The following is a 461,373-nucleotide window of genomic DNA, read 5'->3' on the forward strand; positions in this document are numbered from 1 at the left end:
ATATTTTTATTATTGGCGTACTCCATCTGTTTTTTGATCTTGGCGCCGGCTGGATAAAGCTCGGCATTGATATTCTGGCGGCGTAATTGTTGTAAAAGGGGGAGACCGTAGAGTTCGCCTTCTTTATCAAAATTACAGATCAATACCTGTGTGCTTTGATTAGCCGCGGCCGGGAACAAGTTCAACTCTTCCAGCACATCATAAATACGGTCGGCACCAAAAGATATACCTACGCCTGTCAATCCTTTTAGTCCGAACATACCCGTCAGGTCATCATAACGGCCACCGCCACCGATACTGCCCATAGCCACTTCATTGGTTTTTACTTCGAATATGGCGCCGGTATAATAGTTCAGTCCGCGGGCCAGGGTAATATCCAGCTCCAGTTTAGCGGTTTGCAATGGGCATTTTTCGATATAGCCGAAAACCGTTTCAATCTCGTCGCAACCTTTTAATCCCACTTCCGACGAAGCCAGTGCCTGACGCAGACTTTGCAGTTTTTCGGTATTGGATCCCTCCAATAAAATAACCGGTTTTATCTTATCGATATCCGCCTCAATAAAACCGCGTTCCAGTAATTCTTTGATCACGCCATCCAACCCGATCTTATCTAATTTATCTATAGCTACGGTTAAATCAATGATATTATCAGCTTTATCTATAATTTGCGCAATACCCGATAGGATTTTTCTATTATTAATTTTAATGCTAAAATCTTTCAATCCAAACTTGCTCAAAGCCTCGTCATAGATCATCACAAACTCCGCTTCGTTCAGTAAAGAATCAGAGCCCACCACATCAGCATCGCACTGGTAAAACTCGCGGTAACGGCCACGTTGTGGTCGGTCAGCACGCCAAACCGGCTGCACCTGGAAACGTTTGAACGGGAAAGTTATCTCATTTTGGTGCTGTACTACGTAGCGGGCAAATGGCACAGTAAGGTCATAGCGGAGGGCCTTTTCGGAGATATCTGAAGCTACCGCGTTGGAATTAAGTGTTGTTAGTTTTTCAGGATTTACCTTGGCCAGATAATCCCCACTATTCAGTATTTTAAATATGAGCTTATCACCCTCTTCACCATATTTACCCAACAATGTTGATGAGTTCTCCATTGTCGGCGTTTCAATTTGCTGATAGCCGTATTTACGGAACACGCTTTTAATAGTATCAAAAATATAGTTACGTTTCACCATTTCGGTCGGTGAAAAATCGCGGGTGCCTTTGGGTACAGATGGTTTGATGGATGCCATGCCGCAAATGTACAAAAAAGCAAATTATGGCTTTACTATAATCCAGCTCCTGTAACACGTCCGCTTCATGTCCCGTATTAACTTAAATGACACTCTTTTTACCTAAGCACTTGCGGAAAAAATATATTTTTGAGAACCATGAACATTATTGCCCAAACGCCGCGCTTGCTGATACGTGAATTTACATCCGAAGACGAAACCCTTTTACTTGACCTTGATGCCGACGCGCGTTTAACCCGCTATGTAAAAAAACGCACCGAGCAGGAAAGCAAAAAGGTTTTTAAGGATACCCTCAAGGATTATCAAAAGCAATCAGGGATGGGTCGTTGGGGAATCTTTAACCTTACGGATAATGATTTTGTGGGTGTTTGCATCCTCAACTATAGCGAATTTGACAGCAGCAGCATTGAATTGGGCTACCGCCTGCACCTCAAATACTGGGGATCGGGCATAGCTACGGAACTTGCCCAGGCATTGGTATCATACGGTTTGAATGAGATCGGACTTAAAGAAATTTGCGCGGTTACTCACCCGGAAAACAGGGCATCGCAAAAGGTTTTATTTAAAGCAGGCTTTCAGCCGCACGGTCGTGCTTTTTGGTATGGTGAGGATCTTCCTTTTTTTAAGGTAAGTAAAGCTATTTAGCTAACTCTTTAATAATATCCTTGCAACCACCTTCAATCAGTTCAAAAACGGGTTCAAACTGGTTATCATCGTAATAAGGATCAGGTACTACTTTATCGCCAAGCAATAGTTTTACTTTTTGGGCGTCATCATCATTACGGGCCATGTTCAACACATCGCTCAGGTTGTTTTTATCCATCACAAAAATATGATCGAAATGATCAAAGTCTTTTGTTTTAAACTGACGGCAAACCTGTTTACTAATGTCGATGCCATGGTTACGGGCTGTACGCACAGATCGTTTGTCGGGCCCTTCGCCCACATGCCAGCTACCCGTGCCGGCCGAATCGACTGTCCAGTTTAAACCCTGCTCATCACTCAGGTGCTGCATAATGCCTTCTGCCAGCGGCGAACGGCATATATTGCCCAAGCAAACCATTAGTATCTTCATTTTTCAAGCTTAAAGCAAAAAGCCTAAAGCTCAAAGCTTTTTGCTTTAAGCCTTAGGCTTTCGGCTTAATATTATCCGAATATCTTATTCAATACACCAGCAAGGCGCACGCCTGCTTTCAGCATTTGATGGTTCAATATTTCGATGTATTTAAAATTGTATTTATAGCTCAGACTATCTCCGGTTTTGGTATCGGCATATAATTTTTCGGCAAGCTGATTGCTTTCAAATAACCATTCGCTTATAGGGGCGCTTTGCAATTTGACACGCTCTGCCGCGGTGGTATGATTGATCATGGCTGCATATTCGGTATAGCTGAGTTGCTGAATATCGATCAGTCCGCTGTCCCAAACCGAATGCAGGTTGCTTTCCTTACCAAACCATTGTACTTTAACATCGTTACCGCCCTTGTCGCCGGTATGACCGGTATGCAGCGGCTGATGTACATCTTCTACAATATGGATCAGCATATGCAGGTAAACCAACTTATTAGCCTTGCTAAGGCTTGGTTTTTTTAATTCCGCTATCAAGAAATTAAGCTTAGTATAGGCATCGGTAGCGGTGTCTGCTTTCAGATAAGCCTGTAACTCCGGATAGGTATAAGCTTTATCCAGATCAATAAAATGCCAGTTGTACATGTAGTTATAAGCCGGATCTGATTTAATAAAATCAGCCCAGTTACTGCCGATAGCAATCGACTCGTAGCCTAAAACAGCTTGGATGGCTTTGCGCGCTTTGGGGGTTAAATAACTGTCGGCTATTTGTCCGCAAACACGGTGACCGGTAGGCCCCCAGGCCATACTTTGCAATGGGATATAAAATACGGCAATAAGCAGGATGATCTTTTTGAAAAATTGGTTTTTCATTATTTTAATTTTTTTTAATGGCAATAAAGCTATCATAAGTCTTTTGTATTTTATTCAAATGAATACTCATGATGGGTCATTGTTACAATGGTTTTGGTGTGCAGCTTGTTCGTTTAATTAAATGGGCGTTGATGGGTATAACGTTGGATGTGCTGGCAAATTGGATAAGCGAGTCAGTCTTTTGTTTCACCTTAAAATATTCTTCATAATCGCCGGAGCGGAAACAGCCTTTCTCATCTTTATAACTGCCATCGGCATTACAAAATTCACCTTTCAGGTGCAGGGTATCCTGCCGTTGGGTATATGTACCCTTGATATATTCGGCCCAATGCCCGCTGTTCATACAACTATCGGCGCCGTAGTTTACCTTGCTATAGGAGCTGATCTTTACAAAGAACGAATCGCAGCTGAATTTAAGATCATAAAGCGAGTAGGAAACCAATCGTTTTTGCGCCGGTACAGAATCCTGTCGCCATTCGCCCTGAACATATTTTTCGCCAGGCTTTTGCTTATCCGGATTCATAGTACAGGAGTAGAAAGCCAAAAGCAGAAAGCTTAAAGCCAAAAGCTTAAAGCGCGAGGTGGAGGATGGAAAGTAAAAGCTAAAAGGCTTTGACATAAACAATTTGCTATAAAAGCAGTAAATAAAAAGCCCCTCTCCAAAGGAGAGGGGTTGGGTTGAGGTTCTTATTTTAATGAACCTATCATATCTTCGGGCCTTACCCATTGGTCAAATTGCTCGTTGGTTAACAAGCCCAGACCTATGGCGGCTTCGCGTAGTGATGTACCTTCTTTTAAAGCGGTTTTGGCAATTTTGGCCGCGTTTTCGTAACCGATGTGTGGGTTAAGCGCGGTAACCAGCATCAGTGAATTCTCCAGGTGTTTTTTGATGCCTTCGTAATTAGGCTCAATACCAACAGCACAATGGTCATTAAAGGAAACACAGGCATCACCAATTAAACGGGCCGACTGTAAAAAGTTGGCCGCCATTAATGGTTTAAATACGTTCAGTTCGTAATGACCGTTTGATCCGCCAATGGATATGGTTACATCGTTACCCATTACCTGGGCAGCCACCATGGTAACCGCTTCATTCTGGGTTGGATTAACCTTACCTGGCATAATTGATGATCCCGGTTCATTATCTGGGATATGGATCTCCCCAATACCTGAACGCGGACCAGAAGCCAGCATCCGGATATCATTCGCTATTTTCATTAGTGATACTGCTATCTGTTTCAATGCACCATGGCTTTCCACAATGGCATCATGAGCAGCAAGAGCCTCAAATTTGTTTTCGGCAGTGATAAACGGTAAGCCGGTGAATTTGGCAATGTATTCGGCTACTTTCACATCATAACCTTTAGGCGTGTTGATACCGGTGCCTACAGCTGTACCACCTAAAGCAAGCTCAGAAAGGTGATCCAAGGTATTACGCAGGGCTTTCAAACCGTGATTCAATTGCGACACATAGCCAGAAAATTCCTGACCTAAAGTCAACGGTGTAGCATCCATCAGGTGGGTACGACCAATTTTTACCACGTTTTTAAACGCCTCTACTTTGGCTTGTAGTGTATCGCGCAGTTTTTCAATACCGGGGATAGTTACATCGATCAGTATTTTATAGGCCGCGATGTGCATGGCGGTTGGGTAGGTATCGTTTGATGATTGTGATTTGTTCACATCATCATTCGGGTGGATGAAGGTTTTGCCCTCGCCCAGTTTATTGCCCTGAAGCACATGTGAACGGTTGGCCACCACCTCATTCACGTTCATGTTTGATTGTGTGCCCGAGCCGGTTTGCCATATCACCAGCGGAAATTCGCTGGCCAGAGCACCGGTTAATATTTCGTCGCAAACCTGTGCTATCAGATCGCGTTTTTCGGCGGGCAGGACGCCAAGATCGGTATTGGTATAAGCGGCAGCTTTTTTCAGATAAGCAAACGCGTAAATGATCTCCTTAGGCATAGATGCCTCCGGACCAATTTTAAAGTTATTGCGTGAACGCTCTGTTTGTGCTCCCCAGTATTTATCGGCAGGTACCTGTACCTCGCCCATGGTATCGTGTTCGGTTCTGAAACTCATGGTAGTATTAAAATTTTAGCAGGGCAAAGTTATGGTTTTATATGAAGTAAGCCACCAGTTGATTTGCAATTTATAAGTGACAATTACCTCCCTAACATCAGCCCCTTTAAAACTCCCTTTTTGCAGTTGATATCCAGCCATCCAAAGCAGATAGTTTAGTGCTGTTGTCCTTGAACCATTGTACATTTTCTTCTTTATTGGCTGTTAAGCTAACCAAACGACTAAATGCTTCCATATTGTCGGTTTCGGCCAGTTTTTTAAAGTAATCGGCATAAAAGTGGGCATAAAAATCGTCATGCTTGTTGATGTTAAAAGTCTCGCCTACCTCATAAACTGATTTTAACTGAAGCCTAAGGGAATCAATACCGGTAAGCCCTTTTTTATCTGTTGTTGCAGCCAATACAGCAATAGGTAAAGCAAGATTACCCGGATCAGAATCTCCTGCCGAAATGTTGATGTTTATATTTCTATCAGCACCGCGATTAATACCATAATTCAGAATATACTTAATATAATTATATGCTTCGGCAGAACGTTTGGTTTGCGGTTCCAACAATATAAAGCTACTCCATGCCAATAAGGAAACACCTCTTCTATTTTGTTTAAAAGCTATCATAGCATAAGCCCGCTGGCTGCTGGCATGTTTTGGATTTAGCTTAATAGATTGAACCGCATTGACCTCAGCCTCATCATACTTACCCTGACGAAAACAGGATATAGACAAATTATAATAAAGCATTTGATAATCCGGGCTCGCCTTAATGCCTTGCCGATAATAATCAGATGCTTTTTCAAATTGCCGGTCATCATCATAAATACTGCCCAACACATCATATGCGCCAGCCAGTTTAGGATCTAACTTCAAGGCATTTTCCAGATATGGTATGGCATCCTTCTCCTTACCTGTGCTGAATAGTGTATAACCCAATTCATAATAAGCTGTTGCATAGTTGGGATCGGCTTTTATCGCTTCCTTATATTTAGCAATTGCCTCTTCATATTTCTCCTGGTCATTTAAGGTAATACCTTGTTTAACCAAGTCCTTGGCACCCTCCTTATTTTGAGCAAAAGCAGTACATGAAAAAATAGAAAGCAAAAAGATGGGTAAAATTTTGCGATAGGTTTTCATGCCTAAATTTAAGTACAGAAATCTTAAAAAGAAAGTTTCCTAAAACTTTCTTTCGGTAGCTGCTACCCAGGCCTCCAATGCCTTGCGCTTATCGTCATTTTGCTGCAGCCATTGCATATCTGCTACCTTATTGGCGCTCAGGTCCATTAACCGGGCAAATGCAGGTATGTGCTCTGTTTGGGCCAGTTTGTAAAAGAAAGCCGCATAATAGTTCCTGAAAAAATCGTTGCCGGTTTGTTTTTCAGATAGCTGGCCGGTAGCTATAAATATCGCCTTTAATTGGGCCGCCAGCAGATCAGCAGGTGAGGCGTATCTCCTGTTATCTGTTGTAGCCGCGGCTGTTGATAGTGCTTTATTTAATGCAGCATTTGCTACATCTGTTTTTCCTTCTGTTTTTAAAACGCCGCCCTTTAAAATACTTTGCATGTTAGTATAGGCTTCTGCAGATCGTGGGCCATCGGGTTCCAGCAATAAAAAATTGCATAAGGCCAGCAGGGCAGCGGCGCGTTTGTTTTGATGAAAGGTTACCAAACCATACAAACGCTGACTATTGGCATGCTTGGGGTCGAGTTTGATGGCTTCAATCGCAGCTTGTTCCGCTTCGACATATTTACCGGCTCTGAAATACGCCAGTCCTATATTAAAATACAAAGGTTGATAGTCTGGCTTAATCTTTATTCCGGCTTTATAGGCATCTATAGCCTGCTGCGGTTGTTTGGCTGCATCATAAATACTCCCCAAAAGCTCGTAGGCCGGCCCCGTAAAGTTGTTACTTGTTTTAACTACTTTATTCAGATACGGAACTCCATCCATACCCTTACTGGATGAAAATAGTGAAAAGGCTATCTGGTAATTAGCCTGTACATTTTCCGGATCAGCGGTTAGTGCCTGCTTATATTTTTCAATAGCGGCGGTATAGTTATGCGCGTTATTAAGCTCAATCCCCTCTTTTACCAACGCGCTTATATCTGCATTTTGGGCGTACGTGGCAATCGACAACAACAAAAATAAAATAATGAGTTTGAGTTTTTTACTTAAATCCATACCTAAACATACAAAGAGAATCTACTTTAAAGAAAAAATTAAAACTTTAATTCGTACCTGCGTTATAATTTCTAATTTTCGCATTCGTTTAAGTTGAGAAATTCATTTATGAGATTAGTGTACCAAAGCATTTTAACAGTTACCGCCTCCCTGCTGATATTAACATCCTGTTCGTCAAAAAACAATGATAAAAATAAAAGTGTAAGTCCCGCCGAAAGCAAACCTTTAGATACCGCCACCCTGTTGGCCTACAATCCTAAAAACGCCGATAAAAAGATAGATGAGGTGATGAAAGAGCTTCATCGCACCCGTGGTTTTAACGGCAATGTGCTGGTGGCTAAAAAAGGGAAAATAGTTTATGAAAATGCGATAGGCTGGGCCGACTATCTGCACCGCGACAGTCTGAAACTAAGCTCGCAATTTGAACTGGCTTCTGTTACCAAAACCATGACCTCCACCGCCATTTTAATGCTGATGGAACGGGGTAAGCTTACTCTTAACGATGACGTAAAGAAGTTCTTCCCAGATTTTCCGTACGATGGTGTTACTATACGCCTGCTGCTTACGCACCGCTCGGGCATGATGAATTATGTGTATTTTATTGATGATATATACCGCAGTCAGCATTTGAACCAGAAGAAGGGGCTGACCAATGCCGAGGCCATGAAAATGATAGCCGACTATAAGCCACGTCCGTTTAATGTGCCCAACAAACGTTTTTTATATAACAACTCCAACTTTATGGTGCTGGGAGCTATTATTGAAAAGGTGAGCGGTGTAAGCTATGCCGATTTCATGAAACAGAATGTATTTGCCCCGGCCAGCATGGTGCATACCCATGTATATTCCAAAGCCGTGTACGATAAGATACCCGTTGACGTAGTAGGGCATGATCGCGGACAATGGCGGTATTCTGTAGCACAAAACTTCCTGGATGGCCCTGTAGGCGATAAAGGTATTTACAGTACCGTTGGCGACTTATTTTTATTTGATCGCGCTTTGCGTGCTGGTCGTTTATTAAAACAGGCCACGCTTGATTCGGCTTACGTACCCCGCAACCCGATGGTGCATGGCCACTTTAGCTATGGTTATGGCTGGCGTACGTTTACCGCGCCAGGGCAGCAGGTTATTTATCATACCGGCTGGTGGCACGGATTCAGGCACATCTATTTGCGCGACATGAAAAACGATATCACCATCGTATTGTTAACTAATTTAGCCAATGGCAGTTTGTTAAAACTGGACGATCTGTTTAAGGCCGCGGGTATGCCTGTTGTACGCAAAAGTGCTTACAGTGGCAACGGTGACACCACTGATGATTAAGGACCGGATGTGCAGATGTGCGGATTTCAGATGTGCAGATGAAATGAATTTGCAAGGCTGAAATTTGCACATCTGAAATCTGCACATCTAATTTAAATATCATTAATTTAAATATCATGTTTGATAAACTAATGGAAGCCCAGCAAAAGGCTGGCGAAGTAAAAAAACGCCTGGATGCCATCAGCGTATCCGGGGTGGCCGAAGGTGGCAAGATCACCGTTACTGCTAATGCCAATAAAGTAGTGCAATCCATCCATATCGATAGCGCTTTCCTGGCCGATTCCGATAAAGAAGAAATTGAAGAGCTATTGGTAGTAGCCATTAACAAGGCGCTGGAACAAGCCGAAAATATAAGCCAGAGCGAAATGGCAGCCATGACCAAAAATATGTTTGGCGACCTGGGCGGTATGTTTGGAAAATAAGCCCCCAAAATTGGGTTTACATGGTTTACACTTTTCAGGGCTACCATTTTTATACTTAATTGATAATCAAGTAATTAATAATTATTTGTGTCGTTTTGTGGGTTTACACTGTAAACCATGTTTTAGGGCCTCCGCAAGAGACGTTGAGTAATAATCCATGAAAAGGCAGCCTGGTTATTTGCAGCTTAAATTCCCTCCTTGGGGAGGGGCGCGATGGATAGTGTTGTAGCAGGGAGGGGTTCTCTGCTACCTGCCTCACGAATAAACCCCTCCCTTCCCCTCCCGGGGAAGGGAATCGCACGTCTCCTATGCTTTCAAATTTAATCCTAGCAGGCACGACCTCAAAAGGGATTCTCCTTTGTAACTTTTCTGCCATGAGATGCTTATGTGTTGCAACATTCAGTTATAAGTATTTAGCTTTGCCCCATTCAAACATATAACTACTAACATGAAAACTACCTATTACGGACAATCGACCATTGAGATAGAAACAGGCGGCAAAAAATTGCTGTTTGATCCTTTTATCACCCATAACGCATTGGCTAAAAATATTGACATCAATACCATTAAACCCGATTATATCCTGGTATCTCATGGCCATGGCGACCACGTTGCCGACCTGATCGAGGTGCAAAAAAACAGCGGCGCTAAAATTATTTGTATTGCCGAAATAGCTAATTGGTTGAACAGTAAAGGCATCGACAACGTGCACGGCATGAACATTGGCGGTGGGTTCAACTTCGAATTCGGACGGGTTAAAATGGTTAACGCCATACATTCCAGCACTATGCCCGATGGCGCAGCAGGCGGTAACCCTGCCGGCTTTGTGATCTACACCAACGAGGGTAAAAACATATACTTTGCCGGCGATACCGCGCTTACCTATGATATGAAATTACTGGCCGATGATAACCTGGCCTGGGCCTATTTACCCATTGGCGATAACTATACCATGGGTCCCGACGATGCCATAAAAGCAAGCGGGTTTATTAACTGTAAAAACATTATCGGGATGCACTATGATACGTTCCCGGTAATTGAGATTAATAAAGATGAAGTGGCGGAGAAATTTATCAAAGCCGGGCTTAATCTTAAATTGCCTGCGATAGGTGAAACTATCGAGTTGTAAGAAGAATCTCCAGAACCGTCATGCCGAACTTGTTTCGGCATCCCACAAGCTGGTTGTAAACCTATGGGTGAATGTCCTGTGAGATCCTGAAACAAGTTCAGGATGACTTGGGAATTATCAAACAAAAAGGCCTCCTGGTAGTATCAGGAGGCCTTTTTGTTGGTGAAAGAGGGTCACTACGCTTTCGTAGTATCCTTTTTAGTAGAATCTTTCTTTTCTTTTTTGTGTTTCCACTTTTTCTTGCTTTTTGTAGTATCAGTTTGCATGGTACTGTGCACGGTTTTTACCGGTACTCCATAAGCAAAAACGCTTCCGAAAGAAATCGCTGTTAGGGCGATTATACAAAGTGCCTTTTTCATAGTTGTTACGTTTTAATTAAATAGTTTTATTTATCTATAACAAATCAAGCACAGATTGTTTGTGTTAATTTTTAATTAAATAATTGTTCCGTCTGGTATAACCGCGCGTTTTTTGATCACCACAATACCATCCTGTACGGTATGCGTGTCAAAATCACCATCAGGTAATGTTTTGCCCATGTTTATTTTAACATCGTTACCGATGTAAGTATTTTTATCAATAATGGCATTCCTGATCTGGCACCGTTCACCTATACCCATTATCGGCTCCTTGTTTAATTTCAGTTCGGCTATCTGCTCCAGGGTCTGGTAACTGTCGTTACCCATTACATAGCAGTTTTCGATGATCGTTTCTACACCAATACGGGTACGGATCCCGATCAGGGAGCGTGTAATTCGTTTGGCGTTAATGATACAACCATCGGCAATAATGGATTTTTCCATCGTTGTTCCTGATATTTTTGATGGTGGCAGCATACGCGCCCTGGTGTATATATGATTTTCGCCAAACAGGTTAAACTTGGGTATATCATCTGTTAAATCCAGGTTGGCCTCAAAAAACGATGGAATAGTACCAATATCTGTCCAATAACCTTCATATTGAAAACTGGCCACCTTGTATTCGTTGATAGATTGCGGGATGATCTCTTTACCAAAATCGGTACGGTCGTTCCCTTCCAGCAGCTCATACAAAAGCTTACGGTTAAAAATATAAATACCCATCGAGGCAAGATAAACCCGGCCCTCGGCTTTCATTTCATCGCTTACCTCTGATGCCCAGCTTTCAAAATCCGATTGTGGCTTTTCAATAAAAGCGGTCACCATGCTGTTTTCATCCGTTTTTAATATGCCAAAACCCGGAACATCAGCGGCATCAACCGGAATGGTGGCTATGGAAATATCAGCTCCTGTATCAATATGATGATTGATCATTTCCTCAAAATCCATTTGGTACAGTTGATCGCCCGACAGGATCAGCACATATTCAAATTCATGAACAGCCAAATGGTGCAAACTTTGCCTCACTGCGTCGGCTGTACCCTGAAACCAGGCTCCGCTTGTTGGCGTTTGTTCGGCTGCCAAAATATCAACAAAAGCATCGCTAAAGCTGCTAAAGTGATAGGTGTTTTTGATGTGCTTATTTAACGATGCCGAGTTAAATTGCGTTAATACATAAATACGGGTAATTCCTGAGTGCAGGCAATTGGAGATAGGAATATCAACCAACCGGTATTTGCCGGCAATAGGAACTGCGGGTTTAGAGCGTGTTGCCGTAAGGGGGGATAAACGACTGCCCTGGCCACCGCCAAGTACAATTGAAATTACTTTAGATGTCATATCTCGTAGGGTTTAAACTTTCATACAGATCAATATATTCTTTTGCCGAACGGTCCCACGAAAAATCGAGCGCCATCATGCGTTTGCGCAACTGTTGCAATTGAGCCTGGTTTTGATAAAGTGTACTGGCACGGAAAATAGCATAACCAATGTCATCAACGCTGGCATTATTAAAACGGATACCATAGCCATCCTCGTCACCAAAATCAATTACCGAGTCGATGAGGCCACCGGTACTGCGCACCAGCGGCATAGTGCCATATCTTAAGGAATACAACTGGTTAAGACCACATGGTTCAACCCGCGAAGGCATCAGTAAAAAATCGGCACCGGCGTAGATCAGGTGGGCTAATGCTTCGTCATACCCGATAAATACATTGCACTGACCGGGATATTTTTCTTTCAGTTCCAGCAGGGCGGTTTCCATCTCTTTATCACCCGAGCCCAGGATCAGGAAGCTGGCTTGCCCTTCGTTATCCGTAATACTGCGTTCAATGGCTTCCGGAAGCAGATCGGCTCCTTTTTCAACTACTAAACGACCAATAAATACAAACAGCGGTTTATCAGCATCCAGGCCAAACCTTTCGCAGATCACGCTTTTATTAGCTTGCTTTCCTTTGGCTATTTGTTTGGCCGTAAATTTAGTGGCTATCATGGCATCCGTTTGCGGGTTCCATACATCGGTATCAATACCGTTGATAATACCGTAGCCTTTTCCGCTTTCTACCCAGAACAGATATTCCAGCCCGTTGGAGTTCACCGTAAGCTCATGCAGATAGGTAGGCGACACGGTGGTATATTTCCAGCAGCATTTTACAGCCGCCGCCAGTGGGTTAATGCCCCCGGCCCAATCCAGTAAGCCTGTTTTTGTCAGGTCGATCTCGGGCAGGTACGATAGGTTGTCCCAGCCAAAAGCGCCATGATACTGCCCATTATGAATGGTGAATACCGTAGGCGTATTAGCCAGCCGCTGGTATAATTTGGAGTGGTACAGTAGGAACGGTACCAGGCCGGAGTGATGATCATGACAATGGATCACACCGGGTGTTTGCCCGCTATAACTTATCCAATCTAAAAAAGCCAGCTGAAAAGCGATAAACTGCTCCCGTTCATCCGGATAGCTGTATACGTTTTCACGATCAAGCAGTCCGGGTATTTTTACCAGGTACAATTCAAAACCCAGCTTATCCGTTTTTTCTTTTAGGATCTCAAAAAAAAGCCTGCGGGTACCCAGTAAAGTAGCGGCGCTGAAAACCACTTCAAATTCATTTTCGCGGGTGAATTTGCGGTCGTAAAAAGGCATAACAACAGCCGCCTGCAAACCCGCCTGATTTTGGTATTTGGGCAATGCCCCAACTACATCAGCAAGCCCGCCAACTTTGGCAACGGGGTAACATTCGGCACTCAGATGGAATATTTTCATTAAGGTTTTATTGGTTCAATTTAAGCAAAGATTGCTAAAAGAGAAACCTATCTGAATTAATATAGTTTTTGAAATTTAGACAGATTATTGTAAAAAACTTATTAAGATTTTGCGTCTTACTTTGCGGTATTTGCACCAAAAACGCAGAAAATGGGAAGTGTAGGCTTGGGCCTCCTGATACACTAAGCGGCTTTGCTATTCTAAAAACTCTTATATTTTATCTTATCTGTAAATAAATTGTCGTCAACCCCTGGGATGGTCTGGTCTCTGCGGCCGGAGGCCGGGTAATAATGGTCACTCGGCAGGAGCCGAGCGACTGCGAGAGGCTGTCACCCTGAGCTCCGTCGAAGGGTAGAGCGCAGAGGCCTGCCCACCATGCTTCGACGGAGCTCAGCATGACAGCCTTTTAGAAAGGTCTAACCATGGCCATTCCTTTCCCAAGGGAGGGAATTAAAAATGCAAGGAATCTTAATTCTTGACTCTTATCTCTTGATTCTACCCATTAATGCGCTTCGAGCCAATTCAGTCCCGTACCAATTTCCACCATAATAGGCACCTCTGTTTTGATGGCTGTTTTCATATTGTACATAATGATAGGTTTAATGAGCTCAATTTCGTCATGAGGTACATCAAACACCAACTCATCATGCACCTGCATGGTCATTTTGGCATCCAGCTTTTGGGCTTTCAGTTCGCGATGAATGTTGATCATGGCTATCTTGATCATATCGGCCGCAGAGCCTTGTATGGGAGCGTTAATGGCATTTCGTTCGGCAAAACCACGTACGGTAGCATTGGCCGAATTAATATCGCGCAGATACCTGCGCCTGCCCATCAGTGTGGTTACATAACCGTTTTCGCGGGCAAAGTTCATGGTATCGGTCATGTATTGCTTAATACCCGGGAACTGCGCGAAGTACTGTTCAATGATATCGGCAGCTTCTTTACGCGGGATACCCAGGTTTTGCGATAAGCCAAATGCCGACTGACCGTAGATGATACCGAAGTTTACGGCTTTGGCATTGCGGCGCTGGTCGCTGGTTACTTCATTCAGGGCTATCCCGTATACATTGGCAGCTGTAGCGGTATGGATATCCAGGTTATCAATAAAGGCCTGCATCATGTTAGGGTCTTTACTGATCTCGGCAATAATGCGCAGCTCAATCTGCGAATAATCCGCCGATACGATGCTGTGCCCGCTATCGCGTGGTATAAATGCTTTCCTCACTTCGCGACCACGCTCGGTACGGATGGGGATATTTTGCAAATTGGGGTTCACGCTGCTCAAACGTCCGGTTGCAGCCACCGCCTGGTTATAGGAGGTATGCACACGACCGGTTTTGGGGTTCACCATCGTTGGCAACGCATCCACATAGGTTGATTTGAGTTTTTGCAACTGACGGAAATCCAGGATGTCCCTAACAATATCGCTCTTAGCAGCCAGGGATAATAACACATCCTCGCCGGTTTGGTACTGCCCTGTTTTGGTTTTTTTGGCTTTAGGATCAAGCATCAGTTTTTCAAACAACACCTCGCCCAATTGTTTTGGCGATGCAATGTTGAACCGCACACCAGCTTTTTCATATACTGTTTTTTCAAAACCGGCGATGTCGGTTTCCAGTTGTTTGGAGAATTCGCGCAGGGTATCGTGGTCGATTTTTACACCCTCAAACTCCATATCAGCCAGCACATATATCAGCGGATGTTCAATTTCGTTGATCAGTTTTTCGCTCTCTACCTGTTTTAATTTAGGCTCAAAAATGGCTTTAAGCTGGAGGGTGATGTCGGCATCCTCTGCCGCGTATTCTTTTATTTTTTCGATCTCCACATCGCGCATATTGCCCTGATTTTTCCCTTTGGGACCAATAAGCGTAGTGATAGAAACCGGTTTATAACCCAGGTAATTTTCCGAAAGGATATCCATACCATGACGGGTATCCGGATCGATCACATAGTGGGCCATCATGGTATCAAACAGGCTGCCTTTTACCTGGATGCCATACCATTTCAATACCAGGACATCATATTTAATGTTTTGTCCTATTTTGCTGATCCCCTCATGCTCCAGTACCGGCTTAAATTCGGTCGCGATACTCCGGGCATCATCCTGATTTTCGGGAACGGGTACATACCAGGCCTCGCTAGGCTTTATCGCGAAGGAAAGGCCCACCAATTCACAATTGTTGGCATCGGTGCCGGTAGTTTCGGTATCAAAGCAAATGGTTTGTTGTTTGAGCAATAGGGATATTAGCTCCGCGCGTTTCTCTAATGTATCCGCCAGGTGATACTCATGCGGTACGTTGTCAATGTTTTTGGCAGCGATAGCGGGCGCTTCATAAATATCTTCCACATCAACCGTCATGGTGGTGCGAGCGGTAGCCACAGGTTCGCCAAATAGATCTGTTTGAACTGAAACGGCCTTCATTTCGGTAACGCTGAAATCATCGCCAAAAACACGGCGACCCAAGGTACGGAACTCCAGTTCGGCAAAAAGCGGCTCTAACAGATCTTTGCTTGGCGCGCCCATTTCCAGGCCTTCTTCATCCAGTTCAACAGGCACATTTAGCAATATAGTAGCCAGTTTTTTAGACAGCAAACCCTGCTCCGCGAAATTTTCTACGTTTTCACGCTGTTTGCCTTTTAACTCATGGCTATGAGCAATGATCTCCTCCATCGAGCCGTATTGTTTGATCAAGGCTTTGGCTGTCTTTTCGCCAATACCGGGAATACCGGGGATATTATCAACCGCATCGCCCCATAGGCCTAAAATATCTATAACCTGCTCTACGCGTTCAATTTCCCATTTCTCCAGCACTTCCTTCACACCCAGGATCTCCATTTCGTTACCCATACGGGCCGGTTTGTAGATGCGGATATTTTCGGATACCAGCTGCGCAAAATCCTTATCGGGAGTCATACAATATACCTGGTAACCTTTTTGTTCGGCTTTTTTGGCCAGGGTACCAATGATGTCATCAGCCTCATAACCATCAGAAGTAATCACCGGGATATTGAAACCCAATATCACCTTAATTACATAAGGCAGCGCTTTGGACAGATCCTCGGGCATGGCCTCACGGTGAGCTTTGTAGGCCTCATAATCGGTATGGCGTTCGGTAGGGGCCTCGGTATCAAATACCACGGCCATATGTGTTGGCTTTTCTTTTTTCAAAACATCCAGCAGGGTATTGGTAAAACCCATTACAGCCGATGTGTTCAGGCCGTTTGACGTAAACCGCGGACTTTTACTTAATGCAAAATGCGCCCGGTAAATAAGGGCCATGCCATCCAAAAGAAATAGTTTTTTCATTGGTTATGATTACACTGATATGGTTGTGATTGCACCGATATATGGTGATAGCACTGATTATCAGCAGATATATACTAAAGATTAAATTGATCTGTATCTTTTCAAAAATACAATTTATGTTGATGAATAGAGGCTATCCACCTCCTAAAAATCAATTTCAAATATCATCTTCAAAAATCAGTGAAATCATCAGATAAATCGGTGTAATCCCCTATCTAAAATCGCAGCTGGCCAGGTGATCATTCACCATACCCGTTGCCTGCATGTGCGCGTAGCAAATAGTGGTGCCGAAAAATTTAAACCCCCGTTTTTTCATATCCTTACTGATGGCATCAGATATAGGCGTACTGGCGGGTATATTTCTTTCGGGGTGATTGATCAGGGGCTTACCTTCGGGCATAAAGCTATACAGGTATTTATCAAATGAGCCAAACTCCTCCTGTATCTTGATAAACAAGCGGGCATTATTAATAGCTGCCAGGATTTTTAAGCGGTTGCGGATAATACCGGTATCCTGCATCAGGCGCTCCACATCATCATCGGTAAAGGCAGCTACCTTTTTTACATCAAATCCGGCAAATGCTTTCCGGTACCCTTCCCTGCGGCGCAAAATAGTGATCCAGCTTAATCCGGCCTGTGCCGATTCAAGTATCAAAAATTCAAACAGGGTTTTATCATCATGAACTTCTTTGCCCCATTCTTTATCATGGTATTCCATGTACAGCGGATCGGTACCCGCCCAGAAACAGCGTTTTAAGCCCGTATCGTTCTTATTCATAATCAGTATGTTTAGAAGATGTAACTAGTGTGATTAGGGTAAACTTATTTATTTTTTGACTTTGCAGAATGTCTATAACTCGCTTTATCAATGCATAGCTGGTATTTTTATCAGCTTTAATATTAATTCCCAGGGGCATACCCTGATCTGCGGCATAAGCCTTTCGCGCTGCATATAACCAGTTAAACAATTCGTTGCTCACGGTATCAATGCTTATACCTTTTTGTGCATAGTAATCCTGCGGATTATAATAGGTTTTGATATAATTTTTAAGGTCATGGACAGGGGTGCCAATTACGTCGATTGTTCCAAATGTTGATAGCTCCGCAGATGAAAATGAAATACCATATTTGATACCCATCTGTTTTAACGCTTGCTCACGCAGGCTGCTGTCTGGAAGCTCCAGCATCACCTTGCCTTGTGCTATCAGTATAGTGGCCCCTTCGCTAATAAAACTATCTATTAGATTTGAAGACGTCAATGGCGGATTAATATCAATAGGGCACCGAACTACGGGCCTTCCGCCCATAAAGAACCTTAACATTACTAATATGAGCAGGATATTGACAGTTGGAAGCAAATCAACAGGGACTATTTTTCGGGTTAGTTTAGACTTATACATCGGTTTAGGTTAATTTAGAATATTAAATATACGCGTATCTCATCATTTTATTATTCACATCTAAATCAACCAGTTACCTTACCGGCACAAATTCCTGATAATGCGTTCACCCTCCAACCCGAAACTTGCTACTCTTCATTCAACTCATCCCAATACTCCACCGCTCTGCGGTAATGAGGTATTACGATGGAGCCGCCTACCAGGTTAGCTATCATAAATATCTCGTTCATCTCATCGCTGTTTACCCCGGCTTCATGGCATTTGCCCAGGTGGTATTTGATACAATCGTCGCAGCGTAAAACCATACTGGCTACCAGGCCCAGCATTTCTTTGGTTTTAACATCCAGTGCACCATCGGCATAGCTGGTGGTATCCAGCGCGAAAAAGCGTTTAATATTGGTGTTAGCGGTTTCCATGATCCTGTCGTTCATTTTGGTACGATAGGCGTCAAATTCTTCTACAAGTTTTCCCACGGGTGTTTAATTAGTGAATTACTGATTTATTGAATTAGTGATTTTTAAAAACTTTTTAAAGGTATGATTTTAACATTTTTTGGGCTAAAAAGGGGGCAAAAACGGACAAATAACGACTTAAAATTTATCCAAAACCATCGATTTTAACACTTTTTAACAAATTTTTGGCATGTTCTAAAACATTTAAAAAGCATCAATAAATTAATAATCAATTACATATACACCAAACTACCGATTTTTATTACCTTTTTGCCTTAATTAAACAGCCCTGCTTTCTGTAAAAAGCAGAGCTATTATCTATCCAAATTTACTAATTTAATTAGTATTTTACACCTGTAGATATATTAAATTTTCAGACAAATTTTCGCGTCCAACACTTCTGTTATTTTATTTGATACTTTTGTAGACCTAATTCTTATAAATGAAACAATTATTTTGCCTGCTGCTTTTGTTGTCACAGGCCCCGCTTTTTTTACACGCCCAAAGCAATTACAAACCCGGCTACGTTATTAACAGTAAAAATGACACCCTTAAAGGCTTTGTTGACTACCGCGAGTGGCTCAAAAATCCCCGGGAGATCAATTTTAAACAAACACAGACTGCCTCGCCGCAAAAGTTCTCGGTGGCAAACGCCAACGGCTTCGCGATAACCAATGCCGAATATTACGACAAATTTGTAGTTAACATAAGCACCAGCACAGTTGAACTGGCTAAACTAAGCCACTCGCTGGATACCGCTTACACCACCGATACCGTTTTCTTAAAAAATCTGGTTAATGGTAAAAACGTTTCGCTTTACGTGTGGACCGACGAACTCAAATCCAGCTACTATCTCTTTAACAAGCATACCCATACCATTGAACCCCTGAAGCAATATCAGTATTTTAATGACGAGCGTCAGTCCATTGCCAGTGTTAACAGCTACATCAACCAGCTATTAAGACTGGCCTATCAGTATCAGCAGGGTGATACCAAAATTATGACCAGGATCCAAAAGGCCAATTATTCTGAAAGCGATCTTACGGATGCCGTTATCGCGTTAAACGGGGGTAAGGCTACCCAACAAACTGTCAGCTCCAGTTCTGGTGTTCGTTTTTTTGCAGGGGCAGGCTTACGTTACAGCAAGCTACAATTTAACAGTTCTATAGGGCAGGCAGGTCCATTTAGTAATGGCATACATGACAACGCTATTTCACCTGTTATAACAGCCGGAATGGATCTATTGATCAATAAATACACCGGGAAACTGCTTTTTAGACTGGAAATAACCGGCGCTTTGAACAGCTACCACTTTTCCGAGCCATCGGCCACAGACATTACCACAAATGCGCTCGACGTTAAAATATATCACTTTGCTGCCGTACCGCAGATAATGTATAACTTTTATTCTACCGATAAATTGAAGGCTTTTATTGATGTGGGCGTGGCCATAAATATTTATAAATACAACAATTACAATTATTCAACCACTTATCATTACAGCACCATTACATATGTGTCAACGCAAAACAAATATCCTGATTTTCAGAGTTTTGAATTTGCAGTGCCGGTAAAAGCAGGCGTACAGATCAATAAGCGTATAGAAGTTTACGGAACTTACTGGTTGCCGTCATCAATCACCAAATACATTTATTATTCGGCAGATCAATCTGCATTGCAGGCAGGCGTAAATTATATTTTCCGGTAGCTGATCCATATTTCAGGGCCGTCTTTTTTATCTTTGGATTATCCGGGTAAAGAAGGCGGCTTTTTTATACCTGCGAATTTTTATCAAACATAAGCCCATGATCAACTTTAAACGCGCCGACCATATACACATCTGTGTTCCACCCGAACAGCTGGAAGAAGCAAGGTTGTTTTACACCGATGTTATTGGACTGGAACCAACCGAGCGCCCCGATGTATTTTCATCGACCGGATATTGGTTCAGGATAGCGGATATCGAACTGCATATCGGGGTGGAGGAAAGCCTCCCACACTCCATCAGGCATACGGCCTTTGAGGTTAGCGACGTGCTGGCCGCACGCAAATACCTGGAAAGCCATGGATTAGAAATAATGGAAGAACCCCTGATCCCCGGCCGCGAGCGCTTTGCGTTTATTGACCCGTTCGGTAACCGGATGGAACTGCTGCAGCTATTATAAAGCCAGTTCAATATTCGGATCCCAGAACACGGTTTTAAAATCCTGTACCTGATCGTCCTTTACCTGTACGCCTTCGCTTTCCAGCAATTCAGCCATCAGGTTGCCGCCGAAATGAAATTTAGCGGTAAGTAAACCCTGGCGGTTCACTACCCGGTGGGCTGGCACTTTGGGCACTACCTTACCCGCCGCCTGCATGGCATAACCTACCATACGCGATGAACCTTTGGTACCCAGATAGCTGGCAATAGCGCCATAAGAGGTTACCCTGCCCAACGGGATAAGCCGGGCCACCTGGTATACTTTATCGAAAAAATTGATATCGTCCATTATAAAAAGCTAAAAGTCGAAAGCAAAAGGCTTAATTCAAAACCATGTCATTGCGAGGAGGAACGACGAAGCAATCGCATACTTTACAGAGTAACCTGCATAGTTCGCGATTGCTACGCTCGCAATGACATGTTTTTTCAGAACCTTATTTTACGCAAACGAAAACTTAAGATAGTTAATGTTCTTATTAACTTTTAAATATTTCTTTTCGTAATATGTTTTAATGGAGAGTACCTCATCAGCATAAGGCGAATGATACAAATCTTCGGTCCTGATGTGGAGCTTGAGTTTCAGTTCTTCTATCTTTTCGGCAGTATAAGCGTGCAGGCCATCATTGTCGGTTTTTAAATTCACGCAACCGCCCGGTTTTAATATTTCGATATACTTGTTTAAAAAGCGGGGAGAGGTGAGGCGTTTTTTTTCCCGGCTCAACTGGGGCTGCGGATCGGGGAATGTTATCCAGATCTCGTCGACTTCGCCGGCAGCGAAATAATCGAGCAGGTTTTCTATCTGTATGCGCAAAAAGGCCACATTTGGCACGTTTTCTTCCAGAGCGGTTTTGGCGCCCCGCCAAATGCGGTTGCCTTTATAATCAATACCAATAAAATTTTTATCAGGAAACAGCGTGGCCAGGTTCACGGTGTATTCGCCTTTACCGCAGGCCAGCTCCAACACTACCGGGTTATCGTTCTTAAAAAACCCTTTGCTCCATTCGCCTTTAAAAGGCTTACCGGCATCTAATTGTAATACATTGCTAAAAGTGTCAATTTCAGCAAAGCGTCTTATCTTATCTTTTCCCGCTTTTTTAAATAAAGTGTAAAAATAGCCTTTTCTGCAAAAAGTGAAAATTTGAGTGGTTTTGTTAAATCTGTGGAATAAACGTTTATTGTAGAGACGCATATTTGCGTCTCCCGCCAACCACGGCATCCGGGCAATAAAAAAGACGCAAATATGCGTCTCTACATCAATACTTAAGACTTTCTACTTCAGGCTTAAGACTTAAAAGCATTACATCACCACCGGTGGCGGTACATCGGGCATGCCTCCTTTACGGGGAGTTTCCGGTTTGCTTTTAATAACCGAAAGAACTGCCGATTTTACGGTGTCCCATAAACCATGGATCGAATCGCCGCTGATGTAGTTAGAAGCTTTTTGAGATACCAATCCAACCAATGTTTTAACTAAAAAGTTGGAGCGCTTGAACAACGTTTTATTCAACGTAACCGGCAATACGATCCTGGATAACAAACCAAAAAAGTCCTGGTTAAAAATACCTGGTTGATCATCGCCGGCATTTCTGTTACCTGAGTTCAATAACGACATGACACTGGCAAATATGGCCGAGGGACTACTAAAGCGCTTGGCCAGTTCGGTACCCTGTTGCGCTTCAATAACGCGTATCCTCGCAATCTCTTCCTGCAGATCAGTAATATTTTTTATTGAAACGTCCATACTTTATTTTTTAAACAGTTTTTGTATGAAAAGGTTGATCAGCGGCTTTTCAATACGCTCCTTATTCATTTTTATAACAATGGCTATTATTAAATAAATAAGCGCTACACATCCAAAACCTTCCCAATCTGAATTTAACAAATAGGCCAAATAAAAAGCTAAAGTAAGACTGGCAAACATAAATGCCAGTACCATGCTTATAGCCGTAATGGCATCCGTGATCATACTGGCTAAAATTGAAGTTCCACCTTCAATTGCCTCATATTTCAAAAGCTTGAAACGCGTTTCGGCATATTCCTTCAGCTGGTCAACAATGGGAGGTAGTGGTGGTGGTGTTTCTTTTTTGGCTTCCATAGATGTAGTTTTATAAAAGTATCAAGTTGATATTGGTATCAAGTAGCTAGTATCAAGTATCATGACAGCTGCATTTGCTTTAAGACGCCTGCAAAAATTCTTGATACCTGATACTAGCTACTTGATACTAATTAAGCGTGTTCCAGATCGTCCTGATACTCTTCTTCGGCTCCTCTGATCTTTGATTTTATATTTTCAACCACTTTATCTTTTAAACCTACCAGGTTATCGATCTCAGCTGCTGCGGTTTCTTTTATTGATTCGCCCAGGTTTTTTAATGATTCGGTAAGCTTGTCGCGTGTTTCATTACCTTTATCTGGCGCAAACAAAATTCCCAGGGCTGCTCCTGCTGCCAAGCCTGCAAGCAATGCAACAACTACTTTTGTGTTATCATTCATTGTAATATAATTTTAAGTTGAACATTTGTTGTAATATGATTAAATATCCTGCCAAATATTACAGATCGGTCAATTTTTCTGCAATTTCTGTATAATTTATTTTTTTAACTCCCGATAGTGCTTTGTTCCTCTGTTCACAAAAGTGTTCAATTCAATCTGTCAGTTTTCGGGTGTTGTATGTATCCGTTCCAATCTGTCGGCTGCCATTCTGTTCGTTTCGTATATCTCCAGCAATAATAAAAAATAAGACAATAACACCGGTCCGAAAACCAAACCCAGTATCCCAAAAAGCGGCAACCCTATAAACACCCCTATAACAGATATAATAGGGTGCGTATTGGCTATACGCTTGTTAATGATCATGCGTAAAACATTATCAATATTACCAATAACCAGCAAGCCGTAAATCAGCAGCAAAACCCCTTTTAGCGTATGTCCCTGTGCAAATAATAAAATACTGGCAGGTATGGAAAGCGTTGGCGCGCCTACCACCGGCAAAAAGGATATAAAAGCCCCTATTACGCCCCAAAACACCGCATCGGGAATCCCAAACGCATAAAAGCCTACGGCCAGCAGCGTCCCCTGTATAACAGCTATTATTCCCTGCCCTAAAACGTTAGAATAGGTAGAATCGCGTAGGGCCGATGCAAATTTTAAGGCATGCTGCTCACGAAATGGGGCATATTTTAACAAACCGGTCTCAAATTCACGTATTTGCGTCAGCATAAAATACAACAGAAAGTACAATACCAGCAAAGTGATAATGATATTGGCCGCGCTGCTTAAAATGGACGGGAAAAGCTCGGTACCAAAAGACCCCAGCTTTTGAAGGGTATCTTCGGCAAAGTGGGGTTGGTTCAAATTGGTTGCCGCAAAGGCATCTATTTTAGATGTCCACTGTTCAATAGGTAATGATTTAATGTCGATGCTCGATATTTTACCCACCACCATGATACTTAGCAACAGGAAGGGAATAACGATAACTATAAGGGATGCAAATATGATGAGCAACGCCACCGCCACGCGATTCCATCCTTTGTTTTCGACCAGGTAAAGGTACAGCGACCTGAAAATGGTGAACAATACAATAGCCCCTAATATGGAACTGAATAAACCATGTAGCGCGTACAGCAAAAAACAGCCCAGTATAATGATACTTACCAGGATAATGTTATTGCGTTGCTTATAATTAAAAATTGACATTTAGTATCAAGTAGTTAGTATCAAGTATCAGGACTTTAATTGTACAGTTGCCCAATAAAATTGTTTTGATAATGTTTGACAATTGGAATATCAGGCCTTGAGTGCCAATTTACAAATATCTTGATACTTGATACTAACTACTTGATACTTAAAAAATGTTAATCGGCGTTGTTTAGTAAATTGTTTATCTGGGTGGAGCTTGTTAAGATGGTATCCAGGTAAAATAAACAATCCTCGGAAAGGTCGGGTATTTCATATTTCAACTGCTCCAGTGCCAGGTGGATATTGGAGAGCTGGTTTTTAATATCGTGCTTTAATTTACGCAAGTTGTCGTCAGCACCCCTTGCTTGCTGATCTTCCATTTTTATTTCAGGTTGATGGCCTTCATTTTGTTGTACAACGTTTTACGGTCGATATTTAATATTTCGGCCGCCTTTGTTTTATTAAAATTCACTTCTCTTAAAACTTTAATAATGGTTTCGTATTCGGCTTCGAGGGCCGCGTTTTTCAGGTCATGGCGCGGCTCTTTTACTTCGGGCGCTTCATAAGCCTGGTGGTAAGCCTGCTCAAATGAAGGAGCCTTAAAGTTGGAAATCTCCAGCGGCAATGCTTTCATCGTGATCTCGTTATCTTCGGCCAGCAAAGCTGCCCGCCTGATCACGTTTTTCAGCTCGCGGATATTGCCCGGCCACCGGTAATTCATAAAGCAATCAATCACTTCGGGTGCAAACGTGGTTACATTGCGGCCCAGCTCATTATTGGCTATTTTTAAAAAATGCTCGGCCAATAGCATAATATCGTTGCCCCGCTCGCGCAATGGCGGCATGTAGATGGTAAATTCATTAAAACGGTGGTACAGGTCTTCCCTGAACTTGCCTTTTAATATGCCATCCTGCAGGCTTTCGTTGGTGGCTATAATAATACGCACATCCAGATCGATCTCTTTGGTGCTGCCTATCCTTTTAACCTTGCGTTCCTGAACGGTACGCAGCAGGGCGGCCTGGATCTCATAGGAGAGGTTGCCTACTTCGTCCAAAAACAAAGTACCCCCGTTAGCCATTTCAAAATGCCCTATTTTGGTATACATCGCACCAGTGAACGATCCTTTTTCGTGTCCAAAGAATTCGCTGGCAGCCAGCTCTTTGGTTAATGAACCGCAGTCCATCGCTATAAAAGGCTGATTATGCCGCTGGCTGTTCAAATGTATGCTTTTAGCTACTGACTCTTTGCCCGTACCGCTTTCGCCCAATATAATTACACTGTAATTGGTAGGCGCCACCAGCTCTATCTGGCGTTGCAGTTCTTTGGATGATTTGCTGCTGCCGGCTACAAATTCGCTGGCGAACACCAGCTTTTTATTATCGCGGCTTTTTGATTTTTCGGTAACGATATTATTATCGATCCCTGTATCTTCAACCAGGGCGTAATGCGTTTCAACGGCCTTATTAATCGTATTTAATATTTCGTCGGGATATAAGGGCTTGGTGATATAATCATAAGCGCCCATTTTTATCAGCTCAACCGCCATTTTAATATCCGAGTAGCCCGTAATAATGATAACCCCGGTTTTAGGATATTGGGTTTTTATGTTCCTAAGCATTTCGCGGCCATCGGTATCTTCTAACCTAAAATCGCATAACACCAGGTTAAATTCGTCATTTTTAAGGGCTTCCATGCCGCTTGTACCACTGGAGGCGGTACTCACATCAAAGCCATTACGGGTTAAAAATTTAGATAGCAATAAAGCCACATTAACTTCATCATCAATGATGAGGATTTTCTTCATAAGAGCAATACTGATAACGGTAAATGTACTAAACGCGCTTAAGTTACAAACAATGTTGCTAATTTATAGAGCTTAATTTAAAAACAGGGCTTTAAACACAAAAAAGGCGCAAACAAAAAGGGCAGCCAATTGGCTGCCCTTTTTGTTAATTAGGTATATGTAGGGCCATATTAGAAGCCGTATGCTACACGGATACCTAAAAAGCTTACTTTGCTTGCGTCAACGCCAGTAGTAAATTTTGTAGTTGCTTCATAACGGATACCAGCATCAATAAAGTTACCATTTGCGCTGATAGGGAACTGAACACCTACTTGCGGAGCATAAACAAATGCGGTTGATTTGTTAGCGTCAACATCTTTTTTGTTTAACAAAAATGCTGCACCAGCTTCACCTTGAACATAAAAGTTTGGAATAACAAAGTATTTTAAACCAGCTTTTACAGGGATCAATTGAAAGTTTGTAACATCAAGACCGGCAACACCACCGATATCTTTTTTACCAAATATGTTGTTATAACCTGCATTAACAGTAACAAATAATTGGTTTGAAATAACCGGGATATCCGCTTGTACCGAACCACCTAAATTCCATTTGTAGTTATCTTTAAAGTTACCCAATGGGATACCTGCGTCAACACCAATGCTGTAACGGATGCCGTTGTTGGTGGTGGTTGATGTAGTAGTTGTTGTTGGGGTAGATGTTTGTGCTTTAGCGCCAAATGCAAGTCCTGCAAATGCTAAAACAAGGGCCGAAATTTTAAATGTATTTTTCATAACAATTGTGTGTTTTTGATATATGTTTTTTAAACACAATGCAAAGTAAAGCACAGAATCATATATGATTTTTCATCCAAAAGTCACGAATATTTAATCGATTGATTAACAATGATTTATTTTTTGACCAATTGAGTACATTAGTCAGGGTATTGTAAAAATAGGCTTCTTAACATGGTTAAACAGTAAACTTAATAATTTCTTCATGTTGGAAATGGCTTGTTAAACCATCCGTTTTGACGTGTTTGATGGGATGCCACCCCGTTTAATGATGATGTTTATGACTGTGCTAAATAGTTCATGGCAAATTGTTATTGGCGGCAACAATGGCAGGAACCACCTGAACATTTGAAAAAACAGGAACTTAATCAGTGAGACGCTTGTGATGTGCTCTACAAAAAAGATAAAATCATTCGCCCTTAAACGCTGCCTTGCGTTTTTCTAAAAAGGCGGCGACACCTTCTTTAAAATCTTTGGTGCCAAAGCATTTTCCAAATTGCGCTATCTCTATCCCGTAACCATCCACGCCATCGGTAAATCCTGCGTTTACGGAGTTTATAGCGGCAGCGAGAGCCAGCGGCGCTCTTAGCAATATTTTTTGCAATAGCTCTTCGGCTTTGATCAACAGATCCTCGGGGCAAACCACATGCGTAACCAGGCCATACTGATGGGCCTCCACCGCGGTGATCATATCGGCGGTCAATATCATTTCCAGCGCTTTGCCTTTTCCAATGAGCTGGGCCAGGCGCTGGGTACCGCCGTAGCCGGGTATTAAGCCCAGGGTCACCTCTGGCAGACCCATTTTCGCAGTTTCGGAAGCTATACGGATATGGCAGGCCATAGCCAGCTCCAAACCGCCACCCAATGCAAAACCATTAATGGCCGCTATAACGGGTTTATTGCCATTGGCAATCAGGTTAAACACTTCTATTTGTCCTTTGCGGGCAAGGGCTGTGCCCTCATCAACATTCAGATTGGCAAATTCACTGATATCGGCACCAGCCACAAATGCTTTGGCGCCGGTTCCGGTGATTATAATACCACCAACAGCTGGGTTTTTAAAAGCCGCAGCAAAAGCCACATGCAATTCGGCAAGGGTATCCCGGTTCAGGGCGTTAAGCTTGCTTTCGCGGTTAATGATGATGTATTGTATCCGTTCTTTATTTTCTATCAGCAGATTTTGAAATTCCATAGGGTTGTTTTATTTAAAAATTACGATGCTCATGCACCCAATCCGTAATATAAGCTACAATGTCCTGTGTGCTGGTTCCGGGCGGAAAAAGTTCGCCCACGCCCGATTTTTTCAGCGTCACCATATCTTCATGCGGGATAATGCCGCCGCCGGTAAGCAGCACATCGTCCATCTCTTTTTCCCGGAGCAGTTTAATAATACGCGGAAAAACGGTCATGTGCGCGCCCGATAGTATGGATATGCCAATGGCGTCCACATCTTCCTGCAGGGCGGTATTCACCACCATTTCGGGGGTTTGGCGTAAGCCGGTATAAATTACTTCCATCCCGGCATCGCGCAGGGAGGTGGCAATAATGCGTGCGCCACGGTCGTGCCCGTCAAGACCTACTTTTGCTACTAAAACGCGTATGGGGCGGTTAAAGGTATTACTCATGTAAAACCGTATTGGTTGCCGTAAAAGTAATAAGAAAGCCGGGAATATTTCGGATGTCGGATGTTCGATGTCGGATTTATATTACAGAACCAGGAACCTCATCGCCACCAGGCAAAAAACCGAACTTATAAAATTCAAACTGCCGCCTCTTAACAAAAACTTTTTAAAGCTCTATTTTAACACTTTTCGGCTCGAAATGAGGGCAAAAACCGGTTAAAAACTGTTCAAAACTCCATCAAAACCATCGATTTTAACACTTTTTAACAAATTTTAAACAGGATTTATATGATTTAAAAAGATTTATAGGATTGATTATCAAATAACTACATACCAAACGGTCGATTTTTAAGCCTTTTTATCTCTTTAACCAAACAGCCCTGCTTACAATTTTCAAGTAAGCAGGGCTGTTTGTTGGATGTACTTAAAGATACAAAAAATATCCGGGGATTACAATGGGTTATGCTTAGTCCTCGATAAATAACCTATTGCTTTTTTAACCTATAGGTATAATTATAGCCCGTGCCTTTTTTCACCAGGATCAGGCTATCGCCTTTGGTGGTTGAGGTGTAGGTACCGTTGAGCAACAGGCCCCAGTCAAAATTGGCGGTATGTACCGTACTGTCAGTAAAAGCTATTTGATTGTTGCTGGTCACATAGCTGCCTTTGCTTGTAACTCCAAAAGCGGTATTTAAAGTAGCCTGGTACGTTTTACCTGTAATAACAACTTTGGCAGTTGCGTTAGTTGCACCAACGCTTGTGGATGTAAATGCACCGGTATACGTTCCGTCTAATTTTTGTGGGAGCGGGGTTGCCTCGTTTTTGGAACAGGCAGTAAAACTTAGCGTAGCAGAGAGTAAAATAAAAAAGATAGGGGTTTTCATAATTTGGTTTTTTAATCATTACGGTTGATGGACGATTTGTGTAACAGGTTGATGAAAAATCCTTTTCGGAGAGGCATGTATGGTGCAGACCCGCTCCTGGCCGCGGGAGGGGCTTTACTTCAGCTTGGTGGTCGGTGTTATTACCGTACTCATACTACTGGGCTTACAATAAGCATACATAGACTGCCGTACAGGGGGGCATGTATGGTGCAGACCCGCTCCTGGCCGCGGGAGGGCCAGTCACTTTTCCTTGATGAAAAGTAACCAAAAATCAAGTCATCAGAAATGCTTCTTTGCCGCACAGGGCCTTTGCTCTGCAAATCGGGAAGAACCACGGGCTGCAATTATTTGCCCTACTTCGTTCGCACCAACCTTACGCTTCAGCAAAAACTTGCTATGCCCCTACAGCCGCACAGGCCACCATCGTTCTGCCCGCTTTCGCCCGAAGCTTATCTGCTGACGGAGAAAGGAAATTCATTAAATCATCAATTCAACACCTATAGTTCGATCACCAGACCAATTTGTACCCATGTCCTCTTACGGTAATGATCTGTACATTGGGGTCGGCTTTTAAATGCGTGCGGAGTTTGCTGATAAACACATCCAGGCTCCGGGCATTAAAAAAGCTGTCGTCGCCCCAAATGGTTTCCAGCAATGCTTTTCGTGGTAATATTTGCTGCTGGTTTTTGCACAACAGTTTTAAAATATCACTTTCCCGGCTGGTTAATTGCCATTGGTTGATGCCTTGCTGAACGGTATTTTTTAGCGGGTTAAAAGTAATACTGCCTATCTGGTGACTTTCGCCCGCGGGTTTGCCGGTGCTCAACAAACGGTTATCACTTAGTAAAACCCTGATGCGCACTACCAGTTCCTCTACACTAAAAGGCTTTTTTAAATAGTCGTTAGCGCCCGACTCAAACCCGGCCACCACATCTTTGGGCTGCGACCGGGCCGTTAAAAATATGATCGGTGTTAGTTTGTCGGTTTCACGTACCTGCCTGGCTACTTCAAAGCCATCCATTTTGGGCATCATAATATCCAGCACTAAAATATCGGGCCTGTCTCTTTTATATTTTTGCAGGGCCTGTTCGCCATTGGCGCACAGTATTACTTCAAAGCTATTTTCTTCCAGGCTTTCACGTACAATATGGGCCAGGGCCAGTTCATCTTCGGCCAGCAATAAGCGTATTTTACTCATATTACATCGGTATTGATATCATAAACTGACTACCCGTATTCACTTCGCTTTTTACAGCTACCTGGCCGCCATGCGCTTCTGCAATATACTTCACATAACTTAACCCAAGCCCGGTACCTTTCACATCGTGTACATTCCCGGTAGGTACCCGGTGAAACTTTTCAAAAATACGCCCCAGGTGCGCCGCCGGGATGCCCATACCCTTATCGCTTACGGAAAAAACGATCATATTGCCATCCCGGTATACATCTATCTTGATATCGGCCGGCTCATTGGAATATTTAACCGCATTATCCAAAACATTTAATATGGCGTTACCGAAGTGCAGCTTATCCGCCACAATATAATCAACCCGATCTCTATTATTATAGGTGATGCTCACTGTTTTAGCGGCTTTGGCTTTTTCGGCGGTTATCAGTTCGTTCATCAAGGCATCAACCTGTATTTTCTCTTTCAGCAAGGTTATTTTATCGCGTTCAAAGGCGGCTACATCAAGCACTTTGCCCACCAGCTCGTTTAGTTTGGTCAGTTCATTCCTGGAGGTTTGCAGGTATCGCTGTGTTTTTTCGGGATCATTTAAGGCATTAAATTTTTGCAGCCCCTCAATGGCTACGGTAATAGTAGCGATAGGTGTTTTTAATTCATGCGTCATGTTGTTTATAAAATCATCCTTTAACTCGCCCAGTGCTTTTTGCTGATTGATGGTTCGGACTATATAATAAAAGCAAAATATAGTGAACAACACCAGCAGTGCCGATAATAGCAGGGTGATCATCATCCCTTTGATAACCACATATTGCGGGTTATGGAAAATGGCCTTTGCAAACAAGGTGAATTCCTTTTGTTTTGTGTAGTGGTTTAAAACCAATATAAAGCCATGGTATTGATAAGTATATTCATTGGTTTCGCTATAATGACCATTGGGCTTTTGCGATGGGACAGGTTTACTGGTTAAACTTAAATTAAAGGGCGAATAGATATGCATTTTCTTCAATTCGTCTGTAAAATACCGGCTTAGCTTTAAACTATCTGCCTGTTTATAATTCTCGGGCAATTCGTATATGCCATCTTTTCGCGAGGGGCGCATGATCTCATCAATACCTAAAAATGAAGTAAGCTCCGCCATTAACATGGGATCATAAAAAGACATCTCGGTTATCACCTCAGGAACAGTAGCTTTGTGTTTGATCTTTGCCCTATAATAGTTATACATACCGGCATCGGTTTCAAATGGACTACTGTTTATTGATCCATGAAAGGAGAACCAGATATTAAGTGGAGGGTTTATACTATCCTGTTTGGTTTTAAGAGCCGCTCCCGAGGGTGTATGAGGCCTGATAGCTGTAAGTTTATCAAGCAACTGTTTAGCCATTTTATTGTGCAAAGGGTTTTTAGGATCGAATTTAAGGCCAGGGTTATCTTTACGAATTTGCGGTTCTGTTCTTAAAGTAGTATCGATGGTAATAACACTGCTGGGATCAGAAAGCCTTCTTATTAATACCATGCGGATGGAATCAAAGTAATCTTTTTTACACCGGTCCATAGCATGCTGCATGGCTATGTCTATATTGCTGTCGAAGGTTTTTTTGTTTATTCCGTAAGCATTGATGCTCCAGTAAGTTTGGAAAATAACAATGCCGGTTAACGACAGGGCTATTAAGATTAATACGATTTTAAGTTTCCTTTTCATGATTAATGGATTGATGAAGATAAAAGTAAATACATCAATATCTGCCGGCGCTTTCTGTTAACATTGCTTAACATTAAATAATAAAAATTAAGGTTGGGGGGCAAAAAGAGGTGTCATGCTGAGCTCCGTCGAAGCATGGTGGATGGGCCTCTGCGCTCTACTCTTCGACGGAGCTCAGGGTGACACCCCTTTTTAGGATTAATATATTCCCTCCCCACGGGAGGGGTGCGGTTGGTTGTGGGCAAAAGCAGGGAGGGGTTTATGCGTGATGCAAGTTTACATGGCATAGAAACCCCGTCCTCCCCTTCCCGAGGGAAGGAATCGCGCGAGCCCGGCCTTTGACTTCACACCCCAGGTATTAGTTCTCCTCCAAACATCTCCGGAAATAAATTTTAACTTTGTTCTGTTATGATGATCAGTGTGGCAACTCCATTTACTTTACTCGGGCAAAACCTATTGTTACTTCCACAGAAAGCGATCTATTGGGAACAGCAAAAGGCCCTGATCATTGCTGATGTGCATTTGGGCAAGGTTGGTCATTTCCGCAAAGCAGGCATTGCCATTCCACGGGATATGGAGCAAAGCGACCTGGCTACCTTGTCGGATCTGATCCATGAATACCAGCCTCAAAAACTACTGTTCCTGGGCGACCTTTTTCACAGCGATATGAATAACGACTGGGATTGGTTTATCCTGTGGCGCAGCCAGTTCCCGGGTCTGCAGATCATCCTGGTACGGGGTAACCATGATATTATACCCGATAAACACTACCAGCAATTAGATATCGAACTGCATGATGAGTTGCTGATGCAACCATTTTTAATGCAGCACCATCCATGTGGCGATGAACGGCTACAAAACGCGGAAGGTTATGTTTTTTGCGGGCATATACATCCGGGGGTTAGTTTAAGTGGCCGGGGCCGGCAATCCATCACATTACCTTGCTTTGCTTTTGGCAGCAAACAGGCTGTACTCCCTTCTTTTGGTCAATTCACGGGCAAGGTGGCTATCCGCAATCAAAAAACCGACAGGATCTTCGCCGTTTTGAAAGATAAGGTGTTGGCTATTGATTGAGAAAGAGAATCAAGAAGTAAGAGTCAGGAATCAAGAAAAAACTTAGCTATACTACTTGCGGTCGTTTTGCAAACGAGTGTAAGGGCAAGGCCTGTCACCCTGAGCTCCGTCGAAGGGTTGAGCGCAGAGGCCTGCCCACCATGCTTCGACGGAGCTCAGCATGACAGCCTTTTTTAAACATCCAGCGCATGGTCGGTATTATCACCGCTCCTCAGGATAAAAGATAAAGTGATGATCAACGCGTTTTACTTAAATATTGCTTAACTGTTGCGTATATGCCGCCTATGGGCACATCCCGCTCAATCATGTGCCAGTTTCCATCAACCAGGTCATAATGCGGTATTTTGGTTACGCTCCAGTTGAGTGTATTGGGCGAGTCGTCACCTTTCAGATCGGAAACCTGTGTCCAGGTGATACCATCTTCTTTAACGGCGCTACTCCACCAATCGGCTTTAGTATCCATAGATACGCTGATCACTTCAAAGTTCTTATTGCCGAATTCCTGCAGCATCGATTTCAATTCTACATGGTTTCTGCGGCTCATATCATTGGTAGCCCGCCAAAAATCAATTAAATAGATGGTCTTATGCATCGCTAAGGGATCAAAAGGTTTCCCATCCAATAATTTACCATTAATAACCGGGGCTTTGGCGCCCGGGATAAGTTTAACAAGCCTGCCCAGTTTTTCGCCTACCTCTTTACCTTCATCACTGCTCTTTACCGTAGCGCTCAGTTTTTGGTAGATACTATTAAACACAACCGGATCACTTTCATAATCGAGCTGAAGCATGATGTGCGCGCCGATGATGTTTTGAGGGTATTTGGTAACAAACTCATTCAGGATCTTTGACGCGATGGCGCGTTTTTTACCTTCAACCACCGATGCGCTGTTGAGCAAAGCCGTAAACTCATCTTTAGGTAACAGAGAAGATGCCTTATCATTTATACGGGCGTTGATCTGGCTCTCCAGGTGGTTCAGGTCGCCATTATATTTATTGGCGATGCTATAATAGGCCGAAAGCTCCTGCTGTATGGGCGATGATGAAGTTATTTCGGGATAATCATTTGGTTTAGCCACATCGGCTTTAATAGTATACTTGCCATCCTGCAGGTAAATCTCAAATACACCGTCTGAGGATTTTTTGCTGGTAGAATCGTTGGTGAGTTTCATGCTGTAATAGCCCGGCACTTCCAATACTTTGGCGGGCACCTTAAACTTGCCCTCCTTAATATTATCGCCATAAATAGCATGCCCTGTATGATCGTTAATTACAAACACGCCATTTTTATCGCCGGTAACGGTTCCTTCAAATTCCACATGTTCAAAATGGTTACAACCGGCAAAGCAAAGGGCCAGTAAAACAACAGCTATAGTTTTCATTAGGATAATTTGTTTTTTATGGTAATGAAGCTATCATGAGCGGTTGACGATTTTTAGCTCATGATGGTTCATTGATAATAATTATGTTCCTAATATAGGATATACGAAAAAGAATCAAGAGGTTAGAGTCAAGAATCAAGAAAAAACTTTCGTACTTACTTCCGCGCGTCATTGCGAGGTACGAAGACAACCGACCAGAGGGAGCTCATTAATACCAATAAGCAAACACAACATTAATAATCCCCGATTAGCAGAGTCGCTCTGTATAGCATAGAGATTGCTTCGTACCTCGCAACGACGCGTTTTTTAGATTTTTCCTCATCCCGGTGCAGCTTATCTTACCTCTTGATTCTTAATTCTTAACCCTTCCTCCCTGTGTAATTTGAATGTAATTTCTTAGATTGATTCTAAATAGACTTTTCACCTCCAATAAGCCGAAAGCATTTCTATCTTTTGGCATATAATAAATACTTTTGCCTAAAATAAATCTAATTCATAATGAGCGAATTTAAACAAACCTTTAACTCATCGCTGGGAAAAAAGCTGATCATGGCTTTAACAGGCTTGTTTTTGTGTACTTTTATTATAGTGCACGTTGGGGGCAACCTGTTGCTGTTTAGCGGCGATAATGGTTTTGGTTTTAATGTGTATGCCAATTTCCTGACACATTTTCCACCGATCGAAGTTGTTGCATGGCTCTTGTACGCGTCGATAGCGGTGCATGCCATATACGCACTTATCTTAACGATAAAAAATCGTAAGGCACGTCCGGTTGGTTACGCGGTAGCGGCAAAATCAGACGCCAGCTGGTCATCAAAAAACATGGGCTTATTGGGCTCTATCCTGTTTTTGTTCATCGTTATCCACATGGGCGATTTCTGGTTCAAGTACAAATACACCAACGAGGTTGCCTTTAAAGAGTACCGTACCGATCTGGCTACTGGTCAAACAATCGAATCAGCCTATACCCCTGTATCTGCCGATTTCAGCCACTCCGTTTCTGTTGAAAACAATGTAGAGATAGTAAGGGTAAAAGACCTGCACGCACGAGTGGCGCATAGCTTTAGCAACATCTGGTATGTACTTCTTTATGTAATAGCGATGGGTGCTTTAGCATTCCACCTGCTGCATGGTTTCCAGAGCGCGTTCCGTACGCTGGGCTGGGTACACCGTAAATACACACCTATAGTATATGCTATTGGCACCTGGTTCTTTGCGGTTATTATTCCGTTCTTGTTTGCCTTGATGCCGATAATTTATTATGCACATAGTTTAGGGAAATAGAGTCAGGAAGCAAGATTCAGGAACCAAGAAAAAATTTATAAGTAAAGAGTATTAAAAACAGACAAGGGATTAGGGGCCATTTTCAAGTTATCTTGATTCTTGACTCTTGATTCCTGGTTCTAAAACAAAAATAAACATGAGTTTAGATGCTAAAATTCCTCAAGGCCCATTAGCCGAAAAATGGAGCAAGCATAAATTTAACCTGAAGCTGGTTAACCCTGCCAACAAGCGTAAATACGATATTATTATTGTAGGTACCGGTTTAGCGGGCGCATCGGCCGCGGCTTCACTGGCCGAGCTGGGTTATAACGTAAAATCTTTTTGCTTTCAGGATAGTCCACGCCGCGCACACTCTATTGCTGCGCAGGGTGGTATCAACGCGGCAAAAAACTATCAGAACGATGGCGACAGTGTTTACCGTTTATTCTATGATACCATTAAAGGTGGCGATTACCGTGCCCGCGAAGGAAACGTTTACCGCCTGGCCGAGGTATCTGTAAATATTATCGATCAGTGTGTGGCACAGGGTGTTCCTTTTGCCCGCGAATACGGCGGCTTGCTGGATAACCGTTCATTCGGTGGTTCGCAGGTATCACGTACGTTTTATGCCCGCGGTCAAACAGGACAACAATTGCTATTAGGCGCGTACTCGGCATTAAACCGCCAGATACATGCCGGCAAAGTAAAAATGTATACCCGTACCGAAATGCTGGATGTGGTTGTGGTTGATGATCATGCCAAAGGTATTGTTACCCGTAATATGCTTACCGGCGAAATTGAAACACATGCTGGTCACGCGGTACTATTATGTACTGGTGGTTACAGCAACGTGTTCTACCTGTCGACCAATGCTATCGGCTCAAATGTAACAGCTGCCTGGAGGGCCCACAAACGCGGCGCTTTCTTTGGTAACCCATGCTATACCCAAATTCACCCAACCTGTATCCCGGTAACCGGTGATCATCAGTCGAAATTAACGCTTATGTCTGAATCGCTGCGTAACGACGGGCGTGTTTGGGCGCCAAAAACTGTTGAGCTTGCCGAGCAATTGCGCAAAGGCACCTTGAAAGCCGATCAGATCAAAGAAGACGACCGTGATTATTTCCTGGAACGTAAATATCCTGCCTTCGGTAACCTGGTTCCGCGCGACGTGGCTTCACGTAACGCCAAGGAAATGGTTGAAGATGGTCGTGGTGTTGGCGGTTCTGGTTTTGCCGTATTCCTTGATTTTGCCGATGCCATTAAGCGCCTTGGTGAAGAAACTGTTAAAGCCAAGTATGGTAACTTGTTTGATATGTATATACAGATCACCGACGAAAACCCATACAAACAGCCGATGCGTATTTACCCTGCGGTACACTATACCATGGGCGGCCTTTGGGTTGATTATAACCTGATGACCACCATACCGGGTTTATATGCCCTGGGCGAGTGTAACTTCAGCGACCACGGCGCTAACCGCCTGGGTGCTTCTGCATTGATGCAGGGTTTATCTGACGGTTATTTTGTGATCCCTTATACCCTTGGCGATTACCTGGCTAACATCGGCCCTAAAAAGGTTGATACCAGTCACCCTGCTTTTGAGCAAACCAAAAAGGAAGTTGTTGAATACGTTAATAAGCTATTGGCCTTAAAAGGCACCAAAACGGTTAACGAATACCACCGCGATCTTGGCCACATCATGTGGGAATATTGCGGAATGGCACGTACCGAAGAAGGTTTGAAAAAAGCCAAAGGCTTGATCCAGGCCCTGAAAGCTGATTTCTGGAAAAACGCCATTGTAACCGGTGAGAACGAGGAAGTAAATGCTTCTTTAGAGCGCGCCGGTCGTATTGCCGACTTTATTGAACTGGGCGAATTGATGGTTGATGACGCTTTAATGCGTGAGGAATCATGCGGTGGCCACTTCAGGGTAGAGTCGCAAACACCAGATGGTGAAGCTAAACGTGATGATGAAAACTTTGCATTTGTTGCTGCCTGGGAGTTTAAAGGTGAAAACCAACCAGAAGTACTAAACAAAGAGCCACTGGTGTTTGAATCAGTGCATTTATCACAAAGAAATTACGCTTAAGAGGTATCAAGTAGCTAGTATCAAGTATCAAGACAGCTGCATCTGTTAAGATACTTGCCAAAAAGTCTTGATACTTGATACTAACTACTTGATACTATAATATACTAGCTACTTGATACTAAATCTCAAAAAAGATGAGTAACGGAAATATGAACCTGACGCTTAAAGTATGGCGTCAAAAAAATGCGCAAGCCGCGGGCAAATTCGTAACCTATAAGGCCGAAAACATTTCGCCTGATATGTCATTCCTGGAAATGCTTGACGTGGTGAACGAAAGTTTGACCCATAAAGGCGATGAGCCTATTAACTTTGATCATGATTGCCGCGAAGGTATTTGCGGTATGTGCTCTCTATATATCAACGGCCACCCACATGGCCCTAAAAGAGGCATTACAACCTGCCAGCTGCACATGCGTACCTTTCATGATGGTGAAACCATCACGATCGAACCATGGCGCGCTTCGGCATTCCCGATTGTAAAAGATCTGGCTGTTGACCGCTCGGCGTTTGACCGTATCCAACAAGCTGGTGGTTATGTATCGGTAAACACCGGTGGCGTACCTGATGGTAATGCTATACCTATCCCAAAAGTTATTGCCGACGAGGCTTTCAACTCGGCTACCTGTATTGGTTGCGGTGCCTGTGTTGCTGCCTGTAAAAATGCTTCAGCTATGCTTTTTGTATCGGCTAAGGTTACACAGCTAGGCTTGTTGCCGCAAGGTCAGCCAGAGCGTTACCGCCGCGCACAATCTATGGTAGCGCAGATGGATGAAGAAGGTTTTGGTAACTGTACCAATACCGGTGCCTGCGAAGCGGAATGCCCTAAAGAAATTAAGCTAACCAATATCGCACGGATGAACAGTGATTTTTTAAGCGCTAAACTGTTCCGCCAGGAAGAAATTCACGAAGAACAGCATGGTGGGTAATCCGCGATAGCGAACAATATGTAAAAAGGCTTTGGAGATTTTCCAAAGCCTTTTTTGTAGAAGAACAGGTCATCCTGAACTTGTTTCAGGATCCCACAGGACAATTCCACCTTTATGGCTTACACCCTGCTGGTGGGGTGCCGAAACAAGTTCGGCATGACTTCGGGGCCTAATAAGCTCAGACTGACAGGCCTCTTCTACAACAATTCCAACTCTTCCAATTCCTTTTCCAACTGCCCGGCCCAGGTAAAGTGTATACTTTTAATGCCGGCTTTTTCGGCAGCTAATATATTACGGTAGTTATCGTCGATGAATAGGGCTGCCTGTGGATCAACCTGGTAACGATCCAGCAGGATCTGGTAAAACTCTGGTGCCGGCTTGCGCATCTTCTCGGCACCTGACACCACAATACCATCAAACCAGCCTAAAAAATCATAACGCGCCAAAGCCACCGGGAAAGTTTCGGCCGACCAGTTGGTGAGCGCGTATATTTTGTATTTGCCACTTGTTTTTAGCCTCCTGAACAGCTCCACTGTATCGTGAAAGGGTTCGCCAAGCATTTCCTCCCATCGACCGTAAAACGCGCGGATATTGGCTTCGTGCTGCGGATGTTGAGCCACCAACAGATCGGTACCCTCCTGCAAGGAGCGACCAGCATCCTGTTCCTCGTTCCAGTCGGATGTACAAACCCTTGCCAGGAAATCTTTCATTTCCTGTTCATCGGTAAACAGGGTACGGTACATGTAGTGCGGGTTCCAGTCGATCAAGACTGCGCCCAGATCAAATATGATGGTATTGATCATTTCTTTTTATCGGAATGTTCGTAAACTTTAACATCGGTAACCACGGAATCTTTCAGGGAAAGGATCAGTTTTTTAACGTAAATAGTTTTACCCTTCTTCCTTGCTTCATCAATATCATACACCATTTCTGTGGTATTGCTCAGTTGCGGACGATGCAGCAGGTGAATCACTTCCTGGTATTTTAAACCCTTGAGTTTATAACTTTTTAACAGGTCCTCCAGCATCTTATCCCTGTTTGGAAACTCCAACCCATCGCCATAGTCCCAGTTTTCACGGTCAAATTTTATGTGGCGTTTACACGCCGCAAAAGACAGGACGATTACACAGAACAGTAGGATTGCTTTTTTATTAAACATAGTGCCAAAAATCATTGATCAAATATAGCAAGATTCGATTAACGAGCTTTTTATAAAAGAAAATGTCATTGCGAGGAGGAACGACGAAGCAATCGCGAACAATACAAGGCGACTCTGTAAAGTATGCGATTGCTTCGTTCCTCGCAATGACATAATGGAGAGTATTTTATTCAGCTCCTAACAAGTACGCCTTAAAATCTGCAAAATCCTTACTCAGCGGTACAGCTAGTTTTGTTTTTGATTGCAGCTCTTTTACCTGTTCCGGTATTTCGATCTTAGCGCTTATAGCTTCGCTGAAAACATCCGGAAACTTGCAGGGGTGGGCTGTTGATAAGAACACGCCGGCGGTATCCAAACCACTATGATCTTGTTGATAATCGGTTAGTGCCTGCCAGGCTATGGCGGTATGCGGGCACACTACATAGTCATAGGTATCAAACACCCAGTTAATGGCTTTTAGGGTTTCTTCGTCGTTATATTTAAAGCCAACAACCAGTTTTTTCAATTCATCCATATCATCTTTAAACAGATCGGCAATACGCACCCAGTTGCTTGGGTTACCCACATCCATAGCATTAGATAGGGTAGCCACCGATGGTTTTGGCTGATAAATGCCTGTTTTTAAAAACTCCGGAACGGTATCATTATCGTTGGTAGCCGCGATGAATTTTTCTACAGGTAAACCCATTTTCCAGGCCAGTAAACCCGCACCAATATTGCCAAAGTTTCCGCTCGGTACCGAGAAAATCACTTTTTTAACACCTTGTCTTAATAACTGCGCGTAAGCATTAAAGTAATAGAAAGTTTGGGGTACCAAACGTGCTATATTGATCGAGTTGGCCGATGTTAAACGGAATTTCGCATTCAGTTCCGCATCGGTAAAAGCTTGTTTTACCAGGGCCTGGCAGTCGTCAAATGTACCTTCCACTTCCAGTGCGCGGATGTTTTGGCCATTGGTGGTTAACTGCTGCTCTTGCACACCGCTTACTTTGCCCTGCGGGTATAATATGGTTACCCGGGTATTAGGTACACCCAAAAAGCCCAGTGCTACTGCACCGCCAGTATCGCCGCTGGTAGCCACCAGTACATCCAGTTGTTTTTCGCCTTCCTCTAAAAAATAGCTCATCACCCGGCTCATGAAACGGGCGCCAAAATCTTTAAAAGCCAATGATGGACCATGGAAAAGCTCCAGCACATGCACGTTATCATCCAGTTTTACAACAGGAGCAGGGAAGTTGATCGCATCATCGATCAACGCTTTCAGATCAGTTTCCGGAATAGAATCCCCCAGGAGATTTTGCGCTACCTTAAAAGCGATCTCGGGCAGGGAATATTTATCCAGGTTATTGATAAAATCCGCATCTAAGCGAGGGATATTGTAAGGCATATATAAACCTTTATCCTGCGGCATGCTGTTAAAAACCGCGTCTTTAAAAGATACTTCTGATAAGGTGTTGTTGGTACTGTAGAGTTTCATTTTTTTATGATTTCTTCTCCGCGCGTCATTGCGAGGTACGAAGCAATCCCCGACTATGCAGATTCGCTCTGTAAAGCTTAGAGATTGCTTCGTACCTCGCAATGACGGTTGGGTTATTTTTTTGACTTTTTAATTTTCAATTTGACTTAAAACCTCGCTATTACCTTTGGACCAGCATCATTAATGGTGGATACATAAGTATTCGAGCCAATTTTCAATCCGGTTAAATGTTGCTGCAATTTTTGAGTAATCAGGTTGGCTGTTTCTTCGTCCTTAGTAAATGCAAAAACAGATGGACCAGAACCGGAGATGCCGAAGCTTACCGCGCCCATGCCCATAGCTATTTCGCGCATTTTATAAAAATCAGGGATCAGCATGGAGCGTACCGGCTCTACCAGCACATCTTTCATACTGCGACCTATCAGGTCAATGTCCTGCATAAATAAACCGCTTACCAGTCCGGCTATATTGCCCCACTGAGTTACCGCGTCTTTCATCTGTATATTTTTGCGGATGATCTGACGGGCTTCCCTTGTAGGTACATCCACATCAGGGAATACGATAGCACAGTAAAGATCCTTCGGGTGGGGCAGTCTTACCACATCTAGTGGTTCGTAACTGCGTATCAATACAAAGCCGCCAAATAAAGCAGGGGCAACGTTATCCGCATGACCCTGACCGCAAGCCATTTCCTCGCCTTTCATGGCAAAAGGCAGCAGGTTTATCGGATCAGATTCATCGCCCAATAAAGTTTTAATAGCGAATAAGCCCGCAACCGTACTGGCCGAACTGGAACCCAGTCCGCTGCCTATAGGCATTTTTTTGTGCAGTTCTATATCCAAGCCAACATCAGTACGACCAATGCTCTGCAAATAATGCAGCACGCTTACGCTCACCGTGTTTTTGGCCGGATCAAGCGGTAAGCGACCGTCATCGCCGGTAATTTTGCTGATGGTGATGCCCGGTTTGTCGGTCATGCGCATGATCACTTCATCGCCCGGTTCATTAACGGCAAAGCCGAGCACATCAAAACCGCAAACCACGTTGGCTACAGTGGCTGGGGCAAAAACGTGAACCCCTCTGCCCCCTGAAGGGGGAGCTATATGCGAGGGGTTTTTTAATTCTTCTATTTTATTATCTTCCATTTTTTTATCAAACTATAGTTCCCCCTTCAGGGAGTTAGGGGGCTTTTAATTAGCGCCCAGATTTATCAGATCAGCAAACACACCGGCTGCGGTAACTTCAGCACCGGCACCAGGGCCTTTTACCACCAGCGGGCGTTCTTTATACCTATCGGTAGTGAAGGAGATGATATTATCACTGCCCGATAGCATATAGAAAGGGTGGTTTTCATCAACCATTTGCAGGGTGATGGTTACTTTACCATTCTCCAATTTGCCTATATAACGTAGTACCTTGCCATCTTTTGCAGCCTGGTCTTTCAGTTTGGCAAAATGGGCATCCTCTGTTTTTAACGTGGCATAAAAATCTTCTACCGATTTTGCTTCCAGGCTGGCTTTTGGCAATACGCTTTCAATCTCTACATCCGCTTCTTCCATAGCGTAACCGGCATCACGGGCCAGGATCAGCATTTTGCGCATAAAATCTTTCCCGCTCAGGTCATCGCGCGGATCGGGTTCGGTATAGCCTTTTTCCTGTGCTTCTTTTACCACATCGTGGAAATTAGCATCGCCCTTAAAGTTATTAAAGATGAACGATATGGTGCCCGACAAAATAGCCTCGATACGCTGTACCCGGTCGCCGCTGTTCATCAGGTTTTTTAGCGTGTTGATGATCGGCAAACCCGCACCTACGTTGGTCTCGTAGAAAAAGTCGACCCCATGACGGCGCGCGGTATCTTTAAAGATTTTGTATTGCTGGTAGCTGCCGGAGTTACCTATTTTATTACAGGTGATCACCGATATATTAGCTTTAAACACTTGCTCATAAAAACCTATTGGCACCGGGCTGGCGGTATTATCAATAAATACGCAGTTGGGCAGGTTCATTTCTTTCATTTTGCTGATGAAGCTCTGCAGATCGGCCTCGTAAGGTGATGCTTGCAGGTCATCCTGCCAGGTATCCAGCGATACGCCATCGCTGTTAAAAGTCATTTTACGGGTATTGCTGATACCCGCTATTTTTACCTGTATGCCGTTGTTATCTTTCAGATACTGGCTGTGGGCATTCAATTGGTTAAACAGTGTTTTACCGATATTCCCGGTACCCAGGCAAAAGGCATGCAGCGTTTTGGTGAGCTGCACAAAAAAGGCATCGTGCACCGCATTCAAGGCTTTGGAAAGATCATTGGCCGAGATGATCACCGAGATATTATATTCTGACGATCCCTGCGCAATGGCCCTTACATTAACCCCGTTACGCCCCAACGCATGGAACAATTTGCCCGACATGCCTGGTGTTTGTTTCATGTTTTCGCCCACAATAGCCAGTATGGCCAGGTTCTTTTCGATCACCAGGTGCTCCAGTTTTTTGGCCAGCAGTTCCAGTTCGAACTCTTGTTCTATCACCTGTTTGGCACGTTCGGTGTCCTGAGGCTGTACCGCGAAGGTGATGCTATGCTCTGATGACGACTGGGTGATGAGGATCACGTTGATCTGCTCACGGGCCAGCAACGAGAACAAGCGGCCGCTAAAGCCCGATTTACCCACCATGCCGCTGCCTTCCAGATTGAGGATGCTGATATTATTGATAGAAGAGATCCCTTTGATAGGCAGGCTTGATGCCTTGCAATCGTGACGGATCACGGTACCTTCAAACTCAGGTTCAAAAGTGTTTTTGATCACGATAGGAATCTTTTTCAAGAAAGCCGGGATCATGGTTGGCGGATAGATCACCTTGGCGCCGAAGTAGGAAAGCTCCATCGCCTCGGTATAGGTAAGTTCTGTCAGCGAGAAAGCCTTTTTCACCATCCGCGGGTCGGCGGTCATCATACCGTTAACGTCTGTCCAGATCTGTATTTCCTTAGCATTGAGTGCCGAGCCAAATATAGCCGCGGTATAATCACTGCCGCCCCGTCCCAGGGTGGTTGTTTGGCCTACATCGTTGCCTGCTATAAAGCCGGTTACTAGGAGCATTTTATCTTTATTGGCCTCGTACAGGTTACGGATCAGCATTTCAGACAGCTCGGTATTCACTTTGGCATTACCAAATGCGCTGTCGGTTTTTATCACCTCGGCGGCATCAACAAAAAGAACATCCTTAAAATGCTGAGCAGCTATTTTGCTCACCATAATGGTGGAGCAGCGCTCGCCATAGCTTAATATCTGATCGCGGGTTTTGGGGGTAAGTTCCCTAAGGGTCAGTACGCCCTGCAGCAACTCTTCCAGCTGGTTAAAATGAATTTTTAAACGGGTAAACGCCGGGTTTTGGTTTTGCACATCGAGCAGGCTTTTCACCACATCAAAATGGCGTTTTTCCAGTTCGGCCAGGGCCGCGGTAAATTCCTTGCCTTCGGAGGCATCCTCGGCCATTGATGCCAGCAGGTTGGTTACCCCGCCCATGGCTGATAGTACCACCACCGGTTTTTCCGGGTTTCTAAATTCATCGCCAAGGATGTTTAAAAGAGTTTGGATGCTTGCTATTGATCCTACGGATGTACCGCCAAATTTTAGAACTTTCATTTATGGTTTAGTGTCAATAATATTTAAACAAAAAAGCCTTCCTCTTTGCGGAGGAAGGCTTTCATTTGGTTTCTTTTTTATGTTTTTACACCATACGATTATCTTCCTCCGAGGTTTATGCCGGTGGTAATAATAATGGTAGTAATGGTGTTGTTAAGTGTCATATATAATGTCCGTAAAGTAAGTAGATTATTTTCTGAATTGCAAGTTAAAAATGTTTTATTTTTTTAATACAATTCCGGCTTAAATCTTTTGGCTAATAAACCTGTAGCCCGCTCCATATCTATCTCTGCTACAAAAACGCCCGCTTTTTGATAAGGTTGATATGCGATACACTGCCCTTGCGGCCCTATTAAAGAGCTGGCCGACTCCGGGTAACGGGTAGTATAATTGGAGCTTGCAAAGTATATGGTGTTTTCTAATGCTCTCATCATCATTGCCTTTTCATAATAGGGGCTGTCTTTATCTCCCCAATTTGTAATTTCAACACCCTGTACATCACCTCCGGCAAAATGAGGGTGAAATACTATTTTGGTATCGCGCCGGGCAGCCCACCTTACCAATTCGGGATACCGGAAGCCTTCATGGCATATAACAATGCCAAACTTTACACCATTTACCTCAAAAACTCGTCGTTCGGTACCCGGAACCCAAATATCATCTTCGGTAGGATCAAGTTGAGTTTTTGCCTGGTATCCTAATACTTCACCCGTATTTGATATAACATAGGCCACATTTAAAAGCCCTTTTTCGGAGTACCGGTCCATAGGGAGTATAATGGCGATGTTATTTTCTGCGGCTATTTTACAGGCTTTGTTGAGCGCTGCCTGAAGCTTTTCGGGCGAGCCCTCTTCAACTGTAAATTCCGCTGCCGGGTATCCGGGAATATAAGATTCCGGGAAACAAATGATCTCGGCTTGTTGTTTGGCTGCTTCTTTCACCAGGTTTTCAACCTGAAACAGGCCATCTTCAATAGATTTTGGAAAAGGCGGCGAGGCTATGGCAACTTTCATGATGTACTAAAATACGGGTTTGTTTTAAACATCATATTAATCCGTTAGGTAATTATTACTTTTGGGGTTAATAATATGCACGGATTAATCACCAAATCAACCGGAAGCTGGTACCAGGTACAAACACCCGATGGGCAACGTTTAGATTGCCGCATTAAGGGTAAGTTTAGAATGAAGGGTATCACCACCACCAACCCGGTAGCTGTTGGCGATATAGTTGATTTTGAAATGGAACCCGATAGTCAAAACGGTGTGATCACTAATCTGCATCAGCGTAAAAACTATATTATCCGTAAGTCTATCAACCTGAGTAAGCAAGCGCAGGTCATTGCCGCTAATCTTGACCAGGCGCTGCTCGTGGTTACCCTGGCATCGCCCCGAACTTCATTGGGCTTTATCGACCGTTTCCTGGTGACTGCCGAGGCTTATGATATCCCTGCACGCCTTATATTTAACAAACTCGACCTGTTTAGCGATGAAGGCCTGGAAATTCTGGCCGATTATAAATCGATATACGAAAATATCGGCTACCCATGCTTTGAGGTATCAGCATTGGATGGTACCAATATCGACCAGGTGCAGGAGCTGCTGAAAGACAAGGTGACCCTATTCTCGGGCCACTCCGGTGTGGGCAAATCAAGCCTGATCAATAGTCTGCTGCCCAACCTCGACCTCCGTACGCATATGGTATCTGAATGGAGCGACAAAGGCATGCACACCACTACCTTTGCCGAAATGTTCGAACTGCCTCAAGGCGGTTTCATTATTGATACCCCCGGCATCCGCGAGTTAGGCGTTATCGACATTGAAAAGCAGGAACTGGGTCACTTTTACCCAGAAATGCGCGAACGCATGAACGAGTGCCGTTTCAACAACTGCCGCCATATTAACGAGCCCGGCTGCGCCGTATTGGAAGCCCTCGAAAACGGCGAGATCGAACTATCCCGCTATGAAAGCTACCTGAGTATTTATCATGGTAATGATACAAGGGCGTAGGGTTGAGAAACAAGAGGTAAGAATTAAGACCATAAGGTCCCGCCCGTCATCCTGAACTTGTTTCAGGATCTCTCAGGACAAGCCTTATGCGACCGGGCTTGTGGGATGCCGAAACAAGTTCGGCATGACCTCATTCATATTATTAAACTACTTTCTGCCAGTCTTCAAAAAGTCCCTTAAATAACTGCAATCATTTACCGCCAGTTTATAATAGGCTGTTTTGCCATAACTTTTTTGTAATTCGGCAAAATAAGGGTTGCGCCTTACGGACTTGTCATATTCCTTTTCGGCATTTTGCAATTTGGTGTAATTATAATCTGGAAAATCGGAGTAGGATGGCAGTTTGATTTGTTTTTGACGGCATTTGGCAGCCATAAAGGTGCATTTGGCTTTAAACTCCGCACTGGTGCTCAATTGCCTGGCCTGCAAAAACAGCTTTTCGGCATTGGTTGTTTTTATATAGTCGGCATCATAGTAATACCGTGGCTTGCGGCCATAATCTATTGAAGACCAATCATAGCTGATCAGATACCAGGCATTACCATAGGTTGAGGTATTGTATAAAGCTGTAGCCATGGCAAAATAATAGGCCGAAGCATTTTTAGGGTCGGCTTTAATTTGTTTCTGGAAACCAGCCATGGCCTGTGCAAACTGGCGCTTATTATAGCCTTTACCATTTTTATTTAACAGCAATTTAGGATAATCGGGCATTTGATTGATGAACGGATCGGCACCGGTTGCTTTTTCATCGTAAAAATTGGTTGGGAATTTATTCAAAGCTTTTTCATTAACCTGGTTTAAAGCAGCAACAGCTTCGGGATATTTATGCTCGCGCAGATAGGCAGTACCAAGTAATTCATACAGATCATCACTTTTATAGGTAACCAGTTTTTTTGTCAGGAAATTAAGATACGGACTTGCCGGCGAGCTTTTTTTCCAGCCCACTATTTTATTGATGGCTGATGAATGCAGGTAATTTTGCCAAAAGCTGATGGTTTGATAACTTGGCTCTGTCACTTTTTTCACGGTAGCATCTCCCTGCAACATCACTAAAGCTGCTTTGCTGGTATCACGTTGTTTGAGGTATGCCGGCGCCATAATATTCTGATAAAAATTGCGGGCGGTGGCAGCAAAAGGATATTGCCCGTAAAAACCCCAATCCTGACTGGAGGTGTTTGCCTTAGCCTCATGGGCAACTTTTCCATCGAGCCATTTGAGCAATGGTAATAAGGCTGCTTCATTCACATCATTATATTGCTGTATGCCTTGTGCGGTGAGCAATAGCTGAATGATCTGTTTTTGATCATTAAATTTTTCGCTTAGCTTTTCGCCTTTAAGTGCGTCCAGGTAGGCCATACCGCCTTTGGTATCTTTTTGCATCCAGGCCATGTAGGCTTGTGCCAACTTAGCCAGGCCATATTCAGGGTATTTTTTTTCTGACGATAGTTGTTCACAAAAAGCATTCAACTGTTTCATGTGGTTTTGCGCACGGAGCCTGCTGCTATCGGCCAGTTTACCGTAGTAAGAATTAACCAGGATAGAATTACCTTCCGTTGTGGGCGTAAGATATTCTTCTTCCAGTTTATTAATCTCACGCACCAGCAATACACCCACCATATCAGATGTTGGTTCATACTGATAAACCTCTTTTAAGGAGCGGTTATCTAACTCAGAATTACTGAAACCATAAATAGCCATAATCGCCGCCTTCTCGCTTTTGCTGGTAGCCAATGCCAAAACCTGTGAGCTTTTTATACGTATATAGTTATAATTACGATAAGCCTGCACACGCCTTTCGGGATATTGGGCAAACACTTTTGAAAACAGGTAAGCGGCTTGTACGGTGTCCTTAAGCCAGCGCTCTTCGCCAGCCTTTAACGCCAGCGACCATCCCTTTACATTACTTTTGGATTTATAATCAGCTATGTATTTATCATATACATTAACCGCATCCTGATCATTACCACCATAATGCAGCAAACGCTGCGCCTGGTATAAAAATCTCAATTTGATGAACGCATCTTTTTCTGCAAGTGCATATTGCATGGCTTCTTTACCGGCGGCTTGCAGGCTTGCAGTATCTTTGGGTTTTGGATCCCAGTAATCTGATTTTACATTCGCTATCGCCTCTACACTTTTGGCAAACCGGTAATATTTCAACGCGCTTTTGTTCGATGGGAGCGCCTGCAGAAAGGTGTTATTCTTTAAGCTATCGGGCAGACTGCCTTTACCATCTAAGTATCCTACGTATAAAGCGGTATCGGCACTGCCTTTTAGTTTGTACATCGCTTTCTGCACATCCGCCGCTTTAATGCTGCTGCCTAAATACGCCGCCCACTCGCGCGAGTTAATTTCGGCCTCACTTACCCGTTCATCATCGTCATACAAAAATTTGTAACCAGTAAAATAAAATGGTTCGTATTCCTGCGTACGCTGCAGGTTGTTGTGAAAAAACGAGATGTAATAATCGTATGGGTCGGCCTCCGGACCGCAGGCAATGTTAATAGCAATTTCGGCAAAAAAGCAAATGATCAAACTAACGGAACAGATGAGTAGTTTTTTCGAGGTCGTCATAGGTATAGGTTTTTATAGTAGCTTCATCCAAGTGAAAATAAGTAACGTTTACCGTATCCGCTTTAATAAGCGGAGATAAATAGCTGGCCGTGGCCTGCAAATTACCCGCCGATACGTTTTCCCAGCGCAGTTCATCGTTGGTTTTTAAACCGTAATCTGGCAAATTGGTTTTAGCCCGGTAAATGTTATTTTTTATAAATATAAATTGATTTTTATTATTCAGATCATCGGATGAGATCCTTTTAGCTATACCGATATATTCCTTATTCCGGAAAGCTACGGCCCAGCTGAACAGAGGTAAACCGATATCAACAGGCATGGGATAAGCGGTCACATTATCGCCCAGGTATTTTTTTAATTCACTTATTTCTAAAATGGAGTTTTGCTCCCCGTACTTGCGCAGATTACCCATGTTATAACACATCAGCATTACCCGGTTTACAGGTGGGATTCCGCTCCCTTTTTGATTTTTTAGCTGATGCAGCCGCAGCGTAGCCGAAATAGTTTTTGCTTTCAGTTCTTTAACCTGGCGCAACTGTCCAAGCAGGTAAAAATAGTTTTCACGGGTTGAGGCCGTCCAATCGCAATCTATCTGTAATTCGGTAAAAGAGGTTTTGCCGGCCTGTTGCGCTTTGCCATTTACAAAGCGAACAATGTTACCAGCCAATGCATCAAGCTGTGGGCGAGTCGTAGTTTTTAGGACATTGTTAACGATGAATATTACGGGCACCATCTCCACCGTATCCGGAAGCTTGTTTTGAAATGTTATGGGCGATACCGGGGCCGGATTGATGCCACTCTCGTCCATATCCACATCCATGATACGCATATACAGTTTATGCGCGTGCAGCCTGTTCAGATAGCCGGATTCGGCTTGGTTACTTTTATAAACCGTTTTCCAGAAATAAAAAGAAGTGTTGATAACCCGGTTGTGCCGATGGCAGGAGGAGAGGCAAGAGCCTATGACGGAGCCAAGAACAAAGATAAAAAGAACAAGGATAGGGGAACGGGGAGTAACGACTTTTGGAACAAGGAGCAAAGACTTTTGGATAATCTTTTTCATCGTTAGCGTTTTATTTGCCTTGTTCTTTATTCCAAAAATCTTTGTTCCATGAATCCTTATTCTTTGCTCCTAAAGTCCTTGATTCTAATCCAAAGCGGCTTTAAAATCAGCCATCAGATCTTCCAGGTCTTCAATACCTATCGACAGGCGGATCATGGTTTCCGGGATGCCCATTTCGGCGCGTTTATCGGCACCTAATTCAAAAAATATGGTTTGGGCAACGGGAATAGACAAGGTGCGGGTATCGCCCAGGTTGCTTGATTTTACAACCAGTTTCAGTTTATTTAAAAAGGCCAGGCAATCAATGCTTTCATCCAGCTCAATACTCATCAAACCGCCGAATTTTTTGAATAGTTTACCAGCGCGCTCATGCTGCGGATGGCTTGCAACACCCGGGTAAAATACTTTTTTGATCTTAGGATGTGCCTCAAAATACCGAGCAAGTGCCAATGCATTGTTGCAGGCACGTTCCAAACGCAGGGCCAGTGTTTCGGCCCCTACAGAGATCGTATGTGCAGCCTCGGGCGATAATGTACCGCCAGAATCCCGAAGTCCTTTTTTACGGATCTGGGTAAGGCCCAGTGTTTCGGGTTTTACCTGCTTTTTAAAGGTCTCAAAAATATTAGGATAAGTAGTCCAGTTAAATAATCCGGTATCTGTAACACAGCCGCCCAGGGCATCGCCATGGCCACCAATGTATTTAGTTAAGGAGTTGATCACCAGGCTTGCTTTAACATCAATAGGGTTAAACAAGTATGGCGATGTCATGGTGTTATCCACCACATATATGATCCCTTTTTGTGAACAAAGCTCACCAATACCCTGCAGGTCGGCTACCTGAGTAGCAGGATTGGCAATGGTTTCCACAAACACCATTTTGGTGCTGGCTTTAATTTCGCCGCGTACATTTTCAACATCCGTAGCATCCACAAAAGTGATATCCAAACCCATATCAATATAAGTTTGAAAGATACTGCGGGTGTTACCAAACAGGAATGAACTGGCAACAATATGATCGCCGTGTTTTATAAGGGCCATTACCGTTGCCGAAATAGCCGCCATACCGGTTGAAAAAGCGATAGACGATAGTCCCCTTTCCATATTGGTTACCTTATGCTCCAGTGCGGTAACGGTAGGGTTACCCTGGCGAGAATAAGCGTAGCCTTTTTTCTTGTTCTGGAAAATATCAACCAGGTCCTGCACATCCTCATGTCCGTAAGTTACCGAAGTATGTATGGGTTTGTGCAATGAGCCATGCTCTGGTTTACCTAAGCGGTCGGCGTGTAAAATGGTGGTAGTAAAGCCTCTTTTTGTTGTCATTTTGTACCTATTAATTAAAAAACATAATAGCGGTTGCGAACTTAGTTTTTTTTGAGCAAAAAATAACGGTTTTGTTGTATAAGAAACAGGATATGAGAATCAAGAGACAAGAAAAAGCCATGAATTAAATAAAAAATCCTGTTTCTTATCTCATGATTCTTGACTCTTACTAACTTGCTGCTTTAAAATTTAAAACAATGAGAGCTGTTTTACAACGCGTTACTGAGGCCAGCTGCAAGGTTGATGGCAAGATCACAGGCGAGATCAAACTGGGTTTCCTGGTTTTATTGGGCATTGAAGAGGCCGATACTGATGATGATTTGAATTGGCTGGCCAATAAAATTACAGGCATGCGTGTTTTTGGAGATGAAAACGGGCTGATGAACAAAGCGCTGGCTGATGTTGACGGGGAGATCCTGCTTATCTCGCAATTTACCCTGTTTGCCCAGACAAAAAAGGGCAACCGGCCGTCCTTTATTAAGGCAGCCAGACCAGATAAAGCTATACCGATGTATGAGCAAATGATCAAAACATTGGAAACACTTACCGGCAAAAAGATAGCTACGGGTATTTTCGGCGCTGATATGAAGATAGGTCTTGTAAACGATGGACCGGTCACCATTATCATGGATACAAAGGATAAAGACAATCACTAAAAAATATTTATACTCTTTTTATGGAAATTAAAGAAGCGCAGCATCTTGTAGATAAGTGGATAAAAACCACGGGGATCCGGTATTTTAATGAGCTTACCAATACAGCCATTTTGATGGAAGAGGTAGGTGAAGTGGCCCGCATTATGGCGAGGCAGTATGGTGAGCAATCATTTAAAAAATCGGATACAGAGGTTAACCTGGCAGATGAAATGGCAGATGTGTTGTTTGTATTGATATGCCTTGCTAACCAAACCGGAATTGACCTCACGGATGCGCTGGAGAAGAATATGGAAAAGAAAAGCATCCGTGATGCCGACCGGCATAAGAATAATGAAAAGCTGAAATAAAGCAACAAAACAGAATTATATTTTGAAATAATAATTTATTTGGAATTTAATTTTGTTTTTGCGTAGATTTACAAGGCTGATCAGAATTTATGGTAACACATTAATTAGCCTTGTTATGAAAGCGTATCTTATTTCGATTACCCTATTACTGTCTCTATCTGCATGCGGACATAAAGCTGAAGAGCAAAAAGAAAAAGCACAAACCAGGTTGTTTGCCCCCCCGGTTGTAAAAGCGGATGAAGAAGTGCTTGAAAAAGCTTCTGTTATGCAGGATGTCGTCCTTGCGGAGCCATCAGGCAATTCTAATAACACCAGTCAGATACGTGATACCACAAAAAAGATCATTAAAACCGGCACTATTCAGTTTGAAGCCAGCAATATTAATGCTGCCCGTAAAAAGATCCTGCAATCGCTCAAAAAATATGGGGGCTATGTGGACGAGGATAATCAAACCACCAATAGCGATATAAACCGTAAGGAGTATAATTTAAAAATAAGTATCCCGGCTAAGTATTTTGACTTTTTGGTTGATTCGGTGTCGGCCTCGGCCGATAAGATCGATACCAAGAACATTTCCATAACCGATGTTACTACCCGGTACATCGACATGAAAACCCGGTTGGATAATAAAAAGATCCTGGAAACCCGCTATCTCGAACTGCTTAAAAAAGGAACAAAGATCTCGGACCTGCTGGAGATTGAAAATAAGCTGACCGAGATCCGCAGCGATATTGAATCGGCCCAGGGACAGCTGAACTACCTGAATAAACAAGTTGCCTACAGTTCCCTGGATATCACTTTTTATACAAAAGCAACTACCCAGAATGTTGATGATCAGTTTACTTATAAATTTAAATCCTCCATCACTACCGGATGGGTATTTTTAAAGAACCTGTTTTTCGGGATAATTTCAATCTGGCCTCTCCTGGTAATTGCAGGGATTATTTACTTCATGTTAAAAAGCTGGAGAAAGAGAAGAAGGGTTAAACATGCAGAGTAGTTCTTTTTCATGTCATTGCGAGGTACGAAGCAATCTCCTCGCGTGCCTCTACTGGGGATGAGATTGCTTCGTACCTCGCAATGACGTGATGGTTGTATTATACTAAAAATGAACCTTACCTAAACCAACCTCACCAACCGCTCTCCCTCTAACACAGGGATTGCGGTTGTAATATCGATTTGCAAGCAAAACTCAATATCTTTTTCTATACCTAATTTTTTAAGTCGCTCCCCGTGTGATGTTTTCTTCAGGTAAAGGTTAATGTCATCTTTGCCCAACTGAAAAAGATCATTAGCGGCAATGGCGGCATCATCCAATACAAAGTCTTCGGTTTTTAGCTGCTCAATTACAGCACCGGCGAACAGGGTGTCTTCCAGGTTAAAATTATTTTTCCAGCCGGCACATACCAGTAATATATTTTCGTGCTGGGTTTTTAACCAGTTACTTAATGCAGTAAGATTTAAAAATGAGCCAATAACAATACGTTTGGCGCTACGTGATAAATGCAGCGCGTGCGTGCCGTTGGTAGTAGTAAGCACCACCGTTTTACCCGCCACCTTTTCGGCAGTGTAGGAGAATGGCGAGTTGCCAAAATCAAAGCCGTCTACTACTTTTCCATCACGCTCTGCTGCCAGAAGGTAATCCAGCCCTTTCTCTCTATACGCGGAACACTCCTCAACCTGTGATACCGGGATAATAGCCTCAGCACCGTTTTCAATACCATAACATATAGATGATGTTGCCCTGAAAATATCAATAACCACTACAATGTATTCTTCTACATTATAAAGCGACAGCAATGCCGGGGTAAGGCAAACGTTTAAATTTTTAGTCATTTGTGATTTGGTCATTATATCATTTAGTCATCAGGTCATTATTGCAATGAGCCAACAAAAATGACTTAATGACCAAATGACCCGAAGAAAATGACTACTTATAGAAAGGCGGCTTTACAATTTTAGCCTTCACTTTGTTATCCCTGATGCTGATGTATATGTCAGCGCCTTCTTTGGCAAACTCGGTATTTATATAACCCATGCCAATGGCTTTTTGTAGCGATGGTGATTGTGTTCCGGATGTTACTTTCCCTATGTTGTTACCGTCGGCATCAACAATAGGATAGTCGTGACGGGGGATACCGCGTTCGATCATTTCAAAGCCTACCAGCTTGCGGCTCACACCGGCTTGTTTTTGCTGTTGCAGCGCCTCGGAATTGGTAAATGTTTTGCTGAATTTGGTTACCCAACCCAAACCGGCTTCCAGCGGAGAGGTGGCATCATCAATATCATTGCCATATAAGCAAAAGCCCATTTCCAGGCGTAAGGTATCGCGTGCGCCTAAACCGATTGGTTTAATGCCAAATGGTTCGCCGGCTTTAAAAATAGCTTCCCAGATCTGATCGGCATATTGGTTATCGAAATAGATCTCAAAGCCACCTGCACCTGTATATCCGGTAGCAGATATGATCACATTATCAATACCGGCAAATTTCCCACGGTTAAAAGTGTAATACTCCATAGATACCAGGTCGACATCGGTAAGGCTTTGCAGTGCTTCAGCTGCTTTAGGGCCTTGGATAGCCAGCAGCGAGGTGCGATCTGATATATTCTTCATCTCCACACCCATGGTGTTATATTTAGATATCCAGTTCCAGTCCTTTTCAATGTTGGAGGCATTAACCACCAGCATATAGGTTTTTTCATCTAAACGATAAACCAGCAGGTCATCCACAATACCACCATCCTCATTAGGCAGGCAGGAGTATTGTACTTTGCCGTCATATAATTTGGAAGCATCGTTGCTGGTAACCTGTTGTATCAAGTCAAGGGCATGGTCGCCTTTCAAAATAAATTCGCCCATGTGACTTACATCAAATACACCTACCGCTTTACGTACAGTTTCGTGTTCGGCGTTTATCCCGGCATATTGCACAGGCATATTGTAACCAGCAAAGGGTACCATTTTGGCGCCAGCTTTAATGTGTGTATCTGTTAAGGCAGTGTTCTTCATCGTTAACGTTTATGGCGCAAAAGTAATTATTCTGACGGGAATTTCTAAGGCCCAATGAGCCTTGATTTTTGAGGTCAAATTTTAAGGGGACTTAAGGACTAACTCAGCTTCTCATAAAACTGCGCCAAGTCATGACTTACCGCGTTTACATCGTGCTGCTGTTCAACCAGCTTTCGCGCGTTTGTGCCTATAGTACGGCAATATTCCTCATCGGTAATACAACGCTCAATGGCATCATAAAACTCTTCCTGGTTATTGGCTATAATAATGTTGGTGCCGTTTTCGAAATTTATACCTTCGGCCCCGATGGATGTGGAAATAATACACTTTTTCATGGCCATGCCCTCCACAATTTTCACCCGCATACCACCGCCCGATAAAAGTGGCACAATCATAATAGCTTTGCTATTTACAAATTCAAACGCATCGTCAACTTCGCCCTGGATAAATATTTTACCCATCACTTCGTAATCATCAAAACGATCGGGAATGTTGTGTCCGGCCACATAAAACTTTACGCGCAGATCGCCATCGGTGAGGTCTTTATGAAAATTGTCAATAAACCACTCAATACCTTCGCGGTTAGGCAGCCAGTCTAACGATCCCAGGAAAAACAAGCTTGGAAATTCTGTTTTTTCAAAATCGGGCCGGTACAGGGTAAGATCGATCCCTACCGGGAATATTTCAACCGGGATAGTGGTTCCGTATGATAGGATGGTATTTTTATCTTCGGTTGTAAAAACGGCAATAGCATCAACCTTGTTGAGTTGCTGTAGCTCATAATCCTTTACCCGCCGGGCCAGCATACGCAGATACCATTTTTTAAACAGGTCGCTTTTTTGCTGCGCCAGCCGTTGCCATACCTGGTGCTCAATATTATGTGAGCGATAAATCAGTTTGGCCCTGGAATGCTTACGTATAGCCGCTAAGTAAGGGGTTACAAACAAACCTTCAAACTGCACAATATCATAAGCCGTTTGCCTAAGCTCACGTATTAATAGTTTTTCGAACTCTGCATCATAATACCGGTCAATATCATTTGATTTTTTGCTGATCAGGTTTATTAGTCCATCCAGCATGGATATACTGATGTCGATATTATAGGTAGTATAATTTATTTTAGTCAGCAGGTCATCCGTTACTTCGTGTGGGCTTCCGTTATATTTTTTGGCGTTCAACGCCACCAACGATACCTTATGTCCAAGCGCAACCAGGCCTTTTATGGTGTTACACACCACAATGGCATAGCCTCCGTTTTGCGGAAACGGCACTCGGTGAGTTAAAATAAGGATTTTCAATTGAATATCTGGTTTGGTGCAAAAATACCAACCAAAACGCCGTAATCAAAGGTATCGTTAAAAAATACTTAACTGCGGGTCGGTAACACGGAAAGTACGGCGATGATATGGGGTATATCCTATCTTCATGACCGTTTCGCGGTGTTTAATGGTAGGGTAGCCTTTATTGCTATGCCAATCATACTCAGGATGCTCGGCCGCTATCTGCAGCATAAAATCGTCACGATAGGTTTTGGCCAATATAGATGCCGCTGCTATACTGAAAAATTTACCGTCGCCTTTGATGATACATTCATGCGGAATGTCAGGATATTTTTTGAAACGGTTGCCGTCGATAATTAGAAACTGAGGGGCTAAATGTAATTTTTCGATAGCCCGGTGCATCGCCAGGAAAGAGGCATTTAAAATATTGATCTTGTCGATCTCCAGGTTATCAACCGATGCCACGGCGAAGGCTATAGCTTTTTGTTCTATTTCTGTCCGTAGCTGGTATCTTATATCCTCAGATAATTGTTTGGAGTCGTTCAGCAAATGATGGTCAAAATCTGGCGGAAGTATTACCGCAGCAGCAAACACAGGTCCGGCCAAACAGCCACGCCCGGCTTCATCGCATCCCGCCTCAATCAAATCATACTGGTACCTGGCTGATAACATATGGGCAAATATAAGAAAGTATCAAGTAGCTAGTATCAAGTATCATGACAGCTACACTATTTTAAAACACATGTAAAAAAGCATCAGGTATGAAATCATTAAGGCCTTTGTATTTCTTACACAGAACATCAAAAATCGTGATACTTGATACTAGCTACTCGATACTATAGAATTAAAATATCCTTAATGTAAGCAGGGTAATATCATCAATGGATTTGCTTTTAACCACGTGGTTCAAATGCTCCAGAAGGGTATCATTAAAATTATCGGGGGATAAATGCCCATGAGTCTTTACAAAATCGAGCAGTTTATCTTCGTTCCAGATCTTGGTGTTGATGGTTTCAAAGTCCATCAGCCCATCGGTATAGTTAAATATCAGGCTACCGGGTTCCATATCAATCTCACCCTCATTTAAAAACGGCAGTTCTTCAAAAACCCCGATCATGGTGGTGCCCAATTTTAAATGTATGGCTTCTCCATCTGAGTACAGGATGCTGGGGTTGTGGCCTGCATTAATATAGTTGAGCTTGCGTTTTTTTTCATTGTACCGGGCCAGGAACAGGGTTATAAACCTTTCGCCCTTGGTATTGCTCAACACTATTTTATTGAGGCGGTCAATAATATTGGTCAGGTCTTCCTCTACCGCGGCCCAGGCATGCAAACTGGCCTGAAAGTTGGCCATGAGCAAAGCGGCCGAAATACCTTTGCCCGATACATCGGCAATGCACCACAAAAACTCGTTTTCATTAAGTCGGATAAAGTCAAAATAGTCACCTCCTATATTTTGATGCGGCAGGTATTTGGCGCCTATTTCTACACTGTCATCCTTGTGCATTCGCAGGGGGATCAGCATATTTTGCACTTCAACAGCGAGTTCCATTTCGCGTTGAAAACGCTCTGATTGCAAACGTTCCCGAAACAGCTTTTTATTTTCCAACGCCACAATGATTACATTCATGAGCGTTTGAATAAAGTTCAGGTCGTTGTTAAGCATCTCGCCGGAGGTGTTGAAATCACCGATGAGCGCGTAGGCTAAAACTTTGCTTTTGTGATGTATGGGGATAAAGTAGTTATATTTTTGAAGCAGGGGATCGTGATGATCAGTTATAGCAACGGGCGATTTAATCTTGCTCAACTTATTACAAGCTCTACTCAACAGAATGGCAGATTCGATCTCACCGCCATATTTGGAGATACAGACAAACTTATTTTCCTTCTCAATAAAAAAGCGAAGTTTCCCTACCTGCAGATAACTTTGCAAGATCACTTCAAGCATTTGTATAAGTATAGGAGTAGCGGTGTTTTTATTAATGGCCCGGGTAATCTCTAACAGGGAGTTTAACTCCGACTGTCTTTTGAGCAACAAGCTGATTAATTCATCTTCACCAGAATTATCTTCTATGTATTGCATCTGTTGTTAGTAGTCACTGACTAAAGTAAAAAAATATTTTCAAATGCGTGTACTTTGTGATTTTATATCGAAGGCATCGCGCAAGCCAACGGTAACGAGATTAAAAGCATATACCAATAACATAATGGCCAAACCCGGAATGATGGCAAGGTACGCCGAGTTCATGACAATATAGCCATAATGTTCTTTTATCATTCCGCCCCAGGTGGGCATGGGTGGCTGTGCGCCAAAACCTAAAAAGCTAAGTCCGGCCTCGAGCAGGATAGCCGAAGCAAAATTAGATGATGCCAGCACCAGGATAGGTCCGGTTATGTTAGGTAAGATATGCCGGGTAATAATGCGGGTATTGTTAAAACCCAAAGCCCTGGCCGCTTCAATATATTCTACCTGTTTAAGGCTCATCACCTGGCCACGAACCAGGCGGGCTACTTCAACCCACATGGATAGGCCTACCGCTATAAATATTTGCCACAGCCCCTTGCCTAAAGCAAATGATATGGCAATAACCAGCAACAGGGCGGGTAAGGACCATAAAATATTCATCAGCCAGCTGAGGCAAGCATCTATCCAACCACCAAAAAAGCCGGCAATGGCGCCTATGGTTACACCGAGCAACATACTGATCAGTACCGACATTAGGCCCACGGCCAGTGATATGCGGGTGCCCAGTAACATCCGGCTCAGCATATCCCGCCCGTAAATATCGGTGCCCAGCCAAAATGTGCGGGAAACAATCTGATCGGCTACTATCTTATCTGTAAAACGTTTATAGATCTCCTTACTTCTATTGACTGAAATACCCGGATTTAATAATACCGAACCATAATGGTACCGGGGTTTAATCCCGTTCACTACTTCAAAAATATTATAAGCTTTTCTTTCGGGTTTGTCCTCATCGCCTATGTATTCATTTACAACGATAGAGTCTTGTGCAAAATGGTAACCGGTAATAGGAACATCCCGGTAAAACGATGGCTGGCCAAAAAGCATCCGGGTAAAAAAATTCACGGTATCAACCGGCTCACTTTTACGTACCTGCAACATCATAAAAGAGGACCCTGGTTTCTTGATACTGAGCTGAATGGTCATATTATTAGCATGCGGACTCTGATCGGGCATGATTAAATAGCCCATTATGGCCACCAATAAGGTCAATATAATAAAAACAAGCCCGGCAAGGGCAATCTTATTGCGTTTAAACGCCTGCCAGGTACGTTTTGATGGGGTAAGTTCTGCCAATAGTAATTTTGCTTTCGGCTAAATATCGCTTAAAAAGGGGCAATTAACAAACGGGTAAATCAATCTTTACAATGGCTTGTTATTTCACTACTCTATCTTTCCACAGGTATTTACGATTGTTGCCCATCAGCCCAATCACCACAAAATATACGATGTGCACTGGAATGAGCAAGATAAGCAAACTTACCAGGTAGGTACGCTTAAAAAATGTAGTTATAGGCAGCAGATAAAGGATCTCGAACAGGTATTTCAGTAAAAATTGAACCAGGAATAGCTTTAAAAAATACAGGTCATAAAAGCCCAATGCCGCGTTAACCAGCAACGAAACATTAAATAACCAGATACATAAACCAAAGGCCACCACTTTTTTATCCTTGTATTTGGTTGATTTGGAAGCCCAGCGGCGTCTTTGCTGCATAAACTCCTGCAGGGTATGTTTGGCGTGAGTATATACCACAGCTTCGGTTTGTTTTAAAAAGCCGATCCTACCGGGGTAGCGTTCGGCAACTTTTTGCAATAACAATTCATCATCACCAGATGCCAGGTCATCAATACCGGCGAAACCGCCAACCTCATAAAATACATCTTTTCGATAGGCAAAATTTGCCCCATTACAAGTTGATGCCCGGCCATTGCCAATAAATGCGGCGCCAATGCCAATTAAGTAGCCAAACTCCAGGGTTTGCATCAGTTCAAACAGCGAACGCTCCTCAAAGTAAGTTACCGGTGATGATACCATGACCAGGTTATTGGTTTCGTAATAACCTACAATGGATGATAACCAGGCAGGCCCCATGCGGCAATCGGCATCGGTGGCAACCATGAGCTCGCCAGTGGATAATTTGATGGCTTCGGCTATAGCCTTTTTCTTGTAGGAGTTGAGCGCGCGTTCTTCCTGCAATTGCAACAATTTAACGCCGCGGTTGGCATAGCTGCTGATGATGGCTGCAGTATTATCGGTGGAGTGATCGTCAACAATAATTACTTCGAACAAATGTTTGGGATAGTCCTGTGCTAAAACATCATCAATAGTTAAACTGATCCGCTCTTCCTCGTTACGGGCAGCTATCAATATGGTAACTTTGGTATGGAAGGGTGCGTTTTTTGCCGGAGTGACCTTTACCTTGCTCCATCCACGTATCAAATAAATTAATAATAGCAGGTAAATACCTGTTAAAAACAGCGAAACAAAACTATGCAGTGCGATCAAAGAATTTGAGTTTAAAAACGAATAAAGACCCTAAAATAGCCGGAATAATTAAATTGATGAGCCATATTGACGACACGCCGGCAATAATAGCTATTTTTTGATCGGTTACATAGGCAAACAAGTGCGAGGCGGTAAAACTTCGCACACCTACATCAAGCAGATCAAGCGAGGGCACGGCCGATGTTACAAAGAAATAAACAAACAGCATCATCACCATTGGAAAAAACGCGAACTGCGGAATAAGCAGGTGAAACACAATACAGTATTGAATGGTAAACGTAACGTAGCGGGCCATGCTAAACCCCAGGATACGAATCAGCTCATTGGTTTTATACCGACCCATGATCTCAAAAAACTTGTTGTATTTTCTGAGAAAGGCTATCCGGTTAAGTAAACTAATGATGCCTTTGATGTGAAAAAAGCAGATGAGCAATATGGCCAGGGTTAACACCGAAATCAGGATGATCACCACAAATAGCCAGGTACTTACCGGGATGTAATTATAAAAAAGCCACACTATGGCTATCAAACCTAAAAGGTTGGTCATAATAATTTGCCCAAAAGCGCCAACTGCCATGGCAAAAACACCGTGTATCCGTTTACGGTTAGGTAAAAACATAACCCGGCCACCATATTCGCCAACCCTGTTCGGTGTGGAAATAGCCCAGGTAAGTCCGCAAAAAACCGCCTCTATTGCTTCCCATATAGAAATATTAACCAGCCGTTTAGCCAAATACTGCCACTTAAACGCCTCCAGCACCCAATTAACCCCCATTAATAAAACCACTATACCCATAACTATAAACACATGAGTACTGTTTATTTGAGCGGTTAAAGTTTGAAACTGTTTGAGGTCGTCATTTTTTTTATAAAACTGGTGATATATATACCAGCCGGCCATAATCAATACGGCCGCTTTAAGCGAAAAGGAAACTATTTTTTTTGTAGAAGTAGTCAAAGGTAAATTTTATGCAATGTTACAAAAAAACCGGGCGAGCTTTTCGCTTGCCCGGTATAACGTCACATTATACGTTTTGTTTATTTTAAACGTGCTTTTAAAAAAACTATTATATTGGCGTATGCATCTTTGGTTGCATTGCTATCATAAATGGGGTTGCTAGGGTTGGCAAATCCATGATCAGCATCATATTGGTGCAGGTACAGTTTTTTACCTGCCTTTTTCATGTCCGCATCAAATTTGCCCACCACTTTGGGGTTTATCCATTGATCTTTATTGGCGAAGTTTCCCAACACATCGGCATTTAATGTTTTTAAACGGTTAACATCCTGCTCTGGCATCCCGTAGTACATTACACAACCGGCAGCTTTTTTACCAGCCAATAAACTGGTTTGCAGGCTCCAGCCGCCACCAAAACACCAGCCAATAGTAGCAATATGTGCCTTAGGGCCAGTATAAGCAATGGCTCCATTGATGATGGCTTTTGCCCGATCTTCATTTACGGCCTGCATAAATTTGCCCGCGTCTTCTTTTGTCGTGGCCACTTTACCATCGTAAAGGTCAAGATCGATCACGTTGACATTGCCCAGATCATTGTAGATCTTTTCAGATTCCTTCTTTACAAAATCATTCAATCCCCACCATTCGTGTATTACCAAGATATAGTTATTAGTGGCCTTTTTGGCTTTCAGCAAGTAGGCGGTTGATTCTTTACCATCAGCGGTTTTATAGGTGATAGCTGTACCAATAGTACTTTGGAAATGAATGGGCAATGGGTTTTTGTGGGCAGATCTGAATTTTTCGCTGGAGGCCAGCATGGCAAACTGCCTTGTTGCCGAAGGTTTGCTGCAGCAAACCACCTTGCGCTGTGCAAAGGCAACAACGCCAAGACAAATAAAAAGGGTTAAAAGAATTAGTTTTTTCATGGGTGTTTTTTTGTGTTTAATGATACAATAAGAATACGTTGTTAAACCATTCTGGTTGTGTGTTTGTGCAAATAAATTTACAAACATTACTATTTAATTAGTTTATGCCCGATATTTATTTGTATCCGTACTAATCATTCGGTATATCGTCCATCAATAGCAGTCAAAAGTCCATTGGCGAAGGCTCTTCTTATCCTTACTTTGGATGTTAAACCTTAACCTTATTACTTATACCTTATCTACTCTCATGAAATACTTATTCATCCTGCTTTTTACCGCACTGACCTTAAAGCTGACTGCCCAGCAAATTAAACCGACACCAAATTACGGTTACGCCGTAATTAAAGGTCATATAAAAAATACTGGCAATACCTTTTGGGAATATGTTACGGTAAACTACCTCGGATACAAAAACGTTGCAGTTACGGTTGATGAACATGGTGACTTTTTAAAAAGAATAAAACTCGAAGGCCCCTATACCGATATCCTTTTTCAACTAAATGGAGGAGTGCTTTTATATCTCCAAAAAAACGACACGATAACTGTTAACTGGGATGCACAGAATATAGCCAACACCCTTACAGTGAAAGCAGCTGATCGCGATAACGATATACAAACGGCCATTTTATTATACAAGTTTCTCCGCACGTCCTCTCCTGAGTTACAGCAAGTTTTGTACAGCGAAACCGCGTCTGATTCGGTTAAGTTTTCAAAGGTTAATCAATATTATAACAAAGCTGTTGAACTACTGCTTTCTGGTAATTGTACCAATGCCGGAGCTTTTAAAATGGGATTGGATGTATACTTTAAATCGGCATCTATGTTGCTTGACCATCACTTGTTAAAAACCCATGAATTATCCCTGGAACATCCTTCACCCAAATTCAATGGCGCCAGTTATCGCATGGAGTCGACAATTTATTTTGAAACAAGCTTCTGTTACCGCGATTTTTTATATGATTATGTACGACTTGATATGCCCTTTACTACATGGGGGCCCACTGATAACCCAGGTCGCTCTGTAAACACCATTGCTTTGAATACCGGTTACGCAGGCTTTATGGCATTCCATATGTATGAGCTTAGGGATTGGTACCTTACAAAGTGCATTATTGCTAACTTTAAAAGCATACCTTTTGACCAGGCCACCAAGGTGTACAACCAATTTATGCCCGAAATAAAAACACCTTATTATGCCGACACCTTAAAAAAATTTTATGCAAACATTCAACGTTTAAAGCCGGGTACACCGGCGCCCGGTTTTGTGCTTAAGGACGAGAACGGGCAACCGGTTTCTTTAGCTCAGTTTAAAGGGAAAGCAATATATCTTGATTTTTGGGGTGTACATTGTGGCCCCTGTATCAATGCGATTAAAGATGATGTTCCGGCACTGCATGAAAAGTATAAAAATAAGAACATCGTATTTATCAACATCTGTGTAGATGTTAATGAAAGTACCTGGAAAACGAATCTTAGTAAATTGAACCTGCATGGTGTTAACCTGATAGCAGAAGGCTGGACAAAAAACCCGGTATGCAAAGCTTATGGCATTGAGGGCATACCTCATTACTGCCTTATAGATGCAAACGGAAATATAATTGACAGTAATGCCACAGGCCCCGATCATTCTCATGAATTGTATGAAAAGCTGGATAAGCTATTGCAGTAGTTATGCCCGCCAAATCAGTCATTGCGAGCGATAGCGTGGCAATTTACAGAGGGGCTCTGCCTATTGGGGATTGCTTCGTACCTCGCAATGACATGCTGGTTAATACTTAAAGACTTACGCTATTACCTTATCAGGTGTTATAGGCAATTCCCTTACCCTTTTCCCTGTAGCGTTATAAACGGCATTAGCTACTGCAGCTGCCATACCTACCAGGGCTATTTCGGCCATGCCTTTTGCGCCCATCGGGTTCAGAATTGGGTCGGGTTTATTTACAAACAGGGCGTCTATTTGCGGGATGTCGGCATTTACGGGTACATGATAATCGGCATAGTTGTTATTAATATAACGGCCATAGCGATGGTCGATCACCGCCTCTTCCATCAGCGCCATACCTATACCGCCGATAGCGCCACCAACGATCTGGCTACGGGCTGTTTTAGGACTGATAATGGTACCACAATCGGCCACTGAAGCTACCTTATCAATCTTCACTACACCTGTTGAGGCATTTACCAATACCTTAACAAAGTGTACCGACCATGAGCTCATCGAATATTTGTCCCTGCCTTCGCCACCGGTTGATTTGGTAATCACCTCCAGTGACGGCAGATCATGTTGTTTAAGTATTTGCGCGTAATCGGGCTTATCCGTCCCGCTATTGCCTGCCAGTTTTTGAATTTTATCTTTCAGCTCCACACAGGCCTGGTGCACTGCAGAGCCCACACTCGCCGTTGTTGCTGAGCCGCCTTGCGTTGGTGCCTGGGGCAGGTCAGAGGCCCCATTTTCAAAGCTGATTTTATCTGCCGGCATCCCCATTTGTTCGGCAGCAATCAATACCATAGCGGTTCCTGTTCCCGGACCGATATCGCTTACCGCGCTTTGTAAATGCAGCGTGCCATCAGCCTTCATGGTGGCTTTAATCGTAGCGCCACTGCGGTAAGCGCCAAACATGCCGCAGCCTATGCCATAGCCTACAAACCAGCCCTCTTTTTTTACGGCTCCAGGCTGTTGTTTTCGATCGCTCCAGCCAATGCTGTCGGCTCCAAGCTGATAAGCCTCTTTCAAATATTTACTCGAAAATGGTTTACCATTTTCTGGATCGGTTTCGGCATAATTACGAATACGCAGCTCAATAGGGTCGATGTTTAAGGCATAAGAAAGCTCATCCAGTGCAGATTCCAGCGCAAACGCGCCCGTAGCTTCTCCAGGACCGCGCATCCAGGTTGGTGTACCTACGTTAAGGGCCACTAAATTATACTTGGTGTTTACGTTAGGACATGCATACAGGCTCTGGCTCACATTAACAGCTCCTTCGGTAAAGTTTTCATAAGGCGATGTTTGTCCGTAGGCCTGGTGGGTAATACCGGTCAATTTTCCATCCGCAGTGGCTCCAATACCTATTTTTTGCCAGGTATGGGGGCGGTATCCTACTGAAGTGAACATATCTGCCCGGCTAAGCACCAGCTTTACCGGTTTCTTAACAACCTTAGCTCCCAATATAGCTACAATTTCATGCGGCCATGTGCGCAGCGCGCTGCCAAAGGCACCGCCCACAAAGCGGGAGTTTACCTGCACATTCTCCAATGGTATTTTAAACAGCTGTGAAATATCGCGCTGGGTAGCTTTAACACCCTGGGTTTTATCCCAAACAGTAATTTTATCATCGGCATCCCAGCGGGCAATAATGGCATGCAGCTCCATGGGGTTGTGCGTGTTGGTGGGCACAATGTATTCCTGCTCCAACTTAATGGGTGCCGATTTCCAGGCATCCTCAGTACCACGTTTATACAAACCATCGCCTCGCGGCGGAAATCCTTTTCCAAAATTGTCCGTTAAGCTGGTTTGATGCTCCTCTTTATTATAGGTAACCTTAACCTGCGACGCGCCATACAGGGCCCGCTCATAAGTATCGGCGATAACCAGCGCCACCGGTTGCCCATTGTAAAATATTTTATCGTCATTAAATACTTTTAACTGGGCCCTTACACCTTTTTGATCCGGCTGAAATCCGGGAACCTTGGGCGCATTAAGGTAAGTAACTACAGCCAATACACCCGGTGCACGCTCTGCTGCTTTAGTGTCAAAAGCGGCAATGGTACCCTTGGCTACGGTACTGCCGACTAATACCCCATAAGTTAATCCATCGACTGAATACTCTGCAGAATATTTGGCGGCTCCGGTAACTTTTAACCGCCCGTCTATCCGGCTCATCCCATCAGATGAGGAAGGCCTGTTCATGTTGATCGCTTTTTCCATAGGATGTTAAACTAAGCCCGCGGCATGTTTTAAAGCCTCGGTAATACTGGCCGGTGCCAGCTTTAATTTAAAAGAATTGTATCCATAAGCCTTGGCACCCTGCATAGCCAGTTGAGCCGCTTGCTGAAAGTTCTCTTCGGAAGCTTTTTTGCCAACGAGTGCTTTTTCGGCGTCAAACAAACGCCAGGGTTTGTGCGCTACACCACCCATGGCCAGGCGGGCATTTTGTATGATCCCATTTTTAATATCCAAAGCCGCAGCAACTGATACCAAGGCGAAAGCATATGATTGCCTGTCGCGCACCTTTAAGTAATAGCTGTTTTTTGCCAGGTTATTATCAGGTATTTCCATGCCAACAATCAGCTCTCCGGGGGCCAGGTTGTTATCCGTTTCGGGATGATCGCCCGGCAGGCGATGAAATTCGGTAAATGGTACCCGGTGTTCGCCCTTTTTTCCGGCAATGATCACTACCGCATCCAGGGCGGCCAAGGCCACGCACATATCGCTGGGGTGAACTGCTATACATTGTTCACTGGCTCCAAAAATGGCATGCATCCGGTTAACACCTTCATAAGCTCCGCATCCTGAACCAGGAACACGTTTATTGCAGGGCATCGCGGTGTCATAAAAATAACCACAACGTGTACGCTGCATCATGTTACCACCAACTGTTGCCATATTACGCAACTGCGGCGATGCCCCGGATTTGAGTGCCATGGCTAAAAGCGGTTGTTTTTCGACAACCAGTTTATCTTCAGACACGACACTATTTAAAGCCAGCGCGCCAATATATAATCCTTTGGTTGTTGAAGTTATATTTTTAAGCGGTAAATGATTAATATCAACCAGCTTATCGGGAGCAGTAACGCCCCGTTTCATCAGGTCAACCAGGTTGGTGCCTCCGGCTATTATTTTTGTACCAGGTTTGTTAATCACATCCAGTACGGCCTGCTTTGTGGCCGGGCAAACATATTGAAACTGTTTCATACGGCTTGCCCTCCATTTTTAACTTCTTGTATAGCATTAACTATATTAGGATAGGCCCCGCAGCGGCAGATATTCCCGCTCATGTATTCCCGTATCTCATGTTCTGAACCGGCATGTCCCTCCCGGATACATGCTACCGCCGACATGATCTGCCCTGGAGTACAATAACCACACTGAAAACCATCATGTTTTATAAAAGCCTCCTGCATGGGGTGTAATTGGTCGCCATGGGCCAAACCTTCAATTGTTGTGATCTTTTTACCATTCATCATAACACCCAGGGTTAAGCAGGAATTTACCCGCCGGCCATCTACATGCACCGTACAGGCGCCGCATTGCCCATGGTCGCAGCCTTTTTTGGTTCCCGTCAGATCAAGTTGTTCGCGTAAAATATCCAACAAAGTGGAGCGGGGCTCAACCGAAAGGTTTTGCGGCTTGCCATTCACCTGCATTTTTAATGGCAATTTTTCAAAAACAGCTGCAATTTCTTCATCAACGTGTAAATCGGCTGCTTTTACGGCTATTCCCGGGGTAAGCGCTACAGCTGTTAATAAAGATGATTGTTTAAGGAAGTTTCTTCTTGAGTTATCCTCTATATCCTGCTCGTTTTCGGGCATGACAAGGCTTTCTTTGCTTTCCATAAAAATAGGCTTAATTATCATGTTAAATTAGGTATTTTTATTAGAAAGCATCAACCGGTAAAAAATGTTTTACATAATTATTGGCAGCAAAAAAATGAACACAGAGGGGGGATTGCCTAATAAGCGGTTGACAATATCAGACCTGGAAGCTTAATGATTTAAAAAAACGTTGTTTTATTAAACAGAATTGTTTTGCCTGAGTAGCAAACAGTAGAATTTTTGTTGGAATAAGGGGTATAGCTAAGGTTTAGCTGACTAATACATATAGAAATACACTGCCGGTAAGTTAACCAGCCATTAAAAATGCCCCAAACCGATCTAAGACAGTACTTTTTAAAACAAAACACCGGGTAATGTAGCCCCGGTGTTTTATTTTAACTTATAATTTACCAACGACCGCCACCGCCGCCGCCTCTGTTACTATCTTTTGAGTAGCCGCCGCCACCGCCACCACGGTTTCCACCGCCGTAGCCGCCACCGCCGCCACGGTTTCCACCGTAACCGCCACCACCGCCGCTTCTGCGGTCAGTTGCTTTTTTCTCTTCAGCCTGGCTTACAGCTATCGAACGACCTCTAACTTCAGAGCCATTTAAGCCGGTAATAGCTAATTGGGCAGCCTCATCATCAGGCATTTCAACAAATCCGAAACCCTTGCTTCTTCCGGATTCCCTGTCAATAATTATTTTTACGGTGCTTACTTCACCGTACGCTTCAAAAAGCTCTTTTAAATCGGCTTCCTCTAATTGAAAAGGAAGGCTTCCTGCAAATATGTTCATCAATTTTTAATTTATAATAGCAAGGTTCTTTTTTTACTTGCCTCGTTTTGTTAACATCAAATATAGTAATAGATATTTGATGATTACTGCAAGAATTTGTGAATGAACGTTTTTATTTTTTTTTAATAATTAAAATATCCTTTAACTAAAACAAAATAATACACATTTGCGTTAAAGATTCCGCTTTACATACCGGGTCTGATCCCTTAATTTATTGACTGGATGATGTAAAGTTTGGCATTGAGGCTGAAGCTATCGCCCGCTGTTTTCCCCAGGAGTAAGGTACCGATAGGTGAGGCTGGAGATACCGCAAAGTAGGTTTTTCCGTCAACAGAGAGACTTCCGGCGCTTATAGCCAGGTAAAAATTGCCATTATTCGTCGTGATCACACTACCGGTTTCAGCTTTAGTACCCTCACCATTCGTGCTGATGCGGTTAAGGGCCACCATTAATTTATTGGCTTCGTTCAGCTGGGTTAAATTACGGTTGGTTTCCTGCTGCATCATGGCCCTGCCTGTTTCATATTTATCCCCGGCGCTACTTTTGGTATCTTCATTTGATGCTTTTTGTGCTTCTTTAATACCTAATTCTGCAGCATCCATGCTTTTACGCACATAATTTACGCATTGATCATGCAATTTCTTTTTCAGATCGCTCATTTATATGATTAAATTTCAACAGTAAAAGATAGAAAAAGTTGCCTGGGGCACCTTTTCTCTATTTCTTTCAGGAAACAAATAAAGCAATTTATTATCAGGAGCATCGTGACAAAATTGAGCATAAAATAAAAGCCCCCTTGCACTCGCTGCTTGGGGGCTTTAAACCTAAACCTTATCACTATTTGCAGGTGTGAACCTACAAAGTAGATAAACGTATCAAATTGCCAAAATGGTATATTGACCTGCTACTAATTGACAAAATAATGATAATTCAAATATGAAATTCATTTCAATCATCTAATTATCAGTATTTTGCAAATTTTCTTAAAGGTGAAAAAAATTGCCTTACTTGAATTTTGTTACAAAAAAACGCCGGGTGATTTTATCACCCGGCGTTTTGATATTATTTGTTAGCTGATACTTTTTTATACATTCTCCATACCGTAATGTTTCAGTATCTCTGGCGGTACGCCTGTCCATTTTCCGGGAGCATTACCTGCATAGCCAATATCCTTAACACCCATTTCGCTGGTGAAAAAGCCAGATGCGGTTAAATCGCGCATACGGTTAAAGAATGCTACCCCCTGGGCCATATCCGGCGTTGCTTTACCAGGGTAAGCAATCAGGTCGATAAGCTCTATCTGTTGCGCATGGCTGCTATCGGTAAATGTTTTGCCAAAGCGGTTCAGGCATTGCAGATCGAGCCAGCGCAAACCACCACGCAGGGGAGTTTGGTGCTGAGGCATATCTTTTACAATAAATTCGATAAAGTCAGGCACTTTGGCATCTGTCGCGCTGCCCGATTTTTCGTCCTTAGGGATAATAATATCCACCAAAACGGTTATGGTAGCCATTTCCGCAGTTGTAAAGAATTTATCAGCGTTCAGCTTTTTATCGCGTTCAACCTCAAAAGGCTGGCGACCGGCTTCTGGGGCGGTTGCTGTTGATGCAGCCTCTTCACCTGTTTTTTTATTATCGGTTTTACAGGCTTCCAGTAATAATCCTGCTGAGAGTGTACCAAAGCCTATCGCTTTTAGGGAGTCACGTCTGTTCATAACTAATTTTTATTGGGGCTTGTTAAACGTTTAATTTTTTTCTTTCCTGTAAAATATATTCAGCGGTACGCATAGACAGGGCCAGGATAGTCCAGGTAGCGTTTTTATCGCCCTGCTGAACAAACGGAGCAGCATCAACCACAAACAGGTTTTTGCAATCATGTGCCTGGCACCATTTATTTAACGCTGATTTTTTAGGATCGTCGCCCATACGTATGGTTCCTACTTCGTGGATGATCTTGCCCGGAGCCTCTAAACCGTAATTGGTATCCGCGCCTTGCGGACCTCCGTACATGGCGCCCATATTATGCATGATCTCCTGGAAGGTTTCCTGCATGTGTTTAGCCTGTTTAATCTCGTCATCAGCCCATTTATAATGGAAACGCAATACCGGGATACCATACTTATCAACCACATTAGGGTCAATTTCGCAATAGTTATCATAACGGGCTATAGCTGTACCACGGCCGGCCATACCAAACTGGGTGCCATAAAAACGACGGTAATCATCTTTTAATGAAGCGCCATAACCACCAGCCTCTTTCTTTTTGCCATTACGATCTGGCACCGCGCCATTCATATTATGGATGCCGCTGCCAAAACCGTATGATGGCATGTGTAAGCCGCCACCATATTCGATGTGGTAACCACGAGGGAAATCCAATTTTTTATTATCCAGCCACCATGGCGAGTAGATGTGCACACTGCCTACACCATCTTCGTTGTAGCGTTTGCGATCCATCAGTTGTGGCAGGAAACCACCGGCGCTTGATCCGGTTGAATCATGCAGATAACGACCTACTACACCGCTGCTGTTGGCTAAACCACCCGGATGTGCTGCTGATTTGGAATTCAACAAGATCCTTGCTGACTCGCCGGCACTGGCACCAAGTATTACCGTTTTGGCATTTACCTGGTATTCCTGCATATCTTCTTTACTGATGTATGATACACCTGTAGCCAATCCTTCTTTATTGGTTAACACCTCACGCACCATTGCATTGGTGATCACCTTTAGGTTACCTGTTTTTACAGCAGGGATAACCAAACATGATGATGCCGAAAAATCGCCATAAACTTTACAGCTACGACCACACTGTCCGCAGAAAAAACATGCTCCACGATCTTTATTGCCTGGCAGGGCTTCGGTTAAAACCGAACCACGACCAGCAATGGTGGTTACACCCGCTTTTATTGCACCTTGTTTTATATAGAGTTCATTCAATCTTGGTTTTGGCGGAGGTAAAAAGATACCATCAGGCTCATTTTCTAAACCCTCTTTGGTACCGTAAACACCTATCATACGGTCAACCTTGTCATAGTATGGCTTTACTTCCTCATAGGTAATTGGCCAGTCGTCTGTAAGGCCATCCTTGGCCTTAAAATCATGCGGGCCCATGCGTAATGAGATACGGCCCCAGTGATTGGTGCGCCCGCCCAGCATACGCGAGCGGAACCAGAAAAATTCTGTTTTGTCTTTGGTGGTATAAGGTTCGCCTTCCAGTTCCCATCCGCCGTAGGCAGCATCAAAATCACCAAAAGGACGGGTAGTGCCCGCACCACGGCGTGGTGATTCCCATGGCCATTTTAATTGTTGTGAGTCTTTGGCTGGGTCAAAATATGCTCCGGCCTCCAGCATTAACACTTTTACACCGGCATTGGCTAACACATAACCAGCCATACCGCCACCAGCTCCAGAACCTACAATTACTACATCGTAAGTTTCTGCTGATTTCTTGATTTGTAGATCGCTCATATAATATCAGGTGTGTCCTCTGTTAAGAGAAGAAAAAATGCACGCGCAAGCATGCATTTGCATTCATTTGGTTTTTATGGTATAAATATATTGAACGCAAAGCGTTACAACATAAACATTTTTAAATATTATAACTGCTTGATGTAAATATTGCGGAATGCAACCTCGTGGTTGTGGTCTTGCAATGCGATATGGCCTTTTGGATATTTCGCGAAATCGGTCCAGTTTTTGAATTTACTGTTGTTCAGCAATTCTTTCCACTCGTCGCTGCCAATTTCGGTTTCCACTATTTTAGTCCCATTTAACCAAAAAGTAAGATGACCATCTTTTTTACGCAATACTACAGAGTTCCATTCGCCGGCTGGCTTAGCCACATCGGCAGAAGGAGCTTTCATATCATATAAAGAACCGGCAAGGTGATTTGCTTTTTTATTATCGCTGGCTTTTACATTATCCAACACCTGCATTTCGATACCGGTAAGGTAAGTTTCGTTGAATTTAGGATCTTCGTGCACACCAAAAATAATCCCGCTGTTTCCTGTTTCAGAGATCTTCCAATCCAGTTTCAGCTCGTAGTTTTCGTACTCGCCATCGGTGATCAAATCGCCCTGGCCTTCGGCTTTAGGGTCAAGTTGCAACGCGCCGTCAACAACTTTCCAGGCACCAGAACCGGTTTTTAAATAGGTATGCCAACCGGTGGTTGTTTTACCATCAAATAAGGGTTTAAAGCCTTTGGTTTGGGCCGATACCGCAAAATGAAGCACAGGGATAGCCATAAGGCTCAAAAGTGTCTTTTTCATTATAAATGTTTTAGATTTAATTAAGATATACCATTAGGTTGGGATAAATATATCTGCTTTTTTTCAATGCTAAAACGATTATATGAAAAATAAATTACAAACAGCTGTGAATAGCCGTGTAAAAATCTGGTTATATAAAAGCGCCCCCCTTTTTTGGTTTAATGTTTCCCAAAATTGAAAGAAAGGTCTGATGCCAAACCAACCGTTATATAGCCATAACTATCCTCAAAAAACTGGTTATAATCATCCTGCCCGCGGTACCCCCCGCCAAACATCAGGGCGGTGCTCGGCATAAAAGGAAACTGGTAATAATACTTTAAACTTACGTTAAGGCGTTTCTTGAAATCAACCGCCGAGTAATTGTCGTACTTATCAGCAATGTAAGTAAAATCAAAACGGATACGCTGCCAGTTTTTGTACACCTTTTTACCCTTCTCCAGGGGATCATCATAGGCCTTAGCCAGGTTATACATACGGCTACCATTAATCCTGATAAATCCATAATGATCCTTTAACCCTTCAGACACACCCAGACCAAATAAACCGGCATGTACTTCAAGGGCTATATTATCGTAACGGTTAATGATCAGATTTTCTTTATCGATCCGTTTACCTGTATAATAGGTAAGCGTATAAAAGTTGGTGGTAAATTTTCCGCTGTCGCGATTAAAGCTGCCATCGGGATTTAGTGAAGGCCCCCTTACTCCGTTAGAGTGGTGAGAGTAGCCAAAAGACAGGAACTTTGGTTTATACGTATCCTCATTCAACCGGTAAAATATGGTAGCCCCCGGCATAAAGCTTGGCGATTTTACCGGCGCTCCTCTTGATGCCAGCAAACGTATTTTAACCCGCGCGGTGAACACGGCAAAAAACCGGGATTTAGGCGTTTGGAACAATATAAAGTTGGGCGCCAGATCGGCGGTTAGCTGGGTTTTTACCTTGTTAAAATAATCATTACCGCCCTCGGATGTCCGTAGGTTTTCTATAAAGATATTATCAAAAGCGTTGTTGATGAGCCGCTGTTTTAACAGGATGGAATCGGCTGTGGTATCAGCCACTACTACAGATGACAGTTTAGACGTGATACCTTTAGCTATTGATATACCGGGTAAACCAAGGCAAACCAGGCAGCAAATTACTTTTAAGGCAGAGATTATATTAATATGGTAAGCGTTGTTTTTAAACCGCGCTTTGTGGGGTAAAAAATTGATCAATGTAGTATGTATTATTTTGACCGGTAGTAATGAATTAAAATCAATAATTTCCAGTCGTACTATGTTAAAATACTGTTAAAAACTATGGGGGCAATATTAGATATTATTCTTTTTTAAGTGACATACGCAGTGTCAAGCAAACGTAAAAGCTGCCTATATGCCAATTAGATGACCAAGCTCTGATAAAATGCTGAATTGTTGATATTTATAGCCCCGGCATCACTTGTTTTTCAATTCTGTTTGTTATATTTGGTTATAGCCAATTCTTCATTTTAACCTAAGAGCCATGATAAAAGTTTCAAATATCCTTGCCCGCAAAGGCGGCCGCATAGTTACCATTGATGCTGGTAAATCAGTTTTGGAAGCATTAAAATTAATGGCTGATGAAAACATCGGCTCGGTGGTTATATTGGAGGATGGCGAATATGCCGGTCTGCTTACCGAACGGGATTATGCCCGTAAAGTGATCCTGAAGGGGAAATCATCTCATGAAACCCTGGTAAGGGATATTATGAGTACCGGCTTACCCCGCATACTTCCCGATAACTCCATTGAAACCTGTATGCACATCATGAGCGAAAGCAATATCCGCTATCTGCCTGTTTTTATTGATGATGCGCTGTGTGGCATTATTTCCATCAATGACCTGGTTAAAGAAACCATATTGTCGCAATTAGAAACTATTGAGCAGTTAAAAAACTATATACACTCTTAGTGGGAGTAAGGCCTTTTGGAACAAGGAGCAAGGACATTTAATCATACATCCTTGCTCCTTATTCCAAAAATCTTTGCTCTTTATTCCATGCATCCTTACTCCAAATACCCTTATTCCTTGCTCCTTGCTCCAAAATTGCTGTAAAAACAACAATTTTTTATACCTTGCGTAACACACCAAGTAGAACATAGTGACGTTTCAGGATTTCAATTTCAACGAACAATTATTCGAGGGCATACAAAGTATGGGCTTCAACACCCCAACGCCTATACAGGAAATGGCCATACCCGTTGTTTTAAAAGGGCATGATCTTATTGCCTGCGCGCAAACCGGTACCGGTAAAACCGGCGCTTATTTGCTGCCCATATTAAATTTCATCAGCAATAGTAATAAACACCATACCAGCGCGCTTGTATTAGCGCCTACACGTGAGCTTGCCCAGCAAATTGATCAGCAGGTAGAAGGACTGGCGTATTTTACAGGCATCAGCTCCATAGCCGTATTTGGCGGTGGCGATGGTGCCGTTTACGAGCAGCAACGCCGGGGTATCCAGAATAATGTAAATATTATTATAGCCACACCCGGCAGGCTGATTGCCCACCTTACATCGGGGGTTTTAAAGCTGAACCATCTTACCCACCTGATCCTGGACGAAGCCGATCGCATGCTGGACATGGGTTTTTCTGACGATATCAAAAAGATCATCAGTTACCTGCCCAAAAACAGGCAAACGCTGCTTTTTTCGGCCACTATGCCAGGCCGCATCCGCGCACTAGCCAAGGCCATTATGAAAGAGCCGGAGCAAATCAATATCGCGCTATCGCAGCCCGCAGTAGGTATCGATCAGCAGATCTATCGTTTGCATGATCAGCAGAAAACACCCTTACTGCAGCTTATCCTGCGCGATTCTGCCTATGCCAGCACCATCATTTTTGCATCGCGCAAGGAGATCGTCAAATCATTATACAAAGAGCTCAAAGCCATAAAAATTAACGCCAACGCCTTTCACTCCGACCTGGAGCAACGCGAGCGTGAGGAGATATTACTGCAGTTCAAGAACAAACAGTTACCGGTAATTATCGGTACCGATGCCTTGTCGCGCGGTATTGATGTGGAAGGTATCGACCTGGTGATCAACTATGATGTTCCCGGCGATCCGGAAGATTACATTCACCGTATTGGCCGTACAGCCCGTGCGGCAACTACCGGCACAGCCATCACCTTTGTGAATCACCGCGATGAGCGTAAGCTTAAGAACATTGAGCAGCTCATAGAACGCCCTATTCGCCTGGTGGGTTTACCCGATGAACTGGCCGCTATTCAGCCTAGTCATAGCCATAGCACTGATCAATCAGACAATAAAAGAAAACCCAACAGGCGCTTCAATAAAAAAAAGCCAAAGAGTAATAATACCAATACCCAAAAATGAACAGGAGTACAGCCCCAAAGCTGCTTTTAAGCGTACTATTAGGCGTAACATTATTAATTCCTGCTGTTAGTGCCCAGGCGCAAAACAAAAAAACATCCGGCAATCCCGTAGTTGAGGGTTGGTATGCCGACCCGGAAGCCAAAATATTCAATCATCAGTACTGGCTGTATCCAACCTACTCTGCCAAATACAACGAGCAGGTATTTATGGATGCCTTTTCATCGCCAGATTTGGTGCATTGGACCAAGCATCCCCATATTATTGATACCAGTGGCGTTAAGTGGGTAAGGCGCGCGCTTTGGGCCCCTGCCGTTACCGAAAAGGATGGCAAGTATTACCTGTTCTTCGGAGCTAATGATATCCAGAACAATAATGAAAAAGGCGGCATAGGTGTGGCTGTAAGCGATAAACCCGAAGGCCCGTTCAAAGACTACCTGGGCAAACCCCTTATTGACCAGATCATCAACAAAGCCCAACCTATCGACCAATTTGTTTTCAGGGATGATAACGGCCAGTATTATATGATATACGGCGGCTGGGGCCAGTGTAATATCGTGAAGCTAAAGAACGATTTTACAGGTGTTGAACCTTTTGAAGATGGCGTAACTTATAAGAAAATAACCCCCGAAGGCTATGTAGAAGGCCCGGTGATGTTTAAGCGCAAGGGCAAATACTACTTTATGTGGAGCGAAGGCGGCTGGACCGGTCCGGATTACCGGGTGGCCTATGCCATTGGCGATACCCCTTTTGGCCCATTTAAGCGCATCGGCACTATCCTGAAGCAGGATGCCAGCATTGCCACCGGCGCGGGTCACCACTCAGTGATCAATGTACCGGGTACGGATGAATGGTATATTGTTTACCATCGCCGTCCGCTTACCGAAACAGATGCCAACCACCGGGTGATGTGTATCGACAAAATGTACTTTGACAAGGATGGCAACATTCAACCCGTAAAGATCACCAACGAGGGAGTGACCGCCAGGAAACTGAAGTAGCCAAAACTTTTTAAACCTTTACTTTTAACAATTTTTTAGTCAAAAACGAGGTGAAAACGCTTAATTATCCCCCTTTTAATAAAGCTTTAACGCCATTTTAACACTTTTTAACAAATTTTTGGTGGATTTGGAAAGGTTTAAAAAGCATTAAATAATTGATTGTCAAATAACTAAACGAAAATTGATTGGTTGTTATCCTCTTTTTCCTTTAACCAAACAGCCCGCTTGTCTCCTGAAAAGACAAGCGGGCTGTTTAATATATAAATATACGAAAAATTATCGGAAAATCTGGTGGAGCAGGTATGAAAACCCGTTCAATTGGACGCGGGCGACGACTCACCCTGTCTGCGCTTCGCTGGACATCCCTCTCTTCGCCTGCGGCGGAAAGAGGGGAGGGAAATTTTTAGCATATTTTCCCTTCCGTCAGCAGATAAGCTTCGGGCGAAAGCCGGCAGAACATGGTGGCTTGTGCAGTGGCAGGGGCATAGCAAGTTTTGCAGAAGCAGGGGCATTGCGCGAGCGAAGCGGGGCAAATAATTGCAGCCCGTGGTTCTGTCTGATTTGCGGGGTAAAGGCCATGAGTGCAAAGAAGCATTTCTGGTGACTTGATTTATTCGCTGTTGTTTGTTTTTTGGTCCTCATTATCTCGCTACGCTCGGTCTTGGTTACTTTTCATCAAGGAAAAGTAACTGGCCCTCCCGCGGCCAAGAGCGGGTATACGATAGACCTGTTGAAGAAGATCCTTCGTTCCTCAGGATGACAAAGTTATTGTTCAGCCAGCATTGAAACCCCTTCCTCCCCTTCCCGAGGGAAGGAATCGCACGGGCCTGGCTTTTTGAATATCTTTCGTAAAGATTCTCTCCTTCGTTCCTCAGGATGACAAGATTCTTACCTTTTCTTTTACCCAAACAAATCACTACTCAAATACCTGTCGCCACGATCACAGCAGATAAATACGATGACGCCTTCTTTTAGCTCAGCGGCCAGTTTGATAGCAGCAGATAAGGCCCCGCCACTGCTCATGCCGGCAAATATGCCTTCGGTTTTGGCCATTTCACGGGCCATTTGGGTAGCTTCTGCTTCGGAGATATCCATTACGCGGTCGACCCGGCTGGCATCAAATATTTTTGGCAGATACGCTTCGGGCCAGCGGCGGATCCCCGGGATGGATGAACCCTCGGTAGGCTGGCAGCCAATGATCTGTATATCTTTATTCTGGTCTTTAAAATAGCGCGAGCAGCCCATAATAGTGCCGGTGGTACCCATAGCACTTACAAAGTGGGTGATCTTACCTTCGGTATCGCGCCATATTTCTGGACCGGTAGTTTTTACGTGGGCCATGTAATTATCGGGATTGGCAAACTGGTTCAGCAGGAAATATCCTTCGGTAGCGCCTTTTTCTTCGGCATAATCCCTACAAAGCTCAATACCTTCCAACAGGGTTACCTTAGCACCGTAAGCCTCCATGGTTAAGGTACGCTCACGGGTGGAGTTGGAGGGCATCACCAGTTCAATCTCCAGTCCAAACAGGCGGGCTATCATAGCTAGCGCGATGCCCGTGTTGCCGCTGGTAGCTTCAATGAGTTTAGTCCCCGGTTTGATGTCCCCGCGTTCAATAGCGCTGCGGATCATGTTGAGCGAGGCCCTGTCCTTCACGCTGCCGCCAGGGTTATTACCCTCCAGCTTGGCGTATATTTTTACGTTGGGATTGGGGTTCAGTTTTTGTATTTCAACCAGGGGCGTATTTCCTATGATATCAATAATACCAGCCATAATTTTATTTGTATGAAAGCTAAATTAAGCTGAATATTTTGCTTTAGGTACTACTAATTAAAAACAGGTATGATTATGAAAATGATATGATAGTACCGGCTATTGATCTAAATGCTGCTGTATACTTTTTTGCAAGTCGGAAAGGCGTTCCTGACTGATATTATCGTTCACGATGATAATATAACCCAGACCTTTCCCCGGATAAAACAGGCAAAGCGTATTAAAGCCGATGCCGGTGTGGCCTTCGTGGTGAATGACCCTGGTGCCTTTATCATCTGTATCTATCATCCAGCCCAAACCAATGGTTGCACCTTCCGGGTCTTTCCAGGTTGGCTGGTGAGTAAGCTTTATGGCAGGATCCTGCTCAGCTAAATTGGCCTTTATATATTTAAGCATATCATGAATGGTAGAGTTCATGCTGGGGCCATTATAATAATCAACCAAATTAAGGTAGGGTTGCGGCTTATTGTTCCGGTCATACCCTTGTGCCAAACGCGTGCTGTTTAAGGGGATCTGCGTTTTGGTATCCTGCATATCCAGGTGTGTTTTTAAATAATGGGTTACCAGTTGCTCATACGATTCATGATATATTCGCTCCAGCAATAATATCAATACCATCATCCCATTGCCGTTATATCGGTATTTTGTGCCCGGTATAGTATCGGGTGTTAAGCGATGCAGATCTTTAAGCAAGCTATCGGCCTTGTAAACATTATAAAAATCCAATTGATCGGGAAGACTCAGTTTTCTGAGGCTATCCTTTACCGAAGCCGGGAAAACATGCGCTGTGCCGGGCAGTCCGGAGGTATGATTAGCCAGATCAACAAGCCTGATCGGATGTCCGTTGAATGCCAGGTTGGGATAATTGCCGGGTAAATATTTCCGGATATCGTCATGAAGTGATACCTTCTTTTCAACTACCGCTTCCGCAAGCATCGTAGTAACAAAAGTTTTGGCAACCGAGCCCAGATTGTAAAAGTTATCGGCTGTAGGCAGTTGCCCCGTGCCTTTCTTTACTTCGCCGTAATTGTAGGTATATGTTTTACCATCCTTATAAACCCCTATAGATAAGCCAACGGTATTGGGTGTATCCATATAATGTCTTGCCCCCAGATCAACAGCTGAATCTATCCGGCTTTTAAGCTTATTATCGCTCAATAGAGTATTTTTATCTTGAGCATCGGCACTTAAACCGGTAAAGCTCAGATAAAGAAAAGCTGCTGCAATAAAAGGTTTCATTTTACGGATTGTAAATAATAACTGATGGTGATTTATTATTTACAATAATGAATAAAAACAACCTACTTTAATTACACAGCAAGGCGAGGGTGTATAAACTCCCGGTGAATAGCTATAAAATATCGGTAAGTGATAATTAGCTATACCTCGTCGCTTTTCAGTGTCCGGTGACTTGGGCTATGGTACACCCTCGAATACGGGGGTACGCTTTTAGTAAGCCATACGTTACCGCCAATAAGGCTGTTTCGCCCTATGGTGGTTTCGCCGCCCAGGATGGTAGCGCCGGAGTATATCACCACATGATCCTCAACGGTTGGATGACGCTTGGTATTAGCCATGCTTTTATCCACACTCAGCGCGCCCAGGGTAATACCCTGGTACAATTTTACATGGTTACCAATTACAGCGCTTTCGCCAATTACAATGCCGGTTCCATGGTCGATATAAAAATACTCGCCAATCTGGGCAGCAGGGTGTATATCGATGCCTGTTTTGGAATGCGCGTATTCGGTCAGTATCCTGGGGATCAAAGGCACATTATCAGTATACAAACTATGCGCCAGGCGATATAAGGATATGGCAAAAAAGCCGGGATAGGTGCGCACCACTTCAAATTCGCTGCGGGCAGCCGGGTCGCCATTAAATATGGCCTGGATATCCGTATTCAACACCCTGAATAGTTCTGGCAAGCCTTTAAAAAAGCGGCTGGCGCGTTCTTTATTATCACAATCGTCGCAGCCTTTGGTCACCTCCATCATGTGGCACAGCTCATTCTCCAGCAGGGTAAATTCTGCCTTAAGCGCGGCCACATCGGCAAATACTTTACCGGTTTGCTCCGGATATAGCAAATGAATTACCTGGAGCGCCCATTTGGTGATCTCCTTGTTCGACGGCACAGCCTCAAGCTTTTGCTGCTTGTTAAAAATTTGCTCGTAAAAATCTTCACTCATGTTTTATGCCCGCTGTTGTAGGAAACAGCCTCTTATTAATGCAAGTTTAGGGAAAAGAATGTGTTTTATATGTAAAAAGCGCTACTTAATTGATGGATATACATGCTTGGCGGTGGGAGGGTTAATGGCGATGGGCTGTTTTGCCCGGCGCAGACGACTCACCCGATCTGCGCTTCGCTGGACCACCCTCTCTTCGGCTTCGCCGGAAAGAGGGGATGGGAAAAAGATTCCTTATAATTTCTTCTTCCGTCAGCAGAACAGCTTCGGGCGAAAGCAGGCAGAACTATGGAGGCTTGTGCGGCCGGAGGGGCATTAGCAAACCTTGCCGAAGCGAGGGAATTGAACGAACGAAGTGGCGGTAAGGTTTAGCAGCCCGTGGTTCTGCCTGATTTGCAGGGCAAAGGCCAAGAGCGCAAAGAAGCATTTCTGCTGACTTGATCTTTTGGTTACTTTTGTATCAAGACAAAAGTAACAGCCTTAGCGGCAATTGAGCGCTCTACAATATGCATTATCCGCTCTGTATAAAGGGGATTACTTCGTACCTCGCAATGACGTGTAGAGAGATAGAGATAAGAGCACATCAGGGAGAATCGAATATATCGCAAAAATTAAAAAATAATTCTTGACAAATCGATATTAATCGTAATATTGCAATATATATTATGGGAATCACCAAAACAGAAATATTTACCGACGAACAAAACAAGTTGGCCGTGCAGTTAAAAGCTATAGCACATCCCGCGCGTATTGCCATATTGCAGCACATTATAGCGGCCAAAGCTTGCATCTGCGGCGATCTGGCCGATGAGCTGGGTTTGGCGCAGCCCACCATTTCGCAACATCTTAAGGAGTTGAAAAACGCGGGATTGATACAGGGCACCATAGAAGGCGTAAGCGTTTGCTATTGTATAGAGCCCAAAGCCTGGAGTAATTTACAAACTGAATTAAATGTGTTATTCTCGTCTTACAAGGACCTGAATAGTTGTTGTTAAAATTTTTTATCCCGATCAATCGCAATATTGCAATAATAAAATATAACCATCATGAACAAAGTAGAAGCCATCAACTGGGCAACATTTAAAGAAACATTGTTACAGCACCCGGAACTGGAACTGCAATTTCAATATGCCGAAGGTAAACTGGTGGACGCCGCTTACCACATCACCGAAATTAAACAGGCGCCTATCACCTCGGTTGATTGCGGCGGTGTAATGAATGCCTGGACCGAGATCATTGTACAATTATGGGTTCCCGAGGCTGAACAGCAGGATCGATCTATGAAGGTAAAAAAGGCTTTGTCCATTGTGGATATTGTTGAAAAGATGCTACCGCTCAATCCTAATGGAACGGTTAAAATAGAATTTGGCAATTCGGAATTTGATACGCGCCAGATGTTTCCGGGAGATATGATCGTGAGCGGTGATAACCTCATCATCGACCTGCGCCCGGATGCCGTGCAGTGCAAGGCGATCAGTCGCGGCGGGAGTTGCGGGACTAATGAAAAAGGCGAGGAATGCTGTGCACCAGAGCCTGCAAAGCCAAAAGTAGAATTAAAGAACCTCGCTGTTAAAGCCGAAGCTTGCTGCACACCGGGTTCGGGCTGTTGCTAAATATTTACGAATACAGATATGAACATTGAACAGGCACAACCTTACCGGCAGGAGATCATCGCATTGCTGGAGTCGCAAAAGCTACCAGCAAATGACCTTCCGGATAATTTAAATGATTTCCTGGTAGCCACACAGAACCAAAAAGTTGTTGGCGTTGCCGGATTGGAGGTTTATGGAAGTTTTGGTTTACTGCGCTCACTTGCCGTACACCCCGAATTCAGAAACTCAGGTATCGCGCAGCAACTGCTACAACGCATAGCTGAGGAAAGCGGTTCAAAAGGCCTCGTGGCGCTTTACCTGCTTACGGAAACGGCATCAGCTTATTTTGACCGGAAAGGCTTTCTTCGCATCAGCAGGGATGAAGTCCCGGCCGAGGTGCAGCAATCATCGGAGTTCAGCCATGTTTGCCCGGTCTCTGCCATCGTCATGAAAAAAACACTAAAAAATACGGATATGAAGAATGTATTGGTGCTTTGCACCGGAAACAGCTGCCGCAGCCAGATAGCCGAAGGTTATTTACGTCATTTTGCAGGCAATAAGGCCAATATTTACAGCGCCGGGATCGAAACCCATGGCGTTAATCCACGGGCTATCGAGATCATGAAACGCGATGGTATCGATATCTCGCATCATACCTCCAACAACGTTAATGAATACCTGGATATTGATTTCGACTATGTGATCACCGTTTGTGACAACGCTAAGGAGAGCTGCCCATATTTCCCGACTAAGGCTGTAAAACTGCATTACAACTTCCCCGATCCGGCAAAAGCAACCGGCACCGAGGACGAGATCATGGAGCAATTCAGGCAGGTACGCGAAATGATCAGGCAATACACGCAAAATTTTGTGAACGAGAACTTAAAAACATCCCATGCCGGTTGAACATTGCGCACCGGTGATGGAGCGTAAAAAGCTGAGCTTTTTGGACCGGTACCTTACGCTCTGGATATTCCTGGCAATGGCCGTAGGGGTAGCAGTAGGCTATTTTATTCCTTCATCGGCCGGGTTCATCAATTCATTTTCCAGCGGTACAACCAATGTTCCACTGGCTATCGGTTTGATCCTGATGATGTACCCACCCTTGGCCAAAGTAAAATATGAAAACATGGGCCAGGTATTTAAGGATACCAAAGTATTAAGCGCCTCTTTGATGCTGAACTGGGTAGTAGGACCAATACTGATGTTCTTTTTAGCGATCACCCTGCTGCGCGACCATCCGGCTTACATGGTAGGTTTGATCCTGATAGGTCTGGCCCGCTGCATAGCCATGGTAGTGGTATGGAACGAGCTTGCCGAAGGTAACCGCGAATATGCCGCCGGATTGATCGCACTGAACAGCATTTTCCAGGTGTTGCTCTACAGCGTGTATGCCTGGGTTTTCATCACCATTTTGCCGCCGCTGTTCGGTCTTAAAGGCCTGGCAGTACATATTACCATGGGCGAGATAGCCAAAAGCGTGGGTATTTACCTGGGGATCCCTTTCGCTGCCGGCATCATTAGTCGGTATACACTCATAAAGATCAAAGGCGAAGCCTGGTTCCTGCAAAAATATGTGCCCTTTATTTCACCGATTACGTTGATCGCCTTGTTGTTTACGATTGTGCTGATGTTTAGTCTTAAAGGTGGTCTTATTGTACACATCCCCTTTGATGTTGTGCGGATAGCTATACCGCTGGTTATCTACTTCGCCGTAATGTTCCTGCTGAGCTTTTTTATTGGTAAATCATTCGGAGCCGATTATTCCAAAAGCACTTCCATCGCATTTACCGCCACGGGTAATAATTTCGAGCTGGCTATCGCGGTAGCCATCGGTGTGTTCGGTATCAATTCCGGCGAAGCGTTCGCCGGCGTTATCGGTCCGCTGGTGGAGGTGCCTGCTTTGATCGCTTTGGTTAACCTCGCTTTCTGGTTCAGGAAGAGGTACTATTTAAACAAGTAACAAGATAGGGCCGTCACCCTGAGCCTATCGAAGGGTAGAGCGCAGAGGCCAGCCCACCATGCTTCGACAGGCTCAGCATGACAGCCCCCTTATGTCATTGACATATTCTTTACTATCGTTTTACCTTTATCTTGCTACCTTTATTTTATTATTAACCACCTAATCCATGAAAAGACGTTCATTCCTGAAGGCCTCGGCTTTAACGGCAGCGGCAGCCGGCATATCAACCCATAGCAGCATGGCATCAACAGTAAAAGAAAAAAAGGGTACCGAGTTTTACGAGTTGCGTACCTATATTTTAAAAAACCAAGCGCAGCAAAAACTGGTAGAAGATTATTTTCAGAATGCGGCTATCCCGGCTTTGAATAAACTGGGCAGTAAAAACATCGGCGTATTCACCGAGCTTAAACCCGAAGGGCAAACCAAAATTTACGCGCTCATCCCTTTCAGCAGCCTGGCCGATTTTTTAGTCGTGCAGGAAAAACTTAACCTCGACCCGGTTTACCTGGAAAAAGGAGCTCCTTATTTAACCGCTCCTGCCACCGAGCCAGCTTATGAGCGTATCGAGAGCTCCTTGTTAAAAGCCTTTGCACATATGCCACAAATGGAGGTACCTAAAAAAGGTCAGCGTATTTTTGAGCTGCGCCGGTATGAACATGCCACCGAAAGCGCGGGTAAAAAGAAACTGGAGATGTTTAATGATGCCGGCGAGATCGATATTTTTAAAAAGCTGGGGTTTAATCCGGTGTTTTTTGGCGAAACCATCATCGGCGATCATCGCCCTAACCTCATCTATATGATCACGTTTGATGATCTGGATGCCAAGGCCGCGCACTGGAAAGCTTTTGGCTCCGACCCGGAATGGAAAAAGGTAAGCAGCATCCCCGATTACTCCGATGCCAAGCTGGTATCGCATATTACATCAACATTGTTACAGCCAACAGGGGCTTCGCAGGTTTAATTAAACTGATGAACTGATAATAAGTGTTTGCTTTTAGTGTTCATAATACACTATATTTACATTAACCAATTAAAAGTAAATCGATGACAACCAGACGTTCATTTCTCAAAACTTCGGCATTAATTTCTGCCGGACTTTTAGCGGCTCCGAACTTATTTGCTTACGATAAAAAGTATATCGGCCTGCAATTGTATACCGTACGTGATGCCATGTCAAAAGACCCGGCAGCGGCTTTGGCCAAAGTTGCCCAGGTTGGCTATACCTCGGTAGAGGGCGCTACCTACACCGGCAACGAATTGTTTTACGGCATGGACGCTAAAGCATTCAAAGCGCTTTTAAAACAAAACGGCCTGATCATGCCAAGCGCGCATTACCGCCTGGGCGAAGAGCAGGTGAACGGTGCCTCACAAAAAGGCACTATCCTGAATGATTGGGAAAAAGCAGTAGCCGATGCAGCCGAGGTAGGCGTTAAATACATGGTATGCGCCTATTTATCAACACCCGAGCGCGGCAATTTGGATCATTATAAAAAAATAGCCGAAGATTTTAACAAAGCGGGCGAGATCTGCAAAAAATCAGGTATACAGCTTTGCTACCATAACCACGATTTTGAATTTGTACAGGAAAACGGCAAATACCCTTACGAGATCCTGTTAGCCGCAACCGATAAAAACCTGGTAAAATTTGAAATAGACCTGTACTGGTTAACCAAAGCCAACCAGGACCCTATCGCTTTAATTAATGAGCATCCGGGCCGTTTCCCGCTATGGCATGTGAAAGATCTGGATAAAACCCCCGAGCGCAAATTCACCGAGGTTGGCAATGGTATTATCGACTTTAAAAAGATATTTACCCAGGCCAATAAAGCAGGTTTAAAATACTTTTTTGTGGAGCAGGATGTTTGCCCCGGCGATCCTTTTGATAGTATCACCCAAAGCATTACCTACATTAAAAAGAACTTAGTTTAAAAATTCTGTTACAATAGCACATTACACACAAACCATCGTTTTATACTTAAAAGCGATGGTTTTGTTGTTTCATACCCGGTCGCTTCCTGCGTGGATTTTAAACAATATGGAAATGAAGATCGATATCAATATGATAAAGGGACTGCTGATAGCATTAGCAGTATCTTTCCTGTTTGCTTGCGCAGCAGAAGCACAGCAAGGCAAACAGATTAAACCCTTGCTTAAACAGCAAGAGTTAGCGTATCAGGCTTAAAGCTTTTTGCAAATCGGGGTCTGTTTTATTCACAATGTCTTCCGGACTGTACTCCACCGGGTAATCGGGCATAATGCCGCGGCCAAAATCATAACGTTTAGCAGCTGATACAAAACGCATCCAGGGGAAATCAACAATAACATGGGTATGGGGCAAAGTTAAATGTTGAATGGTGCCCCCGCTGCAAGCCTGCTCGTTACCGGCAGTTTCGCGGCCAACAAACACCACATCTTTACGCTGAGCCTTCAATGCGGCGGTAAACAAAGCAGCTGACGAAAATGTGGCTCCATCAATTAAAACCACTAATTTCCCTTTGTAACGATCAGACTTGTATAAGGGCAACCTGCCATAAAGCTGGCCCCAGGCAGTAGGCCTGAATTTGATATGATAATAAGTACCATCCTCCGGCCCAGGCTCAAAACCTTCGTTAAAGCTGGATGTGCGGGCGGTATCAAAATAGCGTTCAAAACGGCTGATAGCGGGATTTGGGATACGGGCCTTTACATCCTTAACAATGCTGAATGAACTATCGGCCAGGAACGATAACAGGCGGATAGCCACACGGATATCGCCGCCGGTATTATGTCGCATATCCAGGATCAGGCTTTTGATCCCCCGTTGATGTATCTCTTTAAAAGCCTCCTTATAAATGTTGGTATCGGCATACTGATAGGGCTTGGTGACAAACCACGCGGTCGATTTATTTTTTAAAAAGCGCAGGGGTAAATAATCGGTATTTTTTGACTCTGTCCAATCGGCCAAACTGTTGTTTTTTGCTGCGGGCGTATTTAATGTGGCGCCAGGGGCGAGGGCATCAAATTCAAGCGTTTTTAATTTACCTTGTTTGGTACGCAGTGTAATATGATAGGGAGGTTGCCAATGGTAATATTTGTTACAGGCATCCTCAAAGCCGCCATATTCGCTTAAAAACACCTCTTTAAATGTTTCATTATATCCATCACCGCCATATAGGTCGTATCCGTGATCAATAATGGCAGCAACCGGGGTATTGTTCATGCTGATGATCTCGTCGCCGGTATTTAATTCATTGGAATAATGGTTAGTGATCCAGGCGTGATGGTTTTTCACCAGTACCTCAAAGGGCAAACGGGGAGACGAGGGGCCCGATGGTTTATATCCTACAGGATACTTTACCTGCGTATGCCCACAGCGCAGATTACTTATAAAAGGGTAAACGTGTGCTATAAAATCAGTTTCGGACAAAGGTTGATTGATAGAGGCTACTACATGATCAAAAGTATGGCGCAGGCTATCCGGCGGGGTAAAAACACCATAGGCGGGGTGCATTTCTTTAATAACAGCCCAAAGTATGGACAGATCATCATGCATGGCTTTTACCGGGAGTTTGTGGGCAATAGTATCTGTACTGCTAGCCACAACATCGTTTTGCTTTTTAGTATCGGGCTGATGACAGCTGCCAACTATAAACACGGTACATAAATAAGAAAGGGCTTTAAATACTGGCTTTAAATTTATTTTCATTGCAGATACTAACTTCACAGGCGATCTAAAGATAATAAAAAGACCAGAATCTGTTTTTTCATTTTACCCTGTGCTCCCGAAAGCGGCTGAAAAAGACCATAGCGAGTATGCAAAGTACACAACCGCAAATGCCGTTGAGCCGCAGGCCATAGTCGTGCCCGGGATCTTTACCATATACGGTTAAAAAGGCAAAAAGTGCTATACCCAGGGTTTGTCCCAGTTTTACAAAAAGATATTTCACCGCAAAAAACATCCCTTCGCTGTTCTCGCCCGTTTCTTTGGCGTCGTTCTCGGCAATTTCGGCCAGGATGGCATTGGGTAATATCCCCAGCGATGCCAGCGGGAATGATGTGCTTAACACCAGGATATAAACCTGCGCCGTTGGCGATAACGGGAGTTTTCCCAGGAAAAATATGGCTACAAAAATGAGACTTAGCAAACCAAACGAAAAAAGCATGATCGATTTTTTACCTATCCTTTTGGACAGGTAATTGATGAGCGGGTAAAACACCAATGAAAACAACACCATGGATCCCATCAATATACCACCCATTGATTCGGGAAGCCCCAACAGAACCGTTACAAAAAACAGCAGACCGCTTGATATGATGCTGAGGGCCATGTAGTACGAAAAATCGGAAATAAGGTAGTATTTAAAGTTACCATTGCTAAAAGTTAAGCGAATGGCCGCAAGCAAAGGCAAGTGCGTAGGCACACTTCTCGAATATTTCTTCTCATCAATAGCCAGAACCGGTACCAGCATCACCAGGCCGGCAAAAATGCACAGACCCAAAATGGTATGTTGTACGGCGGTATCCCGGTTGGGGGTATGCAGGATGTGCTGCAGCAGATCGGCAAAGTTATTGACCAGGGCAGATATAATAATGCCGACCACAAAACCAACCTGCTGCAATGATGATAGCTTTACCTTTTCGGCACCGGTATGGGCCAATTCGGGCAACAGGGCGTTATAGGGAATAATGTAGGCCGTTGCCCCCATAAAAAAACAGATGAGCGTAAAAGTAAGCCACATCGCGTTGGTAATACTTTCGCCTTTAACCAGCGGATAAAAGGTAAGAGAACAAAAAACAACCGCGGGTATAATGGCCCATTTCATAAAGGGAATGCGGCGCCCTTTAGGGTTTTCGCTTTTATCACTTAAAGATGCGATAAAGGGATCGAACAGAGCGTCAACAAATCTGCCAGAAGCAGCAATGAGCGACATGATATTAAACACACCGAAAACAAGCAGCTGGGGCACCAGGGGAATTAGCCCGGCGTTTGAAGGTGGCAAATAAAAGTAGGGCAGCATCACGATGATAATATTGGTCATGATGCTCCAGCCTATCATTCCACAGGCGTAAGCAAGTTGTTTTGAAAGTGGCAGTTTAACAGCCGGCATATATGCAATATGCAAATATTATATGGATGTGCGGATGTGCAAATATGCAGATTACAAATGATGGATAAATTGAATACGTTTTGATTTAATGAATTATTGATTTTTCTGAAAAGATAAATCGTTAAAGGATTGATGAATATGGGTTTGGAGGAATCACACATCATCCGGGCGTTACCTTCGGCCCGGGCTATCCGCTCATACGCCTGCAGGCATTAGGCGCCGGGCCGGTATCCGCTGCTATCCCTAACGCGGGTTGTCTGAATCAGGATTAACAGAATGAGTTTCCCGTCAGCAGAACAGCTTCGGGCGAAAGCGGGTAGAACAATGCTGGCCTGTGCGGTTGCAGGGGCATAGCGAACGTTACCCGAAGCGGGGATAATGAGCGAACGAAGTAGAGGTAAGGTTTAGCAGTCCGTGGTTCTGTCCGGTTTGCAGGGCAAAGGCCATGTGCGGCAAAGAAGCATTTCTGGTGACTTGATTTTTGGTTACTTTTTATCAAGAAAAAGTGACTGGCCCTCCCGCGGCCAAGAGCGGGTATACGCCAAGTCCGTCGGCTCTGTACAGCATAGAGATTGCTTCGTGCCTCGCAATGACGCGTAATTTTGTTTTACAACCCCGAATAATAATCATACCCCTGTTCGGCCCAATAATCCGGCGGACGACTATCGCTAAAACTCATGCTGCCAATCCGTTTTAGGTTTTTAATGCCATATTTAACCGGAATGATCAACCGCAGAGGGGCGCCATGTTTTGGCGGTAGCGGCATTTCATTAACCTCATAAGCCAGCAGCGTTTGCGGGTGCATAGCGCTGGGCATGTCTATCCCAACATAATACTCTTTATCGGGGGTTGTCAAGCCCACATATTGTAATTGTGTTTCGGCATCGAGCTTAAAATGATTGATAAAATCGACGAACTTTACACCACCCCAGTGCGATATCTGATCCCAGCCTTCCACGCATTTAAAGTCGTAAATGATATCTGTTTTGGGGAGAGCTTTAATGTCATCCAGCGTGATCTGCAATACCTCACCGGTATGTTTTTTTACCTGCAGTTTCCAGGCATCAATATCTATTTTCCCTTCTGAACCGATGTCGCTGTTATGGCGTACATTTTTGGCCGCCATTTCTTTGGGATAGGTTTTAACCAGGTTGTTATTGTTAAATACGCGGCGAAAGGCCAGCTCTGTTTTATTCAAAGCCCTTCTCAAAGGCGCGTGGGCACCCGCCGTTACGGTTCGCGCTTCTTCGGGCGCATTGTATAACCATTTCCAGCCGCCATAAGCTACGCTTCCGGCTACAATAAAAGTACCGAACGAGAGGAAATTACGCCTCGAAATCTTCTGTTCAACGGTAAGCGTTTTTTTAGGGGCTTTATGTTTTTTACTGAATGGGTTTTTCATCACTTGGAGGTGTAATTTCAATAATGGGTTTAGGATCTTCGTTCACTACTTCAAATCCGGAGATCACCGACCGGAAGTTGTTCCATCCGGCCAGGATCACCTGCACCACATGGACCACAAAAAAAAGCACATAGCCTATCGTTAGCGCAAAATGAAGGATCCGGGCAAAATGGTAACCGCCGCAAAGCCAAGTGAGGTAATAAAACTGTACCGGTTTATAAATAGCCAGCCCGGTTATAACCGAGCCTACCCCCATCACAATGATAGCCGTATAGGCAATACGCTGAGCTGCATTATACTTGTTCTGAGGCGGCGCCATCTTGCGGATGTGCAGATCATGTAGCAACACCAGCCAGGCCTCTTTAAATGATTTTTTTTGCGGCACCAACTCGCGCCACTCGCCCGATATGATGGTATACAGTACATACAAAATGCCATTCAGCGTAAAAAACCACATAAACAAAAAGTGAAAAGCCATCCCTTCCGAAAGACGATGCGGGATACGCAAAGCGTTATAAAACCAATCGGGGAAAAAGCTGAAAAAGGTATACCCGAACAGCGTTATTTTATACTCATCATTGGCCCAATAGATCAGCATCCCGCTCCAGATCATAATGGAGAGTATCGGAAAGTTTACCCAATGCGTCCAACGCATGGCTAAAGGGTGTTTCTCTTTGATAACTTTCATCAGGTATAATTACTGAATTATTGATTTAGCGAATTAGTGATTTTTCTTTACTTACTCACCGTGGCCGTTGTTGTAAGATTGGTCTTTGCGGCAGCCAGTATTTCGCCGTTGGTTTGGTTTTGTACCAGCCCTATTACTTCCCAATCCTGGGTGTTTATTCCTTCGGGTATGCCAATAGTCGCATTGCCATTACCACCGGTATTTATAGCCAGGTTCTGTATTTTACGTACAATTTGAACATGCGATAAGGTACGCCCACCGTTTTCGCCGTGCTGAACTTTAGTTTGCGCTGCTTTTTGCACCAGTGCTAAAAGCAGGTTTGTATTTTTTTCGGTGCCATTTACTCGGTATTGTACCGTAATATGATCCTGGTTTTTTTGTGTATTAAGGGTTAAAGTTGCCGCAGGATTAGTTCGCAGGCCTGCCGTGATGGCATTGCGCAAAGCACCTTCTTCCGAGCCTACAAATTCCTTTTTCCCGTTGACCACAATTTGCGGTGTATAAACCGATTGCAGATTTAACCAGTTGGCATATTCATTTTGGCGTTTGGAGTAATCGGCACTGCTAAAAACATCTTTCCAGCCCAGGCGGTTCCAGTAGTCCACATGAAAAGCCAGTATATAAACCTGTTTGTCCTTATCTTCTTTTTGTATCCGGGCTACCAGTTCATCGGCAGGCGGGCAACTGGAGCATCCCTCCGAGGTAAAAAGTTCCACCACAGCAAAACCTTTACCATCAGCTATCACCTTATTTTTTACCGGGGCATTGTCTTTAGGAATAATAAAAGCCGCCAATACCATTACCGCGCTTATAAAACCGGCAGCAAGGGCAAATATTTTAATTGATCTCATATTGTTATTGTTTGATATACGTTTTTCCTGTTTAGTCGGGTTGCGTACAATAACCTTACAATAAATTTTATTTTTTCTTTTGGGAATGCTGCCTGGTTGTATCAGCACGAGTTATTTATGATCAATGAGGTACATGTAAATTTATTAATAAATAGGATTATATCACGGCAATTCAAAAAAAACAAGTACTGCTTTGTAAGGATTTAAACGCGCTTACGACTAATGGCTAAATGTTATGAGTAAATTTAATCGATGGTAACTGAAAAACAATCACTGGACCCGCACAACTGGGTGAAGGCTCATGCCGATTACCTGTATTCGTACACCCTGTCGCGCATTAATGATGAAGAACAGGCTAAGGACCTGGTGCAGGAAACCTTTTTGGCCGCTTTGGAAAAAGTTGATCGCTTTGAAGGCAAAAGTACCGAACGGACCTGGCTTACGGCTATCCTGAAAAACAAGATCATTGATGTTTACCGCAAAAAATCATCGGGCTTGGCTAACATCACCGAGAAAAGGGCTGAGGAAGAACAAAAAGATTTTTTTGAGGAAGATACCGGTCATTGGACCGAAGCCCACCAACCCCTGCCATTTGGCATTGAAGATCATGAACCGCTCAGGGGAAAGGAGTTTAACCATATCCTGCAATTATGTATGCAAAAACTCCCTGCCATGTGGATGTCGGTTTTCACCATGAAACATATGGACGATGCCACCACCGAATTTATTTGCAGTGAGCTCCGGGTTACCCAGGCCAACTTTTGGGTTATTATTCACCGGGCCAAGCTTAGCCTGAGGGCCTGCCTTCAAAAAAATTGGATCTAAAAACATTAACCATGAATCACTTAAAAAAAGTCATATATAACTGCAAACAAGCCACCCTGCTCATCGAGAAACGACAGATCAAAAGCCTGAGTTTCCGGGAAAACATTGAACTCCGCATACATCTGACCGGGTGTTCCATGTGTAAATTGTACAATAAACAAAGCCAGGTTATCCACCAAATGGTGTTGCAACTTTTTCATGATACCCAACAGCAGGCATCTACGCTTTTGCTTGATGAAAACTTTAAAAAAGAACTGCAAGAGCGTATTGAAGAGGAACTGAATAAATAATTAAAATACTTTGTAAGGTTAGGGTAACCTACCCGACTAAGGGTTAAATGTTAATAACGAACCACACATTTAAAACTTAAAAATTAAAGTATGAAATCAATTATTTCAGGCGCTTTAGCCGCAGGTTTAGTAGCTGTATGTTTAACCTTAAACGTACAAGCCAAAACAGTAAGTCCAGTAAGAACATCGACCGTTGCAGTAAGTGATACCGGCAAAATGGATAAGATGGCCAAAGGCAAAAAAATGGATAAGATGTCTAATGACAAAATGAGTAAAGACAAAATGTCGAAGGGTAAGATGTCCAAGGACAAAATGTCAAACGATAAAATGGGCAAAAAGAAAATGTCAAAAGACACTGCGGGTAAAATGTGAGTTGTTTATTGTTTTGAGAAGGAGGGGCTTATGCCCCTCTTTTTGTTTATAGGGATTAGCAAATCAGGGCCGGCCTGTCATCCTATACCAAAAGCCAGAGCCCCTGTGCGATTCCTTCCCTCGGGAAGCGGAGGAAGGGGTTTATAGAATAGGATAATCATCTTCTTGCGAATTGGGTTTACATGGTTTACACTTTTTATGGTTTACACATATATATACAATTGACAATCAATAACTTGAGTAAATTTATGCGTAAAAAAGTGGGTTTACATGTAAACCCACTTTTTTATCTTTTCTTCTATCTGGTGTAATGCAATAAAACTGTACCGCAAGCGAATGATCTGCAATTCACAAGTTTCAACTCTGAATCATTTTTTAAGGGATTAAAAGTTTGTTGTCCGTTGCCAAGCGCAACAGGATTTATAAATAAATAGACCTCATCAACCAAATCATGTTGAATTAGCGATGATACAAATGAATCACCGCCATAAACCATAATGTCTTTTCCTTCTTCGTTTTTAAGGGCTTTTATCGCCTCTTCTATGTCGCCGTTTATAATGGTGGTATTGTCCCACTGGCTAACCTTGAGTGTGTTTGAAAAAACAACATTTGGAATCTCAGTGAATAGCTTTCCAAGCTTATACTCCGTTTCATCAGGATTGCTTGCTACTTCGGCCCAATATGGAATAAACCCTTCTCCTGTTTTTCGCCCATGTAAAATGCAGTCAACATTTTTAAGATTGTCGATGCTAAAATCAGACATTCCGCTGTCCCATTTATTATCAAGTAAAATGTTCATTTGTAATTTTAACTTTCTCATGTCCATCCGTTTTAGGGTAAATTGATATTTCAAAGTTACAGGCTCAAGGGCGGCGGGAAAAGGCATGATCGCGACATTTTAGCGTTATGATCACGACATTTTAAGAATCGGTTTTGGAGATTCAAGGCCGAGGGTATGACTGCCTTTTGCATTACTCAAACACCAACTCGCCATCGGCCCAGCCGTCAAGCTCCTGTGGGTTATGGCTCACGATAAGCGTGGTTGTACCCAGTTCTTTTAAAACCGCTTTTAGTTCTGCGATCAGTTCCGTTTTCATTTTAGCGTCAAGAGCCGAAAAGGGCTCATCCATTAAAAGAATCTGCGGCTTAGTAGCCAGGGCCCGCAATATGGCCAGGCGTTGCTGCTGTCCGCCCGATAAATAATCAGGTTTGTGCTCTTGTAAAGTATCCAGTTTACCTAAAAGCAATAATTTGCTTATCCAGGCTTCGTCGGTTGTAGCGTATCCGAGGTGCTGCTTTACCGTCATGTTTGGGAACAGCGCATACTGCTGAAAAACAAAACCAGTATTTCTTTTTTGAGCGGGCACGTTGATCTTAGCACCGGCATTAAACCAGGAAACAGCATCAACCCTGATAATGCCTTTTTCCGGTGTGATTAGTCCGGCTATAATTTTCAGGAACGTAGTTTTGCCCGAACCCGACGGGCCATATATTTTGGTAATGCTGCCGGTAGCAAACTGCCGGTTAACCCGCAATACCTGTTGCCCGTGGTAGGCCTTTAGTTTTTTTTCAATCATTACATTGATCATGCCAACGGACTTTTTGCCTGATATTTATTAAACACAAAAACACCTATCACCAGTACAAAAGTAATGGCAAATAAAATGAGCGAATAATTATTGGCCATGGCGTAATCCCGCTGTTCCACAGCATCATAAACCGCGATAGATGCTACCCGGGTTACGCCGGGAATGCTGCCGCCGATCATCAGCACCACACCAAACTCGCCCAGGGTATGCGCAAAAGTAAGTACCGCCGCCGTTAACAATGATGGTTTAATGTTGGGCAGCAAAACATACCTGAATGTTTGCCATTCGGTTTTACCCAGGGTGTAGGAAGCTTCGGCCAGTGCCGAAGGTAATTGTTGTAATGCCGATTTTACCGGGCCAACCATAAAGGGTATGCTGTAAATAACCGATGCCAGCACCAATCCCTGGAACGAGAACACAAACTGCACATCAAACACTTCCTGCAGCCATTTACCCAGGCCATGCCGCGGACTAAAAGCCAGTAACAAATAAAAGCCCAGTACCGATGGTGGCAATACCAAAGGCATGGTAATAATAGCTTCTATGATGATCTTAAAAAGAGACCGGCCCCGGGAAAGCCACCAGGCAAAGGGTAAGCCCACAAACAGCAATATCAGGGTGGTGATACCTGCCAGTTTTAAGGTGAGCCAAATGGGTGAAAGATCCATCAGAAAATGTTTTTATGGAAGCCGGTAACCGTACGCTGTAAATATCCGTTTTGCAGCCGGACTTAATATGTACTGATAAAATTTTTCGGCATCGGGGTTGCTGGCTCCATGTTTTAACAGCACCAGCCCCTGTAATATGGGTTCGTATAGTTTAGGGTCTATCACCTGGTAATACAACTTCGTTTTAGGGTCAGTTTCTTTAATGAGCGATTGTGTGGTAAAGCCCAGATCAACCACCCCCGTGGTGATATAGGTGTTCACCTGCGATATGCTTTCGCCATAAACAACTTTGGATTCCACATCATCTAAAATGCCTTTCTGTTGTAATAATTCGGTAGCAGCCTTACCATATGGAGCTATCGCCGGGTTGGCAATGGCTATTTTTTTGACCCGGGCGCTTAATAATAAACGCTCCCAGTTAGTAAACCCGATATTCTGTGAACTGCAGATGATCAAGCTCCCGGCGGCATAAACCATCGGTTTTTTTTCGGCAAGCCCATTTTTAAACAGCGTTTCGGGAAAGCTCATATCGGCTGATAAGAAAACATCAAAAGGGGCGCCATTACTGATCTGCGTCACCAGTTTCCCGGATGAGCCAATAATAGGTTCAATCGTAATTCCGGTTCTTTGTTTAAAATCCTTTTGCAAAACCGTTATTACCGATTGTAGATTGGCCGCGGCCGCCACCCGTATATTTTGCGCCAGTACCACGCCATGCAGCAAAACAACCGCAAACATTAAAAATATGAACCGTTTTTTATTCATAGTGTTACAATAAAAGATACTAATATACATTGTTAGCCAATGAGTAATGATTATTTGGCCCTTTTTGCTTCAAAAAAACAGTGATTTCACTGTATAATACTTATTTACACCCCGTTAAATAACTGTATTAAGTACTTTTAATAGGATAATAAAAAGAAAACTATTATAATTGTATCCGGCCTGACACTAACCAAAACTAACCAGCTTCCGTACCAGTAGTTATTAATTACCGGTACGGAAGATCCCTTACCTGCTTGTGAGCATGTTGAAACTTTTATTGCGGTCATTTCTGTTAACCAAGGTGCTCTTTTTGTGCCTTATTATAAACGCGTGCGCGCAAAATACAGTACCTATAAATGATAAGGTACAGCAGCATATATTTGGATATAAACAGCTTTTATCCCTGGAAGATACCACCGGGAAACTTACCTTTAACCAGGTAAAAAACCTGGCGCTTACCAGTGCTTTTAAAGTAAACACCGAACCAACTCCCGTAACCAAACACCCCGGTTCTGCTTACTGGTACCGTTTGAAGATCGGTAAAAACCCTGGCACCAAAAACAGCTGGATCCTGGAGTTTTTTGATCAAACCATTGATAGTATTACGGTTTATTCGCCCATTACACCAGGTAATTACCTGGTAACATCCCTCGGAAGCCGGCATCCTTTCGGGGCCCGGTTCTATCAGCATAAAAACCTCACGCTTAACCTAAACCCCAATACCGATAACGATGGCGTTTATTACGTCCGGATCAAATCAAACCATTCGGTAAACATCATTATTGTACTTCGTTCGGTAAGCCGGTTTATCAGTTACGCGCTGGATGAGTATTTCTTTTTTGGTGTTTTTTATGGGATGATCCTGGTATTCGGCCTGTACAACTTCATGATGTTTATTGCCATGCGGCAGATACAATACCTGTATTACATCGCCTACAACATCAGCATTGGCTTATATGAAATGTGTGCCGATGGTATAGCTTATCAATACATGTGGCCAAACGCCCCGTTCTGGAACCAATATGCTTACGGTATAGCCTTATTTGCCGCCAGTATTTTCGCGGTGCTGTTTACCCAAAAGCTGCTCAATTTAAAGGTAAACGCCCCCCGTTTAAACAAACTTATCCGCTGGATTATTTTAGGGCGCAGTTTGTTTTTTGTAGCCTGTCTTTTGATCGACAATTGCTGGTTCAATTACAAGATCATTGAGTTTATCCCCTTGTCGCTTGCTTTTTATGCCGGTTGCTATACTTTGCTTAACGGGTATAAGCCCGCTCGTTTTTTTGTAATTGGCTATAGCTTTTTGCTCATCGGCTTTATCATCAAAAGCTGTATAGCGCTTAATATGTGGTGGCTGCCCGTTACCGAGTTTGATTATTACAGCCTCAGCGGTTGTTTCATTATGGAAATGCTGTTCATCTCTTTTGCCATTGGCGATAAAGTAAGGATCTTGAAAAAGGAAAAGGATGACGCCCAGCATAGCACCATTATGCAGATGAAGCAAAATGAGGAGCTAAAAGATGTACTCAACAAACGCCTGGAAGAGCAGGTGCAGGAACGCACCAAGGAGCTGGTTGAAAAATCGGGCATGATAGCCGAACAGAACGAGGAGCTCCGGTCTGTTAATGAATTGCTGCAGCAGCAAGCCGAGGAAATTTCAAGGATGAACATATTGTTGGAAAAGGATAATATCATTTTACACAACGACATTGAGAAAGTTACCCACGACCGTGTAATGTCGGCCGAGGTTGATTTTGAAGAATTCAGCCGGATATACCCCGACCGTGAAACCTGCTTTAAGTTTCTGTCTGATTTAAAATGGGCCAATAGTTATGCCTGTCGCAAATGCAATAACACTCATTATGGCAGCGGGCACTTGCCGTACAGCCGCCGCTGCTCCAAATGTGGATATGAAGAATCGGTAATAGCTTATACCATTTTACAAAATACACGCATCCCTATTAATAAGGCTTTTTACATGATATTTTTAATGTATTCCACTAAAGGAAAAATATCATCCCATAAGTTATCCGAGATCCTTTCTATCCGTCAAAGTACCTGCTGGGCCTATAGCTCGCGGATTAAAAAAGTGATGGAAACCCGTAAGAAAGAGATCAAAGATGCCGGAAACAAAGGCTGGAGCAAGCTGGTGATCGACAATTCGGCTAATTAAGCCATCATGTTGTTTATTAAGCTTTTACCATACTCTCAAGTGTAATTCCTCCCCGTTTTTTTCTTTCAAATTAATTGCGATACAAGCGTATCACAAATATTTATTTTATTTATAAAAACCCTCCCTGCAACGTTAAGCAGCCCTTTTATAAAGTTTATGAGCCTGCGTTTAAAGCGTATCGAATTTAATATAACTTATTATTAATCAGTTATTTATGAATATTTTTCTTGTTTATTACATTTAAAATAACATAAATTTGTTACAACATTTATAAACCGTACATAACGCTGCCATCCTGAAAAACATTTACGCTGGTGTATTTGATACACGGGTTAAAATTTCAAATATTTTAAGCTGTGGTTAAATCACCAATGATGTTTTGCGCCTGCTGCAGATGGACCGTACGTGGAGATCGATACACAAAAAACCAATTAACTAATAACAACTTATGAAGATCAATTACAATTTAAAATGGCTGGCGGTATTTATCCTGCTATCCGCGGGGGTATTTTATTCCTGTAAAAAGGATTCGCGCGCTTCTGCAGCAGCTGTACCGGGACAGGATACCCAAACCGTATCCCGTGCCGCGAATGAAGTGGTAAATGCCTGGGTTACGACATCCGACAGGTCGAAACAGTTAGAGGCCCAAACCAGTTTCAATTTTGCTGCCGATGCCGGCACCAATGCCACCACCATAACCGTTGACGAAAACTCCACCTACCAGGGCATCGATGGTTTTGGCTTTACCTTAACCGGCGGCAGCGCTGGTTTGCTTAACGGGCTTGGCGGCAATCAGGCTGCGGTATTGAATGAGCTTTTTGGTACAGCCAATGGGCAAATCGGGATCAGTTATTTACGTATCAGCATTGGGGCATCCGACTTGAGCTCCAGTGATTTTACCTATAATCAAACATCCGGCGATGTAAACATGAACAATTTCAGCATCAGCCAGGAAAACCAGGACCTGATCCCTATCCTGAAAAAAATACTGGCTATTAATCCTTCCATCAAGATCCTGGCCTGCCCATGGACGGCCCCAACCTGGATGAAGGTGAACACAACCGGCAATAACGGTTATACCGGCGGCAGTTTAAACACGGCTTATTATGATGCCTATGCCCGCTATTTTGTAAAATACATACAGGCTATGAAGGCACAAGGCATTACCATTGATGCCATAACCCCGCAAAATGAGCCGCTAAACCCATACAACAATCCGAGTATGGTGATGCAGGCTAACGAACAAGCCAACTTTATCAAAAACAATCTGGGGCCACAATTACGCGCTGCGAGCCTGAATACCAAGATCATCGCGTATGACCATAATACCGACAGGATAGATTATCCCGAAGCTGTACTGGCCGATGCAGGCGCTAATCCTTATGTGGATGGTTCCGCATTCCACCTATACTCAGGCAGTATTGGAGCATTGACAGATGTTCATAATGCTTATCCCAACAAGAACATTTATTTTACCGAGCAATGGGTAGGCGCTCCCAGCAATTTTGGCGGCGACCTTTCCTGGCACGTAAATACCCTGATCATTGGCGCAACCCGCAACTGGAGCCGCAATGTATTGGAGTGGAACCTAGCATCAGATCCTAACAATAACCCACATACACCGGGCGGCTGCAGCACCTGTTTGGGTGGTATTACGGTAAGCGGTACATCTATCACCCGTAATGTTGGTTATTATATTATCGGTCACGCGGCACGGTTTGTACGTCCGGGAGCTGTTCGCATCTCATCAAATTTATCAGGCAGCATCCAAAACGTCGCTTTCAAAAACTCAGATGGCAGCAAGGTGCTGGTAGCCCTGAACAACGGATCATCGGCAGTTAGCTTTAAGGTAAAATGGGGCGCAGAATCCTTTACTTATAGCCTTGCAGCCGGCGCGGTGGCCACGTTCAAATGGTCGGGTACGCAATCATCCGGCGGAGGAACCGGAGCACCGATAGGTTCCAATATCACGCTTAAAGGGTTTAACAATCAATACGTAAGCAGCGAAAATGGCACACAAGCCATGAACTGTAACCGCCCAACAGCTTCGGGATGGGAAACATTTACGGTAGTTGATGCCGGCAGCGGTAAAATCGCGCTGCAAGCTATGGGTAAATATGTATCCTCAGAAAACGGGACCCAGGCCATTACCTGTAACCGTACTTCTATTTCTGATACCGAAAAATTTGACTGGATAACCACTACCGATGGCAAAGTTACCCTGCGTGGCAACAACAGCAAATTCATATCCAGCGAAAACGGTACGCAAGCCATGACCTGCACCCGTGCTACAGCCAGCGGATGGGAAGCTTTTGGCGTAAACCAGTAAAACTTATAAACTAACTATTAACATACCTATCTTATGAAATCATTTTTTAACATCTCCAAAGGAGCCGTGGCAGCCATGGCACTCCTGGCACTAACAGCATCCTGTAAAAAGGATCTCAACAAACCAGCCGCTTCACCGGCAGATCCAACGGAGGCAAGCACGCCAAGGGCGGGCACACTGTTATGGTCTGATGACTTCAATGGCACCAGCGTAAACACTAATAACTGGAACATTATCAATGGCAATCCTGGCGTAAATAATGAAAAGGAGTTTTATCAATCGTCTAACATTACCGTATCCGGAGGTTTCCTGAATATTACCGCGCGTAAACAAACTGTTGGCGGGCAACCCTATACTTCGGGTAAGTTAACAACCGCGGGTAAATATCAGCCAACATATGGCCGCATTGAAGCCCGGATCAAATTGCCTGCGGTACAAGGTACCTGGCCTGCTTTCTGGACGTTGGGGGCCAATATAAACAGCGGAACCCCATGGCCAAGCTGCGGCGAAATGGACATAATGGAACAGGTTAACACCTCCAGCACCATATTAGGAACCATGCACTGGGCAGTAGCTGGTGGCAATCAGCATACGCAATATGGCGGCAGCACTACCACCAGCGTAACCGGCTTTCACACCTATGCTATAGAGTGGACCAGTACCGGTATCAAATGGTTTGTTGATGGCAACAATTATGTAACCGGCAACATTACCAATAACATTAACAATACCGGGGCTTTCCATAATCCATTTTTCATTATCCTGAATCTGGCTATTGGTGGCGATCTGCCCGGTAATACCATTAATGACGGCGCATTGCCATGCACTATGCAGGTTGATTATGTGCGCGTATATAGCTTACCATAGTCGCCACTAAAAATCATCTGTTATTATTTTGTACAACCACTTAATTATTAACATAAACCGACGTTATGAAATCAATTTTAATTTCTGTAAAAGGAGCCCTTATAGTAATGGCGCTCCTGGTAGTTACCGCATCATGTAAAAAAGACTTGAACAAGCCTTCGGCTTCGCAAGCAGATCCAACCCAGGTTAGTACACCCAGGGCAGGCACGCTGGTATGGTCTGACGAGTTTAACGGCACCAGCGTAAACACCGCCAATTGGAACATCGACAATGGCAATCCGAATGTAAACAACGAAAAGGAGTATTATCAATCGGCCAATGCTACTGTAGGGGGTGGATTACTTACCATTACCGCGCGCAAACAAACCGTGGGTGGCCAGCCGTATACTTCGGCTAAGCTGACCACTGCGGGTAAGTTTCAGCCAACTTATGGTCGTATTGAAGCAAGCATCAAGCTTCCTGCAGTACAGGGCACATGGCCTGCTTTCTGGATGCTGGGTGCCAGTATTAACAATGGCACGCCATGGCCAAGCTGCGGTGAAATTGATATTATGGAGCAGGTGAATACTTCCAGCACCATATTAGGAACCATGCACTGGGCCGTTGCTGGTGGCAATCAGCATACCCAATATGGCGGCAGCACTACAACCAGTCCTACCGGTTTCCATACCTACGCTGTGGAGTGGGATACCAATTCTATCCGCTGGTATGTGGATAATACCCTGTATGTAACCGGCAATATTGCCAACAACATCAACAATACAGGTGCTTTCCACAATCCGTTCTTTATTATCCTGAATTTGGCTATCGGCGGCGATTTGCCGGGCAATACCATTAACGACGGCGCCCTGCCTTGCAACATGCAGGTTGATTATGTACGTGTGTATGATCTTTCGGGCACCACACCTCCGTCAAACCCGCCAATTGGCCAAAACATTACCCTTAAAGGTTTCAACAACCAGTATGTAAGCAGTGAAAATGGGACTCAGGCCATGAACTGCAACCGCCCAACAGCTTCGGCATGGGAAACTTTTACCGTGGTTGATGCCGGCGGCGGCAAAGTTGCGCTGCAAAGCCAGGGCAAATACGTGTCTTCAGAAAATGGCCTACAAGCCATCACCTGTAACCGTACCACTGTTAGCGACTGGGAGAAATTTGACTGGGTCGCGACAACAGACGGTAAAGTTACGTTCAGAGGAAATAATGGCAAGTTCATCTCGAGCGAGAATGGCACTCAGCCTATGACCTGTACCCGGGCAACGGCCTCCGGTTGGGAAGCCTTTGGTGTAAATCAATAACCTAATCTTTATATTTAGCCTGCCTTACCTCAAAGGCAGGCTTTTTATTTACCTGATGAAAAAATTTATAGGTTTTTGCTTCGCGCTTGCCACAGGCATATCATGTTTGTATGCCCAATCTATCGAAAAAAAATTGCAGATATCCTTATCCACAGGATATCAGCAGCAAAGTTTTCACTGGTCGATAGCCGGGAATCTTAACGGTCAAAACCCCAATATTTATTCGGAGCTTAAATGGCAGCACCTGGGCGGGCAAAGCATAGCCGCCAACGTACAATGGAATCTGTGGAAACAATTTTCCCTGTATGCCAGCTATAACCGGCAATCTATATCATCAGGATCTGTAAACGATACCGATTATGGAGCCGATAACCGTACCAACCCAACTTATCACGAAACATTTAATGCCGATGAGGGTAATACCTCTTTGTGGAATGCCGGGGTTGGTTTTATCCTGATCAACAACGAGCGTTTTAGCCTGATACCTTATGTGGGGTACACCATGAGCAAACAGTCCTTGCATTTACTGGACCGTAGCGGCAATTTTCCTGATTTGAACAGCACCTATCAACCTAACTGGAAAGGAGCCTTTTTAAAAGTAACCTCATCTGTACGCATCATCAAAAATTTAAAGTTTGCTGCCGATGTTACCTATAACCAGGTTAATTATAATAGCAAAGCCAACTGGAACCTGATCCAAACTTTTCAGCACCCGGTTAGCTACCGTCATCATGCCAGCGGTTATGGGATTGATGCCGGCGGACAGTTTGTATACACCATCTACCGCAATCTCAGCATACATGCCGGGGGCGGATATTTTAACTGGCAAACCGGTAATGGTACCGATGAGCTTTACCTCAACAACGGACAGATTGATAAAACCCAGATGAACGAGGCTGTAAACAGCGGCTTTAGGGTACAGGGAGGGGTAGGCATCTCTTTTTAAGAGACAATTAGTTTGTAATAGTACGGTTACATGCGCCATCCCATTTAAACCCTTTTATTATTTATAACTCATATTATATATTTAATATAAGTTATATGACCTTATTCAAATCTCCTCTCATTTTTACTATGCCAGGCGCAGTAAAATATTTCGCCTTATTATTGTCCATCTCTTTAGGCGCAGGCTGCAGCTCAACACTTAAAACGGTTACCTCTACCCAAGCCAATCATCCTTACAAAAAAATAGCGCTCACGGTTATCAATACACATGCCGAACTCAGAGACTTCAGTAAAAAATCTTTTGACAGTATCGTAAATCCTGTTTTTAATAATTTGAAAGACATGCAGATACGGACAACTATCGAAGATAAATTTGCAGGTAAGTTATCCTCTCCGGGAACAAGCATCATCAAGTCATCAGATGTGTTTAAAATACATGAAAATGTTTCCTATGCCGATTACCTGGATAAGTTACGAAGCAATGGTGCCGATGCTGTTTTGATTATTGGCTTAAGCACTTCCTGGGGCTCGCAAACATCAACAACCCATCACAATGACACGGTAACAGAAAGCAATCCGAATTTCTTATTTCTTTATTACCTGGTCGATCTGAAATCGGCTCAACAGGTTTGGTTGGGTAACGACAGGGTTATATACCGGGCAGAAAATGTATCGCCAGGGGACGTCAGCAAGGCGTTATCCAAAGCTGGCTTTATTAATAAACCAGGGGCAACACGTTAAAAGCGTAAAAATATAGTGTCATTGCGAGCGCAGCGTGGCAATCCCCGATTTGTAGAGCCGCTCTGTATTTTAGGGATTGCCACGCTGCGCTCGCAATGACGTGTTTTATTTCTGTTTAGATAGAAAATGTGTTCTGTCTCTCAATTCTCTTTCGCAAACAAATACGGATCATACTCCAATCCATCGTTCACTTTAATTTCTGTAGATACTACTTTACTGCCATCGGTTTTAAACCTCAGCGGGAAAATACCATAGGCCAAATTGTTGTATGCCAGTATCCATTCGCCATTGTCCATATATTTCAAGGAAGCGGTGAGGTATTGATGATTGCTGAATTTTATTAACAAGTCCTTTTTATTTACAGATACCTCCATTTGGCCATAAAGCGGGTTTTGATATTTGCCTGCGTAAGCAGCAAGTGGCAGCTCCGGAGCTTTTCCTTTTACACGCGCCAGCATATCATCTGTTTTCTTTACCGTTTCCTTCTGATCGGGATTAAAGCCTTTCAACATAGCCTGGCTGCGGTCTACATATTTCACGCCCAGGTAAGCATCCAATATCTGGTAACGCAGGGCTTCAAAAAAGCTCTGGTTATCGTTATTAGTTAATATGGTGATAGCCAGTTTTTCTTCGGGGACAAAACAGGTATTGGTTACAAAACCATTCGCGCCGCCGGTATGCCAGAAAATCTGTTTACCATTATAATCCGCCTCAAAAACACCAAGGCCGTATCCCCGGAAGTGGGTTGGATAAACCGCCGATGCCCTGCTGCCCAGAATCGTATTTTCGTCGCGGGTTTTTTGGAGCGCTTTCCAGGCGATGATCTGTTTGCCTTCATATCGGCCGCTATCCAGTTGCATAGTGAGCCATTTGGCCACGTCTTTTACATTACTTACAATGCTGCCTGCCGGTGCCAGATTATCCACTTGGTCATACGGCAATTCAACCATCTGACCGGTAAAAGCATTGGTATATGGCTTGGAAACACCTTTACGTGCCGCTATACCCACCGTTAGGGGATAGGTATTGCTCATACCCAATGGGGTTAGGATGCTATCCTGAATATACGTTTCCCAGGGTTTACCGGTAACCTGCTGTATCACCTGGCCCGCGGTTAAAAAACAGCTATTGCAATAACCAAAGCTTTGTCTGAACTCCATAGATGGTTTCAGGAGTTTCATCCGGTTCATAATTTCCTGGCGGGATAGGGTAGTATTCCAAAAAGTAAAATCACCCTGGAATGTTTTTGTGCCTAAATGATGGCCCAGCAAATCTTTTATAGTAAGCAAAGGTGTGGTTGAGGCATCATATACCGAGTAACCCGGAAAATATTTGGTGATCTTATCATCAAGCGACAGTTTCTTGTCCACATCTAACTGCGCCAATGCCGTACCGGTAAATAGCTTGCTGTTACTGGCTATCATAAACAAGGTGTTTTCGTCAACCGGTTCATTTGTTTTGATGTCCCGCACGCCATAGCCCTTCATGATCACTGTTTTTCCATCTTTTACAATGGCAATGGCCAAGCCCGGAAGGTTCCAGTCTTTTAAGCCTTGCTTAATATAAGCGTCGAGCTTGTTTTCAATAAAGTCTGGTTGCTGCGCGAATGTTAAAGTAGCTGTTAAAAAGCTCAATAACGTTAATAAGGAAAGTCTCTTCATTTCTGTTTTCAAAAACTGCAAGATAGGAAAAAAGCCGTGCAGCAAAAATCAGGTGATCGCGTTATGATGAATCTCGCATAAAAAAACCCGCTATAAATAGCGGGTTCCCCTTAAACTAATATATTTCGGTCACCTATCTCTCTGCACTCATCCTTTATTTGATACTGATGGCCATGCCACCGCCGGAGGCAACAGGTTGTTTCAGTATAGTTTTAGACGTTACTTTGATCTTCCGGATAGCATAGCTTTTCGGGTTTTTATCATAACTGGCATCCTTACCATCGGCATACACAGTTGCTTCGTAAGTTTTGCCTTTGGGCAGGTACGCAAATGTAATATTGGCTATGCGCGGGTTTTCGTCGGTAATACTGCCGATGTACCACTCTTCTTTATTTTTAGCTTTACGAGCGATAGTGATATAATCGCCGGGCTCTGCCTCCAGGATATGGCTCTCGTCCCAATCAACAGCAACATCTTTGATGAACTGAAAAGCGTCCATGTATTTATTATAGGTTTCAGGAAGATCGGCCGCCATTTGCAGTGGGCTGTACATGGTTACATACAAGGCCAGCTGATGTACCAATGTGGTGTGTACAAATGATTTATTCTCGGGATTGTAAACGCTGCACTGTGTTTCAAAGATCCCCGGGGTATAATCCATCGGACCACCCATGAGCCTGGTGAAAGGCAAAATAGTGGTATGATCGGGATTGTTGCCGCCGAACGCTTCGTACTCTGTTCCCCTGGCGGCCTCGTTGCCTATTAAATTCGGGTAGGTGCGGCACAATCCTGTTGGCCTTATTGCCTCATGCGCGTTCACCATAATTTTATATTCGGCGGCTTTAGTAATATCATACAGGTAATGGTTTACCAGCCATTGTCCGTAATGATGCTCTCCCCGCGGGATGATCTGACCAACGTAACCGCTTTTTACGGCGTTGTAGCCATTCTCTACCATAAACTTATACGCTGTATCCAGGTGACGCTCATAGTTGCGTACCGAGCCTGAGGTTTCATGGTGCATAATGATCTTCACCCCTTTTTCGGCGGCATAACGGTGCAGTTCTTTTACATCAAAATCGGGGTAAGGGGTTACAAAATCAAATACATAATCTTTGGTTTTGCCAAACCAGTCTTCCCAGCCCTGGTTCCAGCCTTCAACCAGTACGGCATCGAAACCGTTTTTAGCTGCAAAGTCGATATATTCTTTTACATGCTGTGTAGTGGCTCCATGCTTGCCATTGGGTTTGGTCTTGGAATAATCGGTTACACCCAGCTGAACATTTTCCAGGTCGGTATAGGCCCAGGTACTTTTACCGGTGATCATTTCCCACCATACGCCTACGTATTTAATGGGTTTTATCCAGGATACATCTTTGTATTTGGTTGGCTCGTTTAAGTTCAAGATCAGTCTTGATTCCAGTATGCCTGCGGCTTTATCGCTCACAATCACGGTGCGCCATGGCGATTGTGTTGGGGCTTGCATATAACCTTTATCGCCAATAGCATCGGGCGTTAAAAATGACTCGAGCACAAAATTCTTATCATCCAGGTTTAATGACATGCAGGAATAATCAATCAGCGCAGCTTCATGTATGTTGATGTACAGACCATCTTTACTTTTCAGCATCAATGGTGTTTGTACTCCCGTTGGCGAAAAGGTGGTTTGCGATACATTGGGTGTAACGGCAGCCTTCATTTTACCCCGTATTTCTGAAAGATTTGATGTTACTGTTTCATACTCCTGTGTATCAAAATCGCCGGGCAGCCAAAACGCTTTATGGTCACCTGTTAAAGCAAACTGCGTATGCTCTTCCTTAATAATAAAGTAGTTCAGATTTTTTTGCGACGGGAATTCATACCGGAAACCCAGGCCATCATTAAACAGACGGAAGCGGATACGGATATACCTGTCCTGAACGGCTTTTTGTGTTAACGTCACCAGTAATTCATTATAATGATTACGGATGGTTTTCTCTTCGCCCCAAACCGGGTTCCATGACTCGTCAAATGTGCTTTGTTCTGTTTTGGTAATAGTAAAGCCCTCCAGGAACGATGGCACATCTTTAGTTTCTAAACCGAGTTTACTGGGCTTGATCACCTCTCTTTGTTTGTAATGGAGCTGATAGGTTGGTACACCATTCCCTTGCAGCTCAAATTTGAGCGTAAGGTTTTTATCGGGTGATGTTATTTCCTGTGCCTGAACAAAAAGCACAGCATGGAGCATGAACGCTGCAACGAGTATAGATCTACGCATATTTTAGAATTAAAAACCGGCTTTGATTAATTGGTTAGCAACAAAGTTTATCATCCTATAATCAGCGTCATATTTATTTATTTAAAATATAAATATTTTATTTTTTAAAATTCTCATTATCAATTAATTAATGATATAAAACGAGGTTTCTAATTTGTTTTTTATAAATAATTTTATACCCTTTTTGCCATCCAGAAAACAAAAAAGCCCTAAATCTCATCGATCTAAGGCCTAATTGTGGTTTGGTTTTAGGATTTAATTATTTTCCGAATACGTAATAAACGGATAGTTGAAGGTTATTAACAAAACTTAGATTAAAATTATCAGATGAGCCAAGCGTATCTCCTTTGTTTTTTGAGTGTGTATAATTCAAATTGGCTAAACCTGCTGCAAGACCTATATTTTTTGCCGGGTAATAAACAAAGTCCATACCTAAGCCTCCGCCATAATTATCAGAGCTATAGCTTGCACTATTACTTGAATACGCATAGGAATTTTTGGTTTTTTGATAAGTAAAGTATGGCCCGGTACGGATGCCTATTTTATTATCGAATAAAAAATACTTTCGTAAAGACATGGTACCAAAGTAGTTTCTACTGTCGCTGTTGGAATTATTATCATTAGGATTATTGGTCATATGATTATAACCGTACCCTAAACCAACAGCAAGATCTAACTTGTCAGCAATAAAATAGCTATAACTTGGAAATATAGAATAGGATGTTGTTTTGCCTTTTACATTTCCAGTGTAGGTATTACTATAACTCAAATAACTTTGACTATTGGAGGTTGAGGTTGAGAAACCTAAAGTTGCTCCTAATTGTTGATTGCCTTTTTCTGTTTGTGCTTTAGCCGCTTGAAGAGTAATAACTGATAATACTACCAGCAGGAGTTTTTTGTACATAAAATTGTGTTTGAAAGGTTAATGTTTTTTTATAAATCGGGAGTATGACAACGATAATATTAGTTGGTTTAATCAGCTAAGTATTATAATATTTAAAAAGCTAATACTGTGCGATTTAAAATTCAACAGGTTGTTTTACCTTACATAAAAACAGTTGTACAAATAAACTTTTAAATAATAAAGGCGGCTCCCGGATGTCCGGGAGCCGCCTTTATTGCGGTATTATTTCAAAAATGTATTAATTAAACTTCACATTCACATTTCCACTTGAAGCATCGGCACTAACAGATGCACCTCCACCATTCACTGTTCCGCGCACATGGTCTTTTTCCCACTCGCCGTTAAACCCGTTTATTTTTCCAGAATTAATCCGGTCGCCCCGGATGTCCAGGCTAAGTCCCTGTTTTAATGGCAACTCCAGGTCGATATTCCCGGAGCTCACATCCAGCTTTAAATATTTACCAACCCTTTTCATTTGCGCATGCAGACTGCCAGCGCTGGTTGAAGCATTTAAACTACAATCCATTTGTCTTAAATCGATACCGCCGCCAGAGGTACTGGTGATCAGTTCGCCGGTTATATTGTTACCCTGCACACCGCCGCCGCTGGTATTAGCGTTGATATTACCATTCAGGTTATCCAGCTGCAAACCGCCGCCAGATGTTTCCAGTTTAATTTTCCCAGTGCAGTTTTTGGCAACAATGCCGCCGCCACTGGTTTCCAGGTTGATATCGTTACCGGAATTAGAAACGTGTATGCCACCACCACTGGTTTCACCTCGAACTACTCCGCTAAGCCTGTCTATCTGCAAGCCGCCGCCACTGGTAGTAAAACTTTCATTTCCTTTTAAGTTATCCAGGCTGATACCACCACCACTGGTTTTAAGATCTGTAGATGTTTGTTCAGGAACATATATTTTGAATGATATGCTCATCTGTCTTTTCCAATCAGAAAAATTATGTTTGTTTTTTGCAATAGCACGAACCTCATGCCCGGTAACCGAAACACTCAGGTCATAATCTTCGTCAAGGCGTTTTTTGATCTCTTCTTTTGAAAGTTCGCGACCATTATTACCCTTAATGTAAACTTCCACCCGCGCGGCCTCGCCGCTTCTGCCACTAACTAAAATACCACCGGCCGAGGTATTTACTACAACCCGGTTAATGGCATCGCTACTTAATGATTTGGTAAGGTATGGTGTTCTGCTATCATCCTGTGCCATAGCAGCAGTTGCACTACAGGCAAGGGCAAATAGTAAAAAGTATGTTTTCATATGATTTGATATTGGTTTATTTCTTACATAAGACCCCCTTTTTACCAAATACGTTGCACCGCCATTAATATTTATTTAGCATCAATTTATAATCCCTGTACAACTGTGGTTGAATATTCAGGTATACTGGTTGAAAATGTTTGAGAGCATCGTTTTAATTATGCTAATTTTAGTATCAACAATAAGTAATTCTCTTTTAATGCCTCCGAAAAATAAATATATCCTCTGTATTGCTATTTGGCTTACGTTCACTTTTGGAAAAGGCTATGCTCAACAATACCAAACCACTGTTGATATGCGCGTTCCCTTTGTTTCGGCACCAACTGCTATTAATGGCAGGCCAGCCATTTATTATGAACTTCATATAACCAATTTCGCAAAGGATTCGCTGAAGTTAAAAAACCTTAGCGTGCTAAATGCCACAGACTCTTCTACTATTTTCTACGGTGATGAAGTTAATTTAAAGGACCGTGTTAAAAGGGTTGGTGCATCCTCCAATGCCGACAACCTTATATTACCACCGGGCTCAATGGGGGTAATTTATCTGGAGCTTAATTTACCGGTCGGAAATACCGCTATGCATTTAATTCACCAGCTTGGATTTGACCTGTTAAATGCGAACAAAAAAATATCCGTTTCGGTAAAAGGAGCCCGGATAGAAATAGTGCCGAAAGCTCCATTGATCATCGGTCCTCCGGTACGCAGCGGCCCGTGGGCTGCTATTTATGAACCATCATGGATAACGGGGCATCGCCGTGTATTTTATACCGTAAATGGAACCGCCCGGCTTCCCGGTCGGTTTGCTATTGATTTTATAAAATTGGATAACAAAGGCAGGTATACTGACCATAATGAAGACACCATCCGCAACTGGTATGGTTACGGCAGTAATGTTCTGGCGGTAAGCGATGGTGTTATCGCTTCGGTTAAAAATGATTTCCCGGAGAGCGCAACTATTTCTAAATACCAATCCCCACCGCCCGAGAACGCAACGGGTAACTATATCTCCATCAAGATAGGCAACAATCAATTTGTGTTTTACGAGCATCTGAAACCCGGAAGTATAAAAGTTAAACCCGGTCAAAAGGTTAAAAAAGGTGAGGTGATCGCTTCTTTAGGTTTTACGGGACAAACAACCGGGCCTCATTTACATCTTCATATAGCCCTGGAAAACTCTCCATTGGGGGCAGAGGGAATCCCGTTTGAGTTTGAAAATTTTACGCTTTTAGGCTCCTATCCTGATTTAAACGCCTTTGGAAAAAAGCCCTGGGCACCTGTACTAAACTCAACACCGACATTAGTACACAAGGAGCACCCTGCCCCAAATTCAGTAATAAGGTTTGACAATTAATCAGCAAATGAGCAAAACACAGGTTTAATTTCCGGCGTGTCTCGTTTTTATTTATATTGCTTTAACAGCAGCGAAAATACCTCAACAATGCTTACCGCAATGGAGAATAACGCATTCAAATTAACCATCCACATGGTTTCGAGCCTTGACGGATTCATCGCGAAAAAAGACAATAGCGTTTCATGGTTCGAGACCATTGACTCCTATGAGAAAGGAACTACGCTGACAGAACAGGATATGGCGGAATTCCTGAAATCTATAGATTGTTATGTGATGGGTTCCCATACGTACGAGCACGCACTAAAACTTTCAAAATCTTACGGGTGGGTTTATGGCGATGTCCCGGTCATCGTATTAACGCACAGAAATTTGCCGGTTGATGGACAGAACGTCGAATTTTATTCGGGGGATCTGAATAATTTTGTGAATGAACGGTTAAAACCGAACTACGGGAATGTTTGGATGGTAGGTGGCGCTATACTGACCAAAGATCTGATCCGTTTAAAGTTAGCAGACGAAATAAGGGTATCCATTATACCCATTGTTTTAGGTGAAGGAAAACTGTTTTTTGATCATATCGGGCAAGAACAAACATTGCACCTGAAGGACGCAACAGCCTACAAAAATGGAATAGTGGAGTTGCACTATGAAATAAAGAAATAGTCTTTAATAAAAAAAGTCGCTTTACTTTCGTAAAGCGACTTTGTAGCGGGAGCAGGACTCGAACCTACGACCTTCGGGTTATGAGCCCGACGAGCTACCAACTGCTCCATCCCGCACTGTTTTGATGGGCTGCAAATGTATGATAAGTTTTTACATTACAACTAATGATCAACAAGTATATAATTGGGTAAACAAAAGTCGTTCAGAGAAGGTTGAGGGAATAGATAAGTAACGACACTGTTACTGCCTTAATAAAAAACAATTACCTTGAATAACTAAATTTGAATATAGCCTTCAAATCCAAAACATATGAGCCAGATAAATAAAGAAGATATCAAGCAGGAAGTGTTTGATCTTTATGATGACTATGCGCACAATCGTTTAAATCGCCGCGCGTTTGTTGAAAAGCTTTCCCTTTATGCCGTGGGCGGCTTAACCGTACCTGCGTTGATGAGTTTCCTGATGCCTAATTACCAAGCTAATGTTCAGGTTAAGGCGGATGACCCACGCTTAAAATCGGAATACATCAACTATTCATCACCCAAAGGAGGCGGAACAATTAAAGCCCTGCTGTCAAAACCAGCCGATGCGAAAGCTAAACTCGGGGGTATAGTGGTGGTTCATGAAAATCGCGGGTTAAACCCGTATATTGAGGATGTGGCAAGAACAGCTGCCCTGGCTGGGTTTATTACCCTTGCGCCTGATGCGTTGACACCGCTGGGTGGTTATCCTGGCAATGATGACGAAGGCCGTACGATGCAGAGCAAGCGCGACAAAGGCGAAATGGAACAGGATTTTATAGATGCGTTCCATTACCTAAAAAACCACAAAGATTGCAATGGCAAAGTAGGTGTTGTGGGCTTTTGCTATGGCGGCGGAATTGCTAACATGATGGCCGTGCGGATTCCGGAGCTGGCAGCAGCCGTTCCATTTTACGGAAGTCAGCCGGCCATTGCCGATGTTCCTCAAATCAAGGCACCCCTGCTTTTGCACTATGCTGCACTGGATACACGGATCACCGAGGGTTGGCCTCCTTATGAAGCCGCCTTAAAGGCGAATGGTAAAAAATACCAGGCTTATATTTATGAAAATGCAAACCATGGCTTTCATAACAATACTACTCCCCGTTATGACAAAGCGGCCGCAGAACTTGCCTGGAAAAGAACCATTGATTTTTTCAACGAGTATCTGAAAAATGCATAACGTGTATTGGCTGGGGTAAATACCATATTAAAAAAGGCTCTCAGATTATTGAGAGCCTTTTTTAATATGGTACCGCAAACGTCCTGCTTGGGGCTGAAAGGGATAAATCCTTTACCGCAGGAAATCCGTCATTTACCGACATCTTTGACCATATCGCCAATTTTCTTTTCATGGCAAGTCATTGGCCATCTTACTTTTGAATGAATTAAAAAAATTAAAACGCCATGATTGATAACTACATCAACACCACCGCTATATTTGGTGAGGTAAAAAAACATATTCTGTCAAAGGATTTCCAGTTTGGCCAGCTCACGAATGTATTTGGCAAAACAACGGTTGATTTTAGTAATGCTGATATAAGTGGCGCTGTAATATTGGATAGCACCCAGCTTTTCGGCGAGATCTGGATCAAAGTACCGGCAGACTGGCACGTCATCTCAGAGGTGACCAACATTTTTATGGTAGTAGAAGACAAACGGCGAAACCCCTATGTAAATATTGACGTCCATAAAACACTCATACTACGGGGAGTTGGTATTTTTGCAAGCATTAAGATTATTGATTGAGCTAATTAAGTTTAGAGATTCAACCCTTGATCGGTGTTATCACCCATCACTAAATACGCAGGATAAGTTTTAGACCCTTAATTAGCAGCCTCTTTAAATGAAACTACCCCTGAAGCGGTATCTAAATCTATGTTATATTCTGTAAAATTAATTTCTCCAATTCTTTTATAAAACTTGTACCCCTGGGATGATTTGCGCCAAACCGCTTTGTCGCCATTCTTTCCTTTAAACATGGTGTAATCAGTTACCCTTTGTTGACTTACAGTATCATTGTAATAATCCGACCGCTTTATACTAATAACAAATGCATCTAAAGCACTTTGGGGAAGCTTTATTGCATAGTAAATAGCGTAATCTGATCCCATGTCCTGATATTCATCCCGCAGTATTTTTGCCTCTGCGGGTATAATAATGTGTGCATTTTTTTCAAATCGTTCTTTGCTCGGCGTTCTTCCCCAATCACATGCTGTTATCATGCACATTAATGATAAAATGATGGATACCTTTTTGTTTATAAAATTAATTGACACTCTAATAAATACTGATTTAATTTAAAAATATAAGATAACTGCTGATAGCTCTGTTGCTTAATCAACCCTAAATTATGAATTAACCTGTAGTCGGTGTTATCACCTCACTAACATACAAAATATCCCAAAACAAAACAGCATCTCAGCGTACCGTTCATCACAGATGGGTAAAATTACCTTAAGCTAAAGCAAGATTATATTTAGCTAAGTAAGTAGCTGCTTCGGTTTTCACTTAAGTGAAAAAATGCCAGACCATTAGCGGCTACATTTGCTTTAAAAACATAAATAACGTCATGAACTCATCAATTGAATCAATAAAAACTACCGACTCAACAACTACTGTTCAAACTGCCAGATCGCTGCGCAGCCTCTACTTTGCACGTACTGCATTTTCTGTTATCTGGGTTATCCTGATCTCCGTTTTCGTTAAAACTAATAGCAGCATTACCTCTATACTTTTTATTATCTATCCGGTCTGGGATGTTATTGCCACCTATCTGGACATTAAGGCCAATCCACCACACACATCAAAAACGCCGCAATATGTAAACATGGCTATTGGCATCCTCACCACCATTGGCGTGGCGCTGGCTTTACAAAAGGGCGTTCCTGCAGCGCTGATGGTTTTTGGTGTGTGGGCTATCGTAACCGGTCTTATACAACTTATACTTGGCCTTCGTCGCCGGAAAGAATTGGGCGGACAATGGCCAATGATCATTAGTGGTGGTCAATCTATGCTGGCCGGAAGTGTATTCATTGCTATGGCAAAGTCGCCAACAATGGGCATCAGCAATTTGGCTGGTTATTCGGCTTTTGGCGCTTTTTATTTCCTGCTCGCTGCTATCCGGTTGTCAAAAACTATAAGAGGACTTGAAAAGGCAGTCTGATTATTTTTATACTTGCTAAAAAGCCTGACACTATGAGCGAATATCATGAAATACTGAAAGCGCATTTGACAACGTTTGCCGCTTTAACCGAAAAAGACATTGCCGACGGCAATGCCTTTTGGAAATCCCGCAAAATTAAAAAAGGCGATTTTTTTAATATGCAATACATGGTTTGTAATGATCTGGGGCTGGTAGTTAAGGGAATTTTCCGGATCTATTACAGCCATCCCGACACAAGCGCGGAGACGAACATTTTTTTCTTTTCAGAGAATCAATTTATCGTATCCTTCCGGAGTTTCATTACCCGTAACGCATGTCATTATTTCATTCAGGCGATGGAGGATTGTGAAATAGTTTATATCACGTATCACGATCTTATTAGCTTATACGAAACTCATCCAAACTGGGCCATATTTGGCAGGCTGCTGGCAGAATTGTTCTTTACCTATTCGCAGTCGCGGGCCGAGGAATTATTGTTTTTTACGCACGAGCAACGGTACGTCAGGCTTTTGGACGAACACCCCAATATTGTTAACCGCATACCGGCATATCATATTTCCTCGTACCTCGGGATCAAAAACCCATCTTTGAGCCGCATCCGGAAAAGGATACAGCGATAAAATCATGGTTTACACTTTTTATGGTTAACATATTTATAAAAAACTGATTAACAGGCTATTGCATTTTAAAATCAGCAAATATCATGGTTACAGTGTAAACCATAAAATAGCTCAAAGCTAAAAGCCTCGAATACTTCTATTCGAGGCTTTTAGCCTATGGTGCGGTGATAACACCGACCACAGGCTGAACGCTTTTCAGGGTTTACATTTTTATAAAATATTGACAATTAATTATATAAAAAATCGCAATATATTGGCCCACAAAGTGTAAACCCACAAAATACCCAAAACATCAACAGCCTCAAATGTTTCAATTTGAGGGCTGTTGATGTTTGTAGCCCCAATCGGACCAATCTCTCCCCCTGATTGACTCCATCAGGCCTTTAGCGAAAATGAGACGATATGCATGAACTTTGACACAATACGAAGATATCCCGGTAACACTTTTACTTATTTTTACGATTTGGGTAAAACATCAATATGTGCGACCCATGAATACCGACCAACTCTAATCCTGTACATGGACAATAATATACTGATCACCAAACCCCATTACCCCATACTGGATGGTTTACGCGGTGTTGCAGCCATCATCGTAGTTACCTTTCACCTAACCGAACCGCTGGGGAGCGGTCATCTGGATATCATAGTTAATCACGGATACCTGGCTGTCGATTTCTTTTTCCTGCTCTCGGGCTTTGTGATCGGCTACGCTTATGACGACAGATGGCATAAAATGACGGTCGGTAGTTTCTTCAAACGCCGTATCGAACGTCTCCAGCCAATGGTGGTTTTGGGAATGACCCTCGGCGCTGTCGGATTCTATTTCACGGATTCTACGCTATGGCCACTTATTCATACTATTCCCGCCTGGAAGATGCTGCTGGTGATGCTGATCGGTTATACTATCCTGCCCGTGCCATTATCGCTTGATATACGTGGCTGGCAGGAGATGCACCCCCTGAATAGCGTGGGATGGTCTTTATTTTTTGAATACATTGCCAACATTCTTTATGCTGTCTGGATCCGGAAGTTTTCCAAAACGGCATTAAGTATCCTGGTAGGCATCGCTGCTATCGCACTCGCACACCTGGCGATCACGAACGGTGACGTAAGTGGTGGCTGGACACTAAATGTGGAGCAGGTACGCATTGGGCTAACCCGCACCATGTACCCTTTCTTTGCCGGCCTGTTACTGTCGCGCGTAGTTAAACCGACTCCAATTAAAAATGCCTTTTTATGGTGCAGCCTTTTAATCGCTATTGTACTTTATATGCCACGCATTGGCGGTGCTGAACATCTTTGGATGAACGGGATCTACGAATCTGTTTGCATCATTATTGTTTTTCCGCTTATCGTATACCTTGGCGCCAGCGGCATAATACAAACTCAAACAGAGAACAAAATATGCAAATTCCTGGGTGATATATCCTATCCGCTTTACCTGGTACATTATCCGCTGGTTTACTTTTATGTGGCATGGATCAGCAATAACAAAGGCGTAACCATTGTACAGGCCTGGCCTTATGCTTTAGCTATTTTGATCGGTGCGATTGTCCTGGCGTATATCACTTTGAAATGGTACGATGAGCCGGTTCGGAAATGGATGCGAAAAAAATTGGGTTAAATAGAAAAGTCTCGTTGCTATCGCAAGCGTCCCGCTTGCGGTAGCGGAGGTAATGCAAATTAGGTGTTCGCTATTTTCTCTGTTAAATTTATCCCTTGTAATTTGGGTCAAATTCCACAATCCATTCAATACCATATTTGTCTCTAAACATTCCGGCGTATGAACCCCAGGGACTGTCACCGATGTCCCCCTCAATATCTCCACCTGCTGATAGTCCGTTAAATATTTTGTCTGCCTCTTCACGACTTTCTGCACTAACTAATATTTTAGACCTGTTTTCGTTTTCGTTTACCCGTCCCATAAATTCGGGAACGTCATTGGCTATTAACACATTGTGTTTACCATCCCAAACACAAAAAAGCCCCCAATCTTTCGACTGGAGGCTTTTAGCTTTCATAGCCCTCAAGGAGCGTTTCTCAAACTATTTCTTAGAAGACTTGGGGGAAATAGCATTTTGCGCTTTGTAGCTAACATTCGTTGGATTGATAGCGGCCTACTGCAGCACTATTGCCTTTTGTTGAGAAACTCGTTTTCTTAATTGTTTTTACTCAGCCATTCCTGGAGCGGCACAAATTTATGGGTAGCGGTTTCTTTTGCCAATTCAATTCGTGATGTTGAACCTGGTCCCATATAAGTGTGTTTTTCAAAATACCCAAACATCTCGGCTAACTCTTTTGCCCCTTCAAAAAAAGTTGAAAATACTTCGGCCGGTACCTGTGAAAAGCTGTACTCTTTACCATTGGCTTTATAGGCTTCTAGGATATCATTAAAACTGTACAAACCGGTTGCCAGGGCAAGGTAATTACCGTTTCCAACTTTTTCGGGTTGCAAAAATGCACCGGCGACTACTTTTCCCAGGTCATTAATGTCCGACATGTGAATCGCTTTTTTTGTTGGGTCGATCGGTAATGTCCAACCGGTTGTGCCATCTTGTTTTGGCTGTGGCCCCATCATCCCAACAAGATTTTGATAATAAAATGGTGGCTGAACAAATGTTACATATTTGAACCCTGCACTTTTTACCAGATCATCCACCTTAGCTTTGCCACTAAAATGAGGCACTTCAAATCCTGCTTCACTAATGAGCTCAACATCTGGAAGTGTTGACCAAATAAAATGTTGCACTCCCGTTGCTTTTGCCGCTTCAATGGCATTTTTACCCTGGGTGATTTCATCGGCACCTTCCCAAAAGTTGGTTACCACAAATACACCATAAGCATTTGTAAAAGCCTCTTTTAAGGATTCCAAATCTTTTAGATCTGCATAAACTGCTTCATTTGCCTTGCCTGTATATTTTTCCGGATTACGGGTTATTGCTTTCACATTAAAAGAGCCTTCATTTACAAGGGCATTTACAATACCCTTACCTTGTGCACCTGTTGCTCCAATTACTACTATTGTTTGCTTTTTCATCTCTTTGTTTTTATGATGTAAAATTGCAACAACAGCACACCCCGGAACGATGAGAAATGATAAAAAAAAGCGTTGATAAATATCAACGCTTTCGTAAAATCAAAAATTGAAATAGAAATTATTTACTTGCTTGCTTTCTAATTCTGCTTAAAGTTTCTTTAGTTATGCCCAAAAAAGAAGCAATGAGATGTTGAGGAAATCGTTGAATAAATTGAGGATGGTTATCGGCAAATTCTTCATAGCGTTTTTCTGCTGTATTACTAATGGTTGAATTCAATCTTCGCTGAGAAACGATGAAACTTCTTTGGTCCATTAATCTTGTCATTTGTCCAAATGACGGTACTTTTTCTATCAGGTCCAGCATGTCTGTTACTCTGGCAACAAGTAGTTCGGTGTTTTCCCAGGCATCAATATTAAATCTTGATGGAGTAAGCATGAGCGCACTTTCACGGTCGCTTGCCCAATAATTTTCAATGTATAATTGTACAATATGCTCCGCACCTTTATCATCTACGCTGTATTGTCTCATAGCACCTTTTACAATAAAACCAACGTATTTACACACATTGCCTTCTTCCAAAAAGTATTGCTTTTTCCTGAGCTTTTTGGGCTGGAAAGTCGCTACAATTAACGCCTCCTCATCACTTGTAAGTGGCGACGTAGCGCGCTCCCTGATGTATGCTAATAGGTTTTTGTGCACCGATTTTAATGATTATTAAATTGAACCCAATACAAAGATATATTTCCCCCTTGCTACCACAAGCGTCCCGCTTGCGGTAGCAGTGGTAATGCAAGTTAAGTGTTCGCTATTTTCTCCGTTAAATTTGTCCGTTGTAATTTGGGTCAAATTCCACAATCCATTCAATACCATATTTGTCTCTAAACATTCCAGCATATGAACCCCAGGGACTGTCACCGATGTCCCCTTCAATATCTCCACCTGCTGATAGTCCGTTAAATATTTTGTCTGCCTCTTCACGACTTTCTGCACTAACTAATATTTTAGACCTGTTTTCGCTTTCGTTTACCCGTCCCATAAATTCGGGAACGTCATTGGCTATTAACACATTGTGTTTGCCAATTGGCAAGGCAATGTACATTATCTTGTTTTCATCATTTCCTGCTACCGGAAATTCAGCGCTTGCTAAGTCCTTGAAGCGGATAATCTTTGCGAACTCTCCGCCAAAAACTGATTTATAAAAAGTGAATGCTTCTTCAGCATTTCCGTTGAAGTTGATCCATGGGTTAATTGTTCTCATAATTTTTATTTTTTAATATTTAATCTTTCTGCTTACGCTCTTCGGTTTTCCCCATTTTCAAGGTGATTGTGCGTTTTCTTTTTATATTTTTTGCGATAATTTGTCAGCAGCTCTTCAGCCTACGGTGGGTGTTATCACCGCACCACCAACTTACAAAATATCCCAAACACAAAAAAGCCTCAAATCTTTCGATTGGAGGCTTTTAGCTTTCGTAGCGGGAGCAGGGCTCGGACTTACTACCTTCGAATTGGTTTGTAGTATCCTATTGGCTTACATAACCGTCCGAAGTCTACTGACAGCGGGGGATATTATGACTCTCCAGTATACACAGGCACACCGCCCAGCCAAGTTTCCAATACCGGGATATTGCGCATTTTCATATATTGTGAGGATTGGGTAGTTAATGAAAGCGGATCCTGAGCTAATATAACGAAATCGGCAAAGTAGCCTGGGTTTAATGACCCAACCCATTGATCGGCATAACATTGCCAGGCCGCATCATAAGTAACAGCAACTAAGGCCTGCTCGGGTGTAATGCATTCGGCAGCATTTAATACTTCAATACTTGCTGTATTCTCTTCCATTATCCGGGTAATGGATTGTTCCATCATCCGCAGAGGCCCCAATGGACTTACCTCATTGTCGCTGTGAAGAGTAATTCTCATGCCGGCTGCAAGGGCTGAATTGCAAAGGTCGAGCGATTGCGCCTTGTCGCCGAATATAACCTGGCTAAAAGCATAGCCCCAATATCCCACGTGCCCGATAAGGAAACTTGGCGAAACCCCCATTTGCTTCATCGTGGTGATCTGATCTGGTGTCAGCAGCGAGCAATGTTCTATACGGTTGCGAAGCTCGGCGCCACTATATTGAGCAAGCGCGTATTGGTAAGCCTCTATGGCGAATGTTACAGCTTGGTCGCCATTGGCATGGATCATGAGGGGCCAGCCTTTGCTAGCTAAAATCGTACTGATCATGGTTTCGTAATTTGGCGGAACAACATTTGTCGGGATGCCGGTCTCCTGAAAATTGAATATCCCCTCAGGATAAACAGCATCACACAAATAAGGGGTACTCTGGTAACCGGTTAGCCCCTGGTTTGAACCATCAGAAACTACTTTAATATGGCCATAATATACCGGCGTGTAAGTGTCCAACTGTGGGTAGTTGCCTAAACCATTAGCATCATTTTGGCTGGCGCAAATGAGTGCCCCGCCAATCCGTACCAATGCCGGATGGTTATCCACATAGTTAGTTAACAGTTTTTGAAAAGCGCCGTTCAGTCCGGCATCATACATAAAAGTGGCTCCCCTTGAATTTGCCAGTTGAAAAAGCTCAGTCAAATAGGTATTGATATCGAGCCCCATAGCAAGTATCTGCGGCATGATCACTGTCAACGCAGGTGTCATTTGTGTACTTTCCTGGAGCTGCCCGCCGGTTTTCGAGATATAATCATCAACTGATGAATAATTGTCACGCACCTCTTTACTAAGATAATACACATGGCTATATGCCCTGGTGTTTAGGTAAAGCGTATGCATGGAGGCACTTAACAGCATGATTGATCGTTCCGAGTTTATGTTGTCGAGTACGATGTTATTAATGGTTTGCAATTCGGTTTCCCCTTCAATCTGCACAAAAGGCATCAGCGAGGGATCTAATCCTTTTCCTAAAATAACATATGCGGGATCTTTAGGGATATTACCGTTGATGATCGATCCGACAGAGGCCAGATCATATGGCGACCGCAGATCCTGCCCGTTAAAAGGGCTCACATCTATCCAGCCGGTCATCATAGCTGTTGGTACTATATGAACGTGCGGCTCGATCAGACCTGGAAGCAAAGTTTGTGTGCCAGTTAATTCTTTGCTTTGATACCCGGCATAATTTTGATCCATATACGCCGCTACTGTAGTTTGGTTGCCAGTTACAACAACATTTCCATCGGCTATCCCGATGGCTTCAACCGTGTCTGTTGATCCGCCGGTCATTGGCCTGATAGTACCGCCGCTGATCATCAGCGTTTGTGGTTGTTGGGCAGTTTGTCCGGGCCCTGGCTTCATTTTCGCCAGGTTTTCGGGACTGAAAAGGTCGTCCTTAAGAATGTCTAAAACAGGGTTGTTACAGGCGCAATGTGTGCAGCCATGAACGTGTGCGTGTCGTTTTTCCATACGGGTGATAAGGTTAATATTGGGTAAATTGGTTTTTAGGTATCCGCTATAACAACAAAGCATATGGCAGATAAACAAAAATATATAAAAGAATATTTCCTATCAATAGCTAATATGTATTAATAATTAATATAATTCATCAATAATCATTTTATTAACTATTGCTTACAAACAATAGCGATTGTCTTATTTGAAACGGACAAACAAGATTGAATTATTAATCTATGGTTAATATACTTGCCAATTCAGCCCTTGTCGGGTGTTCTCACCGCACCACCCAATACAAAATATCCCAAACGCAAAAAAGCCCCTCAGATTTCTCTGAGAGGCTTTCATTTTACTTTCGTAGCGGGAGCAGGACTCGAACCTACGACCTTCGGGTTATGAGCCCGACGAGCTACCAACTGCTCCATCCCGCACTGTTATTCTTATATATTGCATTCCGTCATAACCTCGGAAAGTTCCTTCCAATTGTCAAAAATGCAATTTGCACTCCGTTTTAATTGGACTGCAAAGATATAATTCGTTTCTTTGCAGTCCAAATATATTTTTAATTATTTTTATATGAGTCATCAGGCAGGTTTTGTAAGTATAATTGGTAAGCCCAATGCAGGTAAATCAACCCTTATGAACGCCCTCGTTGGCGAAAAAATGTCCATCATTACCCCCAAAGCGCAGACCACACGTCACCGTATTTTGGGAATTGTAAATACCGACGACTATCAGATTGTGTTTTCTGACACGCCCGGCGTTATCAAACCACACTACGCCTTGCACGAAAGCATGATGCACCAGGTGGATGGCTCTATTGTGGATGCCGACCTTATTTTACTGGTTACCGACATTTACGAGGAATTTGATGAAACCGACGTGCTTAAAAAGCTGGAAGGCTCATTGGCGCCTATCGCGGTACTGATCAACAAAATTGATCAAAGCGATGAGGAAACGGTAAAAAAGAAGGTAGCGTTTTGGCAGGAAAAACTAAACCCAAAAGCGGTTTTCGCCATATCAGCATTGTTGGGCCACAATATTAAAGCCGTTATGGATTTTGTTGTGGAGAACCTTCCCGAGCATCCAGCCTATTATGAAAAAAATGCATTGACCGATCGTAACGATCGCTTTTTTGCATCCGAAATGATCCGCGCGCAGATCCTGAAACAATACAAAAAAGAGATCCCTTATAGCGCCGAGGTAATTGTAACCGCATTTGTTGAAGGCGAAACCTTGCACCGCATCAGCGCCGAAATTATTGTTGAGCGCGATTCGCAAAAAAACATCATCATTGGCGAAGGTGGCAAGATGCTTAAAATAGTAGGCACCTACGCCCGCCGCGATATGGAAGAGTTTTTCCAAAAGAAAGTTTTCCTGGAAATGTTTGTAAAAGTGATCCCCGACTGGCGCAGCAAAAAAAATTACCTTAAAAAATTCGGGTACGAATAATTGACAGAGTCAAGAGGTAAGAATCAAGATACAAGAGTTAAATTAATAACAATATAATAAGAATTAAAGTGCAGAATTTAGGCCGACTTTAAATAAGTTTGTCTTGATTCTTGTCTCTTGATTCTTAAATCCAACAACCATGAGTAACATAGTAGCCATAGTGGGCAGGCCTAACGTAGGCAAATCAACTTTATATAATCGCTTAACCGAAACCCGCAAAGCCATTGTCGACGATTTTAGCGGTGTAACCCGGGATAGACACTATGGTGTGGCCGAGTGGTTAAATCATCAGTTCACCGTTATTGATACCGGTGGTTATGTAGCCAACTCTGATGATGTTTTTGAAGCCGCCATCCGCGAGCAGGTTGATATTGCCATTGAAGAAGCTTCTGTAATTTTATTTATTGTTGATGTTACTACCGGCATTACCGATCTGGACGATGAGATAGCTACCCGCCTGCGCAAAAGCAGCAAACCTGTTTTTGTAGTAGTTAATAAGCTTGATAACAATAGCCAGGTGGCCGATTCGATGGTGTTTTACAGCCTGGGCTTAGGCGAAATTTACAGTATTTCGTCAATGACAGGTTCCGGAACCGGCGAATTGCTTGACGAAGTGGTTAAGCATTTTGAGGATGTGGTATTGGAGGAAAATACCCGTCCTAAATATGCCATTGTGGGCCGGCCAAATGTGGGTAAATCATCCATCATCAACTCACTTATAGGTAAGGATCGTAATATTGTTACCCCCATCGCAGGTACCACCCGCGATTCTATACATATCCATTACAACCAGTACGGGCATGATTTTATGCTGATTGATACTGCGGGGATGCGTAAAAAAACAAAGGTTAAGGAAAATATCGAGTTTTATTCCGTAATGCGTACCATTAAGGCACTGGAAGAAGCCGACGTGATCATCCTGATGATTGATGCTGTTGAAGGGATTGAATCGCAGGACATCAATATATTCCACCTGGCCGAAAAGAACAAAAAAGGCATCATGGTGGTGGTAAACAAATGGGACTTGATCGAGAAAAACAACAAAACCGTTAAGGTTTTTGAGGAGCAGATCCGTGAAAAAATAGCGCCTTTTACCGATGTGCCTATTGTATTTACCTCTGTTACCGAAAAACAACGTGTATTAAAGGTTATTGATGTAGCCAACCAGGTTTATCAGAACCGGGCCCGTAAAATAGCTACCTCAAAGTTAAACGAGGTGATGCTGCCGATTATCGAAAACTATCCACCGCCATCTATCAAAGGTAAATACGTAAAAATTAAATACATCACCCAAATTGCAGGCTCATCGCCCATGTTCGCGTTCTTCTGTAATTTGCCACAGTATGTAAAAGAGCCATACTACCGCTTCATCGAAAATAAGTTAAGGGAAAACTTTGACTTTTCCGGAGCACCTATACAAGTTTGGTTCAGACAGAAATAGGCCTTTTGATGTGCAGATTTCAGATGTGCAAGTGTGCAGATGATTTTGATCTGCTGATTAAATGTGCTGGCTTTTATCTGCACATCTGAAATCTGCACATCTGCACATCAACTATATACTCAGCGCTTTCTTAAACGCTTCGTCATTACTGTTCATCACCTGGTAAAAAGCATTGTCGCCCCATTTAAAACGGGCGGCATTGGCCTTGAGGATGCTTTTGATATAATCGCGGGATATCAGCAATTCATGCGAATCCATTTCCTTCAATGTTTTTGAGGAATAAAGGATGAAGTTGTGGAAATCATCATCACTCACGGTATAATTCTTTATAAAATCGTCTCCGCTTGCAAATTTGCTTAACAGAGGTTGCATCCGGTCGATCACGAAGGCCGAAAAAAGCTGCTGGTCAATTAAATTTTGTATCACCATGGTGCTTTGTGTGGTATCAGCCGGCACAAAAATATCGGGCATGATGCCACCGCCGCTAAAAACTTTACGCCCGCTTAGTGTATGGTATGAGCCTTTAAAAACAGAATCGTTCCGGATGTTTTGCTCCGAAAAAAGCTCACCCTTTTTCATACGCAGCGCCAGTTCGTTCCGGTAGCTTTCCAGCCCCCCTTTATATGATTTCTGGATCGATCTGCCCGATGGGGTATAATATCTGGCCACGGTTAAATTTACCGCCGAGCCATCGCCAAACGGAAACTGCTGCTGCACCAGGCCTTTACCAAATGAACGGCGGCCAACAATAGTGGCTCTGTCCAGGTCCTGCAGCGCGCCGGCCAATATTTCACTGGCCGAGGCCGAATACTCATCAATCAATACGGTTACCTTTCCTTGTTGAAACGAGCCCGAATCTGTAGCAAAATAATCCGTACGGGGTTCATGAATACCTTTGGTATATACAATTAATTTGCCTTTGCCTAAAAACTCATCAGCCAGTGATGTTGCGGCATTCAAATATCCGCCGCCATTGCCTCTGAGGTCAAGCAGTAAACTGCTCATTCCATCGGTTTTAAGCCTACTCAGCGCTTTGCGGAAATCAGTATCGGTAGTCGACGCGAATTTGCCTATTTTGATATAACCCGTTGTTGAATTGGCCATATAAGCCGCATTTACACTGCTCAGGTCAACACGCCCTCTTTTTATAGCATAGGTCTTGATTGCTGCCCCGTTGGCAACCCCAAGCAATAAAGAGGAATCCTTTTCTCCTCTGAAAGCCTTATTCACCTTATCTGTAGTAAGTTTGGTTCCCGAGAATTTTTTATTATCTACATTAATTACCTTACTTCCGGTTGGGAGGCCAGCCTTAGCGGCCGGTCCATCAGCATAAACCTGGGTTATGATCATGGTATCCCGTAATAGCTGAAACTCAATACCTATGCCGTTAAACCCGCCATCTAAGCGCTCATTAATTGATTGGGCCTGCTGAGGTGGTAAATAAAGCGAATGCGGATCTAGGCTTTGCAGCATATCATTAACCGATGCTCCTTCAATACTATCGATATTAACACTATCCACATAGTTATGACCAACCAGATCCAAAACTTTCGACAGTTTGTTATTATCTGAAAAAGAAAAACCAAGGTTACGATCAGCAAATTTTCTATCGCCAATCAGCAACCCAATGGTAATCCCTAACAGCACCAGGATCATCGTCCTGAAAATAACTCCCGCAGTCTTTTTCATATTCAGCAAACAAAGTTAATCAATGCCGCATCAATAATTTTTATTGGCATCCTTGCATTTGATGTTTTTTACCGAATTTTGTTATAAATTATTTAAAATTAATGGAAACCATTACTGAGAGGGAATCACATTATAAGAATTTAGAGCAGCTATCTGTTCTTGAGATACTGGAAAGCATTAACAAGGAAGACCAAACAGTTCCCCTGGCTGTTAAAAAGGCCTTGCCTCAAATTGAACAACTGGCAACCGCAACAGCCTCTAAAATGCGTGACGGTGGTCGTTTATTTTATATTGGCGCAGGCACCAGTGGTCGTTTAGGTGTGGTTGATGCCTCAGAATGCCCGCCAACATTTGGTGTTCCGTTTGATATGGTTGTAGGTATTATTGCCGGTGGCGATGGCGCTATACGTAAAGCGGTAGAGTTTGCCGAAGATGATACAGAACAGGCCTGGAAAGATCTTGCAGAATTCCACATCACCGATAAAGATGTTGTGGTAGGCATTGCCGCTTCCGGCACCACGCCTTATGTAATAGGAGGGTTAAAAATGGCCCATAAAAATAATATTGTAACCGGCTGCATAGTTTGTAATAGTGGTAGTCCCGTAGCGGCCGAGGCACAATACCCGGTTGAAGTGGTTACCGGGCCGGAGTTTTTAACCGGATCAACCCGCATGAAAGCCGGTACAGCTCAAAAACTGGTTTTAAATATGCTAAGCACCAGTGTCATGATACAATTGGGTCGTGTAAAAGGGAACAAGATGGTTGATATGCAACTAAGTAATAACAAATTGGTTAATCGTGGGGCACGTATGGTGATGGAAGAAACCGGCCTAAATGAAGCTGCTGCTGCCGAGCTGCTAAAAAAATACGGAAGCGTGCGCAACGCAGTTGATAATTATAAAAAATGATGTGCGGATGTGCAAATTTCAGATGTGCAGATGATCGGAATGGCGACAATTTACATAGCTGAAAACAAGCATTTGAAATCTGCACATCTGAAATTTGAAATCTGAGATATGCACGAGATAGAACCATATTACCGTTGGCGTGATGATTATATAGCATCAGAGGATGAGTATTCGCCTTTTTATGCTACCGAATACAGTGAGTTTGAGTTTGACAAGCAGGTATATAACTATCTGTTGCACCCACAATGGGATTCCTTCGGCTCCAATACTTTATACCTCAAAGTGTTGTTTGCCGATTATGAAAAAGGGTATACCATTATTGAGTTTATTGGTGAGTGGAACGACGCCATCAACAACGATATCATGATGCTTAAACGCGAGTTGCTGGAGCTGATGATTGATAATGGCATTACCCAATTTATCCTGATAGGTGAAAATGTGCTCAACTTTCACTCCTCAGACGATTGTTATTATGAGGAATGGTTTCAGGATATTGAAGACGGCTGGATAGCCGGCATCAACTTCCGCGAGCACGTGATAGATGAGTTTAAGCGCAACAATATTGATTATTACATCAATTTTGGCGGTGTCCTTGACGACCTGGGTTGGCGCACCTTAAAACCGGTACAGGTATTTAAAATGGTAGAAGAGCAATTGATGCGGCGGTTAAACTAATCGCCTTAAAACTCTTCGTGGATATACGTCATGATCCGGACCATCTCGTCGCGTATTTCTTTAACGGGCCGGGTAAAATTGTTATTCATAAACGAAAAAGCCAATCGCTTTCCTTTTCGGGTAACCAGGTAACCACTTTGGTTATAGTTGTTGGATAATGAGCCGGTTTTTGCCCATACAAACACCTGTCCATTATCCGTTTTATAAGCATTTCTAAGTGTGCCGGTAGCACCACCAGCCGGCATCATACTATACAATAGCGAGTCGTTATTTACCTCGTTTTTAATTTTCCGCAACAAGGCTATAATGCTCCGGGGGGTAAACAGATTCAAGCGTGAAAGCCCTGAGCCATCAACCCATTGTGGTTCATCTGGCAGATCATTCAAAAAATGTGCTTTGGAATAGCTGATCACCGAATCGGTATTGAGCGTATTAAACTTTACCGATGAGCAGGCCAACAATAGCTGTTCTGCAATAAAATTATCGCTGGGCTGCAACATTCGTTTATATACAGCATTGGAGTTTGTATTGTATATCGTTTTCGCGGTAGCGCTTAATGACATATTTACAGGCCATACAGGCTTTTTCAGTGTGTCTCTCAACAATTCCAGCGTTAGTTCGGCACTTGTTTTCCAGGGAACTTCTTGTCTGAAGTTTGGTGGTATGGGCATTACCGGGTAAACAAAATTGTTGTGCAGAAAATCACGTTTAACCTTAAACTTACCCGGATGATAACTGGTATCGCTGTTTAAAAACCGCTTGAGATAAGATGGTTTAATCTGCAGGTTACCATCGGCATCAGCATATAATAGGGCAACATTATCTTCTATAGGTAAGCCGGTTATTTCTGCCTGATAATAATCATTATAGTCATCCCAGGCCCAGCCTGCTCCAAAAAAATCGTTCGCGTAGCCTGTTGCTGCATAGTATAATTTTTTATTGCTCCGGGCTAAGAAATCCAGACCTTTCGCCCCTTTCAAATCGCTGTGCAGAAAAGAAGGGTCGCCAGTACCCCAAAACACCAGTGAATCATTGCGCAACTCATACCGTAGGGCAGGGATCGAGTCGCCCAACATTTTCAGACAGGTATAAAAAGTAAACAACTTGGTATTTGATGCCGGGGTAAAATATTTATCAGCATTTAGCTCATATATCATTTTTTGATCATCCATATCATACAAGGCGAAGCCTGTAAAATGATCCCGCATGATCTGGGAATGCTTAAATTGTCTTTTTATCTTTCTTTTTTTTATAGGGCGGCCATAAACGGTATCATTAAATAATAACAAACCGCAAATCGTTAGCAGAAATATAAAAGTTGTTTTTAGCATACATTTATTCAATTTAACCAATTATTGTTGTAAATTTAATATACCAACTATAATAACCTTGCTACTCACGCTATTTCATAAAATAAAGCAATTCCGGGCAGTATGGCTGGCGTGTTTATTTTCGATTTGTTTTTTTGCGGCCCAGGCACAATACTTTGACCTGGACTATCATAAAAAAAAAGTAACCATTCCTTTTCGCCTGGTGCGGAGCCTCATGGTTATTAAATTAAGCATTAATCATAAAGGCCCATTCAATTTTATATTAGATACCGGTGTAGGGTTAATGATCATTACCGACCCCAAATTAGCCGATTCTATCTACATTCCTAACAAACGAACATTAAAAATACCTGGCCTGGGTGAGGGCGAAGACGCAGAAGCTTATGTTACCTCCCCTTTAGATGTTGAAATACCCGGACTGGTAAGTTATGATGTAGCTGCGGCCATTCTTAAAAAGGATCTGTTCAGTTTATCCGGCTATGCGGGTATGCCTATACATGGCCTGATTGGTTATGAATTTTTCAACAACCTTGCTGTCAGGATCAATGTTCCGGACAGTTCCTTAACCGTTTGGCGACCAAAAGATTTGAAAGTGTTTCGAAAGGGCGTTCCAATTCCCATCACAATTGAAGACAGGAAGCCTTATGTAGAAACATGGGTAAAGCTACAAAGCGGCGAGAATATAAAAACCAAGTTGATCATTGATCTGGGGGCCGGACATCCGCTCTCTCTCGAAACGGTGGTAAAGCGCTATGGCCTTCCGCAAAAATTTATTGCTTCGGCCAACCTGGGTATTGGTCTAAATGGACCCATTAACGGCTATATCGGGCGTATCGAATCATTGGAGCTGGGAAAATTTAAAATTAAACAGGTTATTGCTTCCTTTCCGGATGCCAACAACAATCAAAACGCGCTCTCTGTTCCCAGGGACGGCAACCTGGGCATCGGAACGTTAAAGCGCTTTTCGGTTATACTGGATTATACCCATAACACCATGTATTTAAAAGCCGGTCCTAATTTTAAGGATCCGTTTGAACATGATATGAGCGGGTTGGAATATTATGCCGCCGGCGATAATTTTGACCGCATCATTATTAACCGGGTTGAACCGGGATCTGCCGCTGATGAAGTTGGCCTGGAAAGAGATGATGAAATAGTGGCCATCAATTTTAAACCGGTATCTAAAATGACCCTGGAAGAAATTGACGAGATATTTAAATCCCGGAATGACAGAAGTCTTTTGCTTGATGTTTATCATGATAAAAAGCTGGATAAAGTAGTGCTCACCTTAAAAAGACGTATATAATAGGGTGATTTTTAAAAATCACCCTATTATATACTATTACATCGTGTTTATTTTATTTAAGTTTACTGATTAAGTATTGACATAAATGAAAAAACACCTTATCGCAGGCCGTTATTTACGAGGCTCTGCTTTTATTTTTGCTGTTTTAGCCAGTTCATGCGCTACCAAAAAACACACAGCAAACCAAACCTTAACCCTTAAAACAACATCAGGCACAGGCGGAACGGCTGTAGCTACAGCAACAGTTGGTGCTCCCAAAAAGGAGGGCATTAAAAAATTCAGCGATGTTATAACCGGTAAAACAAAGGCCGATAGCGGCCTTTTTAACACCTATAAGGTTGATGGCAAGTATTATTACGAAATCCCAGACTCCCTGATCAACCGCGAAATGCTGGTGGTTACCCGTTACGTTAAAACTCCGGGCGGATTAAAAACCTTTGGTCAGCAATATGGTGGTGAAGAACTGAACGATCAGGTTTGGAAATGGGAGCGCCATGATAAACAGATCTTCATACGTGTACCCAGCTATTCTATAAGGGCCGACAGTACTACTGATATGTACCAATCTGTTAAAAACTCAAATCTCGACGCCGTATTGGCTTCTTTTGATATCAAAGCTTTTAACAAAGACACCACAGGCGTACTCATTGATGTTACCGACTTTTACAATGGCGATATAAGCGCTATTGGTTTAACTGACAATGTTAAAAAAGCATACAAAGTTTCGGGAGTTGATAACACCCGTTCCTATATTGATACCATTAAAAGTTTCCCGATAAACCTGGAAGCCCGCACTTTAAAAACCTATCGCTCTGCAGAATCGCCTACGGATAATTCAACAGGAGCTATAACTTTTGAATTTAATACCTCCATGTTGTTATTGCCGAAAACACCGATGAAGGCCCGTATCAGTGATGAAAGGGTTGGTTTTTTTGGTCAACGCCAAACCGATTATGGAACAGACGCTCAAAAAGCCAAGGTAACGGCATATATACATCGTTGGAAACTGGAGCCCAAAGACCCCGCGGCTTATTCACGCGGCGAACTGGTTGAACCTAAAAAACAAATAGTTTATTACATCGATCCGGCAACACCCAAAAAATGGGTTCCTTACCTTATAGCTGGCGTAAACGACTGGAATAAAGCTTTTGAGGCTGCCGGTTTTAAAAATGCTATTGTTGGTAAAGAAGCGCCAACTCATAAACAGGATCCTGAGTTTAGCACAGAAGATGCCCGCTACAGTGTAATCCGGTATTTTGCATCGGATGTGGAGAACGCCTATGGACCACATGTTTCGGATCCGCGTACCGGCGAGATCCTGGAAAGCCACGTAGGCTGGTATCATAACGTAATGAGCCTGCTGCGCGATTGGTACCTGATACAAACCGCAGCCGTAAACCCTGCAGCCCGCAAAGCACAATTTACCGACGAACAAATGGGCGAACTTATCCGTTTTGTATCATCACATGAAATTGGCCACACCCTTGGTTTACCGCATAACTTCGGTTCAAGTTACGCTTATCCTGTTGATTCACTTCGTTCCAAATCATTTACCGATAAACATGGCACTGCACCGTCTATTATGGACTATGCCCGCTTTAACTATATAGCTCAGCCTGGTGATGGCGTTACTCACCTTTATCCTCAAATAGGCGAATATGATCTGTGGTCTATCAAATGGGGTTACAGCTGGTTCCCGGGTAACAAAACTGCCCTACAGGAGAAAGAAACACTTGCCGACTGGACCGATAAAAAAGCCGGTAATCCACTTTATTACTATGGCCGCCAGGGCACATCGATTGACCCACGCTTACAGAATGAGGATTTAGGCGACAATGCCATGAAAGCCAGTACCTATGGTATAGCCAACTTAAAACGCATTTTGCCCAATCTTGAAAAATGGACCTACCAAAAAAATGAGAATTTTAGCGATGTGGCAGAATTATACAACGAGGTTATAGGTCAGTTTAACCGCTACATGGGTCACGTTACTACCAATATTGGCGGGATGAATGAAAACTTTAAAACCTACGATCAAAAAGGCGCCGTTTATGATTTTGTAAACAAGAACCTGCAACGCGACGCGATACTGTTTTTAAACAAACAATTGTTTGAAACTCCGCTTTGGTTAATAAATAAACCAGAGCTAAGCAAATTTGATAACGGCGTTGTTCTTAACCGCATCAAAGCACTTCAGGTTTCTGTGCTTGGCAACGTGCTTACTCCATCAAGGCTGGCGCGCATGTATGATAATGAAGCCAAAAACGGCAGCAATGCCTATACTGTTACCGAACTGTTTACCGATATCCACAGCGGGGTATTTAACAGTAGCAAACCAGACGCGTTTAAACGCAACCTGCAACGTGGTTATATTGAAAACCTGAAAAGTTTACTGATCACCGATGCGAGTTTTTCATTCCCGGGTATAACAAGCGCTCAATTGGCTTCTTTTGGCTTAACTCCAATAAACATTGTCCTATCTGACATCAGGCCAATGGTACGGGCAGAATTGAAAAAAATAGATGCTGGATTGCCAAAAGGCGGCGATGCGTTAACCGCGGCTCACTTTGCCGATCTTCACCTGCGTATTAAGGATGCCTTAAATCCGGACAAAGCCATCATCAATTTCCAGGGGACATTGATGCGCGGCATAAACAACAATGATATAATGAAAGAAAATTCGGACAGTGGTTATATGAATTGTTGGCCAAAAACACCAACAGACAATTAACCAGATTATGAATTAAACAAAAAACCTGCTTAGTTTAAGCAGGTTTTTTTATGAATACACCTGACACACGCAGCATTGGCCAGGTACAATTGAATAAGATTTAATATCAAGCAGTAGTGATCTATTTAAGCTGGCTGATATTTTCAAAAAAAGCAATCTGCAGATCAAGCAATGACCTTACATTGATTTTTTCTCCGTAGGCATCAAAACATAAAAACTTTGTGCTTTCCGGATGATTCCTTCGCCTTTTCTCAAAAAAGTTAAAGGTTTCAAAGAAATAATGATTAGTCGTTACATGACTTTTATTATTGGTTTGTGACGCATTTAACCGGAAACCGATCGCATCAATCCAATTGTGCACTTTTGAGTGCAGAGTGCTGCTAATATTATTCATAGGTTAACTTGATTTTAAACATAACGAAACATTCACTGGTTTTGTTGTTCATTTTTTTGTATTATTTGAATAATACACTAATTTCCTTTTTTAACCCGCAACAATAATTGTTCCGCTATCTTCATCACCTGCAACTAATTATTCATACATCCGTAATAAGGCCACAACTCCACCTAAAATTTAAAAACTTCATGAGAAAACTACTACTATTATGCCCTGCTTTATTGTTATGCCTATTCAGCATGAATGCTTGTAAAAAAGGGGATCCGGGTCCCGCAGGGGCCAATGGAACCAATGGCGCACAAGGCCCAAAAGGAGATACCGGTTCACCAGGACCAGGTGGCCCGCAAGGAGCTACTGGCAATACCGGGGCAACAGGCGGAACGGGGGCCCAGGGACCAGCCGGATCTAACGGGGCTGATGGAGCTAACGGAGCCGATGGCACCATGAGCGTTAAAAGCTATTTGCTCATCAACAAAAGTGTTACCCTAACCGGATTTACCAATTTTGTGATACCGGCCATTACACAGGACATTGTTGACAAAGGTGTTGTTTTAGCTTACTTCAGAACTACAGGAAGTACCGGGGCATATTATGCATTACCTTATAGCGAGGCTGATAGGACCATCACCTTATCAGACTTTGGGGTTGGCTATGTTAATATCAAGGCCAATTTTTCACAAACCGGGCTCGATTTTAAAATCGTAGTTATTCCCGGAGGCAGCGTTACCACCCTGCAACTCGCACATCCAGGCATCAACTTTAAAAATTACAGCGAAGTAGCAACAGTTCTGCACATCAACTAATTTAATAAAGGGTAATTTTAAGCGTAAAAGGGTCGATATTTCCGGCTCTTTTATGTTTAATATTTGTAACAATGCTATGATTAATAAGCGATTAACGCCCTTTTTGTAACAATCATATGCTCTTTTAACATTTAATACTTTATAAGTTGAACATTTGCAATTGGATTGTGTCTAATGTCTAACGAATAAAAATTTCAAGCAGAACAAATACTTTATGAAACCCCTGTTCCTTATTTTAAGTCTAATCATTTTAACTGCATTCAACACGTTGGCACAAACCACACATGATGTAAGCGGCACCGTTGTTGACACTACAAAACTATCATTGCCAGGCAGTAGCATTAAGCTGGTATCAAACGGAGGTGATAGTACTATATCCATTGCCGATGCTAATGGAAAATTCGCGTTTTCGGGTATTAAGGGCAGCAAAATAACGCTTACATTATCATCCATTGGTTTTACACCTATCAAAAAACACTTTGCATTGGATCCCGATGGCAAACCCGTTGATCTGGGTAACATCATCATGAAAACTTCAACCAATATGCTCAACGTGGTTACTATTGTGGGTGTTAACCCGGTAACCTTGAAAGAGGATACGGTGGAGTACAACGCCAGTGCTTATAAAGTACGGGAAAATGCCCCGGCTGAGGATCTGATCAAAAAACTACCGGGCGTTGATGTTGACGTAAATGGAAACATCACCACACAGGGCAAACAGGTTACCAAGGTGCGTATAAACGGTAAGGACTTTATGGGAGGCGATGTTCAAAGCGCTACCAAAAACCTGCCAGCCGATGTGATTGAGAACATCCAGATGATTGATGATTACGGCGATCAGGCCAACCTTACCGGCGTTAAAACCGGTGAGCCTGACAAGATCATGAACATCACTATTCGCAAGGATAAAAACTATGGTTATTTTGGGCAGGGTACAATTGGCGACGGTAGAGATGCCTTACCTCAAAGTCAGGGCATACCCGATAAAAACCGCTATATCGGCTCGATAAATGCATTTAATTTTAATGGCGACCAACAAATTGCCCTTTTAGGCAGTATCAACAATACCAACGTAAATACCTTTTCATTCGGCAGCGCGAGTGGCGGTGGTGGTGGATTCGGCGGCGGTGGTTTTGGCGGTGGCGGCCGGGGTAATGCAGGTCGTGGCGGTGGCAATTCGGGCAGTTTAATAACTACACAAAATGGCGAAACCAATGCACATTCTCTGGGAGCCAACTTCCGCGACCAATGGGGTAAAAAACTTTCGGTATATGGTAGTTATAGTTTTGCCGATAATACCGTTTCAACAACAACCAATACGGTACAGGAAAACAGATCGGCCTCAAACCCAACCACACAGAATCAAAATAGTGTTGAAAAAGACCAAAATATAAATCACCGCTTTACCTGGAACATGGAGTACAAGCCAGATACCATCAACTATTTAAAAGTTACTCCAACATTCTCTTACGCGGGCACCAACACCAACGAGTCTGAAGCCGTAAATTTTACCAGAAATGGTAATATCTCATCTGCTTACACAGCGATCACCAACGGCGATTCACAAGCACCAAATTATGGTTTTACGGCATTATTTAACCATCGCTTTAAAAACCGTCATAACCTGAGCATCAATGCTACGGTAAGTTCGGCGCCAAGCTGGTCATACCAAAATCCGGTTTATGATTATACAGCTGGTAACCCCACTGCTCCAATAAACCAAATGATCAATACTTATAGCCGTACTAACAGTTATGGCACTAACGTTTCATATCTGAACCCGATAGGCAAACGTTCATACCTGGAGCTTAACTATGCGTTTAACCGTGCTATTACAACCAATAATAAAGAAACAGATACACTCTTTAATGAGGCTGATTTTTCGTTCAGAAGTGACAGCGCGTTAAGCAACCGTTACAACTATACATTTACAACCAACAAGGTTGGCTTAAACTATCGCTTTATTGAAAAGAAATACAATTATACGCTGGGTATAGGCGTTCAGCCATCTGTTTTGGACGGCAGCTCACCGGTAACAGGGGTTTCAACACACATATCAACATTTAATGTGATCCCTACTGCCCGTTTCATTTATAATTTTTCGCGCAGCCAGTCTTTCAGTGTTAACTATAACGGATCAAGCAGCACGCCAAGTTTTTCACAACTACAACCGGTAATCGACTTTTCAAATGCGCTTTACCCGGTTGAGGGTAACCCTAATCTGAAACCACAGTTTACCAACAATTTCTCGTTAAGGTACAATAAGTTTAGTTTCCAGACAGGTGATGTATTCTTTGCTAACCTATCATTCCAGAGTGTGCAAAACCAGGTGGTAACTAATACCATTACCTATCCTCGCCTTTATCCACCTAACTCAAGATTTCAAAATACTATTTTAACCCAGTATTTAAATGCTGACGGGTATTACACCGGTTCTGGTCGTTTAACTTATTCTAAACCATGGGAAAACCGCAAATACACCCTTACCTTTAACGGTACAGCTACCTACACCAATAATATAGGATACCTGACCAATATCGATTCTACTTCGTTTGCAGCTACTACTGAGAAAAACATTGCCAAAAACCTGGTATTTACCCCGGAAGCGCGTTTCAGGGTTGATATCAATAACGTTGTTGATGCACAAATTTTAACCAACTACGCTATCAACAGAACCAGCAACTCTGTACAAAACCCGCTGTTAGAAGGAACTTCAAATATCAGGACCTGGAATATTGGTCTTACCGGTAAAAACTATTTCGGTGATTGGGTTTTCAGCTATGATTATTCCAAGGCAACCAATTACGGTTACAGCTCGGATATAAAGGTTACCAACCCTAATATCTTAAACTTATATGTGGAGCGCCGCTTTTTGAAAAATAAACAAGCAACTCTCCGTTTATCAGGCTTTGACTTGTTCAATCAAAACACGGGTTTTTCATCAACATCAACAGCCAGTTCATTGACACAATCACGTGTTAACCGGCTTTCAAGATATTACCTGTTAACTTTTACGCTTAACCTGAAAAAATTTGCTGGCAAAGCCCCGGTTCAGGATAATATGGGTCCTGGCGGCCGGTTTAGAGACGGCGGTGGTGGCGGAAGGCGTGATGGCGGTAACGGCGGAGGCCCTCCAGGTATCCCCGGCGGCCCACAATAATACTCCACAAAAAAGCCTCATCTATTAAGATGAGGCTTTTTTCATGGTATGCTTTTGCGTTTGATCATTAATTTGACTCTGTTGTCAATACATTACTTATAACCCGCTCCAGGTCTTCCAGATCAAAGGGTTTAGCCAGGTAAGTTTGGGCGCCGGCATGGCTGGCCAATAATTGAATATCACTATTGGCAGAAAAATATATGACCGGGATATGCTTTAATTCTTCTGATTTTTTGAGGGTTTGGGTAGCAACAATTCCCCCCGCGTCTGGTATCCAGTTATCCATCAATATCACATCTGGTAAAACCGGCAAAACTTTATCAACAATATTATTACAATCGGTAAAAGTATGCACCTCCCATCCCTTCTCTTCTAAGATATAACTGCAAATAGAAAGTATATCTTCATCATCATCAAATATGATGATCTTTTTATGCGGTTCTTCCATTCGTATACTTCCAGTGAAACTATAAATAAAATTTAATACTATCAAATAATTAAAGTCCTAATTAATATACGTAGCAGTTAAATTAATGTTTCGGTTTATATTCCTTTTGCTGTAGTGTTTAAATAGGGTATAAAAACATTATATCAAACGGGCAATGTGGTGTATATTTTACACTTTCGTAATATATTAGTTACTCAATAATTTATCCCTCTTTATATTGAAAACAATAATAAATTTACCATTCAATTTAAGCCTTATTTAAACCGATTTACAGCACTACGCTTCCTGTTAAATTTTAATTTATGAACAAAAATATCCGATCACTTTTATTGTGGCCGTTACTGTTTAGCACCACAATTGCAGCCAACGCGCAAAAGGCGAATCAGGCCAGTTTATGGCTAACCAAAGCCGACAGATCCGTTTTATTTGAAAAGCAAAAAGAGGCTTTAACCTTTAAACCAGCGAGCGATAACGGATTTACCATCACCGTTGATGACAAAAAAACATACCAGCCTATTGATGGTTTTGGCTTTGCATTAACCGGCGGCAGCGCTATGCACATTATCCGTATGAGCCCGGATAGCCGTGCCGCCCTGCTAAAAGAGTTGTTTGCTACCAATGGCAATAATATTGGGGTAAGCTATATCAGATTGAGCATAGGCGCGTCTGACCTGAACGAAAAGGTGTTCTCCTATGATGATATGCCAACTGGCCAAACAGACCCGACATTGAAACATTTTGACCTGGGCGCCGATAAGCAGGATGTGATCCCGGTGATGAAACAGATACTGGCTATCAACCCTGCCATCAAGATATTAGGCTCGCCCTGGTCGCCACCGGCATGGATGAAAACCAATGAAGACACTCGCGGAGGCCGTTTAAAGCCAGAATATTATGGCGCTTATGCCAAATATCTGGTGAAATACATACAAGGAATGAAAGCTAATGGTATACCTATTGATGCCATCACCATTCAAAATGAACCTTTACACCCTGGCAATAACCCCAGCTTACTACTGGTAGCACCGGATGAAGGCGAGTTTATCAAAAACAATCTCGGACCAGCATTTAAGGCTGCTGGCATCAAAACCAAGATCATTATTTATGACCATAATGCCGACCGACCTGATTATCCTATCTCTATCCTAAATGACCCTGCCGCCCGTAAATATATCGACGGTTCCGGCTTCCATTTATACGGAGGGGATATTGAGGCGTTAACTGATGTGCACAATGCCCATCCGGATAAAAACCTTTATTTTACGGAGCAAATGGTGGTTGAAAAAGAGAACAGTTCCACCATCAACATAGCTTCGCCGGTTAAAAGATTGATCATTGGCGCAACCCGTAACTGGAGCCGCAATGTGCTGGAATGGAACCTGGCCGCCGATCCGGATTATAAACCCTATACCGACCGGGGAGGTTGCCCTATGTGCCAGGGTGCAGTAACTATCGACAAAAACGCGGTAAAACGTAACCTGGCTTATTATTCTATAGCACACGCATCTAAATTTGTTCGTCCCGGCTCAGTTCGTATCGCATCAAACAATTCTGATACGCTGCCAAACGTAGCTTTTAAAACCCCTGATGGTAAAAAGGTACTTATTGTAGCCAACACCAGCGATTCGTCGCAGACTTTTAGTATCAAATATAATGGTCAAGCTGTTATCACTACCTTGGATAAGGGCTCTGTAGGCACTTATATCTGGTAAGCGTTCTTAATTATTTGTTTATACCAATAACCTAAGTATATCATGTTATTACAAACTTTTAAAAATATATCGGTAAAGGTTTTCCTTATAGCCTTGCCCATTTCGTTTATTTCGTTACAGGGTAGCGCCCAAAGCTTTTTAAAGGCAGATGGCAAAAAGATAGTGGACGAAAGCGGCAAAAATGTATTGCTGCGCGGCATGGGCCTGGGCGGATGGATGCTGCAGGAGGGCTATATGCTGCATGTGAATAAGGATAGCCGCCAGTACCGCATCCGCGAAAGACTGGAAGATCTGATGGGGGCTGCAGAAACCAAGGAGTTTTATGATACCTGGCTGGCCAACAATACCCGCAAAATAGATATCGACTCGATGCACCGCTGGGGTTTTAACTCGGTGCGTTTACCGATGCATTATAACCTTTATACTTTACCAATTGAAAAAGAGCCTGTCGCCGGGCAAAATACCTGGATAGACAAGGGTTTTAAAATGACCGACGACCTGCTGGCCTGGTGCAAAGCCAATCACATGTACCTGATCCTTGATCTGCATGCTACACCGGGTGGCCAGGGTAACGACCTCAATATATCAGATCGAAACACAGATGTGCCATCATTGTGGGACAGCGAAGCCAATAAGCAAAAGATGATAGCCCTTTGGCGCAAACTGGCCGATCGCTACAAAAACGAACCCAACATTGCCGGTTATGATATCATTAACGAACCTAACTGGGGCTTTGACGATCCGGCCAATGACAAGAACGGTTTAAAGGAAAAAACCAATGCCCCTTTGCGCAAATTAATGGTGGATATTACCGCTGCTATTCGCGAGGTGGATAAAAAGCATATTATTATTATTGAAGGTAATGGCTGGGGGAATAACTATAACGGCATACTCCCCACCTGGGACAAAAACATGGTGCTGAGCTTTCACAAATACTGGAATTTCAATGATCAAAAATCAGTGGAGCATATTATCAAAACCCGTGATCAGTATAACGTGCCTGCCTGGGTAGGCGAAACCGGCGAAAACTCCAACGTATGGCTAACGGAGGAGATCCGCTTGCTGGAGAAAAATAATTTAGGCTGGGCACTGTGGCCATTGAAAAAGATGGGCAACAACAACCCGATCGAGATCCCATCCAACCTTAATTATGATGATGTAACACGTTACCTGAATACCGGTAAACACAAACCCAAGGAAAGTAATGTATACAGCGGTACGCTCGAAATGGCCATACATGCTAAATTAGAGAATGCTATTATTCACCATGATGTGATCGATGCTATTTTCAGGCAGCCGTTCACTACCGCAACCAAACCGTTCAAAGCAAACAGAGTAACTAACGGCACTATTATCAATGCGGTTGACTATGATCTTGGTCGCAACGGTTTTGCCTATTTTGATACCGATACGGCCGATTACCATACCTCCGGAAAACCGGGCATCGGAAACCATGGCAGAATTTATCGTAATGATGGCGTGGACATCAGCAAAGATTCTACCGCATACAACAGCTTTTATGTTGATCACATAGAAACCGGCGAATGGACCCAATACACCATACAAGCGAAAACAGCCGGTGTTTACTCGGTTAAACTAAAGGTAGCAGCTGCTACCGATGATGCCAAACTATCCCTCAACATAAACGGTGCCGATCAGGCAAAAGAAGTCGCGGTACCCAATACCGGCGGTCTTAAAACCTGGCAGGTGATCACCGTAAAAGACATCCGCCTAAAAGCCGGGGTAAATAAAGTAAGGGTGTATGCCAATAAAGGAGGATATAACCTACATTGGCTACAGTTTTGGAAGGATAAGTAAATTTAAAAGTGGGTTTACATGGTTTACACTTTTTCGGATTTCTTTTTATATATTTAGTTGACAATCAATTGATTAATATATTTCCTATCAAAAAAAACGGTTTACAGTGTAAACCCAGAAATTACCCTTCTAAGCACGGTGAAGAGTCATTGATTAATGATCAGGTCTTACGCCGTGCTCAGAATGGAATTATATCCTCCGCTCCCGCAAGCGTCCGCTTGTGGTGTCAGGCTAAGTAATTGTTTAATTTAACGGTTTTACATCTGTTCTATTTACCACAAGCGAGACACTTGCGGCAGCGGGGGATGTAGGTTAAGCGCTAAGCTATTATAGCCTTTTTATCACGCGTCATCGCTTATAATATTATAAGCAATGACGCGTTTTTTATTGGTCTGATAACCACGGGTAACCTAAACATTAAGACTGACTAATTATATAATCTATTGTTAACGGTTTCGTGAATGGATCTGACTCAATTGCTTTATAAATTTATATCACAATAACTTTTCAACCTATCAATTATGTTCACATTAAATTATTCAACACTAAGGGCACTTCCGTATACATCCGGGAGTGAATTTGTATTTGTTCAAGGCTATTCATCTATAGGTGATGGCGGTGAAGGTATTTTCTTTTGGGACAGCAGCCTTACCGGCGTAACCGATAACGATGGCACTATTATCCTGTACAATGGGACTTCAAGTACAGGGGTTTGGAAAAGGGTATATTCAGGTCCTGTAAATGTAAGATGGTTTGGAATTTCAGGGACCGATAATACCGCAGCTATACAAAAGGCAGTAGGAGCTACCGGTAAAAGTATCTTATATTTTCCGGCAGGAAATTATGCTATATCCGCGACCATTATATTACCCGATAGTATTACAGTAACGGGCGATGGGATGAACTCCTCCATTATAACATCTTCTGTTACTGATTTTGCCTTTTATTACCAGGCGCCTGCTGGTCTGGGTACTTACGAAGCCCCCAAATTTTTCAAACTACAAATTCATGGATACAGCGGAATCAAAATTAATGATGTTGCTAAAGGCTTTAGTGATGGCAGTGATTCACAGCAAGGTTATGTTATGCGTCCTTACATCGAGGAGGTTAATATTTCGGGCACCAATAATACAACTACAGCTAATGGAGGAATAGGCATTCAATGGTCAAAATGTTTTGATGGCGTAATTAATAAATGTTCTGTTCAGAATTTCGATACCGGCATAGATTTTCAGGGAAGTGATTTATGTACTATCAGCAACAATCGCATATTTTCTCCATTAGTAGCAGCTATTAACTTAATTAGTCATACTACTTTTGGCTCACAAACATTAGTTTCTCACAACGATATTTTATCAGCAAGGGGAGGTAGTTATATTATATCCAGCGATCTGGATCCTAAAATTGAATACAATTTGTTTGAACGGATTCCGACAGGCCCGACAATGAATAGTGTATTGAAGTTTTTACCCCCCTCTTACCAGGTATGTGTTACCGATAACCGGGTTGATGTGGCATCAGGCATTGCAACGTATTGGCTTGACTTTTCCGCTATAACCGTTTCTTGTTTAGTTACAATAAGAAATAATTTTACCAGAGGCGTCACAATGGGAAGCTTGTTTTTGAATGCTGGTGGATATCCATATTGGTATAACCCATTAATAAAAGCCGTATTTATATATTCAGGGAATTCAAGAGAAGATGGAGCCCCCTTTAACTCTCAAAAGCAACTGCCTTTATCCAGCAACTGTGTTTATCTCGCAACCCCATCAACGGATGGCCTTACAAATAACAATTACGGATTAACACTAAAATGTATCAATAACGAGTTTATCATGCCACCTATAGCCGCATATGGGTCATCAATAACATTCAGACCGGGTGTAACCGGCCTAATGAATATCTATATCTGCTGCTATGCAGACACTGCCGGACAAGTATTAAACTATCAGCGGTTAAACGGGACAACCGTTATCACCCAAAGTACTGTTGCGCTAACTACAACTCCAACAATTTATCAGCTTTATAGCAACGTTAGTGTTTCCGCTTTAGCCCTTACCTTTTGGAATAACGACCTAACCAACAACTCCTCCATAAGGATACAAAAGGTGTATGTTGACCAGGCAATCTAATTAATCCCGCATAATGACTTCGGTATAATGGCCCGAAGTCATTATGCTTTCAGCTATCCAGCCCAACCTTCCCGATCCAAACTCCGGAAATGGATAGCCTCGGCCAGGTGCTCCAGTTTAATCTCTTCGCTGCCGGCCAGATCGGCAATGGTGCGGGATACTTTCAGGATCCGGTCGTACGCCCGGGCAGAGAGGCCCAGTTTTTCCATGGCTCTCTTGAGCAAGGTTTGTCCGGCAACGTCTATCTTACACAGGTCGCGAACCATTTGAGGGCTCATTTGCGCGTTGGCATGTAGGTCCTGGCGGTTGCCAAAGCGTTCTATCTGTATCTCCCGGGCTGCTATCACCCGTTCGCGGATCAGCTCGCTTTTTTCGGCAGCCCGGTCAGAGGATAGTTCACTGAAATTTACCGGTGTCACTTCTACATGCAGGTCGATCCTGTCCAGCAGCGGACCGGAGATCTTACTCAGATATTTCTGTACCATCCCGGGCGGACAAATGCATTCTTTTTCGGGGTGATTATAATAACCGCAAGGGCAGGGGTTCATACTGGCTACCAGCATAAAGCTCGATGGATAATCGACTGTAAACTTGGCTCTTGAAATAGTTACCCGCCGTTCTTCGAGCGGCTGACGCATTACCTCCAGGGCGCTGCGTTTAAATTCGGGTAATTCATCCAAAAACAATACGCCGTTGTGAGCCAGCGAGATTTCGCCGGGCTGGGGATTACCGCCACCACCAACCAATGCCACATCACTAATGGTATGGTGCGGTGATCGAAATGGCCTGATGGTAACCAGTGCGTCAGCCGCAGCCAATTTGCCAGCTACGGAATGGATCTTGGTGGTCTCTAATGATTCATATAAACTCAGCGGAGGCAAAATAGAAGGCAATCTACGGGCTAACATCGTTTTACCCGCTCCCGGCGGACCAATCAGTATCACATTATGGCCACCAGCCGCTGCAATTTCCAGTGCGCGTTTGATGTTTTCCTGTCCCTTCACTTCGCTAAAGTCACTATCGTAATTGCTCAGGCTGTTATAGAACTCCTCACGGGTATTTACCTTCTCGGGCTCAAGGTTCAGGTCGCCATTAAAAAACCCTGCAACCTCTTTAATGTTATCCACTCCATAAACCTCCAGGTCGTTTACAATGGCTGCTTCGCGGGCGTTTTGTTTGGGAAGAATAAATCCTTTAAAACCATCTTTACGGGCTTGTATAGCAATAGGAAGTGCTCCTTTAATAGGCTGCAGGCTTCCATCCAACGACAATTCGCCCATGATGATATACTTATCCAGGTTTTCCGGCTCCAATTGGCCTGAGGCTGCTAAAACGGCCGTGGCAATGGTAAGATCATAGGATGATCCTTCTTTTTTGATATCCGCCGGAGCCATATTTACGACCACCTGCTGCCGGGGCATCCGGAAACCCGTATTTTTAAGCGCCGATTCAATCCGGAAATAGCTCTCCTTTACGGCAACATCAGGCAGGCCAACTATAAAATATTTGGTTCCCGCCGCTATATTTACCTCAACTGTTATGGTAATAGCCTCTATACCATAAACCGCACTGCCAAAAGTTTTAACCAACACTGTGATAAAGTTTATTCAATGCGTAAGATAAATATTTTTAATCAGCAGAAGAAAGAGGTGAGATATTAAATAAGTGCACAAAAAAGCCTGTCATCTGCTGGTACAAAGATGACAGGCGCATATTGTGATCTTGAATTAGGCTACCCGTGCAATAACCATCAAAAACCCGCAGGATGCAATTACACAGGCCAGTATCATAACCGACCATGCTTTTTGATGGTGTTTGCTTATTTTTTCAAAGGCGATATTGAGTTTATTAAACCGCTTATTGTTTAACAATATAAAATAGTTTAACAGAAGCGCGCCAACTGCCCCCAGCAATATAAATGTGCCGGACATAGGATTAACATTAAACCAGCTCGATTTTAAACAAAGCTGTGCGATCAACATCAAAGTGGTTAACAAGATAATGAGCAAAAAATTCAGCCCAAAAAGCGAATTAAAGCGGGGTAAACTACCCTGACCGAAATTTTTGAAACTCCATCTGTAAAAGCTTACATACACGGATTTATAAAATCTTGCAGTGTTCATAGGTCGTTGGTTTAAGGTTAATAATGGCGTTTGGTAATATTATATATCGAAATAACGCATTTTTTCAGAATTTTATTGCGCCAAAACAAATATTTTTTATCAATCCTCTATTTTTATTAAATAAATACCCTTTTCACCTGAAAAATGAAACTGTTGCAATTAATCTTTAATGATCAGTAAAAAATGTCAACTATTATTTAGCAGCGGCCATCTGTAACAATACCTGGTCATGGTGATATTTTACTTCCGACTGGTTATCGAACACCATAGCTGCTCCATTTTTTTCGGTATATGCGGGCCAATTAGGTAAACCTTTTGCATTGGGGTTTCCAGTACGCGCGAAATTTATCCAGGCCTGGCTTATTTTAGCTGCTAACGAGTAGGCCTCTTTTCCACCTCCTGTAAACTCCTCGCAACGACTGATATTATTAAACTGAAAAGCAATATCCATACAATGTACCGATTTGTACATACCATCCATCACCGGCGACTGCCAGGCAAACTGGTACATATAAACAGGAGCGCCTCCAGGTACCACCGATTTGGCATTAGCCTGTCGCACTGTTCCTGGTCGGAAGGTAGTCAGGTCGATATCAATGTAATCGGCTGGTTTTACGGTGTTTGGATATGCCTTTTTAACTTCGGCCATATAAGCGTCGGTTTTGTCGCCATATTTTTTCTGTAGATACGCTTTAGCCTCATCCAAAGAAAAACCCGCGATAGCCGGGTTGATGAGCGAGGCCATAAATTCATTTTTGGTAGACCCTACTAACAACGGTATATTTTTGGAAAGCTCGATAGCCGCCGGGTCTGTCATATTATAGGGCAAAAAGTTACCATCAATACTCGGCTCCCACATCAGTCCGAATCCACCAACAGGCTTACCTTCAGCTTTTAACTGTTGCTGCACTTTTACAAAAGCTTTTTTACAAGCCGCGCTCAAACGCTCATAAGGCATGGATTGCAATGAGTCAACCTGGCTGGGTTGCAGATTCAATACCTCCAGCACAGCCGCACCAATGCGTTTAGAAACATCGGCCGCCATAAAATCGCTGCGGTAGCTGCCGCTTTCCACAATAGCTTTTTGAAACAAGCCTTTTGCCGATGGCGCGTTCATCAGCGTGCCTACTTTGGCACCACCGCCTGATTGGCCAAAGATGATTACATTATCCGGATCGCCGCCAAAGCTGGCGATGTTTTGTTTTACCCATTGCAGGGCCGATACAATATCCATCATGCCCACATTGGCCGAAGCCCTATACTTATCGCCATAGGCCGACAAGTTTAAGAAACCCAATAAGTTTAAGCGGTGATTGATAGATACCACCACCACATCGCCCTTTTTGCTCAGATTTTCGCCATCGTAGGAGGGAAGTTCAATAGCAGAGCCGGCGCTAAAGCCACCACCGTGCAGCCAAACCATTACCGGGCGTTTCTTTTGATCATTGATACCGGGTGTCCAAACATTAAGCTTCAGGCAATCCTCATTCATATAGCCCCAGTTGTGGTTAAAACCAAACTCCAACAGATCATTTACGGTGGTGGTAGGATCTATGGGACAAACTGCTCCATACGTCAGGGACGCGCGAACTCCCGACCACGACGCAGGTTTTTCTGGCGCCATAAATCGCTGTGCTTTAGCATAGGGAATGCCTTTATAGGTAAAAGTGCCAGTATGGATATATCCACGAACCTGCCCGTTGTCGGTACTGGTTACTGCGATATCTTTTCCGGCTAAAATGGCGTCGCCGCTATTGCCCTGGCACCATCCATAAACAGGCAACAGGCATAGGACTAAAACAGCCCAAAGTGTGGAACGTTTTTTCATAACTTATCTGGTTTAGTATAATTGGTTTATAAATCATGGCTTGTAGAAAGCCGAACAACAACCAGGAATGATACTACAGATAAGCAGGGGCTGGATAACAGAATTGGTCTGTTTAAAACAAGATCTTTTCTATAATTATCATTGTGTTTGTTTAACACAATGATAATTATAAATTCTTATAAATCAAGGGGAAATAAAGAACTTTTCTACCTTTTCCGTATTGAACTATTGAGCCACAATGTTAAATGAGGCTAATACATTTACATTGGGATCGACCACGATAGCGTCGGGATTTGTTTTTACCGAGACCTGGGCCGAAGTGGTTTTATCTTTTACCTGAATATGGAATACCTCCCCGTTAATAGCAACATCCAACGGGAACTCATATAAATTATCCTGCTTTTGCTCAACACTGATACTAACCAATCCTTTGTCTGCATCATAATGCCAACTTATGTTCAGATCCGGGTGCCCGGCCTTGCGAAGCCATTGGTTAAAAAAGGGTTTCAGATCCTGGCCGCTAACCTGTTCCATTTCCCGGCGCAGATCATCGGTATTGGCATTACTGCCACGGTATTTGGCATAATAGTTTTGTATGCCTTTCCAAAACAGGTCATCACCCAATTTGCGGCGAAGCATGTGCAATACCCAGCTTCCTTTTTCGTAACTGTTGGCATTAAGCAGCTGCATATAGTCGCCTTTCACCGCACTGTCCACTACCGGGGTAAGTCGTTTTTTCTCAAACTGAAGCACCTTTTTACGATCGGCTATCAGGCGTTTTTTCAGCGTATCGGTGCCATATTTATTTTCCAGGTACAGATTGGTCATGTAGGTAGCAAAACCTTCGCTGAGCCAAAGGTGCCAGAAACTTTTTTCGCTGGCACCATCGCCAAACCATTGATGGGCAATTTCGTGCGCCATTAACTCTTCAATACCCGGCGAGGTTACCGATTCTTCAAAGTAAAAAATCGCGCTGGCATTCTCCATGCCCCCAAATATCGTTTTTGATTGCACATTGGCCAGTTTTTCATAACTGAACGGACCAACATTTTTTATAAAGAACGGCAGTATATCTTTGGCCACAGCATAGCTTTTAAAGCCTGCCTCCTTACTCTCCGGGAACACATAAGTATACACCGGGATATTCCCTGCATCGCCCGGGTGATCAATAGCAAAAGCGGCGACACCTATTACCATTACCTTGGTGGGCAGTACAACGGCCTCGTGCCAGTGCGTTAGTTTCAAATGATTAGGTAATTGCTGCTCTTTTATTTTCAGGCCGTTGGATATTACCTGGTAATGATCGGGCGCGGTTACCACAAAATCAACCGAGGCTTTATCGGCCGGAACATCTACGCAGGGCAGCCAGTTATGGGCCCGATTTGGCCAGTTATCCCCAAAAAAAGTGCGGTGACCAAAGTTATTGGTGGATATGATCAAGCCATCGGCAGGAACACCAGCATAACTTATCTTATAGCTGTGCAGGCTGCCTGTTTTGGCGTTTGTATATATTTTAACCGCAGCGCTATCCTGTACAAACTTGAGTTTCTTTCCTTTTTCGGTAACTGATGATACCTGCATCCCTTTACCTTCAGCATTCTTTTTAACCAGATCGAGGTTAAATATTGAAGTGTTCTTCAAAAATTTAACGTCCACCGTAGCCTGCCCCTTGATGTTATTATCAGCATCGCTTAATTGCAGGGCAAAGTTATAGTGCTGTACATCAATAACTGCACCGGGAACTTGTGCTTGGGCGGCCATGCTTAAAATTAAAAGGGCCGAAGATAGTATCGTTTTACGCATATATTTTAAATGGAAGATAGCATCGTGTGTTACACAAAACTAAAATAAAAAAACGGCCAAACAGCTCCCGGTTTATATTTAAAAACGATGTTACCTGTTGGTGATATACTATTTTAATAATGCCCTAACCCTGGTATCAAAATTCACTTTGTTGATCCCTATTAAAGTATCAATTGCCGACAGATAATTCTCATCGCCCTTGCCACAATTGATCAGCGCTATGATTCCCGGCATACCCTTTTTTTGTTCCACTTCATCCGCTATTAAACCCGCAATTACCGACCGTACCTTTGCCATTGAGTTAAAGACCACCGGGTTGGTGGTAAACAGATCGTATAAATTTACCTGCGGACGCTGTCGCACATATTGTTTTAATTGTTCAACCAGTTGTTTTTGTAATATCATTTCGCCGTTTTCATCGGTGTAATACGCGTTGCCCCAACTATAAGCAATGCCTTCTTCGGCGGCCGAGTTACGGGAGCCAGTCCTGATCTTCGCTGCGTAATAATGAAAGGCGTCATGCGAAAAATCTTCATTGTTCATGATCGAAAAAATACAGTTCCCATCAACACCATAACCATCTTTGGTTTTGCCATTTGATGCCCGGTCATATTCGTATCCCAGCAACTGCAACACTTCCTGATAATTGGCACACATATAAAAATCCATTACTTCGGGCGACAAGCCTAGTCTTTGAGCAATAAGCGCATTGTTTTGGTTAAACCTTTTCGCCCGCGCAACATTAAGCTTATCCTGATAATGGTAAATAATACGACCAACGGTTTTGGTCTTCCATGTACGTGTGAGGTAATTAACAGGCAACGTAAAAGTGATCTGTTTTTCCTCATCCAGGGCTATCAAATTAAAAATAGTTTTTAATTGATTATCTCTGCTTGTAATGGCTACGGTTACAAAATATTGCCAGCCTGAAACCGGGTATAAATTGATTAGTTCTTTGTGATCCGGAACAGCATTCGGTTCTGTTTTTAACGATTTCAGGATCGAAATGCTAAGCGCTGCTTTATCTTTTGAAACCTCGTTCCCGCCTAGTTTATTGGTTTCTATTTTGGCAAACAGACTGTCCAGCGAAGTTATGATCCGGGATCTGAGTGGCTCTGCTACCTCACTATGCAGGTTTTGAGCTACCGAAATAGTTTGCCCAAATGCATGGCCGGTAAAAAACAAAAGTAAAATGACGGATAGCTTTTTCATTGCTCATATTTTACTAAAAATACACATTTAGGTATATGGCTATGGTATAACCCGAAAAAAGCTGCGACAAGGGAATTTTTTTGTCTTGGGAAACCCCGCCAAAGAGGCGGGGTTAATAATTTACATTTTAGGCATACGGCGCATCATGCTGGCCATGGCTGCCGGGTTGCTCATTTGTTTCATCACCTTTTTCATGTCGTCAAATTGCTTCATGAGGCGGTTTACCTCGGCCAGATCGGTACCGGAGCCTTTGGCTATACGGGTACGGCGGCTTTGATTAATATTTTCAGGGTTTTCTTTTTCAAAGGGGGTCATGGATTGGATGATGGCTTCGATGGCTTTAAAAGCATTATCGTCAACCTCCACATCCTTCATCATTTTGCCTACACCTGGTATCATACCCATCAGATCTTTCATGTTACCCATTTTTTTGATCTGCTGTATCTGGCTGTAAAAATCGTTAAAATCAAACTTGTTCTTGCGGATCTTCTTTTGCAGTTCGGCGGCTTCCTTCTCGTCAAACTGCTGCTGCGCACGTTCTACGAGTGATACCACGTCGCCCATGCCCAGGATCCGGGAGGCCATACGATCGGGGTGGAAAACATCCAGCGCTTCCATTTTTTCGCCGGTACCGATAAATTTGATCGGCTTGTTCACTACCGATTTGATCGATAAGGCGGCACCACCACGAGTATCACCATCCAGCTTGGTTAAAACCACACCGGTAAAGTCCAAACGGTCATTGAATGTCTTGGCGGTGTTCACCGCATCCTGACCGGTCATAGAATCCACCACAAACAGGATCTCATGCGGATTAACCGCTGCTTTTACCTGCTCAATCTCCACCATCATGGCCTCGTCAATAGCTAAACGACCGGCGGTATCAATGATCACCACATTGTGGCCGTTCTGTTTGGCCAGGGCAATACCCTCACGGGCAATAGCTATCGGATCTTTTGATTCGCGGTTGGCATAAACGGGGATACCTATCTGCTGGCCTAATACTTCCAGCTGGTCAATAGCCGCGGGACGGTAAATATCATCAGCAACCAGTAATGGTTTTTTGTTTTTTTGTGTTTTTAAGTAGTTGGCCAGTTTGCCGGTAAATGTTGTTTTACCCGCACCATTCAAACCTGCAATGAGGATGATGGTTGGCGTAGCCGGGAAAGTAAGCTCGGCAGTAGTGCCGCCCATCAGCTCGGCCAGCTCATCGTTCATGAGCTTGGTAAGCAGTTGGCCTGGCGAAACGGCTGTTAATACATTCAGCCCCAGTGCTTTTTGCCTTACGTCATCGGTAAAGGCTTTGGCGGTTTTATAGTTAACGTCGGCATCCAGAAGGGCTTTGCGTATCTCCTTCATGGTTTCGGCCACGTTTATCTCAGTAATAGTTCCCTGACCCTTCAGGACCTTGAACGCCCTGTCGAGTTTATCCGAAAGATTTTCAAACATTATTATACAGTACTTTAATCTTTAAAGGTTACAAAGGTATGATTTTGAAATATATCCGTTGAATTATTTTGACCCTGAACACGCATTTTGAAAAGAGCTTTTACATCAGGTCAACAAAAACTTTTTAAACCTCAAATTTTAACACTTTTCTGCTCAAAAACGGGGTAAAAACAGCTCAAAATTCGTTCAAAACACCCCATTTTAACACTTTTTAACAAATTTCAAGTCGGTTTTGAGTGGTTTTTGAAACTTTAAAAAGTATTAATTTACTGATTATCAAATAACTATATACCAAACGGTCGATTTTTGGCTTCTTTTTCTCTTTAACAGAACAGCCCGGTTTCCTTTGTTTGGGAACCGGGCTGTTGTTGCATATCAAATATACGAAATTTATTCTATTTACGGAAACTTATACAACATCCCCAGCGCCAGGCCCTCTGTTGCCTGTACATCTTTTTGGGTATGCCTATCATAAAGCATGGTGCCGTTAATGGTTACGTTGATAAGCCTGTTTACACGAGCCGATAAAACCATATCGATACGATGGGTTATAAATTTCGTTGATTCGCCATAAGGGATAAACAGGGCGTAACGCGTATTTAAATGGATATTTTTCATGATATCCTTATCAAACAAGGCTACAATCTGAAATGCAAGGTCGTTTTTTACCGTCTTCAGCGTATCCACACCATAGTTATCTGTTTGGAAATGGTGAATGTCATGATCAAGCACAAAAGTTTGCCTGGCCGTACCAGTACCTAAACGCAGATCAAAATAACCGGTTGGCTTATACTCAAAACCCAACGCCTCGGTTAAATAACCCGGCGACATAAAATTGGAGATATACTGAGAGCTAAAAGTGCCGTTGCCATTATCCACATAATTATAGCCTTTATCAAATTGCGACTCAAAGGTTAACGATCCAAATAGGTACCAATGTTTGGATAATTGCGAGGCAATCTTGTTGTCAAAGTAAATACGGTCGTTGGTTTTGCGTTTGCCCTGGCCTTTGTTTTTGGATACGCCATATTGCAGGTTCAACTCGGATACGTAGCTAAAAGGAGCTTTATTATATTCGGTATGGTAAATAAAGTTGGTACCTAAAGCCACCGCGTTAACACCACCCGCCGCGTAGTTATTACTAAAAGCCGACTGGCTAAAATTCAACCCAAAGGTGATGGCCTTTTTCCAGTAGTTCACCTTATAATCCAACATGGTTAATGGCACCTGGGCCCTTTGCAGCTGAACAGGCCGTACGCGGGTTGGGATAGCGTTTTTACGGGAATCTATCCGGAGTTTATTGATCTGCGCGGTATCAATTTTAACTGTGTCGCGCTTCAGGGAGTCGGTTTGTTGTGCTTTGGCGTTGAAGCCCAGGGCTATTAATGCCAGAAATGGCAGTACAAGTCGGGTTTTAAACATAGTGAACAAATTAAAGCAAAAAATCTCCTTTTATAACAGATTAATAAAAAATCGGGGTGATGGTTTTAAAAAATTGAGATTTTAGCGAGGGGATGGGGAAATTATTACGGGCGTCATTGCGAGGTACGAAGACAACCGACCGGAGGAAGCTCATTAATTCCATGAAAAACAAACACAACATTAATAATCTCTATGCTGTACAGAGCAAACATGAATAGTTGACCGGCCTGTGTAGAGATTGCTTCGTACCTCGCAATGACGCTTGAAGAGAAAGAGGTGAGGAGAGGGCGGTCCAGCGAAGCGCAGACCGGAAGGGTCGGCTCAGCAACTGGTCAAACAACAATTCAATAAACCCCACCCCCAGGGAAGGGAACTAAAAAAAGACCTATATCCGCCAAAGGCTTTTTCCATCAAATAAAAAACCCCGGGCCTCGCGTCCGGGGTTTTTAAGATAAAGATGTTGTTATTGATAAGGATAGGCTGTTTCGTTAATTATCGGCAGTATATTGAAATGAATCCGAATAAGATGCCGGAGTAATTGTTTTATTGATGACAGCCCGCGGTTTTCCATCAACTTCCGGTTCCAGTTTATACGAAAACGTATGACCGTCGGCACCGTCACCGATTACGGTAACACTACTTACATATAGTGGTACAATGGTTTCAATTACTACTTTCCCGGCCCTGAATTGCGCATTAGTAATTTCGATGCCCCGTTGATTGTTTTGGGCTACCCCGTTTACTTTATAGATGGTTGTGGTTGATGTTTGTACATCGCTTCCTGAAACTTGCACCGTAAAATTATCGGCCGCCGTAAGACCGGTGGTGGTTATCGAAAACTTCATGTGTTTTTGGTTTGCGGATGGATTGGGGTCATCTTTCTTTTTAGAGCATCCGCTAAAAATAAATAGACCAAGGGTAAGCAGGTTTACCCATAAAATTGCTTTTTTCATAAGAGTTGTTTTTAAATTGTTTGTGATTGATTAATTATAAATTTTTCTGTATCCATAGTATTATTGGATATAGGCAGGCCTGTTTTCCTAATCGGGTTAATTGTTCTTATTTATCATTCATTCCTCAAAGCATTTTCAATCTTTTTGTCGGCGGGTGCCATGTTAGGGAGTAGGCGTTTCAAAAGTAGGCCGGGTTGCAAAACCAATCAATCGGGTATATCCGGTATTTTTTTATACCTATAGTTAGGTATTTTTAATGTTTTGCAAATAATTCAACTTTGCATAAAGGAAATTTCGTGGAGGTATTTGGATAAAAGAAAACATTACCATTAAATTTAGGCCCCTAATAATCCTTCATCTACCACCGGTTATCACAAACCAAATGAAAACATATTACAGCTTTATTATTTTTATGGCTATTGCCATGGGCAGCAGGGCGCAGCTCCCCCTCAACGGAAAGCATTATGCCGATAGCATCCACCGATCCTTAAACAGCGCTGTATCCGATAGCGCGAAAGCCCGGAGCTATTTCCTGCTATCCGATTATTTTATCCGCACGGCAGATACCACAAAGTCCCGTCAGAATTTGCAACAAGGAGTGAAGTACGCCGGAGGGAATAAATATCTGCGGTCTGTTTCGTTGGTTTATCGAGCCGGGGCCATGCCTGCTCACTACGCAGATTCTGCCGCCAAAATGTTTTTACAGGCCGATAAGGAGCTGCAATCGTTTAAAACGGTCGACGCTTTTTCTGTACGGGCTAAATGCTGGCATGATTATGCCCGGATGCTGCAATTTACCAGTGACGACCTTGAGAACTACGTAAACATCATGCTGAACAAAGCAGCCCCACTGGCCAAACAAGCCGGCGACCGGGCTTATCTTGGTAAAATTTACCTGGATGTTGCTTTTGCATTTAAAAACCTAACGGATTTTAAAAAGGCAGATGAATACCTGATCCTTGCTATCAAAACATTGAAAAACGCTCCCGGATCGTCATCATACCTGGCATCAGCTTATCATACCATTTCCGAAAACTATTCGCTTTCGGGCAAATCCAAACAAGCCGCTGCTATGTTGGATAGTATGCGGGTTTTACTGCAACCCTATCCCGACTCCGACGCCTGGCTTGATTACTATGCCGGCGAAGGCATGCGGCTTACCATAGCTGAGCAGTACGAACAATCACTTGCCGTAATTGGCAAGGGTATTGCGCTGGCGCAAAAACTCGGGCAGGCTTACCCCGAGCAGCGCTTGCTGATGCAAAAATTTTATGCCCTTTATAATAAAAAGGACTTTAAGCAAGCAAAAGATGTGGCGCTCGACCTTACCCACCGCTACCCGTATATGACTCAGGCGGCTAACCGTTCACAGCTATTTTATTGTCTGGCATTAACCAACGAAGACCTGAAGGATAAAGCCGCCGCCTATGACTGGATGAAACGGTACGCTGCTTTGAACGATAGTCTTTCGCGGAGCACCCTGCAGGCCAAAATAAATGCGCTGGACATCAAATACCAAACCGCCGAAAAGCAGAAAAAGATCACCAAGCTGGAGGCCGACAGGCAAAAAGCGGTACTTACCAACTGGTTGCTCGGCATAGCCAGTATTACCTTGCTGATCATTACGGCGTTTTTGATCTACTATTATCGCAACAGTAAAAAACTGGCGCAACAGAAGGAGTTAAATCATCAGCAACAACTCAAAGAAATAGAACAGCAGCAGCAATTAAAATTTACGCAAGCCATGCTTACGGGCGAAGAGCAGGAGCGGCAGCGCGTAGCTCGCGATCTGCATGACGGCCTGGGGGGTATGCTTTCGGGTATTAAAATAAAACTTTCGGGGCAGGCCAAAGCGGGCGGGCACCAGGAACTTGATGGGGTGATACAGCAACTGGACCATTCGGTAACCGAGCTGCGGCGCATAGCCCGTAACATGATGCCCGAAAGCTTGCTGCGCCTGGGCCTGGAAACCGCCCTGCGCGACTTGTGCGAATCGTTGATGAGCGATCAGACGCAGATCAAATTTCAGGCCTATGATATCCGGAAAGATATGCCGGCGGCTATCCAGGCTAACATTTATCGTATTGTGCAGGAGCTTTTATCAAACGCGGTGCGGCATGCGCAGGCTAGTAAAATCATATTGCAATGCAGCCAGAATGCCGAGATATTTTTAATAACCATTGAAGATAACGGTATTGGATTTGATACCACGGCTGGTTTAAACGCCGAGGGAATTGGCTTTAGTAATATCAAGAACCGGGTGGATTACCTGAAAGGGAAAATGGATATAGAATCGGTGATCAACGAAGGGACCACTATTAACATTGAATTGAATGCAGCAGGATAAAATTATACTCGCCATTGTTGATGATCACCCGATGGTGATTGAGGGTTTAAAATCATTGTTAAAACCCGAAACGGCTATTTATACCACTGTAAGTTTTACAAAAGGGCGGGAGTTTATCTCCTTTTTAAGTCAGAACGAGGTAGACCTGGTATTTCTGGACATAAGTTTACCCGATGCCAATGGCATTGAATTGTGTAAAGAGATCAAGAAAATTTCGCCCAAAACTATTGTGCTTGGTCTGAGCAATCAAACCGAGCGGAGCATTATGCTGCAAATGCTGCAGAGTGGGGCCAGTGGTTATCTATTAAAAAATGTATCGCCCGATGAATTGCTCACCTGCATACAGGAAGCGCTGCATGGATTGATCACTTTTAGCCGGGAGGCCAAAGAGATTATGGGCCGTCCGTCAAAAGCCGGGCTTAATGAGGTGGCATCCATCACCAAAAGAGAAAAGCAAATTTTGCAGTTACTCGCCCAGGGTAAAACCACTGCAACCATTGCCACCGAACTATTCCTGAGCCCCCTAACGGTTGATACGCACCGAAAAAACCTGCTGCAAAAATTTGAAGTAAAAAATACCGCCGAATTGTTGATGGCCGCCGTGCAGCAGAAGCTTTTGTAGGGGTAATAGCTCATAAAAAACTTCGATTCCAGGAGGAGTGTCATGCTGAGCGCCGTCGAAGCATAGTGTAAGGGCCTCTACGCGCCCCCTTCGACTAGGCTCAGGGTGACACCACTTTTTTAACATTATTTATCCTACTACCTTTGTCACATTTATACTGCATTTTCCCGCCTTTAACAATTTGCTAATATCAGTGGTGTAAGTTGGCACCCAAATACCATAAATGGTTAGATATTAATACAAATGAGCACCTTTTTACAAAAATTTCATCCCGGCAGCCCGCTATTCAAGCGCATTTCTGGTACTGCATTAGTCATCTTCCTGGCCTGCTCCAGCAGTTATGCACAGACTCTATCACCATCAGCCCATAGCAATCCCTGGGCTCCCGTTACTCCTGAGGTATTGCCTCCAATTGCCAGCCTGAGCAAAGGCGTATGGCTTAAAGGCGAATTGCATGTACACTCCCGCCACAGTAAAGAATCATCAAACAATTCCATCGCTAAGATCCTCGCTTTTTCTAAAGCGGTGGGTATCGACTATATCTGCATCACCGATCATGATAACCACGTGAATGGCGACGTAGCGCATAACACCTGGGCCGACCCTGAGTTTAAGTCGGACTCGATATTGCTGCTGTATGGCGCAGAGTGGACCACCGTTCGCGGCCATGGTAACGCGTTTTCGGCCAAACCCTATGATCACCAACGGCTGTATGACGTGCGCGACCAGCGCGATGTGGTGGTTGGCGCTGTCAAAAAAGAGCTGGGGATCCACCTATCGGCCAATCACCCAAGCGGGAAGGACCATTTTGGATATTCATACGATATGGTTAACTCCATCGAAGTCTGGAACTCGGCCATCTGGTCAAAAAACGCCAACGCCATCATGATCTGGGATGATATGCTTTCCTCTGGTCGTAAACTAACCGGCAGGGGAGGCAGCGATGCACATCATGGCACACCCGAAGGAACAGAGCAACCGACAAAAAACACCTACCAGGCCAAGGCCAATTATGTAGGCACGCCTACCACCTGGGTATTTGCCACGGCACGCACCTCGCAAGCTGTAATAGATGCCCTTACTAACGGCCGGGTTTGCGTAAGTTCAAATCCATATGCGCCCAGGGTTGAGTTTTACGCTGATATTGATCAGGATGGTAAAATGGATATGATGATGGGCGATAATACCAAAGCTACTGGCAAGCCTGTGAAATTCCAGGTTCGGTTAACCGGGAAAACCGTTGCCGACTCCACCTATACGGTTAACGTCATAAAAAATGGCGACAAATTCGGCACTTTCCAGGTAAGCGGCAAAACAGCTTCGGTGGAGTTTACCGACACGCCGCAGGCGCAGGGCCGTAGCTACTATCGTGTGGAAGTGCAAGGTCCGCCAACCGCATATCCGCAAGTTCCCGGGTCAATGGCACTAAGCGGCAATATGGTGGGTTTGTCAAACCCCATCTATTTTAATTTCGATCCTAATTTTTGATCGGGCTCATGCAGGGTGTTTGTTATGGTAGCGGTATCATAATTCAGCGGTAAGCTATTACAACAATTGCGCTAATCAGAAGTTAAATGTACTGTTAAGATAATTAACTTTGCCGCCAACTCTTTTTACCTGTTGTGAAACTACCCTGCATGATTAATATTCATACTTTTTATTTAAAGCTCCGTAAACAATTACACTATATTTATTTGCTTTATGCCATCCCCATGGTTTATATGGCCGCGGCTATGATCCCGCCATTTCAAAACCCGGATGAGCCCAACCATTTTATGAGGGTCGAGCAGGTTTCAAGGGGCGAGCTCGTCCCTTCTTTTTATTATAAACATCAAGCCGATACGAATAAAAGATCGGTACCCTCCGATTCAACGATACTATATCCTAAGCCGGGGGGCTTTAAAACAGATAAAGGCATACTCACAGGCGTTGCTCTTTTTTACCCCATACAAGCAAACGCTAATGCTAAAGTTAACGACCATCTGTTTCATTCTGCCAAAGATGTTAAATGGGGCTCTGGTATAGCCTATTCAAATTTTGGCAATACCGCTATTTATACCCCCTTAGTTTACACCATGCCCGCCTTAGGCGTTGCTTTGGGCAGGCTACTCAACCTGTCTGTTATTAAAACTCTTTTTATTTCAAGACTATTCAATGGGGCGCTTGCCATAACTCTAAGCTTTTTCGCTTTGTTATTGGCCAGGCGAAGTAATATTTTGCTTTTTATTGTTTTACTTTTTCCAATGACCATTGAATTATTCGCGTCGGTTAGCCAGGACGCTGTTTTAATTAGTTGTTCCTTTTTATTGGTAGCCATTATTGATCATGCTGAGTTTGGAGAAAAACCCCAATATAGGCAATGGCATATTTATGCCCTAATCATACTGATGGCTATTATAGGAATGGCCAAACCTCCTTACGCACTATTTTCGACCGTTTTTTTGTTTCTGAGATTGAACCCGAAATTAAAAGGCCTGCTTTTAGGAATCCCCTTCCTGATCATTGCTACATGGCTTTATATAGATCGTATTAATTTAGCCGTGATATTCGCTCCCCCCGTCCTTCATGTCAATGCAAAACTTCAGGTTTTACACATTTTTCAGCATCCGTTCAGATTTGCAGCAATGTTTTTTGATGTTGATAAAGACGCGGTTTTTTTCAACATTAAATCATTTATTGGTATCCTGGGCTGGCTCGATGCTAATTTTTCACAGTTTTATTACATCATGGCATTTTCCATCCTGTCTGTCGGGTTCATTATTTATGCCCGGTTTAAAAAAGATGAACATTTTGCGCTTCGAATAGCTTTTCTTATCGCGGTATTGGCTTCATTAATTGCCGTAATGTCTGTTCAATATATCACCTGGACAGCGCTGGATTCCCCGGTTTTAAGCGGGATGCAGGGCCGGTACCTGTTACCCATTTTTCCATTCCTAGCGCTGGGGCTGATCAACCCAACCTTATCCAATAAGCTGTACAAATTTAAACCAGTCGCCACTTATTTAATCATTATATTCCCTTTAGTTACCACCATAAATTTATTGCAATTATTACTGTCAAGGTATTATTAGCCGCATAGATCATTTCAATAAAAAAAGCCGCTACTTATAGCGGGCTTTTTTGTTTTTTAATTCAGCTTAAATACCGCCTAAAATCGTTCCATCCGGGAAACTGCTTTGGCTGCAGCCATCTGTACCTGTAATGCCATCGTGCCCGTTACAGGTAGAGTATGACCAATAGGCAAGGTTGCGGTACAGCGGTCCTTTACCTACGCCTGTACCCCAGAAACCATTAAAGCTCAATTGGGTAACATTACAGCTCATTTCAACCAGGTTATTTCCCGTCGGTACATCGTTTGCCGTACCATTAGGGTTGCGGTAATCGCCATAGTAGGAGCAGGCATAACCCGGGAAAGAAATAGAATTGCCAAAATGGAAACTTCCGTGGCTGGTTTTAGCTACATATACCTGCACACGGGTTCCAGGAGTTACGCTTCTCCAGTCGCGGGTGTACCATCCGGCATGCTGAAAGTAGGTTACGGTAATAATACGGTTGGTTTGCGTATTTACCTGTATAACGATGTGTTCCCAATCATAATCATGGCCACCCAGGTTCTCGAAACAGGTCGACTGGGTTTTGTATGTCCACCAATAATCAATGAAAACCTTATTCACATCATTGGGGTTTTGTTGCACTTCGAAATAAGTTGGGAAATTGGTACTGCGGGGAGCGTCGCGGTTAACCAGTACCAATGTTCCGTTGCAGGCGATGCTATTAGGGTCGGTACTCGCCCACACATCTTCCACACTGGTTGGATAATCTGGTGTGGCACGGTCAAATTTTAAGGTTGGGGCATAGGTAACGGCTAATGTCTGGGCCTGCGAGCCGGTGATCTTGGAAGGGCTTTCGGCACAATCCGCGCACATTACAGTGTTAACCTTTTGTTTTGCTGCTTTGCTTGCATTTGGGCCGCCAATAATGTCTTCCTGTTTTTTACACTGGGTAAACAGCATAGCGATCATGGCCAGCAGCACAGGCAATAGTGATTTTGATTTCATGGTTAGATAGTTTTTGTTTTTATTTATTTAGTTGATTAATTGATGCTTTTTACAAAGAACCAACCGGCTGGCACCAAAATAAAAACAGGACATAACATCCTCAGGATAAGGTGACTCATTGGTTTAGGTTATTGGTTTGGTTATATTATAGGTTAAATATTACTCTAATATCTGTAAATATATTTACCCTAAAAATGGACAATACCCGTTAACTAATGGATAATATTATGTTATTATTTAACGCCCAAAGAAAAAATATTGGCAGATAGGTTAATTTTTGAACTTAGCCCAACTGTTTCTTTTGTTATGAGACTATAAATCCCGGCAATAGCTATTTAATATCTGATGATATTAATCTGCCTGAAACAGCGCAATCAATTTGCCAGGTCTTGCGGCTTTGGTGTAACCAACTGAGGTAAAGCAAACGCCCTGGGTGAACGTAAAAAGCGCCTCAGGTTTGATTTGATAGAGGTGATGAATTCATAGTCGCTGGCAGTGGTCACCAGGTAATAGCCGGGACGGTAACGCTGCATAAAATCGGTAAGCTGCTGGTCTTTCAAATGGGTGATGTTGCCTACATAGGTACGGTTAAACCTAAAGTCGATCACGTTTTGCCTGTAATCGCGTTCAATAATGCCGCGCAGTTTTTCGGCGTTGCGGCCGCTACGGCTTAAGGAGTTCCACAAAGCATCAATACCAAGGCCCGCACCCATGCCTGGTGCAACCGTAAGCAGATCGTGGTTATCCAGCGATCCATAAATTTTGGTGTAGTCTCTTTTTGTGGCTTCCAGCTGCTTTTGAGGGTTGAGTAGGGTATCGCGCACAAAAACCTCTTTAAGCTGTATGGCCGAGCGTTTCATGTAAACAGCCAGCGAAGCATTGTTTTGCAATTGCAGGGTATCGGCATAATGATCAGACTTGGTAAAAATAAGCACGTCGCCGGGTTGGGCCTCAATATTAAACTCGCCCTTAAAGGTGTTATAAACCGATTTGCCCGTTGTGGCGTTTAGCACATTCACTTTGGCAATACGGCCTTTGCTGTCTTTATCAAACACAATACCGTCAACGGTTTTTTGCTGGGCAAAAACCGTTACAGATAACGTACATAAAAACAATAGTAGCCATATTTTCATTCTGACGCCAAAAATAAACGTTCGGCCGTGCCTGGTCATATTATTTAACAACAATTAACAGCTTTTACGGTATCAAGTAGTTAGTATCAAGTATCACGACTTTTAGATCGGGATCTACAGCCTGCCAGAAATCATGATACTTGATACTAACTACTTGATACTCCCGGCTACTTCACCACTACCAGCTTTTGGCCAATAGTGATGTGATCATCAACAATGTTGTTTAACCCTTTTAACTCATCAACTGTTATTCCAAAACGCTTAGATATGTTGTATAGTGTATCGCCCTGCTTAACGGTATATATTTTATCGTCGGGTTTGGTTTTGGCAATGGTGTCAGTATCGGCTTTGCCAATATTATTGTTGATCTGCGTTAGCACCCGGTCTTCGCGTTTGATCTTGGCAATTTCTCCTTCCGGACGATCATACTGGTCAAGATGGTAGCGCACAATAATATTGATCAGCAGATCCGGATATTTGGGATTTGTAGCATACCCGCATTGTTTTAGTCCGCGGGCCCAACCCTCGTAATCATTTTTATCCAGCTCAAACAGGCGGGCGTAGTTTTTGCGTTTCAGGAAAGCGGAATGGTCACGGTAGGAGTCGTCGGGGTTGTCATACACCCTGAAACATTCGTTGGCGCTGTCATCATCCTTATAATAGCTTTTACCTTTCCAATCGCTGGTGCATTTGATACCAAAGTGGTTATTAGCGACTTTAGCCAGATCACTGTTGCCGCTGCCCGATTCAAATAAACCCTGGGCCAGGGTAATACTGGCCGGGATGCCATACTGGTTCATTTCCTGTATGGCTATGCCTTTAAACCGTTCGATATAGGAAAGGGATGTATATGACTGGTAGTTGGCAATAGCATCCTGGTTCTGTTTTTTGATGGTATTGTTATTCTGCCGAACCTGCCTGTTGGAGATTGTTTTCTTTTTGGCCGAGCAGGAGGCAAGGCAAACAGCCGCTACGAGTAGTAGATAGATTTGTTTTTGCATACGGTTAAACCTTAGTACATGGGTTTAAATATGCCAAATTACAAATGTGAATCAAGAATCGAGAAGCAAGAGCTAAGAAAATAGCTAAATGTTGAATAATCATCTGAAAAAACCAGGAAATGTTTCGGTATACCAATAGTCAACCAAGATTTTTTTGTTTTCTTGATTCTAATTTCTTGGCTCTTTAATTTATTAGTTTGTTTCTGCTAATTGGGGCTTATCGGCCGCTTTGGGTTGCTCTTCTGGCTTCTCGTCCAGATCATGCAGATCGTATTTTTTAATGATACCCAATACCTGCGAGGCCCATTTACGACTGCCGGCATAACCGCCCCGTTGTATGCCTTTGGCCCAGCCCAGGTAATCATAATGGGTAAGCGCGTCGGCCAGGTGACTGAATTGTTTACGCTCGGTCATGATGCGGGCAAAATCCTGGAAAGAATCCAGTACCGAATCGTATCTTTTATAGGCTGTACGTACTTTTTTATGGCCTTTGTAAAAAACCGTGCCGCCGCCGCCTTTTACGCCAAACTGGTTGTTTAAGTGCTGTGCCAGGGTACTGTTTCCGCTGGCCGACTCATGCATGGCCACACCTAAAACGATGCTTGCCGGAATCCCGGTTTCGTGCATGATGCGGATGGCATCATCTTTGAATTTTTCTATATAAGAAGTTGGGGTATTTTTCTGTGCTGAAGCAGCTAATGTTGAGATCAACAGTGTTGTAATCAGTAAGATTTTTTTCATAATTTATTTTTTTCTGATAACCAGCAGCCCATCGCGTACCGGCAGGATCAATTTTTCTACCCTGGGGTCAACAGCTATCTGGTCATTTAGTTTGCGAATATTTTCAGTATCGGTATCATTTTCGTCACCGTACACCTTTCCTTTCCACAAAACATTATCAATTATTATTAATCCTCCGGACCTGACCTTGTCAAAAGTCATTTGAAAGTAAGTAAAATTATTCTTTTTATCAGCATCAATAAACACCAGGTCGAAATTATCTTCCTCTAAATCAGCAATAATAGCCTCTGCCTGGCCAAAATGCAGTTTTATTTTATTTTCAACATTTGTTGATTTAAAGTGTGAATTGATGATCTCCTCCATTTCGCGGTTCACTTCAATAGTATGGAGAATGCCGCCCTCCACCAGGCCTTCGGCCAGGCAAATAGCAGAGTAGCCGGTAAAAGTGCCTATCTCCAGGATGAGTTTGGGCTGTATCATTTTGCTCAAAAAACTAAGCAAACGACCCTGGTAATGACCCGACAACATGTGCGGACGGAGTACTTTTAAATGCGTTTCCCGGTTGAGCTTTTGCAATGCTGCCGGCTCGGGATCGCAATGGTCATCTAAGTATGCCTGAAGGCCATGGGGTAGAATATCCATGGCGCAAAGATAGGTATTTTGTTTTTAATGGGTAAAGCCTGCTTATATTACACTGATTAACAGAGCAATAATAACAAATAACACTCTAATATGTCATTGCGAGCGACAGCGTGGCAATCTCCTCAGGTTGAGTTTCTGGCACCGCGTCCGGCTACTCAAAAACGAGCTGTCTAAAAACTAACCAACCGACTTATAACTTTCGCCAAACCTCCGTGAATGCCGTTCCATCTTTATAGGTGAATTTAAATGTCACCCCTTTTTTATCTTCGTTAAAATCGTAGTTTATTTTAAACCCCTGGCCAAGTGGGTCATCACTTGTGTTTTCGGGCATCCTATACAATGCTGTTTCTGTATAACTCCGGGCATTGTCGAGAGCAAACGTCCCGCTATGCGAAATTACAGCACCCGTGTTGCGCATTTGTACATTGGCAAAGGTGCCATCGGCATTAAACATTTTTAAATAGCCCGGGCCGGCATTTTGTAAAGGCTGCCCATTAGTTGCCGCCATAGATAGTTCCCAAATACCTATAAATGCTTTTTTATTGGGTTGTGTTTTTTGTGCAAAAGCAATAGTGGCAGCAAAATAAAAGCATAGCAGTACAGTGATAAATTTTAGGTTGGTTCTCATAATATTTTCTTTTTATAGGTTTAACCAAATATATAAAAAACCTATTTAACCCTAAGACCATTTCCCCTGGATGGAGGAAATGAATTGTACACTATAAAAAAGCACCTTTTTCCATGTAGCTCTGCAATAATATCACGGCTGATATGGTATCAACCAGCTCCTTATTTTGCCGGTGTTTTTTGTTCATGCCGCTTTGGGCAATGGTGGCCGATGCCATTTTGGAGGTAAAGCGCTCATCGAGCATTTCGATGGGGACATCAGGAAAATTCTTTTTAAGCAGGGTCACAAAACCCTTCACATGCCCGGCTGATTGGGATGGGGTATTATCCATCTGCTTGGGTTCGCCTACAATAAAGCGTTCTACCTGCTCGGTTTGCATGTAAGTTTTCAGATAATCTACAATATATTGCGGATGTATGGTATCCAACCCGGTGGCGATGATCTGCAATGGGTCGGTTACCGCGATGCCTATACGCTTGGTACCATAATCAAAAGCCATTATCCGCGCCATATTTTATTAGTTTTAAGTGATGAGCTTTGCGTTATGCGTTCAAAAACTATTTTAATTAATTGGTAAAAATAGCCCTTTTACGGGTACTAATGTTAACTCAATACTCAATACTCAAAACAATTTCGCTATTTTGCACCAAATGCAGTTTAAAGATATAGTTGGACAAGAAGCTATAAAGCAACGGTTGGTAAACTCGGTAAAAGAGAACCGGGTAAGCCATGCGCAGTTATTTTTGGGTCCCGAAGGGTCGGGCAGCCTGGCATTGGCTGTTGCTTACGCGCAATTTTTATCGTGCGAAAACAAACAGCCCGATGATTCCTGCGGTGAGTGCAGCTCCTGCCGCAAGTACCAAAAACTGATGCATCCCGATCTGCATTTTTCATACCCTTTTTTTGCTAAACATAAGGACGATACCGCCCTTACTTTTATTGAGCAATGGCGCGATGCATTTACCGCCAATCCGTACCTGAGCCTGGATACCTGGCGCGGATACCTGGATGCCGAAAACAAACAGGCTAATATCAATATAGCCGAGTGTCATCAGATCATTAAAAAACTAAGCTTTAAACCGTTTGAGTCCGTTTATAAGATCCTGATCCTTTGGCTGCCCGAATATCTGGATAAAGAGGGTAATGCCCTGCTGAAAATTATTGAAGAACCGCAGCCCAACACGCTGTTTATCCTGGTAGCGCAAAACCAGGATCAGATACTGAATACCATCCTTTCGCGTACACAACTGATCAAGATTCCTTGCCTTACCTACGAGGAGATAAAACAATACCTGCTTACCGAACATAACCAAACCGAGGATGCCGCCGCGGAAATTGCTTATTTGAGCAATGGCAACTTAACCGAGGCTTTAACCATGCTGCAACAGGACAATAAAGGATATCATAACCTTTTTGTACAGTGGCTACGACTTTGTTTTAGCAACAAGGGACTGGAGGTTTTAACCTTTGTTGATCAGTTTGCTAAAATGGGCCGCGAAAACCAGAAAAACTTTTTACGCTACGGCATCAGTTTTATACGTGAGTGCTGCCTGCTGATGGCCGGCGCCGGTAATCTGGTGCACCTGCCGGCAAAAGAGTTGGAAACCGCGCAAAAAATGACCAATGTACTAAGCATCGAAAAGGCACGATATATAAGCGATGAGCTTGAAAAAGCACATTATCATGTAGAGAGAAATGCAAACCCTAAAATTTTATTTTTAGATGTATCTTTACAGATTATTAAAATACTAAATTTAAAAACCATCCCTCAGGGGAGTCAATATATACCAAATTAATTATGGGTTGTGGAAGTTGCTCAACAGGTGGCGGATGTTCGCCTGCGGGCTGCAAAAGTAATGGTTCATGCCTTACTAATGGTTGCAGCAAATTAGATGTTTACGATTGGCTGTCCCACATGGACATGCCAACAAATTATAAGCCGTTCCCGGTTATTGAAGTAAAATTCAAAGGCTCGCGAAAGGAGTTTTTTGTAAATACCGACAATATTTACCTGGAAGCCGGCGAGCTGGTAGCTGTAGAAGCAACTACCGGTGGCTATGATATCGGTCACGTATCGTTAACCGGCGAGCTGGTGCGTATGCAAATGGTTAAACGCCATGTAAAAGAGGCCGACGTAGTTAAAAAGATATATCGCAAAGCTACCATTGCCGATGTGGATAAGTGGAAAGCCGCCAAAGATATGGAATGGGAAACCATGCATAAATCGCGTAAGCTGGCCCTTGACCTCAACCTGAGCATGAAGCTGAGCGATGTAGATTACCAGGGCGATAAAACCAAAGCCACTTTTTACTATACGGCCGAAGGCCGCGTTGATTTCAGGGAACTGATCAAAAAAATGGCCGAAACCTTCCGCATCCGTATCGAGATGCGCCAGATAGGCATGAGGCAGGAAGCAAGTCGTTTAGGTGGTATTGGCTCCTGCGGCCGCGAATTGTGCTGTTCCACCTGGCTTACCGATTTTAAAACCGTATCTACTTCGGCAGCGCGTTACCAGAACCTTTCGCTTAATACCTTAAAGCTGGCCGGCCAGTGCGGCAAGCTGAAATGCTGCCTCAACTATGAGCTGGACACCTATATGGATGCCCTGAAATATATCCCCGATAATGTGAATGTGCTGCGTACCGAAAAGGGTGATGCACGCCTGCAGAAAACCGACATCTTTAAAAAGATCATGTGGTTTAGCTATCCCCGCGAAGAATCATGGGTGCCTTTGCCTATCAGCAAGGTAAAAGAAATTCAACAGCAAAACAAAGAAGGCATTATCCCTGCCGATCTGGGCGAACTGGTAGAGGTAGAAACTCAACCGGCTAAAGTGCTTGATTATGAAAATGTGGTTGGCCAGGATAGCCTGACCAGGCTTGATGAGCGCCGCAACAATAACAAAAAGAAGAATAACAATAACCGGAACCGTAATAAGGACCGCAAACCAGGCAGTCCTGCACCTGATAACCGTGGCGGTAACCAACCCAATCAGCCACGCCAGCAGGGAGTTGCTCCTGCAGCAGACAAACCGGCTCCGCAACAAAACCCTGATGCCCCTAAAGCGCCACAAGCCAACAGGCCGCCACAACAGCAGGCTAACCGCCCGCCGCAGGCCCCGGGTGATAAACCGGCACAGGAAAACCGTAACCGAAACAACCGGCGCAGACCAAACCGTCCTAATAAAAACAATAACAACCCACCTCCGGATAGTAAATCAGAATGAAACGGGCCCTAAAAACCATTTGTACAATAACAGGTGTTTTGTTGATTATGCTGTTGGGTAGCTGCTCCAACTCCAATTGGGTTATGGATAATAATACCGCCATTACCGATCATAACTGGAGCTATGTGAACCGGATAAGGTTTGATTGCAAAATTGATGATGACGCAGCAGCCTATAACCTGTATCTGAATTTGCGGGTTACCGACAATTATAAGTACTCCAACCTATTTGTGCTTATCTATGAAACATCGCCCGATAAAAAAGTAAGCGTTACGCGTTACGAAGTAAAGCTTGCCGGCAAAGATGGGGAATGGTTTGGCAAAGGATCGGGCAATTTGTACAGTTACCAGGTGCCATTCAAAACAAATATTAAGTTCCCGGCCAAAGGCAATTATCATTTCGAGATTGAGCAAAACATGCGCGACAACCCCCTGCATGAGGTAAGCGATGTAGGTTTACGGGTGGAGAAAGCGAAGTAAGTTTTTACTATCTTGTTCTTCTTAATTATCATCGTATGAACCGCGAGTTTCCGGTATCAACCGGGTATAAAGTTTTTTATGCTGTAATAGCGCTTGGCATGTTTGGTTTCGGTCTGTTTATTCTAACTGAGCCAACCACTGGCGGTATAGCCATGTATCTTTTTCCGTTACTTTTTATTGTATGCGGCATTAGTTTGGCGGCCGGCAAATTAAAAAGTTCCATCTGCATATACCCGGACAGTGTTGTACAAACCAACTTATTTAAAACGAAAAGTATAGCGCTTGCCGATATCAAGGGTTTTAGGATACTCAGCAAGGTGTTTTACATAGAGGCTGCTACTTCAAAAATAACGGTACGCGGCTATTCGGAACTTGCCGATTATCAGGGATTGCTGCAATGGCTCAGGGAAAACTATCAGGATCTTGATGCGGCCGATTACAAAGCCGACCTGCAAAAAGTTTTGACTGATCAATCTTTAGGGTATACTGAAGACGAAAGGAAAGCGGCTCTTAAAAAAGCAAAGATTATTTCTTTCGCCTATAATATATTGGGGGTTGTGCTTTTTCTTGTGAATTTTTTAGTTGTGCATAACCCTTTCTACGAAGGCTTGCTTATCGCATATCCTATCATTGGCATCTTCATATTATTTACCGGCAAAGGCCTCATCTATTTTTACATCAGTAAACAAAGTCCGTATTACAGCATCTGTTTTGGAGCTTTTGCAGCTATCGCGGCCATGTTTATTAAATCGATGGATAACTACTATCTATTACGATCAGGCCACACTTTACCATCTTTTTTAATTATCTGCATAGTTTTTTTTCTAATCCTAAAATTTACCGACCCTGGAAAAACTGCTACCACGATGGGTATTTCTTCTATATTTTTGTTTTTGGCAACAAGTCTGGCGTATGGCTTCGGCAGTTTCAGGCTGCTCAACTGCTCATTCGACAATTCCTCTGAACGCGTGTTTCATGCCTCCGTTATTAATCATAGCATCACGCACAGCAAAGGCACACATTATCATATTGTAATAGACTCCTGGGGTCCACAAAAGGATATGGATAATCTTGATGTTTCGGCATCCGAGTATAACCAGCATCCCATCGGCTCAACTGTAAATGTTCATTTGAAAAAGGGATTGCTCAAGATCCCCTGGTATACTGTTGCTCCGTAGATGTTTCGGTTTAGCTCGTCAATTAATTTCATTTTAGCTTATAGAAGCTCCCTTGCTGTATTATAAACCCTTGCATTACTAAAAATATTATCATAATTTTACTAATATTTTTATCAAAATGAGTGATGATCTTTTATTAGTTGTTTCCCTGGTGATCCTGTTGCTCTCTGTTTTTTTATTTTTAAAGAAACCGAAAGCGCTGGAGCTGATATCGGCAGAGGAGTTGAACCGGCTCCGGAACGAGCAGGATATGCTTAAAATTAACTTGGCTAAAGCCGAAGAAAAAGGCAATATCATATCTACAGAAAAGGAAAATATCATCCAACTGTTGAAGGATGAGAAAACCCGGCTGCTGGATGAATTGCTATTTGAGCGCACCCAGCTGGCTCAGGCTAATCAACAGTTGGAAAGCGTTAAATCCTATTATCAATCGCAACAGGAAAAACTGCAGGAACAAAAGGTAGAGGTAGAGCAGATCCGCAAACAGTTTCAGCAAGAGTTTGAAAATGTGGCCGAAAAGCTGCTGAAAGAAAAATCAAAGGAGTTTATTGATGTAAACCGCACCAACCTGGATATGATCCTTAATCCGCTGAAGGAAAACCTGAAGGCTTTTGAGGATAAGGTAGAAAAGGTTTACAATATGGAAGCCGCAGAGCGCAATACACTAAAAGGTGTGATCACCCAGCTGATGGATCTCAATAAACAGATCAGCGATGAGGCGCAAAATTTAACAAAAGCCCTCAAAGGCGATAACAAAAAACAAGGTAACTGGGGCGAAGTGATCCTGGAGCGGGTATTGGAACGCTCGGGCCTGGTGCGCGATCAGGAATATCGCGTTCAAGCCGCCATGCAAACTACTGATGGCACCCGTTATCAGCCCGACGTGATCATTGACCTTCCCGATGATAAACACCTGGTGATCGACTCCAAAGTATCCCTGATAGCTTATGAGCGCCTGGTCAACGCCGATACAGAAGAAGACCGGAAACTTTTTGCCAAAGCCCATATCGAATCTATTCGCGCACATATCAGCGGTTTGTCCTCCAAAAAATACCATGACCTCTACAAGATCAATTCGCCCGATTTTGTACTGCTTTTTGTACCTATTGAATCATCGTTCAGCATAGCCGTTCAATTGGATGGCGAGCTGTTTAATTATGCCTGGGATAAAAAAGTGGTGATCGTGAGTCCCTCAACACTGCTGGCTACGTTACGCACCATTGCCAGCATGTGGAAACAGGAACGCCAAAACCGTAATGTACTGGAAATTGCCCGCCTGAGTGGCGATATGTATGATAAGTTTGTGGGTTTTCTGGGTGATATGGACAGCATTGGTCGTAATATCAATCAAACCCAAAGCGCTTATAACACCGCCCTGAACAAGCTCTCAGAAGGTCGCGGAAATTTAACCACCACTGCCGAGAAGATCAAAAAGTTAGGCGCCAAGGCTGATAAACAGATCGATCAGAAATTTATAGGGGATGAGTAATTTAAAGACTGGCAATTGTGCTTTTATGTGTCATGGTCATCTTCGCTTTGGCAATCATTTTAAAATCTTTAATCCCCATTTTAAAATCGAAATCTAAATTGGTATCTATCTCAAGGGGATAATTATCTGTAATACTGTATATCAATTTTCCAATCCCTTTTCCGGATCCTGTTGCTATCATTTCCGTTTCATTTTTAACCATACTCATATCGAATGACAGGGATTCATCTATATCAAAAAAGGCCTTATTATCGGTAATGGATATTAATTTATATACCATCTTTATTTTCATTTGCATATCCATTCCGGATACGGGTAAATTTAGCGGAATTTCTTGTGAAAATGTACCTCCAACTTTTATGGGTTGATCAGGAAATTTTATTTGCTGACGGACAGAGTTAATCGTTCCGGCAATTGCCTTTTTTGTTGCGTCATCCAGTGTTTTACCAGGAATCGAGTCTACCTGAGCTAAACCATCCGGGTCAGTATGGCCATATGCGATTTGACCCACCAATGGGCTTTTTGTATTTATTTCCTCACCGTTTACTACCCGTTTTGATTTAACGTCCACATACTTCAGGGTATATGGGAAAAATTTCTGGGAGTTAACGGATCCGGTAGTTGCGATGGTATTTATGTCCGATTCGGCTGTCATTATTACAGGAAACGGCGCTCCCGTTTTTTTTATGGAATCCTTTTGTTGCTGGGTACCATCAAAATCCATTTCCATATTTAACCCCGAATGTATGATGGAGTTATAGGAATGCTTTGGTAAGTATTTTATCTTAAATAAAATACCCTGCTGTGCTTTACAGTTCAAGGTTAAAAAGAAAACAAGCAGGAAAAGTGACAGTGGTTTCATCTGATATGGTTTAGTATCTAAATATAAAAGAAATACGACGGAATAAGCTTATCCCTTCCTGAGAAAAGTTAGATTTTCCTGTAAGATTAAGCGGTTGTTTTACGCTGTCGCTTCCTGTTAAACCAACTATTAGCCTGCTTAGAGAACAAAAGACTTATGGCCCCAATTTCAGCGGATAGCTCCATAAAATGTAAGGCAATATAAGAGTAAGCAATGCCATTATCTTTTGCATGCCTATTTTTTATGAATCCATTTATATATAAAACAGTGCAAATAAAAAAAATAAGGTTGAGTATTATCAGTACCAATAGTATTTGCCTCGCTGCATTTATTCCTTCGCCTGCTGTGTATATAAAAAATATAAAAACGCCAAGAGTAACAATAGTGGCCGATAAATTAAATTCATCCAAAAAGCTGCTTATCATTTGTAAAACAAGCGCACAAACCAATAAAAGCACAGCTCGTTTTACCTGCTGAGGAACCTCGCCATCAGGATGATTATTTAAATAAAATTTATCAAAAACCTTCGACATTTATTAGTCCTTTTTAAAAGCATTCCATCCCTGGGCTTTCAGGGCATGTACGTTACCTGTTTTTGTAATGAGGTTACAGCCCGCTGAGGGCTCGGTAATATGCCCGATGATGGTGATATCCATCTTGAACTTGATCTTCTCGTAGTCGGCTTGTTTTACGGTAAAAAGCAGTTCGTAGTCTTCGCCGCCACTCAGTGCGCAAACGGTAGGATCAAGGTTAAACTCACGGGCTGTTTCATAGGTCATCGGGTCAAGCGGGATCTTATCTTCGTACAAATTACAACCCTTGTCGCTTTGCTTACAGATGTGCAATATCTCCGAAGCCAAGCCGTCAGATACATCAATCATGGCCGTTGGTTTTACATCGATGCTTTTCAACAATTCTACAATATCCCGACGGGCCTCCGGTTTTAACTGGCGCTCCACAATATAATCCTTGCCTTCCAGATCGGGCTGAATTTTTGGATTTTCCAGGTAGATCAGTTTTTCGCGTTCCAACAATTGCAAACCAACATAGGCGCCGCCCAGATCACCTGATACACAGATCAGGTCGCCTTCACCGGCTGTATTGCGGTAGGTTACGTCGGCTTCATCAGCATAACCAATAGAAGTTACACTGATCACTAAACCTTGTTTCGACGAAGTAGTATCGCCCCCAACCAGGTCTACATTATATTTTTCGCAGGCAATATAAATGCCTTCATATAGTTCTTCAATAGCTTCCAGCGGAAATTTGCTCGACATACCGATAGATACCGTAACCTGCGAAGCGGTACCATTCATGGCATAAATATCGCTCAGATTTACCTGTATGGCTTTGTAACCTAAATGTTTTAAAGGAGTATAGGCCAGATCAAAATGGATACCCTCCAGCAACATATCGGTGCTTACCAACACTTTTTTGCCCGTAAAATCAAGTACAGCGGCATCATCACCAACACCCTTTACAGTACTTTGCTGGGTCAGTTTTATATTTTTTGTCAGATGACCTATGAGGCCAAATTCACCCAAGTCCTCTAAATTCGTCCTATCCTGATTTTCAAACATTTTTTCTTAAATATGATAATCTGCAAAAGTACAAAAATGTTCTGCCGTATTGTTGACGCCGGAACATTTCAGACTTCATAAAATTTCCGGGCCGTCGCAAAAAACAACCATGATGTCTACCGCCGAAGGCGGGAAATTTTTTTAGGATTTTAGCCTGCTAATCACTACAAACATCTGACGGCGCAATAACCCAATATATCCGCCAAAGGCGGAAAAAAATTTTAGGCTTTTTAGGCTCCTAACAAAATCCCACCTCTTTATAATCCCAACCGTGCCGATATTTCCAGCATACGTTCAATCGGTTTTACCGCACGCTCAATAATATGCTGAGGAACAGTAATTTCCGGTGATCCATTCTTTAAACACAGGTATAATTTTTCCAATGTGTTACGTTTCATGTGCGGACAATCGTTACAAGCGCAATTATTGTTTGGCGGAGCCGGAATAAACGTTTTATCCGGGTTTTCCTTTTGCATCTGGTGTAATATCCCTGCTTCGGTAGCTACTATAAATTCTTTATCCGGATGACTGCCGGCATATTTTAGTATCCCGGTTGTTGAACCTATATAATCGGCCATTTGAAGTATAACTTCCTCACATTCAGGGTGTGCCAGCAGTTTAGCATTGGGGTACCTTTCCTTGAGTTTAGTGATCTTTTCCCTGGAGAAAATTTCATGAACCATACAGGCTCCGTTCCACAATACCAGGTCTCGTCCTGTTTTTTTAGCCACATAAGCCCCCAGGTTTTTATCCGGTCCAAATATGATCTTTTGATCTTTTGGTAAGCTCTCTACAATGGCCACAGCGTTACTTGATGTACAAACAATATCACTTAAAGCTTTCAGTTCGGCCGTGCAGTTTACATAGGTGATCACCAGGTGATCGGGATAGTTTTCCTTAAACTTTTTAAATAAATGGGGCGGACAACTATCAGCTAATGAGCAACCTGCCTTTAAGTCGGGTAATAAAACTTTTTTGTTTGGTGAAAGTATCTTGGCAGTTTCGGCCATGAAGTGTACTCCGGCGAAAACGATAATATCGGCGTCAGTTTTTGCGGCTTGTTGCGAAAGCCCCAAACTATCTCCAATATAATCCGCAATATCCTGGATATCGGGTTCCTGGTAATAATGAGCCAAAATAACTGCATTTTTTTCCTTTTTAAGTTTTTCAATCTCATCAAAAAGATCCAGCGTGGGGTCGATGTATTCGTCCACAAATCCTTTCACATTTAATTCTTCGAAGATATCCATTTCAACATTTCAATTAATAACAACTATTTTTTGTATAAATAAAACTATTGTTTATTGGTGTGTTAGTATTGTGCAAAAGTCGTGATATATTTTGTCTCATTAATTAGTTTTCACATTTTACTAACAGTTATCCACATCTTTTGATATTATATTTGATTGATTTTGTGATTCGTATGACAATCAAATTTTATTTGAAAAAGTTTTATGTTAATATTTTGTGGGTGGGTAAAATGTTAGCTATATGACTTTAGTACCTCAAAAGTCGCTCAAAAATTATTCATATTAGCATCAAAAATGGGAGTTATCAACTATTTGATTATTTGTTAGCTATTTGTTTACACAAAATTAACACCTTTTGTACCTGTTATTAACACAAGTAGTACTTTTACACAATTTATACATATAATATGACCAAAACAGTTGATTTTCTGGTTGTGGGATCAGGGATCGCCGGATTGAGTTTTGCCCTAAAAGCGGCAAAGCATGGTAAGGTTCTGATAGTTACAAAATCAAACGAAGATGAATCAAACACTAAGTATGCCCAGGGCGGTGTAGCGGTGGTTGTGGATAAAAAAGAAGATTCTTTTGAAAAACATATAGAAGACACCTTAATATCGGGTGATGGGCTTTGCGACAAAGAAGTTGTGGAAGCAGTTGTTAAAGAAGGTCCGGCGCGTATCAATGAAATTATTGATTACGGAACCAATTTTGACAAGACAAATGAAGGCTTTTATGACCTGGCCAAAGAAGGTGGACATTCAGAATTCAGGGTACTACATTATAAAGATGTTACCGGCTGGGAAATTGAAAGATCGTTATTAGAAGAGATCCATAAGAACCCGAATATTGAAATATTAACCCATTATTTCGCTGTTGATTTGATCACTCAGCATCATTTGGGCGAGTTGGTTGGAAAATCCAGTACGGATATCACTTGCTATGGTATTTATGCTTTCAACACAGAAAGTAATATTGTTGAAAAGATATTATCAAAGGTAACTGTGATGGCTTCGGGTGGTGCTGGTCATATTTATGCGGTGACTACTAACCCAACCATTGCTACCGGCGATGGAGTTGCTATGGTTTATCGTGCTAAAGGAAAAGTGCGTAATATGGAGTTTATACAATTTCATCCTACAGCTTTATATAACCCGGGTGAGTATCCTTCTTTTTTAATATCAGAAGCAGTACGTGGTTTTGGCGGTGTGTTGAGACGTACCAATGGCGAAGAGTTTATGGAAGAATATGATCCGCGCAAATCATTAGCCCCACGTGATATTACTGCCCGTGCTATTGATGCGGAGATCAAAAAATCGGGTGAAGATTTTGTTTACCTGGATATCAGACATCGCAGTAAAAAAGATATTTTAAATCATTTTCCTAATATATATGCTAAATGCCTGGAGATAGGTATTGATATGACCAAGGATATGATCCCGGTAGCGCCAGCCTGTCATTACATGTGTGGTGGTGTAATGGTTGATCATGCTGGGCAGTCATCTATACTGCGCTTATATGCCTGTGGCGAATGCTCTTCAACGGGCTTACATGGTGCTAATCGTTTGGCTTCTAATTCTTTATTAGAGGCTTTGGTTTTTGCGCACCGTATATATGATGATGCGGTAAGTAAATTTAAAGATTTTGTTATCCCGGATAATATCCCTGATTGGGATGAAAAAGGTGTACAACTATCAAACGAAGATATCCTGGTAACGCACAACGTACGCGAAATGCAGAAACTGATGAATGACTATGTTGGTATTGTTCGTTCTGATTTCAGATTGGAAAGAGCCTTGAGGAGGTTAGGTTTATTATACGAAGAAACAGAGTCTTTTTATAAAAAAACAAAACTATCTGTAAAACTTTGCGAGCTGCGTAATTTGATACAGGTGTCATTTATCGTAGTAAAATCGGCTATGCTCAGAAAAGAAAGCAGAGGACTGCATTATACTACGGATTACCCGCTACATGCTGAAAAAGTAGAGGATACTGTATTTTAAATATGATCAAACCTAAAAAATATGTTGATGTTGCTTTTTTAGTCCTGTTGGGATTATTAATAAGTATAAGTATTTCCCGGCATTTTGAGGGTGGATATGTATTATCAGTATATAATTATTTAGGATTTATCCTTTTGCTCATTCTGGTAAGTATTAAAATTATTAAGCCAGAAAAAGAATGGTTTTTAGTTTTAAGACTTTTGATTCTGTATGCATTGAATATCATTAATTTTACTGTAGAAAAACTTAACTTGAATTTTATTGGTCTTTTTCTGCTGATTATTTACTGTGGTATTAATAAAGAAATGGTCATACAGCTTGTTAAGAGGGCATTTGCGGGATCTGTTGGTGAGCAGAAGGAAAGGCGAGATAGAACGATTAGATTCTACTATGATAAATTTAAGATTTGTGATACTGAGGAATTCGACCAGATATTCAGCAATTTTAGTAAGTATCCGATAGAAGCACAGATCGCATTAAAGCAAATCAAAACAGAGAAAGAGATAATTTGAGCGGAAAACGGGATTCGAACCCGCGGCCTTCAGTTTGGGAAACTGATGCTCTACCAGCTGAGCTATTTCCGCTTAAATTTGTATCCAAACATAAATAAAAAGTACATCAAATCAATAGTTCAATCATTCATTAATTCAATAATTAAACGATGCCCATTATACTGCCTGTAAAAGATAAAAGTCCAATTTGGGGCGAGGATTGTTTTATCGCGCCAAATGCCACGATTGTGGGTGATGTAGTAATGGGTAAAAATTGTTCGGTTTGGTTTAATGCTGTGATTCGGGGTGATGTACATTATATTAAAATAGGCGATAATACCAATATACAGGATGGAGCAGTGATACATGCCACTTATTTAAAAGCGGCTACCAATATAGGCAGTAACGTTTCTATAGGCCACAATGCTCTTGTGCATGGCTGTACGCTGCATGATCATTCATTGGTAGGCATGGGTGCCATAGTAATGGATCACGCTGTTGTAAACGAATTTGTGATCATTGCTGCTGGGGCAGTGGTATTGGAAAACACGATCTGTGAATCGGGATACTTGTATGCCGGTATCCCAGCCAAAAAGATAAAGCCTTTAACAGAGGAGCAAAAAGCGATGCTCAAACAGCTACCTAATAATTATATCATGTACTCCGGTTGGTTTAAGGAGTAATAGGTTCTTTAGGTACGGTAATAGCTTCTTCGGCTTCCCAGTTTGGTCTTAAGGATATTATTTTATCACTTACCCAAATATTTTCTGGCTGTTTTCTGAGGTGTACGTTTCCGCTATCCCATTTACCGTTTTTATTTTCATCATAAATAACGCGTAACAGATATTTACCTGTAATAATATTTTTATAAACGATAGATCCATTGCGCCTTATCGGATCACTTTGTAAAATCTTCTTTTGTTCGTTTAATAGTTCAACAACGTATGCTTTTGAAGTATCTGCCGGCAGCGTAACTTTCAGAGTGAGTGTACTGTAATTATCTGTTTTATCTATCTGAAACTTTTTTGGTATTCTCTTATTCTTATCGCCGTATATAGAGGTAAATGCAGCTTCGTTAAATATAATTTCGTATTTGCTGCCTTGTCGCCAACGATATTTTACAGTAATCTTTTTAAAATTCCCGGTATCCTTTTGTAAAGTAAGATCACTGGTAGCAACAGCAACAGAATCTTCATTAAGAGTAATGAGTGAATTATCAAAGTTTTCTATAGGTAAGCTGGCCGTCAATTTTAAATCAGTACCGGGCTTTAATAGGTTGTTGCCATTAATGTTATACTGAAAGGTTAAGGATCGCTGAAATGTTTCCTTTTTACCTTTTAAAAGAGAAGTGGAGTCAATAGGTTTACCATTATCAAATACTGCTACCCTGATAGAATCAAAATTCATATTCCGCAGGTAAACAGATGCCGTATCTTTTGTTTTACTAAAATCAACTTGTTTTTGTTTGTCGATGTCTGCAGGATAGATAACTTTTATGGAAGGATTGGTTAATGCCTTATTAAAAACAAAAAGCAATTTTCCGTCGGTATCAAAACGCTTTTCTGAAAACCTGAATTTTTCGGGAACTTGCTTAAAAAGATTTAACTGCACGTTTGAGGTATCAGATCTGAGATGGATGGGCTTTTTCAAGAAAGCTATTAATTCCTGGTCGTTATCAAATATCTTATTGGGTGATGCTTCTTTTAAGGCGTAGATCCGGTAATTGTCTTCGCGCAAATTATTTAAGCTAAAATTTCCGGAGGAATCTGTTGTTGCAAAAATACTTGGTTTCTTTTTCCCAAAAAGGAGCGAGTCCTGTTTTAATGGGAAAAGCATCACAGTTACATCTTTTTCTTTTTCCTGGGTTAAAGTATTAGTAACGCTACCTGCGATACTTAATGAGTCAATATGGGGACCGGTTGAGAAAACGTAAGTAAAATTTTTAAGAACGTTACTCTCGTTAACATCCTGGATGGATTTTCCAAAATTGATAACGTAAGTTGTATTTTTTTGAAGGGTGTCTTTCAATTTTATTTTTAGTATCCTTTTGCTTGAAGTATACTCGGGTTGTTTTTCCATCGTCGGGCTCATGCTTATTTCCTGGTACTGATTGGTGAGCTTAATAAACTCATCAAATTCGAGACTAATTTCTTTGGCGTTAAAATTCCGTGTTTTATTGGCCGGTATGGCCTTCACCAATTTTGGTGGAGTAAGGTCGCGCGGTCCTCCCTGGGGTGGTTGTTGTGCCGCGCAGCCAAATAGGAATAAAATAGCCAAAAAATAGAATGGAAAATTGTGAAAATTGACCCGTTTTTTATTTAACATGGTTTTTAGGCGATATAAGCGATTTTTATATTTTTATGACCTACAGTATTAAAAAATGAAAATAATTGATTTAAAACAATGTTTTATAACATGTTTATTATCAATAAGTTATAACTTATCTGGAGACATGAACCATCAAAACTGAAATATCAGACGGTGACACACCCGAAATCCGGGAAGCCTGACCTAAAGTGCGTGGTTTTATCTTCATCAGTTTTTCGCGTGCTTCTTTTGAAAGTGATACCAGGGTATGATAATCAAACTCAGGATTGATTTCCCTGTCTTCCATTTTTTTCATGCGGTCAACAATTTCCATTTCTTTTATAAAGTAACTCTCATATTTGATTTTTATTTCAGCCTGCTCAACAGTTTCTTTATCATAGGCTGATAATAATTCTGCCAATGGTTCATCAACTTTTTTAAGGTCATTAAAACCTACTTGCGGGCGGCTTAATAAATTAAAGAGTTTGGCACTTTGCGATAGGGGACTTGTACCCAAGTCGTCAAGTAAGGTATTCACATGTGATGGGTCTATTGATTTGCTCCTGGTGTATGCAACAATGTCATCAGAGTTTTTAACCTTTTGTTTTACCTTCTCTAGCCGTTCATCATTGATCAATCCGAGCTCATGACCCATAGGACTAAGCCTAATATCGGCGTTATCCTGGCGTAGTAACAAACGGTGTTCGGCCCTGGAGGTGAACATGCGGTATGGCTCTTCGGTGCCTTTGGTCACCAGGTCATCTATCAATACACCGATGTATGACTCTGATCTTTTCAGGATCAGCTCATGTTTATCGTTGATTTTTTGGTGTGCGTTTATACCTGCAATGAATCCTTGTGAGGCTGCTTCTTCATATCCGGTAGTACCATTGATCTGCCCTGCAAAGTACAGGTTACTGATCAATTTGGTCTCTAAAGTTAAACCTAACTGGGTAGGCGGGAAGTAATCATATTCGATAGCATAACCCGGGCGAAACATTTTGGCGTTCTCAAAACCTGGTATTTGGGTAAGCGCTTTGTATTGTACATCCTCTGGTAAGGAGGTTGAGAAACCATTTACATAGATCTCAATTGTGTTCAATCCCTCGGGTTCAACAAATATCTGGTGACGGTCGCGTTCGGCAAAACGGTTTATTTTATCTTCAATAGAAGGGCAATAACGTGGGCCTAAACCTTTGATTCTGCCGGTAAACATAGGCGATCTTTCAAAGCCTTCTTTTAATGTTTCGTGTACTTTGGTATTGGTATAAGTAATCCAGCAGCAGCGTTGTTCCTGGATCATATCAACATCGGTAAAGGAAAAGCGACCGCGTTCTTCATCACCCCATTGCTCTTCCATCAGGCTATAATTTAAGCTGCGACCATCAATACGGGGAGGAGTACCGGTCTTCATTCTACCAGAATCAAAACCTAAGGTAACCAGTTGTTCGGTTAAGCCAGTAGCTGATTTTTCACCAGATCTGCCACCACCAAATTTCTTTTCACCTATATGTATTACACCGTTTAAGAAGGTGCCGTTAGTGAGCACAACAGAGTCGGCTTCTATCTCTACACCTATGGAAGTACGTACCCCTTTGATGGTATTATCCTTTACTAAAAGAGAGGTAACAGTATCCTGCCAGAAGTCAACATTCGGTGTTCTTTCCAAAGCTAAACGCCATTCTTCGGCAAATCGCATACGATCACTTTGTGCCCGTGGGCTCCACATAGCAGGACCTTTTGACTGGTTCAGCATGCGAAATTGGATAGAAGTTTTGTCTGTAATAATACCTGAATAGCCACCTAAAGCATCTATCTCACGCACTATTTGTCCCTTGGCAACACCACCCATAGCAGGGTTACAACTCATCTGTGCTATTGTTCCCATATTCATGGTAATGAGCAATACAGACGACCCCAGGTTGGCAGCAGCAGCAGCAGCTTCACAGCCGGCGTGGCCTGCACCAACAACTATTACATTATATTTCTTAAACATTTTTACCTCCATGTTCCACGTGGAACATTATGATCTTATAGTCAATTATGCTTAAAATAAGCGATTTTGATGATCTTATTTAGTACTAATGTTCCACGTGGAACATTAAATTCTTTTAGTCTGATTCGAATAACAGAATACAAAATTATTCAATCTATACCGATGTTCCACGTGGAACCTTTAATAATGATATTAAAGCTACAAAGCCCCAAACACCTTCTAGTACAACAAATGGATAAAAACTAACCATGTATGAAGCATAACAGCAAGTGCCAGCACCTACAAAATTCATGAGCTTATATGTCTTGCTTTCGGCTGATAATTTGTTAAATAAATTTAGCAAAAAAGCGATCAAAAGTATGATCACACCTACAGAAGCAATAATATCTGACGTTTTCATGCTATGATTCGTTTAATTCGGTTAACTCCATCCAGCGCATGCTTTTAGCATCCAATTTCTTATTCAGAACGTCAATTTCAGCCAGTATCTCATTCAGCTTTACCGGAGCTATACCTGTAGTATTTAACTGCTCGGTTTTATCTTTTATCTGGATTTCTATAGCTTGTATTTCTGCTTCTGTTGTTTCCAGTTCTTTTGCTTCTTTAAAGCTTAATTTGCTTTTTTTAGGAGCAGGAGATGCAGTAGGCGCAACAGGGGCAGGCTTTTTAGCTTGTTGTTTTTCTTCTTCCAGATCAATGCGGTAAGATGAATAGTTGCCATTATAGATACGTACCTGACCGCCATCTTCCATAATGAATAGCTGATCGGTTAGTTTATCCAATAGATACCTATCGTGCGATACGATCATTAATACGCCTGTATAATTGGTTAAAAACTCTTCCAATACATTCAGGGTATCAATATCCAGGTCATTGGTAGGCTCATCCAGTATCAGGAAATTAGGATTCTTCATCAGGATGCTCATCAATTGCAACCGTTTCTTTTCGCCACCGCTTAGTTTGGATATAAAGCCATACTGTTTTGCGGGTGGAAACAGGAATAAAGTGAGCAGGGCAGAGGCTGAGATGGTTTTACCATCAGCCATGGTTATAAACTCAGCAACGTTTTTTACAATATCAATTACGCGTTCGTCTTCCTTAAACTTAATGCCCGACTGATGAAAATAGCCTAAAACGGTAGTTTCGCCTTTTATTACTGTTCCTTTGTCGGGTTGTAAGCCTCCGGTGATCAGGTTAAGCAATGTTGATTTTCCACTGCCGTTACGACCAGCTAAACCAATACGGTCACCTTTTTTAAATACATAGTTAAAGTCTTTAATAAAGGTATGGTTGTTGAATGATTTATAAAGGTGTTCCATCTCCATGATCTTGTTACCCTGACGTGCAGTTTTTACACTCAGTTCAACTTTTTCACGTATGCCGCCACTTTTAGTTTTCTCTTCCAGGTCATAATAGGCGTCGATGCGGGCTTTTGATTTTGTTCCGCGGGCCTGTGGCTGTCTGCGCATCCATTCCAGCTCCTTACGTAACAAATTGCTGTTTTTTTGGAAAGAGGCTTCGTCCGCTGCATCGCGTTCGGCTTTCTTTTCCAGATAATATCCATAGCTGCCATTATAGGGTTGTATTTTGCCCCGGTCTATCTCTAATATCTCGTTACATACATTATCCAGGAAATACCTGTCGTGTGTAACCATCAATATGGTTTTGTTGCCTTCGGTCAGTAATTTCTCCAGCCACTCTATAGTATCAATATCCAGGTGGTTGGTTGGCTCATCTAAAATATAAATGTCCGGGTCTTCAATCAACAGTTTAGCCAGGGCCAAACGTTTCTTTTGTCCGCCGGATAGGGTATTGATCTTTTGATTCAGGTGATGGATATCCAGCCTGCCTAAAATAGTTTTGATCTTGTACTCATATTCCCAGGCATCAACATCACTCATCTCCTCCATCACTTTTTCAATGGCCTTGGAATTGTCGGGCTCATTTTCCAGGAGCTCCTCATATTTACGGATCAGCTGTTGCTGCACGTCATCAGCATGAAAAATATAATCGCTAATGGTTACCGCGTCTTTAAAACCAGGGTCCTGTTCCAGGTAGCCCATGTTCAGGTCGCGGCTTTGAACCACCTTACCTTCAGTAGGTTTGAGGTGGCCCGCCAATAATTTAAGCAGGGTAGATTTGCCTGCGCCATTAACACCAACGAGCGCAACCCTGCGGCCACGGTTTATACCGATGGTTATATTTTTAAAAAGCCAGTTGTCATGAAACTGATGACCAAGATTCTCTGCCGAAATGTAAGTGCTCACTATAGTTGTTTTATTTTATCAGACTCGTATATAAATAAGCCTGTATCTGTTTTTATTGATTGTTTGTACATGGCAACGGCAACTGTTTTCGCCTGGATGCTTCTGTACTTTTTTAATCCTCCAAACAATAACGGATCTATTATTTTAAATAGTCCGATTACTATTTTTTCTTCCACCCGCTTTTCTCGCCTCTCACCAATTAATAGCGATGGGCGATAGATATGCAAAGCCGGGAAACCTACCTGCTGTATATCAGCTTCTGTTTCGCCTTTTATTTTAATGTAAAAAGTAGAAGACGCTTTATTGGCTCCTATGGAGGAAACCAGGTGATATTGTTCCACGCCGTTTTTATGCGCCAGTTGTGCCAGTATCAAGGGGTAATCATGATCAATTTTGCGATAAACAGCCCTATCAGGCGTTTTATGCCTGGTTGTGCCCAGGCAGCAAAATATAGCATGGCCTGTAAGCTGGTCAGCATAAGCCTCCAGCCGGTCAAAATCAATTACCAATTGGGTCAGTTTAGGATGCTGGATAGCTAATTCTTTTCTAACCAGAATTAAAACTTCATCATAAAAAGCTTCCTGGAGTAAAATATCTAATAAATTACTGCCAATTAGTCCGCTCGAACCTGCAATAATAGCCTTATTTGACATTGTCTGCACAATTTTTTGCAAAAATACGCATAAATAAATTGTGGAATAAAAATTGTGTGTTTAAACACATAAATAGGAGAACATCATGAAAACAATATTTTATCCCGAAAACGAACGTGGAAAAAATAACATTGGCTGGTTAAAAGCTAACTTTTCATTCAGCTTTGCATCATATTATGACCCAAACAAAGTTAATTTTGGTGTATTGCGGGTATTAAATGATGATATTATTGCCGGCGGTACGGGTTTTGGTACCCATCCTCACGATAACATGGAGATCATTACTATACCGCTGGAAGGAGGCTTGGAACATAAAGACAGTATGGGCAATACCGGTGTGATCCGTGCGGGTGAAGTACAGGTAATGTCTGCTGGAACAGGGGTTTATCATTCTGAATATAACGCCTCCCGTACAGAAGAGGCTAAAACCTTGCAGATATGGCTTTTCCCTAAAGAACGTGATATACAACCGCGCTATGATCAGAAGGATTTTAAAGGGATTTTTAAAACCAACCAGCTCACCACGCTGATATCGCCTGTAAAAACCACAGATACCCTTTGGTTAAACCAGGATGCCACTTTTAGCATGGGTGATTTTGAAGCAGGTACGAGTTTAAATTATGATATAAAAGCACCTGGAAATGGGGCTTATGTGTTTGTTATTGAAGGTTCTGTGAAAATAAACAGTACGGTTTTAAACAAAAGAGATGCCCTGGGTGTTTATGATACCAGTTCATTTACAATTGAACCCGAAGACTTTTCCCGTTTCCTGATCATTGATATACCAATGTCATAAACCTGCAAGCCGAACCTAAAGGTTAATTTTCTTGAACTGCAAAACAAATGGGTAGAACTTTGTTGTACCCCTGACAATTAGTTGACGTAACTTATGGCAGAACAAGCAATTACCGGATGGAGAAAGTGGGCTGAAGACATTGGCGAACAATGTGTTTTCTTTGCCCGTTTTTTCAGAAATATATTCGCCGGCGGTTTTGAATGGTCGGAGTTTGTGCGGCAATGTTATGAAATAGGTTACCGCTCCATGATGCTGGTGGGTATTACCTCCTTTATCATGGGGCTGGTTTTAATTGTACAGCTCAGGCCATCTATAGTAGCGCTTGGAGCCGAGAGTATGCTGCCCAAAACACTAGCTGTATCTTTTATTCGTGAGATAGGGCCCGTTATTACCGCTATTATCTGTGCGGGTAAAATAGCCTCAAGTATTGGAGCCGAGTTGGGCAGTATGAAGGTTAACGAGCAGATAGATGCCATGGAAGTATCTGGAGCCAACCCGCTGCAATACCTCGTTGTTACGCGAATTTTAGCAACCAGCCTTATGGTGCCCCTTCTGGCTGTTATTGGCGACGTGATAGGCTTGTTTGGGGGCTTCCTTGCCTTGAACATTACAGATAGTATCAGCCTTCCACTTTATTTTCATAAATGTATCGCCTCCCTTGACTTTTCCGACTTTTTACCGGCTGTGGTGAAGACTATATTTTTTGGCTTCGCGATTGGTTTTGTTGGCTGTTATAAAGGTTATCACTCTAACAAAGGTACCGAGAGCGTAGGTATAGCAGCCAATTCGGCTGTGGTTACTGCTTCCCTATGGATATTTGTTATTGATGCCATAGCCGTTCAGATTACCAGTTTGTTATTTTATAAATAAGATGAAAGCAACAAACGAAAATATTGATTCTAAAAAACCGGCATCAACCCCAAAAGATGAGGTGGTTATACATGCCAAAGGTATAAAAGTTGGATTCGTGGATAATGAGGTATTGAAAAACATCACCTTCGACCTGAAAAGAGGAGAGAATATGGTGGTTTTGGGAAAATCAGGTTCAGGAAAATCGGTAACCATACAATGTATTGTAGGCCTTCTAAAACCGGATGCAGGTGATTTGACAGTTTTTGGAGAAAATGTTGCCGAAATGAATGATGATGAGTTGAAACAGCTGCGAATGAAAATAGGCTTTTTGTTTCAGAGCGGCGCTTTATATGATTCGATGACCGTACGTGAGAACCTGGAATTTCCGTTAACCCGCGTATTAAAGCTTAATGACCAGCAAGAGATAGATAAACGGGTGGAGGAGGTGCTGGATGGTGTGGGTTTGCTGGATGCCATTGATAAATTACCATCAGACCTATCAGGCGGGATGCGCAAAAGAGTAGGCCTCGCCCGAACGCTTATTGTAAAACCCGAGATTATGCTGTATGATGAGCCAACTACCGGCCTTGACCCTATAACCTCGCGCGAGATCAGTGAGTTGATACTCAATATGCAAAAGAAATATAAAACATCATCTATCATTATCACACATGATATGGAATGTGCCAGGATAACGGCCGACCGCATTGTAATAATGGATGATGGCGAATATATAGCCGAAGGCTCCTATAAAGAGCTGCAAAAATCGGATAACAAAATTGTAAAGTCATTTTTTAGCGAAACGATATGAAAACCACATCATCACAAAAAATAAAAATTGGCCTGTTTGCCTTTGTCGGTCTTGCGGTATTGGTACTGGGGATCTTTTTTATTGGCAGTCGAAAAGGCTTGTTCAATTCCACCTTTAACGTGTATGGAACATTTAAAAATGTGAGTGGATTGCAAGTGGGTAATAATGTGCGCTTTGCAGGGATCAACGTAGGGGTGGTACAAGCCATTAACATTATAACCGATAGCTCGGTAAGGGTTGACCTTACGCTGAACAACAGCGTTAAAAAATTCATTAAAACAGATGCGAAAATAAGTATTGGGAGCGATGGACTGATGGGTGATAAACTGGTGGTGATAGCGCCGGGAGGTATAACAAGTCATGAAGAGGTACAACCAGGGGGGCGTTTAGGCTCTATAAACCCGGTTGATGTAGACAGAATAATAACCAAGCTAACCCGCGTTGCTGATAACGCAGAAGCGCTAACGACAGACCTTTCGCAGATAGTAGGAAAAATCAATAGTGGTAAGGGAAGCATCGGTAGGCTGCTGAATAATGATAATATGGCCAGAAACATGGAGAATACTGTTAAACAGGCACAAACCACCATGAAGAAGGTACATACTACCACTAATACCCTAAATGAAGACCTACAAGCCGCGCAGCATAATTTTTTACTACGGGGATTTTTTAATAAAAAGAAAAAGGCCGCTAAGGCAAAACAGGATTCCATCAAAAAAGTACAGGAACAGGCTCAAAAGGACAAGGAAAAAGCAACAAAAGAAAAGGACGATAAAGGAAACTAGCAAAAATGTTACCTGATGTTTTTGCAATAATTTTTCATAGCCAAACCAACTAAATACAACTATACAGAATAATATACACCGGGGCTATACATTAGCCCTAAAAAACAGGCACGCTCGGTGAACAAAATGAACAAAAAGCATCTGTACCATAAATCAAATTGACCTCCCTTGGTGTTGTGCCAGCTATGAATTGAAATTAAGCTGGTCATATTTATACAAATTGGATTTACATAATTCATGGTTTACAGTGTAAACCCACTTTTTGATGATAAAATAAATTAATTATTTGATTATCAGTAAATTATAATAGTGTAAACCATAAAAAGTGTAAACCATGTAAACCCAATTTTTGTTAATGGAGTCAATCCAACCCAAGGCTATACATCAATTCGTGATTGAATATCCGGATAGGTCAAAGAAAAAAGAGGCTGTATCATGATTCATGATACAGCCTCTTTTGCTTTTTTAAAAGCAATATCTTAGTTCAAATATTTAGTAATATCTGGTGATAATGGTGTGGTTTGCGACCTGAACCGATGTATCAGTTTACCATTTTCATCAATCAGGAATTTTTCAAAGTTCCATTTGATATCACCTGTAAAATCAGGGTTTGGTGCTGTAGTCAAGTATTGAAACAATGGATCAATATCCAGACCCAATACGCTAACTTTTCCGCTCATAGGGAAGGTTACCGAGAAGTTTTCTTTGCAAAAGGTTTTGATATCCTGATTGGTACCAGGTTCCTGACCACCAAAGTTATTAGCCGGGAAACCCACAACCACCAATTTGCCTTTGTATTGTTCAGAGAGTTTCTCCAGATCCGTATATTGCTTGGTAAAACCGCATTTAGAAGCCGTATTTACAATAAGCACTTTTTTGCCTTTGTATTTGGCCAGTGTAAAATCTTTACCGTCAATACTTTTCAGCTTAAACTCATACACGGATGAGGGCGCTGTAATAAAAAGGAAAGCGAATATTAAAGCAAGTAATTTCATGGTTTTTTATAATTGATGTTGAAACAAATTTTGTTGAGTAAAATTAACTATTAAAAAGTTCTTTTATTCAAATACTCATCTTCTTTTTGTGTCATTTTCTTCTTTGTAACAACAGTTTTATCTGTGTAGCCCAACAGATGTAAAACGCCATGGATAATTACACGGTGCAGCTCATCCGTTTCGGTGATGTTAAATTTGGCCGCGTTTTCACGTATGCGCTCAACCGAAATAAAAATGTCCCCTACGATGCCGCCCTCAACCTCCGAATTATCAAAGGTAATAATGTCGGTATAGGTGTCATGATCAAGGTATTGCTGGTTCATGGGTAGCAAATACGCGTCTGAACAAAAAACGTAGGTAAGCTCTTTTAATTTAAAACCCTCGGCGGTGATGGTATCTTTGATCCATTGACGCACAAGGGCTTTGTTTTTTAGTTTATAACTGATGTCTTCTTCAAAAAACTGAATAGCGGGCATTATATTTTAAAATGTAGTTCAATAGTATTGCCCGACGCATTAAAAATGCACTGATCGGCCAGATGCTTGATTATAAAAACGCCCCGCCCGGTTAAATTCTCCAGGTTTTCTGGAGCGGTTGGGTCGGCAAGGTTTGAATAATCAAAACCCGGACCCTCGTCGGTAACGGTCCATACAATGCGCTTGGGTTCCACCTCGGCGTTTATAATTACTTTTTTTGTTTCGTCGAGTTTATTACCATGAATAATGGCATTTATAGCGGCTTCGTTAAGGCAGGTCATCATATTAGCGAAGGTATCTTCGGCTACATGATACTTATCAGCAATTTCTTCAATCAGCTGCTCAAGCTGCGCTATGCTTTCCGTTTTTGACGGTAGCTGTAACGTAAACAATTCGCTGCTGGTATGAACATTTGCCTGTTCCATATTATTTGGCATTAAGTTGATCAAAGTAAGATTTTATTTTTTGTTTATAATACAAATTAAGTGCCGGAGACACAGTTTTTATTTGTTCCGTTTGTTTGCTCTTTTGTTGCTGGTATCCCTGCAGTGCTTTTATATAACCAGGTGGTATATCCTTACCGGCATGGCTTTCTCTTTGCTGATCCTGCTCACGTTCCTGCTCCGCCTTTTCAGCCTCCAATAACCGGCTCCGGATTTGCTCCTGTCTTTTTAACGCTTCATCTGTAATCTTCCTGTTTACGAGATCATGCTCAGTTTGTTCCATTTCTTTAGAAATTTTATCTAAATTTCCTAAACCACTTTTTCCGTCCTTGTTCTCATCCCGGTTTATCTGTTCAAGGGATTCCCTTATCATTTGCTGCTGGCGAGCCATCCGGGCTAATTGCTCGCTCATATTGCCTTTATTTCCCTGCTGGCTTTTACCCTGGTTGCCTTGTTGCTGCATCTGTTCGCGGGCCTTTTGCATGTTTTGATTCAATTGTTCCTGCATTTTTGCCAGTTGCGATACAGATTGCTTTTTACCCTTTCCTTTTCCGCCTTTATTCATCTGTTTTTGCAGCTGCTCCAGCGCTTCGCTCAGCATCAGGGCCAGATTATTCATCGCCGTCATGGCGTATTGCTGATGACGGTTGGCTTCGGCCGTGCGGCGGTCGCCCAGGTTGTCAAGGGCCTGATCAATATGATTGTTAATGCCACTGATCTCCTGGTTTACGGTCGATTGTATTTGCGGGATGCGCCTGCTGATGGCATAAAGGCTATCCTCGGCTGTTTTCAGGTTATCTTTAATGTCTTTTTGTTTTTGAGAGAGCGTAATATAAGAGGGGTCGGTAGGGTTGGTGCTTTTTAAAGTTTGCATCACCTTTTCCTGATCAAAAGAACTGTTCACCAGGTTTTTTAACAACTCGCGCAACTGCTGGGCATCAATGGCGTTTTCTTTGCTTTCACCCTCCTCATTATCCTGTGACAGCTTGCTTGCTAACTGCTGCATTTGTTTGGCGGCTTGTTTTTGTGATTTCGACGCGCCATCTTTATTGTTTTTTTGTAACTCGCCGGCGCTTTGATCCATTTGCTGGTCAATGCTTTGTGTTTCTTTTTCAGGGTTCTGAAAATCCTGTTTGTGGTCGGCTTGTTCGTTGGTTTTTTGCAGATCTTCCAGCCCCTTTTTAATGTCCTGAAAATCCTTTTTCAGGTTTTCCTGCTCCTGCTGCAATGCCTTTTGATCAGCACCCTGTTGTTTGGTTTTGTCAGATAGCTGTTGCTCCTTATTGGCCAGTTTATTCAACTGATCAACGCTTTGATTCAGCTTTTGATCAAACTCCAGCTTTTTGTAAAGCTCCAGCATGCGATCAAGCTCTTTTTTGAGCGATTTATTATCCATCTGCATTTTTGACAACTCATCGCGGGTAGCATCTTTTTGTTCCTGATCTAAAAGCTTTTGCAGGTTTTGCAGTAGTTCTTTTGTTTTTTGATCAAGCACATTATTAAACAGATCTTCAATTTGTTTTTGCTTCGCCAATAGCTCTTCGTTCTGCTGCTGGGTTTCTTTCCGGTTATACAGGTTTTTTTTGTTTTCGTCCTTTATTTCTTTCACCAAATCTTCCAGGTCGCGGCGTTTTTGCAACAGATCTTCTACCTGTTTTTTTTCATCAAAGGATAACGTGTTTTTATTCAGCAGTAATTGATTGAGTTTTTGTGAATCATGCTCAACCTGACCGGCTAATTTTATAGCCGACTCCATTTTTTGCTTTACCGCCTGGGTGCCGGCATTCAATTGCTCATTAATAGCTTTGGCATCGGGCAGGTTAAGCGTGCGTTCGGCGGTGCGGGCCCTTTTAGGTCCGTTTACACCATCGTTATCGGTAACCTCAAAAAAGTAACTTACACGAGCCCCCGGCGCTATACCCAACTCTTTCAAATTCCAGAAATAAAAGAAGTCTGACTGTGTTTGGTTCATCGCAGCATCAATTCGTTTGATAAACGTTTTTTGAGGCCCCTTATTATTAGCCGATTGTACACTATAATGGAAGCTCAGTGATGAAAAACCATGATCATCCTGGATCTTTCCATTGAAATATAAGGCGTTAATGCTTACCGAATCAGATTTTTCCTGCACGGTAATAGCCGGAGGTTCGTCAGTAATTACATTGATATGATAAGCAGAAGAGTCGCTGTGATTAACCAGCGGATTTATAGGATTAAGTTTATAAATGGCGCTTTTAAAGATCTTTTCGTTATACTCAAACAGATCGGCTCCCATTGATTTGGCGTTATGTTTAAGTCCATTTAAATAAAACTGCAATCCCGAAGCATGTTGAGTGTGTAGGAGCCAATTAACCACAGTGCCTTCCGGAATCACCAGATCGCCGGCATTCAGCAGTTTCTCGTTTTTTTTATGCAAATAGGCGGGATAGTTCAATTCCACATCAAAATGCAGCAGGGCCGGTTTCTGGTTTACCCGTATCTCATAAGGGGCCGAAGCGAAACCATTTCCCAACAGCCGGAACTTTGTATTTTGTTGCAGATTGCTGAACAGGTAATGAAACTTGCTGATATTTTCTTTATCGACCTTAAAAGTATTGTTAGCTGTTTCTATATAAACATCGGCAGGTAGCCTGTCACCGTCTAGTTTAAGATCAAGTTTAAGGTCATCGCCCTGTACTACGGACAGGGTTTTGTTCAGGACGTTAAAACGAAAGGGGGCTATCGGGGCAAAGTATTCATTATGTCTGATGAGTCGTTTGGTGCTTTCTGTAAGTATAGATGGAGCGGCAAAAGCGAGCACAATGATCACCGCTGCCGGAGCCAATACCCATTTTAAGTATTTACTATTTTCGCGGATATTGATGGCCGATGGAAAGCTGACCGGTTTTAGGGCCTCGATCTTTTGATCAATACTGGCTTCAATAAGGGCACGGTGTTTTTCGTCGGCAGCAGCCAGTTTTTTAAGTTGCAGGGTGTTTAACAACTTGTCATTAACATCATGAAAGTGTTTACCGATGATTTCGGCCGCTTGGTCATGAGTTAATGAATGGCCTAATTTGAGCCATGACAGGAATGGCGGTAAAATGAGCCAGCACACCAGGCCAATGTTGAGCAGGATAAAAAAATAAAACAAGATGCTGCGGAAAACGACATTAAAATTGCCAAAATATTCGCTCAGGGTAATGACTACATAGGCGGTAAACAGACCGGCGCCCAGGAATATCAGACCACGCAAAAAATTATTGAAATAGTACTTCCGGATAAAGATGTTGATCTTATCGATGAGTACTTCATAATTTTCAGCAGAATTCATATACCGTTGCTAAAATTCCCAAACACAATATTAAACGAAAAAAAAGAACAATATATATAATACCACAATTAAGTTAGTACCAGAAGGGATAATAAACAATATGAATAATTTAAATTCGAGCGACTGCCTAAGAATGAGGCCCTTTTGTAAAGTACTGCCTTGTTCCAAGCCGCAAGGCATTTGATTTTGTGTTTATATTGTTTGATATGTGTTAAATCATAACCCAATAATAAATATGAATGTATCTGCTTAATTATCAGCATTGTAATTGTTATTAAAGTTTGTAAATTACTTAAACAAAAAATCAATTAAAACCATATGCCAAAGTATGTTATTGAAAGAGAAATTCCAGGAGCTGGAAGTCTTTCAGATGAACAATTAAAAGCCATTTCGCAAACTTCTTGTGGGGTATTAAGTAAAATGGGACCGCAAATACAGTGGGTTAATAGCTATGTTACTACCGATAAGATATATTGTGTTTATATAGCACCCAATGAGGAGATGATCAGGGAACATGCCAGCCAGGGCGGCTTTCCTGCAAATTCAATCAGTGAGATATCAAGGATCATAGACCCAACAACAGCGGAATAAAACCAGAATAAGGTTATTATAGATTTTGGATTTAAAAATCATAGTATATATTTGCACCCCAATCATTCGGGATGTAGCGTAGCCCGGTATCGCGCCACATTTGGGATGTGGAGGCCGCAGGTTCGAATCCTGCCATCCCGACGAAAGCGATACCAAGAATGACAAAAGCCTACAAAATAAATTTTTGTAGGCTTTTGTGTTGTTTTGAACAATTATTAACTGTAAAAAACCTGTTGTAATTAAACATCTTGCCAATAACGTTGTAACTTACTTTGCATTAACCCAAAATCGTATTATGTTTTCAAAATTTCATACGCCATTAATTTTAGGCACCCTTTTGTTATGTGTAGCCACAACCGCTATTGCACAAACCGGCGAGCCGGTAGAAAAAAATAAAGCCAATAGTAATTACAAACCAGCCTTTGCCGGACAAACGCGCATTGGAAGCGTTAAAACTAAAACCCCGTACACGGTTACAATAATCAGCACCGAATTAAAGGGCCCATGGGGCATCCATGTTTTACCCGATGGTCGCTTGTTGATCAGTAGTAAACCTGGAACTATGCAGATAGTAAAGACCGATGGTAAAATCGATAAAACCATCACCGGTTTCCCCGAGGTACAATTTGCCGGTCAGGGAGGTTTGCTTGATGTAAACATCGACCCGGATTTTATAAAAAACCGCATGGTTTACTGGACCTATGCCCAGCCGGGTGATGGAGCTACTCTGGCGGTAGCTAAAGGTAAATTATCGGCCGATGAAACCAAACTTGAAAATGTGAAGGTGATATTTGAAGCTACACCACGGTACAAAGGCGCCGGCCAGTTTGGCTCGCGTTTATTGTTTGATAAACAGGGAAATATTTTTGTAAGTACCGGCGATCGGATGGCCGATGATATACGCGTGAAGGCGCAGGACCTAAGCGCCACCACAGGTAAGATCATTCATATCACCAAAGAAGGTAAACCGGTTGCTGGTAACCCGTTTATTGGCAAAGCTGATGCTAAACCCGAAATATATGCCCTGGGTTTTCGTAACCCGGATGGTTTTTCCATAGACCCGGTTACTGGTGGCCTTTGGGAGGCAGAGTTTGGTCCCCGTGGAGGAGACGAGATCAATTTGATCAAACCCGGTGGTAATTATGGCTGGCCATACGTTACCTATGGCATCGAATATAGCGGACAAAAAGTCTACGATGGCATTCAGCAAAAAAAAGGAACGATACAACCGGTTTACTATTGGGATCCGGTTATTTCGCCCGGCTGCATGATGTTTTATACCGGTAATATTGCCGAGTGGAAAAACAACCTGTTTGTAGGAGCACTGAGCGGGCAACACATCATTCGCCTGGTAATTAAAAATGACAAAGTAGTAGGCGAAGAACGTTTGCTGGCTGATAAAAACGAACGCTGGCGCTGCATGGCTACCGGTAAAGACGGTGCTATTTACGCCGCAACTGATGGTGGTAAACTATATAAGATAGCTAAGCGATAATATTATAATTGCGATATGGAAAACGCGCCAGGGCCTTGCCCCGGCGCGTTTATTTTTTAAAACACTTTTCAATCCGGAGGTAACGCAATTTTATTTAACCAATTCTCCGTGTAACACTAACTTATTTTGTCCATAGTTAAAGCTATACTCCACATCGGCATTTAATTGCTGGTCGTTGAAATGGCAAGTGATGGTTTCCGTATGCGGGCTTTCAATATAGCGTAGTTTTAATTGCAATGTCTGATCGTCATTCCAGCCATAACTGCCCTCCACTTTGTAAGGTACCAATAATGAAAAATCTTCCCTGGCTCCGGTAACCAATCCAGGGCCCTGCATATCCGTTTTGCCCGGCAACCATTTGCCGGTTTCAAAATTAAGCGCATAACTGGCCGAATCCTTTTTCAGGGTCACATGGCAAACATTATTGGTTATGTTAAAAGCAATTGAACTGATATGCAGTGCATTTGGCTGAATAGAAAATGTTTTGGTGAAGGTGCTGTTTGTATGGTTGCTGGTATTAGCCGCCGGTGGTAAACTTAAAGCTGCTAAATGTTTTTCGAGCTTAACATCATTAGCCTTGTTAAGTGGCAATGCTTTTGGGTGCATGGCCGGCAGTAAATATTTCCATATCAGGTTAAGTTCCCCCTGCATGTCGCTTGTTTCCGAAGTGATCGCGATTACAGCATCCTGATCGGGCATCACAATAATGTACTGTCCGAAAGCTCCGTCGGCCCTGAATGCGTTATGGCGGCAACGCCAAAACTGATAACAGTAACCCTGCATCCAGTCGCTAGAGTCTTTTTTACTTTGGGCAATGCCTGGCGCCTGGTCAATTTTAAAGGTAGTAGCTTCTTCGATCCATTCTTTAGGCAATAATTGTTTTCCCTTCCATACACCTTTTTGCAGGTAAAACTGCCCCAGTTTAGCCAGATCTTCGGTTTTTACACGCAAGCCCCAGCCACCGGTGTTAATACCTTGCTTATTAATTTCCCAGTCCATATCCTTTATTCCCAATGGATCAAAGAGACGAGGTTTAAGGTAATCAACTTCTTTTTGCCCGGTTACTTTTTGTACAATGGCCGATAGCATAAATGTAGCCATTGAATTGTACAAAAACTGACTGCCGGGTTTATGCGCTATAGGCAATGCCAGGAAAGCTTTTATCCAATTGTCCTCTTTGGATGCAACAGCAAAAGTAGGATCAACAGCCTGGCCAACACTCATGGTTAAAAGATCTTTTACGGTAAGTGCTGCAAGGTAGGGCTTTATGGTATCCGGCAAACCGCCAGGGAAAAAAGAGACTACTTTATCATTTACCGACAAGCGTTTTTCACTAACGGCAAAGCCAATGGCTGTAGAAGTAAAGCTTTTGCTGCAACTGTACAGGCTATGCCTTAGCGTTGACTGATAGGGGTTCCACCAGCCCTGTGCTATTACTTTACCATGCCGCAAAAACATAAAACTATGAAACTCATGTTTACTTTGTGCCGCCACGTTCAGAAAACTATCGATCCCCGCTGCTGAAACGCCTTCTGCCTCGGGTGTGCTGATGGGGAATGAGCTTATTTTTTGAGCGTGAAGAGTGCTGCCGAAAAACAAAAAGCATAAAACTACGGCAAACAACAACTTTTTGCATGATCCCGACCATAATCTCCCGGTAATCTGCACTGGTGGCGGTATACGATGAGTAAGCATTCCGATAATTTTAAGGGTTTATAATTAAAACTAAAAATAAGCTTTTTAGGGGATAATAAGTCCTTGTAAATGAAGTCATGCTTATGGAGTTAGCGCAACTTTTCTGCAAATCATTTTGAGATAAGTGTCTACTTATTATATTTGCCTTTCCAACTATTTCGGGATGTAGCGTAGCCCGGTATCGCGCCAGCATGGGGTGCTGGAGGTCGTGGGTTCGAATCCCGCCATCCCGACGAAGAGAAAAGCCTTGATTGTTAAAAACAACCAAGGCTTTTTTGTTATTTTCTATTTGTAAGACAGATCTGGCGTTTAACTTATTTAGAACCGCCAAATAAACCGGTCAGCTTTCCTAATATACCGCCGCCGCTTCCTTCTGCATTGTCAGCACCGCCTCCGTGAAAAAGATTAAGCGCATCGCTTATATCAAATTTCCCGTCGGCCCCACCTAATGAACCTAAAATGCTTTGAATATTAAAAGAGCTATCGCCGGCATCATTTGTTTTGTTGGCCAGTTGGCCTAAAACCTGAGGTATCAGGCTGCTTGCTGTTGATTGGGCCGCCTCGCCGTCAACTCCATAATTATTTTGCAGTTTACCGCTAAATTGTTGTATAATTTGACTCACAATAGGATTACTGGTCAAATCGCCACCACCACCTTTAAGCAGGTCCAGAACACCCGACAGGCCACCTCCACCCGATGAGGCGTGGCTGCCTAATACATCCATTATCGATGAGGAAGCGTCCTGTACGGCGGCTTCGTTGTGTTCATTCGGAATTTGAGGGTTATTGGTAATCGCATCTCCTGCATTTTGTGTCACCAATTGAAGTAGGTTCTCTAACATGTTTTTCTGTTTTTAAGGATATAATTGATTTATAATATATGCTGTGACAAAAGGAAGGTACATAAAGATACATAACCCATCTTTATCAAAAAAGAAAAAAGAGGGGGAACGCAAAATCTTTATCAATAAAAGTTGATAAGAGCAAGCGGGATCCCTAAAGAGCTGGAAATTTAAAAACGGCAATCAGCGGAGGGCTGTATATTTTCTTTATCAAAGGAAATAGTGGCAATTCCGTTTTTGAATGTCACCACCCAAATACTGTCATAATCATCATCGGGCCATTTGAGGTCAGCTTCTTTTACGCCTAAGGCTCTTACAATAGGCACAATATTGTTATGTTCCCAAACCACCAGGGTAGTTCCGGTCCTGCTTTTAAGATCCGCGGCCATTCCTAATGAATCCTTCTCTTGTCGACTGCTGTTAATCGTCAGGTTATACTTTGCTGCTAAGGGAACAATAGTTTGAAACATCCGGGAATGTTTGGTAGCTTCTCCCAAACCCATAGCAGGTACGAAAAGATAAGCGGGGACTCCAAATTTAGCCTTGATAACAGCCGGAAGCTTTAAGGATCTGTTCACTCCCTGGCAGGTGAGGTTATCACCCTTTACAGGTTTTTCGGCATGGCGTATGAATATGATCTTTAAGTCAGGCGATTGAGCAGCAGTGGTTGATGCCATAAACCATACGCAAACCAACAGCAGGGTACTGCTTTTAATAAGTAATTTCATTTGATGATGGGATTATAAAGGGATAGCTGAGCTAATTCAGCTATCCCCGGCAGTTAAAATTAGTGTTGATTGCCTGTACCGTTTAGCTGGTAGCAGCCCAGATCAGCACCCGGAGGGGTAGGATCAGAGAGTCCGTAAATTTTATCCAGTGGAACCGCGATCAGTGGTTTTATACTGGTGTTACCTTTTCCAATTAGTGGCGAACTTGCCTGCAAATGGAAATTAAAATTTCCAACGGCGCTATATTGTGAAAGAGCATGACCTGTTGTTGGTAAGGGAAAATTCAAAAACGCTGGATTGTTTTTCTGAACCACATCGCTGCCATCATAAATAGACCCTAACTGGTAATTAGCAGGTAGATATTTTGTTGAGGTTGTGATGGATGGAATATCGGTAGTTTGAGGCTGGGTAATATAACCAACCGGATAAAATTGATTAGCCACACTTAATGAATCGGCCCATTGATAGTTATTGCCGTAAGAAAGATGTGCCACATCGGCAACCGGATTGCCGACTACCCGGTACCCAAACCGGCAGTTGATAGCTACGTTATTGTAATACATACCAGCAGCGCCTTCCTCATAATTGATACAACCACCACGACCGCTTTGTTGTTGCCGGTATCCCCCGCTTACAAAAGTGTTATTATACATCACCAGGTTAGTTTGCGGTGCGCCGATCGCCTGCCCTTTATTAGACGCCTTTTGGCCGTTAGTAGCCGTACCTAAAAAAAGATTATAGGCCATAGTGCCTACTGTACCACCTTTGGCATTTAAACAATCACCACCATTGGCACCGTTCTTTTCAAAGGTGCTGCGGAAAATAGCAACTTTACCTGCCGATATGCGGATAGGATCATCTACGCCACCGTACAACCAGGAATCTTCCATGATAAAACTCCCTTTATAGTTGGCAAATAAAATACTGTATTGGTTGCCGGAGCCTGCACTGGCAAGCTTAGATGTTGCGTCGCCCTCGGTTAGCCCTGCGTATTCCACATGTGTCCAGCGTAATACCATCAGGTTGCAGGTTGGGCCGCCAATAATACCTTTCCATTTGCCGGAGTAAGCAGGATCTGCAGTGGGGGCAACGCCACCCGGTGCATCATTTTTGGTTATTCCGGGGATGGTTATCCAGTTAGGCTGATTTTTGGAACCGTTGCTAACCAAAGTACCCAACACAATAAGGCTACTGCCGGCGCCCATATTTAAAGTTACGCCGGGTTGCATCAATAAGGTATCTAAAGGATTAATAACCAGGTCGCAGCCTGCTTGTACGGTGTAAGTTTTACCGCTGAGCATAGTGCCTTTTACCGGACTAACCGTACTGCCGCCACTGCAGGAAAGCGGGGCTTTATCACTTACCGGGTTAGCTGCAGGCGGGGTATAGTTGTAAATCTCGGTATGTTCGCCTTTCCATTTTTGACAGCCGGAGACTGATGCAAATAATATCAGGGAAATGATGGGGATTATATATTTTTTCATCGTTATAGTTATTGATTGGTTTATAGTACTCATGGGTGCTTAGGGGTTGTTAGAATTTATATCTGAAACCTCCAAGAAATAGCGTTTTGTAGTAATCGCTTTGCACTAAAGTTTGTGCCGCTATATCTTGTTTGCCCAAAAACTCCTGCAACTGCGACTTGATTTTATCATGCGGATATTTCAGATATATCTTGGCGGCGGCATTGGTAATGTTATTGACCTTGCCATAAAGAGAGAAGTGTTTAAACAATGTTTTTTCAAAAGAAAAATCTAACTGTCCATAAGCGTGCTGGTAAAAGTCAAGATTGGCATATGCAGATACCTGGGCAAGGCGTTCGCCGGTATACACAAAAGCCAGCTGCATATCTAAGCCCAGTTTGGCGCTTTTAAATAATACAGATGCGTTGCCCACATGATTGGCCTGACCCTGTAACGGGCGTGTTTCATCTATAATGCTGTTCATCGGCTGGCCATTAGTACCTGTTGGAGCATACAGGAGCTTAGGTGTAGTAACACGGGAGTGGGTATAAGTATAATTAGCAGAAAATCCAATCACACCAAAAAACTTGGTTGCCAGTGCTTCAAAACCGTAATTGATAGCATTACCCGGGTCATTTTGCGGTTGGATAAGCAGGTCGCTTGGCCCAGAGCCACGAACTACATAATATTCGATAGGGTTATAGATCTTTTTATAGAAAGAACCTAATAATAATTGATCTGAGCCACCAGGGAAAAACTCATATCTCAGATCATAATTATCAGCCGTAATATGCTTTAAATTCGGGTTTCCTTCCTCTTTATAGTACTCTCCGTCTATTTGATAAGGCACCTGTTCACCAAAGCCTGGGCGACTGATGGATGCAAAGTATGATGCCCGGATATTCTGCTCATCAGTTAACGCGTATTTTAGGTGAACGCTTGGCAAAACATCAGTGTAAATATATTTTGCGCTTCGGGCAGATACGGTAATAGGCGATTGGGTAAGGTAGGAGAGATTAGTATTTTCGATCCGGACGCCACCTAAAACCTGTAGTTTAGGTAACAGATCAAATTTAGCCTGCAGATACTCCGCGTTATCGTTTTCGGTTATATGATAATTGTTTGATAAATTGGTATTACTATTACCGGTACCATCAATAGGTGACGATATGGTAAATGGAATGGAATTAAAATTATTGTTATACAGCGTTGAGCCCCCTTTTAAAGTATATTCCATGTAATAGGCATCCCTTATTTTGTGACGGAATAAACCTCCAGTGGAAAACTCAACAACCTTCCCGGCAATTTTAGGGGTATAGATCAGGTTGGCATAACCGCTTATATCCTGATCTTTGTTGTTTTCCCAATGGTGAGTTAATACGGTATTATTATCATATTCATTAGTTACCGCGCCTGCGCTATTGAGGGCCTTATTGGCATCGTAGGAGAACTCAGTTCTGTCGGGCATATTGCGGGTAGCCCTGGAATAAACACCATCCCAGTTAAATTTCCATTCATCACCAAATAAATGCTCGCCGTGCAGCGTGGAATTATAAATGGTTTGCTGGGTTAAGGTGCTTCTGTTTGATAGTGTGATCTGCTTGCTAAAAGCGGTCGAGTTTAAGCCTAAACCCAAAGTATCTGATGACAGGCGCGACTCGTATTCGTTTTGGTGGATATACAAGTTGTATAAGGAGATCTTGTTTTTATCATTAATAACGTAGTCAATTTTATTATGGATCCCTAAGCGCTGTGTTTGAGTAGAATAGGTACGGTCATAAGAATCGGAAAATTGAGGGCTGTTTGGTAAAGGCTGAAAATCTGGTTGGGCATTAGGTATTAACCGTTTAGAATTGGAACCCCTGTAAATGTTCTGATAACTGGCCGAAACAATTACGCCCAGTTTATTATTCAGAAAACGGTCGCCAATGGTTAAACCTGCGGTTGAACTAAATGGGGTCGACATGTTTTTATCACTGGTGATGGCTTTATTATTAAAATCACTATAAGTTGCCGCATAGCTATTACCATTAATGCTTGCCGGCGATTGCCTGTTAAGCGATGGGCCAAACGCCACGAATGGTCTGTTAGATGAGAATAAACTTGAAAAACCACCAGATATATTAGCGCTAAGCACAAACTGGTTAGGCGCACTTTTCATGACCAAATTCATGACCCCACCAATGGCATCACCCTCCATACTGGGTGTAAGGGCTTTAATTACCTCCAACCGGTCAAGCATTTCTGATGGGAATATATCCATGGGCACAAAACGATACGCGGGATCGGGGCTGGGGATCTTGATGCCGTTTACCAGTGTGGAGTTATAGCGTTGCTCCATACCGCGTATGATGGCATAGCGCCCTTCGCCGCTGGGCGAGCGCAGTATGCTTACCCCACTTACGCGTTGTAAAGCATTGGCCACGGTTACATCGGGTAAAAGCTTGATGGTGTTGGCCGAAAGAATATTTTGGATCATGCTGGCATTTTTCTCGATGCCCCGCGCTGCCCTATCTGTTTCTTTATTACCCTGGCCGGTAATTTTAACCTCGGCCACCTGTGTACTTGCATCCTGCAGATCAATATTGATGACCTTTATTTCGTCAGTGGAGTTAATGCTTCCCTCATAAACCTGCGAAGATTTATAGCCAATATAATTTACCTGTATTTTATAAGGCCCTGTACGTACATTTTTAAAAATATAAGCTCCGTTTAAGTTTACGGGAGCTATTTTGTTTACACCTTGTTGTGTTAAATGTACTGTTGCGCCGGCCAGAGGCTCGCCGGTTTTATAATCATCAACTTTACCTTTTATAGTCTGCGCAACAGACGAAAAGGCAAACAGGATGATTAAAGAAGAAAACAACAATAACCTGTTAAGGAAGTAGGAGTGTTTCATGGACTACGGATTTTTGATTTTCCGCAAAGAAACCCGTTGAATACTGGAGAAAAACTGAATAATCAAGCCCAAACAGATTCAATAACCGAAACTTAACACAGGCTTAATTTTCCGAATTAAATAGTTCCGATATGTCCGCTTATGTCGGTACATACTTAGTGGAGCTAAACCATTCCGGAATCGTGGTTAGGCGGCCATCCTTAATGAATTTGTAAATTGGAGTTAGTATTTAGTCAATATAGTTTATTTCTGAGGCTTTTTTCAACCCTAAATTAGGTTTAACCAATTACCAGCATTTCTCCACCATAAATGCAACTGTTCAAACCTGATTATACATGTTAAATATTGATGTTAAAGAGCTATTATTAAAAATAGCGCGTGATAATGATCTTGCAGCATTTCAAAAGATCTACTTTTTGTACTATGAGCGCCTATTGAAACTGGCAAGCTCTTTTGTAAAACAAACAGAAGTAGCCGAAGAAATTGTTGATGATGTATTTGTAAAGGTGTGGGCAAACCGCATTAAATTAAGCGAAGTGAATAATTTAACAGTTTACTTGTATGTCGCTATAAAAAATCAGTCGCTTAACTATAATCAGGCAAATCGTATCGTATGTGTTGATATTGAATCGGTTGAGTTTGAATTGAAGGATCTCAATAGCTCTGTTGAAGACGTCCTGATCACAGCCGAATTGGCCAAAGTTATTAATAGTGCCATACAACGCTTACCCGAACAATGTAAAATGGTATTTAAACTGGTTAAGGAAGACCACTTGAAATACCGGAGCGTTGCAGAGATACTGAATATATCGCCTAAAACGGTAGAATATCATATGGGCAACGCCCTTAAAACTATAGCGGCAGCAATTTCAGCTTCGCCCGATCATCATAAAAGGTTCTTCAAAAAGGCATCTGCCAATTAATTTCAATTTTTCACTGGGGTGTTTTCATTTTTCCCTGTCCTTGTTATTGAAGCTAAAAACAATGGACCAGGAAACTCTTTGGATACTTTTAGGAAAAAAATTGAATAATGAAGCTAGCCCCGAAGAGCTTCAGCAACTGGATATATTGCTTGCCCAACCTTGGGCAGATGCTTACACCATACAGGTATTGGAAGCCCTATGGCAGCAAAACCCGGATCAACCGCCTCGCTTTATTTCGCACAAGCTACAGGAAAAGTGGGCCCGTTTAGAAAATAAACTCGAAACAGATAACCATACAACAGATAATTTTCAAGGTCCGGAAGATAAAGCAGATTATTCAGCCAAAGTAAGAAACATCTGGCCTGGTTCGGCCCGGCTATCCATCGCGGCAGCTTGTTTGGTCTTTGGGCTGTTATCGTTTTTTTGCTGGCGAAGTTTTACCGGGGATAACATGGGTAAAACGTACCAGATCGCAGCTCCCCTGGGCGGTATTAGTAAAATAGTATTGCCCGATGGCACCAAAGTATGGCTTAATGCCGGCAGCGAAATATTTTACGGAACAAACTATGGCAATAAATACAGGGAGATCCGCTTAACCGGCGAAGCCTTTTTTGATGTGGTAAAGGATAGTGAACATCCCTTTATTGTGAATACCACAACCATGCAGATCAAGGTATTGGGTACCGCTTTTAATGTAAAATCATATGCAAATGATATTGTTTCTGAAACATCGCTGATCAGGGGTAGGATAGAGCTCACCCCGGTATCAAACCCCGATCATAAGATCATATTAAAACCTTCCGAAAAACTAACCATCCCCAACAAAGAAAAATATGATGCTAATGAAAATAATACCCTTATTACTTTAAGCACCTTTCATAAGGCAAAAAACGATTCTTTACCATCAGAGGCTCAATGGCTTGAAAATAAGCTGGTGTTTGATGACGAATGTTTTGACGAAGTGGCCAAAAAAATGGAACGCTGGTACAGCGTTTCTATCTCCTTTAAAAACGACCAACTGAAACAAAAAAAGTTTAGCGGAAAGTTTACCAAAGAATCATTGACAACAGCCCTGGAAGCGCTTAAGGCTACCAGCAATTTCAACTTTTTAATTGATAACGATAAAGTGGTCATTTATTGACCGGCATATTAACCTTAAACCACATGCGTATGATAAAACTTGACCCATAAAAATGCTAATAAAACCAAAAAGCGGAGAATGTTGACGCATCCCCCGCAGTGTTGGTCCCTCAAAATTACCAGTCGTCTTAAACCAATAATTAAAGTAACCTAAAGACTAAATTATGAAAAAAAATGCTTGCCGCATAAGCAATATGCGGTTGCAATGCCTTGTAAAAATATTTCTCATGACAAAGTGTACCCTTCTCCTGATTGTGATATCATCCTTTCAGGTTTTTTCAAAAGGCTACGGGCAGGATAAGATCAATATTAACCTGCATAACGTTTCGATAAAAAAAGCACTTGCCGAAGTTGAAAAGGCAAGCACCTATCGCTTTGTTTATAATGATGATGCTTTGAATTCAAAGCTTATTGGCAAGGTTGATCTGAGCAACGCCACCATTGTTGAGGTGATGGAAATGTTGCTGTCACAAACAGATCTTACCTACAAACTGAACAGCAACAACCTGGTCATCATTACCGATAAAAGACAACAAACGGCACCCATATCCATTTCTGGTGTAGTGAGTGATGCCAAAGGCCCATTGCCGGGTGTAAGTGTAAAATTAAAAGGTACGCAGGTGGGTGTTTTGACCGATGGGAATGGTAAATACCTGATTAACGTGCCTGACAATAACGCGACATTGGTGTTCTCGTCCGTGGGTTATGTTTCAACAGAAATAGTAGTTGGTGACCGGAAAAGCATCAATGTAACCTTAAAAGAATCGGCAACCGATTTGAGTGAGGTTGTTGTAACGGGATACGGTCAGTCGGTAGCCAAACGCGACCTGACCGGAGCCATATCAACAGTAACCGCCAAGCAGATCGAGGAACGCCACCCCATAAATCTGATAGATGCTTTGCAATCGCAGGCATCAGGTGTGTTGGTTATCAATGACTCTGGCGAGCCCGGCGCAACGGGTTCTATCCAGATCCGTGGTGGATCAACCTTTTCAAGCGCTGGCAATTCGCCCTTGTTTGTAATTGATGGTATTTTAAGCCAAAGTGCTGATAACGTAAACCCCAACGATATCCAGTCGATAGAGGTATTAAAAGATGCGGCTTCTGCTGCCATTTATGGTTCGCAGGCAGCAAATGGTGTTATCCTGATCACCACTAAGCGCGGCAAACCAGGCAAGCCGCTTATCAATGCCCAGTATGCCCGCATTTTTGGCGTAATGGCGCACAAACTGGAGCAGCCAAATTCAAGGGATCTGCGTATTGAACGGAATTTATATAATGGAGCCAGTCCTGATAAACCTACCACCACTAATGACTCCTTAAACGTTGTCTTTAACTCTGACAATGATAATCAGGATGTGATCACCCAAACCGCCAAAAGAGACATTCTTGATTTTGGTGTAAGCGGGGGCGAAAAAAGCCTGCAATACTACTCCAGCATCCGATATATTAATGACCAGGGCCTTATTGTTAACAGCTATGCAAAAACGCTTCAGGCGCGATTTAATCTCGATTACCAGGTATCCCCAAGATTTAAATACAGCAACCGCTTGTCCTTTGGGTACAATACCAATAATAATATCAACGAAGGTAATACCATTAACCAGGCGTTTCAGCGGCCATCAAACTTAGCCTTATATTATCCGGATGGGACTTTAACCGGCTACATTAGTGGGCGGCGGAACCAGTTGTCGGTTGCCTTACTCGAGATTAACCAAACCAACACTTATACCGGTGATCTGTTTAACCAGATAGATTACACGATCACCAAGGATCTGCGCTTAACCAACAATTTCGATTTTGGCTTATCAACACCACACAATGTGTTTTTTGATCCTAAACTATTAAGCAGCGCCAGTCCTTTGGTTAACTCTGGCAGGGAAAGTTTTGCGGTTAATACCAACTGGGCCTACCAGGGATTTTTAAACTGGGCTAAAACATTTGGCAACCACTCCATAACGGCAGTGGCGGGTGTAAGTGCCGAGAAAACGCAGAATAACAGTTTTAAAATAGCTGGTTCAAATTCGGCCAACGAAACCATTTACACTTCGAATGTTTATGGCACTATAGATCAAACCAATACCGGTACCGATGCGGGATCAACCAGCCGCGAGTCGCTTTACGCCCGGGCTACCTATAATTATAAAAGCCGCTACATGTTCAATGTAGTTTACCGTAAAGATGGTTCATCAAGGTTTGGTAAGGATAACAAGTATGGCGATTTCTACGGCTCATCTGCAGCCTGGCGATTTACCGATGAGCCATTTATGGGCTGGGCAAAAAAATTCCTGAATGATGCCAAGCTCCGTGTAAATTATGGTGAAGTAGGTAACGACCGGATCCCATCCAACTCTAATTTGCTGATCTATACTTTTGGCTCTTCCTTTTATAATGCCGTAAACGGTGTGGTATTAAGCAACCAGTTTGGTAACTCTCAATTGAAATGGGAGAGTAATATCCAGAAAGGCATCGGACTTGATCTTCAGTTTTTCAATTCAAGGTTGAATGTAACCGCCGATTACTACCAAAAGACAACCAAAAACTTGCTTTATCAGCGTAATATTCCGGTTGAAACAGGTTTCACCAATGTATATGTAAATGTGGGCGACGTTACCAATAAGGGATTTGAACTTTCGGTAAATGCCACACCAATTACCAGCAAAAACTTTAACTGGAATATTGGAGCCAACCTAACCATTGAACGCAACCGGATCAAGAGCCTGTACAATCATCAGCCGTTCCTGGCAACTTCGGGAGGAGCTACTTACCTGGTGCAGGAAGGCGGCAAAATCGGCGATTTTTATGGATATAAGGGATTGGGCGTTTACCAATACGACGCGTCAAACGCTTATGACGGCAACTGGAACAGGCTAACCCCGGTAGGTGTTTCGGCTGATGGCAAAACCGCATCAGGTTATGTGCTGAACGGGCAAACTTATTCAGGTACCGTACACCATATGTACGCAGGCGGAGCTTTGCTGCTTGGCGGCGACATGATATTTGACAATGTTAAAAAAGACAGTGTTATTGATGCCAATGACCGCCAGGTATTGGGTAACGCGCAACCATCATTCTACGCGTCTATCATCAATACTATAAATTATAAACAGTTTACCTTATCATTTACGCTGAACACCACCTGGGGCGGTCAGATCTATGACAGTCCGCGGCAAACATTGGATAACCTGGCTACATCGGGTATTGTGGCTGATAATAATACTACTTATAATTCGTGGAAAAAGCAGGGCGATGTTACCGACATCCCTTACATGGGGCGTAAAAACTCCACCGCGAACTTCCCCGGTACGCAAACCAGGTTCCTGGAAAACTCCTCGTTTATCAGGCTGAGTTATGCAAAGCTAACCTATAATTTACCGACTAACCTGGCTTCGCGCTATAAGCTCAAAAACATAGGGGCTTATGTATACGGCGCAAACCTGCTCACCTGGACAAATTACACCTGGTATGACCCTGAATTCTCTTCCAGCTCGGCCCTAACCCCGGGAAATGATAATGGCCGCTATCCGCGCAGGCGCGAGGTTGGTTTTGGTATAAATGTTAATTTCTAATTCATAGGACATGAAAAAAATATTAAGTGTTACTTTTTTAATATTGCTGATCACGGTATCCGGCTGTAAAAAGCTGTTGGATCAGCCCCCTAAAAGTCAGTTGGGCAGCGATAAATTCTGGAAAAGCGCAGATGATGCCAAGGCAGGTGTTGCGGGTATATATGATGGTGTTCAGGATATGTTTAACAGCCAGTTTATTTACTGGGGTGATGGCCGGAGCGATAACCTCACTTTTCATCCAACCTATAACGATGGACTGCCTTTGGCTATCAATGTATTAACACCCAATACAAACGGCGCCGACTGGACCTTGCTTTATACTACCATAAGCCGGGCTAACTTTGCCATAAAATACATCCCAACTATTTCTGTAATTGATGCGGCTACATCAAACGATCTGCAGGCTCAGGCCCTCGGCATTCGGGCCTACAGCTATTTTTGGCTGATCAGGCTTTGGGGCAATGTACCGCTATGGACAGTGCCTTATGAAGACCTGAGCACCGATCCATACAAAGGAGTAACGCCGGCTGCAGATATTATGAAAAACGAGATCCTGCCCGATCTGCTCAAGGCTTATGACCTTTCTGACAAAACAGCATCAGTTGTCTGGAACGTGAACTCCGGCGGGATAGCGGCTATGCTCATGGATGTTTATATGTATAACCATGATTATACCAACGCCTTGTTATGGTGTGATAAGTTGCTGGCATTAAAACGCTATAGCCTGGAACCCACCGCTACCTGGAAAAATATCTTTACATCCCCAACAAACTCCAAAGAAGATATCTGGAGTTTGAACTGGGATTTTACGGTTGATGGCGGTAATAAAACTTCGCAGGAAATAGGAGCTGGCGATACCAATAGTGATTTTGCTGTCGACCCCGCATTGTGGACTTATTTTACAACCACAACAGCCGACATCAGGGGCGCTCAAAGCATTGATTTTAAAGTGAGCAACCACGATAAAATATGGAAGTACTATGCGCCCAATCTTGATAAGAACGGTAACCAGATCTATCCTAATTCGCCACAGGCCAATCTGTTATTCCCTTTATATCGCCTGGCTGATATATACCTTCTAAGGGCCGAGGCTTTAAACAGGACCGGCGACCTGGTCAACGCGCTTATTTATTTAAATATGGTACATACCCGTGCCGGTTTACCAGCCTACCAGGCAAGTGATTTTGCCAGTGCCGATGACATGCTTTACGGCAATCCGGTAAATGGGAACGGCATTTTACGTGAGCGCCAGCTGGAATTATTTTGCGAAGCTAAACGCTGGTTCGATCTGCAACGGAATGGCATCATCGTTTCAACGATGGACCCATTGATCAAGTTCAGACAAATTTTAAAAGGATTCCCGGCAACAGGTTTTGGCGACGTCAGAAAAATATTCTGGCCCATTGATCAGGATGTGTTAAATGCCAATACCAAACTCACTCAAAATCCACCTTATTAATCTATATCAAATGAAAACGATGAAACAAGCAATTGTATGGCTTGCATGTATGGGCCTTTTAATAAGTATGGCCGGCTGTAACCTGGCCGGATTAAAATTGCAGGAAAATGCCGACTATCACCCCTATGTGCTTGATCCGCATATCAACAAAACCGCCTGGCAATATATTAAGGAGCGCAGCTACAACTTTGCCGGGAAAGATACGGTGTTTAAGCTGATGCGCCAGGCTATCGAATACTCGGGGATCGATACCAATTTGTATATTAAAACCGATTGTACATTTATATTTCTGCATAACGATGCTGTGTACCGCTTATCAAACAAGGTGATCACCGCCGATTGTTACTGGGGCAAATACCTGGTAAATGGCAAACCGGCCACCAAATGGAGCGATTACCCCAAGGAGCAGGTGAAAAACTACCTGTTGTATTTAATTGTGCAGGGGGCATATTCCTTTAATAATTTAACACCTGTAAACGTTGTGGCCAACACGCTGCAACCACAAAATTACGATCCGCTAAATCCCATATCGATCATGACCCTGCGGGTTAATAACGATCAGAACTTTACCATGCGGTTAAATGATTTTTCCAACTCGGTAGGGTATGTGAGTGTGCGCACCAGTAACATTTTGGCCTTAAACGGGGCTATACAGGTAATAGACAGGGTACTTTTTTATCAAACAAAATAGTACGTGGTTTAATTGGTTCGCCGGTCGCGACGGGGCTCCCTGTTGCGGCCGGTTCTTTAAACACACTGAAATTAAAAACAAATGGCAGACACACATGACAAATCCGTATCACGCCGTAATTGGTTGGGTGCGATGGGTAAGATCTCGTTAGGAACAGGATTGGCCGCGGTTACCTCAAATTCATTTGGCGCCAATCATCCCGATCCGGTAAAAAACATGGCTAACGATATTGGGGCAAGGGTATACAACATTCGTGATTTTGGCGCCAAAGGAGATGGCAAAACGACGGATACTCTCGCGGTGCAATCGGCTATTGATGCCTGTAATAAAGAACAGGGGGGCACGGTACTGGTTCCGGCCGGTGTATTTGTGATCGGTACGGTTGAGTTGAAAAGCAATGTTACCCTGCACATATCCGCACAAGGGAAATTGCTGGGCAGCGCCGATGGTAAACAATATCATGCCAGCGAGGCTATCCCCCTGGATAGTGGATGGACCATGAACGACGGCAATGTTGGGTTGATATTTGCCGCCAATGCCGAAAATATCACCATTGAAGGAAATGGCACTATCGACGGCCAGGGGGCACAATTTCGCAGTGATACCAAAGGGGTATTGCCACCGGCCGGGATCTCGGGGAACCATCGGCCGTATCATTTGCTTTTTTATCAATGTAAGAATTTAACCGTGCGTGATATTTCGCTCATCAACAGCGCCTATCATTCCATAAGGGTTTGTATGTGCACATTAGGAAAGTTTGAAGGGCTATACATCCGCAGCAAAGTGATCCATAATAACGATGGCTTTCATTTTATAGGCAGCACGTATATGCATGTTTCCAATTGCGATGTGCAATGCCAGGATGATGCCTGTGCGCTGTTTGGCAGTTGTAAGTTTGTAACCGTTTCAGATTGCTCTTTTAGTACCCGCTGGTCCGTATTCCGGTTTGGGGGAGGCGAGGCCGAGAACATCACTGTTTCCAATTGCCTCATCTATGAAACCTATGGATGCCCCATAAAAATGCGTTGCTCGCCGGGCTCGCGGTTTGAGAATATCTCGTTTTCAAACCTGGTGATGAAAGATGTAACCGGTCCTATCTCCATAGGCTCGGGTAATGGAAAATCTTCAGTTAATCCCGTTGCGAATACCCCTGCCATAGTGCGAAACATATCGTTTAATCATATTCATGCAACGGTGGTAAAACCAGTGCAACTTCGCGGTTCGGAGTTTACCAGTAAATACAATCCCGGCGAAATATTTTCATGTGTCACACTGAATGCCATGGATGATATTTTTTTAGAGAACATCAGCTTCAACGATGTGCACATCACATTTCCAGGGGGCGGCACGGCAGAGCAGGGAGCCGTAAGAGATGTCCCCAAAGTAGCTGCGGAATATTACCAGATAGGGGTGCCACCAGCCTATGGCATATACGCCCGGAATGTACGAGGCCTAACCCTCCACAATGTAAGGCTGACAATGGACAGCCCGGATCTGCGCCCGGCACTTATACTGGACAATGTGGAAGATGCCGCGGTGAATGGGCTGAGTGCACAAGGCCAAAAAAACGCTGAATCATTACTCCGTTTTATAAACACCCGCGATGTTTTGGTAAGCGCCCTGCGGGTACTAACACCAGTTACCAATTTGCTGCAGGCCGAGGGTAAGGATTGCAGTAATATTATCATAGATGGCGGAGACACCTCTAAAGCCGACAAGGCCCTGGTATTAACATCCGGCGCATCTGCACAGGCAGTAAAAATACGTGGTTTGTAACAATAATGATAAAGCCAATGGAGTGTATTAATTAGCTTCTTTGTGCAACCGAACCCTTAAAAAATAAGCCGATGTTAGTCACATTATACTTTTTGTCCTCATAAAAATAGAGCATCATGCGCAAAAAATATCCTTACATCTATTCAAAAAGCCATATGGCCAGGCTGGCTGTTGTCTTTATTATCTTATTATGGTTACCTTCAAAAATACTGCTGGCAGAAACGATTATGGTTTCGTCCGTTGCTGATCTGCAAAAGGCGATTGATAAGGCAAAGCCTGGAGATTTGATCCTACTGGCCGATGGCCTTTATACCACCACCGAAGATATTGTTGTTCGTGAAAAAGGCACACGCGAAAAGCCGATTATTATTGCCGCTCAACATACAGGCGCTGCGGAAATTACCGGCAAGGGTGGTTTTAGTTTACAAAGCCCGGCTGCATATATTATCATCCGTGGTTTTAAATTCACCCATGCGGCATCCAAAGCCAAAACGGGGATAGGTACCAGCTTCTGCAGGTTCACCCAAAACATATTTGAAAACCAGGGCGATGGGGAAGACCTTACTGTAGCCGGCAGCGACCAGGAAGTAGATCATAACACTTTCCAGAATAAAAACGCGATGGGACGGTTTGTCGCCATTCGCGGTGAGGGTAAGCAAATAGCCGAGAGGTTGCATATTCACCATAACTATTTTAACAATTTTGCCAGCCAGGGGGGTAAAAACGGGGCAGAGGCATTGCAGTTTGGTTTAAGCGGCTTCAGTTTATCGTCAAGCAACAGTGTGGTTGAATATAATCTGTTTGAACGCTGTGAGGGAGAGAACGAACTCATCTCGGTTAAAGCATCGGCGGTAACGCTCCGGTATAATACCGTTCGTGATTGCCCGGCGCAGTTCACCCTGCGCCATGGTAACAAAAGTTTGGTATACGGCAATTACTTTTTCAATACGCCGGGTCTAAGGATCTTTGGCGACGATCACCTCATCTACAGCAATTATTTTGAGAACTGCAGCTCGGCCATAGTGATCGGGAATGGCGACGGTGAAGTTGCCGACGGTGCCCAGCTTACCGCACACGACCGGCCAGACCGGGTGCTCATTGCCTTTAACACACTCGTTAACAATAAAGAAAATATCATCCAAACCGCCCGGAAGAATGGCATGGGTGCCACTTACATCACCGTGGCCAATAATATTATCCAGGGTGGAGGTTCGGCAGCTACCATTTCTGGTCCATACACCAATCCGCAATGGTTGGGTAATATAATATTCCAGGTAAAAGATGCCGGCAATATGCCTATAGAAGGCTATACTACAGCCGATCCTAAACTGTCAAAAAATGCCTCAGGAACATATCATATACAGGCTGGTAGTCTGGCTATTGACCATGGAAGCGCTGCATACCCGGCGGTGAGTACAGATATGGACGGGCAACCACGTATCGCGCCGTTTGATATTGGGGCTGATGAACAAAGGAAGGCCCCGGTCAAAGCACATGCACTTAACCCTGCCGATGTTGGTTATCAGGCTAAAAATTAAGCAGATCTTATCAAATGAAAAACATTACCGTATTTATATTATGCTGGCTGATAACCGCCAGTTCGTTTGCACAAAAAAGTAAAAGTCAATGGGTATATAAGGGCAAGGATGGTAAGCTGGTTTATAAAACCACACCCACCGGCGATAGGATCATGGATTTTTCATCCGCAGGTTATATGGGCGGTGGTATAGCATTCCCGGCTGTGCCTGTAAAACGCATAGTAAAACCATCGGGGAATGATGATACCCAGGCCATTCAGAACGCTATAGATGAAGTTGGTGCCATGCCGCTGCAAAACGGGTTCCACGGAGCGGTGGAACTGGCTGCGGGTATATTCACTTGTTCTGGTTCCATCCTTTTATCAACCAATGGTGTAGTATTACGTGGTCATGGTAGTGACGCAAACGGTACCACCATTAAAATGGTTGGCGGGCATCATACAGCCATAGTTATCGGTCGCGGTAACACCAATGTGCCCTTAGGTCGTACAGAAAGAGCTGATAGCAGCGCTGCCAATGCTGCCAAAACGGTTATTACCGATGCTTACGTGCCATCGGGGAGTATATCTTTTACCGTTACTGATGCTTCGGGGTTTGCCATTGGCGATACCATAGCCATTAACCGGCCGGTAACCGAAAGCTGGGTACATTTTATGGAAATGGACAATATGTGGCGCGATGGCAAAAAAGAAACCTGGCTCAAAGCAGGTTCCCGGGGTGTTACCAAAAGAAAGATAGTAGCCATCTCCGGAAATAAACTGACAATTGATATTCCGCTGGCCGACTCTTACGATGCCCGCTTTTTAAACTCCCCGGGTACCATCATCATAAAAGCAAAACCGGTTTCGCGGGTTACGCAGGTAGGTGTCGAAAATATACATATCCAATGCCCGCCGCTCGAAATTGATTATGGTCATGCCCCTTATGCCGGTATCCGCGTTGGCGGCGACGATTGCTGGGTAAAAGATGTGTATTGCGAAGAAACCATGAACACCACAGTGCTTGCCGGTAACCGCATCACGATGGAAAAAGTGATCGTAAAACATACCTATGCCAATTTGGGCGCATCCAAACCAACAGATTTTAGTTTGGAGGGCGGGCAAAACCTGATAGACCGCTGCGAAATTACCGGCGGCAACATGTATTTCGTTTGGACCTCCTCCTTAATTGCAGGACCGAATGTTTTACTTAATTGCACCTTTAGGGGCACACGCAGCCGGGTGCAGCCCCATCAACGTTGGGCCACCGGGCTTTTGGTTGATAACTGTACGGTACCGGATGGCGGCATAGATTTTATGAACCGGGGTATCGCGGGTTCGGGCCATGGCTGGACGATGGGCTGGGCCGTAGCCTGGAATTGTATCGCCAAAACATACGTTATTCAAAACCCGCCGGGTGCGGCAAATTGGGCCATTGGCTGTATTGGCAAACGCGAACAAACCGCGCGCTTATTTGACAGCGCACCCGTTTTGACCGATGGTAATTTTGATGCACACGGTTCGCCCGTCGAGATCCAAAGTCTTTACCTGGCGCAGCTGACTGAGCGTGTGGGCGCCAAAGGTCTTAAAAATATAGGATACACGGGCAACACCCTTGACATGTTTCCGAATAAGCAAGTAAACCTATTGCCGCTTAAAACACAAAGGGATAAACTGGGCTTTAATGAAGCCATAGATCGCCCTGTGAACACCAACGATGTAAAAGGCAATACCCGCGAGTTTGGTGGCGAAAAAGCGATTGATGGCAACTCCGCAACTTACTGGCGTACCAATGATGGCGTAACCAAAGCCACACTCGAAATTGATATGGAAGGCCCGGTTGAGATAAACACCCTTCAACTTAATGAACAGGGGCAACATATAGCCGCGTATAAAGTGGAAGCCCAGCTGGACAGCGATTGGAAGTTGCTGACACAGGGAACAACCATTGGAAGAAACCAGGTGATAAAATTTCCCGCCACCATCGCCTGGAAAGTGCGATTGACCGTATTGAAAGCCAGCGATTATGTGGCCATCAGCAATGTGGGTTTATATATGGAAAGGGGGAGAAGCCCGAACAGTAAGATATGACCCGAACGAAAACGTTTGCGTAGATTATTACAGCCTAATGTGGTACCAAACACCACGCGCATTGTATAGTATATGAAGAGCTATACAAATGTAGTTCATAACCAATTAAGCATAACCGTAAATCATACTGGCTATTTAGCCGGCTGTGCTCATTAATTCAATAATAATAGTATAAACCTGGGCGGGTATTGTTCCTGCCAAAATAAAAACCTGATGAAAAAACTTTTTATAGCATGTTTGCTGTCCTTCTTTTTTATACATAGTGTTTTTGCTCAAAAAGAGCTTTCGCGCGATGAGCGCATGAAATGGTGGCGCGAAGCCCGTTTTGGTATGTTCATTCACTGGGGCGATTACGCCGGATTGGGTGGCATGTACAAAGGCTATGAGGTAGGGCATGGCGGCGAGTGGATCATGAACAGGGCCAAGATCCCGGTAGCCGAATACCAGGCTTTTGCCAAAAAATTTAACCCGGTAAAATATGATGCCGATGCCTGGGTAAAACTGGCCAAAGAAGCGGGTATGAAATATATTGTGATCACCGCGAAACATCACGATGGCTTTGCCATGTTTAAATCAAACGCCAGCAAATGGAACATTGCCGATGCCACACCTTATGGCAAGGATGTATTAAAACCACTGGCTGCGGCTTGCAAAAAATATGGTATTAAGCTGGGCTTTTATTATTCGCAGGCTCAAGACTGGAATAACCCAGGTGGCGCCGCCGCCCGCAAGGTAAGTGCTGAAGGTTGGCCAAACCCCGATTCGGCCAAAATAGATGCTTATACCAAAGATCACACCGGTCATTGGGATCCGGCGCAAACTTCATCAACCATGGGCGAGTATATCGACAGGGTAGCTGTTCCACAAGTAAAAGAACTGCTGACCAATTATGGCGATGTAGCGGTGATTTGGTGGGATACCCCAACCAACATGACCGATGAGTTTGCTCAAAAACTGCAGGACCTGTTAAAGCTGCAACCCAATATCATCACTAACGATCGTTTGAAACGTCCCAACTTTGCCGGTGATTATAAAACACCCGAGCAAAAGATCCCTAACCTGAGCGAGCTGGATGGTAAAGACTGGGAAACCTGTATGACCATGAATGGCACCTGGGGGTATAAAAGCTATGATCATAAATGGAAATCGCCCGAAACATTGATCCATAACCTCATCGATATTGCTTCAAAAGGGGGTAATTACCTGCTAAACGTTGGTCCCACAGCCGAAGGCGAATTTCCGCAGGAGAGTATAGCTTCCTTAAAAAAGATGGGTGAGTGGATGAAGGTAAACGGCGAAGCGATATACGCTACCAAGGCAAGCCCATTACAACCGCTAAGCTGGGGCCGCTGTACGCTTAAACCCGATGGTAAAAATACCATACTGTACTTATCCGTATTTAACTGGCCGGCAGATGGCAAGTTGGTAGTTCCGGGTTTAAAAAATGAAATAGTTAGCGCCAAAATGCTGGCAGGTGGAGCGGCTTTGAAAACCGGAGCATCCAACGATGGTGTAACTGTAAATATACCGGCTAGTGCTACAGATAATATAGCCACGGTAATTAAGCTGGAAGTGAAGGGAGCGGTAGCATCTCAAACAGCAAACCCAGCGGGTAAAATGAAAACCGGGGCAATTGATTAAGCCATGAAATTGAGTATCCCCTTATGTTTAATAGCCGGCGTGCTGCTTACGGGAAGCACGCTAAAGGCCCAGGTTGTGCTGAAAGCTGATGGAAGCAGTGATGCTTATAAGCAGATCTCGCGGGTATTGGGAGGTGATGCCTGCGAAGTGCCGGATTGCGCGCACCCGGTTAAACATATTACAGAGGCCTTTGATAAACAGCTGAACGAATATGTATTTGTTTTTCACAGCCATGTTAAGGAGGATAATGACCGCTGCAAAAATTTCGACCGGGAGCGGGTGGAGATCAAAACTTATGGCCCGTCTGCCCCTAAATTGAAAGGCGAACTGGGCGAAACGGTTGAATACAAATGGAAGTTTAAAATAGACAGCGGCTTTAAAGCGCAGCCTACATTTACCCATATCCACCAGATTAAGGCGGGCGATGGCGATGCGGGTGCGCCGATCATCACTTTTACGCCCCGGTTTGGTCAGCCCGATCAGTTGGAGGTTATCCATACCGGTTCGGCAAAGGAAAGCTCACAAGGGGTATTAACCAAAGTAAACCTGGCCGATTTTAAAGGGGCCTGGGTTGAGGTAAGCGAGATACTGCATTATGATTCCCATGGCACTTATACTGTCATGATCAAACGGGTGACAGATGGCAAAATATTATTGAACTATACCAATAAGGATATCGATCTGTGGCGAAAGGGTATCTCATTTTGCCGGCCAAAGTGGGGAGTATACCGCAGTCTGAAAAGCGCGGAATATATACGGGATGAGGATGTTTATTTTGCCGATATCTCTATCCGGGAGCAATAGTTTTTGTTTTGATAACCAATTAAACTCAAATTGAATGAAGCCACAATTACTCAAAGTATCAGCAGGCCCCGCGCAGTCCTTTAGTGTACGGCAAGACCTCATCCCATGTATTAATAACCGGTGGCATTACCACCCGGAAATTGAACTGATCCATTTTAAAAAAGGGAGCGGAACCCAGTTCGTCGGCGATAATATCAGGCAGTTTAACACCGGCGATATTGTGATGATAGGCGCTTATCTGCCGCATTACTGGCGTTTTGATGATGTTTATTTTTCAAAGGAAGAAACAGCTCCTGTGGATATCAGGGTGGCCCATTTTTGTGAGAACTTTTGGGGGAACGGCTTTTTGCAGCTGCCCGAAAATAAGATGATCAAAACGGTATTGGAAAAAGCCCGCCGGGGGATACAAATTACCGGCAGGGCAAAAAAAGCGATAGCCGGGATCATGGAAGACCTGCTTACCGCCGAAGGATCCAAGCGGATCATCCTGTTGATGGAAGCATTAAATATTATTGCCGGATATGAGCATGCCGATATCCTGTCGTCTATTGGATTTAGTCCGAACATTGAGAAATCCGGAAACGATTGTATCAACGTGATCTACGAGTACTCGCTGGCTAATTTCAAAAACAAGATCCACATGGATGAACTTGCTGATCTGGCCGGGATCAGTCCAAACTCCTTTTGCCGTTATTTTAAATCGCGCACGCGTAAAACATATTCCAAATTTTTACTGGAGATCAGGGTAGGGCATGCCTGCAAACTACTGATCGAAAATAAACTGCCGCTGAAACAGCTTTGCTACGAAAGCGGCTTTAACAACTTTACCAATTTCCATAAATATTTTAAACAGATAACCGGTAAAAGCCCGCTGAACTATCAGAAAGAATTTATCCAGACAAGAACCAGTTCCTAGTAAGGGAAAGGCCAGAATAAGTTCGGGAAAAGCAGGCATGTCGGCGACCGACTCACCCGGTCTACGCTTCGCTGGACCACCTTCTCTTCGCCTGCGGCGGAAAGAGGGTAGAGAAGAAAACAAAAAAGGCAACCCCCTCTATGCGCGAAGCGGAGAGAGGGGTGACGAGCGCAGCTATGTCGGGGTGAGTCGGCTATGCGCTATATGCTTACCACATGCCTTTTCGGGGATTATTACTTTCCTTGGGAAGTGATAAATTATGGTTTACAGTGTAAACCCACTTTTCGACCATAAATAAACATAAACAACTTATTATCAATAAAATACAATAATGTTAACCATGAAAAGTGTAAACCATGTAAACCCACTTTTTGTAGCTATTCAACCGGATAGGGGCCCTGTTCAAAAACAGTATCATGGTATCCCTTGCTGCCTACATCGAGCGATAGTGGGCTCCTGAAATCGATACCTTCGCTAAGGCATTTCAGTACATAAGTAAAATCATATTTGGGTCGCCATCCCAGCTCATCAAGGGCCCGGCTGTTCACGTAAACTCGGTCGATATGCGGGAACATGGCCCACTGCTGTCGGGCAAAAAGGTGTTCGTAATCAGGGAAAAGTCTTTTTATCACTTCCGGGGCATTGGTGTGAAGCAGAGCCAGATCATCCCTGGTAAATGGTGTTGTAGCCGAAATGATATAACGGCCAAATCCAATAGCCCGGGCTTTTTCAACCGCCAGGATATGCGCGTCGACCACGTCTTCCATTTCTACCCGGCGGTACAGCAGTTCGTTTGCCTGTACATTTGGAGCCGTGTATTTTCCTCTTACCGCGGCATCATCATCAGCTTCGGGGAAAAACCTTGATGTCCGCAGGATCACTACTCCCAAACCATGCTTGCGGGCAAACATTTCACATAGGTTCTCGGCGGCTATTTTGGTTACACCATAAATGTTTTTGGGAATGGGTGTTACTTCTTCGGTGATCCAGGCTGCAGGCTCACCGGGGGCGGGATTCATAGCCGCGCCAAATGTACTGGTGGTGCTGGTATAAACAAAGGTGCTTATACCGGCAGCTACGGCTTCTTCCAGCAATATTAGCGTGCCCGAAACATTGGTGTCGATAAAATCCTGGTTGGTATGGGTGGCGATGTGCGGTTTGTGCAGGGTTGCGGTATGGATCACCGCTTGTATATCTTTCAGGCAACTACGGATAAAATCCCTGTCGGTTATTGACCCTACATGATCTGTAAAAGCTGAAGCTTTGATATCCACACCCCATGCCTGCCGGCCATGTGCCTTCAGCATGCGTAAAATGGCTTCGCCCAGGTGACCGGCGCTTCCGGTTACAAGAATACTCATGAAACAAAAATACCGGGTTTAATTTATAAAATCAATGAGGCGCTATAAAAGCGGGTTTACAGGCACTATAAAAAAGGCCAATGATCCCTGGTGAAGATTTGTATTGGAAAAATCAGGTTATGTAGCGTTTATTCTACGTATAGCTGACCGGGAAAACTCAGAGAAGAATAATTACATCCTGAACCGAAGGGATACAGACCGGCCTAATGCCTGGGCTAATTCCGGATCAATCAGCGGACCATCTCCCTGTTGTATCCATGCTCCGCGGATATCTTTTTGAAGTGTTATTTTCTCGCCGTTTAATAGTATTTCAAGCTCTGTAGTGGCTTTACTGATCGGCGCTGTGTTTATCTGGTAAACGTGGTCGGTATCGTTATATGTTATTCGTAGTGGCAGACCCATCTTTTTCTCCTCGGGGTAAATATACAATTGTTGTAGTTAAATCGGGCATTTTAAAGAAAACAGTGGCAGATGTTTAGGCGGCCAGCTGGTGCTCAACCGTCTCTATCAGGTTATTCATACCAAAAGGTTTGTGCAGTATATCATCAGGGGCCCCTTCCTGTTTCAGATAGTTTTCGGCATTTTCACTGTCTGTACAAATAATTACCGGAAGGGTTTGGGTTTCTTTGTTCCATTTCAGGAGGCGGCATACATCTATGCCATCTATACCGGGTAAAACGGCATCAAGAATAATAAGATCAGGATGGTTTTGACGGATGTTGCTGAATATATGGACAGCATTGTCGAGGGTAATTACTTCATAACCATTACTGGTTAATATGTATGACATTACCTCCGTCATCAAGCCATTATGGTCAACTATCAAGATCTTCTTTGCCATGATCATTTTTATCATTATGATATATGTGCAAAGGCCATGCCATTGATTCACTTAGCGTTAGGAGAGGAGAAAGAATCAAGATATAAGAGTCAAGAATCAAGAGACAGCTTTTTGTTACAATCTTAACTCTTGGTTCCTGACTCTAATATCTAAATTGTATTAAACGTGGATAAACAACTCTTCTTTTGGGCGGCGCACTTTGATCATTTTGCTGTAAACGTCGTCGTCGGCACGGTGGCCAACGGCAGCGATCACCGAGGTGGTTAAGCCTTTTTCTTTTAAACCTAATATTTCATCAAATTTTTCGGCATCAAAACCTTCCATCGGACCGGCATCAATACCCAGTTCGGCGGCTGCGCTTAACAAAACACCTAAAGCTATGTAGGCTTGCCTGTGTGACCAGGCAATTTTTTGCTCGTCGGTGCGGCTGCTCAGGGTTCCTAAAATTACCTGCTCATAACCTTGCAGGGTTTCGCGGGCAACATTACGGGTTGAGGCAATCAGGTCGATGAATTTTTTACCAAAATCTTCATCAAGCGTGGTTAATGATGCAAAAACGAACAGGGCAGATGAATCTGTAATTTGTGCCTGGTCATAGCCAGCAGCACGCAGTTTGGCTTTGGTTTCCGCATCCTGAACAACAATTACTTTGTATGATTGCAAACCGTATGAGGAGGGTGCCAATTGTACAGCACTTAATAAGCCATCTAATTGTGCAACAGTTAGTTTTTTAGCGGGGTTAAATTTTTTAATGGCAGAGCGCCACTGTAATTTTTCTATGAATGACATGATACTTTCTATTTGTTTAAACAAAATTAGATGTTTAAACATTTAAAATAGTCACCCCGATGTAAATTGGATGTTTAAACATCCAATTTACATCAATACCTATCACAAGCTATAAGTTGGCTTTTTGTTTCAGCTCATCCTCTTTATCATCTTGCTCTTTTCTCAGGCGTCGCTTTTCCTGTCTTATATCCTTCCGGGTTTTGCCGGCAGTATCAATATTGTCAATTTTTAGCTTATACTCCTGCTTAAGAGCTTCAATTTGCTCCTTCAATTTCTCTTTAGCGGTTTTCTCTTTTACCTTTTCCTGCTCTTCTGCCTTTTTGCCGGTAGTATCTTTTTTACCAAAAAGACGCTGAAAGAAATTTGGTTTTTTTACAGGATCTTCCAGTACCGGCATTACTTCATTGTCGTCGCTTTGTTTCATCAGGCTATCGGCAGTAGCGGTATCCACCGGTGCAATGGCCCGGCGCAGGCTTTCCCGCAGACGAACGCCATAAAAGCCGTAAGCGTTGGTATCGCGAGCCGTATAGCCCTTCTGCGCCATTAATTTACCAATAAGGTTAAAGTATCCATGAAGGCCCGGACGCAGCGTGCCATCAGGCTGAAAAGCATATAAGCCACCCTTCGGATAAGGAACAATACTCGCCAGGTAAATACTTTCGCCCAGGCTAAGCTCAGACGGCGATTTGCCAAAATAATAATGTGATGCCTCAGATATACCGTAAATGCCGCGGCCCCATTCAATAATATTCAGGTAAACTTCCAGCATCCGGTTTTTATTCATGATGCGGTTGTTTTCAATCATCCACACGATCAGGATCTCCTCAACCTTACGGGCCAGGGTTTTTTCCCTGCTCAGGAAGGCGTTTTTTACCAGCTGCATAGATATGCCGCTACCACCACGTTTAAATTTGCGTGTTTTAAAATCGGTAACCAGCGATTTACGGAAAGCTTCTTCTACAAAACCATGATTGGTATAGAATGAAGGGTCTTCGGCGGTCATTACCGCATTGCGCAGGTTGGGTGATATCTCGGAAAGAGGAGTAAACTCCGTGTTTTCGGGCCCGATCAGATGCGGCGACATGGGCTTGCCTCTTTCATAAGGCGTGTAAACAAAAGAGCTGTTAAGCTTCGTGAGATCCGTTTTGCCAAACTTCACGATCCGGAAGCCATCCTTGCTCAGACGGGAGTCGAACTGCAGATCGTCAAGTTTGGAGGCATCCATATAAAAATTAAGTGCGTAGTTGAGTTTACCCGCAACCTGTATACCATCCAGGGCATCAAACATCCCCGAAGGGAATGCGTCGAAAATATCCGCCGCATTTAACCAGCCGGTATTGATCTTAAGTTCATATATTTTTACCGGGTTCAGGGTGTACTTGATAAAAGGATGGGCGGTAAGTTTTTTAACATGAATGAGCGATGAGCTATCAACAGATACATAGTTGCTACCCACAAATACATTAGCATCAATAGATGCATCCGGAAAAACAATATTGTCTGATGATATACCCGGGTGATTGATGAGCAGGTTATGTACAGCCCATGAACCATAAATTTTTGTTTCGCCACCACTGTGCTCCACTTTGGTAAGCCTGGTGCTGATGGTATCAAAATTTAATACAAGCTTGAACTTTTTTTGGATGATAGGCAGCTCCACTTTTTTACCATCGGCATAAAGTTTTACATCGATATCTTTATCAGAGGGGTGCATTTTACCAGCAACATGCCAGGTAGCTGCGCCATTATCCACATCAATAGTTGAGGTAAGGTTGCCGTCTTTAATCAGGGCTGTTTTGGCCAGCAGTTTTAGCCGGGTACTGTCGTCCCTGAAACTGATCGAAAAATTAGTCAGGTGAAGGTTGTCTGGGATCTTGTACAGCACTTCGTTCACCAGGTGATCGGCCAGATCGGCCAGGTCAACCTTATCATGCGTGGCGGTAGTATCCTTTTTCTTTTTAAACAGGAAGTCGAAATTTTTAACCCCCTTTACGCTGGTCAGGTTTATAAAACCATCCTGCAAAGAGACATCGGCCAGCTTAATATCGCCAATAATAAGCGGCAATAATTTTACGCTTACCACCAGGTTTTTGATTTGAAGTAAACTGTCGCGCTGTTCGGGCACTATCGAGATGTCTGAGAATGCTACCGTGCTGGAGCCCGTAAAGTGAGCCGAGCCTATTTTTACATCTAAATTATAATCCCTCCTGGCTTTTGCTTTAGCTTTGCTGATAGCTTTTTGAAGCAAGGCCTCACGTTTTGAATAGGCAATATAGCCACCTATTAAAAATATAAGCAGTACGGGTATCAGTATAAATGCGGCTATGCGTATGTATTTAGGATTAAGACGCTTCATGTGTAAATTTTTCCAAAACTAAACTAAATCTTATCCCCTGCAAACGGTTGTTTCTGCAAATTGTTTCTTTAACAAACGCAAATCAACGACCTGTTTTCATAAATTTGCCATAATATTATGATAATTACCAAAGAACAAGTTTTACAAGCCCTGGGCAATGTGGAAGAGCCGGATCTGAAAAAGGACCTGGTTACCCTGAACATGATACAGGATATTCATATAGATGGCAACAACGTTAGCTTTTCGGTGATACTGACCACGCCGGCCTGCCCACTGAAAGCATTAATAGAAAATGCCTGCCGCAATGCCATCAGCCATTTTATAAGCAAAGAGGCTGTGGTGAGCATCAATATGACCTCGAGGGTTACGTCGCAAAAAAATACCGGTGTTCCGGGCGTTAAAAATATTATAGCAGTTGCATCGGGTAAAGGCGGAGTTGGTAAATCAACGGTGGCGGTAAACCTGGCATTAGGACTGGCTAAAGCCGGAGCCAAAGTAGGTTTAATTGATGCCGATATTTACGGACCATCGATACCTATTATGTTTGGGTTGGAGGGCGTACGTCCGCAAGCCAGCGAGGTTAATGGAAAAACACGCATTGAACCGATTGAAAAATATGGCATCAAGCTGTTGTCCATCGGCTTTTTTACTGATCCTAATCAGCCCGTGCCATGGCGCGGACCGATGGTATCAACCGCGGTAAAACAATTGTTTAACGATGCCGACTGGGGCGAACTGGATTACCTGGTGATCGATCTGCCTCCCGGTACCGGCGATATACATATTACGGTTACGCAAACTTTCCCGGTTACGGGTGCGGTAATTGTAACCACGCCGCAAAACGTAGCGCTTGCCGATGCTAAAAAGGGGATAGGGATGTTTTTAATGCCGGCCATTAATGTGCCGATACTAGGTGTGGTCGAAAACATGTCGTACTTTACGCCTGCGGAACTGCCCGATAATAAATATTATATTTTCGGTAAAGGAGGGGGGCAAAAACTGGCCGCGCAGCTGGATGTACCATTTTTAGGAGAAATTCCGTTGGTAAAGGGTATAAGCGACTCCGGCGACGCAGGCAAGCCAACCATACTGGAAGAAGATGGGGTAATGACGCAGGCATTTTTAGAAATGGCCCGCCGTGTGGCGCAGCAAGTGGCTATTTCAAACGCGAAAGCAGTTGGTTCATTAGTTCAATAGTTCACTGGTTTATTTGCGTCTGGTTATTATTGGAGCTATTAATTGTGTAAGATTACATGGTTAAGACCAATGAACTAATAAACTGATGAACAAATAAACAAATTGTTGTAACTTTACTTTTATTATAATTTAGTTAAAATGAGTTTATTAAGTCAAGTAGAGACAGCCTTAGATACCATCCGTCCGTATTTGGAGACTGATGGCGGGAATGTTTCGATTGAGGAGATTACCCCTGAAGGTGTTGTTAAATTAAAGTTGTTGGGTTCATGCGGGTCATGCCCGATGAGCATCATGACGCTTAAAGCCGGGATTGAACAGGCTATTAAAAAAGCTGTTCCGGAAATAACCGGTATTGAGGCCATCAACCTAACAGACATTGACGACCCTAACGCGGTGCTCCCAGAAAATTTGAGATAGTGTTAAGTATTGTTAAAATGCCTGCCTTATTTATGGCATTAACGTACTTTTGATAAAAGTTTTGAAACTTTTTCCGGGCATAGCCTGTAATATATCCGGAGAGGGTGATTGGTATATGAAATATCTGATAGCCATATTATTTTTATTTGTGACAATTGGGGCTCTTGCACAAAAACATGACGATAGGCCCGTTGTGCAGTTTACAGGTGTAGTACATAATGCAGACAGTACCAGTATTATTGTGCCTTATGTTACCATTACCAATACATCGGCGCATAATTCGGCTGGCCAGTCAAACTACAAGGGTTACTTTTCATTTGTGGTGCATGAGCAGGATACCCTGCGCTTTACTTGTGTTGGATATGGACCAGTAACGGTTGTTATACCCGCAAATGTGCCCAATAAAAGCTATACCCTACAGGTGAGCCTGAAACCGCAGATCATTAACCTGCCTACATTTCACGTGTTTCCATGGGCTACTACCGATGAGTTTAAGAAAGATTTTTTAGCTGTGAAACTGGCAGATGATGACCTGGAGATAGCGCGTAAAAATATCAGCCGTACATCGCTGGTGGCTTTAGGAAACGTATTGCCCCGTGACGCGCAGGAAATACAATCGGCCACGGCCCAGGGCATGCATACCAGTATCCTGAATTCACATTCCCTAACACCCAATCCATTACTCAATCCCTTTGCCTGGGGTAGTTTGATCAAACAAATAACCGACTCCGACAATAAGAGCAGTAGTAATTAAGTCTGAAGTTCTGAGTTTGAAGCCATAAGTCTATTTTTTTGATTAGAGTCTTTTCTACCAGGTAAAAACGTGTTTTCGACTTTAGAACTAAAGGCTTCAGACTTACGACTTAAAACTATCTTCCTTTTTTCACGGCCGGGAATTTCATCCGGTAGTCAACGTCAACTATCCCTTTTGATATATCGTTCAGCTTTTTCTCGATCAGGCGTTTGCGCAGCGGACTTAATTTATCAGTGAAAAGTTTGCCCTCAATATGGTCATACTCGTGCTGTATCACACGCGCGGCAAGACCTTTGAAGGTTTCTTCATAATGTTTCCAATCCTCATCGTAATAGGATAGTTTTACTACCGGTTTACGGTATACATCTTCCCTGATATCGGGGATACTTAAGCAGCCTTCGTTGAAGCCCCATTCCTCGCCAGTTTCTTCTAATATGGTAGCGTTTATAAATACCTTTTTAAAACCTTCCAGCTCGGGTTCATCATCACTGAAAACAGAAGCATCAACCACAAATAAACGCATAGACATACCCACCTGCGGGGCGGCTAAACCAACGCCGTGCGCGGCATACATGGTTTCAAACATGTTTTCAACCAATTCTTTTATATGAGGGTACTCGTCTGATTCAATGGCTGTTGCTTTTTTCCTTAAAACAGGATCTCCGTAGGCGATGATAGGATACTTCATTTTACAAAAATACAGGTTTATTCTTATTTAGGTTCAAATTTCAGTGTAATTAGCTTGTCAATATCAAAAATTTCGTTGCTTATTTCCAACAACTGATCGGCTGTTACGGCATTTATTTTGGCAAAAACATCTTCCAGCGTGTCAATATGGTTAAAATCAAGCAAGCTTTTTGCCATTGATATGATCAGGCTCATGCGGTTTTCTTCGGCCAGGGCAATTTGACCAATGAACTTTTCTTTAGCCTGGTGCAACTGCAATGTGCCTAATTTTTGCTCGCGCAGCTTTTTCAATTCTTTATGTACCAGGCGAGAGGCTTTTTCGGCCTTCTCTGCATCGGTTCCAAAATAAATGGAAAAAATACCGGTATCAGTAAGCGCGGTATAGTTTGATTCAATAGTGTAGGCAATACCATACTTTTCACGGATCTCCAGATTCAACCGACTGCTCATGCCCATGCCGCCCAACAAATTATTAAGCAGTAATAAACCGCTTTTGTGTGCATGTGACGATGAATAGGCCTGGTTCCCAATGATACAATGCGTTTGCGATATCGGTTTTTTAACAATATGAATGCCATTTTGATTGGCCTGTGGTGTTATCCTGCTTTTTTGAGCAGAATTTGCTGCAATTCCCCCAAAGTATTTTTCGGATAGTTTGATGATCTTCTTAAAATCGTAATTGCCATGAACGGCAAATATCATTTCGGAAGTACTGTAATTAGCCCGGATAAAAGCCCGGATATCGTCGCCATTCATCCGCCCAACAGATTCGGCGGTCCCTAAAATATTTTTCCCGATGGGGTGATCCTGAAAAAGTAACTCTTCAAAATCGTCCTGTATGGCCTCTTCCGGCTGATCAAGGTAAGAGGCTATCTCATCCAGGATCACGCCTTTTTCTTTTTCCTGCTCATCTTCCGGAAAGGTGGAATGAAACAGGATGTCCTCAAACAGATCCATCGACCGCTCCAGGTGCTGGTTAAGCAACGACGCGTGTATACAGGTATACTCTTTAGTGGTATAGGCATTCAGGTCGGCACCAACCAGTTCCAGTCGGTTTAAAATTTGGTTGGTGCTGCGCCTTTCGGTTTCTTTAAATAGCAGGTGTTCAATGAAATGGGCAAGGCCATCCTGTTGCTCTCCCTCATCGCGTGAGCCGGCATTTACAATAAAACAGCAATGAGTTATGGCAAAGGGCGCGTGCTTGTACAATATGCGGATGCCATTGGGTAAGGTATATGCCTGGTAATCGATCATGGGGTGCAAAGATACGTTATATGCAGTATAATTATTTTGGTGCTATTGTAAGCGATTTATACTATTTTAGGGCAAAAATCGTAATGCGTATGTAATTTACTTAACATACCCAAGTTTAAAAATGCCCCCAAACATTAAAGTAGCCCCCACTTATGAAAATTAAAATTGCCGATCTTGAATTTGAACCCCTTATCAGCGAAAAGTTAATAGTTGAACGTACCAAAGCTATTGGCGAGCAGTTAAACGCAGATTATCAAAACAGTATCCCTGTATTTGTTGGCGTTCTGAACGGCAGTTTTTTGTTTATTGCCGACCTTATCAAACAAATTGAAGGTCCCTGCGAAATTGCCTTTACCAAATTGGCATCCTACTATGGCGGAACCACCAGCAAGCTGAAGATTCGTGATGATATTGATTTGATCATGGATATTAAAGACCGCGATGTGGTTATCATTGAGGATATTGTAGATACCGGCAATACCCTGCATTACCTGATAGATAAGTTAAAACAGCGCAATCCATCATCTATTGCAGTATGCTCTTTATTGTTGAAGCCAGCAGCGTTGCTGAGCCCGATTGAGGAGCTTAAATACGTAGGCTTTGAAATTGAGAACGAATTTGTGGTAGGCTATGGCCTGGATTACCAGGAAATGGGTAGGAACCTGAGAGATATTTATAAGAAGGTGTAAATTCTTCATCACGTCATTGCTAGGTACGAAGCAATCTCTACTTAGGCAGGTCAATTTTCTCTGTATAGTATAGAGATTGCTTCGTACCTCGCAATGACGCTTGTTATAAAATGAGTGTTTAATCTACCCCAACCATACCCACAATTTCATTCAGAAACAATACAGCCTGATCAATGCTGTTTACACCTTCGATGCTGAGACGAAGGGTGTTTTTTACTTCTTTAAGATTGGTGCGGCGCATATTGCTTTGTACAAAGGTGAGTACATTGCGGAAAGCATCCGACTCGAAATATGCTGATTGTTGGTTGCTGATAAAATAACCGCGCAGTACATTCTTTTTAAGTGAGATCTTTTCAAAGCCGATGGCTTTGCCCAACCATTGCATACGCATGGTGTTTAGTAGGTCGTTAACCTGGGGTGGTACTTTACCAAAACGGTCATGCAACTGTTGCTGAAAGGCCGATAGTTCAGCCTCGTTTTCCAATTTGGATAGCTCGGTGTACAGATTATAACGCTCCGATATATTGGTCACGTACTCATCGGGGATCAGGATTTCCAGGTCGGTATCTATCTGGGTAAAGGAAATGAACGGTCGTGGTTTATCATCTGGGAACACGCCTTTAAACTCGTCCTCCTTCAGTTCCTGTATGGCCTCGTCCAGGATCTTATGATACATGTCGAAACCGATTTCGGCAATAAAGCCACTTTGCTCGGCGCCCAGCAGGTTACCGCTGCCGCGGATGTCCAGATCGCGCATGGCCACGTTAAAACCGCTGCCCAGATCGCTGAATTCTTCAATAGCGCTCAGGCGTTTACGGGCCTCGCTCGTTAATGTGGACAATGGCGGACTTAACAGGTAACAATAAGCCTTTTTATTGCTTCGCCCTACACGGCCACGCATCTGGTGCAGATCGCTCAGGCCAAACATGTGGGCGTAATTGATGATGATGGTATTGGCGTTCGGGATATCCAAACCAGCTTCAATAATGGTAGTAGCTACCAGTACATCATACTCGTGGTTCACAAATTTCAGCATCACATCTTCCAGCGCATCGCCCTCCAATTGTCCGTGGGCTATACCAACACGGGCCCGGGGTACCAGTTTGTGGATCATACCGCCCAGTTGTGGCAGATCGGCTACACGATTATGGATAAAGAAGATCTGACCGCCCCGTTCTATCTCAAATTCTACAGCTTCTTTGATCAGCGTATCATTAAACACATGAAGCTCCGTAACCACAGGCTGCCTGTTGGGTGGCGGGGTGGATATAATAGAAAGGTCACGCGCACCCATCAACGAAAAATGCAGCGTACGTGGAATTGGCGTAGCGGTAAGCGTCAACGTATCCACATTGGCACGCATTTGCTTCAGTTTCTCTTTGGTTGATACGCCGAATTTTTGTTCCTCATCAATGATCATCAAGCCCAGATCCTTGAATTTAACATCCTTGCTTACCAGGCGGTGCGTGCCGATAATGATATCAACTTTACCTTCTTTCAGTTTCTCTAAAGTATCCTTGATCTGCCGGCTGGTTTTAAACCGGTTGATGTAATCAATATTGGCGGGGAAGCCTTTGAGCCTGTCGGTAAATGTTTTGTAGTGCTGGGCCGCTAAAATGGTGGTTGGTACCAGTATGGCTACCTGCTTGCTATCGGCTACGGCTTTGAATGCCGCGCGAACGGCAACCTCGGTTTTACCAAAACCCACATCCCCGCAAATCAGCCGGTCCATCGGGTGCGGCGATTCCATGTCCTTTTTAAAGTCGGCGGTGGCTTTTTCCTGGTCTGGTGTATCCTCATAAAGGAAGGAGGCTTCCAGCTCGGTTTGCAGGTAACTATCGGGCGAAAAGGCATTCCCTTGCTGGGCCTTACGCAGGGCGTAAAGCTTGATCAGGTCGCGGGCTATGTCCTTAACTTTTTTTTTTGTTGTTTTCTTAAGACGTTCCCAGGTATCGGTACCCAGTTTATTCATCTTAGGCACCGTACCCTCTTTGCCGCTGTATTTGGATATGCGATTAAGCGAGTTGATGTTTACATACAGCAGATCATTATCCGCGTAAATCAGGCGGATCATCTCCTGCTGTTTACCGTTAACCTCCACTTTTTCCAGACCGGCATATTTGCCAATGCCATGGTCAATATGGGTAACGTAATCGCCGGGTTTCAGGTCGCGCAATTCCTTAAGCGTGATGGCTTGCGAACGCTGGTAGCCTTTTTTGAGCTTGTATTTATAATAGCGGTCAAAGATCTGGTGATCGGTATAGCAGGCCAGTTTTTGTTCCTGGTCCACAAAACCTTCGCGGATGGAAACGCTGATGGGGGTGAATTTTACGGTTTTGTCCAGATCGTCCAAAATGGCATATAAACGCTCCACCTGCCGGGCCGAATCGGTGAGGATAAAATTCTCGATCTTATCGGCCTCGTTGTTTTTAAAGTTGTGGATAAGCAGTGTAAAATCTTTATTGAACGAAGGCTGCGGCCGCATCTCAAAATTGATGGAGGTAGTAGGCTGATAGAAGAACTGCTTGCCAAACTCCACCACCGGGAAATCAAATAGCTGGTCGGCTATCAGTTTCTCGTCGGTAAAACCAAACTTAGGATCTATCCATTCCGGGTTCTGTGTTTTTTCTTCGGCCGAGAGGGCTTTCCACAGGTTCACCGCTTTTTTAAAGCCGGTTTGGATAATGTCCAGTGTAAACTGCACATCTTTTATCCATATCTGTGTACCGGGCTCCACATATTCCAGCAGCGAAATATTGCTTTCAGTTAAAAACTTAGATTGTACATTGGGTACAATGGTGATGCTTTTAACCTGCTCAACAGACAGCTGGCTTTCGATCTCGAACGTGCGGATCGACTCAATAGAATCACCAAAGAACTCTATCCGGTATGGCAGGTTATGTGAAAACGAGAAGATATCAACAATGCCGCCGCGTACAGAGAATTGCCCGGGCTCGTAAACAAAATCAACCCGGTCAAAATCATACTCAATTAAAAACTCGTTGATAAACTCAATGCTCAGCTTGCTGCCAACGGCTATTTCCAGTGTGTTTTTTTCAAGCGAAGCACGATCAATTACCTTTTCTGCAAGAGCTTCCGGATAGGTCACGATCAGTTGTCCAAACTCGGTAGAGTGGCTAAGCTCGTTCAGGACCTCGGCACGGGCCAATACATTGCTGCTATCTGGCTGGGTAAATTCAAAGGGTTTGCGGTAGGATGAAGGAAAGAGTAGGGCTTCTTTCCCGGTAAGGTTTTCAATATCAGCCTGAAAAAAGCCGGCTTCTTCCCGGTCGGGCAGTACAAATACCATGTGCTTGTGCTGCAAAAAATACAATGCTACCGCCATGGCCGAATCACTTGACCCGACTAAACCACGTAGCTGTATTCTGGGATTTTTTGAAGCGTTTAGGGCTGTTGCCAACGCTTTGATCCTGTCATCAGCTTTGTATCTGTCTAAAATATCACGGATGTTCAAAACTGATGCAAATGTACGTAAAAGATTTGGGGAGAGCGTAGGGAGCAAGGATTTTGGGAACAAGGACCGAGGGAACAAAGATTTATGGAGCAAGGAATAAGGATTTGGAAAAGCAAGGGTTTTATAATCACTGTTTCAGAAAAGCCCGTAGCCGGGAGTATTTTATTCTTTGCTCTAAAAATCCTTGCTCTTTGTTCCCCAAATCCTTACTCCAAAAATCTTTGCTTCAAAATGAAACAATCTCTATGAATTATTACTTTTTAATGGTAAATTCAATAAACTTATCATTATTACCTACCTATTGTTTTAACCTAATTTTATAAACCATGAAGAATGCAATTATTTGGGGTATTATCATTGGCGTATTAAGTGGAATATGGATGTTTGTGATGCACGGTTCGGGCATTTCACCAACCGACGAAAAAGTGGCCACATTGGAGTACTTTTCGTTTTTGATTCCGGCCCTGGGGCTATTTGCCGGGATTTATAGCTATCGTAAAAACGACTGTAAAGGTCAGATGGGTTTTTTAGAAGCCCTGATACAAAGTTTTAAGATATTAATTGCGGGAGGTATTGTAACTGTTTTTGCCACCATATTATATTTTAGCTACGCGCATGTGTCCATGAACAATGTAATGGAAGCGTCGTCGGGCCGTATATTCGGCGCTTTGCTGGTAGGTGTGCTGCTGGCGTTTGCCGTATCTTTACTGTTCCATAACAAAGCGAACAAGGTTGATTAAACGGCTCTTTTCAAAATATTTTGAATTGGTTTTCTGGGTAGCGGCCATGCTGACCCTGGCTTTTAGTAAGCCAGGCGCCGAATCGCATTTTACGCTGTGCCCTTTAAAACTCATGGGCTTTAAGTGGTGCCCCGGTTGCGGACTGGGGCATTCCATCATTTATTTGTTTCATGGTGATATCGGCAATTCTTTTCACGCCCATTGGTTGGGCATCCCCGCCGTGCTTGTTATTTTTCATAGGATTTATGTTTTAGGCAAAGACAGACTGGGTTTTGGGCATGGGTTTAAAGATAGTGGCGAGGGCTCTGCACCGGCTGATTGATAACCAATTATAACTAATTTTGTCATCCTAAACGCTTGAAGGACCTTCTTCACAACGTGTATCGTCGATTTGTCATCCGAAGAAGATCCTTCGTTCCTCAGGATGACAATTCAAGAATAGTGAATATTCAGGTTATTATTTTACCGCCAAAACCCACCCGCTCACCGACTTGTTCCCGCTGCTAACCAGTTTTCCATAGGCTCGTTTTGCTTATCGTAATACCTTTATATCATCAAACAAACGATAATCTTAAAAGCTACTAAAATGAACACTTACCCAAACCCATATATGATGTTCGACGGAATGACACCCGAAGAGTTTTCCTTTTTACAACAGGCAACAGCATCATTAACAGAAAATCAACAGCGGTATTTTATAAACATTTACGGCGGTAAAAGAAGAAATCCGCAGGATATTATGCTGGCTACTTTACTCGGTTTTGTAGGCGTATCCGGAGTGCAGCGCTTCATGACCGACCAGATAGGCATGGGCCTGGTTTACTTTTTTACCGCCGGCTTTTGCTTTATCGGCACCATTGTCGACCTGATCAACTACAAAAACATTGCTACCGATTACAACAAACAAATGGCTTTTGAAAGCTTCAACATTGCTAAAATGAGCAACTAAATAAGCCCTTTGGGGTGATAGTTTCACTATATATATACAATAAAAAAATCCACCTTCTGTTACGGGGTGGATTTTTTAGTTTGTAAAAGAAGAATGATCATGCTGAACTTGTTTCAGCATCCCACAGGACAATTGGTCATTATAACGCAACCATGCTAATGAGATGCCGAAACAAGTTCGGCATGACCCGGAGAAATATTATTTCGCCAACGCCTTATCCCTTACAGCCTTAAATTCCGAATGAGGTTTCCAGCCAGGGACGGTGGTTTCGTTACTGAGCTTGGTGCCTATGCGGTAAAGAATATCAGCTATTTGTGCCATACCGGTAGCGTCCATGTCCGCACTGTAATTATCGGCCGGTTGATGATAGCGCTGCTCATTGTATTCCTTTTGCTTGTCTTCACCATAGGATGCACCTTGCGTTTTGCTTACGCTGCCATTGTTAATGTCAAGGGCCGGAACACCCAGCTTGGCAAAGTTAAAATGATCAGACCGGTAATAGCTTCCCGCTCCCGGGTGACGGTCGCCTACTGTAGTAAGGCCATCCTGTTTGGCTATGTCGGCCACATAATCTTCCAGGTCGTTTTGGCCCTTGCCGGTTATGGCGATGTCTTTAGTTTCGCCATAGCTGCCCAGGGCATCCATATTCAGATCGGCAATGGTTTTGTTGAGCGGATAAACAGGGTGGGTGGCATAATACTCAGAACCCAGCAAGCCCTGCTCCTCGGCGGTTACCGCTAAAAATACGATGGAGCGTTTCGGTTTTTCTTTAGCCTGCTGAAATGCTTTGGCTACGCTGATGATAGCGGCTACACCACTGGCATTATCCACCGCGCCGTTGTAAATACTGTCGCCTTTGGCATCGGGTTTTCCGATACCCAGGTGATCCCAGTGAGCGGTATACAAAATGTATTCGTTAGGCGATGTGCTGCCTTTTATAGTGCCGATAACATTATGCGAAGTAGAATATTTAAGCTTATTATTGATAGTTAAAGAAACCGACCTGTTAAGCGGAACGGCCTTGAAGCTTTTGCTGCGGGCAATGGCACGCAGATCGCCGGTGATGCCCACATCTGCAAAAAGTTTTTTGGCCGCGTCTTCCGTGATCCAGCCTTCCACCTTACAGCGTGATAGATGTTTATCTTTTTGAGTAAGGTAAAGCTTGGCTCCAGAGTTACTGTTGGATACCACGCTCCAGCCATAGCTGGCCGGCTCCGTTTGGTGTACAATAATAACACCGGCGGCACCCTGGCGGGCGGCTTCTTCAAATTTGTAGGTCCAGCGGCCATAATAGGTCATGGTATCGCCTTTAAATATAGTTGGGTCGCCGCTTTTAAAGCCGGGATCATTTACCAATACAACTACTGTTTTGCCTTTTACGTCCAGCCCGGCATAGTCATTCCAGTGAAATTCGGGGGCAACAATGCCGTAGCCGGCAAAAACAAGGGGTGAGTTCTTAAGCTGAACGGAATCAACCTCACGGCGACTAAAAGTTACAAAATCGGTCAATTTATGCAAGCTCATAGGCGATTTACCGCCGCTGATCTCCATGGTTTCGGATGGTTGACTGGTGATCTCCACCATAGGAACATCCTGCAAATAGCTCCCGTTATTACCAGGCTCCAGGCCTGCTTTTTTAAACTCGGATGAGATATAAGCAATGGATTTTGCTTCGCCGGCAGTAAAAGGCTTGCGGCCCAGGAGCGAATCATTAGCCAGTACGGCGATGTGCGATTTGATCTCCTCGGGAGTTATAGCTTTAGCCGTTTCCTGACCCTCTTTTTTATTCTGGCTGCATCCGGCCAGCAGGGCAATGCCGCCTATGGCCAATAGGTAATGGTATTTGTTTTTCATTAGGGATAATTAATGTGTTTATCCCAAATGTAGCTAAAGGAAATGCTTAGTGCAAGCGGGTTTGACAAAGACACACCATGATAACAACAAAAAGCGGCCCCCTAAAAGCCGCTTTTGTTTTGTTATTTGTTTTTGTCGGTACTATGAACTTGGTTAGGCTATCTGCCGCTGTTGGTAGGCAGCCTGGTCTTCAATTTTTTTGATCGCTTCAACCGTTTTTAGGAACGAATCGGGCGTTATCGAAATGCTGTCGATGCCTTCTTCAACCAGAAACTGTGCAAAGTCGGGATAATCTGATGGGCCCTGACCGCAGATTCCCACCTTGATGCCGGCTTTTTTTGCCGCCTTGATCAATTGGGAGATCATCATTTTTACGGCCTCGTTGCGTTCGTTATAAATGTCAGCCACTAGGGCTGAGTCGCGATCGAGCCCGAGCACCAGTTGGGTCAGATCGTTTGATCCGATAGAGAAACCATCAATATACCGGGCAAACTGATCGGCCAGTATCACGTTGGATGGGACCTCGGCCATCAGGTATACCTCCAATCCGTTTTCACCGCGAACCAGGCCGTATTCCTTCATGGTTTCATAAACCCGCAACAGCTCATTAATGGTACGGCAAAAAGGGATCATCACCACCACATTTTTCAATCCCATGATTTCGCGTACCTTTTTTATCGCGCGGCATTCCATCCCGAAGGCCTCTTTATAAGCAGCAGAGTAATAGCGCGAAGCTCCCCGCCACCCGATCATCGGGTTTTCTTCTGATGGTTCAAAGTAACTACCACCAGGCATGCTGGCATATTCGTTGGTTTTAAAATCAGAGAACCGTACAATCACCTTGTGCGGATAAAAGGCCGAAGCTATTTTACCAATCCCGAAGGAGAGCTTGTCTATAAAATAAGTTTGCTCATCGGCATAGCCTTTAATGGTATCTTCAATCAGCGAGGTTAAAGCTTCGTCATTCAGCTCCCGGTGCTGAAGCAGCGCCTGTGGGTGTATTTTAATATAATTGCTGATAATAAACTCCTCGCGCGCCAGGCCCACCCCGCAATGCGGATAACCGGCCAGTTTAAAAGCGATATCGGGTGAAGCCACATTCATCATGATGGGTGTATCAACGGTAGGCAAGATGCTCAGGTCATACTCCTGTATTTTAAAAGGAATCTCTCCGGCATAAATGTACCCGTTTTCGCCCTCGGCACATGATACCGTTACCTGCAGACCTGTGCTCAACAACTCCGTAGCATTTCCGCAGCCCACAATAGCCGGTACGCCCAGCTCCCGGGCCACAATAGCCGCATGGCAGGTGCGCCCGCCTTTATTGGTGACAATAGCCGCCGCCTTTTTCATCAGGGGTTCCCAGTCGGGATCGGTCATGTCGGTTACCAGTACATCACCGGCTTTAAAGTTCAGTTGCGCCAGGGAAACGGTATCCGCGTTCTCCAGCAGATGCACCCGACCGGTAGCGATTTTATCGCCAACGGCAATGCCCTGTAACAGTAATTGTGTGCTTTTAGCTTTTGCATCCATGCTAAAGATCTGCAGGGTCTGCTGCGCTTTGCGCGAATGGATGGTTTCGGGGCGGGCCTGTACAATATAAAGCTGCTGCGTTTCGCCATCAACCGCCCATTCCACATCCATTGGGCACCATTTGCCTTTAAGTGCGGTGTAATAGTTTTCGATAGCCACCACCCAAGCGGCCAGTTGCAGGGCCATATCATCGGAAAGGCAAAAGCGAGCTTTTTCGGTTTCGGTGGTGGGTACTACTTTTACACGCGGCTCGTTGGCTTCGCCGTAAACCATTTTGCTATCCTTGGTGCCTAATTTTTTTTCAATCAAAGGGCGGAGATTCGGTTTTCCGAGCAGGGGTTTAAATATGGTAAATTCATCGGGCTTTACAGCTCCCTGCACAACCATTTCGCCCAGGCCAAAAGCACCGTTGATCACCACCACATCTTTAAAACCACTTTCAGTATCGAGCGAGAAAGCCACCCCGGAAGCGCCAATATCGGAGCGCACCATTTTTTGCACACATACCGAAAGCCCAATCTGGAAATGATCATAGCCAAAACTTTTGCGGTAGCTAATGGCACGATCAGTAAACAGCGATGCAAAGCAATTGCGTATGGCATCCAGCAGGTCGTTGGGGCCGGCAATATTTAAATAAGTATCCTGTTGCCCGGCAAAAGAAGCATCGGGCAGGTCTTCGGCAGTAGCGGATGAACGTACAGCCACATCAACATCCATTTTCTGGTAATAGGCACACAAAGCATCATAAGCATCGGCAACCTGCATTTTGATCTCTTTGGGGAATTCTCCATCACGGATAAGCCTGCGGATTGTTCCGCCGCATTGTTTAAGCTGCGTCAGGTCATCCACATCTGTTTCGCTGATGAGCGTGCTGATCAGCACGTCGAGATGGTTGTATTTTATAAAACTGTAATAAGCATCGGCAACAACAATAAATCCAAAAGGGATGTCGATACCTAATAGCTTCAAATTTTGAAGCATTTCGCCAAGAGAGGCGTTTTTGCCGCCAACACGATCAATATCGTTGATGCCGGCCTCGTTTAGCTGCAAAATATAGTTTGTTGTTTCCATCTGCATTTTTTTAAACAAAGCTATCGGATAAAACGTTCGGAAACTGGAGCTTATATACAATAAATGATACTATATTAACCATTTTATTTTATTTTTGAGATATATAAGTGATAATAATATAATTTATAAAAATAGAGTAAGGGTCCTTGGAGCAAGGAACAAAGATTTAAAATCACTAAATCAATAATTCAGTAATTAAAAATGAAGGCAAGGTTAAAAAAGCTCAGTACCCCGGCTAATCAGTCGTTCAGCCTGCAGCTTACCGCGCATTATCATTCTTATAACGAATTGCATTATCACCCCGAAATTGAGCTCATTTACATTATGGAAGGGCATGGGGTACTGTTGGTGGGTGATAAAATAGAACCTGTTGCCGCGGGCGATCTGCTGATGATTGGTGGAAACCTGCCTCATTTATTCCGGTTTGATAGCCATACCTTTGAATACCCTTTGCAAAAGCAGGGCCGAATAAAGCTGCCGGTACAATTGCTCACATTGCATTTTAACCCCGATATATTTGGCGGACAGTTTATCAATTTGCCCGAAAATGAATATCTGCGTACCGCGATACGTCGGGCCGGGAACGTACTCGCGTTTCAGGGCAGTTTGCGGATACGCTTAATTGTTTTGTTAAACCAATTGCTTCAGGCTGCTGCCAGCGAACGGATCCCTTTACTGATGCAATTACTGGCATCCATTGCCAGCGAAAGGGAATACCGCTCCTTAAACCCGCAGATAAAGCAACATACCTTTAACGCGGGGGATGAAACCCGGCTCACTAAAATTTACCTGTACACGCTTAATAATTTTCACCGTGTTATTACCCTGAAGGAAATAGCGGCCGTTATTTATATGGTGCCCAATGCCTTTTGCCGGTATTTTAAATCGCGGGTGCACAAAAGTTATTTTGATTTTTTGCTGGAAGTGCGCGTGAACCACGCCTGCAAGCTGCTGAAAGAAACGGACTACAGCATTGTTATCATTAGTTATGAATCGGGTTTCTCCAACCTCTCCAATTTTAACCGGCATTTTAAGGCGATTACGGGGAAAAAGCCTTTGGCTGTGCGGAAGGAATTTCAGCGGTATTTGTAGACCTCTCCCAACCCTCTCCAAAGGAGAGGGCTTTAGAACAAATATGTCATTGCGAGGAGGAACGACGAAGCAATCTCCTCACATGTGTGAACGCGAGGAGATTGCCACGCTATCGCTCGCAATGACATGTTGGTTTTTACTTTGCTATTACGAGGAAAGAGCCGGCTTTAATCAATCCACTCAAATTTCGTATACGGTACCAATACTTCCGGTACCCGGATGCCTTTTTCGGTTTGGTTGTTTTCCAGCAGGGTGGCTACAATACGGGGCAGGGCCAGGGCGCTGCCGTTGAGGGTGTGGGCCAGCTGGGTTTTACCTTCGGTATTGCGGAACCGCAGTTTGAGGCGGTTGCTCTGGAATGTTTCGAAGTTTGATACGGATGATACTTCCAACCAACGCTGCTGCGCGGCGCTCCAGGTTTCCATATCATAAGTTAAAGCAGAGCCAAAACCCATATCGCCGCCACAAAGGCGTAATACACGGTAAGGTAAGCCTAATTTTTGCAGCAGACCTTGCACATGGGCGCTCATCTGTTCCAAAACCTCGTAAGAACGGTCGGGTTGTACTACTTGTACAATTTCTACCTTATCAAACTGGTGTAAACGGTTCAATCCGCGTACATGCGCGCCGTATGAACCCGCCTCGCGACGGAAGCATGGTGTATGCCCGCAGTTTTTTACCGGCAGGTCTTCACCTTTCAATATCACATCGCGGTACATGTTGGTGATCGGCACTTCAGCTGTTGGTATCAGGTATAAATTATCAACACCAACATGATACATTTGGCCTTCTTTATCAGGCAGCTGTGATGTGCCAAAGCCAGATGCTTCGTTTACCATCAGGGGCACGCTTACTTCGCTATAGCCCGCTTTTTCGGCTTCATCAATAAAAAAGTTGATGAGGGCACGCTGTAGTTTAGCGCCTTTATTTTTATATACGGGAAAGCCTGCGCCTGTTATTTTAACGCCCAGTTCAAAATCAATCAGGTTATATTTTGCGGCCAATTCCCAGTGCGGGAGGGCATCGGAGGGCAGGTTGGGTTTTGAACCGTTTTCCAATACCACTTCGTTCTCCTCGGGAGTTAAACCTTTGGGTACAGAGCTATGGGGCAGATTGGGCAGTAATACCAGTTTTTGATATAGTTCTTCTTCAATAGCGGCCTGGTTATCAGTTTCTGTTTTAACTATATCTTTTAATGTCTTTAGATTAGTAATTCCGTCAGTTGATCCCGATTTCAGAGCCTCAGCTTCCTGAGATTTACCCGCACGCATAAGTTCGCCAATCAACTTAGATGTCGAGTTAATTTGATTTTGAATGTTTTCCAAATACACTTTAGTCGAACGCGACTTGCTGTCTAACTGAATTATTTCATCAACCAGTTCGGTCTGTTTAAAATTTTTTACAGCCAAACGTTCTAAAACCTGTTCCCGGTTATCGCGGATATAACTAACTTGCAGCATTATTTTATTTTTAGGCAAAGATATAAATAAGTCGATAGTCCATAGACTATAGTCAATAGATTTTAAGATGTGGTCGATAGACCATGGTCCATGGACGATAGTTGATGGAAATCGGGCATGCAGATAAAATCTATGGACTATGGACCATCGTCTATGGACAAAATATAACCATGAACGAAAAAGGTAAACTATACTTAGTACCCACCCCAATAGGCAACCTGGAGGATATTACCTTGAGGGCCATCCGTGTTTTGAAAGAGGCCGACCTGATATTGGCTGAGGATACGCGTACATCGGCGCCATTGCTGAAACATTTTGATATTCATCAGAAAGTTTTTTCGCACCATCAGCATAATGAACATCAATCGTCAAACGAGATCGTGAAATTTTTGCTGGAAGGGAAAAACATCGCCCTGATATCTGACGCGGGGACGCCTGCCATATCCGATCCGGGTTTTTACCTGGTACGCGAGGCCCTGAAATTTGATATCGCGGTGGAATGCCTGCCCGGGGCTACGGCCTTTGTGCCGGCGCTGGTTAACTCGGGTTTCCCTACGGATAAGTTTTGTTTTGAAGGGTTTTTACCGCTGAAAAAAGGCCGCCAGACACGGTATAAATTTTTGGCCGGGGAGGAACGCACGATTATACTTTATGAATCGCCGCACCGTTTACTGAAAACACTGGACGAAATGGCGACTTATTTTGGTGCCGAACGCCAGCTATCCGTATCGCGAGAGCTGACCAAAATGTTCGAGGAAACTGTTCGGGGTACGGTAGCCGAGGTAAAATTATATTATGAAACACATCCCGCAAAAGGGGAATTCGTGATTTGTGTGGCTGGGGCCGAAGCCAAAACATCGAAGAATAAATATAAAGACGACGAAGAGGAATAAAAAAAGGGCCTGTCATCCTGAGCCTGTCGAAGGACGCGCGCAGAGGTCTGCCCATTATGCTTTAAAAAAATAAAAAATATGTCATTGCGAGGAGGAACGACGAAGCAATCTCGTAGCTATTCTTATTAATGAAAACGCGAGGAGATTGCCACGCTGCGCTCGCAATGACATACTGGTTTTTCTCCCGATCAATAGGATAAATAACAAATGAAAAAAAATCTTCCTTTAGCCATACTTTCCGGATTACTATTATGGATAGCATGGCCGCCTACGCCTTATACTACCTTTTTGCTGTTTATTGCTTTTGTGCCGATGCTGCTGGCGATGGAAAACATCATCCAATCCACATCGGCTAAAAAAGGAAAACAAATATTTACCCTAACCTTTATCGGTTTTTTTATCTGGAACGTGGGCTCTGTTTATTGGGTGTACAACGCGCTAAAAATAGTGGGCGACCTGGTGGCTATCCCCATTTCGCTGATCCCGTATTCGCTGGGGCCGTTACTTATGGCCTTAGCTTGCTGGCTGTATTACCGCTTGCGACTGGTAACCAGCCGGAGCCGGGCTTTAGCTGGCCTGGTTTGTTTATGGATTGGCTACGAATACCTGCACCAGAGCTGGGATCTGAATTTCCCCTGGATGACCCTGGGTAACGGTTTCGCGGTGAGTCATCAGTGGATACAATGGTATGAATATACCGGTGTTTATGGCGGCACCATTTGGGTATGGGCGGTAAATATCCTGGCTTTCTTGATCTATGTTGGTTTGCGCGAGGCTCAGGATAAAAAACTGCGACTAAAACTGATCACCGCCTTTGTGCTGCCGATTTTGCTGCCGATTAGCTTTTCATTATATACTTATTACAACTATACCGAACAGAAAAATCCATCGAACATAGTGGCGGTTCAGCCTAATATTGATCCTTATGCAAAAGAGAACGACATCCCCGCTAATCTGCAAATCGATATCATGATCCATCTGTCGCGGAGTGTGGCTCAGTCAAATACCGAGTTTTTTTTATGGCCGGAAACCGCCATCCCGGAATATATGAATGAGGATGGTATCAACAATAATATTTACTTTAAACAGGCGCAGTATTTTTTACGCAAATACAAAAACAGTACTTTGATAACCGGGGGCGAAACTTACCGGTTTTATAATAACAGGGCAACACCAACTGCCAGTGCAACACAACAGCCCGGTGTATTCGCAGATAATTTTAGCTCGGCCATAGGTATCGAAAACAGTGGGAATGTACAGATCTACCATAAATCGCGACTGGTGCCGGGTGCTGAATCGCTGCCTTTTGGCAACACCTTATCCTTCCTTAAACCAGTATTTGAGCATTTGGGTGGTGCCACGGGCGCTTATGGCCCTCAAGCAGATGCAGATGTGTTTTACTCACAAAGCGGTATCGGTGCCGATCCGGTGATCTGTTTCGAATCTATCTGGGGCGAATATGTGGCACGTTCGGTGCGGAAAGGTGCTCAGTTCATCGCCATTATTACCAACGATGGCTGGTGGGAAAATACATCGGGTAAAGACCAGCACCTGGACTATGCCAAGTTGCGGGCCATTGAAACCCGTCGCTGGGTGGCGCGCTCGGCCAATACGGGTATCTCGGCTTTTATCAACCAGCGTGGCGACATCGTACAGCAAACTAAATGGTGGACACAAGCCGCCATTAAACAGGATATTAACCTGAACTCGGAGCTTACTTTTTATGTAGAGCATGGCGATTACCTGCCCAAAGCAGGTAGTTTTGTAGCTGTTTTGTTGATTGGGTTTGTGGTGGTGAAATTGAGGTTTAGGAAGAAACTTGCTGCAGTGGTTTAAACGAAAGAGGCGATTGAAAAACAACGTCATTGCGAGCGTAGCGTGGACAACCGACCGGAGGGAGCTCATCACAATACCTTTAAAAAACAATTAATAACATTAATAATCCCCGATAGGCATCGCATCTCTGTAAGTAGGGGATTGCCACGTCGTTCCTCCTCGCAATGACGCGCGGAGAGGAGGACTTCACCCTCACTTACCATGCAAAAAAGCAAGGGCAGGAGCGATTCCTTCCCTCGGGAAGGGGAGGAAGGGGTTTCAACTATGAGTTCGAAACTATCATAAGCCTATTCCTCGTTCCTCTTCAAAATAAAAGCCATCAGATCATTGATCGGTTGTTTGATCACTTTGCCGGTTTTTACACCCTGTTGATGGCAAAGCGTAGTTAACTCCTCGGCAAAAAAGTAGGCGATGGAGCCCACAAAATGGCATTTATAGCGGTGGTATTCCGGGTATGATTTGATGTTGCTGTCGATAAATTCCAATAAGCCCCTTTCCAGCAGTTCCTGTCCGTAGGGGGTGGTTTTTATTTCGCTTACAAAACGCGAGAATGAGGCCAGGTAGGTATTGGCATTGGGCTTTTGATATACGTTCTTGATCACAATCTCTTTATTCAGTCCGTATGCTTTATCAAATGCCTCGTTGATATCGGCGGGCATATTGCCATACAAGAAATCGGTGATGAGGGCCTTGCCAAACCAGGTGCCGGAACCTTCGTCGCCTAAAACAAAACCCAGGCCATGCTGACCGTCGTGAATGTTTTCGCCATCAAAATAGGAAATGTTTGACCCGGTACCCATCACACAGCAAATGCCTTTTTCGTGTCCACAAGTGGCATAGGCACAGCCTAAAAGGTCACTGTCGACACTGATAAAGGCTTTGCTGAACAGCTGGCTGATAGCGTTTGAAACGATCTCGTGCCTGTCTGGACTGGAGCAGCCGGCCCCGAAAAAATATATTTCGGAAATATCATTGGCATATGCTACCATATCAGGCGCCTGATCCTGTATTATTTTGGCTATTTCTTTTTCTGTTAAAAAGTATGGGTTTAATCCGGCGGTTTTGAATGATACTGACTCCTGCTGTGGAAGGCTGAGCAGCCAGTCTGTTTTGGAAGATCCGCTATCGGCAACTAAGATCATGGACAAATTTCTTCGAGCGCTTTAACTGTTAATGGCTTATGTATAAATTGCGTAATATACTTGTTTCCTGCCGACTCCTTCATGTCTGTTGGATCAAGGGAGGAAGAAAGCATAAATATTTTAATATCTTTTTTATCGATCAAAAGCTTATCATACTCCTGCAAAAACTCAAACCCGTTCATCAGGGGCATGCGGATATCTAAAAAGATAACATCAGGTTTTATAGTACCCTCCCGGAGCGAATTTATTGCTTCGGCAGGCGATTGTCTTACAATGATCTGCTCTGCGAAGTTACTGCTTTCCAAAATCCTGCGCGTAACAAAGTTGTCGATGTAGTTATCATCAATCAACAGGCAGGTTTTGTAGGGGATTAACATTGTTTCAAAAATAGCTTTTTAAAGCAATTTAAGAAACATACCCCATAAATAAATACTTATTAGTACTTAATTAATATTAATACTGCTGGTAATCTGTTTTAAAGTAACTTCTGCAAGTTTTGACTGATACTGAGCCGCAAAGAACTTGGATTGCGCATCCAGGTAATTACGCTGGGCTTCCCGTATTTCTAAGGGCGTAATATTACCCAGCTTATATTTTTCTAATGATATATCCAGGTTCTTTTTAGCTATGGTAACGTTGGCCTGTCCCAGCCTGATCAGATCCAAACCGGATAAATAACTCACAAAAAAGTTATTGATCTGTGCTTCTACGTTAAGCCGGGTTTGTTTGGCGCTGATGTTGGCATTGTCGATCTGTATTTTCGCGTTCTTTTCGCGCCTGTTCTGGTTAAAACCGTCAAATATGTTAATGCTTGCAGTCAACCCATAATTTAAGCCATGCACATTTTGCGACAGCGTAAAGCCTGCCGGTGTTTTGCTATTAGAAAAAGTATAGCCCGAAGTTAAACCCACCTGCGGGTACCGCGTTGAGCGTACCTGTTTCAGGTTGATCTCGGCCAGGCGCTTATTGATCTGTGCCGATAAAATGGCCGGGTTTTGTAACTGAGCGCTGTTAATAATTTCGGCAAGCGTTAGTTTATCATCAATCAGGATGGTATCGGCTACCGTGAAATCGGTTTGCAGATCTCGTATCAATAACTGGTTAAGCTGTATTTTGATAGCCTTGAACTGCTGGTATTGGGTAACCAGGTTAGCCGTATCGGTATTGAGGTTAACCTGCGCGTTCAGCACATCCAGTCCGGAAGCGCGGCCCACCTTGTACTTGTCGTTAGCATAACGCAATTGGGTACGTGAAATATCAATGGCCCCTTTGAGCGCTTTGATCTGCTCATTTTGATTGATGAGGTCATAATAGGTAGTGATCACACTGGCAACAGTGGTTTGGATGGTATCCTTTAACCGGATAGCGCTTAAGGTATCAACGGTTTTTAACTGATCATAGGTGGCAAACATATTAAAGCCATCAAAAATGGTCCAGTTAAGGTTTACGCCATAACTATTATTGGAGTTATGGGCATTGATATTATTCACCGTCCCATCATTACGTGTTTGCTTGGTGTTTTGCCTGCTGTTGTTTGTAGCAAAATTACCGGTAAGCTGCGGTAAAACACCCGCGTTACCCAGGGTAACATTATTTGCCGCTATGGTAGAATTATTTTGCGACAGCTTGATATTATAGTTGTTTTTAAGCGCGATTTCAACGGCCTCTTTCAACGTAAGCAAAGGGGCATCCTGCGCCCAGGCCGTTATGCTAAAAACCAGGCTGCAAAAAATAAAGAAAACTATTTTTTTGATGATCATATTTTTTTTATTTCGGAGTTCGGATTTTCGAATTCGGATTTATCTTTTGTTTGTTTTCAATCATTCGCTTTTGGCTTTGTGCCTTCTGCTTTTAGCTTTCAAAGATTTTCAATCAATAGAGGTGTTTTAGTCTCGTTTGCTTCCGCGTCTTCCGGTTCATGCTCGGGATCGCGGCGGGTTTTGGAGGCGAAGATCACATACATCAGCGGAATAATGTAAAGGGTAAGTACCAGGGAGAACAACATACCACCCATAATTACAATACCCAGCGATACACGGCTTTTGGCACCCGCGCCCAATGCAAAGGCAATAGGCACAGAGCCCAGCACAACGGCCAAACTGGTCATTAATATCGGGCGTAAACGAGCGGTAGCGGCCTCAACTGCGGCTTCATATTTAGCAACGCCATGTTCCATGCGCTGATTGGCAAACTCCACAATGAGGATGCCGTTTTTGGTTACCAGGCCCACCAGGGTAATGATACCGATCTCGCTGAAAATATTGAGCGTTTGGTTAAACAGCCATAGGGATAAAAATGCACCCGAAATGGCCAACGGTACGGTGAGCATCACAATAAACGGATCCATAAAGCTCTCGAACTGGGCCGCCAAAACAAGGTATATCAGCAACAGTGCAAAACCAAAGGCGAATAAGATGTTTGATGAACCCTCGGCATAATCCCGTGAAGGGCCGCTTAGCGCGGTACTAAAGGTATCATCCAATATTTCTTTAGAGATCCGGTCCATCTCCTTGATCCCATCACCTACTGTACGACCAGGCGCTAAGCCCGCAGATACAGTTGCCGATTTATAACGGTTAAAGTGATAAATAGCCGGAGGCGTTGCACCTTCGGTAACTTTTACCACGTTATCCAGCTGTACCAGGCCGCCTTTGGTACTGCGCAGGTAAACGGATTTCAGATCGAGCGGCTGATCGCGGTTGGCGCGATCCACCTGGGCAATTACCTGGTATTGTTTACCATTGATCAGGAAGTAATCTAAACGACCGGCACTATAATATAGTTGCAGGGTTTGGGCAATATCATCAACAGATACCCCCAGATCCCGTGCCCGGTCCCTGTCGGTAACTACTCTTAATTCGGGCTTGGTGAATTTGAGGTTGACGTCGGTTCCCTGGAATACCGGACTCTTGGATACTTCGGAGAAAAACTTAGGCAAGGCCTTGCGTATTTTTTCGAAATCCTGGTTCTGAATTACATATTGTATGGGTAGCGAAGTCCGGGCGCCGCTACCGCCACCGCTAATGGTTTGCTCTTGTATGACATTGGCGCGGGCATCGGGCATACGGCTTAACTTTTTGCTGAGCCAGTCGGCCAGTTGTTGCTGGGTTCGGCCACGCTCATCGGGAGCCACCAAACCGATACGACCAAAACCTGAGTTGGCCGAACCACCACCGAAGGATGGCGAAACGATCTCGAAATTAACCCGGGCCTCCGGAATGGAATCGTCAACCAGTTGCGATACCTTATCCATGTATTTGGTCATGTACTCATAGGTAGCACCTTCAGATCCGGTAACGCTGTAGCGTAATAAGCTACGGTCATCCAGCGGAGCCAGTTCAGATGGGATAACCTGTACCAACACACCAATGATAATAAGGGATACCGCCAGGATCACAAAAGAAACCCACTTTACCTTCATAAACTTAACCAGCGTTTCGGTATAGGAGTTGGTCATGTTCACAAAGAAAGGTTCGGTACGCTCGTAAAACTTTGATTTTTTGTTGCTCTTGCGGATCAGCTTTACATTCAGCATCGGGGTTAATGATAGGGATACAAACGCCGATATCAATACCGCGCCCGCCACCACCACCGCGAACTCACGGAACAAACGGCCGGTGAAGCCCTGTAAAAACACAATAGGTAAAAACACCGCTGCCAGCGTAACCGAGGTTGATACTACCGCGAAAAAGATCTCGGCAGAACCTTCAAAGGCAGCCTTGCGGATAGCCATACCGGCTTCCACCTTTTTATAGATGTTCTCGGTTACCACAATACCATCATCCACCACCAGGCCCGTTGCCAGTACAATGCCCAGCAGGGTTAATATATTGATAGAGAAACCAAAAATATACATGATGAAAAATGCCCCGATGAGCGATACCGGGATATCGATGAGCGGACGGAAAGCGATAAGCCAATCGCGGAAGAAAAGGTAAATGATGATCACCACCAGCACAAAGGATACGATCAGTGTTTCCTGTACTTCGGAGATAGACTGGTTGATGAACCGGGTATTATCCAGCGCCACATTGACCTTAATATCCGGCGGAAGGTCTTTTTTGATCTGATCCAGGCGTTTGTAAAAATCTTTGGCTATCTGTACATAGTTGGCGCCCGGCTGCGGCACAATGGCCAAACCGATCATCGGCACGCCCGATTCCTTAAAAATAGTTTCCTCATTGGCCGATCCTAAAACGGCATAGCCCACATCGCGCAAACGCACCACACGGTTACTGTCAGATCGGATGATGAGGTCGTTGAAATCTTTTTCGGTAGATAATTTACCCAGGGCCCTGATGGTAACCTCGGTATTGTTACCTTCAATTTTACCGGCAGGCAGCTCCACGTTCTCTTTAGTTAAGGCCGCGCCAATATCTGTCGCGGTAACGCCCTGTGCGGTTAATTTATTAGGATCTATCCATAAACGCATGGCGTACTGGCGCTGTCCCTGTATGTTAATGGTACTTACGCCGGGAATGGTTTGCAGGCCTTCCTGCAATACGTTTTCGGCATAGTCATCCAGCTGGTTAATGTTACGGGTATCGCTCTGTACTTCCAGGGTAATGATCTGATCGGCGCTGGCATCGGCTTTGGTAACTACCGGTGGCGCGTCAATATCCTGTGGCAGCTGGCGTTGTGCCTGGCCAACTTTATCGCGCACGTCGTTCGCGGCGGTTTCCAGATCGGCATCCAGGTCAAACTCTACGGTAATATTGCTGGAACCCACAGAACTGGTCGACGACAGGTTACGGATACCCGGTACACCATTGATCGCTTTCTCCAGGGGTTCCGTGATCTGCGATTCAATTACATCGGCATTAGCACCGGCGTAGCTGGTGGATACCGAAATGATGGGTGGATCGACAGAAGGGAAATCCCGCACCCCTAAAAATTTATAGCCGATGATACCAAACACAACAATAACTACTGACATTACTGTTGCCAATACCGGCCGCTTTATACTGACTGAGGATAAACTCATAGCTGTTTTATTGAATTACTTTATATTTAGCCTCACCTAAATCCTCTCCAAAGGAGAGGACTTTAAAACAAAATTTTTTAGAACCCTCTCCTTTGGAGAGGGCAGGATGAGGCAACACTCTATTTAATAACTTTAGCAATTTTTAAAGGAACCTTTGGTCGCATTTGTATAATGCCCGATACCACTACACTGTCGCCCGGTTTCAGGCCATCAATGATCTGTATTTTGGTATCGGTGCGCATATCAGTTTTTACAGCCTTACTCACCGCAACACCATTTTGGTAAACATAAACCAGGTTGCTTTTCAGGTCGGGGATAACGGCCTGGGTTGGCAGTAAAATAGTTTTAGCTATCTGGTCAAGTGTTAAGTTAATTTTAGCAAAGCTGCCGGCTGTTAATAAACCTTTTGGATTTGGCGCTTTGGCCCGTACGGTAAGTGTGCGCGAGTTAACATCAATGGCCGGGTCAATAGCATACACCGTAGCCGTAAAGTTTTCCCTGGAGCTTTCGGTAGTGAACCTGATCTTGCTGCCCGGACCAATGATAGAAAGGTATCTTTCCGGAACAGAAAAAGTAACCTTTGCCGGATCGATATTAACCAATTGCGCGATGGATGTCTGTGGCGACAGGTAACCACCCGGGCTCACATTCCTTAAGCCGATAGTGCCCGAAAACGGCGCCCTGATCTCGGTGCGGGTTATTTGCGCCTTGATCATATCGCCCTGGGCTTTAAAAGAATTTAAGGAGGTTAAAGAAGTATCATATTCCTGTTGACTGATGGCTTCTTTTTCCAACAATACTTTATTGCGGTATTCATTTTGTTTGGCCAACGCTACCTGGTAGTTCACTTGTTTAAGCGATGCTTCCAGGTCCTGGTTATAAACTTTAACCAGCAACTGCCCTTTTTGCACTTTGCTGCCTTCGGTAAAATATATGCCGGTAATGTTGCCGGCGGTTTGGCTCACCAGGTTTACCTTTTCGTTGGCATCAATTGAGCCGGTTACATCTATTATATTGTTTATAGTAGTATCCTTTACAATCATAATGTTAACGGAAACAGGACCGTTCTTCTTTTTGCCGCCTTTGCCTCCGGCAGCTATAGCAGCAGCAGATTCCTTGGCGCTTTTGCTAAAGAACTTGTTGTAAATTAAGTATGCAACCAGCAAAGCCAGCGCGGTGTAAATGATATACCTTGTTCTCATATTAAATGGATCATTTTTGTGATTTAGTTTTTGATCAGGTTGTTGTTAAGGGTTGTATGTTGTTTTGCATGCGCAGTAATACACTTTCAAATATTTTCATATCGGTCTCAGAGATCCCCTTAGTAATATCGGCATTAATGTTTTTAAAGGTGGCCAGGATATGCGGAACCGCGAGCTTTGCCTTTTCGGTAACTTTCAACAATTGTTCGCGGCGGTCGCTCGGGTTGTTTTCCCGGTAAACAAATCCTTTGGAGGAGAGCAGATTAATGATGCTTACAATGGCCGATTTATCCTTGCCTAGTATTTCGGCCAGCGCTTTTTGTGATAATTGCCCATCATGATAGTAAATAAGCGATAACACATAATGATAGCGGTCTACGTCCAGGTGTTTTGTACTTTTAGCGAGCAGGCTTTGGTACAATTTACCCAAACGTATCAGTTTGCGGGATATGGGTTCAATTAACGACATTATAAGGTAGCACAAACTTAATCAGTAGACAGCATAAATAGTTGTATGTATCAACCATTTTACAAGGTTAATTTTAGGTTATCTAATGTGATAGGAGCCTACTTACCGAGCGGGGTGCAGCCGACTCATCCCGGCATCGCTATAAAGTATAACAAATTAAAATCATGTCATTGCGAGCGTAGCGTGGCAATCTCGTCGCGTTCATCTTACATGCTACGAGATTGCTTCGTCGTTCCTCCTCGCAATGACATGGTTTTGATTTGTTTTCCAGCGAAGCTGAAGCGCAATGCCGCGTGCAGAGAAATTCATAATTTTTTTAACTTGCGCCATGAAACCATTTAAACATATCATTACTTTTTTATTAATCATATCTTATATGAGTCCATCTATCAGTGAAGCGCAAACTACTGCTAATATATCCTACACAGTATCTTTTCCGGAGGCACAGGCGCACTATGCTGATATCGAAATGCATATTTCGGGCTTAAAGCAAAACACGCTCGACCTGAAAATGCCCGTGTGGACACCCGGCTCATACCTGGTGCGGGAGTTTGCCAAAAACATCGAAGCTTTTAGCGCGGATGCCGGCGGGAAAACAGTAGCATCGCCCAAGATCAATAAAAACACCTGGCGTATTGCCACCAAAGGCGTATCCACCGTAAATATTAAATACCGGGTTTATGCCAACGAGATCTCGGTGCGTACCAGCTATATCGACGCGTCGCATGGCTTCCTGTCGAGCTCGGGGATCTTTGTTTACCCGGCTAATATGCTGCACCAGCCATCAACCATCCACATTAAACCTTATAAAGACTGGGCTAAGGTTTCAACCAGTCTGGAAATGGTGAATGGCGATCCTTTTACACGTGTATCGCCCAATTATGATATCCTTTTTGATTCGCCTATTGAAGTGGGTAACCAGGATGTTTTTGGTTTCGACGCATCGGGCGTAAAATATGAGGTTTGTATGTATGGTGGTGGTAATTATGATAAAGAACGCCTGAAAAAAGATATGCACAGCATTGTGGAACAGGAGGCCGCCATTTTTGGCGAAAATCCTAATAAACATTACGTTTTTATTGTGCATAATCATTTACGTGGCGGCGGTGGTCTGGAGCATTTGAGCTCTACGGTTTTAGGCGCTTCGCGCGAGAACTATGCGACAGAAAAAGGTTACCAGAGCTTTTTGGGCCTGGTGGCGCATGAACACTTCCATTTATGGAATGTAAAACGCCTGCGCCCGATAGTATTAGGTCCCTTTGATTATGATAACGAAAACTATACCACCAATTTGTGGATAGCCGAAGGATTTACCGAATACTATCAGGAAATAGCGGTACGCCGTACCAACCTTTATCCGCCAGAAAACTACCTCGATGTATTGGCCGGAGAGTTCAACATCCTGGAAAACCTGCCGGGCAAAAATGTGCAGACTGTTGCCGAATCGAGCTTCGACGCCTGGATAAAAGCATATCGTCCGAACGAAAACTCCAACAATACCACCATATCCTACTACAACAAAGGGGCGATAGTTGGGATGATGCTTGATTTGGAGATCATCAACAATAGCAAGGGCAAATACGCCCTGGATGATGTGATGAAGTATATGTATACCGAATATTACAAAACCAAAAAACGCGGCTATACTGATGCGGAGTTTAAACAAGGATTTGAAAAATTTGCCGGTAAAAAACTGGACGATTTTTATAAAAAATATATCAATGGCCTAACGCCTGTCGACTATAACAAATATCTTGGCTATGCGGGCTATAAAATAAGCGATGAACTGGCGGATAATAATGATCCGGCATTCGGCGTGGTTACGGCTACTACGGCCAATAAAAAAGTAATTGTGACCAGCGTTACCCGCGGAACATCGGCCTATATCGACGGTATTAACGTTAATGATGAGTTGGCAACTATTGACAACGAGCCTGTTGCCGACGCGGCAACCATGCTGAACGGTAAAAAAGTGGGCGATAAAATAAATGTGGGCATCATCCGCGATGGGTTGCAACTTACCCTGCCGGTTACCCTGCTGAAAAACGCACGTGTTAAATATAAAATTGTACCGGTAGATAATGCAACCGCACAGCAACAGCTGGTGCGTAAAAAATGGCTTAGTTTGCAATAGAAACATACGCCGGAACCGGAAATAATTTCGTATATTTAAGTATATAAACTCCATGGCCCTGCTTACTTGAAAAGTGTAAGCAGGGCCATTTGCTTAAAGGGATAAAAAGGGTAAAAAGTAAGCTGTTTTTTACTTAGTTATTTGAAAATCAATCCTATAAATCTTTTTAAAGGTTTCAAAACCCACTAAAAATTTGTTAAAAAGTGTTAAAATCGATGGTTTTGATTCAGTTTTGAAAGGTTTTTGACCCGTTTTCATCTGCTTTTCGCGCCGAAAAGTGTTAAAATCAGGCTTTAAAAAGTATTTTAAAAATGTACGTTGTTTGATTTTTGTAATAAAGGCTAAATTGTATTTTTATAACTTATGCCATCAGCCGCAGCCTTAAAAAAAATCAGACCCATACAGCTTGTCGCTGTTATTTTCTTTACCGTCTCGGGCGGGCCATATGGTCTGGAGCCACTGCTGAGTTATGCCGGCGATCATGGCGCAATTTTAATCCTGTTAATAACCCCATTGCTTTGGGATGTACCCGCTATATTCACCGTGCTGGAACTGAACAGCATGATGCCCATCACCGGCGGCTATTACAAATGGGTTAAATATGCCCTGGGCACGCGCTGGGGCTTCTATGAAGGCTGGTGGACCTGGCTCTACACTTTTGTCGATCTGGCTATATACCCGGTTCTGTTTGTACAATATGCGTCGTTCTTTTTTCCGGTTTTGCTACAGTACCAGGTGCCGGTATGCCTGCTCATTATCTGGGCATCGGCGGGCTTAAATATACTGGGGATAGTGCCTGTGGGTAAAGTATCGCTGTTTTTAAGCGCGGCAGTACTGGCTCCGGTTATTATTTTAATTGTTTTGGCTATTCATAAGCATAGCGGCAGTTTGAGCATTCCCTCGCCCTCATTAAAAGGAATTACTTTCCCCTCGTTTGGGATGGCACTATATACCGTGATGTGGAACTGCCTGGGCTGGGATAATATCACTACCTATGCCGAGGAGGTTGAAAAGCCGGTACGATCATACCTGGTATCCATGATCATAGCTTTTATACTAGTGATGGTGGTTTACTTTTTTATCACCTGGATAGCCCAGCAATCGGGTATAAACCACGATACGTTAACCAATGACGGTTTCCCGGCATTAGGGGTATTGATTGCCGGCAGATGGTTGGGTGTTGTCATAGCGGCGGGAGGCATGGCTAGTACGTTGGGTATTTACGCGGCGGTATTGTTATCGGTATCGCGGGTACCACAGGTAATGTCCGAAGATCATTTGCTGCCGGCTGGTTTGAACAAGCTGCACCGCCGCTTTAAAACGCCGTACGTATCCATCATTATTTGCTCGCTGGTGGTTAGCTTTATGGTACTATGGACCTTTGCCGATCTTTTGATCATTGATGTAACAGTTTACGGCGCAGGGTTATCGCTGGAGTATATAGCACTGGTAAAGCTGAGGTTAAAAGAACCGCTTAAGGCCCGGTCGTTCAGGATCCCCTTAAATATCACGAGCCTTTGCCTGGTATTGATTTTTCCTTTTATGGTTTACGCGGTGGCTTTGGCTGGGGCATTATCATCAACTCCCGAAGCATTGAAAGCCGCGGTGTTTGCCGTAGCCGCATTACTAAGCGCCGAAGTGGTATGGCGTATTATTTTGATCAGCAAGCCTCATTTAAAAGCGAGTTGATTGGAACGATTTAGTTAGAAGCTTTAGCAAGTAAATTGCTAATAGGGGCGTCAAAAATTCCGGATAAAACACCCGCGATATTTTTGCCCTCAGCTGGTTTTTTGAAATCCTCGGGATAAAAGATATGATCAACCCCAAGCACTTTTAACAGACTATCGGTTTTAGTGTGGGCTTTGGTTTTATAACAATATACTTTTATTTTACTGTAAGCAGGATTGCTGCCTATGCGGCGTAGTATTTTTTCGATGTCCTTAATCAGGTGATCATAATCAAATATGACTATGTTGGGTTTAGTTTCGTGTATGGTAGGGAAAATACTACTTACCGTAGAAACATGCCTGAACATTTTATTGTCAGACAGTAATTCAACCGAAAAATTATCGGCAGCAACCAATAACACGTTTTTAGATCGTATGCGGATCATAACCAATTAATTAAGGGGGTTCATAAAATTAAATTTTAAATATCATTCCTCCAAAATATTATTGCCAATTGTAATAATATTGATACAAAAAACAGACATTAAAGACATAAAAACTTGCCTGAAAATCAATGAACTTCTTTTTTTGAAATTAATTTTCGCTAAAGTAAATTCAGGTGCCTGTTCAGTTGCCATATCCCGCTGTATCACAGCGGGATATTATTGGAGCTTTATTACGATAGATAGTTTGTATTTGTTACCTCGTTTTTAGGTATTTAGATATATTTAAGTTTATTAATTTATTGATGCAATTCATCCTTGTATACTTCGCCGCCTTTCATTACAAAAGGGATGTTCTCCAGGCTGGTAATATCAGTTAGGGGATCGGTTTTTACCGCGATAAGGTCGGCATATTTGCCTTTGGAGATTGAGCCCACTTTGGCCTGCCAGCCTAACAGATCGGCAGCGTTATAAGTGGCCGATTGTATAGCCTGCATAGGGTTTAAGCCAAACTTTACCATGTATTTGAACTGCTTGCCGTTCCAACCATGGGGATAAACCCCTGCATCGGTACCAAAGGCTATCTTAACCCCGGCTTTTACCGCTTTTTGAAAACTCAGGCGTTGTGTTTTGCCAACCAGACGTTCTTTATTGATGATCTTTTCGGGTGTGCCATGTTTGGCATAATCACTCAGGATGTAATCGTCGTTATAGATATCGGCAACCAGGTAGGTGCCATGTTGTTTCATGAGAGCTATAGCTTCGTCGTCAAGGAAACTACCATGCTCAATAGAGGCCACGCCTGCTTTTACGGCCATCTTTATAGCTACAGTTCCGTGAGCATGGGCACAGGCTTTAAGACCCCAAAGATGGGCTTCATCAACAATGGCGTTCATCTCTTCCTGGGTAAATTGCGGCGCGCCTACACTTTCCTCTTCGGAGAGTACACCGGCACTCGCCCCAAATTTGATTACTTCTGCGCCGTATTTAATATTATAACGCACTTGTTTACGTAGCTCATCAACACCATTGGCTACACCACTCATTTGCTTGGGGCCAACCCAATCCAGATATGGCGAAAAGCCGTTCAGGTCACCATGACTGCCGGTACTGCCAATAAACAGCGTAGCGCAAAGCATACGCGGGCCGGGAATATCGCCATGATTGATGGCGTTGCGAAGGGCTATATCAATAAAAGCGGCAGCGCCCACATCCCGGCAGGTAGTAAAACCGGCAAGCAGGGTCCGTTTGGCATAATTGGGAGCTATTACTGCGTAATCAACCGGCGATTTACGGAAAATATCATCATAATAATTATCACCGGGTTGTTGGCTCAAATGGGTGTGGCAATCAATTAAGCCGGGCAAAACCGTGGCATTGCTGAGGTCAATGATCTTTGCGCCTGCCGGTATGCTAATATTATCGCCAACCGCTTTAATGGTATCATGGTCAACCACTATGATCTGGTTGGTAAGTACCCTGCCTTTTTCGGTATCAATAAACCGGCCGGCTTTGATATATTTAACAGAATCGGTCTGCTGTGCAAAGGCGCTTATAACGCAAAAAAGCATCAGTATGCTGCTGATGCCTTTAAAGTAAATTTTATTCATGTGGTGGGATTATGTTGTTATCCCAATAATACGGCTTTTTTACTTGCCATTCTACAGCTAAGCTTTAAGCGGTAAACGCTTCCAAAGCTTTGGCTATCCTGCTGATAGTTTCCTGCCTGCCCAGGAGTGCGGCTATGTCAAACACATGAGGGCCAAATTTGCCCCCAACCAGCATAATACGGAAAGGCAACATGACATCGCCTGCTTTTAAGGCTTTCTCGTCCATGAGGGCTTTAAAAGCCTCCTCAAAGCTGTGGGCTTCTAAAGCGGTTTGGTCGCTGTTTAATAAAGCAGTAAGCGCGTTAAAAAAGTCGGTTTTAGCATCGGTCCATTTAGGTTTTACCGCGTTGAGATCATATTCTTTGGGTTGCTCAAAAAAGTATCCCGCCTGCTGATAAAAATCGGCCAGTAAAACGCAGCGGTCTTTGATGAAGTTAATTACAGTTAACAAGTAATCATTATTGGTTACTGCAATACCTTTATCAGCCAAAACAGTGCCCACTGCCAACTGTAAACTGCTGGCCTCAGACTTCTTGATCCATTCGGCATTGAACCATTTGGCTTTTTCAAAATCAAATTTAGCGCCGGCTTTGCTCACCCTGTCCAATGAGAATTTTTCGATCAGTTCGGCCAGCGTAAACAATTCCTGGTCGGTACCATCGTTCCAACCCAGGGTAGCCAGCAGGTTTAAAAATGCTTCGGGTAAAAAACCCAGCTCGCGGAAACCCGGGGTAAGTTCGCCGGTTTTAGCATCAAACCAGGTCATGGCGTATACCGGGAAACCCAAACGGGCACCGTCGCGTTTACTGAGCTTGCCATGGCCGTCGGGTTTTAATATTAAGGGAAGGTGCGCCCATTGCGGCATATCGGCTTTCCAACCCAGGTAATCCCATAACAGCAAATGTACGGGTGCCGATGGCAGCCATTCTTCGCCGCGGAAAGCATGCGAAATCTTCATCAGGTAATCATCCACAACCACAGCTAAATGGTAGGTAGGCATACCGTCGGCTTTGAGCAATACTTTATCATCAACCTGGTTGGTTTCAAAACTTACGTGCCCACGGATCATATCATTAAAGCTGATGGTTTCGTCGGCAGGCATTTTTATGCGGATCACGTGTGGGGTACCGGCATCAAGCAAAGCATCCACCTCATGCTGTGGTAGTGAAATTGAATTGCGCAAGCTATCGCGATAGGCCTGTCCGTATTGAAAATTAGGGATCTCTTTACGGTTCTTGTCCAGTTCTTCGGCGGTGTCAAACGCGTAATAGGCGTGGCCCTGCATTACCAGGCGTTCGGCATATTCGCGGTAAAGCGCTTTGCGCTCACTTTGACGGTATGGGGCATAAGGGCCGCCAACCACCGGACTTTCATCTGGTTGTAAGCCGCACCATTTCAAACAATCTAAAATATATTCTTCGGCACCTTCTACATAGCGGGTCTGATCGGTGTCCTCAATTCTTAAAATAAAATCGCCATGGTGTTTTTTGGCGAATAAATAGTTAAATAATACGGTGCGTACGCCACCCAGGTGCAAACCACCAGTTGGACTTGGCGCAAAACGAACTCTTACTTTTTTATCGGTCATGATGGGGCAAAGATAAGTTTTTTACCATGTGCAGATATGCAGATTTTAGATGTGCAGATGAAAAATGACGGGCAATCGATTATCTGCATATCTGCACATTTGAAATCTGTATGTCTGTAACCATCACATTTGAAATAATTTTACGTTATTTGGAGTGTGCCCAGTATGAACCCATACCAACAGAAAAAGCGCTGGAAATATTTTCTGCTCGCGTTTGCCGTAGTTATTGCCTTTGGCTCTCTATTTTATACCCGCTATCTGGTTAAAAATATAGCCCGCTCTGAGCGTACGCGCGCGCAGGTTTGGGCCATGAGTATGAAGCAGTTATTTAATTCGGACGATGACGACTTTTTGCAGTTTACAACAGGTGTGCGTGATAGTTTAACCGTGCCGGCCATTGTTACCGATGAAAAGGGTGATATTAAATATGCGCGTGGGTTGGATACTACTAAAGTCTTTGTAAAGCTTCAGGCCGAAGGAAGCAAGACAAAGAAATACGATCTGGAATATTTTAAGACCGAGCTGGAGTACATGAAAAACCAACACGCGCCTATTAAGCTTAAGCTGAAAATGCTGGGCGAACAATGGTTTGTTTATTATAAAGATTCGCCTTTATTGCAACAATTGCGCTTGTTTCCATATGTTCAGCTTACGGTGATTGCTATATTTTTGCTGATGGCTTATACGGCATTTAGTTCGTCCCGAAAATCGGAGCAGGATCAGGTTTGGGTGGGATTGGCCAAAGAAACAGCCCATCAGCTGGGTACTCCCATATCATCATTAATGGCCTGGATTGAACTGATGAAGGAAAAGTTTAACGCCGAAGGTGATACCCTGATAGCGGAAATGGAGAACGATGTACAGCGCCTGGAGATAGTGGCCGACCGTTTTTCAAAAATAGGATCGAAACCGGTACTGGAAGAGCATGCCGTTTATGCCGTGGTTAAAGATTTTGTTGATTATTTTAAAGTGAGGGTAAGTAAGAATATCAGCTTTGAAATGACCGGCAACCCACACTTAAAGGCCGGGCTTAACATTCCTTTGTTTGATTGGGTATTGGAGAATTTATTGAAAAATGCGGTGAACGCTATTGAAGGTAAGGGTGGGATTCATATAGAGATAGGCGGTAATAAAGTAAAAAATCAGGTTTTTATTGATGTGACCGATACCGGTAAAGGCATACAAAGGTCTAAGTTTGATACTGTTTTTCAGCCAGGTTATACTACACGAAAGAGGGGCTGGGGCCTGGGATTGTCGCTAACTAAGCGTATGATAGAGAACTACCACAACGGGCAAATATTTGTAAAAGACTCCGAAATTGGTAAAGGAACAACATTTAGGATCGTTTTAAAAAACACGCGTAATGATAAGCAAGCCATCTCCTGAAGAATATTCGCCATTTGCAACCGGGTATGTGAACCTGGTTCCTGATAATCATGTTATTGAACTACTGGAACGCTTAATGGAATCGAGCTATCAGTTGTTCAGCAAATTGACAGAAGAGCAGGCTGCCTATGCCTACGCGCCCGGTAAATGGACGGTTAAACAAGTGCTTGGCCATATGATAGATACCGAACGGACCTTTGCTTACCGGGCTCTTGTTTTTTCGCGAAACTATATTGAACTGCCGGGTTTTGATCAGGACATATACGTAAATAACACTGATTTTAACGCCCAAAGTATACAGGATCTGGCAGCGGAATTTAAAGCCACCCGCTTATCCAATATTTATATGATCAGGGGATTTAGCGAAGAGCAATTGCTGCGTACCGGTATTGCCAGCAATCACCTGTTTTCGGTAAGGGCTTTTGTTTATATGATGGCCGGGCACGAATTATACCATCTACAATCTTTTAAAGAAAAGTATCATATTTCGAACTAAATATCGAAAAACGCGCTAAACGCCGAAAAGCCTCTGTTAAAACAGACGCTTTAAGTCGACGGATTTATTTTTCTGATTATTTCTGCAGCGTGAGATCATCTTTGTCCAGTACTTCCTTCTTTTCTATCCGGTAGGACAGGATCAATCCAGCTCCGCCGAAGATGGCAATCAGGGCAACATAAAGGAAAAATGCCTCATCGTCCATATAACGGAAGATAGTATGATCTAAAATAAAGGCCAGGAACAAACCAATACCAGAGCCGATAAGCAGTAATCCCCATTTTAAGTTTTGGTAAGGGGCTGATTGTGGTTTGTAACTACGTGGATCCATGCCACGTTCAATCATTGATAATTTTTCGCGCTTGTTCAGGTAAACGATCCCGAAGATCATTGCGAAGAAGCCGAGGGGTACTAATATTCCAGCTAATACACCCAGTTGAGCAGTTTCCATATTGTTTAAATTTTAATAGGTTAATTAAATTTTTTCTTGTTTCTAAATCACCAATGCGGTGTATTTGTAGGTTATGACTACACTGTTTTTAAACAGGTTACACCCTTTGTGAAAAAAAATTAACCTATTCTGGCAATTGCAGAATCGACTCACCCGATCCACGCTTCGCTGGATCACCCTCTCTTCGGCTTTGCCGCAAAGAGGGTTCGGAAAGGGCTGGATATAAAAAAGAAAACCCCTCTTTCCGCCGAAGGCGAAGAGAGGGGTGTCGAGCGGAGCGATGACGGGGTGAGTCGTCGTCGCCTTACTTTATCTCAAACGTAGCTTGTATCTGGAAGCTCAGTTTTATCTTTTTAAAGTCGATGTCTGACTCTGCAGGGCCGGCAGCATCTGCGGCAGCTGATTTAAACATCATCATGGCGCGTGGTTGTGGAAAGCTGCTGTTATCGCTTTCACTGATACTCAATGCAGAACCTAATTTATCGCCTAGTCCATTTACCAGGAATGCAGCTTTATCGCGGGCTGATAGTAATGCTTTTAGTTTCAGCGTGTTTTTTAACTCGTTGATTTTAGAATAGTCATAGCTCTGAATGTTGGTTGATTGGATCCCTTTTGGATCAACCTTAGCCAGTATCTGGTTGTATTTATTCAGGTCGGTAACTTTAACCAGGTATTGTTTGCCGGCCAAAAAATCAGGGGTTTTTTTCTTTTGATAGGTGTTGTTCCAGGCCGAAACATCGTTTATGGTAAAATCTTCTTTGGGGATACCGGCGTCTTTTACACCTTTTTCCAATTGGTTTTCCAAAACATCAATAGTTACCCGGTTTTTACCGTTCATATATTCCTGTAAGGAAATGGAAACATATATAATGTCGGGAGTAACTTCCTGTTCGGCAATGCCTGTAACTTCAATTTTGCGGCGCAGGTCAACCGTTTGTGCAAAGGTTCCATAGGTAGTCATAAGTAATGCTGCAAGGATAAATAGCTTTTTCATGGGGTAAATTGTTTTTTAGATTGTGAAACGATCACGAACCGCATTTGTGTTTGTTTGGCAGTTCATAAATGGTTTCATGTGATAGTTATTTTATAAATATTATATGTTATGTGACTATGATAACGTAGTAAAAGTTTAATATGTAACAGATGTTATAATTTATTTATGCGGAGGCTTAGTTTATTATGGTTGTATAAAGCTACAGCTTTGTTTTGAATTTTAAGCTGATAGAAGACGGGTGTTTGGACCAAATTTTCATTAAATTTACATAAACCCTGTAACCTAATTTAAAACCGCGTCGTCAGAGAGGTTGTAACACATGCAGAGCAAGCTTTCAGATATCGAACTCATAGAACAAACCCTGGCGGGTAACCAATCGGCCTATGCCGATCTGGTTAAACGGCACCAGCGTTTTGTATTTACCCTGGCCATGCGTTTTGCCAAGGGACGTGAAGATGCCGAAGAGATTGCCCAGGACTGTTTTATAAAAGCTTACCGCTCGCTGGCATCGTTCCAGGGGCAGTCAAAATTTAGTACATGGCTGTACAGTATAGTTTATACTACAGCGATGACATTTTTAAGAAAAAAGAGGGTAGCAACAGATTCCATTGACGATGAAAATACCTTTATACAGGTAGAAAGCCGGGAATCGGGCTATGATACCAATAATATAGAAAATAAATCAAGGTCGTTTTACCTTAACCAGGCCATTGACCAATTACTGCCAGATGATGCAACCATCATCACCCTGTTTTATAAAGGGGAGCAATCACTGGAAGAAATAGCCCAGGCATTGGGGATGGAAACAAACACGGTTAAGGTTAAACTATTTAGAGCACGCCAGCGTTTGAAAGAGAAGCTGGAACACAATTTAAAACAAGAGGTGAAAGAACTGATATGAACACGATTGAGGAAAAACTCTGGAATTATATTGATGGCACCTGCAGTCCGGCTGAGCAGGACGCCATAGCCAGGCTTATTGAGCAGGATGAGGCGTATGCTCAAAAGTATCAGGAGCTGCTGGCGCTTAACCAGGAATTTGCCAAAATGGAGCTGGACGAGCCACCGATGGCCTTTACTTATAATGTAATGGAAACCATCCGTACAGAAAATGCTATGCAGCCGCTAAAGGCGAATATTGATAAGCGCATCATTCTGGGCATCGCTGTTTTCTTTGCTGTTACTATACTGGCTTTACTAACATTTACATTTGCCAATATTCATATTTCAGGAATTAATATCAGCGCCTCGGATATTAAACTACCCGCCGGCGTGAAATTACCCAGCACCAATAGCCTTTTTAGCGGACCTGTGTTAAAGTGGTTTTTGATATTTGATGTAGTGCTTGCATTATTTTTAACGGATGCCTACCTGCGTAGAAAAAAGACCGCCAGGCAGTTATAAAAACTGTTGTATAATGTGTCTGCCAAAACCGACAAGTGACCATACAATTAGTCAGTTGTGTAATCTGTGTATCAGATTTTGAACATTGTTGAAGTATCTGAATTACATAATCATAAAATTTACAACCATCGACAATTTTGGTATAGTAATTGTACAACCTTACATGAACTGGTAAACTTACCGGTTTAATTGTGATAAGGTTTAGGTTGAAAGTCCCCCGGAGCAAGTCTAGGGGGCTTTTATTTTTTAGGGGGATTTAGTTTCTGCCATTCAGCATCCTTACCATGGGTATTATAGGTAATTAGTTTAAACTGACGATCTGTATTAGATATAAATTCAAATTCAAGGGGAGCTTCTTTTATATAAAATCTGCTACTGCTTTTTGCATATAGCTTAACCAGGGGTAAACGATCTTTGGGGTTATTGGCTTCTACAAATAACTGATTATCTTTAAAAGTAACAACCATTTGATGTTCCTTATTATAAACATATGTTCCGGCAAATCTGCTCAGGCTATCTGCCTCTAATTTAAAATCATGTAGCAATGGTTTGTTAGTAGCAAGCCTTGCAATGTCATTAGTCAGTATGATAAAATCCATATCCTGCTCGAAGCCATTGAATAAAGCGGTTACAAAAACATCTTCATCCGGCAAATAGATCTCATCAGTTTGATAGCCATCGGTTGATCCGCTGTGTTCAATGGTTTTGCTTCCGTCTAAATTTTTGATGAACCAACCGTAACCATATTCAGATAATGAATTATCGGAAAAGGTGTATGGGGTACAGGCATTCTGTAAAGCTTTAAGGGACATTAATTTACTACTATATAGGGCTTGGTGCCATTTAAAAAGATCTTCTGCATTGGCTGTTATTCCACCAGCTGCATACATTAATGTCGGATCTTGAAGTTCCGCAGGTTCCCAGTTTTTACCCTCTGGGCGGGAATAGCCAGAAGCCATATTTTTTATAGTTATTCTCTTATGAAGATACCCGGTATGTTGTAATTCAGCGGGTTCAAACAAGTGCTTTTTTATATAGTTTTCATAGGTTTGACCTGTTACCAATTCAATAATGTAACCTAATAAATAGAAATTGGAGTTGCTATATTCGAATTTACTACCTGGTTTAAATTTTAACGGCTCATCTTTAAAATAATCAACTCCTTGCGCTGGCGTATACTCATCACGCTCCTTCGTCGGGTTATGGTTTTGAATGGCCATATAATCTGGAATACCGGATGTTTGTGTGAGCAGGTTTTCAATCGTGATCGGGTAGCCCCTGGATGGAAATTCCTTGACATATTTTTGGATGGTATCTTGTAATGATATTTTACCTTGTTCTACCAGTTGGAGCAGAGCTATTGCGGTGTATTGTTTGGTTATAGAGCCGATCCGGAATACCATGTCGGCCTGCATCGGTTTTTGGGATTGCAGATCAGATATCCCGAAAGCTTTTTTATAAATGATCTGTCCTTTTTGGGCAACTAAAACAACTCCTCCTGGACCAACAGATATTAATCTTTGTTTAATAAGTTCATCAATCTTTTGAGTTAAAGTATCCTGCGATGATTGGCCATAAGACTTTACCGTCGCAAGAAAGAGGAGGCAGCTTAAGATTAACAATTTAAAGTTGCAGAATTTCATGAAGCATTTGGTGTAAAGTAAAGATACTAAATCTCTACTTCGCCACTAAATACCTGCACAGCGGGGCCCTCTAAAAAGATATCGGTAAATACTTTTCCGTCGTAATTAAAACGGATGTTGAGATCGCCTCCTAAAACTTTAATTGGGGTGGTGATGTGCCCGGTTTTTTGGTTATGGCTGGCCATGGCCAGGGCTACGGCGGTAACACCTGTTCCGCAGGCAAAGGTTTCGTCTTCCACACCACGTTCAAAGGTGCGTACAAAATAGCCATCGCTGGTGGGCTCCACAAAATTTACGTTGATGCCTTTTTCGCGATAAGTAGCATTATTGCGGATAGCTTTACCTTCCTGGTAAACGTTACGATGTTCCAGATCTTCTACCTGTTTTACATAATGGGGTGACCCGGTATTCAATACATAGGCATCTTTATCTGTATTGATCTGATCAACATTGATCATTTGAAGGCTTACCCAATCACCGCCATCGGAAATTTTGGCATGATGCGGGCCGTCGACCGCCAAAAATTCAGTCTCGGAATCGATGATCCCCAGGAACTTAGCGAAAGCAACAATACAACGACCGCCATTGCCGCACATGCTGCTGGGAGCTCCGTCGGCATTATAATAAACCATTTCAAAATCAAAGCCTTCTTTATTTTGCAGGAACATCATACCATCGCCACCGATCCCAAAACGGCGATCGCACAGGCTTGATATCAGCTTGGGGTTGGTATGATCTATCTGGTTTTCACGGTTATCAACCAGTATAAAATCATTGCCGGCGCCCTGGTATTTATAAAATCGTATATTCACAATAATGTCATTTAATATCAGCTACTTAAAGCTGTTCAAACTTAGGGCCATAATTAAAATAGCCGGGATAATTAATTTAACAAAATTTAACAAAAAATGCGTTAACTAATCGTTGACTATATAGTCTATATGGTATTAAATTTGAGTTGTTAAATTATATAAACAAAATAAAGAAAGGCAAATATAAATGAAAAAGATAGGTTTAACACTATTAACCGCTTTTGTAGGAGGTGCACTTGCTTTAGGCGCGTATAAGGTTATCGAGAACAAATACTCGGATAACATGAGCTTTGAAGAAAAGCAAAAAGTGTATTTTACCAGTAACAAATCAGCCCCTGTAGTATCATCAACCGGATCGCTTGATTTTACCGAAGCAGCAGCAGCAGCAACCCCGGCGGTAGTGTATATCCGTACTACTTATAGTAGTCAGTCGGGCGGGAGCCAGGATCAATTGGAACAAATGTTTGGCGATATGTTTGGCCAGCGTGCACCGCAACGCGGACCGCAGATGGCATCTGGCTCAGGCGTGATCATTTCGCCCGATGGCTATATTGTTACCAACAACCACGTGGTTGAAAAGGCCGATAAAATTACCGTAGCTACAAATGATCACCGTACCTTCCAGGCTAAAGTGATCGGTACAGACCCAAGCACCGACCTTGCCCTGATCAAGATCAGCGCAAACGACCTGCCTATTATTAAACTGGGTAACTCCGACGAAACCCGGGTAGGCGAGTGGGTATTGGCTGTAGGTAATCCATTTAACTTAACGTCAACCGTAACTGCCGGTATTATAAGCGCCAAAGGACGTAACATAGGTATCATCGGCAGTCAGGATAATGACGATGATAACCCGTTTGGCCGTACCCGCAACCAGCAGAGTGCGCCAAAATTGAACAAGGCTATTGAGTCGTTCATTCAAACAGATGCCGCTATTAACCCAGGCAATAGTGGTGGCGCCCTGGTAAACACCAAAGGCGAGTTGATAGGTATCAATGCGGCTATCGCGTCACATACCGGCTCGTACGAAGGCTACGGCTTTGCCATCCCGGTTAACCTGGCCAAAAAGGTGTTGAATGATATTAAAAAATACGGTTCTGTAAAACGTGGTTTTGTAGGTGTAAGCTTTACCGAACTTAACCCTGATGTTGCCCAGAAATTGAACATCACCAATACCAATGGTTTATATGTAAATGATGTGGTATCTGGTGGTGGTGCCGAACAGGCCGGTATCAAAAAAGGCGACATCATAGCCAAAGTTGAAGGAACACCGGTTTATGAATCATCTGACCTGCAAGAGCATGTTGGCCGGATGCAGCCAGGTGATAAATTGAATGTAACCGTGTTGCGCGATGGCAAAGAGAAAACATTTGCCGTAACACTTAAAGCAGATGCTACACCAACAAACCGTACCGCAGTAGTTTCTAAATCGGCCGAAGAATTATTTAACCGATTGGGTGCAAGCTTCCAGCCATTAAGTGGTGCCGAAAAAGCCAAGTTCCATGTAAACTCAGGTGTGAAAGTAACCCAGGTACGCCAGGGTAGGTTATTTGATAACTTTGAGATCCCTGTTGGATCTGTGATCACCAGCATCAATAAACAGCCCATCAATAGTGTGGCCGATATTGATAAGGCCATCACCAATCTGCGCAACGGCAACCTGGTTATTTCGGGCTACTATCCAGACGGAACAAACTTTAACAATATGTTCCAGGTGCAATAAGCAAAATTTAAATAAAGTGATTGTGTAAGAAGACCCGGCTATAATGGCCGGGTTTTTTTGTTTTTAAGTTATGGTTTACACTGTAAACCGTTTTTTTTGATAGAAAATAAACCAATCAATTGATTATCAGTTTAATAAATAGGTGTAAACCCCAAAAAGTGTAAACCATGTAAACCCACTTTTAATAAAATGACCGGCCTGGTTGGGGTAGTATCTCATGTTTGAAAGGGTGTCATGCTGAGCCCGTCGAAGCATGGTGGGCAGGCCTCTGCGCTCTACCCTTCGACGGAGCTCAAGGTGACAGCCTCTTTTTAGAAGGGTTTTTCGATATCATTTAAGCCCATCAAAAGAAACTCACACCCACCGTCCAGCCAACCCAGCCGGTCCAACTGTTGCTGTTGTTGATAAAGCTGTGGTGCAGGTCCCTGACGTAGGCGTATCCGTTAACGGCGTTACGTTGGTCAGAGTAAAAGAGGTTAAGCGAAGGCCCGGCATTAATAGAAAATGCTTTAGCAACATGGTAGGTTAAAGCCGCATCGAGCCTGCCCAGCAGATTGGTACGCGCCCAGTTACCCTGGTAAACATATTGTTCGCTTATTTCGGGATTAAAGGCCAGATGCTTACCCATACCCAGTTCGCGGCCAAAACCAAACCCGAAGGCATATAATTTACTATTGTCATTGACCCTAAGACCACCCAGCCACATGGTATACAAGTTTTTGCTGCCTGTTTTGAGCGCTATGTTGGCATTCAGGGTTTCGTTGGATGACAGGGCCAGTTTATGATAGCCATAACGTACAATATTGATGAGCCCGATGCTATAGCCCGATGAAGTATCGGCCACGTTAATCAGACCCAATTGTATACCACGAAGATTGCGGGCATAGTTAAAAAGTCCGGCCACTTGCACACCACTGTATTTTTGCCCTGCAATATTGCCCAATGCAGCCAGTTGTATGCCCCTTACCTGGCCGCGGGTATGGTTATATAATCCGGCCACTTGTAGTCCGTTCAGGTCGCGTTTTACGCTGTTATGCAGCAAGGAAAGCTGTATGCCCCGGACGCCGCCCAGTACATTATTATACAAACCACCAACCTGTATGCCGTTCACATTGCCACCCACCACGTTGAATATGCCGGCAATTTGTACAGCGCCTACATCGCCCTTGTCCAGGTTAAAAATAAGGCCCAGCTCAAAGCCATCAACCCCTGCGTTATAGCCGCCTACCGCGTTCAGGGAAACCGCGTTAACTACCTGTCCGCTAAACTCGGCATGGGTACTTACACCCGGTATAGCCGATGCCTGGAAAGGAGCCTGCGCAATAAGGCCGTGAAGATTGGCCGCCCGTATCTTTTGCCTGGCCGATGTGAAAAGCCGCCCCAGGGTGGTACCTTCAATGCCATCATCATCGTTACTGATCATATAGCCATCATCATCCAATTGCGATTGGTTGGGGTTTACGGTAACGCCAGAGAGAAAAGTAACCGTAGTATCTTTATAATATTCCTTGCTTACGGTGAGCATCACCGGTTTTCCGTTGTTTTTGAGGCGGAGCTCAAAGCGGCCATCTTTACCGGTAAGGGTTGATTGTAGCAGCGTGCGGTCATACACACTGGCATTCTCCAGTTTTTTACCACTGCGATCGTCGGTTACAAAACCGCTGATGCTGTACTCGTCATTTTCGGCAATGGCTTTTTCGGTAGTTAAGGATAGTTGTAAGGGAGCGTAGCGCAGGATCACAAAACTGCGCGTTTCCTTATATTCAAAACGGTTCAGGAGCATGCGGTCAAGCACTTCCTTAATGGTCCAGTTCTCCGCATCGAGCGTTACCAGGCTATCTGTTTTTACGATATTGCTGTTGTATGAAAAAGTGAAATTGCCTTTTTGCTCGATAGTTTTTAACACCGAACCTAAACGCATGTTGCTGACATGAACGGATATGTTTTTGGCGAGGATAGATTCACCTTCGGTTGCCCGGCTAACTAGCGGGAGGGCTAAAATGACCAGGAAGAAAAGGATATATCCGCGTAAGCTATCCATTGGTATAAGGTAGAAGTTGTTATTTTAAAAGTATCTGCTGGTTTTTACGAACCACCGTGATCTTAAATGTGCCGCTAATAACGTCCAGTACTTCATCAAGCGACTGGCCTTTGAATGTTGTTGTGATCGGCAAATTCCCCAACGACTTATTGGCTATCACAATGTGAGCACTGTATACTTCGTTCAGGGCTTGCACCACCTCGCTTAGCGGAGTTTTATCACATACCAGTTGCCCGGTGAGGTAATAATTATACAATTTGCCCTTGCTCTGTTGTTTAGCCAATAAACCCTGTTCTTTGGTCACTGTTACCTGTTCGCCAGGGTTCAGGTCGACACTATTTTGCTTTTTGCTTACCTGTACAATACCGGTTTCTACAATCACTTCGGTTTTACCATTCCGGCTCTTGATATTGAATGACGTTCCAACTACCCTAATCGTTACATCATTCACCTTAATTATAAAAGGTTTTGTTTTATCGGGACTAACCTTAAAGAAAGCCTCTCCGCTTAAACTCACCGGACGGATGTTGCCGGTAAACCTGCCCGGATACACAATGGTTGACCGGGTATTGAGGGTGATCACCGATCCATCGGGCAGTGATTGGGTATGTACTTTATCTTTACTGTCTATCCGCACAAAAGAAACCGAACCGTTATCGTAAATATGGTTAAAAGTTAGCCACAGTACAGTGCATATTAAAATTACCGAAGCGGCAATACCTATCCATTGTTTGCGGCTCAGTTTTCTGATTGTAGTCCTGCGTGGTGCAATGCTGTTACTGCCAATACGGTTTTGCAGCCGGATAAAAGCATCGTCTTTATTGACGTTTCTTTCTGTTACGGGGCTTTGATCCCAGATCAGTTTAAAATCGTCAAAAAGTTTTTTATTGCTTTCACTGGCGGCCACCCAATCCTCTACCTGTTGGTGCTCGGCAGGCGTAGCTTCGCCCGCCAGGTATTTCACCAGCAGATCATCATCCATATGTATATTGGCATTACTCATTATGCAGCCATCGGGTTAATAAAAATAAAATAATCGGTAAAAACTCCGCCAGTTTCTGACGCATAATTCTCAAGGCCTTACCCATCTGGTTCTCTATTGTTTTAATAGAAAGCCCCATATGATCGGCAATTTGCTGGTACTTGAGCTGCTCAAAACGGCTGAGCTGAAAAATAGTACGGCATTGCTGCGGTAGTTCGCTCATGGCCGTTTCGATGCGCTTTTGCAGCTCGGCGGTCATTACTTTGGTGGATGCCTGTTCTTCCTCATCCTGTTGCAGCTGCCCGGCATAGTACACGCCGAAATTGGTCTTTACCTTTTGGTGTTTTATATAGTTCAAACTCTCGTTATGTACAGCCCGATACAGGTATGATTTGAGCGAACCATCGGTTTTAAGATTATCGCGTTTTTCCCAGATCCGGCAAAATATATTTTGTACAATTTCTTCGGCCATTTCATCATCCTTTAAAAAAGTATACGCATAGGCATGCAGACTTTTAAAGTGTTCTTTAAATAACCATTCAAAGGCCTTTTGACTGCCCTGCTTAAGTAAAGTAATGACCGAGCTATCGCTATATTCCACTTTAAAAGGGTGAAAGTTTGCGCTAAAGATAGCTTGTTTGGCTGTCAAATTCACGGGCGAAGGGCGTAATTGTAAAATTTCAGGCCAGTTGTATTTGAATGGTGTACAGCGAGTGGTGAATATCAACCTTACTGCACACGCCATTGGTGTAGGAGTAAAAATTATAGTTACCATCGGGCAGATCAATGCGGTATACATGCGGGGATACCTGCTTTATTTGCAAAAACTGCTGAAAGTTGTCGCAATAGATCTGCGCGTTGTTATCAGGCTCGCGGCAGTACAGCAGCATTAAGTTCTGACTAATCTGTTTTTGACTCAATTGTCCGCCCTTGCCATCGTTTAGGATTTGGTAGCAATCGCCGCAGGCCCGGGTTTGACGATTGGCTTTCTCTTTACCATTCACCTTGCGGCAAATGCTGGAGCTGATGAGTTTGCCTTTCTGAAAAACAGATTCCTCATGAATATCTACCTGGATGCTCATGATGAAACGCATTTTTACCTGCGATATCATTTTTAATGAAAGATCATCGCCCTCGCGTTTTTGGTACAGATCCATATGGCCCACCACTTTGCCGCTGTGCAACACATTGTATTTAACAATTTGCTCCTGCGCCATCAGTGCCGACGAAAAGTAAAGCAACGCCAGTAGTGTCGCCGCTTTTTTTAAGGGCATAATGAAAGTTAAGGGGGTAATATGTTTATCCTTTAAGGCCGGGGCCAGGTATTTTTTGAAGAGCCAGATGAGTAGGGCAGGTATCATGGTGGTGAAAATTTAATAGAAATGAAACAACTGTTAGCGATGTTAACTACAGCTATTACAACATATTAAAGATTTACCCCTACTTGATTTCATAATATTTTACGAATATATAAAAAGACTATCAATTTGGTAGTTTTTATTTTTTCTATTTCAAAATGGGGGTGGGGCTGAGCCCATGTGATAATTCACTATCCCTTGCAAACAATCCTTAAAACATTTAAGTTTACTATACACTTTAATCAAAACAATATGCAATGGTTTGGCAGACGCGAAAGCGATAACGTAGAAGATGACCGTGGTGGTGGCGGCGGTGGACGCTTTGCATTGGGTGGCGGTATTGTAAGCATTATTGCCCTGGCTATTTATTATTTTACGGGTGTTGATACCTCGCAGCTGCTTAACCAGGTAGCTACCAACGGTCAGCCGCAAACCGAACAACGTGCCACCGACCCTAACGCACCCGAAGACAAACAAAAACAATTTGTACGGGTGGTTTTGGCCGATACCGAAGATATCTGGACAAAACTCTTCAGCGATATGGGTAAAACCTATGAAAAACCGCGTTTGAAGTTGTTTACCGATGCTACAATTTCAGGTTGTGGTAATGCCAGCGCGGCTACCGGGCCATTCTACTGTCCGGCAGACGCGAAGGTATATATCGATCTTTCTTTTTACGACGAGTTGCAGAACCGCTTCGGCGCTGCCGGCGATTTTGCCCAGGCCTACGTGATAGCGCATGAGGTAGGGCACCACGTGCAGAACCTGCTGGGTATCTCCGCTAAAATGGACGAAGCCCGAAACCGCCTCAGCGAAACACAATACAACAAGCTCTCCGTAAAACTGGAACTACAAGCCGATTTTTACGCCGGCGTATGGGCTCATTATGAGCATAGCCTTAAAAATGTCCTCGACCCGGGCGATATTGAAGAAGCCCTCAACGCAGCCAACGCCATCGGCGACGACCGCCTGCAAAAACAAGCCACCGGCCACGTAGAACCCGACAGCTTTACCCACGGCACCAGCGCCCAGCGCATGTACTGGTTTAAAAAAGGCTACGAAACGGGGGATGTTAGTCAGGGTGATACTTTTGGGAATGGGGATTTGGAGTAGGGGGGAGAACAATTGCTATTGAAGATTGTACTAATTTTGCAATATGGCAGATGTTCATTCAAAAGAAACTCGTAGCTACAATATGTCACGAATCAGGAGTAAGGATACCAAGCCTGAACTACTGGTTCGTAAATTTCTGCACAAAAATGGATTCAGATATAGCCTGCATGTAAAAGACATGCCGGGTAAGCCTGATATTGTACTGCCTAAATATAAAACTGTAATATTTATTCATGGATGTTTTTGGCATGGACATGAAGGTTGTCGGTATTTTGTTGTGCCGAAGACAAGAACAGAATGGTGGCTGAATAAGATTAATGGAAATACAACAAATGATGTCAAAGCAGAAAGTATTTTAAAGGCTGCTGGTTGGAACATCATTAAGATATGGGAATGTGAATTAAAGAAAGCCTCTATTAACGAAACTTTACCTCAATTATTGACTGTTCTTAACTTACAATAATTCTTAAAAGTTCACTTATATCCGATTGACTTATAGTCGAATACGCGATAGCTTGCAGCTATGGATATTCGGAAGAAAATCGGTCTGCGCATAAAGGAATACCGAACAAATTTAAAACTTACTCAGGAAGCCTTAGCCTTTAAGGCCGAGATAGATAAGACATATGTAAACGAGGTTGAAAATGGAAAACGTAATGTTTCTGTTATTAATCTTGAAAAAATAATTGTTGCACTTGATGTAACTGTTAGAGATTTCTTTAACAATGAATCTTTTAATGGAGGAACCAACTAATGGCGGTGAAACCCATGAAAGCAACATCAACTATTCTTTCCAATGAGCTTGACTCGGCAGTGTTAACACATTTTGTAGTTACGAAGAACCCGGTTTATAAAGAAAAGGCTTATGAAATAACCGAAAATAACCCAAGTGAATTTAAAGAGCCAAAGGCATTATATCAGGCTATTCAAAAAAACCTTTTTGATGTAACTGATATTCCATTTCCGGGACCGGTACTGGGAAAGGAGAAGTTTACTTTTATTGATTTATTTGCAGGTATCGGTGGCTTTAGATTAGCCTTACAAAATTTAGGAGGGCTTTGTGTATATAGTTCAGAGTATGACAAATATGCACAAAAAACATATTTCGCCAATTTTGGAGAAACACCTTTTGGAGATATTACCAAAGAGGAAACAAAATCATTTATACCGAAAGACTTCGATATTCTTTGTGGGGGGTTTCCTTGTCAACCATTTTCAATAGCAGGTGTGTCAAAGAAAAATAGTTTGGGCAGAAAACATGGATTTGAAGATGAAAAGCAAGGAAATCTATTTTTTCATGTCGCAGAAATTATTGAACGCCATAGGCCTAAAGCATTTTTTCTGGAAAATGTAAAAAACCTTGTGTCACATGACAAAGGCAATACATTTAAAGTAATTAAACAAACATTACTTGATTTAGGCTATTCTTTTGACCATCGTGTATTAAACGGTAAACACTTTGTTCCTCAGCACCGTGATAGAACAATAATGGTGGGGTTTGATAAGAAAGAATTTGGAGATGATATAAGCTTTGATTTTAATTTAGTCAAATTACCAGTAGCGGATAAGCAAATAAAAACGATTCTTCAATCAGATGTTGATCCAAAGTTTACCCTATCCGATAAGCTTTGGAATTACTTGCAGGAATATGCCAAAAAACATAAAGAAAAAGGAAATGGATTTGGTTTTGGTCTTGTTAGTTTAGAGGGGATTAGCAGAACTATGAGTGCCCGCTACTATAAAGATGGAGCCGAAATACTTATACCACAAGCAGGCTCAAACCCAAGAAGATTGACTCCATATGAAAGCGCAGCATTGCAGGGGTATCCTGTAAATAAGGGAAATAAAAGTTTTAGAATACCTGTTTCAGATAATCAGGCATATAAACAATTTGGAAATTCGGTTGTGACACCACTAATTCAGGCTGTAGGGAAAGAAATAGTAAATTTACTTCAACATGAGTAGTATAGTAGAACAAGCGATAATTTCGGTTCAAAATGCTTTAAAGTCATTTTGTAAATTCATTTCCTCAAATGATGCCGGTGAAACAGGAGCTCACCAAAGTGGATTTTATGTTCCTAAAAATTCATTTTCATTAATGTTTGATACACCTGGAATAAAAGGAGAGAATAAAGACAGATTTGTTCACATAAAATGGCAAGATAGTTTTGAAACAACTAGTCGATTTATTTACTATGGTGTCGGTTCGAGGAATGAATATAGATTAACAAGGTTTGGTAGAAATTTCCCTTTTTTAACTGAAAATAACGTTGGAGATTTATTAGTTATATCTCAAATAGATGGTGACTATTATGAAGGATTTGTTTTAAGCCTAGATGAGGATATTGAATCTTTCTTTACGGCTTTTAATATTACTTCAAATGAAACAAATAGACTAATTGAGAAGGTGGGTGTTTTCACTACAGAAGATAGGCTTTTGCAATGCTTTAACCAGTTATCAATAAAAGGATTTCCATCAACAATAAGTTTATCAACTAATGCGAGAAATTGTTACAATTCATCTTATAATATTACTTTAAATGATGTTAGGGCTAATCCTGATAAGCTACTATTAAAGTGGTTGGATGCAGAATACCAGCTTTTTAAAACGATTGAGCTTGAGGTATATTCCGAAACAATTAAGACACCATTTAAAAGTGTAGAAGAGCTGGTCGTTATAGCAAATACGATATTAAATAGAAGAAAAAGTAGGGCAGGAAAATCTTTGGAATATCATTTGGAGGAAGTATTTAAGAACTTTGATTTAAAATATGCTGCTCAAGGAATTACGGAGGATAATAAAAAGCCGGATTTTATATTTCCAAGCCAAATAAAATATCATGATTCTAAGTTTGATGATAGAAATTTGGTTTTTCTTGCAGCGAAAACTACATGTAAGGATCGGTGGAGACAAGTAATTAATGAGGCAGATCGAATTGAAATAAAACATTTATTTACCTTGCAGCAAGGCATCTCGAAAAATCAGTTATTCGAAATGTATAAAGAAGGTGTGCGTTTGGTGGTTCCTAAACCATACCTTGAAACATTTCCAGAAGAGTACCGCAATAAAATACTAACGTTAGACTCATTTATAAAATATACGGCATCTAAGCAAGTTTCTCCAACGTAACAATTCCCTGACTCTCCACGCATCAACTAAAACGCTTTCCCGCTTCATACGTTATTTGCTTACATTAGCAACACGCATGAAAAACTACCATTACGCCATATTCTCCATAGTCGCATTGGCGGCTTTGAGCTCTTGTTCGCCGAAGGGGCCTTATGCCTTAACCAATAAGGTGTATACCAACAAAACGGATTCGGTGGTGAAGGTGATCGAGCAAACGCAGCCCGCCATGCTGGTGGATAGCGCGGGTGTCAATATACCAAGTGAGTGGGTGGGTACGGTGAACTTTAACCTGCGTAAGCCTAATTATGTGATCATCCATTTTACCGCGCAGGATTCTATACAGCAAACGCTTAAAACATTCACCCTGGTAAAACCGCAGGTGAGCGCCCATTACGTGGTAGCCAAAGACGGCAAAGTATACCACATGCTGAACGATTATCTGCGGGCCTGGCATGCAGGTATCAGTCGATGGGGAAGTATCAGCGATATGAACAGCTGTTCTATCGGCATCGAGATAGATAATAATGGCCACGAGCCTTTTAATGATACGCAGGTGAAAAGTTTGCTGGCACTGTTAACGCAGCTTAAAAAGGCTTATGGCATACCGACGAGTAACTTTATTGGTCACCAGGATATAGCCCCCTTGCGCAAACCCGACCCGGGACCTTTCTTTCCCTGGCAATTGCTGGCCGATAAAGGCTTCGGTTACTGGCGCGATTACCTGCTGGAGGTTCCGCCCGATAATTTCGACTATGCCACGGCTCTCAAGCTCATCGGCTATGATACCCGCGATCTGACCGCCGCCATCGTTGCCTTCAAGCGCCATTTCGTCCAAACCGACGAAACTCCAACCATGACCGAATTCGATCTGAATATTCTGTATAATGTGTATAAAAAGTATGCCCCCTGACCCCCTGAAGGGGGAACTCCTTAACGGGTAGGCTGCGGTTTTGTGGCCCCGTAAGGCGTAAATCCATGGTCCATTTTATATAGCTTGCCGTCTTTAAAATAATAAAATTCGGTGGTCTGGTTATCCTGGTAAACGGTTCTGTATACGGAGAGTTCAACACGTGTTGCAGCAGGATGCTCTCTGGTAAATTTCTGCTCAGATAAGCCCAAGGATATTTGTTGAGTTTTACAGCTCATCAGGAATATGAGCAACAGGATGGATAGCGTTAACTTTTTCATAAAAATAGAACACTTTAATAGACATATACCCTTACTCCGGAAATAAGAAAAGCCCCATTAGGCGCCAGTTTGCGGTGGTCGGTTTGCAGTTAGAAAAGTATGATAAAGCAAAAAGCAGTTTGCATTTGGTTATAAACCATACAAACTGCTTTCTTAAAAATGCGGTGCATTGCTTACAGCAAGCAGCTAACTGCAAACTATTTCTTCACCCAGCCATCCTTCAAGGTCACTGTGCGGTTAAACACCAGGTGATCTGGAGTGGAGTATTTATCTAAAGTAAAATAGCCTTTGCGCATAAACTGTATAGCTTTGCCCGGTGTGGCCTTGGCCAGGTCGGGTTCGATATAGGCCTTAGGCAATATTTGCAAACTGCTCGGGTTCAGGTAATCTTTAAAGTCGCCATCCTCGTTGGATGGATCTTCAACCTGGAACAGGCGGTCGTACAATCTAACTTCGGCAGTTTTGGCGTGTGGTACACTTACCCAGTGGATGGTGCCTTTTACGTTGATGCCGCTGGTATCATTACCCGATTTTGACTCGGGCAGATAGGTACAGTGGATCTCGGTTACATTGCCATCAGCATCTTTTACAAAGCTGTCGCAGCGGATGATGTAGGCATTTTTTAAACGCACCATCAGGCCTACGCCCAGACGGAAGAATTTCTTGGGTGGCTCTTCCATAAAGTCCTCACGTTCTATCCACAGCTCGCGGCTAAACGGAAACTCGCGACTGCCATCACCACCTTCTTCCTCCGGGTTGTTTTCGCCGTGCATAATTTCGGTTTCACCTTCGGGATAGTTGGTCAGGACGCATTTGATCGGGTCAAGCACAGCCATACGGCGCCAGGCGGTTTTGTTCAGATCCTCGCGGATACAGAACTCGAGCAAACCAACGTCGATCATGTTTTCGCGCTTGGCTACGCCGATGCGTTCGCAAAATTCGCGGATACTGGCAGGCGTATAACCACGACGACGCAAGCCACTAATAGTAGGCATCCGCGGATCGTCCCAGCCTTCTACATGTTTATCCTCAACCAGTTGCAGCAGCTTGCGCTTGCTCATCACAGTATAGTTGAGGTTTAAACGGGCAAATTCATATTGTTTTGACGGAAAAAGATCGAGCTTTTCAATAAACCAGTCATATAGCGGACGGTGTGGCACAAACTCCAGTGTACAAACAGAGTGGGTGATCTTTTCGATAGCATCTGATTCGCCATGGGCAAAATCATACATCGGATAGATACACCATTTATCGCCCGTGCGGTGATGATGTGCATGTTTAATGCGGTACATCAAAGGATCACGCAAGTGCATGTTTGGCGATGCCAGATCGACCTTTGCCCGCAGTACTTTAGCGCCATCCGGATATTTACCGGCCTTCATATCGGCAAACAGCTGCAGGTTTTCTTCAACCGAGCGGCTGCGGTACTGGTTAGGCGTACCTGGTTCGGTTGGAGTTCCTTTTTGTTTAGCTATCTCCTCGGCGGTGCTGTCATCAACATAAGCCAAATCGTTTTTGATCAGGGTTACGGCAAATTCATATAGTTGGTCGAAATAATCAGAAGCATACAATTCCTCGGCCCATTCAAAGCCAAGCCATTTGATATCCTCCTTAATGCTGTCAACATACTCGGTTTCTTCTTTGGTAGGGTTGGTATCGTCAAAACGCAGATTGGTTTTTCCGTTATATTTTTGCGCCAGTCCAAAGTTTAAACAAATGGATTTAGAATGCCCGATGTGTAAATAACCATTTGGCTCGGGCGGAAAACGGGTTAATACCCTGCCTCCGTTTTTTCCGGCAGCTATATCTTCTTCAACAATCTCTTCTAAAAAGTTCAGTGATCTCTCTTCGCTCATAAATAAAATAGCAATAGCTACAAAAGTAACAAAATTTTTGCCCCTTAAGAGGACAAAGGACAAAAGGATAAAAGAGCAAGGATTTTCTTTTTATAGGTGAAACCAATGACCTTCATAGGTCCCTTTTCCTTTTGTCTTTGATCTTTTTATCCAACAGGGGGGCTCGAAATGATATTGTGGCTTGCCAGTATCCGCATGAGTACATCAACAGAAACATCGCGGGTAATATCAATGCAGAGGTTTAACCGTCCCCGGATCTTTACCTGGCAAAAATTGTAATGAAACTCCAGGATTAGTCCGCGCAGGCTACCCGAATTAACAATGATGATCTCATCGTCAATTACCTCACAGGTATTGCTGGTGCGATTAAAATAGCTACGCAAATTTTTGATAAGCCTGTATATAGGTAACGATAGGATCATATTCAATTCAGGATACTAAAATAGTGTTTAATCTTCGTTTGATGATATTATCTTTTATATATGCCGGTAGTAAACTATTCAATAAAACCAGCAGGCGGTTAACTACTCCCGGGATGATCTCTTTTTTGCCTTTCAGTAATCCGTCAATAGCTATGCGGGCCACCTGTTCGGGTTCCAGTATAGTAGCTTTAGAGATCCCTTTCAAGGTATTGTTCATCACCAGCAGCTCGGGTTTGGTATTGATGCCACCGGGACTCAGTAGGCTGAGTTTTACATTTGAGCCATATAGCTCCAGCTGCAAACACTTGGTAAAGTAACGGATAAATGATTTGGTGGCACCGTACACCTGCTTTTTAGGTACCAGGAAGAGGCCGCCTAAGCTACCCACATTTAAAATATAGGAAGTAACGGATGCATCAGCTTGAGCCAGGAATAGCCGGGTAAGCAGCACGGGCGTGATCACGTTCAGTTCTATCTGCATTTTATAAAAAGCGATATTTTTATCCTCAAACCACGACCAATTGCCCAACCCGGCATTGTTGATAAGCAGATGCGTTGTGATATGGAGCTCTTCCAACCAGGTAAAAATTTCAGCATAACTTTCGGTATGGGTCAGGTCAATTTCTAAATGATGAACCGTCACCCCAAAGTTTTTGCGGATAAAAGATGCCAGTTCTGGCAATCCAGATCCGGGTAGGGCAACTAACACCAGGTTTATATTTCTGCCCGCTAATTCAATGGCAAATGATTTTCCGAGGCCTTCACTGGCGCCGGTTACAATAGCGGTTAATTGCATAATTGCGCTGATTGATGATTATTTAAATTGTCGTTCAAAAGACTTTTGTTGTTCTCATTCTCCTTACTCTTCGATCCTTTTAAATGGTTAACCGTTTTGGCTAAACCTTCAGCAAAGGGAGTTATATTATAACCCAGCTGGATTACGGCTTTATTGCTGCTATATTTCTGATCGTATTTAAGCCTGTCGGCAAACTCTGGTAAAAAGATAGGAGGAATACCGGTGATTCTGGTTTTGAGCCATTCCAGCTGGCTGTAAAATTGAATAAGCTTTAGCGGTATCCGGATCATGTTCAATTGCTTACCTGAAACGTCGTGCAGGGTTTTAAAAAAATCATTAAAGCTGATGTCATGACCTCCTAAAATGTAACGCTCCCCGGGAATGCCCTTGCACATAGCGGCGATATGCCCGGCTACCACGTCATCCAAAAAAGCGTAATTAGCCACCTGTTCGCCATTACCGGGGATAAAACGCCACCGCCCCTTTAAATAGCCCGATACCATTTTGCCAACCGTATTGCTATCTGTTATGGGCCCTTCGCCATATACCCGTGAAGGGTTCACAATCACTACGGGCAAACCTTGTTTTACAAAATTCTGCACTTCCAGTTCGGCCAGGTATTTGGTACGCTCGTAAGCTATAGGGAAACCGGTAATGCGTGGGTCGGTTTCGCTCATGGGGTGTTTGATAGTTGGGCCCCATACTCCGCAGGTGGAAGTGCATACCAGTTTTTGTACGCCGGCTTTTGTGGCTGCCTCCAATACATTGCGGGTGCCGGTAACGTTAGTTTCATGATAGGCATCGGGGTTGCGGCACCACATTTTGGCCATGGCTGCGGTATGATAAACTTGCTCGCAGCCTTCCATGGCCCTGGCCAGCGTTTGTTTGTACAGGATATTGCCGAGTACGGGTTCAATACTCGGATGCCTGAAAAGATAAGGATGATCGGTATCGCGGCATAAAGCTTTTACTTCGTAGCCCGCGTTGGCTAATACCAATGTAAGTTGTCGACCAATAAAGCCAGTTGCTCCGGTAACTAATACTTTCATATCCGTATTACACCCGGATGATCATTTACCCCTACGTCTTAACGTGAAATTTCGACTGTTTTAAAAAAGTGCCCTTCAGGTTGGCAAATGGACCATCAGAACCGTTCTCATAAGTAGCCAATAAATTACCTTACTTCACTTATAGGTTTATAGCATAAAATATTTATTTTTGAAAAAGCACTCACCACAAACCTTAATAACATGAACATACACCAGGATCCCTACATGAACTTTGCCGATATGGGCCCCGAAGAAATGGGTTTCTTGCAGCAAGCCACCGGGGAACTTAGCGAAGACCAAAAAAGGTATTTTTATATGGTTTACAGCAGTAAACGTAAAAATGCCAATGAAATACTCATTTTTACGTTATTGGGCTTCGCGGGTGTGGCCGGGATACACCGGTTTGTTTTAGGGCAGATAGGTATGGGTATCCTTTATTTTTTAACAGGGGGCCTTTGCGTAGTAGGCACTATTGTTGACCTGGTAAACAATAAATCCCTTACTTTAAAGTATAATAAGGAAATGGCTTATGAAAGCCATCGGATGGCCATTCTGAGTAATCAGAAGTAAAATATACACAGGCCACACTTATAGCAACCGTTCATGAAATTAGCTGTACTTACCGCGTATTTAGAAAGCCTGGCGCCGTTGGTGTACCAGGAAGATTATGATAATGCCGGCCTTATTGTTGGCAACCCCGAACAGGAAATTACCCAGGCTTTACTATCCCTTGATTGCACCGAGGCTGTGGTTGATGAAGCCATTGCTACCGGCTGCCAGGTGATCATATCACACCACCCCATAGTTTTTAAAGGACTTAAAAAATTTAACAGTAAAACCTATGTAGAAAGGGTGGTGGAGAAGGCTATTCGCAGCCGTATTGCTATTTATGCTATACATACCAATCTGGATAATATTATGGGCGGCGTAAACCAACGTATTTGTGATACACTGGGCCTGAAAAACTGCCGCATATTAGTACCTAAACATAACCTGCTTAAAAAGCTGGTGACTTTTGTACCTGGTAGCCATGCCGATGCTGTGCGCGATGCTTTGTTTGCAGCAGGAGCAGGTAACATCGGTAATTATAGCGAAACCAGTTTCAATACCGATGGCACAGGCACTTTTAAAGGTAACGAACAAACCAATCCCTATGTTGGTGAACCGGGCACCCGTCACCTGGAAAAAGAAGTGAGGATTGAGACCGTTTATCCGGCCAATCTGGAGAGTAAAATTCTGATGGCGCTGGTTCTGGCACATCCATATGAGGAGGTTGCGTATGATCTGTTTGCCTTAACTAACCAGCATCAGCAGGTTGGGGCAGGCATGATCGGTGAATTAGAAATACCGCAAAATGAAGAATCGTTCCTTTTTCACGTGAAGGATAAGATGCGCACACACGTGATCAGGCATACGGCCCTAACCGGTAAACACGTGAAAAGAGTAGCTGTTTGCGGAGGCGCCGGAGGCTTTTTATTAAAGCATGCCATATCGGCAGGAGCCGACGTTTTTATCACCGCGGATTACAAGTATCATGAGTTTTTTGATGCCGAAGGAAAGATAGTGATCGCGGATATCGGACACTTTGAGAGTGAACAATTTACGGCGCAATTATTGTATGAAATAATACGGAAAAAATTTCCTATCTTTGCCGTCCGTTTAACAGAAGTAAATACAAACCCCGTCAAATATTTTATTTAATGGAACAAACCGTAGAACAAAAGCTTAAAGCTTTATACGAACTACAAACCATCCACACCAAAATTGATAGGATTCGCCAGGTAAGAGGTGAACTGCCAATGGAAGTTGCCGATCTGGAAGATGATGTTGCTGGTCTTGAAACCCGCATTCAAAAGATCAAAGCTGAGCTGGATGATGTAGAAGATGAGATTGTAACCCGCAAAAACCTGATCAAGGAAGCTCAGGCCAATATCAAAAAATACGAAACGCAACTTAACGAAGTTAAGAACAACCGTGAGTATGATGCCATATCAAAAGAAATTGAGATACAAGGATTAGATATTCAGGTAAGCGAGAAAAAAATACGTGAATATGGTTTTGAGATCACTTCAAAAACCCAGATCTACGAAAAAGCCCTGGCTGATCTGGATGCACGCAAGAGCGATCTTGATGCTAAAAAAGAAGAATTAGGTACTATTACTGCCGAAACTGAAAAAGAAGAGACAGACCTTGTTTCACAGGCAGAAAAAGCTACCGGAAATATCGAAGAGCGTTTATTAACTGCTTACAACCGTTTGCGCCAAAACGCTAAAAATGGTTTAGCGGTAGTAACTATTCAGCGCGATTCATGTTCAGGTTGCTTTAACCAGATCCCGCCTCAACGCCAATCTGATATCCGTCAACGTAAAAAGATCATCGTTTGCGAGCATTGCGGACGTATCCTTGTTGATGAGCAAATGGCATTAGAAGCCGAAGAAGCATAAACAATCAATTTTTGTTGATATGTCTATCTGATATTTGATAATAAAGATAAAAAAAGGCGCCCTCAAGGCGTCTTTTTTGTTGCCTTAATAATTGATTATCTTGCCATCGGCAATAAATAAATACCGATGTTAATATCAATACTAAAAAAGTTATTTCTACGCGATCTCGAAAAACTTAAAACGGAGCTGGAGCTATACAGCCACGAACAAAATATTTGGCTTGTTGATAAGCAGATCACGAACACGGCTGGTAATCTTTGCCTGCACCTGATAGGCAACCTGAATGCCTATATCGGTACGGAACTGGGTAAAGCAGGTTATATCCGAAACAGGCCACTGGAGTTTTCATCCGGACCCATCCCAAGGGCTGAACTATTGAAGGGAATAGATGACACCGCTCAAATGATAACCGCAACGTTTGATCAGCTTACGGAGGCACAATTGGCTGATGAATATCCGCAGCAAGTAATGGACGCCAAAGTAAGCACAGGATATTTTTTAACCCATCTGGCCATCCATTTGTCTTACCACCTGGGGCAGGTTAATTACCACCGAAGGTTACTGGATAATTAATGAACAGGTTAAGGATCACATATGGCTGTCTTATTGTTATCATCATTATCTCAGGCCTGTTGTCTCGTCATTTTTCTTTTATCCCACTATTTATAGGCGATATCCTTTGGGCTTTGATGATTTATTTCATCGTGCGGTTTCTGTTTGTGGATAAACCGGTTAAATTTCTTGTTATAGTCAGCCTGTTGTTTTGTTATACAGTAGAGCTTAGTCAGCTGTATAAAGCGCCTTGGATAAATGATTTAAGGCATACGCTGTTTGGACGCTTGGTTTTAGGCGAAGGATTTTTATGGAGCGATCTGCTGTGTTATACCGTTGGAGTGACTCTGGGTGTTTGGGTGGATAAAATAGTCAGCAAAAACCTCAGGCCATTTAAATCAACGATCTAAAACATGCTTGTCTGTTTCCCTTTCCTGGGCACAAATAAGGTATAATCATATTCGGGCATTTCACGGCCCGCCATAAAGCGATTACAGGCCATTCGGAACATCTGGTGTATTGATTGTGCTATTTTACCTTCGCCGCTCATACGGCGGCCGAAATCGCTGTCATTTAGCTTGCCGTCATGGCAGGATCGTATCATGTTCAGCACCTTTTCGGCGCGGTCTGGGAAAGCTTTGTATATCCAGTCGCTAAATATCTCGGCAATGCTGCCGTTGAGCCGTACTATAGTAAACCCGGCTGCTAATGCTCCCCGGTCGGCAGCGGCTTTAATGATATTAGGCACCTCGTTACTGTTGAGTCCCGGGATAATGGGCGCGGCCATCACTCTTACGGGGATACCTTTTTCGGATAGTTTCTGCACCACAGCCAGCCTGCCGCTAGCGGTTACAGTCCTCGGTTCCAGCTTTTGACGCAGTTGCTCGTTCAACGATGTAATGGAAACATTTACATGCACCAGGTTCATAGAAGCCAGCTCGGTAAGAATATCCATGTCGCGCAGGATCACGTTGTTTTTGGTGATGATGCTCACGGGGTTTTTATATTTTAAAAAAACCTCCAACAAATGCCGGGTGATTTTGAGTCTCCGTTCCACTGGTTGATAACAATCCGTATTGCCCGATAGCATGATACATACCGGCTGGTAGTTTTTTTTATTAAAGTACTGTTCCAAAAGCTCAGGAGCATTGGGTTTGATGATGATCTTGCGTTCAAAATCGAGTCCGGCGCTAAAGCCATAATATTCATGGCTGTTGCGTGCATAGCAATAAATACAGCCGTGCTCACAACCCTGGTACGGGTTTATGGAATACATGTGGCTCAGATCGGGGCTGTTTGATTCGCTTACTATCTTTTTCGGTGTTTCCTCAAAAAGCTGTGTGGCGGTATTTTCCAGCAAAGGCTCATCAATACCCTCGATGTGCTCGGCAACATACTTATTCTTTAAAAATTTGTTGTGGGTGTTTAACTGCGCTCCCCGGCCTTTAAAAAAGCCAGGATTATCTTCCTGTTCCATTCAACAAATTTGCTAATATTTTTAGCAAATTACAAGTCGATCAGTTTGTTTTTTATGCTATATAATACCAGACCTACACGGCTCTTGATGCCCAGCTTTTCAAAAAGCTGATCGCGGTAGCTGTCAACGGTACGTACGCTGATACACATGGTATCGGCAATTTCCTTGTAGGTAAGTTCGGTTCCTGTTAAACGTAAAAATTCAATTTCGCGTGGATTTAGTTTTACAACGGTCGTTTTATCGTTATTAAAATTGTTTAATAAATGCTTCGTTACAAAATCCGGGTAGTAAAGATCTCCTTCTGTTACTTTAAGCAAGGCGGCCTCAAATTCATTTGGTTCGGCATCTTTTAGCAGATAGCCCTTTACGCCCATTTTAACCATGGTAAGTACCTTTTCGGCATCCTCAAACATCGAGAGGATAATGGTACGGATAGATGGTTGGAACTTTTTAAGCCATTGCGCGGTTGAAATACCATCCATTACGGGCATGTTGATATCCAAAATAACAATATCAGGCATGAGGCCTGAGGTGATTTTATCAACCATCTCCTTGCCATGAGCGGCTTCAAACAGTACATTGTAGCGGTTAAAGCTCTCTACCATTGAAGCTATGCCGCTTCTGAAAAGGCGATGGTCATCAACCAGGGCTATTTGAATAGGTTCCGTTAACATAAGTTTCTTGTACGAGCGGGTTGAGTGAAAGGTTAATACTGCAGCCGTTGCCTGGCGAACTGTTTATGATTGCCGAGGCACCAATTAAAGCTGCCCTGTTCACGATGTTACGCAAACCCGAGCCTCCTTTATCTTTAAGCAGCTCAGGCTCAAAACCAACACCATCATCTTCGATGGTTAAATTAAACATTTGTGCCTTATAATACAAACTCATTTTAAAGTTATCGGCCTGTGCATACTTTAAAGCATTGTTTAAAGCCTCCTGAAATATCCTGAACAACACCAGCTCTCGTTGTTCGCCAAGGGCATACCGATCGCCCTCAACCGATAACGATAGGCTAATAATCCCACTTCTGTTTACGCGCTCCACTTCTATTTCCAGGGTTTTTACCAAGCCCATAACACTGATATGCTCAAAACTAAGACTCTTTGACAAGTTACGCAGATCGCTGATAGATTGAGCAATAAGCTCGCGGTTGTCATTCACCCTCATCTTTTCTTGCTCACCCAGGTTTCTACCTAATACACCCAGGTTAAGTTTAACAAATGATAGCACTTGGGTAATATTATCATGTAGCTCACGGCTAATGTGGTTAAGTGTTTCCTCCTGGATCTCCATCCTTGTTTTCAACAATTCATGTTGAAAGGAGGATTTCAGCTGTTCTTTCTCCAGTGCGTTTTTATTTTGCTTTTTTTGATAGACCAATAAAAAGCTAATAATAAAAACCCCCAGTAGCATTACTACGGCGGTGCCGGCAATTACCAATAAAATAATTTCTTCATCCTTAAACAGCATATCTGAATGGGCTGATCATATTAATGATTGTTATAGATTAAAAATGTTACAATGTTTTTATCGCATTAATGGAATTTGCTTTTTTATACTGATATATAAACGCAACAGATAGTAACGAATATAAAATAAGACAAGCAATATTCGGTATTACCTGAGCCAGTAGAAAAAAGTGATAATTATGTTTGTAAGCCATGTAACTGAAAGCTACATGGTAAAATATAAATGCAAGCGCATAGAATAATATCCCCGCGGTAGCCCAAAATGGTGGATAGCGTATAATATCCAGGTTCTCGTCAACATTATTGATCAAATTAAAATAATATAAGCACACCAATACAGTAAGCATACTGTATTGAAATACCATGGCAATAGTGTTCATCATGAAAAAACCTTGAATGAATATCATGTCAATGAAAGAAAAGAGCACTATTATAAAAAGCACGATACCTACCTTTTTTCTGTATTGCTTTCTTTTATCAAGAGAGCTAATAAAGCGGGTGTAAAAAATTATTTCGATAATTGATTCCAGATTATTGCACCATGCATTGGTATGATGCCATAGCGTCCAATATTTAATATTGGCAAACTCATAAATTACGATGAATGCCAGAAATGGGAGAAATATCTTAAAATTGCGATCAAGCTTTTTGTATGTACATAAACAAACAAAAAACGAGAAAAGCTCGAAATAAAAATAGAGATCATCAAGCATAAGATCATATTAAGGCAAATGCTAAATTAAATACTTTAATTAAAGCATTTACCTTTTGATGGATATTGCCTTACAAAATTGGTTAAAAATTGGTTACGGGCATAAGGGCGGACATGCTTTGCCTTGGTTAAAAGGGCCCATAGGGTCTTCAGTACTTAATAATCCGCTGTCGGTTTCCATTGCATCGGTATGTTGTGTGTCATTTTCAACGGTCCCCATTAATATAGCTGTAGTTTGATTAGGATAGTGTTTGTTTTCATGATCATAAGCGGCAAAATGAATTCTTACTCCCGTGGCTTGTTCGGGTAGGTTGTTGATAAAGGATTTCAATTTATCAAGCGATATCCAAATAGACTGGGTGTCGTTGATATTGTGTGCCTTGTCAATCAGTTTTTTTCTGGTGGCAGCGTAGTGGTCCACCATTTTTTTGGCGATGGATAAATCGATAGGTTCCATTATTTGTGGTTTTTATTCAATTAAGCTGTCGATTCCCGGATAAAATACAGCCAATTTTGACAGGGGTAGATATATCAGCAGGAAATTACCAGCTTAGGTTGGTTGGTGAAAAAACGTAAATAAGATCAGTGCAAAACCTGTAAATAATACAAGTTACTCAAAAATAGGTTTTTTTTAGAAACTATCCTTATCCGGGCAAAAATCAAATTGAGTTTAAAACGGCAATCATTTTTAAAACGGATCAGCTTAGTTAGACTTAGGAATCCTTTCCTTTATTAAAACTATAAGTTGACAGGAAATAAATTAATTGCAGGTTGAGGGAAATTGCTATCGGATGTCAGGATAACTTTTGACTCTTGCAAAGCATATAAAAGCAATGCTCAGGAATGTATATATGTATAGGCAACTAATTTCGCAGATTAAATGGGCTATCATGAAAAACTGGTGATTGTTCTTAGCCAATAGGTTATCAAAGGATGCGTAATAAAAATAACTGGTTAATGAATACAAGAACAACCCGGTCGCGACTAAAAATGGAGGAAAGCTAAGCAAATAGGGGTATTCGTCTGTATGATTAAGTAAGTTATATAAATAAACAAATGACATGGTAGCCAATATAATGTTTTGTGCTACAATAGCCATGGTAGCTAAAGTCCAGAAACTATGTATAAAAAGAATGTCAATAAAGGTTATGGCTATACCAATAGTAACAGCCATGTACATTCTCGTTTTATACTGTTTTCTTTCATCTAAGGAGGCCATAAATTGTCCATATACTACCAGTTCGATAAGGCCTTCCAGATTATTGCACCAGGCATTTGAATGGTGTAATAAAAGCAACTTCAGAAAGAACATATTGATAAACTCATAAACAACAACAAATACTAAAAAGGGCAAGAATATTTTAAAGTTGTGATCCAGTTTTTTATAAGCATGCACGCAGGTTATAAGCGCAAATAATTCAAAAACGAAATATAAATAAAACATGAATATTATTAATGATAGTAAAGATAAATACTATCATTGATATTTAATAAACACTTGTCCGACTAAATATAAGTGTCAAACGGTTGTTCTTAAATGAATTCCTCGAGAGCGGGCTGGGGCTTTAAGTAAGCCCGGATTCATATATCCAATCAGAGATTAAGAGCATACTTTGCCCATAGTCCAAGGAGCCATTGTTTTGTCGGCGGAGAGGGACGCGCCATTTTTATCTATTATATCCACAGTCTGATAACCTTGTTCAAGAGTCCCGGTCCAAATAACGGTTGTTTGATTTGGATAATGTTGTTCACTTTGGTTATATAGTGCAAGGTACACCCTTATCCCATTGGCATTTTTCGGTAAATTATTAACAAAGCTCTTTAATTCATCAAGTGAAACCCAAATTGATCGGGTGTCATTAATACCAAAGGTTTCATCAATCAATGTTTTCCTGGTGCTGTTATAGTTGGCTATGATTTCTTTAGCTATTGATAACTCAATAGGAATCATTGTTTTTTCAACAAATGAGTCCATAAAAAAACCACAGACAGGAGGGCATGCTTTGCCCTGATTGAAAGGGCCTAATACTCCGAGGTCAATATCAAATAATGCATTGGTTTCCATAGCATCAGTATCCCTCCCGTCTTTTTCAACTGTTCCTATAAAAATAGCAGTAGTTTGGTTGGGATATTGCTTGTTATCCTGAGTATATGCCGCAAGGTATATCCTTACTCCGCTCGCATCTACAGGTAGATTATTAATAAAATTCCTTATTCCATCAATAGAAAACCAAATTGACCGGGTGTCATTAATACCAAAGGTTTCATCAATCAATGTTTTTCTTGTGGCCTGGTAACGGGCCACCATTTCATTAGCCAGAGATACCTTAAGAGCCGCCATTGTTTTTTCAACAGATAGTTCAATATTTTCCATTTTTTGCTGGGTTTTGTTATTAAATTAATAGCTCCCAATAAAAATACATCAAGCATTACAAGCGATGGATCTGAAGTCTTTTTAGCTTAATAATTGGTGAAATAAAAAGTTAATAGCAACATAAGCTTTACGGTAATCTGTAAGAACTTAAAGATATAACACTTATTTTTCAGATAAGTTGCTGTCATCCAGCAAAAAAACAAAAAGTTCTTTGGGCCCATGGGCTCCCAGCACAAGGGTTTTTTCGATATCGGCTGTGCGGCTTGGCCCGGTAACATTACTGATCATGGAGGGCAGCTGGTTATCATATTTCTTTTTGATAAGCTTAAAGCCATCTTTAAGATCAAGTACCATCTGTGAGGTATAGGCCAGCACAATGTGCACAGGTGGGTATATGCTTAAACGCCTGCCTGCCATATTTCCGTTTGACAGGAGTATACTACCATTACGGGCTATCAGCGCTTCGCAAAAAGTAAAACCAACGTCGGCCTGTTCAAAATCCTTGTCGGTTTCGTAAAAAGGGTATTCAAAGCGGTTGAGTATTTCCTGCAGACCGGGTTCCCAGCAATATATTTTACGCCAGTTGCGCTCTTCGGCCAGGGTAAGCAGCGTTTCAATAAATTGCACTTCGTCCTCACAAAAAACAAACTGTCCGTTAACTGCAGTGAATTGTTCGGCAAATATTACCTCGGGAATTTCCTCATCAGATGCGTAAAGCGGCAGGTCCTCCAGTTGGGGATAAGGGTTATCCCTTTTTTCGAGGAGAGCCTTGCGGATCTTTTTGAGCAGCTTTTCTTTTGATGTGGTAATATCCCTCATGGTAAAAATAGCAAAGCCATCAGCTGGGCTGATGGCTTTATATTATTGATGTTTATTAAAGTTTCGGATCTTCGCTGTCGATTCTTGAAAGCTCAGGATTTGTTAAGCTATCCGGAATGGCATTGTTGTCAACATCCGGGTTTAAAGCAGCCTCGCCATTCACAAATTTATCATAAGTGGTACGCTCGTCAAATGGACGTTTGCCCAATATCTCTTCCAGATCTGATTGAAACAGTACTTCTTTCTCTAATAACTTCTGGGCTATTTTTTCAAGCCCCTCACGTTTTTCGTTCAGCAATACTTTGGTTTTCTGATAAACATCGTCAACCAGTTTACGTACTTCGTTATCGATCATTTCGGCAGTGGTATCAGAATAAGGTTTGTTAAACTGGTATTCACCCTGCGGATCGTAGAATGATACGTTACCAACATTTCCGTTCATACCGTAGATCTTGGTCATGGCATAAGCCAGTTTGGTGATGCGTTCCAGATCGCTCAGTGCGCCTGTTGATATCCTGCCAAAAACAATGTCTTCAGCAACACGACCGCCCATTGAAACGCTCATTTCATCAAGCAATTGTTCGGTGGTATACAAAAACTGCTCTTTTGGCAGATATTGAGCATAACCCAAGGCTGCCACACCACGCGGAACGATAGATACCTTAACCAAAGGATCGGCATGTTCCAGGAACCAGCCAGCAATGGCATGACCAGCTTCGTGGTAAGCAACAATGCGTTTTTCTTCGGGAGATATGATCTTGTTTTTCTTTTCCAGACCGCCAATGACACGGTCAATCGCATCCTGAAAATCGGTCATATCAACCGATTCTTTGTTTTTACGGGCGGCAATCAAAGCGGCTTCGTTACAAACGTTAGCTATTTCTGCGCCGGCAAAACCCGGAGTTTGTGCCGATAATTTTTTCGCGTCGACACCATCTGACAGCTTGATAGGTTTCAAGTGAACTTTAAAGATCTGCTCACGGCCAATTAAATCGGGTTTATCAATAGATACCTGTCTGTCAAAACGGCCAGGGCGCAATAATGCCGAATCCAGTACGTCAGGACGGTTTGTTGCCGCCAGGATAATAATACCTGAATCGGTGCCGAAACCATCCATCTCCACCAATAACTGGTTCAGGGTATTTTCGCGCTCATCATTACCACCTACAATATTGTTTTTACCACGGGCACGACCAATCGCGTCGATCTCGTCAATAAATATGATACATGGAGCCTTGTCTTTTGCCTGTCGGAACAGATCACGTACACGTGACGCGCCTACACCTACAAACATCTCCACAAAGTCAGATCCTGACAGCGAGAAGAATGGCACCTGGGCCTCACCGGCTACGGCTTTGGCCAATAATGTTTTACCTGTACCTGGTGAACCCACAAGCAGGGCGCCTTTAGGTATTTTACCACCCAGGTTAGTATATTTTTTAGGGTTTTTAAGGAAATCTACAATTTCCATTACCTCTTGTTTGGCTTCTTCCAAACCAGCAACATCGTTAAATGTTACAGATACCTGGGCTTCTTTATCAAAAAGCGTAGCTTTTGATTTGCCGATATTAAATATCTGGCCACCCGGGCCGCCACCTGAACCGCCTGACATACGGCGCATGATAAATATCCATACACCGGCAAATAGGATAACCATGATAACACCCTGTACCAACCAGTTTGATAAAAAGCTTTCATGCCCTTGCTCGTACTGGATGTTTACTTTTTGATCCTCCGGCATGTCTTTTTCTGCATTCGCTACAGATTGCTTCAGGCTCTCATATGATGCATCGGTAAAAGTGTATTGAGGGCCGTTGTTTGCGGTATTAAACAAACGCTGGTCTTTGCCAGCTTTGGCATACTGGGGTTTGTTTAAACTTTCTTTTTTGATGTAAACTTCGGCCACTACCAGGTCGCCGCTTTTGTAGGCCACCAGTTTTTCAACATCATTTTGTTTAAGCATCCCTTCCACATCCTTGAAGGTAGTAGGCGTACCCGAGCCACCGCTTAAAAGCGTAGGCACCAGTAAAAATGCTAAAATAACAATGCCGTAAAGCCACATGATATTAAACTTGGGCGGTTTAGGCGGTGTTTTTTTATTAATTATTTTCCTGATAGGTTTCGGACTTTCTGATTTATTATCTTTAATATCTTTCATTTCTTTGTTACGAGCTCAAACTTACAATCTATAATTTAAAATTTACAAAGGTTTAGTACCATGACTCCACCCGGAGGGTAATAGTGACGAAAGTTTAAGCACTTTTATAATATTTAATTTCGGCATCACCCCACAGTTCTTCTACGCCGTAAAACTCACGTTTGTCGGTTCTGAAAATGTGAACCACAACATCCACGTAATCAAGTAGTATCCATTCTCCGTATTCCAAACCTTCTTTGCGCCAGGGTTCCTGTTGGGTAGCTTTAAAAACTTCTTCCTCAATGCTATTGGCAATAGCTTTTACCTGTGTTGTTGAATCGGCATGGCAGATCACAAAATAATCTGATACCGAACCCAATAAATTCCGGAGGTCTAACCTTATAATATCATTCCCCTTTTTTTCCTGTATGCCATGTATGGCCAGTTCAGAAATATAGGCCGATTGATTTAACACTTTGTTTTTTACCATCAAAAAGAATTAGTTTTGAACGTTCTTGGGTTAAAAATTATTATACTTTGCAAAATAACATATTTTCGGGATTATTTGTTGGTCAAAATTTAGTAACAATTCAACAAGTTGACTCAACCAACACATTCCTTAAAACATTACTGTCAAATTCCAAGCCATTGCCCGAAGGTACGGTCATTATGGCAGAAAGCCAATACGCAGGCAGGGGTCAACAGCAAAATAAATGGCATAGTGAGCCCGGAAAAAACCTTACTTTCAGTATTTTACTGACACCGGCGTTCTTAGCCGTAAGCGATCAGTTTGATCTCAACCGGGTAGTTAGCCTGGGTGTTTATGATGCTTTGTTCCCTTATCTGGGCGAAAAACTGAAAATAAAATGGCCCAATGATATTTATTACGACGACCGGAAATTGGGTGGGATCCTGATAGAAACGCATATACAAGGTGCTTATATCAAAGATGCCATTATCGGTATTGGCCTTAACATTAACCAGGAGAATTTTGAACCTGGGGCCGGCAACGCCATATCCCTCAAACAAATCTTACACAGGGATTATGATTTAAAAACAATATTATCAGAAATTTGCGGTCATATTGAAGCATATTACCTTAATTTAAGGGCGGGTAAATTTTTGTTTGTAAGGAATACTTATTTATCCCGACTATATTGGTTAAACCAGGTAAAGCGTTTCAAGTCAAACGACCAGGTTTTTGATGGCGTTATAAAAAACGTAAAAGAGAATGGAATGCTGGTTGTTGAAAATAATAACGGACAGCAAGAGTTTAGCTTAAAACAAATTGAATTTTTAAATAAATAATTAAATGAAGAAAGTACTGTTGGTAATTGTTGCATTAGTGATGTGCGCAGGGGCTTATGCCCAAATAGAAACGCCGGTAAGATGGTCATACGCGGCAAAAAAGTTGAATGATAAAGAAGCCATTGTGTTTTTAAAAGCTACCATTCAACCTAGCTGGCATATTTACTCGCTTAACGTTAAGGATGGCGGCCCAATAAAAACTTCCTTTGAATTTACACCTTCAAAATTATACGTGCCGGTTGGCAAACCTACTGAACCAACCCCGGTAACCAAATACGAGAAAGCTTTTAGCATGAATGTAAGCTACTTTGAAAAAGAAGTGATTTTCCAACAAAAGATAAGCCTTAAATCGGCTTCGGCAACCAGCGTAACCGGCAAGCTTACGTACATGACCTGTAACGACAAAAAATGTCTTCCCCCAGAAGATGTTGATTTCACTATTCCTTTAGGCAAATAATTTTACCTTAGGAAACGTAACAATGAAACTATTAAAAAAGGGCGTTTATTTACGCGTTGTGCTGGCTTCCTTAATGGTGTTGGCTGTTTTTTGCTCCGTTGGTGTCACATCGGCATTGGCTATACAAAAAAACAAAGCGGATACTGCGTCAACCGCAGGTGTCCAGTTTACTGATATACCTACTGCTGCTGATAGTATAGCGATTAGGAAAAAGGCAGCTGATTCTGTAGCGAAAGCTCAGGCAGCGGCAAAGCAAAAGGCGCAACAACAAAAAGCCCCACCGGCTGAAAAACCCAAAACGCTTTGGCAGATATTTATATTTGGACTATTGGGCGGGTTTACCGCCGTGATATTGCCTTGTATATATCCATTATTGCCACTAACTGTGAGCTTTTTTACCAAAAAAAGCGGAAACCGGCAGAAAGCCATAGGGCAGTCCCTTATTTACGGGGCATCCATTATTATTATATATGTTACCCTGGGCTTGCTCATCTCCATTATTTTTGGCTCCGATGCACTAAACCAGTTGGCTACAAACGGTATATTTAATATATTTTTCTTTTTGCTGCTTATTGTTTTCGGTATCTCGTTCCTGGGGGCATTTGAAATTACTCTCCCAAGTTCATTAGCCAACAAGCTGGATGAAAATGCAGATAAAGGAGGCCTTGCTGGTATCTTTTTTATGGCATCTACACTGGTTGTGGTATCATTTTCATGCACAGGACCGATTATCGGCACCTTATTGGTTGATGCAGCATCAAAAGGCGACAGGCTGGGGCCGGCTATCGGTATGTTTGGTTTTTCTTTGGCACTAGCCCTGCCGTTTACCATATTCGCTTTATTCCCTTCGGCATTAAAAAGCCTTCCAAAATCTGGTGGTTGGCTAAACAGCGTAAAAGTGATTTTGGGTTTTCTGGAGCTAGCTTTTGCGCTTAAGTTTTTATCAAATGTTGATTTAGCTTATCACTGGAACTGGTTCGACAGAGAAATATTCCTATCGCTTTGGATAGCTATTGGTTTATTGATGGGGCTTTACCTTATCGGTAAGATCAAGTTTTCACATGATAGCGATGTATCTCATCTTTCTATCCCACGTACTTTTTTAGCCATCATCGTATTTGCATTTGTGATTTATATGATCCCCGGTTTATGGGGCGCGCCTTTAAAATCAATCAGCGCGTTTTTACCACCAGAGGCAACACAGGATTTTAACTTATCAAGCATACCAGGTGGAGCGTCAGCTCCTTCGTCAGCTCCAACCGCAGTTGTGCCTGCGAGCATTGGCGAAAAGAAATATGCCGGCAATTATACCCGTATAAAAACCCGTGGACTCGATTCGTGGTATGATTATGATCAGGCTTTACAAGTTTCAAAGGCTACACACAAACCAATCCTGATTGACTTTACTGGGTTTAACTGCGTAAACTGCCGTAAGATGGAAGCCAATGTTTGGTCGGACCCGGAAGTGTTCAGACGATTGCGTGATAATTTTGTGCTGCTGCAGCTGGTTGTTGACGATAAGGCAAGTTTGGATCCGAAAGAACAGTTTGTATCAGCCTACAGCGGCAAAAAAATAACCTCCCTGGGAGGCAAGTGGAGCGATCTGGAAGCCAGTCGCTTTAACTCCAATTCACAACCTTTATATGTGATGTTGGATAGTGAAGGCAACTTTTTAAAAGATGCCAGCGGTAAGGATATTCCAACTTCGCCGGCCGATTATGATATAGCCAGTTATACCAAATTTTTGGATAGCGGCATCGCGGCTTTTAAAAAGTAGGTACTCCGTTAAAAAAATAAAACGTAAATTCGCGGCAAGTTTTAAAGCTTAGCCGCGTTTTTGTTTATAAGGCTACTTTAAAAGCACTTAAATTTAAATTATTCAATTTTTTAAAGGTAGGGCCCCTAATGCCCATATCAGGATAAAAAATGACGCAGATTAAAAATATCGGACTTTTTACTTCAGGTGGCGACGCGCCGGGAATGAACGCTGCCATCAGGGCAGTTGTGCGGACAGCTATATACTATGATATTGCAGTTACCGGCATCCGTCGCGGTTATGACGGTATGACCAAAGGCGACTTTATACCCATGAACCGTAAATCGGTTTCCAATATAATACAACGCGGGGGTACTATTTTAAAAACAGCCCGCTGTGATAACTTCAGAACAATTGAAGGGCGCAAACAAGCATACGATCAGTTACAAAAACATAATATTGATGCCTTGGTAGCCATTGGCGGTGATGGTACTTTTACTGGTGCAAAGGTATTTGGCAGTGAGTATGATATACCAGTGATTGGTCTGCCCGGTACAATCGATAATGATTTAATGGGTACCGATTTTACCATAGGGTATGATACCGCCATCAATACGGTTGTTGAGGCTGTGGATAAGATCAGGGATACGGCCGAATCACACGATAGGTTATTTATTGTTGAAGTAATGGGTCGCGACTCGGGCCTGATCGCTTTGCGCACAGGTATTGCCGCCGGTGCCGAAGCTATATTGATACCAGAAAGCAAGGGCGGTATGGAAGGGTTATTTAACCGCCTGGAACATGGTCGTAAAGATAAAACCTCCAGAATTGTTATCGTAGCCGAAGGGGAAGAAGCCGGGGGTGCTTTTGAAGTTGGCCGCCTGGTTCAGGAAAAATTCCCTCATTATGATACCCGTATCTCGATATTAGGACACATACAACGTGGCGGAGCGCCAAGCTGTATGGACAGGGTATTGGCAAGCCGCGTAGGTGCCGCCGCTGTCGAGGCTTTAAGAGATGGACACCGTAATGAAATGATCGGTATTATTCACAACGAGATTGCTTATACTCCGTTTGAGCACGCCATTAAGCACCACATCGAGATCAATCCCAATCTGTTAAAACTGGTTGAAATATTGTCAATGTAAGTTTTTAACCTTCGTGGTTATTTTCCCGTGAAGGTGTGATCAACAATGAGGCGTATCACATCGTCAATTTCGGTGCTTACAATTTGCAGATAATCGATAATTTGTTTGTTTTCAGGATTATTGGGGTTTTCCCTGTCCATAATATTGATAAGGCCCAGCATGCTGGCAACGGGCCTTCTTAATTCATGTGAGCTTAGTGAGGCAATATTGCGCATGCGTTTGTTTTGGCTCAGTAGCTCCTGCTCCGTTTTAAGTCTTGCTGAAATATCATGGGCAAAACAACCAACCCCCTTGATCTCTCCACTGGATGCAAAAATGGGGTTAAATCTTACTTCATAAAACGCAGGATTTTTGGCTTCGTCATCAAGGCTTTCTAAAATAACCGTATAATTTTCGCCGTTTAATGCCCGCTGATAATAGGCGCCCCATTCGTCAATAACTTCCTGGGGGAAGCCCATGTCTTTATAAGAATACTCTCCCTTTTGAGGAGCCACGCCAGTCATAGCTTTTATTTGTGCTATATAAGCATTGTTCATATAAACATAGCGGTTATCCGTATCCACCGACCATATTTTATCATTCGTATTGTTGATCAGGGCCTCCAGGTTGTTTTTAGTCCATAGCGCCTCTTCCTGCGCGCGCATCTCATAAGTAACATTCTTGGCAAATACGGTTATACCTTCGGTAGATGGGTAAACCGCTGTGCGGAACCACTTATTCAATGGGGCAAAATAAACCATGAATTTTACGCTTTCCTGTTTGGTTTGAGCATCGCGATACGCGGTTTCAAAAGGTGTATCAATAAGTAAGGGGAATAAATCCCAGATTACTTTGCCCAACAATTCCGCGCGGGGTTTCCCCCATACTTTTTCAAACGCGGCGTTTACACGTACAAACCGCCAATTGTTATCAATAATAAAAAACGAATCGGTTATACTTTCAATAAAAGTATCCAGCTTTTGGGCGGTGTCCCTGATCTCTGCTTCTATTTTGATCTTCGCGGTTACGTCGTGACCAATGCCTTGGATCTCGCAAACCTCACCGTTCTCGTTAACTATGGATATCAGTTCCCACTCAGTATCATGGAGGTTGCCATGCACATCGGGCTTTTTGTGTAGCAACGTAACAACTTTGCCCGGGTTGTCCAGGCATTCTATAAAAGCGTTTTCGCAAAGATGAGCTTCTTGTGGTAAGCTTGTTACCGAAAAATGTTTGCCTAAAACGTCCTTAGCTTTATACCCCAGTGTTTTTAAATATTGCCTGTTAACAAAAGTATAGTTCCCGTTGGTATCTATACGGATTAAAAAACTGGTTTGCGAATCAATAAGCGAGTTTAAAAACTGCTGACTATGCCCTGCATCTGTTGGGGTGATGCAGTTGGTTTTAGCCAATGTTTCTTTAATGGTGCTTAGCAATATCTTATGCCCGGTAGCTCCATCAGTAATAAGGCTTTTTTTATCGGTAATGTTTTTAACGGCTTTTTGAGGGGTGGTTATCTGGTAACTTGTTTCGACCGTGCTATTTTCGGGGAGGTTTTTAACGAGAGATCTCAGGTTGGTAAGGCACTTTTTTTCGATCAGGGTATCCCATACCTCACTATTTTGATAAAGTTCCTGAGCAGTTATACCTAAAATGGGATAAATACCAGGTCCTATAAACAAATACTTTTGCTCATGGATATCATAAGCAAGTACGCAATCAATGGCGTCAATGGTTGTATGGTTTAACATACTTTAATTTAATGATAGGGGGGCTACCATTTAAATATAGGATATTTATTTCAAAATTTGTTCATCTTATTCATGTAATAATTTAGTTGCCACTTCATTCCAGTTGTTAACGCGCTCAAAATCATTGATCAAAAGATTATGTGGCGAAGTAAACAATAGCTTACGGCCTTTAAATGTTACAAAATTTTTGATCCGGTCATCAATCATCACGTCAACATCCAGGATCTTGTGTCCGCAAAAAATAATATTGGTCCAGGAAATAAAAGGGAAGTGTTCGTTGAGCCAATCCAATTTGTCTTCTAAAGAGTACTTGAACTCCATAGCGGCCGACGCAATATACACATCATACTTTTCGTGCAATGCTTTTACCACTTCCTGGCAGCCCGGCATCACCGGCAGATCACGAAAAAATCCCCTTTCATTGATATACTCCCTGAGGGTAACGCTCAAGTGAGGGGGGAGTATTTCCCGGAACTCTTTACCATGCATATCGCCCAGCGATATTTTGGTTTGGTGCCGTTCATCATACATGGTAATGAATTTGGCAATGGTATCGGCCATTACCTCATCCATATCAATTGCTATGCGTAATTTTCTGTTTAAACTCATGGCCCTGAAATTGCGATTTTTTTCAATTACCCCATAGCGCGTTTAGATTAAATAAATAATTAATTGCATGGGTTTTAAATTATTACAAATAATTTATACCTTTGCATCCCCGCAGAAAGTACTCCGGGGACATGTTGAATACATAAAAAGAAAAAATGGCAACTAAGATCAGACTGCAAAGACACGGTAAAAAAGGCAAACCTTTTTACTACATCGTAGTAGCAGATGCCCGCGCTCCACGCGACGGTCGTTTCATTGAGCGTTTAGGTTCATACAACCCAAACACCAATCCTGCAACTATCGACATTAACTTCGACAAAACTTTAGAGTGGGTTAACACAGGTGCCCAGCCTACTGATACTTGTCGCGCTATCCTTTCATACAAAGGTGTGCTTTACAAAAAACACTTAGAAGGTGGTGTTAAAAAAGGTGCTTTAACTGAAGAACAAGCTGCAGCTAAATTTGCAGAGTGGACTGAGCAAAAAGACGGTAAGATCACTGGTAAAAAAACCAGCTTACTTTCGGCAAAAGACGAAGCGCGTAAAGCTGCTTTGGCTGCTGAAGCTAAAAAGAAAGAAGAAAAAGCTGCTGCTATTGCTGCTAAAAATGCTCCTGTTGCTGAAGAAGTTGCAGAAGAGGAAGCTCCGGCCGAAGAAGCTGCTGCTGAAACAGACGCTGCTGAAAGCGCAGAATAATTTTTTTGAAGAAGTAAGAGATAAAACTCTAACTTCTTAACTCTCATCAAAGGCGAAGCAAAACAGCTTCGCCTTTGTTTTTAAAAGCTATTTTTTTATGAAGACCGAAGATTGTTTCAGGGTAGGTAGTATACTAAAAACCAAAGGCCTTAAAGGCGAGATGCAGATATATGTTGATTTTGATGGCCTGGACGCCATTAAGTTCGACGCTTTATTTATTGATATGGCCGGCAAATTGATCCCTTATTTTGTGGCCTCCATCAAGTACCTCCAAAAAAACAATGCTTATTTATACCTGGAGGATGTAGATGCCATTGAAAAAGCAGCTATGCTGGTAAAAAAGGACATCTATCTACCTAATAAACTAAAACCAAAAAAGAAAAAGAGCGAATTTACCCTGAACGATGTAAAAGGCTTTATTGCTGTTGATGAAACCCACGGCGAACTGGGCGAGATCCTGGAAGTGCAGGAATATCCGCAACAACTGATAGCCATTGTTCAATACCAAAATAAAGAAGTGATGTTCCCGCTTAACCTGGATATTATAAAAGGTATTGATGTAGAAGGAGGTGAGATCTACGTCAACCTGCCCGAAGGTTTGCTGGATGTTTATTTGTCCGAATAATTCTTTTTGGAGCAAGGATTTTTGGAATAAAGATCAAGGACTATCCCTTGATTCAGAATAAATAATTATAGTCATGCCGAACTTGTTTCGGCATCCCAAATGCTCATAACGATGCCTGTGTCCTCACGGGCATTTTGCATTTATGATGGACTTAAAAATAAAATGTCAAATATATTTGACATTTGTAAAGTTTGTTTTACATTTGGTAAATTAAACTTTACAATAATGAAATCACGATTTTTACTTCCGCGCAAGTTTCGCATTCTGGGCATTATTTTATTTATAGTGGGGCTTGCTGCAATTTTTATAGTGTATACAGCTCCTTCTTATGCTAATAACATTTATCAGATAAATGGTGTGGCTAAAGTAGCGGAGGCATACTCGGGTTGTATTCCGGCAATAATCATAGGATTGTTACTTATTGGTTTTTCAAAAGAAAAAGTGGAAGATGAACAAATAGCGCAATTGCGGCTCGAAAGTTTGCAATGGTCAGTTTATATAAATTATATTATCCTTGTGTTGTGCTTTTTTTTAATAGGAGGAATAGGTCTTTTACCGGTCATTATATTAAATATGCTAACTCCTGTAGTTTTTTTCATCATTCGTTTCAGGTGGAAGATCTTCCAGAATAACCGTTTAATAAAAGAATAAAACGGGCATGAAAAATAACATCCGTGTAGAGCGCGCCATCAAGAACATTACCCAGGCCGATCTGGCCGACCAGGTAGGGGTGTCGCGCCAAACCATCAATACCATCGAGAGTAATAAATACGTACCCTCAACTGTGCTGGCCTTAAAAATTGCCCGCATATTTGGAAAACCCGTAGAAGAAGTGTTTATATTAGAGGAAGGAGATTAAAAATTAGCCCATTATGCAAAGCAAGCCAACTTTCGCCCCGCAATTGGTTATCCCTAATGGCGTAACCGATATCAGTTTTTATATCAAAGCTTTTGGCGCTGTTGAGCTGCGGCGTTTTAGCAATGATGACGGCACTATTCATGTATCGGAATTAAGTATAGTCGGATCATTGTTTCATCTGCATGAGCAAACGCTGCACTCATCGGCTGTTAGTCCGGATAAATATCATGCTACTACCGTAACCATTGGGCTATTTGTGGAAGATGTACACGCAGTGATGGCGCAGGCCGAAGCAGCTGGAGCCAGCGTAAGATCGCCCGTGCAGGATTATGATTATGGTTACCGGCAAGGAGAAGTGATAGACCCATTTGGGCACCACTGGCTGATTGAAAAAGCTATTTGATTTTGGATAAAGGATGGAAGGATTAAGGAGAAAAGATCAAAAGGGACGCTACTTCTTGGTTCTTGATTCTTTTCTCTTGTTTCTATCCTCTCATCTGCACATCTGAAATCCGCACATCTGCATATTGATTTACTATCTTTGCACATGCGTTTTGATATCATATCTGTTTTGCCCGATCTGTTGGTAAGTCCGTTTGCACACTCCATTTTACAGCGTGCCCAAAAAAAAGGCATTGCCGAAATTCATGTGCATAACCTGCGGGAATATGCCACTAACAAACAAAAAAGCGTTGACGATTACCCATATGGCGGTGGTAGCGGTATGGTAATGACCATCCCTCCATTTGCTGCCTGTATCGAAAAACTCAAAAGTGAGCGGGAGTATGATGAGATCATCTTCATGTCGCCAGATGGCGAGCGCCTGAACCAGGCCATCGCCAACCAGCTTTCCATAAAAGGCAACATCATTATTTTATGCGGACACTATAAAGGTATTGATCAACGCATCCGCGATATTTACGTAACCCGCGAAATTTCCATTGGCGATTATGTATTATCGGGCGGCGAGTTGCCTGCTGCTGTTTTAGTAGATGCCGTAGTGCGCCTGATACCCGGTGTACTGAGCGATGAAACATCGGCCCTAAGCGACTCCTTCCAGGACGATATGCTCGATGCCCCGGTATATACCCGTCCCGCCGACTGGAATGGCTACAAGGTGCCTGATATCCTGCTGAGCGGCAACACACCCGAAATTGAAAAATGGCGTTTTGAGCAAGCCCTCGAACGCACCAAAACCCGCCGGCCCGATCTGCTGGAATAAGAATATTATAACTTTAACGTCATTGCGAGCGATAGCGTGGCAATCCCTAACTATACAGAGCGGATTTGCATGTTTACTTGCCTATGTAGAGATTGCTTCGTACCTCGCAATGACGCATTTCTTAATTGGAAAGTTAATTATTTCAATTTATGTTCAGCAAAGTAAAGCATACCATTGCGCATAAATGCAGCAAATTCAGGGTCGGTTTGACCATTGGTTGCTGTATATCTTTCATCGGCAACATATAGTTCAGCCAGGCCTTTATAGGTTTCGGCCCTAAGGTCTGTTGGATCGCTTACGCCCCAAAAGCTTCGGATATTGGCATAATGACGGGCTATTTGTTCCTGTACCGCGTCACTTTCAGGCCTATGATCACGTAGTAGCTGAAGCTGATGGGCGATATCCTTTTGGTCGGCCTTTAATCGGTCGAGGTCGAGCTTGTCCATTTCTCGCAGTGCATTTTCTGATCGCAGCACGGTATCTTCACCCCATTTATCCATAGCCTCTTTGTGCCATGCGGCGGCTTGTTCTTTGGGCATGCCTTCATATAATTCTTCCAGGTTGTTCATGGTTTTGTTTTTTAAGTTAATGATGGTTTTGTCAATGGTTTTCAGCAGTGTGTTTAAACGGTTACGCCTGGCTAACAGGGCGGTCTTGTGGCCTGCCAGGGCCCGCACCAGGTCAAAGTCCGGATCGTTTAAAATTTTGGCTATCTCTTTCAATGGAAGATCGAGCTCCCGGTAAAAAAGTATCTGCTGTAGCCTCAGCAACTCATCCTGGCCATACTGCCGGTAACCCGCACGCGTACGTATGGCGGGTTTTAATAAACCCATTTGGTCATAAAGATGCAGGGTGCGCACACTTACCCCGGCCAGCCTGGCAATTTGTTTAACTGAATAATTTAATTTCATATGCCTGAACCATTTGTTTGATCACAAAGCTATGGTATCACGTAGGGTAAGAGTCAAGAACTTTTTTCAAAAAGTTTTTACTCCGATGGCTTTACCGCTATATTTGTTAACTTTTGCGTGCTCAAAAAGTCCCTTGCGGCTTATAAAAACAGGCCCTGTCTTGTTTGCATTTTGTTAGTAAAATACAAAATGTGGAAATTTTTAAAATACACTTTTATATATTAAAAAAAATCCCTATAATTGCAATCCGATTTTTACGGGCTAAAAATCGCTTTAAGAGCTAAAAATCATGGATTTAGTAAAATTTGTTGAAGAGCAATCAGTAGAAAAAAAGCAGTTTCCTTCCTTTAAGGCTGGTGATACTGTAAGTGTACATTATAAAATCAGAGAAGGAAATAAAGAACGTGTTCAGCTTTATCAAGGTGTTGTTATTCAACGTAACAGTACCGGAAATAATGAAACATTTACCGTTCGTAAAGTTTCAAACGGCATAGGTGTAGAGCGTATCTTCCCTATCAACTCTCCAAACATTGATAAAATTGAAGTGAACAGCGTAGGTAAAGTACGTCGTTCTAAACTTTACTACCTGCGTGCCCTTACTGGTAAAGCAGCTCGTATCAAATCAAAAAGAGTTTAATTCCCCTTCTCCGTTTATAGCGGAAAAGTATTTGATATTGCAAAAGGCCTTTCTGGATTTTTATTCGGGAAGGCCTTTTTTATGGGAAAAATTTGGGCTTGTTGCTTATCAACAATTTGCATGTCTCCGCGCACGTCATTGCGAGGTACGAAGCAATCTCTATGCTACACAGAGCGTAATGACAAGTTTAAATTTAAGCTAAGCAAATGAATCTGCTTTCGTAGAGATTGCTTCGTACCTCGCAATGACGTGGAGGGTTGAAGCTATGCAAGGTTTATCATACAGGGAGCCAAACACAAAAAAGCCGGTCATTGACCGGCTTTTACTATATCGCAATAAATGATTACTCTTTTTTGCCTTTGGGAGCCTTAGCGGCAGCCGGTTTTTTGGGCGCTGCTTTCTTTACAGGCTTTTTAGGTTCTTCGGCTTTAGGATGATCGATCACCAGTGGTAATTCGCCCTGGTGTGCTTCATTTTCAATTACGGTTGGTTCTTCTTTGGCTATCTGTTCTGCAACTGGTGCAGAAGCAGTCAATGATTCCATAGATACCGGTTTGATAGCGGCGGTTTCTTCCGTAGCGGTAACGGCGGTTAACGCGCTTGGTAGCTCGGCCAATACGGTACGACCACCTTTAACCACATCGCCAATGTTTACCAGTATTTTGGAGCCAAGGGGTAAAAATACATCCACCCTTGAACCAAACTTAATAAAGCCAAATTGCTGACCTTGTTCAACAATATCTCCCTCTTTCACATACCACACAATACGGCGGGCCAGCGCGCCGGCTATTTGCCTGAACAATACTGATACACCTTCGCTGTTCTGTACAACAACGGTAGTCCGCTCGTTTTCGGTTGATGATTTAGGGTGCCAGGCTACCAGGTATTTGCCCTTGTGGTATTTAAAATAACTTACCACACCTGCTATAGGGTTGCGGTTTACGTGCACATTTACCGGCGACATAAAAACCGACAGTTGGATACGCTTGTCTTTCAGGTATTCGGTTTCATCAGCTTCCTCAATCACCACCACCTTGCCATCGGCAGGGCAAAGCACCGTAGTTTCGTCTGTGCTGATATCAAAAAACGGACTGCGGAAAAACTGCACGATCACGGCCAGAAACAGGAACGAGAAAATATAGATTATCCATTTTAAGGTATGCGCCTGCGGCATATAAAATTGGATAACAGCGTTTAAAACCAGCAAAAATAATATGGTTAGCGCCAGTGAGGTATATCCTTCTTTATGAAAAGTCATAGTATGGGGTTATTTATTACAAAACTACTAATTTGAAATGAAGTACAGGTACGCGTAAACAATTGGGGCGGCTAATAAGAGCCCATCGAACCTGTCGAGCAAGCCACCGTGCCCCGGTAATATCCCGCCGCTGTCCTTCACGTTGATGCTCCGTTTAAACATGGATTCCACCAGGTCGCCCATGGTGCCGAAGCATGATATTAAAACGGCTATGCTCACCCATTGTTTCCAGGAAAGCTCCACATAAAAATGGCTCATGATCAAAGCCGCTACGGCGCTGATCAGTACGCCGCCAAAAAATCCCTCCCAGGTTTTCTTGGGCGAATGGCGCTCAAACAGTTTGGTACGTCCAAACGCACGACCAGCCAGATAAGCCCCGGTATCGTTGCTCCACAACATGATCAAAAAGCCCATAGGGATATGAAAGTTGAAACTTCCACTTATAAAGGCCATAGCATGGAAAAACAAAAACGGTACAACCGCCAAAAGGATCCCCAAAAAGGTAAAGCCCAAATTGCTGAATGGCGCCGGCGATTTTTTATACAATTCCTGTATATAAACCGCGCTTAAAGTTACCGGCAAAAAAAAGATGAACTTCCAGGCCGGCAAATAACATTGGGCCGCGAAAAAAAGAAATACCAGGAAGCCACTGATCAGTCCGCTTTCGCGACTGGGCTTAAAACCACCTTCGCGCACCAGTTTGTAAAATTCAAACAGGCAAAACGAAGTAAGGATCAAATAAAATGCACTGAATACATAGGAGCCCAACAAAACTGAGCCCAGCATCACTATAACAAAAAAGAAGCCGGTAATGGCGCGTACTTTCATAAACTAATTTGGTTGAGGATCATGATCTCGATGGCTTTGCTAAAATCCTCCTGGTGAATGTATACTTCGATATTGCCAAAGGCCTTGTGTGATGAATCTTGCTTGTTGATCAAAACGGTGTCAATATGGTGCCCCGTAAGCACTTGCTTAACAATTTCTGATTGATAAAAATTGGATGAAGTAAAAATTTTGATCCAGCCTTTTTCCATTAAAAATCAAACATGGGCTTTTTGAGAGCTATATTCCTGTATATGTAAAGCAAAATTAAAATAAATATTAAGCTAAAAGCATAGCTGCCATAATTAAATACATGCTGATCGTCGGGATTAAGGCTGATTGCTTTATGTTGGTACAAGTAAGTAATAACTACTGCCGAGCCATTGTTTAAAAAATGCGCCCAAACGCCAGTCCATACACTGCCGCTCCAGGCTACAAAATAACCAAAGAAAACGCCAAGTGCCACCCGCGGTAAAAACGAAAAGAACTCCATATGAAAGGCGCTGAACGCAATGGCGGTGATCCAGATAGCCGCATGGGTATTGCCGGTCCATTTGATAAATATGGTTTGGATGCATCCCCTGAATAAAAATTCTTCGGCAATGGCGGTTAATAAGCCAACTACCAATACGGCAAAAAGCATATCACCAATGTTTTTCATGTTCAGCATAGCATCGGTAGCTTTTTGAGCCTGCTGCTCCAGGGTACGCATCAGGTCCTCAATGGCTTTAAGCGGGGCGGGTAAGGTTAGTTTTTGATTGATATTCACCAATACTTCCATCACCGGGGATGAAAACAGCATGATGGAGAATACCAATACAAATAAAACCGGCGGGAAATTAAAGGTAGGCTTTAAATAAGTTGATGTATTACGCACAATGAAACGCGCAAAAAGTACAGGAATGGCAAATAGCGGAATAGTGGTGCTTACGATCTGCAGGATCCATAAACCGTTTTTTACCTGCGGATTTGCGATATTAAAGGTGCCTACGTCGGTCCAGGTTTGTGCCCCATAAAGTAGGGTGATGATGCCCTTGGCTACAAAAAAACCGATCCCGGGGACAAAGATCAGGAAGAAGAAAAGGATCAGTAATTGTAATAGCGGATGTATATCAGTTTGATAAGGTTTTATATCCTTAATGGGGTCTTTTATCATTTGGTGTAAAATTCGTATTTTTGCAACGCTAAAGATAAGCATGTCTGTACAAATAGGAAATATTGATTTAGGAGAGTTCCCGCTGTTGCTGGCACCGATGGAAGATGTGAGCGATCCTCCCTTCCGTTACGTGTGCAAACAAAACGGCGCGGATATGATGTACACCGAGTTTATCTCGTCTGAAGGACTGATCCGTGATGCAGCCAAGAGTCGCCAAAAACTGGATATATTTGAGTATGAACGCCCTATAGGTATCCAGATATTTGGCAGCGATATTGACCACATGCGCGAGGCTACCGAAATAGCATCGCTTGCCGGGCCCGATCTGATGGATATCAATTATGGCTGTCCGGTAAAACAGGTAGCCTGCCGTGGTGCCGGTGCCAGTTTATTACAGGATATTGACAAAATGGTAGCCATGACCAAGGCCGTGGTTGAAGCCACACATTTGCCGGTAACCGTAAAAACGCGCCTGGGCTGGGATGATAATACCAAAAATGTGTATGAAGTTGCCGAACGCCTGCAGGATGTGGGGATAAAAGCCCTCACCATTCATGGCCGTACCCGGTCGCAGATGTATAAAGGCGTAGCCGATTGGGCGCTGATACGTGATATCAAGAAAAACCCACGCATCAAGATCCCTATTTTTGGTAATGGCGATATTGATTCGCCGGAGAAAGCCGCTAACTGGCGCATGGAGTTTGGTGTTGACGGTATGATGATAGGCCGGGCCGCTATTGGATATCCCTGGATTTTCCGCGAGATCAAGCATTTTTTTGCAACCGGAGAGCACCTGGATAAGCCAACCATTACCGAGCGTATAGCTGCCTGTACCACGCATTTGCAAAAATCAATTGAATGGAAAGGTCCTAAAACAGGCGTTTTTGAGATGCGCAGGCACTATTCCAACTATTTTAAAGGCATCGAAAACTTTAAAGAATATCGTATGAAACTGGTAACCGCCGGTACTTTAGAGGAGCTCTACGAAATTTTAGCAGAAATTGAAGAAAAATATGCTGTTGAGATGGCGTAATATTTGTTTAGATGTTTATATTTGAAACTAAACAGAATTAATTCACATGGTTACCACTATTACTGAGGGTGTTAAGGTTTCCATCGAGACCATATATCAGCCCGAATATTCGAATCCGGCTAATGACCACTTTATGTTTGCCTACAAGGTGAATATCGAAAATATGAGTAACTATGCCATACAGCTCATCAGCAGGCATTGGTATATTTTTGATTCAAATGGCGCAAAACGCGAAGTGGAAGGCGAAGGCGTAGTGGGCCAACAGCCCGTTATTGAACCCGGGCATGCGCATGAGTATGTATCGGGCTGTAACCTGAAAACTGATATGGGCAGCATGAAAGGCGAATACCAGATGAACCGTTTGCTGGATAATGCGTCCTTTAATGTACAAATACCAGAATTTTACCTGATCGCGCCCTACAGGATGAATTAAGCCCGCAATTATGCTGCAGCTTTAGACGGCATTTGTCTGTAAATCTTTCCATCCAATTCGCATCCTCCCTTTGCATGCTTGGGATGATCTGAATCTATGGTTGGATCATCTTGGTTTATATTGAACTTTGCTTTTCCCCATTGTTTAAAAAAGAATGCCACATCCTTTTCTTCACATTTGCTTCTAATAAAATCAACCCATTCCTTTTTAAGTGGCCTTGCTTTATGACCGGATTCCCCCCCTACAATAACCCAGTCTATTTTATCCAATACTAATGTTTTAAGTGGGGCAATCAAAGGTTCAATAGATAAGAATTTTGTTTGAGCATCTGTTTGTGCAAGTTCATTTATGCGGTAGGTATATTCCTCATTTTCGACAGATACTCCCATCCATATGTTGTTTGTCCAAGTTAATTGACCTGATAATTCCAAAACTCTTTCCGAACGTTTAGTTAGCACTTGATATGTGTGATGAGGGGTGTTATTCATAACTGAAAATACAGCCTTAATAAAATCAAGTGGAACATCCTCGTGAAATAAATCACTCATTGAATTGACAAAAACCACCTTTGGCTTTTTCCAAGTAAAGGGGGTATTTAATACTTCTGGATGGGTTCTAAGTTTAAATCCATCTTTATATTTTTCAACGCCCATTGCTTTTAACCGTTTAGACATTGCTTCTGCATAACAAAATTTGCAGCCCGGGCTAATTTTGGTACAACCTGTAACTGGGTTCCAGGTTACCTCTGTCCATTCAATATCAGATTGTGCCATTTTTAACTAAGTTTAATTAAGACTTTAAGTTCATTTTGTTTATAATGCTCGTAGCTTATATAAAATGAATTTTTTCGTGCCTTTTCACCATTTTTTAACGTCACAACAATTTTATTATCATTTTGTAAGCTACTTAAAATTTCATTAATATGCTTTGGTAAGAAGCCGGAATGCAAAGTAAAGTTATACATTTCTTTATTATTAATGGAATTTATTGCTAATTTTTTTAGTAATAAATTCTCAAGAGGATTAGTTTTGAATGATTCAAATAAATTACCTGATCTTTCATATTTCCAGCCTTTTCCCGCATCTGTGTCAATTTCCCATTTTGCTTCCAGCATTTTCTCAAAACCCCGAATGTGGCTTGAAAAGAAAAATAAGCAGAAAACCGTATTTTGATCTTTCTGTATCGTAAATGTATCGACAAAGAACTCATTTCCTAAGTTTTGCTTGAACGCCTCTTTGAACTGATCTATAAAATGAAAAACAGACTGATTCGGTTTCCAATTATCATAATTTACAAGGTCATCTAATAATTCAATAAGAGATTCAGGAGTACCCTTTTCATCAAAACGATACATGAATTGTGTAGGCAAAAATAATAAGACTTCGGATTTTTTAGACTTTAACAGATTTTTTATTTCAGTTGCTCTAATTTCTTTATATCCATATGGGTCTATGAAAATAAAAGCTTTTTCGTTTTTTAATTTATCTGTAAATACAGCCAGTTTGGGTACAATATCTTTATAGTTTTTATTACTATACTTTAACTTTCCAAAACTTTCGGAGTGTAAGTTTTTTTGTTTAACGATTCCTTCTACCTTGTCTGTTTTTTCTTTTTTAATATCATTGAAGAATATATCAATAAAAGGGATTTTATCAATTTTACCAGAATTAATCGAATGAAGTTTTTTGACGTTTTCTAAAATAATGATTGGACTTCCTTTTCCGCCATTTTCGTATAATCCCTCTCCACAAAATAAATCGAATATGTTTATTTTCTCAGTATAACCATCATTTGCGATGATGTTTAAATATCTATCCAAATATTTTCCTAGTAATTTAACTTTTGCTTCTGAGTGATCTAACATCACTTTTTGTGAATCAATCTTTTTAGCCATGAATTGTGAAAGGTTTGTGTGGTTAAATTAAATATCATCATTAAATATTAATTAATCAAATGTTTACAATTTAAGCATAAAAAAGCCCGGTTGATTTATCAACCGGGCTTTTGCGTATATATGATATTGAATTTGGGGAAAGCGATTATCTGTGTTTTTCGTGTTCCTGTGGTCTTGGATTTGCATGTGGTCTTCCCGGAGCAGGATGCCTCACCAGTTGTCTTGGTGCACGGGCCATAGCCGACTGCTGGTTTTGAGCTGGTTGCCGCGTATTACCCGCGTTGGGATTACCTGTCTGCCATTGGTGTGGCGGCCTTGCAGCTTGGCCGGTTGGTGAAGCGTTTTTATTCGCGTTATCCTGATTGGCTGCGGTATGGTTATCGGCATTGTTGTTGGCTTGCGCACGATTACTTCTGTCGGCATTGTTATTTGTTCCATCCGGTGTTGAAACCCTGGCCCTGCGGCCTTCGGTATTAAAACGGTTTCCATCCACCTTATTCATCGCTGCTGTAGCCGGGCGACCGTTATTGGCCGATGCAAACTGGCTGCGATCTTTACCAGCTATCTGCTGATGATTGATTTGGTCATTGGTTGGTTGTACATGTTGCTCGCGAGCCGCAGCCTGTTCTTCTGGCCGGGCCTGTGCAGTGACCCCACCCGGACCGTTAAAACTGGTATGGTTATTATTTACTGTTACGTTGTTATTGATAACCGTTTTGTTGATATAAGTATTGTGTACCACGGTATTATTTACGTTAACCACAGCGGTATTGTACTGAAAGGAGTTGCCTGCCCATCTGCCGCCAACATAACCTGCACCGCCATAACCATAACCATAGTTTACCCCGCCGTAAAAGCCAATATGTCTGCCCCAGTAGCCCTGGTGAAAAACATAAATGGCGCCGTCATAACCCCAATAGCCGGGTGTCCATAAAAAACCAACGCGGGGAGGGGCTACCCAAACGCCGGGCACCCAGTAATATCCGCCATCGTCGGCATAGGCCCAGTAACCCGGGGTCCATAAATAGCCGTCAACAGGGCATGGAGGTTGTGTGTAAACCGGCAGGGCAGGCGGAGCTATCCGTACGGATAATCCTATACTTACCTGCGCATAGGTTTTAACTGCTGCTAATGAGGTAACCAAAAGCACCACTAATATTTTCACTGTTTTTTTCATGTCGATAAATTTTAACCAAACCTATCGGGGTAACATGAATATTACATTAAGATTTGCCAGAGGGTCAGTGGCTCTTCATAAAAGCTTCATGAAAGGTAAGTTGTTGATAGATAGTTATGTGAGGTTGGTCTGTTTGGTTAAGCAGGTTGTAAAACTTACGAAGTTTTAAACCTCGTAAGTTTTTAAATATATGTCTTAAATACATGTATCATACAAAAGATACAAACCGTATTTTTATTTTAGCAAAAAGACCAGTTAAAACGATCATCACTGCTTATGGACAATTACCATTATGATGCCATTGTTGTAGGTTCCGGAATTTCTGGGGGATGGGCGGCAAAAGAGCTTACCGAACAGGGTTTAAAAGTACTGATGCTGGAGCGTGGACAAAACATTGAACACATAAAAGATTATACCAACGCTACCAAAGCACCATGGGAGTTGCCGCACCGCGATGTTCCACCGCAATCAAAAGTAAAGGATTATCCTGTTCAGGATAAAGCGCATGGACTTATTGAAGCCAATATGGATTATTGGGTGAACGAACGGGAAAATCCTTATACGCAGGTTAAGCCCTATAATTGGAGGAGAGGGTACCATGTAGGCGGCCGTTCATTGATGTGGGGCAGACAAAGTTACCGCTGGAGCGATTTTGATTTTGAAGCCAATGCTAAAGAAGGTATAGCTATCGATTGGCCGGTGCGCTACAAAGATATAGCGCCCTGGTATGATCATGTAGAGCGTTTTGCCGGTATCAGCGGCTCTATAGAAAACCTGCCGCACTTGCCCGACGGGCAGTTTCAGCCGGCTATGGAGCTGAATTGTGTAGAAAAAGAAGTATCGGCGCGTATAAAAAAACAATATAATGGGCAGCGTCACATGATCATTGGTCGCACGGCCAATATTACCCAGCCATTACCCGGGCGTACCAATTGCCAGTACCGCAATAAATGCGCGCTGGGTTGTCCTTTCGGAGGATATTTTAGTACACAATCATCCACACTGCCGGCGGCAATGGCCACCAAAAATCTTACGGTTCGCCCATGGTCGATAGTTACCCGGGTATTATATAACAAGGATACCCAAAAGGCAACAGGTGTAGAAGTGCTTGATGCTGAAAACAATAAAACGTATACCTATACCGCGAAGATCATTTTTTTAAACGCTTCTACTTTTAACAGCGCCTGGATCCTGATGAACTCAGCTACGGATGTATGGCCTGATGGATTGGGCAGTAGTAGCGGTGAGCTTGGCCATAACGTGATGGATCACCATGTGGGCGGCGCGGCCAGCGGTATTATGGAAGGCTATGAGGATAAATACTATTTTGGTCGCAGGGCCAATGGCATATACATACCACGCTATCGCAACCTGTTTGGAGATAAGCGCGATTACCTGCGGGGGTTTGGTTACCAGGGTTCGGCTGGTCGTGAAGGGTGGAGCAGGGAAATTGCCGAACTGAGTATTGGAGCCGATTTTAAGGATGCGCTAACGGAGCCGGGAAGCTGGGCAATGTCTATGGCGAGTTTTGGCGAAGTATTGCCCTATCATGAAAACAAACTGAGCCTTAACAAGCAGGTTAAAGACAAATGGGGGCTCAACACTTTATCTGTCGACATAGAACTCAAAGAAAATGAGCGTAAGATGGAGATCGATTCGTTAAATGATGCGGTCGAGATGTTTGAAAAAGCCGGGCTGAAAAATGTGAAGGGTTTTGTAGCCCGAAAAAACATAGGTGCTATTCATGAAATGGGTGCAGCGCGCATGGGGAATGACCCAAAAACATCGGTACTTAATAAATGGAACCAGGTTTGGGACGCCAAAAACGTGTTTGTTACCGATGGATCGTTTATGGTGTCGTCGTCGTGTGTAAATCCATCATTGTCCTATATGGCTTTTACCGCCCGGGCGGCGCATTTCGCGGTAAATGAGTTAAAACTGGGGAATTTGTAAATCGGCAGGGAATTCCTCAATAAACCATGTCATTGCGAGCGATAGCGTGTCGATCTCCTCGTGTTCTCTTCGATGGAATAGCTACGAGATTATTAATGTTGTGTTTGTTTTTTTTTAGGTATTAATGAGCTCCTTCTGGTCGGTTGTCTTCGTCGTTCCTCCTCGCAATGACATAAAATTAAGATCTACAAGCAAAATTACATCAGAGATCTTATTTCTTGATTCTTATCTCTTGCTTCTCTTCCCTTAGTTTCTCCTGTTAAACAAAAACGAGGCATAGTAAACCAGCGTAGCTAGCGCGCTCAGAGCGGCAACCACATAGGTCATGGCAGCCCACCAAAGGGCATCTTTTGCCTGCTCATGTTCCTGCGCGGTTTGCATGATGCTGTAATTATTATCGAGCCAGGCCAATGCCCGCCTGCTGGCATCAAATTCAACCGGGAGTGTTATAAAGCTGAAAAAGGTAACCAATGCCAACGCAGCAACACCCACCGCCAATACATAGGGGCTATGGGCGAAAAATAACAGCATGATGCCGATAAACAAAGTCCACTGGGTTAGGGTTGATGCAACATTAATAATAGGCACCATAGCCGAGCGGAAACTTAACCATCCATAAGCCTGCGCATGCTGAACGGCATGTCCGCACTCATGTGCCGCAACAGCCGCCGCGGCTATACTGCGACTGTAAAAAACATCCTGGCTTAAATTCACCGTTTTTGTTTCGGGATTATAATGATCGGTCAATTGTCCTTCAACAGAAATTACCTGTACGTCAAATATGCCATGGGCGCGCAGCATTTTTACGGCTACTTCCTGGCCGGACAGACCCGAGAGTAATGCCACCTCCGAGTATTGTTTAAACTTGCTTCTGAACCGCCACTGTACTATAAAGCTTATCAGGGCGATCGCGATCATCAGGAACCAGGCCGAATTGTAGCCGATATATCCAATTATTATTGATAAGTGATTCATTTTTAATTCAAAAGTTAAAAGTCAAAATTCAAAAATGCCTTTCAATTTTATTATTCAAAAACTATTCCGATTCATTTACTAAGCCAAACTAAAAGACCTTATTCTGTGTAATGTTCTATTTTGAATTTTGAATTTTTCACGTTTTATTGTTTTATGGTGTTCAAGAGTGCTTCGCAATTTTTACTTTTGACTTAAATTGGAACCTTCATTTTCATATTGGGAACGCACCGCGTTCATTGATCAGGCCGATGTGATCATCATAGGCAGTGGCTTGGTTGGCGTAAGCGCCGCGCTGCATTTAAAAAAACAGCAGCCTCATTTAAAAGTGCTGGTTTTGGAGCGGGGCTTTTTACCATCAGGAGCCAGTACTAAAAACGCTGGTTTTGCCTGTTTTGGTACAGTTTCCGAACAAATTTCTGTCATTAATCAATCGTCCGAAGAAGAAGCCATGCGTTTGGTGGCCTATAAATGGCGGGGTCTGCAACGTTTACGGGAAAACCTGGGCGATGCCAATATGGATTATTATCAGCATGGCGGTCATGAACTTTTTATGAGCCATGAAAAGGATACCGCCCAAAACTGTATAGAACAGATCGGCCATCTCAATAAATTATTGCAACAGGCCATTAGCCAACCTGACATTTATGCAGTGGCGGATGCTAAAATTGCAGATTTTGGTTTCGGCAATGTTAGTCATATCATATACAATCCTTTTGAAGGGCAACTACATACCGGTAAAATGATGCGTACCTTATTATATAAGGTATACAGCTTAGGTGTGCTGGTGTTAAACAATTGCGAAATAACAGCTATCAACCATGAAGACAAGCATATCAGTCTCGCTACTTCACAGGGCAATTTTAAGGCTGGTAAAGTGATACTGGCTACCAATGCTTTTGCCAGTCAGCTTTATCCGGAACTCAACGTGATTCCCGGGAGGGGGCAGGTGTTGGTTACCAAACCGGTACCTGGTTTAAAGCTCAAAGGCACCTATCACTTTAACGAAGGTTATTACTACTTCCGTAATATTGATAACCGCGTACTGTTTGGTGGTGGTCGCAACCTGGACTATAAAGCCGAAGAGACCTGGGCTTTTGGACATACCGATACCGTAAAGGAAAAACTGATCAGCTATCTACATGAGGTAATATTGCCCAATCAGGATGTTGAAATTGATTACTGGTGGAGCGGGATTATGGGTTTTGGCGAAGAAATTACCCCGATAGTAAAGCAAATACAACCCAATATATTTTGTGCCGTACGCTGCAATGGTATGGGGGTGGCTATGGGTAGTTTGGTTGGTGAAGAAGTTGCAGAGTTACTGCTGAGGAGTTGAGTTAAGTCATTTCAGAACGTGCGTCATTGCGAGGAACGAAGCAATCTCTATGCTATACAGAGCGAATAAGTATGTCGTAGAACGCTCAATTGCCGCTGAGGCTGTTACTTTGTCTTGATACAAAGTAACCAAAAATCAAGTCAGCAGAAATGCTTCTTTGCCGCACAAGGCCTTTGCCCTGCAAATCAGACAGAACCACGGCTGCTAAACCTTACCTCCACTTCGTTCGCTCAATCCTTGGCTTCGGCAAGGTTTGCTAATGCCCTTACAGCCGCACATGCCAGCATTGTTCTGCCCGCTTTTGCCCGAAGCTTATCTGCTGACGGAGGAAAAGAATGATTGAGTTTAATCAGTAATTCAATAATTGAAAGTCGCCCGAAGCTTATCTGCTGACCGGAAAAACCTATGACTTTTGGCTGAAGACTCAATACTTAGAACTTACACCTCCTCACTCAAAACCACCGATTCCGGACTTACTACTCTATTTGGCCGGTTGGCATCGCCCCATTCAGACAGGCAGCAAAGCACGGGTTTTAGGCTCAAGCCCAAATCGGTTAAGCGGTATTCAACTTTTGGTGGGACTTCGGGATAAACCTGTCTGCTGATGAGTTTGTCCTGCTCCAGTTCGCGCAGTTGCAATATCAATATCCGTTCAGAAACATTGGGCATGGAATTTTTGAGCTGACTATAACGCATACAGCCCTGCAATAACAATCGCCATAGAATTTGAGGTTTCCAACGACCGCCTATCAGGTCGAGTGTATAGGAGGTTCCGCAACCGGCAAGGATCAGCTTTTCATTTTCCAGGTTGGTGGAGGTTTCTTTTCTCATACTTACATTTATGTTAGTACTATACAAATTTATCAGTATATGCAAATGTAGATGTTTGGGCATAGCTTTGCAACCAAATAAAATATAGCAATGCAAAAATTAAAAGATAAAATAGCCCTGGTAACCGGCGGTAGCCGGGGTATGGGCGCAGCGATAGTAAAACAACTGGCACAGGAAGGCGCTACCGTGGTTTTTACTTATGTAAACGGAAAAGAAAAAGCACAAGCATTGGTAGACGAATTAACCGGCGAGGGGTTAAATGTATCAGCTGTTAAGGCAGATAATGCGGTAGAGGGCGGAATAACCTTGGCTTTAGCTCAAACAGTCGAAAAATTCGGAAAACTGGATATCCTGGTTAACAACGCCGGAGTTTATGCCGGTAAACCGATGGAAGAACATACGCTGCAGGATTACCACTTAACCATGAATGTGAATGTAAAAGCGGTTTTTGAGGCGGCAATTTTCGCGGCACAAAAACTGGAAAAGGGGGGAAGATTTATTACCATCGGCAGTAATATGGCCGATAGGGTTGTTGCTGCTCAGGGTACACTGTATTCGATGAGTAAATCGGCATTGAGCGGCCTTACCCGTGGCCTGGCCCGTGACTTGGGTCCGAAAGGTATTACCGTGAACCTGGTGCAGCCCGGCCCTGTGAATACCGACATGAATCCGGCTGAGGGTAGTCATGCAGACAATGCCCGCAGCTTAATGGCCATCCCCAAATACGGCGATCCACAGCAGATTGCCGAGGTAGTAGCTTATCTGGCTAGTCCCTCTGCGAGTTTCACCACCGGGTCCATCATGACCATTGATGGCGGGTTTAATTGCTAAGCTCTAAGTCTGAAGTTCTGAGTCTTGAGTCGACAGTCTGGTATTCTGCCGTAGGACTTGGAGCCTCAAACTTCAAAACAACTCCACTAATCTTTCCAAAGCCATTCCCCGTGAACCTTTGATCAGGATGGTGGAGTTTTTTATAGGGTGAGCTTTCAGTCCGGCAATGGCATCCTCGGCTGTAAGGTAGAAGGTAGCTGCCTGATTTTGATTTTTGACTTTTGATTTTTGACTTTCAAAATCCTTGCCGATAAATATCCTTTCATCAACTGGTGTGTCTAACGCTTTTTGGAGAACGGTAAGGTGTTCTGCAGGCGATTCATCACCAAGTTCAAACATATCACCCAGGATCAATACCTTGCGTTTCGCGCTGATCTTATCCATATTTTCAATAGCTACGGTCATGCTGCTTGGGTTGGCATTATAGTAATCGCAAATGAGGGTATTGGTAGCCGTTTGCACAATTTGCGAGCGGTTGTTTTTGGGTTGATAACCTTCAATACCTGCGTTTATTTCTTGAGCCGAAAGCTTAAAATAAGTACCGATGCTAATGGCCGCCAAAATATTATTCAGGTTATAAGCCCCGGTGAGCTGTGTTTTAACCGTATAAGTTTGGCCGGTTGTATTATTGGTCCACTGAATAGTAAGCAAAGGCGCGTTCTCGATGATTTCACCACTAATCAGGTTGTCAATATCTTGTATACCATAATAAACCACATGGTGCAAATGTCGGGCACTGGCCATTTCCATTAACACCGCGTCATCACTGTTGATAAAAGCAATGCGGCTTGCTCCCCCTTTAGGGGGCTGGGGGGCTAAATAATCATACAATTCCCCTTTACCCTTTTTAACACCTTCAACACCGCCAAAGCCTTCCAGGTGTGCCTTACCCACATTGGTGATCATCCCGTGCGATGGCTGCGCGATGCTGCAAAGCAATTCGATCTCTTTCTGGTGATTGGCGCCCATTTCAATTACGGCAGCCTCATGTGTGGCATCAATAGTTAATATAGTAAGTGGCACGCCAATATGGTTGTTGAGATTTCCTTGCGTGGCCTGCGTTTTAAAATGCTGAGACAGTACCGCGTTGATCAATTCCTTGGTAGTGGTTTTACCATTGGTCCCTGTCAATCCAACAACAGGTATTTGTAAAGCCCGGCGATGGTGACGGGCTAGGTCTTGTAAAGCGGTTAACACATCCTCAACCAGCAAATACCGTTCATCCAATTGATATTCCGGGTTATCTATAATAGCATAGGCTGCCCCTGCTTCTATAGCTTGCTGAGCAAAGGTGTTGGCGTCAAATTTATCTCCTTTGAGAGCAAAGAATAAACTGCCGCTGCCAATTTTCCGGGTATCGGTGCTGATTACATGGTGTTGCAGGTATATCTGATATAGTTGTTCTGTAGTGGTCATATTTTAGTATCAAGTCGTTAGTATCAAGTATCAAGACTTTTTCTTGCACATTGAAACTTTTGCTGGTGTATTAAAACGCCTTAAAATTATACATTTTTTGTCTTGATACCTGATACTCGGTATTTGATACTAACTTTTGTTCATCCAGCTTATTACGGCTTTAATTTCGCCATAGGTGTAGGCATCGCCTAAAATTTCTTTGAGAGGGGCCAGGCGCTCGGCGCCGTAGTTTTCTACAGCTTCTATAATCACAGGCAATTTGGTTGCGGCAACCAGTTCTTTAACATCCAGATCGCCGGTTTGTACAAAATGGCTCAAATGGCTTTCGATAGTTACCTGCGAAAGCCCTCTTGCCGCGGCTATTTCCGTAGCGTTTTTACCCTGGCGATATAAGTTAAATGTTTCGGTACGGGTGTCTGTTCCGCTGCGTGGGGCACGGGCTGGGCGTTCTGTTTTGGTTTTACGCTCCCGCTTGGGCGATTTGTACGCTATTTTTGATTCCAGGCCTTTGGTTTTGCAATAATCCTTAACCGGTTGTAAAAGTTCCCGGCCATAACGGGCCAGCTTAACATCGCCAAAGCCGGATATCAGCCGCAGTTCATCCAAACTTTGTGGCAGATAGGTGGCCATTTCCAGCAAGGTAGCATCCGACACAATAATATATGAAGGCACGTTTTCCAATTCAGCAATATCGCGGCGGGTGTTTTTTAGCCTGCTCAGCAATTCTGCCTCATGTGGTGGCGCGGCTTCGGTATGGTGCTCTTCGGTGGTTTGTGTTTCAATAAATTCAACCTTTTGTATGCCTTTGAGCACCAGCGAACTTTGGTTGGTTAATTTCAGTACCGGGTAGCCATCGTCGGTTACCAGTAAATATTCCAGGGTGATGAGCTCCCGGATATAACGTTGCCAATCCACCTTGCTGATATCGGCACCTATGCCATAGGTTTTAAGCTGCTTATGTTCCTCGCGGATCTTCTCGTTCTTTGATCCGCGTAAAAAGTCAATCACATAATTAACCCCAAAGCGTTCATTAAGCCGGGATACTGCCGACAATGCTTTTTGGGCGATCAATGTGCCATCAAAACGCTTAAACTCAGTCAGGCATACGTCGCAGGAACCGCAGTTTGGCGGGAAAGCTTCATCGAAATAATTCATGAGGTATTGCCTGCGGCATGATTGCAATTGGCAGTACTTCACCATATCATTCAGCTTGTTAAGCATAATGCGGCTTTGCTCTTCGTTGCCTTCAATACGGGCAAAGTGCTGCAATTTGCCTGCATCCCCCGGCGAATAAAGCAATAACGCCTCCGAGGCTAAACCATCACGCCCGGCGCGACCGGTTTCCTGGTAATAGCCCTCGATATTCTTAGGCAGATCCACATGTACCACATAGCGTACGTTTGATTTATTGATGCCCATACCAAAAGCGATGGTAGCTACAATGATCTTGACATCATCGCGCAAAAAAGCTTCCTGATTTTTGGCTTTAACCCCGTTGTTCAATCCAGCGTGGTAGGCTTCGGCGGCGAAGCCTTCGTCTTTCAGATCGGCCGCGAGGTCTTCTGTTGATTTGCGCGAAAGACAATAGATAATACCCGACTCATCCGGGCGCTCCTTTAAAAAACTGATGAGTTGTTTAAAGCTGCTCTTTTTCGGGATAACGCGGTAGGTGATATTAGCCCGGTTAAATGACGATACAAACACAGCCGGCCGGTGCAGGTTCAGCTTTTCGAGGATATCTTTTTGTGTAAGCTTATCGGCGGTGGCTGTTAAGGCAATGACCGGGACATTCGGGAACTCGTTTTTCAACTGCGCCAGCATCAGGTATTCCGGCCTGAAATCGTGCCCCCATTGAGATATGCAATGCGCCTCGTCAATGGCTATTTGTACTACGTTCAGCGTTTTTAAAAAAGGTACCAGTTTGTTTTCCTGACCAAACAAGCGTTCTGGTGCCAGGTATAACAGTTTGATCTGGTTGTGTTTTAGTTTTTCGACCAGTTGGCGCTGCTCTTCGGGTGTTTGGGCCGAATTAAGGAAAGCCGCCGGGATACCGCTCACATTCAGACTATCGACCTGGTCTTTCATTAAAGCTATCAGGGGCGATATTACAATGGTAAGTCCCTTAAGCAATACCGCGGGCAGTTGATAGCATAAGGACTTGCCGCCGCCGGTTGGCATCAGTGCCATCACATCCTGCCCACTTAAAACATGCTCAATAATAGCCTCCTGATGATGCCTGAAATTGCTGTAACCGAAATATTTTTGAAGGGCTTCCTGAGGGGTCATAGTTTGATGATAAGCAGATATCGTTTAGATGTGCAGATATGCAAATGTGCAAATTTCAGATGATGTCTGAACCAGAATTTACTGAATTTTAGAATTTACAGAATATGCTTTATTGGGTTTTCATCTGCACATCTGAAATTTGCACATCTGCATATCGGGTTTTATCTGCATATTAGCGTATCTCTTAACCGTTTCTTTACTATGATAAAAAAGCTACTCCTTATTTTAATAGCTGTTGTTTCCGCATCGGCTGCTTTTGCACAAAAAATACAATCACCCGATGAGTTCCTGGGGTATAAACTGGGCGATCAGTTTACACCGCATTATCGCATTGTTGATTACTTTAAATACATTGCCCAGGTATCAAAAAATGTAAAGCTGCAACAGTTTGGCAGCACCAATGAGGGGCGACCACTGTTAGCTATGTTCATCGCATCCGACGAGAACATTGGCCGCCTGGAAGAGATCCGTCATAACAACCTGCGCCTAGCCGGTATGGAGAGTGGTAGCGCTATGGCTAACGCCCCTGTAATTACCTGGCTGAGCTATAATGTACATGGTAACGAACCGGCATCAAGCGAAGCCGCTATGTGGACCTTGTTTGACATGGTAGACCCAGCCAATACCGCGACTAAAGCCTGGCTCAAAAACTCGCTGGTGATTATCGACCCATGTCTGAATCCAGATGGGCGCGACCGTTATGTACATTTCTATAACTCGGTGCGTGGTGGCGTACCCGATGCCAGTCCGACAGCACGCGAACACGTAGAGCCATGGCCCGGCGGACGTATCAACCATTACTATTTCGACCTGAACCGCGACTGGGCCTGGCAGGCACAAAAGGAAACCCAGGCGCGTGTGGGCTTGTTTAACCAATGGCTGCCCGAGGTTCATGTAGATTATCATGAGCAAGGATATAACGCCCCTTATTATTTTGCACCCGCGGCCGAGCCATATCATAAGGATATCACCAAATGGCAGCGCGATTTCCAGGTGACCATTGGTAAAAACAATGCCAAGTATTTTGACCAGAATGGCTGGATGTATTTTACCAAACAGGAGTTCGATCTGCTTTATCCATCGTATGGCGATACTTATCCTTTATATAACGGCTCTATCGGCATGACCTATGAGCAGGGGGGTATCAGCGGTGGCCTGGCGGTACTTACCCGTAGCGGCGATACGCTTACTTTTGCGCAACGCATAGCGCATCACCATGCCACAGGCTTGAGCACAGTTGAAATAGCATCGGCCAATGCCCAAAAGCTGCTGGATGAGTTTAAAAAATTCTATGATAATAACCGCGCCAACCCTCCGGGTGAGTATAAAACCTATGTTATTAAAAATGATAATAACAATAACATCAATACCCTGGCCAAAATGCTGGGGCGTAATGGGATCCAGTATGGCTTTGGCTTAGGTAATAAAACCGTTATCGGGTATGATTATTTTACCGGTAAAACCGAGCAATATAAAGTAGGACCAAATGATATGGTGATCAACGCGCATCAACCTAAGGCTATATTGCTGCATGTATTGCTGGAACCCAAAACCTTTATTGCCGACTCCAACACTTACGATATTACCGCTTGGGCGCTTCCGTATGCTTATGGCCTAAAAACCTATGGCGTAAAAGAGTCGCTGAAACCGGCCAGTACAAGCTCGGGCATTGTTGAGCCGCAACCGCTGGCCAATACCCACGCCTATGCTTATGTGGCCAACTGGCAATCGGTTAATGATGTTCGGTTTTTAGCCGCATTGCTCAAAAAACATATCAAAGTACGCTACTCCGAAAAACCTTTTGAGGCGGCCGGTAAAAAATTCATGGCAGGCTCATTACTCATTACCCGGGCCAGTAACGACCGAGCCGATTTTGACCAGGTAGTTACCCAAACGGCTGCGGCACTAAATGAAGGCCTAACGCCTTTGGCTTCGGGATTTGTTGATAAGGGATCCGATCTGGGATCGGATGCCGTAAGATATATCCGCCAGCCACGGGTAATGCTGATATCGGGCGAAGGTGTTAATGCCGAAGCTATGGGCGAGGTTTGGCATCTGTTTGAGCAGCAATTAGGCTACCCTATTACTTTAATAAACTACCAGAGCCTTGGCCGTACCCGGCTTGCTGATTTTGATGTGGCTATTTTCCCGGATGGCAATTATGAGGATTTCCCTTTAGAAAAACTGCAAGGCTGGATCCGTGAAGGTGGTAAATTGATTGCTATTGATAATGCGGTAGCACAGCTGGCCGATAAAAAAGGTTTCACCCTGAAAAAGAAAGAAGAGAAGAAGGATGAAAAAGCAGAGGCCAAAGAAAAGGAAAACATTAAAATATATGGCGACCGCGACCGTGATGCCATTCGCTCGATGATCCCCGGCGCTATATTTAAACTAACACTGGATAATACGCATCCGCTTGGTTTTGGTTTGCCCAACTATTATTACTCGCTAAAACTGAATGATGATATCTACGATTTTTTAGGCGAGGATAGCTGGAATGTAGGTACAGTGAAAAAGAATAGCTATGTATCGGGTTTTGTGGGCGTACAATCAAAACAAAAGATCGTTAATGGTATGCTGCTGGGTGTACAATCGCTGGGTCGTGGCTCGGTGATCTATATGGTTGATGATCCTTTATTCCGCAGCTTCTGGGAAAACGGCAAGCTACTATTCAGCAATGCGGTATTTATGGTGGGACAGTAGTTTAGTTTGCAGTTATCAGTAGGCGGTTTGCAGTTAGCAAGAATTTCTTGAAGCTAACTGCAAACCGCCAACTTAATTCGCTCCTTTCACCCTTCCTTTTTCATCATCGGCACCGCTTCTGTGTTCGCGGGCTTTAATTTTGTTGTTACCAAAGTTGTAGGTAAAGGTTAGGCGGCCAACCCGTGAGTCGTTGATCTGACGGATATCAAAATCGTTACCCAGTGTGTGGCTGCTTACGTTATTACGGCGGATGAAGAATATATCATCAAGCGCCAGTTTAATGTTAGCCTTTTTGTTGGCGAATGAGTGGCTTACACCAGCATCGACACCGTAACGTGGTTTTATTTTATAGATACCATAAGTAAGCGGTGATTGGTAATCGCCCCTGATCTCAAACTTGTAGCTGCCAAATGTTAATGTTTGAGTGGCTTTTACCTGTACGGTTACCTGGCCAGAGCTTAGTTTACCGGTTCCAACGGAGTCTGATTTAAAGCCCAGGTAAAAGCTGTTCACGTCAACATTACCGCTCCACCATTTGGTAATGGTATATGGCGCGTTGATATTAAGGCTGTAAGAATTTTGGGTTTGCAGGTTCAGATTGGTCTGGAAAGATTTTTGTCCTTCTGTTAATATGATTTCGGTGATCACATCGGTAGTACGGCTGTAGTTTAAACTTACGTTGATGCTTTTGTTATAGGTATAGTTAAACTCAAAGTTGTTGGTGTATTGTGGTTTCAGGAAGGCATTGCCTTTTGAAAAGGTGTACGGATCAAGATAGTATACAAAGGGGTTCAGGTCATCATAACCCGGGCGATCGATACGACGGCTGTAAGTGAAGCTGATCTCGTTTTTATCATTCAATGTACGGTTGATGAACACACTTGGGAAAATGTTAAAATAGCTGCGATCAACCGGTGTGCTGCCCAAAAGGTTACCATTTGATTGGGTATACTCACCGCGTAAGCCTAATTGTATCGATGTTTTTTTGAACTGTTTGTTCAGGTTAAGATAGCCGGCAGTTATTTTTTCGGTATAAATAAAGCGGTTGGTACGGGTGGTGTCGTTCACGTAGCTATTGCCGTTAAATATCTGTGCCTGCAGGTTATTATCTGTTTTAACGCTGCTGAATTTAGCACCTGTTTCCAGCTTTACGGTTTTAGATAGAGGTTTGGTATAATCAACCTTGGCTGTATATATAGTAATGTTTGATGGTGTTTGGTTACGCAGTAATTGAGGGGCGTGTGGAGTGCTGCCATCGGGCAGAAAATAGTTAGTATTATATTGAGCTATAGAGTTGTTTTTAAATTTCGAATAATCCAGGTCGACGCTTAATTCCTGGCCGCTGGTATCAATCTTGAACCTGTCGTTCAGGTTAGCGGCAAAGTTCTTGTAAGATTGATTGATGGTGGATACAGTAGTCAGGGATGAGTCAACCCGGTTAGGCACTGCGCCAATTTTAGTACTGCCATTGTTATTGTCCAGTTCTGAGTTTGAATAGCCGCTTACCACAAACCCGATGGTGTTTTTAGAGGTCACATCATAATCGGCACCTATGCGGTAATTATTATAATGGTAAACATGCGGCATACTGGTGAGCTGGTTAAAATAGGTAGGTTTACCTGTGCTGTCACGGGTAACGCGGTCAATATAGATATCGCGGGTGTTTTTGTTATCGCCACGGCTAAAAGTACCAAACACGTTGAGGTTACCTTCTTTGTGGTTTAAATTTAAGCTGGTGTTATCTCTCCAGTATTTACCACGGGCGGCCCCAACAGTGATACTGCCGTTGGTGCCTGATTGGCTGTTTTTCTTCAATTTGATATTGATGATACCTGAATTACCGGCAGCATCATATTTGGCAGATGGGTTGGTAATGATCTCGATGGATTTGATGGTGTTTCCATCTGTTGAGCGTAATAGGGTAGCCAGTTGCGCGGCACTTAAATAAGTTAATTTATCGTTGATCATCACAGTTACACCCTGTTTGCCTTTCAGGCTGATATTGTCATCCTTATCAACCGTAACGCCAGGCGCTTTCTCCAGTATCTCCAATGCGGTGTTGCCTGCTGCCAGTACACTGTTTTCCACATTCATTACGGTACGGTCTATTTTGCGCTCGATGAGTGGTTTGGTGCCGGTAATAGTTACACCTTTCAATTCGGTGCTGCCTGCACGCATACTTAGCGCCGGTGCGGTAACAGTTGTGGCACTTTCCGGAACGGTGAAAGGGGTGGTCACCGCTTTTTGATAACCCACAACAGAAGCTTTAATCAGGTATTTGCCTGAGCGGATGTTATCAAAGGTGTAAACACCGTTATCATTACTCAAAGCGCCTTTAACAACGGTTGAGTCGGTAGCCCTGATGAGGCTTACGGTGGCGTAATCCATTGGTTTGCCCTGTTCGTTCAGTAAGGAGCCGGATACTTTGGCACCTCCTGATTTACCCCCCTGGGCAAAGGACGCGCTCCAGCTGATAACTACAAGCAGGAGGGTGCAAAATATGTTGTTTATAAGAGTTTTCATGATTTTGGTGTTGAAATGATTAGGCAATAGCGAGCCATTAAAGAATGTGCTTCTTTTTAAAATTTGATGAATAAGTTTTAGTTGATCCCGGGTGTTAAGCGGTTTGGTTTTAGTATGTTATTTTATATAGGCGATTTTCTTCATGATGTTTGTTTTTATAGTTCAAATGTGCTAACAGATTATGTTTTTTAGTAATGCTTTTAGGCGAAAACGGCTAAACTTCCGGTAAACGACCTGAAAACACCGATGAACATTTACAACTCTTTTAATTTATGTTATCCAACCCGGTTAAACCTCCGGCTTTGTGTGAATCTTACATTAAGATGCTAAAAGAGGGAAGAAGGTTACAGTTAATTTAAAATTTTAATACCAGGCTGGTGTTTAATTACATATTAGCCGAAAATATACCGGGTGTTACTTTTTTTCCAATTTATCCAGCTTGTCTTTTATCTCGGCCCTGTATTTAATGGCCAGGGCTTTTTTAAAGTACTCCCCGGCTTTCACTTTGTTGTTATTCGCCAGATAATAATCGCCCATGCTGTCATATACATTAAAGCTTTTAGGGTAGTAGTTTATGTTGATATCAAAAAACATCAATGCCTTTTCATTATCCTTTTGCTGCAGAAAGGTATAACCAAGCCCGTTCATCAATGATTCGTCAGGGCGCACCAGATATCCCATTTCTTCCGACATCATTTGATAATGCTTCATGATAAGTGCTTTTAAATCATGTGCCGAATAGGCCTTATCAAAAAACTGGTTCATGGGCTGGTTACGGGGGAACCTGTTTTTATCAAACACAAATCGCAAACCATCATATTCGGCAATCAACGGTACCGAGGCATGATCATCGTCCGGGTAATATTTGTATGCCCATTTTAAGTTATTGGATGGATTCTTTTTTAAATTATCAGTCAATTTCAGAATAGAGCGGATATGGTGGGTAATTTCGGAGGTGTCTGTTCGCACCTGGAGGGTATCCATACCGGGGTTCATGGTATGGGCTATCCCAAGGAACAATTTACTGCCCTTAAGGTCATTTTGCTGTAAAGCTGTTCCCGTTTGTTTTAAAAGACCATCGTTATCATAAAACATGCTTGGGTCAATGGCTATATAAGCATTAAACAGGCCCGTATGATTTATCAGGGTATTGATAGCCATTAAACCACCCAGTGAATGACCTATGAGGGTTCTGTAAGGGGCGGTAGCATAATTTTTATCAATATAAGGTATCAGCTCTGTTTGTAAAAAACGGGTAAACTGCTCACCGCCTCCAGAGGTTTTATCAAATGAACTATTGGTTGGTGAAAGATCCCGGGTGCGGTGGCCACGGGTGTTGGGAATGCCTACAATGATCATCTGGGGCAGTACAGTATTGCCGTTTATAGCGCTTAACTGTTGTATCAGGGTTACCAATGAAGCAAAATAACCATCACCATCAAATACATAAAGTACGGGGTAGGCTGGTTTAGAAAAGTAACTGGTATCAAATCCCGGTGTGTAAATCCAAACGGGTCTTTTTTCTTTTAAAATATCAGAGTATACAGTATCTATATGAACCGGCAGTATAGATGTTGTATGAGACTGGCCCTTTACCCAAAGTGAAAGGCACAGGAAGGCCATGATGAGGATATAGTTTTTCATTTTTTTTGACGGGTTAGTTCGGTAATTGCAGCTTTGTCCAAACTTAATTTTTTAACGCCTGATGACTATAATTAAGCTGTTTGGTATTTTTCACAGAATCTGGGGCAGGTACCTTAAACAAGATATTAAGAGGCGATGTATACTTTTTTGATATCGATTTATCGGTGATATTAGTATTGCAAAAGGGAACAATAAGCCCGCTAAATAATAGCAGGCTTATATATTTTATCAATGCTCTCATTATATAATGATAGGTTTAGGTTGAGTTTACTGGTCCTCGGTTTTTGCAGTATCGGGCACCAAATGGTTTTTTATACTATCAGCTTTTGCCGCGGCAGCGAGGGCTGCGGTATCTATTTTACATTGCAATCCCTCATTTGCCATAATATATACAGAACCGGCAGGGTTTTGAGGTGTATTAGCCTGCAGGCAGCTATATAAGTTAATGTCAAGGTTACGGTCGAGCTTGCCATCGATAACCAATTTGGCGTTCAGGGGAACTTTCAGGGTTATGTGTAGCTCTTGTCCGCGCCACATGGTACGTCCAAGTCTTTCCAGGTGACGGTCAAATTTTAATACCGAGTCTTTTTGTATAAAACGATAGCTGATGTTGCGGGCGTTGATCAACGCGTCTTCATCTGTTCGACCCCTTGCGGTAAATGATTCCACAAGGATGGGCTGGGGCACATCGCTTTTTTCTATATCGATGTGTACGCGGTCCTGGTGGTCAAAATCATCGCCATTAAAATCATCATCAAGAATGATCATGCCGTTAAATCTTTCTTTGATGCGCAGGCGGGTACTATCCTCGTTGCTTAAATATTTGGCATCATTCAGCTGTAAATAATAGGTATTGTTGGGCGTTGCCTTGATGTTGATGGTTTTGCTCAGCTTAGCGCCTTCTTTAAAATCGGCCGATGCCCTAGCTCCATAATATACAACCGCTCCCAGCGAAGCCAGCCATACACATAATAAGGTAGTGCCTATTGAGCGGTTAAAGGTGGCATTTTTGAATAAAAAGCCAATGGTAACCAATATCAGTGTTAATAAAGGTATAGCTAACAGCAGGAAACCACCGCAGAGGAATATCAGGTTGGTATCCTCGTTAACAATGTTGAAAGGGAATATATGGTATATATCCGTTTTGCCAAAAGCAACGAAACCCACAAACACTATAATAAGGGCAATGGCCAGCCCAAAGCAGGTAAGTAATATAACAAGGCCTATGAGTTTACCCAAAAAACTTCCGGTACCTCTTAAAAATGTGCCCAGGTGGTCAAAAAAGTCACCCAAAAAATCGCGCACTTTATAAACAAAGGGGCGTGCTTCCTGGCGAAAATTGGAAAGGTTTTCTTTTACCATGCTCATCTCGTCTTCAAAGTTCTTTTTAAAACCTTTCAGATCCTGTTTTTCGCCTTTCATAGCCATGCGGTCGGCCCGTGAGGTGGCTTTGGGTATAACTATCCATAATACAATGTATAATATAAGTCCGCTGCCTGCAAAAATTAACGACAGGGCAAAGGCCAGCCTGATCCATACGGCAGGTATGTCAAAATAATTGGCAATACCCGCGGCCACACCGCTCACCAGGTGATCATCCGGGTCGCGGAAAAGTCTGCGACGTTCGGTATTATAACCAAACGTGCTGCTGCCAGCCGGTTTAGCCTCGTCGTTTTCAACAGATTCAAAGTCTTCAACCGAACCCATTTGCTCAACAACCAGTTTAACATCGGCTTCTACAATAACCTGTTTGTTTTGGTTGGCCAATGTTTCATTAAACATTTCGGCTATGCGGTTTTCAATGTCGGTTGTGATCTCCAGGCTGTCGGCCGACGACGAAAAGTGACGTTTTACGTCGGTCATATAAGCTTTAAGTACCTCGTAAGCATCCTCTTCTATATGAAATACGATGCCATTTATATTTATGATGATAGTTTTATTCATGATCTGTGATTTTTTTATAGGTTTTTATTTTCTCTCGCCAATGGCGGTTTGCACGGCATAAACCAATTCCTGCCAGGTTTTATCCAGTTGTTCCAATACAATTTTTCCTTCTTCCGATAGCACATAATACTTTCGTGGCGGTCCCGAAATTGACTCTACCCAATTGTAAGTGAGCAGGCCATTGTTTTTTAAACGGGTTAGCAGAGGGTACAGAGTTCCCTCAACTACAAGTAGTTGGGCTTTTTTAAGTTCAGCAATAATGTCTGATGCATATATTTCGCCCTTGGCTATGATGGAAAGAATGCAATACTCCAGTATGCCTTTCCTCATTTGGGTTTGTGTGTTTTCTACAATCATAATACAAAGATATATGTTTTGGATTGTATTATGCAATACCTAGTACTATAATTATTATTATTACTGTTAAAAATTAACTTTTTTAAAAAAAAGTCATGGTTTTATCAGATTTAACTTGACTTTTTGATAATGTAACATTACTTTTATGATTAATTAACTATTAACTGATCTTATTATTAACGAAATGAAAAAACTTCTACTAGCAAGTTTGTGCTTTCTGCTGTTGTCTATTACGCAGGTTTTTGCACAAAACCGTACAATTACTGGTACGGTTACGGCCCAGGAAGATGGCCTGCCCATCCCGGGAGTTACAGTAAAGGTAAAGGGAACAACTGTTGGTACCCAAACCAGCGCAAGTGGTAAATTCACTTTAAGTGTTCCAGAAAATGCCGTCCTTATTTTTAGTTTTATTGGCTATACACCACAAGAGGTTCCCGTACGCGGAGCTGTTGTAAACGCCAGGCTTGCGGTATCAAGCCGCCAGTTAAGTGAAGTGGTTGTAACAACGGCATTGGGTATCCAACGTAAAGCCGACAATCTTCCATACGCGCAACAAGGCATAAAAGGAGCCGACCTTACTTCAACACGCCAAACCGACATAAACCAGGCTTTGGCCGGTAAAATTGCCGGTGTGCAGGTTCGGAGCCAGTCAAACGCCAAATTGGGTTCTGCGGCGCTTATTCGTTTACGTGGTGCTGCTACTATTAATGAGCATCAGCCATTATTTGTAGTTGATGGTACCCCGGTTGATGATATCAACTTTATCAACATGGATGATGTGGATGATGTTCAGGTATTGAAAGGCCCGTCTGCAACAGCTCTTTATGGTCAGCGTGCAGATGCAGGTGTATTGATGATCACTACCAAAAAAGCCCGGAAAAGCCCGGGTGTTGGGATTAACTTTAGCTCTTCAGTTGCATTTAACTCCGTAAGTACACTGCCAAAGTATCAAAATGAATATTCTGGTGGTACAGCCGGTGCTGGTATGCAAACCTATACCTGGCAAGATGGTGACCCGGTAGCCTGGAAAGCTTTAAGTGGTAAAAACTACCATACCTATTTTGATGATGCATCATGGGGCCCTAAAATGACAGGACAGGAGTATATTCCATGGTACGCATGGTTCCCGGGTACACAATATTCCTATAAAACGGCTAAACTTACTCCTCAGCCTAATAACGTTAGGGATTTTTATAACACCGGCCGTCAGTTGATCAACAACATTAACTTTAGTAAAGTTGGTGATGATTATAATGCAAGGGTATCTTATACCAATCAGGATGAAAAAGGCGAAATACCAGGATCTTGGTTAAAAAGAAACTTTATAGCAACTGATCTGTCATACAATCTTTCAAAACACTTTACAGTTGATGCGAATATTAACTACATCAACCAAAAAACCCGTGGTGAATTTAGCGATGCATATGGTAACAACGCCTCAGGTTCATTCAACTCATGGTTTCACCGCGATCTGGACATCGGTATCCTTAAACAACTGCAAAATTTAAGAACCCCTTCCGGCAGGCTTCCATCATGGAACCTGGATGACTCAAACGGTATCAGTGCAGATGCTATTAATAGCGGAACTTTATACTGGACTAACCCTTACGCGTATTTTAACCAGGCTTATGCCCTTAATACACAAGACAGGTTATACGGGAATATTGGCTTAACCTATAAATTGAATGAGCATTTCAAAGTAAGTGGTACCGTAAGGAAAAACCAAAGAAACACCCATTACGAATCGTTCCTGCCAAATATTTTCCAGATCAGTACATCTGATTTGTCATCTCCATTGTCAATCAATGAGTTCTCAACTGCTACCGCAAAAAGTGGTCGTCCTGTAAGAGCTACTTATGATACTTATGATGTTCGTCAGGTTGAAAACAACTACGAGTTTTTAGCATCTTACAACCAAAAATTCGGTAAATTAAATGTTGACGCGAACGTAGGTGCTAATGATCGTTACAATAGCTACAGCTATCTTGAAAACGGCACTAAAGGCGGTTTGATAGTTCCGGATGTATTTGCCATTTCAAACAGTGCCATTCAGCCGGGTTATTATTCACAACAACGTACTTATAAAGAGGTTAGGTCTGTTTACGGACGTGCCAGCGCTAACTGGGATGATTTCGCTATTGCTGATTTCAGTTTACGTAACGACTGGAGTTCTGCTTTGCCAACCACCTCAAACTCTTATTTATACCCATCTGTTGGTTTAACATTTTTGTTAACCAAATTTGTGACCGCATCTGTGCCTGCAATCAGCTTTTTGAAAGTAAGGGGCAGCTGGGCAAAGGTAGGTTCAGATCTTGATCCGTATAACCTGAGCTTGTACTATACTCCAGGTGCTCAATGGAGCGGTGCGCCAACCATTTCAACACCTGATAAATTGATTGATGGCAACATTAAACCATCATTATCAACCTCAAAAGAAATTGGTTTGGACATCAGGTTCCTGAATGATCGTTTAGGATTTAGCGGTACCTATTATGATGAAACCAAGAAAAATGAGATTGTTACAGTTGACGTGAGCTCAGTGGGTGGATTTACCCAGAAACTGATCAACGCGGGTAAAATCAACCGTAAAGGTATTGAGTTAACCGTTGACGGTTATCCTGTTAAAACCAGCGATTTCTCCTGGAACATCAATACAAACTTTGCCAGGAATAAATCAAAAGTGTTAGAACTTGCTCCGGGCATCCAAACCTATTACCTGGGTGGTGCCGATTATTCAAGCGCTACAGGTACCACTGCGTACGCTCCGGGTGTTTGGGCTATAGTTGGTGGCGAATATGGTCAGATACGTGGCCGTGGTATCCAAAAAATAAACGGCCAGCCGGTGATAGATCCTGCTACCGGTTTATATGCCTTCCAGGATAATGTGAATTTTGGTTCGGTATTACCTCAGTTTACAGGTGGTATGGTCAATACCTTTAAATACAAAAATGTATCATTAAACTTTACCGTTGACTTCTCAAAAGGTGGTAAATACTTCTCCCTGTCTGATCTTTGGGGTGGTTTCTCTGGTTTGTATGATTATACAGCCGGTAACAATGATAAAGGCAAACCGGTTCGTGACCCTGTTGCAAGCGGTGGTGGTGTACACGTTAAAGGTGTCGACAAAACCGGCAAACCGGTTGATATGTATGTTGATGCTGTTGATTACTATGATGGTAACGGCGCCAACAAGATTAACGAAATGCACATTTTTGACCTTAGCTACATCAAACTGCGCGAAGTAAACCTGGGTTATACCTTTAACCTTAAAGGATCTTCTATTAACAAAGTAATACAGAACTTAACTTTAAGCGCATTTGGCCGTAACCTTTGGTTGATCTATACCAAGAACAGGAACTTTGACCCGTCTGAATTTGTAAATGCATACGGAGAAAGTGGCCAATTGCCACCATCAAGAACCATTGGTTTAACCCTGAAGGCTGGCTTCTAATTCTAAAAAAAAATTATCATGAAAAAGAAATTTCAATATTATAGTGTAATTGCAGTGCTGGGCCTGGGTTTAGGCTCATGTACTAAATTATCACAGCGCAATATAAACCCGGATGCTGCATCAACGCCGGTTACTTCGGCCTTGTTAACAAGTGTTGAATCAAACACGGCCGTAGGCTTTACCTCTGATGCTACCATTGCAAGTACGCAGTATTTTGCACAATATTTTAGCCAGGTACAATATCCGGATAATCAACTTTATGCACAAAGTAACGTGTCATGGAGCGGATTTTATGCTGGTCGTTTATATGATTTGCAAAACATCATCAACGTTTGTACTGCTAAACCAGATCCTGCAGCGCTTGCAGGTAATACCGTAAACCAAATCCAGATTGCAAGGATCTTAAAAGTTTACTGGTACTCATTGGCTACAGACCGCTATGGCGATATCCCTTATTCACAGGCCTTAAAGCAAAATACCACTGCTGCTTATGACAAGCAACAAGCCATATATGCCGACTTTTTTAAAGAGTTAAAAGATGCGATCGCTTCTTTTCAGTCATCTGGTAATGCAATAGTGGGAGACATTGTTTATAGCGGAAATTTAACCAAGTGGAAAAAGTTTGCTAACTCATTACGGATGATGCTGGCCATGAGGTTATCAAAAGTTGATCCGACTACAGGCAAAACTGAATTTACAGCAGCTTTGAATGATCCTAACGGTTACATTACTGCTAATGCTGATAACTTTGGTGTTCTTTATCCAGGTGATACTTTCATTAATCCATTTAATGGTTTAACAGGGGCCTCTATTTTGGCCATCAGCGCAACTGTTGCTGATAAATTGAATGGTTATAGCGATCCCCGCGTTTTTGCTTACGGACAGGCCAATGCGAGCAATAAAGTAAAGGGCGTTCCTTATGGTTTAAACCGTGCACATAATCAAACGTTCCTGGTAGCTAATCCAGACTACTGTACTATTTTTGCACCAGCATGGAAAACAAAAAATGCTCCTGTATATGTGATCACCGCATCATACATCGATTTACTGCGTGCTGAGGCTTCAATTACCTATGGCACAGGCGAAAATTCATTTACCCTGATTTCAAAAGGTATTACCGATTCATGGGCACAGTGGAATGTTACAGGCGATATAACTACTTATTTAGCTACTATCGGTGTTTCTTCCGCATCTACCCCAATAGCAAAAATTCAGGAGCAAACCTGGATCACGCTTTATGGTGTTGGTCAGCAAGGATGGTCAGAGTGGAGAAGAACAGGGATCCCGGTTCTTACACCTGCACCAGATGCGGTTAATCCAGGAGGTAAAATCCCACGCAGATTTGGTTATCCAACAACAGAGCCAAATCTAAACGGACCTAATTACACGGCTGCTATAGCGGCATTTCCATACGGTGGTGGCGATGTAGTAGATACCCGCGTATGGTGGGACAAACCATAATATAACATATTCTCCATATAATTAAAGAGGCCGCCCCATACACATGGGGCGGCCTTTTTTAATTTCAGCTAACAGATTGCTATATGTAGGCCGGATTTTTAAACTCAGCGAAAAATGAAAAGAAGTATTGTTAATTTGCTAGTAGCTTTTATACTTTATCCCTACTGGAAAAATGTGTATTATTTAGCTTATCTTATACCATGTGGTTTTTTATTTGCAGGTATTATACATCGGTTTGCAGGCAATGAAGATCAAGCCCATGGTCAGTTTCATCAACCCCAAAATAGCATTTAAACCTTTTCTTGTGATAGCGGAGGATAAACCTTGATGTTTAATGGTTATCAGGCATGATAGCTAAAAAGGGTGGCTTCTACAACGGAGACCACCCTTTTTGTTTTAAAATAGATGCGCAAAATTATTTCTTATCCACACTGTATTTGCCCGGACCAAACAAATAAAAGACCAGCCGATACAAGACATCCGAAATAGCCTGCAAACACCTCCTGAGTGTCCATTTTACACACAAATACAATAGGTAGGCTATCACCAATATGGATCCCCGAACACTCCCAATAAAATATGTATCAGGTAGACATTATAGATGATATATGCAATAAATATGAGCCAATAATTTGAAAAATAATCGATTATTTTATAATATTTTACGTAATATCGACCCGGTGTTATATTGTAATTCTGCAAAATATATTATAATATAACCAGACAGTTCATTGAGTATTAACCATTAACAGATCTTATCACAAAAAATGAAAAAACTTCTACTAGTAAGTTTGTGTTTTCTGCTGTTATCAATTACACAAACATTTGCACAAAATCGTGCAGTTACCGGTACGGTTACAGGCCTGGAAGACGGCCTGCCTATCCCGGGAGTTACCATCAAGGTAAAAGGAACAACAACCGGTACCCAAACCGGCACCAACGGAAAATACACGTTAAGTGTTCCGGAGGGTTCAACACTAATCATTAGCTTCATTGGCTATGCAACACAAGAAGTACAGGTAAGGGGCCCTGTTGTAAACGTACGACTTACCATGTCAAGCAAGCAACTTGGCGAAGTTGTTGTAACAGGCGCGTTGGGCTTAAACCGAACCCGTAACCAACAGGCCTATGCGGCCCAGCAGGTTACCGGCGATGAGGTGAGCAAGCAACGTAATGCAAACTTTGTAAGCGGTCTTTCAGGTAAAGTTGCAGGTTTAGAGATCAGGCAAAACAACGCGTTAGGAGGGTCAACCAATGTGGTTTTACGTGGTACCAAATCATTGTTAGGCGGAAACCAGGCATTATTTGTTATTGATGGTGTGCCTATAAACAATGGCGGCCCGGGTGCAGGTAATGGAGGAACAAACAATGCCGGTGCTAATACCGGAACCAACGGAGGTAATGTTGAACAAGGCAGGGGCGGTTATGATTACGGCTCGCCAATTTCCAATATTAATCCGGATGATATTGAATCTGTTACTGTACTTAAAGGTGCAGCGGCCAGCGCTTTATATGGCTCTATCGGTGCCAATGGCGTAATCATGATCACCACTAAAAAGCCAGGTAAGGGTTTAGGTATTGCCTTTAACAGCAGTTTTGGTATAGGTAGTGTTGATAAAAAAACATTACCAACGTATCAGCATGAGTATGGTGCTGGTTATGGCCCTATTTATAATAAAAAAGATGGTATTGATCCAAGTGGTTATTTCCTGACACAGGATGTTAATGGCGATGGAACCCCTGACCTGGTTGCGCCAATGCATGAAGATGCCTCTTATGGCCATAGGTTTGATTCTAATTTAAACGTTTATCAATGGGACTCCTTTGTTCCTACTTCTCCAAATTTTGGAAAAGCAACACCATGGGTTGCCGCGGCAAATGATCCGCTTAAGTTCTTCAAAACCCAGGTGAGCAACAACCAAAGCTTATTTATAACCAATGGTGGCGAAAACGGATCTTTCAAATTAGGCTATACCCGTAATAACCAAACCGGTGTTTTGCCAAACAGTAATATACTGAACAATAGTCTTGATTTTGCAAGTACTTACAAAATAACCAGTAAGTTAACCGCAGGCGCAAGTATTAATTATACCCGTACCGATGGTATAGGGCGTTATGGCAGTGGTTACCAGGCCGAGAACGTTGTACGTAACTTTAGGCAATGGTGGCAGATGAATACGGATATTCTGGCGCAAAAAGATGCCTATTTTGCATCGGGTGGAAAAGATGTTACCTGGAACTGGAAAAGCCCAACCAACCTGGTTCCTAATTTTCAGGATAATCCATATTGGACCCGTTATAAAAACTTCCAAACAGACAGGCTCAACCGCTATTTTGGTAATGTGAGTTTGAATTATAAGGTTAACGACTGGTTAAACTTATTGGGCCGTGTAACAGTTGATAATTACTCCATGTTACAAGAAGAAAGACGTGCTTTTGGTTCGCAAGGCGTATCTGCTTATACCAGGAGAAATATCAACTTCAACGAAACCAATTTAGACTTCCTGGCAACAGTTGACAAAAACATCAACCCCGACTTGAATTTTAAAGGTTTGCTGGGTGTTAACGTTCGTAAAAGTCGTTATGAGTTAATTTCGGCAACTACCAATGGTGGTTTGATCATCCCTGACGTTTATGCTCTGGCAAACTCTAAAAACGCGCCGGCTGCCCCTGCCGAAAATGATATCAGGTACGAAGTAGACGGTTTATTTGCCGGTGCAACTTTTACTTATAAGAAGATGCTGGTTTTAGACGGAACATTACGTCGTGATGCTTCATCGGCTTTACCATCATACAGTAACAAGTTTTATTATCCAGCAATTAACCTGGGCTTTACTTTCTCAGAATTGCTTAAACAGTACAGCTGGTTATCATACGGTAAAGTAAGGGTTAACTATGCCGAAGTAGGCAATGGCGGACAGGCTCAAAATACCAAAAACTTCTATGCATTTGGAACGCCATTTGGTTCAAACCCACAATCGGCTATCGGAACAACGCAGAATAATGCAGCCTTAAAACCGGAACGTTCAAAGGCAAAAGAAGCCGGTTTAGAGATGCAGTTTTTTAACAGTCGTTTAGGTTTTGATTTCACTTATTATGATGCCAAAACGGTTGATGGATTATTACCTGTTGCCTTATCAACAGCTACAGGGTATAACTCTACCTATATTAACTCAGGTACTTTACGTAACCGGGGTGTGGAAGTTGCTGTAAACGGTACTCCGGTAAACAGTAAAATGGTAACCTGGAAAATTGGTGTTAATTTCACTAAGAACAACAATAAGGTTGTGGAACTGTATACTGATCCGACAGGTCAGAAATCAGAAAACCTGTTGCTATCACCGTTCCAGGGTGGCGTGTCATTGAATGCTACATTGGGCCATGCTTATGGTGATATTCGCGGTACAGCTTATACTGACATTAACGGAAAGCCATACACCAAAAAAGATGGAGGCCGTGTAGTTGATCAAACTGGTGACAATGCCGGATATTACAAACAATCACCAAGCAATAGCACTATAGGTAATGTTAACCCCGACTGGATAGGCGGTATTACCAACTCTGTACGTGTTCAAAGCTTTACTTTAAGCTTCCTGATCGATATCCGTAAAGGTGGTGACGTATTCTCGTTAGATACCTATTATGGTATGGATACGGGTTTATATCCTGAAACTGTTGGTAACAATGACCTGGGTAATCCATCAAGAAACTCTTTGGCTACCGGTGGTGGTGTAATTATACAAGGTGTTACCGCAGCTGGCGCCAAGAACGCGATTCGGGTTCGCAATGATGCTACCGGTTTATATGGTTATGAGCATAATCCGGCAGCTGCCTTTGTTTACGATGCAAGTTATGTGAAATTGCGTGAGGCATCGTTAAACTACTCCTTCCCTCAAAGCCTCACTTCAAAATGGGGCCCAATTAAAGGTGTAGATCTGGCTGTAAGCGGAAGGAACTTATGGATCATCCACAAAAATCTTCCATACTCAGATCCTGAAGAAACTTTAGGTGCCGGTAACCTTCAAGGTTATCAGAGTGGTGCTTTCCCAACAATAAGAACGTTTACCTTAAACTTAAAAGTAAGATTTTAACCAATATGAAAAAATATATATGGGCATTACTTCCACTGCTTATGCTGGGAGCGTGCAAAAAGGATTTTGAAAACCTGAATACCAACCCTAAGCTTTTCCCTACGGTACCTGCCCCAACATTGATTACGCAGGCCGAGCGGGTGCTTTCAAATGCGCTTACATCAGCAAACGTAAATAATAACGTTTTCAGGTTGGTAGAGCAACAATGGCAGGAAACCACTTATAACGACGAAAGTCTTTATAATTTTGATACCCGTAACATCAACAGGGCTATGTGGAATAGCTTATTCCGGGATGTATCAAACAATTTAAAGTTAGCTAAAGACATTATCCCTGGCGACCCGACCATAGTGGGCGATGTTGTAAAAAAGAATGATATCGCTATCGCAGATATATTACAGGTTTATGCCTTTTATTATTTGGTTACCACTTATGGTGATGTTCCGTATACGCAGGCATTTGATGCTAAAAATAACTTCCCGAAATATGATGACGCGGCAACGATTTATAAAGATCTGTTAAAACGTTTAGACGCTGACCTGGCCGCGCTAAGTGGTACAACCAGTTTGGGGAGTGCCGACATTATTTACGGTGGTGATGTAGCTAAATGGAAAAAATTTGGTAACTCATTTAAATTAAAAATGGGTATGACCATTGCTGATTATGACGCAGCTTTGGCCAGCACAACTGTTAAGGCAGCATTTGCTGCAGGTGTTTTCACAGATAATGCAGATAATGCTACATTGGTATACCAGGCTGCTACACCAAATACCAATCCAATATGGGTTGACCTTGTTCAAAGCGGCAGGAATGATTTTGTAGCCAATGCTACATTAGTTAACCAGTTAAATAACAGTAATGGGATCCTTGACCCTCGTGCAGCAGTATTTTTTACCCTTTATAAGGCAAAACCGACTGATCCGGGAATATATTTAGGTGCTGATCCTGGTGTAAAAGCAAACTACGAAAGCTTTTCGCATGTAGGGCCTGCGATAACAACAACTACAGCCCCCGGTTTATTACTTGACAACGCTGAAGTTCAGTTTTATTTGGCCGAAGCAAAGGAAAAAGGGTTACTAACAGACGGAGATGCCGCTGCCATTTATTATGCAAAAGGCGTTCAGCAATCATTTGCTTATTGGAAAGCGGGAGATGCAACTGCTTATTTAGCTCTTAATCCGTATAGCCTTAATAACCTGGCTATCCAAAAATGGGTTGCCAATTATAATAGGGGCTGGGACGCGTGGATTGAAACCAGGAGATTGGATTTCCCGGTACTTTATAAACCGGCAACAGGTGCTTTCTCTGATTTCCCGGTTCGTTTTAAATACCCGGTTGATGAGTCAAGTGTAAACCCTGCTAATTATAAAGCAGCATCTGCAGCAATTGGCGGCGATGTAGTAACAACCAAGCTGTTTTTTGACAAAAACGTTATGCCTAAATAACTAGCTGTAACATTTAAACAATAAAAAAGGGATTTGCCGTAATGGCAAATCCCTTTTTTATTGCAGTCCCAAACCGAGCGGCTTATTTTTTATCCACGCTGTATTTACCCGGACCAACAAATAAAAGGCCTGCAAATATCAGGGCATCTTCAATGGCATGAATAGCGCCCTTAAGCCCCTCGCCCTCGCCTAAATGAGTGGCTGCGGCTACAATAAGCGTCAATATCATCAATATACATACCGGGCGAAAGGCAAAGCCGATCAGGAGCAGAAAGCCGCCAAAAGCCTCGGTGGCCGCTGCCAGGAACCCCCACACTACCGGCCAAAAATGTATGCCGATGTGCCTGGTAGAATGGCCAAGCTCTTTCCAGCCGCTTACCCCACCCATCAGCATAGGGTAACCATAAAAAATAAAGGTAATGCCCAGACCCAGGCGGATGACCAGAAGGCCAAAGTTTTTGTAATTGCTTAAGTTGCTCAGTACTGCCATAATTTATAATGGTGAAGGTGTTAGTGTGATTGAATTTTGGTTTTAATATATAAAAATTCCTTTCAGAAAGGAAAAATCAAACATGACGAATAAATAATGTACCCAAGGAGGGCTGTCACCCTGAGCTCCGTCGAAGGGTTGAGCAGAGGCCTGACCACCATTAAAAGCCCTGGCCCCGTGCGATTCCTTCCCTCGGGAAGGGGAGGAAGGGGTTTCTGCACCATTGCGGGTTTATGCCGCATGTATAAACCCCTCCCTGCCTTCGCACTCATGCCAGCCGCACCCCTCCCGTGGGGAGAGAACTGGGAGAAAAAATAATATCGAATAATGAATTTTTAATATCCAACACCGATTTTTCCATTCATCATTTGATATTGGAAATTCTGTGTTCGATATTAAAAACATTCTTTTGTTCGCCTACTATCAAATGAAATTTAAGCTTACTTCCTGCCCTTGTACAGATAACCGCGTCTCTTTGCCGAATATTAAACTGCAATTATCGGGGATATGCCCGGCCGGGAAATCAAAACATACGGGATAATCATACTCCTGCACAATGTCCATAACAATTTCGGGTACGGTTTGGCCAAAGGGGATATCGTTATCCTTCATGTCGGTAAAGCCGCCTACTACCAGGCCCGCGAGTTGAGCGAGCTTGCCAGCCCGTTTCAGGCTGCGCAGCATTCGGTCGACCGAATAAAGATATTCGCCCACATCTTCTATAAACAATATTTTGCCGCTATAGTCGATATCAGATACCGAGCCAGCTACGGCTACCAGTAGGGATAAATTACCGCCCACCAATATTCCTTTGCCTTCGCCACTGCGGTTTAAGGCATGTGCGTGATAATTATAACTTAAGGCCTCGCCAAACAGGGCCATACGCAGCGTGTCCAGCGAGTGTTTGGACGCATCGGGGATGTTAACCGGCATTTGCCCGTGAATGGTTTGGGCCCCGTAGTTGGCAAAAAGATGGGTATGCAACACGGTAATATCGCTGAAACCAATAAGCCATTTGGGTTTTTGAGCAAAACGACTGAAATCAACCTTATCAATCATTCGGATGGTGCCGTAGCCGCCACGCGCCGCTATAATGGCTTTGATGCTATCGTCGTCAATAAAACGCTGCAGGTCATGCGCACGCAGATCGTCGCCGCCGGCAAACTGGTGGTAGGAGGCAGTCACGGTATCGCCCAAAACCACTTCCAGTCCCCATGATTGTAATAGAGCTACGGCATCATCCATAGGCCTGGGCAGCTTTTTAGCCGGACAGGTGATCGCTATCTTATCTCCCTTTTTTAAATAGGGTGGGCGCAGTCCGGAAGAAGCGGTATCGGCTGGTTTATCCATAAGCAATTATAGTAAAAGTTTTCTTTGCTTGTTGCGGGGCTGGTAGAAATCAAAGCCGCGGAGCCGACTCATCCTACCCTCACCAAGTACAGTTTCCTATATGTCATTGCGAGAAGGAACGACGAAGCAATCTCGTCGAGTTCAATATACAAGCGAGGAGATTGCCACGCTGCGCTCGCAATGACATGGTTTTATTTGCAATTTCACCCCCGCTTTGCGCCACAGGCGAAGAGGATGGCGAGCGAAGCAACGCCAGGGTGAGTTGGTTCTGCGCAATCCAACCCGCATCCCTCTTGCACAAGCCAATCATTTTTCGTATCTTTAAGTAAACCAACCCAACGGCCCTGATTGCTTGAAAAGTGCAATCGGGGCCGTTTGCATAAAGGGACAAAAAGGATAAAAATCTGATCGTTTTGTATGTAGTTATTTGAATTTCAGATATTTAATACTTTTTAAACTTTTAAAAACCCATCAAAAATTTGTTAAAAAGTGTTAAAATGGGTGGTTTTGAATAAGTTTTCGACAGTTTTTGATGTGTTTTTATCCTGTTTTTGAACCGAAAAGTGTTAAAATTAAGGTTTAAAAAGTTTTGGACTGTTTGAATTTCATAATAAGGTCGATAGTACATTCTCCAATTCTGGTAAAAGATTTTAGGACAAAGAAATCCGCAGCTCCGGACTTTCCGACTTAAATGAATTATCTTTGCCGCTTATTTACATTGCCGCATATTTCATGTCACAACTCAACAAATACAAACGATTCACTATAACATCTGCCCTGCCATATGCTAATGGTCCGCTGCATATTGGTCATCTGGCCGGGGCATATATCCCGGGCGATATTTTTGTACGCCATTTAAGGCTCAAAAAAAAGGATGTAGTATACGTTTGCGGATCTGACGAGCATGGCGCCGCCATTACCATCAAGGCTAAAAAGGAAGGCACTACGCCACAGGCTATTATAGATAAATACCATCAGCAGATAAAAGATAGTTTTGAGCAGTTTGGGATAGCTTTTGACATTTACCACCGTACCTCATCGCCTATACATCATGAGCTGTCGCAGGAGTTTTTCCTGAACCTGTATGAAAAGGACGAGTTTATTGAAAAAGTAAGTGAGCAGTATTATGACGAAGATTTTGACCAGTTTTTGGCCGACAGATATATTATAGGTACCTGCCCTAATTGCCATAATGAGAATGCCTACGGCGATCAGTGCGAAAAATGTGGTACCTCATTAAGTCCAACCGACCTGATCAACCCGGTATCAACCCTGAGCGGAAAACCGCCGGTTTTAAAACCAACCAAACACTGGTACCTACCGCTGGATAAATATCAGCCCTGGCTGGAGCAATGGATAGATACCAAGGAAGGTAGCTGGAAGGTAAACGTATTTGGGCAATGCAAATCATGGCTTAAACAAGGTCTGCAGCCGCGCTCCATGACCCGCGACCTGGATTGGGGTATCGACGTTCCGCTGGCAGATGCCAAAGGCAAAAAACTATACGTTTGGATGGACGCGCCTATTGGCTATATATCGGCCACCAAACAATGGGCCATTGATAACAACAAAGACTGGAAGCTATACTGGAAAAAGCAGGCCGATGAGCAGGATAATGCCTGTTTGATCCATTTTATCGGAAAGGATAATATCGTGTTCCATTGCATTACTTTCCCATCTATATTACATGCCCACGGCGAATATATTTTGCCGCAAAATGTACCGGCCAACGAGTTCCTGAACCTGGAAGGGGATAAACTTTCTACCTCGCGCAACCATGCCGTTTGGCTCCACGAATACCTGGAAGAGCTGCCAAACAAGCAGGACGAATTGCGCTACGTGCTAACCTCGATATTACCCGAAACCAGCGACAGTGAGTTTACCTGGAAAGATTACCAGGCACGTATAAATAACGAACTGGTGGCCATATTAGGCAACTTTGTGAACCGGGTGATGATACTGATGCACAAGTTTTACGAGGGTAAAGTAGAAGCTACAACAGATCGCATTGAACTAACCGACGCGGCCTTGAATGCCGAGTTGGGTGGTTATTACGATGAGATAGAAAAGAACCTGGAGGCTTACCGCTATCGCCAGGCCCTACAGGCCGTGATGGATATAGCACGCCTGGGTAACCGTTACCTGACCGAAAAAGAGCCCTGGAAAACCATTAAAACAGATCCTGAAGGGGCTAAGCAGGCCCTGCACAATTGCTTGCTGCTGATAGGGCATCTGGCAACCTGCGCGCAGCCATTTTTGCCAACCACCGCTAAAAAGATCATCGGTATGCTGAACTGGCCAAATGAGGTGATCCATTATGATCAGGAGGTCTATTTTAACAATGGGCACCAGTTAAACCCTCCGGCCTTGTTATTTGAAAAGATAGAGGATGAGGTAATAGCATATCAACTGGACAAACTACAGGCAAAAAAGGATGCCGCCGCGCCGCCAAAATCGGTAGAGGTACAGCCAGCTAAAGAAAGCATTAGTTACGAAACATTTGCCACCATGGATATCCGCACAGGTACCATACAGGCAGCTGAAAAGATAGCTAAAACTAAAAAGCTGCTCAAACTGACCATTGATACCGGCATTGATGTGCGTACCGTAGTGTCGGGCATTGCCGAATATTATGAACCCGAAGCTATTATTGGCCAAAGGGTGAGTATACTGGTAAATCTGGAGCCGCGCGAAATAAAAGGTATTTTTTCGCAGGGTATGATCCTGATGGCCGAGGATAGTGAAGGCAAGCTTAGCTTTGTATTGCCTGCAGATGATTTTCATAACGGATCTGTTATCAGGTAGATAGATGTGCAGATGTGCAAGTTTCAAATGTACAGATGCATAAATAAGCTATAAGCAAATTTTGTGTATAGGGGGTGTGATTTTTCAATGAAAAATTGCACCTTTGCAAACTGTTTACGGATTTACATCCGGTAAACCATAACGGTCCCGTAGTTCAACGGATAGAATAGGAGTTTCCTAAACTCTAGATATGAGTTCGATTCTCGTCGGGACCACATTTAAACCCATCCATGGGAACGGCATGGGAAAGATTGTTAAAAAGCCTTTGGATGAAAATCTGAAGGCTTTTTTGCCGACTGCGGTGATAATAATACCTACCGCAAGCTAAATGGTAGGACGACATCCAATAAACATCGAACCTATTTCCTGACAATTTGCTTTCGGTGTACAATTCCCAATCCGTCAGATTACGAATTGAGAAAATTGCCTTTTGATGAGATAATCGGAACTTTTCATTTCCGTTCATTCTCAAGTTTCGATATTACACTGTCCGGGCATAATTTATCCTGCTTTTTTTATCAGCCTCGCCGGGCATTGGAGCTACCTCATATTTGCAATTCCATTCTTTTATACTTTCTAAAATTGGCAAAAAAGCCAAGCCTTTTTCAGACAACTTATATTCTACCCTGGGCGGTAGTTCCTTATAAGCCAATCTTGCCAATAGTCCATCTTCTTCCAATTCTTTTAGTTGTTCGGTTAATACTTTCCTTGAGATGAGTGGTACTATGGAATCCAACTGACCAAAACGAATGGTACGGGTGCCGATAACATTGAGGATTATTGGTTTCCATTTATTGCCAATAGTGCCAATAGCTCTCGTAAATGAACAATTCGAAGCGCAAAATTTTTCGTCTCTCATATTTTGAAAATTTGTAGTTACCCTATGGTTACCAGAATAAACTATAATAGTTACAAATATAAACTATCGATAGTATCTTTGCGAAACAAATTTAAAATAATTGAAAATGGGTAGGTTAAAAGATAAAGTAGCAGTTATTACAGGGGGTAATAGTGGCATTGGGTTCGGCATAGCCCAGGAATTCAAAAATGAAGGTGCTAAAGGCGTTATTGTTGGCAGAAACCAGGAAACCTTAGACAGCGCTGTAGCCCAACTCGGAGATAATTTTATAGCGATCAATGCAGATGTAACCAACATTGCCGACCTGGAAAGGGTGTTTGCCGCCACAGCAGAAAAATTTGGTAAAATAGACGTTGTTGTAGCTAATGCGGGTGCAGGAGCTGTAGGCACAGTGGCCACCTTTGATGAAGCAGCGTTTGACAAGGCCATTGACCTGAACCTGAAAAGTGTTTACTTCACTGTTCAGAAAGCACTGCCTTATATGAATGACGGTGCTTCTATTATTTTGATCGGGTCAAATGCGGCACACCGGGCCTATGCGAATTTTACGCTGTATGGCGCTGCAAAAGCAGCCGTGATCTATTTAGCCAAAGCATTTTCAAGCGACCTTTTAGATCGGAAGATCAGGGCAAATGTGATCACACCCGGCACAACAGATACACCTGCATTTGACAAGTTTGTTCCCGCAGAACAAATGGAAGCTGTAAAAAAACATTTTGCAGATCAAATGCCGATCGGCAGGATCGGGCAACCTTCCGACATTGGTAAAACAGCCGTTTTCCTGGCCTCTGATGATTCTTTGTTTATGCTGGGTGCTGAAATCCTTGTTGACGGCGGCATGACCTATTTGTCTAAGTAATTGACATTATCCAAATAAAATAATTTCAAAATGAGTATATCTGAAAACAAAGTAGCTAACTACGCAATAATCGGCTTTGGCAAAATCGGCCAGGCCTTAGCCAACGCGTTTGCCCGCAAGGGCATCGCAGTATCCGTTGCCACCACACGCAACCCGGAGAGCTTTTCATCAGCCGCGGCCGCTATCGGACCCGGGATCATTCCCACCACACTGGCGGAAGCCCTGAAGGCGGACGTTATCTTTTTGGCGGTGCGTTTCGAGTCGCACCCAGAGGTCGCGAAGGCGCTGCCCACCTGGCAGGGGAAAACCATCGTCGATGTGACCAACGCCTATGGCGTGCCGCTTGAGCAACTGGGAGGACAGCCTTCCGCAAGGGTCGTTGCGCAAGCCTTCACCGGCGGGAAGCTGGTTAAGGGCTTTAACCATTTGGGCGCTGCCATTCTTGAGCAAGATCCTGCCGTACATGGTGGAAGGAGAGTCGTTTATCTGGCAAGCGACGATGACAGTGCCGCAGCTGAGATCGGTGAGCTTGCAAAAAATCTCGGTTTTTCACCAATCCAATTGGGTGGGCTTTCGGAAGGCGGACTGCTTGTGCAGGCGCACGGAAATAGCTGGGGCAAACTCATCTTTAAGGACCTGGTCAGGTTCGACTAATAAATCAAATCTTAAAATAATAGAAATCATGAGTAAATTAATAAACAAAGTAGCGGTAGTTACCGGTGCTTCAAAAGGAATAGGTGCAGCTATCGCCAAACATTTCGCGGCGGCAGGCGCAAAAGTTGTTGTAAATTATGCCTCAAGTAAAGCAGGCGCAGATAGCGTGGTTAAGGAGATAACCGACAATGGTGGCACAGCCATTGCGGTACAGGCCGATGTATCGAATGAAGCCGATGTAACCAGGCTGTTTGAAGAAACAAAGCGAGCTTTCGGTACCTTGGATATTTTGGTCAACAATGCGGTTTATCAGGGATATGCACCTATAGAACTGATATCAGCAGAAACTTTTCATAATAGTTTTAATGTCAATGTACTTGGTCCCATACTAACTATTCAAGCGGCTTTGAAACTGTTTGGCGATAAGGGCGGGAATGTCATCAATATCAGTTCAGGTGCCAGCAAGATGCCCCTTCCTGGAGCCTCTCTATATTCTGCAACTAAGGCGGCATTGGATGCCATCACCATCTCTTTGTCGAAAGAGCTGGGCGCACAAAACATTCGTATCAATTCTATTTTGCCGGGCGCTACGGAAACAGAAGGTGCAATTAGTGCGGGCGTCACCCCTGGCAGTGAGTATGAAAAAATGTTTGTTGCCAATACACCGCTTGGTCGTAGAGGTCAGCCCGAAGATATTGCGAAAGCTGCCGTATTTTTGGCTTCCGATGATGCAGCCTGGATCACGGGAGAGCAAATTTCCGTTTCGGGTGGTATGTATGGTTTTTAAATTCATAAACTCAAAAAAAGCAAATACAATGGGGCGGAATTATTGATTGAAGGTGGTTTCACCAAAACGCAAAAAATCATTCAGCCTATGGTCGGTGTTATCACCGTACCATATTATCCCTCTAATCTCGCCGCATAATGCAAGTCACCCATAAAAGAGTTTGAGTTTTGTAGTCTAAGTACCACAAAGCAAAAAGCCCCGAAATATATTTCGGGGCTTTTTGTATAATGCTTTCGTAACTTTCCCCTTGTATTAATAATTCGCCAGGCAAAAAGTCAACAATAAAGAGCAAAAAGGAGCTCATCTTGTTTTAAACTTTAATGCTCTTCAACAGGTAGTTGTTTGATCTCGATATTCCTGAAATCTACCGGTTGGCCTTCGCTTTGCAGGGCTATATAGCCGCTGCTTAGTAATTTACCATCTTGCTTATATTTCGGATCATAGCCTGTTACTACACCGCCGCCGATAGTCGGTTTTGAGTATTGTAGCACGGTATCGCCATTAATAATATGTGTAATTAATTTACTACCCAAAACAATCAGTTCGCCTTTTACCCATTGGTCGCCATTATAAGTTTTTGATGTAGAGCTGATGCAATGATCGGGCGATACCCTTCCTTTATAAACAACATCAGTACCCGGCGAACACATATTGCCTGTTGGCCTTGATTTACCATCGCCAAGACCACCTAATAGCTGCATTTCAATAGAGATTGGCCAGTCCTGGTCTTTTAGCATGGTGTGCGGGTCCTGCGAGTGGAACATCACACCGCTATTCAGCAGCGTATAATCGGGTGCGCCTTGTTGTTGTTTACCCACAAAACGATATTCGAAACGTAAATGGAAGTAAGAGAAAGGGGTTTTATAATATAAGTGACCAAATTGATCGTTAAAGTTACCGTACTGATCATAACGGATTTTAATAATACCATCCTCCACCCTAAAGGTATTGCCAAAGTTTTCGCCTGTTTCGTGATGATTGATCTTAACAAACCAGTCGTTAACATCTTTGCCATTAAAAAGCTTCTTCCAGCCTTTGTCGGCCTTGTTGCCACTTAATTGTTTAGTTCCGCTGCAACCTAATATCAGGCAGCCGACTAAAATTAAAATACAGGGAGTTTTGGTAATTGAAAACAGGTTCATATGTATTGATTTGGTTGGTTAAATGTAGTTATTGGCATTGGTGACTACAACATTAGATTTTTTTCCAATTCTATCTCCCATGCCAAATCAGCCATAAAAGAATCAGCGTTTGGCGATCTGGTCCCCACAAAATAACCCGGCCGTAAGAAAAAAGCCTAAAATGAGAGTCCAATTTGGTGATAAAGTAATATCACTAATCAGAATCATAAAACTTCTTCATTCTTAAATTAAATCCCTGTATTTTAGATAATTAATTTACCATCCCAGGTAGAATTTGCCAAAAAGCATTACCAATTTATAAACCAGTAATTAAAAAAAATGGAACAGCAACCTAACCAGCCATCACCCGAAAACATTATGAAAATTGGCACGGGCTTTTGGGCCTCAAAAATTCTTTTAACTGCCGTGAATTTTCAATTATTCACCAGGCTTGCCGAAAAGAAAACCATGAAGGCCAAAGATGTCAAAGAGATTTTTAGCCTTAAATGTACCGACAGGAATGTTTATGATTTTTTAGATGCCTTAACCGTGTTTGGTTTTTTAAAACGGGAAGGTATTTTGGATACAGCTATTTATTCAAATACTGTAGATACAGATACATTTTTAGATAAAAATAAACCATCATATATTGGAGGGATCCTTGAAATGATGAACAATCGTTTATATGGATTTTGGGGTAACCTTGGCGAAGGGCTGCTTACCGGGCTTCCGCAAAACGAAACAAAAAGGAGCGAGGATTTTTTCGGTTTAATATATCAGGACCCAGAAAAATTAAAAGAATTTACCAATGCAATGAGCGGGATTCAAATGGGTAATTTTATGGCCTTTGCTCAAAAATTTGATTTTGCAAAATATAAAACATTAATTGATGTAGGCGGCTCGGCCGGGTTACTTTCATTGATGGTTGCAAAGCATAATCCCCATATGCATTGTACAAGTTTCGACCTGCCCCAGGTTGAGCCTATTGCAAATGCTACCATACAGCAATTCGGGTTATCAGATCGTGTAAAAGCTGCAAGCGGCGACTTCTTTACTATGCCAATACCCCATGCAGATATTGTTGTAATGGGAAATATCCTGCATGATTGGAACGAAGAAAATAAAATATCATTGATGAGAAAAGCTTACGACGCAATTCCCGCGGGCGGTGCATTTGTAGCTATTGAAGGCATAATAGATGATGAAAGAAAGCAAAATGTTTTTGGTATGATGATGAGTTTGAATATGCTTATTGAAACAGGAACAGGATTTGATTACACATTTGCCGACTTTAACAGATGGGCAAATATTGTCGGGTTTAAATCAACAGAACTCCTTCCCTTAGCGGGGCCGTCAAGCGCGGCAATAGCATACAAATAAAGCCGCGTTAACATTGCCGTTTGTAATCTAAGGACTAAAAGCCAGTAATTGACCATAATTATTGGCTTTTTCGCGTAGAGAAGGGGCGCTTAAACTGGCGTAATTGTGGCATTTGTTTACTTATAATTAGTTTTAGTTATTGAAAGTTAGCTTGTATATTTACCTTAAAATAATTTAAACGCTTATCACCCTTTAATCAATAAAACTCCAGCCTTTTAGAGGTCTATTTTAAATAGATCTTTAATATCAACCTGACGCCAAACCCAAACCTTTCACAATTTCATGTATAAACTATTTTTACCTGCATTTATTCTTAGCTTGTTTTTTTCTGCGAAGCTCAGCGCCCAGAAACCCAATATCAGCTATCCGGCATCTCAAACGTTTTATGTTGGAAAAAGTATAACTCCCCTTAAGCCAAGTAACAACGGAGGGGCAGTTCCCAATTCACTTTATCCCAAAGCCAGCAAGATTTTGAGCTCGACCGCCTGGGTAGATGATTTTGTACGATTGCCCTCGGGAGATATATATGGCGTAGTATATGGTTCTATCACGCATATAAAGCCAGATGGAACGTATTCTGCATTTGTGGGAAGCGGTACATATGGCTATGTCGACGGATTAGGAACAGTGGCAAGGTTTGGAGAAATCCATGGCATTGCCAACGATGCAGCAGGCAATTTATATGTGACAGAAGATAATTACCGTGACTGGCTAAATAGCAGGGTCAGAAAAATTACTCCCGCCGGTTTGGTTACTACCTATGCACAGGGTCTTCGGGGGCCGCGCGGGATAGTAATTGATGCCAATGGGATAATTTTTGTTGCCGAGAGTGCCGGAAGGATCATGAAAATAGCTAAGGATGGTACAACTGCTGTATTAGCCGGGCACGCTGGAAACGGTGCAAATGACGGCGATGGGGCAAACGCTTCTTTTAATAATCCCAGTGGGCTTACCATGGATAAAGCCGGGAACTTGTATGTGGTTGATTCCGGGAACAGCATGATCAGGAAAGTTACGCCTACCGGATCGGTGACCACAATTGCCGGCTCAACAACAAGTGGTGATGATGACGGGATAGGAGCCGCTGCTACTTTTAATATTCCCGAATCCATAAAGGTTGATTCCAAAGGTTATGTAATTGTTGGTCAGCACAATGACGTGTTGCGAAAAATTACTCCAGCAGGCGAAGTTTACACCATACCAGCAGGGCCTTATTATGACGATAATGGCCAGGTTGTTTATGGATCGTTTTCGCATAAAATTATATTGGATGAGAGTGACAATATCATAACTCCCTCTGGTAATGGCTTTGATGGCTATGGGTTTTACAAGATCGGTACAACGGGTTATAACGTTTCTCCGGCCTTACCTGCTGGTTTGGTTTTAGGCCCCGACGGAACCATAAGCGGTACTCCAACCACTCTTTCTGCTGTCGCTCAGTATAGAGTTACCGCGTCAAATGTGTCAGGGATGTCCTCAGCTGTTATCAATCTCCAGGTAGTATTATCTCCAGATCCGCCGGTCATCAGTTCGTTCAGTCCAACTGCGGGTTACCCGGGTACTGTAATCATCATAACAGGGAACTATTTTACTGGTACAACCGATGTTAGTATTGGTGGTATACAAGCATATTATGAGGTATCATCACCAACCCGCATCACCGCATATGTGCCTACGGGGGCAACATCAGGCGAGATCAGCGTGACCACGCCAAGAGGATCGGTTCATGCTCCCGGGTTTACCCTTATTCCCCCTCCTGCAATATCTTCTGTTTCGCCGCTATCCGGTTATAAAGGAAATACAATAACGATTACCGGCACCGGTTTTTCAGACGCTACACAAGTTGCGTTTGGAGGATATTATGCCTCGTTCAAAATTATTTCTCCCACTCATATAGATGCCATATTGGGCGATGGAGCATCGGGGGATGTATCTATATCAGCCCCCAGCGGGACTGGAGCATTTCCTGGTTTTACTTATATCGGCCCACCGGCTATTTCTTCAATATCACCATCCAGTGGCGGTGTTGGCGCTACTATAACCATTAACGGCAGTAACTTTAACAAAGCCAGTTTGGTGAAATTTGGAAATGCGGCTGCAACTTCATATACCGTTGTTTCGCCGACAAAAATTACCGCTGTTGTTGCGTCGGGTTCCTCCAATGGTATTACTATAACCACCCCAGCGGGATCTACAAATTATTATGATTTTAGCTTTATTCCCCCGCCCGTAATAACACAGGTTTCCCCATTAAAAGGGGGCTATAATTCATCAATTTCAATTTATGGCTCCAATCTTTATGGCGCACAGGTAACTATAGGCGGTGTGGCTGCTCCTGTTATTTATAATTATGGTAGCCAATTATATGCTACTGTTGGTTTTGGGGCTATATCTGGTGATATTACTGTTGTAACCACCGGAGGTACCGTTACCTATCCGGGTTTTATTGCAGTACCAGCTCCGGGCATCACTTCATTTACGCCACAAACCGCCGGCGTCGGCGATAAGGTAATCATTACCGGAACCAATTTAACCGAGGTTGATAATGTTTCGTTTGGCGGTATAGGCGCGGTATTTAAAGTTTTATCGCCAACTACCATTGAGGCAACGGTAGGTTATGGCGCTACAGGCGTTGTCGCAGTTTCTTCTGAGGGTGGCTCAGCGAGCTTATCGGGCTTTGTGCATAAGGGGCCTGTTATTACATCTTTTTCGCCCGTTCATGCAGGTACGGGCGCAACTGTGATTATCAAAGGAAGCAATTTTACAAACACTACAGCAGTTGACTTTGGAGGTGTGCCTGCTACTTCTTTTACCGTTAATTCCCCTACGGAGATCAGCGCGGTGGTAGGGGCAGGAAGATCCGGGAGCGTAACCGTAACAACGCCATTAGGCAAGGCTTTTCTGGCCGGTTTTGATCATCCCGGTCCGGCTATTGCTTATTTTAACCCTGCTTATTCAGGGCCATCTTCCACAGTACCCATAACTATAACAGGAAGTAACTTTACCGGGGCTACAGCTGTTAGTTTTGGCGGGGTGCCCGCGGCTTCTTTTACGGTTATTTCGGCAACAACCATTACGGCTACGCCGGCTACTACAAGTGTATCGGGTAATGTGATGGTGACAACGCCACTGGGTACAGATAAAGCAGCTGGTTTTACCTGGGCACAAACACCTGTTATTACTTCGTTTTCACCTGCTTCACAAAAGAACGGTGGCCTGGTTACTATTACAGGAACCAATTTTGTTGGTGTTACATCTGTTAAATTTGGTGGGGTACCGGCTTTATATTATTATGCATATTCTACATCGATAACCGCGGCTGTAGGTAACGGTGCAAGTGGCGATATCGTTGTTTCTGCCGCAGGTGGTACAGCTACCGCAAGCGGATTTACTTATACTTCGCCTGCAATTACCGCTATTGCACCGGTATTGGCGGCAACCGGTCAAACGGTTATTATAACCGGCACTAATTTAGATGCCGTACAATCTGTAAAGTTTGGAGATACCAACGCTGCATCTTTTACTGTTGTTTCTTCAAAAGAGATTCATGCTGTAGTAGGCACGGGTGCAAGCGGTACTGTAAGTGTCACCGGCCCTGCTGGTACTGCTATGATTGATGGGTTCACTTATTTAGGACCTCCTGTTATTTACGGGTTTACACCAACATCCGGTGGGAATGGTACAACAATAAGTATCAATGGCGCAAACCTGACCAGCACCTCTGAGGTTAAAATTGGCGGAGTATCCGCAAATATTATTAATGTTGCCAATAATCTTGTTACTGCCAATATAGGTTTGGGAGCTACCGGTAAAGTTTCGCTAAAAACCATAGCCGGTACAGCAGAACTTGACGGCTTTACCTGGTATCCGAGTCCAACTATCACCTCTGTTAGCCCGCTTTCGGCTAATGCACAAACAACAGTTACCATTAATGGTACAAACTTTACCGGTGTAACTCAACTCCAATTTGGCTCCACATATACCAATTTTACAATAGTTTCGCCAACGCAAATTACGGCACAGCCAACATACGGTTCATCGGGCGATATTAGCATTACCAGTCCTGGTGGCACAGCTGTATTTCCTGGGTTTACTTTTTTCCCTGCTCCGGTAATAAGCTCTTTCACAAAAAGCGGCGACGGATCAGATGCGGTTGTAACTATTACCGGGAGTAACTTTAATAATGTTACCGAAGTTAAATTCGGAGGGGTAGCCGCGGCTTCCTATACGGTATTGTCTTCAAGCAGTATTTCGGCTAATCCGGGCACAGGCGCAACAGGAGCCATTACCGTAAAAGCAGACGGCGGAACCGGTACATTGCTGGGGTATTTATATGATAGCCCTCCTTCCATAGCCTCTTTTTCACCGGCATTTGGGCCTATTGGAACAACAGTGGCTATCGAGGGAGATAGTTTTAACATCTCGCCTCAAAAAAACATAGTATTTTTTGGACCTGTTAAAGCGCAGGTTAAAAGTGCTTCCAAAACGCACCTGGAGGTTATTGTGCCTGCAGGCGCTAATGATTTGATCACGGTAGCCAACTTAGATAAAAAATTATCGGCAAGTTCAAACCTGCCTTTCCTTGTTACCAATACCAGCGGAACAGCCAGCTTTTCGAATAGGCTTGATATTAAATATCCTACAGGCCTGGGAAATTATGCCGTTAGTGATTTTGACGGAGATGGTAATCCCGACCTGCTGATACGCAAAGACGATTCTATTTATGTTCTTAGGCATGGTTCTGATCCCATGTTGTCTAAGTCGTCATTTTTGCAAAAAGTTGTACTTGAAACCGAAAGGCAATCTGCGTCGATGGTTATTGGCGACGTGGACGGCGATGGTAAGATGGACATACTTTATAGTAATACCAGCATCATTCTTTTGCATAACACATCAACCAACGGTAATATTTCCTTTGAACAAAGGACGCTGGAAAACTTAGATGGTACACTCGGAAGTATGACGCTCAGAGATATGAATCTGGATGGACGGCCCGATTTGGTTCTTTATGATGCCTTTACTATCACTTGTTATCCAAATACCACAACCGGGTCAACTATTTCGTTCGGGCCGTTGATGTGGCTTCAAAATACATCATCGAGTGGCACTATTTCTTCGGCGCTTACAGATATTGATGGTGATAACAGACCCGACCCTATTGGCGGGAGTTCTTACTCCGGGATATCGATATTTAAGAATAATTCTGTTCCCGGCGATCTTTCCGCTTCAGATTTTCCGCTTACTTACTTTTCACACTCAGGGTATTACTACACCGCATCGGAGATAACCACCGGCGATTTTGATGGTGATGGAAAAGCTGATATTGTTGAGGACGATTTTTCGAACCATGTATTGCTTATTTCCAGGAACATCGCTACAAAAGGAACGATAGATGCTTCATCGCTTGATCAGGCCAGGCCTTTTTCCAATTCGTCGATGGCCTTTAACCCTACCGCTGCCGACGTGGATGGAGACGGAAAAGTTGACCTGGTAGCGTTATCAGGCACCGGGGTTTATTATGCACGTAATCAGTCTACACCAGGCAATATTTCTCTTGCAGGCCCAGCTGTACTTATTCCTGCGGATGCACCCAATAATTCTGTGAACGTTGTCAAGTTAAACGATATGGATGGCGATGGCAGGGCGGATTTAATGCTGATCAGTAATGGTTCTACAGGTTCTACATTCTCCATCTATCATAATGGCCCGGCTGTGGTACCGCAAATTACGGCAGTTACTCCTTTAACTGGCAAAACAGGTACAAAAATAACCATTACAGGAAAGCATTTTGATGGAACAACTGTGGTGAAATTTGGCAGCAAGGTAGCTCAATCATTTACCGTCGATTCGTCCCAGAGTATTGTAGCCATTGTTGGTGAGGGAGAAACCGGAGCTATTTCCATTCAAACCCCTAACGGGCCCGCTTCTTTCCCCGGATTTGTTTTTATACTGGCACCAGTAATAACCTCAGCAAACGCTTTAACAGATGGCAGTGGCACACTCATAATTAATGGCAGCAATTTTACAAATGCCACAAGTGTTACCATCGCCGGTATTCCAGCCTCGTCGTTTACCGTAAATTCCGATAGCAAAATTACAGCTTCTTTTTCAGGTATCAGCGGAGAGCTTGCCGTAACTACGCCAGGAGGTACTGCAACGCTGGCCGGAGTAACTATTACCGCTCCGGTAACTAATTTAAAATTAGCCGCCAGCAGTGTAACCTGTAAGGGGCAAAATAACGGATCAATAAGTATCACAGCGGCACAATCCGCAAACTATACCGCTGTAATTACAGGAAATGGTTTAAATAGCAGTTACACTTTTACTACCAATACCAGCATCAATAACCTCTCCCCGGGTACTTATAATGTTTGTGTTACAAATGCTGCTTCCATAAACTATAAGCAGTGTTTTGACCTGGTTATTACCGAACCGAAAGATCTTTCGGTATATACCACGGTAAACGAAAATACCAATATGGTGAATATAACAATGGATGGCGGTTCATCTTATGAAATTAAGCTCAATGGGGTTGTTTATAAAACAAGCGATAACACCATTTCATTGCCATTAAACAGGGCTAGCAACAGCTTAACGGTAAGTACGGATAAACTTTGCCAGGGAATAATATCACGGATAATTAATATTTCCGGCGTTACACTTCCATATCCTAATCCGTTCCAAACCACATTGAACCTTAATATAGGAAAGCGTATAGCTGCAAAAACCACGCTTAAGATCTATAGCCTGAATACCGGGTCAATACTTAAATTAACAAAGGATTATATTAATCAGTCGGGAGTCATCAGTATGGATGTTTCCAGTTTAGATAAGGGTGTTTACTCCCTTAACGTAACTATCGATGGCAAGGAATTGGTTTTTAAAATTATAAAATAATGAAACAGGCAATATTTGCTTTATTAAGCATAATTATATTAACAGGCTGCGGCGGACATAAAGGCAATACACCTGCTCCTGCGCCGGGCAAGGTGGCGCTGTTAGCTCCGGCTCAAAACGAAATTTGTACCCAGGGAACGGTTATTTCTGCCTCACAAAGTACGGTTACCTTAAAGTGGGCTGCTGCTGCCAATGCTACCGGTTATGAGATAAAGATTAAAAACCTCGAAGATGGTACAACGGTATCGCAAACAACCGCTAGCACCCAGTTTGATGCTACCCTGAAAAGGAATACACCCTACTCGTGGTCAGTTACATCAAAGGCGGCTAATAACAACACCACAACCCCAAGCGATATTTGGAAGTTTTATAATTCAGGGCCAGCGGTTGTTAATTACGCTCCTTTCCCGGCCGAAATTTTGGCTCCGGCAATGAAGCAAACGGTAACGATATCAAATGGGAAAGTTACGCTATCATGGAACGGCAGCGATGTGGACAACGACATTGTTAACTATGACGTTTACCTGGGTGATTCGTCATCTCCTGCATTATTGCAGGGTAAGGTTTTAGAAAACACGATAAAAGACGTTCCGGTATCAGTTGGTAAAACATACTATTGGAAGGTGGTAACCAGGGATTCTAAAGGGAATACATCAGACTCCGGCATTTATCAGTTTACGACAAAATAAACCAACCACAAGCTGAAAGAATTTAAAGATGCGGACTAAAACTAAGTTTAACGCCATATGGCGAAACCGCGGGATGATCAAGGTAATTGAACCTTTTGATCACATCTATTCTTATAAATTTGAAAATATTTCCAATACCGGCGCCTCCTTCCATATACGGTGTATCGCCCAACGAAAAGGTGCCGTTTGATCCGTTTGAAGCTACCGGGAATTGATACAGGTCTTTTGAAAATAAGGGGTTGTTTTCGTTACGTAAACCACCATATAGTACTTTAAAGGAAAGGTATTCTCTCCATTTCAAATGCCTGATCAACGGGATCTTGTTAAGGATAAAACCATTAAAGCTGTGTGTAATGTTAAGGCCAACATAGTGATCGCTGACAAATTCCAGGTAGTTCATCCTGTTGTACGCATCGGGATCATAGGCGATGGATTGGTTGGCCCGCAAAATGCTCAATAACGGAAATGGTACCTTGCCTGTTGTAACACTTCCTAATAAGGTAATATCTGAGTAGCCTAACTGCGAAAGGTAAAAGCGTTTGTAAATATTGGCGGTAATATTGTTATAGGTATATGAGCCGTTAAGTACATCTTTAAACGCATGGCTCAGCTGCAAGTTCAGGATGGGGTAGCGGCTATGGATGGTATGCCGTACCTGCGTACCCTGTATTATTTGCTCATGCGGCGCATATCTCAGGTTCAGCTCAGCCTCGCTGGTAGTTAAGTCATGTATAATATGATTATCAGCGTTATTTGACCGGAACTCCAGGGTGCCTGCCGGCTGCTGGTTCCAGTTTCTGAGGGCAATGTTAAAGGAAAAATGATTTTCAAAATCCCTTACGTAAGCAACCGTATAAGTTTTGTTATATAGCCAGTAATCTGTTTTACCTGTACTAAAGGATGTAAGCGCGGCTTGCTCCGGAATAACGGTTTGGCTTTGCCCCGGAAGATCGGCATCGTAGCGGTAGCTTACCTTAAAATAGTTGCTGGGATACCGGAAAGGAGACACCTTGTTTAACGAAAAATAGGTGTTAAGATTATATTTTACCTGTTTATCCCTAAAGCCATAAGCGATATGATCTTCCAGATAAATGGTCTTGTTAAACTGGGGTGTTGTTCTTCCGCCTACCTGGAGCCGGGGGCCTTCCTGTGAGTCATAAGAGAAAGTAGATCCAAGAGGCCCTAACTGCACCGGCCCGAAATTGCCATAGCCGCCGGTAAGTACAGAAGCTATCCAGGTGGTTCTTTTAAACGAGGGCATATTCTCTAACCGGGTAACATGCGCGTATACCGTAGCCTGCTGACGGGTCAATGTATCCGGGCGATGGCTGGCCCAATAACCGGTGTCGGCCTGGTTGGAGTTTGCAGCAACCTGCTCACTTTTCCCATCATAAAAGGTATCGGGTTGCGGTGTATTTAATTTATAATTAGAAAATACGGCGGTACGTTCACCCAATACCGCCATCCCTTTATCCTTCAAAATGCCAAAATCAGCCTTAACATTGCTTTTTACCAGGAAATAACGACCTGAGTCCTGCTTAAAATCCTGCTGGACCCTGAGGCTGCGCATAAAATTGACATTGATCTCTTTATTTACATTCAATTCGCAGGATTTAACAGCATAATTCCCATCCATCGTAACGTATAATTTGCCTTCAAACAAAAGGTCGCCCTTGTTGCGTGGGGTAAAGCTGATCTCTATTAATTTTTCGGTGCTTGTTTTAACGGTATCGGTGATAAAAAATTTATAAAAGTCCGGCGCGTGATTGGCGATCGGGCTCAGGAACTGGTGATTGACAATAAAAATATTATTGGAATAGATATCGATATTATTACCATAAAGACGATTGAGATAGATATCGAGGCCCGCGGTATCGATAAATTTAAGGATGTTGGTTTGTTTTTGAGCGTTAAGGATCTGGATAGACTTTGATGGATCCTTGCGATAATAGTTCTGAAACAATTTTTCGCTAAAAAAAACAGGTAGCGAAGTTTGCGTATGTCCGTTTATTTTGGAGCTTGTATCCAGCATAAATTTGTACTTACTGAAAAAGCGCCCGTTCAGGAATTTATTGGAAAGGTTGAAAACGGAAAGCCCGATACGCTCATACAGATCATACTGCAGGTAGGTTGAGCTCTGCATCCGGTTCCTTTCTTTGTGATCAATAACCTGTTGAATAAGTTCAACCGCAGGGTTTCCTTTGTTACGGTACCGGCTTTTTTTACCCGATGTTATTTTGACTTCCTTTAGCTGGGTTTCGGCATACTTGAGTTTAACAGATACGCTATTGATCTGCCCGGGATTAATTTTCCTGGTTTCCGTTACATACCCCATAGATGAAAAGGATACCTGGTTAAAAGAGCCCGGAGCACTTAATAAGTAATTGCCTTGATTATCGGAGCTTGTGCCGTAAGAACTGCCGGTAAAACTGATCCGGATAAATGGAAGTGGAGCCCCGGATAATGCGTCGGTAATGCGCCCGCTTACCTGTGTCACCCCGGTATTATTTGGTTGCTGTGCTGCTACGCTTAGCGAAATGAAAATAAAGTATAAAAAACTTAGTCTCTTAAATTTGTAAACGCTTTGCGACGGGATTATCGCCCAAATGGCCGAAGCCAATCGTGTACGTGGGTTCCAAAAAACAAATGCCAACTGAATAAATAATTTATTAATAAAAAATATAATGGGTATTTATACAGTCATTCAAATATGTTAGGGCGTCTAAATTTTAGCCTAATTTAGGATTTTAATCTGTATTTAGCCTTATGCTTTAGCATATTTAACAAATTGCACTGTTGTCATTGGGTTTTGGTAGCGCGGGTTTCCATACGAAAAGAGAACCGGGGGTTGGTTGAGTAAGAACTACATTTTAACTCATCCAAGGGTATTTGTAAGGGCATGTTTTTGAGCCTTTAAATGGAAATCTGGAAGTTTTTTGTTGGGTTTCTTTTCCGGTTAAGTGGCGCAATGACAATACCGATTAATAGCTGAATAGATAATAATGAAGGTGGTTAGTTTCAATTAATAAACCGATTAGACATAGCAAAAGTAAAACTAATAATGTTTTTGAAATTGATTGAAATTCAATATATTAGATTCAACTTAAAACTAATCACATGAAAAGCTATATCGCAAATTTTATTATGCTTTGCTTATCTATGATTTTATTCATCTCAGCAAAGCCTATCTCGAAAAATGTATCTGCAATTGTTCCTAAACAAACCAATCCGACAGTTTTACAGAAGGTTGAAATGTTATTTGCGACTCCAGCTTGGGGAGATGGCAAAAATGACGACTATTCAGAGGTACACGCGAAAATTAGTATTTACTCCTCAGACGGCAACGTCTATGCTGGATTTGGAGATTTCGGAGATGCCTCTGGCATCACCAAAAACGGGGACAGGGTGATGCCAATTGTTATGAGTGGCGGAATCAACCAGTTAGATAATAGCAGTATCATAAAAGTAATGATTAATATCAATTGCCAAATCACTACAGGAATTCTTCATAGTGACCATTGGAGTGTGAGGCGAGAGTTATGTCTGATGTTTACCGACGGAACGGCTAAATACTCTGGAGCAAATGAACCTGCTTATCAGGTTGACTTTGACAATACTCTACAAGAAATAGATGGCCGCACTTACGATTATTCAAAGTTTTTTAACAAAAGGACGCTGGTGCCGCCATACAACTAATCATTTCAGCTTATGGTCGGTGTTATTACCGTACTATATCATACTATAACCCCGCCGTACAATCCCAATCGGCCATAAAAGAGTTCTGGTTTTGTATGTAAGGCCCGCCTAAAAGTAAAGCCTTCAGATGAAAGTCTGAAGGCTTTTTTAGTTGAATGATCCGTTTTTAATAGTTAATTTAAACATTGCGCCTGCCTGCCAGGTAAATGGCAACAACCTGTATATTTAGCGCTCATTTATCTGTATATGCCGGTACGAAAATTTAAGAGGATAGCATTTTTAGTCAGCTTGGTATGCCTGAGTTTTGGAGCGTTTTCCCAAAGAGTGATCCAGCCTGCAAACACTAATCCCGACTGGTCAAAGCCTTATCCCCCGTTTCAAATCGCGGGTAACCTTTATTATGTGGGTACCTATGATCTGGCTTGCTACTTGATTACCACACTACAAGGCAATATACTCATCAATACAGGACTGGCAGAATCGGCGCCTGTTATCAAAGCCAATATGGAAGCATTGGGTTTTAAGTTTAAGGATATCAGGATACTTTTAACTACCCAGGCACATTTTGACCATATGGGGGCAATGGCAGCTATAAAAAAAATGACCGGCGCCAAAATGATGGTGGATGCTGGCGATGTGGGCGTAGTAACAGATGGCGGGCGTTCGGATTACTCGGTAGGGGGTAACACAAGCACTTACGCGCCTGTACAAATTGACCGGGTATTACACAACGGCGATATCATAAAGTTAGGCGGCATGCGCTTGACTATGCTTCACCACCCGGGGCATACTAAAGGCTCTTGCAGCTTTTTATTTGATGTAAAAGATCAAAAACGATCATACCGGGTATTGATAGCCAACATGCCAACAATCGTTACAGATAAAAGCTTCTCGGATATCCCAGCCTATCCTGATATTGCCCGGGACTATGCTTACACGTTAAACGCGATGAAAAAACTATCGTTTGATATTTGGCTGGCATCGCATGCCAGTCAGTTTGAGCTCCAACGCAAACACAAACCCGGAGCTGGTTATAACCCTGATGCCTTTATAGACAAGAAAGGGTACGACACGCAAATCAACGATCTGCAGGATGAGTTTTTAAAGAAAGTAAAAGGGAAATAACATTAAGGGAAATAATATCGAATAATGAATTTTGAATTTCCAACATCGAAATCATTATTCAGAGTTTCTCCTCACACCTCCGTTGTCCGTTGCTGTTCGTCGAAATGACATGGAGGGAGCCTAAACTTGACAAAATAGTGGGTTTACATTATTTTGCAGTAATTTAATATAATTGACTGAATATCAATTAAATACTCCAATGTTAACCATAAAAAGTGTAAACCATGTAAACCCACTTTTATAACAAAATAGCCCGCCTGTTCTGGGGGCTATTGATATTAGTTGATCATTCTCCCGGCTTAATCCAACAGTGTCCAGGTGCGTTTGGACTGTACCGTTTGTATCACTTGTTGTTCGGCCACCACAATGTTCTCTTTACGCTGCCCGATGTATTCCAGGGAACTTAATTTATTCCATAAAGCCACTATTACGCGCAGGAACTCATCAACAGTTACCATGGACGAACTGATATCATGATGATTGTAAACAACCTCTATGAGGCGGGCAAGCAGCTCCTCAAAGTTGCCTGGGGTAACATCCTTCCATTCATAAAAATACTTAAGCAGCTCTTCGCGTTCGGCGCCAGGTATGCTTTTTACGGTACTGAAAAATATATGTGCCATTTCTGAAAAGCAGGACACCATGTATATCGGTGGCTGCTGATGCACCATGTTACGGTAAGAGAAATAGATACGGGCAATATACTCCAGCATCTTTTCGCACAATATTTTTACGTTTTTACCAATGGTTGAAACAGATTCCTTGGAAGTTATTTTATCCAGGATACGGAAGGAAAGCAATTGCAGATTATTCAGCTGGTTACTAAAACTTTCATAATATTTAACCAGTTCCGGGTGGCTCAGTACCGAGGTGCAGGGAGGTATGAAACTGATATCTGTTTGCAGGTTATTACCATTTTTAATGAATTTACCTACTTCCAGAAAGTGTGAACTTCTGACGTTTATCTGCGAGGCCGGTATGATAGTAATATTGTACTGTTTGTCAACCTCAGGGTATCTTAAAGGGATCTCCTCCGGATCGGGATTGCCGCTTGCCACGCGCTCAAACGGATTAACGGTAAGCAGCACGTAGTAAGTCTCGGAGTTTTCTGTTGCGTTATCCTGGCCAAAGTAATGGGTAAACAGCAACTCAGAACCTGTTCGGGATATATCAATGCGATGACCTTCGGCGGTTACAGCACTGCAATGATTTATTTTGATCTGTACCTGGTTCGATGCTCTTTCGGTGATCTGTATGTCCAGTGCTACGGATTCATTGGCAACAGGGGGCAATAAACCAAAGTTATGGTTATTGAGCTGGAGGGAATTAGAATCCCTCACTATATCATGTATAAAATTATCTGTACTGATAAAATGATCGCTGGAAATTTTCATCCCATCTATCCAGTTTACGGGCTTGTTTTTTAACGGACTAAGCATATCATGTTTTTAGTATGTAGATGTTATTATAATATTACAGGTAAACCGCCTGATCGCCGGTGCGTTCGGGCTCGCTTACAATTTCAGAAACACGTTTGGCATATATTGTGTTTGCTTCAGTGATCTTATTCTCCACAATGTTCAGGTCGGGATCAATAAATCGCCGCTGTTTCCAAAAGGATGGTTTAACATAAAATATCCACTTGTAGCTGTCGGTTTTATTGGCTTTGTAGTCCACCGGCGCATTAGGGAATTTTAAATTATAATCATCAATAAATTTCTGAAACCATTGACCAAAATTCATATTTGGCGGCGCTTTGGCCTTAACCTTCAAGGGTTCGGGATCATCCGTATTTTTGTACAGATCAAGCTCCAGCACCATCAGTTTATCAAAATTGAGGTGCTCCATGCTGATATCCTCAGGAGTACGGGGGTACTGCCATACTTTGTAAATCTCCAGCGGGATGCTCATAAATGCAATATATGCCCACCAGAAGATAGGCGGCAGTAAAAATATGAACACACTGGTGGCAGCCCACAAACCATATTGCAGGTCGTTTAGCCAATCAAAACCCAGCTTAAAAAGATATATACCCAACAGGCAGGATATCAGCGTGCAAAAAATAAAGAAGCCCTTTTTGTGCAATAGCTCATTTTCATGATATTTACCTGCCAGCCATACATAAACCGAGCCCAGGGCTAAGTAAATGAGCTGGCAAAACAGGTAACCCCAGGGCATAAACTGTAGGTCGAGAAAGCCCAGCAAGCCAGGGATCCCTAAAATAACAGCAGTTAGCAGAATAATAACAATAAGGCGTTTATTACTTAAGAGCTTATTCTTTTTGTTGATTATTGTCATGATTGCCGCAGCAATCACGAAAATGAGCGGGAAGATAAGATAACGTATAAAAAATGATTTAACGTCCATGATATAATTGTATGTTCAGGTCAGTAACAGACTCAAAAAATAAATTTGATATAAGTCTAATCAATTACCAATAATTGTGGTTATTGTTTTAAATATTATTGGTAAAAATATTGAAAATGAAGATCAAAAACCCTAATCTTATTGATACAGATTTCAAAGCAACGGTTATTGCTGCAGAAATTGTTGAGAATGAATTGGTTGGCGCCGATGATATTGTGATATTGCCGGTAGGCCCCCAACAGCGTGCATTTGCAAAAGAAATTGCCGGCATTGCCGAGAATCAAACCGATATCACGAACAAAAAGATACTCCAGGTTCAGGTAAACCGCGATGGCTTGTATGACATGTTGCCCGAAGGACTGTTTCATAAACCTCCGGCTTCGAGTTTGATGATCACCGAGGAGGAAATGATTAAGGATATTGTTGACAGGAGGGACGAAGAGAAACAAACGCGTCGCTTTTTCGCGCCATTTGAAGCGGAGGTCAATCACCTGAAAATGATCCTGGAACTTTATGAGAACCGCCTCGACAAGAAAAATGAGTATGACGATCTGATCAACATATTTTTAAAGGAATGGAAAGAGTTTAGTTGCTTCACCAATAAGCAAATGCTTATTTTAATACATGTTTTGCCTGTTATACATGAGCAGCGCAATAAGCTTGCTTTCATAGGCAAAATATTAACCATGTTGTTCAAAACGCCTATGTCGCTCAGTTATAAACTCACAACCAGGCAAGGCAAAAAAGACATGGCAGGTATGCAGACTTCATTAGGCGCCGCGGCTCTGGGAATAGACTTTATAGCGGGGCAATTAATTGAGCCCGAAGAAGAACTACATGTGGCCATTGGGCCGCTGAGCGCTTCAAAAATGATTGATTTTTTACCAGACGAACGATCCGCCATTTGTATTGATGTGTTATTATCATACTTTATACCGATGCAAACCGGGGTGAAGATCAATTTGCTGGCTGCGCCTGCTTCCAAAAAAATAATAATCGGAATACAACAGGATAATGCGAGGCTTGGTTACACCACCTATCTGGGCAATTAGGGCTGATCCTAATTTTCAATAAAAAGCCGGTAATTATAATTAATGATGCTCCGCGATTCTAGTTTTGACTGAAGCAGACTAAGCAAGGTATCCCATTCGTTTGTTGATAGCTTACTTTCTTCATGGGGTTTTAGGTAAATATCCATGGTTTTCTTAAAGCCTTCTTTTGGATTAGGAGAAATGCTCACACCTTTACTGATGCGGATACTTTTTAATTTTGCGCCCAGTTCATATTGACAAAAGCTGGTCAAATCGGCCTGGGTAACAATTCTGTCCTTGGTGGTAAGGCCGTATTTATAAGCCTGAATGCGTTCGGCAGCGCCGAGGCTATTCCGGCCACCTATAGAGGTGGTCATCAGGCGTAAATTATCTGCTTTTAGCTTCGTTGTTTCAAACTGTTGTAACCTGGATCCCTTTCTGATATTATTGGCAGTATCTGCAAGGGTGGTCCAAAACTGGAGATATAGCATACTGGCCTTATTAGCCGGTTTTAAAATAAGGTAATTGATCAACTCGTGATTGTCTTTTGCCTGGTTAGATTTTTTTTCAATGAGTGAAATGTTTTGCTCGAGTGTTTTTAATGTTGAGTTTAAAAAATCATTTCCGTAGGCCGCAAAAGCAGCCTTTTCATCCCTGAGCAACTCAAAAAGATACTCGATGATCTGCTGTGCATTCCGGGAGTCAAAACGCTCTGCTCCACCGTTCCTGACAGAGTAGCTTCCTTCAAAATTTTGATCAGCCTGGCTGTAAGGGATCTCATTATAGTGAATGTCCAGATCGTCATGCAGGTCTTGAACAGATAAAAAATGATCATAGGCCGAGGGCTTGATGGGGATAATGTTATTCATCTCCTTTATCCTGAATTTCTGTTCATGCAATTTGCGGCTCATCACCGGGAAACAATTCAAATGCAGCTGTAATTCGCTGATCACATCGGGCCTGATCACTGCCGGGAAAACCATTTTTATCCATACACAAGGTTTAAGCCGTTTCAGATCGGTAGGCTCAAACCACGTTTCAAACGATAAGGGATAGCTTTTCTTAAGCGGATCAAGATCATTTAAGCTATCATCTGTAAGCGATATAAAACGGTTTTGGTAGTATGACTTTACATCCCTGGTAATTAAGTTAATAATGTTTTGATCATAAAATACTGGTTTGTTTTCATTTGCTTCTTCCTCTTCATATATTAACCCGCTTGTTGTATGCAGTTCCTGCTCATCTGTATAGAAGCGGATAACAGACAATAGGTTATAAAAATCATTATTGGTAGTATATCCCGGCCATTCAAAATATATCCCGGCATCCTGGAGCGTGTTAAGTTTAGGATCGGTTTCAATACCCACCCATAAGGTGTTGTTTTCGATAAAAGTTTGTGGCGATAGGCTGGCAACTGGGGTTTTTTGCATATCCGCGGTGTGCTCCCAAAGCTGCCTGCCATTAAACGAATATTTAATTTCAGCTTTAAAAACTTTGTTCTCCCCGATAGGCGTAAAAAAAATATCTAAAGGCTCCGGCGTTGTTTTGCCAGCGTCGGGCGAAGCCGCTTTTTTATAAAAAAAATGATTTTTGATACTCAAGGTCTCCCAGGTTTCAACCGGAATACCCTTCAGTAGGGCATGAGCAGGGAGCGGAGCCGTGAGATAATCGGAAGCGAGTATCCTGGATATTTTATTTAATACCCGGTTTTCCAGGTTTTTAACATCATTGGAAAGATTAAACAACTCGGAGCTGAGAGCTTCGATCAATAATTTAACCAGCGGATCAATGTCGTTAACATTTGTGGTGTTCCAGAAATCCATCGCGTTCCGGAGCATCCTGCCCTTTATTTCTTCTTTTGATGTGAAAAATAATTTACTCATGTTTAGGTTTTTATGCTGATAAAGGACTCAAAAACAATGATGTGGTAAAAGTGTAATGCTCGCCGGTTTTATTAAGCTTCCCTTTTATAATGATCTCCACACGTTTCTTTATTTCACTTACATTTCTTAAGGGGTAAAATTTATTGATCTCGCTGATGTGCACATCAATATCAATATCATAGATCCTTTTTTCGAACTTTTTAATGGACCGGAGGAGTGATTGCCGTAGCTTTTCTTCCCAGATAGTTTCACTCTGAATAAGCTCAAAATCCATATCCCATATCTCGCAGCCAAACTCGGGATTATAACGATGTTCGCCATATCTGGTAAAAATGATCAACTCTATATATTGTGAAATGGACCCTCCCAGATCCTGCGTTTGCATGTCTCGTCCCAGACCAATGTCTTTGAATCTTAACGGCTTGAAATATAGAGGATTGGGCATATTAAATATTTAATTTATAAGTAAGCGGTAAAAAAAGTCATTTTTTCATAAACATTTCTTTTGTAAAATAGTTGTAGAAATGTTTTAAAGGTTAATAATATATTCATTACACCCTTTATTTTGAGTAATTTATATTGGTAATTAATCATTTTAATTTTAAATTATTATAGCCGCTTAACAATAATATTACAAATATTTAATGAAGCCCGTAAATATAAACGACCTAAATCGCGCCTACAGGATTTTTATCATATACCTGGCCGGGCTTCTGGCATTTTCTGTTGTAACGGTTTATTTCTTTTTTTTGACCTCAAGCCGCGAAATGGTATTGCTGAATGCCAAAGTGAAGGAAACGGATCAGTTGGTAGCCATCCGTAATGATATCAACAATAGTTTCGAGCTCATCCTGATGCGAATGCAACAACTGTCGCAATATTCAAAAATGAATTCAGAGGAGCTGAACAATCAAAATATCCTGCTTAATGATATCCAGGAAGGCAATCAACATATTCTTGATAAGCTTCAGAGCAATCCTTATCCACTTAAAAGTTTCGACCTGTACAAAAAATTAAGCAACCATATTGCCACTATAGCCAATGTTAAAGATTCATTATTTACCACCCGTTTCCAGATAGAAAGTCTTCGTACGCAATTGGAGTCGTGTAATAAAGTAAATAAATCAGCCGTCAGCAAGCTTAGTGGCCGGTTTTCACATTACTAAATGATATGCTAAAGTTCAATTTAAAAGAGCGAAGAGAAAAGTTCCTTTTGTTTTTAGGAATGTTTCTGATAACATCATCCATGCTGTGTACCGCCATATTTTATAATTATGACGATGGTGCAACCATATCCAAAGATGAGTTCTCCAAACGGATAGCTGACGAGGAGGAGTTTGAAACTCTGGTTACGCAGGCTATACCCACTGTTGATACCACCTACACTCATATTGTAAAGTTTAACCCTAATGTACAGGCACTTTTTCTGGAGAACGATATCAGAAATTCCATCGGTGCTATACGTTCGTATTATAACCGCCGCCCTTATGATAGCCGGTATAAATGTTTTATTCATGCGTCAAAACTGTTCGAAAACCTGTTTTATGATAAGCGCGAACTCACCGGCAATTACAGCGACATAAACCGGCTCAGTAAACTGTTGGATGATTGTAAACTATCAACCCGGCAGTTGCAGCAAAGCCTTGGCTCCAGCCGATAAATGCAAAACATCACATCACTATAAAAAACATAAACCTCTAAACCAATGAAAGACGATTACAACAGCGGCAGACCCGTGGATACCAACAGGCAAACCTATGCCTTTTTGTATATTATGGTTGGTATACTCATTATTGCCGCATTGATCTTTTTATTTAAAAGTTCATTATTTGATAAAAGAACCGTTAATGCCAAGTTGTTAAAAGACGAGATATTTTTGAACGAAAACCTGGTGTACTCTGATAATACCGCTAATGCCAAAAGTTGGGTATGGGAGTTCGGCAATGGCGATAAATCAAACGTTCAAAACGGGAGCTATAAATTTAAACGCCCCGGCGATTACATTGTGCGGATTACCGTTGATGGCAGCTTAAAGCAACAGTTTCCGGTAAGTGTTAAAGATACCATCGCGCAGGCTGTTGATACCCTGATGACTATTAATGGCCCTACCCAGGGTATAGTTAATGAGCAGATCAGGCTGGAAGCACAGGGTAATGCCCGGATATATGAATGGTCATTTGGCGAAACCGGCAGGGTTGATGTTAAGGGTGCTACTGCTTTATACACCTATCATAACCCCGGTACCTATTTTATAAAACTCAGTACCGATAAAAGTAAGCACCCTATTTATCATCGTATGCTGATATCAAACCCCGATTCAACGGTTAACGCTATTGTAACACCCGGCGAGGGCGAACGCAAAGTAGTTGACGATATCAGGGCTCATTTACAAGCCATAGCCAATGGGGCCGATTTTAATACCAATTACTATTACCTCGTCAACAAATATTTCTGTGGCGATGAAAAGGTAACCGTTAACCTGGAAACCAATGGCGATAGTAAACAAACCGACTTTTACTCGTATTGCATGCGTCTTACTTTTGGCGGAGGCATTAATATTGATGAAGCCCAGGTAACCTTAAGAGCCAAATCAAGCTGCTCAAGCATGCTTACTGTTAAACAGCATTCATCTACTTCGAATGCAGCTCCAAGACGGGCCAAATAATTAACCATTATCAATGAACCTAATATATGCACATACCAAAATGAAAAATATTCTAATAATGTTACTGCTGTTTTCCTGCTTTTCAGTGAACGCGCAGTCGCCGGTTTCCATCAGTAAGAAAGTAGTGACGCTGCCTGCAGCATTTGAAAAACCGAATGAAAATACCAATGTCTATAACAGTGATGATAAAACCAGTTTACCATGGATAGTTTTCTCTGATCGTGATGAGAATTATACTTATACCTCACCAGGAGGTACCCTGGTCATGAAAAAATTAAAGTTCATGGATCCTTTTTATGTAAGCGAAGAAAGGAACGGTTATATAAAATTGATCAAATACCAGCCCGGAATGGTACAGGGCCGCAAGCTCACCAATAAAAAATCGAGCCAGAGTTATGGCTGGATCAGTAAATCAAAGGTTTTACTGTGGCAGTCGGCATTCATTAACCAGGGCAGCTATCCAAGTAAATACATAGCGGTTATCAGCGGTAAGAACCCAATGTTGATGCCCGACTTTTATTATGATAAAACAGATTCGTTATATGTATTCACCTCACCAGAGCTGGAGCGTAAAAAAACAAAGCTGGCTCTAAATAACATCGTATACGTATTCAAAAAATCAGACGATGGTAAAAAGATGCTGGTTGGATCTGAAGGGCAGCTTGTAGCTGACAGCGCTGCCCGTAGTGTTTATGGATGGGTAGCAGCCGATGCCTTACACAACTGGGGTAACCGTTTATACATTGGCTCAGCTAAAAATACTATGGATGGCGACGACTCAGCCGCAACGGCCATTAATCAAGCCATATTAGTCTCCGCTCCGCCAGCCACAAGTACCTATTTTAAATTTGATCCATTGATAAGCCCGGATGAGCCTGTGCTGCGAAGCATACCGGTAATTACTGGGGATGCGCTAAGCGCTAATGATAAGTTAGGGATAGGGCTGGCAACAGATGTATATGATAAATCAAACAATAGCATTCTTAATGTTAAAGGCGGTCACCTCAAATACCTGGATTATCTGAGCATACGCAAAAATATCCATCACATTAACGTTGTTTTTGTGGTTGACGGTGGCAGTACCATGCGCAGTTACTTCTCGGGCATAACCAGCACTATACAATCATTTGAAAATATATTTAATGCCCATGCAAAAGGCAATCAGATGATGTATGGGGGAGTAGTATACCGAAACGCTCAGGATTGCCCATCCGGAGGTATCAATAAAATGAACTTTTCGGCAGATTACCGGGAGCTTGTAAAATATTTTGATAAACAGGCATCCGTAACAAATGCTTGCGGTACTACCTTGCAAAATCAGCCCGTGTTTGAGGGAATAAATACTGCCCTGTCTCTATTTAAGGGCCATACCAATGAAACCAACCTGATTGTGCTGATAGGCACCACCGGATCGGGCGACTATAATGCTGATGATATAGCCAATGAGGCTGATCAGGTAGCTGCTGCTGATGCCCGCTTACTGGCCATACAGGTATTCAGTGATTATAATCCTATCTATAATGACTTTGTGATACAGGCAAGGCGAATTGTTTCGCAATCAGCTGTAAAACTGGCCGATCTTAAAAAGCAACGTATGATCACGGGTGAAGGCCTGAGCAATATACAGCAGTTCAATACTTCACTTTCTGACTCGATTTCGTTTTATCTGGATTACCCCAAAAATAGTATGATACAAGGCGCTGTGGTTTTCCCACCAAAGGGTGTTGTAAAAACCAATCAGGCCATGCGTTTATCGGTGGATCGTTTGATGCGGGAGACAGATTATGACATCAACACGCAAGTGCATGCGCTGGATAGCGCTTTCAGGCTCACCGGGCGCGAAAATCGTTATGTGCAGCCGGGAGTAATTGCGCAGGTAAGCCCGGTAGCTAATGATCTGGGCAATAACATGCCACACAACGCCTTTAAGTATTTTATTAATGCGCAGCTACCGGCAAATGTGGTGAGCCAACATCCGGGGCAATTACAATATCTGTTGATATTAAATGATCAGGAGTATAACCAGCTAACCGATATTCTGTCATTAATGATAGGCGAAAACCTGCAGCAGGATGCTTCTGATTATCGTAAAAAGTTGTTCAGAAACTATCTTGATATTCTCCGCAAGCGACTAAATCAAAAGATATCAAGAGGTGACGTTAAAAGTATGTCATTGGGTACCTACTTTAAAACGGTTACCGGTTTGCCTTTGCCGGGTAAAAATGCTTTCCAGAATACCAAAGTGGGCGATTTAAGAGGTGACATGCCTCAGGCACAGTTTGAGGGATACATTAAATTTTTAGTGCATAGCAGCGAACAGGTTAAGCGTTCGGTGTTGGTTAACCAGCATTTTACGTCAAACGGCAAAACTTATTTTTATATAACCCAGGCCAACCTGCAATAGGATGAATGTAGTTAATCTCAGCGAATCAGTAAAAACAGCCGTTAGGGTGGCGCAATCTCTTGCGAAAGAGTATCACCATAAAGAGTTTGGCCCGGCACACCTGTTAAAGGGTTTAATGCACCAGGAAGTGGGCTTGCGCGGTATGCTGCAATCTTTGGGTAAAGATGCTGCTTACGTGCAGGATTGGGCCGATGTGCGGATAGAAGAATATGCGCCGGCTATTACTGTACCCGACGAAATGCTGGGAAATAATGCCGTTAGGCAGGTATTTGAAGAGGCCGACAACGTACGTATTAAGCTTGGGGTCGATCTGATAACCCCGGTTTGTGTACTCATTGCGTTGGTTAAACCAAATGTGGGTTTTGATGTGAATCAGCTCAAATCGTTCCCGGTAAAAGAAAAGGAGTTACTAGACATTTACCTAAGCAACGAGGAAATACAGCAAGCGATACAAACAACAGGAAATGAAAACGACGGTGGCGGACATACGCCAACAAAGTCAAACAGTGCTTTACTGAAATATTGCATCGATCGTACCGAGCTGGCCCGACGTGATAAGATTGACCCCATTATTGGCCGGGAGCGGGAAACCCGTATGGTCATGGAAATACTGAGCCGTCGTACCAAACCGAATGTGATGATAACCGGTGATGCCGGGGTGGGTAAAACGGCCCTGGTGGATGGTTTTGCTTTGGATATTGTCAATAACCAGGTGCCCGATTCATTAAAGAATGTACAGCTGTACGAGTTGGATCTGGGCTCATTGATAGCCGGGGCATCTTATAAAGGGGAGATCGAAGACAGGCTCAAAAATATTCTGCGGGAGTTAAAACAGCTGGATAAAGCCATCCTGTTTATTGACGAGATACATACCTTGTTAGACAATAAAGGTCCGATAGGTGGCGGTGTAGGCAATTTGCTGAAGCCCGAACTGGCCCGAGGCGAAATAACCGTAATAGGTGCCACTACTATTGACGAGTACCGAAAGGTTATTGAGCCCGAACAAGCTTTTAGTCGCCGGTTTGAGGTGCTGCAGGTAAATGAGCCTGATACGGCCACGGCTATAAGAATGCTGAAAAAGCTGGTACCCCGTTATGAGGCGCATCATAATCTAAAAGTTGATGATAATGCTGCTGAAGAATGTGTGCGCCTGGCACAGCGGTACCTGAAAGACAGGCGGCTGCCCGATGCCGCTTTTGATCTGCTTGACCGTACCATGGCGGCTATCCGCTTAATGAATGATACTTCGGTAACCTCACTGGCCGAACTGCGTACCCGTTTTGAGGAGCTTAAAAACAGCCAGGATGATCCCGAGCTGATAGCGTCCTACAAATGGCTATACTCCTTGCTTCGTAATAAGATCAGCGCGGTATTATTGGGGCAGCTGGAAGACGAAACACAGGTGGAAAGCCTGGAAACCCCCGAAGAATACAATGCTTATTTCGAGCGGAATATAGGTCAGCTGGAAACTTTGGCCGGCAATAAAACCGAAATTGTGGATAAGCAGGATATCGCGGCCATTATATCCTATAAAACCGGGATCCCTTTAGGTAAGATACAAGCGCAGGAAAAAGAAAGGCTTTTAAACATGGAAGGCTTTTTAAAGAAACGCGTAGTAGGGCAGGATCAGGCGTTGAAAGCAGTATCGGATGCTATCCTGGAATCGCGGAGTGGGTTAAACAAAAAGGGGCAACCCATTGGTTCGTTCTTTTTATTGGGCCCAACCGGTACAGGTAAAACTGAGCTGGCTAAATCTATTGCGGAGTTCTTGTTCAACGATGAAAAGGCCATGATCCGGTTTGATATGTCGGAGTTTAAGGAAGAGCATTCTGCAGCTTTATTATACGGTGCGCCTCCGGGATATGTGGGATACGAAGAAGGTGGCCTTTTGGTGAATAAGATCCGCCAGCAGCCTTACTCGGTAGTATTATTTGATGAGATCGAGAAAGCGCACCCATCAGTATTTGATATCTTTTTACAGATACTGGACGAAGGACACATGCATGACAGGCTGGGGAAAGAAGGTGATTTTTCAAATGCGCTGATCCTGTTTACTTCCAACATTGGCAGCGAATGGGTAGCAGGCGAGATACAAAAAGGAAATATGCCCACATCATCACAATTAATGGAAGTGATGGGTAAAAATTTCCGTCCGGAGTTTCTGGCCCGCTTGTCTGAAATTGTACCATTTGCACCAATATCCGAAGAAAATGTAGTGCGGATATTCGACATTCAGCTCAAAAGCCTGGTTCAGGCGCTCGAAAAAATGGGTATTGGTATGCAGATCAGTGATGAAGCCAAGAGTATGTTGGCTTTGAAAGGTTTTACGCCCAAGTACGGCGCAAGGCAATTATCGGGCGTGATCCGGAATCAGCTCCGGAGGCCTATATCGCGATATATTATTTCCGGAGAGTTAAAAAAGGGAAATAGCGTGATTATAAGCAAAAATACAGGCAGCGATGAGCTGTTATGGGATATTAAGTAACTCTTTTTGAAAGAATTAAGACACAGCGAAAACAATTTACAAATAATTACATTATTAATATTTACAATTCTATACTTATCATTTAATTAAGAAACTATGTTTAACTACGAAATAGGAGGAAACGAAAAGAAAGTCGATACCTCAGAAGCATTTAATGATATAGCCCCTAATAAAACATTATTTATCCAAAAACTAACAGATAATGAACCGCTTAGACCCGAAAAGGTTGAAGGATTGAAAAATGTTGAAGAGGTATTTGGACACTACAAACCCAAGGTTAATGTAGCATTTGATAAAATAGACGGATCAAACATTAACGAAACTTTTCATTTTGATAATCTGGGCGATTTTGCTCCGAAAAGATTGGTTCAGCAAAGTAATTATCTGCGTAAGCTCAATATTCAGCGCGAAATGTATCAGAATATCATTAAGCAGTTAAAAACAAATAAAACATTAAAAACTACCCTTGATAATGCCGAAACCAAACAGGCTTTTATTGACGCGCTGAAGGGTATAGTTAAAGAGTTGGAGCAATAATACCTAAACAAATAAAAACACGATCATGGCAACACCCAACGAGCAGATACTTAATGATCAGTCATCTGGTCAGGCTTATAAACCAAAAGAAAAAGAGGAGCTATCGCTATCATCAAGTCTTGATAAACTTTCACGTGTAGGTGGTTTCGACTTGCTGGAAGCTACTATTGAAGGTTTACAGAACCTTAACCCCGAACGCAAAGCCCGCAAACAGATATTTTTAACCGATGATGAAAAGAAAACGGAGCGCGAAGAGTTGAAATTAAAGCTTAGCCAGTGGATTGATGCTTTGGAAAACGGAGATTCGGTAAGTAATATCGTCGAAAAAAGTACCGAAAACCTCAAAAGCACTGAAGAGAATTTAAATCACAATTTACTAAATACTCTGCAAGCCACACGTGACCTGGAGCAGGCTTATCGCTCGGTTCATTTGTTTTATAAAAATACCGAAGCTGATAAATTGAAAAATGTGGTGGTAATGAATGCCTCGCTTGATCAGTTGAAAGAGCTGGACAATCCAAGGTTCATTGAATTTACCGCCAACGAGTTAAAGCAAAACTACGATCGTTTGGATCTGCGCCAGAACTATTCCATATTGGTTATCCCGGGCTATCTGGGTTCTAATAAAGTAGTTGAGCGCTGGTCAAAAATAGCTTACGATAACAAAGTGATGCTGGTTACCGATTTTGCCGATCTGGAACAACCCGATGATGTGGTAGACTTATTTACCGCGGCTAATTTAACCGGAGGCGATGCCTTTAAATCAAACACCATCATGACCTGTAACTGGCTGGTAGGCCGTGGCAAGGTATCGGAAGCCGGAGAAGTGGATGATCTGTATATACCAGGCTCGGCTGCATTGGCTGGTAAAATGTATTATACATTAATGTCGCAGGTTACCGCCGGTAAAAAACACGGTGCTGTAAATGAGGTTGACGGTGTACGGTTTGATTTGAAGAAAAGCGAAATATCACATCTGGAGCGCGTAGGTTTAGTGCCTATGGTTAATGAGTACGGTAAGGTGATGGCATTTTCGGCCAAGACATTATTCAATGGTGATAATATAGGTTTGCAGACCTACTCCGTAGTTCGTGTATTTGACTATATCACTAAAGTGCTGTTCGACTTTTTGAACCGTCGCGCTTTTGAAAACTGGAACTCCAAAACCGAGCAGGATCTTCGCTCGCAGATCGTAAAATTCCTGGATAATATCCAGGGGCCCGACAGGTTGATCGAACGTTTTAAGATAGTACGTTTTGAACGCGACGAGCAGCAGAAAGACCGCATCCATCTGGATATTAATATTACACCATACTTCCCGGCCAAAAGCTTCGTAGTGAAGCTTGACGGCCAGAAGGGTGAGGATGCCAGTACAACCTGGGATACCGAATATAAGCAACAATAGTAAACGCAAATGAGCCATTTAACACCAGTTACGTGGCTCATTTGTTTTATGTTAATTTAAGTTCGCCCTCAGCTTTATTTATTGTTAAATACTGGCTATGTTTGTAGCCAATGAGGCAGCTATTGATCATTAATGCAGACATTAACAAAGGCGAGAACACGGCCGCATTGATCGGCGCTTATAAAGATGGGGCAGAGGCAGCCCAGAGCGTTGTAAAAGAGCTGGTCATTGCCGATCTGAAGTTTAATCCCAATAAACAGTTTGCCCTGCCCAATACCGATACGGAGCCCGATCTGCTGCAATCCATCAACATGTTAAAATGGGCCACGCATATCGCTATTTTTTGCCCGGTTTATAAAGATTCTATCAATACTCGTATCAAAGGCTTTTTTGACCGCATATTTATGCCCGACCAGGTATTTATAAGTTCTGCCGGGCGTATGGATATTAACTTTAGTGGAAAATCTGCCAGAATAATATCTATACTGGATGAACCAGCCTGGGAAGACTGGCAAAAAAACCAACATCCTACGTACCTGGCCATCAAAAAAAGTATCCTCGAAAAACGCCAGATAAAGCCTGTACATACCAGCACCATAGGGCATTTATACTCCCTGCAAAACGAATACAGCAAAAAATGGCTGCAAAAATTATATTCGTTTGGGTTAAAGCTTATTTGATAAAAAAATAATATTTCACGAAACAATAATAATTCTTATTTGTAGTTATTAAGAATACAGAAAAACTGTATTCTTTTAAATTATTAACCTTTAAAATTTATCGTTATGGCTTTCAAAGCAAGATTAAATTTTTCGGGCAAGGATTACGATGTTCTTACTTGCTCGTATGCGCTTAACCGCGATGTTGATTCAAAAGGACGCCCTTCCTCTGGCGTTTATGGTGGTACGATCGATATCGAGATCGAATCAACCGAAGACACTTCCATCATCGAGTCGATGGTAAACAACCAGTACAAACCTATTGCAGGTACTTTGCTGATCAAAAAATCTGAAGAAGATGCTAAAATGAAAGAGCTTTCTTTTGAGGATGGTTACATCGTGAAGTATTCTGAGGGGATTGACATTACTGGATCCACTCCAATGAGCCTAAAGTTTGTGATCTCTGCACGCAAGCTTAAATTAGGCAGTGCCGAGCATGTAAATGACTGGCCGGGCAAAAATTAAATTAATTAATTTTTTTTGACCAAATTGTGCTGGTGCTTTAGGCACCCTGTTATTTTTTTAATTTAAAATTTTTAGAACCATGGCTTTCAAAGCAAGAATTAATCTCGGATCAAAGGAATTTGATGTGCTGCAGTGCAGCTTTTCATTAAACAGGGATGTGGACGCAAAAGGCCGTCCGTCATCTGGTGTTTACGGTGGTACCATACAAGTTGAGGTTGAATCAACTGAGGATACATCGGTTATCGAATCAATGGTTAATAATCAATACAAACCGATTAACGGAACCATTACCTTCAAAAAATCAGACGAAGACGCCAAAATGAAGGAGTTGAACTTTGAAGAGGGTTACATTATCCAGTATAATGAAGGTATATCTATCATTGGAAACAATCCAATGTCATTAAGCTTTGTTATATCGGCACGCAAGCTAAAAATGGGCAACGCCCAGCACGAAAACGATTGGCCTAAATAAGCCGTTGTTTTATATGAACTGAAAATACGGAGAAAGTAAGTAAAAGTATTTTCTCCGTATTTTTTTAGTTTGTTCTTATTTATTTCTTTGATATACCTATGAAAAAGAAGAAAAGAATAACGCGTGCCCCTGTACCTACCACTAAAAAAAAGGTAAAAAAGTCTTCCATCCCAACGGCTATGGAATACCTGTTGCTTTTTAATACCTGTGTAATTGCCAAAGAAAAAATTGCCCAGGTTGATAAAGTGATTGATGAAAATGTAACCGTGAACCGTAACCGGTATGAAAACATATCAAGCTTGGTTCGTTTAGGCAATGGCATGTTATTTCCACCGACAAACAGAAACTTGTTTGCTTCCAGCTACACTTCTTATTTTGACAGGTTTAGCGCGGGTTCGCTCAGTTTGCCAACAATTGGCGCGGCACAACCCAACAGCCTGTTGAATGTGGGTGCGCAACCGCAAACCAATACTATTTTGGGCAACAACTTTTTTAACAGTCCCAGTTTGTTGGGCGGTGATGTTTATTCGCCGGTTAATTTTTTTGGTGGCGGCTCTTCTATTCCCTGGTATTTTATAGCCTGTGTACACTACCTGGAATGTTCATTTAGTTTCAAAAAACACTTACATAACGGCGATCCTTTAACTGGTTATACCGTACAGGTGCCTGCGCACCGGCCCAAGGTAGGGCATGGTCCGCCGTTTACTTTCGAAGAGAGCGCAGTTGATGCACTTAAGTTGATGAAATACGATAAGGTGAACAACTGGAGCCTGCCTTTCATACTGCAAAAACTGGAGGGTTACAATGGGTTTGGTTATGCCGGGAGAGGATTGCACAGCCCATATCTCTGGAGTTTCTCTAACCATTATACCAAAGGTAAATATGTGAAGGATCGTGTTTTTGATGCCAATGCTGTATCGCAGCAACTAGGTGCCGCGGTCATATTAAAAAGAATGGAAGATAGGGCCATTATCAGCATACCAAGAAGTTGATCATGATAAAAAAGATCACATATATTTTAGCTTGTCAGCTTATCTTATTGGCTTGTACAACCACGGGTTGCAAAGGTAATACACCTGCACAAAGCCAAATAACCGATAGTGCGGCTAACATACAGCAAGCTGATAAGATCGTTAAACCCAGTATTTCCGCTAAAAATAATGACGAACAACAATTTCGGGAATTTCTTAAAAAGTTTAAAGCTGCGGTAAAAAAGGGTGATAAAACACAGCTAAAAACCATGTTCTATTTCCCCCTGCAAACGCTGCCGCAGTGGACAGCCGAAGACTTGAAGGCGACAACAGTAAATCCCGCCGAAGGCTTGGTGAGTATATCGGAATACCCGAAATATGAAGAAACTATTTTTAGCAAAGATGCCTTGCGGCTGATACCTCAAAGCAGGGAGGAGGACTTGTCTGAAATTGATAAAGCGACAACAGAAAATTACTACAACACCTTAAAAAAGGCTACTGACAAAGGGAGTATATTATATGAGCTGCAACAGCAGTACGAACAAAAAAATGGTAAAGAAACTTCATACGGTTTTGTGTTTGGGAAGATAAAAGGCCAGTATAAAGTTATAAGCTACTTCTGCCCTTGGCCGCTTAAAGACTAAGGGATCATTTACCGAATTATGGAAAAGAAATTAATAGTTGATATCAACATAGAAGGCACGGCGATAACGCACTTTTCAACATTTAACCTTGATCAGCGTTTTAACGAGCACCACACTTTTCAGTTACGATTTAACCATGACCAGGTTGAAGAGTATAACCAGGTAACGCTGCAAAACTCCAAAGACTTTATCGGGAAAAACATAACGGTACAATTTGGTGTAGCCAGCGGGAGCGAAAACATATTCAGCGGCATCATAACCAAAGTAGAGCTATCGCAGAGCCATGGTTTTCATGGCGATATCCTGATCAGTGGTTTTAGTCCGGGAATATTGATAGACCGCGGGCCCGACCTGGGATCGTACCTGAACAAAGATCTGAAAACGATCATTCAACTGGCCACGCAGGATGCCCCCCAAAACGACCTGAAGTTTAACATCAAGCCCACCAATACGGCGCCGATCGATTATATCATCCAATATCGCGAAAGCGACTACGATTTTATCAACCGGCTTTCGGCGGAGTATTACGAGTGGTTTTATTATGATGGTCAGAAGCTGAATTTCGGTAAGCCGGATAAACTGGACGAAGTAAAGCTGATCTACGGCCGCGATTTGCACAGCCTGCAATACTCTATGCAGATAGCTCCGCTTAAACAAAACAAATTTGCCTATAACCCCAAACAGGATGAACTGCTTAAAGCCGAACCACAGGGAGGCGCCGGAGGCAACCCCGATGTATCACATGCGATAGATGCCTCCAACAAAGTGTTCAGCAAGGTTTTCAACGGCCCGATGGAAGTACGGGTAAACTCGCAAAAGGAGATCAGCGATTTTGTAAACAACGAACAAAAAGCCCAGATAGCCGAACTGGTGAATATTGTAGGCAATGGCGATAACCCACAAGTAGGCTTGGGCAAAATATTGAATGTGAGCACAAGCATGCGCGGAGTTACTAGCTTTGAGCTGCAGGATTTTGGTAAATTCCTGGTTACGGCAGTTTATCACCAGGTAGATGGTGTAGGTCATTACCAGAATACCTTTGAAGGCGTAACTGCCAATAGCGAACGTCTGTCGGTGAACGAAGCTATCAAGCCAAACCCGGATATGCAATTGGCCGATGTAATTGATAATGACGACCCGGATAAACAAGGAAGAATCAAAGTAAAGTTTAAATGGCAATGCCAGTCGAACGATGATACCGAATGGTTGCGGGTAGTTAGCCCGAACGCGGGTAGCGGCGATACCGGCAAAAACAGGGGCTTTTTAGTGGTTCCCGAAAAAGGTGATCAGGTTATTGTTGCCTTTGAAGAGGGTAATATTGCCCGGCCTGTAGTGATGGGAAGCGTTTATCATAGCAATAATGTAAACAGCGGCGGCTTTACCAACAGCAATATCAAGGGAATGACGTCAAGGCGCGGCAGTAACTTAACTTTTGATGATGGGGCACATGCTTTAACATTAGCAACATCGCTTTCCAATATGATACACGTTGATGAGCACGCGGGTACTCTTACCGGTACAGCAGCAAGTGTTGTTACCATGCAATCGGCAAATAACTCAGTTGTAATAAAAAAAGATGGTAACGAGATAGACATTACTGCCGACAACGCAACCAATATAAAAGCAAAAGAAACTATCACATTAACAGCCGGATCTAGTTCTATCACACTTAGTAAAGATGGTACTATACAAATTAAAGGCGTTAAAGTATCAATTATAGGATCAACAGAAGTCTCGATAGACGGTGGTACCATCACATCATGTGCCGATGGGGTACACGCAATTACAGGTGGCCAGGTTGATATAAATTAATTATAAATGGACAAGAGGTTTAGTTTTTTTGAAGATCAGTCAGCAACAAATATCGTTGTTGAACAGCCGGTACATACACCTGTTAATGAAACACAGGAGGTAAACAAAAGACGCTACCGGTGCGAACAACTGAACGCAACCCGGATCGAAGATAGAATAATATCACATGCCAGTACAAAAAAGGAGTACCTGGTTGAAAAGCAGCCAGCTAGCAATAAAGCTAATGTTACACTGGTTGATTATTTTTATGAGATAGAGCCGGCGCGCCTTTCAATTGCTTTGGATGCCATGAAGGAGATGGAATTTATTAAAGAAACCGCCGAATTCAGGCTTAATGGAGATAACGAGATAGAGGAGGTGTTAAACCTTACCCAAATGGCCGATAAATGGAATGAACACCGTATGAAGTTAATGGGAACTGAGTTTTACAAAGAGATAGAATCGCGTGCTCCAAAAGCTGCACAGGATATCCTGAATGCCGGTGACCTGGAGTTTAAAAACCAGCAAAACATCAAGGCATCGTACGATAGAGTGATGTTATACCATCTCCTTTTTAATAACTACGCCGATATTAATAAAGTGCAGGTCCTTAAGTTTTTGTCACAGATATTTGTGAATGTTCCCGTTGAGGTGGTGCTAACCAATAAAATAAAATCGCAGAATAACGATACAATAACGGTACATACCCATGGCGAGCTGGTTAAAGAGAAACTCAAAATGGGCGATATTGAAGCTCAATACGATCTTTATTATAAACCAGCAGTTAAGTATGCCTTTACCGATTATATCTACGAATACGACATTATAAGAACAATAGACAAAACATCGGGAAATATCATCGAAGCAAACGCGCTGTTAACAGAGGGAGTTAAAAACAATTATTCAACATCTACTGATTGTAGTTTAAAACAGGTAAGATTATGAGTGCCTCCTATGTTCCGGAAAAAGTTAATACAGTATGTACCTTTCAAACCAGCTCCGCGCCATCAAATTTGATTGCGACGCGTAAAGAGCTAACGGTAATATACGACGATAAAGGCATTGCAAAACCTTTGTTAACTGTAGAGGATAAAAATATAATGGTTGAGTTTACCTGCAAGAAAGAGGAGCACTCTTTTTGGAGCGTCCTTGCTTTAGGTGCCGGTCTTATTGTAGGTGCATTACTGGTATTATCGGGCCCAATTGGCTGGGGTATAATTGCTTTGGGTGCCGGTCTTATGGCCTATGCTGTTGTAAAACACATTGTAGTAAGCCATAAATGCTCAGAACCATTAGAGGCCGGGCAATGGGCCATTTTTCATCCAACAGTAAAGCTTGATGGCGCCAGGGCGTTAACACATAACTCTATTTTAAAGTGCGAAAAGGGCGGCTTATTAACCCCTGTTTTTGATCAGGCTGTTGCGCAAAAATACGCGTCGGCCATTGCTAACAACAACCGTGCAGAAGTGGCGGTTGACGCAATTGTGGCCTTTGCTGCAGGTATGGGTATTGCTGGTATGGTAGGCGAGGTTGCAGTTGCCGGTGCAGGCGGTTGGTTGGCAGGTGGACTCACTGCCGGAAAACTTGTTAGTTTGGTGGGTTTGGGTACCACAGCCACCGTACTTGCTACAGATGCCGAACGGGCTGGTATCAGACATCTCACCATGCAGGACGACGAAGCCTATAAAAAAGTCAATGAAGTTGACGAAAACGAGTGGGTGCCTGAGTTTGTAAATCATCCCGGCGAAACCAATGGAGATGACCCGGCTAACCTTCGTGACCTGTATACTATCAACCCTAAAGGATTTATTACCGGGGTTAAAGAGAACATTAACAATGTGAAGCTAAGCAATCAGTTAAACGGTGATTTGAAAACATTGTATGAAACTATGAAAGCCAAAAATCCCGACGGGAAGGTACAGGTAAGAGATCTTTATAAAGAACCATTAGCCAAACAGATTGTTGGTGATATAAAAGAAGGAAAATATCCCGACAAGATGGTTAAAGGCGCAATTGACGGTAATGACGTAGTTAGGCCCAAGAAACTGTTTGACATGAACGAAGATGTTGATAAGATCAAGGAAGAAAACGTTAAAGAGTTAAGGGCTAAACCGATTGATGCGGCTGGAAACCTGACTGTTTTATTGCCCTTGGTGGCCACTTATTTTTCCGAAAACGGTCGTCAGGATTTGGCAAAAGCCATTGACGAGGATTCTAAAAACGGTATACCTGTTATAGCAATTACTCAATAAATGAAAACATTTGTATTTGAAAAAGTGGTTTTAATAAGGCCTTACGTATTTGCGCTGATAGGCTTCTTTGTGATAGCTCCAATTGTTATCGCAATAATAACCTTTTTAACGGCCAGCCTTCCGGGTATGATAGGGGCAGTTATTGTTGGTCTTATCATAATGTTTGCCATCTTGAAAGGCCTGAGTAAAACAGTGGAGATAAGTTTCGATGCTACCCATATAAACTTTACTTATAACGGTAAAACCACGCAATACCTTAAAAGCGATTTAAAGGGTTTTTACAGCTTTAACTATTTTCATACATCAAACTGCACCATATCTATGCGTTTTGATTTTAGTGATGGCAAAAAGATTGACATATCCGACTATCAGGGTAATGCTGCAAAGTTTAACGCAGAAAAACACCAAATGCTTAAAGACTTCCTAAACGCAGCCGAAAGCGAACTGGGCTTTACTGATGTATCCGTAAGTAAAGCGCGTTCCTTAGGTAAAATAGGTAATGTTTGGTTTGCAAGGCAATTAAAAACAATTTAATAATATGATAACTAAATCTTAAACAAACTTGCTTTAAAAAAACAAAAAGCAATCATACATTATTTCCGTCCCGGTCAATTATAGGTCTGGGGCTTACATACCTGAATTTATGGAAAAGAAATTAATAGTTGATATCAACATAGAAGGCACGGCGATAACGCACTTTTCAACATTTAACCTTGATCAGCGTTTTAACGAGCACCACACCTTTCAGTTACGGTTTAACCACGACCAGGTTGAAGAGTATAACCAGGTAACGCTGCAAAACTCCAAAGACTTTATCGGGAAAAACATAACGGTACAATTTGGTGTAGCCAGCGGGAGCGAAAACATATTCAGCGGCATCATAACCAAAGTAGAGCTATCGCAGAGCCATGGTTTTCATGGTGATATCCTGATCAGTGGTTTTAGTCCGGGAATATTGATAGACCGCGGGCCCGACCTGGGATCATATTTGAATAAAGACCTGAAAACCATCATTCAACTGGCCACGCAGGATGCACCCCAAAACGACCTGAAATTTAACATCAAGCCCACCAATACGGCGCCGATCGATTATATCATCCAGTATCGCGAAAGCGACTACGATTTTATCAACCGGCTTTCGGCGGAGTATTATGAGTGGTTTTATTATGATGGTCAGAAGCTGAATTTCGGTAAGCCGGATAAACTGGACGAAGTAAAGCTGATCTATGGCCGCGATTTGCACAGCCTGCAATACTCTATGCAGATAGCTCCGCTTAAACAAAACAAATTTGCCTATAACCCCAAACAGGATGAACTGCTTAAAGCCGAACCACAGGGAGGCGCCGGAGGCAACCCCGACGTATCACATGCGATAGATGCCTCGAATAAAGTGTTCAGCAAGGTTTTCAACGGCCCGATGGAAGTACGGGTGAACTCGCAGAAAGAGATCAGCGATTTTGTAAACAACGAACAAAAAGCCCAGATAGCCGAACTGGTGAATATTGTAGGCAATGGCGATAACCCACAAGTAGGCTTGGGCAAAATATTGAATGTAAGCACAAGCATGCGCGGAGCTACAAGTTTTGAATTGCAGGATTTTGGTAAATTCCTGGTTACGGCGGTTTATCATCAGGTAGATGGAGTAGGCCACTACCAGAATACCTTCGAAGGTGTAACTGCCGATACGGAACGCCTACCGGTAAACGAGGTGGCTAAACCCAACCCGGATATGCAATTGGCTAACGTAATTGACAATGCCGATCCCGACGGTACAGGTCGTGTTAAAGTTCAGTTCAAATGGCAATGCCAGTCGAACGATGTGACCGAATGGCTGCGGGTGATGACACCGGATGCCGGAAGCTCAGGCCAGGTTAGCAAAAACCGCGGCTTTGTATTTATACCCGAAAAAGGCGACCAGGTAGTAGTGGCCTTTGAAGAAGGAAATATCGCCCGCCCGTTTGTGATGGGTAGTGTTTTCCATGGTAAAAACAGCAGTGGGGGCAGCGCCAGCAATAACAGTAAAAGTCTTACCTCCAAAAGCGGTCATACTATTTCCCTTGATGATGGCGGAGGTATCCTCGTGAAAGATAAAACCGGGCTGAACCACGTATTTATTGATGGTAATAACGCTATTACGGCCACTGCCGATAATAATGTAAAGCTGCAAACTGGCAATGTGATGATCATTATGGATAAGGCGAAGGATCAGATCATTATACAAGCCAAGAACATTGAGATCCGAGCCGCGGAAGATTTTAAATTAACCGGCGATGGCGCTCCAAGTAAAAATGGCAGTATGGAATTTGAGACTAAATTATCCATCTCTTCAAAAAATGAAATGTCAATTAGTGGCGAAACATCAGCTAAGTTCAATGGGAAAGAGGTAAACATAACCGGTGTAACGACCGAGATTAACGGCAAGCCTGTTCGGGTTAATTCTTAATTCATGGAAAAAGTATTTGAAAATAAATATCAGCTTACGGTTCGTGGTAATGTAAAAATGCTCAGTATGATGGATAGTTTTACTACCGTCGGAACCTATGTCCTTTCGGGCTATGGTCAGCATGCACCCAAACCCGAGCTGCAGGAATACGTGCTGGAAGAGCATGATGTTAAACTAACGGAATATTACGATCCGAACACTTATCAGTTGATTGAATACGTAAATAAACTGGCCTATATATATAGCAGGCAGCACCTGTGTATTAATAGCGGCGGAGCAATTAAGGGCTTGCTCAATTTGCCCGAGATCAGGTCGAAATGGGATAAATTGAAAAAGGAGCTGATGCAAATCAATCCTATCGCGGCGTTTGAAATTATCCGGAATAAGGATAGGGAATTGTCAAACCCTCCGGAATTGATCGAAAATTTGTCCAATACCCATTTCATGCATCTTTTTTTATATGCTTTTAATGCCCGGCCAGATAATGTGACCTACGAACAGCAACGGCAGGAACGCGACCGCATGGGCATTGGTTTTATGGTTCCGCTGAAGCAAACCTATACTACCGAGAAACTGGATAGCGGTTATGTGGTTAATACGGAATCATCTTTAGATGATAAGGGCCGCATTGATAAAAACATGCTCTCCAAAGTAACCGGACAAACCGAGTTTGATATCAAACATTATACGCAAGCCAGTTTTACCAGGGATAATGATAACAACCTGGTAACTGCCGAGATGAAGGTTTTTGAGCAACTGAATAATGATTATAAATCAGATTTGTATTTAAATCTGGAAAGCGTTTAAAGTTATGGCTGAGGATCTACAGTGGTTAACAGAAAAGCATTACCTGGTATGTCCTAAAGGCGCCATGTTTAAGCAGATGAAAGTGGACAAAAGTAGAACTGCCATTTTCAGCGGTAATTTGGTAGCCAATACCATGGATACCATGAAGGATAATGTTTTCGTATGTTTAGGAAGCATGGCCTTTATGGCCGGCGCTATTGCCGGTCTGTTGGTGGCTGCACTGGCCTTAATGGCCGTGCCGGTTGCTGGCTGGGCCCTGGCCGCGATTATAGGGGGAGCCTTACTGCTGGCTATTGGCATAGGTTACATGAAATGTAAAAGCAATGCCGGCTCCAGGCAATGGGTAAACCCATCACCCAATTTGATCATTGATGGTCATGAAGGATTGGTGGTAAAACAAAGTCAGCTTTGTTGTACCGCCGAAAACGTGATGATCGATATTAAAGAAACCTTTTGGGAGGCCATGATGAGCACCACCATGAATGATGTGGGGCATATCGCTAATTTCGCATTTGGCTTTTTAGCTGGGCGGGGCATGGGTAGCATGGCTGGTACCGCGGCAACAAGCGGCCTGCGGGCTGCCGGTGCGGAGTTTTTAAATGTTGCCAAGGCCGAAATGGGTAATATGTTTAATCCCGCCACCTTGTTTGGCAAAATGAGCTGGCTTTGCCGGGGAATGCGTGGTTTTGGCATGTTTGGAGCCTATAAAGGGCAATATGATATCTGGACCAATCCGGAAATGAGCACTACCGATAAACTTCTAAACAGCGGGAAAGAACTCATACTGGCTATTTTTGCCGCAAAGGGTGCATCGCTGGTTTGTTTCCCGGCAGGTACGCAGGTACATACCAGTAACGGCCTGGTGGGTATCGAAACCATTGCCATTGGTACTGTGGTATGGACAATGAACGAAACAACCGGGCAACGCGAGTTAAAGCCCGTTACCCAGGTACACCGCCGCACCACCCTAAGTATGATCATGCTGGAGCTGGAGAATGGTACCATATTTCAGGTTACGCCCGAACATCGGTTTTTAGTTAATGGCGAATGGCGCGAGATACAAAACATCAGCGCGGCCGAAGAACTGGAGCTGATAGATGGCAGAAAAGTAACCATAAAAAACATCGGTCTTATCAGTAAAGTGTCTACAGTTTATAACTTTGATGTAGAAGATAACGAGAATTACTTTGTTACCGAGGATGGGGTACTGGTACATAATGGGTATACAAACAAAGCGCAGGTTAAAAACGTTACAGGAGAAACCCACACTGTTGAAGTATCTATAAGTAAAAGCGATTATCCTGAAACGGCCAAACATATTGAAGATGCAATAGCTTCAGGAAAGCCAAATGTTGTTACAATTGAAAGGGACGGGGCTAAGGCAAATAGAGCTACCTCATTGAGAGGCGTTAAAACAAAGCCCAATTTAGATAGGGATGAATGGCCAATGGCTATGTTTAAAGAAGGCGGAAAAGGAGCAAGTGTAAGGCACATCAATCCTGGTGATAACAGAGGAGCAGGAAGCGCAATAGGCAATGCATTGTCTGACTATCCTGACGGTACAGTTGTGAAGATTATTATAACAGATTAAAACCTAATATGATTAACATTAACACCTTAGTATCTAACAATCAAATAGTTGTTAGATCGATAAAGAAAGATTTGGAATTAGAACAGTGGGGAGATGAAAATGTAGAGTTTGGGATGCTCTGGACTAAAAACTACATTGTACTCGACCCCTTGGTTGACGGTAGTTTCGGGAGCTACTTTTTAATTGACAGCTCTGCAACTGTAGTTCAGGATGAGAATGCTCAACGTTCTGCGTTAATTCCTTTTGAGATAACCGATGTAAATGAATTTTGCATCAGTACTGTGGCAGAATCCATTTTTTTGTATGAAAACCCAGAGGTTAACTTAGAAGAAGAACAAAAAAAAGGCAAATATTATCCGCTAAATACAGATCATAATTTTAAAGTTGAGCCTGGTAGTTATGTGCTCCATTTTCAGGTTTGTGTGGGTACTCCAGAAGAGATTGATACAGATAAAGAGGAAGTATATTATCGTTTTAATTTTATTAAAAAAGATAATGCGGAGTTTGAGGTATTAATAGAGGATGACTATGGCTGGGATCCCGCAACTCAACTTCTGGTAGGAAAAAAATAATTGGATAACCTATTACTTCAGTTTTGATGATGATATTGAACGTGCCGAAATTTTAATAAGGAAGAGGGGCAAATGCATTCAACTACAGACGATTTTGAGGAGTGGTTGTTTTTAATGTCAGATAAATTAGAAGCTTTTGAGGCGTTCTTTAAAAAGGAAACCGGGAAAGATCTTGATTATTCTGTGCAATCCATTAATGAGATAGAAGCCTGGCTGCTCACAAAATTTGAATCGACTGATGACATTCTTAAACAGGAAAATAAAGAAGTATTAGATCTGGTTACGTGCTATGTAGGCGACACATTCCGCAAAAACTTAAAAGCGAAGTGGACAATCGACCTGGAAAATGAAAAAAATGCCTATTACCAGCTGCCCGTAATAACAGCTGAAAAGCTATCATCACCTATAGCGCCCCACACCCTGGTTACTGCCAGTTTAGATCGCCGGCGGGGCACCTTTATATCTACCGTATTGAATAACGCGATCAAAGAGGTAAATAAATAATGATCATTAGTTGATCAACCCGGATAGCTAACTTATTTATTGTCAGTTTTTAAAGCAGATCCTGATTTGGAACACTTCAAATCAGGATCTGCTTTTTTGTTTATGGGTAGGATTAATTAGCCCTCTCCATCAGACACAACATATTGTTATTGTCCGCCCCGTAATACCTTAAGAAAAAATTCCCATTTGTCATGCCAGCATAATATTGCGATCAAAACGGAACGTTTGTTCCGATATGATATATATTTGCGGAACGATTATTCCAAATAAGAAAAATTAATCATCCCTAAAATGAAAAAATTAGAAAATAAAGTAGCGGTTATAACAGGGGCATCAAAAGGTATTGGTGCGGGTATAGCTAAAAGTCTGGCAGCAGCAGGAGCATCTGTTGTAGTTAATTATGCTTCGGCAAAAGCCGGTGCCGATAAAGTGGTAGAAGAAATTGTGAGTAACGGCGGTAAAGCTATAGCTGTTCAGGGCGATGTTTCAAAAGCAGCTGACATCAGTCGTTTGTTTGAGGAAACTACCAAAGCTTTTGGCGCGGTTGATATCCTGGTAAACAATGCAGGCGTTTATAAATTCGGTGCTATTGAAGAAATTAGTGCTGAAGATTTCCACAATCAGTTTGACACTAACGTACTGGGCTTATTGCTTACCACACAAGGCGCATTGAAAAGCTTTAATGCAGACGGTGGCAGCATCATCAATATTGGTTCGGTAGTGAGCAGCATAGCTCCGATAGGCAGCTCTATTTATACAGCTACCAAAGGCGCGGTTGATGCCATTACCCATGTATTGTCAAAAGAATTAGGTCCTAAAAAGATCCGTGTTAACTCCATTAATCCAGGTATGGTAGAAACCGAAGGTACACATACCGCGGGCTTCATCGGCAGTGATTTTCAGGCCGAAACAGAACGCACAGCACCTCTGGGCCGTATTGGTCAACCGGAAGATATAGCGCTGGTAGCCGTATTCCTGGCTTCGGAAGAGTCTCGCTGGTTGACCGGCGAAACCCTGCTGGCCGGTGGCGGTGTACGGTAAGGCTTAGAGTCAAGATATTAGAATCAAGAGTCAAGAATCATTTTCTGATGATTTATTTCAAGGTAAAGCAAGTTTTTTCTTGGTTCTTGACTCTTGTTTCTTGATTCCTGACGTTCAAGTTAATAGCTTTTTAATAGCTTTGCTTAATTATTAGGCAAAGCTATTCGCGATTATGGCAAGGACTAAAGAGTTTGATGAAAATGAGGTGCTGAACAAGGCAGTTGACCTTTTTTGGTTAAAGGGGTACAATGGTACGTCTATGCAGGATCTTGTTGACGGGCTCGGCATCAGCCGGTCGAGCCTGTATGATACTTATGGCGACAAGCACACCCTGTTTATCAAGGCCCTGGAATGTTATCAATGCACAGCCTCTGCCAAAATATCCCAGATTGCAGGTAGCGACCTGCCTGCCAAAGAAGTCATCAAACAAATATTGGAGTTTATTGCCGATGAACTTCTGGGTGACTATAGCCGAAAAGGCTGTTTCATGGTGAATGCCGAAGTGGAGGTTGCCCCGCATGACGAGGTTGTGAAACAAATGATCTGCCGGAATGATCAACAGGTAGAAGATATCTTTTACCGGGTTATTAAAAAAGGGCAGGAAAATGGAGAGATCAGTAAAGCGCAGGATACCAGGGCAATTGCCCGATCCATCTCCAACACGGTAAAGGGAATGCAGGTAACCGCAAAATCAACTACCGAAAAAGCTGTTTTTGATGATATCATCAGGCTGGTTATGGGCATGTTGAACTAAGCCCTCTCAATTATTCCGTTCAAAAGAATCCCATTTTGCCCAATCAACCCAAAGATTAATTCATGATCTGTTTCCTGAATTGAACAGGACTAATGCCTACCTCTTTTTTAAACAAACGCGAAAAATAAGGTAGATTGTCAAAACCCAGGGTATAAGCAGTTTCGGCTATGTTATGGTCTGATCCTTTGAGCAGGTTTTTGGCTTCGGATATGAGGTAGATGTGGATTAGCTCCATAGCCGTTTTGCCGGTTTCCTGTTTCAACAGGTCGCTCAGGTAACTTGGCGACAGGTTAAGTTCGGCAGCCATTGATTTAACGGTAGGCAGGCCTTTTTCCAGTAAATAACCTTTTTCAAAATATACCGAAAGCGCGTCATTGAACCGGGAAGCCATTTTGCCGACTACCTCGATGCGGTTGATGAACTGCCGTTTATAAAAGCGCTGTGAATATTTTAGGATAGATTCTATATGCCCCAGGATAATATCGCGGCTGTACTCGTCCTGGTTGTTGTTGTATTCGGTTTCAATTTCGTTAAACAAGCCCCAGATGATCTGTTCTTCCTTGGGCGAAAGATGCAGGGCCTCGTTGGTTTCGTATTCAAAATAACCATACTTTTTGATCTCGGTGTGCAGCGGGTGGCCATTCAGAAAATCTTCGTGAATCAGGATCAGGAAACCATTTTCCTCAAACTTCATGTTTTTAAACTCGATAATCTGCCGTGGTTTTACAAACGACATGGAGCCGTTATCATGATCGTATTTGGTACGGCCATATAAAAACATACCCGATATCAGCTTTTTAAACCCGATCAGATAAAAATCGCTGGTAAACTCCTGCTCCACAATATTGCAGTCTTTATTGCAATGTACCAGGCTAAGCAACGGGTTTTCCGGTGGAGGTAAACCATTGTCGTGGCTTAATTGGGCAAGGCTTTTATAATGTTTCATGATCAGAAATAATTAAAGCATAATTCACACTAATAAAAGTATGAATTATGCCGGGGTATTTAGTTGAGTTAAAGTAAAATTATCAGGGCTTATTTGCCATGAGCCGCAGCAGCTACAGGTTGCCACTCTTCCCAACTGGCCAGGCGTTGTTCATAAACCTGTTTTACCCATGGCAAAGCTACTTTACCCAAGAACAGGCGCAGTGGCGGATTAGCGCTGTCTACCAATTTCAGCACGGCTTCGGATGTAGCTTCAGGTACGCCAAAAGCATCTGTGTCTGTCAATCCCGCCTGGAAGGCCGCCCTTACACCCTCATATTCCGGTAAAACCTGGGTATGGGTAGCAGATGCACCTGCCCAGTCGGTCGCAAAGCCGTTTGGCTCAATTAAGGATACTTTGATGCCAAAGCCGCCCACCTCGGTTGCAAGGGTTTCGCTCAAACCTTCTACCGCGAATTTAGAGGCATTGTATAAACCTAAAACAGGTAAAGTAGCTATACCCAACACGCTTGATACCTGTATAATATGACCATGGCCTTGCGCGCGCATCACCGGCAATACAGCCTGGGTAAGCCATAACAAGCCAAATACGTTGGTTTCTATCTGTTCGCGGGCCTCTTGTTCGCTGGTTTCTTCAATGGTGCCAAACAGGCCGTAACCGGCATTGTTGATCAACACATCGATAGTGCCAAAATGTTGTTTAGCCTGCTCAACAGCTGCAAAGTCGGCTTCACGGTTGTTTACATCCAATTGTATAGGTAATATGGCATCGCCGTAGGTGCTTACCAGGTCGGCCAGGGTGTCCAGGTTACGCGCGGTGGCTACTACTTTATCGCCACGTTTTAAAAATGCTTCGGCCCAAAGTTTTCCAAATCCACGGGAAGCTCCGGTTATAAAAATTGTCTTTGACATTGCTTTTGTTTTTTGAATTAATTTATACAACAAAGGTATTGGGGCCCACCCGGGATAATTTATACAGAACCGGGTAATACTGATACAGATTAAGGAAAAGGGGGGTAATAGATTGTGGAAAGGTTTTTCCGAACGTCATTGCGAGGTACGAAGCAATCTCTATACTACACAGAGCAAATAGAACAGTTTAAACCTTGAATGACCGACCTGCCTCTGTAGGGATTGCTTCGTACCTCGCAATGACGCGTTTTTAATCAGCATCCCCATTTCATTAAAAAGCAATATTCCTGAAATATCAACATTTGTAAACGTTTTTTGTCGTGCCTTTGGCTGACCTTTGCGCCCACGACAAAACACTATGGAAAAGCTAAGGGGGATATTATTGGTGGCGCTGGGCGCGGCAAGTTATGGGGTATTGGCCACCTTTGTAAAAGTGGCGCACGGCCAGGGTTACCATACCGGTGAGATCACCTTTTCGCAATTTTTTATTGGCTTTGTGGTTTTGCTGATCATGGGCCTGTTTGGTAAAAAGCAAAAGGAAGCAACACAGGCGGGCGACAAAAATCCGCAACTGAAAATGCTGCTGGCCGGTACATCGCTGGGGCTCACCAGCACTTTTTATTATTTGTCGGTACAGTACCTGCCGGTATCTGTTTGTATTATTTTATTGATGCAAACTGTTTGGATGGGCATTATCCTGGAGTGGGTGCTTACCCGGCAGGCACCCGATGGCAGAAAGATCATCGCCGCCCTTATTGTGATAGCCGGGACTTTACTGGCCACCAATATTTTTGATGCCCGGGTAGCGTTTAATGTGCGGGGACTCATATTCGGTCTTTTATCGGCCATGAGTTATACGGTGGCCATGTATTCGTCAAACAAAGTAGCATTGCATTTACCGGGGGTAAAACGGAGTATGTACCTGGTGCTGGGCGGATTGATAGCCATCGCCATTTTCTGGAACGTGGAGCTGGTACAGCATTTTAATTTTTCGGTGATCTGGAAATGGGGGGCTTTTCTGGCCCTGTTTGGTACCATACTACCTCCGCTGCTGTTTACCAAAGGTTTGCCTAAAACCGGCATAGGGCTGGGTAGTATTGTTTCCTCGGTCGAGATCCCGGTATCTATCTTATTTGCTCACTTTATCCTTAACGAAAGCGTACTGCCTATACAATGGGCTGGCGTAGCGCTTATTATTATGGCCATTGCCGCCATGAACCTGCGCTTTAAAATTCGTGCTCCGGATCAATAAAAGGACCGGCAATAGCTTTAATCTTACCCTTGCTTTCGTCCGGATCAAAGTTGTCAAAATAGATGATCCTGGCCCGACCTATTGAGCGTAATTTGCCCATCTCCTGGTCGGCATCAAGATGCCCATACCAGGTAATGCGGGTGCTGCCGATGGATTTAAGTTTACCCCGGTTATCATCACCGTCAAACCTGTCGTAATAGGTAAACAGGGTATTGCCAATGGATTTGATCTTACCGGCTTTGCTGCGACCATCCGGTGCGTCATAATAAGTTACCGGCATATCGCCTACCGATTTAAGTTTACCCAAAAGTTCAGTGCGGTCAAACCTGTCGTACCAGGTTATTTTAACACCACCCACGGTTTTAAGCTTGCCTTTATTCTCTTCCCAGTCAAAGCGGTCATAATAAGTGATCTGTGTTTTACCGATAGATTTGATCTTACCAAAATTCTCCTCCCAGTCAAAGCGGTCGTAATACGTAAAAACAGTATTGCCGATGGATTTTAATTTACCGGTATTGTCAAAACCGTCAAACTGATCGCGGTAGAGCGCTTTGCCGTTTAAATTATTCTCAACAGAAATATTGCCGTTGAGTAAAAGGAACAGGATGATCTGCTCGTTATTAATGTCGATAGGTTTTACACTCAATTCCCGGCCGCCGCTAAATATCTGGGCTTTGCAAAACAGAGTAGTACTTAGTAAGAGAAGTAACAAAAACAGGGGTTTAAGTTTCATAGTGCAGGATCTGGGGTATATAAAAAATGGATGCCAGTAACACATCCATTATATCACATATGATAATAAATCGCGAAGATAGTTTAACCTGTTTGAATTTATTTAAAAACCCCTACGTCGCTTAATTCAGATAGGTACCTATTTGCGCTATCACCTTATCCCAATGGGCTTTCATTTCATCGCGTTGCTTGCTGCTCTGGAGTTTTTCCTGGTGAAAGCTTACGGTTGCCTTGCCTTTAGCATTGATCACCCGGAGCTGAAGGGTTGATGTGTTGTCCCAATCCTTTTTTCGCCAGGTTAACCGGGTGTGCGAGTACGGTTTAAAAATGGTTAGTTTGCCTTCTGTACCTTCCTCCGTTTTGTAGTTTTGGTTGATGTCAAACGCATCGGGCTTTATCCCACCGAGCCAGATAGAAAATCCCTGGTCCGAAAACAGAAAATCCCAGGCCTGTTCAACAGAAACCGGGAACGTTTTTCTGACACCGACCTCAAAGCCGGCGTCCTTGGTTTGTCCAATTACTTTTGTTGTTTCCATAGGTGTAGTGTTGATATAAATATATAAATAATTGTGTTTGATAAATTGAGGATAGCGATCATGGTTTGTTTATAAACCGCGCAACATAACTGATTCTCCCGGATGGCATAATTAACTATTAGTTACTAATGTTTATTCAATTTGTGCATTTTTAAATACGTGTAATAAAAATGGTTATGTTTATTGCTCTATAAGCAATTGTTCATTTACCATAACGAATTATTATTTACCGACTAAAAATGAAAAACAAATCATTACTAAATCAAAAAACGATCATCCTTACGCTCTTATTAATGATCACGGTGGCCGTTGGCTGTAAAAAGAGTAGTACCCCCGTCGAGCCACAGGTTGCCAACACAGCACTTACCCAGGACGAGCAGTTAAGTATTGCTAAAGCCGGATTTTCGCCGGTTAATGCTGTGCGTGTTAAAGATGGCTTTATTGTGGAGGGCGACATTTTACTGAAACAGGCCGATCTCGATTTTCAGAGCCAGCATGTGAGCGAGATCGTATTCAAGAAACCTGTAACAGAGCAATACCGCACCTTGTTTATTGTTACCGGCTTAACCAATGCCATTAAGGTGAAGGTGAGCGCGGGCGCGTCGCAGCAGGTATTTACCACGGCGGCTAAGAACGCCATAAAACGGTATAACGATCTGGGTTTAACACTTACTTTTACGCTATTGGATTCGGCCTCAACCGCTCAGGAGGATATATTGATCACCGGGCAACAGTTTGGCGATCCGAACATCCTGGGCCAGTCGTCAGGCTTTCCGGGGATGGATGGCAGACCGGCAACGCCTATCGCGCTTAATAGTTCCAGGTACACTAAAAATTTTCAGGATAAAGGCGAGCTGACTACCGTTATAGCTCATGAAATTGGGCATGCTATTGGTTTCAGGCATACCGATTACCAAAACAGGGCATTTAGCTGCGGTTATGATACTTCTTCATGGATAGGGATATTGCAGGCATTCTTTAAAGCACCGATTGACGAAGGCGGCCTTGCTTTTTATATCCCTGGCACGCCTATAGGGGGCGAACCCGGATCATGGATGCTGGCCTGCAGCGACGGCACCGACCGCCCGTTTACAGCAAGTGATGTGGTGGCTATCGAATCGCTTTACCCGGTAAAAAAATAGTACCCATGCAGCGGATATGAAACTTACGAAATTTTAAAAATTTCGTAAGTTTTTAAATTATAAGATATGTCATTGCGAGGTACGAAGCAATCTCCTCGTGTTCTCATGGATAGGAATAGCTACGAGATTGCCTCGTCGTTCCTCCTCGCAATGACATGGGGGAGGATCCATAATGGTAGAGCCCGTCGAAGCATGGTGGGTAGGCCTCTGCGCTCGCCACTTCGACAAGCTCAGGGTGACACCCTGTTTTGAATAGAGTTATGCAGTTACTTGCCATGCTCCGGCGGCAATGGCCTTGCGGATATATTCCGAAAAATCTGTGGGTTTACGACCCAGGGCACGCTGCACACCATCGGCGAGGCTGGTATTGCGGCCATCCAGCACTTCTGTGAACAGGTAGCTGATCAGCCAGATATAATCATCGGGTATCTGGTACTCCTGCATCATGCCCTTATATTCATCCATCGAAATTTGTTGATATTGAACCGGGCGGTTAAGAGCAGACGCTATCTCCTGTATGGCCTCGCGGAATGTCAGCAGGCGCGGACCGGTTAACTCATACAATTGCCCGGCATGACCATCCAGGGTTAATGCTGCCACGGCTACATCGGCAATATCATCCACATCAATAAATGGCTCGGGTACATCGCCCACGGGTAAGTCAACCTGTCCGTACAGAATAGGGTCGAGCAGGTAGCCTTCGCTGAAATTCTGGTTAAACCAGCTGGCGCGTAAAATGGTCCAGTTGGTGCCGGCGTTCATTATGATTTTTTCACAGGCCTGCGCTTCTTCTTCGCCCCGGCCCGATAATAGTACCAGATGGGTAACCCCTTTTGCTATAGCTAAGCTGGCCAGCTCGCGGATAGTGTCTGTTGCCCCGGGAACGGCCAGATCCGGTTGATAAGAGATATAAACGGAATCAATGTCCTGTAATGCGGCTGGCCAGGTGCCTTGATCGTTCCAATCGAAAGGTATGGTTGCATTACGGCTGCCAATACGTACTGGCCAACCCATTTGCTGTAAGCTGCTTACAACGCGACTGCCGGTTTTTCCGGTACCACCCAGTACCAGTATGTGTTTTTTGGTGTTTTCCTGATTTTTCATGGTCTTAATTTTTTATCAAAATTATAGGGCCATGGAATGGGAAAATAGAACAAAACCGACAGAGGGGGATTGAAATGTTCAAGAGCCGACTCACCCGACCATCGCTGCGCTTGGTCACCCTCTCTTCAGCTTCGCTGGAAAGAGGGATGGGAAAAGGACCAATATTATTTGTCATCCTGAGGAACGAAGGATCTTCTTCGATATGCTTATCGCACAATAGATGCTTCAACCGTTCAGCATGACAAAAATAAATTACTACTTGGTTTGCGGGTCTTCGGTGGAGTATATACAAGATGCAATCATCAATCCAATAAACATACCCGCAATACCTGTAACTATCAGGTTGCCGTACTCGTGATAATTTAAGCCACAGGCCAACCTAATGGCCGTTACTATAACAGCGATGCCCGCCAACTTCAGCCAGTAAGAGGCAATATTATTAACCTTAGTATTTAGGCCTTTGGGTAATCGATACAGGACAAATAAAATAGCTATCCCGCCCAATAACGTACTGGTATGCTGAGCTAATTGATAAGTGTAAAACTCATGACTCCCAATAAGGATCATATGCTTTAGGGCCGGGATGATGGTAACAAAATAGCCGGCAGGATGGGTAAAGCTGTCCCATAGTAAATGTGAGGCGCTGCCGACAAGGATCGAAAGTGCAATTATGGCAATGTATCCAGGAGAAAGGGGGCTCCCGGTATTGCCTTTAAATTGAGAAAACCGTTGGTTAAGCTGAACAGGCAGATGATCGATCAGCTTGTCTTTTACTATTTTATGATAGATCAAAAACAACAATAACCCGATTGGCAGATCAAACCAAAACAATCCCGTGATGGTATGACTATAAATACTGCGCACCCGCATCCTGAAAAAGTATTCAAAATCGGGCACCATGCTTCCGATTACCAGCGCTATCATAGATATCCACCTCTTCGGGAGATACTTCAATGGCAAAACCAGGGCTGGATGTGCAAAGGTAAAGGGCATGGGTTATCTTATGGTGGAAAGGGTTATTCTTAGCTATAAGTTTCCAGAAACTCGTCTATCTGATCCTCGCTATCCATGTTTAGTATTGCATTAGCAAGTTTTAGTTGTCCTTTAGCTAACGCAATAGCAGTTAAAGCACAAGATGCCAGACTTAAGTCCCAATTTTGGTTCATAGCCAGTTTGGCAAGCTCACCCAGTTCTTTTATCGCGATATCATAATCAGGTGTTAAAGCTTTCGGCAACTTAGGGTTCTCTTTATGCCGTTGTATTTCGATAACAGAAACAACCCCTAAAACATTATAATCTATCAATTGCTTCTCCCGTGCTATCCTCACCAAATGTGGAACAGCATAATACGATGCGAGGCCAACATCTCCCTGATGATGGAGTTCATCCCATAATTCCTGATAAATAAGGCCAGCAGTTTGTAACGTGTCCGCCTGCTCCAGTTTTTTTAAAGCTATGGATGCATCGTAGGTTGTTCTCCTATAACCGCCTTCTAAGTTTTTCCATATTGAACTATTAAGATCCAATGATGGTTCGTTTACTGGTTTTTTAGGAAAAAAATCACCCAATTTTATTGTCATATCGGTTTAGTTGATTCTCAAAGATATGATTCCCAACTTGATTTGTCCCCACAAAATAAATCATCCTGAACTTGTTTCAGGATCCTCAGGACAGGTTATCATCATGTTGCACACCTTGCTGATGGGGTGCCAAAACAAGTTCGGCATGACTTAAGTTGATAAATACTTTTTAAAGCTTTCAAAACGCATCAAAACCGTGTTGAAATTTGTTAAAAGTGCTAAAATGAACTTTTTTTCAAGCAATTTTCAGCCGCTTTTACCCCGATTTTGAGCAGGAATTTGTTAAAATTTAAGGTTTAAAAAGTTTTTCAGGATCTGTTTATAACTGGGCTACAAAATCGCGCATGGCCTGAGCCGGGTCGGCTTGTTTCATGAAAGTTTCACCGATCAGGAAACCATTGAAGCCCGCCAGTTTCAAATGACGGATAGTCTCCGGATCGCTGATGGCGCTCTCGGATATTTTCATAAACTCTGCCGGGATATGTTTGGCCAGTTGGTATGAAGTTTCTACAGATACGGTAAAATCGGCCAGGTTGCGGTTATTTACGCCAATGGCATCCAGTTTGGGGTGGATGCTGCGTTCCAGCTCTTCCAGGTTATGCACCTCCAGCAGTACATTTAAACCTATGCTTTTGGCTAGTGTGGCCATGGTATCAATTTCTGCAGGGGTAAGTATGGCGGCTATCAGCAAAATAATATCGGCGCCTAATGCTTTGGCTTCGATCACCTGGTATTCATCTATCATAAAATCCTTACGCAGGATAGGGATATTGTTGACCGAACGGGCCTTCACCAGGTCGGCTTTGCGGCCCATAAAAAAGTTGCGGTCGGTTAAAACTGACAGGGCCGAGGCGCCCGCGCTGGCATAACCATTGGTAACGGCGCTAACCCTTACCTTATCGTTAATAATGCCTTTGGACGGCGATTTACGCTTAAATTCGGCTATAATACCGCTGCGTTCCGGATCCAGTAAAAACTCTTTGAAGGAGTAAGTATCGCGATGAAAATATTCCGACTCTTCCAGTTCAACATAGGAAACGCGTTTTTTAGCAGATGCTACTTCCTTTTTTTTATTGGCAACTATTTTATCAAGTATGTTCATGAGGTAAATATTATTAGCGTCATTGCGAGCGATAGCGTGGCAATCCCAAACTATACAGAGCGGCTCTGCAGATCGGGGATTGCCACGCTATCGCTCGCAATGACGGGTTTGTTCTTTTGTCATTCTGCCAGTGCAAATATATTATTTACTGCTCAACCAGTTGTGCATCATTTCCTTGCCGTACTCGGTGAGTATAGATTCCGGGTGAAATTGTACGCCCCGTACGTCATATTCGCGGTGGGCCAGTGCCATGATGGAATTATCCTCCTCATCAATAGCGGTTATTTGCAGTGTCTCTGGCAGATCTTCGTTGCTCACCACCCACGAATGATAGCGGCCAACCTTAAAGCTGTCTGGCAGGCCTTTAAAAAGCCCCTCCTGCCTGTTGGTTACCTTAATAGGTGTGGCTATCCCGTGCATCGGCTGACTCAGGTTGTATAAACTGCCGCCAAATACCTCGGCAATGGCCTGCTGCCCCAGGCAAACGCCGAATATGCTCTTGGTAGGCGCATATTTTTCGATCACCTCCAGCAGCAAGCCGGCTTCGGAGGGAATACCGGGTCCGGGTGAAAGGATGATCTTGTCAAAAGCATCCACATCGCTTAGGGCAAATTTATCGTTCCTCCAAACCTCGCATTGCAGGCCAAGTTCATTAACCAAATGCACCAGGTTATAGGTAAAGGAATCGTAATTGTCAATTATTAATATCTTGTTCATTTTTTAATCCTTAAAAGGAAATTCTAAATCCTAATTTCTAAATTCTAACAACGGAATGTTTACCGCGTTGTCTATTCTTATTCTCGCAGGCTCCGGCAACCGGCATCCCGCAACTCGCACCCGATCAAAGTTCCTCCGCCAGCTCAACAGCACGTCTAAGGGCCGATATTTTGGTATCTACCTCCCGAAGCTCGCTTTCGGCTATAGAGCCGGCTACAATGCCTGCGCCCGCCTGGTAATGCAGCGTATTGTTTTTGCTGAGGAAGGAGCGGATCATAATGGCGTGGTTAAAGTCGCCGTTGAAACCCAGGTAACCAATGGCGCCGCTATAAAAGCTGCGTTTGGCTTTCTCGTTCTCGTCAATAATTTCCATGGCCCGGTATTTTGGTGCTCCGCTCAGTGTTCCGGCAGGGTAGGTATCGCCCACAATCTTAAAGGATGACACGCCTGGCAGCAATTTGCCGCTTACATGCGATACCAGGTGGATCAGGTGTGAATAGTATTGCACCTCTTTAAAAGCTTTAACATGTACCTGTTCGCAATGGCGACTCAAATCGTTACGGGCCAGGTCGACCAGCATCACATGTTCTGCCGACTCTTTGGGGTCGTTCTCGAGGTTGCGGGCTATTTCGGCATCTTTTACATCATCACCGCTGCGTTTAAAGGTACCCGCGATAGGAAATATGCTGGCCACGTTATTCTTGATGGTGATCTGCGCCTCGGGTGATGAGCCGAAAATACGGAAATCGCCAAAATCAAAATAAAACAGGTAGGGTGAAGGGTTGATAGAGCGCAGGGCACGATAAACATTAAATTCGTCGCCCTGGAAGGTGCGGGAAAAAGCCCTTGATGGTACGATCTGGAAAACATCGCCCCGGTAAATATGCTGCTTCATTTTTTCGACAATGGCAATAAACTCCTCGTTGGTGAGGTTTGATTGCTCGGCATCTGTGCTCTTGAAGTTATACTCGGGGAAGTTTTTGTTTTTGATGAGGTATTCCAGTTTTTCGATACCACCGTTGGTAGGACCGCCTTCTGCCTCGTTATGGAAAATATACAGTTCGTTCTTAAAATGGTCAATCGCGATGATATAGCGGTAAACATGGTATTGCATCACCGGGATCTGCCGGGCGGTATCGCTGCTCTGTTTGAGCTTAATGGTTTCAAAATGCTCCACCGCCTCGTGGGTAAAATAACCAAATAAGCCGTTTGAGATGATCTTACCTGGATTGGCATCGGTATCAAAACTGGCTATAAACAGGTTGATCTGATCAATCAGGTCAAACGAACCAGCTTCGTGGGTTTCCTGGCTGCCATCAGGGTATGTTTTTTTGAGGATGCCGTTGTTTAATACCAGGCCCGCAATAGGCTCACAGCATATATAGCTTAAGCTGTTTTCGCGGCTGTGGTAGTCGGAGCTCTCCAACAACAACGAATTCGGGAACACGTCGCGCAGGCGCAGGTAAATGCTTACCGGCGTGGTGGTATCGGCAAGTAGCTTTTTATGGGTAGTGGTTATTTTAAATTTGTTCATGTTATTTTCAAAAAGTGTATTAAACAAAAAAACCCGGCGAATTGGGGTCGCCGGGTTTCCTATTTAGGTTTACAATTGATTAGTTATCTCTGACTAAAAACGCAACCGGCTGCCAAATTTAATTGGTGCCACCAGCTGTTTTTATGAGTGCTTTTAATCATCGTGGTCACAAATTTAGAAAGAAATTTGAATTGTCAAATTTTTTCTGAAATTATTTATTTGCTAAATCCTATTAGCCTCGTGGAATTAATAGGATACCAGAGGTAATAATGATCAAACCGAGTATATAGAACACAAAAATAGCTTTGTGCTTTTCTTCGGGAGTAGCCGCTCTTTTTGATTTGGCGTGACCAATGGTGATCAAAACAATGGCAATAATCATCATAACCCAGTGCTCAACAGTAAAATAGCGGGTGGCCGGGTTTTTCATGGTATCTTTAGTAAACTGTACAAAGGGGCTTACAAAATACAGCACAATACCGATGAGCAATTGTGTATGCACCGAGATCAGGGCGAACAGATTAAGCTTGCGGTTGCCCTCGGTATAAGGTTTTTTACCAGTAAGGCCAAGAAGCGCCAACAGGGCGGCCACAATAACCAGTACTACTACAATGTACCTGAACCCGGAATGAAGATGCTGAAGAAAGCTATAAAACGTCATAACAAAAATTTTTGTGTGAATATACAATAAAAGCAAAACCTGTAAAAGCAAGGTGTTTATTTGACAATTAGTTAACGGATTTTTTCCATTCATCCGTGATTGCGGGGTAAAAATAAATAGCAAGCCGAAGGAGGGGTGTCGCCCAGAGCACCGTCGAAGGGTAGAGCGTGGAGGGCTTACTCACCATGCTTCGACGGGCTCAGCATGACAGCCGATAAAAAAGTCAAAGCCATGTGCGATTCCTTCCCTCGCGAAGGGGAGGAAAGGCTTATGGAACAGGCTAATCATCGCGCGTAGCCCCCCTGCCATTACACCCTCCCATCGCGCCCCTCCCGTGGGGAGGGAATTAAAAATGACACTTTTTTTATCCCAAAAACATGGTTTACACTGTAAACCGTTTTTTATGAAAAAATAAAAACTAATTAATTGATTATCAATTAATTAAATAAGTTTAAACCGTAAAAAGTGTAAACCATGTAAACCCACTTTTGGAGGGAACTATTGTCGCAAATCACCCTGAAATTGTCTTTATTGCCACCTACATATCCAAGCCAGTGTACCGAACTTTGAAATATCAAAGAACATCATCAGGAAAGAAAAAATCATGGAACAACAAAAAAATGCTTTGGTACAACCTTTACCGGTACTGATAGGATCTGTAGCACAAGCGCAACTCAATTTATTTGAACCCGTTAAACAAAGTGAGGTTAACCGCGTCCCCTTTGAGGGTAGCTGGACAGCAGCCGAATTGATAGAGCACATGGTACTATCGATCTCGAGCAGTGTAGAGGTATTAAGTGGCCCTGTCCGCGATACCGACAGGGTACCTGACCGATATGTACAGAGTGTGAAAGACATGTTTTTGGATTTCGACCTTAAATTTAAATCGGCACCTTCGATCACGCCGGCGACTAAACTTTATGACAGGGATATATTGATCAAAAAACTCAGAACAGTATATAACAGCCTGATTTACCTGGTGGAAACAAAGGACCTGACCGATACCTGCCTGCTTTGGGAATTTCCTACCATCGGTTATCTTACCCGGTTGGAATGGGCCTATCAGGCGGTTTATCATGCGCAAAGGCATACGCAGCAGCTTAAGAATATTATAGGGCATCTGGGGATTTAAAAAAAGGTCAGGCACACGCGTCATTTTGAAAAGATGCTGGCTTGGCAATCTCTCTGTACAGCATAGAGATTGCTTCGTACCTCGCAATGACGCGCTTTTTTTGCAAAACAAAAAAGCGATGAAGTTTATGCTTCATCGCTTTTTCTTATGATAAATCCGGAATCGAGATTCCGAAATCCGAATTATATTAACAATCTTACCGGTTCTTCCAGTAATGATTTTAGGGTTTGCAGGAACGCGGCACCTGTTGCGCCGTCAACCACACGGTGGTCACAGCTTAAGGTAACTTTCATTACGTTGCCTGGTACTACCGCACCGTTTTTAACAACCGGAACCTGTTGTATGCCGCTAACAGCAAGGATACAAGCGTTTGGTGTATTAATAATGGCGGTAAACTCGTCAACACCAAACATACCTAAGTTTGATATGGTGAAGGTTGAGCCTTCCATTTCTGCAGGTTGTAATTTTTTAGCTTTTGCTTTACCGGCAAACTCTTTTACTTCAACAGAGATGTGACTTAATGATTTACCGTCGGCAAATTTAACTACCGGTACCAGCAAACCTTCGTCAACAGCAACGGCAACACCAATATGTACATGCTCATTGGTGCGGATCTTATCGCCCTGGAACGAAGAGTTAATGGCAGGGTGTTGTTTTAAGGCAACAGCAACAGCTTTAACTACAAAATCATTAAATGATATTTTAACCGGAGCGATATCATTGATGCGGGTACGGGCAGCGATGGCCTGATCCATATCAATGCTCATGGTTACATAGAAATGCGGAGCCGTAAACAAGCTTTCGCTTAAGCGGCGGCTGATAGCTTTACGCATTTGTGTAACGGCTCTTTCGGTAAATTTCTCTTCGCCGGTATAAGTTGGTAAAGTGATAGGCGCTTTGGCCGGAGCAGCGGAAGCAGCGGCTTCGGTGCTGGCTGGAGCAGGTGCGGCTGTTTTAGCCGGAGCTACATATCCTTCCACATCTTTCCTGATAATGCGGCCGCCTTCTGCGCTGCCTTTTACATCATTCAGGTTGATGCCTTTATCTTTTGCTATTTTACGGGCAAGCGGTGATGCTTTAACGCGGCTATCATCAGCAGATGAAGCAGCAGCTTCCTGTGTGGCAGGTGCTGAAGTTTGAGCTTCAGGGGCAGCAGCTTCTTCTGCAGGTGCGGCAGCAGCGGGTGCGCTTGTGGCGTCCTGTAATAAAGGCGTAATATCGGTGCCTTCTTTACCAACAATGGCTATGATGCCATTAACCGGTGCGGCTTCGCCTTCTTTAGGACCTATATATAAAAGCGTACCTGCTTCATAACCCACAACTTCCATAGTAGCCTTATCGGTTGCTACGTCGGCCAGAGAGTCGTCAGATTTTACTTTATCGCCAACTTTAAAGTTCCATTTCTCAATAACACCCTCGGTCATGGTATCACTAAGAGCAGGCATACGTATTACAGTTGCCGGTATGCTTGACAGATCAACCTTTGGTGCTGCAGCGGCAACCGGTGCTGGTTGTTTGTCTTCAGCTTTTGCGGGGGCAGCAGCTTCGGCAGGTTTTTCTTCTTTCTTTTCAGAACCACCACCAGCCTCTGTAAGGGCTGCTTTGTAATCTTCGCCTTCTTTACCTAAAACGGCAATAACAGCATCAACCGGAACAGCGCTGCCTTCCTCAACACCTATATATAAAAGGGTGCCGTCCTGGTACGATTCAAAATCCATGGTAGCTTTATCAGTTTCAATCTCGGCCAATACATCGCCGGATTTTACCTTATCGCCAACTTTCTTATGCCATTTCGCCAATACCCCTTCGGTCATGGTATCGCTCATTTTAGGCATTTTAACTACTTCGGCCATATACTATTTATATGTTTTAAAAATTTCTTATAAATATAATAGTTAGTCTTGAGTCTGAAGTATTAAGTTCTGAGTCAAAAAAAGACTTATAACTTATAACTCGCGACTATTGACTACTAATTAGTCTCTGATGTATGGATAATCAGCCTGAACATAAACATCGGTGTATAGCTCAGAAGCTTCCGGCCATGGTGATTCTTCAGAAAACTTAACTGATTCGTCAACCAGGTCTTTTATCTTGGCATCGATCTCTTCAAACCATTTATCATCAGCGTAACCTTTCTCCACTATAATTTGTTTGGTAGTTTCGATAGGGTCCTTAGCCTTGTAGCTTTCCAGCTCTTCTTTAGTACGGTATTTTTGAGGATCAGACATGGAGTGACCTTTGTAGCGATAGGTGCGCATTTCTAAAAAGGTTGGTCCTTCACCACGACGGGCACGCTGAACAGCTTCGTCCATAGCTACGTGTACCGCAGCTGGGTCCATGCCGTCAACAGCTGACGATGGTATACCGTAAGGTAAACCTAATTTATAAATATCTGTTTGGATAGTAGTACGTTCAACAGAAGTACCCATGGCGTAACCGTTGTTTTCGCAAACAAAAATTACCGGTAATTGCCATAAAGCAGCCATGTTAAAGGTTTCGGTTAGTGCACCCTGACGTACAGCACCATCGCCCATATAGGCAATGTTCACAAACTCGGTACCTTTATATTTTTCGGCGAAAGCAATGCCCGCACCCAGAGGTACCTGGCCGCCTACGATACCGTGGCCGCCATAAAAGTGCTTTTCCTTGTCAAACATGTGCATAGAACCACCTTTGCCTTTTGAGCATCCGGTAGCTTTGCCATATAACTCGGCCATTACCGCATTGGGGGTTACACCTTTGGCAAGCGCATGAGCGTGGTCGCGGTAAGCGGTGATCATGCTGTCTTCCTGTTTAATTACAGACATAGCTCCGGCTAATACAGCCTCCTGCCCAATATACAGGTGGCAAAAGCCCCTGATTTTTTGTTGTCCGTATAACTGTCCTGCTTTTTCTTCGAACTTACGCATTAACAGCATTTGTTCGTACCACATCAGGTAAGTGTCTTTATTAATTTCGATTGAACTCATGTAATTAAAACAATCAATAATCTTGGAGTAAAGCGCAAATCTAAATATATCCGTGAAAATATCGAAACTGCAATGAATTTGTTGTGATGTTTTATCTTTTATTTTAAGAAAGGGCTATAAATGAGCAGCCTTGACCGCATTTTGTGGGTTTAACCAAACATTATATGGCTATATGGTGATATTGCCGAAGCCTTTTTGACACGATAATGCGGTTTAACAGTGTTTTTAAGCATTTTTAGGTTGTTTGTGGTATATAATTTTTACAAAAAAGAAAAAAAACGCGCAAAAAAGATAACCTTAAAAGTATCATAAGCGTAATACTGATGGGCTTTGGTTGATAAGATTTTTAGTATAGATAATTTATTTATATTTTTTGAAAAAAAAGTGCCATTTATTTGCAATTTTAAAAAATATAGATAGTTTTGTAGCCACTGGTGGACATAAGTGTCTGATTTAATAAACAATTTGTTGCCCCTAACAGCAAACTAACGCGTTAAATGAAGAAAATTACTCTTGCTATAGTACTACTTTTCAGCGTTTTGGCTTCACAAGCTCAAACCGCAAGTACTCCGAACACCACTGCCGACAAGGCGCCTGATGAGCAGGAAAGTTTAGCTAAAACTTATTTATCACAGATCATGGGTGTCGCGTTATCCGCCACCTCAAATATGAAACTTTTTCACTTTGTTTACGATTGGATAGGCACCCCTTACCATTTTGGCGGCGAATCAAGAAGAGGGATCGATTGTTCAGCATTCACAAAAGAATTATACAGCGAGGTTTTTAACCTGGATATTAAAAGAAGCTCACGCGATATTTTCAGCATGGTAAACCCTGTTGGTCGCGATGACCTGAAAGAAGGCGACCTGGTTTTCTTTAAAATTCACAGCCGCCGTATATCACATGTAGGTATCTATTTAGGCAACAACAAATTCGCTCATGCTTCGTCAAGAGGGGTAGCCATCAGCAGCCTGGATGATAACTATTATAGCCGTTATTTTTACAAAGGCGGTCGTTTGCTGGCTTCGTTCAAAAATGAATTTACCGGTTCGGCTACCGAAACCGACGAGGATAAGAATAATTAAATCCGGAATCGAACATCCGAAGTCCGAAATAAAAAAATTAATTTAGTCCCTTCATGAACATGAGGGGATTTTTTTTTGCTATAAGGTTACAGATCTTGCTTTTAACAGCTTGCTTATTATTGTTTTTGCAGGCCTGCGAAAGCCCGGCCCAAAACAGGCAGCCGGTTATTAAACACAAAAAACATCGCCTTGCCAAAGTTTTACCATCCCAGATAACACCTGTACGGCACGACTCCCTTTGTATTGCCGCCGTTGGCGATATCATGCTGGGAACCTCATACCCGGATAGTACCACCCTGCCGCCGGATAGTGGCCGTAATAGTTTTAAGGCCGCCGCTGCCGAATTAAAAAATACGGATGTAGCATTTGGCAACCTGGAGGGCGCGCTGGTTGATACTGGTGGCCCCGCTCATTTCAAGCTTCATCAAAAGAGCAAAGCTTATTTGTTCCGGATGCCTACCAAATATGCGTCGGTTTTAAAAAATGCGGGGTTTAATTTACTGAGCCTGGCCAATAACCATATCAATGATTTTGACGCTCACGGGCGTAAAAGCACTACAAAAACATTGGACAGCCTTGGTATAAACTATGCCGGTTTGCAGATTAAACCTTCAACAGTGTTTGAGGTGAATGGTGTACGCTATGGTTTTTGCTCCTTTGCGCCAAACGCCAATACAGTGTCTATACACGATCTGAAAGGAGCCGCCCGTATTATCAGCGATTTGAAACAGCGCAGTGATATTGTTATTGTATCATTTCATGGTGGTGGTGAGGGTGTTGATTACGAGCATGTGCCTTTCGCGGTAGAATCTTTCATCGGCGAAAAACGTGGCGATGTGCATGCCTTTGCCCACAATGCCATTGATGCCGGCGCCGACCTGATATTTGGTAATGGCCCCCACGTGAACCGGGCGATGGAAATGTATAAGAACCGTTTGATAGCCTATAGTCTTGGGAATTTTTGCACGTATAAATGTGTAAGTGTAAGCGGTATTTGTGGTATGGCTCCCTTGCTTAAAGTGTACGTAAATAAAAAAGGTGAGTTTTTAAGCGGCCGCATTATTTCGTTTAAGCAGGCACATGATAAAGGATTGGTGAGGGATACGCTGAACCAGGCTATGCGCCGTATCCGGATGTTGACGGAAACCGACTTCCCTAATGCCGGCTTGAGCATTGCCGACAGTGGAGAGATAACCGCAGTCGCCCGGTTTGATAATTCACTCACAAAAGTTACAGAGCCAAACCAATAGCTCCGGTAAAAAGCATTAATTTGCATCCTGATTTTCAAAATTAATCCTGTTAAGCAGCGTATGAATAAATATTTATTATCAGTAACCGCTATGGCATTTGTTTGGACAGCAAATGCACAGCAAAGCAACACTTTAACCGATAAGGATTATGCCCATGCCGAAAGTTTCCTGAGCTATAATACCGAGCAATTGGTTGATCACAGCAGGGTAAGCCCTAACTGGCTACCGGGCGATAAATTCTGGTACCGGATACTAACACCCCAGGGAAGCGAATTTATTTTGGTTGATCCCGTTAAAAAAACACGTGTACAGGCTTTTGACCAGCAGAAACTGGCCGCAGCTATATCAACAGCTACTGGCAAAACCTACGAAGCCAACAAGTTGCCGTTTCGCACTTTGAGTTTTTCGGATGATCTGAAATCGATCTCATTTGGTGCCGATGGTAAATCGTGGAAATGCGATCTGCAAACCTATCAGTGTACAGCTGATAATGCCATGGTTGGCCAAAGTGCCACTCATTCCCGCAGAAGAGGTGGAGGCGACGAAGTTGCTTCGCCCGATGGCAGCCAGGTGGCCTACATCAAAGATTACAACCTTTGGGTGCGTAATATTAAAACCGGGAAAGAAACGCAACTGACCACCGATGGAATAAAAGATTTTGGCTACGCTACAGATAATGCCGGCTGGAAATCGTCAGACGGTCCTATCGTGCGCTGGTCGCCTGATTCTAAAAAGATAGCTACATTTAAACAGGATCAGCGTAATGTGGGTGATATGTACCTGGTTAGTACCAATGTTGGTCACCCTACACTAAAGAGCTGGAAATACCCGCTTCCCGGGGATAAGGAAATCGCCATGATAACCCGGGTGATCATTAATGTAGATGAACCGAAAGTGATCAATATACAGGTTGCTCCCGATCCGCATCGGGCTACCCTGAGCGACGATATTGCCAGTAGCGGTACTTTTGATGATGTGGACTGGACTGCCGATGCCTCCAAACTTGCTTTTGTATCAACCTCCCGCGATCACAAACAAGAGAAATTCCGTATTGCATATGCTGCTACAGGCGCCGTAAAAGAGGTTTTTGAAGAAACCGTAGCTACGCAATATGAATCGGGTCAGGGTGCTATCAACTGGCGATACCTGGCCAAAACCAATGAGATCATCTGGTTTTCGGAACGCGATAACTGGGGACATCTGTATTTATATGATGCGCTTACCGGCAAGGTTAAAAACCAGATCACCAAAGGAGATTGGGCAGTTACCGAACTGCTGAAAGTGGACGAAAAGAACCGTCTGATCTATTTCCTGGCTGGTGGCCGCGAGCCGGGTAATCCCTATTTTACCCATCTGTACAAAGTGGGCTTTAATGGTAAAGGACTTACGCTGTTGAGTCCGGGAGAAGGTACCCACCAAATTACGCTATCACCAGGAGAGAATTATTTTATAGATAGTTATTCCAAATCTGATGTGCCACCGGTAACCGTTCTGCGTGATCTGAATGGCAAACTGATCAGCACACTGGAGAAAACAGATATCAGCAGGCTGCTGGCTTCGGGTTGGAAAGCTCCGATCCCGTTAACGCTTAAAGCGCATGACGGCCAAACCGATATTTATGGTTTAATGTATGTGCCTACGCAGCTCGATCCCAACAAAAAATATCCCATCATCAATAATCTTTATCCTGGTCCGCAAGGTGGTAGTGTAGGTAGCTGGGCGTTTGCATCGGCCCATGGCGATTGTCAGGCTCTTGCCGAGCTGGGCTTTGTAGTAGTACAGATAGAAGGCACCAGTAACCCGCTGCGTTCAAAAAGCTATCATGATATGAACTATGGCCACATGTCTGAAAATACACTGCCCGATCAGGTTACTGCTATGCAGCAACTGGCTCAAAAATATCCTTATATCGATATCAATAAAGCAGGTATCTGGGGACACTCGGGCGGTGGTTTTGCAACTGCCGCAGCCATGTTCCGTTTCCCGGAATTTTTTAAAGTGGGTATATCCGAGTCGGGCAACCATGATAACTGTAACTATGAGGACGACTGGGGCGAACGCTATATTGGTCTGTTAACCCCACAGGCTGATGGCGTATCCAACTACGAGGCCCAGGCTAATCAAAACTATGCTAAAAACCTGAAAGGTAAGCTCATGCTGGCTCATGGTTTAATGGATGATAACGTACCACCTTATAATACCTTGCTGGTTATTGAAGCTTTAGAAAAAGCCAACAAAGATTATGACCTGGTGGTATTCCCGAACAACGCCCATGGTTATGGCCAAAACTCATACTACATGATGCGCCGTCGCTGGGACTATTTTGTAAAGAACCTGGCAGGAGCCGAAACACCAAAAGAATATGTATTAAAAAGCAAGCCCGATCCGCGGAATAGCGCGCAGTAAGGATTGAAGATGTAAAAACGAAAAGGCGGATCAATTGATCCGCCTTTTTTGTTGGCTATATCTAAAAATTGGGTTTACATGGTTTACACTTTTTGGGTTAACATTTTTATATTTAATTGATAATCAAGTAATTAATAATTATTTATGTCATTTTATGGGTTTACACTGTAAACCATGTTTTAGGGCCTCCGCAAGAGACGTTGAGTAATAATCCATGATTAGGCATAGTGTATTAATAATATTACAAAATGTGGCTGTCACCCTGAGCTCCGTCGAAGGGTTGAGCGCAGAGGCCTTCCTCCTATGCTTCGACGGAGCTCAGTATGACACCCATCAAAAGAGCCAAGGCCCGGTGCGATTCCTTCCCTCGGGAAGGGGAGGAAGGGGTTTATGGAATGGGCTAATCCCCGCGCGTAGAAACCCCTCCCTGCCATTACACCTGCCCAACACATCCCTCCTGTGGGTAGGGAATAAAAAGTGACTTTCTTAATTAAAAATGAAATAAAATTTGCGTCGTCATTTGGCGTTACATATATTTGTCGTCAAATGGCGACAAGATGATATTACGACGAGACATTTTTCAGGCCGTAGCCGATCCCACAAGAAGGGCGATCCTGGCACTTTTGGCTTCACAGACGATTACTGCAGGTGCAATTGCCGATAATTTTGATGGCGCCCGGTCCACCATTTCCAAACATATTCAGATACTAACTGAGTGTGGTCTTGTAGAATCAAACCAAAAGGGCAGGGAGATCTATTACCAGATCAAGATGGATAAAATGACGGAGATTGATCTTTGGCTGGATCAGATCCGCCTGATTTGGGAGGCCCGCTTTGATAGCCTTGATCAATATGTAACAAAAATTCAAAACGATAGAAACCATGGAAAAAACAGCGAACCGCGAGATGCGGATAACCAGAACGTTTAAGGCCCCCATTGAACTGCTGTGGGAAGTATGGACCGATCCCGAACATATTATTAACTGGTGGGGACCAAACGGATTTACTTCTACCATCCACAAAATGGATTTTAAAGAAGGTGGAGAATGGAACCTGACCCTGCACGGACCTGATGGTACCGACTATCCGAACAAAAGTATTTACAAGGAAATTGTCCCGTTCAAGAAAATCGTGTTTGAACACTTCAATCCACATTTTTTTACAACGGTTCTTTTTGAATCCAAAGGCGAAGAAACCCAGATTGATTGGACGATGTTATTTGATACCGCGGAAATACGTGAAACCGTTATCAAAGTACACAAAGCAGATGAAGGTCTAAAACAAAACGTTGAAAAATTGGAAGAATATCTTTCCAAGCAGGGGGGGAGATCAGAAGCTAAATAAGATTTCTGCAAGCAATAGCAGGAGACACAATTATGTGCCTCTACGTTTTTTGTTTTTTGTAGAGACGCATAATTGCGTCTCCTAATGGAAAGTATCTCCCGCTATTTCTTGAAAATCATTATATTTAGTTTTAAAACGTTCCTAAATCTTAAAAACATGGGTTTTCTCCTTTTTTTTCTTTTAATACTACCCGTTATCATTTCAGCTGTAGCGGCCTATATTATATACTTAATTACGCGCAACAAATTAAGAAAGGCAGGTAATCCCCGGGTTAAATTGATCAGTATACTTACTTTAATCGGCAGCTTTGTAATAATTCTTGCTGCCATATTAACGCTTATCGCGTATAATTTCCGTTTTGAGCGGTAGGGGTTTTCGCTTTCTTCTGATCAGCCACTCTGCAAATAATAAATTAGGCACAAAGCCCATCCAGGCGTTGATCATGTACAGATGCAGTGGATCGATATCCACAAAGCTTAAAATAATTATTTTCCAGGCGCGTAAAGTAACCGCCGAAAGGGTGAGGGCGTAACTCCTGATCATGAAACGCTTGTGAGCGGCAACGTTACCTTTTTTAATTTCAATAACCGCTTTATAAGTGAACCAAAACCATAGACAATCCAAAATAACAAATGCGGTTTTAGTGGGCAGCAAACCGTTGGCATATATCGCCATAATCATGGCAGCAGGAACATTGATCAGTAAAACATCATAGATATAAATTTTACCCACTAAACGATGTATGTTGGTGTGGTCTTTTAAAATAAGTGCTGAAAACTGTGTAAAACCAGCCAATAAAGCGAATATAATGGTAAAGACATGGGTATAAAATGCCACTTTCCAGGGCAAAATATGTATATAGTCTTGTTTAAATTGCAGAAAACCAATGTTGTCCTGCATGGGATAGTATCGTATGATACCCTTTAGCATTAAAAAGGTAGCCATGCATAGCAATAGATAAATGGCCAGGGTTCTGAAAATATATTTTGCGGTATCCAGCGGTTTAAGTTTTTTGTAAAACGGTTACTCCCTGATAAAAATATAAATAATTAATCTTGAAAATGATTAATTGTTAATGTCTCAGTGCCAGGGAGATTAAACTGCTATAAAAAACTTGTACCAAAGACGAAGCCCTAAGCTTCGTCTTTGGTATTACGTACCAGGCTGATCCCAGTAAAGAAAAATAGCAGGGCTATAATACCTACAACAACCAATGTTGTGGTCCGGCTGCTGTGGTTAATGACACCCAGCCCGGTATAAATTAAGCCAATGATACCGAGTACGGTTAATATGGCTCCAAAAGTTCGTTTTAGGTTCATGTTATCTGGTGCTGTTTTATAAAGCATTTTTATAAAAACAAATAACACACCAATAATTTGTGCTACATTTATTTATCTAAATATTATCAACCATGGGACCAGGACAAATCACTTTTTTTATTATTGCGTTCATTGTTTTAATTATCATATTTACCTCTTTTGTGTCTGTAAAACAGGGCACTATAGTGGTAATTACCATATTTGGAAAATACCGGCGCATACTTACACCGGGTTTAAATTTTAAACTGCCATTTATCGAAAACGTATACTCCAAGATCTCTATCCAGAATCGTTCGGTTGAGCTGGAGTTTCAGGCAGTAACGTTTGACCAGGCCAATGTTTATTTTAAGGCCATGCTGCTGTACTCGGTGCTTGATCAGCAGGAAGAAACCATTAAAAATGTGGCCTTTAAATTTGTTGATGAGCGTAACCTCATGCAGGCGCTTATCCGTACGGTTGAAGGCTCTATCCGCGCTTTTGTTGCTACCAAACGCCAGAGCGAGGTGCTGATATTAAGACGGGATATTGTAGAGCACGTAAAAGAACAGCTTGATCAGATATTGGAGAGCTGGGGATACCATTTACAGGATCTGCAATTGAACGATATTACGTTTGACGATGTGATCATGAAATCCATGAGCCAGGTAGTAGCTTCCAACAACCTGAAAGCAGCCGCCGAAAACGAAGGACAGGCATTATTGATCACCAAAACAAAAGCGGCTGAGGCCGAAGGTAACGCTATCAAGATCTCGGCACAGGCCGAACGTGAGGCTGCCCAGTTGCGTGGCCAGGGTATTGCCCTGTTCCGTGAGGAAGTTGCCCGTGGTATGACCGTAGCCGCTAAAGAAATGGCCGAGGCTAATATGGATACCTCGGTGATCATGTTTACGATGTGGACAGAATCAATCAAACACTTTGCCGAAAATTCGCAAGGCAACGTGATATTCCTTGACGGTTCAACCGATCAGATGCAGCATACATTAAAAGAAATGATGGGCTTAAACCTTTTACAGAATGACAAAGTCAAAAAGTAAAAGTTTAACCTGCGTAATTCATGAATGTAAGATGGCTTAAAGAGGCGCTCATAGCAGCCCTGTTTTTAATAACGATAACCGGGGCACAGGCCCAACAACAATTCCATCAACTAACCATTAACGATTTTGGCGGCGCGCCGCGTGTAAATGCACGCGGCGTAGTTGCTTATACCAACTGCACCATTGATTTTAAGTATCAGGCTAATCGCGTAAACGGCGGCTTTATGCTCAATGCCTTTGTAAAGCTGGTACTGAATACCGAAAGATCCTGGCTCGACAGGAGCCGGATAACATCCAATCAGGCGCTGTCCGAAATATTAAAGCACGAACAGGGCCATTACACCATTGCTTACCTGGAGCAGCAGGAATTGCTGCGCGAAATTGGCAAAACCCGTTTCAGTCGCAATTATCAATACGAAGCCATGAACCTGTTTAATCGTATCGATAACAAATACAAGCAGATGAATACCGACTACGATGAGGACACCCAGCACATGACCGACCGCGTGCAACAACACAGCTGGGATGTGTATTTTCAAAAACAACTACAGTTTATGCCGGTGGAAGACAGGGATGGACGGTAAAAGGGCATGCTGAATCTATATTTATCATGTCATTGCGAGGAGGAACGACGAAGCAATCTCATCGCGTTCAATATGCAAATGAGGAGATTGCCACGCTCGCAATGACATGATTTTTATTTGATGTTAGAAAAAATTTTCCGCTGTAGGTGATAAATATTTAGCTATTCATTTTAGCAAAGCCTCTCCGTATCTTTGTCCTAATGCCAAACGAGCCCGTACAGATCATCCGTAAAATTATCCATATTGATATGGATGCTTTTTACGCGTCTGTTGAACAGCGCGACTTTCCGGAGTACCGGGGCAAAGCGCTGGTGGTGGGTGGTTCGCCGCAAGGCAGGGGTGGCGTAGTAGCCACCGCCAGTTATGAAGCACGGAAATTTGGCGTTCGCTCGGCCATGTCCTCAAAACGGGCGGTACAGCTTTGCCCTGATGCTATATTTGTACGACCACGGTTCGCGGCGTATGGTGAAGTATCACAAAGGATCAGGGAAATATTTAGCCGGTACACCGATCTGATTGAGCCATTATCATTAGATGAAGCCTACCTGGATGTTACCCATGATAAACTGGGCATAGGTTCGGCCATTGAAATAGCCCAACAAATTAAGCAGGCTATTAAAGATGAATTGCAGCTGACGGCATCGGCAGGTGTATCCATCAATAAGTTTGTAGCCAAAATTGCATCGGATATCAATAAACCCGACGGGTTAAAGTTCATCGGCCCATCCAGCATCGAAGATTTTATGGAGCAATTACCCGTTGAAAAGTTTTTTGGCGTGGGAAAAGTAACCGCGCAAAAAATGAAACAAATGGGCCTGCACACCGGTGCCGATCTGAAAAAGCTCACCGAAGAGGAACTGGTGCGGCACTTTGGTAAAACCGGCCGGTTTTACTACCAGATAGTACGGGGAGTGGATAACCGCGAGGTGCAGCCGCATCGCGAAACCAAATCATTAGGAGCCGAGGATACTTTTGCTTATGATCTTACCACGCTGGAGGAAATGGATGCCGAGTTGGATAAAATAGCGCTCACGGTTTATAACCGCCTGCTTAAGTACGATCTGAAAGGCCGTACACTTACCCTCAAAGTAAAATACAGCGACTTTAAACAGATCACCCGTAACCAATCGTTCCCGGAGGCTTTTAACGATTTGGAAACCATCAACCAAACGGCTAAACAGATCATGGCGGCTAATTATACAGAGGACGCCAAAGTTAGGCTGTTGGGTATATCTCTATCAAACTTTGGTGATGCAATGGTTAAATCTAAACAGGAAAAAGAAGCCGGTCCGGGCGATCAGCTGGCACTGGAATTTTAGCCCCTACCCCCTAAAGGGGGAACTAAAATCAACTTTTAATCAAATAGAAACCCGTGTTAACAATTATTTAACAGAAAACACTTTCAAATAAAGTAAATTCTCATTACGTTTGAATTTTTTGTTGATGTAGCTTCTATTAATTTTTTATTAAAAGTTAATGTTACGCGTCGACAGTACCAAACCATGCCAGATCATTTATGCCATTGCCCGGCATGAGTATTTGTCGTACGTTATTGAGCCACACATCGTTCAGCTTAATCCAAACGGCGAATTTTCACTAACCCACCAGCGTTTATTCTCCAATACAGCCAAAGAATTTGTCCATTGCCTGGACGATACCGACATCAAATTGATCAGGATATTAGAAGAGATGGAGCAAGGTAACGTGATTAAACGTTATTATAAAAAGCCTATCCGCCCTTTTGAGTTTTTCTCCAAGATATTTAATGAGCAGCTTTTTGATACCATCCGCCCCAAAATGGAAAAGCGTATGGCCGAGGCATTGGCTTTGCTGTGCAGTAAACAGGTATACCAGATGAGCAAGGAGGGTTATCCGGCAGAACGTAAACTGCAGTTAGCCACCGAAGCCGCTTCGGTACTGTTCCATTTCAGGCGTAATGAGGAGGAGATCAGGTATTTCCCGACCATTAAATACCAGGGCATGCGCATTGAGTTCATGTTCAAAAATGCTGAGATCATTTGCAATCACCCGGCCTGGATGCTGCTGGATGATACCCTGTATTATTTCGATAAAGAGATAGAGGGCAAAAAGCTGCAGCCATTCCTGAACAAACGTTATATCGCCATACCGAGGTCCTCAGAGCAATCTTACTTTGAAAAGTTTGTGGCTCCCTTGATCGAAAAGCATAATGTATACGCTGAAGGTTTTGTCATTAATACCGAAAAGTACGATGCCCAGGCAGCGCTGAAGCCTATTTACATCGAGGGTGGCACCTCGCAGCTGCAATTGTATTTTAAATATGCCGGCTATATTTTCCCTTATGGCGATGGGAGGCATGTATCGGTACGGATGGAGAAAAATGGCGACGAATATATATTCCACCGCATCAAACGTTCCATCACCTGGGAAAAGAACAAGATGCAGCAGCTGGAGCAAATGGGGCTCAAGACAGCCTCGAGCCTGTTCCAGAACCTGGAAGTGGATAACCATGACGAGGACGCCGATCACTCTTTCTCGGTTTTTGAATGGCTTAACCAGCACCATGACCAGCTGATTGAGCAGGGCTTTGAACTGGAACAGCCCGAGGGCCAAAAACGATATGTGTTTGGCAACAGCAAAATTGATCTGGAAGTAAAAGAAAATAACGACTGGTTTGATATTCATGCCATTGTATGGTTTGGGCCCTACAGCATACCCTTCATCCAGCTTAAAAATCATATCCTTAACCGTAAAAAGGAGTTTACGCTGCCATCGGGCGAGATAGCGGTGATCCCCGAAAAATGGTTTTCGCAATACGGCAACCTGCTGCATTTTTCTGAGGGTGGTAATGACCTGAAATTGCGCCGCCACCACATAGGCCTGGTAAATGATTTAGCCGAAGGCGAAATGGCCAACGTGACCATAACCCGCAAGCTGCAAAAACTAACTGACTTTGAGGAACTGGAGGAGGTGGAGATGCCGCAGCATTTTGCCGGTAACTTGCGGCCCTATCAAAAAGCGGGGTATAATTGGTTTCATTTTTTAAAGAACTATCATTTTGGCGGTTGCCTGGCTGATGATATGGGTTTGGGTAAAACCATACAAACCCTGGCCCTGCTGCAAAAGCATAAAGAAGATATAGAGGCGGGGGATAGCAAAGCTACATCCCTGGTGATCATGCCTACTTCATTGATCTATAACTGGCTTAATGAGGCTAAAAAGTTTGCGCCGCAGCTTAAATTGATGGTGCATACCGGCACCATGCGTTACCGCTCGGCCGATGTGTTTGCCAATTACGATGTGGTGATCACTACTTACGGCATCAGTCGCATTGATATTGGTATGTTCAAGGAATACTTTTTTGATTATGTGATACTGGACGAAAGCCAGAACATCAAGAATCCATCATCCAAATCGTTCCAGGCGGTTAAGCAGCTCAAATCGCGCTTTAAGCTGATACTGAGCGGCACCCCGGTTGAAAACTCGGTGAACGACCTGTGGACGCAAATGTCGTTCATTAATCCAGGTTTGCTGGGCGGTCAGCAATTTTTCCAGAACGAGTTTGTAACGCCTATTGAAAAGAAAAAGGACGAGGATAAAGCCCGTAAATTACAGGCCCTGATAAAACCTTTTGTTTTACGCCGTACCAAAGAGCAGGTAGCTACCGAGCTGCCGCCAAAAACCGAAAACCTTTTCTATTGCCAGATGAGCGAAGAGCAGGCTTCGGTATATGAAAAAGTAAAATCAGAATACCGTAACGAACTGCTCAAAAGCCTGGAAGACGGTACGTTTGCCAAAACCCAGATACAAGTATTACAAGGCCTGATCAAACTACGGCAAATAGCCAATCACCCGATCATGATAGACAGTGATTATGAGGGAGATAGCGGCAAGTTTGAGAACGTAGTACATACCCTTACCAATGTATTGGATGGCGGGCATAAGGTGCTTATATTTTCGCAGTTTGTAAAACAGCTGAGTATTTACCGCGAACATTTTGAGCGGGAAAGTATTCCTTATGTGTACCTGGATGGTAGTACCCAGAACCGGGGCGATGTGGTAAAACAATTTCAGGAAGATCAGAAAACACGCGTATTCCTGATCTCGATAAAAGCAGGTGGGGTAGGCCTAAACCTTACAGAGGCTGATTATGTATTTATACTTGACCCCTGGTGGAACCCTGCTGTGGAACAGCAGGCCATTGACCGCACGCACCGCATCGGCCAAACCAAAAATGTGTTCATCTACAAGTTCATCACTAAAGATACGGTAGAAGAGAAAATCCTGGCCCTGCAGCAACGCAAACTAAGCCTGAGCCGCGCCCTCATCACCACCGAAGAAAGTTTTATCAAGTCGCTTACCGCGGATGACATCAGGGAGATTTTGGGATAATCTTCCCTCTACCTCGCAATGATGCGTGTGTTGTTTTAATGATTACTTTTACAAATACTCCCTCAAAGCCTCCTCCAATATCTCTACCAGCTCGGGATCATTAAATTGATAATTGTCTTCAATATCCAGTACCACCAGTTCCTTACCGGTGATATCAAAACGTTGTTTTAATAGTTGCTGATGTTTGCGTTCCATCACAAATATCACCTCAGCGCGGTCAATCATTTTTTGACTGACCCGGATGCGTGCCTTATCACTGGTGCCGGCAGAGTATGCCTGGTGCACCGGATGGTTCTTAAATAAAAGCTCGGCAGTTGGACTTCGCCATTGGTTTTTACTGCAGATGAAAAGGAGGGTAGACAATGGCCGTTATTTTTATATCAATTCACGAAAAAGCCGGGAAAAGCTTATACCCAATGGCTAACGCCAACATCACCAGTCCCAAATAAAATATTCGTTTGCCCTGTTTCCGGTCATTTTCATTATAGCCGTATACCCGCTCGCCATCGGGTAGGGTTTTTTTGAATGACGACAGGTGCCAGCCAATAAAAAGGCCCAATAAGCCACCTGCAAGAGCAAATATATATCCTATAACAATCCAGATAGTTTGTGGAGGGTCCGGTTGTTTAAGGGCTTCTATCCGGCTTTTGTGCAAGCCCGATAGCTCCTGATCGTTAATTTCAACTCCCCGTTCGGTAAGTATCTTGCGGGCTAGTTGGTAGTCAAACGGGCTCCACTCATCGGCTTTGGCTAAAACATCTATGAGCTCATCGTTGCTGAAACCAAACAGATAATGATCCGGATCTGCCTGGTCAATATTGGTACGCTCGCTGTCATTAAGCAAGCGGTTTACCAGTTCAAAATCTACCGCCCGTATTTTTACCGCATAATCTTTGGCTAACTCTGTGTAGGAAAACGCAGGATTAAAAGAGAGCTGGCTTTCTTCTAACTCATGCGGAATATGATGTTGTTCCAGCAGTGCGGTAAGTTCACCGGCTAAAGCCGGGTCATTAAAGGTTTGAAAGGTAATAAGATCGGGTTGCATATAGATGGGGCTAGGGTATCATATATTAAAGACCATTTTTGGGTACCCAGGCCTGGCTTTTGATGAGCCATTTGTCGCTGACAAGACGGAGCACAAATGAAAAGGCGCCCTCCTCGTCAAACGGATCACCATTGATAGTACCGGTATACTCCACGGGAACTACCAGGTAAGCTATTTCTTCGGTCTGCTGAAAAACTTTGATCCGTTTTACATTAACCTTAAAATCTTTTATTTTAAAATCTTTTACCGCCTTCTGAACTGAGTTTATCCATTGTACACCTGCCAGTGGGCCGGCCCAGGAATAGGGCTGCTGCTCATCGCTCACTACAGCATTAGGGGTATAAAACTCAGCTACTTTTTCGATGTTAAAAGTATAGGAAGCCTTCAACACGGCATTCACAACTTCTAAAACTTCGGGCTTTATTGTTTTTATAGTTTTTGCAGTATCCACACTATTGATGCCTGCAGCATATGTTTTGCCCGCAACCGAAAAGTTTAGGAGCAAGGCGGCACATGCTATAGTGAATATGTTTTTCATCTTACGAAGCCGTTAATATGATCTGTACTATTTACCATAGCTATTCATATAATCCAAAGTTAAGTTACAAAGGGCTTTAACTCCTAATGTAAATCCGCTTTCGTCAATAAAAAAATCGGGCGTGTGGTGTGATGGCGCTTTGAGCGGGTCCTGCCCTTTGGGCATTCCGCCTAAAAAGAAGAAAAGCCCGGGCACTTTTTCCTGGTAAAAGCTAAAGTCTTCGGCACCGGTAACGGGTGGGCGCAGTAATACATTTTCGGTTCCGGCGCTATGCTGCAGGCTCGGCAGCATTTTTTCGGTTAGCTTAACATCATTAAAAGTAACCGGGTAATGATTGCTGTATGGGATCTTTACTTCGGCGGTGGCGCCTTGTGCTTCGGCGGTTTTAGTAGCTATTTGTTTAACCCGCTCAATCAGCAGTTTCTCGTCGGCAAGGGTAAAAGAGCGTAGCGTGCCCAGCATTTCTACCTGCTCAGGTATAATGTTCGACCGGTTACCGCCTTTGATGGCACCAATGGTAACTACCGCGGGGTTTTGCGTTACATCAATATTACGGCTCACAATAGTTTGCAGGTTGTTGATGATCTCGGCCGAAACCACGATCGGGTCAATGCTCGACCATGGATAAGCTCCATGTGCCGACCGCCCTTTTACAATGATCTGCATGTCATTTACGCCGGCCATCGTTCCGCCCGGGCGATAAGTGATCTTACCCACCTCGGTTTGGGAGTTGATGTGTAAACCAAATATAGCGTCGACCTTTGGGTTTTCCAGTACACCTTCTTTCACCATTTCTTCGGCGCCGCCTTTCTGACCAGGTTCAACACCTTCTTCCGCAGGCTGAAAAATGAATTTTACGGTACCATGCAGCTCGCTTTTCATGGTAGATAGTATTTGTGCCACGGCCATCAAAATAGCCATATGTGAATCATGACCGCAGGCATGCATTACGCCAACTTCCTGCCCGTTATAGGTGGTTTTTACTTTTGATGCAAAGGGCACGGGTGTACGTTCAATTACCGGCAAGCCATCCATGTCCGCCCGCAAGGCCACAACCGGGCCCGGTTTATCACCTTTTAAAATACCTACAACACCGGTGGTAGCAATACCTGTTTGCACCTGTATGCCTAAGGACTGCAGGTGTTTGGCAATAATGCCGGATGTGCGTACCTCATGATTTCCCAATTCCGGGTGTTCATGAAAATCGCGCCGCCAGGCAACTATCTTGCTTTGCAGAGCATCGGCTTTAGTGTTTATTATGCTCGACACATCTGTTTGTGCAAGCGCTTGTAGGCTGGTTAAGGACAGTAATAAGGTGTAAAGTTTTTTCATGCCGTATTATTTACTCTAAATATAAACATAAACAACAAAAAAGGCAGCATTTTGAAATGTTGCCTTTTTTAAGAATAATCACTGTAGCTTATTTAAAGCTGATGAGGTCTATCGTAAAGATCAATACCGAGTTTGCCGGTATCGGGCCGTTTGGATAAGGGCCATAGCCATATCTGGATGGAATGAGCAGGATAATACGCCCGCCTGCTTTAACAAAGGGCACGCCGATGGTCCAGCCAGTAATAACAGATGACAGGCTGGTTTGGTAACTGGTTTGCGAATCAAACGGATTATCGTTAAGCAGCTTGCCTGTATAGTTAACGGTAACGGTTGATCCGCCTGATGGGTTTGGACCTGTTCCGGGGGTTACGATCTGATAATATATGCCCGAAGTATCTTTAGTGGCAACAATGTCTGTATGCGCGGCCAGGTATTTTTTTATTGCGGCATCATCAGTGGCAGCCTGTACAGCCGGGTCAGCCACAACGGTTTGTTGCTGTGGATCATCTTTTAAACAGGACGATAGCGTGATGATCGCCAGGCCCAATAGTAAAAAGTATTTTTTCATGTTCATCTATCGCTAATAGTTTGAGAGCACCTAATATAAATTTAACTGTCGATTAAAACGAAACAGTAATGAATAAAATACAATATCGAAATAGCGTCAGGGTTTTTATCTTTTTACTCAAGAGTAGTTAAATCAATGGTGAACACCAATACTGAATTTGCCGGGATGTTGGGGCTTGGTGGATTAGCGCCATAACCTAAAGCTGATGGCATAATGAGTAGGATGCTACCCCCTTCTTTAACCAAAGGAACACCAATGATCAATCCTTTTAAAGAAAAATCGGACAATAGGGTTTTATTAAAAGTACCGCCGGCAAATGTGGTATCATTAAGCAATTTGCCGGCATAATTTCCTGTGAAAAGGGAGGTTGCCGTGGGGGCATTGCCGGTGCCTTGTTTTAAGATCTGGTAGTACAAGCCCGATGGATCCCGGGTTGCGTGGATACTGGTATTAGCGGCTAAATATGCTTTAATGGCAGTTTCGTCTTTAACAGCCTGTCTTGTCGAGTCAGTAGTCTGACTATCTTTTTTGGAGCAGGATAATAAAATTAAAAGGGGAGCGAACAATAATAGTAGAATTTTTTTCATGTTTATGGGTTTTTATTTACATATAAAATCATACCTGTTGTTAATCACTAAACGATATAGTGAGTGTAATATTTTAGCGCCTATTGAACGCTGATAAGATCGATATCAAATGTCAGTACCGCGTTTTCGGGAATTGGGCCGGCACCGCCTGCGCCATAGGCCAGGTGCGAGGGCACGTATAGAACAATGTTCCCACCGGGCTTTAGATGCGGCACCGCTATTTGCCAGGCCTTAACCAGCCCCGATAGGGGGCTCGAGAAATTGCTGCCTTTGTCATACAGCTGCCCACCCATGAGGGAACAGGTATAATTAACGGTTACGGTTGAACCTTCGGTAGGGGCAATGCCTGCCCCTGGTTTTATGATCTGGTAATATAAGCCCGATGGATCTTTCACCGCTTTGATCTGCGGATTGGCTTTCAGGTATACCCGGATCAGGGAGTCATCGACTTTGGCCTGCTGCGCCATCTGGCCCGACATAGAACCGCCGCATGAGGTTAGGAAGATCACAAAAGCGCTTAATAGTAAAATGTATTTGGTCATAGTGTTTTAATCAAAAAAGCTCCCTCCAAATATCAGCTAAAGAGCGGAATTTGAAGAGAGCTTCTGGTATTTTTTGTTTTTACTTAAACTGTTGTTTTGATCTTCAGTTCGTTCATCTGCGTATCGGCGATGGTGGATGGCGAATCGATCATGACGTCGCGGCCCGAGTTGTTTTTTGGGAAAGCGATCACATCACGGATAGAATCCAGTCCGGCAAATATGGATACCAAACGATCAAATCCAAGCGCTAAGCCACCATGCGGAGGCGCGCCATATTCAAAGGCATCCATCAAAAAGCCGAATTGTTTTTGTGCTTCTTCCGGCGAAAAACCAAGATGTTTGAACATCAGCGATTGCATGCCACGGTCGTGGATACGGATAGAACCGCCACCAACTTCGGTACCGTTGATCACGAGGTCATACGCGTTGGCGCGTACTGCTCCAGGATCGGTGTCCAAAAGGGCAATATCCTCTGGTTTCGGCGAAGTGAACGGGTGGTGCATGGCATGGTAACGACTGGTTTCTTCATCCCACTCCAACAGCGGGAAATCCAGCACCCATAGCGGCGCGAATTTATTTTTATCGCGCAGGCCTAAACGGCTGCCCATCTCTAAGCGAAGCTCGTTCAGTTGCTTGCGTACTTTATCGGTGTTGCCGGCCAGTACCAGCATCAGGTCACCTTTTTCGGCGTTGAAAGCGGCCGCCCAGTTGGTGAGCTCGTCTTCGCTGTAAAATTTATCAACCGATGATTTCAGTGTGCTATCCTCGTTGTAACGGCAATAGATCATGCCGGTAACTCCAATTTGCGGGCGTTTTAACCACTCGGTCAGTTCGTCAATTTGTTTGCGGGTGTAGCTGGCGCAACCTTTGGCGTTGATACCTACCACCAGCTCGGCATTATCAAAAATGCCAAAACCCTTGCCTTTTACAATATCATTCAGTTCCACAAACTCCATCCCGAAACGAACGTCGGGTTTGTCTGATCCATACAAACGCATGGCATCGGCATATTGCATGCGCGGAAAGTCGCCCAGATCAATACCTTTTACGGTGGTGAACAGGTGACGGGTCAGTCCCTCAAAAATGTTTAATATATCTTCCTGGGTGATGAACGAAAGCTCACAATCGATCTGTGTAAACTCCGGCTGACGGTCGGCACGCAGATCCTCATCACGGAAACACTTCACGATCTGGAAATAACGGTCGAAACCGCTCACCATCAGTAATTGCTTAAATGTTTGCGGCGATTGCGGCAGGGCGTAAAACTCGCCCGGGTTCATGCGGCTTGGTACCACAAAGTCGCGAGCGCCTTCGGGAGTTGATTTGATCAATACCGGTGTTTCTACCTCAATAAAATCCAGCTTGTCCAAATATTTGCGGATCTCCTGTGCCATTTTGTGGCGCAGCATCAGGTTGTTGCGTATAGGTGCACGACGCAGATCCAGGTAACGGTATTTAGCGCGAAGCTCTTCGCCGCCGTCGGTTTCATCCTCAATTAAAAACGGAGGTAATTTGGCCGCGTTTAGTATTTCAATATCCTCAACGGTGATCTCAATTTCGCCGGTAGGTATTTTGGTATTCTTATTAGAACGCTCAAGTACCTTACCGGTAACTTTTATTACAAATTCCCGACCAAGCTCCCGGCTTTTTTCGCGCAAGGTAGCATCAGAATCGGTATTGAATACCAATTGAGTTAAACCATAACGATCGCGCACATCAATAAAGGTGGTACCGCCCAAGTCGCGCGATTTTTGTACCCATCCGCATAAAGTAACCGATTGGCCTAAGTTGCTGATATTTAATTCGCCGCAGGTATGAGTTCTAAGCATAATAGCAATAGTTTTATAAAAGTCTGCAAAAGTAAGTTTTTGAGGTGAAAGGAGAAAGGTAAAAGGTGAAAGGTTTTATTCAGGGGCTAATAATAGACGGTTTTACTTCCAGACTTGCTGTCTTTTTCCGCTTTCGGACTAAAAAACTATCTTTGCCTTATAATTTTCTCAAGGGGGTGCCTTGCTTTGAGCAATCAAACTGAAAGACAGGCTGAGATCAAACCCATTGTTTTGGAAGTCAAAATTCAAAAGTAAAAAGTCAAAAACTGTCAAGCGACTTAAGACTCAATACTTAGAACTGAAGACTTAAGAAACATGCACCTGATCCGGATAATGCCGGCGTAGGGATAGGTAACAAGTTAAGTGTACTGCGTATTTACCCTGATGGGCAGATGGTTTAACTATTTTTAGTTTATTAGTTATTTTGAAAAATTTGTTTGCAGCTATTGCTGCTTTGCTGCTGCCTGTTCTGGCATCGGCCCAGCTTTCCATCAGCGGGAAGGTCACCAATACATCGGGCGAGGCTCTGCCCGGCGCTACCATCGCCATTAACAATCCTGCATTGAGCACCGTTGCCAATGCTTCCGGTAACTATCATTTTAATGATCTGAAACCGGGTAACTATACCCTGAAAGTAAGCTACATCGGTTATCTGCAGGTTACTAAAAACGTGACTTTAGGGGCTAATGAAATTGTCAACATCAGCCTAAACAAGGGCACGCTTACCGCCGAAGAGGTGACTGTAAGCTCAACCCGGGCCAGTAAAAATTCGCCAACAGCATATACCAACCTGAGTAAAAGAGATCTGGCCAAAAACAATTTCGGGCAAGACTTGCCGTATATGCTTAACCAAACCCCATCGGTAGTGGTTAGCTCTGATGCCGGGGCTGGTATTGGTTACACGGGTATCCGCATCCGCGGATCAGATGCTACCCGCATTAACGTAACCATCAACGGTATCCCTTATAATGATTCGGAAAGCCAGGGATCATACTTTGTCGACCTACCAGATATTACTTCATCTATCGATAACATCCAGATCCAGCGTGGGGTGGGTACTTCCACCAATGGCGCGGGCGCTTTTGGCGGCAGCATCAACATACAAACCACCACCCGCCGCGATACCGCTTATGCCGATATCAATGCCTCGGCAGGTTCTTATGGATCTATCAAAACCACGGTTAGCGCGGGTACAGGTTTACTGGGCGGGCATTTTAGCCTGGATGGCCGGGTATCGCGGATCCATTCCGATGGTTATATCGACAGGGCCACATCAAATCTCAAATCGTTTTTTGTAAGCGGTGCGTGGTATGGTAAAAACAGCACTTTAAGAGCCAATGTATTTTCGGGTTACGAAACTACTTACCAGGCCTGGAACGGTATTGCCGATTATGTGATTGGTGATAATGCCCGCTCAGACAACCGCACCTATAATGAACTGGGATATATAGATGCAACTAACTCGTTCTATAAAAACCAGGTAGATCATTACACCCAAAACCATTACCAGTTACTGTACGATAAAAAAATATCAGACAAGCTATCCTTTAGCGGCGCCCTGCATTATACCAAAGGCAAAGGCTATTATGAAGAGTACCGCAATGCCGACTCCCTAAAAAACTATGGTATAGCTCCCGTTGTGGTTGGTCCTAATACCATCAGTGCTACCGATCTGGTGCGCAGGCTTTGGCTTAATAACGATTTTTATGGCGTAACCTATGCCCTCAAATATCAGCCCCAAACCAATCTGAATATGACCCTGGGCGGCGCTTATAACCAGTATAAAGGTGCGCATTACGGCGATGTGATTGATGTCTTTACGCCTATCGGTCTGCCGGCTAATTATGAGTACTACCGCGACAACGCCAAAAAGAACGATTTTAACATATTTGCCCGGGCCGAGTGGCATCTGGATAAAATATTGCTGTATGCCGATATGCAGTACCGCCATATTTATTACTCCTTTTACGGGATCGACAAAAACCTGAACAACGCCCAGCAAACCGCTGAACTCAACTTTTTTAATCCCAAGGCAGGTATCACTTACCAGTTCAGCGAGCATAGCAACGTATACGCCTCGTTCGCGGTAGGTAACCATGAACCCAACCGCGATGATTATGTTGACTCGCCACCGCAGAATCGCCCCAAATCAGAAAACCTGAAAGATTTTGAAGCGGGCTACCGCATCAGTGGCCCGGTATTTACAGGTGGTATCAATGGGTTTTATATGTTGTACAAAAACCAGCTGGTATTAACCGGTGCCTTGAATGACGTAGGCAGCCCGGTGCGTACCAACGTGAAGGACAGCTACCGTGCCGGTTTGGAGTTTGATGGCAAGGTGAAAATTGCCAGCCAGCTGTACTGGGGACTAACCGCTACCTGGAGCGCCAACAAGATCAAGAACTACCAGCAGTTTTTTGCCGATGAAGATGGCGGTCCTTTAGTGGGCGAAAGTTTTAAGAAAACCGATATCGCTTTCTCACCATCATTAACAGGATCAAGCGTGATCAGCTACAGTCCGGTAAAAGGCGGCGAAATTGCTTTTATCAGCAAATATGTAAGTCAGCAATATATTGATAATACCTCCAATCAAAACCCGCAGGGCTATACCATAGCGCCCGAAAACCTGGATAATACTTATGCGGCTAACCGCCTCCTGAAAAGTTATTTTGTGAACGATGTAAGAATAAGGTATAACTTTAAAGTAAAGGGGGTAAAAAACATTGGACTGGGCTTGCAGGTGAACAATATCTTCAGCGAAAAGTATGAAGCCAATGGTGCAACTTATGCCGATGTTAAAGGAAATAATATCCTGAATTATAACTACTTTTTCCCGCAGGCACCGCGTAATTTTATGGCCTCGGTAAGTTTGAGTTTTTAATGGACAGTATGCACAGCCTTATTAATCTTTTCGTAGAGCAGATCAAAGAAACCACCTGGGTGCAATGGCTTGCCGTGGCCCTGGGTGTTGCCGAAGTGCTGCTGGCGCGGGTTAATAACATCTGGCTTTACCCCGCGGGGATATTGGGCACCGCTTTATCCATACTATTATTGATGGAAGCGCAGCTATTCGCGGAATCATTGCTCAATGTGTATTACATTGTAATGAGTGTTTATGGCTGGATATACTGGGTGAAAAAACGCGATCAGCCACCAGTCAGGGTCACATACTCCACAAAAACAGAGTGGATCATCAGCTTATCTATATCATTAGGTGGCTGGGCAGTGCTGTATTTTTTGCTCCGGTACTTTACCCCATCAAACGTACCGCTATGGGATGCCTTTGTATCGTCAACCGCCTGGGCTGGCATGTGGCTGCTGGCCCGCCGAAAAATAGAGAACTGGATATTTTTAAATGTCTCCAACCTGTTTGCCGTGCCGCTGTTGTTTTATAAAAAATTACCCATGTTTGCCGTGCTCACCCTGTTTTTATTTATAGTGGCTTGTTTTGGCTATTTTGACTGGAAGAAAAAAGCCGAAGGCTCAAAGCTTAAAGCCGAAAGCTTGTAAATATGAAAATGCTTAAAAATAGTAACATGAAAATGGCTTTAGGCTTTCTGCCTTTTGCTTTAAGCTCAAAAAAATGCATCCATCAACCCACCTCAAACCCGAATGGGTAAATATCATCAAGGCGGCAGTACCCGCGGCCGAAAAGGCGGGGATGCTGCAGCCCGCGCAATTGGAGCTGGTGTATGAACAAGGCTGGTTTAAGTTTTTGGTGCCTCAGGTTTACGGTGGCTTGCAACTGTCGCTGCCCGATATGGTAAGGCTGGAAGAGAGCCTGGCTTGGGCCAATGGCAGCCTGGGTTGGGTGGTTACCCTCTGCGCCGGGGCTGGTTGGTTTGGCGGCTTTCTATCGCCGGAGGTGGCTCCGCAGATCTTTGCCGATCCTCATTTATGCCTGGCGGGCAGTGGTGCCGCAACGGGTACTGCAACTATAACCGAGGGCGGTTACCTCATCAACGGCCGCTGGAAATATGCCAGCGGAGTACATCATGCTACGCATTTAACCGCCAATTGTGTGATCAAACAAAACGGAGAAGCTGTGCTGAATGATGACGGTACGCCCCTGATATTGCCATTTATTTTTGATCGTAAGGATGTAAGCCTGATATCGGCCTGGAAGTTTATGGGTATGATGGGTACCGGTAGCGATGCCTATGAAGTGCGTAACCTTTTTGTAGAAAAAAACAGGTGCTTTAAAATTGACCCGGACAACGCGGTGATCGCCGGACCTTTGTATCAATACCCCTTTATACAACTGGCCGAGGCCACGCTGGCAGCCAATATATCGGGCATGGCGGTTCATTTTACAGATCTGTGCGCTACTATTTTTGATGAAAGACCTGAAAATAAACATCTGACCGCCGACAGGCGGACGGTCATCAAACAACTGCACGAAAAACTGACCGGTAAATTAAATGCCGTTCGCCTGGAGTTTTACAGCTCGGTTGACGCCTCCTGGCAGGGCGCGTTGATGGGTAAGGCCACACAGTTACAGCAAATTGGCGAAAGCAGCCGCAAACTGGCCCGTATAGCCCGTGAATGTGTAGACGAGCTATATCCCTACTGTGGCCTGCAAGCCGCCAACCCAGATACCGAAATAAACCAGGTATGGCGTGATCTGCATACCGCCAGCCAGCATTCGTTATTGGTGTTTGAAGATTGATATGCCGAATGTTGCCACCTCTTCAAAAAGTAATTTGTCATGCTGAACGGAGTGAAGCATCTATTCCACGATAGCATAGTTCAACAATAGATCCTTCGTACCTCAGGATGACAAAATATGAGTTCACCAAACAAAAGGACTGTCACCCTGAGCCTGTCGAAGGGCGCGTGTTGAGGCCCTCCCACCATGCTTCGACGGCGCTCAGCATGACATCCGGGAGAAAAGCCAAGGCCTCGTGCGATTCCTTCCCTCGGGAAGGGGAGGAAGGGGTTTAGGGAACAGGATAATCACCGCACGCATAAACCCCTCCCAGCTACAACACAATCTATCGCGCCCCTCCCGTGGGGAGGGAACTAAAAATGGGAGTAGAAGTACACTACTATTCAATTAGCCCGTGGTCGGTGTTATCACCGCACCACTCTTCTGTTTATTTGCTTTTAATTGTAGGATAAATGTTATATCGATGGTGCGGTGATAACACCGACCATAGGCTCAACAAAAAGGGTAATGTCTCAGTTTGAAATTTAATTTTCATTCGTAGCCTCAACCCCATATCGTATGGCCGCTTCCAATATGTTCATGTTTATATCCTTTAATTTACTGAACCTAATACAATACCCGGTCACACTCGCCTTGCCTATTTCTTTCCCATATGTTTGGGCTAAGTATGTCTTATCCTTGATACCAAGGATATAGACAGAGATTCCGGTTTTGTTTGCGCTCAAACCAATTTGAAAAAAATCCCGGGTCTTTCCATCAGCATATTTTATGGTGTGAAATCCATAGCCTATAGTAGGGTTAGCCACAGTTTTATTTTCGCTGTTTTTTCCATCATCGAACCACAGTTTACATTCCGGTAATACCTGAAGTATATGCGTATGTAACTCTTCCATGTCCCTAAGTTTTGGTTCAGGCTGGCTGGTAATATACTTTTCAATTTGTTCTGGTATGTTCATATGAAATGATGAGTTGCTTACTTTGCCTTTTCTAATCTAACTTTATTTTTAATTATACACTAATTTCAAACGGAGACACTGTCACAAAAAGTTATGTTTTAGCCTGTGGTCGGTGTTATCACCGCACCACTTCCTATGCTATTTTGCCTTAGATAGCGGTATAAATGCCACATTGATGGTGCGGTGATAACACCGACCATAAGCTAATTTTCTTCCCAGTCAGCAGATAAGCTTCGGCCGAAAGCGGGCAGAACAATGCTGGCCCGTGCGGCTGCAAGGGCATAGCAAGTTTTTGCTGAAGCACGGGGAACGTGGGAGCAAAGTGGGGCAAAATAATTGCAGCCAGTGGTTCTGCCCGGTTTGCAGGGCAAAGGCCTTGAGCGCAAAGAAGCCTCTCTGCTGACAGCCTTTTGGTTACTTTGTGGCTACATACGGCGAAGCCATCTTGAGTACCTATAAAAAACAAACAACAACGAAAAACGTGACTGGCCCTCCCGCGGCCAAGAGCGGGTCTGCAATATGCAAAACCGCCCTGCATTACAACGAGATTGCCACGCTACCGCTCGCAATGACATGTGGGGTAGCCAGGTTAGTTAATTTATCACAAACATTTATAATTAATAAAAAAACTATAGCGCATTTTAAAAGCATTGTTGATATTTGGGCTTCTCCAAATCAATGAAAAATGAAGCTTAAACATCTACTCCTTGTTCCTTTATGCATTGCCGCTGTTTCGGTATCGGCACAAAAAAAGAAAATCAACGCTGCCCCGGCTGCCGCGTCATTACCTCACCCCAAGCTGGTAGTAGGCCTGGTGGTTGATCAAATGCGCTGGGATTACCTGTACCGGTATTACGATCGTTACCAGGCAGGAGGCTTTAAGCGTTTACTCAACGAAGGTTTCACTTGCGAAAACACCAATATCGACTATATACCAACTGTAACCGCTGCAGGCCATACTTGCATTTACACCGGTTCGGTACCGGCCCTGCATGGCATTGCCGGTAATGATTTTATTATACAAGCTACCGGAAAATCCATGTACTGTACAGACGACAGCACTGTACACGCTGTTGGCAGTACCTCCAAGGCCGGTGAGATGTCGCCCCGCAATTTACTGGTGACCACCGTTACCGACGAATTAAGATTAGCTACCAACTTCCGCTCCAAAGTTATCGGCATAGCGCTGAAAGACAGAGGTGGTATCCTGCCCGCCGGGCATACCGCCAATGCTGCTTACTGGTTTGATGATGCCAATGGCAGCTGGATCAGCAGTACTTACTACATGACCGATCTGCCGGGCTGGGTTAAGAAATTCAATGATCAGAAAATAGCCGAAAAGTACCTGAAACAGGATTGGAATACACTGTACCCTATCAATACTTACGTACAAAGCGCGCCTGATAACAGCCCCCGTTACGAAGGTAAATTTGGCGGAGCAGAAGCACCAACCTTTCCCATTAAAACATCTGAGTTATACAAAGGCAGAGTGGGTTTGATTCGTTCTACCCCGTTTGGAAACACCATGACGCTCGACCTGGCCCGCGCTGCGGTTGAAGGTGAGCAATTAGGCAAAAACATCGTGACCGACTTTTTGGCGGTAAGTTTATCTTCTACAGATTATGTTGGTCACCAATTCGGCCCCAACTCGGTAGAGGCTGAGGATACTTATTTAAGATTGGATAAAGACCTGGCTTCCTTTTTCAGCTACCTGGATGCCACCGTTGGCAAAGGCAACTATTCGGTTTTTTTAACCGCCGATCATGGCGCCGCGCATAACCCTACTTTTTTAACCGATCATAATATACCGGCCGGTTTTTGGGATGACGGAAAAGCCGTTGTGGATATGGAAAAGCTGATGGAAGATAAGTTCAAAGTAAAAAATCTCATCCGCAGTATGGCCAATTACCAGGTAACATTTAACAATACCATCATCAAAAAAGAAGGTTTAAATATCGACGCACTGAAACAGATCTGTATCGATTACCTGCAAACACAACCGGCCATTGCCTTTGCTGTGGATATGCAAAAGGCGCAAACAGCCAACATCCCCGAAGAGCTGCGCAGCCGCATTATCAATGGGTACAATGTGGAGCATAGCGGTGTGATACAGATAATCCTGAAACCGGGATATTTTACAGGGCATGGTAGTACAGGTACCACACACGGTTCCTGGAACCCTTATGATACCCACATCCCGCTGGTATTTATGGGCTGGGGTATTAAACACGGCAGCCTTACCCGCCAAACACACATGACGGATATTGCACCAACCGTAGCTTCGTTATTACACATACAGGCGCCAAACGGCAATATTGGCAAAACCATCAGCGAGGCCCTGACACAGGAGAAATTGTAATGAGTCGGAAAGTCCGGAAGTTTGGAACAGGTATCTTTACCAACATTCTTCCGGACTTTACCGATTTTCGGACTAATAAACCATGAAAAAATACATCTCCAAATTTCATTACCTCACACAGGATCTGCCCGACCGCAGCCATGTACAGCAGGTACAGATAGCCTGCGAAGCGGGCACCAACTGGGTGCAATACCGCTGCATGAGTAAGCCCGAAGATGAGCTGATTGATGAACTGAACGAAATAGCCGGCATCTGCGACGATTGGGGCGCAACGCTCATCATCACCAATCATTATCATTTGTTGGATAAGGTAGATGCCCAGGGCGTGCACATCGAAGATCCCCTGGCCGATCTGGCCGCCATACGCTCGGTAATAACAGAAGAAAAAACATTAGGCGCATCGGCCAGCAACCCGGATGCTCTGTTAAAAATACAAAACCTGGGTGTTGCAGATTATTGTGGCTATGGCCCCTTCGCGCATACCCATACCAAACATAATGATTACCCGCTGCTGGGTTTTGAAGGTTACCGCCAATTGGAAAAACTATCCATCAATATCCCGGTAATAGCCGTAGGCGGTGTACTGCTGAATGATGTAGAGCGCCTGCTGCAAACAGGGATCTATGGCATTGCGGTATCAGGAGCCGTCAACCTTGCGCCCAATCCCGGGGCGGCGCTAAAAGAGTTTTACAGGAAGGTTTATTAAATTCAGAGTCTCGGCTTCGCTACCATGAGATTTGCGTAGTGTATCCGTGGGATACATGGTTAAACTTATGGACTGTAAAGTATTGATAGTCAATACATAACATCATTGTGTCCGTCATTGCAAGTAACCCGGGAAATTGCCTGCGAACGTACAGAAAGTAGGTTTATTCATGGTAAACACCTCATCGCAGAAAATATTATTCTTTTAAATTTTCATTAAATAGTATCTGGGATAAGTGTTTGTTTTTTATAACTTATTAGCTATTTGCATGTTGTATTTATTATTTTCAATAATTTATTTGCCTAAATGAATATTATATAATATATTGTTCTGTTGTTGGCCAATACTTTAATATTTAATTAAGAAACTAATGAATAAATAATTACTATCTAATTAACATAATTCCCATGACAAAGAATATAAAATCAGGTCGCTCTTATGGGGCGATGGCATTACTTATGCTTATTATTATCGTTTCGGGTTGTAAAAAAGATCTACAAAAAATACCCGCAGCCTCTGCACCAACCGCCAAACGGGGTGTAAACATGATACCCACTCCATACTTTAGCTGGTCTACCGTTGATTATATGCCTACAGCCGCGGGTTCTGCCCCTATACTGGTTCCATGGGCAAGCGGGGCTGTACGCGGGTTTACCTCAGATATTCTTTATGATTATTTACCGGCTGATGGCTGGGAGCTGCTTTACAACCTGTTTGATCCCGCTAAGCCAACACCGGCAAATCCATTTTTTGTTCTGTACAATAAATACAGGTCAATTATCAGAATTTATGTTTACGTGAATAACGGTGGGTTTCAAAACTCCGATTATTTGACTACCGGGCTAAATTTAGGGCCAAATACCATCAATTCAAACATGCTTAATTATGCCGGGCAGGATATAACCTCGATCGGCGTTAACCAAACCATTACTTCCAAGATGGAGCCAACGCAAATTGCTAACGGCGTATGGTTTGCCTCACAATATGAAATAGCCTATGATAGCAATATTGCGGCAAGTACGTATCAGCAAATAGGTTTAAATTGCACCATCAATTGGACCAACGTAAGTACAATTTCCCTGGGTGGTACTTCTGTTGGTACTATTAAAGGATCCATTACCTCACCTGGCAGCTCGCCATTCACGTTATCAAAACTATTAACCGGTACTCTTGATGTTTTAGGTGGATCTCTGTTTAATTCAACCAAAGGATCAACCGCCGGAAACCCTGGCGATGGCAATCTACTGGGTTTGCCTACCGCTATTTTCAATGCTGCTTCTACCGCTGTAACCAGTGGGGCTGCAGATATTGTGAAAGGATTTTTGAGCGGCATTTTTGGTGGTAAAACAGGAGGTACAAATCAATCCGTATCATTAACCATGAACAGCGATATTACCCTTGCCGGTAATAGTACTCAAAACGGTGCATTATGGCCCAATCCGGGTTTAGGCCTGGTTGTTCCGGGAACAACAAACCAACAATCAACAGCGGGATATACGCCATACTATAATAAGCCGATGGGCTTGTTTTATTTATCTGCCGTTCCGCATGTAACCACAACCTATAATTCGGAGCAGTATGGCTCAGGTGGAAGGGCTAATATATATTATGTTAATCAAACCCTGTATGCTGTTGATAATTCCACAGTTAATCTGGTATGGAATCCTGATATCGTTAACTCCAGCGCAACTGGTGTAGCTATTTCTGATATTAAAAAGGAAGTGGTTTATATCCCGGACCCGACTAAACTTACTGGTGGTACGCAAATTGGTTTTAATGGCACGCCTGAAAACATAGGGAAGCTTAGTGCTTATACGTCTAATGGTGGTTATGCCGGTGTTTTTTGGAGGGCGACATCTTCAGGTGTATTTCCAAAATCTGGCGCCGTTGCAGTAAGAATTTCTTTTCATGTAACGCCAGCGGCAAATCCGGCAGCCAAATTTTTATACGTTAAAACCTTTTCCTGTTCAAAGGTATAAGGCACACGCTTTAATGCACGATGATGAATAACCAATTTTCAGATTCGTTTTTATCCGGATAATTATTTCGGTATCTTTGTATATATCACGGCCCGGTTTTCTTTTTTATAGAAAGCAGGGCCGTTTTGTTAAGGGGTAAAAGGGCTCTAAAAACCGATGGTTTGGTATGTAGTTATTTGATTATCAATAAATTAATGCTTTTTAAAGCTTTCAAAACACGTAAAAACCGTGTTAAAATTTGTTAAAAAGTGTTAAAATGAGGGTTTTTCAAACGATTTTAAACTGTTTTTACCCTGTTTTTGAGCCGAAAAGTGTTAAAATTAAAGGTTTAAAAAGTTTTTGTACAACGTGTAGGTATGTGTTGTAAATTTTACACCGATCAGCTCAGCACATTCATTAAATATTCATTTATTCTATCTACTTTTAATCGATGTCTTCTCACCATATTGTAAGGGAAAAACAAGAGCCGGCACTATTGGTGCTGGGGCTTGATGATTTCCCGGAAGAGTTACTGGGCCAGTTGCTGGAGTGGAGCCCAACGGTTATAACCACCCCGCATACCGCCGAAAAGCTCCATGTGCTGGGTATCAAGGTTGACTGGGTGATCAGCAATGGCGAAGAAGGCATGGTACAATCGGATGTAAAACTGATGCCTCCAGGCGATGATACATGGACAGCAACGGCATTAAATTACCTGATAGCCAACCATTATCCGGCGGTAAACGTAATAACAGACGAACCTGCATTTGATGATCTGTTAAATTACACGGGTAAAATTGACCTGGTAATATTTCATGGGCATCAAAAAATTTATGCTATAAGTTCCGGTTTTAGCAAATGGAAACCGGCAGGCGATGAAATACGGGTACTAAACAGTACAAAAGGGTTAAATTATACGGGTCTGGAGCAAACAGGACCTGGCAGTTTTAAAACCACAAACGATGGTTTTTTTACCCTGAGCTTTGAGCAGCCTTTTTTATGGGTTGCAGAAGGGCTGGATTAGTCAGAAAAGTGTATAATTGAGCTGTTTTTACAGCAAATTACTATATTGGTGTACTTTTTGTTAAATATAATTAAATACGCGTTAAACCGTTTAATCATTTATTAGTCTATATACCTATATCAGCAAAGAATACCAGCTGATTAGTTAAAATTTTTCATCATGAAACGCACATATAAAAATTTATTCACACTTGCTTTAGGAACTCTGTTGAGTTTGCCTTTAGCGTTTACCGCCAATGCACAACACAGAAGTAGTGGCGGTGGTGGTGGCGGCGGTGGCGGCTCAAGATCATCTGGCGGTGGCGGCGGAGGAGGCGGGAGTGTATCCCGTTCATCTGGTGGCAATGCCAGCTTTTCACGTCCATCATTTAGTAATGGTGGTGGGCAACGGGCAGCAGTAGCTGCACCTCAGCGTACCTACGGAAGCAGCGGTTTTGCCTCACGTAGCAATGTTACAGCGGCTCCACAGCGTACTTATGGTACAGCAACGCGTACTAATGGCAATGTAGCGCCAGGCCGTAACAGCGTTGGAACAGCTACACGTAGCTATGGTTATGGAACCCGTGGATATGCCAGTGTGAACAGAAATTCATATGCTGGTGGTCGTGGTACTTACTATAGAAGCAGTGGCAATGGCTACAACTACCGTGGTTCCAATTATCGTTATGGCGGCCGTGGCGGCTATTTCGGAAACCATTACTGGTATCCATACCGTAACTACTACAACTCATACTATTTACCAAGATTGGGCTTTAGCATAGGATTTTTACCTTATGGTTACTATCCATTTTTCTGGGGCGATTACCAGTACTATTATAGCGATGGTTTGTACTATCAGCAGGTTAATGATCAATATACTGTAGTTGAACCACCTGTAGGTGCCGAGATCAAAACACTGCCTAAAGATGCGCAGTCTATCATGATCAATGGTGAACAGTATTATGAGTCAAACGGTGTTTACTATCAGCCAATTACTAAAGACGACGGAACAGCTTCTTACGTAATTGCAGGTAAAGACGGTGAATTGAATACAGATCAGGGTGGAAATGGTGATGTTCAGCAAGCGCCTCAGATAGGTGATATAGTTGGCCAGTTACCACAGGACAGCAGGAAGATAAAGATCAACGGTGAAAAACTATATGTATCTCCCGATGGTTTTTATTACCAGGATACTACCGACAATAATGGCAATAAAGCTTATAAAATTGTAGGTACACCATCCGATGATCCTTCAGATCAGAATCAACAATAAGGGATATATTTACCTTAAATAGCATACAACGGGCTGCCTCTTAACTGGGGCAGCCCGTTTTTTTTATAAATTCATGGAACACTGAGGCGGTAAAAATGTTATAGGAGTATTTAAACGGGTATCCGGAAAAGCTAACTTTACGCTACACTATTAACCTGATATGATAAAATATATAGCTGGTTTATTATTTGCCATACTGCTGCAGCTATCCTATAACACCCATGCAGCTATCCCCCAAGAAGTATTAAAACTATACAAGGCCAATAACGCGAACATACAATACGTGGGGCGTATTGATTTTGCAAACCCGCTAAGACCCAGGATGTGGTCGCCGGGTGTTTATATCAAACTTCGGTTTGAAGGCAAAAAATGCGAACTGCTGATCAATGATGAGGTGCTGTATGGCAAAAGCCACAATTACCTGGAAATAGCGGTTGATAATAATACACCCTATCGCATACAAACTACGGGTAAAACCAATATGATCACCGTGGCTGATGGGCTTACGGAGGGTGAGCATACAGTTGTTATTTGCAAAGACACCGAATCGCAGATCGGCTATATTGATTTTGTGGGTGTCAGGTGCGCTAAACTTTTATCGCCACCCGCTCAGCCAACACGTAAAATTGAATATATCGGCGATTCTATCACCAGCGGGGCCGGTATGGATCAGTCCACTACCCCCTGCGGTAAAGGCCAATGGTACGATCAACATAATGCTTATATGAGCTATGGGCCGCGTACCTCACGTAGCTTAAACGCACAATGGCAGCTTACTTCTGTAGCTGGTATTGGCATGGTACACAGCTGCTGTAATATGGACATCACCATGCCCCTGGTATTTGATAAAGTTTTTCTGCGCAATGACTCCCTCGCCTGGAATTTTAAACATTATCAGCCCGATGTAGTAACCATTTGCCTGGGTCAAAATGATGGCGTTGGCGATTCTATCCGTTACTGTGATATCTATACCAAGTTTATTAAAACGGTAAGGCAAAAGTATCCTTCGGCAGATATTGTATGTTTAAGCAGTCCAATGGCCGACGAAAAACTATCGGCCGCATTACAAAATTACCTGACCTCTATTACTTCCGAGGTTAATAATAGCGGTGACAAAAAAGTATATAAATATTTCTTTTCCAGGCGGTATTATCAGGGCTGTGGCACACACCCAGATATGAAAGAACATGAATTTATCGCCGATGAACTAACCGCCTATCTGAAGCTGCTTAAAGGCTGGTAATTTTCATCGGAGTAATTTGTTTTTTAATGGTGATGAAGCTATCATGAGCCGGTTTACTCATTCCGGTTTGCGAACCTTAGCTCATGATGGTTTCAAATAAAGAAAACCTTTCGGGTTTTTGGCTATTGTTATGATATACCAATTAATAAAATAGCTATGAACAATCATGATCATCAGCAATTAATTCAGAAGCTGTTTAATTGCGTGTTGGCTTGCGAACATTGTGCAAACGCCTGTTTGCGCGAAGAGGATGTAAAGATGATGGCTCAATGTATCAGGCTCGATAGGGATTGTGCCGATATATGTAGCCAGGCAGCCCGATTATTACAAAGGGACTCGGCTATTGCCTATCAGTACTTAGTCATATGCGAGGAAATATGCCGGCTTTGCGCCGATGAGTGCGGTAAGCACGATAACGATCACTGCCGCCAATGTGCAGAAACATGTTTGATTTGTGCAGAGGCTTGTCACGAACATCATGAGCCTGTAACGCAGGATTAAGGACAGGCATTATTTAAATTCAGGTATTAAAAAAAGCCCCATTCCGAACCGGGATGGGGCTTTTTTTTAATAAAATGTGGACTAATCTATGCTATAGTAATACTATTCATAACTGTGCCGCTCAAAGTCATAGTCTGATTGCGAGGTAATGATCTTCTTTCGCCGTTCAATATCGGTACCTACCGAGTGATCGTAAATATTGTCGGTAACGGTCATATCCCGCTCCTTATCCCGCTCGGCGAAATGGATATTGGCCTCTGACGTTTTGGCTATAGCCACATCATAAGGCCCTTTTGGCGACATCAGCTTTACAAACACCGGTAAACACTCAAACAGGATAAACAGATAGCCTATAAAAGATATGGCCAGGTAGGTATCCAGATCGCGGGTACCGTTCTCATTATACGTTAATTGGCCCAAAGCCCAGTTACGGTCGCTAAAACCAGCTATACTGGTGAGGCTATCCAGCTGGTGTTCGGAGAAAAGACGGGTGCTGTTCAGGCCTTCGTAATCCTTTCGCGAGGCCAGGTATTGGTCCATCTGTCCTAAATTCTGGGTTACCTCCTTCAGGCGACTCTCTTTTTCTTCCAGTACGGACTGTTTTTGCTTGGCATAGGTGCCATAGCCAGTTATACCCGATGTTTGGTTGGTTTTATCACCAAAAACCTCCTGGTTAAGCTGGTAGCGCGAGCGGTTAATGTCCCGCTCTAACGAATCTTTTTCCTTTTTCAGGTCGCCGTTCTTGCCCATTTCCATCGCGTATTTTTGCTGATAGGTTTTTTCGAGGGTGTCAATCTTGCGGTGCTGGCCTTTCAGATAGGCGGTCTTTAATTTCTGGCGTATCTCTTTATCAAAGATCTTAAGCTCCAGCGGGCGCGAAATAACCACACCGATCATAATGGCCAGCAAAATACGGGGTGAAGCCTGTAATATCTGCTGATTGGTGCTGCCATCCTTATTAATGCTCGATACGATGTACCTGTCCATGTTAAAAATGGCGGTCCCCCAAATCAGGCCGAATAAAATGGCAAAGCCTACTGCAAAGGCGTCTCCGTTAAAAACAAAATACATGGCATATCCGCCCGATAGCGATGCGAATAAGGCGGTAAAAAATATGGTAGCGCCAATGCCTACATATTTATTATGTTCAATAGGATATTTTTTTAGGGTATCAATATGCGCTCCTGAACAAAACCAGAAAAAGCGTGTAATTTTTTTCATCTATATGATCCATTTTATGGACGATCGTGTTGGGTTAATGTAAACCTTTTCAGCGTTCATCCTTTTTTCATTGCACGTAAACGTAACAAAACACAAATATTGTGCAATATTATACATAAAACGCACTTAAGCATTGATTGTTACAAAAATCGGGCTTAATTATTTGATATAGAAAAAAAGCTACCTTTGGATTATAATTTTATTAACATGAATGAGATAACCGTACAGGAACTAAAAGAAAAACTGGACAAAGGCGAAGATTTTCAACTGATTGACGTAAGGGAAGAGTTTGAATATGAAACATCAAACCTGGGCGGACAATTAATACCGCTTGGCGGCATTTTAATTGAAGCCGATAAAGTAAGTAAAGACAAACCCGTAGTGGTAATGTGCCGCAGCGGCAAACGCAGCGCCGCAGCCATTATGCAATTGCAGCAATTAGGCTATAGCAACCTGACCAATTTACAGGGTGGCATTTTGGCCTGGGCAGCAGAAATTGACCCCTCACTTAATGTATATTAATTATGGGTTTTAAGTTAGTGCTTAACGTACTGTACACCATAGGTATTGTATTATGCCTGTTTGTGGCGTACCAGGCCAATACGACAAAAAACTATACCCTTTTGGGTGCCGCCATACTGGTTGCCGGGGTAGTTATTGTATTAAAAATAAGACTGTTAAAAGACGTAAGGAACTCGCAAAAAAAGCTGTAACTTCATTGCATGTTTATAGCAATTTTAGGAGTTATTGTGCTCGTTGTGGGTATAGTGCTCAAACGCTCGCCTGAACCTGCCGGCCGCTTCAGCGGTACGGCAACCGTTGTTGGATTAGTCATAGTAGCCGTTGGCCTGTTGCTATCCATATTTAAAGTAATTGACCCTGGTAAAGTGGGTGTGCAAACCCTTTTTGGTAAGGTACAGGATAATGTACTCGAGAGTGGTTTGCACATCATTAACCCATTGGTTGATATCACCACCTTTGATATACAAACCCAAACCTATACTATGAGCGCCGTGAATAACGAGGGCCAGAAGGAAGGTGATGACGCTATCCGGGTACTGTCAAGCGACGGGTTGGAAGTTACCATCGATCTTTCGGTGCTGTATAAAGTAAACCCGGAGAAGGCCCCATACATTATGCAGAACATTGGCGAAACGTATATCGATAAGATCGTTCGTCCGGTAGCACGAACTGCCATACGTGATAATGCCGTTAATTATACTGCTGTTGATCTGTACTCCACCAAACGACAGGAATTTCAGGATAAGATAAACCGTACCATCACTACCAGTTTTTCCAAACGCGGACTCGAATTGCAGCAGATACTGGTGCGCAATATTACCCTGCCTGCTTCGGTAAGGGCCAGTATCGAATCAAAGATCAATGCTGAGCAGGATGCCCAAAAGATGCAGTTCGTGCTGCAAAAGGAACGCCAGGAAGCCGAACGGAAACGCGTAGAAGCCCAGGGTATAGCCGATTATCAAAAGATCCTCTCAACCGGTCTTTCAGACAAGCAATTGCAATATGAAGCCATTAAAGCTCAGAAAGAGATTGCCTTGTCGCCCAATGCCAAGGTGATCATCATTGGCGGTAAGGGTAATCCTATTATGCTGAGTGATAAGTAATACCCGAACAGACGGGCCATTTTTGGTGCAAATTGGGTTTACATGGTACATAATTTATGGTTTACACTGTAACCGTGATATTTGATCATTTTTAATTATAATAAACTGATTAATAGTCAATTGTAAAAGTGTAAACCATGAAAAGTGTAAACCATGTAAACCGTTCAGCGCAAAGTGTTCAATGTTATTTTCCTCAGTATATTGCTGTGATTTTATAATATCTTCGGGCATGAAATTATCAGTATCAGACCAGAACACCGGCGGCGATCTGTTGCTGCATCATAACGAACCGCAGCTCGACCGTTTGTTTTACACTCGTGATTACGATTATAAATACTTTACCATTGCCTGGAACCGGGGTGACAAACAAACCGTAACCATTGATGGCTCAGCCTATGATTTTATGCCGAATACCGTATTGCCACTCATGTTTAACCAGTCGTTTTATTTTGAGTACCCAGGCGATGTGGTGGCCTGGCAATTTAACCGTGAATTTTATTGTATTGTTGACCACGATACCGAAGTAAGCTGCGTTGGTTTTTTGTTTGGGATGAATGATAATGTGTTCATTGATCTGGATCCGGATACGCAACGAAAATTGAAAGTGCTGCTGGATGTATTTATTGAAGAATTGAATACTAAGGATGATATCCAGACCGATTTGCTCATCATGTTACTGAAACGGCTCATTATCATGATAACCCGGCTGGCGCGGGCTGGCAGTTTTCCGGATGTAAAACTTACCGACGACCGTTTCCACATCCTCCGTAAATTTAATCTATTGGTGGAGATGAACTTCCGCTCGCAGCACAGCGTGAGCTATTATGCGGGCCGGTTAAATAAATCGCCCAAAACCTTATCCAACCTGTTTGCGCTGTATAATCATAAAACGCCTATCCAGATCATCCAGGAAAGGATCCTGATAGAAGCCAAGCGCCTGTTGTTTTATACCGATAAATCGGCCAAGCAAATTACCTATGAGCTGGGCTTTGATGACGCGGCCTACTTTAGTAATTTCTTTAAAAAACATACCGCTTTATCGCCATCGGAGTTCAGGAATAATAAGAAAATGGTAGCGTAGGGAAAAAATTACAAGTTGTCGGGAAGTATCAGCATTCCGCAGCTGTAATAGTTGCTGCACCTTTGTATCGTTGATTCAAACAACAAACATCAACATACAAAACAATGAAAACTCAAACTCTGAAAAACGCATTCAAAACAGGCTTAGCTGCCTCAGCTATTATTTTATCAACTATTATTGGTTCAGCCCCTAAAGCACAAGCTCAGACACCGGTAAAAAATATAGTATTGGTGCATGGCGCCTTTGCAGATGGTTCTGGCTATAAAGGCGTTTACGATATCCTGACCAAAAAAGGCTACAATGTAACCGTTGTTCAAAACCCTTTAACATCACTTAAAGACGACGTGGATGCTACCAACCGCGTTATCGACAAACAAGACGGACCGGTGATATTGGTAGGTCACTCATGGGGTGGTACCGTAATTACCGAAGCCGGTACAAACCCTAAAGTAAAAGCATTGGTTTATATAGCCGCCTTTGCACCAGATAATGGCGAAACTACTTTAAAACTGGTTCAATCATTACCAGCAGCTCCTGAAAACGGCATATTGCCTCCGGACGAAAAAGGCTTTGTTTATTTTAGCAAAGAAAAATTCCACGCTGGTTTTGCCGCCGACCTGAGCAAAGAAGAAGCTGACTTTATGTACGCTTCACAAGGCCCAATAGCAGTACAAGGTTTTGTAGCCCCTATTACCGAAGCCGCCTGGAAAACCAAACCCAGCTATGGTATAGTAGCCACCGAAGACAAAGCCATTAACCCCGATATTGAACGTAATATGTACAAACGTGCCGGCGCCAAAGTAACCGAAATAAAAGCAAGTCACGTAGTATTCATCTCTCACCCTGATGCTGTAGCTAAAGTAATTATTGATGCAGCAAACAATGCTGTTGCAACAAAATAATCAGCAGTATTATTATTTAAAAGCCTGTATGCCTTTAAGGTATATGGGCTTTTTTGTTTGAAAACAGCTATTACCAATCTCCATCTCCCCCACACGTCATTGCGAGGCACGAAGCAATCTCTATGCTATACAGGGCGGAGAAGTCTATCGCAGAGCGCTCAATTGCCGCTAAGGCTGTTACTTTGTCTTGATACAAAGTAACCAAAAATCAAGTCAGCAGAAATGCTTCTTTACGCCCATAGCCTTTACCCTGCAAAGCAGGCAGAACCACGGGCTGCTAAACCTTACCTCCACTTCGTTCGCTCATATCCCCGCTTCAGGTAAGGTTCACTAATGCCCTTACAGCCGCACAGGCCACCATCGTTCTGCCCGCTTTCGGCCGAAGCTTATCTGCTGACGGGGAAGAACGATAGTAATGGTTGGATTATTTAAGTAGGCTGTCATGGTGAGCCTGTCGAACCATGGTGGGCAGGCCTCGGCACACGATCCTTCGACAGGCCCAGGAGGACAGGCCATTCGTGAAATTCGCAATAATTAGAAAAAATTCGTGCTTATAACCTTATCCCCAAACCCGCGTCATTATTCAATATATATTTACCATCAGCAAAATCAGGCATCTGGTAGGGGTTATTGCTTACTAAAAATGGGCCGTCGAGGTCAACCCAATCGCATTGTGGGGCCAGGGCCAGACCAGCCAGGGCGGCGCAGCTGGTTTCGGTCATACAGCCTATCATGATCTTTAAGTCAAGTTCCCGGGCTCTTTTGATCATCCGGCTTGCTTCATAAAGGCCAGCCGATTTCATCAATTTAATATTGATGCCGGTGTAAACGCCTTTGGCTTTATCTACATCTTCAAAACGCTGTACCGCTTCATCGCCAATAATAGGGATGGGACTGCGTTCGGTAAGCCAGGCATTGCTGTCTGGGTCGGTTTTGAGCATGGGTTGTTCTATGAGTTGTACACCTTGTTCCTGGAGCCAGTAGGTCATGTCGAGGCTTTGTTGCAGGTCTGTCCAGCCCTGGTTGGCATCCACATAAAGGGGTACATCGGTAACGGAACGGATAGTGGTAATGAGTTCTTTATCGTTATCCTTACCCAGTTTCACTTTGATCACTTTGAAACCTTCGGCCTCTTTCACCTTTTTGATGATCATTTCGGGTGTGTCGATCCCGATGGTAAAACTGGTCACGGGCATTTTTGCAGGATCGCTGCCCAGCAGTTGCCAGCAAGGTTGTTGTTTGATCTTTCCATCCAGATCATGCAGGGCAATATCAATAGCGGCTTTAATGGCCGGGTTACCAGGTGCAATGCTGTCCAGGTAACTGATCGCGGTGCCAAAGTCAATAGGATAGCTGATCTGGCTGATATCAACCTTGCTCAGAAAAGCGGCAGCGGTTTCATGGCTCTCGCCCATATAGGGCACCATAGATGCTTCGCCATAGCCGGTATAACCTTCGTGTTTAATTTGCACCAGCATAATAGGGGTAGAGGTGCGCGAAAACTTGGCTATGGTAAAAGCGTGCTTTAATTGCAGTTCAAAGGGTTGATATGTCAGTTCCATGTTTTTAAGATGTGCAGATATGCAAATATGCAAATGTGCAGATGAAAAATAATGAGCTGGTAAGATAAAAATCCTGACATCTGAAATCCACACATATAGTAAACCCTGTTTTATGTCAAAAAATCTACACATCTGAAATCTGCATATCTGCACATCTGTATTCCTGCTTATCTTTGCGCCCATGTCGGCACAAATTTATTCACCGTTCGAGCGTTTTAATTTCAGTAATAATAAGTGCTTCCTGAGCGGGCAGCCCTTAAATTCTGAAGAAGAAAAGATACAGGTTTTTCCGCAATGGCTCATGAGCCGCTATAGCCTGGAAGATAAACCTTTTAAACTGCTCGACGAAAGCATGGCCACCTACAAAGACCTGAAGCTGCCCTGCACCGCCGCTATCAACGAACAATTCCTGGAACCTCTGGAAGCCGAAATTGCCGCGGCTTTTGATGCGGGATACGAGGCCGTAAAACAATTGGACGAGCTGAAACTATTTCAATGGGCCGGCAAACTGTTGTATGGTATTATCTTTAATGAGATACAATCAGGAATTAAACTGCAGCATTCGCAAGGCGAAGAGTTTAACATGTCGCAGGCTATTATCCATAAATTCAGTCACCTGCACCTGATGCTGCAAAGCCTGAACCTGCCTATCGAATTGGATGGTTTTAAACCGTTCAGTTTGGTTCTGTTTAAAGTGGATAACTCAGAAGATATTTTTGGCTACCGCGATGAGATTAATACGCTGACATTTTCGCTGCGGATCAAAGATTTTGGCTTGATCATTTGCCTGCAGGACAACGGCGCCAATGCCAGCTATCACCAGGCTGCTTTGGACAAAATTAGAGGCCAAACCTTGCACCCCATACAGTTTGAAGAGGTTAACGCGCGCTTTTTTTACTCGGCATACCTGTTTAACCGCCTGCCCGAGTACAATATATTGCCCGTTGAAGATATTATTTACATAGAAGCCATGCCCCTGCGAGGCACCAGCACCAAACCGCTGTTTGACGATTGGGTACCCAAAGTTTATGGCCAGGTGTTAGAGAACTTCTGGAAAAACTGGGGCTTCCTATTGTTCGAGATCATCAAAAATCCGGAAGAACCCATGAGTTTTCTGTTTGATGCCGATGGCAATACCATTAGCGCATCATCGATTGAACTTGCTCGGTAATTTGCTCTATAAACTTCGGCAAAATACCGGGATGAAAAATAATGGTGATCATCAGTCCGCTAAGTGCGCCATATAAGTGGGCATCGTGATTGATGTTGTCGCGGGAGTATTTGGAGGCATAGCTGCAATAAACCAGGTATAATACACCAAATAGTGCCGCCGGTATAGGTATCGGAAGCGGCAGTATCATCATTCCATCCAATGGTTTATATAATATGGCGCTAAAAATCACCGCGCTCACCGCTCCGGATGCACCAAGACTGTAATAGTTATAATTTTCCCGATGTTTTAGTACCGACGGCATGTCACTTAAAATTAAACTGGCTACGTATAGTACAGCAAATTGCCAATGCCCTAAATCAGGCTCCAATCTAAATGCAAAAAAGTAGAACGACAGCATATTAAAAAACAGGTGCATCCAGTCTTTATGGATAAGCCCGCTGGTGATGACAGTATAAACATAACGGCCGCGCGAAACGTTATAAGGATGCAATATCAGTTTGCCATACAGGTTTTCGTTGGAGAAAGCCATCAACGAAGTGATGATGGTAATAACAAATATAACGCAGGCAACGGGAGCGGTAAGCAAGTTTTCCATTTATTTAAGATCGAGTTTTGTATCGGTTAGCAGCCGGCCCACCGGGTAGCGCATAAAAGTTTTTTCAAAATAGGGAGAATTGCGATAAACAAAGAATAATTGTGCCTGCGCGCTGCCGGCCAGTTTTGGGTCTTTACTTTTCGCGTCATCGAGTTTCTTTTTCAGTTCGGGGTCTTTTTTTAACCAATTAGCAACGATATCTTCAAACACATAATCCGAAAAATATTCTTTTTCGCCTAATACCGAATCAAAAAAGTTCCAGGCAAAAAAAGAATCGACACCTTGCGGCTCCAATGTTTCCACAATATAACGGTTAATAGGCTGGTTAGTATACACCACATAATCGCCGGCATAAAATTTAACCCGCATATTCACCGGATTTAGTTTAACTGCTGAGTGCAGGTAATGCCCTTCATAGGGCTTTTGCGGGGTTTTATAATCTTCAATATAATACATCTGCAAAGCCAATGTGGTATCATGCGCCAGTTGCTGCATTTTGACCCCATTCAGTTTAAACAGATCGATCACTTTACCCCAGGCTTGCGGTATCACATAGGCCAGCGGCTTATCGGCAGTCGCCGTAACTTTATAGGTGTTCCAGTAGTTGATGGTTTTAGTATAAGGCTTGGTCCGGTCATAATACAGGCGGTTTAAGCCGCTTACTTCGCTGGTTTTATAGTCTGCCTTATAGCCTTTAAAGGTAATGGTATCCACGGCTTGCCGGTCGACGGTCCAGTTAAGCGCGAAGGTTTTTTGCTGGGCTACCTGTTCATCGGCCTTTTGCTTCAATTCTCCTATCAGTTTAGCATCACGCTGATTGATCTGAATAAGAAATTGCATAAACAAGTAAGTAGCATATACCCGTTTATCAAATTCCTTGAGCATATGCGTTTCAGTTATATAACTGATGATATTATGCTGAGCGGCAAAACCTGTCGCAAAACGCGGTGTTTCCAAAAAGCTCACAATGCCCGAGTCGGGTAAACCTTCCTCTCCGGCACCGTAGGGGATCATCTCAAAGCGAGCTCTTTTCATATTGCTATACATATAAGGCGTAAGCGTTTTGGTAGTATAATTGGCCAGGATAGGGTTTTGTTTGTCCTTTTGAGTTTCTATCAGGGTCATTACGTACTGATAATCGGCACCATCGCTGGTATGGTTATCCAGGAAGATCTCCGGTTTCCAGGTGCTGAGAATCTGTGTAAAAGCCAGGGCATTGCGACTGTCGGCCTTGATAAAATCGCGGTTTAGGTCCAG

402 protein-coding genes, 6 tRNA genes and 5 pseudogenes (2 of these 413 running past the window's edge) are annotated in these 461,373 nt (G+C 43.1%); 198 read left to right on the plus strand and 215 right to left on the minus strand.

Going from position 1 to position 461,373, the window contains the following annotated elements; all coding sequences use genetic code 11:
- Positions 1 to 1,250 carry the 5' portion of a histidine--tRNA ligase gene (gene hisS / locus AC57BQ_RS22275; RefSeq protein ID WP_496408352.1) on the minus strand. It extends 124 nt beyond the left edge of the window, so 1,250 of the gene's 1,374 nt are visible here — the first part of the coding sequence; it begins with the start codon at positions 1,248 to 1,250; its stop codon lies beyond the left edge, outside the window.
- 138 nt (positions 1,251 to 1,388) lie between these two features.
- Here hisS and AC57BQ_RS22280 point away from each other — a divergent pair, with 138 nt between their 5' ends.
- Positions 1,389 to 1,895: a GNAT family N-acetyltransferase gene (locus tag AC57BQ_RS22280; protein ID WP_496408353.1), complete on the plus strand. Its 507-nt coding sequence runs from the start codon at positions 1,389 to 1,391 to the stop codon at positions 1,893 to 1,895.
- Here the strand turns inward: AC57BQ_RS22280 and AC57BQ_RS22285 are convergent.
- The 6 genes from AC57BQ_RS22285 to AC57BQ_RS22310 all read right to left on the minus strand — a co-directional run bounded on the left by AC57BQ_RS22285 (position 1,888) and on the right by AC57BQ_RS22310 (position 7,449).
- Positions 1,888 to 2,325, minus strand: coding sequence for a low molecular weight protein-tyrosine-phosphatase (locus tag AC57BQ_RS22285; protein WP_496408354.1), 438 nt, complete (start codon positions 2,323 to 2,325; stop codon positions 1,888 to 1,890). The genes AC57BQ_RS22280 and AC57BQ_RS22285 overlap by 8 nt on opposite strands.
- 71 nt (positions 2,326 to 2,396) lie before the next feature.
- The gene (locus AC57BQ_RS22290) at positions 2,397 to 3,191 is read right to left on the minus strand and encodes a S1/P1 nuclease (RefSeq protein WP_496408355.1); all 795 of its coding nucleotides are present in this window, start codon (positions 3,189 to 3,191) and stop codon (positions 2,397 to 2,399) included.
- 82 nt (positions 3,192 to 3,273) lie between these two features.
- Positions 3,274 to 3,810, minus strand: coding sequence for a fumarate hydratase (locus AC57BQ_RS22295; RefSeq protein ID WP_496408356.1), 537 nt, complete (start codon positions 3,808 to 3,810; stop codon positions 3,274 to 3,276).
- A 68-nt stretch (positions 3,811 to 3,878) separates the two neighbouring features.
- Positions 3,879 to 5,276 (minus strand): class II fumarate hydratase, encoded by a 1,398-nt coding sequence (gene fumC, locus AC57BQ_RS22300; RefSeq protein WP_496408357.1) that lies wholly within the window; start codon positions 5,274 to 5,276, stop codon positions 3,879 to 3,881.
- A gap of 106 nt (positions 5,277 to 5,382) precedes the next feature.
- Positions 5,383 to 6,405, minus strand: a complete 1,023-nt coding sequence (locus tag AC57BQ_RS22305; protein WP_496408358.1) for a tetratricopeptide repeat protein — start codon at positions 6,403 to 6,405, stop codon at positions 5,383 to 5,385.
- 39 nt (positions 6,406 to 6,444) lie between these two features.
- Complete coding sequence (locus tag AC57BQ_RS22310) at positions 6,445 to 7,449, minus strand: tetratricopeptide repeat protein (protein ID WP_496408359.1); 1,005 nt, start codon at positions 7,447 to 7,449, stop codon at positions 6,445 to 6,447.
- A gap of 108 nt (positions 7,450 to 7,557) precedes the next feature.
- Here AC57BQ_RS22310 and AC57BQ_RS22315 point away from each other — a divergent pair, with 108 nt between their 5' ends.
- The 3 genes from AC57BQ_RS22315 to AC57BQ_RS22325 all read left to right on the plus strand — a co-directional run bounded on the left by AC57BQ_RS22315 (position 7,558) and on the right by AC57BQ_RS22325 (position 10,323).
- Positions 7,558 to 8,772 carry a serine hydrolase domain-containing protein gene (locus tag AC57BQ_RS22315; RefSeq protein ID WP_496408360.1) on the plus strand — a complete coding sequence of 405 codons (1,215 nt, stop codon included), beginning with the start codon at positions 7,558 to 7,560 and terminating at the stop codon, positions 8,770 to 8,772.
- A gap of 116 nt (positions 8,773 to 8,888) precedes the next feature.
- Complete coding sequence (locus tag AC57BQ_RS22320) at positions 8,889 to 9,194, plus strand: YbaB/EbfC family nucleoid-associated protein (RefSeq protein WP_496408361.1); 306 nt, start codon at positions 8,889 to 8,891, stop codon at positions 9,192 to 9,194.
- Positions 9,195 to 9,642: 448 nt separating this feature from the next.
- On the plus strand, positions 9,643 to 10,323 hold the full coding sequence (locus AC57BQ_RS22325) for a metal-dependent hydrolase (protein ID WP_496408362.1): 681 nt from the start codon (positions 9,643 to 9,645) through the stop codon (positions 10,321 to 10,323).
- 176 nt (positions 10,324 to 10,499) lie between these two features.
- Here AC57BQ_RS22325 and AC57BQ_RS22330 read toward each other — a convergent pair whose 3' ends face one another.
- The 7 genes from AC57BQ_RS22330 to AC57BQ_RS22360 form a co-directional block, all read right to left on the minus strand.
- Positions 10,500 to 10,682 carry a hypothetical protein gene (locus AC57BQ_RS22330; protein ID WP_090472943.1) on the minus strand — a complete coding sequence of 61 codons (183 nt, stop codon included), beginning with the start codon at positions 10,680 to 10,682 and terminating at the stop codon, positions 10,500 to 10,502.
- A 75-nt stretch (positions 10,683 to 10,757) separates the two neighbouring features.
- Complete coding sequence (locus AC57BQ_RS22335; RefSeq protein ID WP_496408363.1) at positions 10,758 to 12,020, minus strand: glucose-1-phosphate adenylyltransferase; 1,263 nt, start codon at positions 12,018 to 12,020, stop codon at positions 10,758 to 10,760.
- A complete protein-coding gene (locus AC57BQ_RS22340) occupies positions 12,010 to 13,443 on the minus strand; it encodes a glycogen synthase (protein ID WP_496408364.1) in 1,434 nt (477 codons plus the stop codon). Before AC57BQ_RS22340 ends, AC57BQ_RS22335 begins: the two co-directional genes overlap by 11 nt.
- A gap of 502 nt (positions 13,444 to 13,945) precedes the next feature.
- Positions 13,946 to 16,753 carry a DNA polymerase I gene (gene polA, locus AC57BQ_RS22345; protein WP_496408365.1) on the minus strand — a complete coding sequence of 936 codons (2,808 nt, stop codon included), beginning with the start codon at positions 16,751 to 16,753 and terminating at the stop codon, positions 13,946 to 13,948.
- A 211-nt stretch (positions 16,754 to 16,964) separates the two neighbouring features.
- The gene (locus AC57BQ_RS22350) at positions 16,965 to 17,531 is read right to left on the minus strand and encodes a DNA-3-methyladenine glycosylase I (RefSeq protein WP_496408366.1); all 567 of its coding nucleotides are present in this window, start codon (positions 17,529 to 17,531) and stop codon (positions 16,965 to 16,967) included.
- Complete coding sequence (locus AC57BQ_RS22355; protein ID WP_496408367.1) at positions 17,524 to 18,153, minus strand: ExbD/TolR family protein; 630 nt, start codon at positions 18,151 to 18,153, stop codon at positions 17,524 to 17,526. Before AC57BQ_RS22355 ends, AC57BQ_RS22350 begins: the two co-directional genes overlap by 8 nt.
- Positions 18,154 to 18,281: 128 nt before the next feature.
- Positions 18,282 to 18,626, minus strand: coding sequence for a carboxymuconolactone decarboxylase family protein (locus tag AC57BQ_RS22360; protein WP_496408368.1), 345 nt, complete (start codon positions 18,624 to 18,626; stop codon positions 18,282 to 18,284).
- A 421-nt stretch (positions 18,627 to 19,047) separates the two neighbouring features.
- Between AC57BQ_RS22360 and AC57BQ_RS22365 the strand changes: the two genes are divergently transcribed.
- A complete protein-coding gene (locus AC57BQ_RS22365) occupies positions 19,048 to 20,313 on the plus strand; it encodes a hypothetical protein (protein WP_496408369.1) in 1,266 nt (421 codons plus the stop codon).
- A 97-nt stretch (positions 20,314 to 20,410) separates the two neighbouring features.
- The gene (locus AC57BQ_RS22370; protein WP_496408370.1) at positions 20,411 to 20,770 is read left to right on the plus strand and encodes a VOC family protein; all 360 of its coding nucleotides are present in this window, start codon (positions 20,411 to 20,413) and stop codon (positions 20,768 to 20,770) included.
- Here the strand turns inward: AC57BQ_RS22370 and AC57BQ_RS22375 are convergent.
- From AC57BQ_RS22375 to AC57BQ_RS22440, 14 genes are all read right to left on the minus strand, one after another.
- Positions 20,765 to 21,097, minus strand: coding sequence for an MGMT family protein (locus tag AC57BQ_RS22375; RefSeq protein ID WP_496408371.1), 333 nt, complete (start codon positions 21,095 to 21,097; stop codon positions 20,765 to 20,767). The two genes, AC57BQ_RS22370 and AC57BQ_RS22375, sit on opposite strands and share 6 nt — an antisense overlap.
- Before the next feature lie 150 nt (positions 21,098 to 21,247).
- The gene (gene trmB / locus AC57BQ_RS22380; protein ID WP_496408372.1) at positions 21,248 to 21,997 is read right to left on the minus strand and encodes a tRNA (guanosine(46)-N7)-methyltransferase TrmB; all 750 of its coding nucleotides are present in this window, start codon (positions 21,995 to 21,997) and stop codon (positions 21,248 to 21,250) included.
- A 108-nt stretch (positions 21,998 to 22,105) separates the two neighbouring features.
- Entirely contained in the window at positions 22,106 to 22,549 is a 444-nt protein-coding gene (locus AC57BQ_RS22385; protein WP_496408373.1) for a hypothetical protein, read from the minus strand.
- 3 nt (positions 22,550 to 22,552) lie between these two features.
- A complete protein-coding gene (locus AC57BQ_RS22390) occupies positions 22,553 to 22,903 on the minus strand; it encodes a phage holin family protein (protein ID WP_176852150.1) in 351 nt (116 codons plus the stop codon).
- A gap of 131 nt (positions 22,904 to 23,034) precedes the next feature.
- Complete coding sequence (locus AC57BQ_RS22395) at positions 23,035 to 23,301, minus strand: YtxH domain-containing protein (RefSeq protein WP_496408374.1); 267 nt, start codon at positions 23,299 to 23,301, stop codon at positions 23,035 to 23,037.
- 159 nt (positions 23,302 to 23,460) lie between these two features.
- Positions 23,461 to 24,504 carry an AI-2E family transporter gene (locus tag AC57BQ_RS22400; protein ID WP_496408375.1) on the minus strand — a complete coding sequence of 348 codons (1,044 nt, stop codon included), beginning with the start codon at positions 24,502 to 24,504 and terminating at the stop codon, positions 23,461 to 23,463.
- Between the two features lie 158 nt (positions 24,505 to 24,662).
- Positions 24,663 to 24,866, minus strand: a complete 204-nt coding sequence (locus tag AC57BQ_RS22405; protein ID WP_496408376.1) for a hypothetical protein — start codon at positions 24,864 to 24,866, stop codon at positions 24,663 to 24,665.
- A 2-nt stretch (positions 24,867 to 24,868) separates the two neighbouring features.
- Complete coding sequence (locus tag AC57BQ_RS22410; protein WP_496408377.1) at positions 24,869 to 26,290, minus strand: sigma-54-dependent transcriptional regulator; 1,422 nt, start codon at positions 26,288 to 26,290, stop codon at positions 24,869 to 24,871.
- Between the two features lie 170 nt (positions 26,291 to 26,460).
- Positions 26,461 to 27,063 carry a hypothetical protein gene (locus AC57BQ_RS22415; RefSeq protein WP_496408378.1) on the minus strand — a complete coding sequence of 201 codons (603 nt, stop codon included), beginning with the start codon at positions 27,061 to 27,063 and terminating at the stop codon, positions 26,461 to 26,463.
- 409 nt (positions 27,064 to 27,472) lie between these two features.
- Complete coding sequence (locus tag AC57BQ_RS22420; protein WP_496408379.1) at positions 27,473 to 28,255, minus strand: enoyl-CoA hydratase/isomerase family protein; 783 nt, start codon at positions 28,253 to 28,255, stop codon at positions 27,473 to 27,475.
- Between the two features lie 13 nt (positions 28,256 to 28,268).
- A complete protein-coding gene (locus tag AC57BQ_RS22425; RefSeq protein WP_496408380.1) occupies positions 28,269 to 28,688 on the minus strand; it encodes a cobalamin B12-binding domain-containing protein in 420 nt (139 codons plus the stop codon).
- A 482-nt stretch (positions 28,689 to 29,170) separates the two neighbouring features.
- Positions 29,171 to 29,569 carry a hypothetical protein gene (locus AC57BQ_RS22430; RefSeq protein WP_496408381.1) on the minus strand — a complete coding sequence of 133 codons (399 nt, stop codon included), beginning with the start codon at positions 29,567 to 29,569 and terminating at the stop codon, positions 29,171 to 29,173.
- A gap of 508 nt (positions 29,570 to 30,077) precedes the next feature.
- Entirely contained in the window at positions 30,078 to 30,767 is a 690-nt protein-coding gene (locus AC57BQ_RS22435) for a response regulator transcription factor (protein ID WP_496408382.1), read from the minus strand.
- 1 nt (position 30,768) lies between these two features.
- The gene (locus AC57BQ_RS22440; RefSeq protein WP_496408383.1) at positions 30,769 to 32,457 is read right to left on the minus strand and encodes a sensor histidine kinase; all 1,689 of its coding nucleotides are present in this window, start codon (positions 32,455 to 32,457) and stop codon (positions 30,769 to 30,771) included.
- A gap of 408 nt (positions 32,458 to 32,865) precedes the next feature.
- On the opposite strand from AC57BQ_RS22440, the gene pdeM reads away from it, so the two are divergent.
- On the plus strand, positions 32,866 to 33,531 hold the full coding sequence (gene pdeM, locus AC57BQ_RS22445) for a ligase-associated DNA damage response endonuclease PdeM (RefSeq protein ID WP_496408384.1): 666 nt from the start codon (positions 32,866 to 32,868) through the stop codon (positions 33,529 to 33,531).
- A gap of 235 nt (positions 33,532 to 33,766) precedes the next feature.
- On the opposite strand, the gene AC57BQ_RS22450 is transcribed toward pdeM, so the two are convergent.
- Entirely contained in the window at positions 33,767 to 34,912 is a 1,146-nt protein-coding gene (locus AC57BQ_RS22450; RefSeq protein WP_496408385.1) for a TlpA family protein disulfide reductase, read from the minus strand.
- Between the two features lie 498 nt (positions 34,913 to 35,410).
- Between AC57BQ_RS22450 and AC57BQ_RS22455 the strand changes: the two genes are divergently transcribed.
- From AC57BQ_RS22455 to AC57BQ_RS22465, 3 genes are all read left to right on the plus strand, one after another.
- Complete coding sequence (locus AC57BQ_RS22455; protein ID WP_496408386.1) at positions 35,411 to 36,196, plus strand: succinate dehydrogenase cytochrome b subunit; 786 nt, start codon at positions 35,411 to 35,413, stop codon at positions 36,194 to 36,196.
- Positions 36,197 to 36,332: 136 nt separating this feature from the next.
- Positions 36,333 to 38,267 carry a fumarate reductase/succinate dehydrogenase flavoprotein subunit gene (locus AC57BQ_RS22460; protein ID WP_496408387.1) on the plus strand — a complete coding sequence of 645 codons (1,935 nt, stop codon included), beginning with the start codon at positions 36,333 to 36,335 and terminating at the stop codon, positions 38,265 to 38,267.
- A 134-nt stretch (positions 38,268 to 38,401) separates the two neighbouring features.
- A complete protein-coding gene (locus AC57BQ_RS22465; protein ID WP_496408388.1) occupies positions 38,402 to 39,193 on the plus strand; it encodes a succinate dehydrogenase/fumarate reductase iron-sulfur subunit in 792 nt (263 codons plus the stop codon).
- Positions 39,194 to 39,390: 197 nt separating this feature from the next.
- Here the strand turns inward: AC57BQ_RS22465 and AC57BQ_RS22470 are convergent, their stop codons facing one another.
- The 6 genes from AC57BQ_RS22470 to AC57BQ_RS22495 all read right to left on the minus strand — a co-directional run bounded on the left by AC57BQ_RS22470 (position 39,391) and on the right by AC57BQ_RS22495 (position 46,483).
- A complete protein-coding gene (locus AC57BQ_RS22470; protein WP_496408389.1) occupies positions 39,391 to 39,996 on the minus strand; it encodes an HAD family hydrolase in 606 nt (201 codons plus the stop codon).
- On the minus strand, positions 39,993 to 40,352 hold the full coding sequence (locus tag AC57BQ_RS22475) for a hypothetical protein (RefSeq protein WP_496408390.1): 360 nt from the start codon (positions 40,350 to 40,352) through the stop codon (positions 39,993 to 39,995). Before AC57BQ_RS22475 ends, AC57BQ_RS22470 begins: the two co-directional genes overlap by 4 nt.
- A gap of 166 nt (positions 40,353 to 40,518) precedes the next feature.
- On the minus strand, positions 40,519 to 41,829 hold the full coding sequence (gene thrC, locus AC57BQ_RS22480) for a threonine synthase (RefSeq protein WP_496408391.1): 1,311 nt from the start codon (positions 41,827 to 41,829) through the stop codon (positions 40,519 to 40,521).
- A gap of 146 nt (positions 41,830 to 41,975) precedes the next feature.
- Positions 41,976 to 42,974 (minus strand): homoserine kinase, encoded by a 999-nt coding sequence (locus AC57BQ_RS22485; RefSeq protein ID WP_496408392.1) that lies wholly within the window; start codon positions 42,972 to 42,974, stop codon positions 41,976 to 41,978.
- A 45-nt stretch (positions 42,975 to 43,019) separates the two neighbouring features.
- A complete protein-coding gene (gene thrA, locus AC57BQ_RS22490) occupies positions 43,020 to 45,470 on the minus strand; it encodes a bifunctional aspartate kinase/homoserine dehydrogenase I (RefSeq protein ID WP_496408393.1) in 2,451 nt (816 codons plus the stop codon).
- Positions 45,471 to 45,697: 227 nt separating this feature from the next.
- On the minus strand, positions 45,698 to 46,483 hold the full coding sequence (locus AC57BQ_RS22495; RefSeq protein WP_496408394.1) for a carbon-nitrogen hydrolase family protein: 786 nt from the start codon (positions 46,481 to 46,483) through the stop codon (positions 45,698 to 45,700).
- Between the two features lie 75 nt (positions 46,484 to 46,558).
- Here AC57BQ_RS22495 and rsgA point away from each other — a divergent pair, with 75 nt between their 5' ends.
- A complete protein-coding gene (gene rsgA / locus AC57BQ_RS22500; protein WP_496408395.1) occupies positions 46,559 to 47,479 on the plus strand; it encodes a ribosome small subunit-dependent GTPase A in 921 nt (306 codons plus the stop codon).
- Positions 47,480 to 47,626: 147 nt separating this feature from the next.
- On the opposite strand, the gene AC57BQ_RS22505 is transcribed toward rsgA, so the two are convergent.
- On the minus strand, positions 47,627 to 50,053 hold the full coding sequence (locus AC57BQ_RS22505) for a hypothetical protein (protein WP_496408396.1): 2,427 nt from the start codon (positions 50,051 to 50,053) through the stop codon (positions 47,627 to 47,629).
- A complete protein-coding gene (locus AC57BQ_RS22510) occupies positions 50,016 to 50,882 on the minus strand; it encodes a hypothetical protein (RefSeq protein WP_496408397.1) in 867 nt (288 codons plus the stop codon). Before AC57BQ_RS22510 ends, AC57BQ_RS22505 begins: the two co-directional genes overlap by 38 nt.
- A gap of 9 nt (positions 50,883 to 50,891) precedes the next feature.
- Between AC57BQ_RS22510 and AC57BQ_RS22515 the strand changes: the two genes are divergently transcribed.
- On the plus strand, positions 50,892 to 51,122 hold the full coding sequence (locus AC57BQ_RS22515) for a hypothetical protein (RefSeq protein ID WP_496408398.1): 231 nt from the start codon (positions 50,892 to 50,894) through the stop codon (positions 51,120 to 51,122).
- Between the two features lie 78 nt (positions 51,123 to 51,200).
- Here the strand turns inward: AC57BQ_RS22515 and AC57BQ_RS22520 are convergent, their stop codons facing one another.
- Positions 51,201 to 52,436, minus strand: coding sequence for a cystathionine gamma-synthase family protein (locus tag AC57BQ_RS22520; RefSeq protein WP_496408399.1), 1,236 nt, complete (start codon positions 52,434 to 52,436; stop codon positions 51,201 to 51,203).
- A 197-nt stretch (positions 52,437 to 52,633) separates the two neighbouring features.
- On the opposite strand from AC57BQ_RS22520, the gene dtd reads away from it, so the two are divergent.
- The 3 genes from dtd to AC57BQ_RS22535 all read left to right on the plus strand — a co-directional run bounded on the left by dtd (position 52,634) and on the right by AC57BQ_RS22535 (position 54,439).
- Positions 52,634 to 53,092, plus strand: coding sequence for a D-aminoacyl-tRNA deacylase (dtd, locus tag AC57BQ_RS22525; RefSeq protein WP_496408400.1), 459 nt, complete (start codon positions 52,634 to 52,636; stop codon positions 53,090 to 53,092).
- 20 nt (positions 53,093 to 53,112) lie between these two features.
- Positions 53,113 to 53,439 carry a nucleotide pyrophosphohydrolase gene (locus tag AC57BQ_RS22530; protein WP_496408401.1) on the plus strand — a complete coding sequence of 109 codons (327 nt, stop codon included), beginning with the start codon at positions 53,113 to 53,115 and terminating at the stop codon, positions 53,437 to 53,439.
- A gap of 115 nt (positions 53,440 to 53,554) precedes the next feature.
- Entirely contained in the window at positions 53,555 to 54,439 is an 885-nt protein-coding gene (locus AC57BQ_RS22535; protein WP_496408402.1) for a DUF4349 domain-containing protein, read from the plus strand.
- A gap of 119 nt (positions 54,440 to 54,558) precedes the next feature.
- Here AC57BQ_RS22535 and AC57BQ_RS22540 read toward each other — a convergent pair whose 3' ends face one another.
- The 9 genes from AC57BQ_RS22540 to AC57BQ_RS22580 form a co-directional block, all read right to left on the minus strand.
- Positions 54,559 to 55,275, minus strand: a complete 717-nt coding sequence (locus AC57BQ_RS22540) for a 2-phosphosulfolactate phosphatase (RefSeq protein WP_496408403.1) — start codon at positions 55,273 to 55,275, stop codon at positions 54,559 to 54,561.
- Between the two features lie 94 nt (positions 55,276 to 55,369).
- Entirely contained in the window at positions 55,370 to 56,449 is a 1,080-nt protein-coding gene (gcvT, locus tag AC57BQ_RS22545; protein ID WP_496408404.1) for a glycine cleavage system aminomethyltransferase GcvT, read from the minus strand.
- 98 nt (positions 56,450 to 56,547) lie between these two features.
- Entirely contained in the window at positions 56,548 to 57,720 is a 1,173-nt protein-coding gene (locus tag AC57BQ_RS22550) for a glycosyltransferase family 4 protein (RefSeq protein WP_496408405.1), read from the minus strand.
- Positions 57,721 to 57,804: 84 nt separating this feature from the next.
- A complete protein-coding gene (rnhB, locus tag AC57BQ_RS22555; RefSeq protein WP_496408406.1) occupies positions 57,805 to 58,401 on the minus strand; it encodes a ribonuclease HII in 597 nt (198 codons plus the stop codon).
- A gap of 172 nt (positions 58,402 to 58,573) precedes the next feature.
- Positions 58,574 to 59,812 (minus strand): PP2C family protein-serine/threonine phosphatase, encoded by a 1,239-nt coding sequence (locus AC57BQ_RS22560; protein WP_090472902.1) that lies wholly within the window; start codon positions 59,810 to 59,812, stop codon positions 58,574 to 58,576.
- 39 nt (positions 59,813 to 59,851) lie between these two features.
- Entirely contained in the window at positions 59,852 to 61,051 is a 1,200-nt protein-coding gene (locus AC57BQ_RS22565; protein ID WP_496408407.1) for an ABC transporter permease, read from the minus strand.
- 79 nt (positions 61,052 to 61,130) lie between these two features.
- A complete protein-coding gene (locus tag AC57BQ_RS22570; RefSeq protein WP_496408408.1) occupies positions 61,131 to 62,261 on the minus strand; it encodes a glycosyltransferase family 2 protein in 1,131 nt (376 codons plus the stop codon).
- The gene (locus tag AC57BQ_RS22575) at positions 62,245 to 63,219 is read right to left on the minus strand and encodes a hypothetical protein (RefSeq protein ID WP_496408409.1); all 975 of its coding nucleotides are present in this window, start codon (positions 63,217 to 63,219) and stop codon (positions 62,245 to 62,247) included. Before AC57BQ_RS22575 ends, AC57BQ_RS22570 begins: the two co-directional genes overlap by 17 nt.
- Positions 63,220 to 63,299: 80 nt before the next feature.
- Positions 63,300 to 64,145 (minus strand): dienelactone hydrolase family protein, encoded by an 846-nt coding sequence (locus AC57BQ_RS22580; RefSeq protein ID WP_496408410.1) that lies wholly within the window; start codon positions 64,143 to 64,145, stop codon positions 63,300 to 63,302.
- A gap of 247 nt (positions 64,146 to 64,392) precedes the next feature.
- Between AC57BQ_RS22580 and AC57BQ_RS22585 the strand changes: the two genes are divergently transcribed.
- Positions 64,393 to 65,814, plus strand: a complete 1,422-nt coding sequence (locus tag AC57BQ_RS22585; protein WP_496408411.1) for a TlpA family protein disulfide reductase — start codon at positions 64,393 to 64,395, stop codon at positions 65,812 to 65,814.
- A gap of 114 nt (positions 65,815 to 65,928) precedes the next feature.
- Here AC57BQ_RS22585 and AC57BQ_RS22590 read toward each other — a convergent pair whose 3' ends face one another.
- The 9 genes from AC57BQ_RS22590 to AC57BQ_RS22630 all read right to left on the minus strand — a co-directional run bounded on the left by AC57BQ_RS22590 (position 65,929) and on the right by AC57BQ_RS22630 (position 75,958).
- The gene (locus AC57BQ_RS22590; RefSeq protein ID WP_496408412.1) at positions 65,929 to 68,070 is read right to left on the minus strand and encodes a xanthine dehydrogenase family protein molybdopterin-binding subunit; all 2,142 of its coding nucleotides are present in this window, start codon (positions 68,068 to 68,070) and stop codon (positions 65,929 to 65,931) included.
- A gap of 6 nt (positions 68,071 to 68,076) precedes the next feature.
- Positions 68,077 to 69,057: an FAD binding domain-containing protein gene (locus AC57BQ_RS22595; protein WP_496408413.1), complete on the minus strand. Its 981-nt coding sequence runs from the start codon at positions 69,055 to 69,057 to the stop codon at positions 68,077 to 68,079.
- A complete protein-coding gene (locus AC57BQ_RS22600) occupies positions 69,054 to 69,698 on the minus strand; it encodes a (2Fe-2S)-binding protein (protein WP_496408414.1) in 645 nt (214 codons plus the stop codon). Before AC57BQ_RS22600 ends, AC57BQ_RS22595 begins: the two co-directional genes overlap by 4 nt.
- A gap of 386 nt (positions 69,699 to 70,084) precedes the next feature.
- On the minus strand, positions 70,085 to 70,474 hold the full coding sequence (gene rbp, locus AC57BQ_RS22605; protein ID WP_090472897.1) for an RNA-binding regulator: 390 nt from the start codon (positions 70,472 to 70,474) through the stop codon (positions 70,085 to 70,087).
- Positions 70,475 to 70,680: 206 nt separating this feature from the next.
- The gene (locus AC57BQ_RS22610; protein ID WP_496408415.1) at positions 70,681 to 71,133 is read right to left on the minus strand and encodes a 3-oxoacyl-ACP synthase; all 453 of its coding nucleotides are present in this window, start codon (positions 71,131 to 71,133) and stop codon (positions 70,681 to 70,683) included.
- Between the two features lie 425 nt (positions 71,134 to 71,558).
- Positions 71,559 to 72,188: a gluconate 2-dehydrogenase subunit 3 family protein gene (locus tag AC57BQ_RS22615; protein WP_496408416.1), complete on the minus strand. Its 630-nt coding sequence runs from the start codon at positions 72,186 to 72,188 to the stop codon at positions 71,559 to 71,561.
- 22 nt (positions 72,189 to 72,210) lie between these two features.
- The gene (locus AC57BQ_RS22620) at positions 72,211 to 73,944 is read right to left on the minus strand and encodes a GMC family oxidoreductase (protein ID WP_496408417.1); all 1,734 of its coding nucleotides are present in this window, start codon (positions 73,942 to 73,944) and stop codon (positions 72,211 to 72,213) included.
- Between the two features lie 128 nt (positions 73,945 to 74,072).
- Positions 74,073 to 74,744, minus strand: a complete 672-nt coding sequence (locus AC57BQ_RS22625) for a 3-keto-disaccharide hydrolase (protein ID WP_496408418.1) — start codon at positions 74,742 to 74,744, stop codon at positions 74,073 to 74,075.
- Positions 74,745 to 74,902: 158 nt separating this feature from the next.
- Positions 74,903 to 75,958, minus strand: coding sequence for a hypothetical protein (locus AC57BQ_RS22630; RefSeq protein WP_496408419.1), 1,056 nt, complete (start codon positions 75,956 to 75,958; stop codon positions 74,903 to 74,905).
- A 286-nt stretch (positions 75,959 to 76,244) separates the two neighbouring features.
- Between AC57BQ_RS22630 and AC57BQ_RS22635 the strand changes: the two genes are divergently transcribed.
- The 3 genes from AC57BQ_RS22635 to AC57BQ_RS22645 all read left to right on the plus strand — a co-directional run bounded on the left by AC57BQ_RS22635 (position 76,245) and on the right by AC57BQ_RS22645 (position 79,100).
- Entirely contained in the window at positions 76,245 to 76,673 is a 429-nt protein-coding gene (locus AC57BQ_RS22635) for a CBS domain-containing protein (RefSeq protein WP_090472891.1), read from the plus strand.
- 190 nt (positions 76,674 to 76,863) lie between these two features.
- Complete coding sequence (locus tag AC57BQ_RS22640) at positions 76,864 to 78,102, plus strand: DEAD/DEAH box helicase (protein WP_496408420.1); 1,239 nt, start codon at positions 76,864 to 76,866, stop codon at positions 78,100 to 78,102.
- Complete coding sequence (locus AC57BQ_RS22645; protein ID WP_496408421.1) at positions 78,099 to 79,100, plus strand: glycoside hydrolase family 43 protein; 1,002 nt, start codon at positions 78,099 to 78,101, stop codon at positions 79,098 to 79,100. The genes AC57BQ_RS22640 and AC57BQ_RS22645 overlap by 4 nt, the downstream gene beginning before the upstream one ends.
- A 900-nt stretch (positions 79,101 to 80,000) precedes the next feature.
- Here the strand turns inward: AC57BQ_RS22645 and cysM are convergent.
- The 3 genes from cysM to epsC all read right to left on the minus strand — a co-directional run bounded on the left by cysM (position 80,001) and on the right by epsC (position 83,062).
- The gene (gene cysM, locus AC57BQ_RS22650; RefSeq protein ID WP_496408422.1) at positions 80,001 to 80,873 is read right to left on the minus strand and encodes a cysteine synthase CysM; all 873 of its coding nucleotides are present in this window, start codon (positions 80,871 to 80,873) and stop codon (positions 80,001 to 80,003) included.
- A gap of 99 nt (positions 80,874 to 80,972) precedes the next feature.
- The gene (locus tag AC57BQ_RS22655) at positions 80,973 to 82,112 is read right to left on the minus strand and encodes a serine hydrolase domain-containing protein (protein ID WP_496408423.1); all 1,140 of its coding nucleotides are present in this window, start codon (positions 82,110 to 82,112) and stop codon (positions 80,973 to 80,975) included.
- A gap of 140 nt (positions 82,113 to 82,252) precedes the next feature.
- Complete coding sequence (epsC, locus tag AC57BQ_RS22660) at positions 82,253 to 83,062, minus strand: serine O-acetyltransferase EpsC (protein WP_496408424.1); 810 nt, start codon at positions 83,060 to 83,062, stop codon at positions 82,253 to 82,255.
- A gap of 662 nt (positions 83,063 to 83,724) precedes the next feature.
- Between epsC and AC57BQ_RS22665 the strand changes: the two genes are divergently transcribed.
- The 8 genes and pseudogenes from AC57BQ_RS22665 (at position 83,725) to AC57BQ_RS22700 (ending at position 88,796) form a co-directional block, all read left to right on the plus strand.
- The gene (locus AC57BQ_RS22665) at positions 83,725 to 84,054 is read left to right on the plus strand and encodes an ArsR/SmtB family transcription factor (RefSeq protein ID WP_496408425.1); all 330 of its coding nucleotides are present in this window, start codon (positions 83,725 to 83,727) and stop codon (positions 84,052 to 84,054) included.
- A 51-nt stretch (positions 84,055 to 84,105) separates the two neighbouring features.
- Complete coding sequence (locus AC57BQ_RS22670) at positions 84,106 to 84,672, plus strand: DUF6428 family protein (RefSeq protein WP_496408426.1); 567 nt, start codon at positions 84,106 to 84,108, stop codon at positions 84,670 to 84,672.
- An 18-nt stretch (positions 84,673 to 84,690) separates the two neighbouring features.
- Positions 84,691 to 85,095 (plus strand): annotated as a pseudogene (arsN2, locus tag AC57BQ_RS22675) (arsenic resistance N-acetyltransferase ArsN2); the annotation flags it as partial.
- Between the two features lie 30 nt (positions 85,096 to 85,125).
- Positions 85,126 to 85,557 (plus strand): arsenate reductase ArsC, encoded by a 432-nt coding sequence (locus AC57BQ_RS22680; RefSeq protein ID WP_496409490.1) that lies wholly within the window; start codon positions 85,126 to 85,128, stop codon positions 85,555 to 85,557.
- Positions 85,547 to 86,614: an ACR3 family arsenite efflux transporter gene (arsB, locus tag AC57BQ_RS22685; RefSeq protein WP_496408427.1), complete on the plus strand. Its 1,068-nt coding sequence runs from the start codon at positions 85,547 to 85,549 to the stop codon at positions 86,612 to 86,614. Before AC57BQ_RS22680 ends, arsB begins: the two co-directional genes overlap by 11 nt.
- Positions 86,615 to 86,780: 166 nt before the next feature.
- Positions 86,781 to 87,575, plus strand: coding sequence for an NIPSNAP family protein (locus AC57BQ_RS22690; RefSeq protein WP_496408428.1), 795 nt, complete (start codon positions 86,781 to 86,783; stop codon positions 87,573 to 87,575).
- An 83-nt stretch (positions 87,576 to 87,658) separates the two neighbouring features.
- Entirely contained in the window at positions 87,659 to 88,543 is an 885-nt protein-coding gene (locus AC57BQ_RS22695) for a sugar phosphate isomerase/epimerase family protein (protein WP_496408429.1), read from the plus strand.
- A gap of 112 nt (positions 88,544 to 88,655) precedes the next feature.
- Positions 88,656 to 88,796 carry a hypothetical protein gene (locus AC57BQ_RS22700; protein WP_496408430.1) on the plus strand — a complete coding sequence of 47 codons (141 nt, stop codon included), beginning with the start codon at positions 88,656 to 88,658 and terminating at the stop codon, positions 88,794 to 88,796.
- On the opposite strand, the gene AC57BQ_RS22705 is transcribed toward AC57BQ_RS22700, so the two are convergent.
- The 5 genes from AC57BQ_RS22705 to AC57BQ_RS22725 form a co-directional block, all read right to left on the minus strand.
- Entirely contained in the window at positions 88,779 to 90,299 is a 1,521-nt protein-coding gene (locus AC57BQ_RS22705; RefSeq protein ID WP_496408431.1) for a S41 family peptidase, read from the minus strand. The genes AC57BQ_RS22700 and AC57BQ_RS22705 overlap by 18 nt on opposite strands.
- 58 nt (positions 90,300 to 90,357) lie before the next feature.
- The gene (locus AC57BQ_RS22710; protein ID WP_496408432.1) at positions 90,358 to 91,701 is read right to left on the minus strand and encodes an MFS transporter; all 1,344 of its coding nucleotides are present in this window, start codon (positions 91,699 to 91,701) and stop codon (positions 90,358 to 90,360) included.
- A gap of 607 nt (positions 91,702 to 92,308) precedes the next feature.
- Entirely contained in the window at positions 92,309 to 93,103 is a 795-nt protein-coding gene (locus AC57BQ_RS22715; protein ID WP_496408433.1) for a molybdopterin-dependent oxidoreductase, read from the minus strand.
- Complete coding sequence (locus AC57BQ_RS22720; RefSeq protein WP_496408434.1) at positions 93,084 to 93,791, minus strand: cytochrome b/b6 domain-containing protein; 708 nt, start codon at positions 93,789 to 93,791, stop codon at positions 93,084 to 93,086. The genes AC57BQ_RS22715 and AC57BQ_RS22720 overlap by 20 nt, the downstream gene beginning before the upstream one ends.
- Before the next feature lie 47 nt (positions 93,792 to 93,838).
- Positions 93,839 to 94,642, minus strand: a complete 804-nt coding sequence (locus tag AC57BQ_RS22725; RefSeq protein ID WP_496408435.1) for a DUF1223 domain-containing protein — start codon at positions 94,640 to 94,642, stop codon at positions 93,839 to 93,841.
- Between the two features lie 252 nt (positions 94,643 to 94,894).
- Between AC57BQ_RS22725 and AC57BQ_RS22730 the strand changes: the two genes are divergently transcribed.
- The 3 genes from AC57BQ_RS22730 to AC57BQ_RS22740 all read left to right on the plus strand — a co-directional run bounded on the left by AC57BQ_RS22730 (position 94,895) and on the right by AC57BQ_RS22740 (position 96,129).
- Positions 94,895 to 95,467 (plus strand): sigma-70 family RNA polymerase sigma factor, encoded by a 573-nt coding sequence (locus AC57BQ_RS22730; protein WP_496408436.1) that lies wholly within the window; start codon positions 94,895 to 94,897, stop codon positions 95,465 to 95,467.
- 11 nt (positions 95,468 to 95,478) lie between these two features.
- A complete protein-coding gene (locus tag AC57BQ_RS22735; protein WP_496408437.1) occupies positions 95,479 to 95,757 on the plus strand; it encodes a hypothetical protein in 279 nt (92 codons plus the stop codon).
- A 90-nt stretch (positions 95,758 to 95,847) separates the two neighbouring features.
- On the plus strand, positions 95,848 to 96,129 hold the full coding sequence (locus tag AC57BQ_RS22740; protein WP_496408438.1) for a hypothetical protein: 282 nt from the start codon (positions 95,848 to 95,850) through the stop codon (positions 96,127 to 96,129).
- Positions 96,130 to 96,427: 298 nt separating this feature from the next.
- Here AC57BQ_RS22740 and AC57BQ_RS22745 read toward each other — a convergent pair whose 3' ends face one another.
- From AC57BQ_RS22745 to modA, 4 genes are all read right to left on the minus strand, one after another.
- Positions 96,428 to 97,015, minus strand: coding sequence for a dihydrofolate reductase family protein (locus AC57BQ_RS22745; protein ID WP_496408439.1), 588 nt, complete (start codon positions 97,013 to 97,015; stop codon positions 96,428 to 96,430).
- A gap of 85 nt (positions 97,016 to 97,100) precedes the next feature.
- Positions 97,101 to 97,718, minus strand: a complete 618-nt coding sequence (locus AC57BQ_RS22750) for an ATP-binding cassette domain-containing protein (protein WP_496408440.1) — start codon at positions 97,716 to 97,718, stop codon at positions 97,101 to 97,103.
- Positions 97,715 to 98,386 (minus strand): molybdate ABC transporter permease subunit, encoded by a 672-nt coding sequence (modB, locus tag AC57BQ_RS22755; protein ID WP_496408441.1) that lies wholly within the window; start codon positions 98,384 to 98,386, stop codon positions 97,715 to 97,717. The genes AC57BQ_RS22750 and modB overlap by 4 nt, the downstream gene beginning before the upstream one ends.
- 12 nt (positions 98,387 to 98,398) lie before the next feature.
- Complete coding sequence (gene modA / locus AC57BQ_RS22760) at positions 98,399 to 99,151, minus strand: molybdate ABC transporter substrate-binding protein (protein ID WP_496408442.1); 753 nt, start codon at positions 99,149 to 99,151, stop codon at positions 98,399 to 98,401.
- 262 nt (positions 99,152 to 99,413) lie between these two features.
- Between modA and AC57BQ_RS22765 the strand changes: the two genes are divergently transcribed.
- The 6 genes from AC57BQ_RS22765 to AC57BQ_RS22790 all read left to right on the plus strand — a co-directional run bounded on the left by AC57BQ_RS22765 (position 99,414) and on the right by AC57BQ_RS22790 (position 107,504).
- Positions 99,414 to 101,324: a 7TM diverse intracellular signaling domain-containing protein gene (locus AC57BQ_RS22765; RefSeq protein ID WP_496408443.1), complete on the plus strand. Its 1,911-nt coding sequence runs from the start codon at positions 99,414 to 99,416 to the stop codon at positions 101,322 to 101,324.
- Positions 101,325 to 101,772: 448 nt separating this feature from the next.
- Complete coding sequence (locus tag AC57BQ_RS22770; RefSeq protein WP_496408444.1) at positions 101,773 to 103,653, plus strand: glycoside hydrolase family 30 beta sandwich domain-containing protein; 1,881 nt, start codon at positions 101,773 to 101,775, stop codon at positions 103,651 to 103,653.
- A 33-nt stretch (positions 103,654 to 103,686) separates the two neighbouring features.
- Positions 103,687 to 104,520, plus strand: coding sequence for a glycoside hydrolase family 16 protein (locus tag AC57BQ_RS22775; protein WP_496408445.1), 834 nt, complete (start codon positions 103,687 to 103,689; stop codon positions 104,518 to 104,520).
- A gap of 65 nt (positions 104,521 to 104,585) precedes the next feature.
- A complete protein-coding gene (locus AC57BQ_RS22780; RefSeq protein ID WP_496408446.1) occupies positions 104,586 to 105,818 on the plus strand; it encodes a family 16 glycosylhydrolase in 1,233 nt (410 codons plus the stop codon).
- A 55-nt stretch (positions 105,819 to 105,873) separates the two neighbouring features.
- Positions 105,874 to 106,764: a hypothetical protein gene (locus AC57BQ_RS22785; RefSeq protein WP_496408447.1), complete on the plus strand. Its 891-nt coding sequence runs from the start codon at positions 105,874 to 105,876 to the stop codon at positions 106,762 to 106,764.
- Between the two features lie 95 nt (positions 106,765 to 106,859).
- Complete coding sequence (locus AC57BQ_RS22790) at positions 106,860 to 107,504, plus strand: hypothetical protein (RefSeq protein WP_496408448.1); 645 nt, start codon at positions 106,860 to 106,862, stop codon at positions 107,502 to 107,504.
- Positions 107,505 to 107,644: 140 nt separating this feature from the next.
- On the opposite strand, the gene AC57BQ_RS22795 is transcribed toward AC57BQ_RS22790, so the two are convergent.
- From AC57BQ_RS22795 to AC57BQ_RS22810, 4 genes are all read right to left on the minus strand, one after another.
- Complete coding sequence (locus AC57BQ_RS22795; protein ID WP_496408449.1) at positions 107,645 to 109,165, minus strand: serine hydrolase; 1,521 nt, start codon at positions 109,163 to 109,165, stop codon at positions 107,645 to 107,647.
- A gap of 154 nt (positions 109,166 to 109,319) precedes the next feature.
- Positions 109,320 to 111,422 carry a glycoside hydrolase family 97 protein gene (locus tag AC57BQ_RS22800; protein ID WP_496408450.1) on the minus strand — a complete coding sequence of 701 codons (2,103 nt, stop codon included), beginning with the start codon at positions 111,420 to 111,422 and terminating at the stop codon, positions 109,320 to 109,322.
- A gap of 259 nt (positions 111,423 to 111,681) precedes the next feature.
- Positions 111,682 to 112,326 (minus strand): hypothetical protein, encoded by a 645-nt coding sequence (locus tag AC57BQ_RS22805; protein WP_496408451.1) that lies wholly within the window; start codon positions 112,324 to 112,326, stop codon positions 111,682 to 111,684.
- 238 nt (positions 112,327 to 112,564) lie between these two features.
- Positions 112,565 to 113,599, minus strand: a complete 1,035-nt coding sequence (locus tag AC57BQ_RS22810; RefSeq protein ID WP_496408452.1) for a DUF4097 family beta strand repeat-containing protein — start codon at positions 113,597 to 113,599, stop codon at positions 112,565 to 112,567.
- A 199-nt stretch (positions 113,600 to 113,798) separates the two neighbouring features.
- Between AC57BQ_RS22810 and AC57BQ_RS22815 the strand changes: the two genes are divergently transcribed.
- Both AC57BQ_RS22815 and AC57BQ_RS22820 read left to right on the plus strand, forming a co-directional pair.
- Entirely contained in the window at positions 113,799 to 114,950 is a 1,152-nt protein-coding gene (locus AC57BQ_RS22815) for a M23 family metallopeptidase (RefSeq protein ID WP_496408453.1), read from the plus strand.
- 99 nt (positions 114,951 to 115,049) lie between these two features.
- The gene (locus AC57BQ_RS22820) at positions 115,050 to 115,613 is read left to right on the plus strand and encodes a dihydrofolate reductase family protein (protein WP_496408454.1); all 564 of its coding nucleotides are present in this window, start codon (positions 115,050 to 115,052) and stop codon (positions 115,611 to 115,613) included.
- 43 nt (positions 115,614 to 115,656) lie between these two features.
- On the opposite strand, the gene AC57BQ_RS22825 is transcribed toward AC57BQ_RS22820, so the two are convergent.
- Positions 115,657 to 115,729, minus strand: a tRNA-Met gene (locus tag AC57BQ_RS22825).
- 193 nt (positions 115,730 to 115,922) lie between these two features.
- On the opposite strand from AC57BQ_RS22825, the gene AC57BQ_RS22830 reads away from it, so the two are divergent.
- Both AC57BQ_RS22830 and AC57BQ_RS22835 read left to right on the plus strand, forming a co-directional pair.
- Positions 115,923 to 116,816 carry a dienelactone hydrolase family protein gene (locus AC57BQ_RS22830; RefSeq protein ID WP_496408455.1) on the plus strand — a complete coding sequence of 298 codons (894 nt, stop codon included), beginning with the start codon at positions 115,923 to 115,925 and terminating at the stop codon, positions 116,814 to 116,816.
- A gap of 224 nt (positions 116,817 to 117,040) precedes the next feature.
- Positions 117,041 to 117,382, plus strand: a complete 342-nt coding sequence (locus tag AC57BQ_RS22835; protein ID WP_496408456.1) for a hypothetical protein — start codon at positions 117,041 to 117,043, stop codon at positions 117,380 to 117,382.
- Between the two features lie 77 nt (positions 117,383 to 117,459).
- On the opposite strand, the gene AC57BQ_RS22840 is transcribed toward AC57BQ_RS22835, so the two are convergent.
- Positions 117,460 to 117,858, minus strand: coding sequence for a hypothetical protein (locus AC57BQ_RS22840; RefSeq protein ID WP_496408457.1), 399 nt, complete (start codon positions 117,856 to 117,858; stop codon positions 117,460 to 117,462).
- Positions 117,859 to 118,205: 347 nt separating this feature from the next.
- Between AC57BQ_RS22840 and AC57BQ_RS22845 the strand changes: the two genes are divergently transcribed.
- From AC57BQ_RS22845 to AC57BQ_RS22855, 3 genes are all read left to right on the plus strand, one after another.
- The gene (locus AC57BQ_RS22845; RefSeq protein WP_496408458.1) at positions 118,206 to 118,799 is read left to right on the plus strand and encodes a DUF308 domain-containing protein; all 594 of its coding nucleotides are present in this window, start codon (positions 118,206 to 118,208) and stop codon (positions 118,797 to 118,799) included.
- Between the two features lie 32 nt (positions 118,800 to 118,831).
- Positions 118,832 to 119,419 carry a Crp/Fnr family transcriptional regulator gene (locus AC57BQ_RS22850; RefSeq protein WP_496408459.1) on the plus strand — a complete coding sequence of 196 codons (588 nt, stop codon included), beginning with the start codon at positions 118,832 to 118,834 and terminating at the stop codon, positions 119,417 to 119,419.
- 520 nt (positions 119,420 to 119,939) lie between these two features.
- Positions 119,940 to 121,046, plus strand: coding sequence for an acyltransferase family protein (locus tag AC57BQ_RS22855; RefSeq protein WP_496408460.1), 1,107 nt, complete (start codon positions 119,940 to 119,942; stop codon positions 121,044 to 121,046).
- A gap of 88 nt (positions 121,047 to 121,134) precedes the next feature.
- Here AC57BQ_RS22855 and AC57BQ_RS22860 read toward each other — a convergent pair.
- From AC57BQ_RS22860 to AC57BQ_RS22885, 6 genes and pseudogenes are all read right to left on the minus strand, one after another.
- Positions 121,135 to 121,389, minus strand: a pseudogene (locus AC57BQ_RS22860) (VOC family protein); the annotation flags it as partial.
- 191 nt (positions 121,390 to 121,580) lie between these two features.
- Positions 121,581 to 122,459, minus strand: coding sequence for an NmrA/HSCARG family protein (locus AC57BQ_RS22865; RefSeq protein ID WP_496408461.1), 879 nt, complete (start codon positions 122,457 to 122,459; stop codon positions 121,581 to 121,583).
- Between the two features lie 118 nt (positions 122,460 to 122,577).
- Positions 122,578 to 123,159 (minus strand): Crp/Fnr family transcriptional regulator, encoded by a 582-nt coding sequence (locus AC57BQ_RS22870; protein WP_496408462.1) that lies wholly within the window; start codon positions 123,157 to 123,159, stop codon positions 122,578 to 122,580.
- Positions 123,160 to 123,277: 118 nt separating this feature from the next.
- A complete protein-coding gene (locus AC57BQ_RS22875) occupies positions 123,278 to 123,718 on the minus strand; it encodes a VOC family protein (RefSeq protein ID WP_496408463.1) in 441 nt (146 codons plus the stop codon).
- Between the two features lie 308 nt (positions 123,719 to 124,026).
- Positions 124,027 to 125,886 carry an amidohydrolase gene (locus tag AC57BQ_RS22880; protein ID WP_496408464.1) on the minus strand — a complete coding sequence of 620 codons (1,860 nt, stop codon included), beginning with the start codon at positions 125,884 to 125,886 and terminating at the stop codon, positions 124,027 to 124,029.
- Between the two features lie 346 nt (positions 125,887 to 126,232).
- Positions 126,233 to 126,305, minus strand: a tRNA-Met gene (locus tag AC57BQ_RS22885).
- Positions 126,306 to 126,450: 145 nt separating this feature from the next.
- On the opposite strand from AC57BQ_RS22885, the gene era reads away from it, so the two are divergent.
- Together era and der are read left to right on the plus strand one after the other, a co-directional pair.
- Complete coding sequence (gene era / locus AC57BQ_RS22890) at positions 126,451 to 127,326, plus strand: GTPase Era (protein WP_496408465.1); 876 nt, start codon at positions 126,451 to 126,453, stop codon at positions 127,324 to 127,326.
- A gap of 139 nt (positions 127,327 to 127,465) precedes the next feature.
- Positions 127,466 to 128,767 (plus strand): ribosome biogenesis GTPase Der, encoded by a 1,302-nt coding sequence (der, locus tag AC57BQ_RS22895; protein WP_496408466.1) that lies wholly within the window; start codon positions 127,466 to 127,468, stop codon positions 128,765 to 128,767.
- A gap of 111 nt (positions 128,768 to 128,878) precedes the next feature.
- Here der and AC57BQ_RS22900 read toward each other — a convergent pair whose 3' ends face one another.
- Positions 128,879 to 130,456, minus strand: a complete 1,578-nt coding sequence (locus tag AC57BQ_RS22900; protein WP_496408467.1) for a S41 family peptidase — start codon at positions 130,454 to 130,456, stop codon at positions 128,879 to 128,881.
- Positions 130,457 to 130,557: 101 nt separating this feature from the next.
- Here AC57BQ_RS22900 and murQ point away from each other — a divergent pair, with 101 nt between their 5' ends.
- Complete coding sequence (murQ, locus tag AC57BQ_RS22905) at positions 130,558 to 131,364, plus strand: N-acetylmuramic acid 6-phosphate etherase (RefSeq protein ID WP_496408468.1); 807 nt, start codon at positions 130,558 to 130,560, stop codon at positions 131,362 to 131,364.
- Positions 131,365 to 131,472: 108 nt separating this feature from the next.
- On the plus strand, positions 131,473 to 132,039 hold the full coding sequence (locus AC57BQ_RS22910) for a hypothetical protein (protein WP_496408469.1): 567 nt from the start codon (positions 131,473 to 131,475) through the stop codon (positions 132,037 to 132,039).
- Positions 132,040 to 132,044: 5 nt separating this feature from the next.
- Here the strand turns inward: AC57BQ_RS22910 and AC57BQ_RS22915 are convergent, their stop codons facing one another.
- Positions 132,045 to 133,370 (minus strand): D-alanyl-D-alanine carboxypeptidase/D-alanyl-D-alanine-endopeptidase, encoded by a 1,326-nt coding sequence (locus AC57BQ_RS22915; RefSeq protein ID WP_496408470.1) that lies wholly within the window; start codon positions 133,368 to 133,370, stop codon positions 132,045 to 132,047.
- 58 nt (positions 133,371 to 133,428) lie between these two features.
- On the opposite strand from AC57BQ_RS22915, the gene AC57BQ_RS22920 reads away from it, so the two are divergent.
- The 4 genes from AC57BQ_RS22920 (at position 133,429) to AC57BQ_RS22935 (ending at position 141,767) form a co-directional block, all read left to right on the plus strand.
- Positions 133,429 to 134,676 (plus strand): pepsin/retropepsin-like aspartic protease family protein, encoded by a 1,248-nt coding sequence (locus AC57BQ_RS22920; RefSeq protein ID WP_496408471.1) that lies wholly within the window; start codon positions 133,429 to 133,431, stop codon positions 134,674 to 134,676.
- A gap of 85 nt (positions 134,677 to 134,761) precedes the next feature.
- Positions 134,762 to 137,407, plus strand: a complete 2,646-nt coding sequence (locus AC57BQ_RS22925) for a zinc-dependent metalloprotease (protein WP_496408472.1) — start codon at positions 134,762 to 134,764, stop codon at positions 137,405 to 137,407.
- A gap of 585 nt (positions 137,408 to 137,992) precedes the next feature.
- Positions 137,993 to 138,607 (plus strand): hypothetical protein, encoded by a 615-nt coding sequence (locus tag AC57BQ_RS22930; protein WP_496408473.1) that lies wholly within the window; start codon positions 137,993 to 137,995, stop codon positions 138,605 to 138,607.
- Positions 138,608 to 138,821: 214 nt separating this feature from the next.
- The gene (locus tag AC57BQ_RS22935; protein WP_496408474.1) at positions 138,822 to 141,767 is read left to right on the plus strand and encodes an outer membrane beta-barrel protein; all 2,946 of its coding nucleotides are present in this window, start codon (positions 138,822 to 138,824) and stop codon (positions 141,765 to 141,767) included.
- A gap of 67 nt (positions 141,768 to 141,834) precedes the next feature.
- On the opposite strand, the gene AC57BQ_RS22940 is transcribed toward AC57BQ_RS22935, so the two are convergent.
- The gene (locus AC57BQ_RS22940; protein WP_496408475.1) at positions 141,835 to 142,215 is read right to left on the minus strand and encodes a response regulator; all 381 of its coding nucleotides are present in this window, start codon (positions 142,213 to 142,215) and stop codon (positions 141,835 to 141,837) included.
- A gap of 302 nt (positions 142,216 to 142,517) precedes the next feature.
- Between AC57BQ_RS22940 and AC57BQ_RS22945 the strand changes: the two genes are divergently transcribed.
- From AC57BQ_RS22945 to AC57BQ_RS22955, 3 genes are all read left to right on the plus strand, one after another.
- Entirely contained in the window at positions 142,518 to 143,927 is a 1,410-nt protein-coding gene (locus AC57BQ_RS22945; RefSeq protein ID WP_496408476.1) for a glycoside hydrolase family 30 protein, read from the plus strand.
- 42 nt (positions 143,928 to 143,969) lie between these two features.
- Positions 143,970 to 145,745, plus strand: coding sequence for a cellulase family glycosylhydrolase (locus tag AC57BQ_RS22950; protein ID WP_496408477.1), 1,776 nt, complete (start codon positions 143,970 to 143,972; stop codon positions 145,743 to 145,745).
- Between the two features lie 521 nt (positions 145,746 to 146,266).
- The gene (locus AC57BQ_RS22955; RefSeq protein WP_496408478.1) at positions 146,267 to 147,877 is read left to right on the plus strand and encodes a right-handed parallel beta-helix repeat-containing protein; all 1,611 of its coding nucleotides are present in this window, start codon (positions 146,267 to 146,269) and stop codon (positions 147,875 to 147,877) included.
- A gap of 53 nt (positions 147,878 to 147,930) precedes the next feature.
- Here the strand turns inward: AC57BQ_RS22955 and AC57BQ_RS22960 are convergent, their stop codons facing one another.
- From AC57BQ_RS22960 to AC57BQ_RS22995, 8 genes are all read right to left on the minus strand, one after another.
- Positions 147,931 to 149,469 carry a YifB family Mg chelatase-like AAA ATPase gene (locus tag AC57BQ_RS22960; protein WP_496408479.1) on the minus strand — a complete coding sequence of 513 codons (1,539 nt, stop codon included), beginning with the start codon at positions 149,467 to 149,469 and terminating at the stop codon, positions 147,931 to 147,933.
- Positions 149,470 to 149,604: 135 nt separating this feature from the next.
- Positions 149,605 to 150,000: a hypothetical protein gene (locus tag AC57BQ_RS22965; RefSeq protein ID WP_496408480.1), complete on the minus strand. Its 396-nt coding sequence runs from the start codon at positions 149,998 to 150,000 to the stop codon at positions 149,605 to 149,607.
- Positions 150,001 to 150,193: 193 nt separating this feature from the next.
- A complete protein-coding gene (locus AC57BQ_RS22970; protein WP_496408481.1) occupies positions 150,194 to 151,828 on the minus strand; it encodes a carboxylesterase/lipase family protein in 1,635 nt (544 codons plus the stop codon).
- Between the two features lie 225 nt (positions 151,829 to 152,053).
- Positions 152,054 to 153,631 (minus strand): M1 family metallopeptidase, encoded by a 1,578-nt coding sequence (locus tag AC57BQ_RS22975; protein ID WP_496408482.1) that lies wholly within the window; start codon positions 153,629 to 153,631, stop codon positions 152,054 to 152,056.
- A 108-nt stretch (positions 153,632 to 153,739) separates the two neighbouring features.
- Positions 153,740 to 154,843 carry a hypothetical protein gene (locus AC57BQ_RS22980; RefSeq protein WP_496408483.1) on the minus strand — a complete coding sequence of 368 codons (1,104 nt, stop codon included), beginning with the start codon at positions 154,841 to 154,843 and terminating at the stop codon, positions 153,740 to 153,742.
- 120 nt (positions 154,844 to 154,963) lie between these two features.
- A complete protein-coding gene (gene ffh / locus AC57BQ_RS22985) occupies positions 154,964 to 156,292 on the minus strand; it encodes a signal recognition particle protein (protein ID WP_496408484.1) in 1,329 nt (442 codons plus the stop codon).
- Positions 156,293 to 156,691: 399 nt separating this feature from the next.
- On the minus strand, positions 156,692 to 157,714 hold the full coding sequence (locus tag AC57BQ_RS22990; protein WP_496408485.1) for a DUF3078 domain-containing protein: 1,023 nt from the start codon (positions 157,712 to 157,714) through the stop codon (positions 156,692 to 156,694).
- Positions 157,715 to 158,202: 488 nt separating this feature from the next.
- A complete protein-coding gene (locus tag AC57BQ_RS22995; protein ID WP_496408486.1) occupies positions 158,203 to 158,667 on the minus strand; it encodes a hypothetical protein in 465 nt (154 codons plus the stop codon).
- A 382-nt stretch (positions 158,668 to 159,049) separates the two neighbouring features.
- Between AC57BQ_RS22995 and AC57BQ_RS23000 the strand changes: the two genes are divergently transcribed.
- The 4 genes from AC57BQ_RS23000 to AC57BQ_RS23015 all read left to right on the plus strand — a co-directional run bounded on the left by AC57BQ_RS23000 (position 159,050) and on the right by AC57BQ_RS23015 (position 164,707).
- On the plus strand, positions 159,050 to 161,014 hold the full coding sequence (locus AC57BQ_RS23000) for a sensor histidine kinase (protein WP_496408487.1): 1,965 nt from the start codon (positions 159,050 to 159,052) through the stop codon (positions 161,012 to 161,014).
- Positions 161,001 to 161,636: a response regulator gene (locus AC57BQ_RS23005; protein WP_496408488.1), complete on the plus strand. Its 636-nt coding sequence runs from the start codon at positions 161,001 to 161,003 to the stop codon at positions 161,634 to 161,636. The genes AC57BQ_RS23000 and AC57BQ_RS23005 overlap by 14 nt, the downstream gene beginning before the upstream one ends.
- A gap of 243 nt (positions 161,637 to 161,879) precedes the next feature.
- On the plus strand, positions 161,880 to 163,124 hold the full coding sequence (locus AC57BQ_RS23010; RefSeq protein ID WP_496408489.1) for a CehA/McbA family metallohydrolase: 1,245 nt from the start codon (positions 161,880 to 161,882) through the stop codon (positions 163,122 to 163,124).
- 149 nt (positions 163,125 to 163,273) lie between these two features.
- Positions 163,274 to 164,707 carry a DUF2142 domain-containing protein gene (locus AC57BQ_RS23015; RefSeq protein ID WP_496408490.1) on the plus strand — a complete coding sequence of 478 codons (1,434 nt, stop codon included), beginning with the start codon at positions 163,274 to 163,276 and terminating at the stop codon, positions 164,705 to 164,707.
- Positions 164,708 to 164,773: 66 nt separating this feature from the next.
- Here the strand turns inward: AC57BQ_RS23015 and AC57BQ_RS23020 are convergent, their stop codons facing one another.
- The 7 genes from AC57BQ_RS23020 to ruvX form a co-directional block, all read right to left on the minus strand.
- A complete protein-coding gene (locus tag AC57BQ_RS23020) occupies positions 164,774 to 165,694 on the minus strand; it encodes an NPP1 family protein (RefSeq protein ID WP_496408491.1) in 921 nt (306 codons plus the stop codon).
- Positions 165,695 to 166,068: 374 nt separating this feature from the next.
- A complete protein-coding gene (locus AC57BQ_RS23025) occupies positions 166,069 to 166,827 on the minus strand; it encodes a hypothetical protein (protein WP_496408492.1) in 759 nt (252 codons plus the stop codon).
- Positions 166,828 to 166,994: 167 nt separating this feature from the next.
- Complete coding sequence (locus tag AC57BQ_RS23030; protein ID WP_496408493.1) at positions 166,995 to 167,828, minus strand: glucosaminidase domain-containing protein; 834 nt, start codon at positions 167,826 to 167,828, stop codon at positions 166,995 to 166,997.
- A 192-nt stretch (positions 167,829 to 168,020) separates the two neighbouring features.
- Positions 168,021 to 168,569, minus strand: a complete 549-nt coding sequence (locus AC57BQ_RS23035; protein WP_496408494.1) for a glycoside hydrolase family 73 protein — start codon at positions 168,567 to 168,569, stop codon at positions 168,021 to 168,023.
- A 3-nt stretch (positions 168,570 to 168,572) separates the two neighbouring features.
- A complete protein-coding gene (locus tag AC57BQ_RS23040) occupies positions 168,573 to 169,211 on the minus strand; it encodes an O-methyltransferase (RefSeq protein WP_496408495.1) in 639 nt (212 codons plus the stop codon).
- 190 nt (positions 169,212 to 169,401) lie between these two features.
- Entirely contained in the window at positions 169,402 to 169,839 is a 438-nt protein-coding gene (locus tag AC57BQ_RS23045) for a DUF4488 domain-containing protein (RefSeq protein ID WP_496408496.1), read from the minus strand.
- Positions 169,840 to 169,930: 91 nt separating this feature from the next.
- Positions 169,931 to 170,350: a Holliday junction resolvase RuvX gene (ruvX, locus tag AC57BQ_RS23050; RefSeq protein WP_496408497.1), complete on the minus strand. Its 420-nt coding sequence runs from the start codon at positions 170,348 to 170,350 to the stop codon at positions 169,931 to 169,933.
- A 139-nt stretch (positions 170,351 to 170,489) separates the two neighbouring features.
- On the opposite strand from ruvX, the gene AC57BQ_RS23055 reads away from it, so the two are divergent.
- The 5 genes from AC57BQ_RS23055 to AC57BQ_RS23075 all read left to right on the plus strand — a co-directional run bounded on the left by AC57BQ_RS23055 (position 170,490) and on the right by AC57BQ_RS23075 (position 176,211).
- Positions 170,490 to 171,635 (plus strand): DNA polymerase III subunit, encoded by a 1,146-nt coding sequence (locus tag AC57BQ_RS23055; protein ID WP_496408498.1) that lies wholly within the window; start codon positions 170,490 to 170,492, stop codon positions 171,633 to 171,635.
- A 2-nt stretch (positions 171,636 to 171,637) separates the two neighbouring features.
- Positions 171,638 to 173,065 (plus strand): regulatory iron-sulfur-containing complex subunit RicT, encoded by a 1,428-nt coding sequence (ricT, locus tag AC57BQ_RS23060; RefSeq protein ID WP_496408499.1) that lies wholly within the window; start codon positions 171,638 to 171,640, stop codon positions 173,063 to 173,065.
- A complete protein-coding gene (locus AC57BQ_RS23065) occupies positions 173,062 to 173,544 on the plus strand; it encodes a gliding motility lipoprotein GldH (RefSeq protein WP_496408500.1) in 483 nt (160 codons plus the stop codon). Before ricT ends, AC57BQ_RS23065 begins: the two co-directional genes overlap by 4 nt.
- A 35-nt stretch (positions 173,545 to 173,579) precedes the next feature.
- Positions 173,580 to 174,722, plus strand: coding sequence for a hypothetical protein (locus AC57BQ_RS23070; RefSeq protein ID WP_496408501.1), 1,143 nt, complete (start codon positions 173,580 to 173,582; stop codon positions 174,720 to 174,722).
- Between the two features lie 118 nt (positions 174,723 to 174,840).
- Positions 174,841 to 176,211: a DNA recombination protein RmuC gene (locus tag AC57BQ_RS23075; RefSeq protein WP_496408502.1), complete on the plus strand. Its 1,371-nt coding sequence runs from the start codon at positions 174,841 to 174,843 to the stop codon at positions 176,209 to 176,211.
- A 1-nt stretch (position 176,212) separates the two neighbouring features.
- Here the strand turns inward: AC57BQ_RS23075 and AC57BQ_RS23080 are convergent, their stop codons facing one another.
- The 4 genes from AC57BQ_RS23080 to nadA all read right to left on the minus strand — a co-directional run bounded on the left by AC57BQ_RS23080 (position 176,213) and on the right by nadA (position 179,903).
- Positions 176,213 to 177,073 (minus strand): hypothetical protein, encoded by an 861-nt coding sequence (locus AC57BQ_RS23080; RefSeq protein ID WP_496408503.1) that lies wholly within the window; start codon positions 177,071 to 177,073, stop codon positions 176,213 to 176,215.
- An 86-nt stretch (positions 177,074 to 177,159) separates the two neighbouring features.
- The gene (locus tag AC57BQ_RS23085) at positions 177,160 to 177,606 is read right to left on the minus strand and encodes a hypothetical protein (RefSeq protein WP_496408504.1); all 447 of its coding nucleotides are present in this window, start codon (positions 177,604 to 177,606) and stop codon (positions 177,160 to 177,162) included.
- A gap of 3 nt (positions 177,607 to 177,609) precedes the next feature.
- The gene (gene thiL, locus AC57BQ_RS23090; protein ID WP_496408505.1) at positions 177,610 to 178,653 is read right to left on the minus strand and encodes a thiamine-phosphate kinase; all 1,044 of its coding nucleotides are present in this window, start codon (positions 178,651 to 178,653) and stop codon (positions 177,610 to 177,612) included.
- Between the two features lie 257 nt (positions 178,654 to 178,910).
- Positions 178,911 to 179,903, minus strand: a complete 993-nt coding sequence (gene nadA / locus AC57BQ_RS23095; protein ID WP_496408506.1) for a quinolinate synthase NadA — start codon at positions 179,901 to 179,903, stop codon at positions 178,911 to 178,913.
- Between the two features lie 407 nt (positions 179,904 to 180,310).
- Here nadA and nadB point away from each other — a divergent pair, with 407 nt between their 5' ends.
- Positions 180,311 to 181,903 carry an L-aspartate oxidase gene (nadB, locus tag AC57BQ_RS23100; RefSeq protein ID WP_496408507.1) on the plus strand — a complete coding sequence of 531 codons (1,593 nt, stop codon included), beginning with the start codon at positions 180,311 to 180,313 and terminating at the stop codon, positions 181,901 to 181,903.
- A gap of 2 nt (positions 181,904 to 181,905) precedes the next feature.
- Positions 181,906 to 182,415, plus strand: coding sequence for a hypothetical protein (locus AC57BQ_RS23105; protein ID WP_496408508.1), 510 nt, complete (start codon positions 181,906 to 181,908; stop codon positions 182,413 to 182,415).
- Here AC57BQ_RS23105 and AC57BQ_RS23110 read toward each other — a convergent pair.
- Positions 182,415 to 182,487 (minus strand) — tRNA-Gly (locus tag AC57BQ_RS23110). The genes AC57BQ_RS23105 and AC57BQ_RS23110 overlap by 1 nt on opposite strands.
- Positions 182,488 to 182,564: 77 nt before the next feature.
- Here AC57BQ_RS23110 and AC57BQ_RS23115 point away from each other — a divergent pair.
- Positions 182,565 to 183,077 carry a gamma carbonic anhydrase family protein gene (locus tag AC57BQ_RS23115; protein ID WP_496408509.1) on the plus strand — a complete coding sequence of 171 codons (513 nt, stop codon included), beginning with the start codon at positions 182,565 to 182,567 and terminating at the stop codon, positions 183,075 to 183,077.
- On the opposite strand, the gene AC57BQ_RS23120 is transcribed toward AC57BQ_RS23115, so the two are convergent.
- The 5 genes from AC57BQ_RS23120 to AC57BQ_RS23140 form a co-directional block, all read right to left on the minus strand.
- On the minus strand, positions 183,067 to 184,719 hold the full coding sequence (locus AC57BQ_RS23120) for an Ig-like domain-containing domain (protein ID WP_496408510.1): 1,653 nt from the start codon (positions 184,717 to 184,719) through the stop codon (positions 183,067 to 183,069). The two genes, AC57BQ_RS23115 and AC57BQ_RS23120, sit on opposite strands and share 11 nt — an antisense overlap.
- Positions 184,720 to 184,834: 115 nt before the next feature.
- Positions 184,835 to 186,697, minus strand: a complete 1,863-nt coding sequence (mnmG, locus tag AC57BQ_RS23125; RefSeq protein WP_496408511.1) for a tRNA uridine-5-carboxymethylaminomethyl(34) synthesis enzyme MnmG — start codon at positions 186,695 to 186,697, stop codon at positions 184,835 to 184,837.
- A 154-nt stretch (positions 186,698 to 186,851) separates the two neighbouring features.
- Complete coding sequence (locus AC57BQ_RS23130) at positions 186,852 to 187,097, minus strand: CBU_0592 family membrane protein (RefSeq protein WP_218128523.1); 246 nt, start codon at positions 187,095 to 187,097, stop codon at positions 186,852 to 186,854.
- A gap of 1 nt (position 187,098) precedes the next feature.
- Positions 187,099 to 188,964, minus strand: coding sequence for an ABC-F family ATP-binding cassette domain-containing protein (locus AC57BQ_RS23135; protein WP_496408512.1), 1,866 nt, complete (start codon positions 188,962 to 188,964; stop codon positions 187,099 to 187,101).
- Positions 188,964 to 189,617, minus strand: a complete 654-nt coding sequence (locus AC57BQ_RS23140) for an oxidoreductase (protein WP_496408513.1) — start codon at positions 189,615 to 189,617, stop codon at positions 188,964 to 188,966. The genes AC57BQ_RS23135 and AC57BQ_RS23140 overlap by 1 nt, the downstream gene beginning before the upstream one ends.
- An 85-nt stretch (positions 189,618 to 189,702) precedes the next feature.
- On the opposite strand from AC57BQ_RS23140, the gene AC57BQ_RS23145 reads away from it, so the two are divergent.
- The 4 genes from AC57BQ_RS23145 to AC57BQ_RS23160 all read left to right on the plus strand — a co-directional run bounded on the left by AC57BQ_RS23145 (position 189,703) and on the right by AC57BQ_RS23160 (position 192,861).
- Positions 189,703 to 190,413: a pirin family protein gene (locus AC57BQ_RS23145; protein ID WP_496408514.1), complete on the plus strand. Its 711-nt coding sequence runs from the start codon at positions 189,703 to 189,705 to the stop codon at positions 190,411 to 190,413.
- A gap of 93 nt (positions 190,414 to 190,506) precedes the next feature.
- A complete protein-coding gene (locus AC57BQ_RS23150) occupies positions 190,507 to 191,283 on the plus strand; it encodes an MlaE family ABC transporter permease (RefSeq protein WP_090473723.1) in 777 nt (258 codons plus the stop codon).
- A 1-nt stretch (position 191,284) separates the two neighbouring features.
- Positions 191,285 to 192,076, plus strand: coding sequence for an ABC transporter ATP-binding protein (locus AC57BQ_RS23155; RefSeq protein ID WP_496408515.1), 792 nt, complete (start codon positions 191,285 to 191,287; stop codon positions 192,074 to 192,076).
- Positions 192,073 to 192,861 (plus strand): MlaD family protein, encoded by a 789-nt coding sequence (locus AC57BQ_RS23160; RefSeq protein WP_496408516.1) that lies wholly within the window; start codon positions 192,073 to 192,075, stop codon positions 192,859 to 192,861. Before AC57BQ_RS23155 ends, AC57BQ_RS23160 begins: the two co-directional genes overlap by 4 nt.
- A 479-nt stretch (positions 192,862 to 193,340) precedes the next feature.
- Here the strand turns inward: AC57BQ_RS23160 and AC57BQ_RS23165 are convergent, their stop codons facing one another.
- From AC57BQ_RS23165 to AC57BQ_RS23180, 4 genes are read right to left on the minus strand one after another with little or no spacing between them, the layout of a single operon-like run.
- Positions 193,341 to 193,856, minus strand: coding sequence for a glutathione peroxidase (locus AC57BQ_RS23165; protein WP_090473726.1), 516 nt, complete (start codon positions 193,854 to 193,856; stop codon positions 193,341 to 193,343).
- A gap of 50 nt (positions 193,857 to 193,906) precedes the next feature.
- Entirely contained in the window at positions 193,907 to 194,332 is a 426-nt protein-coding gene (ybeY, locus tag AC57BQ_RS23170) for an rRNA maturation RNase YbeY (RefSeq protein WP_496408517.1), read from the minus strand.
- Positions 194,332 to 194,757, minus strand: coding sequence for an ATP-binding protein (locus AC57BQ_RS23175; protein ID WP_496408518.1), 426 nt, complete (start codon positions 194,755 to 194,757; stop codon positions 194,332 to 194,334). The genes ybeY and AC57BQ_RS23175 overlap by 1 nt, the downstream gene beginning before the upstream one ends.
- A 1-nt stretch (position 194,758) precedes the next feature.
- On the minus strand, positions 194,759 to 198,088 hold the full coding sequence (locus tag AC57BQ_RS23180) for a DUF4175 family protein (protein ID WP_496408519.1): 3,330 nt from the start codon (positions 198,086 to 198,088) through the stop codon (positions 194,759 to 194,761).
- Positions 198,089 to 198,406: 318 nt separating this feature from the next.
- Between AC57BQ_RS23180 and AC57BQ_RS23185 the strand changes: the two genes are divergently transcribed.
- From AC57BQ_RS23185 to AC57BQ_RS23195, 3 genes are all read left to right on the plus strand, one after another.
- Positions 198,407 to 198,679, plus strand: a complete 273-nt coding sequence (locus AC57BQ_RS23185; protein ID WP_090473730.1) for a DUF4242 domain-containing protein — start codon at positions 198,407 to 198,409, stop codon at positions 198,677 to 198,679.
- Between the two features lie 67 nt (positions 198,680 to 198,746).
- Positions 198,747 to 198,820, plus strand: a tRNA-Pro gene (locus tag AC57BQ_RS23190).
- Positions 198,821 to 198,974: 154 nt separating this feature from the next.
- Entirely contained in the window at positions 198,975 to 200,174 is a 1,200-nt protein-coding gene (locus tag AC57BQ_RS23195) for a PQQ-dependent sugar dehydrogenase (protein ID WP_496408520.1), read from the plus strand.
- 90 nt (positions 200,175 to 200,264) lie between these two features.
- On the opposite strand, the gene AC57BQ_RS23200 is transcribed toward AC57BQ_RS23195, so the two are convergent.
- Positions 200,265 to 201,869, minus strand: coding sequence for a serine hydrolase domain-containing protein (locus AC57BQ_RS23200; protein WP_496408521.1), 1,605 nt, complete (start codon positions 201,867 to 201,869; stop codon positions 200,265 to 200,267).
- A 159-nt stretch (positions 201,870 to 202,028) separates the two neighbouring features.
- On the opposite strand from AC57BQ_RS23200, the gene AC57BQ_RS23205 reads away from it, so the two are divergent.
- Positions 202,029 to 202,102: transfer RNA gene (locus tag AC57BQ_RS23205), tRNA-Pro, on the plus strand.
- Positions 202,103 to 202,183: 81 nt separating this feature from the next.
- Here AC57BQ_RS23205 and AC57BQ_RS23210 read toward each other — a convergent pair.
- From AC57BQ_RS23210 to AC57BQ_RS23225, 4 genes are all read right to left on the minus strand, one after another.
- On the minus strand, positions 202,184 to 202,711 hold the full coding sequence (locus AC57BQ_RS23210) for a hypothetical protein (protein WP_496408522.1): 528 nt from the start codon (positions 202,709 to 202,711) through the stop codon (positions 202,184 to 202,186).
- A gap of 170 nt (positions 202,712 to 202,881) precedes the next feature.
- On the minus strand, positions 202,882 to 203,439 hold the full coding sequence (locus tag AC57BQ_RS23215) for a histidine phosphatase family protein (RefSeq protein ID WP_496408523.1): 558 nt from the start codon (positions 203,437 to 203,439) through the stop codon (positions 202,882 to 202,884).
- Positions 203,440 to 203,498: 59 nt separating this feature from the next.
- On the minus strand, positions 203,499 to 204,923 hold the full coding sequence (locus AC57BQ_RS23220; protein WP_496408524.1) for a hypothetical protein: 1,425 nt from the start codon (positions 204,921 to 204,923) through the stop codon (positions 203,499 to 203,501).
- A gap of 49 nt (positions 204,924 to 204,972) precedes the next feature.
- Positions 204,973 to 207,801 (minus strand): TonB-dependent receptor, encoded by a 2,829-nt coding sequence (locus tag AC57BQ_RS23225; protein WP_496408525.1) that lies wholly within the window; start codon positions 207,799 to 207,801, stop codon positions 204,973 to 204,975.
- Positions 207,802 to 208,136: 335 nt separating this feature from the next.
- Here AC57BQ_RS23225 and AC57BQ_RS23230 point away from each other — a divergent pair, with 335 nt between their 5' ends.
- The 11 genes from AC57BQ_RS23230 to AC57BQ_RS23280 all read left to right on the plus strand — a co-directional run bounded on the left by AC57BQ_RS23230 (position 208,137) and on the right by AC57BQ_RS23280 (position 224,327).
- Positions 208,137 to 208,724 carry an RNA polymerase sigma-70 factor gene (locus tag AC57BQ_RS23230; RefSeq protein WP_496408526.1) on the plus strand — a complete coding sequence of 196 codons (588 nt, stop codon included), beginning with the start codon at positions 208,137 to 208,139 and terminating at the stop codon, positions 208,722 to 208,724.
- Positions 208,725 to 208,785: 61 nt separating this feature from the next.
- Positions 208,786 to 209,865 carry a FecR family protein gene (locus AC57BQ_RS23235; protein ID WP_496408527.1) on the plus strand — a complete coding sequence of 360 codons (1,080 nt, stop codon included), beginning with the start codon at positions 208,786 to 208,788 and terminating at the stop codon, positions 209,863 to 209,865.
- Between the two features lie 226 nt (positions 209,866 to 210,091).
- Positions 210,092 to 213,433 carry a SusC/RagA family TonB-linked outer membrane protein gene (locus tag AC57BQ_RS23240; protein ID WP_496408528.1) on the plus strand — a complete coding sequence of 1,114 codons (3,342 nt, stop codon included), beginning with the start codon at positions 210,092 to 210,094 and terminating at the stop codon, positions 213,431 to 213,433.
- Between the two features lie 10 nt (positions 213,434 to 213,443).
- Entirely contained in the window at positions 213,444 to 214,892 is a 1,449-nt protein-coding gene (locus tag AC57BQ_RS23245; protein WP_496408529.1) for a RagB/SusD family nutrient uptake outer membrane protein, read from the plus strand.
- A 19-nt stretch (positions 214,893 to 214,911) separates the two neighbouring features.
- Positions 214,912 to 215,583 carry a fasciclin domain-containing protein gene (locus AC57BQ_RS23250; RefSeq protein WP_496408530.1) on the plus strand — a complete coding sequence of 224 codons (672 nt, stop codon included), beginning with the start codon at positions 214,912 to 214,914 and terminating at the stop codon, positions 215,581 to 215,583.
- Positions 215,584 to 215,664: 81 nt separating this feature from the next.
- Positions 215,665 to 217,359, plus strand: coding sequence for a glycoside hydrolase family 28 protein (locus AC57BQ_RS23255; protein ID WP_496408531.1), 1,695 nt, complete (start codon positions 215,665 to 215,667; stop codon positions 217,357 to 217,359).
- Positions 217,360 to 217,475: 116 nt separating this feature from the next.
- Positions 217,476 to 218,897 (plus strand): chondroitinase-B domain-containing protein, encoded by a 1,422-nt coding sequence (locus AC57BQ_RS23260; RefSeq protein ID WP_496408532.1) that lies wholly within the window; start codon positions 217,476 to 217,478, stop codon positions 218,895 to 218,897.
- A gap of 14 nt (positions 218,898 to 218,911) precedes the next feature.
- Positions 218,912 to 220,966, plus strand: a complete 2,055-nt coding sequence (locus tag AC57BQ_RS23265) for a discoidin domain-containing protein (RefSeq protein WP_496408533.1) — start codon at positions 218,912 to 218,914, stop codon at positions 220,964 to 220,966.
- Between the two features lie 213 nt (positions 220,967 to 221,179).
- A complete protein-coding gene (locus AC57BQ_RS23270) occupies positions 221,180 to 222,607 on the plus strand; it encodes an alpha-L-fucosidase (protein WP_496408534.1) in 1,428 nt (475 codons plus the stop codon).
- 3 nt (positions 222,608 to 222,610) lie between these two features.
- Complete coding sequence (locus AC57BQ_RS23275; RefSeq protein ID WP_496408535.1) at positions 222,611 to 223,411, plus strand: hypothetical protein; 801 nt, start codon at positions 222,611 to 222,613, stop codon at positions 223,409 to 223,411.
- Positions 223,412 to 223,445: 34 nt separating this feature from the next.
- Positions 223,446 to 224,327, plus strand: a complete 882-nt coding sequence (locus tag AC57BQ_RS23280) for an AraC family transcriptional regulator (protein ID WP_496408536.1) — start codon at positions 223,446 to 223,448, stop codon at positions 224,325 to 224,327.
- Positions 224,328 to 224,704: 377 nt separating this feature from the next.
- Here the strand turns inward: AC57BQ_RS23280 and AC57BQ_RS23285 are convergent, their stop codons facing one another.
- The 5 genes from AC57BQ_RS23285 to AC57BQ_RS23305 form a co-directional block, all read right to left on the minus strand.
- Positions 224,705 to 225,688 (minus strand): NAD-dependent epimerase/dehydratase family protein, encoded by a 984-nt coding sequence (locus AC57BQ_RS23285; RefSeq protein ID WP_496408537.1) that lies wholly within the window; start codon positions 225,686 to 225,688, stop codon positions 224,705 to 224,707.
- Between the two features lie 171 nt (positions 225,689 to 225,859).
- A complete protein-coding gene (locus AC57BQ_RS23290; RefSeq protein ID WP_496408538.1) occupies positions 225,860 to 226,117 on the minus strand; it encodes a hypothetical protein in 258 nt (85 codons plus the stop codon).
- A gap of 46 nt (positions 226,118 to 226,163) precedes the next feature.
- The gene (locus AC57BQ_RS23295) at positions 226,164 to 226,529 is read right to left on the minus strand and encodes a response regulator (protein ID WP_176852188.1); all 366 of its coding nucleotides are present in this window, start codon (positions 226,527 to 226,529) and stop codon (positions 226,164 to 226,166) included.
- A 159-nt stretch (positions 226,530 to 226,688) separates the two neighbouring features.
- Entirely contained in the window at positions 226,689 to 227,318 is a 630-nt protein-coding gene (locus AC57BQ_RS23300; RefSeq protein WP_496408539.1) for an NAD(P)H-dependent oxidoreductase, read from the minus strand.
- Positions 227,319 to 227,427: 109 nt separating this feature from the next.
- A complete protein-coding gene (locus AC57BQ_RS23305) occupies positions 227,428 to 229,674 on the minus strand; it encodes a transglycosylase domain-containing protein (RefSeq protein ID WP_496408540.1) in 2,247 nt (748 codons plus the stop codon).
- Positions 229,675 to 229,791: 117 nt separating this feature from the next.
- On the opposite strand from AC57BQ_RS23305, the gene AC57BQ_RS23310 reads away from it, so the two are divergent.
- The 3 genes from AC57BQ_RS23310 to AC57BQ_RS23320 all read left to right on the plus strand — a co-directional run bounded on the left by AC57BQ_RS23310 (position 229,792) and on the right by AC57BQ_RS23320 (position 232,042).
- Positions 229,792 to 230,871 carry an Mrp/NBP35 family ATP-binding protein gene (locus AC57BQ_RS23310; RefSeq protein ID WP_496408541.1) on the plus strand — a complete coding sequence of 360 codons (1,080 nt, stop codon included), beginning with the start codon at positions 229,792 to 229,794 and terminating at the stop codon, positions 230,869 to 230,871.
- A gap of 138 nt (positions 230,872 to 231,009) precedes the next feature.
- Positions 231,010 to 231,288, plus strand: coding sequence for a NifU family protein (locus AC57BQ_RS23315; protein ID WP_090473784.1), 279 nt, complete (start codon positions 231,010 to 231,012; stop codon positions 231,286 to 231,288).
- A gap of 61 nt (positions 231,289 to 231,349) precedes the next feature.
- On the plus strand, positions 231,350 to 232,042 hold the full coding sequence (locus AC57BQ_RS23320) for a peptidase associated/transthyretin-like domain-containing protein (protein ID WP_496408542.1): 693 nt from the start codon (positions 231,350 to 231,352) through the stop codon (positions 232,040 to 232,042).
- A gap of 115 nt (positions 232,043 to 232,157) precedes the next feature.
- Here AC57BQ_RS23320 and def read toward each other — a convergent pair whose 3' ends face one another.
- Together def and AC57BQ_RS23330 are read right to left on the minus strand one after the other, a co-directional pair.
- Positions 232,158 to 232,730 (minus strand): peptide deformylase, encoded by a 573-nt coding sequence (gene def / locus AC57BQ_RS23325; RefSeq protein WP_496408543.1) that lies wholly within the window; start codon positions 232,728 to 232,730, stop codon positions 232,158 to 232,160.
- 23 nt (positions 232,731 to 232,753) lie between these two features.
- Entirely contained in the window at positions 232,754 to 233,980 is a 1,227-nt protein-coding gene (locus AC57BQ_RS23330) for a M16 family metallopeptidase (protein WP_496409491.1), read from the minus strand.
- Positions 233,981 to 234,135: 155 nt separating this feature from the next.
- Between AC57BQ_RS23330 and hpt the strand changes: the two genes are divergently transcribed.
- A complete protein-coding gene (gene hpt, locus AC57BQ_RS23335; RefSeq protein WP_496408544.1) occupies positions 234,136 to 234,672 on the plus strand; it encodes a hypoxanthine phosphoribosyltransferase in 537 nt (178 codons plus the stop codon).
- A gap of 118 nt (positions 234,673 to 234,790) precedes the next feature.
- On the opposite strand, the gene mfd is transcribed toward hpt, so the two are convergent.
- Positions 234,791 to 238,147 (minus strand): transcription-repair coupling factor, encoded by a 3,357-nt coding sequence (gene mfd, locus AC57BQ_RS23340; RefSeq protein ID WP_496408545.1) that lies wholly within the window; start codon positions 238,145 to 238,147, stop codon positions 234,791 to 234,793.
- A 326-nt stretch (positions 238,148 to 238,473) separates the two neighbouring features.
- Between mfd and AC57BQ_RS23345 the strand changes: the two genes are divergently transcribed.
- The 3 genes from AC57BQ_RS23345 (at position 238,474) to AC57BQ_RS23355 (ending at position 239,836) form a co-directional block, all read left to right on the plus strand.
- Positions 238,474 to 238,887, plus strand: coding sequence for a DUF4199 domain-containing protein (locus AC57BQ_RS23345; protein WP_090473790.1), 414 nt, complete (start codon positions 238,474 to 238,476; stop codon positions 238,885 to 238,887).
- Positions 238,880 to 239,209 (plus strand): DUF2752 domain-containing protein, encoded by a 330-nt coding sequence (locus AC57BQ_RS23350; RefSeq protein WP_496408546.1) that lies wholly within the window; start codon positions 238,880 to 238,882, stop codon positions 239,207 to 239,209. Before AC57BQ_RS23345 ends, AC57BQ_RS23350 begins: the two co-directional genes overlap by 8 nt.
- A 264-nt stretch (positions 239,210 to 239,473) precedes the next feature.
- Positions 239,474 to 239,836, plus strand: a complete 363-nt coding sequence (locus tag AC57BQ_RS23355; RefSeq protein WP_090473867.1) for a TM2 domain-containing protein — start codon at positions 239,474 to 239,476, stop codon at positions 239,834 to 239,836.
- A 198-nt stretch (positions 239,837 to 240,034) separates the two neighbouring features.
- On the opposite strand, the gene AC57BQ_RS23360 is transcribed toward AC57BQ_RS23355, so the two are convergent.
- Both AC57BQ_RS23360 and ppsA read right to left on the minus strand, forming a co-directional pair.
- Entirely contained in the window at positions 240,035 to 241,690 is a 1,656-nt protein-coding gene (locus AC57BQ_RS23360; protein WP_496408547.1) for a M28 family metallopeptidase, read from the minus strand.
- Between the two features lie 153 nt (positions 241,691 to 241,843).
- Entirely contained in the window at positions 241,844 to 244,294 is a 2,451-nt protein-coding gene (gene ppsA, locus AC57BQ_RS23365; protein WP_496408548.1) for a phosphoenolpyruvate synthase, read from the minus strand.
- A gap of 201 nt (positions 244,295 to 244,495) precedes the next feature.
- On the opposite strand from ppsA, the gene AC57BQ_RS23370 reads away from it, so the two are divergent.
- Positions 244,496 to 245,386, plus strand: coding sequence for a helix-turn-helix domain-containing protein (locus AC57BQ_RS23370; protein WP_496408549.1), 891 nt, complete (start codon positions 244,496 to 244,498; stop codon positions 245,384 to 245,386).
- Positions 245,387 to 245,553: 167 nt separating this feature from the next.
- Here AC57BQ_RS23370 and serS read toward each other — a convergent pair whose 3' ends face one another.
- A complete protein-coding gene (gene serS / locus AC57BQ_RS23375) occupies positions 245,554 to 246,846 on the minus strand; it encodes a serine--tRNA ligase (RefSeq protein ID WP_496408550.1) in 1,293 nt (430 codons plus the stop codon).
- A gap of 170 nt (positions 246,847 to 247,016) precedes the next feature.
- On the opposite strand from serS, the gene rsmI reads away from it, so the two are divergent.
- Positions 247,017 to 247,739 carry a 16S rRNA (cytidine(1402)-2'-O)-methyltransferase gene (gene rsmI, locus AC57BQ_RS23380; protein WP_090473859.1) on the plus strand — a complete coding sequence of 241 codons (723 nt, stop codon included), beginning with the start codon at positions 247,017 to 247,019 and terminating at the stop codon, positions 247,737 to 247,739.
- Positions 247,740 to 247,946: 207 nt separating this feature from the next.
- Complete coding sequence (lnt, locus tag AC57BQ_RS23385; RefSeq protein WP_496408551.1) at positions 247,947 to 249,575, plus strand: apolipoprotein N-acyltransferase; 1,629 nt, start codon at positions 247,947 to 247,949, stop codon at positions 249,573 to 249,575.
- A gap of 287 nt (positions 249,576 to 249,862) precedes the next feature.
- Here the strand turns inward: lnt and AC57BQ_RS23390 are convergent, their stop codons facing one another.
- From AC57BQ_RS23390 to AC57BQ_RS23415, 6 genes are all read right to left on the minus strand, one after another.
- Complete coding sequence (locus AC57BQ_RS23390) at positions 249,863 to 250,717, minus strand: BadF/BadG/BcrA/BcrD ATPase family protein (RefSeq protein WP_496408552.1); 855 nt, start codon at positions 250,715 to 250,717, stop codon at positions 249,863 to 249,865.
- Complete coding sequence (locus AC57BQ_RS23395; protein ID WP_496408553.1) at positions 250,714 to 251,094, minus strand: response regulator; 381 nt, start codon at positions 251,092 to 251,094, stop codon at positions 250,714 to 250,716. The genes AC57BQ_RS23390 and AC57BQ_RS23395 overlap by 4 nt, the downstream gene beginning before the upstream one ends.
- A gap of 66 nt (positions 251,095 to 251,160) precedes the next feature.
- A complete protein-coding gene (locus AC57BQ_RS23400; RefSeq protein ID WP_496408554.1) occupies positions 251,161 to 252,477 on the minus strand; it encodes a TolC family protein in 1,317 nt (438 codons plus the stop codon).
- A 98-nt stretch (positions 252,478 to 252,575) separates the two neighbouring features.
- Positions 252,576 to 255,701, minus strand: coding sequence for an efflux RND transporter permease subunit (locus tag AC57BQ_RS23405; RefSeq protein WP_496408555.1), 3,126 nt, complete (start codon positions 255,699 to 255,701; stop codon positions 252,576 to 252,578).
- A gap of 119 nt (positions 255,702 to 255,820) precedes the next feature.
- Positions 255,821 to 256,903, minus strand: a complete 1,083-nt coding sequence (locus AC57BQ_RS23410) for an efflux RND transporter periplasmic adaptor subunit (protein ID WP_496408556.1) — start codon at positions 256,901 to 256,903, stop codon at positions 255,821 to 255,823.
- 34 nt (positions 256,904 to 256,937) lie between these two features.
- Positions 256,938 to 257,372 (minus strand): MarR family winged helix-turn-helix transcriptional regulator, encoded by a 435-nt coding sequence (locus AC57BQ_RS23415; protein ID WP_496408557.1) that lies wholly within the window; start codon positions 257,370 to 257,372, stop codon positions 256,938 to 256,940.
- 328 nt (positions 257,373 to 257,700) lie between these two features.
- On the opposite strand from AC57BQ_RS23415, the gene AC57BQ_RS23420 reads away from it, so the two are divergent.
- Both AC57BQ_RS23420 and AC57BQ_RS23425 read left to right on the plus strand, forming a co-directional pair.
- Positions 257,701 to 259,506 (plus strand): M61 family metallopeptidase, encoded by a 1,806-nt coding sequence (locus AC57BQ_RS23420; RefSeq protein ID WP_496408558.1) that lies wholly within the window; start codon positions 257,701 to 257,703, stop codon positions 259,504 to 259,506.
- 363 nt (positions 259,507 to 259,869) lie between these two features.
- Positions 259,870 to 261,195: an APC family permease gene (locus AC57BQ_RS23425; RefSeq protein WP_496408559.1), complete on the plus strand. Its 1,326-nt coding sequence runs from the start codon at positions 259,870 to 259,872 to the stop codon at positions 261,193 to 261,195.
- 10 nt (positions 261,196 to 261,205) lie between these two features.
- On the opposite strand, the gene AC57BQ_RS23430 is transcribed toward AC57BQ_RS23425, so the two are convergent.
- From AC57BQ_RS23430 to gltX, 3 genes are all read right to left on the minus strand, one after another.
- Positions 261,206 to 261,619, minus strand: a complete 414-nt coding sequence (locus AC57BQ_RS23430) for a hypothetical protein (RefSeq protein WP_496408560.1) — start codon at positions 261,617 to 261,619, stop codon at positions 261,206 to 261,208.
- 296 nt (positions 261,620 to 261,915) lie between these two features.
- A complete protein-coding gene (locus AC57BQ_RS23435) occupies positions 261,916 to 263,226 on the minus strand; it encodes a Xaa-Pro dipeptidase (protein WP_496408561.1) in 1,311 nt (436 codons plus the stop codon).
- A 64-nt stretch (positions 263,227 to 263,290) separates the two neighbouring features.
- Positions 263,291 to 264,814, minus strand: a complete 1,524-nt coding sequence (gene gltX / locus AC57BQ_RS23440; RefSeq protein WP_496408562.1) for a glutamate--tRNA ligase — start codon at positions 264,812 to 264,814, stop codon at positions 263,291 to 263,293.
- 165 nt (positions 264,815 to 264,979) lie between these two features.
- Here gltX and AC57BQ_RS23445 point away from each other — a divergent pair, with 165 nt between their 5' ends.
- Both AC57BQ_RS23445 and AC57BQ_RS23450 read left to right on the plus strand, forming a co-directional pair.
- Complete coding sequence (locus tag AC57BQ_RS23445) at positions 264,980 to 266,200, plus strand: sensor histidine kinase (RefSeq protein ID WP_496408563.1); 1,221 nt, start codon at positions 264,980 to 264,982, stop codon at positions 266,198 to 266,200.
- Positions 266,178 to 266,696 (plus strand): DinB family protein, encoded by a 519-nt coding sequence (locus AC57BQ_RS23450; protein ID WP_496408564.1) that lies wholly within the window; start codon positions 266,178 to 266,180, stop codon positions 266,694 to 266,696. The genes AC57BQ_RS23445 and AC57BQ_RS23450 overlap by 23 nt, the downstream gene beginning before the upstream one ends.
- A gap of 76 nt (positions 266,697 to 266,772) precedes the next feature.
- On the opposite strand, the gene AC57BQ_RS23455 is transcribed toward AC57BQ_RS23450, so the two are convergent.
- Complete coding sequence (locus tag AC57BQ_RS23455) at positions 266,773 to 267,147, minus strand: DUF6249 domain-containing protein (RefSeq protein WP_496408565.1); 375 nt, start codon at positions 267,145 to 267,147, stop codon at positions 266,773 to 266,775.
- 304 nt (positions 267,148 to 267,451) lie between these two features.
- Entirely contained in the window at positions 267,452 to 268,141 is a 690-nt protein-coding gene (locus AC57BQ_RS23460) for an SIMPL domain-containing protein (protein ID WP_496408566.1), read from the minus strand.
- Positions 268,142 to 268,460: 319 nt separating this feature from the next.
- Between AC57BQ_RS23460 and AC57BQ_RS23465 the strand changes: the two genes are divergently transcribed.
- Both AC57BQ_RS23465 and AC57BQ_RS23470 read left to right on the plus strand, forming a co-directional pair.
- Positions 268,461 to 269,042 (plus strand): RNA polymerase sigma factor, encoded by a 582-nt coding sequence (locus AC57BQ_RS23465; protein ID WP_496408567.1) that lies wholly within the window; start codon positions 268,461 to 268,463, stop codon positions 269,040 to 269,042.
- Positions 269,039 to 269,545: an anti-sigma factor family protein gene (locus tag AC57BQ_RS23470; protein WP_496408568.1), complete on the plus strand. Its 507-nt coding sequence runs from the start codon at positions 269,039 to 269,041 to the stop codon at positions 269,543 to 269,545. Before AC57BQ_RS23465 ends, AC57BQ_RS23470 begins: the two co-directional genes overlap by 4 nt.
- Positions 269,546 to 269,784: 239 nt before the next feature.
- On the opposite strand, the gene AC57BQ_RS23475 is transcribed toward AC57BQ_RS23470, so the two are convergent.
- Positions 269,785 to 271,188 carry a serine hydrolase gene (locus tag AC57BQ_RS23475; RefSeq protein WP_496408569.1) on the minus strand — a complete coding sequence of 468 codons (1,404 nt, stop codon included), beginning with the start codon at positions 271,186 to 271,188 and terminating at the stop codon, positions 269,785 to 269,787.
- Between the two features lie 26 nt (positions 271,189 to 271,214).
- Positions 271,215 to 272,000, minus strand: coding sequence for a diaminopimelate epimerase (gene dapF / locus AC57BQ_RS23480; RefSeq protein WP_496408570.1), 786 nt, complete (start codon positions 271,998 to 272,000; stop codon positions 271,215 to 271,217).
- A gap of 187 nt (positions 272,001 to 272,187) precedes the next feature.
- Here dapF and AC57BQ_RS23485 point away from each other — a divergent pair, with 187 nt between their 5' ends.
- Positions 272,188 to 273,723 (plus strand): Do family serine endopeptidase, encoded by a 1,536-nt coding sequence (locus tag AC57BQ_RS23485; RefSeq protein WP_496408571.1) that lies wholly within the window; start codon positions 272,188 to 272,190, stop codon positions 273,721 to 273,723.
- A 343-nt stretch (positions 273,724 to 274,066) separates the two neighbouring features.
- On the opposite strand, the gene AC57BQ_RS23490 is transcribed toward AC57BQ_RS23485, so the two are convergent.
- Genes AC57BQ_RS23490 through AC57BQ_RS23505 form a run of 4 tightly spaced genes read right to left on the minus strand, consistent with a single transcriptional unit; the run spans position 274,067 to position 278,107 of the window.
- Positions 274,067 to 275,764: a carboxypeptidase regulatory-like domain-containing protein gene (locus tag AC57BQ_RS23490; protein WP_496408572.1), complete on the minus strand. Its 1,698-nt coding sequence runs from the start codon at positions 275,762 to 275,764 to the stop codon at positions 274,067 to 274,069.
- 19 nt (positions 275,765 to 275,783) lie between these two features.
- Positions 275,784 to 276,767, minus strand: coding sequence for a FecR family protein (locus AC57BQ_RS23495; protein ID WP_496408573.1), 984 nt, complete (start codon positions 276,765 to 276,767; stop codon positions 275,784 to 275,786).
- Positions 276,760 to 277,491: an RNA polymerase sigma-70 factor gene (locus AC57BQ_RS23500; protein ID WP_496408574.1), complete on the minus strand. Its 732-nt coding sequence runs from the start codon at positions 277,489 to 277,491 to the stop codon at positions 276,760 to 276,762. Before AC57BQ_RS23500 ends, AC57BQ_RS23495 begins: the two co-directional genes overlap by 8 nt.
- Entirely contained in the window at positions 277,427 to 278,107 is a 681-nt protein-coding gene (locus AC57BQ_RS23505) for a DUF6134 family protein (protein WP_496408575.1), read from the minus strand. The genes AC57BQ_RS23500 and AC57BQ_RS23505 overlap by 65 nt, the downstream gene beginning before the upstream one ends.
- A gap of 249 nt (positions 278,108 to 278,356) precedes the next feature.
- Here AC57BQ_RS23505 and ypfJ point away from each other — a divergent pair, with 249 nt between their 5' ends.
- The 6 genes from ypfJ to AC57BQ_RS23535 all read left to right on the plus strand — a co-directional run bounded on the left by ypfJ (position 278,357) and on the right by AC57BQ_RS23535 (position 283,257).
- Positions 278,357 to 279,217, plus strand: a complete 861-nt coding sequence (gene ypfJ / locus AC57BQ_RS23510; RefSeq protein WP_496409492.1) for a KPN_02809 family neutral zinc metallopeptidase — start codon at positions 278,357 to 278,359, stop codon at positions 279,215 to 279,217.
- A gap of 43 nt (positions 279,218 to 279,260) precedes the next feature.
- Entirely contained in the window at positions 279,261 to 279,680 is a 420-nt protein-coding gene (locus AC57BQ_RS23515; protein ID WP_496408576.1) for a very short patch repair endonuclease, read from the plus strand.
- A 60-nt stretch (positions 279,681 to 279,740) separates the two neighbouring features.
- Positions 279,741 to 279,971 carry a helix-turn-helix domain-containing protein gene (locus AC57BQ_RS23520; RefSeq protein WP_496408577.1) on the plus strand — a complete coding sequence of 77 codons (231 nt, stop codon included), beginning with the start codon at positions 279,741 to 279,743 and terminating at the stop codon, positions 279,969 to 279,971.
- A 14-nt stretch (positions 279,972 to 279,985) separates the two neighbouring features.
- A complete protein-coding gene (gene dcm, locus AC57BQ_RS23525; protein ID WP_496408578.1) occupies positions 279,986 to 281,182 on the plus strand; it encodes a DNA (cytosine-5-)-methyltransferase in 1,197 nt (398 codons plus the stop codon).
- On the plus strand, positions 281,175 to 282,347 hold the full coding sequence (locus tag AC57BQ_RS23530; RefSeq protein WP_496408579.1) for a type II restriction endonuclease: 1,173 nt from the start codon (positions 281,175 to 281,177) through the stop codon (positions 282,345 to 282,347). Before dcm ends, AC57BQ_RS23530 begins: the two co-directional genes overlap by 8 nt.
- Positions 282,348 to 282,423: 76 nt before the next feature.
- On the plus strand, positions 282,424 to 283,257 hold the full coding sequence (locus AC57BQ_RS23535; RefSeq protein ID WP_496408580.1) for an N-acetylmuramoyl-L-alanine amidase: 834 nt from the start codon (positions 282,424 to 282,426) through the stop codon (positions 283,255 to 283,257).
- 20 nt (positions 283,258 to 283,277) lie between these two features.
- On the opposite strand, the gene AC57BQ_RS23540 is transcribed toward AC57BQ_RS23535, so the two are convergent.
- The 5 genes from AC57BQ_RS23540 to AC57BQ_RS23560 form a co-directional block, all read right to left on the minus strand.
- Entirely contained in the window at positions 283,278 to 283,535 is a 258-nt protein-coding gene (locus AC57BQ_RS23540; RefSeq protein ID WP_496408581.1) for a hypothetical protein, read from the minus strand.
- 197 nt (positions 283,536 to 283,732) lie between these two features.
- Positions 283,733 to 285,391 carry a glutamine--tRNA ligase/YqeY domain fusion protein gene (locus AC57BQ_RS23545; protein WP_496408582.1) on the minus strand — a complete coding sequence of 553 codons (1,659 nt, stop codon included), beginning with the start codon at positions 285,389 to 285,391 and terminating at the stop codon, positions 283,733 to 283,735.
- Between the two features lie 146 nt (positions 285,392 to 285,537).
- The gene (locus tag AC57BQ_RS23550) at positions 285,538 to 285,813 is read right to left on the minus strand and encodes a hypothetical protein (protein WP_419700345.1); all 276 of its coding nucleotides are present in this window, start codon (positions 285,811 to 285,813) and stop codon (positions 285,538 to 285,540) included.
- Between the two features lie 7 nt (positions 285,814 to 285,820).
- Complete coding sequence (locus tag AC57BQ_RS23555) at positions 285,821 to 286,609, minus strand: SDR family NAD(P)-dependent oxidoreductase (RefSeq protein ID WP_496408583.1); 789 nt, start codon at positions 286,607 to 286,609, stop codon at positions 285,821 to 285,823.
- Positions 286,600 to 287,658, minus strand: coding sequence for an SDR family oxidoreductase (locus tag AC57BQ_RS23560; protein WP_496408584.1), 1,059 nt, complete (start codon positions 287,656 to 287,658; stop codon positions 286,600 to 286,602). The genes AC57BQ_RS23555 and AC57BQ_RS23560 overlap by 10 nt, the downstream gene beginning before the upstream one ends.
- Positions 287,659 to 287,859: 201 nt before the next feature.
- On the opposite strand from AC57BQ_RS23560, the gene AC57BQ_RS23565 reads away from it, so the two are divergent.
- From AC57BQ_RS23565 to AC57BQ_RS23585, 5 genes are all read left to right on the plus strand, one after another.
- A complete protein-coding gene (locus AC57BQ_RS23565; protein WP_090473445.1) occupies positions 287,860 to 288,228 on the plus strand; it encodes a TM2 domain-containing protein in 369 nt (122 codons plus the stop codon).
- A 33-nt stretch (positions 288,229 to 288,261) separates the two neighbouring features.
- Complete coding sequence (locus AC57BQ_RS23570) at positions 288,262 to 289,359, plus strand: Nif3-like dinuclear metal center hexameric protein (protein ID WP_496408585.1); 1,098 nt, start codon at positions 288,262 to 288,264, stop codon at positions 289,357 to 289,359.
- A complete protein-coding gene (locus AC57BQ_RS23575) occupies positions 289,359 to 290,102 on the plus strand; it encodes a zinc ribbon domain-containing protein (protein WP_496408586.1) in 744 nt (247 codons plus the stop codon). The genes AC57BQ_RS23570 and AC57BQ_RS23575 overlap by 1 nt, the downstream gene beginning before the upstream one ends.
- 126 nt (positions 290,103 to 290,228) lie before the next feature.
- Positions 290,229 to 290,675: a DinB family protein gene (locus AC57BQ_RS23580; RefSeq protein WP_496408587.1), complete on the plus strand. Its 447-nt coding sequence runs from the start codon at positions 290,229 to 290,231 to the stop codon at positions 290,673 to 290,675.
- Entirely contained in the window at positions 290,675 to 291,064 is a 390-nt protein-coding gene (locus AC57BQ_RS23585) for a ribosomal maturation YjgA family protein (protein WP_496408588.1), read from the plus strand. The genes AC57BQ_RS23580 and AC57BQ_RS23585 overlap by 1 nt, the downstream gene beginning before the upstream one ends.
- Here AC57BQ_RS23585 and AC57BQ_RS23590 read toward each other — a convergent pair.
- The 10 genes from AC57BQ_RS23590 to rsfS all read right to left on the minus strand — a co-directional run bounded on the left by AC57BQ_RS23590 (position 291,061) and on the right by rsfS (position 300,132).
- Positions 291,061 to 292,131, minus strand: coding sequence for a PA0069 family radical SAM protein (locus AC57BQ_RS23590; RefSeq protein WP_496408589.1), 1,071 nt, complete (start codon positions 292,129 to 292,131; stop codon positions 291,061 to 291,063). The two genes, AC57BQ_RS23585 and AC57BQ_RS23590, sit on opposite strands and share 4 nt — an antisense overlap.
- Positions 292,132 to 292,160: 29 nt before the next feature.
- Entirely contained in the window at positions 292,161 to 292,805 is a 645-nt protein-coding gene (locus AC57BQ_RS23595; RefSeq protein ID WP_090473439.1) for a response regulator transcription factor, read from the minus strand.
- A complete protein-coding gene (locus AC57BQ_RS23600) occupies positions 292,771 to 293,601 on the minus strand; it encodes a sensor histidine kinase (RefSeq protein ID WP_496408590.1) in 831 nt (276 codons plus the stop codon). Before AC57BQ_RS23600 ends, AC57BQ_RS23595 begins: the two co-directional genes overlap by 35 nt.
- A 46-nt stretch (positions 293,602 to 293,647) precedes the next feature.
- Complete coding sequence (locus tag AC57BQ_RS23605; RefSeq protein ID WP_496408591.1) at positions 293,648 to 293,983, minus strand: hypothetical protein; 336 nt, start codon at positions 293,981 to 293,983, stop codon at positions 293,648 to 293,650.
- Positions 293,984 to 294,406: 423 nt separating this feature from the next.
- A complete protein-coding gene (locus tag AC57BQ_RS23610; protein ID WP_496408592.1) occupies positions 294,407 to 294,769 on the minus strand; it encodes a hypothetical protein in 363 nt (120 codons plus the stop codon).
- A gap of 327 nt (positions 294,770 to 295,096) precedes the next feature.
- Positions 295,097 to 295,666, minus strand: a complete 570-nt coding sequence (locus AC57BQ_RS23615; RefSeq protein WP_496408593.1) for a hypothetical protein — start codon at positions 295,664 to 295,666, stop codon at positions 295,097 to 295,099.
- Between the two features lie 246 nt (positions 295,667 to 295,912).
- Positions 295,913 to 296,686: a hypothetical protein gene (locus AC57BQ_RS23620; protein ID WP_496408594.1), complete on the minus strand. Its 774-nt coding sequence runs from the start codon at positions 296,684 to 296,686 to the stop codon at positions 295,913 to 295,915.
- A gap of 162 nt (positions 296,687 to 296,848) precedes the next feature.
- Positions 296,849 to 297,505, minus strand: a complete 657-nt coding sequence (locus tag AC57BQ_RS23625) for a LutC/YkgG family protein (RefSeq protein ID WP_496408595.1) — start codon at positions 297,503 to 297,505, stop codon at positions 296,849 to 296,851.
- Positions 297,506 to 297,560: 55 nt separating this feature from the next.
- Entirely contained in the window at positions 297,561 to 299,663 is a 2,103-nt protein-coding gene (gene ftsH, locus AC57BQ_RS23630; protein ID WP_496408596.1) for an ATP-dependent zinc metalloprotease FtsH, read from the minus strand.
- Positions 299,664 to 299,757: 94 nt separating this feature from the next.
- Positions 299,758 to 300,132 carry a ribosome silencing factor gene (gene rsfS / locus AC57BQ_RS23635; protein ID WP_496408597.1) on the minus strand — a complete coding sequence of 125 codons (375 nt, stop codon included), beginning with the start codon at positions 300,130 to 300,132 and terminating at the stop codon, positions 299,758 to 299,760.
- 47 nt (positions 300,133 to 300,179) lie between these two features.
- Here rsfS and AC57BQ_RS23640 point away from each other — a divergent pair, with 47 nt between their 5' ends.
- The 4 genes from AC57BQ_RS23640 to pfkA all read left to right on the plus strand — a co-directional run bounded on the left by AC57BQ_RS23640 (position 300,180) and on the right by pfkA (position 304,311).
- The gene (locus AC57BQ_RS23640) at positions 300,180 to 300,950 is read left to right on the plus strand and encodes a biotin--[acetyl-CoA-carboxylase] ligase (protein WP_496408598.1); all 771 of its coding nucleotides are present in this window, start codon (positions 300,180 to 300,182) and stop codon (positions 300,948 to 300,950) included.
- 4 nt (positions 300,951 to 300,954) lie between these two features.
- Entirely contained in the window at positions 300,955 to 301,407 is a 453-nt protein-coding gene (locus tag AC57BQ_RS23645; RefSeq protein ID WP_496408599.1) for a protein-disulfide reductase DsbD domain-containing protein, read from the plus strand.
- Between the two features lie 22 nt (positions 301,408 to 301,429).
- Entirely contained in the window at positions 301,430 to 303,184 is a 1,755-nt protein-coding gene (locus tag AC57BQ_RS23650; protein ID WP_496408600.1) for a protein-disulfide reductase DsbD family protein, read from the plus strand.
- Positions 303,185 to 303,333: 149 nt separating this feature from the next.
- A complete protein-coding gene (gene pfkA / locus AC57BQ_RS23655; protein WP_090473427.1) occupies positions 303,334 to 304,311 on the plus strand; it encodes a 6-phosphofructokinase in 978 nt (325 codons plus the stop codon).
- 17 nt (positions 304,312 to 304,328) lie between these two features.
- On the opposite strand, the gene AC57BQ_RS23660 is transcribed toward pfkA, so the two are convergent.
- Positions 304,329 to 306,041, minus strand: coding sequence for a PAS domain S-box protein (locus AC57BQ_RS23660; RefSeq protein ID WP_496408601.1), 1,713 nt, complete (start codon positions 306,039 to 306,041; stop codon positions 304,329 to 304,331).
- 66 nt (positions 306,042 to 306,107) lie between these two features.
- Positions 306,108 to 306,650 carry a 5' nucleotidase, NT5C type gene (locus tag AC57BQ_RS23665; RefSeq protein WP_496408602.1) on the minus strand — a complete coding sequence of 181 codons (543 nt, stop codon included), beginning with the start codon at positions 306,648 to 306,650 and terminating at the stop codon, positions 306,108 to 306,110.
- A 155-nt stretch (positions 306,651 to 306,805) separates the two neighbouring features.
- On the opposite strand from AC57BQ_RS23665, the gene AC57BQ_RS23670 reads away from it, so the two are divergent.
- The 6 genes from AC57BQ_RS23670 to trmD all read left to right on the plus strand — a co-directional run bounded on the left by AC57BQ_RS23670 (position 306,806) and on the right by trmD (position 310,051).
- Positions 306,806 to 307,345, plus strand: coding sequence for a 30S ribosomal protein S16 (locus AC57BQ_RS23670; protein ID WP_496408603.1), 540 nt, complete (start codon positions 306,806 to 306,808; stop codon positions 307,343 to 307,345).
- A 97-nt stretch (positions 307,346 to 307,442) separates the two neighbouring features.
- Positions 307,443 to 307,970 (plus strand): ribosome maturation factor RimM, encoded by a 528-nt coding sequence (rimM, locus tag AC57BQ_RS23675; protein WP_496408604.1) that lies wholly within the window; start codon positions 307,443 to 307,445, stop codon positions 307,968 to 307,970.
- Positions 307,971 to 308,195: 225 nt separating this feature from the next.
- Entirely contained in the window at positions 308,196 to 308,621 is a 426-nt protein-coding gene (locus tag AC57BQ_RS23680) for a hypothetical protein (protein WP_496408605.1), read from the plus strand.
- Positions 308,622 to 308,628: 7 nt separating this feature from the next.
- Positions 308,629 to 308,829: a helix-turn-helix transcriptional regulator gene (locus tag AC57BQ_RS23685; RefSeq protein ID WP_496408606.1), complete on the plus strand. Its 201-nt coding sequence runs from the start codon at positions 308,629 to 308,631 to the stop codon at positions 308,827 to 308,829.
- Between the two features lie 13 nt (positions 308,830 to 308,842).
- Positions 308,843 to 309,232: a VOC family protein gene (locus tag AC57BQ_RS23690; protein ID WP_496408607.1), complete on the plus strand. Its 390-nt coding sequence runs from the start codon at positions 308,843 to 308,845 to the stop codon at positions 309,230 to 309,232.
- A 144-nt stretch (positions 309,233 to 309,376) separates the two neighbouring features.
- Complete coding sequence (trmD, locus tag AC57BQ_RS23695; RefSeq protein ID WP_496408608.1) at positions 309,377 to 310,051, plus strand: tRNA (guanosine(37)-N1)-methyltransferase TrmD; 675 nt, start codon at positions 309,377 to 309,379, stop codon at positions 310,049 to 310,051.
- Positions 310,052 to 310,188: 137 nt separating this feature from the next.
- Here the strand turns inward: trmD and AC57BQ_RS23700 are convergent, their stop codons facing one another.
- Positions 310,189 to 310,962 carry a MerR family transcriptional regulator gene (locus AC57BQ_RS23700; RefSeq protein ID WP_496408609.1) on the minus strand — a complete coding sequence of 258 codons (774 nt, stop codon included), beginning with the start codon at positions 310,960 to 310,962 and terminating at the stop codon, positions 310,189 to 310,191.
- Positions 310,963 to 311,251: 289 nt separating this feature from the next.
- Here AC57BQ_RS23700 and rplS point away from each other — a divergent pair, with 289 nt between their 5' ends.
- The gene (gene rplS / locus AC57BQ_RS23705) at positions 311,252 to 311,599 is read left to right on the plus strand and encodes a 50S ribosomal protein L19 (RefSeq protein WP_076376620.1); all 348 of its coding nucleotides are present in this window, start codon (positions 311,252 to 311,254) and stop codon (positions 311,597 to 311,599) included.
- Positions 311,600 to 312,203: 604 nt separating this feature from the next.
- On the opposite strand, the pseudogene AC57BQ_RS23710 reads toward rplS, so the two are convergent.
- The 4 genes and pseudogenes from AC57BQ_RS23710 to AC57BQ_RS23725 all read right to left on the minus strand — a co-directional run.
- A pseudogene (locus AC57BQ_RS23710) lies at positions 312,204 to 312,857 on the minus strand (phosphatidylserine decarboxylase family protein); the annotation flags it as partial.
- A gap of 27 nt (positions 312,858 to 312,884) precedes the next feature.
- The gene (locus tag AC57BQ_RS23715; protein WP_496408610.1) at positions 312,885 to 313,685 is read right to left on the minus strand and encodes a phosphatidate cytidylyltransferase; all 801 of its coding nucleotides are present in this window, start codon (positions 313,683 to 313,685) and stop codon (positions 312,885 to 312,887) included.
- Positions 313,682 to 313,894: a putative signal transducing protein gene (locus AC57BQ_RS23720; protein ID WP_166095338.1), complete on the minus strand. Its 213-nt coding sequence runs from the start codon at positions 313,892 to 313,894 to the stop codon at positions 313,682 to 313,684. Before AC57BQ_RS23720 ends, AC57BQ_RS23715 begins: the two co-directional genes overlap by 4 nt.
- Positions 313,894 to 314,838 (minus strand): CPBP family intramembrane glutamic endopeptidase, encoded by a 945-nt coding sequence (locus AC57BQ_RS23725; protein ID WP_496408611.1) that lies wholly within the window; start codon positions 314,836 to 314,838, stop codon positions 313,894 to 313,896. The genes AC57BQ_RS23720 and AC57BQ_RS23725 overlap by 1 nt, the downstream gene beginning before the upstream one ends.
- Before the next feature lie 40 nt (positions 314,839 to 314,878).
- On the opposite strand from AC57BQ_RS23725, the gene dusB reads away from it, so the two are divergent.
- Both dusB and apaG read left to right on the plus strand, forming a co-directional pair.
- Positions 314,879 to 315,871 (plus strand): tRNA dihydrouridine synthase DusB, encoded by a 993-nt coding sequence (dusB, locus tag AC57BQ_RS23730; RefSeq protein ID WP_496408612.1) that lies wholly within the window; start codon positions 314,879 to 314,881, stop codon positions 315,869 to 315,871.
- Between the two features lie 46 nt (positions 315,872 to 315,917).
- Positions 315,918 to 316,304: a Co2+/Mg2+ efflux facilitator ApaG/CorD gene (apaG, locus tag AC57BQ_RS23735; RefSeq protein ID WP_496408613.1), complete on the plus strand. Its 387-nt coding sequence runs from the start codon at positions 315,918 to 315,920 to the stop codon at positions 316,302 to 316,304.
- Positions 316,305 to 316,312: 8 nt separating this feature from the next.
- Here the strand turns inward: apaG and AC57BQ_RS23740 are convergent, their stop codons facing one another.
- The 3 genes from AC57BQ_RS23740 to AC57BQ_RS23750 form a co-directional block, all read right to left on the minus strand.
- A complete protein-coding gene (locus AC57BQ_RS23740) occupies positions 316,313 to 317,077 on the minus strand; it encodes a DUF5131 family protein (protein WP_496408614.1) in 765 nt (254 codons plus the stop codon).
- Positions 317,078 to 317,079: 2 nt separating this feature from the next.
- Positions 317,080 to 318,198 carry a three-Cys-motif partner protein TcmP gene (gene tcmP / locus AC57BQ_RS23745; RefSeq protein WP_496408615.1) on the minus strand — a complete coding sequence of 373 codons (1,119 nt, stop codon included), beginning with the start codon at positions 318,196 to 318,198 and terminating at the stop codon, positions 317,080 to 317,082.
- Between the two features lie 145 nt (positions 318,199 to 318,343).
- A complete protein-coding gene (locus AC57BQ_RS23750) occupies positions 318,344 to 319,375 on the minus strand; it encodes a YXWGXW repeat-containing protein (RefSeq protein ID WP_496408616.1) in 1,032 nt (343 codons plus the stop codon).
- 276 nt (positions 319,376 to 319,651) lie between these two features.
- On the opposite strand from AC57BQ_RS23750, the gene AC57BQ_RS23755 reads away from it, so the two are divergent.
- Entirely contained in the window at positions 319,652 to 321,328 is a 1,677-nt protein-coding gene (locus AC57BQ_RS23755; RefSeq protein ID WP_496408617.1) for a GMC oxidoreductase, read from the plus strand.
- Between the two features lie 246 nt (positions 321,329 to 321,574).
- Here the strand turns inward: AC57BQ_RS23755 and AC57BQ_RS23760 are convergent, their stop codons facing one another.
- Positions 321,575 to 322,303, minus strand: a complete 729-nt coding sequence (locus tag AC57BQ_RS23760) for a zinc metallopeptidase (RefSeq protein ID WP_496408618.1) — start codon at positions 322,301 to 322,303, stop codon at positions 321,575 to 321,577.
- A gap of 196 nt (positions 322,304 to 322,499) precedes the next feature.
- Here AC57BQ_RS23760 and AC57BQ_RS23765 point away from each other — a divergent pair, with 196 nt between their 5' ends.
- Positions 322,500 to 323,639: an NAD(P)/FAD-dependent oxidoreductase gene (locus tag AC57BQ_RS23765; RefSeq protein ID WP_496408619.1), complete on the plus strand. Its 1,140-nt coding sequence runs from the start codon at positions 322,500 to 322,502 to the stop codon at positions 323,637 to 323,639.
- Positions 323,640 to 324,077: 438 nt separating this feature from the next.
- Here the strand turns inward: AC57BQ_RS23765 and AC57BQ_RS23770 are convergent, their stop codons facing one another.
- Entirely contained in the window at positions 324,078 to 324,470 is a 393-nt protein-coding gene (locus tag AC57BQ_RS23770) for a winged helix-turn-helix transcriptional regulator (RefSeq protein WP_496408620.1), read from the minus strand.
- A 90-nt stretch (positions 324,471 to 324,560) separates the two neighbouring features.
- Between AC57BQ_RS23770 and AC57BQ_RS23775 the strand changes: the two genes are divergently transcribed.
- The gene (locus tag AC57BQ_RS23775; RefSeq protein WP_496408621.1) at positions 324,561 to 325,301 is read left to right on the plus strand and encodes an SDR family NAD(P)-dependent oxidoreductase; all 741 of its coding nucleotides are present in this window, start codon (positions 324,561 to 324,563) and stop codon (positions 325,299 to 325,301) included.
- Positions 325,302 to 325,373: 72 nt separating this feature from the next.
- Here the strand turns inward: AC57BQ_RS23775 and AC57BQ_RS23780 are convergent, their stop codons facing one another.
- The gene (locus AC57BQ_RS23780; protein WP_496408622.1) at positions 325,374 to 326,717 is read right to left on the minus strand and encodes a UDP-N-acetylmuramoyl-tripeptide--D-alanyl-D-alanine ligase; all 1,344 of its coding nucleotides are present in this window, start codon (positions 326,715 to 326,717) and stop codon (positions 325,374 to 325,376) included.
- Positions 326,718 to 326,846: 129 nt separating this feature from the next.
- A complete protein-coding gene (gene recQ / locus AC57BQ_RS23785) occupies positions 326,847 to 329,003 on the minus strand; it encodes a DNA helicase RecQ (protein ID WP_496408623.1) in 2,157 nt (718 codons plus the stop codon).
- 201 nt (positions 329,004 to 329,204) lie between these two features.
- Between recQ and AC57BQ_RS23790 the strand changes: the two genes are divergently transcribed.
- Positions 329,205 to 331,706, plus strand: a complete 2,502-nt coding sequence (locus AC57BQ_RS23790; RefSeq protein WP_496408624.1) for a M14 metallopeptidase family protein — start codon at positions 329,205 to 329,207, stop codon at positions 331,704 to 331,706.
- A gap of 72 nt (positions 331,707 to 331,778) precedes the next feature.
- Here the strand turns inward: AC57BQ_RS23790 and AC57BQ_RS23795 are convergent, their stop codons facing one another.
- The 4 genes from AC57BQ_RS23795 to AC57BQ_RS23810 all read right to left on the minus strand — a co-directional run bounded on the left by AC57BQ_RS23795 (position 331,779) and on the right by AC57BQ_RS23810 (position 338,174).
- A complete protein-coding gene (locus AC57BQ_RS23795; RefSeq protein WP_496408625.1) occupies positions 331,779 to 334,229 on the minus strand; it encodes a TonB-dependent receptor domain-containing protein in 2,451 nt (816 codons plus the stop codon).
- A 414-nt stretch (positions 334,230 to 334,643) separates the two neighbouring features.
- Positions 334,644 to 335,873, minus strand: coding sequence for an alpha/beta hydrolase-fold protein (locus AC57BQ_RS23800; RefSeq protein WP_496408626.1), 1,230 nt, complete (start codon positions 335,871 to 335,873; stop codon positions 334,644 to 334,646).
- Positions 335,874 to 336,140: 267 nt separating this feature from the next.
- Positions 336,141 to 337,817 (minus strand): PspC domain-containing protein, encoded by a 1,677-nt coding sequence (locus AC57BQ_RS23805; protein WP_496408627.1) that lies wholly within the window; start codon positions 337,815 to 337,817, stop codon positions 336,141 to 336,143.
- Positions 337,818 to 337,841: 24 nt separating this feature from the next.
- The gene (locus AC57BQ_RS23810; RefSeq protein WP_090473401.1) at positions 337,842 to 338,174 is read right to left on the minus strand and encodes a PadR family transcriptional regulator; all 333 of its coding nucleotides are present in this window, start codon (positions 338,172 to 338,174) and stop codon (positions 337,842 to 337,844) included.
- Between the two features lie 184 nt (positions 338,175 to 338,358).
- On the opposite strand from AC57BQ_RS23810, the gene AC57BQ_RS23815 reads away from it, so the two are divergent.
- The 5 genes from AC57BQ_RS23815 (at position 338,359) to AC57BQ_RS23835 (ending at position 348,622) form a co-directional block, all read left to right on the plus strand.
- The gene (locus AC57BQ_RS23815) at positions 338,359 to 341,625 is read left to right on the plus strand and encodes a SusC/RagA family TonB-linked outer membrane protein (RefSeq protein ID WP_496408628.1); all 3,267 of its coding nucleotides are present in this window, start codon (positions 338,359 to 338,361) and stop codon (positions 341,623 to 341,625) included.
- A gap of 18 nt (positions 341,626 to 341,643) precedes the next feature.
- Positions 341,644 to 343,086: a SusD/RagB family nutrient-binding outer membrane lipoprotein gene (locus AC57BQ_RS23820; RefSeq protein ID WP_496408629.1), complete on the plus strand. Its 1,443-nt coding sequence runs from the start codon at positions 341,644 to 341,646 to the stop codon at positions 343,084 to 343,086.
- A 114-nt stretch (positions 343,087 to 343,200) separates the two neighbouring features.
- A complete protein-coding gene (locus AC57BQ_RS23825) occupies positions 343,201 to 343,380 on the plus strand; it encodes a hypothetical protein (RefSeq protein WP_496408630.1) in 180 nt (59 codons plus the stop codon).
- 473 nt (positions 343,381 to 343,853) lie between these two features.
- A complete protein-coding gene (locus tag AC57BQ_RS23830) occupies positions 343,854 to 347,177 on the plus strand; it encodes a SusC/RagA family TonB-linked outer membrane protein (protein WP_496408631.1) in 3,324 nt (1,107 codons plus the stop codon).
- A 5-nt stretch (positions 347,178 to 347,182) separates the two neighbouring features.
- A complete protein-coding gene (locus tag AC57BQ_RS23835) occupies positions 347,183 to 348,622 on the plus strand; it encodes a SusD/RagB family nutrient-binding outer membrane lipoprotein (RefSeq protein ID WP_496408632.1) in 1,440 nt (479 codons plus the stop codon).
- Between the two features lie 82 nt (positions 348,623 to 348,704).
- Here AC57BQ_RS23835 and AC57BQ_RS23840 read toward each other — a convergent pair whose 3' ends face one another.
- Both AC57BQ_RS23840 and AC57BQ_RS23845 read right to left on the minus strand, forming a co-directional pair.
- Positions 348,705 to 349,112, minus strand: coding sequence for a DoxX family protein (locus AC57BQ_RS23840; protein ID WP_496408633.1), 408 nt, complete (start codon positions 349,110 to 349,112; stop codon positions 348,705 to 348,707).
- Positions 349,113 to 349,535: 423 nt separating this feature from the next.
- On the minus strand, positions 349,536 to 350,462 hold the full coding sequence (locus AC57BQ_RS23845; RefSeq protein WP_496408634.1) for a S66 peptidase family protein: 927 nt from the start codon (positions 350,460 to 350,462) through the stop codon (positions 349,536 to 349,538).
- A 732-nt stretch (positions 350,463 to 351,194) separates the two neighbouring features.
- Between AC57BQ_RS23845 and metG the strand changes: the two genes are divergently transcribed.
- Entirely contained in the window at positions 351,195 to 353,267 is a 2,073-nt protein-coding gene (metG, locus tag AC57BQ_RS23850; protein ID WP_496408635.1) for a methionine--tRNA ligase, read from the plus strand.
- A gap of 143 nt (positions 353,268 to 353,410) precedes the next feature.
- Positions 353,411 to 353,482 (plus strand) — tRNA-Arg (locus AC57BQ_RS23855).
- Between the two features lie 266 nt (positions 353,483 to 353,748).
- Here the strand turns inward: AC57BQ_RS23855 and AC57BQ_RS23860 are convergent.
- Entirely contained in the window at positions 353,749 to 354,126 is a 378-nt protein-coding gene (locus AC57BQ_RS23860) for a winged helix-turn-helix transcriptional regulator (RefSeq protein WP_496408636.1), read from the minus strand.
- 106 nt (positions 354,127 to 354,232) lie between these two features.
- Here AC57BQ_RS23860 and AC57BQ_RS23865 point away from each other — a divergent pair, with 106 nt between their 5' ends.
- Genes AC57BQ_RS23865 through AC57BQ_RS23875 form a run of 3 tightly spaced genes read left to right on the plus strand, consistent with a single transcriptional unit; the run spans position 354,233 to position 356,426 of the window.
- On the plus strand, positions 354,233 to 354,985 hold the full coding sequence (locus AC57BQ_RS23865) for a glucose 1-dehydrogenase (protein ID WP_496408637.1): 753 nt from the start codon (positions 354,233 to 354,235) through the stop codon (positions 354,983 to 354,985).
- Positions 354,986 to 355,015: 30 nt separating this feature from the next.
- Entirely contained in the window at positions 355,016 to 355,639 is a 624-nt protein-coding gene (locus tag AC57BQ_RS23870; RefSeq protein WP_496408638.1) for an NADPH-dependent F420 reductase, read from the plus strand.
- Positions 355,640 to 355,667: 28 nt separating this feature from the next.
- Positions 355,668 to 356,426, plus strand: a complete 759-nt coding sequence (locus AC57BQ_RS23875; protein WP_496408639.1) for an SDR family NAD(P)-dependent oxidoreductase — start codon at positions 355,668 to 355,670, stop codon at positions 356,424 to 356,426.
- A gap of 317 nt (positions 356,427 to 356,743) precedes the next feature.
- Here the strand turns inward: AC57BQ_RS23875 and AC57BQ_RS23880 are convergent, their stop codons facing one another.
- Positions 356,744 to 357,568, minus strand: coding sequence for a 3-keto-disaccharide hydrolase (locus AC57BQ_RS23880; RefSeq protein WP_496408640.1), 825 nt, complete (start codon positions 357,566 to 357,568; stop codon positions 356,744 to 356,746).
- A 357-nt stretch (positions 357,569 to 357,925) separates the two neighbouring features.
- Between AC57BQ_RS23880 and AC57BQ_RS23885 the strand changes: the two genes are divergently transcribed.
- The 4 genes and pseudogenes from AC57BQ_RS23885 to AC57BQ_RS23900 all read left to right on the plus strand — a co-directional run bounded on the left by AC57BQ_RS23885 (position 357,926) and on the right by AC57BQ_RS23900 (position 366,513).
- Complete coding sequence (locus AC57BQ_RS23885) at positions 357,926 to 358,927, plus strand: methyltransferase (RefSeq protein WP_496409493.1); 1,002 nt, start codon at positions 357,926 to 357,928, stop codon at positions 358,925 to 358,927.
- An 843-nt stretch (positions 358,928 to 359,770) separates the two neighbouring features.
- Positions 359,771 to 362,926 (plus strand): annotated as a pseudogene (locus AC57BQ_RS23890) (IPT/TIG domain-containing protein); the annotation flags it as partial.
- Between the two features lie 120 nt (positions 362,927 to 363,046).
- Positions 363,047 to 365,824, plus strand: a pseudogene (locus tag AC57BQ_RS23895) (FG-GAP-like repeat-containing protein); the annotation flags it as partial.
- Positions 365,824 to 366,513, plus strand: coding sequence for a hypothetical protein (locus AC57BQ_RS23900; RefSeq protein ID WP_496408641.1), 690 nt, complete (start codon positions 365,824 to 365,826; stop codon positions 366,511 to 366,513). The pseudogene AC57BQ_RS23895 and the gene AC57BQ_RS23900, both read left to right, overlap by 1 nt.
- Before the next feature lie 22 nt (positions 366,514 to 366,535).
- Here the strand turns inward: AC57BQ_RS23900 and AC57BQ_RS23905 are convergent, their stop codons facing one another.
- Positions 366,536 to 369,166: a DUF5686 and carboxypeptidase-like regulatory domain-containing protein gene (locus tag AC57BQ_RS23905; RefSeq protein ID WP_496408642.1), complete on the minus strand. Its 2,631-nt coding sequence runs from the start codon at positions 369,164 to 369,166 to the stop codon at positions 366,536 to 366,538.
- Positions 369,167 to 369,630: 464 nt separating this feature from the next.
- Between AC57BQ_RS23905 and AC57BQ_RS23910 the strand changes: the two genes are divergently transcribed.
- Both AC57BQ_RS23910 and bla read left to right on the plus strand, forming a co-directional pair.
- Complete coding sequence (locus tag AC57BQ_RS23910; protein WP_496408643.1) at positions 369,631 to 370,209, plus strand: hypothetical protein; 579 nt, start codon at positions 369,631 to 369,633, stop codon at positions 370,207 to 370,209.
- Positions 370,210 to 370,455: 246 nt separating this feature from the next.
- Entirely contained in the window at positions 370,456 to 371,334 is an 879-nt protein-coding gene (gene bla, locus AC57BQ_RS23915) for a subclass B3 metallo-beta-lactamase (RefSeq protein WP_496408644.1), read from the plus strand.
- 299 nt (positions 371,335 to 371,633) lie between these two features.
- Here bla and AC57BQ_RS23920 read toward each other — a convergent pair whose 3' ends face one another.
- Positions 371,634 to 372,773, minus strand: a complete 1,140-nt coding sequence (locus AC57BQ_RS23920; RefSeq protein ID WP_496408645.1) for a hypothetical protein — start codon at positions 372,771 to 372,773, stop codon at positions 371,634 to 371,636.
- 34 nt (positions 372,774 to 372,807) lie between these two features.
- Positions 372,808 to 373,701, minus strand: a complete 894-nt coding sequence (locus tag AC57BQ_RS23925) for a TssN family type VI secretion system protein (RefSeq protein ID WP_496408646.1) — start codon at positions 373,699 to 373,701, stop codon at positions 372,808 to 372,810.
- A gap of 116 nt (positions 373,702 to 373,817) precedes the next feature.
- Between AC57BQ_RS23925 and AC57BQ_RS23930 the strand changes: the two genes are divergently transcribed.
- Positions 373,818 to 374,753, plus strand: a complete 936-nt coding sequence (locus AC57BQ_RS23930) for a type VI secretion system baseplate subunit TssG (RefSeq protein WP_496408647.1) — start codon at positions 373,818 to 373,820, stop codon at positions 374,751 to 374,753.
- 8 nt (positions 374,754 to 374,761) lie between these two features.
- On the opposite strand, the gene AC57BQ_RS23935 is transcribed toward AC57BQ_RS23930, so the two are convergent.
- Together AC57BQ_RS23935 and AC57BQ_RS23940 are read right to left on the minus strand one after the other, a co-directional pair.
- Positions 374,762 to 376,615, minus strand: a complete 1,854-nt coding sequence (locus tag AC57BQ_RS23935; protein ID WP_496408648.1) for a type VI secretion system baseplate subunit TssF — start codon at positions 376,613 to 376,615, stop codon at positions 374,762 to 374,764.
- Positions 376,616 to 376,625: 10 nt separating this feature from the next.
- Entirely contained in the window at positions 376,626 to 377,060 is a 435-nt protein-coding gene (locus tag AC57BQ_RS23940; RefSeq protein ID WP_496408649.1) for a GPW/gp25 family protein, read from the minus strand.
- Positions 377,061 to 377,259: 199 nt separating this feature from the next.
- Here AC57BQ_RS23940 and AC57BQ_RS23945 point away from each other — a divergent pair, with 199 nt between their 5' ends.
- The 23 genes from AC57BQ_RS23945 (at position 377,260) to AC57BQ_RS24055 (ending at position 401,137) form a co-directional block, all read left to right on the plus strand.
- Positions 377,260 to 377,781, plus strand: a complete 522-nt coding sequence (locus tag AC57BQ_RS23945; protein ID WP_090473376.1) for a hypothetical protein — start codon at positions 377,260 to 377,262, stop codon at positions 377,779 to 377,781.
- Between the two features lie 5 nt (positions 377,782 to 377,786).
- Positions 377,787 to 378,275, plus strand: coding sequence for a type VI secretion system transmembrane protein TssO (locus AC57BQ_RS23950; protein WP_496408650.1), 489 nt, complete (start codon positions 377,787 to 377,789; stop codon positions 378,273 to 378,275).
- Between the two features lie 45 nt (positions 378,276 to 378,320).
- On the plus strand, positions 378,321 to 379,280 hold the full coding sequence (locus AC57BQ_RS23955; RefSeq protein WP_496408651.1) for a PKD domain-containing protein: 960 nt from the start codon (positions 378,321 to 378,323) through the stop codon (positions 379,278 to 379,280).
- A 40-nt stretch (positions 379,281 to 379,320) separates the two neighbouring features.
- Complete coding sequence (tssR, locus tag AC57BQ_RS23960) at positions 379,321 to 381,684, plus strand: type VI secretion system protein TssR domain-containing protein (RefSeq protein ID WP_496408652.1); 2,364 nt, start codon at positions 379,321 to 379,323, stop codon at positions 381,682 to 381,684.
- Position 381,685: 1 nt separating this feature from the next.
- Positions 381,686 to 384,169, plus strand: coding sequence for an ATP-dependent Clp protease ATP-binding subunit (locus tag AC57BQ_RS23965; protein ID WP_496408653.1), 2,484 nt, complete (start codon positions 381,686 to 381,688; stop codon positions 384,167 to 384,169).
- 96 nt (positions 384,170 to 384,265) lie between these two features.
- Positions 384,266 to 384,706 (plus strand): type VI secretion system contractile sheath small subunit, encoded by a 441-nt coding sequence (locus AC57BQ_RS23970; protein ID WP_090473372.1) that lies wholly within the window; start codon positions 384,266 to 384,268, stop codon positions 384,704 to 384,706.
- 25 nt (positions 384,707 to 384,731) lie between these two features.
- Positions 384,732 to 386,111 carry a DUF5458 family protein gene (locus AC57BQ_RS23975; RefSeq protein WP_496408654.1) on the plus strand — a complete coding sequence of 460 codons (1,380 nt, stop codon included), beginning with the start codon at positions 384,732 to 384,734 and terminating at the stop codon, positions 386,109 to 386,111.
- 110 nt (positions 386,112 to 386,221) lie between these two features.
- Positions 386,222 to 386,791, plus strand: a complete 570-nt coding sequence (locus tag AC57BQ_RS23980; RefSeq protein WP_496408655.1) for an NAD(P)H-dependent oxidoreductase — start codon at positions 386,222 to 386,224, stop codon at positions 386,789 to 386,791.
- 105 nt (positions 386,792 to 386,896) lie between these two features.
- Positions 386,897 to 387,295, plus strand: a complete 399-nt coding sequence (tssD, locus tag AC57BQ_RS23985) for a type VI secretion system tube protein TssD (RefSeq protein ID WP_076376521.1) — start codon at positions 386,897 to 386,899, stop codon at positions 387,293 to 387,295.
- A 79-nt stretch (positions 387,296 to 387,374) separates the two neighbouring features.
- On the plus strand, positions 387,375 to 387,767 hold the full coding sequence (tssD, locus tag AC57BQ_RS23990) for a type VI secretion system tube protein TssD (RefSeq protein ID WP_090473369.1): 393 nt from the start codon (positions 387,375 to 387,377) through the stop codon (positions 387,765 to 387,767).
- 98 nt (positions 387,768 to 387,865) lie between these two features.
- A complete protein-coding gene (locus tag AC57BQ_RS23995) occupies positions 387,866 to 388,759 on the plus strand; it encodes a hypothetical protein (RefSeq protein ID WP_496408656.1) in 894 nt (297 codons plus the stop codon).
- 2 nt (positions 388,760 to 388,761) lie between these two features.
- Positions 388,762 to 389,382: a hypothetical protein gene (locus AC57BQ_RS24000; protein ID WP_496408657.1), complete on the plus strand. Its 621-nt coding sequence runs from the start codon at positions 388,762 to 388,764 to the stop codon at positions 389,380 to 389,382.
- Between the two features lie 18 nt (positions 389,383 to 389,400).
- On the plus strand, positions 389,401 to 391,194 hold the full coding sequence (locus tag AC57BQ_RS24005) for a type VI secretion system Vgr family protein (protein WP_496408658.1): 1,794 nt from the start codon (positions 389,401 to 389,403) through the stop codon (positions 391,192 to 391,194).
- 6 nt (positions 391,195 to 391,200) lie between these two features.
- Positions 391,201 to 392,118 (plus strand): hypothetical protein, encoded by a 918-nt coding sequence (locus tag AC57BQ_RS24010; RefSeq protein ID WP_496408659.1) that lies wholly within the window; start codon positions 391,201 to 391,203, stop codon positions 392,116 to 392,118.
- On the plus strand, positions 392,115 to 393,425 hold the full coding sequence (locus AC57BQ_RS24015) for a hypothetical protein (protein ID WP_496408660.1): 1,311 nt from the start codon (positions 392,115 to 392,117) through the stop codon (positions 393,423 to 393,425). Before AC57BQ_RS24010 ends, AC57BQ_RS24015 begins: the two co-directional genes overlap by 4 nt.
- On the plus strand, positions 393,426 to 393,959 hold the full coding sequence (locus AC57BQ_RS24020) for a hypothetical protein (RefSeq protein WP_496408661.1): 534 nt from the start codon (positions 393,426 to 393,428) through the stop codon (positions 393,957 to 393,959). It begins immediately after the preceding gene.
- A gap of 109 nt (positions 393,960 to 394,068) precedes the next feature.
- Positions 394,069 to 395,868, plus strand: coding sequence for a type VI secretion system Vgr family protein (locus tag AC57BQ_RS24025; RefSeq protein WP_496408662.1), 1,800 nt, complete (start codon positions 394,069 to 394,071; stop codon positions 395,866 to 395,868).
- A 3-nt stretch (positions 395,869 to 395,871) separates the two neighbouring features.
- Positions 395,872 to 396,675: a hypothetical protein gene (locus AC57BQ_RS24030; RefSeq protein WP_496408663.1), complete on the plus strand. Its 804-nt coding sequence runs from the start codon at positions 395,872 to 395,874 to the stop codon at positions 396,673 to 396,675.
- A 4-nt stretch (positions 396,676 to 396,679) separates the two neighbouring features.
- Positions 396,680 to 398,266, plus strand: a complete 1,587-nt coding sequence (locus tag AC57BQ_RS24035) for a polymorphic toxin-type HINT domain-containing protein (protein ID WP_496408664.1) — start codon at positions 396,680 to 396,682, stop codon at positions 398,264 to 398,266.
- Positions 398,267 to 398,274: 8 nt separating this feature from the next.
- Complete coding sequence (gene comJ / locus AC57BQ_RS24040; protein ID WP_496408665.1) at positions 398,275 to 398,838, plus strand: competence protein ComJ; 564 nt, start codon at positions 398,275 to 398,277, stop codon at positions 398,836 to 398,838.
- Between the two features lie 72 nt (positions 398,839 to 398,910).
- Positions 398,911 to 399,342 carry a hypothetical protein gene (locus tag AC57BQ_RS24045; RefSeq protein ID WP_496408666.1) on the plus strand — a complete coding sequence of 144 codons (432 nt, stop codon included), beginning with the start codon at positions 398,911 to 398,913 and terminating at the stop codon, positions 399,340 to 399,342.
- A 291-nt stretch (positions 399,343 to 399,633) separates the two neighbouring features.
- A complete protein-coding gene (locus tag AC57BQ_RS24050; RefSeq protein WP_090473358.1) occupies positions 399,634 to 400,383 on the plus strand; it encodes an SDR family NAD(P)-dependent oxidoreductase in 750 nt (249 codons plus the stop codon).
- Between the two features lie 172 nt (positions 400,384 to 400,555).
- Positions 400,556 to 401,137 carry a TetR/AcrR family transcriptional regulator gene (locus AC57BQ_RS24055; RefSeq protein ID WP_496408667.1) on the plus strand — a complete coding sequence of 194 codons (582 nt, stop codon included), beginning with the start codon at positions 400,556 to 400,558 and terminating at the stop codon, positions 401,135 to 401,137.
- A 55-nt stretch (positions 401,138 to 401,192) separates the two neighbouring features.
- On the opposite strand, the gene AC57BQ_RS24060 is transcribed toward AC57BQ_RS24055, so the two are convergent.
- Positions 401,193 to 402,083: a helix-turn-helix domain-containing protein gene (locus AC57BQ_RS24060; protein WP_496408668.1), complete on the minus strand. Its 891-nt coding sequence runs from the start codon at positions 402,081 to 402,083 to the stop codon at positions 401,193 to 401,195.
- A gap of 89 nt (positions 402,084 to 402,172) precedes the next feature.
- Positions 402,173 to 402,994 carry an SDR family oxidoreductase gene (locus tag AC57BQ_RS24065; protein ID WP_496408669.1) on the minus strand — a complete coding sequence of 274 codons (822 nt, stop codon included), beginning with the start codon at positions 402,992 to 402,994 and terminating at the stop codon, positions 402,173 to 402,175.
- A 358-nt stretch (positions 402,995 to 403,352) separates the two neighbouring features.
- Here AC57BQ_RS24065 and AC57BQ_RS24070 point away from each other — a divergent pair, with 358 nt between their 5' ends.
- Positions 403,353 to 404,246: a DMT family transporter gene (locus AC57BQ_RS24070; RefSeq protein WP_496408670.1), complete on the plus strand. Its 894-nt coding sequence runs from the start codon at positions 403,353 to 403,355 to the stop codon at positions 404,244 to 404,246.
- Here the strand turns inward: AC57BQ_RS24070 and AC57BQ_RS24075 are convergent.
- Both AC57BQ_RS24075 and AC57BQ_RS24080 read right to left on the minus strand, forming a co-directional pair.
- On the minus strand, positions 404,221 to 404,979 hold the full coding sequence (locus tag AC57BQ_RS24075) for a hypothetical protein (RefSeq protein ID WP_496408671.1): 759 nt from the start codon (positions 404,977 to 404,979) through the stop codon (positions 404,221 to 404,223). The genes AC57BQ_RS24070 and AC57BQ_RS24075 overlap by 26 nt on opposite strands.
- Before the next feature lie 121 nt (positions 404,980 to 405,100).
- The gene (locus tag AC57BQ_RS24080; RefSeq protein ID WP_496408672.1) at positions 405,101 to 405,514 is read right to left on the minus strand and encodes an SRPBCC domain-containing protein; all 414 of its coding nucleotides are present in this window, start codon (positions 405,512 to 405,514) and stop codon (positions 405,101 to 405,103) included.
- A gap of 239 nt (positions 405,515 to 405,753) precedes the next feature.
- Between AC57BQ_RS24080 and AC57BQ_RS24085 the strand changes: the two genes are divergently transcribed.
- Positions 405,754 to 406,656 carry a M57 family metalloprotease gene (locus AC57BQ_RS24085; RefSeq protein WP_496408673.1) on the plus strand — a complete coding sequence of 301 codons (903 nt, stop codon included), beginning with the start codon at positions 405,754 to 405,756 and terminating at the stop codon, positions 406,654 to 406,656.
- Between the two features lie 258 nt (positions 406,657 to 406,914).
- Here AC57BQ_RS24085 and AC57BQ_RS24090 read toward each other — a convergent pair whose 3' ends face one another.
- The 7 genes from AC57BQ_RS24090 to AC57BQ_RS24120 all read right to left on the minus strand — a co-directional run bounded on the left by AC57BQ_RS24090 (position 406,915) and on the right by AC57BQ_RS24120 (position 413,354).
- Positions 406,915 to 407,760 carry an SDR family oxidoreductase gene (locus AC57BQ_RS24090; RefSeq protein ID WP_496408674.1) on the minus strand — a complete coding sequence of 282 codons (846 nt, stop codon included), beginning with the start codon at positions 407,758 to 407,760 and terminating at the stop codon, positions 406,915 to 406,917.
- A gap of 255 nt (positions 407,761 to 408,015) precedes the next feature.
- Complete coding sequence (locus tag AC57BQ_RS24095) at positions 408,016 to 408,753, minus strand: DUF4184 family protein (protein WP_496408675.1); 738 nt, start codon at positions 408,751 to 408,753, stop codon at positions 408,016 to 408,018.
- 29 nt (positions 408,754 to 408,782) lie between these two features.
- The gene (locus tag AC57BQ_RS24100; RefSeq protein WP_496408676.1) at positions 408,783 to 409,340 is read right to left on the minus strand and encodes a hypothetical protein; all 558 of its coding nucleotides are present in this window, start codon (positions 409,338 to 409,340) and stop codon (positions 408,783 to 408,785) included.
- A gap of 319 nt (positions 409,341 to 409,659) precedes the next feature.
- Positions 409,660 to 410,442 (minus strand): indole-3-glycerol phosphate synthase TrpC, encoded by a 783-nt coding sequence (gene trpC / locus AC57BQ_RS24105; RefSeq protein WP_496408677.1) that lies wholly within the window; start codon positions 410,440 to 410,442, stop codon positions 409,660 to 409,662.
- A 141-nt stretch (positions 410,443 to 410,583) separates the two neighbouring features.
- The gene (locus AC57BQ_RS24110; RefSeq protein ID WP_496408678.1) at positions 410,584 to 411,159 is read right to left on the minus strand and encodes an anthranilate synthase component II; all 576 of its coding nucleotides are present in this window, start codon (positions 411,157 to 411,159) and stop codon (positions 410,584 to 410,586) included.
- A 124-nt stretch (positions 411,160 to 411,283) separates the two neighbouring features.
- On the minus strand, positions 411,284 to 412,693 hold the full coding sequence (locus tag AC57BQ_RS24115; protein ID WP_496408679.1) for an anthranilate synthase component I family protein: 1,410 nt from the start codon (positions 412,691 to 412,693) through the stop codon (positions 411,284 to 411,286).
- A gap of 232 nt (positions 412,694 to 412,925) precedes the next feature.
- Positions 412,926 to 413,354, minus strand: a complete 429-nt coding sequence (locus tag AC57BQ_RS24120) for a cytochrome B (RefSeq protein WP_496408680.1) — start codon at positions 413,352 to 413,354, stop codon at positions 412,926 to 412,928.
- Positions 413,355 to 413,958: 604 nt separating this feature from the next.
- On the opposite strand from AC57BQ_RS24120, the gene AC57BQ_RS24125 reads away from it, so the two are divergent.
- Positions 413,959 to 414,486 carry a DinB family protein gene (locus AC57BQ_RS24125; protein ID WP_496408681.1) on the plus strand — a complete coding sequence of 176 codons (528 nt, stop codon included), beginning with the start codon at positions 413,959 to 413,961 and terminating at the stop codon, positions 414,484 to 414,486.
- A 182-nt stretch (positions 414,487 to 414,668) separates the two neighbouring features.
- On the opposite strand, the gene AC57BQ_RS24130 is transcribed toward AC57BQ_RS24125, so the two are convergent.
- Together AC57BQ_RS24130 and pdhA are read right to left on the minus strand one after the other, a co-directional pair.
- Entirely contained in the window at positions 414,669 to 416,339 is a 1,671-nt protein-coding gene (locus AC57BQ_RS24130) for a dihydrolipoyl dehydrogenase family protein (protein WP_496408682.1), read from the minus strand.
- Between the two features lie 120 nt (positions 416,340 to 416,459).
- Entirely contained in the window at positions 416,460 to 417,455 is a 996-nt protein-coding gene (gene pdhA, locus AC57BQ_RS24135; protein WP_496408683.1) for a pyruvate dehydrogenase (acetyl-transferring) E1 component subunit alpha, read from the minus strand.
- Positions 417,456 to 417,952: 497 nt separating this feature from the next.
- Here pdhA and AC57BQ_RS24140 point away from each other — a divergent pair, with 497 nt between their 5' ends.
- From AC57BQ_RS24140 to AC57BQ_RS24160, 5 genes are all read left to right on the plus strand, one after another.
- Entirely contained in the window at positions 417,953 to 418,540 is a 588-nt protein-coding gene (locus AC57BQ_RS24140) for a C40 family peptidase (RefSeq protein WP_496408684.1), read from the plus strand.
- Positions 418,541 to 418,599: 59 nt separating this feature from the next.
- The gene (locus AC57BQ_RS24145; RefSeq protein WP_496408685.1) at positions 418,600 to 419,790 is read left to right on the plus strand and encodes a CapA family protein; all 1,191 of its coding nucleotides are present in this window, start codon (positions 418,600 to 418,602) and stop codon (positions 419,788 to 419,790) included.
- A gap of 60 nt (positions 419,791 to 419,850) precedes the next feature.
- On the plus strand, positions 419,851 to 422,196 hold the full coding sequence (locus tag AC57BQ_RS24150; RefSeq protein ID WP_496408686.1) for a S9 family peptidase: 2,346 nt from the start codon (positions 419,851 to 419,853) through the stop codon (positions 422,194 to 422,196).
- Between the two features lie 557 nt (positions 422,197 to 422,753).
- Positions 422,754 to 423,125: an ArsR/SmtB family transcription factor gene (locus tag AC57BQ_RS24155; RefSeq protein ID WP_496408687.1), complete on the plus strand. Its 372-nt coding sequence runs from the start codon at positions 422,754 to 422,756 to the stop codon at positions 423,123 to 423,125.
- On the plus strand, positions 423,079 to 423,540 hold the full coding sequence (locus tag AC57BQ_RS24160) for an SRPBCC family protein (RefSeq protein ID WP_496408688.1): 462 nt from the start codon (positions 423,079 to 423,081) through the stop codon (positions 423,538 to 423,540). The genes AC57BQ_RS24155 and AC57BQ_RS24160 overlap by 47 nt, the downstream gene beginning before the upstream one ends.
- Positions 423,541 to 423,870: 330 nt before the next feature.
- Here AC57BQ_RS24160 and AC57BQ_RS24165 read toward each other — a convergent pair whose 3' ends face one another.
- Positions 423,871 to 424,485 carry a DUF2306 domain-containing protein gene (locus tag AC57BQ_RS24165; protein WP_496408689.1) on the minus strand — a complete coding sequence of 205 codons (615 nt, stop codon included), beginning with the start codon at positions 424,483 to 424,485 and terminating at the stop codon, positions 423,871 to 423,873.
- Between the two features lie 188 nt (positions 424,486 to 424,673).
- Entirely contained in the window at positions 424,674 to 424,859 is a 186-nt protein-coding gene (locus AC57BQ_RS24170) for a hypothetical protein (protein ID WP_496408690.1), read from the minus strand.
- Between the two features lie 92 nt (positions 424,860 to 424,951).
- Here AC57BQ_RS24170 and AC57BQ_RS24175 point away from each other — a divergent pair, with 92 nt between their 5' ends.
- The 4 genes from AC57BQ_RS24175 (at position 424,952) to AC57BQ_RS24190 (ending at position 430,848) form a co-directional block, all read left to right on the plus strand.
- Entirely contained in the window at positions 424,952 to 425,893 is a 942-nt protein-coding gene (locus AC57BQ_RS24175) for an SPFH domain-containing protein (RefSeq protein WP_496408691.1), read from the plus strand.
- A 20-nt stretch (positions 425,894 to 425,913) separates the two neighbouring features.
- On the plus strand, positions 425,914 to 426,477 hold the full coding sequence (locus AC57BQ_RS24180; protein ID WP_496408692.1) for a DUF922 domain-containing protein: 564 nt from the start codon (positions 425,914 to 425,916) through the stop codon (positions 426,475 to 426,477).
- Between the two features lie 200 nt (positions 426,478 to 426,677).
- On the plus strand, positions 426,678 to 427,796 hold the full coding sequence (gene dinB / locus AC57BQ_RS24185) for a DNA polymerase IV (protein WP_496408693.1): 1,119 nt from the start codon (positions 426,678 to 426,680) through the stop codon (positions 427,794 to 427,796).
- Between the two features lie 157 nt (positions 427,797 to 427,953).
- On the plus strand, positions 427,954 to 430,848 hold the full coding sequence (locus AC57BQ_RS24190; RefSeq protein ID WP_496408694.1) for a DEAD/DEAH box helicase: 2,895 nt from the start codon (positions 427,954 to 427,956) through the stop codon (positions 430,846 to 430,848).
- Between the two features lie 48 nt (positions 430,849 to 430,896).
- On the opposite strand, the gene AC57BQ_RS24195 is transcribed toward AC57BQ_RS24190, so the two are convergent.
- From AC57BQ_RS24195 to aspS, 8 genes are all read right to left on the minus strand, one after another.
- The gene (locus AC57BQ_RS24195) at positions 430,897 to 431,211 is read right to left on the minus strand and encodes a low molecular weight protein tyrosine phosphatase family protein (RefSeq protein ID WP_496408695.1); all 315 of its coding nucleotides are present in this window, start codon (positions 431,209 to 431,211) and stop codon (positions 430,897 to 430,899) included.
- 22 nt (positions 431,212 to 431,233) lie between these two features.
- On the minus strand, positions 431,234 to 431,893 hold the full coding sequence (locus tag AC57BQ_RS24200) for a hypothetical protein (RefSeq protein WP_496408696.1): 660 nt from the start codon (positions 431,891 to 431,893) through the stop codon (positions 431,234 to 431,236).
- Between the two features lie 25 nt (positions 431,894 to 431,918).
- Positions 431,919 to 432,431 carry a nuclear transport factor 2 family protein gene (locus tag AC57BQ_RS24205; protein ID WP_496408697.1) on the minus strand — a complete coding sequence of 171 codons (513 nt, stop codon included), beginning with the start codon at positions 432,429 to 432,431 and terminating at the stop codon, positions 431,919 to 431,921.
- A gap of 27 nt (positions 432,432 to 432,458) precedes the next feature.
- A complete protein-coding gene (locus AC57BQ_RS24210; protein WP_496408698.1) occupies positions 432,459 to 433,763 on the minus strand; it encodes an amidohydrolase in 1,305 nt (434 codons plus the stop codon).
- An 88-nt stretch (positions 433,764 to 433,851) separates the two neighbouring features.
- Entirely contained in the window at positions 433,852 to 434,331 is a 480-nt protein-coding gene (locus tag AC57BQ_RS24215; RefSeq protein WP_496408699.1) for an FKBP-type peptidyl-prolyl cis-trans isomerase, read from the minus strand.
- Positions 434,332 to 434,444: 113 nt separating this feature from the next.
- Positions 434,445 to 434,918: an FKBP-type peptidyl-prolyl cis-trans isomerase gene (locus AC57BQ_RS24220; RefSeq protein ID WP_496408700.1), complete on the minus strand. Its 474-nt coding sequence runs from the start codon at positions 434,916 to 434,918 to the stop codon at positions 434,445 to 434,447.
- Positions 434,919 to 434,998: 80 nt separating this feature from the next.
- Positions 434,999 to 435,460, minus strand: coding sequence for an FKBP-type peptidyl-prolyl cis-trans isomerase (locus AC57BQ_RS24225; RefSeq protein ID WP_496408701.1), 462 nt, complete (start codon positions 435,458 to 435,460; stop codon positions 434,999 to 435,001).
- 83 nt (positions 435,461 to 435,543) lie between these two features.
- Positions 435,544 to 437,289 (minus strand): aspartate--tRNA ligase, encoded by a 1,746-nt coding sequence (aspS, locus tag AC57BQ_RS24230; protein WP_496408702.1) that lies wholly within the window; start codon positions 437,287 to 437,289, stop codon positions 435,544 to 435,546.
- A gap of 424 nt (positions 437,290 to 437,713) precedes the next feature.
- Between aspS and AC57BQ_RS24235 the strand changes: the two genes are divergently transcribed.
- From AC57BQ_RS24235 to AC57BQ_RS24245, 3 genes are all read left to right on the plus strand, one after another.
- Positions 437,714 to 440,170: a TonB-dependent receptor gene (locus AC57BQ_RS24235; RefSeq protein WP_496408703.1), complete on the plus strand. Its 2,457-nt coding sequence runs from the start codon at positions 437,714 to 437,716 to the stop codon at positions 440,168 to 440,170.
- Between the two features lie 8 nt (positions 440,171 to 440,178).
- Positions 440,179 to 440,799, plus strand: coding sequence for a nicotinamide riboside transporter PnuC (gene pnuC, locus AC57BQ_RS24240; protein WP_496408704.1), 621 nt, complete (start codon positions 440,179 to 440,181; stop codon positions 440,797 to 440,799).
- A 73-nt stretch (positions 440,800 to 440,872) separates the two neighbouring features.
- Entirely contained in the window at positions 440,873 to 441,958 is a 1,086-nt protein-coding gene (locus tag AC57BQ_RS24245; RefSeq protein WP_496408705.1) for an acyl-CoA dehydrogenase family protein, read from the plus strand.
- A 524-nt stretch (positions 441,959 to 442,482) separates the two neighbouring features.
- On the opposite strand, the gene AC57BQ_RS24250 is transcribed toward AC57BQ_RS24245, so the two are convergent.
- Entirely contained in the window at positions 442,483 to 442,914 is a 432-nt protein-coding gene (locus AC57BQ_RS24250; RefSeq protein ID WP_496408706.1) for a DUF1801 domain-containing protein, read from the minus strand.
- Positions 442,915 to 443,599: 685 nt separating this feature from the next.
- Here AC57BQ_RS24250 and pafA point away from each other — a divergent pair.
- The 7 genes from pafA to AC57BQ_RS24285 all read left to right on the plus strand — a co-directional run bounded on the left by pafA (position 443,600) and on the right by AC57BQ_RS24285 (position 451,956).
- Positions 443,600 to 445,273, plus strand: a complete 1,674-nt coding sequence (gene pafA, locus AC57BQ_RS24255) for an alkaline phosphatase PafA (protein WP_496408707.1) — start codon at positions 443,600 to 443,602, stop codon at positions 445,271 to 445,273.
- Between the two features lie 82 nt (positions 445,274 to 445,355).
- Positions 445,356 to 445,979, plus strand: coding sequence for a thiamine phosphate synthase (locus AC57BQ_RS24260; protein WP_496408708.1), 624 nt, complete (start codon positions 445,356 to 445,358; stop codon positions 445,977 to 445,979).
- Between the two features lie 407 nt (positions 445,980 to 446,386).
- Entirely contained in the window at positions 446,387 to 447,958 is a 1,572-nt protein-coding gene (locus AC57BQ_RS24265) for a hypothetical protein (protein ID WP_496408709.1), read from the plus strand.
- A gap of 430 nt (positions 447,959 to 448,388) precedes the next feature.
- Positions 448,389 to 448,961: a thiamine diphosphokinase gene (locus AC57BQ_RS24270; RefSeq protein WP_496408710.1), complete on the plus strand. Its 573-nt coding sequence runs from the start codon at positions 448,389 to 448,391 to the stop codon at positions 448,959 to 448,961.
- 159 nt (positions 448,962 to 449,120) lie between these two features.
- The gene (locus AC57BQ_RS24275; protein ID WP_496408711.1) at positions 449,121 to 450,212 is read left to right on the plus strand and encodes a DUF6515 family protein; all 1,092 of its coding nucleotides are present in this window, start codon (positions 449,121 to 449,123) and stop codon (positions 450,210 to 450,212) included.
- A gap of 160 nt (positions 450,213 to 450,372) precedes the next feature.
- Positions 450,373 to 451,455 (plus strand): SGNH/GDSL hydrolase family protein, encoded by a 1,083-nt coding sequence (locus AC57BQ_RS24280; RefSeq protein WP_496408712.1) that lies wholly within the window; start codon positions 450,373 to 450,375, stop codon positions 451,453 to 451,455.
- A gap of 156 nt (positions 451,456 to 451,611) precedes the next feature.
- Positions 451,612 to 451,956 (plus strand): four-helix bundle copper-binding protein, encoded by a 345-nt coding sequence (locus AC57BQ_RS24285; RefSeq protein WP_496408713.1) that lies wholly within the window; start codon positions 451,612 to 451,614, stop codon positions 451,954 to 451,956.
- A gap of 102 nt (positions 451,957 to 452,058) precedes the next feature.
- Here the strand turns inward: AC57BQ_RS24285 and AC57BQ_RS24290 are convergent, their stop codons facing one another.
- Positions 452,059 to 453,177, minus strand: coding sequence for a DUF4407 domain-containing protein (locus AC57BQ_RS24290; RefSeq protein ID WP_496408714.1), 1,119 nt, complete (start codon positions 453,175 to 453,177; stop codon positions 452,059 to 452,061).
- A 207-nt stretch (positions 453,178 to 453,384) separates the two neighbouring features.
- Here AC57BQ_RS24290 and AC57BQ_RS24295 point away from each other — a divergent pair, with 207 nt between their 5' ends.
- The 5 genes from AC57BQ_RS24295 to AC57BQ_RS24315 all read left to right on the plus strand — a co-directional run bounded on the left by AC57BQ_RS24295 (position 453,385) and on the right by AC57BQ_RS24315 (position 456,785).
- Positions 453,385 to 453,699: a rhodanese-like domain-containing protein gene (locus AC57BQ_RS24295; protein ID WP_090473309.1), complete on the plus strand. Its 315-nt coding sequence runs from the start codon at positions 453,385 to 453,387 to the stop codon at positions 453,697 to 453,699.
- A 2-nt stretch (positions 453,700 to 453,701) separates the two neighbouring features.
- Positions 453,702 to 453,890, plus strand: a complete 189-nt coding sequence (locus AC57BQ_RS24300; RefSeq protein ID WP_496408715.1) for a DUF6358 family protein — start codon at positions 453,702 to 453,704, stop codon at positions 453,888 to 453,890.
- Between the two features lie 9 nt (positions 453,891 to 453,899).
- Positions 453,900 to 454,802: a prohibitin family protein gene (locus tag AC57BQ_RS24305; protein WP_090473307.1), complete on the plus strand. Its 903-nt coding sequence runs from the start codon at positions 453,900 to 453,902 to the stop codon at positions 454,800 to 454,802.
- Positions 454,803 to 455,031: 229 nt separating this feature from the next.
- Positions 455,032 to 455,883, plus strand: a complete 852-nt coding sequence (locus AC57BQ_RS24310; RefSeq protein ID WP_496408716.1) for a helix-turn-helix domain-containing protein — start codon at positions 455,032 to 455,034, stop codon at positions 455,881 to 455,883.
- Between the two features lie 104 nt (positions 455,884 to 455,987).
- On the plus strand, positions 455,988 to 456,785 hold the full coding sequence (locus AC57BQ_RS24315) for an alpha/beta hydrolase (RefSeq protein WP_496408717.1): 798 nt from the start codon (positions 455,988 to 455,990) through the stop codon (positions 456,783 to 456,785).
- A gap of 551 nt (positions 456,786 to 457,336) precedes the next feature.
- Here AC57BQ_RS24315 and AC57BQ_RS24320 read toward each other — a convergent pair.
- Positions 457,337 to 458,347 carry a dipeptide epimerase gene (locus tag AC57BQ_RS24320; RefSeq protein ID WP_496408718.1) on the minus strand — a complete coding sequence of 337 codons (1,011 nt, stop codon included), beginning with the start codon at positions 458,345 to 458,347 and terminating at the stop codon, positions 457,337 to 457,339.
- Positions 458,348 to 458,528: 181 nt separating this feature from the next.
- Here AC57BQ_RS24320 and AC57BQ_RS24325 point away from each other — a divergent pair, with 181 nt between their 5' ends.
- Positions 458,529 to 459,518: a hypothetical protein gene (locus tag AC57BQ_RS24325; protein WP_496408719.1), complete on the plus strand. Its 990-nt coding sequence runs from the start codon at positions 458,529 to 458,531 to the stop codon at positions 459,516 to 459,518.
- Here AC57BQ_RS24325 and AC57BQ_RS24330 read toward each other — a convergent pair.
- Together AC57BQ_RS24330 and AC57BQ_RS24335 are read right to left on the minus strand one after the other, a co-directional pair.
- The gene (locus AC57BQ_RS24330; protein ID WP_496408720.1) at positions 459,487 to 460,116 is read right to left on the minus strand and encodes a rhomboid family intramembrane serine protease; all 630 of its coding nucleotides are present in this window, start codon (positions 460,114 to 460,116) and stop codon (positions 459,487 to 459,489) included. The genes AC57BQ_RS24325 and AC57BQ_RS24330 overlap by 32 nt on opposite strands.
- A protein-coding gene (locus AC57BQ_RS24335; protein WP_496408721.1) for a M14 family zinc carboxypeptidase crosses the window boundary here: on the minus strand, positions 460,117 to 461,373 show its 3' portion. The gene runs 492 nt beyond the window's last position; 1,257 of the gene's 1,749 nt are visible here — the last part of the coding sequence; its start codon lies off the right edge, out of view; the stop codon is at positions 460,117 to 460,119. It lies immediately after the preceding gene.

Source organism: Mucilaginibacter sp. BGA-UO-ETr-C110 (assembly GCF_059567985.1).

What these genes read in the sequence shown, in the direction of transcription:
- AC57BQ_RS22280 (WP_496408353.1), top strand. Translation starts at nt 1,389, where the DNA reads ATGAACATTATTGCCCAAACGCCGCGCTTGCTGATACGTGAATTTACA.
- AC57BQ_RS22285 (WP_496408354.1), bottom strand. Translation starts at nt 2,325, where the DNA reads ATGAAGATACTAATGGTTTGCTTGGGCAATATATGCCGTTCGCCGCTG.
- AC57BQ_RS22290 (WP_496408355.1), bottom strand. Translation starts at nt 3,191, where the DNA reads ATGAAAAACCAATTTTTCAAAAAGATCATCCTGCTTATTGCCGTATTT.
- AC57BQ_RS22295 (WP_496408356.1), bottom strand. Translation starts at nt 3,810, where the DNA reads ATGTCAAAGCCTTTTAGCTTTTACTTTCCATCCTCCACCTCGCGCTTT.
- fumC (WP_496408357.1), bottom strand. Translation starts at nt 5,276, where the DNA reads ATGAGTTTCAGAACCGAACACGATACCATGGGCGAGGTACAGGTACCT.
- AC57BQ_RS22305 (WP_496408358.1), bottom strand. Translation starts at nt 6,405, where the DNA reads ATGAAAACCTATCGCAAAATTTTACCCATCTTTTTGCTTTCTATTTTT.
- AC57BQ_RS22310 (WP_496408359.1), bottom strand. Translation starts at nt 7,449, where the DNA reads ATGGATTTAAGTAAAAAACTCAAACTCATTATTTTATTTTTGTTGTTG.
- AC57BQ_RS22315 (WP_496408360.1), top strand. Translation starts at nt 7,558, where the DNA reads ATGAGATTAGTGTACCAAAGCATTTTAACAGTTACCGCCTCCCTGCTG.
- AC57BQ_RS22320 (WP_496408361.1), top strand. Translation starts at nt 8,889, where the DNA reads ATGTTTGATAAACTAATGGAAGCCCAGCAAAAGGCTGGCGAAGTAAAA.
- AC57BQ_RS22325 (WP_496408362.1), top strand. Translation starts at nt 9,643, where the DNA reads ATGAAAACTACCTATTACGGACAATCGACCATTGAGATAGAAACAGGC.
- AC57BQ_RS22330 (WP_090472943.1), bottom strand. Translation starts at nt 10,682, where the DNA reads ATGAAAAAGGCACTTTGTATAATCGCCCTAACAGCGATTTCTTTCGGA.
- AC57BQ_RS22335 (WP_496408363.1), bottom strand. Translation starts at nt 12,020, where the DNA reads ATGACATCTAAAGTAATTTCAATTGTACTTGGCGGTGGCCAGGGCAGT.
- AC57BQ_RS22340 (WP_496408364.1), bottom strand. Translation starts at nt 13,443, where the DNA reads ATGAAAATATTCCATCTGAGTGCCGAATGTTACCCCGTTGCCAAAGTT.
- polA (WP_496408365.1), bottom strand. Translation starts at nt 16,753, where the DNA reads ATGAAAAAACTATTTCTTTTGGATGGCATGGCCCTTATTTACCGGGCG.
- AC57BQ_RS22350 (WP_496408366.1), bottom strand. Translation starts at nt 17,531, where the DNA reads ATGAATAAGAACGATACGGGCTTAAAACGCTGTTTCTGGGCGGGTACC.
- AC57BQ_RS22355 (WP_496408367.1), bottom strand. Translation starts at nt 18,153, where the DNA reads ATGTATAAGTCTAAACTAACCCGAAAAATAGTCCCTGTTGATTTGCTT.
- AC57BQ_RS22365 (WP_496408369.1), top strand. Translation starts at nt 19,048, where the DNA reads ATGAAACAATTATTTTGCCTGCTGCTTTTGTTGTCACAGGCCCCGCTT.
- AC57BQ_RS22370 (WP_496408370.1), top strand. Translation starts at nt 20,411, where the DNA reads ATGATCAACTTTAAACGCGCCGACCATATACACATCTGTGTTCCACCC.
- AC57BQ_RS22375 (WP_496408371.1), bottom strand. Translation starts at nt 21,097, where the DNA reads ATGGACGATATCAATTTTTTCGATAAAGTATACCAGGTGGCCCGGCTT.
- trmB (WP_496408372.1), bottom strand. Translation starts at nt 21,997, where the DNA reads ATGCGTCTCTACAATAAACGTTTATTCCACAGATTTAACAAAACCACT.
- AC57BQ_RS22385 (WP_496408373.1), bottom strand. Translation starts at nt 22,549, where the DNA reads ATGGACGTTTCAATAAAAAATATTACTGATCTGCAGGAAGAGATTGCG.
- AC57BQ_RS22390 (WP_176852150.1), bottom strand. Translation starts at nt 22,903, where the DNA reads ATGGAAGCCAAAAAAGAAACACCACCACCACTACCTCCCATTGTTGAC.
- AC57BQ_RS22395 (WP_496408374.1), bottom strand. Translation starts at nt 23,301, where the DNA reads ATGAATGATAACACAAAAGTAGTTGTTGCATTGCTTGCAGGCTTGGCA.
- AC57BQ_RS22400 (WP_496408375.1), bottom strand. Translation starts at nt 24,504, where the DNA reads ATGTCAATTTTTAATTATAAGCAACGCAATAACATTATCCTGGTAAGT.
- AC57BQ_RS22405 (WP_496408376.1), bottom strand. Translation starts at nt 24,866, where the DNA reads ATGGAAGATCAGCAAGCAAGGGGTGCTGACGACAACTTGCGTAAATTA.
- AC57BQ_RS22410 (WP_496408377.1), bottom strand. Translation starts at nt 26,290, where the DNA reads ATGAAGAAAATCCTCATCATTGATGATGAAGTTAATGTGGCTTTATTG.
- AC57BQ_RS22415 (WP_496408378.1), bottom strand. Translation starts at nt 27,063, where the DNA reads ATGAAAAATACATTTAAAATTTCGGCCCTTGTTTTAGCATTTGCAGGA.
- AC57BQ_RS22420 (WP_496408379.1), bottom strand. Translation starts at nt 28,255, where the DNA reads ATGGAATTTCAAAATCTGCTGATAGAAAATAAAGAACGGATACAATAC.
- AC57BQ_RS22425 (WP_496408380.1), bottom strand. Translation starts at nt 28,688, where the DNA reads ATGAGTAATACCTTTAACCGCCCCATACGCGTTTTAGTAGCAAAAGTA.
- AC57BQ_RS22430 (WP_496408381.1), bottom strand. Translation starts at nt 29,569, where the DNA reads ATGAAAACCCCTATCTTTTTTATTTTACTCTCTGCTACGCTAAGTTTT.
- AC57BQ_RS22435 (WP_496408382.1), bottom strand. Translation starts at nt 30,767, where the DNA reads ATGAGTAAAATACGCTTATTGCTGGCCGAAGATGAACTGGCCCTGGCC.
- AC57BQ_RS22440 (WP_496408383.1), bottom strand. Translation starts at nt 32,457, where the DNA reads ATGAAAAGGAAACTTAAAATCGTATTAATCTTAATAGCCCTGTCGTTA.
- pdeM (WP_496408384.1), top strand. Translation starts at nt 32,866, where the DNA reads ATGATGATCAGTGTGGCAACTCCATTTACTTTACTCGGGCAAAACCTA.
- AC57BQ_RS22450 (WP_496408385.1), bottom strand. Translation starts at nt 34,912, where the DNA reads ATGAAAACTATAGCTGTTGTTTTACTGGCCCTTTGCTTTGCCGGTTGT.
- AC57BQ_RS22455 (WP_496408386.1), top strand. Translation starts at nt 35,411, where the DNA reads ATGAGCGAATTTAAACAAACCTTTAACTCATCGCTGGGAAAAAAGCTG.
- AC57BQ_RS22460 (WP_496408387.1), top strand. Translation starts at nt 36,333, where the DNA reads ATGAGTTTAGATGCTAAAATTCCTCAAGGCCCATTAGCCGAAAAATGG.
- AC57BQ_RS22465 (WP_496408388.1), top strand. Translation starts at nt 38,402, where the DNA reads ATGAGTAACGGAAATATGAACCTGACGCTTAAAGTATGGCGTCAAAAA.
- AC57BQ_RS22470 (WP_496408389.1), bottom strand. Translation starts at nt 39,996, where the DNA reads ATGATCAATACCATCATATTTGATCTGGGCGCAGTCTTGATCGACTGG.
- AC57BQ_RS22475 (WP_496408390.1), bottom strand. Translation starts at nt 40,352, where the DNA reads ATGTTTAATAAAAAAGCAATCCTACTGTTCTGTGTAATCGTCCTGTCT.
- thrC (WP_496408391.1), bottom strand. Translation starts at nt 41,829, where the DNA reads ATGAAACTCTACAGTACCAACAACACCTTATCAGAAGTATCTTTTAAA.
- AC57BQ_RS22485 (WP_496408392.1), bottom strand. Translation starts at nt 42,974, where the DNA reads ATGGAAGATAATAAAATAGAAGAATTAAAAAACCCCTCGCATATAGCT.
- thrA (WP_496408393.1), bottom strand. Translation starts at nt 45,470, where the DNA reads ATGAAAGTTCTAAAATTTGGCGGTACATCCGTAGGATCAATAGCAAGC.
- AC57BQ_RS22495 (WP_496408394.1), bottom strand. Translation starts at nt 46,483, where the DNA reads ATGAAAGTTGCCATAGCCTCGCCGCCTTTTCCAAAATCTATTGAAGAT.
- rsgA (WP_496408395.1), top strand. Translation starts at nt 46,559, where the DNA reads ATGCACGGATTAATCACCAAATCAACCGGAAGCTGGTACCAGGTACAA.
- AC57BQ_RS22505 (WP_496408396.1), bottom strand. Translation starts at nt 50,053, where the DNA reads ATGACGACCTCGAAAAAACTACTCATCTGTTCCGTTAGTTTGATCATT.
- AC57BQ_RS22510 (WP_496408397.1), bottom strand. Translation starts at nt 50,882, where the DNA reads ATGCGTATCATGGATGTGGATATGGACGAGAGTGGCATCAATCCGGCC.
- AC57BQ_RS22515 (WP_496408398.1), top strand. Translation starts at nt 50,892, where the DNA reads ATGCGCGTGCAGCCTGTTCAGATAGCCGGATTCGGCTTGGTTACTTTT.
- AC57BQ_RS22520 (WP_496408399.1), bottom strand. Translation starts at nt 52,436, where the DNA reads ATGACAACAAAAAGAGGCTTTACTACCACCATTTTACACGCCGACCGC.
- dtd (WP_496408400.1), top strand. Translation starts at nt 52,634, where the DNA reads ATGAGAGCTGTTTTACAACGCGTTACTGAGGCCAGCTGCAAGGTTGAT.
- AC57BQ_RS22530 (WP_496408401.1), top strand. Translation starts at nt 53,113, where the DNA reads ATGGAAATTAAAGAAGCGCAGCATCTTGTAGATAAGTGGATAAAAACC.
- AC57BQ_RS22535 (WP_496408402.1), top strand. Translation starts at nt 53,555, where the DNA reads ATGAAAGCGTATCTTATTTCGATTACCCTATTACTGTCTCTATCTGCA.
- AC57BQ_RS22540 (WP_496408403.1), bottom strand. Translation starts at nt 55,275, where the DNA reads ATGACTAAAAATTTAAACGTTTGCCTTACCCCGGCATTGCTGTCGCTT.
- gcvT (WP_496408404.1), bottom strand. Translation starts at nt 56,449, where the DNA reads ATGAAGAACACTGCCTTAACAGATACACACATTAAAGCTGGCGCCAAA.
- rnhB (WP_496408406.1), bottom strand. Translation starts at nt 58,401, where the DNA reads ATGTTATCAGCCAGGTACCAGTATGATTTGATTGAGGCGGGATGCGAT.
- AC57BQ_RS22560 (WP_090472902.1), bottom strand. Translation starts at nt 59,812, where the DNA reads ATGCAATACATAGAAGATAATTCTGGTGAAGATGAATTAATCAGCTTG.
- AC57BQ_RS22580 (WP_496408410.1), bottom strand. Translation starts at nt 64,145, where the DNA reads ATGAAAAAACTAATTCTTTTAACCCTTTTTATTTGTCTTGGCGTTGTT.
- AC57BQ_RS22585 (WP_496408411.1), top strand. Translation starts at nt 64,393, where the DNA reads ATGAAATACTTATTCATCCTGCTTTTTACCGCACTGACCTTAAAGCTG.
- AC57BQ_RS22590 (WP_496408412.1), bottom strand. Translation starts at nt 68,070, where the DNA reads ATGGAAAAAGCGATCAACATGAACAGGCCTTCCTCATCTGATGGGATG.
- AC57BQ_RS22595 (WP_496408413.1), bottom strand. Translation starts at nt 69,057, where the DNA reads ATGAAACAGTTTCAATATGTTTGCCCGGCCACAAAGCAGGCCGTACTG.
- AC57BQ_RS22600 (WP_496408414.1), bottom strand. Translation starts at nt 69,698, where the DNA reads ATGGAAAGCAAAGAAAGCCTTGTCATGCCCGAAAACGAGCAGGATATA.
- rbp (WP_090472897.1), bottom strand. Translation starts at nt 70,474, where the DNA reads ATGAACATATTTGCAGGAAGCCTTCCTTTTCAATTAGAGGAAGCCGAT.
- AC57BQ_RS22610 (WP_496408415.1), bottom strand. Translation starts at nt 71,133, where the DNA reads ATGAGCGATCTGAAAAAGAAATTGCATGATCAATGCGTAAATTATGTG.
- AC57BQ_RS22615 (WP_496408416.1), bottom strand. Translation starts at nt 72,188, where the DNA reads ATGAACAGACGTGACTCCCTAAAAGCGATAGGCTTTGGTACACTCTCA.
- AC57BQ_RS22620 (WP_496408417.1), bottom strand. Translation starts at nt 73,944, where the DNA reads ATGAGCGATCTACAAATCAAGAAATCAGCAGAAACTTACGATGTAGTA.
- AC57BQ_RS22625 (WP_496408418.1), bottom strand. Translation starts at nt 74,744, where the DNA reads ATGAAAAAGACACTTTTGAGCCTTATGGCTATCCCTGTGCTTCATTTT.
- AC57BQ_RS22635 (WP_090472891.1), top strand. Translation starts at nt 76,245, where the DNA reads ATGATAAAAGTTTCAAATATCCTTGCCCGCAAAGGCGGCCGCATAGTT.
- AC57BQ_RS22645 (WP_496408421.1), top strand. Translation starts at nt 78,099, where the DNA reads ATGAACAGGAGTACAGCCCCAAAGCTGCTTTTAAGCGTACTATTAGGC.
- cysM (WP_496408422.1), bottom strand. Translation starts at nt 80,873, where the DNA reads ATGGCTGGTATTATTGATATCATAGGAAATACGCCCCTGGTTGAAATA.
- AC57BQ_RS22655 (WP_496408423.1), bottom strand. Translation starts at nt 82,112, where the DNA reads ATGAAACCTTTTATTGCAGCAGCTTTTCTTTATCTGAGCTTTACCGGT.
- epsC (WP_496408424.1), bottom strand. Translation starts at nt 83,062, where the DNA reads ATGAGTGAAGATTTTTACGAGCAAATTTTTAACAAGCAGCAAAAGCTT.
- AC57BQ_RS22665 (WP_496408425.1), top strand. Translation starts at nt 83,725, where the DNA reads ATGGGAATCACCAAAACAGAAATATTTACCGACGAACAAAACAAGTTG.
- AC57BQ_RS22670 (WP_496408426.1), top strand. Translation starts at nt 84,106, where the DNA reads ATGAACAAAGTAGAAGCCATCAACTGGGCAACATTTAAAGAAACATTG.
- AC57BQ_RS22680 (WP_496409490.1), top strand. Translation starts at nt 85,126, where the DNA reads ATGAAGAATGTATTGGTGCTTTGCACCGGAAACAGCTGCCGCAGCCAG.
- arsB (WP_496408427.1), top strand. Translation starts at nt 85,547, where the DNA reads ATGCCGGTTGAACATTGCGCACCGGTGATGGAGCGTAAAAAGCTGAGC.
- AC57BQ_RS22690 (WP_496408428.1), top strand. Translation starts at nt 86,781, where the DNA reads ATGAAAAGACGTTCATTCCTGAAGGCCTCGGCTTTAACGGCAGCGGCA.
- AC57BQ_RS22695 (WP_496408429.1), top strand. Translation starts at nt 87,659, where the DNA reads ATGACAACCAGACGTTCATTTCTCAAAACTTCGGCATTAATTTCTGCC.
- AC57BQ_RS22700 (WP_496408430.1), top strand. Translation starts at nt 88,656, where the DNA reads ATGAAGATCGATATCAATATGATAAAGGGACTGCTGATAGCATTAGCA.
- AC57BQ_RS22705 (WP_496408431.1), bottom strand. Translation starts at nt 90,299, where the DNA reads ATGAAAATAAATTTAAAGCCAGTATTTAAAGCCCTTTCTTATTTATGT.
- AC57BQ_RS22710 (WP_496408432.1), bottom strand. Translation starts at nt 91,701, where the DNA reads ATGCCGGCTGTTAAACTGCCACTTTCAAAACAACTTGCTTACGCCTGT.
- AC57BQ_RS22715 (WP_496408433.1), bottom strand. Translation starts at nt 93,103, where the DNA reads ATGAAAAACCCATTCAGTAAAAAACATAAAGCCCCTAAAAAAACGCTT.
- AC57BQ_RS22720 (WP_496408434.1), bottom strand. Translation starts at nt 93,791, where the DNA reads ATGAAAGTTATCAAAGAGAAACACCCTTTAGCCATGCGTTGGACGCAT.
- AC57BQ_RS22725 (WP_496408435.1), bottom strand. Translation starts at nt 94,642, where the DNA reads ATGAGATCAATTAAAATATTTGCCCTTGCTGCCGGTTTTATAAGCGCG.
- AC57BQ_RS22730 (WP_496408436.1), top strand. Translation starts at nt 94,895, where the DNA reads ATGGTAACTGAAAAACAATCACTGGACCCGCACAACTGGGTGAAGGCT.
- AC57BQ_RS22735 (WP_496408437.1), top strand. Translation starts at nt 95,479, where the DNA reads ATGAATCACTTAAAAAAAGTCATATATAACTGCAAACAAGCCACCCTG.
- AC57BQ_RS22740 (WP_496408438.1), top strand. Translation starts at nt 95,848, where the DNA reads ATGAAATCAATTATTTCAGGCGCTTTAGCCGCAGGTTTAGTAGCTGTA.
- AC57BQ_RS22745 (WP_496408439.1), bottom strand. Translation starts at nt 97,015, where the DNA reads ATGCCTTTTCCCGCCGCCCTTGAGCCTGTAACTTTGAAATATCAATTT.
- AC57BQ_RS22750 (WP_496408440.1), bottom strand. Translation starts at nt 97,718, where the DNA reads ATGATCAATGTAATGATTGAAAAAAAACTAAAGGCCTACCACGGGCAA.
- modB (WP_496408441.1), bottom strand. Translation starts at nt 98,386, where the DNA reads ATGGATCTTTCACCCATTTGGCTCACCTTAAAACTGGCAGGTATCACC.
- modA (WP_496408442.1), bottom strand. Translation starts at nt 99,151, where the DNA reads ATGAATAAAAAACGGTTCATATTTTTAATGTTTGCGGTTGTTTTGCTG.
- AC57BQ_RS22765 (WP_496408443.1), top strand. Translation starts at nt 99,414, where the DNA reads ATGTTGAAACTTTTATTGCGGTCATTTCTGTTAACCAAGGTGCTCTTT.
- AC57BQ_RS22770 (WP_496408444.1), top strand. Translation starts at nt 101,773, where the DNA reads ATGAAGATCAATTACAATTTAAAATGGCTGGCGGTATTTATCCTGCTA.
- AC57BQ_RS22775 (WP_496408445.1), top strand. Translation starts at nt 103,687, where the DNA reads ATGAAATCATTTTTTAACATCTCCAAAGGAGCCGTGGCAGCCATGGCA.
- AC57BQ_RS22780 (WP_496408446.1), top strand. Translation starts at nt 104,586, where the DNA reads ATGAAATCAATTTTAATTTCTGTAAAAGGAGCCCTTATAGTAATGGCG.
- AC57BQ_RS22785 (WP_496408447.1), top strand. Translation starts at nt 105,874, where the DNA reads ATGAAAAAATTTATAGGTTTTTGCTTCGCGCTTGCCACAGGCATATCA.
- AC57BQ_RS22790 (WP_496408448.1), top strand. Translation starts at nt 106,860, where the DNA reads ATGACCTTATTCAAATCTCCTCTCATTTTTACTATGCCAGGCGCAGTA.
- AC57BQ_RS22795 (WP_496408449.1), bottom strand. Translation starts at nt 109,165, where the DNA reads ATGAAGAGACTTTCCTTATTAACGTTATTGAGCTTTTTAACAGCTACT.
- AC57BQ_RS22800 (WP_496408450.1), bottom strand. Translation starts at nt 111,422, where the DNA reads ATGCGTAGATCTATACTCGTTGCAGCGTTCATGCTCCATGCTGTGCTT.
- AC57BQ_RS22805 (WP_496408451.1), bottom strand. Translation starts at nt 112,326, where the DNA reads ATGTACAAAAAACTCCTGCTGGTAGTATTATCAGTTATTACTCTTCAA.
- AC57BQ_RS22810 (WP_496408452.1), bottom strand. Translation starts at nt 113,599, where the DNA reads ATGAAAACATACTTTTTACTATTTGCCCTTGCCTGTAGTGCAACTGCT.
- AC57BQ_RS22815 (WP_496408453.1), top strand. Translation starts at nt 113,799, where the DNA reads ATGCCTCCGAAAAATAAATATATCCTCTGTATTGCTATTTGGCTTACG.
- AC57BQ_RS22820 (WP_496408454.1), top strand. Translation starts at nt 115,050, where the DNA reads ATGGAGAATAACGCATTCAAATTAACCATCCACATGGTTTCGAGCCTT.
- AC57BQ_RS22830 (WP_496408455.1), top strand. Translation starts at nt 115,923, where the DNA reads ATGAGCCAGATAAATAAAGAAGATATCAAGCAGGAAGTGTTTGATCTT.
- AC57BQ_RS22835 (WP_496408456.1), top strand. Translation starts at nt 117,041, where the DNA reads ATGATTGATAACTACATCAACACCACCGCTATATTTGGTGAGGTAAAA.
- AC57BQ_RS22840 (WP_496408457.1), bottom strand. Translation starts at nt 117,858, where the DNA reads ATGATAACAGCATGTGATTGGGGAAGAACGCCGAGCAAAGAACGATTT.
- AC57BQ_RS22845 (WP_496408458.1), top strand. Translation starts at nt 118,206, where the DNA reads ATGAACTCATCAATTGAATCAATAAAAACTACCGACTCAACAACTACT.
- AC57BQ_RS22850 (WP_496408459.1), top strand. Translation starts at nt 118,832, where the DNA reads ATGAGCGAATATCATGAAATACTGAAAGCGCATTTGACAACGTTTGCC.
- AC57BQ_RS22855 (WP_496408460.1), top strand. Translation starts at nt 119,940, where the DNA reads ATGGACAATAATATACTGATCACCAAACCCCATTACCCCATACTGGAT.
- AC57BQ_RS22865 (WP_496408461.1), bottom strand. Translation starts at nt 122,459, where the DNA reads ATGAAAAAGCAAACAATAGTAGTAATTGGAGCAACAGGTGCACAAGGT.
- AC57BQ_RS22875 (WP_496408463.1), bottom strand. Translation starts at nt 123,718, where the DNA reads ATGAGAACAATTAACCCATGGATCAACTTCAACGGAAATGCTGAAGAA.
- AC57BQ_RS22880 (WP_496408464.1), bottom strand. Translation starts at nt 125,886, where the DNA reads ATGGAAAAACGACACGCACACGTTCATGGCTGCACACATTGCGCCTGT.
- era (WP_496408465.1), top strand. Translation starts at nt 126,451, where the DNA reads ATGAGTCATCAGGCAGGTTTTGTAAGTATAATTGGTAAGCCCAATGCA.
- der (WP_496408466.1), top strand. Translation starts at nt 127,466, where the DNA reads ATGAGTAACATAGTAGCCATAGTGGGCAGGCCTAACGTAGGCAAATCA.
- AC57BQ_RS22900 (WP_496408467.1), bottom strand. Translation starts at nt 130,456, where the DNA reads ATGAAAAAGACTGCGGGAGTTATTTTCAGGACGATGATCCTGGTGCTG.
- murQ (WP_496408468.1), top strand. Translation starts at nt 130,558, where the DNA reads ATGGAAACCATTACTGAGAGGGAATCACATTATAAGAATTTAGAGCAG.
- AC57BQ_RS22910 (WP_496408469.1), top strand. Translation starts at nt 131,473, where the DNA reads ATGCACGAGATAGAACCATATTACCGTTGGCGTGATGATTATATAGCA.
- AC57BQ_RS22915 (WP_496408470.1), bottom strand. Translation starts at nt 133,370, where the DNA reads ATGCTAAAAACAACTTTTATATTTCTGCTAACGATTTGCGGTTTGTTA.
- AC57BQ_RS22925 (WP_496408472.1), top strand. Translation starts at nt 134,762, where the DNA reads ATGAAAAAACACCTTATCGCAGGCCGTTATTTACGAGGCTCTGCTTTT.
- AC57BQ_RS22930 (WP_496408473.1), top strand. Translation starts at nt 137,993, where the DNA reads ATGAGAAAACTACTACTATTATGCCCTGCTTTATTGTTATGCCTATTC.
- AC57BQ_RS22935 (WP_496408474.1), top strand. Translation starts at nt 138,822, where the DNA reads ATGAAACCCCTGTTCCTTATTTTAAGTCTAATCATTTTAACTGCATTC.
- AC57BQ_RS22940 (WP_496408475.1), bottom strand. Translation starts at nt 142,215, where the DNA reads ATGGAAGAACCGCATAAAAAGATCATCATATTTGATGATGATGAAGAT.
- AC57BQ_RS22945 (WP_496408476.1), top strand. Translation starts at nt 142,518, where the DNA reads ATGAACAAAAATATCCGATCACTTTTATTGTGGCCGTTACTGTTTAGC.
- AC57BQ_RS22950 (WP_496408477.1), top strand. Translation starts at nt 143,970, where the DNA reads ATGTTATTACAAACTTTTAAAAATATATCGGTAAAGGTTTTCCTTATA.
- AC57BQ_RS22955 (WP_496408478.1), top strand. Translation starts at nt 146,267, where the DNA reads ATGTTCACATTAAATTATTCAACACTAAGGGCACTTCCGTATACATCC.
- AC57BQ_RS22965 (WP_496408480.1), bottom strand. Translation starts at nt 150,000, where the DNA reads ATGAACACTGCAAGATTTTATAAATCCGTGTATGTAAGCTTTTACAGA.
- AC57BQ_RS22970 (WP_496408481.1), bottom strand. Translation starts at nt 151,828, where the DNA reads ATGAAAAAACGTTCCACACTTTGGGCTGTTTTAGTCCTATGCCTGTTG.
- AC57BQ_RS22975 (WP_496408482.1), bottom strand. Translation starts at nt 153,631, where the DNA reads ATGCGTAAAACGATACTATCTTCGGCCCTTTTAATTTTAAGCATGGCC.
- AC57BQ_RS22980 (WP_496408483.1), bottom strand. Translation starts at nt 154,843, where the DNA reads ATGAAAAAGCTATCCGTCATTTTACTTTTGTTTTTTACCGGCCATGCA.
- ffh (WP_496408484.1), bottom strand. Translation starts at nt 156,292, where the DNA reads ATGTTTGAAAATCTTTCGGATAAACTCGACAGGGCGTTCAAGGTCCTG.
- AC57BQ_RS22990 (WP_496408485.1), bottom strand. Translation starts at nt 157,714, where the DNA reads ATGTTTAAAACCCGACTTGTACTGCCATTTCTGGCATTAATAGCCCTG.
- AC57BQ_RS22995 (WP_496408486.1), bottom strand. Translation starts at nt 158,667, where the DNA reads ATGAAAAAAGCAATTTTATGGGTAAACCTGCTTACCCTTGGTCTATTT.
- AC57BQ_RS23000 (WP_496408487.1), top strand. Translation starts at nt 159,050, where the DNA reads ATGAAAACATATTACAGCTTTATTATTTTTATGGCTATTGCCATGGGC.
- AC57BQ_RS23005 (WP_496408488.1), top strand. Translation starts at nt 161,001, where the DNA reads ATGCAGCAGGATAAAATTATACTCGCCATTGTTGATGATCACCCGATG.
- AC57BQ_RS23010 (WP_496408489.1), top strand. Translation starts at nt 161,880, where the DNA reads ATGAGCACCTTTTTACAAAAATTTCATCCCGGCAGCCCGCTATTCAAG.
- AC57BQ_RS23015 (WP_496408490.1), top strand. Translation starts at nt 163,274, where the DNA reads ATGATTAATATTCATACTTTTTATTTAAAGCTCCGTAAACAATTACAC.
- AC57BQ_RS23020 (WP_496408491.1), bottom strand. Translation starts at nt 165,694, where the DNA reads ATGAAATCAAAATCACTATTGCCTGTGCTGCTGGCCATGATCGCTATG.
- AC57BQ_RS23025 (WP_496408492.1), bottom strand. Translation starts at nt 166,827, where the DNA reads ATGAAAATATGGCTACTATTGTTTTTATGTACGTTATCTGTAACGGTT.
- AC57BQ_RS23030 (WP_496408493.1), bottom strand. Translation starts at nt 167,828, where the DNA reads ATGCAAAAACAAATCTATCTACTACTCGTAGCGGCTGTTTGCCTTGCC.
- AC57BQ_RS23035 (WP_496408494.1), bottom strand. Translation starts at nt 168,569, where the DNA reads ATGAAAAAAATCTTACTGATTACAACACTGTTGATCTCAACATTAGCT.
- AC57BQ_RS23040 (WP_496408495.1), bottom strand. Translation starts at nt 169,211, where the DNA reads ATGGATATTCTACCCCATGGCCTTCAGGCATACTTAGATGACCATTGC.
- AC57BQ_RS23045 (WP_496408496.1), bottom strand. Translation starts at nt 169,839, where the DNA reads ATGAGAACCAACCTAAAATTTATCACTGTACTGCTATGCTTTTATTTT.
- ruvX (WP_496408497.1), bottom strand. Translation starts at nt 170,350, where the DNA reads ATGGCGCGGATAATGGCTTTTGATTATGGTACCAAGCGTATAGGCATC.
- AC57BQ_RS23055 (WP_496408498.1), top strand. Translation starts at nt 170,490, where the DNA reads ATGCAGTTTAAAGATATAGTTGGACAAGAAGCTATAAAGCAACGGTTG.
- ricT (WP_496408499.1), top strand. Translation starts at nt 171,638, where the DNA reads ATGGGTTGTGGAAGTTGCTCAACAGGTGGCGGATGTTCGCCTGCGGGC.
- AC57BQ_RS23065 (WP_496408500.1), top strand. Translation starts at nt 173,062, where the DNA reads ATGAAACGGGCCCTAAAAACCATTTGTACAATAACAGGTGTTTTGTTG.
- AC57BQ_RS23070 (WP_496408501.1), top strand. Translation starts at nt 173,580, where the DNA reads ATGAACCGCGAGTTTCCGGTATCAACCGGGTATAAAGTTTTTTATGCT.
- AC57BQ_RS23075 (WP_496408502.1), top strand. Translation starts at nt 174,841, where the DNA reads ATGAGTGATGATCTTTTATTAGTTGTTTCCCTGGTGATCCTGTTGCTC.
- AC57BQ_RS23080 (WP_496408503.1), bottom strand. Translation starts at nt 177,073, where the DNA reads ATGAAACCACTGTCACTTTTCCTGCTTGTTTTCTTTTTAACCTTGAAC.
- AC57BQ_RS23085 (WP_496408504.1), bottom strand. Translation starts at nt 177,606, where the DNA reads ATGTCGAAGGTTTTTGATAAATTTTATTTAAATAATCATCCTGATGGC.
- thiL (WP_496408505.1), bottom strand. Translation starts at nt 178,653, where the DNA reads ATGTTTGAAAATCAGGATAGGACGAATTTAGAGGACTTGGGTGAATTT.
- nadA (WP_496408506.1), bottom strand. Translation starts at nt 179,903, where the DNA reads ATGGATATCTTCGAAGAATTAAATGTGAAAGGATTTGTGGACGAATAC.
- nadB (WP_496408507.1), top strand. Translation starts at nt 180,311, where the DNA reads ATGACCAAAACAGTTGATTTTCTGGTTGTGGGATCAGGGATCGCCGGA.
- AC57BQ_RS23105 (WP_496408508.1), top strand. Translation starts at nt 181,906, where the DNA reads ATGATCAAACCTAAAAAATATGTTGATGTTGCTTTTTTAGTCCTGTTG.
- AC57BQ_RS23115 (WP_496408509.1), top strand. Translation starts at nt 182,565, where the DNA reads ATGCCCATTATACTGCCTGTAAAAGATAAAAGTCCAATTTGGGGCGAG.
- AC57BQ_RS23120 (WP_496408510.1), bottom strand. Translation starts at nt 184,719, where the DNA reads ATGTTAAATAAAAAACGGGTCAATTTTCACAATTTTCCATTCTATTTT.
- mnmG (WP_496408511.1), bottom strand. Translation starts at nt 186,697, where the DNA reads ATGTTTAAGAAATATAATGTAATAGTTGTTGGTGCAGGCCACGCCGGC.
- AC57BQ_RS23130 (WP_218128523.1), bottom strand. Translation starts at nt 187,097, where the DNA reads ATGAAAACGTCAGATATTATTGCTTCTGTAGGTGTGATCATACTTTTG.
- AC57BQ_RS23140 (WP_496408513.1), bottom strand. Translation starts at nt 189,617, where the DNA reads ATGTCAAATAAGGCTATTATTGCAGGTTCGAGCGGACTAATTGGCAGT.
- AC57BQ_RS23145 (WP_496408514.1), top strand. Translation starts at nt 189,703, where the DNA reads ATGAAAACAATATTTTATCCCGAAAACGAACGTGGAAAAAATAACATT.
- AC57BQ_RS23150 (WP_090473723.1), top strand. Translation starts at nt 190,507, where the DNA reads ATGGCAGAACAAGCAATTACCGGATGGAGAAAGTGGGCTGAAGACATT.
- AC57BQ_RS23155 (WP_496408515.1), top strand. Translation starts at nt 191,285, where the DNA reads ATGAAAGCAACAAACGAAAATATTGATTCTAAAAAACCGGCATCAACC.
- AC57BQ_RS23160 (WP_496408516.1), top strand. Translation starts at nt 192,073, where the DNA reads ATGAAAACCACATCATCACAAAAAATAAAAATTGGCCTGTTTGCCTTT.
- AC57BQ_RS23165 (WP_090473726.1), bottom strand. Translation starts at nt 193,856, where the DNA reads ATGAAATTACTTGCTTTAATATTCGCTTTCCTTTTTATTACAGCGCCC.
- ybeY (WP_496408517.1), bottom strand. Translation starts at nt 194,332, where the DNA reads ATGCCCGCTATTCAGTTTTTTGAAGAAGACATCAGTTATAAACTAAAA.
- AC57BQ_RS23175 (WP_496408518.1), bottom strand. Translation starts at nt 194,757, where the DNA reads ATGGAACAGGCAAATGTTCATACCAGCAGCGAATTGTTTACGTTACAG.
- AC57BQ_RS23180 (WP_496408519.1), bottom strand. Translation starts at nt 198,088, where the DNA reads ATGAATTCTGCTGAAAATTATGAAGTACTCATCGATAAGATCAACATC.
- AC57BQ_RS23185 (WP_090473730.1), top strand. Translation starts at nt 198,407, where the DNA reads ATGCCAAAGTATGTTATTGAAAGAGAAATTCCAGGAGCTGGAAGTCTT.
- AC57BQ_RS23195 (WP_496408520.1), top strand. Translation starts at nt 198,975, where the DNA reads ATGTTTTCAAAATTTCATACGCCATTAATTTTAGGCACCCTTTTGTTA.
- AC57BQ_RS23200 (WP_496408521.1), bottom strand. Translation starts at nt 201,869, where the DNA reads ATGCTTACTCATCGTATACCGCCACCAGTGCAGATTACCGGGAGATTA.
- AC57BQ_RS23210 (WP_496408522.1), bottom strand. Translation starts at nt 202,711, where the DNA reads ATGTTAGAGAACCTACTTCAATTGGTGACACAAAATGCAGGAGATGCG.
- AC57BQ_RS23215 (WP_496408523.1), bottom strand. Translation starts at nt 203,439, where the DNA reads ATGAAATTACTTATTAAAAGCAGTACCCTGCTGTTGGTTTGCGTATGG.
- AC57BQ_RS23220 (WP_496408524.1), bottom strand. Translation starts at nt 204,923, where the DNA reads ATGAAAAAATATATAATCCCCATCATTTCCCTGATATTATTTGCATCA.
- AC57BQ_RS23225 (WP_496408525.1), bottom strand. Translation starts at nt 207,801, where the DNA reads ATGAAACACTCCTACTTCCTTAACAGGTTATTGTTGTTTTCTTCTTTA.
- AC57BQ_RS23230 (WP_496408526.1), top strand. Translation starts at nt 208,137, where the DNA reads ATGTTAAATATTGATGTTAAAGAGCTATTATTAAAAATAGCGCGTGAT.
- AC57BQ_RS23235 (WP_496408527.1), top strand. Translation starts at nt 208,786, where the DNA reads ATGGACCAGGAAACTCTTTGGATACTTTTAGGAAAAAAATTGAATAAT.
- AC57BQ_RS23240 (WP_496408528.1), top strand. Translation starts at nt 210,092, where the DNA reads ATGACAAAGTGTACCCTTCTCCTGATTGTGATATCATCCTTTCAGGTT.
- AC57BQ_RS23245 (WP_496408529.1), top strand. Translation starts at nt 213,444, where the DNA reads ATGAAAAAAATATTAAGTGTTACTTTTTTAATATTGCTGATCACGGTA.
- AC57BQ_RS23250 (WP_496408530.1), top strand. Translation starts at nt 214,912, where the DNA reads ATGAAACAAGCAATTGTATGGCTTGCATGTATGGGCCTTTTAATAAGT.
- AC57BQ_RS23255 (WP_496408531.1), top strand. Translation starts at nt 215,665, where the DNA reads ATGGCAGACACACATGACAAATCCGTATCACGCCGTAATTGGTTGGGT.
- AC57BQ_RS23260 (WP_496408532.1), top strand. Translation starts at nt 217,476, where the DNA reads ATGCGCAAAAAATATCCTTACATCTATTCAAAAAGCCATATGGCCAGG.
- AC57BQ_RS23265 (WP_496408533.1), top strand. Translation starts at nt 218,912, where the DNA reads ATGAAAAACATTACCGTATTTATATTATGCTGGCTGATAACCGCCAGT.
- AC57BQ_RS23270 (WP_496408534.1), top strand. Translation starts at nt 221,180, where the DNA reads ATGAAAAAACTTTTTATAGCATGTTTGCTGTCCTTCTTTTTTATACAT.
- AC57BQ_RS23275 (WP_496408535.1), top strand. Translation starts at nt 222,611, where the DNA reads ATGAAATTGAGTATCCCCTTATGTTTAATAGCCGGCGTGCTGCTTACG.
- AC57BQ_RS23280 (WP_496408536.1), top strand. Translation starts at nt 223,446, where the DNA reads ATGAAGCCACAATTACTCAAAGTATCAGCAGGCCCCGCGCAGTCCTTT.
- AC57BQ_RS23285 (WP_496408537.1), bottom strand. Translation starts at nt 225,688, where the DNA reads ATGAGTATTCTTGTAACCGGAAGCGCCGGTCACCTGGGCGAAGCCATT.
- AC57BQ_RS23295 (WP_176852188.1), bottom strand. Translation starts at nt 226,529, where the DNA reads ATGGCAAAGAAGATCTTGATAGTTGACCATAATGGCTTGATGACGGAG.
- AC57BQ_RS23300 (WP_496408539.1), bottom strand. Translation starts at nt 227,318, where the DNA reads ATGTCATTCATAGAAAAATTACAGTGGCGCTCTGCCATTAAAAAATTT.
- AC57BQ_RS23305 (WP_496408540.1), bottom strand. Translation starts at nt 229,674, where the DNA reads ATGAAGCGTCTTAATCCTAAATACATACGCATAGCCGCATTTATACTG.
- AC57BQ_RS23310 (WP_496408541.1), top strand. Translation starts at nt 229,792, where the DNA reads ATGATAATTACCAAAGAACAAGTTTTACAAGCCCTGGGCAATGTGGAA.
- AC57BQ_RS23315 (WP_090473784.1), top strand. Translation starts at nt 231,010, where the DNA reads ATGAGTTTATTAAGTCAAGTAGAGACAGCCTTAGATACCATCCGTCCG.
- def (WP_496408543.1), bottom strand. Translation starts at nt 232,730, where the DNA reads ATGAAGTATCCTATCATCGCCTACGGAGATCCTGTTTTAAGGAAAAAA.
- hpt (WP_496408544.1), top strand. Translation starts at nt 234,136, where the DNA reads ATGAAAATTAAAATTGCCGATCTTGAATTTGAACCCCTTATCAGCGAA.
- AC57BQ_RS23345 (WP_090473790.1), top strand. Translation starts at nt 238,474, where the DNA reads ATGAAGAATGCAATTATTTGGGGTATTATCATTGGCGTATTAAGTGGA.
- AC57BQ_RS23355 (WP_090473867.1), top strand. Translation starts at nt 239,474, where the DNA reads ATGAACACTTACCCAAACCCATATATGATGTTCGACGGAATGACACCC.
- AC57BQ_RS23360 (WP_496408547.1), bottom strand. Translation starts at nt 241,690, where the DNA reads ATGAAAAACAAATACCATTACCTATTGGCCATAGGCGGCATTGCCCTG.
- ppsA (WP_496408548.1), bottom strand. Translation starts at nt 244,294, where the DNA reads ATGGAAACAACAAACTATATTTTGCAGCTAAACGAGGCCGGCATCAAC.
- AC57BQ_RS23370 (WP_496408549.1), top strand. Translation starts at nt 244,496, where the DNA reads ATGAAGGCAAGGTTAAAAAAGCTCAGTACCCCGGCTAATCAGTCGTTC.
- serS (WP_496408550.1), bottom strand. Translation starts at nt 246,846, where the DNA reads ATGCTGCAAGTTAGTTATATCCGCGATAACCGGGAACAGGTTTTAGAA.
- rsmI (WP_090473859.1), top strand. Translation starts at nt 247,017, where the DNA reads ATGAACGAAAAAGGTAAACTATACTTAGTACCCACCCCAATAGGCAAC.
- lnt (WP_496408551.1), top strand. Translation starts at nt 247,947, where the DNA reads ATGAAAAAAAATCTTCCTTTAGCCATACTTTCCGGATTACTATTATGG.
- AC57BQ_RS23390 (WP_496408552.1), bottom strand. Translation starts at nt 250,717, where the DNA reads ATGATCTTAGTTGCCGATAGCGGATCTTCCAAAACAGACTGGCTGCTC.
- AC57BQ_RS23395 (WP_496408553.1), bottom strand. Translation starts at nt 251,094, where the DNA reads ATGTTAATCCCCTACAAAACCTGCCTGTTGATTGATGATAACTACATC.
- AC57BQ_RS23400 (WP_496408554.1), bottom strand. Translation starts at nt 252,477, where the DNA reads ATGATCATCAAAAAAATAGTTTTCTTTATTTTTTGCAGCCTGGTTTTT.
- AC57BQ_RS23405 (WP_496408555.1), bottom strand. Translation starts at nt 255,701, where the DNA reads ATGAGTTTATCCTCAGTCAGTATAAAGCGGCCGGTATTGGCAACAGTA.
- AC57BQ_RS23410 (WP_496408556.1), bottom strand. Translation starts at nt 256,903, where the DNA reads ATGAGAACAAGGTATATCATTTACACCGCGCTGGCTTTGCTGGTTGCA.
- AC57BQ_RS23415 (WP_496408557.1), bottom strand. Translation starts at nt 257,372, where the DNA reads ATGTCGTTAATTGAACCCATATCCCGCAAACTGATACGTTTGGGTAAA.
- AC57BQ_RS23420 (WP_496408558.1), top strand. Translation starts at nt 257,701, where the DNA reads ATGAAACCATTTAAACATATCATTACTTTTTTATTAATCATATCTTAT.
- AC57BQ_RS23425 (WP_496408559.1), top strand. Translation starts at nt 259,870, where the DNA reads ATGCCATCAGCCGCAGCCTTAAAAAAAATCAGACCCATACAGCTTGTC.
- AC57BQ_RS23430 (WP_496408560.1), bottom strand. Translation starts at nt 261,619, where the DNA reads ATGATCCGCATACGATCTAAAAACGTGTTATTGGTTGCTGCCGATAAT.
- AC57BQ_RS23435 (WP_496408561.1), bottom strand. Translation starts at nt 263,226, where the DNA reads ATGAATAAAATTTACTTTAAAGGCATCAGCAGCATACTGATGCTTTTT.
- gltX (WP_496408562.1), bottom strand. Translation starts at nt 264,814, where the DNA reads ATGACCGATAAAAAAGTAAGAGTTCGTTTTGCGCCAAGTCCAACTGGT.
- AC57BQ_RS23445 (WP_496408563.1), top strand. Translation starts at nt 264,980, where the DNA reads ATGAACCCATACCAACAGAAAAAGCGCTGGAAATATTTTCTGCTCGCG.
- AC57BQ_RS23450 (WP_496408564.1), top strand. Translation starts at nt 266,178, where the DNA reads ATGATAAGCAAGCCATCTCCTGAAGAATATTCGCCATTTGCAACCGGG.
- AC57BQ_RS23455 (WP_496408565.1), bottom strand. Translation starts at nt 267,147, where the DNA reads ATGGAAACTGCTCAACTGGGTGTATTAGCTGGAATATTAGTACCCCTC.
- AC57BQ_RS23460 (WP_496408566.1), bottom strand. Translation starts at nt 268,141, where the DNA reads ATGAAAAAGCTATTTATCCTTGCAGCATTACTTATGACTACCTATGGA.
- AC57BQ_RS23465 (WP_496408567.1), top strand. Translation starts at nt 268,461, where the DNA reads ATGCAGAGCAAGCTTTCAGATATCGAACTCATAGAACAAACCCTGGCG.
- AC57BQ_RS23470 (WP_496408568.1), top strand. Translation starts at nt 269,039, where the DNA reads ATGAACACGATTGAGGAAAAACTCTGGAATTATATTGATGGCACCTGC.
- AC57BQ_RS23475 (WP_496408569.1), bottom strand. Translation starts at nt 271,188, where the DNA reads ATGAAATTCTGCAACTTTAAATTGTTAATCTTAAGCTGCCTCCTCTTT.
- AC57BQ_RS23485 (WP_496408571.1), top strand. Translation starts at nt 272,188, where the DNA reads ATGAAAAAGATAGGTTTAACACTATTAACCGCTTTTGTAGGAGGTGCA.
- AC57BQ_RS23490 (WP_496408572.1), bottom strand. Translation starts at nt 275,764, where the DNA reads ATGGATAGCTTACGCGGATATATCCTTTTCTTCCTGGTCATTTTAGCC.
- AC57BQ_RS23495 (WP_496408573.1), bottom strand. Translation starts at nt 276,767, where the DNA reads ATGAGTAATGCCAATATACATATGGATGATGATCTGCTGGTGAAATAC.
- AC57BQ_RS23500 (WP_496408574.1), bottom strand. Translation starts at nt 277,491, where the DNA reads ATGGCGTGTGCAGTAAGGTTGATATTCACCACTCGCTGTACACCATTC.
- AC57BQ_RS23505 (WP_496408575.1), bottom strand. Translation starts at nt 278,107, where the DNA reads ATGATACCTGCCCTACTCATCTGGCTCTTCAAAAAATACCTGGCCCCG.
- ypfJ (WP_496409492.1), top strand. Translation starts at nt 278,357, where the DNA reads ATGCAATGGTTTGGCAGACGCGAAAGCGATAACGTAGAAGATGACCGT.
- AC57BQ_RS23515 (WP_496408576.1), top strand. Translation starts at nt 279,261, where the DNA reads ATGGCAGATGTTCATTCAAAAGAAACTCGTAGCTACAATATGTCACGA.
- AC57BQ_RS23520 (WP_496408577.1), top strand. Translation starts at nt 279,741, where the DNA reads ATGGATATTCGGAAGAAAATCGGTCTGCGCATAAAGGAATACCGAACA.
- dcm (WP_496408578.1), top strand. Translation starts at nt 279,986, where the DNA reads ATGAAAGCAACATCAACTATTCTTTCCAATGAGCTTGACTCGGCAGTG.
- AC57BQ_RS23530 (WP_496408579.1), top strand. Translation starts at nt 281,175, where the DNA reads ATGAGTAGTATAGTAGAACAAGCGATAATTTCGGTTCAAAATGCTTTA.
- AC57BQ_RS23535 (WP_496408580.1), top strand. Translation starts at nt 282,424, where the DNA reads ATGAAAAACTACCATTACGCCATATTCTCCATAGTCGCATTGGCGGCT.
- AC57BQ_RS23540 (WP_496408581.1), bottom strand. Translation starts at nt 283,535, where the DNA reads ATGAAAAAGTTAACGCTATCCATCCTGTTGCTCATATTCCTGATGAGC.
- AC57BQ_RS23545 (WP_496408582.1), bottom strand. Translation starts at nt 285,391, where the DNA reads ATGAGCGAAGAGAGATCACTGAACTTTTTAGAAGAGATTGTTGAAGAA.
- AC57BQ_RS23550 (WP_419700345.1), bottom strand. Translation starts at nt 285,813, where the DNA reads ATGATCCTATCGTTACCTATATACAGGCTTATCAAAAATTTGCGTAGC.
- AC57BQ_RS23555 (WP_496408583.1), bottom strand. Translation starts at nt 286,609, where the DNA reads ATGCAATTAACCGCTATTGTAACCGGCGCCAGTGAAGGCCTCGGAAAA.
- AC57BQ_RS23560 (WP_496408584.1), bottom strand. Translation starts at nt 287,658, where the DNA reads ATGAAAGTATTAGTTACCGGAGCAACTGGCTTTATTGGTCGACAACTT.
- AC57BQ_RS23565 (WP_090473445.1), top strand. Translation starts at nt 287,860, where the DNA reads ATGAACATACACCAGGATCCCTACATGAACTTTGCCGATATGGGCCCC.
- AC57BQ_RS23570 (WP_496408585.1), top strand. Translation starts at nt 288,262, where the DNA reads ATGAAATTAGCTGTACTTACCGCGTATTTAGAAAGCCTGGCGCCGTTG.
- AC57BQ_RS23575 (WP_496408586.1), top strand. Translation starts at nt 289,359, where the DNA reads ATGGAACAAACCGTAGAACAAAAGCTTAAAGCTTTATACGAACTACAA.
- AC57BQ_RS23580 (WP_496408587.1), top strand. Translation starts at nt 290,229, where the DNA reads ATGTTAATATCAATACTAAAAAAGTTATTTCTACGCGATCTCGAAAAA.
- AC57BQ_RS23585 (WP_496408588.1), top strand. Translation starts at nt 290,675, where the DNA reads ATGAACAGGTTAAGGATCACATATGGCTGTCTTATTGTTATCATCATT.
- AC57BQ_RS23590 (WP_496408589.1), bottom strand. Translation starts at nt 292,131, where the DNA reads ATGGAACAGGAAGATAATCCTGGCTTTTTTAAAGGCCGGGGAGCGCAG.
- AC57BQ_RS23595 (WP_090473439.1), bottom strand. Translation starts at nt 292,805, where the DNA reads ATGTTAACGGAACCTATTCAAATAGCCCTGGTTGATGACCATCGCCTT.
- AC57BQ_RS23600 (WP_496408590.1), bottom strand. Translation starts at nt 293,601, where the DNA reads ATGCTGTTTAAGGATGAAGAAATTATTTTATTGGTAATTGCCGGCACC.
- AC57BQ_RS23605 (WP_496408591.1), bottom strand. Translation starts at nt 293,983, where the DNA reads ATGATGAACACTATTGCCATGGTATTTCAATACAGTATGCTTACTGTA.
- AC57BQ_RS23610 (WP_496408592.1), bottom strand. Translation starts at nt 294,769, where the DNA reads ATGGAACCTATCGATTTATCCATCGCCAAAAAAATGGTGGACCACTAC.
- AC57BQ_RS23620 (WP_496408594.1), bottom strand. Translation starts at nt 296,686, where the DNA reads ATGGAAAATATTGAACTATCTGTTGAAAAAACAATGGCGGCTCTTAAG.
- AC57BQ_RS23625 (WP_496408595.1), bottom strand. Translation starts at nt 297,505, where the DNA reads ATGAGGGATATTACCACATCAAAAGAAAAGCTGCTCAAAAAGATCCGC.
- ftsH (WP_496408596.1), bottom strand. Translation starts at nt 299,663, where the DNA reads ATGAAAGATATTAAAGATAATAAATCAGAAAGTCCGAAACCTATCAGG.
- rsfS (WP_496408597.1), bottom strand. Translation starts at nt 300,132, where the DNA reads ATGGTAAAAAACAAAGTGTTAAATCAATCGGCCTATATTTCTGAACTG.
- AC57BQ_RS23645 (WP_496408599.1), top strand. Translation starts at nt 300,955, where the DNA reads ATGAAGAAAGTACTGTTGGTAATTGTTGCATTAGTGATGTGCGCAGGG.
- AC57BQ_RS23650 (WP_496408600.1), top strand. Translation starts at nt 301,430, where the DNA reads ATGAAACTATTAAAAAAGGGCGTTTATTTACGCGTTGTGCTGGCTTCC.
- pfkA (WP_090473427.1), top strand. Translation starts at nt 303,334, where the DNA reads ATGACGCAGATTAAAAATATCGGACTTTTTACTTCAGGTGGCGACGCG.
- AC57BQ_RS23660 (WP_496408601.1), bottom strand. Translation starts at nt 306,041, where the DNA reads ATGTTAAACCATACAACCATTGACGCCATTGATTGCGTACTTGCTTAT.
- AC57BQ_RS23665 (WP_496408602.1), bottom strand. Translation starts at nt 306,650, where the DNA reads ATGAGTTTAAACAGAAAATTACGCATAGCAATTGATATGGATGAGGTA.
- AC57BQ_RS23670 (WP_496408603.1), top strand. Translation starts at nt 306,806, where the DNA reads ATGGCAACTAAGATCAGACTGCAAAGACACGGTAAAAAAGGCAAACCT.
- rimM (WP_496408604.1), top strand. Translation starts at nt 307,443, where the DNA reads ATGAAGACCGAAGATTGTTTCAGGGTAGGTAGTATACTAAAAACCAAA.
- AC57BQ_RS23680 (WP_496408605.1), top strand. Translation starts at nt 308,196, where the DNA reads ATGAAATCACGATTTTTACTTCCGCGCAAGTTTCGCATTCTGGGCATT.
- AC57BQ_RS23685 (WP_496408606.1), top strand. Translation starts at nt 308,629, where the DNA reads ATGAAAAATAACATCCGTGTAGAGCGCGCCATCAAGAACATTACCCAG.
- AC57BQ_RS23690 (WP_496408607.1), top strand. Translation starts at nt 308,843, where the DNA reads ATGCAAAGCAAGCCAACTTTCGCCCCGCAATTGGTTATCCCTAATGGC.
- trmD (WP_496408608.1), top strand. Translation starts at nt 309,377, where the DNA reads ATGCGTTTTGATATCATATCTGTTTTGCCCGATCTGTTGGTAAGTCCG.
- AC57BQ_RS23700 (WP_496408609.1), bottom strand. Translation starts at nt 310,962, where the DNA reads ATGAAATTAAATTATTCAGTTAAACAAATTGCCAGGCTGGCCGGGGTA.
- rplS (WP_076376620.1), top strand. Translation starts at nt 311,252, where the DNA reads ATGGATTTAGTAAAATTTGTTGAAGAGCAATCAGTAGAAAAAAAGCAG.
- AC57BQ_RS23715 (WP_496408610.1), bottom strand. Translation starts at nt 313,685, where the DNA reads ATGAAAGTACGCGCCATTACCGGCTTCTTTTTTGTTATAGTGATGCTG.
- AC57BQ_RS23720 (WP_166095338.1), bottom strand. Translation starts at nt 313,894, where the DNA reads ATGGAAAAAGGCTGGATCAAAATTTTTACTTCATCCAATTTTTATCAA.
- AC57BQ_RS23725 (WP_496408611.1), bottom strand. Translation starts at nt 314,838, where the DNA reads ATGATAAAAGACCCCATTAAGGATATAAAACCTTATCAAACTGATATA.
- dusB (WP_496408612.1), top strand. Translation starts at nt 314,879, where the DNA reads ATGTCTGTACAAATAGGAAATATTGATTTAGGAGAGTTCCCGCTGTTG.
- apaG (WP_496408613.1), top strand. Translation starts at nt 315,918, where the DNA reads ATGGTTACCACTATTACTGAGGGTGTTAAGGTTTCCATCGAGACCATA.
- AC57BQ_RS23740 (WP_496408614.1), bottom strand. Translation starts at nt 317,077, where the DNA reads ATGGCACAATCTGATATTGAATGGACAGAGGTAACCTGGAACCCAGTT.
- tcmP (WP_496408615.1), bottom strand. Translation starts at nt 318,198, where the DNA reads ATGGCTAAAAAGATTGATTCACAAAAAGTGATGTTAGATCACTCAGAA.
- AC57BQ_RS23750 (WP_496408616.1), bottom strand. Translation starts at nt 319,375, where the DNA reads ATGAAAAAAACAGTGAAAATATTAGTGGTGCTTTTGGTTACCTCATTA.
- AC57BQ_RS23755 (WP_496408617.1), top strand. Translation starts at nt 319,652, where the DNA reads ATGGACAATTACCATTATGATGCCATTGTTGTAGGTTCCGGAATTTCT.
- AC57BQ_RS23760 (WP_496408618.1), bottom strand. Translation starts at nt 322,303, where the DNA reads ATGAATCACTTATCAATAATAATTGGATATATCGGCTACAATTCGGCC.
- AC57BQ_RS23770 (WP_496408620.1), bottom strand. Translation starts at nt 324,470, where the DNA reads ATGAGAAAAGAAACCTCCACCAACCTGGAAAATGAAAAGCTGATCCTT.
- AC57BQ_RS23775 (WP_496408621.1), top strand. Translation starts at nt 324,561, where the DNA reads ATGCAAAAATTAAAAGATAAAATAGCCCTGGTAACCGGCGGTAGCCGG.
- AC57BQ_RS23780 (WP_496408622.1), bottom strand. Translation starts at nt 326,717, where the DNA reads ATGACCACTACAGAACAACTATATCAGATATACCTGCAACACCATGTA.
- recQ (WP_496408623.1), bottom strand. Translation starts at nt 329,003, where the DNA reads ATGACCCCTCAGGAAGCCCTTCAAAAATATTTCGGTTACAGCAATTTC.
- AC57BQ_RS23790 (WP_496408624.1), top strand. Translation starts at nt 329,205, where the DNA reads ATGATAAAAAAGCTACTCCTTATTTTAATAGCTGTTGTTTCCGCATCG.
- AC57BQ_RS23795 (WP_496408625.1), bottom strand. Translation starts at nt 334,229, where the DNA reads ATGAAAACTCTTATAAACAACATATTTTGCACCCTCCTGCTTGTAGTT.
- AC57BQ_RS23800 (WP_496408626.1), bottom strand. Translation starts at nt 335,873, where the DNA reads ATGAAAAACTATATCCTCATCATGGCCTTCCTGTGCCTTTCACTTTGG.
- AC57BQ_RS23805 (WP_496408627.1), bottom strand. Translation starts at nt 337,817, where the DNA reads ATGAATAAAACTATCATCATAAATATAAATGGCATCGTATTTCATATA.
- AC57BQ_RS23810 (WP_090473401.1), bottom strand. Translation starts at nt 338,174, where the DNA reads ATGATTGTAGAAAACACACAAACCCAAATGAGGAAAGGCATACTGGAG.
- AC57BQ_RS23815 (WP_496408628.1), top strand. Translation starts at nt 338,359, where the DNA reads ATGAAAAAACTTCTACTAGCAAGTTTGTGCTTTCTGCTGTTGTCTATT.
- AC57BQ_RS23820 (WP_496408629.1), top strand. Translation starts at nt 341,644, where the DNA reads ATGAAAAAGAAATTTCAATATTATAGTGTAATTGCAGTGCTGGGCCTG.
- AC57BQ_RS23825 (WP_496408630.1), top strand. Translation starts at nt 343,201, where the DNA reads ATGAAAAGAAGTATTGTTAATTTGCTAGTAGCTTTTATACTTTATCCC.
- AC57BQ_RS23830 (WP_496408631.1), top strand. Translation starts at nt 343,854, where the DNA reads ATGAAAAAACTTCTACTAGTAAGTTTGTGTTTTCTGCTGTTATCAATT.
- AC57BQ_RS23835 (WP_496408632.1), top strand. Translation starts at nt 347,183, where the DNA reads ATGAAAAAATATATATGGGCATTACTTCCACTGCTTATGCTGGGAGCG.
- AC57BQ_RS23840 (WP_496408633.1), bottom strand. Translation starts at nt 349,112, where the DNA reads ATGGCAGTACTGAGCAACTTAAGCAATTACAAAAACTTTGGCCTTCTG.
- AC57BQ_RS23845 (WP_496408634.1), bottom strand. Translation starts at nt 350,462, where the DNA reads ATGGATAAACCAGCCGATACCGCTTCTTCCGGACTGCGCCCACCCTAT.
- metG (WP_496408635.1), top strand. Translation starts at nt 351,195, where the DNA reads ATGTCACAACTCAACAAATACAAACGATTCACTATAACATCTGCCCTG.
- AC57BQ_RS23860 (WP_496408636.1), bottom strand. Translation starts at nt 354,126, where the DNA reads ATGAGAGACGAAAAATTTTGCGCTTCGAATTGTTCATTTACGAGAGCT.
- AC57BQ_RS23865 (WP_496408637.1), top strand. Translation starts at nt 354,233, where the DNA reads ATGGGTAGGTTAAAAGATAAAGTAGCAGTTATTACAGGGGGTAATAGT.
- AC57BQ_RS23870 (WP_496408638.1), top strand. Translation starts at nt 355,016, where the DNA reads ATGAGTATATCTGAAAACAAAGTAGCTAACTACGCAATAATCGGCTTT.
- AC57BQ_RS23875 (WP_496408639.1), top strand. Translation starts at nt 355,668, where the DNA reads ATGAGTAAATTAATAAACAAAGTAGCGGTAGTTACCGGTGCTTCAAAA.
- AC57BQ_RS23880 (WP_496408640.1), bottom strand. Translation starts at nt 357,568, where the DNA reads ATGAACCTGTTTTCAATTACCAAAACTCCCTGTATTTTAATTTTAGTC.
- AC57BQ_RS23885 (WP_496409493.1), top strand. Translation starts at nt 357,926, where the DNA reads ATGAAAATTGGCACGGGCTTTTGGGCCTCAAAAATTCTTTTAACTGCC.
- AC57BQ_RS23900 (WP_496408641.1), top strand. Translation starts at nt 365,824, where the DNA reads ATGAAACAGGCAATATTTGCTTTATTAAGCATAATTATATTAACAGGC.
- AC57BQ_RS23910 (WP_496408643.1), top strand. Translation starts at nt 369,631, where the DNA reads ATGAAAAGCTATATCGCAAATTTTATTATGCTTTGCTTATCTATGATT.
- bla (WP_496408644.1), top strand. Translation starts at nt 370,456, where the DNA reads ATGCCGGTACGAAAATTTAAGAGGATAGCATTTTTAGTCAGCTTGGTA.
- AC57BQ_RS23920 (WP_496408645.1), bottom strand. Translation starts at nt 372,773, where the DNA reads ATGCTTAGTCCGTTAAAAAACAAGCCCGTAAACTGGATAGATGGGATG.
- AC57BQ_RS23925 (WP_496408646.1), bottom strand. Translation starts at nt 373,701, where the DNA reads ATGGACGTTAAATCATTTTTTATACGTTATCTTATCTTCCCGCTCATT.
- AC57BQ_RS23930 (WP_496408647.1), top strand. Translation starts at nt 373,818, where the DNA reads ATGAAGATCAAAAACCCTAATCTTATTGATACAGATTTCAAAGCAACG.
- AC57BQ_RS23935 (WP_496408648.1), bottom strand. Translation starts at nt 376,615, where the DNA reads ATGAGTAAATTATTTTTCACATCAAAAGAAGAAATAAAGGGCAGGATG.
- AC57BQ_RS23940 (WP_496408649.1), bottom strand. Translation starts at nt 377,060, where the DNA reads ATGCCCAATCCTCTATATTTCAAGCCGTTAAGATTCAAAGACATTGGT.
- AC57BQ_RS23945 (WP_090473376.1), top strand. Translation starts at nt 377,260, where the DNA reads ATGAAGCCCGTAAATATAAACGACCTAAATCGCGCCTACAGGATTTTT.
- AC57BQ_RS23950 (WP_496408650.1), top strand. Translation starts at nt 377,787, where the DNA reads ATGCTAAAGTTCAATTTAAAAGAGCGAAGAGAAAAGTTCCTTTTGTTT.
- AC57BQ_RS23955 (WP_496408651.1), top strand. Translation starts at nt 378,321, where the DNA reads ATGAAAGACGATTACAACAGCGGCAGACCCGTGGATACCAACAGGCAA.
- tssR (WP_496408652.1), top strand. Translation starts at nt 379,321, where the DNA reads ATGAAAAATATTCTAATAATGTTACTGCTGTTTTCCTGCTTTTCAGTG.
- AC57BQ_RS23965 (WP_496408653.1), top strand. Translation starts at nt 381,686, where the DNA reads ATGAATGTAGTTAATCTCAGCGAATCAGTAAAAACAGCCGTTAGGGTG.
- AC57BQ_RS23970 (WP_090473372.1), top strand. Translation starts at nt 384,266, where the DNA reads ATGTTTAACTACGAAATAGGAGGAAACGAAAAGAAAGTCGATACCTCA.
- AC57BQ_RS23975 (WP_496408654.1), top strand. Translation starts at nt 384,732, where the DNA reads ATGGCAACACCCAACGAGCAGATACTTAATGATCAGTCATCTGGTCAG.
- AC57BQ_RS23980 (WP_496408655.1), top strand. Translation starts at nt 386,222, where the DNA reads ATGAGGCAGCTATTGATCATTAATGCAGACATTAACAAAGGCGAGAAC.
- tssD (WP_076376521.1), top strand. Translation starts at nt 386,897, where the DNA reads ATGGCTTTCAAAGCAAGATTAAATTTTTCGGGCAAGGATTACGATGTT.
- tssD (WP_090473369.1), top strand. Translation starts at nt 387,375, where the DNA reads ATGGCTTTCAAAGCAAGAATTAATCTCGGATCAAAGGAATTTGATGTG.
- AC57BQ_RS23995 (WP_496408656.1), top strand. Translation starts at nt 387,866, where the DNA reads ATGAAAAAGAAGAAAAGAATAACGCGTGCCCCTGTACCTACCACTAAA.
- AC57BQ_RS24000 (WP_496408657.1), top strand. Translation starts at nt 388,762, where the DNA reads ATGATAAAAAAGATCACATATATTTTAGCTTGTCAGCTTATCTTATTG.
- AC57BQ_RS24005 (WP_496408658.1), top strand. Translation starts at nt 389,401, where the DNA reads ATGGAAAAGAAATTAATAGTTGATATCAACATAGAAGGCACGGCGATA.
- AC57BQ_RS24010 (WP_496408659.1), top strand. Translation starts at nt 391,201, where the DNA reads ATGGACAAGAGGTTTAGTTTTTTTGAAGATCAGTCAGCAACAAATATC.
- AC57BQ_RS24015 (WP_496408660.1), top strand. Translation starts at nt 392,115, where the DNA reads ATGAGTGCCTCCTATGTTCCGGAAAAAGTTAATACAGTATGTACCTTT.
- AC57BQ_RS24020 (WP_496408661.1), top strand. Translation starts at nt 393,426, where the DNA reads ATGAAAACATTTGTATTTGAAAAAGTGGTTTTAATAAGGCCTTACGTA.
- AC57BQ_RS24025 (WP_496408662.1), top strand. Translation starts at nt 394,069, where the DNA reads ATGGAAAAGAAATTAATAGTTGATATCAACATAGAAGGCACGGCGATA.
- AC57BQ_RS24030 (WP_496408663.1), top strand. Translation starts at nt 395,872, where the DNA reads ATGGAAAAAGTATTTGAAAATAAATATCAGCTTACGGTTCGTGGTAAT.
- AC57BQ_RS24035 (WP_496408664.1), top strand. Translation starts at nt 396,680, where the DNA reads ATGGCTGAGGATCTACAGTGGTTAACAGAAAAGCATTACCTGGTATGT.
- comJ (WP_496408665.1), top strand. Translation starts at nt 398,275, where the DNA reads ATGATTAACATTAACACCTTAGTATCTAACAATCAAATAGTTGTTAGA.
- AC57BQ_RS24045 (WP_496408666.1), top strand. Translation starts at nt 398,911, where the DNA reads ATGCATTCAACTACAGACGATTTTGAGGAGTGGTTGTTTTTAATGTCA.
- AC57BQ_RS24050 (WP_090473358.1), top strand. Translation starts at nt 399,634, where the DNA reads ATGAAAAAATTAGAAAATAAAGTAGCGGTTATAACAGGGGCATCAAAA.
- AC57BQ_RS24055 (WP_496408667.1), top strand. Translation starts at nt 400,556, where the DNA reads ATGGCAAGGACTAAAGAGTTTGATGAAAATGAGGTGCTGAACAAGGCA.
- AC57BQ_RS24060 (WP_496408668.1), bottom strand. Translation starts at nt 402,083, where the DNA reads ATGAAACATTATAAAAGCCTTGCCCAATTAAGCCACGACAATGGTTTA.
- AC57BQ_RS24065 (WP_496408669.1), bottom strand. Translation starts at nt 402,994, where the DNA reads ATGTCAAAGACAATTTTTATAACCGGAGCTTCCCGTGGATTTGGAAAA.
- AC57BQ_RS24070 (WP_496408670.1), top strand. Translation starts at nt 403,353, where the DNA reads ATGGAAAAGCTAAGGGGGATATTATTGGTGGCGCTGGGCGCGGCAAGT.
- AC57BQ_RS24075 (WP_496408671.1), bottom strand. Translation starts at nt 404,979, where the DNA reads ATGAAACTTAAACCCCTGTTTTTGTTACTTCTCTTACTAAGTACTACT.
- AC57BQ_RS24080 (WP_496408672.1), bottom strand. Translation starts at nt 405,514, where the DNA reads ATGGAAACAACAAAAGTAATTGGACAAACCAAGGACGCCGGCTTTGAG.
- AC57BQ_RS24085 (WP_496408673.1), top strand. Translation starts at nt 405,754, where the DNA reads ATGAAAAACAAATCATTACTAAATCAAAAAACGATCATCCTTACGCTC.
- AC57BQ_RS24090 (WP_496408674.1), bottom strand. Translation starts at nt 407,760, where the DNA reads ATGAAAAATCAGGAAAACACCAAAAAACACATACTGGTACTGGGTGGT.
- AC57BQ_RS24095 (WP_496408675.1), bottom strand. Translation starts at nt 408,753, where the DNA reads ATGCCCTTTACCTTTGCACATCCAGCCCTGGTTTTGCCATTGAAGTAT.
- AC57BQ_RS24100 (WP_496408676.1), bottom strand. Translation starts at nt 409,340, where the DNA reads ATGACAATAAAATTGGGTGATTTTTTTCCTAAAAAACCAGTAAACGAA.
- trpC (WP_496408677.1), bottom strand. Translation starts at nt 410,442, where the DNA reads ATGAACATACTTGATAAAATAGTTGCCAATAAAAAAAAGGAAGTAGCA.
- AC57BQ_RS24110 (WP_496408678.1), bottom strand. Translation starts at nt 411,159, where the DNA reads ATGAACAAGATATTAATAATTGACAATTACGATTCCTTTACCTATAAC.
- AC57BQ_RS24115 (WP_496408679.1), bottom strand. Translation starts at nt 412,693, where the DNA reads ATGAACAAATTTAAAATAACCACTACCCATAAAAAGCTACTTGCCGAT.
- AC57BQ_RS24120 (WP_496408680.1), bottom strand. Translation starts at nt 413,354, where the DNA reads ATGACGTTTTATAGCTTTCTTCAGCATCTTCATTCCGGGTTCAGGTAC.
- AC57BQ_RS24125 (WP_496408681.1), top strand. Translation starts at nt 413,959, where the DNA reads ATGGAACAACAAAAAAATGCTTTGGTACAACCTTTACCGGTACTGATA.
- AC57BQ_RS24130 (WP_496408682.1), bottom strand. Translation starts at nt 416,339, where the DNA reads ATGGCCGAAGTAGTTAAAATGCCTAAAATGAGCGATACCATGACCGAA.
- pdhA (WP_496408683.1), bottom strand. Translation starts at nt 417,455, where the DNA reads ATGAGTTCAATCGAAATTAATAAAGACACTTACCTGATGTGGTACGAA.
- AC57BQ_RS24140 (WP_496408684.1), top strand. Translation starts at nt 417,953, where the DNA reads ATGAAGAAAATTACTCTTGCTATAGTACTACTTTTCAGCGTTTTGGCT.
- AC57BQ_RS24145 (WP_496408685.1), top strand. Translation starts at nt 418,600, where the DNA reads ATGAGGGGATTTTTTTTTGCTATAAGGTTACAGATCTTGCTTTTAACA.
- AC57BQ_RS24150 (WP_496408686.1), top strand. Translation starts at nt 419,851, where the DNA reads ATGAATAAATATTTATTATCAGTAACCGCTATGGCATTTGTTTGGACA.
- AC57BQ_RS24155 (WP_496408687.1), top strand. Translation starts at nt 422,754, where the DNA reads ATGATATTACGACGAGACATTTTTCAGGCCGTAGCCGATCCCACAAGA.
- AC57BQ_RS24160 (WP_496408688.1), top strand. Translation starts at nt 423,079, where the DNA reads ATGGAAAAAACAGCGAACCGCGAGATGCGGATAACCAGAACGTTTAAG.
- AC57BQ_RS24165 (WP_496408689.1), bottom strand. Translation starts at nt 424,485, where the DNA reads ATGGCTACCTTTTTAATGCTAAAGGGTATCATACGATACTATCCCATG.
- AC57BQ_RS24170 (WP_496408690.1), bottom strand. Translation starts at nt 424,859, where the DNA reads ATGAACCTAAAACGAACTTTTGGAGCCATATTAACCGTACTCGGTATC.
- AC57BQ_RS24175 (WP_496408691.1), top strand. Translation starts at nt 424,952, where the DNA reads ATGGGACCAGGACAAATCACTTTTTTTATTATTGCGTTCATTGTTTTA.
- AC57BQ_RS24180 (WP_496408692.1), top strand. Translation starts at nt 425,914, where the DNA reads ATGAATGTAAGATGGCTTAAAGAGGCGCTCATAGCAGCCCTGTTTTTA.
- dinB (WP_496408693.1), top strand. Translation starts at nt 426,678, where the DNA reads ATGCCAAACGAGCCCGTACAGATCATCCGTAAAATTATCCATATTGAT.
- AC57BQ_RS24190 (WP_496408694.1), top strand. Translation starts at nt 427,954, where the DNA reads ATGTTACGCGTCGACAGTACCAAACCATGCCAGATCATTTATGCCATT.
- AC57BQ_RS24200 (WP_496408696.1), bottom strand. Translation starts at nt 431,893, where the DNA reads ATGCAACCCGATCTTATTACCTTTCAAACCTTTAATGACCCGGCTTTA.
- AC57BQ_RS24205 (WP_496408697.1), bottom strand. Translation starts at nt 432,431, where the DNA reads ATGAAAAACATATTCACTATAGCATGTGCCGCCTTGCTCCTAAACTTT.
- AC57BQ_RS24210 (WP_496408698.1), bottom strand. Translation starts at nt 433,763, where the DNA reads ATGAAAAAACTTTACACCTTATTACTGTCCTTAACCAGCCTACAAGCG.
- AC57BQ_RS24215 (WP_496408699.1), bottom strand. Translation starts at nt 434,331, where the DNA reads ATGAAAAAATACTTTTTACTATTGGGCCTGGCGATCATCACGCTATCG.
- AC57BQ_RS24220 (WP_496408700.1), bottom strand. Translation starts at nt 434,918, where the DNA reads ATGAAAAAAATTCTACTATTATTGTTCGCTCCCCTTTTAATTTTATTA.
- AC57BQ_RS24225 (WP_496408701.1), bottom strand. Translation starts at nt 435,460, where the DNA reads ATGACCAAATACATTTTACTATTAAGCGCTTTTGTGATCTTCCTAACC.
- aspS (WP_496408702.1), bottom strand. Translation starts at nt 437,289, where the DNA reads ATGCTTAGAACTCATACCTGCGGCGAATTAAATATCAGCAACTTAGGC.
- pnuC (WP_496408704.1), top strand. Translation starts at nt 440,179, where the DNA reads ATGCACAGCCTTATTAATCTTTTCGTAGAGCAGATCAAAGAAACCACC.
- AC57BQ_RS24245 (WP_496408705.1), top strand. Translation starts at nt 440,873, where the DNA reads ATGCATCCATCAACCCACCTCAAACCCGAATGGGTAAATATCATCAAG.
- AC57BQ_RS24250 (WP_496408706.1), bottom strand. Translation starts at nt 442,914, where the DNA reads ATGAACATACCAGAACAAATTGAAAAGTATATTACCAGCCAGCCTGAA.
- pafA (WP_496408707.1), top strand. Translation starts at nt 443,600, where the DNA reads ATGAAGCTTAAACATCTACTCCTTGTTCCTTTATGCATTGCCGCTGTT.
- AC57BQ_RS24260 (WP_496408708.1), top strand. Translation starts at nt 445,356, where the DNA reads ATGAAAAAATACATCTCCAAATTTCATTACCTCACACAGGATCTGCCC.
- AC57BQ_RS24265 (WP_496408709.1), top strand. Translation starts at nt 446,387, where the DNA reads ATGACAAAGAATATAAAATCAGGTCGCTCTTATGGGGCGATGGCATTA.
- AC57BQ_RS24270 (WP_496408710.1), top strand. Translation starts at nt 448,389, where the DNA reads ATGTCTTCTCACCATATTGTAAGGGAAAAACAAGAGCCGGCACTATTG.
- AC57BQ_RS24275 (WP_496408711.1), top strand. Translation starts at nt 449,121, where the DNA reads ATGAAACGCACATATAAAAATTTATTCACACTTGCTTTAGGAACTCTG.
- AC57BQ_RS24280 (WP_496408712.1), top strand. Translation starts at nt 450,373, where the DNA reads ATGATAAAATATATAGCTGGTTTATTATTTGCCATACTGCTGCAGCTA.
- AC57BQ_RS24285 (WP_496408713.1), top strand. Translation starts at nt 451,612, where the DNA reads ATGAACAATCATGATCATCAGCAATTAATTCAGAAGCTGTTTAATTGC.
- AC57BQ_RS24290 (WP_496408714.1), bottom strand. Translation starts at nt 453,177, where the DNA reads ATGAAAAAAATTACACGCTTTTTCTGGTTTTGTTCAGGAGCGCATATT.
- AC57BQ_RS24295 (WP_090473309.1), top strand. Translation starts at nt 453,385, where the DNA reads ATGAATGAGATAACCGTACAGGAACTAAAAGAAAAACTGGACAAAGGC.
- AC57BQ_RS24300 (WP_496408715.1), top strand. Translation starts at nt 453,702, where the DNA reads ATGGGTTTTAAGTTAGTGCTTAACGTACTGTACACCATAGGTATTGTA.
- AC57BQ_RS24305 (WP_090473307.1), top strand. Translation starts at nt 453,900, where the DNA reads ATGTTTATAGCAATTTTAGGAGTTATTGTGCTCGTTGTGGGTATAGTG.
- AC57BQ_RS24310 (WP_496408716.1), top strand. Translation starts at nt 455,032, where the DNA reads ATGAAATTATCAGTATCAGACCAGAACACCGGCGGCGATCTGTTGCTG.
- AC57BQ_RS24315 (WP_496408717.1), top strand. Translation starts at nt 455,988, where the DNA reads ATGAAAACTCAAACTCTGAAAAACGCATTCAAAACAGGCTTAGCTGCC.
- AC57BQ_RS24320 (WP_496408718.1), bottom strand. Translation starts at nt 458,347, where the DNA reads ATGGAACTGACATATCAACCCTTTGAACTGCAATTAAAGCACGCTTTT.
- AC57BQ_RS24325 (WP_496408719.1), top strand. Translation starts at nt 458,529, where the DNA reads ATGTCGGCACAAATTTATTCACCGTTCGAGCGTTTTAATTTCAGTAAT.
- AC57BQ_RS24330 (WP_496408720.1), bottom strand. Translation starts at nt 460,116, where the DNA reads ATGGAAAACTTGCTTACCGCTCCCGTTGCCTGCGTTATATTTGTTATT.